We start from the raw sequence: 461373 nt of genomic DNA on the forward strand, positions 1-461373 counted from the left end.
CGACGCCGGGTGGCACGTCCGGTACGACCCGAGCGTGCGGGTCGAGCACGAGGCCCGGCTCCGCCCCCTCGCCTGGGCCCGGCGCCGCTACGAGTACGGCACCTCGGCCGCCGACCTCGACCGGCGCCACCCGGGCCGGCTGGTGCCGGTGCGGGTCTCCGCCTGGAACCTCGCCGCCGCCGCGCTCCTGCTGGCCGGCCGGCCGGCGCCCGCCGCCGTCGTCGCCGGCACCGCCGCCGCGCTGCTCGGGACGCGGCTGCGCCGGGCGGGCGGCCGGCCGGGCATGGCGGCGGCGATCGTCGCCAAGGGGTTCGCCGCGGACGCCCTCGCGGTCGGGCACGCGCTGCGCCGGGAGTGGTGGCCGGTGGGCTGGGCCGCCCTGCTGCTGGCCGGCCGGTCGCGGGTGGCCGCCGCCGCGGCCGTCAGCATGCTGGCGCCGCTGGTCCTGGAGCTGGTCACCGCCCGCCCGGCGGTCGACCCGCCCCGCTACGCCCTGCTCCGGCTCGTCGAGGACGCCGCGTACGGCAGCGGGGTCCTGGTCAGCGCGCTCCGCGGGCGCCGGGCGGGGCCGCTCCGGCCGGAGGTCCGCCTGCCGTTCCGGGGCGCGGGGCGCCGCGGCTGACCGACGGCGCGGCCGCCGTCGCCCCAACCTCTCCGCCCGGCCCCGACCCGTCCCGGCGTCGACCCCGGCCGGACTGTCCCGGCCCCGGCCCAGTCCTCGGCTCAGCCGGCCGCCCGCTCCGCCGCCTCCACCACGTTGGCCAGCAGCATCGCCCGGGTCATCGGCCCGACCCCGCCCGGCGTGGGTGACAGCCAGGACGCGACCTGGTCCACGCCGTCGGCCACGTCCCCCCGCAGCTGGGCCTTCCCGGTGGCCGGGTCCACGATCCGCGACATCCCCACGTCCAGGACGACGGCGCCGGGCTTGACCATGTCCGCGGTGATGATGCCCGGCTGGCCGGCCGCGGCGATGACGACGTCGGCGGCCCGCACGTGGGCGGCGAGGTCGGTGGTGCCGGTGTGGGTGAGGGTGACGGTGGCGTTGACGTCCTTGCGGGTGAGCAGCAGCCCGATGCTGCGGCCCACGGTGGTCCCGCGGCCGACGACGCACACGTCGGCGCCGGCCAGGTCGATGCCGTGCCGGGCCACCAGCTCCAGCACCGCCCGGGGGGTGCACGGCAGCGGGGAGGTGATCGGCTCGCTCAGCCGCAGCACCAGCCGGCCGAGGTTGGTCGGGTGCAGCCCGTCGGCGTCCTTGGCCGGGTCGATCAGCTCGAGCACCGCGCCGACGTCGACCCCCGGCGGCAGCGGCAGCTGGACGATGTACCCGGTGCAGGCCTGGTCGGCGTTGAGCCGGGCGACCGCCGCCTCGACGTCGTCCTGGGAGGCCGAGGCGGGCAGGTCCACCCGCAGGGAGGCGATACCGACCTCGGCGCAGTCCCGGTGCTTGCCGGCGACGTAGGCCCGCGACCCCGGGTCCTCCCCGACCAGCACGGTGCCCAGGCCCGGCCGCACCCCGCGGTCGGCGAGGGCCTGGACCCGCTGGGTGAGCTCGGCCTTGATGGTGGCCGCGGTGGCCCGGCCGTCCAGGACCCGGGCGGTCACTGCTGCAGGCCCGGGTACAGCGGGAAGGCGTCGGTCAGCCGCCGGACCCGGGCGCGCTGGGCCTCGACGTCGGTCCCGGCGCCCTGGACCAGGGTGGTGGCGATGATGTCGGCGACCTCGGCGAACTCCGCGGCGCCGAACCCGCGGGTAGCCAGCGCCGGGGTACCGATCCGCAGGCCGGAGGTCACCCGCGGCGGGCGGGGGTCGAACGGGACGGCGTTGCGGTTGACGGTGATGCCGGCGTCGTGCAGGAGGTCCTCGGCCTGCTGGCCGTCCAGGGCGGAGTCACGCAGGTCCACCAGGACGAGGTGGACGTCGGTGCCGCCGGTGACCAGGGCGACCCCGGCTCCGCGGACGTCGGGGGCGGTGAGCCGCTCGGCGATGATCCGGGCGCCCTCGACGGTGCGGCGCTGACGGTCGGCGAACTCCTCGCCGGCGGCGATCTTGAAGGCCACGGCCTTGGCGGCGATGACGTGCATGAGCGGGCCGCCCTGCTGGCCGGGGAAGACGGCGGAGTCGAGCTTCTTGCCGACGGCGGCCTTGTCCCGGGCGAGGAGGAAGCCGGAGCGGGGCCCGCCGAGGGTCTTGTGGACGGTGGAGGAGACGACGTCGGAGTGCGGCACCGGGCTCGGGTGCAGCCCGGCGGCGACCAGGCCGGCGAAGTGCGCCATGTCGGTCCACAGGTAGGCGCCGACCTCGTCGGCGATCTGCCGGAAGGCGGCGAAGTCGAGCTGGCGGGGGTAGGCCGACCAGCCGGCGATGATGACCTTGGGCCGCGCCTCCAGCGCCTTGGCCCGCACCGTCTCCATCTCGATCCGGTGGCTGCGCTCGTCCACCCCGTAGGCGGCGACGTCGTAGAGCTTGCCGGAGAAGTTGATCTTCATGCCGTGGGTCAGGTGCCCGCCGTGCGCCAGGGACAGGCCAAGGATGGTCTCCCCCGGCGTGGCCAGGGCGTGCAGGACGGCGGCGTTGGCCTGGGCGCCGGAGTGCGGCTGGACGTTGGCGTACTCGGCGCCGAAGAGGGCGGTGGCCCGTTCGATGGCGAGGTTCTCGGCGATGTCCACCTGCTCGCAGCCGCCGTAGTAGCGCCGTCCGGGGTAGCCCTCGGCGTACTTGTTGGTCAGCACCGAGCCCTGGGCCTGCAGGACGGCGCGCGGGACGAAGTTCTCGCTGGCGATCATCTCCAGCGTCTCGCGCTGGCGGGTCAGCTCGCCGTCGAGGACGGCGGCGATCTCCGGGTCGAGCTCGGCGAGGGGCTGGTCGGCGACGGTGGTGGTGCTGGGCTGGGTCATCGTTCCTCCACTGGTCGGTCACGCACCCGGTGCGTGCGCACTGCAGGTCGTGACCCTCGGCCCAGGCGGGCGACCTCGAGTCGGTCCGGATGCCGCTCCCCGGTGGTGACCCACCTGTGGCGCCAGTTGCGACGCGGGCGAGACTACCAGCGGGGGGCGGGCTCCACGGCGGTCGCCCGGCGGCGTCACCACCGGAACGAGGCAGCCGAGGCGGCATATGGGTGCTCGTGAATGGTGCCTGCCGCGTTCGCTGCCGCTGGCCGGCGGTAAGACTCACCCCTGACGAACGGGGGGCACCACCACGCTCGGTGGTCCGCTTGACCTTCACCGTAGGCCCCGGCCATACTCATGTAATCGATCTCATAAGAACGATTACATGACGATCGGCGGCCGCTTCGAGCTACCCAGCTAAGGGGTCGTGACGCTCGGGCAGGACAAGTCAGCGAGGACTGGATGGCGACGATCAAGGACGTTGCGAAGGCGGCCGGCGTCTCGACCGCCTCGGTCTCCCGCGTCCTCACCGGGCACCCCGCCTCCCCGACCATGCGCGAGCGGGTGCTCGCCGCCGCCGAGGCCCTGAGCTTCCGCCCGAACGCGGTCGCCCGCTCCCTGCGCAGCACCGGCACCCGGACAGTCGGCCTCGTCGTCTCGGACCTGCTCAACCCCTTCTTCACCGAGCTCGCCCGCGCCGTCGAGGACACTGCGCGGGCGGCCGGCTACTCCGTCATCGTCGGCAACGCGGACGAGGACCCGGGCCAGCAGGACCACTACATCCGGATCCTCCTCGAGCGGCAGGTCGACGGCCTCATCGTCGTGCCGACCGTCGAGACCTCCCCCCTGCTCCGCGAGGCGGCGGCGAACGACCACCACCTGGTGCTCGTGGACCGGCCGGCCGACGACGTGGACGCACCGACGATCCTCGCCGACGCCACCGAGGCCATCGGAGAGCTCGTCGACCACCTCGTCACCACCGGGCGACGCGACCCGGCCATCATCACGGGCCCGGTGCACGCCGGCACCGCCCGGCTGCGCCTCGAGGTCTTCCGTCAGGCCCTCGCCAAGCACGGCCTCGACCTGCCGGAGCGCCGGGTGCTCCACGGCGACTTCCGTTCCACGAGCGGCTACGCCGCCATGGAGCACCTCCTCGCCGATCCTGACCGCCCGGACGCTGTCTTCGTCACCAACGGCTCCATGGGGCTCGGCGTGCTCGAGGTGCTCGGGCGTCGGCGCGGCACCCCACCGGCCATCCCCGACGAGCTCGCCCTCGCCGTCTTCGACGACACCCCCTGGTTCACCTTGCTCGCGCCGAGCGTCACGGCCATCGCGCAGCCGACGGTGCACCTCGGTGAGCAGGCCACGCGCACGCTCCTCGCGCGCATCAGGGGCGAGGAGCCTCCGGCTGCGACGCCTGGCCTGCGCTGCCGCCTCGTCCTGCGCGAGTCCACCAACCCCAGGAGGAAGCCATGACCACCCCCTCCCCCGGACCCGAGCTGCTCCGGGTCGAGGGCCTCGTCAAGAGGTTCCCCGGCGTCGTCGCGCTCGACGGCATCTCCTTCGACCTGCGCGCCGGCGAGGTGCACGTCCTCCTCGGCGAGAACGGGGCCGGCAAGTCCACCTTGATCAAGTGCCTCACCGGGGTCTACCACCCGGACGAGGGGCAGATCTTCGTCGACGGCAGGCCCGTGACCATCACGACGGCTGCGCAGGCCGAGGTGCACGGCATCGCCACCATCTACCAGGAGTTCAACCTCGTCCCGCAGCTCTCGGTCGCCGAGAACGTCTCGCTCGGCCGCCAGCCGCGCCGCTTCGGGATCATCGACCGCAAGGCGATGGACCGCCGAGCCCGTTCGGCCCTGGAGCTGGTCGGTCTCGACGTGGACCTGCACCGCCCCGTCTCCACGCTCGGGGTTGCCCGCCAGCAGCTCGTCGAGATCGCCAAGGCGCTCAGCCTGGACGCCCGCGTCCTCATCCTCGACGAGCCGACCGCAGCCCTCACCGACGCCGAGGTTGACCGCCTGCTCGGCCTGATGGAAGACCTGCGCGAGAAGGGCGTGGGGATGATCTTCATCTCCCACCACCTCGAAGAGATCCAGCGGATCGGTGACCGGGTGACGGTCCTGCGCGACGGGAGGTCGGTCACCACCGTCCCGGCGCGCACCGACACCGAGGAGCTCGTGCGGCTCATGGTGGGCCGCTCCATCGGCGCGCAGTTCCCCCGCCGCCCCAGCCCCGTCGGCGCCGAGCTCTTGCGGGTCGAGGGCTTGACCAGCCCCGGGAAGTTCGAGGACGTCTCCCTCACGGTCCACGCCGGCGAGGTAGTCGGCGTCGCCGGGCTCGTCGGCGCCGGACGTACCGAGCTGCTCCGCGCCATCTTCGGCGCGGACCCGTACCAGTCGGGCACCGTCACCGTCCAGGGCCGCACGCTGCCGCGCCACGACGTTCACGCCGCGATCCGCACGGGCCTCGGGCTGGTGCCGGAGGACCGCAAGGCGCAAGGGCTCGTGCTCGGCGCGAGCGTCGAGGACAACCTCGGCCTGGCGATCCTGCCCGCCGCCACGAAGGCCGGCGTCGTCGATCGTGGCCACCTGCGTGACCGCGCGCGACGAAGCGTGAGCGACCTCGGCATCCGAACGCCCTCTGCGCAGGCGACCGTCAAGAACCTCTCCGGCGGCAACCAGCAGAAGGTCGTCATGGGCAAGTGGCTCGCCGCCGACCCCGCCGTGCTGCTCCTCGACGAGCCCACCCGCGGCATCGACGTCGGCGCCAAGGTGGAGATCTACGAGCTCATCAACGCCCTCACCGCCGCCGGCCGCGGCGTGCTGCTCGTCTCCTCGGAGCTGCCCGAGGTGCTCGGTATGTGCGACCGCGTCCTCGTCATGGCCCAGGGCCGCCTCGTCGGCGAGCTCCCCCGAGAAGAAGCCACCCAGGACACCGTCATGGCCCTGGCCGTCAAGGAAGTGGAGTCCTCCCGTGTCCGCTGACACCGTCGCCCGCCCGCGCCGTGCCGAACCACTGGGCGCCCGCGCGAAGACGCTGCTCGGGCAGAACGGCGCCTTCGTCGCGCTGGTCGTGCTCGCCGTGATCATGGCGGTGCTGAGCCCGGTGTTCCTCAGCACCCAGAACCTGCTCAACATCGGTGTCCAGGCCGCCGTCGTCGCGATCCTCGCCTTCGGGCAGACGTTCGTCATCGTGTCCGGGGGCATTGACCTCTCGGTCGGCTCCGTCGCGGCGCTCTCCTCGATCGTCACCGCCTACACGGCGACGACGAGCGGGCTGAGCCCGGCCGTCGCGATCCTCCTGGGCGTCGTCACCGGCATCGCGTGCGGCTTCGTCTCCGGCGCGCTCGTCGCCTACGGCAAGCTGCCCGCCTTCATCGCGACGCTCGCGATGCTGTCCGTGGCCCGCGGGCTTGCCCTCGTCCTGTCCGACGGCGTCCCGATCGCCCAGCCGGAGCCTGTCGCCTGGCTCGGTCGCACCATCGGCGGCTGGCTGCCGGTACCAGTACTGGTGATGATCGTCTTCGGCGTGCTCGCCTGGTTCGTCCTCAACCGCACCTACTCCGGCCGGGCGATGTACGCGATCGGGGGCAACGAGGAGGCTGCACGGCTGTCCGGCATCAACGTGGGCAACCAGCAGCTCGTCATCTACTCCCTGGCCGGCCTCTACTCCGCGGTCGCCGGCCTCGTCCTCGCTGGGCGACTTGCCTCCGGGCAGCCGCAGGCCGCCGCGGGCTACGAGCTCGACGCGATCGCTGCCGTCGTCATCGGCGGCGCCAGCCTCGCAGGCGGTTCCGGCCGCGCGTTCGGCACCTTCGTCGGTGCGCTCGTGCTCGCCGTCATCCGCAACGGGCTGAACCTGCTCAACGTCTCCTCCTTCTGGCAGCAGGTCGTCATCGGCGGGGTGATCGCGCTGGCGGTCCTCACCGACACGCTGCGCCGGAAGCGCTCCTGACCGGCGGGCCGACCACTGGGGCAGGCACCGAGGAGGCATGCCGGACGGCTGCACCGTGAGGCCGCACGTACCTCGACCACCGACCACGACCACGACCACGACAACGACAACGACCAGCACGAACCAACCGACGCGGACCGGACACTCCGGCCCCATCAGAAAGGAAGGGGTTCCGATGAAGAAGCCCGTCATCAGCCTCGCCGCACTCCTGGCTGCGGGCACCCTCGCCCTCTCGGCATGCGGCAGCGACGACCCAGGCAGCAGTAACGAGTCCCCCGGAGGCGGAGGCGGGGGCGACGACTACAGCCTCGGCCTGGCCGTCTCCACGCTGAACAACCCATTCTTCGTCTCTCTGCGCGACGGCGCCCAGGACGCAGCCGACGAGGCCGGCGTAGAGCTCATCGTCACCGACGGCCGTGACGACGCTACCCAGCAGGCGGACCAGGTCGCGAACTTCCAGACCCAGCAGCTCGACGCCGTCCTCATCAACCCGGTCGACTCGGACGCGGCGGGCCCGATCGTTGCGCCGCTGGTCCAGTCGGACGTGCCGGTCATCGCCGTCGACCGCGCCGTCAATGGTGCCGAGGTGAGCACCCTCGTCGCCTCCGACAACGTCGAGGGCGGCCGCCTCGCCGCCCAGGCGCTCGCCGAGGCGATCGGCGAGGAGGGCCAGGTCATCGTCCTGCAGGGCGTGGCCGGCACCTCCGCCTCCCGCGAGCGCGGGCAGGGCTTCGACGAGGGCATCGCCGATTACCCGAACATCGAGGTCGTCGCGAAGCAGCCGGCGGACTTCGACCGCGCCCAGGGGCTCGACGTCGCGACCAACCTCCTCCAGGCCAACCCCGACGTCGTCGGCATCTTCGCCGAGAACGACGAGATGGCCCTGGGCGCCGTCCAGGCGCTCGGTGACCGCGCCGGCCAGGACGTCTTCGTCGTCGGCTTCGACGCCACCGAGGACGGCCAGGCCGCCGTCGAAGCCGGCACGATGTTCGCCACGATCGCGCAGCAGCCCGAGGATCTCGGCCGCGCCGCGGTCGAGGCTGCGCTCGACCTGCTCGACGGCGAGGACGTGGAGGAGACGATCTCCGTGCCCGTCGTCGCCGTGCGCCAGGGCGACGTCTGACCGTCCGCTCAGCACCACAGGCGCCGGCGCACCGCTCGGCTGGAGGATCCTGACGGCCGGATCGTCGGGATCCTCCAGCCCCGTCGCCCGCGCACCTACTCGTCACACGGAGCACGCATGCAGACCCACCAGGTGGTCGTCGTCGGTTCGGCCAACGCCGACCTCGTCCTCGACATCGACCACCGGCCCGCGCCGGGCGAGACGATCCTCGGCTCCGACGTCGTCATCACCCCGGGCGGCAAGGGCGCCAACCAGGCGGTCGCCGCCGGCAGGCTCGGCGCCGACGTCGCCTTCGTGGGCTGCGTCGGCGACGACGACCACGGCCGGCTCCTTCGCGACTCGCTCGCCTCGGCCGGTGTGGACCTCGGCGCGCTCAGGGTGGTCGACGCCCCCACCGGCACGGCGACGATCATGGTGACCCCCGACGGGGAGAACTCGATCATCGTCTCCCCCGGGGCCAACCGCCGGGTGACCCCGGCGCTGCTCGAGGAGGTCCGGCCCCTGTGGTCCGAGGCCCCCGTCGTCGTCCTGCAGCTGGAGATCCCGATCGCGTCCGTGGCGCTCGTCGCCACCCGTGCGCGGGGCCGGGTGGTGCTCAACGCGGCGCCGGCGGCCGAGCTGCCCGCGGGGGTCCTGGCGACGGCGGACCCGCTGGTCGTCAACGAGTCCGAGGCGCGGTTCCTCCTGGGCGCCGCCGACGACGCCGCTTTAGCCGTCGTGCCCGAGGCACTCGCCGCCCGCCTGCTCGGGCTCGGCCCCCGCTCTGTGGTGCTCACCCTGGGGCCGGCCGGGTCGGTGGTCGCGGAGCGCGGACCCGACGGCGGACCGGTGACCCTCACCGTGCCGGCGCTCCGGGTGGCCGCGGTGGACACCACCGGCGCCGGGGACGGCTTCGTCGGGGCGCTCGCCATGCGTCTCGCCGACGGCGCCTCGCTCGCCGAGGCGGTCGAGCTCGCGACCGCCGTTGCCGCCGTCGCGGTCACCCGGCGCGGCGCGCAGGCGTCCTTCCCGACCCGGGACGAGATCGTGGAGGTACGGCGATGAAGCGCCGCGGGATCCTCAACGACGCCCTCAGCGGACATCTCGCCCGCCTCGGGCACACCGACACGGTCGTCGTCGCCGACTGCGGGCTGCCCCGCCCGGCGGGTGTGCCCGTCGTCGACCTCGCGCTCACCTTCGGGGTGCCCAGCTTCGCCGAGGTCGTGGACGCGCTGGCCACGGAGATCGTCGTGGAGTCCGCGGCCGTGGCGCGGGAGACGGCCGAGAACAACCCGGCGGCACGTGACCTGCTGCTCGGGCACTTCGGCGAGCCACGCTGGCTCACCCACCAGGAGCTCAAGGAGGAGTCCGCGCACGCGGCGCTGTTCGTCCGCACCGGCGAGGCAAGCCCGTACGCGAACGCCATCCTCACCTGCGGGGTGCCGTTCTAGCCGGACGCTCTGCTGTCGGTCGACCGGCACGACGCCTAGAGCGCCGTGGTCGTGATCTGGCCGCAGTTCGAGGCTCAACTGCCCCCCTCGATGGTCACGAGCCGCGTAGGGTGGCTCGCACCTCGGTAACGACTCGATCTTTACAAGGACGTGAGAGCAGTGCTCCCGACAGAGCTGCCGGACAGCCGGACAACCGGACATGATGCACGACACCTTTAGCGCTACCACCGTAGACGAACTTCGGAGGACGACTTCTCTGCGGCGACTAGCGGCCATCATCGATCAGCGGTTGCTCTTCCCGCGGAGTGGCGACATCGAGCTGGCGGACGGAACCTTGCAGCTCGGGACGTGGAGGTCGTTCAACCCGGGCGACATCCTCAGCGTCTCGCTCGAGTTTCTTCCCGAGTACGGCAGAGTCGCGGCAGGTGGTGCCCGTGGTGGGTTCCCGTCGTTCGGTGCCTTCAAGCGGCTCGGCGCGCCTCTCGTCCTGGACCTCAGGAGTGGAGAACGCATCCTCTTGCTGATCGGATACATCTGGTTAGCGGGTACGACAAAGAACGCGGCCTGGCTCCCCGAGCTTCGAGCGTTCGCTATGCAGCACGGTGGGGATCGGCATTGACGCACATGCTCATAGCCACGGACGGCTGCGCTTCACCGACGTGGTGACCCACAGACGTCAATCGGTGGCGTGCGCCGGCTCCCGCTGAGCCACCTTGGCGAGGAATCGGCGGATGTGCGGCTCGAAGCGAGCCGGGTCGGCCGAGCGGACCTCGGCCGGCGTCCACCAGCGGACGGCGGCAAACTCCCTCATGTCCGGGACCAGCGGCTGCGATCCGGAGCCGACGAGGAGGAACCAGAGACTCACGTCGGTGTGGCGGTACTCGGCACGTTCGGTCGTCTCGGTCACGGTGACGAAGCTCGGTGCGACCGGTTCTGCCGCAAAAACGGCATCAATCCCTAGTTCTTCACGCACCTCCCGCCTGACCGTCTGGACGGGGTCCGCGCCGGGGTCCACGTGCCCACCAGTGGGCAGCCACAACCCTGCTTTGCGGTGGTCGACCAACAGCACCGAACCATCAGCCATCGAAGAAAATGCGTTTCCCTACCGGCCCGGAATAATATCTTCATTTATTCAGACTCTACTGCACTGAGGCGGGAGCCCTTTGCTCCGCGTGGTTCACTACGCTTGCTAGTTTTCAGATGGCGAGGATGGTGCCGATGCCTGCAATGGTGGCGACCAGGGTGGTGGACAGCCCGGCGAGGATGAAGGGCTTTAGTCCTACTTTGATGATGGTTCGGAACTTGACGCCGCAGCCGAGCCCGAACATGGCTGCGGCGAGCAGCCCGGTTTGCAGCACTCCGCCTGTCGTCAGCACGGCTTCTGGCAGGGGAAGAAATGATCGTAGGAGCACCATGGCGAGGAAGCCGATGACGAACGGCGGGACGACGGGCGGCAGTTTCGCGCGTGACGGCTGCTGGTCGGATTCGGACGATATGCGGGTGCGGCGCTGCCGGATGCTGAGCGCGGCGAGGACAGGAGCCAGCATCAGGACGCGGGCGAGCTTGACGACGACCGCGATGGTGAGCGCCCCGCCACCGATGACGCCGCCGGCCGCGACGACCTGTGCGATCTCGTGGATGGATCCACCGGCCCATGTCCCGGCGGCCTCGGATCCGACTCCGAACAGCTGCGCGGCGAGCGGGATGAGCGGGATCATCAGCGTCCCGAAGATCACGACGAGCGCGACCGCGGTGATCGTGTCCTCTTCGGCTTCGTCGTCGGGATCGGTCACTCCGGCTGCTCCTGCGACGGCTGCCGCTCCGCAGATGGAGAACCCGCACGCTATGAGGAGTGTGAGCCCCCGCGGGACGCGCAGCATCCAACCCAAGAGGACCGTGCCGAAGATGCCGCCGGTGACGATGCACACGACGACGATGAGCATCGGAACGCCGAGCGCCACGATGTCGGTGAGCACGAGCTGGAGGCCGAGGAGGACGATCCCGGCCCGCAGGAGCTTCTTCGCGGAGAAGTCGATGCCGGGCGAGGCGAGCACGGGTATCCGCGCGAGGTTGGCCAGAAGAACGCCGAGGATGATCGCGATGATCAGCGGGCTGGCTCCCGGCAGCAGCATGCTGAGCGCAGAGGACACTCCGGCGGCGACGAGGCACAGCGCGAGCCCCGGAGTCAGGGAACGTGCCCGGGCGAGCCGATGACTGTTGTGATGCTGCGTGCGAGTCATGCCTTCATCGTTTCTCGGGGCGTCAGCCGCGGGTAGAGGCAGATCACGCGCACGTTACAAGCTATGCTTGTGACCTGGTGGCTGGAGGGGTATGGGCGACGAACCGGATCTGGATGCGCTGCGTGCGCTGACGCTCGTGGCCGAGGAGAGCAGCATCTCGGCGGCGGGCGCACGGCTGGGGGTGAGTCAGCAGGCGGTCTCGTTGCGCATCCGGGGCTTGGAGCGACAGCTGGGCGTGCGGTTGCTGGTGCGTTCGGCGCGCGGTTCCCGGTTGACTCCGGCCGGGGAACTGGTCGTGGGGTGGGCGACGGCGCTGCTGAGGACCGCCGATGGGTTCTCGAGTGCCGTCGAATCCCTCCGGACCGACCGCGCAAAGACGATGCGCATTGCGGCGAGCCTCACGATCGCTGAACACCTCTTGCCGGAGTGGATCGCACGGTGGCGTCGAGCTCAGCAGCAGGACACACCGCTCGTGCAGCTCGTGGCGGCGAACAGCAGCGAGGTCATCAGGTTGGTGCGCACGGGCGAAGCTCAGCTCGGGTTCATCGAAACGCCGACCGTTCCCGACGACGTGCGGTCGCTGCCGGTAGGAGAGGATGAGATTGTCGTGGTGGTCCCTCCGACGCACCCTTGGGCGCGGCGGAGGAATGTGTCCAAAGCCGAGCTCGCGGCTACTCCGCTGGTGCTGAGGGAAGAGGGCAGCGGTACGCGTGCCGCGCTGGAGGCGGTACTCGCACGGGCCGATGCTCCCTTGTCCGCCGTTCCGGTCGCGGAGCTGTCGACAACGCTGGGAGTGCGTAGCACGATCGCAGCAGGCGACGCCCCCGGCGCACTCAGCTCCCTCGCGGTCGCGGACGATCTTCGAGCTGGACGACTCCGATCAGTAGCCATCAGCGACTTGCGGATGACACGTTCCTTGCATGCGATCTGGACCGGCAGCCCCCAGCCCAGGAATGCTGCAGGCGATCTTCTATCCGCGATCAATCAGCTCGTCCGGCGATCATGAAGACAGACAGGAACCATGCGATTCCTGCGACGACGATGACGAGATGCATGGAGTCCGCGCTGACCCCGACGGGGCACGACCCGGCCGTCCGCCGGCTAGTCGACATCTGTGTCCGCGAGGCCAGGCAAGCCGTCCCGGGCATCCCCATCGGGTTCTGTGGAGAGCAGGTGGCCGAGCCGACTGCGTTGGTCGAGCTCCTCCGGCACGAGCCCGACTACGTCTCGTGTGGGCCCGCCCACATCGAGGTCGCGCGCTACGTTGTCGGCCGGCAGCGTCGACAGGACGGAGGCACCTCATGGGCATGACCGAGCCGGACGGCGGCAAGCTCGTCCGCGACAGAATCCCGGAGATTATCCGAGCCGATGGCGCGGTGCCGGTCATCAGGACCGCAGGTGACGCCGAGATCGACGGCCTGCTCCTCGCCAAGCTCGTCGAGGAGGTCGAGGAGTACGCCGACTCGCGTGAGGTCGAGGAGCTGGCCGACGTCGTCGAGGTGTGCTTCGCAGCGGCCGCTCGGCAGGGCGTGTCCGTGGAAGAACTTCTGGCCCTCGCCCGCGACAAGCGGGACCAACGGGGTGGCTTCGCGCAGGGGTTGGTGTGGTCCGGCAACCGGGCCCCGGGCCCGGACCCGACCGGAGGTGACCGCTCGCGTCGGATCAGAGGTGCTGGGGCTGCGCAGCGATCAGGTCGCGTACCAGTGGAGTGGCCGCGGGCATGAACGGTGGCCCGACCAGGACCTGCGCTGCAGCCGCCGCGGCGATATCACCGTCACCGCATCGAGCGTTTCGAAAGTGCGGGGCGACTCAGACGGCCGCCACAGTGGCAGTCATGACCCGTGGGTCAGTACCTGGCGGCCCAGGACGTCATTCGGCGGCGTATGACGGCTCCCCTTGAACGACCTTGGTGAGGAACCGGTGAATGTGCGGCTCGAAGCGAGCCGGGTCGGCCGAGCGAATCTCGGTCGGCGTCCACCAGCGAACGGCAGAAAACTCCCTCATATCCGGGACCAGCGGCTGCGATCGGGAGCCAACGAGGAGGAACCAGAGACTCACGTCAGTGTGGCGGTGCTCGGCGGGTCCTGTCGTCTCGGTCACGGTGACGAACCTCGGTGCGACCGGTTCTGCTGCAAAGACGGCGTCGATCCCTAGTTCTTCACGTGCCTCACGCTTGACGGTCTGGACGGGGTCCTCGCCGGGGTCCACGTGGCCACCGGTCGGCAGCCACAACCCAGATTTCCGGTGATCGACCAGCAGGACCGAACCATCGGCGGGATCATGCAGCAGGAAGTAGGACACGACATGCTTGGGCGGCGTGCGAGGCGGGACCCGGCGGAACACGTCATCTGTCGACGTCAACCAGCTGAGCGCGTCGTCGCGATGCCTCCGTTCGATCTCGTCGAAAGGGCAAATGTCGCTGACCTGAGCAACGATCCGCTCGACCTCGACCTGAAACGACATTCCGCCAGACTAGTCTCGAGCGTCCTCTTCGTGCTAATCGGTCGTGGCCTGATCGGGCGGGGAGGCGGGTACGTGCACGGCCCCCAGGCCTCCGGGCGTCGCGCACGCGCTTGGGTGGCCCTGGCCGCCCACCCACGGTCGGGGTCAGGGTACGGCCAGCGCCCGCTCAACCGGCTCGCCCCTACCGGCGGACGAGCGTGCGCTCGACAATCTCCCGGATGTACGGCGCGACGACGGTCGGCGACACCCGCAGGTCGGCGAGGAACGTACCCTGCGCCCCGGCAGCGAGCCACTCCCCCACGGCCCGCAGGTCCTCGAGCCGGCTGACCGTCGCCGCCGAGGCCCCCAGGCCGCGGGCGACGGTCGCGAAGTCCACCTCGTCGATGACCATCACCTCGCGGTCCAGCCCCTGGGAGCCGTACTGGTGGAGCTCGGCGCCGTACGCGGCGTCGTTGACCACGAGGACGAGGGCGCTGCGGGCGGACCGCACCAGCGTGTCGAGGTCGGCGATGCCCATGAGCCCGCCGCCGTCGCCGGTGACGACGACGGTCAGCGCGTCCGGCCGGGCGACCGCGACGCCGGGGGCCGAGGGGAAGCCGAGGCCGATGGCCTGGAAGGCGGTGCCGACGAGGGTGATGGAGTCTGCCGCTGGCAGCTCGAGGTAGGTGTTGGCCCATCCGATGAAGTGCCCCCCGTCGGAGACCACGAGCCGGTCCGCGGGCAGCAGCGCGTCCAGGCGGCGCATGACGGAACGCGGGTCGAGGCGCCCGTCGGCCGTGACGTCGTCGCCCGCGGGCCGGGCGTGCTGGAGCGGGCCCTCGCCCGCCCGGGCAGCCGCGCCGCCCCACGGCTGGGCCGGGGTCGGGTGGCCGTCGAGCGCCGCCAGCAGCTCCGCCGCCGCGACCCGCGCGTCGCCGCGGATGTGCCGGTCCACCCGTGGGTGCGTGGCGCGGTCGGCGAGGTCGACCTGGACGAGGTGCACGTCCGGGCCGAAGGCGGACCCGAACGAGGTGGTGAACTGGTTGAGCCCGGCCCCGACGACGAGGACGACGTCCGCCTGCCGGATGAGGTCGGCGGACGGCTCGGAGGCGAACCCGCCGCACACGCCCAGGTCGTAGGGCCGGCCGGCGAACAGCCCGCGCGCCGGGGCGCTCGTGGCCGTCAGCGCCCCGAGCCGGTCCGCCAGCCGACGCAGCTCGGCCGCCGCGCCCTTGGCCCCGCGCCCGGCCAGGACCAGGGGGCGCTCGGCAGCGGCGAGCCGGCGCGCGGCCTCCTCGAGCGCCGCTCGCTCCGGCGCGGGCGACGCGGGCGGCGCGGGCAGCGCCGGGACGCCGTCGTCCTCGGCGGGCGCGGTCGCGAGGTCGTAGGGCAGGGCGAGGACGACGGGCACCCGGTGCGTCAGCGCGTGAGAGGCCGCCTCCACCGTGGTGCGGCCGGGCGCGGCAGCGTCGAGGACGAACGTCGGGGCGCCGACGGCGGCCGCGAGCCCGGGCTGGTCCACGTCCCACGGCCGGCGCCCGGCGGACGGGGCGTCGCCGGCGACGAGCACGAGGGGGGTCTGCGCCTTGACGGCCTCGGCGAGGGAGGTGATCGCGTTGGTGAACCCCGGCCCGTACGTCGTCGTCGCGACGGCGAGGCGCCCGGAGACGCGGTGGTAGGCGTCGGCGGAGGCGACCGTGCCGGCCTCGTGGCGCAGGGCGGTCACCCGGACCGGCGTGCGCGCCAGGGCGTCCAGCACGTAGGCGTTGCCGTTGCCCATGAGGGCGAACACGTCCTCGCTGATGGCGGCGACGGCGGCGGCGACGACCTCGGAGACGGTGCTCATGACGTGGCGCTGACCTTTCGTGGGACGGGGTGGGCTGGGCCGGCTCGACCGGGCGGGCGACGGCGCGCCGCCGCGGCGGGCCCGGTCAGGACGGGCTCGGCGCGGACAGGCTAGGCGCGGACAGGCCGGGCGTGGCCGGACCGGGCACGAACGGGCTCGGGGTGAGCGTGTACTTGGTCTGCAGGTACTCCTGGATGCCCTCGGCGCCGCCCTCTCGGCCGAGGCCGGACATCTTCCAGCCGCCGAACGGGGCCGCGGCGTTGGAGACCACGCCGACGTTCAGGCCCATCATCCCCGTCTCGAGCCGCTCGATCATCCGCTGCCCACGGGCCAGGTCCGCGGTGTAGACGTAGGCGACCAGGCCGTACTCGGTGTCGTTGGCGAGGCGGACCGCCTCGTCCTCGGTGTCGAACCGGACGATCGCGAGCACCGGTCCGAAGATTTCCTCGCGCAGGAGGTCGCTGCCCGGGGCCACGTCGTCGAGCACCGTCGGGGCGTAGAAGGTGCCGGGCCGGTCGATCGCGCTGCCGCCGGTGCGCACGGTCGCGCCGCGCCGGACGGCGTCGCCGACCAGGGCGGCGGCCTTCGCGACGGCGCGGGCGTCGATCAGCGGGCCGATCATCGCCCCATCCTCGGTGCCGCGGCCGACGGCGAAGCGCTGGACCCGCTCGGTCACCCGGCGGGCGAACTCCTCGGCGACGGCGCGGTGCACGATGAACCGGTTCGCGGCGGTGCAGGCCTGCCCGGTGTTCCGGAACTTCGCCGCGACGGCGCCGTCGACCGCCTGGTCGAGGTCGGCGTCGTCGAAGACGACGAACGGGGCGTTGCCGCCGAGCTCCATGGAGGTGCGCAGCACCCCCCGGGCAGCCTGCTCCAGGAGTCGCTGGCCCACCGCCGTCGAGCCGGTGAAGGAGAGCTTGCGCAGCCGCGGGTCGCGGATGATCGGCTCGCAGACCTCCCCGGCGGTCGAGGTCGTGACGGCGTTGACGACGCCGGCCGGGACGCCGGCGTCCTCGAGGAGCTGGACGAGGTACAGGGTGGTCAGGGGGGTGAGCTCGGCCGGCTTGATGACGACCGTGCAGCCCGCGGCGAGGGCGGGTGCGATCTTGCGGGTCGCCATCGCGAGCGGGAGATTCCACGGGGTGATCAGGAGACACGGCCCGACCGGGTGCTGGGAAACCACCATCCGGCCGGTGCCCTCCGGGTTGGGCCCGTACCGGCCGTGGATGCGGGTGGCCTCCTCGCTGAACCAGCGGAGGAACTCTCCGCCGTACGCGACCTCGCCGCGCGCCTCGGCGAGGGGCTTGCCCATCTCGATCGTCATGAGCAGGGCGAGCTCCTCCGTGCGCTCCTGCAGGAGGTCGAACGCCCGGCGCAGGATCTCCGCGCGGTGGCGCGGCGGCGTGGCCGCCCAGGCGGGGAAGGCCTCGGCGGCGGCGTCGAGCGCCGCGAGGCCGTCGGCGGGCGCGGCATCGGCGACCGTCCTGACCACGTCGCCGGTGGCGGGGTCGTGGACGTCGAGGGTCCGTCCGCCCGCGGCGGCGCGCCACTGCCCGCCGATGTAGAGGCGGTCGGGCACGCGCGCCAGCAGCGCGGACTCGTGGTCCTGGCTCATGGATCTCCTTTACTCGTCCGGGCCCAGTCGTCCGGGGACGACGACGCAGCCGCCGAGCCGCCGTCGCGGGACGGCTCGTCAGGCCACCGGCTGTCCGCCGGTCACCGGCTGGCCGTCGCTCACCGGCCGGCGCCCGCCCACCGGCCGGCGGTCGGCCACGAGCAGGTGCTGGCGGAAGAACGCCGCCAGCTCCTCGGTGGCGTCCAGCGGGAGGACCGCCGCGACGTACTGGTCGGGGCGGACCACGACGACGCACCCGGCCCGGTCGATCCCGCGCAGGTCGAAGATGTCCTCCTCCGGGTGCGCGGCGAAGACCTTGTCGTAGCTGATGAGCTCGAACGGCCCGGTGCGCGGCAGGAAGACCTCCGGCACCGCGGTGATGTCGATGTCGACGTGCCGCTGCTGGTAGACCACCTTCACGTCCAGGACGCTGTCGCGCTCCGCCCCCGCCGGGGTGTGCGCGCGGACCGGGGACTCCGGCGAGCCGCCCAGCCACTCCGCCCACGCGGCCAGCGCGGACGGCTGCCCGGGCGCGGCGCCGTCGGCGAAGGCGTAGACGCGCCACCGGCCGTCGGCCCGGTGCTGGTGCCCGAGGTGGAGCGGGTTGGCGTCGCAGACGCGCACCACCGGGACCGACTTGAACCGCTTGCCGATCGGGAACCCGGTGGCGAGGCCCTGGTGGGTCGCCTCCCCCACGATCATCGACGGCGGGTACTGGGTCATGAAGCCGGCGGGGAACTCCTGGGTGCGGACGTAGAAGTCGGCGAGCTCGGCGGGGTCGGCGAACTCCTCCGGCCGCTTGGCCATGAGCGTGGACCACTCCCGGTCGAAGTCGATCAGGTTCTGGGCGATGACCTGGCGCTCCGCGGAGTAGGTCGCCAGCAGGCTCTCCGGGCTGCGGCCGGACAGCACGTACCCGAGCTTCCAGCCGAGGTTGAACCCGTCCTGCATCGAGACGTTCATGCCCTGGCCGGCCTTGGCGCTGTGGGTGTGGCAGGCGTCGCCGGCGATGAAGACCCGCGGGGTGCGCGTGCCGACCTCGCTCAGGGGGATGTCGTCGAACCGGTCGGTGACCCGGTGCCCGACCTCGTACACGCTGTGCCAGGCGACGTGGCGCACGTCGAGCGTGTACGGGTGCAGGATCGCGTTGGCCTTGGCGATGATCTGGTCGATCGTCGTCCGCCGGATCGCCCCCTTGTCCTCCGGCGAGACAACCCCGAGGTCGACGTACATGCGGAAGAGGTGGCCGCCCTCCCGCGGGATGAGCAGGATGTTGCCGCCGGACCCGGACTGGATGGCGCACTTGAGACGGATGTCGGGGAAGTCGGTGACGGCCAGGACGTCCATGACGCCCCAGGCGTGGAACGCCTTGTCGCCCCGCGGGACGCAGCCGATCGCGTCGCGGACCCGGCTGTGCGCGCCGTCGGCCCCGAGGACGTACTTCGCCCGGACGACCCTCCCCTGCCCGGCCTGCTCCCCGGCGGTGCGCACCAGGTGGGCGGTGACCGGGTGCTCGGCGCCCTGGGTGATCTGCAGGCTGCGGAACTCGTAGCCGTAGTCCGGCCTGACCCGCCCTGGTGAGCTGGCCGCGAACTCGGCGAAGTAGTCCAGGACGCGGGCCTGGTTGACGATGAGGTGCGGGAACTCGCTGATGCCGGTGGGGTCGTCCACCGGCCGCTCCCCCCGGACGATGCGCGAGGGGTCGTCCGGGTCCGGCCGCCAGAAGCACATCTCGGTGATCCGGTACGCCTCCTCGGTGATCCGCCCGGCGAACCCGAACGCCTGGAACGTCTCCACGCTGCGCGCCTGGATGCCGTCGGCCTGGCCGATCCGGAGCCGGCTGTCCCGGCGCTCGATGATGCGGGTGCTCACCTCGGGGAACTGCGCGAGCTGGGCCGCCGCGATCATCCCGGCCGGCCCGGTGCCCACGATGAGGACGTCGACCGTCTCGGGCAGCTCGGCGGGACGGTCGAGGCCGGTCCCGGCCGCGGGCTCGACCCGCGGGTCGCCGGAGACGTAGCCATGGTGGTGGAACTGCTGCATGTGATTCCCTCCTCGGACATCACTGTCGAGGGACCAGCGAGCGCCGGCGGTTCTGCTCGCGAACCCGCCGCTCTCCTCCCCAGGACAAACGTATACGATTGCGGTACGCCACGGACCAGGCTTGCGTTACGCCAACGGACCGGGTTCGCCGGCACGCCGCCTGCCGGGTGATCCCCGGGTCGACGGACCGGGCCGCGCGCTCGGCTCGGCACCCCGGCATCAGGTCCATCCGGCGGCACCGGCCCGGCGACCGTGCACGAGGTGGTAGCACCCGGCGGACGCGACGACGAGGGCCGCCACGGCCAGGTACATGACGGGGTAGTCGGCGGCACCGATGACCAGCCCCAGCGCGAGCGGTCCCAGCCCCGTGCCGGCGTCGAGGAACAGGTAGTAGGTCGACACGGCGAGCCCGACGTGCCCCCCGGCGATCCGCACCGCCGCGGCCTGCCCGGCGGGCATCAGCGTGCCGGACCCGACCCCCGCCAGCACGCCGGCCACGACCAGGGCGGCCGTCGTGCCGGCCTGGGACAGCACGACCATCCCCGCGCCGTACGCCGCGAGGGCCGGGTACATCACCGCGTTGTCCCCGTAGCGGTCCTGGACCCGGCCGGCGACGAGCCGGACGCCCACGACGGCGAGCGAGAGGACGAGGAAGAACGTCCCGGCAGCAGCGGGGATGCCCAGCCCGTCGGCGTAGGGGTGGACGTAGGTGATGAGCGCCGCGTTGGCCACGCCGACGAGCAGCATGAACGTGGCGAGCGGCACGACGCCGGGGTGCACCGCCGCGCGCCACCGGGGCCGACGGCGGCGCTCGCGGGCGGCGACGGCGCCGGGCGGCACGAGGACGGCCGCCACCCAGGCCGCCGCGGACACGGCGGCACAGGTGAGGAAGAGGGCGTCGTAGTCCCAGCGGTCGATGAGCCACAGGGCGAGCAGCGGCCCGACCCCGGAGGCGACCGGCAGGCCGATCGTGAAGTACCCGGTGCCCTCGCCGCGCCGCGCCGCCGGGATGACCTGCTGCGCCAGGGTGCTCACCGCGGTGTGCGCGATGCCGTGCGCGGCCCCGTGGACGAACCGGACGGCGAGCAGGACGGCGAGACCGTCCGCCCACAGGTAGGCCAGTGACAGGACGACGGCGATCGCGAGGCTCACCAGGAGCGCCCGCCGCGGGCCGATGGCGTCGATGAGCTGCCCGGCCGCGAGCCGGGCGCCGACCGCGCCGATGATGAACACGCTCGAGGCGAGGCCCGCGCCGGTCGCCGAGGCGCCGGCCTGCCGGACGGCGTAGACGGCCATGGTGGTCATGAGCAGGTAGAAGATCGCCATGACCAGCGCGTTGGCCACGGTCGCGAGCGCGAGCTCGCGCGTCCACAACCGGTCCGCCCCCGGGCCCCCGCCCGAGCCTGCCCGTGCCATCGCCGCGGCGGTCCGTCAGACCTTCGCCAGGCCGCGGACCGGGCTGACCTGCTGCTCCGCCTCGTGGTCCGGGCCGAGCGGGATGCCGCTGCGGTCGCGCAGGACGAGCGTGGCGAGCAGCCCGATGACGGTCATCCCGGCGAGGTACCAGGTCACCGAGGTGGTGGACCCGGTGGCGCTGACCAGCGCCGTCGCGATCGTGGGGGCGAAGGCGCCGCCGGCGATCGCGCCGATGGCGTAGGAGATCGACACGCCGGAGAACCGGATCGACGCCGGGAAGAGCTCGGTGTAGAACGCCGCCTGCGGGCCGTAGGTGAAGCCGAGGCCCACGGTGAGGAGCGCGAGCCCGGCGAACAGCAGGCCGATGCTGCCGGTGTTCACCAGCGGGAACAGGGCCACCACGCCGACGAGCTGGAGGACCCAGCCGAGCAGGTAGGTGGCGCGCCGCCCGAGGCGGTCGGAGACCCAGCCGGCGAGGATCGTGGACAGCAGCCAGGTGACGGCGGAGCCGGTGACGGCCCACAGCACCGGGCCGCGGTCGAGAGCGAGCGGCCCCTCGGGGTCGGTGGAGTAGTTCTGGATGTACCCACCGGTGGTCATGTAGCCCACTGCGTTGTTCCCGGCGAAGACGAGCGCGGCGACGAGGACGAGGACCGTGTGCCTGCGGAAGAGCCGCAGGATCGGCATCTGGGCCTCCTGCCGGCGCTCGGCGAGCTCGGCGAAGACCGGGCTCTCCTCCACCTTCCGGCGGACGTAGTAGCCGACGAGGATCAGGACGACGCTGAGCAGGAACGGCACGCGCCAGCCCCACCGGAGGAACTCGTCGCCGGGCGCGATCATCGCCATGACCGCCATGACGCCGGAGGCGAGCAGCAGGCCCAGCGGGACGCCGGTCTGCGGCCCCGCGCCGAACAGGCCGCGTTTGTCCCGCGGCGCGTGCTCGACGGCCATGAGAACGGCGCCGCCCCACTCCCCGCCGGCGGAGACGCCCTGCAGGATGCGCAGCAGGACCAGGAGGATCGGCGCGGCGACGCCGATGGTCGCGTAGGTCGGCAGCAGGCCGATGAGCGTGGTGGCCAGGCCCATCATGATCAGCGTGGCCATCAGCACCAGCTTGCGGCCGTACTTGTCGCCGAGGTGGCCGGCCAGGAAGGCACCCAGCGGCCGGAACAGGAAGCTGACGCCCACCGTGGCGAAGGAGAGCAGCACGCTGTTCGCGCCGAGGGGCGCGAAGAACGCCTGGCCGAAGACGAGCCCGGCGGCCGAGGCGTAGATGAAGAAGTCGTACCACTCCACCGTCGTGCCGATCACCGTCGCGAAGACGACCCGGCGACGCTCGGCGAGCGTGGCGACTGGCCCGGTCGGCGTGCTGCCGGCGGGGGCGGTGCTGTTGGCGATGGGCCCGGGCGGCGTGCTGCCGTCGGGGGCGGTGCTGCTGCTCATGTTCTGACTCCTTCGAAGGAACGTCGTTGTCCTCGCCAGCGCCGCGCCCTGGGGGCGGGCCGGCTGGCTGGCACGCTCGCCGGTCGTCCGGCTTACCGTGTCAGCACAGGATGCTATACGATTTCGCCTACTATGCAAGGGTGAGGGAGCTCATGACCGCAGACACGACCGCCGCCGCCGGCGCGGACCCGAGGTTCTCCGGCCTGCCCGGCCGCCCGGGCAAGATCGTCGCCGTGCACCTGAGCTACGCCTCGCGGGCCGACCAGCGCGGGCGGCGGCCGGCCGCGCCGTCGTACTTCCTCAAGCCGTCGAGCTCGGTCGCCGCCTCCGGCGGCACCGTCGAGCGGCCGGCCGGCACCGAGCTGCTCGCCTTCGAGGGCGAGATCGCGCTCGTCATCGCCACGCCCGCCCGGTGGGTCACCCTCGAAGAGGCCTGGGACCACGTCGGCTGGGTCACCGCGGCCAACGACTTCGGCCTGTACGACCTGCGCGCCAACGACAAGGGCTCGAACCTGCGGTCCAAGGGCGGCGACGGGTTCACCCCGATCGGCCCCCGGCTCATCGACGCCCGCACCGTCGACCCCGCCGCGCTCCGGCTGCGGACCTGGGTCGACGGCGAGCTCCGGCAGGAGGACACCACCGCCGGCCTGCTCTTCCCGCTCGCCCAGCTCGTGGCCGACCTGTCCCAGCACCTCACCCTCGAGCCGGGCGACGTCATCCTCACCGGCACCCCGGCCGGGTCCTCCGTCGTCGTCCCGGGCGACGTCGTCGAGGTCGAGGTGGACGCGCCCGGGGCCCCCGGGGCGCCGACCTCCGGCCGGCTGGTCACCACCGTGACCCAGGGCGAGCACGGGTTCGACGGCGGTCTCGGCTCGCTCCCGGCGGTCGACGACGGCCAGCGCACGGAGGCGTGGGGCTCCCGCGCGGCCGCCGGGCTGGAGCCCGAGGCGGAGCCGTTCCGGCTCACCCCCGAGCTCCGCGGCAAGCTCCGCGCGGCCCCGGTGGCCGGGCTGAGCGCCCAGCTGCGGCGGCGGGGCCTGAACAACGTCACCGTCGACGGCGTCCGGCCGATGCACCCCGGCGCCAAGCTCGTCGGCACCGCCCGCACCCTGCGGTTCGTGCCCAACCGCGAGGACCTCTTCACCAGCCACGGCGGCGGCTACAACGCGCAGAAGCGGGCGTTCGACGCCGTCGGCGAGGGCGAGGTCATCGTCATCGAGGCCCGCGGCGAGCCGGGCTCGGGCACGCTCGGCGACATCCTCGCCCTGCGCGCCCACGAGCGCCGCGCCGCCGGCATCGTCACCGACGGCGGCGTGCGGGACCACGACGCCGTGGCCGCCGTGGGCATCCCGGTGTACTCCGCCGGGGCGCACCCCGCGGTCCTCGGCCGGCGGCACGTGCCGTGGGACACGGACGTCGCGGTCGCCTGCGGCGGCACCACCGTCCAGCCGGGCGACGTCGTCGTCGGCGACCAGGACGGCGTCGTCGTCATCCCGCCCGCGCTGGTCGAGGAGGTCGTCGACGCGGCCCTCGCCCAAGAGGACGAGGACGCCTGGATCGTCGAGCAGGTCGCCGCCGGCCACGCCCTGGACGGGCTCTTCCCGATGAACGCCGAGTGGCGAGCGAGGTACGAGGCATGGCGGGCGAGATGACGGACGTGGCCGCGCCGGCGGCGGCCAACGGGTCCGTGAGCAAGTCCCAGCGGGCGTACGCCTGGATCCGCGAGCGCATCGTGCGCCAGGATTTCACCCCCGGCTACCGGCTCGTGCTCTCCGCCCTCGCCGCGGACCTGGGCATGAGCGTCGTCCCGGTGCGGGAGGCCATCCGCCAGCTCGAGGCCGAGGGCCTGGTGACGTTCAAGCGGAACGTCGGTGCCCACGTCTCGATGGTCGACGACACCCAGTACCGGCACAGCATGCAGACGCTGGCGATCCTGGAGGGTGCGGCCACCGCGCTCGCCGCGCGCCGCCTCACCGCCGAGGACGTGCGCCGCGCCCGCGACGTCAACGCGCGGATGACCGAGGCGCTCGACCAGTTCGACCCGCCGGCGTTCACCCGGCTCAACCAGCAGTTCCACACCATCCTGTACGCGCCCTGCGCGAACCCGCGGGTGCTCGAGCTCGTCGACGCCGAGTGGGCCCGCCTGGGCCACCTGCGCGCCTCGACCTTCAGCTTCGTCCCCGGCCGGGCGCACGAGTCCGTGCGCGAGCACGAGAACATCGTCCGCCTGATCGAGGCCGGCGCCGACCCGGCCGCCGTCGAGCGGGCCGCGCGGGAGCACCGGCTCGCCACCCTCGACGCCTACCTGACCCGCGACCACGACCACGAGCACAGCCGCGAGCACAACCGTGAGCGCCCCGACGAGGCCGTTAGCCGGCCCGCACCCTGACCCCGACCGGAGGCTCCAGTGAGCGACACCAGCACCGCACGGACGACGGCGACCGCCCCCCGGCACGTCCCCGCCGACCTGCCCGAGCGCATCCAGCACTACATCGGCGGCGAGCTCGTCGATTCCGCCGACGGCGACACCTTCGAGATCCTCGACCCGGTCTCGAACGAGACCTACCTGCGCGCCGCGGCCGGCAAGAAGGCCGACGTCGACCGCGCCGTCGCCGCCGCCCGGCGGGCGTTCGAGGAGGGCCCGTGGCCGCGGATGCTGCCGCGCGAGCGGTCCCGGGTGCTGCACCGCATCGCCGACCTGGTCGAGTCCCGCGACGCCCGGCTCGCCGAGCTGGAGACCTTCGACACCGGCCTGCCGATCACCCAGGCGCTCGGCCAGGCCCGCCGTGCCGCCGAGAACTTCCGGTTCTTCGCCGACCTGGTCGTCGCCCAGGCCGACGACACCTACAAGGTTCCCGGCCGGCAGATCAACTACGTCAACCGCAAGCCGATCGGCGTCGCCGGGCTCATCACGCCCTGGAACACCCCGTTCATGCTCGAGTCCTGGAAGCTCGGCCCGGCGCTGGCGACCGGGAACACCGTGGTGCTCAAGCCCGCCGAGTTCACCCCGCTGTCGGCGTCGCTGTGGGCGGGCATCTTCGAGGAGGCGGGCCTGCCCACCGGCGTCTTCAACCTGGTCAACGGTCTCGGCGAGGAGGCCGGCGACGCGCTGGTGAAGCACCCGGACGTGCAGCTCATCTCCTTCACCGGCGAGAGCCGGACCGGGCAGATCATCTTCGCCAACGCCGCGCCCCACCTCAAGGGGCTGTCGATGGAGCTCGGCGGGAAGTCCCCCGCCGTCGTCTTCGCCGACGCCGACCTCGAGGCGGCCATCGACGCGACGGTCTTCGGGGTGTTCTCCCTGAACGGCGAGCGGTGCACCGCGGGCAGCCGGATCCTCGTCCAGCGGGAGGTCTACGACGAGTTCGTCGAGCGCTACGCCGCGCAGACCCGGCGCGTCGTCGTCGGCCCGCCGCACGACCCGAGGACCGAGGTGGGGGCGCTCGTGCACCCCGAGCACTACGACAAGGTCATGCGCTACATCGAGATCGGCAGGTCCGAGGGCCGGCTCGTCGCCGGCGGCGGCCGGCCGGAGGGCTTCCCGACCGGCAACTACGTCGCCCCCACCGCCTTCGCCGACGTCGCGCCGGACGCGCGCATCTTCCAGGAGGAGATCTTCGGGCCGGTCGTCGCGATCACCCCGTTCGACACCGAGGAGGAGGCGCTGCGGCTCGCGAACGGGGTGAAGTACGGCCTGGCCGCCTACGTGTGGACCAACGACCTGAAGCGGGCGCACAACTTCGCCCAGTCCGTCGAGGCCGGCATGGTCTGGCTGAACAGCAACAACGTCCGCGACCTGCGCACCCCGTTCGGCGGGGTCAAGGCCTCGGGCCTGGGCCACGAGGGCGGCTACCGGTCGATCGACTTCTACACGGACCAGCAGGCGGTGCACATCACGCTCGGCGAGGTGCACAACCCCAGCTTCGGCAAGGCGGACGCCGACGAGCCCGCCGAGGTCGACGCCCACCAGCCGACGGACCTGGACGACCCGGACCCCCGCTGACCGCCCCACCCGATCACCCACCCGATTGCCCCCCGCTGATCACCCCACCCGAACGGAAAGCAAGGACGCTGACGTGACCACGCGTGACCAGATGACCCTGACCTCCTCCGGCTTCTTCGTCTCGCCGGGGGCGCCCATCCACACCGACAACCCCATCCCGACGCCGAGCGCGCCGCCGCCGGACATCCTGCGTTGCGCGTCCATGGAGCTCGTCGTGACGGACCTGGCGGCCTCCCGCAGGTTCTACGCCGACGTGCTCGGCCTGGTCGTGACGGAGGAGGACGAGGAGACGGTCTACCTGCGCAGCATGGAGGAGTTCATCCACCACAACCTGGTGCTGCGCCGGGGCACGGTGCCCGCCGTCGCCGCGTTCTCCTACCGGGTCCGCTCGCCGGAGGACCTGGACAAGGCGGTGGCGTTCTACACCGAGCTGGGCTGCCGAGTGGAGCGCCGGCCGGAGGGCTTCACCCGGGGCGTCGGGGACACGGTGCGGGTGGAGGACCCGCTCGGCTTCCCGCAGGAGTTCTTCCACGACGTCGAGCACGTCGAGCGCCTGGCGTGGCGCTACGACCTTTACACCCCGGGCGCGCTCGTGCGCCTCGACCACTTCAACCAGGTCACCCCGGACGTGCCGCGCGCGACGAGGTTCATGCAGGACCTCGGCTTCCGCGTCACCGAGGACATCCAGGACGAGGAGGGGACGGTCTACGCCGCGTGGATGTGCCGCAAGGCGACCGTCCACGACACCGCGATGACCGGCGGCGACGGGCCGCGGATGCACCACGTCGCCTTCGCCACCCACGAGAAGCACAACATCCTGGCGATCTGCGACGAGCTCGGTGCGCTGCGGATGTCCGACCGCATCGAGCGCGGCCCGGGCCGGCACGGGGTGTCCAACGCGTTCTACCTCTACCTGCGGGACCCGGACGGGCACCGGGTGGAGATCTACACCCAGGACTACTACACCGGCGACCCGGACAACCCGGTCGTCACCTGGGACGTGCACGACAACCAGCGGCGGGACTGGTGGGGCAACCCGGTCGTGCCGTCCTGGTACACCGAGGCCTCCGTGGTGCTCGACCTGGACGGCAACCCGAAGCCGGTGGTCGAGCGCACCGAGAGCAGCGAGATGGCGGTGACCATCGGCGCCGACGGCTTCTCCTACACCCGCCGGGAGGAGGGCGAGGAGTCGATGCCCAGCTGGAAGCAGGGCGAGTACAAGCTCGGTCACCAGCTGTGACCGCCCGCTCGCCCCGTCCCGACGGCGGCTCACTCAGTCCCGACGGCGGCTCCCCCCGTGCCCACGCCCCCTCGCCCCGGCCCGATGGCGGGACCCACCCATGGAAGGGAGGACCCGATGCTGCCGGCTGAGACCATCGCGGCGATCGCCGACGAGCTGGCCGCCGCCGAGCGGGACCGCACGATGGTGCCGCTGCTGACCCGGCGGTACGCCGGGATGAGCGTCGAGGACGCCTACGCGGTTCAGAACGAGTGGCGGCGGCGCGCTATCGCCGCCGGCCGGCGGCCCGTCGGCCGCAAGATCGGGCTCACCTCGAAGGTCATGCAGGCCGCCACCGGCATCGACGAGCCCGACTACGGCGCGATCTTCGCGGACATGGTGCTCGAGAACGGCTCGGTGATCGAGCACGGCCGGTTCTCCAACGTGCGCATCGAGGTCGAGCTCGCCTTCGCGCTGGCCGAGCCGGTCGACGGCCCCGACGCCAGCGTGCTCGACGTGCTCCGGGCGACCGAGTACGTCGTGCCGGCGCTGGAGATCCTCTCCTCCCGCGTCGAGCTCGAGGGCCGCACCATCGTCGACACGATCAGCGACAACGCCGCGATGGGCGCGATGGTCTACGGCGGCAACCCGGTCCGGCCGGGCGACGTCGACCTGCGCTGGGTCGCGGCCCTGCTGTACCGCAACGAGACGATCGAGGAGTCCGGCGTCGCGGCCGCCGTGCTCAACCACCCCGCGACGGGCGTGGCGTGGCTGGCCAACAAGCTCGCCCAGCACGGCGACCGCCTCGAGGCCGGGGAGCTGGTCCTCGCCGGCTCGTTCACCCGGCCCATGTGGGTCCGCCCGGGCGACACGGTGCTCGCCGACTTCCGAGACCTGGGGACGATCTCGTGCCGCTTCGTCTGACGCCCACGCTCCGCCACGCGCTGGCGGACCACCGCCGCCGGCAGGACGGGCGCGCCCTCGCCGGGATCTGGGTGTGCAGCGGGAGCCCGCTGGTCGCCGAGATCGTCGCGGGCTCCGGGATCGACTGGGTGCTCATCGACATGGAGCACTCCCCCAACGGCCTGGCGGCGGTGCTCGCCCAGCTCCAGGCGGTCGCGGCCTACCCGGTCACCCCGGTCGTGCGGGTGCCGGTCGGCGACGTCGTGACGATCAAGCAGGTGCTCGACCTCGGCGCGCAGAACCTGCTCGTGCCGATGGTCTCCTCAGCCGCGGAGGCGCGGGCCGTCGTCGAGGCGGTCCGGTACCCCCCGCGCGGGCGCCGCGGCGTCGGTTCCGCGCTCGCCCGGTCGGCCCGGTGGAACCGGGTCGACGAGTACCTCACCGACGCCGACGAGCACGTGTCCGTCGTCGTCCAGGTAGAGACCGCCGAGGCCGTCGACGCGGCCGCGGACATCGCGGCCGTCGACGGCGTCGACGGCGTCTTCGTCGGGCCGTCCGACCTCGCCGCCTCCCTGGGGCTCCTCGGGCAGCAGAGCCACCCGGACGTCGTCGCCGCCGTGCACCGCGCCTTCGCGGCGGTGCGGGCGGCCGGCAAGCCTGTGGGCGTGAACGCGTTCGACCACGCCGCCGCACACTCCTACATCGACGCCGGCGCGTCCTTCGTGCTCGTCGGCGCCGACGTGACCCTCCTCGCCCGTGGCTCCGAGGCGCTCGCCGCGGCGTTCGGCCCCGGCTCCGACGACGGCGCACAGCCGGGCCAGTGACGCACGCGCGGGCGGTGCAGCGCTCGCCGCCAGCCGCGCCTGGACGATGCCGGCCGGGATGGCGTTCACGCCGACCCGCACCGCCGGCGGGCCCGTCGTCCTGGTTCACCCAACCGTGCGGGATGTCGAACCCTGGTACCGGCGCTGGCGGCGGGACGAGGAGGACCGCGACTGGGACGACGAGCGCCCTGGCTACCGGGCTCCGGGCGTGGCCGGGTCCAGCGGGACGTCCAGAACTCCCGCCACCCGCACGAGGTCGACGTCCTGGGCCAGCAGAGCGGCGCCCCACCGCCAGGCGACGACGACGATCAGGCAGTCAATAATCCCTCTCGGTGTCACCCCCACCGCCCGGCACCGGCGGTAGATGCGCGCCGCGGCCTCGAAGTCTCCGGTGGGATCGACGCTGAGCAGCTGGAACCGCAAGAGGAGGCGGCGGAGGCTGGTCTCCCGCGCGTCGTCCCGGGCCCCGGCCAGCACCTCCATGATCACCGGTTCGGTCACGGCCAGCTCATCACCGGCCGCGACAAGGTCGCGTAATCGGTGGTGCACCGGGCTGCCCGTCGCTCGGTCGAGCTCGACCCATGCGGAGGTGTCAACAAGGATCACGCCGCACCACGGGGCGGCACGTCCGTGGGGACCTCCCCGATCGCCTTCGCCCCCTCCATCGCGAGCGCCTCCTCGCGTGTCATCGGCTGACCGGCGAGATGACGGAGCGCGAGGTCGACTGCTTCCGTCTTCGTCCGGAGCAGGTATCGCTTCATCACGATCTCGAGATAGGTGTCCTCGATCTCGATGTTGGTCCTGATCCTGGTCATACACGCAAGGTACACCATACGTGTATGGAACGTGCATCGCCGCGCCCGGTCTCGCCGGGCATCGCGCATCGAGCAGATCCAACCGGCCACAGCGGGTCGGCAGGCGGCGCGCGTCAGTCAGCCCGCGGACCCGGGCATGCCGGCCAGCCCGGCCGCGTCCTCGCCGTCGCCGTCCTCGCCCAGGATCCGGCGCAGGTAGGCGTACGTCAGGTCGCCAGTGTGCTGGTCGTACTGGTGCTCGTAGCCGTGCTTGGCGTACAGCGCCAGGTTCTGCTTGGAGTCCTGGCCGGTGAAGACCCAGACCTCCCGGGTCCGCTCCGGCAGGTACTGCAGGACCGCCATCAGGAGCTGGGTGCCGATCCCGCGGCCCTGCAGATCCGGGACGACGGCGAGCCGGCCCAGGTTGGCCCGCTCGGCCTCCAGCTCCACCCGGATCGAGCCGACCAGCCGGTGCCCCAGCCAGGCACCGAGGGTGACGACGTTGGGCCGCTGGAGGTCCGCCTCGAGCTCGGTGAGGGACTGGGTCAGGGCGGGCAGGTTGGGGTCGCCGTAGAGCTGGGCCTCGGTGACGAACGCGGCACGGCGCACGGTGAGGAGCTCCCCGGCCTCGTCCTCGGTGATGAGGTCGATCCTGACGTCGTCCATGGGGGTCAGTGTGGCATCCCGCCGGCGGCGGCCCGCGGCAATTCGCACCGGCCGGGTCTCGCCGTCGGAACGACGAGTCCCGGGTGCGCAGCGCCGACGGCCACGGCCCGGCGACGCCGTCCGGGCGCGGGCAACGGCCGGCCGCGGCCGCGACCGCGCCCGGACCGGGCCGACGCCAGGGTGGGCGCCGCACTACCCTGCCGAGGATGAGCACCGCCCCCGCTGCCCGACCGGCCGAGCAGCACCTCGTCCTCGCCCTGTCCTGCCCGGACCGGCCCGGGATCGTGCACACCGTCTCCGGCGTGCTGGCCGAGCACGGCGGCAACATCACCGAGTCCCAGCAGTTCGGGGACCCCTCCACCGGGCTGTTCTTCATGCGGGTGCAGGTCCAGACCGCCGCGCCCCGGGCCGAGCTCGAGGCCGCGCTGGGCGCCGTCGCCGAGCGGTTCGCGATGACCTTCCGCCTCGACGAGGTCGGCCGGCCGGTGCGGACGCTGATCATGGCGTCCAAGGACGCGCACTGCCTGTCCGACCTGCTCTTCCGGCACCGGTCCCAGCGGCTGCCGATCGACCCGGTCGCCGTCGTCGCCAACCACCCGGACCTGGCGGACATCGCCGACTTCTACGCCGTGCCGTTCCACCACCTGCCGGTCGCCCGGGAGACCAAGGCCGAGGCGGAGGCCGCGCTGCTGCGGCTCGTGCGCGAGCGCGACGTCGAGCTGGTGGTGCTGGCCCGCTACATGCAGGTGCTCTCCGACGAGGTGTGCCGGGAGCTGACGGGCCGGGTCATCAACATCCACCACTCCTTCCTGCCCAGCTTCAAGGGCGCCCGGCCGTACGCCCAGGCGCACGGGCGGGGGGTGAAGCTCATCGGTGCGACGGCGCACTACGTCACCGCCGACCTCGACGAGGGCCCGATCATTGAGCAGGACGTCGAGCGCGTCACCCATGCCGACGACGTCGCGGAGATGGTTGCCCGCGGGCAGGACGTCGAGCGGCGGGTGCTCGCTCGCGCGGTGCGCTGGCACGCCGAGCACCGGGTGCTGCTGGACGGGCGCCGCACCGTCGTCTTCCCCTGAGCGCGGGCCTGACGAGGCTCGGAACCGGGCCAGCGCGGGCCGAAAGAGGCGCCGTGCCGGGCATGACGGGACGCCGCGCGCGGCCAGAACGGGTCAAACCGGGCGCGGCGCCGTGCGCGCGGGCGGAGGTTTCGGGAGGATGGCATCTCCCCGACCAGGAGGACCACCATGAGTACATCCAGCCGCCCCGGCGACGGCGAGGAGCTCCCGCCGGACCCGTACAGCCAGCCAGGGTCGGGTGAGCGCCGCCCGCCGAGCTACGGCCAGCCCGGGCAGCAGGAGCCGGACCGCTACGGCCAGCAGGAGCCGCCCGCCTACGGGCAGCAGGAGCCGCAGGCGTCGCCGGGTCCGGGCCAGTACGGCCAGCAGCCGCCGCAGTACGGCGCCGGCACCTACGGCCAGCCCGCCGGCTACGGCCAGTCCGGCTACCCCGGCCAGGGCAGCTACGGCGGCGGGCCCGGGCAGCCGTACGGGCCGCGCAACGGGCTCGGGACGGCGGCGCTCGTGGTCGCCATCATCTCCCTCCTGCTCGCCTGGATCCCGTTCATCGGGCTGGTCGGCGCCGTCGGCGGGATCGTCGCGATCATCCTCGGCGCGCTCGGGCTCGGTCGCGTGAAGCGGCGCGAGGCGACCAACCGCGGGGTATCGATCGCCGGCATCGTCATCGGCGCACTGGCGCTGATCCTGGCGATCGCCGCGACCGTCTTCGCCACCTACGTCATCGGGGACGTGCTGGGCCCGGAGTTCCAGCAGTGCGCCGAGCAGTACGGCAACGACCCGCAGGGGCTGCAGCGCTGCCTGGAGGAGTCCAACGCCTACTGACCGGTCGGGCTGGCTCGCCCGGACGCCGTCGTGAGCCGCCGATGTTTGCCCGGGCGTCACCGCCTCGGTATGCATGATCACGTCCCGTCCCCGCCCGGAAGCAGGTGCCCGCCATGACCCTCCCCCCGCGCGACCCGCTGCTGGAGTCGTTCGCCGCCACCAGCCGCCGGGTCTGGTACCTGCCGGTGATCCGCGGCGTCCTCGCCATCCTGCTCGGCGTCCTCGCGCTCGTCTGGCCGGCGGCGACACTCCTCACGCTGATCCTCGTCCTCGGCGTCTTCTGGCTGGTGGACGGCGTGGTGGGGATCGTCGACGGCGTCCGTTGGCGGGGCGAGGCGGGCGCCGGGCTGCGCATCGTCCTCGGCGTGCTCGGCGTCCTGGCCGGTCTGGTCCTCGTCCTGCAGCCGGGGCTCTCGGCCGGCGTCCTCGTCACGATCGCCGGCGTCTGGGCGGTGCTGGGCGGGGTCGCCCTCGTCGTGGTCTCGGTGCAGGCGCGGCGGTGGGGCGTGGGTTGGGGCTGGGGCGTCGCGGCCGGGGTGGTCACCGCCGTCTTCGGGATCCTGCTCATCGCCTGGCCCGGGATCGGGGCGGCGACCTTCGTGATCCTGCTCGGCGCCTATGCCCTCGTGGCCGGGATCGCCCTGGTCGTGCACGGGCTGCGCATCCGCGCCCTCGCGAAGCGGCTCGACCGGCGCTGACCGCGGGGCGCTCACCACGGCGGACTGACCGCCGAGGGCCCGCCGCACCAGGCGGCGGGCCCTCGGAGTCGGGCCGAGGCCAATCAGACTAGGGCGTGGCCCGCCAGACGAGGCCGAGGCTGGTCAGATGAGGCCGAGGCTGCTGACCGCGTCACGCTCCTCGATGAGCTCGGCGACGGACGCGTCGATCCGGGACCGCGAGAAATCGTCGATCTCCAGGTCCGGGACGATCTCCCACCGGCCGCCGCGGGAGCGGACCGGGAAGGAGGAGATCAGCCCCTCGGGCACGCCGTAGGAGCCGTCGGAGACGACGGCGGCCGAGGTCCAGGTGTCCGCCGGGGTCCCGCCGACCCAGTCGCGGGTGTGGTCGATGGCCGCGTTCGCTGCCGAGGCGGCCGAGGAGGCGCCCCGGGCCTCGATGATGGCGGCGCCGCGCTTGGCGACGGTGGGGATGAACTCCTCGGTCAGCCAGGCCTGGTCCACGAGCTCGGTGGCGGGCCGGCCGTCCACGGTGGCGTGGTGGACGTCGGGGTACTGGGTGGCGGAGTGGTTGCCCCAGATGGTGAGGTTCTTGACGGCGGAGACGGCGGCGCCGGTCTTCTTCGCGAGCTGGCTCAGCGCCCGGTTGTGGTCCAGCCGGGTCATCGCGGTGAACCGGCCGGCCGGCACGTCGGGGGCGTGCCGCTGGGCGATGAGGGCGTTGGTGTTCGCCGGGTTGCCCACCACGAGGACCCGGACGTCCTCGGCGGCGCCGGCGTTGATGGCCGCGCCCTGCGGGCCGAAGATGCCGCCGTTGGCCTCGAGCAGGTCGCTGCGCTCCATGCCCTTGCCCCGCGGGCGGGCCCCGACGAGCAGGGCGACGTTGGTGCCGTCGAACGCCCGGGTGGCGTCGTCGGTGATGTCGACGCCCGCCAGCAGCGGGAACGCGCAGTCGTCCAGCTCCATCGCGGTGCCCTCGGCAGCCTTGACGCCCTGGGGGATCTCGAGCAGACGGAGCCGGACCGGGGTGTCGGGGCCGAGCAGCTGGCCGGACGCGACGCGGAAGAGCAGGGCGTAGCCGATCTGCCCGGCTGCTCCGGTCACCGTCACGTTCACCGGGGTGGTGGTCATCGACGCACTCCTTCGTGGGGGGAGATATCTCGGCGTCAAGATTACCCCGGCGGTCCAGGGCGGCCCGGCCGACGGCGGCCGGCACCGGCTCAGGCCGGCACGCCGTCGACCTCGGCGAGGGCCGCCGCGCCGAGCATGGCCGCGGTGCCGGAGGCGGGCAGGATCGTCACCCGCGCGGGCAGGTTCAGCGCGGCGACCAGGGCCGAACGCTGCGCCTGCGCGGCGAGCGCGGCGCGGACGCCGCGCAGCAGCGGCGCGCCGGCCCGGCTGACGCCGCCGCCGAGGAGGATGCGGTCGACGTCGACGGTCAGCGCGAGCAGCCGGACGGCAGCGGCGATCCCGCCGCAGACCCGGTCGGCGAGCGCGCGGGCGGCCCGGTCCCCGCCGTCGGCGGCCGCGAACACCGCCGTCGCGCCCCCCGGCCCGGGCCAGTCCCGGGCGATCGCCCAGCCCGCGCAGACCGCCTCCAGGCAGCCGCGCTGGCCGCACCGGCACAGCGGCCCGGCGGGGTCCACCGGCACGTGGCCGATCTCCCCGGCGACGCCCCGGTCCCCGCGCCAGAGCCGGCCGGCCAGCACGATCCCGCACGCCAGGCCGGTGCCGAGGTTGAGGTAGCCGAGCGAGCCGGTCCCGCCGCCGAGCAGGCGGTGGGCGCCCAGGGCGGCGGCGTTGACGTCGTTCTCCACGACCACGGCGACGCCCAGGCGCTCGGCCAGGCGGCCGCCGAGGTCGAGCTCGGCGAGGCCGAGGTTCACCGCGTTGGTGACGTGCCGGCGGTCGGCGGCGACGAGGCCGGGCACGCCCACCCCGACCGAGCGCAGGGCGGTCACGTCGGTGCCGGCGGCGGCGGTGAGCTCGCGGACGGCGCGCTCCGCCGTCGCCAGCACCTCCGGGCCGCCGTAGCCGGAGGCCAGCCGGACCTCGTGGAGGGGGCGGCTGGTCCCGTCCAGCAGGATCCCGGCGGTGCTGGTGCCGCCGATGTCGAGGCCGACCCTCACGGCCGGGCCGGGGTGATGAGCTCCAGCAACGCCGCGCCCATGAGCCGGGAGGCGCCGAAGGTGGCCACGTCCGCGTAGTCCCGCGCCGGGCTCGGCCAGCCCATGTCCACCACGACGGCGTCCGGCCGGCGCGCGCGGAGGTCGTCGAGGAGGTGGCGGGAGCGGGGGTGACGGTGGTTGTCGCGGCCGACGGCGACCACGACGGCGTCGGCCGGCAGGTCGAGCCAGCCGGGGGCGCCGGCGGTGCGCACCTCCGGCCGGGGGTCGGGGCCACCGTCGGTGAGGGCAGCGCCGTCGAGGCCCGCGATCCCGCCGGCGTCGGCATCGGCGTCGGCGACGGCGTCGGCGAGGGCGGCGAACGGGCCCCACGGGGCGGTGCCGACAGCGATGTTGGCCTCGGTGTCGAGCCGGAGCAGGACCCGCGGCCCCGGCGCGCGCAGCCGGGCCCGGGCCGCGGCGGACACCTCGACCGCCGGGAGGACCTCGGCCGGACCCGGGACGCGGGGCGCCGGGCCCGAGGTGGTGGGCGGCGGACCGGCCGCCGTCGTCCCCGGTCGACCAGCCGCCGTCGTGCCCGGCCGACCGGCCGCCGTCGTCCCCGGGCCACCGGTCGCCGCCGGCGGGGACGCACCGGCCGGCCGCGCGAGCAGCGCGCGCACGCGGGCCGCGGACGCGTCGAGCCGATCGCGGTCGAGGGTGCCGTCGGCCAGCGCGGCGGCGACCGCGTCCACCACCTCGGCCAGCTCTGCGCCGGTGGTGGCCGCGCCCAGGCAGAGCAGGTCGCAGCCGGCCGCGAGCGCGGCGACGGCGGTGGCCCCGGCGCCCGCGCCGTCGGTGGCGCCGGCCATGTCCAGGGCGTCGGAGACCACGGCGCCGGTGAAGCCGAGCTCGCCGCGCAGCAGGTCGAGCACGGCCGGGGAGGTCGTCGCCGGGCGGTCCGGGTCCAGCGCGGGGAGCACGATGTGCGAGGTCATGACCGCGGCCACGCCGGCGGCGACCGCCGCCCGGAACGGCGCCAGCTCGCGGGCGTGCAGCGTTGCCCGGTCGGCGGTGGCCACCGGGCGGGCGAGGTGGGAGTCGGTGGTGGTGTCCCCGTGGCCGGGGAAGTGCTTGGCCGTCGCGGCAACCCCGGCGCACTGCGCGCCGTGGACCCAGGCAGCGCCGTGGGCGGCGACCAGCCCGGGGTCGGCGCCGAAGCTGCGGGTGCCGATCACGGGGTTGTCCGGCTGGGAGTTGACGTCCACCACCGGGGCGAGGGTGAGGTCGCAGCCGGCGGCCCGGACCTCGGCGGCCACCGCGGCGGCGACGGCGGCCGTGAGGTCGACGTCGTCCAGCCGGCCCAGGACCGCGTTGCCGGGGAAGGGCGAGCCGGCCCCGGCGTGCAGCCGGGTGACGTCCCCGCCCTCCTCGTCGACGGCGATCACGGCGTGCGGCGCGGCGCCGCGGACCTCGGCGGTCAGCCGGCGCAGCTGGTCCGGGTCGGTGATGTTGTGGCCGAACAGGCAGACCCCGCCCAGGCCCTCGGCCAGCGCCCGGCGGAGCCAGCCGGGCAGCTCGGTGCCGACGAAGCCGGGCATGAGGACGGCGAGGGCGGCCCGGTGGTCGGTGCCGGGCGCCGTCGGCCGGCCAGTGCCGGGCGCCGTCGGCCGGGCCGGGGCGGCCTCGGTGCGGCTCATCCCTTCACCGCCCCGCTGACCAGGCCGGAGGTCATCCGGTTCTGGACGAGGAGGAAGAAGACGATGACCGGGACGGCGACCAGGGAGGAGGCGGCCATCACCTGGCCCCAGTCGATCTCCCGGGTCACGCTGGCCTGGACGAAGCTGCGCAGCCACAGCGGCAGGGTCCGGTTCTCCTCGCGCTGGAGGATCACCAGGGCGATGGTGAACTCGTTCCAGCACTGCAGGAACGCGTACACGCCGGACGCGACCAGGCCCGGCGCCAGCAGCGGGAAGGTGATCCGGAAGAAGGCGCGGGGGCGGGAGAGCCCGTCGACCATGGCGGCCTCCTCCAGGTCCGCCGGGATGGCGGAGACGAAGCCGCGCAGCATCCACACGGTGAACGGCACGACGGCGGCCACGTACAGGATGCTGGTCCCCCACACGCTCTCCAGCCCGCCGATCCCCTGCATCAGCTTGTACTGGGCGATGAACAGCCCCTCGGCGGGGAGCATCTGGATGATCAGCACCGCCAGGACGAAGCTGGTACGGCCGCGGAAGCGGTACCGGGAGATGGCCAGCGCGGCGAGGAAGGCGAAGAGCAGGCAGACGACCACCGAGAGCAGGGTGATGGTCAGGCTCATGGTCAGCGCCTGGACGAAGTTCCCGCGGCCGAGCACCGCCTGGTAGTTCTCCAGGCTGCCGCCGGTGGGGAAGAAGGTGGGCGTGAAGCTCTGCAGCCGGGAGTTGGGCAGCAGGGAGGAGCTCCACATCCAGTACACCGGGAAGACCCAGGCCAGGGCCACCACGAGGGCCAGGACGCTGAGCGCGGCGGTGCGGCCCCGGCCGCGGCGCCGGCGGGTGGGCGCGGCGCCGCGGGCGGTGGCCGGCGGGCGGGCCGGGGCGCCGCCGGTGGCCGGCGGCGTCGTCGTCGGGGCGCTCATTCCTGGTCCTCCTTCAGCAGGGCCCGGACGTAGTAGGCGCTCATCACCAGGGTGAGCGCGAGGATGAAGACGGACAGCGCCGCCGCGGTGCCGAAGTTCGACGTGCCGGTGCCGAGCTTGTAGATCGCGGTGCCGAGCAGGTCGAAGGCGCTGGTCGCGGAGCCGGCGTCCTGCAGCATCCGGACCTGGGTGAAGACCCGCAGGTCCCAGACGAGCTGGAGGAGCAGGACGATCATGATCACCGGCCGGATCATCGGCAGGATGATGTACCGCAGCCGCTGGCGGGGGCTGGCGCCGTCGATCGCGCTGGCCTCCAGCACCTCGGTGGAGACCTGGGTCAGGCCCGCATACACCGACAGGGCCACGAACGGCACGGACATCCAGACGACGATGACCGAGGCCACCGCGAAGAAGGTGAGCGGCTGGCTGAGCCAGTCGAAGCGGTGGAACTGCTCCAGCCCGGCGGTCTCGAGCAGCCAGTTGACCACCCCGCGGCGGCGGTCGAAGAGCCAGATCCACACGGTCATCGCGGCGATGACCGGCATCGCCCAGGCGAGCAGCAGGGCGACCTGGAGGGTCACCCGGGCCCAGTTCCACACCGCCCGCATCAGCAGGGCGAGGCCGAGCCCGAGCGCCACCGTGACCAGCGCCGTGACGATGCAGAAGACGACCGAGCGGACGATGACGCCCCACAGGTCGGCGTCGGCGACGATCGCGGCGTAGTTGGCCAGGCCGACGAACGGGGCGGGCTGGCCGAACTGCTGGGCGACGCCGTAGGTCCGCAGGGACGTCAGCAGCTGCCACAGCACCGGGTACCCGGTGCCGAGCAGGAGGATGCCGATCGCCGGGGCGAGGAGCAGGTACGGCAGGAGGGCGCGGCGGCGGCGCGGCCGCACCGGGGTGACGGGCCCGGCCGGCGGGGCGGCGGCGCCGGGGGCGGCTGCCCGGGGGGCGGGGGCGGGAGCGGTGGCCATGGGCTCTCCTGGGTCTGGGGTGGTGCGGGGCCGGCCGGCGGGGCGGGGGTCCAGCCGGGGCGGGGGTCCATCCGGACGCCGGCCCGGCCGGTGCGGTGCGGAAGCGGTGGGGCGGGGCGGCGGGGCCACCGGCCGACGGCGGGTGCGGGGCCGCCGTCGGCGGGTGCGGGGCCGGCGGCCGACGACGGCCCCGCACCACGTGGGCGGCCTCAGCCGTTGAGCAGCTCGCCGATCTTCTCGTCGTACTCCTCGGCCAGGGCGGCGATGTCCCCGCCCCCGGCGACCTTGCCGAAGAACTCCTCCAGCAGGCCGGACCCCTCGACGGCGGCCCAGCCGGGAGCCGGCGGGGTGAGCCGGGAGTCGACGGCGGCCTCGGCGGCGGCCGGGTTCACCGTCGGGTTGAGCTCCTCGAACGCCTCGAGGTACTGGGTGTTGGCCGGGCCCAGGCCGTTCTCGGCGAGCATGGTCTGGTAGTCGCCGGAGAAGATGATCTCGAGCAGCTCGCGGGCGAGGTCCTGCTTCTCGCTGGCCGCGGAGATCGCGATGTTCGACCCGCCGGCGAAGACCGGCGCCACGCTGCCCTCCTCGGCGCCGGGCAGGGCGAAGACGCCGAAGGTGGCGTCGTCCCAGACCATCGTCTCCGGGTCCGCGGCGTCCGGCTTGCCGATGGACCAGTAGGCCCAGCCGGGGGCGATGATCGTGGCCGCCTCCGGCACGCCGGCCTCGTTGTCGTTGATGTTGACCCACGGGGTGGAGTCGGCCTCGGTGACCGGGGCGTTGGAGGCGTTGGTGAACAGGTCCTGGAACTGGGCCAGGCCCTCCTGGGTGGCGGGGTCGGACAGGCTGGACTCCCAGGTGTCCCCGTCCTTGGTGGCCAGGTCCCCGCCCGCGGCGAAGATCCAGGAGACGGCGTTGCGCCAGTCCTCCCCGCCCAGGTAGAAGCCCGAGCGGTCCTCGGTGCGCAGCGCCTTGACGGTCTCGTTGAACTCGGCCAGCGTCGTCGGGACCTCGTGGCCGGCCTCGGCCCAGACGTCCTTGCGGTACCAGACCAGGCGGGAGCCGAAGTAGTACGGCAGCGCGTACTGCTTGCCGTCCACCTCCCCGGCGGTGACGAAGGAGGGCAGCAGGTCCTCCCCGCCGAGGTCCTCGTACATGTCCGACAGGTCGGTGAAGGCACCGACGCTGGTGAAGGTCGAGGCCCAGGTGTTGCCGATCTCGGTCACGTCCGGGGTGGTGGCGGCGTCGGGCAGCGCGGTGGTGAGCTTGGTGACGGCGTTCGCCCAGTCCTGCTCCTCGATCACGAGCTCGGCGCCGGTGTTCTCCTCGAACGTCTCCTGCAGGTAGGTGCGCAGCTCGTCGGGCGTGTCGCTGCCCATGAGCCACAGGGTGAGCGAGTCACCCTCGCCGCCGCCGGTGCCGGCGGCGTCCGCGTCGGCGCTCCCACCGCCGGAGCCGCCGGAGCAGGCGGCAAGCCCCGCCGTGCCGACGGCCAGGGCGGCGAGGGCCCCGGTGATCTGCTTCTTCATGGTGGTCTCCTTCGTTGGAGGTGGGTGCCGGTGTGGCGGTTGTCGGTGTGGTGGTTTCGGTGTGGCGGTCGTCGGGTCTTGGCGGTCGGTCGTGGCCCTCGGGTTGCGGCGGTTGCGATGGGACTGGCCGGTGGGCCGGGGTCAGGCGACGCCCAGCTCGGCGGCCAGCACGATCGCGGCGGCGCCGCGGGGGACGATGTCCTCGCCGAGCTGGGTGAGCCGGACGGAGAGCTCGTCGTCGAACGCGGCGATGATGCGTTCGCGCAGGGTGGCGTCGGCGGCGGCGCGCAGCTCGCCGTCGAGCAGGTCCGGCGGGCCGGACAGGACGACCTCGGGCAGGGCGAGCGCGCCGACGACGGGGGCCAGCGCGATCCCGAGCCGGCGCCCGGCCTGGCGCAGCACGGCGGTGCGGCCGGCGTCTCCGTCGGGCTCGGCGGCGGCCAGGGCGCGGAGCAGGCTGGGCACGGAGAGCCAGGCCTCCAGGCAGCCGTCCTTGCCGCACGCGCAGCGCGGCCCGCCGTCGGTGCCGACGACGACGTGGCCGATCTCCCCGGCCGCGCTGTGCGCGCCGAGGCGGGGCACGCCGTCGATGACCAGGCCGGCGCCGACGCCGAACCCGACCTTGACGAGCAGGACGTCCCCGGCGGCCCCGCCGAGGGCGTGCTCGGCCATGACCGCGGCGTTGGCGTCGTTGGCCACCAGGACGGGTCCGGGGAACCGGGCGGCGAGCCGCTCGCCGAGCGGCAGGTCGGTCCAGCGCAGGTTGGGCGCGGACCGCACGGTGCCGGCGGCGTCGACGATGCCGGGGGTGCCCACGCCGATGCCGAGCAGCGGGGCCCGGACGGCGTCGAGCGCCTCGGTGAGGAGCCGGTCGAGGACGGCGACGGCGGCCTCCCCGGTCGCCCCCTCGGTGGGGACCTCGTGACGGCTGCGAATCCGCCCGTGGAGGTCGACGACGGCGGCGCGGAAGGCGCCGAACGGGGACAGGTCCACGCCCAGGACGTGGTAGGCGTCCGGGTTGATCTGCAGCAGGGTGGCGGGCTTGCCGGGGCGGACGTCGGTGCGGACGCCGATCTCGAGGAGGAGGTCCTCAGCGAGGAGCTCGGCGACGAGGTCGGAGACGGTGACCCGGGTCAGCCCGGTGCTCCGGGCGAGGTCCGCGCGGCTGAGCGGGTCGACGACGGTGTGCAGGGTCTGCAGCACCAGGGCCCGGTTGTGGCTGCGGGCCTGGCCGGGGAGCATCTTGGCGGTCGGGCGCAGCGGGCGCCGCGTCGCGCTCCGGACCTGTCCGTTGGTCTCCACGTTTGTTAGTAGACCTTACTTTCATACTCCTGACAAGGGTCCTCGTGCGTCGTGACGAGATCGTGACCTTGCCGGGCGTGCGGGCCCCGGTCTGCCGGAGTTGTGCAGGTGCCGGGCGTTGAGCAGCGTGACCCTCGACGGCTGCGGCGCATCAGCGCTGCGCGCGGACCACCCGGTGGCGGCTGCACACGAAATCCCGGTTGCGGGCGACGTCGAGCAGTTCGAGCTCGAGCCGGCGCGGCAGCAGCGGCGCGCCGCCACCGAGCGCGACCGGGGCGTACTGCACCCAGACCTCGTCCAGCAGGCCCGCGTCGGCGAACTGGCCGGCCAGGTCTCCCCCGCCGACCACCCACAGGTCCCGCCCGCCGGCCGCGGCGATCATCTGGGCGTGCACCACCTCGACCGGCTCCTGGGTGAACCGGACGTCCCCGTCGACCCGGGGCAGGTCGTGGTGGGTGAACACCCAGGCGGGTTGCTGGTAGAGCCAGGCGGCGCCGTCGTCCTGCGGATTGTCGAGGATCCACTCGTAGGTGGTCCTGCCCATCGCGAGCGCCCCGGTCTCGGCGAGGAGGGCGTCCACGGACATCGGCCCGGCCGGGTCGACGTCCCGGGTCAGCAGCCAGGACAGGGAGTTGTCGGGGTCGGCGATGAAGCCGTCGATGCTGCTCGCCGTGTAGTAGCGGGTGACCATGGGCCCCAGTGTGGCAGCGCCCTGCGGCGCGCGGTGGCAGCGCCGCCGGCGCTCGCGACCGCCGCAGACCGAGCCCGCGACTGTCACCGGCCGTCTGCGGCCCCGCTCCGGAACGACCACAAAGTCCGGCCGGGCGGCGCTGGCGCCAGCCCGGATCCGCGGAATGCCGCGGCCGGCGTCAGGCCGGTACCGCTGGTCGGGAGGACTTTGTGGTCGTTCGCGAACGCCTACGAGCGCAGGTCAGCATGCTGGAGGAGGTCAGGACAGCGACCACTGCCCTACTTCGCGGTACTCCGAGTCTCGCACCGTCTCGACGACGCCAGCGTCGAGGTCGTAGTGCTTCAGGTTGCCGGCCCAGTACCGCAGGATGCGGGCCAGCTCGTCAACCGTCTCTCCCGACAGCTTCGGGAGGTCGACGTCCAGAACAAATCGAACCGCCTTCTCTCCTCCATCTCCCATGGGTCGACCGTACGGCGTGGGTCAAGCGTGCCGTTGGTGCCGCAGGCGTTGTCGCTGGTGCGGCACCTGGTGACAGCCCAAAGGGACCTCTGGATGGCGCTTCGCCGGACCGAGGTAGTGCCGGACCCCAATTTGAGCCGGTCGACGGAGCCGTGATGCGACCAGCCGGTCTGGCGGTCAGTGCCGGAGGCTCCAACAGGTGCGAGACCTCGAGGCCGGGGTCCTACCTCCTGCCGCAGGCACCACCTGCGGCTACCTCCGCCCAACCCCGTGAGCCCCACGAGCTCCGGCGCCGCATGCCGCGCGAGGATGCCGTTCGGCTCAGTTCAGCCGAGCCGGGTGGCCAGGTTCTCGTCGAGGGTGGCGAGGAACTCCTCGGTGGTCTGCCACTCCTGGTCCTTGCCGACGAGCAGGGCCAGGTCCTTGGTCATCTTCCCCGACTCCACGGACTTGATGACCACGTCCTCCAGGGTCTCGGCGAAGCCGGTGACCTCGGGGGTCCCGTCGAGCTTGCCGCGGTGCTTCAGTCCGCCGGTCCAGGCGAAGATCGAGGCGATCGGGTTGGTGGAGGTGGGCTTGCCGGCCTGGTGCTGGCGGTAGTGCCGGGTGACGGTGCCGTGGGCGGCCTCGGCCTCGACCGTCTTGCCGTCCGGGGTCATCAGCACCGAGGTCATCAGGCCCAGGGAGCCGAAGCCCTGGGCGACGGTGTCGGACTGGACGTCGCCGTCGTAGTTCTTGCAGGCCCACACGTACCCGCCCTCCCACTTCAGGGCGGAGGCGACCATGTCGTCGATGAGGCGATGCTCGTAGGTCAGCCCGGCGGCGTCGAACTGCGCCTTGTACTCGTTCTCGAACACCTCGGCGAAGATGTCCTTGAAGGCGCCGTCGTAGGCCTTGAGGATCGTGTTCTTGGTGGACAGGTACACCGGGTAGCCGCGCTGCAGCCCGTAGGAGAAGGAGGCGCGCGCAAAGTCGGCGATGGACTTGTTGTAGTTGTACATCCCCATGGCCACCCCGCCGTCGTCGCCGTAGTTGGCGACGACGTGCTGGATCGGCTCCGAGCCGTCCTCGGGAGTGAAGGTGATGGTCAGCTGGCCGGGGCCGGGGACCCGGAAGTTGGTGGACTTGTACTGGTCGCCGTGGGCGTGGCGGCCGATGACGATCGGCTTGGTCCAGCCCGGCACCAGGCGGGGCACGTTGGAGATGATGATCGGCTCGCGGAAGACGACGCCGCCGAGGATGTTGCGGATGGTCCCGTTCGGCGAGACCCACATCCGCTTCAGCCCGAACTCCTCCACGCGGGCCTCGTCCGGGGTGATGGTGGCGCACTTGACGCCGACGTTGTGCTCCTTGATGGCGTTCGCCGCGTCAATGGTTACCTGGTCGTCGGTGGCGTCGCGGTTCTGGATGGACAGGTCGTAGTAGCGCAGGTCCACGTCCAGGTACGGGTGGATGAGGCGGTCCTTGATGAACTGCCAGATGATCCGGGTCATCTCGTCGCCGTCGAGCTCGACGACGGGTCCCGCCACCTTGATCTTCGCCATGTCCGGGTTCACTCCTGACCGCCCGTCACGGGCGCACATCGACTGCTACGCCGGGGCCCGGCGCCACGGACAGGTTACTCGAGGTCGAGATATCAGGACGCGGGGGCGGGGACCGGGCGGCGGACCTCGACCCGGTCGATGCGCCGGCCGTCCATCGCGGTCACGGTCAGCACCGTGCCGTCCCAGGCCACCGCGTCGCCCTCGTGCGGCAGCCGGCCGAGCTCGGTGATGATGAAGCCGGCGAGGGTGTCGTAGGGCCCGTCGGGGAGCTCGCGGCCGAGCACCTTCGCCACCTCGGCCCGGCCGAGCAGGCCGGCGACGCTCTCGACCTGGCCGTGGCCGAGCACCTCGGGCGGCTCGCGGTCGTACTCGTCCTGGATCTGGCCGACGAACTCCTCCACGACGTCCTCGAGGGTGACGATCCCGTCGGTGCCGCCGTACTCGTCCACCACGACGGCGAGGTGGGCGTGCCGCTTCCGCATCTCGGTCAGCGCGTTGAGCACGAGGGTGCCGGTCGGGAAGAACATCAGCTCGCGCACGAGGTCGCCGATCGTGCGCACGTGCGGCGCCGGGGTGATCAGGTCCCGGACGTGGACGAAGCCGAGGACGTCGTCGCTGTTCTCCCCGCACACCGGGTAGCGCGAGTGCTCCAGGGTGCCCACCAACCGCTGCGCCTCCGCCACCGGCATGGCGGCGTCGAGGAACTCCACCTCGGTGCGCGGGGTCATGATCTCCTGCACGGTGCGGTCCCCCACCGAGAGCAGGTCGACGACCATGTCCCGCTCCTCGGGCGCGAGGGACTCGTGCTGGGCGATCACCGTGCGCAGCTCGTCGGTGCCCATCTGTTCGCGCTGGGCGTTCGGGTCCCGGCCGAGCAGCCGCATCACGACGTTGACCGAGGCGCCGAGGAACCAGATCACCGGGCGGAGCACGGTGGCGATCCAGTCCAGCGGGGTGGCCACCAGCAGCGAGATCCGCTCGGCGCTCTGCATCGCGAGGCGCTTGGGCACGAGCTCGCCGAAGACGAGGGAGAGGTAGGAGATCAGCACCGTCGTGCCGACGAACGCGATCCCGTACGCCAGGGACTCCGGCACGCCCCAGCCCTCCAGGACCGGGGAGACGACGGGCGCGATCTGCGCGGCGCCGAACGAGGCGGAGAAGAAGCCAGCGAGGGTGACGCCCACCTGGACGGCCGAGAGGAACCGGTTGGAGTCCGCGGTCAGCTTGGCGACCCGGGCCCCGGCGCGGCTCCGGCCGGCCAGCGCGCGGACCTGGCTGTCCCGCAGCGAGACCAGCGCCATCTCCGACGCCGCGAAGACACCACCCAGGAGGATGAAGAACAGGACCAGGGCGATGTCGACGAGTGTCTGGCTCACCCGTCAATTATCCAGGACGGCACTGGGCGCGGCCGGGGTGATTATGCGAGGGGCGAAGGCGGGAACCCGACGGGCTGCGGCCGCTCAGACCCCGGGCGCCACCGTCGCGTTGCCCCAGGGGCTGAGGTAACCGAGGGCGACGGCGAGGGCGAGGAGGAACGCGACGTCGAAGCCCCGCGACCGGGCGCCAGGGATCACCGACTCCGGGGCCACCGCCCGCAGCAGCGCGCCGACCGCGAGGAAGGCGGCGAGCACGGTGACGCCGGTGCGCGCGTCGACCAGGACGGCGAGCCCGCAGACCACCGCGATCCCGGCGACGATGACCGCGAAGGTCGTCGCACGGAGCAGCCGGCTGCTGGTCATCGTGCGGAGACTACCGTGGCAGGGTGCCCGAGCCCGCCGTCGTCCCCCCGGCTCCCCGCTCCCCGACCCGCCCACCGGGGTCCGTGCTCGTCGTCGGCGCCGGGTTGGCCGGCCTGCGCACGGTCGCCGAGCTCCGGTCCCAGGGCTTCGCCGGCGAGATCACGGTGGTCGGCGCGGAGTGGACCGCCCCCTACGACCGGCCGCCGCTGTCCAAGGAGCTCTTCGCCCGCACCGAGCCGGTCTGGCTGAGCGGGGAGGGGTACGGCGACCTGGCGGGGCTGGCCGACCGGGTGCTGCACGGCTACCGGGCGGTGCGCCTGGAGGCGGCGGAGGACCGCGCCCGGGTCGAGGCGCAGCCCGTCGACGCCGGCCCGGCAGGCGAGGGCCGCGTCGTCCTCGAGGGGGACGCGGTGGTCCTGGCCGTCGGCGCCCACGCCGTCGCCCCGCGGGCCTGGACCGGCGCGGCCTTCCTGCACGAGGCCGCCGACGCCGACCGGCTCCGCGGGCTGCTCGTGCCCGGCGCGCGCCTCGTCGTCGTGGGCGCGGGGTGGATCGGCGCGGAGGTCGCCGGGCTGGCCGCCGCGCAGGGGTGCGCGGTGCGGGTGGTGGAGGCGGCGCCGACGCCGCTCGCCCGGCAGGTCGGCACCCGGGTCGGGGCGCTGACCGTGCCGTGGTATGCCGCGGCCGGCGTCGAGCTGCGGTGCGACGCGCCGGTGGCCGCCGTGCGGCCCGGGGAGGTCGAGCTCGTCGACGGGGAGGTCCTGGCCGCCGACGTCGTCCTCGCGGCGACCGGCGTCCGTCCGGCAACCGGGTGGCTGGCCGGGGCGGTGCCGCTGACCCCGCGCGGGGCGGTGCCCGTCGACGAGTCCGGCCGGGTGCTGGGCGGGCCCGCCTCGGTGCGCGCGGTGGGCGACTGCGCCGACATGACGGTGCCGGGGGTCGGGACGGTCCCCGGCGGGCACTGGGACGCCGCGCTCACGCATCCGGCGGCGGTGGCCGCCGGGCTGCTCGGGCGGGACGCTCCGCCGACGCCCGCCCCGTACGTCTTCTCCACCCAGCTCGGGCACGAGCTCACCCTGGTCGGGCAGCCGTCGGAGGGAGCGGAGGTCGTGCTGCGCGGCGATCCTGGCACGGGCGGCTGGACGGCGCTCTACCTCGCCCGGGAGGCCGGTCTCGGCCAAGACAACGAGCTTGACCGGGACACCGGGCCTGACCGGGACACCGGGCCTGCCCGGGGGGCCGACGTCCCCGCGGGCACCGGGGCCGGGCCGGCGGGCCCCACCACCGGGCCGGCCCGGCTCGTGGCCGGGTTCACCGTCGACCGGCCGCGCGACGTCGGCCCGCTCCGCAAGCTGCTCGCGGGCGGCGCCCGGCCGGTCCTGGACCTCGCGCAGGCGCTCGACACCGCGGTGCCGCTGCGCAAGGCGGTCGCCCTGGCCGGCTGACAGACGCTCGCACTGATCGCACCGACCGGCTCGGCTGCTCGCGGATCAGTCATGCGGTCGGTCGCGCAACGACGATCCGGGGGTGCTGGCCGGCGACCGCTATCTCATGGATCGCATCGACCTGCCAGCGTGCGTCGTCGCGCAGGAACTGCGCTTGCGACTGATTGACGATGGCGACGAGGAGACCGTCAGCCTGTAGCTGGTGGTGCCACAGGCCCATGTGCGAGCTGAAGTCGTCGATGTCCAGGCGCACCTGCCACGGGGGATTGGTGACGATCCGGTCGACTCCGGTCAGCCATCCTTCGAGGGTTCTGGCGTCGCCCGTTCGCCACACGATCCCGGCGGTCTGGTCGGTGTTGGCGCGGGCGGCGTTGATCGCGATCGAGTCGCGGTCGATTCCGATGTAGCTCGCCTCGGGTTCGGTCCGGTGGGCTTCGAGCAGGATGGTGCCGGCACCGCAGAACGGGTCGAGGACACGATGCCCGGGCTCGATGCGCGCGAGCCGTGCGAGCGCGGCAGCGACCGGTGGGTGCAGGCTCCCGGTCACGGTGCGGGTTCGCCAGTCGCGCCGGTGCAGGGGTGCGTCGAAGGGGCGCATTGCCACCCGTGCCCGGGTGCCGTCGAGGACGACCCGCCAGTCCGCCCGGTCCCGTGGTGGACGGGAGCCGTCGCGGCGGGAGTGGTAGTGGCCGCCCGTCTGCTCGGCGATGATCTGCCCGCTGAGGTCTTCGATGTCGAACCGGCTGTACGTGCGCCGGCCGAGGAAGGACGCGCTCACCGAGATCGCCTCACCCGGCCAGTGGAGCAGGGGGACAGTGAGTTCGCGGCGGAGTGCTCTGGCGAGCTTGCTCAGGTCGGCCTTCGTCCTCCCCGGGTCGGGCACGTCCGCACCGATCAGGAAGAGGTCGTCGGCCAGCCGCGGCGGGCTGGTGATGATGTTCGCGGAAGTGGGATCGATGACGAGCTGGCGTGTGGACATGTCGATCAGACGGTGACCAGCGTCGGTCAGCTCGGCGGCAGCGAGGAATTCCAAGCCGGTGACGGTGCGCACCAGCACGCGCGAGTGCGCGCCGGTCGCGATGGTGTTGCTGATCGACTCTGCCGCGCCGGGGCGCGCAGAGGGCATGAGTGTTCCTCCGGGTAGCGGTCGGGAGCGACCGTGTGGTCTGCTCCCGCATCGCTAGCCGTGGGCGAAGCCTCGAGCTGGCTAGCGGATCGCTAGCCGAGTCGGAAGAACGTGAACATGCCCTTCACTCTCTCATGACCGTGAAGGGTCAACTGGCACCTATCCTCGACCCAATCGAGCCAACCCGGCCGGACCGACCCGCTCCGGCCGGGGAGGCCGTAGGCGCCAGTTGGAAGGGATGCGCCCCGCCGGTTCAGCCGCTCCGGCTGGACGACGGGCACCGGCCCCGGCGCGGTCAGTGGGCGAAGTGCCGGGTGCCGGTGAAGTACATCGTGATGCCGGCTGCCTCGGCCGCGGCGACGACCTCCGCGTCCCGGACCGAGCCCCCGGGCTGGACCACCGCGCGCACGCCGGCGTCGATGAGGACCTGCAGCCCGTCGGCGAACGGGAAGAACGCGTCCGAGGCGGCCACCGCCCCGCGCGCCCGCTCCGGGACCGCGGTCCCGCCGTCGCCGTCCTGAGCGTCCGCGCCGTCGCCGTCCCCGGCGCCGCCCGCGCCCGCACCGCCCGCGCCGTCGTCGCCGGCTGGCGCCCCGAGCGTGTTGGCGCGCTCGACCGCGAGGCGGCAGGAGTCGACCCGGTTGACCTGGCCCATCCCGACGCCGACGCTCGCGCCGTCCCGGGCCAGCAGGATCGCGTTGGACTTCACCGCGCGCACCGCCCGCCACGCGAAGGCCAGGTCGGCCAGGGTCGCCTCGTCGGCGGCCGGCCCGGCGGCGAGCGTCCAGCCGGCGGGGTCGTCGCCGGGGGCGTCGATGCGGTCGGTGGCTTGCATCAGCAGCCCGCCGGCGATCGGTCGGGTCTCGACGGCGCCGCGGGCCGCCCCGGCGACGCGCAGCAGCCGGACGTTCTTCTTCCGGGCGAGGATCTCGACGGCGGCCGGCTCGAAGTCGGGGGCGAGGACGACCTCGGTGAACACCGGGGCGAGCTGCTCGGCCATGGCCGCGGTGACCGGGCGGTTCGCGGCGACGACCCCGCCGTAGGCGGAGACCGGGTCGCAGGCGTGGGCCTTGCGGTGGGCCTCGGCGACGTCCGCGCCGGTGGCGATCCCGCAGGGGTTGTTGTGCTTGACGACGGCGACCGCCGGCCCCTGGTGGTCGTGGGCGGCGCGCCAGGCGGCGTCGGCGTCGACGTAGTTGTTGTAGCTCATGGCCTTGCCGTGCAGCTGCTCGGCCTGGGCGAGGCCGGGCTCGCCGTGCCCGGCGGTGTACAGCGCGGCGCGCTGGTGCGGGTTCTCCCCGTAGCGCAGCACCGCCTGGCGCTCCCACGTCGCCCCGGCCCAGCCGGGGAACCCGGTCGCGCCGCCCGCCACCTCGTCGTCGGGCGCCAGGACGTTGCCCATCCAGGAGGCGACGGCGACGTCGTAGCTGGCGGTGTGCCGGAACGCCTGGGCGGCCAGCGCCCGGCGCTCGGCGAGGGTGAAGCCGCCGCCGGCGGCCGCGCGGGCGACGTCGGTGTACCGGGCGGGGTCGACGACGACGGCGACGGAGGGGTGGTTCTTGGCGGCGGCGCGGACCATGGTCGGCCCGCCGATGTCGATCTGCTCCACGCACTCCTCGGCGTCCGCGCCCGAGGCGACGGTCTGCGTGAACGGGTAGAGGTTGACCACCACGAGGTCGAAGGGGACCACGCCGAGCTCGGCGAGCTCGGCCCGGTGGGCGGGCTTGCGGCGGTCGGCGAGGATCCCGGCGTGGACGGCGGGGTGGAGGGTCTTGACCCGGCCGTCGAGGCACTCGGGGAACCCGGTGACCTCCTCCACAGGGGTGACCGGCACGCCCGCCTCGGCGACCCGGGCGGCGGTGGAGCCGGTGGAGACGATCTGCACGCCGGCGTCGTGCAGGGCGGTCACGAGCTCGGCCAGCCCCGTCTTGTCGTAGACCGAGACGAGGGCCCGGCGCAGCGGGATGCGGTCCTCGGCGGGGGCGGGGGTGGGCGACTGGCTCATGGCGGCACTCCTTCGACGGGCGGGCGGCGGGTGCACGAGGCACCGGCCCGGCACCCAGGCGCGCGGTGCGGGGACGAGGGATTGCCGGCCGCTCCCCGGTGGTGGACTCCACCCGGTCTCGCCAGTCACGGCCACAGGCAGTGTACTGACAACGGCGACGGCGGCTCCACCGGCCGCGGGGACGGGCGCGATCCCACCGGGCTCGGGGGACGACAGCGGCCCCACCGGCCTCGGGGACGACGGCGGCCCAGCGACCCGCTGGCCGGCGGCCGGGCCTGGCGCGCGTGCCCCGGCCACGGAGCCGGCGCCGTCAGCGACCCAGCACCACGCGCCGTCCCTCGATGCGCCAGCCCTCCCGGGCCAGCCGGCCGACCTGGTCGACGAGCTGGGCCCGCTCGGCGACCTTGATGCGCTCGGTGAGGGTGTCGACGTCGTCCCCCTCGTGCACGGGCACGGCCACCTGGGCGACGATGGCGCCGGTGTCCGTGCCGGCGTCGACGAAGAAGAGGGTGGCGCCGGTGATCTTCACCCCGTAGGCCAGGGCGTCGCGCGGGCCGTGGATGCCGGGGAAGGCGGGCAGCAGGCTGTTGTGCGTGTTGACGTACCGTCCCTCGAACGCGGCCAGGAACGCCGGCCCGCACAGCTTGAGGAAGCCTGCCGAGACCACGAGGTCCGGGCCGTGGGCGCTGACCTGGGCGGTGAGCGCGGCGTCCCAGTCGGCGCGGGTGGCGTGGTCGGCCACCCGCTCGACGAACGTGGGGATGCCGGCCTGCTCGGCGAGCGCGAGACCGCCGGCCCCGGGCCGGTCGGCGCCGACGGCGACGACCTGGGCCCCGTAGGCCGGGTCGGCGGCGGCCTCGAGCAGGGCGGCGAGGTTGGACCCCCCGCCGGAGACCAGCACGACGAGCCGGGCCGGGCCGGTGCCGCGGACCGGGCCGGCGAGGTCGGCTGCGCTGGCGGGGCCGGCAGGGACGCCCGGGTCACCCGGGTCGGCGGACGCGCTCACGTGCCGGAGGGTAGCTGGCCGGTCGGCCATGATGGTGCCCATGCCCGCGTCCGCGACCCCTCCCCCGTCGAGCGCCGGCACCGACCGGCGTGCCGCGGCGGCGGTCCGGCTGGTGCGGTCGTTCGGGCTGACGCTGCTGGCCGCGCTGATGCTCTCCCTGCTGGCCCTGCCGTGGCCGTGGCTGCTGCTGCCCGGGGTCGGCTTCCTTGCCGCGCTGGTGCTGGGCGTGCTGGCGATCCGACGGTTGCGGGCGGCGAAGATCCGCGGGGCGCTGGTGCCCGTGGTCGTCGTCGGAATGGTCATGGCGGCGCTGGCGGCGCTGACCTCGGTGTCCCAGGCCGTGCTGTGGCGCGAGTACGAGGCGTACCAGCGCTGCGTGGGCCAGGCGATCACCGAGCAGGCCCGGCAGCGGTGCGCCGCCGAGCTGGAGCGGGACCTCGACGAGCGGCTGCGGCAGACGCAGCAGACGCTCCGCCGGGGCAGCTAGTGCACGTCTCATCGGTCCGCCGTCGGGTAGGCCGCAGGGCTACCGTCTTGACGATGAGTTCCTCGAGCGAAAGCATCTCACAAGAATGAATACTATAATTCCGATTATTGCCGCAGCGGCGAGGAACCCTAAGATGATGCTCAAGGCTGCCGTCGTCATCCTCGCACCTCCTGGTCGCAGTTGAACTCCTGAGGACCGGTCAGTTGTTGTACGTCCTCACGGTAGTTCCGTTGACGCACATGCTGCATGTCAAGAGCCCCGAACGTCCGAACTGATTTGCCGCGCTCGGCCCGACATCCGACGCCGTGAGGTGAACTCGACCGGTGCTAGTGTTCCGCCGGCGCCGGGCTATCGACCCGGCCGCCGTCGGCCTGCGGCGCCCAGGCCGACAGGGAAATGCCGCGCCACGGCGCAGGTTCCCCTGCGCGCGTCGGCGTCGGGCTGGCTCCCGCGCTGGTCTCGAGGGCTGCAGCCGTCGCGGTTGGAGCCGCCGGTGTCGAAGCTCCCGATGCCTTGGTCTCTGATGCTGACGATTCCGATGGCCGGCTCTCCGATGTCGACGCTCCCGGTGCCGCCGGTCTCGGCGACGAGGTCTCTGGTGTCGGTTCCGTGGGCATCGCCGTCGTGGCGGCGGCCGTGGTCGACCTCCAGGGCGCTCTCGTCGTCGCCGCCGCAACCGTCGTCGCCAGCCAGGCCGGTGCAGGGCGACGGGTCTGCGGCCGGTCGGCCTCCCGATGCCCGGTCTCGGCTCGGTCGGTCTCCCGTCGGTCGGCCTCGGGCGCGTCTGAGCCCCGCCGGTCGGTGCCCAGCATGTCGATCCCCCGCCCGTCGCGGTCCGGCGCCGTCGCTGCCTCGGCGCGCGCGGCCGCCCCGTCCACCGCCGTGCCGGCGGCGTCGTCCGAAGTGCGGCGCCCGCGCATCCACCCGCCGACCCGGCCGCGGCCGGCGGCCCACCCGGCCCGCACCAGCTCGCGGGTGCGGGGGTGGGCGACCAGCACCACCAGCAGCGCGGCACCGCCGACCTCGCCGGCCAGCACCGCCCCGAGCACCAGCGGGTCCGGTCCGATCTCGGCCATCCGTCCGGGTCCGATCGCGCCCGACGCCGCCGCCCCGAGCAGCCCCGCACCGACACCAACGGCGACGCCCAGCACGACAGCCGACAGAGCCGCGCCAGCCACAGTGCTGGACCGGCGTCGCCGGTGCAGCCACACCCCTATCACGGCCCCGAGGACCATGGGCAGCGCGACGACCCAGCCCAGCCCGGGCGCGCCGGGACTGGGCAGGGCCCCGAGCAGCGGCACGGCGGGCAGCGGAGCGGTCACCACCGACGCGGCGCCGATGTGGGTGCCGGCCCCGACGGCGAAGCCCGGCCCGGCAACCCACGCCAGCGCCCACACCGCCACCGTGGGGAGGAAGAGGAGCTGGGCGAGCACCATCACCACGGTGCTCACCGGGTCGGTCGCGTACGTCTGGTGGATGAGCGTGACGCGGTCCCAGCCGAGGACGACGGCGGTGACGGTGGCCAGGGCGGCGAGGAGCGCCAGGCCCGCGCCGGCCCGGGCCGCGGCGGCGAGGCCGGCCGGCACGGCGCCGGGCAGCCGGCGGGGGGCGGCGTGCCACCAGCCGGGCGGGTCGGCGCGGCGCAGCGCGAGGGCGGCGCCGAGAGCGGCGAGCACGGCGGCGCCGAGGAGGCTGCCGGCCCGGCCGGTCGGGACCGCCGCCAGGAGGCCGGCGGCCAGCGTCACGAGGAGGAAGCCGACGACGACGAAGGCGCCCGCCGCGTGGCTCCCGAGCCGCATCCGGCCGGTCGTCGTCGCGACGAGCAGCACGGTCAGCGCGGAGAGGCCAAGCGGCACGAGCGAGACGGCCACGCCCCCGGGCACGGTCATCGGCCCGCCGAGCCCGAGGAGCCACAGCGAGGTGCCGGTCCGGGCGGCGGCCGGCCAGGAGGCCTCGCCGAGCACAGGGGCGGCGGCGGTGGCGATGTAGGTGGCCACCGCCGGCACCACGACCGTGAGCCAGCCCAGGACGGCGGCCTCGACGCCGGCGACGAGCCCCCGGAGCCAGCCCTCCGGCAGGACGCGGGCGGGCTGCCGGGCGGGGGCGTCGAGGACGCGGGGCGCGGTGCTCATCGCCCCCATCGTCCGGCCTGCGGGCACCGATCCGGCGGTGCCGGGGGCGGCGTGTCGCCGCCGGGCCTGCCGACGGCAACCGGTGGTACCCCGCCGGGCCGCCGTCGTGCACGCACGAGACGACCGGCCGCCGTCGGCCGGGTCAGGCGCCGAGCAGCAGCTCCCGGGCGAGCCGGGCGGTCTCCGACGGGGTCTTGCCCACCCGGACGCCGGCCGCCTCCAGGGCGACCTTCTTAGCCTCGGCGGTGCCGGAGGACCCCGAGACGATGGCGCCGGCGTGGCCCATCGTCTTGCCCTCGGGGGCGGTGAAGCCGGCCACGTAGCCGACGACGGGCTTGGTGACGTGCTCCTTGATGAACGCGGCGGCGCGCTCCTCGGCGTCCCCGCCGATCTCGCCGATCATGACGATGAGGTCGGTGTCCGGGTCGTCCTGGAAGGCGCGGAGGGCGTCGATGTGGGTGGTGCCGATGATCGGGTCCCCGCCGATGCCGATGCAGGTGGTGAACCCAATGTCGGAGAGCTCGTACATCATCTGGTACGTCAGCGTCCCCGACTTCGACACCAGGCCGAGCCGGCCGGGGCCGGTGATGTTGGCCGGGGTGATGCCGACGTTGGACTGCCCGGGCGAGATGATGCCGGGGCAGTTGGGGCCGATCAGGCGCACCCCGTTGTCCTGGGCGTGGGCGAAGAACTCGGCGGTGTCGGCGACCGGGATGCCCTCGGTGATGATGACGACGAGCGGGATGCCGGCGTCGACGGCCTCGATCACCGCGCCCTTGGCGTGGGCGGGCGGGACGAAGATGACCGAGACGTCCGCGCCGGTGGCGTCCCGGGCCTCGGCGACCGAGCCGTAGACGGGCACCGCGACGGTGCCGGCCGGGCGGTCCTCGGCGCCGGGGCCGACCGGGGCGACGTCGAAGTCGACGGAGGTGCCGGCCTTGCGCGGGTTGACGCCGCCGACCACCTGGGTGCCGGCGCCGAGCATGCGGGTGGTGTGCAGCCGGCCCTGGGCGCCGGTCATGCCCTGGACGATGACCCGGGAGGAGGAATTGAGAAAGATCGACATGTCTGCGTTGTTCCTTACTTCGCGGCCGCGAGCTCGGCGGCCTTGGCGGCGGCCTCGTCCATCGTCGCCACCTCGGTCACGAGGGGGTGGGCGGCGGCGGCGAGGATCTTCCGGCCCTCCTCGACGTTGTTCCCGTCCAGGCGCACGACGAGCGGCTTCGTCGCCGCGTCGCCGAGGAGCCGCAGCGCCTGGACGATGCCGTTGGCCACCTCGTCGCAGGCGGTGATGCCACCGAAGACGTTGACGAACACCGACCTCACCTGCTGGTCGCCGAGGATGACGTCCAGGCCGTTGGCCATGATGTCGGCGTCGGCCCCGCCCCCGATGTCGAGGAAGTTCGCCGGCCTGACCCCGTGCTCCTCCCCCGCGTAGGCGACGACGTCGAGGGTGGACATCACCAGGCCGGCGCCGTTGCCGATGACGCCGACCTCGCCGTCGAGCTTGACGTAGTTCAGGTCGAGCGCCTTCGCCTTGGCCTCGAGCGGGTCGGCGGCGGACTTGTCCTCCAGCGCCGCGTGGTCGGGGTGGCGGAAGTCGGCGTTGGCGTCCAGGCTCACCTTGGCGTCGAGCGCGAGGACGGTGCCGTCCTCGGTGCGCACCAGGGGGTTGACCTCGACCAGGGTGGCGTCCTCGGCCCGGTAGACGGTCCACAGCTGGGTCAGCACGGCGGCGACCTTGTCGGCGACGTCGGGGGCGAACCCGGCGGCGGCGACGATCTCGGCGGCCTTGGCCTCGTCGATGCCGGTGCGGGGGTCCACCGGCACGCGGGCCAGGGCCTCGGGCCGCTCGACGGCGAGGGTCTCGATGTCCATCCCGCCCTCGACCGAGCACATGGCCAGGTAGCGGCGCTCGGAGCGGTCCAGCAGCAGGGAGAAGTAGTACTCCTCGGCGATCTTGGCGCCCTCGGCGACCATCACCCGGTGCACCGTGTGGCCCTTGATGTCCATGCCGAGGATCTGCGCGGCGTGGGCCTCGGCCTCGGCGGGGTCGTGGGCCAGCTTGACGCCGCCGGCCTTGCCCCGCCCGCCGGTCTTGACCTGGGCCTTGACGACGACGGTGCCGCCGCCGAGCTCCTCGGCCGCCGCCCGCGCCTCGGCCGGCGTGGTGGCCACGATCCCCCGCAGCACGGGTATCCCGTGCTTCTCGAACAGGTCTCGAGCCTGGTACTCGAACAGGTCCACCGACTGGTCCTTCCGTTGCGCTCACCGGATGCCTCGACATCGAGACGTCCGGCAAGGGTAGCGCGGGCCGTGGAAGCCGGCCGCGCGGGGCCCCCGGTCCGCCGGGTCAGCCCGCTCCCCCGGTGGCCGCGGCGCCGCTGGTCGTGGCGTCGCCCGGGTCGCCGAGGCCGGCAGTGTCGGTGGCCGGGTCGCTGCCGTCGGTCGGCGCACTGCCGTCGGCCGACGGACCACCGTCGGCCGCGGCGTCGTCGGCTGCGGCGCTGCCGCCGGTGGCCGGGGCGTCGCCGGTGGCCGGGTCGTCACCGGTGGCCGCGGCGTCCTCCGCGCCGGTGCCCGCCCCCGGTGTGAAGCCGTCCTCGGCCGCCGTGCCGGGAGACGGTGACGCGTCCGGGCCGGTGTCGTCGTCGGCCACCGGCTCGCCGGTCACCCGCTCGGACAGGGCGGCGAACGCGTCGGCCACCACGTCCGCGTACAGGTGCGCACCCTCGATGCCGGGGTGGATGCCGTCGGCCTGGAGCAGCCCCGGCTGGGCGGAGATGGCGCCGTGCCAGTCGGCGATGATCGCGTTCGGGTAGTCGGCGACGATCCGCTCCAGCGTCTCGTTGGCCGCCGGCACCCACTCGCTGCCGCCGTAGAGGTTGACGACGACGATCATCCGGTCCTCGCCGAGGGCGTCCAGGACCCGGCGGACCAGTGCCTCGTCGTTCACCCCGGCGTTGGTGCCGAAGTCCAGGAACACGGCGCGCCGGACGCTGCCCTCGGCGAGCCTGGCCTCGACGGCGGCCTCGCCGTCGGGCCACTGCCGGATGGACCGGGCGTCGAGCATGATGCCGGGGAAGCGCTGCTCCAGCCCATCCTTGCTGGTCACGACGATGGAGTCGCCGAACCCGGTGATGTCCTCCCCGGTCGGCATGGAGAAGTCGCCGGTGGCCGGCTTGGCCGCCGCGCTCTGGGCGGCGTCCAGCGCCGCCTGGGCCTCCTCGATCTGCACCTGGGTCTGCGAGCGCTCCGGCGCCACGCTGATCGCGGCCGCCGTCGCGAGCACGAGCAGGGCCGCCGTCGCCGCGGCGCCGCGGGCGAGCAGCCGGCGGGCCGGGACCCGGTCGGCCAGCGCCGCCCGGGCGCGGGCGAGGCAGGCGGCGAACCCGTCCCGGCGGACCGGCTGCTCCAGCCACCGGAACGACGCGGCCGCGACGAGCAGGGTCAGGGCCAGCGCCAGGGCGCGGACCGCCCAGTGGCCGGGCGAGTCGTGGGCCGTCGGGATCGCCTCGGTGAGGATGACGATGACCGGCCAGTGCCACAGGTAGATGCCGTAGGACCGCTGCCCCACCCACTCCACCGCCGGCAGGCGCAGGAGGCGCTGGAACGGGCCGGTCGGCCCGAGCAGCGCGGCCACCACGACGGCGCTGAGGAGGCTGGCGGTCAGGATCCCGCCGCGGAAGGTGGCGGCCGAGGACTCCTCCAGGGTGAGCATGAGGCCCAGCAGGCCGGCGACCGCCGCGGGCCCGGCCAGGTGGCGCCACCGCTGCCACCCGGCGCCGCCCAGCACGCTCCCGCCGGGCGCGGCCCAGGCGAACGCGAGCGCGACACCGATCATCAGCCCGAACAGGTGGGTGTCGGTGCCGTAGTAGACCCGGGTGGCGTCCTCGCCGGGGGTGTAGCGCACCGCCATGAGCAGCGCCGAGACGCCGGCGGCGGCCAGCGCCAGCTGGACGCGGCGGTGCGGGGTGGTGCCCGCCGCGACCACCGCCACGAGCAGCAGCGGCCAGAGGAGGTAGAACTGCTCCTCCACGGCCAGGGACCAGAAGTTGACGAACAGCTGGGGGGCGGTGGCGGTGAAGTAGCTGCTGCCGGCGGCGATCTCCAGCCAGTTGCTGGAGAAGGTCAGGGCGCCGAGGGTCTGTCGGCCGATGCTGACCAGCAGGTCCGAGCTGACCGCCCAGGCGAGCGGGACCGTCACCAGGACGACGCCGACCAGGGCGGGCAGCAGGCGGCGGGCCCGGCGCAGCCAGAACCGGGGCAGGTCCAGCCGGCCCCGCCCTGTCAGCTCACGCAGCAGCAGGGTGGTGATGAGGAAGCCGGAGACGACGAAGAAGACGTCGACCCCCAGGAACCCGCCGGGCAGGGACTGCGGGCGCAGGTGGTAGACGAGGACGGCGAGGACCGCGAGCGCCCGGACGCCGTCGAGCCCCTCCACCCGGCCGCCCCGGCCCAGCCGGGGCCGCGCGGCGGGGGTGGCGCGGGCCGCGGTGCTCCGGTCCGCCGGGCGTGGCCGGGCGGCGCTGGGCCGCACCTCTACCTGCGTCGCCATCCCTGCCTCCTGCCCCACGGGGACCCTCGGGGCGAGGCTAGGGGCGGGCGGGGACATTACGGCGGAGGCGCGCGGTGGCGACGTCGGAGTGCCGGCCCCGGCGCCGTCCCTGGTGCCGGCCCTGGAGCCGGTCCCGGCGTCGTTCCCCCTGCCGGTCCCGGCGCCGTCGGCGTGCCGGTCCCGGTGCCGTGCCCCCTGCCGGTCCTGGCGTCGTTCCCCTGCCGGTCCCGGCCGGGACCTGTGGACCCCGCACCGCCTGGGCCGCCGGGCATGATGGACGAGTGCGCCCGTGGAGAGCAGAGCCATGACCGGCCAGGCCGAGGGCCAGCAGCCGGCGGGCCCGACCCACGCCCCGGGCCGCCCCCGGATCGGGGTCCTCACCAGCGGCGGAGACGCGCAGGGCATGAACGCGGCCGTCCGCGCCGTCGTCCGGACCGGGGTGCACCTGGGCGCGGAGGTCTTCGCGATCCACGACGGCTGGCGGGGCGCCGTGGCCGGCGGCGCGGCCATCCACCCGATCGGCTGGGACGACGTCAGCGGCATCATCGGCCGCGGCGGCACGGCCATCGGCACCGCCCGCTCGGCCGACTTCCGCGGCCGGCCCGGCCGCCTCGACGCCGCCCGCCACCTCCTCACCCACGGCATCGACCGCCTGGTGGTGATCGGCGGGGACGGGAGCCTCACCGCGGCGGACACGTTCCGCACCGAGTGGCCCGGCCTGGTGGCCGAGCTCCGCGACGCCGGCGAGATCGACGCCGCCACCGCCGCCGCGCACCCGGCCCTCATGGTGGTCGGGCTGGTCGGGTCGATCGACAACGACCTGGTCGGGACGGACATGACCATCGGCGCCGACTCCGCCCTGCACCGGATCGTCGAGGCGATCGACGCCGTCGCCTCCACCGCCGCCAGCCACCAGCGCAGCTTCGTGGTCGAGGTCATGGGCCGGCACTGCGGGTACCTGGCCCTCATGGCGGCGGCCGCCGGGGGCTGCGACTACGTCCTCATCCCGGAGGACCCGCCCGGCCCGGGGTGGGAGGAGCAGATGTGCGCCAAGCTCGCCGCCACCCGGGCCGCCGGCCGGCGGGCGAGCATCGTCGTCGTCGCCGAGGGCGCCCAGGACCGGGCCGGCAACCCGATCACCGCCGCCCAGGTCCGCGGCGTCCTGCGCGAACGGCTCGGGGAGGACACCCGGGAGACCATCCTCGGCCACGTCCAGCGCGGCGGGACGCCCAGCGCCTACGACCGATGGATGAGCACCCTGCTCGGCCATGCCGCCGTCGCCGAGATCCTCGCCGCCACGCCCGGGACCGAGCCGACCGTCGTCGGGGTGCACCACAACCGGGTGGCGCTGCTGCCGCTCGCCCGCGCCGTCGCCCAGACCCGGGCGGTGGCCGCCATGGTCGACAGCGGCGACTACGCCGGCGCGACGGCCGCCCGCGGGCGCAGCTTCACCGAGATGGCCCGGATCTTCGCGGCGCTCTCCGGGCCGCCGGCGCCGGCTGTGCGGGATGGTGGGACAGGGCCGGACCGGCCCGACGGCGGGACGGCGGCGCCCGGGCCGGACGGCGGGACGGGCGGCGCGACCGGCCGGGTCGCCGTCGTGCACGCCGGCGGCCTGGCCCCCGGCATGAACACCGCCGCGGCCGCCGCGGTCCGGCTCGGCCTGCGCCAGGGGCTGACCATGCTCGGCGTCCACGGCGGCTTCCAGGGCCTGCTGGACGGCGCCGTCACCGAGCTGGGCTGGGCGGACGTGGAGGGTTGGGCGGGCGAGGGCGGGGCCGCGCTGGGCACCCGGCGGGCCGTGCCGCCGGTGGAGCAGCTCTACGCCCTCAGCCGCGGCATCGAGGAGCACCGGATCGACGCGCTGATCGTCATCGGCGGGTTCAACGCCTACCTCGCCGCCTACCGACTGCAGCGCGAGCGGGACCGCTACCCGGCCCTCGCGCTGCCGATCGTCTGCGTCCCGGCCAGCATCGACAACAACCTGCCCGGGTCGGAGCTGTCGGTCGGGGCCGACACCGCGCTCAACAACGCGGTGCAGGCCCTGGACCGGATCAAGCAGTCGGCCAGCGCCAGCAAGCGCTGCTTCGTGGCCGAGACGATGGGCCGGCGGTGCGGGTACCTGGCGCTGATGTCCGGCCTGGCGGTCGGCGCCGAGCGGGTCTACCTCAACGAGGAGGGCATCACCCTGGCCGGGCTGGCCGAGGACACCCGGCAGATGATCGACTCCTTCCGCGGCGGGCGCCAGCTCTTCCTCGTGGTCCGCAACGAGGAGGCGAACGAGATGTACACCACCGACGTCCTCGCCCGGACCTTCCAGGAGGAGGGCAAGGGCCTGTTCGACGTGCGCCAGGCGGTGCTCGGCCACGTCCAGCAGGGCGGCAACCCGACCCCGTTCGACCGGGTCCTCGCCGCCCGGCTGGCCGCCCACGCGGTCCGCGACGTGGTGGACCAGCTCCGGGCCGGGACGACGGCGGCCCGCTACCTCGGGCTGGTCGGCAGCGAGATCGTGCCCGCGCCGCTCGGGCACCTGCTCGAGCAGGTCGACCTCGAGGCGCGCCGGCCCCGGGAGCAGTGGTGGCTGGGGCTGCGGCCGGTGGTCGCCGCCGTCTCCCAGCCGCACGCCCGCCCGGCCGGGTCCCGGGTGCCGGTGCTCCGGGACTGAGGCGGCCGGGCGCACGGTCGCGGCGAGTGGGCACAGGCGGTGGCGACGACCTGGCGTGCAGCCCCTACAGCTTGGTCACCGGCGAGTAGCGCAGCAGCAGCCGCTTGGTCTGCCCGCCGCCGAAGTCGACCTTGGCGACCGCGGAGGACTCCGCCCCCTCCAGCCCGATGACGGTCCCGACGCCGTAGCTGTCGTGGGTGACCTTGTCCCCGATCTCCAGGCTGGGGATCTCGCCCGCCGGGCGCGGGGTGGCCGAGCCGAACCGGGCGCCGGTGCTGGGCGCGGCCGGCCCGTCGGCGCGGCCGCGCGGCCCGCCGGGCCGGTCGGTGCGCCGGGCCGTCCCGTCCCCGCCCCGCCAGCCGCCGCCGAACCCGTTCCCGCCGCGCCCAGGCCGGGCGCCGTCGGGCCGGCGCAGGGCGTCCATCGAGGACTCCGCCCGGCGCCAGTCCACCAGGCCCGCCGGGATGTCCCCGAGGAACCGGGAGGCCGGCAGCTCGTGCGGCATGCCCCAGGCGGTGCGGACCGCCGCCCGGGACAGGTAAAGCCGCTCCCGCGCCCGGGTCAAGGCGACGTAGGCGAGCCGGCGCTCCTCGGCGAGCTCGTCCTGCTCGGTGAGCGAGCGCTGGTGCGGGAAGGTGCCGTCCTCCAGCCCGGTGACGAAGACGACCGGGAACTCCAGCCCCTTGGCGGTGTGCACCGTCATCAGGGTGACCTGGCCCTGGTCGGCGGCGTCGTTGTCGGGGATCTGGTCGGCGTCGGCCACCAGCGAGACGCGCTCGAGGAAGTCCGCCAGGTCACCCTCCGGCTCACGCTCGGCGAACTCCACGGCGACGGCGTGCAGCTCGGCCAGGTTCTCCACCCGGCCGGCGTCCTGCGGGTCCTCGCTGGCCCGCAGCTCGGCCAGGTAGCCCGAGCGGTCCAGGGCGGCGTCGAGCAGCTCGGCGGGGGTCGCGCCGGCCGCGAGCATCTCGCGCAGGCCGGTGAGCAGCTCGTGGAAGGCCCGCACCTGGTGCCGGGCACGGGTGGTGAGCCCGCCGACCGCCGGGACGGCGCCGTCGGCCGGCTCCGCCGCCGCGTCCGCGACCGCCTGCCCGAAGGAGACCCGGTGCCGCTCGGCGTACGTGGCAAGCGCCTCCTCGGTCCGCTCCCCCAGGCCCCGCTTGGGGACGTTGAGGATGCGGCGGAGGTTGACGGCGTCGTCGGGGTTGACCACGGCCCGCAGGTAGGCCAGGGCGTCCTTGATCTCCCGGCGCTCGTAGAACCGGGTGCCGCCGACCACCTTGTACGGGATCCCGGCGCGGACCAGCACCTCCTCCAGCGCCCGGGACTGGGCGTTGGTCCGGTAGAAGACGGCGACGTCGCCCGGCCGTGTGCCGCGCTCGTCCTCCAGCCGGTCGATCTCCTCGGCGATGAACCGGGCCTCCTCGTGCTCGGAGTCGGCCACGTACCCGACGATGAGCGGGCCGTCGCCGGCGTCGGTCCACAGGTTCTTGGCCCGCCGGTCCCGGTCCTGGGAGATGACAGCGTTGGCGGCGTTGAGGATGTTCTGGGTGGAGCGGTAGTTCTGCTCGAGCAGGATGGTCGAGGCGCTCGGGTAGTCCTCCTCGAACTCCAGGATGTTGCGGATGGTGGCGCCGCGGAAGGCGTAGATGGACTGGTCCGCGTCCCCGACGACGGTGAGCTCGGCGGGCGGCACGGCGGCGCCGTCGGCCGCGCCGTCGTGCTGGCCCGTCCCCGGCCGGGCGGGGCCGTCCTGACCTCCTCGGGCCGCGCCGTCGTCCGCCCGGTCCACCCCGGCCAGCTCGCGGACCAGGACGTACTGGGCGTGGTTGGTGTCCTGGTACTCGTCGACCAGGACGTGGCGGAAGCGGCGCCGGTAGTGCTCGGCGACGGCGGGGAAGGCCTGGAGCAGGTTGACGGTGACCATGATGAGGTCGTCGAAGTCCAGGGCGTGGGCCTGCCGCAGCCGCTGGTTGTACAGCGCGTAGGCCTCGGCCAGGGCTCGGTCGAACCGGTTGTTGCCGACGGAGCGGGCGTAGTCCTCCGGGTCGATCAGCTCGTTCTTCAGGTCCGAGACCTTCCGGGAGAACGCCCGGGGCGGAAATTGCTTGGGGTCCAGGTCGAGCTGGCGGCACACCAGCGTCATCAGCCGCTGGGAGTCGGCGGCGTCGTAGATGGAGAAGCTGGACCGCAGGCCCAGGGTGGCGTGCTCGCGGCGCAGGATCCGCACGCAGGCGGAGTGGAAGGTCGAGACCCACATCCGGCGGGCGGCCGGGCCGACCAGGGCCTCGACGCGCTCGCGCATCTCGGCGGCGGCCTTGTTGGTGAAGGTGATGGCCAGGATCTCCCCGGGCCGGGCGCGGCCGGTCGCCAGCAGGTAGGCGATCCGGTGAGTCAGCACCCGGGTCTTGCCCGAGCCGGCGCCGGCCACGATGAGCAGCGGCCCGCCGGTGTGGACGACGGCGGCCCGCTGCTGCGGGTTCAGGCCCGCCAGCAGCGCCTCGGGGTCGGGTCGGCCGCCGCCCGGCCCGGCTCCGGCGGGCCCGCCGTCGTGACCGTCGGCGTGGCCGGCGGCGCGGCGCCGCGCCCGGGCCACCGGGTCCTCGGCAGGGGCGTCGGGACCGGCGGGCGGGGCCGTGGCCGGGGCCGCGGCGTCCCCCGCCGGCGCGACGGCGACCGGCAGCGGCGGGTGCTCGGCCCGCGCGAGGCCGGGCAGCGGCAGGTTGTCGAACAAAGAGATCATGACCTACCCATGCTAGGCGTCCGCACCGACACCACGGCCGCCCGCCCACAGCGTCGGGACACCGGCAGCCGACCACCCACGCCGTCAGGTCACCAGCAGCCCGACCACCCACGCGCCGGTGGCGACGAGCGCGCCGGCGAGCTCGATGAGGATCGTCAGGCCGGTGGCCTTCATCGCCAGGACGGTCGCGCGCCAGGCCTCAGCGTGGTTGCGGCGCCGCTGCGTCTCGGCGAGGTAGACGCCCAGGACGAAACCGATGGGCAGGCCCACGACCGGGATGACGAAGAAGCCGACGACGCCGAGCAGCGCCCCGACGAGCATGGTCCGGCCCGGCACACCCCCGGCCTTGAGGTACCGGCCGGCGTAGACGTACTTGGCGACCCCGGCGCCGAGGACGGCCAGCGCCGCGACCACGGCGACCGCCCAGCCGGCGCCCCCGCCGGTCCACACGCCCCAGGTGACCACCGCCGCGAGCACGACGAGGCTGCCCGGGTAGAGCTGAATGACCGCGCCGACCAGGCCGACGGCGATGACGAGACCGACGATCAGCTCACCTGCGGGCGGCACGGCACCTCCGGGCAGCGGTGGGGAACACCATGGCGCTCACCCTATTGGGGGTGCCGTCGCCGCCATCGGGACGAGCGGTCGGCACAACCGGGGCGACGTCGGGCGAGGAGCGCGCCTGCCGGGCCGCCGACCCCTCGGACCCCGTGACCAAAATGGCCTCCGGAGTGGATCGCGTGCGAGATCGGCACGCGATCACCTCCGGAGTGGGTTTTGGTCATCCGGTGCGCAGGTGCCGCCGTCGTCCCGCCGATCCGGACCCTCACACCAGCCGCCGGGCCGCCGCCCACCGGGTCAGCTCGTGCCGGGAGGAGAGCTGGAGCTTGCGGAGCACGGCGGAGACGTGGGTCTCGACGGTCTTGATGGAGATGAACAGCTCTGCGGCGACCTCCTTGTAGGTGTAGCCGCGGGCGATGAGCCGCATCACCTCCCGCTCCCGGGCGGAGAGCCGGTCGAGCTCGTCGTCCCGGACGGCCAGGTCGGTGGCGCCGGTGCCGAAGGCGTCCAGGACGAAGCCCGCCAGCCGCGGGGAGAACGCCGCGTCCCCGGCGGCGACCCGGCGCACCGCCTCGGCCAGCTCCTCGGCGCTGATCGCCTTGGTCACGTACCCGCGGGCGCCGGCTCGGATGACCGCGACGACGTCGTCGCTGGCGTCGGAGACGGACAGGGCGAGGAACCGGGTGGCGGGGGGCGGGCCGCTGGTCCGGACCACCTCGGCGCCGCCGCCGCCCGACCCGCCGGGGAGGTGGACGTCGAGCAGGACCACGTCCGGGCGCAGCGCGGCGACGGCGGCCACCGCACCCTCGACGTCGGCGGCCTCGCCGACGACGTCGATGTCCGGGGCGTGCCGGGCGAGCTCGGCCCGCACCCCGGTGCGCACCAGGGCGTGGTCGTCGACGATGAGGACCCGGATCTTGCCCGGGCCCACGGCGGGATCGGTCATCGGTGCTCCTTCCGGGGCAGCGAGAGGTGAACCTCGGTGCCGGTGGGCTTGTGCCGGACCTCGGCGTCGCCGCCGTGCCGGCGCATCCGCCCGACGATGGACTCGCGCACGCCGTGCCGGTCGGCCGGGACCGTGGCGAGGTCGAAGCCGTCCCCGCGGTCGCGGACGAAGACCTCCACCGCCTCCGGGCCGACCTCCACGTACACGCTCACCGGCGGCCGGCCGTGGCAGACGGCGTTCGTCAGGGCCTCCCGGGCGGCGGCGACCAGGGCCGCGGTGGATTCCTCCGGGACGGCGTCCCCGGCGGTGACGACGTCGATCGGCAGCCCGCGCAGGTCCTCCACCTCGGCGGCGACCTGCCGCACGGCGTCGGCGACCGAGGATCCCGGGGCCGGCCGGTCGGTGTAGAGCCAGTCCCGCAGCTCGCGCTCCTGGGCCCGGGCGAGCCGCGCCACCTCCTCGTTCCCGTCGGCGCGGGAGCGGATCATGGCCAGCGTCTGCAGCACGGAGTCGTGCAGGTGGGCGGCGATGTCGGCCCGCTCGGCCTCCCGGGCCCGGGCCTCGCGCTCGGCGCCGAGGTCGTGCACCAGGCGGAGCAGGAGCGGGGCCAGGACGACGGCGACCCCCGCCACGAGCGCGAGGCCGGCGGCCGCGCCGCGCAGCAGCACCATCGGGCTCTCCCCGCGGCCGACGAGCAGCAGCGAGCCGAGGACGGCGAGCGCGACGCCGGCGCCCACCCGGGCGAGGCCGGCGCCGCGGGCGGGGGTGCCGGCGCGGCGCGCCTCGGCGAGCTGGCCCCAGGCCAGCGCCGCGCCGGCGGCGACGGTGAGGGCCGGCACCAGCCAGCTGGTGGCCACCTGACGGTCGGCGCGGGCGAGCAGGAGCAGCCCGGCGGCGACCAGCAGGGCCAGGGCGACCACGACGTCGCGGGCCGGCCCGGTGAGCGCCGCCGGGCGCAGCCGGGGCGCCAGCCGGGCCCGGCCGGCCGGGAGCGGCTCGTCGGGCTCCCCCGGCGGGACGGTGAGCCACAGCCACAGGTACATCACCGCGCCCGCACCCAGGGCGGCGGTGGCCAGGACGAAGCCCCACCGCACGAGGCCGACGGGCAGGCCCAGGTGCGCGGCCACGCCGGCGCAGACCCCGGCCAGCCACCGGCCCCGGCGGGGGCGGCGCAGCGGCGCCCGGACGGGGCTGACGGCGGTCACGCGCTCATCGTCACACGCCCGGTGCCGCCTGCCGCGGGTCCGGGGCCGGAACCAGGGGCGGGAGGGCGCACATTCAGGGTCCGACCAGGGTGGTACCCGATGGTTCCCGACGATGTCGCCCGGTTGGCTGGAGCCGTGAGCACGAACGCGCCCGGCGGCGACGAGCCGCCCAGCCCCCCGCCCACTCGGGAACCCGCCGCAGGTACCGGCTCCCACGGCCCCCGCCCCCGCGAGCCGTACGCCGGCAACCCTCCGGCCGGTGGTCTCTACGCCGGCGACTACCCCCGGCCCGGCGGACCGTTCGCCGGCAACCCCCCGGGCGGTGGGCCGTACGCGGGCAACCCTCCGGCCGGAGGTCCCTACGCCGGCGACTACCCCGGCAACCCCCCGGGCGGTGGGCCCTACGCCGCCAACCCCCCGGGCGGTGGGCCCTACGCCGCCAACCCCCCGGGCGGTGGGCCGTACGCGGGCAACCCCCCGCCTGGCGCGCCGTACGCCGGCGGCTACCCTGCCGGTACGCCAAGATCCGGCGGTCAGTCGGCCTTCTTCGCCTCGCTGCGCCGCTCGGGGATCTGGCGGGGGCAGGACCGGTGGATCGGCGGTGTCGCGGCCGGGGTGGCACGCCGACTAGGTGTCGACCCGCTGCTCATCCGCGGGGTCCTGGTCGTCCTGACCCTCTTCGGCGGCCTCGGCCTGCTCCTCTACGGCATCGGCTGGGCGCTGCTGCCGGAGGAGTCCGACGGGCGCATCCACCTGCAGGAGGCGTTCCACGGCAACGTCGACGCCGCGCTCGCCGGTGCCGTCGCGTTCGTCATCGTCGGCCTGGCCCGCCCGGGCACCTGGTGGGGCGGCTGGGACTTCTGGGACCTGTGGTGGTCCCTCGTCTCCATCGGCACGGTGGCGCTCATCGTCCTCGGTATCTACGCCCTGGCCCGGCGCGGCTCAGCCCGGCCGAGCGAGCCGACTGGGCCGGCCGGACCGGCAGGGCGGGGCGGACCGGCAGGTCCGGGCGGACCGGCCGGACCAGGCGGGTCGGCGGGCCCAGCGGGACCGGCGGCGGGCGTGCCGTTCGCACCCGGCCAGGAGCGCGCGACGGCGGAGCGGTCAGCGGCCCAGTGGCCATCGGCGCCCGCCCCGACCACGGCCGCCGCTGCGACCGATCCGGACCCAGGGAGCCCGTACCGCCCCGCCGACCTCGACCGAGGGAGCCCTGACCGACCCGACCCGGCGTCTGCCGACTGGCGGGCGTCGACCGATCGTTCCACCGCGGCTCCCGACTGGCCGGCGTCGCCCGGTGGTTCCACCGCAGCCCCCGACCGGCCGGCATCGCCCGGTGGTTCCACCGCAGCGTCCGCCTACGCCACCGCTGCTGGGATGCCCGCCTACGCGTCCGCGGCCTACACGACCGCGTCCCGACCCGCGCCGGTCGACGTCGGGCCGGCCCCCGAGGCCCCGGCAACCCGCGCCACACGGTATGCCCCACCGGTCCCGCCCAAGCCGGTGCCCCCAGGCCCGGGCTCGACGCTGGTAGCGGTCGCCCTCGCCGTCGCCCTGCTCGCCGTCGCCGGCGTACTCCTGTGGGACCGGTGGGCGACGACGGGATGGATCGCGCCGCTGGTCGCCGGCGGCGCCGTGCTCGCCGTGCTGGGCCTCGCCGCGCTGGGTGCCGGGCTGGCGGGCCGCCGCGGCGGCGCCCTCAGCGTCCTGGGCGTGCTGCTGGCGCTGGTCGTCCTGCCTGGGGCGGCCGTGGCCAGTGCCGTGCCGGGGAACCTCGGCGCCACCGGTGGCGTCCGCTTCGGTGACATGTGGGTCACCCCGCGCACCGCGGCCGAGGCCGAGGCCGGCGCGAACCTGGCGGCCGGCTCGCTGGACGTCGACCTCACCGAGCTCGACCTCGACGGCGGCACCACCCGGATCCCGATCGACTTCGGCGCCGGTGACCTCCGGGTGCTGCTGCCGGCGGACGTCTCCGCCGTGGTGCGGGTCGAGCTCGGCGCGGGTCAGATCAACACCGACGGTTCCCCCGGCTGGTCCGCCAGCTCGATCGGGTCGGGCGACGGCGTTACCGGAGATTCCCGCGATCAGATCATCTGGGCCAGCGGCATGGGCATCACCACCGAGCTGACCTCGCCCGCAGCGCAGGACGGTGGTGCCGATCTGACCGTCGACATCACCGCCGGCGCGGCCGACATCCTGATCGAGGAAGAGCAATGAACGAGCCCACCCGACCCGACCGTCCGACCGAGCCCCTCCGGAGCGACAGACCGGAGCCCGACACCACGGCGGAGCTGCCCACGGAGCCCGGGGCCACCATCGAGCTGCCGACGGAGCCCGGGGCCACTACCGAGGTGCCGACCGACCCCGGGGCCACAACCGAGCTGCCGACCGACCCCGGGGCCACAGCTGAGCTGCCGACCGACCCCGGGGCCACCACCGAGCCACCTTCAGGTGGCGGGGCTACGGCCGAGCTGCCCACCGATGCTGCATCGGCATCCGCCAGGCCGGAGCCGGCCGCCGCCGCACGTGGGGCTGCTGCCCCGGACGACGCGGTCAGCACCGGCCTCCCCGAGGACCTGTCCGCCCGGACCGCTGACCCCCCGGCCGCCGCGCCACCTGTGTGGTCCGCAGCGAGCGTCCCGGCCGAGCGCGGGCCGCACGGCCCCCGGACCGGGACGGTGGTGCTCGGCCTGCTGCTCGCCCTGTGCGGCATAGGAGCTGTCGCGATCGGGCTCGGCGCCCCCATCGACCTGCAGCTGGCGGTCATCGTCCTGCTCGTCGTGGCCGCCGTCGCCCTGCTCCTGCTCCCGCTGCTGCAGCGCGGCCGGCGCAACCGCGACTGACCAGGACACGGAACAGCGCCGTGAGCCCGAGGCTCACGGCGCTGTCGCGTCCGGCCGGGGAGGGTCCGGCCGGGGATCAGCTCACCGGCTCGCGCCGGCGTAGGCCGCCTCGCGGGTGGCGGCGGGAACCGCGGCGGGACGGGCAGCGAGGCTGGTCAGCGCCCAGCCGACCAGGCCGAACAGCACGCCCAGGCCCATCACGAGCGCGGCGACGCCGTAGGACACCACCGAGGTGAACAGGGACGCCCGCAGGAAGGAGGCGTTCATGACCGTGGCGCGCTGGGCCTGCAGCTCGGCGTGCTCGGGAGAGCCCTCTTCCACCTCGTGCATCGCGTCGCCGAGCTCGGCGTAGGTGCGGCCCTCGGTGCCGGCCAGTGCGTGCTCGTTGATGATGTTGGCCTGGGCGTAGGCGGAGAACGGGCCGTCCACCCGGTCGCCGGCGAGCATCGGGGAGTCCTCGGGAACGGTGATGTTCTCTGCCTTGAGCTGGGAGGTCACCATTCCCCAGGTGACACCGCCGGCGATGATGAAGAGGATGCCAGCGATGATGGCGATGATGCCGGCGAGCCGCGCGGGCTTGCTGTTCATGGTGAGTGTCCTTTCGGGATGGTCCTGCCGGTGGTCCGGCGTTATGTCGGGAAGGGGCGGATCGCCCGTTCTGCGTACGTGAGAACGTTACGAGCGGTTTTCGGGCCGCTGGCAGACGAAGGTCCCGGGTCGGGGGCGGCCGGAGCGGCGTGGCCCCGGCGGCCCAATTAGCCGGATCAATCCGGGGCCTCCCGACACTCTTGCCGCCTCCTCCAGCGAGCCGTCGTGATCGGTCGCTGGGAAGACGGTCTGGGCACCGCTCCGGCTCCGAGCCGCGAGGAGGGCCACCCGGGCGACCTCGCGCTGCACGGCGACCTCGCGGTCTGGTTCCGGGATCTCCTCGCTCATCCGGTGGGCTACGTTGCCGTGGCCGGGCGGAGCTCGGGGAACCGGGACTCCCACATCTCGCGGACCCGGCGCGGCAGCATCAGCTCGGGCCAGACGGCAACCAGGCGGTCACGGTTGAGCACGCTCACCAGGTCCTCGACGGTCCCCTCGGCAAGCACGGCGCGATAGCCAGCCCGACACCGCCGGGCTCGTCCGGGTCGACGCGACCCCCGCCGGGTGCCCACAGCACCGAATGAGACAGCTCGACCACCCCGCCGATCGGCCCGTGCAGCTGGTCCAGGCTGTCGACCACCGCGTACGGCTTCACGTCGCGGAAGAACACCCGATCATCAGGTGGGCTGGGCGGGCTGCTGCCCGGCTGGCTGGCCAATCACATACCTCCCTCCTCGTGCTCAGGCTGGGACTCACCGGAGACGGTACTGGTCGGGTTCCGGTGGGGTCGGTTCCGGTGATGAGCTTCGGTGAGTCGGCTTCGGCGTGTCTGCGGGCCGGGCTCATCAGCCGGTGGGGGTCACCAGAAACGACCGCTTCCGGGCGAGCTCGGCCGCCGTCGTCGACGACGCGGACACGCCAGCGAACCGCGGCAGACACCAGCACCCCGATGGGGAGGCCATCGTCGGCATCATGGCCGTGCTCGCGCAGCTCCGCGTCGCCACCATCCTGCAGAACACATGCCGCGGCCTGGCCCACGCCCAGGGGCCGGGTGGGCGACCGCCCGTCGGTGATGACTCCCGAGCGCCACGGCCATGGTGCAGCTACCGAACGGCTCCGCTGGCCGCCCGGGCGACGGCGTAGAGCCGGTCGGCGGCGGTGAGCACGTCGGCCCAGTCGGCCGCCGGGGGCACGGCGGCGTTGTGCCGGAGGATCGGGCCCAGCGGACCGCCGGGGGTGCCGAGCGTGACGAGCGCGCGGGCCAGCGCGGCGTCGGCGGCGGCGTCGTCGAGGCCCGCGGCCCGGTCCGCGGTGAGCAGCCCGTCGACCCCGTCGGTGATGAACTCGCTGACCCCGGTGCCGCGGCCGGCGACGACCGCGAGCCCGGCGGCGCGCGCCTCGAGCGCGGCGATGCCGAAGGCCTCCAGCCGGGCGGGCGCGACGAAGACGTGGACGCCGGCGTAGTGGGCGCGCAGCCGGTCGTGGTCGACGCGGCCGGGCAGGTCGACGACGGCGCCCAGGCCCAGCCGGGCGACCTCGGCGCGGACGGCACCCTCGGCCGGCCCCGCGCCGATGAGGGTGAGGGTCAGGCCCGGCGCGCCGGCGGCCCGGAGGCGGGCGTGCGCACGAGCGACGAGCCGGACGAGCGGCACGGCGCGCTTACGCGGTGCCAGCCGCTGGGTGGCCACCACCCGCAGCGGCCCGGCCGGCGGTAGCGGCGCCCGGCCGACGGCGGGCGGGGCCCAGGCCGCCACGTCGACCCCGTTGGGGAGCACGAGCACGTCCTCCTCGGGCCGGTCGAACACGGCCGCCACGCGGCGGCCGGCGACGGCCGAGACCGCGGAGAGCGCGACCGGGGCGGTGCGCCACCCGGTGGGTCCGGCCAGCGCCCGGTATAGGCCGGTGACGCCGTCGAGCATGCAATGCCAGGTGAGCGCCAGCGGCAGGCCGAGCCGCAGGGCCGCGCGGGCGCCGGCGTAGGCGAACGGCGAGAGCACGCCGGCGTGGACGTGGACGACGTCGGGCCGCAGCGCCGACAGGTGCCGGCGCAGGAGCGGCCGCTCGAGCGGGTGGACGGGGACGCCGAAGGTCAGCGGGGTGGCGAGCCGGTGCACGACCGGGCCGTCGCCGTCGGCTGGGGGCGGGTCGCCGGCCGGACGCGGGCCGCCGCCGGGGTGGTTCCCGCGTGCGGGGTGCCGGCCGCCGTTCGCGGGGTGCGGGCCGCCGTCGGCCGTGGCGGTGAGGACGTGGACGTCCAGCCCGGCCCGGTGCTGGTGGGCGGCGAGGTCGCGGACCTGCGTCTCGATGCCGCCGACCCGGGGCGGGTAGCAGTCCGAGACGTGCGCGACCCTCACTCCCACTCGATGGTGCCGGGGGGCTTGCTGGTGACGTCGAGGACCACCCGGTTCACCTCCGGGACGGTGTTGGTGATGCGGGTGGAGATCCGGGCCAGGACGTCGTAGGGGACGCGGGACCAGTCGGCGGTCATCGCGTCCTCGGAGGAGACCGGCCGGAGCACCACCGGGTGGCCGTAGGTGCGGCCGTCCCCCTGCACGCCGACGGACCGGACGTCGGCGAGGAGGACGACCGGGCACTGCCAGATGTCCCGGTCGAGGCCGGCGGCGGTCAGCTCCTCGCGGGCGATCGCGTCGGCGGCGCGGAGGATCCGCAGCCGCTCGGCGGTCACCTCGCCGATGATCCGGATGCCCAGGCCGGGGCCGGGGAAGGGCTGGCGCCAGACGATGCTCTCGGGCACCCCGAGCTCGAGGCCGACGGCGCGCACCTCGTCCTTGAACAGGGTGCGCAGCGGCTCGACGAGCTCGAACTGCAGGTCCTCGGGCAGGCCGCCGACGTTGTGGTGGGACTTGATGTTCGCCGCACCCTCGCCGCCGCCGGACTCCACCACGTCGGGGTAGAGGGTGCCCTGGACGAGGTAGCGGACCTCGGCGCCGGGGCCCTCGTGGGCCTCCTCGACCACCTCGCGGGCGGCGTCCTCGAAGACCCGGATGAACTCCCGGCCGATGATCTTGCGCTTGGTCTCCGGGTCGCTGACCCCGGCCAGGGCGGTGAGGAACCGGTCGGCGGCGTCGACGACCTTGAGGTTGACCCCGGTGGCGGCGACGAAGTCCTGCTCGACCTGCTCGGCCTCCCCCGCCCGCAGCAGCCCGTGGTCCACGAAGACACAGGTCAGCTGGTCCCCGACGGCCCGCTGCACCAGGGCGGCGGCGACCGAGGAGTCCACCCCGCCGGACAGGGCGCAGATGACCCGGCCGGAGCCCACCTGGGCCCGGATGGCCTTGACCTGCTCGGCGATGACGTTGCCCGGCGTCCAGGTGGGCCGCAGCCGGGCGCCGTCGTAGAGGAACCGCTCAAGGGCCTCCTGGCCGAGCACCGAGTGCCGGACCTCCGGGTGCCACTGCATCCCGTACAGGCGCCGCTGGCGGTCCTCGAACGCGGCGACGGGCGCCCCCGGGGAGGTGGCGAGGACCTCGAAGCCCTCGGGGGCGGCCCGCACGGCGTCCCCGTGGGACATCCACACGGTCTGCTGATCGGGCGAGCCGGCGAGCAGCTCGCCGGGGTCCTCCACCCGCACCGGGGTGGAGCCGAACTCCCGCTCGCCGGTCCGGGCGACGTCGCCGCCGAGCGCGCGGGCCATGGCCTGGAAGCCGTAGCAGATGCCGAGCACCGGGACGCCGGCCTCGAACAGGGCCGGGTCGGTGGCCGGCGCGCCCTCCTCGTACACCGAGGCGGGCCCGCCGGAGAGGATGACGGCGGCCGGGTCCTTGGCGAGGATCTCCGGCACGGGCGTCGAGTGCGGCACGATCTCCGAGTACACGCCCGCCTCGCGCACCCGGCGGGCGATGAGCTGGGCGTACTGGGCGCCGTAGTCGACCACGAGGACGGGCCGCGGGTGGGCGACGGCGGTCGGGGGCGGCGTCGGCTGGTCGGCCAGCTGCTCCGAGGTGCTCACCCGGTCCAGGGTACTGTCCGGCCCGGCGCTGGGGCGGGGGCGTCCGGGGTGCTGCCGGGGCACGGGCGGCCGGTGGGTGCGGGTGCCGGAGCGGCCCGGTGGCGGAGGGGGCCGGTGGTGGGGGCCGGTGGCGGAGCGGGCCGGTGGCCGAGGGGGCGGCGTGGTGGGGGCGGCGTCAGCCGACGTGCGGCGTCAGCTGAAGTGCTGGCCGCCGTTGACGTCCACGACGGTGCCGGTGACGAAGGCGGCGCCGGGCGAGGCCAGCCAGCCCACCGCGGACGCGACGTCCTGGGGCACCCCGGCCCGTCCGAGGGGGATGCCGGCGACCGTCTCGGCCTTGGCGGCGGGCGTGGTGAAGGTGTCATGGAAGGGCGTCGCCTCGATGAACCCGGGCGCGACCGCGTTGACCGTGATGCCCCGGGGCGCGAGCTCCTTGGCGAGCCCGCGGGTGAACCCGAGCAGGGCGGCCTTCGCGGTCGCGTAGGCGGTGGCGCCGGGATGGCCGCCGGTGCGGGCGGCGAGCGAGGAGATCACGACGATCCGGCCGCCGGTCGGGATGAGCGGCAGGACGGCCCGGGTCAGCAGGAAGACGCTGTCGACGTTGAGTGCCTGGACGCGCCGGAACAGGTCGTAGTCCATGTCTGCGATGGGTGATCGCTCGACGAGGCCGCCGGCGTTGTGCACCAGCACGTCGACGGACCCGACCTCCTGCGCCACGAGGGCCGCGGCGCGGTCCACCTCGTCGGTGTCGGTCAGGTCGACGGCGACCGCGCGGGCCTCCTCGCCGGTGGCGCTGCGGAGACGCTCGAGCGCTGCGGGATCGGGTCGGTGGCTGCGGTAGGTCAGGACGACCCGGGCGCCGCGGGCGGCGAGGTCGGCAGCGATCGCGGCGCCGATGCCGACGCCGCCACCGGTCACCAGGGCCGTCTTGCCGTCGAGCTCAGCCGCTGCCCTGGGTGCCTCCGGCTCGGCCGCTGCCCTGGGTGCCTCCGGCTCGATGCTCACCCGTCGCACGATAGTGGCGGGCGCCGCCCGGGACGTCAGTGCGACGGGCCTCCCGCGACGGAAGGCGTTGTGGCGCACGCCGAAGGATCTGCCGACCGTGGGGCCGGAGGATTTCGGTCTACCGCTGGCCGGTGGCCGGCTGCACCGGTACGGTGGTGAAGACCCAAAGGTTCACGGTCGAATTACCAAGGGGGCTGAGGCACATCACCAATGGAGCTGCCATAATGAAGTCGCCGTCCGCCCGCTGAGGCATGCTGGTGCGGTTTCGGGCAGCCGGAGCGGAGTTTCCAGCCGGCGCTGATTCTCACGTGAACGTCCGGGGCGCCACCGAAATCACCAAGGTCCGAGGCGCCGTCGGCATCCAGAGGTGCCCGGTCCTGTCGACATTCAGGTGCCGGACGCCGCCAGCCCCAAAGGTGCAGGGCGCCGTCGAGAACACGACGTTCGTGCACGACCAGGTTCGGGAGGACACGATGCACCCAGGAGCAGCGGTCCCGCTGCCCACCGAGCAGACGCTGCGGGGCGCCCGTGAGGAGACCGGCGCCCCGGTCCCCGGCTACCGGTGGCGGGTGGCGTCGTTCTTCCTCGACGTCTGCGTGCTCCTGCTGGCGGCGGGGGTCTGGATCAGCGACCGCCCCTTCTTCCCCGCGACGGCGATGGTGCTCAGCGGGCTGGGTGTCGTGGTCGCGGCGATCGCTGCCTGGCGCTCCCCGCGCGGCCGACGTGCGTTCCCCCTCGTCCTGCTCGTGGCGGCGGCCCTGCCGGCCGCCGTCGCGGCGGTGCTCTAGCGGGCGCCGTCGGGATGGCGCTGCCGCGCCCGCCGCAGGGAAGGCGTGTGGGACCGGCGCCGGACGGCAGCGGTCAGCGAGCGCGGGCGGCGACCCGGGCGAGCAGCGCCGGCAGCTCGGCGGTGAACCAGCCCTGCGCCCGGCGCTCCATGACGAAGGACAGCACGGGCACGACGCCGCCGGCGATGAGCGCGACGATCCGGCCGAACCCCCAGCGCATGGTCGACCACAGGTTGAGCACGGCGGCGGCGTAGACGACGTAGATCCAGCCGTGGAGGATCGCCACCCAGGTGCCGAGCACCGGCTGGCCGTCGTTGAACCCGTACTTGAGCACCATCTCCAGGCACAGGACGAGCAGCATGGTCCCGGTCACGAACGCCATGACCCGGTAGAAGGAGAAGGCGCCGCGCGCCTTGCGCTCGGTCTGCTCGACGGCGGTCGGGGAGCTGGCGGACACGGCGGGACGACCTTCCGGACGGGTGCGGGCGGGTGGTCCCCAGTGTCTCACCCGCGACCGGAGTCTCGGGCGCGCTGCCGCGGAAAATCGCTCGCCCCCGGGGGCCGCCGCCGCGTAGGCTCGCCCGAGTGCTCGACTCCCCCCAGGGCGATCCTGGACACCCCCCGCTGACCTCGCCGCTGGCGCTGCTGCGCTGGCTCACGCGCCGGCAGGCGCCCCTCCTGGTCGTGGCCACCGCGGTGGCCGTGGTGAACTTCCTCACCTTCGCGGCCCTCCCGCTGCTCCTCGGCACCGCGCTGGACCAGGGGCTGAGCGACGGGCTCAGCCGGGGCCTGGTGCTGACCTGCGCCGGGATCGTCGCCGTCGGCCTGGTGCAGGCCCTCACCAGCTCCCTGGGGCACATCGGGGAGGTCGGCGCCTGGCTGAACGGGGCGATGCCCACCGCCCGGCTCGTCGGCCACCACGTCACCCGGACCGGGGACGCGATCAGCGACACCCTGCCCACCGGGGAGGTCGTCGCCACGGTCGCCTCGGACGCCTTCCACATCGGCAACCTGATGGAGCGCCTCCCCCGGTTCGTCGGGTCGGTCACCGCCTACCTCGTCGTCGCCGGCATCCTGCTCACCCAGTCCGTGCCCCTTGGCCTGGCCGTGCTGGTCGGCCTGCCGGTCACCACGGTGATCCTCGCGCTGCTCGTCCGCCCGCTGCACCGCCGGCAGGCCGCGCACCGGGAGGCCACCGGCCGGCTCACCACCCTCGGCAACGACACCGTCGCCGGGCTGCGCGTGCTGCGCGGCATCGGCGGCGAGGACGTCTTCGCCGCCCGGTACGCCGAGCAGTCCCAGCGGGTGCGCCGGGCCGGGGTCGCGGTCGCCGCCACCCAGTCGATCCTGGAGGCGCTGCAGGTCCTGCTGCCCGGGCTGCTCGTCGTCGGCGTGGTCTGGTTCGGCGCGCGCCTGGCGATGACCGGGCAGATCACCCCCGGCCAGCTCGTCACCTTCTACGGGTACACCGCCTTCCTGTCCATGCCGCTGCGGGCCACCACCCAGTTCATCCAGATGTTCACCCGCGCCCGGGTCGGCGCGAAGAAGGTCATCGACGTGCTCAGCGTCGTCCCCGCCGCCGGCACCCTGGACGAGAGCCGGGAGGCGGACGAGCCGGCGGCCGGGCCGGTGGCCGGGCGCCAGCCGGTGGACGGGCACCAGGCCGCGCCGGCGCCCGAGCAGGGCAGCCGCACCCCCGCGGCCGCGGCGGGCGACGGTCGGCTGGCCGCCCCCGCCGCCGGCGACGACCGGACCGCCGCCCCCGCCGGGGCCGAGCTGCTCGACACGGCCACCGGCGTCCGGATCCACCCGGGCCGGCTGACCGCCGTCGTCTCCGCCCGCCCCGACGACGCCGCCGCCCTGGCCACCCGGCTGGCCCGGATCGACGACGCCCAGCCGGTCGCCACCTACGGCGGCGTGCCGCTGCGGGACCTGCCGCTGGCCGAGGCGCGCCGGCGCATCGTGCTCGCCGGCGCGACCCCGCAGCTGTTCACCGGCACCCTGCGCGAGGAGCTCGACGTGCGTGAGCGCGCCACCGAGCGGGACCTCTACGACGCGCTGGAGACGGCCGACGGGCACGACGTGCTGGCCTCCATGCCCGAGGGCCTGGACGGGGAGATCACCGAGAAGGGCCGCTCCCTCTCCGGCGGGCAGCGCCAGCGGGTAGCGCTGGCCCGGGCGCTGCTCACCGACGCCGAGACCCTCCTCCTGGTCGAGCCCACCTCCGCGGTCGACGCGCACACCGAGGCCCGGATCGCCGCCCGGCTCGCCGAGCGGCGGCGCGGGCGGACCACGGTGGTGGTGACCGCCTCCCCGCTGGTGCTGGAGCACGCGGACGAGGTCGTCCTGCTCGACGGCGACCATGAGGTGGCCCGCGGCCGGCACCGCGACCTGCTCCGCCGGGCCGCCGCCGGCGAGCCGGCCGCCGCCGCCTACGCCGCCGTCGTCAGCCGGTCCACCGGCGCCGAGATGCAGGAGGTGCACTGATGCAGCTGCCCGTGGCCGACACCCGCACGGTGCGCACCGCCTCCTTCGCGCTGCTGCGCCGCTACCGGGGCTCCCTCACCTGGGTCGTCCTGCTGCAGGGGCTGGCCGCCGTCGCCGCGCTGGCGGTGCCGTGGCTGCTCGGCGACCTCGTCGACGCCGTCGCCGCCGGCACCACCGCCGGCGTGGTCAACGCCACCGCGCTGGCCATCGTCGGGGCGGTCCTCGTCCAGACGGTGGTCACCCGCTTCGCCCAGCGCGGCGCGATGGTGCTCGGCGAGGAGATCTTCGCGGCGCTGCGCGAGGACTTCCTCGGCACGGTCACCCACCTGCCGCTGTCCACCGTCGAGCGGGCCGGGACCGGGGACCTGCTCGGCCGCACCACCAACGACGTCGACCGGGTGCAGTTCACCGTGCGGTTCGGGGTGCCGCGGCTGCTCGTCTGCTCGGTCACCGTGCTGCTCACCCTCGTCGCGGCGCTGCTCGCCGCGCCGCTGGTGGCCCTCGCGCTGCTCGTCGGGGTGCCGCTGCTGGTGGTGGCGATGCGCTGGTACCTGGCCCGCGCCACCCCGGCCTACCTGCGCCAGTCCGCGGCGTACGCCCGGCTCAACGGCGTGCTCACCGAGTCCGTCGAGCACGCCGCGACGGTGGACGCCCTGGCGCTGGGCCGGCGGCGGCGCCGGCGCACCGACGAGGCGGTGCGCACCACCTGGGACAGCGAGAAGGAGACCCTGCGGCTGCGGGTGTACCTGTTCTTCTGGCTGGACCTGTCCTTCGCGCTGCCGGTGGCCGCGGTGCTGCTGTGGGGCGCCTGGCTGCTGGACAACGGCGCGGCCAGCCTCGGCGGGGTCACCGCGGTGGCCCTGTACGCCATCCAGGTCCGCAACCCCATCGACGAGCTGCTCTTCTGGGTCGACGAGCTCCAGGTCGCCCTCGCCTCCCTGGCCCGGATCTTCGGGGTGCGCCTGGTCGAGCCGGACCGCACCCCCACCGGCGCGCACCCGGCCGGGGCGGAGATCCGCGCCCGGCAGGTGCGGTACGCCTACCGGCCCGGGCAGGACGTCCTGCACGACGTCGACCTGGACCTGCAGCCCGGCGAGCGGCTGGCCGTCGTCGGCCCGTCCGGGGCGGGGAAGTCCACCCTCGGCCGGATGCTCGCCGGCATCCACCCGCCCACCGGCGGGAGCGTGACGGTGGGCGGGGTGCCGCTGGTGGACCTGACCGAGGAGGAGCTGCGCTCGCACGTGGCCCTGGTCACCCAGGAGCACCACGTCTTCGTCGGCACCCTGGCGGACAACCTGCGCCTGGCCCGCGCCGAGGTGACCGACGCCGAGATGGCCCAGGCGCTGGCCGCCGTCGACGCCACCGGCTGGGTCGAGCGGCTGCCGCACGGCCTGGACACCGAGGTGGGCTCGGGCGGGGCCGAGCTCACCCCCGCCCAGGCGCAGCAGCTCGCCCTGGCGCGGCTGGTGCTGCTGGACCCGCACACCCTGGTCCTGGACGAGGCCACCTCGCTGCTCGACCCGCGGGCCGCCCGGCACCTGGAGCGGTCCCTGTCCGCGGTGCTGGCCGGCCGCACGGTGGTCGCGATCGCGCACCGGCTGCACACCGCGCACGACGCCGACCGGGTGGCCGTGGTGGAGGACGGCCGGATCGTCGAGCTCGGCACCCACGAGGAGCTGGTCGCCGCCGGCGGGGAGTACGCCGCGCTGTGGCGGTCCTGGCAGCAGGAGTGACGCCGGGCGGCGGAGGCGGCCCGGTCTAGCGACGGCGGGCGGCGGGCGGCCCGGTCCGGCGACTGCCGTCGACCGGCCCGCTCCGGCGACGGCGGGCGGCGCCAGGTCTGCTCTGGTGACGGCGGGCGGCGGGGCTCAGTCGAGCCCGGCCGCCGCCCGGTGCTCGGCGACGTCGTCGCGCAGCATCCGCCACCAGACGAACAGCGCGAACCCGGCGAAGACCACCCACTCCACGGCGTAGGCAAGGTTCTGCAGGTTCATCCCGGACTCCTGCGCCATGCCGGGGGCGGGGGCGTGCGGCAGCCCGGTGGGGCTGGTGCCGGGCCGCTCGCCGTCGGCGGCGAACTGCACCAGGTACCCGCCGAAGGTCGGCCCGCCCCACCGGTTCGCCAGCTCCCCGACGCTGACCGCGCCGACCATGCCGGCCGGCAGGTCGGTGCCCGGCGCAGCGGCCTCGGACACCCCCAGCCAGCCAATGAGCTCCTGCTCCCCGGCCGGGACCTGCAGGCGGGCCGCGGTGGCCGCGTCCGCCGGGGCGGCGGCGCCGCCGCTGGTGCTGACCGCCGCCGCCGGCAGCCAGCCGCGCAGCACCGGGAGCATGGCGCCGGCGTCCGGCCCGTCGGTCAGCCGCAGCGCGGTGACGACGAGGACGGCGTCCGTCCCGTCGACCTCCCGGCCCGGGACGAGCACCTGCTGGTCGGGCTGGAGCTCCCCGCGCACGGTCACCGGCACGCCGAGCTCCTCGGCGGTGAAGGAGGTCTGGGCGCGCAGCACCTCATCCAGCGGCACCGGCTCCGCGGCCAGGGTGGCCGCGAACGCGGCCTCCTCCGCCTCGGCGCCGCGCAGCGCCGCCCGGTCCAGCTGCCAGGCACCCAGGCGCACGCACACCAGCGCGGCGCCGAGGAGCACGACGAGCAGGACGAGCATCCGGGGGGTGCGGGCCACCGTCCAGTAGTCCCGGCGGGTGCCGGTGACCCGTGGCGTCCGGCCGGCCCGGTCCGCCGGGGCACGCTCCGCCGTCGCCGGGCCGGTCCGGTCCGCCTGGGCACGCTCCGTCGTCGCCAGGTCCGCCGCCGTCGCCGGGTCCGCGGCCGGCCGCCCGCCCGGGCCGTCCGGGCCGTGCTCCGCGGGCGGCTCGCCGGGACCGCCCGGCGCCCCGGCGGCAGCTGCGCGGTCGTCCACGCCCGAACCGGCCCGAGATAGGTCCACGGGCCCAGGCTACGTGCCCCCCGGTGTGCTGCGGGCGGTGTGCCCTCGCCCACGTGCCGGCCTTCCGCCGCCCGGCGGCGCCGCCCCCGGGCGCGGGCACCCCCCGGGTGGGGGAGACTGAGCGGCGACGGAACCAGGCCCTGACCGGCGGCGGCCCGCCCGGCGCCGCCCGGAGAACGGAGGAGATCCGGATGACGACGACCGCGTCCGCGCCGACCGCCGCGTGGCAGCACCGCCCCGCGGGGGCCGACCTCGACGAGGAGACCCTGCGGCGCGTCCACGCCTGGTGGCGCGCGGCGAACTACCTCTCGGTCGGGCAGATCTACCTGCTGGACAACCCGCTGCTGCGCCGCCCGCTCAGCCGGGACGACGTCAAGCCGCGCCTGCTCGGCCACTGGGGCACCACCCCCGGCCTGAACTTCCTCTACGCCCACATGAACCGGGTGATCCAGGAGCGCGAGCTCTCCGCGATGTACATCACCGGCCCCGGCCACGGCGGGCCCGGGCTGGTGGCCAACACCTACCTCGAGGGCACCTACACCGAGACCTACCCGAACATCAGCCAGGACGAGGACGGCCTGCGGCGGCTGTTCCGGCAGTTCTCCTTCCCCGGCGGCATCCCCTCCCACGTGGCGCCGGAGACCCCCGGCTCGATCCACGAGGGCGGCGAGCTCGGGTACGCCCTGTCCCACGCCTACGGCGCCGCGTTCGACAACCCGGACCTGCTGGTCTTCGCCGTCGTCGGCGACGGCGAGGCGGAGACCGGGCCGCTGGCCACCTCCTGGCACTCCAACAAGTTCGTCAACCCGGCCCGGGACGGCGTCGTGCTGCCGGTGCTGCACCTGAACGGGTACAAGATCGCCAACCCCACCGTGCTGGCCCGCATCTCCGACGAGGAGCTGACCGACCTCATGCGCGGGTACGGGCACACCCCGTACTTCTTCACCGGCGGGTTCGAGGACGAGGAGCCGGCCGCGTACCACCGCCGGTTCGCCGCGCTGCTGGACGAGGTGCTGGACGCGATCGCCGACATCAAGGCCCGGGCCGCCGAGGACCCGCAGATGGAGCGGTCGCTGTGGCCGATGATCGTCTTCCGCTCCCCCAAGGGCTGGACCGGCCCGAAGGAGATCGACGGCAAGCGCATGGAGGGCTCCTGGCGCGCCCACCAGGTGCCGCTGGCCTCCGCCCGGGACACCGACGAGCACCTGGCAGACCTGGAGCGGTGGCTGAAGAGCTACCGGGCCGAGGAGCTCTTCGACGACGGCGGCCGGCTGCGCCCGGAGGTCGCCGCCCTGGCCCCGGCCGGGCACCTGCGGATGGGCGCCAACCCGCACACCAACGGCGGGCTGCTGCTGAAGGACCTGCGGATGCCGGACTGGCGCGACTTCGCCGTCGACGTGCAGAAGCCGGGCGCCCCGATCACCGAGGCCACCCGGGTGCTCGGGGAGTTCCTGCGCGAGGTGATCCGGCTCAACCCGGACAACTTCCGCATCTTCGGCCCGGACGAGACGGCCTCGAACCGGCTGCAGGGGGTTTACGACGCCACCGACAAGCAGTGGAACGGCGAGTACCTGCCCACCGACGTCGACGACCACCTGGCCCGGGCCGGCCGGGTGATGGAGACCCTCAGCGAGCACCAGTGCGAGGGCTGGCTGGAGGGGTACCTGCTCACCGGCCGGCACGGGCTGCTGAACTCCTACGAGGCGTTCATCCACATCGTCGACTCGATGTTCAACCAGCACGCCAAGTGGCTGAAGGTCACCGACGACATCCCCTGGCGCCGGCCGATCGCGTCGCTGAACTACCTGCTGTCCTCGCACGTGTGGCGCCAGGACCACAACGGCTTCTCCCACCAGGACCCCGGGTTCATCGACCACGTGGTGAACAAGAAGGCCGACGTCATCCGGGTGTACCTGCCGGCGGACACCAACACCCTGCTGTCCACCTACGACCACGTGCTGCGCTCGCGGCAGTACGTCAACGTCGTCGTCGCCGGCAAGCAGCCCGCGCCGAACTTCCTCAACGTGGACGAGGCCGCGAAGCACTGCGCCCGCGGGCTGGGGATCTGGGAGTGGGCCGGCACCGAGGTGCCCGGCACCGAGCCGGACGTCGTGCTCGCCTGCGCCGGGGACGTGCCGACGCTGGAGACCCTGGCCGCGGCGGACCTGATCCGCCAGCACGTCCCGGACCTGAAGGTCCGGGTGGTCAACGTGGTGGACCTGATGCGGCTGCAGGACGAGAAGGAGCACCCGCACGGGCTCTCCGGCCGGGAGTTCGACACCATCTTCACCACCGACCGGCCGGTCATCTTCGCCTACCACGGCTACCCGTGGCTGATCCACCGCCTCACCTACCGCCGCACCGGGCACGCCAACCTGCACGTGCGCGGGTACAAGGAGGAGGGCACGACGACGACCCCGTTCGACATGGTCATGCTCAACGACCTCGACCGCTACCACCTGGTGATGGACGTCATCGACCGGGTGCCCGGGCTCGCCGCCCGGTACGCCGGGCTGCGCCAGCGGATGGCCGACGCCCGGCTGGAGGCGCGGGCCTACACCCGCACCTACGGCGAGGACATCCCGGCGGTGCGGGACTGGGTCTGGCCCGACGTCGGGGAGACGGCGACCGCGCAGGGCGGGCCGAACGCCACCCAGGCCACCGGCGGGGACAACGAGTGACCGCGCGCAGCATCTTCATCACCTCCCCCGAGGGGTACTCCGGCAAGTCGATCGTCGCCCTGGGGCTGCTGGACCTGCTCAACCGCCGGGTCGGCCGGGTCGGGGTGTTCCGGCCGGTCACCCGGTCGGTCACCGGCAAGGACGAGGTGGTCAACCTCCTGCTCCGGCACACCGGGGTGGACCTGCCCTACGACGCGTGCGTGGGGGTGACCTACGAGGCGGTGCACGCCGACCCGGAGGCCGCCCTGGCCACGATCGTGGAGCGCTACCGGGAGGTCGAGCGGGCCTGCGAGGTCGTCGTCGTCGTCGGCTCGGACTACACGGACGTCGCCGGGCCCACCGAGCTGGCGTTCAACGTCGCCGTCGCCGCCAACCTCGGCGCCCCCGTCCTGCTGGTCGTCAGCGGGAACGGGCGGACCCCGGCCGAGGTCCGCCAGGTGGCCGAGGTGGCCGCCGCCGAGATCGCCCAGGGCCACGCCACCACCGCCGGGGTGCTGGCCAACCGGTGCGACCCGGGCGCACTGGCGCAGGTCCGGCAGGCCCTGGAGCCGCTGGCGGTGCCGGTGTGGGCGCTGCCGGACGTCCCGCTGCTCTCCGCGCCCGTCGTCGCCGACATCATGGCCGCCCTGGACGGCGAGCTCGTCCTGGGCGACCCCGCGCTGCTCGACCGGGAGGCCGAGCACATGCTCGTCTCCGGGATGAGCACCGAGCACGTCCTGGAGCGGCTGCGCGACGGCCAACTGTGCATCGCCGCCGGGGACCGCCCGGAGGTGCTCATCACCCTGGCCACCGCGCACGCCGCCGAGGGGTTCCCGTCCCTGGCCGGCATCGTCCTGAACGGCGGGTACCGGCCCTCGGCGTCGGTGCTGCGGCTGGTCCAGGGGCTGGGGCAGCGGCTGCCGGTCATCCTCACCGCGCACAACACCTACGAGGCGGCCAGCATCGTGGCCGGCACCCGGGGCATGCTCGCCCGCGGCACCCGGCGCAAGATCGACCTCGCGCTCGGCACCTTCGAGCAGCACATCGACAGCCGGTCGATCCTGCGCGTCCTGGACGTCCCGCGCTCGCCGGTGGTCACCCCGCTGATGTTCGAGTCCACCCTGCTCGAGCGGGCCCGGGCCGGGCGGCGCCGCATCGTGCTGCCCGAGGGCGACGACGACCGGATCCTGCGGGCCGCCTCCAGCCTGCTCTCCCGGCAGGTCGCCGACCTGACCATCCTGGGCAGCCCCGCCCAGGTCCGCGCCCAGGCCGCCGAGCTCGGCCTGGACCTGGACGCGGCGAGCGTGATCGACCCGGAGGCCTCCGAGCTCCTGGCGCCCTTCGCCGAGGAGTACGCCCGGCTCCGGGCGCACAAGGGGATGACCCTGGACCGGGCCCGGGAGATCGTCCGGGACCCGTCCTACTTCGGCACCCTGATGGTCCACCTCGGCCACGCGGACGGGATGGTCTCCGGCGCCGCGCACACCACCGCGCACACCATCAAGCCGTCCTTCGAGATCATCAAGACCCGCCCGGGCACGTCCATCGTGTCCTCGGTGTTCTTGATGTGCCTGGCCGACCGGGTCCTGGTCTACGGGGACTGCGCGGTCAACCCCGACCCCACCGCCGAGCAGCTCGCCGACATCGCCATCTCCTCGGCGGAGACCGCCGCGCAGTTCGGGGTGGAGCCGCGGGTGGCGATGCTGTCCTACTCCACCGGCGAGTCCGGCTCGGGCGCGGACGTGGAGAAGGTCCGCCGGGCCACCGCCCTGGTGAAGGAGCGCCGCCCGGACCTGTCGGTGGAGGGCCCGATCCAGTACGACGCCGCGGTGGACGCCTCGGTCGCCCGGGCCAAGATGCCCGGCTCGGCGGTGGCCGGGCGGGCGACGGTCTTCGTCTTCCCCGACCTCAACACCGGCAACAACACCTACAAGGCGGTCCAGCGCTCCGCCGGCGCGGTCGCCATCGGGCCGGTGCTGCAGGGCCTGAACAAGCCGGTCAACGACCTCTCCCGGGGGGCGCTGGTCCAGGACATCGTCAACACCGTGGCCATCACCGCCGTCCAGGCGCAGGCCGAGCACGAGCGGGCCGCCCGGGCGGCCGCCCCCCAGGAGATCACTGCATGAGCACCGTCCTCGTCATCAACTCCGGCTCCTCCTCGATCAAGTACCAGCTCGTCGACCCCGGCGCCGGCACCGCCGTCGCCGTCGGCCTGATCGAGCGGATCGGGGAGAGCCAGTCGCACATCGTCCACCGCACCGACGGCCACACCGAGGAGCGGCGCCTGCCCATCGCCGACCACGGCGAGGGCCTGCGGCGGCTGCTGGCGATGTTCGACGCCGTCGGGCCGGACCTGACCGCGGCCGGGATCTGCGCCGTCGGGCACCGCGTGGTGATGGGCGGGCGGCACTACGACGGGCCGGTGGTGGTGGACCAGGAGGTGCTGGACCGGATCACCGAGCTGTGCCCGCTGGCGCCGCTGCACAACCCGGCCAACCTCAAGGGGATCCAGGTCGGCCTGGCCCTGCTGCCGGACGTGCCGCACGTGGCCGTGTTCGACACCGCCTTCTTCCGGAACCTGCCGGCCGCCGCGGCCACCTACGCCCTGGACCGGGAGGTCGCCGAGAAGTACGCGGTGCGCCGCTACGGCGCGCACGGCACCTCCCACCAGTACGTCTCGGCCAAGGCCGCCGAGGTGCTTGGCCGGGACCTGGCCGACCTGCGGCAGATCGTGCTGCACCTGGGCAACGGCGCCTCGGCGTCGGCGGTGGCCGGCGGGGCGGCGGTGGACACCTCGATGGGGTTCACGCCGCTGGAGGGCCTGGTGATGGGCACCCGCACCGGGGACATCGACCCCGCGGTGGCGTTCCACCTGGAGCGCAACGCCGGGATGAGCGTGGACGACATCGACACCCTGTTCAACAAGCGCTCCGGCCTGAAGGGCCTGACCGGGGAGAACGACCTGCGCCTGGTGCACAAGATGGTCGCCGACGGCGACGACGCCGCGCGGCTGGCGCTGGAGATCTACACCCGGCGGCTGCGCAAGTACATCGGCGGCTACGCCGCGGTCCTCGGCGGCCTGGACGCGCTGACCTTCACCGCCGGGGTCGGGGAGAACGACGCCACGGTCCGGGCCGGGGCGGTGGAGGGCCTGGAGTTCCTCGGCATCCGGATCGACCCGGACCGCAACACGGACAGGATCAAGGAGCCCACCGTCATCTCCCCCGACGGCGCCCCGGTGGCCGTGCTCGTGGTGCCCACCAACGAGGAGCTGGCGATCGCCCAGCAGGCCGCGTCGCTGGTGCCCGCGGAGGCCGGGGCCGGCCGGCCCGCGGCGGGCTGACCCGCGCGGCGGCCGGGCCCGACTGCCGCCGCGCCGCTGTCGGGCTCGGCCGCCGGGCTCGGCCTCCGGTCTCGGCGCCCCGCGGCCGGCCTCAGCCCCGCCGGGGGGCGGTCATCGACCGCACGTCCAGGGCGGCATCGAGCTGCTCCTCGGTGATCTCCCCGCGCTCCATGTAGCCGAGCTCGACGACGGCGGCGCGGACCGTGATGCCCCGCTCCACCGAGTGCTTGGCGATCTTCGCCGCGGCCTCGTAACCGATGATCCGGTTGAGCGGGGTGACGATGGACGGGGAGGACTCGGCGAGCTCGCGGCACCGCTCCTCGTTGGCCACCAACCCCTCCACGGTCTTGGTGGCCAGCACCCGGGCGACGTTGCCGACCAGCGTGATGGACTCCAGCAGGTTGCGGGCCAGCACCGGCAGGGTGACGAGCAGGTCGAAGTTACCCTGCGCGCCGGCGAAGGCGATCGCCGCGTCGTTGCCGACCACCTGGGCGGCCACCATGACGGTGGCCTCGGGCACCACCGGGTTGACCTTGCCGGGCATGATCGAGGACCCCGGCTGCAGGTCCGGCAGCCGCAGCTCGCCCAGCCCGGTCCGCGGGCCGGAGCCCATCCACCGCAGGTCGTTGGCGATCTTGGTCAGCGACACGGCGATGGTGCGCAGCGCCCCGGAGGTCTCCACCACCGAGTCCTGGGCGGCCTGGGCCTCGAAGTGGTTGCGGGCCTCCACCAGCGGCAGGCCGGTGTGCTCGGCGACGAGCGCGATCACCCGGGCGGCGAACCCGGGCGGGGTGTTGATGCCGGTGCCGACGGCGGTGCCGCCCAGCGGCAGCTCGGCCAGCCGGGGCAGCGCGGCCTGGACGCGGTCGATGCCGTACCGCACCTGCGTGGCGTACCCGGAGAACTCCTGCCCGAGCGTGATCGGGGTGGCGTCCATCAGGTGGGTGCGGCCCGCCTTGACCACGTCCCGCCACTCCTCGGCCTTGCGCTCCAGCGCGGCGGCCAGCACCTCCAGGCCCGGCAGCAGCTCCTCGACCACCGCCTGGGTGGCGGCGATGTGGATGGAGGAGGGGAAGACGTCGTTGGAGGACTGGGAGGCGTTGACGTCGTCGTTGGGGTGCACGGGGCGGCCCAGCCGGGTGCTGGCGAGGTTGGCGATCACCTCGTTGGCGTTCATGTTCGAGGAGGTGCCGGACCCGGTCTGGAACACGTCGATCGGGAAGTGGGCGTCGTGCCGGCCGTCGATGACCTCCTGCGCCGCGGCCGCGATCGCGTCCGCGACGTCCTGCTCGAGGACCCCGAGCTCGGCGTTGGCGATGGCGGCGGCCCGCTTGACCTGCCCGAGGGCGGCGATGTGGTGCGGGGAGAGGCCCCGGCCGGAGATCGGGAAGTTCTCGACGGCGCGCTGGGTCTGGGCGGACCAGAGGGCGTCCCGGGGGACCCGGACCTCCCCCATGGTGTCGTGCTCGATGCGGTAGTCCTCGGCCTGCTGCGTCACTGCTGCTCCACTCCTCGCCGTCGACATTCGCCACCATCCTCGTCACCAGGCCCCGGCCGGGCCAAATCACCGGCAGCCAGGGCCGCCGTCGTCCAGACCGGCACCGGCCGCCGTCGTACCGGGCAGCACCGGCCGCCGTCGGCCTCACCCCAGCGGGTCGTAGGGCGAGACGACGACCTCCACACGCTGGAACTCCTTGAGGTCGGAGTAGCCGGTGGTGGACATCGCCCGCCGGAGGGCCCCGACGAGGTTGAGGGTGCCGTCGGCCTGCTCGGCCGGGCCGTGCAGGATCTGCGCCAGGGTGCCGACGGTGCCGACCCGGACCCGCTCCCCGCGCGGCAGCACCGGGTGGTGCGCCTCCGAGCCCCAGTGCCAGCCGCGGCCGGGGGCCTCGCTGGCCCGGGCCAGGGCAGCACCGAGCATGACCGCGTCCGCGCCGCAGGCGACCGCTTTGACGAGGTCCCCGGAGCGGCCCACGCCGCCGTCGGCGATGACGTGCACGTACCGCCCGCCGGACTCGTCCAGGTAGTCCCGGCGGGCGGCGGCGACGTCGGCGACCGCGGAGGCCATCGGGGCGTGGATGCCCAGGGACCGGCGGGTGGTGTGCGCGGCGCCGCCGCCGAAGCCCACCAGCACCCCGGCCGCGCCGGTGCGCATCAGGTGCAGCGCCGCGGTGTAGGTGGCGGCGCCGCCGACGATCACCGGCACGTCGAGCTCGTAGATGAACCGCTTGAGGTTGAGCGGCTCGGCCTGGGAGGAGACGTGCTCGGCGGAGACCGTGGTCCCGCGGATGACGAACAGGTCCACCCCGGCGTCGATGACCGTGCGCCAGTGCTCCTGGGTGCGCTGCGGGGAGAGCTTGCCGGCCACCGTGACCCCGGCCGCGCGGACCTCGTGCAGCCGGTCGGCGATGAGGTCGGGCTTGATCGGCTCGGCGTAGATCTGCTGCATGCGGGCGGTGGCCCGCTCGGCGGGCAGGTCGACGATCTCCGCGAGCAGCGGCTCGGGGTCCGCGTACCGGGTCCACAGCCCCTCGAGGTCGAGAACGCCGATGCCGCCGAGGTTGCCCAGCGCGATGGCGGTCGCCGGGGACATGACGGAGTCCATCGGGGCGGCCAGCACCGGCAGGTCGACGTGGTAGGCGTCGATCTGCCAGCCGACGGAGACATCCTCGGGGTCACGGGTGCGGCGGGAGGGGACGACGGCGACGTCGTCGAAGCTGTAGGCCCGGCGGCCGCGCTTGCCCCGGCCGATGTCGATCTCGTTGGTCACGGCCCGAGGCTACCGCCCGCCCCTGACGGGGCTCGGACCCGTCCGGGTCACGGGGGCAGGACGGGTCCGTGCCTCAGCCGGCCAGGACCGGCCGGTACTCACGGGGCCGGGACCGGCCGGTACTCACGGGGCCGGGACCGGCCGGTACTCACGGGGCCAGGACCGGTCTGTGCCCACGGGGCCGGGACCAGGCTGCGCTCACGGGGCCAGGACCCGCTGGTGCACCGGGTCGAACCTGAACACCACCTCCTGGCTGGGGTCCCAGGGGCGGGTCCAGCCGAGCTCGGTGAAGACGTGGTCGAGGAGGTTGCCGGTGAAGCCCCACACCCACCCGGTCGGGATGCGGAAGCCGGCGCTCGTGCGGGAGAGGATCCGAACGCTGGCCCGCGCCGCGGGGTCGAGCAGGGCGGCGACGGCGACCCGGATGGTCTGCACCACCTCCCCCGGCTGGACGGCGGTGAGCGGGCCGACGTCGTCGGCCCAGCCGAGCACGGGGGTGACCAGGTTGCGGCTGACCGGCACGGCGGCGGGCGGGAGGGCGCCGAGGACCTCCACCCGGCCCGGGTCCAGCCCGGTCTCCTCCTGGGCCTCGCGCAGGGCGGCCGCCGCGGGGCCGGTGTCGCCGGGCTCGAGGCCGCCGCCGGGCAGGGCGATCTCCCCCGGGTGCTGGCGCAGGTGGACGCCGCGCTGGACGAGGAAGAGGTCGACGCCGGGGTCGGGGCCGGTGCCCGGGGTGAGCAGGATGAGCACGGCGGCGCGGCGGTAGGTGGCGGTGGTGGCCGCGTCGTCGCGGTGCAGGCCGCCGAGGGCGGCGACCGAGCCGGTCCGGGACCGGTCCGCCAGCGCCTGCAGGTCGGCGCGGGCGGGGTGGGTGGCGGGGTTGGTCCGGGCAGCCGGGTCGGGGGCCGCGGTCGCCGGGGCGGCAGGAGCGTCACGGGCGACGACGTCGGGGGCGCCGACGGCGGGGCGCCCCGGGCCCTGCCCGTCGGCACCTCGCTGCCCCACCACCCGGTCAGCCTAGCCAGGGCCACCGGGCGCCGAGCTCCGGGCTCCGGGCTCCCGGCTCCCGGCTCCGGGCTCCGGGCTCCGGGCCACCCTGTCACCGGGCCGCCCAGCTGCCGCGCCCTTCGCGACCTCAGGAGCCGAAGCTGGGCCTCCGAGACCGGATTCCCGACGACCAGGCGACCACCACCGGGCCCGGCAAGCCCAGAGCCGATCCGCCGTCCCTGCAGTGCACCATTCTCCGCGTACAGCAACCCAGGGTCGACTTCACATATCCGGACAGCACTCCGACAGGTTGAACTCCTCCCTTCGTTGGCGTTACAGTCCCGACTGCCAAGCGACCGTGCCGGGAGCCACACGCTCCGCAGCGGCCGTGATCGGAGCGGCTTCCAACACTGAACGGGATGTGAGAGGGACGATGAGGTACCTGCGGCGCAGCACTGCACTAGTCGCGTTCGGGGCTGGCGCATCACTTGCCCTAACGGCCTGCGGGTCATCGGGATCGTCAGCCGAAGGCATCGCGCTCGACGATGAGCAGACGATCAACGTATGGGGATGGTCGGGCGCTCCCGGCGCCGAGACGATGGCGGACGTCATCGCAGCGTTCGAGGACCAGCATCCCAACATCACGGTTGACTACAACGAGGTCGCGAATACCGACTACGCGAACCAGGCCACGCTCGGCCTGAGCTCCGAGCAGGACATCGACGTGATCGGGGTGTTCCCCAACGAATGGGCCTTGGACAACGAGGGATACCTAGTGCCAGTGGAGGAGTGGCCCGGTGTCGACGGCATCCTGGACAAGCTCCAGGACCAGGCGCTGACGCAGACCGAACGCCTCTTCAGCGACGGAGTACCGCGGTCCGTCCCTCTCTACGCCGGCGGTTCGGCCGTCGCGTACTACAACACGGACCTCTTGGCGCAGGCGGGACTTACGGAACCGCCGGCCACCTGGGACGACATGAAGCAGCTGGCCGAGGGTCTGGAGGAGTCGGGCTCGGACGCCATCACGGCGCTCATCCCGAGTGATCACTGGTTCCAGAGTGACGTCATCCAGAACTTGATCGGGCAGTACGACCCGACCTTCTGGAACACGCTCGTCTACGAGGACGGGCCCTGGGACACACAGGCGACCCGTGATGGCCTCAGTGACTACCGCGACGCGTTCGCCGAGGGGGCCCTCGACCCGGCCACGCTCGACGTGCAGAACGCCGATGCCAAGTCGCTCTTCGGACAGGGCGAGGCCGCCATGCTCCTGAGCGGGACGTGGGACGCGGGTCTGCTCCTTGAGTCGTACCGCGAGGCCAACGGCATCACGGCCTCCGACGTCGGCGTTGTCCCCCTGCCCGCGCAGGACGGCGATGCCTCCGGTATCCGCGCGTTCCTGGATGCCACCTTCGGTATCCCAAGCTACTCGCAAAACAAGGAAGCCGCAGCCAAGTTCATCGAGTTTGCCACCACCGGTGACGGCGTCGACGTCTGGGCACAGACTCTGGTCGGCATCCCGGTCCTCGAGGGTTGGTCCTTGCCGCAGGGCGTGCTGTCCTCCGAAGTCGCTGAGCAGGGCTACGCAACGATCCAGGAGCTGGTCGCGAACCCGCACAGTGACCGGTACGTGATGAGCAATTTCGAGAACCAGCAGGGCTCGTACGCCCTGCAGGTGGCCAGTGGCGACCTCAGCCCGGAAGAGGCTGCCGAGATGGGGCAGGCGGACCTGGAGAGCGGGAAGTACAACTGACGGCAACCGGGGGCCGCGCCGAACGGACGGCCCCCGGTCACCGGCACTCGGCGATGAGGACACGGATGACCATCCAGATGACGAGGCGTGAGACCAGCGCCGCCAACGCGAGTCCGCCGGCGAACCGACGGCGAGGCTACTCAGACATCAAGGCCGCTCTGTTGTTCCTCAGTCCGCTGGCGATCGTCTACGCCGTCTACTACGGCTACAGCCTGTTCTTTCTGTCGAAGACCAGCTTGACCAGGACCTCCATCTCGTTCTTCAACTCCGAGTGGGTGGGCTGGCAGAACTTCCAGACGCTCGTGACGGACGCGGTGTTCCTGCGCTCGATCGGCAACACCCTGTTCTTCGCGTCTCTGAGCGTGGTCGCCGCCCTCACGGTCGGCTACTTCATCGCGGCGGCGCTGGCCAGTGGCGTGCGCGCGAAGCGGTTCTTCTTCCTGATCTTCCTCGTGCCGACGCTGATGCCCACCTCGCTGGTGGCGACGCTCTTCGGCACCATGCTGCAAGAGCGCTACGGCCTGGTGAACACCATCCTCCGTGGCGTCGGCCTGGACTCCCTGGCCCAGCCGTGGCTCACCGACCCGGGGCTGGCGTTCGGCGTTGTCTCGATCATCTTCTGCTACCTAATCGGGTTACCGATCATGTACTTCACCGCGGATTTCTCCACGTTGCCGACCGACTCACTCGAGGCGGCACTCCTCGACGGAGCCGGCACGTTCCGGATCATGCGGTCGATCGTCTTCCCGATGATGCGGGCAACCCAGACCACGATCGTGCTGTCACTGCTCCTGGGTGCCTTCCGTGCACTCGAGGTCGTGCTCTTCTCCACCCAGGGTGGTCCCGGCCAGCGGACCGAGATCGTGGGCTCGTACATCTATGGCTTCGCAACGTCGTCCGGCCCGAGCATCGGCTTCGTGTCCGCCGCCTCGGTGCTGGTGCTGCTCGTCGCCTTCGCGATCTCGGTCGTGCAGATCGTCCTCACGCGCCCGGGAAGGAAGATCCGATGACCACGTCCGCCACCACAGTCCTGCCTGGTCCCCGGCGTCGCCGGCCCCGCCAGCGCGCTCTTGGCGACCCGCTACGGCTCGTCGTCACCAGCCGTGGGGACCGCGTCGCGATCTATGTGCTGCTGGGCTTCATGGCCATCCTCTTCGCGTTCCCGCTTTACGCGGCGGTCGACAAGTCGCTCGAGGTCGGCGGGTGGCGGAACTACGTCAGCCTGCTCACCGACCCGATCGGGTCGGTGCCGATCTGGCAGACGTACCTCAATTCCCTCGCGATCGGGGTCCTGCATGCCGTCCTCGTCCTGGTGGTGGCGACGACGGCGGGTTACGCATTCTCCCGACTGCGATTCCGGGGCCGTGAGGTCGGGTTCTCTCTTGTGCTGCTTTTCCTAGCGGTCCCGGGTGCGGCGATCATCGTGCCGGTCTACCGAATCACCCAGGAGCTCGGCCTCTTCAACAACTACCTCGGGGTCGCGTTGCCGGAAGCGGCGTTGACCATCCCATTCGGCGTTCTGCTGCTGCGCAACCACGGCCGCAACATGCCCGGTTCGCTGTTCGAGGCCGCTGCTATCGACGGAGCTAGTCACTGGCGAGTGTTCCGCAGCATCTTCCTGCCGATGGCTCGGCCGGCGCTCGTCAACCTCACAGTGCTGTGCTTCGTGTGGTCCTTGCAGGACTTCCTGTGGCCGTCCTTCGTCTTTACCGACCCGAGCATGGCCTCCGCCGCTCAGGCAGTGCAGACGTTCTCCAGCGCTCTCGGGCAGGGGCCAGCGGACATCGCCAAGTACAACGCGAGCTTGGTCCTGCTCGGGTTGCCGGCGGTTGCGTTCGTGCTCTTCGGCCTGCGGTTCATCGTCGATGGGCTGACCAGCGGGGCGGTCAAGGAATGACCGCAACAGAGCGGCCACACGCGGCCGCGGCCCGGCTGGGGCGCAGTCCTGTCGCCGTCTCACGCCTCTCGCTGGGCACCGCACCGCTCGCCGGCCTGTACCAGAGCGTGAGTGAGGCCGAGGCGATTGGGACAGTGGAGCGCGCACTCGAACTGGGCGTCACGTACCTCGACACCGCTCCGCTCTACGGGGCCGGGAACGCCGAACGGCGTCTCGGGCGCGCGCTGCGTGGGGTGCCCCGTGACCGCTACGTGGTGTCGACCAAGGTCGGGCGACTGCTCCGGCCGGTGGAGGATGCCGGTGCGTCGATGTTCGCGAACGGTGACCGGCGCCGGGCTGACGTGTTCGACTTCTCTGCCTCCGCCGTGCGCCAGGGGCTGGAGGAAAGCCTGTCCCGGCTCGGGTTGGACAGCGTCGATGTGGTCTACATCCATGATCCCGACGACGCCGTCGACCAGGCCATCCACGAGACCTACCCGGCACTCGCCGAGCTCCGCACGGCCGGCGTGATCGGCGCCATCGGCGTGGGGATGAACGAGCCCGGTGTCCCGGCCCGGTTTATCCAGGAGACGGACGTCGACGTCGTGCTGGTCGCGGGGCGGTACAGCCTGCTGGAGCGCGACGCCGCTGTCGAGCTGCTGCCCGCTGCCGTGGAGCGCGGCGTGTCTGTCGTCGCGGCGGGCGTCCTAAACTCCGGCATCCTCGCCGATCCCCGGCCCGGGGCTCGGTTCAACTACCTGCCCGCAGCAGCAGACCGCATCGCACGCGCCCAGCGCCTGCAGGACGTCTGCGCGCAATTCGGCGTGCCCCTCACCGCCGCCGCCCTGCAGTTCCCCGCCCGGCATCCCGCGATCAGTTCCGTCCTGGTCGGGTGCCGTAGTGGCCACGAGGTGGCGGACGACGTCGAGCTCTTCGACACCCCTATCGGGCCCGCGTGCTGGGCTGCGCTGGAGGCCGCGTGCCTCGCGCCCGCCGAGGCGCAGGAGGGGATTGCCTCATGGTGACCACGATCGAGTCCTGTGAGCTACTGCTGCTCAGCGCCCGGTACCGCCCGGAGGAAGTCTGGGGATGGCCGGGCGGCGTCTACCGCGGCTGGACCTCCGCCTTCGTTCGCCTGACCGGAGCCGACGGCACGATCGGGCACGGCGAGATCGGCGACGGCCTGAACACGCCCGACCTGGTGCCGCCGCTGCTCCATCGGGCAGCACAGATGGTCGTCGGTCTGCCGGCCGAGCCGCGGGCGGTGCTGCAGGCGCTCACGCGGGGGGCGCCCGGATGGGGGCACGGGGGGCTCTTCTCCAGCGTAGTCGCCGGTATCGAGATGGCCACCTTCGACCTGCTCGGCCGTTCTCTCGGCACTCCGGCGAGCGTCCTGCTGGGTGGCCCTGTGCGGACCGAACTGCCGGTGTACGCCAGTGGCGGCCTCGACCCGTGCCCGGATGCGGTGCGTGCCGAGGTGCGCCGTCACGTGAGTGACGGTTTCCGCGCGGTCAAGATCCGCATCGGTTACGGCACCCAGACCGACGTGCGTCGTGTTGCGGCGGCGCGCGAGGAGCTAGGCCCGGACGCGGACCTGATGCTCGACCTGGGTGCGAGCTACCTTCCCGAACCTCCCGACCTGCGCACAGTCGTGACTTTGGCCCGAGCGCTCGAGCCCTACTCCCCGTACTGGCTCGAGGACCCGCTGCCACGGACCGACGTCACAGGACATGCCCGGCTCCGCGGCGATATCGACATGCGGGTTGCCACGGGGGAGAACGAGCGAACCCCTGACCACGTGCAGCGGTTGCTCGACGCCGAGGCCGTGGATGTGATCCAGACCGATGCCGTGTACGTCGGCGGCATCTTGCGTCAGATGGAGCTGGCCGCCCTGGTGGAATCCGCCGGTGCCCGGCTCGCCCCGCACACCTGGTGCAGCGGGCCGGGCGTGATGGCTAACGCCACCGTCGTTGCATGCGCACCGGCCGGTCTCTACGTCGAGCTGCCACGCGTGCCGAACGCACTGCGCGAGCGCACTCTTGCGCAAGCCCTCCGGTTGACAGATGGCCGGATGCAGTTACCGGACCTCCCGGGTCTCGGCATCCAGCTCGACGACGAGCTGGCCACGTGGGCCTTCGATCCGGACGCGGGCCCCCGGCTGCACAACGCGCGGGACGCCTCGAGTGCCTCGCTCGGACCGGAGGCGGCGCGATGAGCGTCAAGGTGGCCGTGGTCGGCGCCGGGTGGTGGAGCGGCACGGTGCACCTGCCGGCGATTGTGGATCACCCCGACGCGGAGCTTGTCGCCGTGTGCGACGCCGACGGCGAGCGCGCCCGCACGGCCGCCGAGATGTTCGGCGCCGCCCGGTGGGTGACGGACGTGGCCGCTCTTCCTGGCCTGGGTGTGGACTGCGCCATCGTCGCTACACCTCATGACGCACACCATCAACCGACAGTGCAGTTGCTGGACGCAGGCGTCGACGTGCTGGTGGAGAAGCCGATGGCCATCCACCCTGCGGAAGCATGGGGCATGGTGGCTGCCGCCGAGCGCAGCGGTGCCAGACTGCACGTCGGCTACCCCTTCCTCCACTCGCACCAGGCGGCCGAGCTGCGCCGGGTTGTCCGCGACGGCGACATCGGAACACCCGTACTGCTGAACGCGCTGTTCGCGACCGCAGTCCAGGGCTTCTACCGCGGGGATCTCTCGGTACAGCGGCAGTCCGGTGCACCGTTCTCCTCGCGCGCGGAGACCTACGCCTCAGCCTCTCGCGGCGGTGGGCAGCTACTGACCCAGGCCACGCATGCCGTGGCGCTCGCGCTGTGGTGCTTGGAGGATGATGTGCGCACCGTCACCGGACTGACCGCCGTCGGCCCGGCCACCGAGGTCGACGTCGTCGACGCCCTGACCGCGCGCACAGCCTCTGGCACTCTGTTGACGGTCTCCAGCACGGGTACCGTGCATCACAACGACGAGCGGGTCGAGCGGTACAGCCTGTTTGGCACCGTGGGTCACGCCTTTCTCGACACGGCTGCCAATACCGTTGTGTTGCACCGTCCAGGTCGAGGCGGCCAGGTCCTGGCCGACGCCTCGCATGGACCCGCCAACGCGGTGCACGCGCCACTGGATGCCCTCCTGGCCGGGCGGTCCGGCGGAGTCGCTCCCGTCGTCGGTGGTGAGCTGGGCGCCCGGGTGGTGGAGACCCAGTGGGCGGCCCGTGAGTCCGCGGCCACCGGTGGTGCGGTCGGACCCGAAGACTGGGTCGAATCAACACAGGAGTGGCCGCGATGAGGATTACCGCGGTACGTGCTTACGTGCGAGCCGACCACGAGGACACACGCACCCCACCTCAGCCCGCCCCGCCGCTCGGCGCAGCGAGTGCCGCCACGCCGTGGCAGCAGCGGCCGATCGCCTCGCCACTTTCCGTCCATCCCGGGCACGAGGTGCGGACCATCGGAGGTCCCGCCTGGGCGGGCGACGTCGTCGTCGAGGTCGAATCGGATGAGGGCTCGTTCGGTATCGGGGTGAGTGTGGGTGGCCGCGCCGGCTGCTGGGTGGTCGAGGACCACCTCGCTCCCCTTCTCGTGGGCGAGCCGGTGGACGACATCACTCGCCTGTGGGACCTCATGTGGCGGGCTACGCAGTTCTACGGCCGCAAGGGGCTGGTGCTCCACGCCATCTCGGCGGTGGACCTCGCCCTGTGGGACCTGCTTGGACGGTCCCGCGGGGAGTCAGTGATGCGTCTCGTCGGTGGCCCGGTCCGCGACGAGGTGACCTTCTATGCCACCACTCCCGACGCAGGCGCAGCGCGCCGACTAGGGTTCATAGGCTGCAAACTGCCACTGCCGTATGGTCCGGCGGCGGGACGAGCCGGTTTCGATGCGAACGTCGGGCTCTTCGCAGAGGCGCGCGACGCAGTAGGGGACGACCTGTTCCTGGCCTACGACTGCTGGATGGCCCTTGACGTCGATACGGCCGTGCGGCTCGCCGACGCCCTGGCTCCCTACCGCCCCTCATGGCTGGAGGAGTGTCTGCTTCCCGACGATCTGGACGGGCTCCGCGCGCTGCGCAGCCAAGTCCGGCCGGAGATCATGCTGGCCGGGGGAGAGCACGAGGCGACGCGGTGGGGGTTCCGCGCCCTGGTGGACGCAGCCGGTCTGGGGATGCTGCAGCCTGACCCGACCTGGTGCGGCGGCCTTTCTGAACTGCTCCAGATTGCCGAGGTCGCACGGTCGGCGGACCTTCCCATCGTCTGCCACGGATCGGGACCCTACGGGTTGCACGCCAGCGCGGCTCTGGAGGGCATCCCGATGGCCGAGTGCATCATCGGCTCAGGCCGGGGTGACACCGTTACGCCATTCTTCGGCGACCTCTTCCTCAGCGAGCCGCTGCCGCACGACGGCACCCTGCAGGTCGACGAGCTCGATCGGCCCGGATTCGGTGTCGAGCTCAACCCGGCCGTCACGCTCGTGCGTCCCACCTGCGGCGACCAACCCCGAAAGGACCGATGATCCGGTGTCCCCCCGTACTCACCCGATCGAGGGTGTCATTCCGATCCTCGTCACACCCTTCCGCCCGGACGGCGCGATCGACCACGACGGTGTGCTCGCCGAGGTCGACCACCTGCTCGGTACGGGCATTACGTGGGTCGGGCTCGGCTTTGGCAGCGAGGTGGACACCATGTCCGAGCAGGAGGTCGGGGAGTTGACTGCGAGCGTCCGGGAGGCTCTCGGCGATCGCGGTTCCCTGATCGGGAACGTCGAGATGGCCGAGCACCACGCCGAAACCTGCCGACGGATTCAGGCCATGGTGCAGGCCGGGGCCGATGCCGTACTCCTGCGCCCCATCCGGTTGGACGACGCTTCTGAGGGCCGACAGTTCGAGATGATCTCCGCCGCAGCCCGGGACTGCACCATTGACGTCGTCGTGCAGGATGCCCCGCAGCACAACGGCGTCGATCTGACACCAGCGACCCTCGCGCGCCTGCTCACCGAGGTAGCCGGGGTGGCGGCCGTCAAGGTGGAGCCGGCGGCGGCTGCGGTCAAGATCGGGCAGGTACGCGCTGCGCTCGCGGGCGCTCCGGGCTCGATCATCGGCGGCCGCGGCGGCAGTGACCTGGTGCACGAGCTCCTGCGTGGCGGCACCGGGACGATGCCCGGAGCAGCCTTCCCGGAACTGTTCGGGCAGGTACTGGCTGGGGTCGCGTCTGGTGACGTCGAGGCCGCGCTGCAGAGCTGGGCTCGCCTGCTGCCTTTCGCCGCGGTGGGCAACCGTGACTTCACGACCTTCCTCTGGTTGAACAAGCACGTCCTGGTGCGGCAAGGCGTGCTCCAGCGCACCGATGTGCGCCACCACGGACCCGTGGATGCGGAGCTGCGTCGCGAGGTGGACCGCCTCCTCGACGTCTTCGGTGGAGGTGTGGCATGAGACGGCCCGCCCAGGTGAGCCCGGACCTGTTGCCTCGACGGGTGGTCGATGCCCACCACCACCTGTGGAACCTCGAGACCGGGCGCTACCCGTGGCTGCAGGGTCCCCGCCAGGACAAGGAGGACACAACCGGCATCGGGCCGTTCCAACACAACTACCTCCCGGCGGACCTGCTGGCCGACGTCGGGCCAGTCCCGCTGGTGTCCTCGGTCCACGTGGAAGCAGCGTGGGACGCAGACAGCGCGACCGAGGAGACCAGGTGGCTGGCAGCCGTAGCTCACCAGCACGGCTTCCCCCAGGCAATCGTCGCCGGCATACAGCTTGAACGACCCGACGCGGCGGACCTCCTGGAGCAACACCTGGCCGCGGCACCGGTTCGAGGGGTGCGCCAGATGCTCGACTGGGATCCTCGGCCCGGCGCGACGGTGCAGCCCCCGCGTCTGATGGAGGATCCTGCATGGCTGCACGGGCTCTCGCTCCTGGCACCGCGTGGTCTCTCCTTCGACCTGCAGGTCCTCCCACAGCAGCTTGCTCAGGCAGCGGACGTGGCGGCTCGCTTCCCCGAGACCGCGTTTGTGCTCAATCACGGTGGCTACCACGCGCAACGCGATGACGAGACAGAGCGGGCCTGGCGGGCGGGCATCGCCCGCCTCGCCCTGCTGCCGAACGTCACGGTGAAGTCCTCCGGATACGACGCGGTGGACCCCACCTGGGAACCCGCCGCATTCCGTGACTATCTCCGCGCACTCGTCGAGGAGTTCGGGCCGTCGCGCGTCATGTTCGCCAGCAACTTCCCCATCGACCGGCGAACGATCGGATACGCCGATCTCGTTGCCATGTGCGCCTGGGCGCTGGACGATCTCTCGGAGGATGAGCTGGACGCCTACTTCGCCCGGAATGCAGCCCGAACCTATCGAATCAGAGGTCTACAACAATGATCCCGGCTCCCCGCGGGGGCGGCACCGTCAAGTCGGCAGACCGTCTCATGTCGCTCTTCGAGTACCTGGCCAAGGTGAGGTCCGCCACGTTCGCGGACGTCGTGCGCGACCTTGAACTACCCAGTTCCTCGGCGTACGAGCTGCTGTCCACCGCCCTACGTCGGCGGTTCGTCGCGTTCAACGAAACCACGCGCGAGTACCGCCTTGGCATTCGGCTGTGGGAGCTCGCCCAGGCGAGCACGGGGGAAGTCCCGTTGGCCGAGCTAGCACAACCTCTGATGGAGCAGCTCACAGCACGGACCGAGGAGACGGTACAGCTGGCCCAGCTGGACGGTCTGGACAACATCTACCTGGCGATCAGTGAATCCCCGCACCCGATGAAGCTCGTGTCCTCGGTGGGCAGCCGGCTCCCCGCCCACACGACGGGACTGGGCAAGACACTGCTGGCCGGCCTCTCCGATGACGAGCTCCGCCGGCGGCTCGAGGGAGTTGCGCTCGAAGCGATGACCGACAACACGATCACCGACACCGAGGAGCTGCTCCGCGAGGTGCAGCGGATCCGACAGAACGGCTACGGCGAGGATCGCGAGGAGTATGTGATCGGCTGCCGGTGCATCGCCATCCCGGTGCGCGCTAAGGACGGCAGCACCCTGGCTGCCATGTCCGTCTCTGCGCCCACCCCACGACTCACGCCGAGGATCGAGCGCGCAATCCATGAGGAGCTCGCCCGGACGGTCACTGAGCTGCAGGAGGTGCTGAACGACCTCTGACCCGTGTTCGTACGTCGCGGCGCCGGTGGATCGGTACGCGCGACCGAGGCGGAGGCGGCCCCTCCGCCGATCTTCATGTTCACCTTCGCCGGACGTGTCGACGAAGGTCGTCACCCCCGCTGGCGAAGTACCGGGGGCAACTCAGCACCCAGACGGGAGTCAAATCATGCGTGCACTGGTCCTGGAGGACTTCGGACGGATCGCCGTGCAGGAGCGGGACGACCCGCATCGGCCCGAGCGCGGTGAGGTCGGCGTGCGCATCTCCTACACCGGCATCTGCGGGTCGGACATCCACGGATACACCGGCGACAACGGGCGCCGCGCCGCTGGACAGGTGATGGGCCACGAGACGGTGGGCCGCGTCTACGCCGTGGGCGAAGGTGTTTCCGACGTCGCCATAGGGCAGATCGTCACCTTCAACCCGCTCATCTCCTGCGGCCAATGCGAGGCCTGCCGCTCAGGCGTCGAGCAGCACTGCGCGGACAGCGTGGTCATCGGGGTACAGGCGCACACGATCGCCGCATTCGCGGAGAAGGTCGTCGTACCCGCCGCCAACGTCGTCGGGCTGGACCGGGTGTCCGATGAGCGGCACGGCGCGCTAGTGGAACCGTTGGCGGTCGCGCTGCATGCCGCCCGCCGTGCCGGTGTCAAGAAGGGCGACACCGTGCTCGTCACCGGTGGAGGACCGATCGGCCAGTCCGCGATCCTGGCGGCACAGCGGATGGGGGCCGCTCGAGTCGTGGCCACCGACATCTCCCGAGCGCGCCGGGAGCTTTGCCAGAAGCTCCACGCCGAGGTCATCGACCCCGCAGCAGCCCCCACCGCCGACCAGGTGCGGGCGCTCCTGGGTGGCCCGGTGGACGTAACTCTGGACGCCGTCGGTGTCTCCGCGACCCTGGCCGATGCCCTCAGCTCCACCCGCCTGGGTGGGACGGTCGGACTGGTCGGCATGGGATCGCCAGAGGTCACTCTCCCGGCGTATGCCATCAGCACACAGGAGCGAACGATCGTGGGCAGCTTCTGCTACGACGCGCAGACGTTCCGGGATGCCGGCGCCTGGGTCGGCGAAGGACACGGTGTCTTCGACGAGCTGATCAGCGACGTCGTCTCGCTCGGTGAGGCGGACGCCACCTTCGCGCACCTCGCCGGTGCCGCTGACGTCCCCGGCAAAGTCCTCGTCGAGCTGAAGCAGCCCTGATCGCCCTCGCCCCGGTGAAGTTCTACCCGTACGTCCACTAGCAAGGAGATCAACGTGGAGTTGCTCAGACTCGGCCCCGTGGGCCAGGAGAAGCCCGCTGTGCGCAGTGGCGGGACGATCTACGACCTGTCCTCGCTGACGGCGGACATCGACGGCACCTTCCTCGCCGCTGACGCCTCCGCCCGGGTCCGCGCGGCGCTCAAGGGAGGCGACCTCCCTGAGCTTGCCGGCGCCGACACCCTGCGCGTCGGCCCGCCGATCGCTCGATCCCAGGCGGTGTTGTGCATCGGCCAGAACTATGCCGCCCACGCGGCGGAGTCGGGGAGCGCACCGCCGGAGGTGCCGATCCTCTTCTTCAAGCACCCCAACACCGTCATCGGCGCGTTCGATGATGTCCGGATTCCGCCTGGCGCCGAGAAAGTCGACTGGGAGGTCGAGCTTGCCGTGGTCATCGGTAAGGAGGCCAGCTACTTGTCCTCGCCGGAAGAGTCCTTCGCACACATCGCCGGCCTGGCGGTGAGTAATGACGTCTCCGAGCGCGCTTACCAGCTGGACCACTCTGGCGGCCAGTGGTCCAAGGGGAAATGCTGCGCCACCTTCAACCCACTCGGGCCGGCGCTGGTACCCCTAGAGGACGTCACCGACATCCACGACCTGCGTCTGTGGTCCACGGTCAACGGAGAACCGCGCCAGAACTCCACCACGGCCGACATGATTTTCGACGTCGCGTACCTGGTGTGGCACCTCTCCCAGTATCTCGTGCTCTCACCCGGCGACATCATCAACACCGGCACTCCGCAAGGTGTCGCCCTGTCCGGGAGGTTTCCCTACCTACAACCAGGGGACGAGATGGAGATTGGCATCGATGGTCTGGGCGCACAACGCCAAAAAGTGATAAGCGCTTGAGATCGTCCGCCAAGGCGCCCGAGTCCGCGACTGGCCGGTGATGAAGGACACCGCCGACGTCCTGGCCGAGTTCGACGTAGAGGACTTGTGAGTCATGGACGTGTCGTCCACGGGTTTGTGCAGGTTGCTCCCTAGTCTGATTGCGGGTTGACTAATCAGACTGGGAGGGTGGCATGGGCAAGGACTACTCGACGATGACCGTCCGCCAGCTTGAGGAGCGGAAGTCCCTCACGCTGGACCGGATCGCGCAGGTTCCCCAGTTCCGGCGCGGGTCGCTGCAGGTGGGCTACCGCAGGTGCGGCAAGCCGGGCTGCCGCTGCGCCCGTCCCGGGGAGCAGGGCCACGGCCCCCGCCGGCTGTGGACCCGGACCGCGAAGGGGTCGGGCGGCTCGCGCGGGCAGTACATCCCCATCGAGCAGGTCGACCAGGTCCGCGCCGAGCTGGACAGCTACACCCAGTTCGCCGGCCTGGTGGAGGACTACGTGGAGATCAACGAGGCGCTGTGCAGGGCCCGGGTGGGGCCACCGGCGGGCAGCAGGAAGCGCGCCGCCCCCGCCGGTCCCGACGGGGAAAAGGAGGCTCTGCCGCCAGCCGGGCGAGCGGGCGGACGACGAGCGGGGGGAGGCCGAAGAAGAGGCCCTGAGCGTGCTGGCCGACCGGGTCGCCGAGGCCGCCGCGCACGAGGCCCGGAACCTGGTGCGTTCCGCGGCCGACCTGGCCGGTCCGGCACGGCCGGGGTGCTGGAGGCGATCGAGCGGGCGGCACAGTCCTCCCCGGTTCGGGGGGACCACAACCACGTCCTCTGGCCTACTGCCGCCAGCCCCACACCACAAACCTGACGAATACCCGGTGAGCCGGGGCGTCTCGGGTGATGTCGGTGGGCGGTGCCAGGGTTCAGGCAGGAGGTCATCATGAGCAGCTGGTGCCAGGGTCCGTTCCTCGGCTTCGATACCGAGACCACGGGCATCGACGTCGTGACCGACCGCATCGTCACGGCCGCCCTGGTGCACCGCCACGGTCCCCGCACCACCGTCCGCACCTGGCTCATCGACCCCGGGGTGGAGATCCCGGCGGCCGCGAGCGCCGTCCACGGCATCAGCACGTCCTGGTCCCGCACCAACGGGGCACCGCCCGCCGCCGCCCTCGCGCAGGTCGCGGCCGAGATCACCGCCGCCCAGCGGGCCGGGACGCCGCTGGTTGCCTACAACGCCGCCTTCGACCTCGCCCTGCTGGACCGCGAGCTGGACCGGCACGGCCTGCCGACGCTGACCGATCGGCTCGGCGGGCCGTGCCCGCACGTCATCGACCCGCTCGTGCTGGACCGGGCCTTGGACCCCGACCGGGAGGGGACGCGCAGGCTCACCGACCTGTGCCAGCACTACCAGGTGCCAGCCCGGCACCTGCACACCGCCGACGCCGACGTCGTCGCCACCCTGGACGTGCTCGCCCGCATCACCGCCCGCTTCCCGACGCTCGCCGAGCAGGAGCTCCCGGCGCTGCACCGGTGGCAGGCGGCCCAGCACCGGGCGTGGGCGGAGGGCTACAACGCCGGGCGGCGCGCCGACCGGCCCGCCGTCGACCCGCGCTGGCCAACGCCCGGCACCGGCCCCGCCGCCGACCCGGACCGGCCGCTGCCCGCCGTCGGTCCGTCCGCTGCGGACCCGGGACGGCCGATGCCGGCCGCCCGCCCGGCCCGGGCGCCGCTACCCGTCGCTGCGGGGGCGTGAGCGTCGCCGATCCGCGGCCGCGGGCGGCCGGGCAGCGCGCCCCCTCCCCCGCCCGGCCGGCGACCCCGGCCGCCGGACCGCCCGGCGGCGTCAGCGCCCGGTGTAGTTCGGCGCCTCGACGGTCATCTGGACGTCGTGCGGGTGGGACTCCTTGAGCCCGGCGGAGGTGATCCGCACGAACCGGCCGCGCTGCTGCAGCTCGGGGACGGTGCGTGCGCCGACGTAGAACATCGACTGGTGCAGCCCGCCGACCAGCTGGTGGGCCACCGCGCTGAGCGGCCCGCGGTAGGGCACCCGGCCCTCGATGCCCTCGGGGACGATCTTCTCGTCCCGGTCGACGTCGGCCTGGAAGTAGCGGTCCTTGGAGTAGGACACCCGCCCGCGGGAGGCCATCGCCCCCAGCGACCCCATCCCGCGGTAGTGCTTGTACTGCTTGCCGTTGACGAAGATGAGCTCGCCCGGGGACTCCTCGCAGCCGGCGAGCAGCGAGCCGAGCATGACGCTGTCGGCCCCGGCGACCAGGGCCTTGGCGATGTCCCCGGAGTACTGCAGGCCGCCGTCGGCGATGAGGGGGACGCCGGCCGGGCGGCAGGCCTGGGCGGCCAGGTGCACGGCCGTGACCTGCGGCACGCCCACCCCGGCGACGACCCGGGTGGTGCAGATCGAGCCCGGGCCAACGCCCACCTTGACCGCGTCCGCGCCGGCGTCCACCAGCGCCTGGGCGCCCTCCCGGGTCGCCACGTTCCCGCCGATGACCTGCACGCCGGCGAAGGCCGGGTCCTGCTTCATCCGGGCGACCATCTCCAGCAGGAGGCGGGCCTCGCCGTTGGCGGTGTCGGCCACCAGCACGTCCACGCCGGCGTCCACCAGGGCGGTGGCCCGCTCCCACGCGTCGCCCCAGTAGCCGATCGCGGCGCCGACCCGCAGGCGCCCCTCGGCGTCCTTGGTGGCCCGCGGGTACTGCTCGGACTTGACGAAGTCCTTGACGGTGATCAGGCCCTGCAGCCGGCCGGCGTCGTCGACGAGCGGCAGCTTCTCCACCTTGTGCTTGGCCAGCAGGGCGGCGGCGTCCGCGGCGGCGATCCCGACCGGCGCGGTGACCAGCGGCATCGCCGTCATCGAGTCGCGGACCCGGCGGGTGGCGAAGTCCTCGGGCGGGATGAACCGCAGGTCGCGGTTGGTGATGATGCCGAGCAGCACGCCGTCGCCGTCGACCACCGGCAGGCCGGAGACGCGGTACCGCGCGCACAGCGCGTCGAGCTCGGCGAGGGTGGCGTCCGGGCCGACCGTGACCGGGTCGGAGACCATGCCGGACTCGGACCGCTTGACGGTCTGCACCTGCTGGGCCTGCTCGGCGATGGAGAGGTTGCGGTGCAGGATCCCGATGCCGCCCTGGCGGGCCATCGCGATCGCCATCCGCGCCTCGGTGACGGTGTCCATCGCCGCCGAGACCAGCGGGGTCTGCAGCCAGATCTCCCGGGTGAGGCGGCTGGTCGTGTCCACCTCGGAGGGGACGACGTCGGTGGCGCCGGGCATCAGCAGGACGTCGTCGTAGGTCAGGCCCACCAGGGCGAACGGATCGGGTGCGCTCGTCTCGCTCACCCCGCGATCGTACGTGGCCGACGGCGGCGGCCGCCGGGGCCGGCGGGTGGCTTCGGCCACCGGTGGGCAGACGTGCACCGTCGCGGCGGCGGGGTGTGCGAGAAGTAACACAAAGTCGCCGGGAGCGGCCGTGAGAACGGCGGAATTCCGCCAGGTCCTGGGACGGCACGCAGGAGCTTGTGTTACTCCTGGCACGCATCCCCGGCTACTCCTCCAGCGCCCCGACGATCTCCTCCACCGCGGCGGGGGTGGTGCGCACCCGCCGCACCCGGGGCAACCAGATCTCGGGGGCGTCCGGGCCGAGCAGGAAGATCTCTACACCGCCCTGGGCGGAGACGGCCTCGACGAGCCGGTCCGCGCCGGGCGGGTCGCCGACGACGGCGAGCACCCGTGCGCCGCGAGACTGGACGCTCTGCACCACCTGCTCCGGGTCGTCCCCCTGCTCCACCCGGAGCACCCGGGAGCTGACGCCCCGCTCTGCGAGGCCGCCGCCCACGACGTGCGCGCGCAGGCGGTCCGCCGCGCGCGCGCAGAGCAGCACCGTGCGCCGCGGGCCCGTCGCGGCCCCCGCCCGTGCGTCGGCGTCGGACGCCCGGGCCCGCTCGGCGGCCGCGGCGACCTCCCGGACGGCGGCGAGCACCGCGAAGCTGACCAGCTCCTCGGGGTCGACCCCGGGCCGGTCCGAACGCTCGCGCTGGCGCAGCATCGTCAGCGCCGGCTTGACCAGCCCGGTCCAGGTCCGGACCAGCCCCTTCTCCCGCACGCCCTGGTGGAGCATGCGCTGGACCCGCGGGTGGTCCGGCTCCATGGCGGCGGCCGCCAGGGAGAGCGGGTCCACCAGGAGCGGCTCGTGGTCCTCCTCGACCGGGACGGCCATCGGCGCCGGCACGTGGTCGTTCCCGTCCTCGTCCAGCGCTGCCCGGGCAGCGTCCGCAGGGGCCACGCCCTGCAGGGTTAGCGAGCGCATCCGCTCCAGCCGGGCGACGTCGGCCGGGGAGTACCGGCGGTGGCTGCCGGCCTCGTGGGCGGTGGGGCCCAGGCCGTAGCGCCGATCCCAGGTGCGCAGGGTCGAGGCGGCAACGCCCAGCCGGGCGGCGACGGCGGCGACGGTGAGCGGGGCCCCGTCGCCCCCGCGGTACGGGCCGGGCTCGGGCGCTCCCCCTCGGCCCGGGACGGCCGGTGAGGTCACCCTCGACACCCCTCGCTCCTGGCGCGGTCCTGCGGCAGCCCCTCGGTCATGACGCGATCTTGACGCGGTTGGACGAGGGGCGCCACCGGACCGGCCGGCCGGAGGCGGAACGGATCGGTCGTGAATCAGTTTGGGGAGGGGCTTGAACAAGTTGCGCACCGCTTGGTACGTTCACCGAGTCAAGCACGGCACCACGGAAGGACGACGGACATGGCCGAGTTGTCGAGGCTCCCCGGACCGGTGATGGACCTCTGGGAGTGGCAGTACCAGGGGGCGTGCCGCGACGCCGACCCCGATCTGTTCTTCCACCCCGAGGGCGAGCGCGGGGGCACCCGGCGCCGCCGGGACGAGGCCGCCAAGGCGATCTGCGCCACCTGCCCGGTGCTGGAGCAGTGCCGCGAGCACTCCCTGAAGGTCCGCGAGCCGTACGGCGTCTGGGGCGGGCTGAGCGAGGACGAGCGGATGGCGATCCTCAGCCGGCCGGTCCGCCGGGCGTCCTGACGACCCGAGCCCGGGCCGGCGCCGCCGGCCCGGCCGGGACCGGCCCGCACCAGCCCGGGACCGGCCGCACGGCCGGGACCGGAACGCACCAGCCGCACCCGCGGGCTGCACCGGCCGCCGTCGCCGACCACGACGAAGCCCCGGTCCATCCGGACCGGGGCTTCGCGCTGCCTGGGCTCAGGCGCTCACTTCTCGACGACGGCGAGCACGTCGCGGGACGAGAGGATCAGGTAGTCCTCGCCCCCGTACTTCACCTCGGTGCCGCCGTACTTGCTGTAGATGACGACGTCACCGACCGCGACGTCGACCGGGACCCGGTTGCCCTGCTCGTCCACCCGACCGGGGCCGACCGCGAGGACCTTGCCCTCCTGCGGCTTCTCCTGGGCGGTGTCCGGGATGACCAGACCGGACGCGGTCGTCTGCTCGGCCTCGAGGGTCTGCACGACGATGCGGTCCTCGAGCGGCTTGATGGAGACCGACACTACGGACCTCCCCTTCGCATGAGTGATGGAACATGGGAACGCGCCGTCCATCCCGGTCCGCCCGCCGTCGCGGGGGTCGGACGTGCCGGTCTCGACAGCGCCGTCGCGGCCCCGAAGAGCCGCGCCTGGCGCTAAATCTAGGCCCGAGTTAGCACTCGGTCAAGGCGAGTGCCAGCGCCGGCGTCAGCCGGAGATCACCACCTTCAGCGCCTTCGTCTCCGCGGCCCGGGAGAACGTGTCGTACGCCTCGAGCATCTGCCCGAAGGTGAACCGGTGGGTGGCGAACTGCTCGGCCGCCAGCCGCTGCTGGGCCACCAGCTTGAGCAGCATCGGGGTCGTCGAGGTGCTCACCAGCCCGGTGGTGATGGCGATGTCCCGGATCCACAGGTCCTGCAGCGGCAGCTCCACCGGCGCGCCGTGCACCCCGACGTTGGCCAGGGTGCCGCCCGGGCGGAGCACCTCCAGGGAGGCGGCGAAGGTGGCGGGGATGCCGACGGCCTCGATCGCGACGTCCACGCCCAGCCCGTCGGTCATGCCCATGACCTGCTCGGCCCAGCCGTCGGCGCCGCTGTTGACCCCGTCCGTGGCGCCGAAGCGCTTGGCCTGCTCGAGGCGGTTGTCGTCGAGGTCGACGGCGACCACCCGGGCGGCGCCGTGCAGGCCGGCGGTCATGATCGCGGCGAGGCCGACCGGCCCGGCGCCGATCACGGCGACGACGTCGCCCGGCTTCACCCGCCCGTACCGGACCCCGATCTCGAACCCGGTCGGCAGGATGTCGGACAGCATCACGGCCGCCTCGTCCGGGACCCCCGCGGGCAGCTTGTGCAGCGAGGTGTCGGCGAACGGGACGCGGACGTACTCCGCCTGGGTGCCGTCGATGAGGTGGCCGAAGATCCACCCGATGCCCGGCGCACCCTCGTCGGCCAGGCAGTGGGAGTACAGCCCCTGGCGGCAGTACGAGCACCGCCCGCAGGCGCTCACGCAGGAGATGATCACCCGGTCGCCGACGGCGAGCGTGGAGACGGCGGGGCCGATCTCGGTGACCGTGCCGACGCCCTCGTGGCCGAGGACGCGGCCGGGCTCGACGGCGGGCACGTCGCCCTTGAGGATGTGCAGGTCGGTGCCGCAGATGGTCGTCGTGTCGACCTTGACGATGACGTCGGTGGGCTCGACGATCTGCGGCTCCGGCACCTCCTCCCACGACTTCTCGCCGGGACCGTGGTAGACGAGCGCCTTCATGGTGACCTCCATCGGTAGCCGAGGGCCGGCGTCCGGGCCGGCCTCCTCCCCCACCCTGCCGCGGACGGCCCCGCTCCGCACGGGACCTGGGGCCCTTCCTCTGCCGGGCCGGAGGGCTGGGCGCCTACATCTGCACGCGGGTGAGCGGCATCCCGGAGTCGGTGGGCAGGTCCAGCGCCGACGGCGCCGCGCCGGCGCGCACGAGCGCGGAGCCGAGCGCGGCGATCATCGCGCCGTTGTCCGTGCAGTAGCGGATCGGCGGGATCCGCACGGTCACGCCCTGCTGCTCGGCCCGCTCGGCGGCGAGCTCGCGCAGCCGGGAGTTCGCCGAGAACCCGCCGCCGATCACGAGCGTGTCGCACGCGTTGAGCTCGCACGCGCCCAGGGCCCGGCTCACCAGGACGTCGGCGACGGCCTCGGAGAAGCCGGCGGCGACGTCGGCGGCCGGCACCTCCTCGCCGCGGTCCTCGCAGCCCTCGACGTAGCGGGCCACCGCCGTCTTCAGGCCGGAGAAGGAGAAGTCGTAGGGGTGACGCTCCCGGTCCTTCGCGCTGGACAGGCCCCGGGGGAACCGGATCGCCTCCGGGTCGCCGGTGCGGGCCAGCCGGTCCACGTGCGGGCCGCCCGGGTAGGGCAGCCCGAGCAGCCGGCCGACCTTGTCGAACGCCTCCCCCGCGGCGTCGTCCAGGGTCTGGCCGAGCTCGACGACGTCGGTGGCGACGTCCCGGACCAGCAGCAGGGAGGTGTGCCCGCCGGAGACGACGAGGGCGACGAACTTCTCCGGGAACGGGCCGTGCACGAGCTCGTCGACGGCGGCGTGGCCGATGACGTGGTTGACGCCGTACAGCGGCACCCCGGTGGCCAGGGCCAGCGCCTTGGCGGCGGCGGTGCCGACGGTGAGGGAGCCGACCAGGCCCGGGCCGGCGGTCACCGCGACGGCGTCGACGTCGGCGAGGTCGACGGCGGCCGCGGCGAGGGCGGCGTCCAGGGTGGGGACGAAGGCCTCCAGGTGGGCGCGGGAGGCGACCTCGGGGACGATGCCGCCGAACCGGGCGTGCTCATCCATCGAGGAGGCGGTGACGTCGGCGAGCAGGTCGCGGCCGCGGACCAGCGCGACGCCGGTCTCGTCGCAGGAGGTCTCGATGCCGAGGACGAGGGGGGCGGGCACCGTCCCAGGGTAGTCGCGGCCCGACGGCAGCTCCGCCGCGGGCGCGGCCCAGGGGACCGCCCCGGACCCGGGGCGGGCCCGGAGTGGTCGCCGCCGCTACGCCCCGTGGCGCAGGGCCGCGCCGAGGTCGTGGTTGAGGGTGGAGATCACGTCCAGCGGGATCTCCTTGGGGCACACTGCCGCGCACTCGCCGATGTTGGTGCACCCGCCGAAGCCCTCGGCGTCGTGCTGGTGGAGCATGTTCACCACCCGGGCGTCCCGCTCCGGCTGGCCCTGGGGCAGCAGCCCGAGGTGGGTGACCTTGGCCGCGGTGAACAGCATCGCCGAGGCGTTCGGGCAGGCCGCCACGCACGCGCCGCAGCCGATGCAGGTCGCGGCCTCGAAGGCCCGGTCCGCGTCGGCCTTGGGCACCGGGGCGGCATGGGCGTCCGGGGCGGCGCCGGTGTTGACCGAGATGTACCCGCCGGCGGCGATGATCCGGTCGAAGGCCGAGCGGTCCACGACCAGGTCCTTGATGACCGGGAAGGCGCTGGAGCGCCACGGCTCCAGCGTGATGGTGTCCCCGTCCTTGAACGAGCGCATGTGCAGCTGGCAGGTGGTGGTGCGCTCCGGGCCGTGCGCGACGCCGTTGATGACGATGCCGCAGGTGCCGCAGATGCCCTCCCGGCAGTCGGAGTCGAAGGCCACCGGTTCCTCGGCGCGCTCGGTGAGCTGTTCGTTGAGGACGTCGAGCATCTCCAGGAAGGACATGTCCTCGGAGATGCCGACCAGGTCGTAGCCGACCAGGCGGGGCTCGGCGTTCGGGCCCGCCTGGCGCATGACGTTGAGGGTGATCTTCACTTGTAGCTCCGCTGCTTCATCTCGACGTACTCGTAGTGCAGGTCCTCCTTGTGCAGGACCGGCGGGGCGTCCGGCCCGCCGCCCCACTCCCAGGCGGCGACGTAGGCGAACTCGTCGTCGTGGCGCAGCGCCTCGCCGTCTTCGGTCTGGGACTCCACCCGGAAGTGGCCGCCGCAGGATTCCCGCCGGTGCAGGGCGTCCACGCACATGAGCTCGCCCAGCTCGAGGAAGTCCGCGACCCGGCCGGCCCGCTCGAGGGCCTGGTTGAGCTCCTCGGCGCCGCCGACCACCTTCACGTCGCGCCAGAACTCCGCCCGGAGCTCTCGGATCCGGCCGATGGCGTGCTTCAGGCCCTCCTCGCTGCGCTCCATCCCGCAGTACTCCCACATGATGTGGCCGAGCTCCTTGTGGAAGGAGTCCACGCTCCGGGTGCCGCGGTTGCCGACGAAGAACGCGACCCGCTCGCGCACCCCGCGCACGGCCGCCACCACCGCCGGGTGGTCCTCGGGCACCTTGGGGAAGGGGGCGTCGGCGAGGTAGTCGTTGATGGTGTTGGGCAGCACGAAGTACCCGTCGGACAGGCCCTGCATCAGCGCCGAGGCGCCGAGCCGGTTGGCGCCGTGGTCGGAGAAGTTGGCCTCGCCGGTGACGAACAGGCCCGGGATGGTGGACTGCAGGTCGTAGTCCACCCACAGCCCGCCCATCGTGTAGTGCACCGCCGGGTAGATCCGCATCGGGACCTCGTAGGGGTCCTCCCCGGTGATGCGCTGGTACATGTCGAAGAGGTTGCCGTACTTGGCGGCGACCGCCCCGCGGCCCAGCCGGGCGATGGCCTCGGCGAAGTCGAGGTAGACCCCGCGCCGGACGCCGTCGACCTCCGGGCCCACCCCGCGGCCGTCGTCGCAGACGTTCTTCGCCTGCCGGGAGGCGATGTCCCGGGGGACGAGGTTGCCGAAGGCGGGGTAGATCCGCTCCAGGTAGTAGTCCCGGGCCTCCTCGGGGATCTGCCGCGGGTCCTTCGGGCAGTCCGCGGGGTCCTTCGGCACCCAGATCCGCCCGTCGTTGCGCAGCGACTCGCTCATCAGCGTGAGCTTGGACTGGTAGTCCCCGGAGACCGGGATGCAGGTGGGGTGGATCTGGGTGTAGCAGGGGTTGGCGAAGAGGGCGCCCTGCCGGTGCGCCCGCCAGGTGGCGGTGACGTTGGAGCCCATGGCGTTGGTGGAGAGGAAGAAGACGTTGCCGTACCCGCCGGTGGCGAGGACGACGACGTCGGCCAGGTGGGTCTCGATCGCGCCGGTGACCATGTCCCGGGCGACGATGCCGCGGGCCCGGCCGTCGACGACGATCAGCTCGAGCATCTCGTGGCGGCCGAAGGTGCGCACCGCGCCGGCCGCGACCTGGCGCTGCAGCGCCTGGTAGGCGCCGAGCAGGAGCTGCTGGCCGGTCTGCCCGCGGGCGTAGAAGGTGCGGGAGACCTGCACCCCGCCGAACGAGCGGTTGTCCAGCAGCCCGCCGTACTCCCGGGCGAAGGGCACGCCCTGGGCGACCGCCTGGTCGATGATGTTGCTGCTGACCTCGGCCAGCCGGTAGACGTTGGACTCCCGGGAGCGGAAGTCCCCGCCCTTGACGGTGTCGTAGAAGAGCCGGTAGACGGAGTCGTTGTCGTTCTTGTAGTTCTTCGCGGCGTTGATGCCGCCCTGGGCGGCGATGGAGTGGGCCCGGCGGGCGGAGTCCTGGTAGTAGAAGGCGCTGACCTGGTAGCCGGCCTCGCCCAGGGTGGCGGCGGCGGAGGCGCCGGCGAGCCCGGTGCCGACCATGATCACGTGCATCTTGCGCCGGTTGGCGGGGTTGACCAGGCGGGCGGAGAACCGCCGCTCGGCCCACCGGTCGGCGATCGGGCCGCCGGGGGCCTTGGTGTCGGCGATGGGCGCGCCCTCCCGGTACAGGCCGGCGATCAGGGTCTCGGGATCGATGGTGGTGGTCACTTGTTCCTCACTTCACGAAGCCGAGCAGGACGGCGGTCGGCGGCAGCATGAACCCGATCAGCAGGACGGCGGCGACGGCGTAGGCGCCCAGGTTGATCGCCCGCTGCCGGCGCTGGGAGTTGGCGCCGAGGGTCTGCATCGCGCTCCACGCCCCGTGCCGCACGTGCATGGTCAGCGTGACGATCGCGACGAGGTAGGCGAGGTAGACGTACCAGTGCTCGGGGGCAAAGGCCACGACCATGCGCTGGTAGGGGCTGTCGAAGCTGCCGCCGACCTCGATGGTGTGGGTGGTGAACTGCAGCAGGTGGAAGACGATGAAGGCCAGCAGGATCAGCCCGCCCCACCGCACGGTCCGCGCCGAGTAGGTCTGCACCAGCCGCTTGTGTATGACGTAGCGGGTCGCCCGGGCGCGGCGGGCCCGGTACCACAGCGCGACGGCGGCGTAGACGTGCACGAGAAGGGCCAGCAGCAGCACGATCCGCTGGATCCACAGGAAGCCCCCGTGCGGCAGGTAGGGGTAGCCGAAGTCCCGCAACGCCTCGGCGTAGCCGTCGAACGCCGCCTGGCCGTTGAAGAGCTTGAGGTTGCCGTACATGTGCAGGAGCACGAAGAGGACGAAGAGGATGCCGGAGATCGCCATGGCACCCTTGAGGGCGACGGTCGTGCCGTTGGCGCGGCGCGGCCTCGTCGGCGTTGTCGTGACCATGGTCCTGATGCTACCCAGTGGTAGGTCACCGGCCGGTCAGCTGTTGGGCACGGCCGGTCCACGGCGGGCGGTGCCCGACGGCGCGGCGCACCGGTGGCGCGGGCCGTCCGGCGTGGTGATCCTCACGGATGCGGACGGCAGCCGTCGGCGTTAGGCGCAGCATGACCGAGACGCAGACGACCGAGACGCTGGAGGAAACGACGCCGGACGGTCCGGCGGGGACGCCGGACGGGGCGACGGTGACGCCGGACGGGACGGCCGGGACGCCGGCGACGCACGCGCAGCCGCCGGCCGGCCGGCCCGGCGCACTGGACCCCACCGCGCTGGACCTGCTCTTCGCCGGCGCGCACACCACCCACGCGTTCGTGCCCGACCCGGTGGACCCCGCGCTCGTGCGCGAGGCCTACGAGCACCTGCGGTGGGCGCCGACGGCGATGAACATCCAGCCGCTGCGGCTCACCGTGGTCACCCCCGCGGCCCGGCCGCGGCTGCTGCCGCACATGAGCGAGGGCAACCGCGCCAAGACCGCGGCGGCCCCGCTGGCCGTCGTCGCCGCCGTCGACCCGGCGTTCCACGAGCACCTGCCGCACCTGGCGCCGTTCCGGGCCGGGGCCCGCGACGGGCTCGCCGGGCAGCCGGAGCAGCGCGAGCAGATGGCCCGGACGAACGGCCTGATCCAGCTCGGGTACCTCATCCTCGCGCTGCGTGGCCTGGGCCTGGCGGTCGGGCCGATGACGGGCCTGGACCCGGCCGGCGTCGACGCCGAGTTCCACGCCGAGAACGGCTGGCGGACGTTGGCGGTGCTCAACGTCGGGCACGCCGCCGACCCCGAGGCGCCCGCGGCCGTCCGGCCCCGCGGCGGCCGGCTGGAGTTCGACCAGGCGGCCCAGGTCTGCTGACTGAGCCGACACCTCGCCGGGCGGCGCAGCGGGTGCGCCGCCGTCAGCCGCCGGTGGCCGCCGGCCGGTCCGGGTCGGCCGACCACTGCGACCACGATCCCGGGTAGAGCGCCGCGGGGATGCCCACCGAGGCCAGCGCCGCCACCTCGTGGGCGGCGGTGACGCCGGAGCCGCAGTAGACGGCGACCGGCGCGCCGCCGGCGGCCCCGAGCGCGGCGAAACCGCTGTTCTGTAGTCCTCGGTCGAGTGTCAGGGTGCTTGTCGTCTGCGGAGTTGCTCGACTTGGTGAGTGTGCGGGCAAGGCGGGCGAGTCGTGTGGAGTTCGTCCGCCTACTCAGTTCGTAGCAGGTCCGCTGTCACGCGTACTCGCGCCGCGAGTGATGCGGCGGCGGCCGAGAGCAGCATCGCGCTGCCGATGGCGAGAAGGAGCGCCACCATGGACGGAGCGTAGGAAGGGATCTCGGGGATTTGCTGCGGGTCGAGTGCCGCCATGGCGGGTAGGAGCAGGAATCCGGCCGGCACCGCGACGACCAGGGCTGCGAGCAGGCCGATGGCGTTCTGCAGCAGCTGGGAACGTCGGGTGAGCCGCTGTGGGACACCGAGCGCGGCGAGTCGGGCCAGGCGGGGGCGTTGTTCGCGGATCCGATCGACCGTGGCGACGCTGAACGAAGCAAGCGTGACGAACGCGGCGATCGCCAGCAGCGTCCAGATCGTCACCAGCGCTTGCTGGGTAGCAGTGAGGTCGCTGAGATCCGTCCGGGTGGTCGTCAGTCCGTGAGCGGCTCCCCAGGCCTGGAGCGCGTCTGCGGTGCTGGTTCCGCCGTCGGCGATGACGACGGCGCCGAGGACTGTTCGGGACTGCGCGAGGCCGGCGGGGATGAAGATTGTCGGGATGGCGTTCGCGCCCCACGCTTCGCGTGTGGCGTCGTAGTCGTATCCGAGGAAACCGGGATAGACCTCACCGGGGGCGGGCGGCATCAGGGTGTCGTGGCCGTCGACGACGGCAATCACACCATCGTCGGTCGTGGGGATCTCGGCGCTGGCGCCGTATTCGACCTCGGGTCCGCCGTCGAAGCGGACCCCGAGCAACGAGATGCCGCTCTCGTTGCAGGTCTCGGTGAGCACGACGAGAGCGGCGAGCTGGTCGCAGGTGCCGACGAAGATCTGGGGAGGTCCGACGACAAGGTCGCCAGCCCAGTTGGCTACTGCGACATCGGGGACGGTGATGACCTGCTGCACGTAGTCGAGGTTGGCGAGCTCGCTGAGGGTCGCGCTGTCGAGGTCGTCGGTGCCCATGAGCGCGACGCGCTGAGGGCCGGAGCCGACGGCGCGCGCACCGGCTCGCACCTCTGGGGTAGCGAGGAACAGCTGGGAGAGCCCGACGGCGGCGGTCAGGAGCAGCGACATCACGCCGAAGCCGGAGGCCTGCCTCGATACGGATGCAGGAGTGACTTGCAGCGCCCGGCCGACCAGTCGTGGTGTGATCGGGTGCTTCACCAGGACCCGGGCGAGCGCGGCGCTGAGCACGGGCGGCACGATCAGGATCGCGACGACGGCGCACGCTCCGCCTCCGACGATCACGGTCCAGGCCGTCGTTTGCTCGACCTGGACAAGACGTACCGGATCGGCGTACATCCAGGCCAGCCACAGCAGCGGCAGCCAGGCCGGGACGAGGATCAGGCAACGCCAGGGTGAGAGCCGGCGGGCAACTGCTGTTTTCGTCGCTGGCAGCGGCTCGCGCAGGCCACGCAGCGTGGGCAGCGCTGCGCAGAGGACGCACAGCAGGACAACTCCGGCGGCGGTAGCCACCGCCACGCAGGGCGAGACGCGAAGACCGGAGCGGAACCATGCCGGGCCAAGCGCCACGAGTCGATCGCCCAGCCACGCGAGCGGGTAGAACGCCAGCCAGCCTGCCAGCGCTCCACCGATCGCGGGCCAGAGCATCTCCAGGGCGGAGACCCCGGCCGCCCTCGATGGGGACAGCCCGATCAGCCGCAGCATGGCCAGTCGTCGGTCCCGCAGGTCGGAGGTCAGCCGCGAAGTCGTCACCAGCAGACCGATCGCGGGGAACAGGCAGGCAATGATGATCACCGCGAACTGGACACGGTAGAAGGGCGCGAACGTCTCACCCTCGGGATACATGGCGGCGGGCACCGCCTGGGCGGCCAGCCCGAGCACCACCACGAGAGCGCATCCACTCGCCGTGGCGATCCAGCGGCCAGGACCGCCAGCCAGCGCGAGGCGCCAGGACAGCCGCAGAAGCCCGGTCATCGCAGGACCGCATCATCGACGTCTGCGACGACCCGGCCGTCGCGCAGCAGGATCTCGCGGTCGGCTCGGGCGGCGATCCGCAGCTCGTGCGTCACGACGACGACGGCGGCCCCAACGTCCCGCGCGGCGGCGAGCAAGGAGTCGATCACGACCTCACCGTTGCGGCTGTCGAGGGACCCGGTTGGCTCGTCGGCGAGCAGCACACGCGGTTCGTGGATCAGTGCCCGGGCGACGGCCACGCGCTGCGCCTCGCCCCCGGAGATCTCGCTGAGCCGCGCTGACGCAAGGTCGGCCAGCCCGAACCGCTCAAGCGCGGCGATGCCGCGGCTGCGAGCCTCACTGTTCGTCACGCCGAGCAGCTGCAGCGGGAGCTCGACGTTCTCGACCGCGGTGAGCTCGGGCACCAGGTCCCCGAACTGGAACACGAGGCCAAGATCGCGGAGCCGCAGCTGGGAGCGTCGACCCTCGCTCAGGTCATGGAGGCGAAGCCCTGCAAGGTGTACTTCGCCAGCATCCGGGCGCTGCAGCCCCGCAAGGATGTGCAACAGGGTGGACTTGCCCGATCCGGACGGTCCCATGATCGCGACGACCTCGCCTGCCGCCACCTCTACGTCCACGCCTTGCAGGACTGGGGTGGGTCCGTAGGCGTGCCGGATGCCGGTGGCACGAATTGCCGGGGTCACGTCTGCTCGGGTCATGGTGCCGAACCGCCGGCAGTGCGAGGAGTCCTTGTCGAGGCGGGGACGGCGCCGTCAACCATCGAGCGGAGCTCAGGAAGGCGACCGACAGCGGCTTCCATCCACCGCAGGTCGGCTTCCAGGTGGGCGATCTCGTAGTCGACGGCGAGGGCATCGACGACATCGGCTGCTGGCGTCTTCATGAGCTGGCGCGACCGTTGCACGAACGCCCGGCGCTGCTGGTCCAGGAGCTCCGCTGGATCGAGGTGCGCGACGAGAGCGAGGACGACGCGGGTGAAGATGACGCCGGGTCGACCGGTCGTCGACTCGACAGGGGCGGCCAGCCACGCCTCCAGCTCACTGACGCCCCGCTCAGTGATGGCGTACACCTTGCGGTCCGGACCGGAGCCGCGCACCACGTCTACGCCGCGGACCAGGTCGTCACGCTCAAGTCTCGCCAGGGTGGAGTAGACCTGCCCGCCCTTCAGCTCGCGATCCCCGCCAAGCAGCGAGTCGTACGACTGCTTCAACGCGAAGCCGTGCGTCGGACCGCGGTCGAGGAAGGCCAGCAAGGCCATCGGAACGCTCATGCCGGGACTGTACACCCAGTATCTACACCGGGTTCTAACTGCGCTTGGGCCTGGGGCGGGTCTCGTGCACGCGCCCGTCGAGATCCAGGGCGCGTTGGTCGTCGCAAACCCCGAAACCGGCGGGCTGCTCGAGTCCGAGAGCATCGACAGCGCCGACAGCGGAGCCCCCGCCCGATGGATGGCGAGAGCTTCCAGTCCGTACGCTGATCCGCGCAGTGTCGACGCCGGGCTCCACGCCGAGAACGGCTGGCCGACGCTGGCGGCGTTCAAGCGTCGGCACGCCGCCGACCCTGAAGCGCCCGCGGCCGTCCGGCCCGGCGGCCGGCTGGAGTTCGACCAGGCGGCCCAGGTCTGTTGACGGGTGTCAAGCTCGGGGCGCGGGGCCGGTGCCCGCCTTGACGACCGGGGCCGCGGTCCGGCGCCGGTCAGCCGCCGGTGGCGGCCGGCCGGTCCGGGTCGGCCGACCACTGCGACCACGACCCGGGGTAGAGCGCCGCGGGGATGCCCACCGACGCCAGCGCCGCCACCTCGTGGGCGGCGGTGACGCCGGAGCCGCAGTAGACGGCGACCGGCGCGCCGCCGGCCGCCCCCAGCGCGGCGAACCGCTCCCGCAGCTCGGCCGGGGGCCGGAAGGCCCCGGATGCCGCCAGGTTCTCCGTCGTGGGGGCGCTCACCGCGCCGGGGATGTGCCCGGCGCGCGGGTCGACCGGCTCGACCTCGCCGCGGTACCGCTCCCCCGCCCGGGCGTCCAGCAGCACCCCTGCCCAGTGGGCGACGGCGTCGGCGTCGGCGGTGGGCAGGCCCGGCCCCGCGGTGCCGGCGGCGAGCGGGAGGACCACGTCGCCGGGCGGGGGGTCCACCGGCCCGGTGTCCACCCGCTCGCCGGCTGCCCGCCAGGCGGCCAGGCCGCCGTCGAGGATCCGCACCCCGGGCAGGCCGGCCCAGCGCAGCAGCCACCAGGCCCGGGCGGCGGAGGTGCCCCCGGCGTCGTCGTAGACGACCACGTCCTGCCCGGCCCGCACGCCCCACCGGCGGGCGGCGGCCTGCAGGTCGGCGGGCGCGGGCAGCGGGTGGCGCCCGTGCCGGGGCGAGGGCGGCCCGGCGAGCTCGCGCTCCAGGTCCACGAACACCGCCCCGGGTAGGTGGCCGGCCAGGTAGGCCGGCCGCCCGTCCGGCTCGGCGAGCGTCCACCGCACGTCCAGCAGCGCCGGTGGCGCCGGGCGGGCCAGCGCGGCGGCGAGCGCCGCCGAGGTGACGAGCACCTCGGTGCGGCGGTCGTCCCAGCCGTCCCGGTCGTTCACGTCGCGCCGGCCGTGCCGACTGTCCCGGTCGTTCACGTGGCCTCGCTCCCCACCGGGCCGGGGCCGGTCCGCAGCTGCTTGCGCATGACGACGGCGTCCTCCCGCTCGGCGACGTAGTAGTTCCGGCGGCGCCCGACCGGGACGAACCCGGCGCGGGCGTACAGGGCCTGGGCGCCGTCGTCGGAGGCCCGGACCTCGAGCAGGACGGACCGGGCGCCGGCCTCGCGGGCGGCGTCGAGGAGCGCCGCGAGCAGGTGGGTGCCGATGCCGCGGCGCCGGTGCCCGGGGGCGACGCCGACGGTCATCACCTGCGCCTCCTCGCCGAGGGCGATGCCGGCGTAGCCGACCAGCCGGTCGCCGTCGGCCGCCGCGACGTACACGCGCCCGGGCGCGGCGAGCTCGTCGAGGTAGGTGCCGCGGGACCAGGCGCCGGGGCCGAACAGCACCGGCTCGAGCGCGAGGACCTGGTCGAGGTCGGCCCGGGTCAGCGGGCGCAGCACGACGTCCATCAGGACGCGCGCTTGCGGGCCCCGGGGACGTGGACGTCGGGGCGGCGCAGGTACCGCGGCTCGGTGCCGAGCTCGACCTCGACGCCGCGGGACGCCTCGGCCAGCCGGGCCGGCACGATCCGGGCGAGCACCGCCGGGTCCGGACGCACCGGCAGGCCCGGGGTCGGCGGCAGCGGGTCGGGGTACAGGGTGGCGCCGGCACCGACGACGGCGGCCCCGGCCGGGACGGGCACGTCGCCCGCGGCGGCCACCGCCGGGCCGGCGAGGCGGGTGACGTCGTCGGCGCCACGGGCGCGGTACCGGGCCCAGTAGACCTCGCGGCGGCGGGCGTCGGTGGCGACGAGGACCTCCGGATCGCCGTCGAGGGCGTCCAGGGCCTGCCGGGCGAGGAGGTCGAGCGAGCTCACGCCGTGCACCGGCAGGCCGGCACCGTGGGCCAGCGCCTGCGCGGTGACCAGCCCGACCCGCAGCCCGGTGAACGGGGCGGGACCGGTGCCGACGGCGATCGCGTCGCAGGCCGTCACCGGGCGCCCGGCGAGCACCTCGGCGACGATCGGGGCCAGGGCCTCGGCGTGGCGACGGGGGTCGGGGCTCTCCGCGGCGCCGACGACGGAGCCGTCCGCGGTGTCCACCAGCGCGACGGCGCTGCCGGCGGAGGTGTCGATGCAGAGCAGGAGCACCCGGCCAGGGTAGTGCGCCGGGCCGGGCCGCCGCCGGGCCGCCCTCGACCTGGGTCGGTGCGGGCGGGGTCAGCCGCGCTCGCGGGGCTGGCGCGGGGACGCCGCGCCGGCCGGTCCGCGGCGTCCGTCCCGGCGCGGCGCCCCGCGGGCCGGCACGTCGTCGTGGGGCCGGCTGGGTGTGTCCCGGGCGGACCGGTCCGCGGCCTCCCGGCGGCGCGGCCTGTCCCGGGCGGACCGGTCCGCGGCCTCCCGGCGGCGCGGCGTGCCCCGGGCCGGCCCGTCCCCGCCCGCCGGTCGGCGCAGCCACACGATGAGCCCGGCCCAGACGAGGAGGACCAGGAGCACGACCCCGACCACGACCACCGGGGACCAGCTGCGCTCCGGCTCGGCGGCAGGGGCGGCCTGGCCGGGCTCGGCGCCGTCGGCCCCGGCGTACCGCGCGACGACGAAGGGCTGGTAGACGTCCACCGGTGCGGGACCGGCGAGGACCTCCCGGGCGGCCTCGTCCAGCGGGCGCACCTCGCCCTCGGCCACGCTGAACCAGCCGTCGAGCGGGTCGTCGTGGACGAAGGGGACGTCCGCGGGCAGGTCCGCCAGGGCGCCGGCGAGGTCGGCGTCGGTGAGGACCTCCTCGAGCCCGGCCTGGCCGCCGTCGAGCTGGGCGAGGACGACGGCGCGCGCACCGCCGTCGGTCAGGAGCGGCGCGGCCCACCGGTCCACAGCCACCGTTGCCGGCTCCGGGTTGCCCCCGCCGAGGAAGGCCGCGGACCAGGTGTGCACCGGGCGGACCAGCCCGAGCCGGAGGCTGTCGCGCTCCTGGCCCAGGTCGGTCGTCGCGGCGCTGGCGGCGGCCAGGGCCCCGTCCCGGAACCAGGCGGCGACCTGCTCGGGCACGCCCGGGACGACCGGCGGGGCGGGCGCCGCGTCGTCGGTGTCGGCGAGCGCCGGCGCCGGCCAGGCCGCGGTCAGCAGCATCAGCAGCCCGGATAGCACCCAGGCCGGCCAGCGGACCGGGCCGCGGCTGGTCGGCCGCCGGCCGCGGCCCGGCGCCGTCGCCATCGCCATCGCCGTCGTCCGGGCCTGCCTCACGCCGGCTGCCCGGCGAGCGCCGCCAGGTCCACCCCGGCCCACCGCTCCCCTACCCCGCGCAGGCGGACCTCGCGGGGGGCGGGGGCGGCGAGCTCGTCGGGGGAGGCGGCGGTGCCGCCGCGGGGCCGGTAGATCTCGACCTCCAGCCGGTCGACGGCGAGCGGCTCGACCTTGCCCTCGCCCCACTCCACGACGGTGACCGACTCCGCCAGGGAGGTGTCCAGGTCGAGGGCGTCGACCTCCTCCAGGGAGGCGAGGCGGTAGGCGTCGACGTGCACCAGGTCCGGGCCGGCGCCCAGGGCGGGGTGGACCCGGGCGATGATGAAGGTAGGAGAGGCCACCTGCCCGCGCACCCCGAGGCCGGCGCCGATGCCCTGGGTCAGGGTCGTCTTCCCGGCCCCGAGGTCGCCGGTGAGCAGGACCAGGTCGCCGGCGCGCAGCAGCCCGGCCAGCCGCTGGCCGAGCGCCCGGGTCGCGGCGGCGTCGGGGACCGTCAGCGTCACCGTCATGGCTGCTCCGCCCGCCCGTCGTCCGGCCCGGCCCCGCGGTACTCCCGGGGCACCCGGGCCCCGAGCCGGGTGACGATCTCGTAGCTGATCGTGCCGCAGACCCGGGCCCAGTCCTCCGCCGTCGGCTCCCCGGCGGCGCCGTCGCCGAACAGGACCGCGGTGTCCCCGGCCCGGACCGCGGCGCTCTCCGGGCCGAGGTCGACGACCACCTGGTCCATGCAGACCCGGCCGGCGACGTGGTAGCGGCGGCCGGCCACCTGCAGCGGCCCGGCGCCGGAGGCGGCCCGCGGGACGCCGTCGGCGTAGCCGAGCGGGACGACGCCGAGGTGGGTGTCGGTGGTGGTGCGCGCGGTGTGGCCGTAGGACAGCGGCGTGCCGGCCGGGGCGGGCTTGGTCAGCGCCAGCCGGGCCTCCAGCCGCATGGCCGGGCGCAGGCCGAGGGCGGCGGCGTCGGCGACGTCCGGGGCGGGGGTCAGGCCGTAGACGGCGATCCCCGGGCGGACCAGGTCGAAGTGGGTGCCCGGGTGGAAGAGGGTGCCGGCGGAGGCGGCGAGGTGGCGCACCTGGGGGTGCAGGCCGGCCGCCTCGACCCGGGCGAGGGCCTCGCCGAACGCCGCGACCTGGGCCGCGGTGGCCGGGTTGTCCACCTCGTCGGCGCAGGCGAGGTGGGACCAGACCCCGACGACCTCCACCGTGCCGGCCGCTGCGGCCGCGCCGGCGGCGGCGAGCAGGTCGGCCAGCGCCTCCGGGCGGGCGCCGCCCCGGCCCATCCCGGTGTCGACCTTCAGGTGCACCCGGGCCGTGCGGCCGGTGGCGCGGGCGGCCCGGTCGATCTCGGCCACCGCCCACGGCGCCGACGCGGAGAGGTCCAGGTCGGCCTCCAGGGCCAGGTGCAGCGGGGCGCCCGGGGCGTAGAGCCAGGTCAGGATGCGCGGCCGGGGGGCGCCTGGCTGGGCGGCCAGGCCGGCACGCAGGGTCAGGGCCTCGGCGAGCTGGGCGACGCCGAGCCAGGTCGCCCCGCCGGCGAGCGCGGCGCGGGCGGTCGGGAGCAGGCCGTGGCCGTAGCCGTCGGCCTTCACCACGGCCATGACCGCGGCGGTCGGCGCGGCCGCCCGGAGCACCTGCACGTTGTGCGCGATGGCGCCCAGGTCCACGAAGGCGCGGGCCGGGTGGGCGGCGCGGCCGTCGTCGGCGTCGGGGCCGGCGTCGGCGGCAGCCAGACCGTTCGCCCCCGGCACGGGGACCGGTGCCCCGGGGGCACCAGAAGCACCGGGCGGGGGCTGCACGGCGCTGCCCGCGGGGGCGGGCGTCGGGCGGGAGGTCACGGCCATCAGTCTCCCACCGCCCCCGCTGGCGGCCGCAGCACGGTGCGCAGCGCGGCCGGGATCGCGGCGGCGACGTCGCCGGCGAGGATCGGGGTCCCGGGCCCCGGGCGGTCCGCCGGCCACTGCCCGGCGGCGATCCGGGCGGCGCGGCCGTGCACCAGGGCCGCGGCGGCGGCGAGCCGGGCCGGCAGGCCGTCGCCGTCGCCGCCGTCGGCCGCCTCGGCGGCGAGCTGGTCGCCGTACCCGGCCAGCAGGGCGCCGAGCACCCCGGTCAGCACGTCGCCGGCCCCGGCGGTGGCCAGCCAGGGGGTGGCGTCGGCCTGGGCGTACAGCGGCCCGTCCGGGGCGGCGACGACGGTGACGGCGCCCTTGAGCAGCACCGTCGCCCCGGTGATCTCGGCGGCCAGCCGGGCGTGCCGGGCCGGGGCGGCGTCGACGTCGTCCCGGCTGGTCTGCTCCCCGCGCCCGGTGAGCAGGGTCGCGAGCTCCCCGGCGTGCGGGGTCAGGACGACCGTGGCGGGCAGGTCGGTGAACGCGTCGTCGGTGAGCAGGGACAGCGCGCCGGCGTCCAGCACAGCCGGGACGCCGTCGGCGAGCGCGGCGCTGAGCGACTCGGCCACCTGCTCGGCGCGGACCGCCTGGTCGGGGTCCACCCCGGAGCCCAGCGCCCAGGCCTGGACCCGGCCGGCGGCCGTGACCACCTCGGGGTACCGGGACCGGATCAGGCCGGTCGGGGTCTCCGGCCCGAGGTAGCGGACCATACCCAGCCCGGTGCGCAGCGCGCCGGCGGCGGACAGCACGGCGGCGCCGGGGTACGCCTGGGAGCCGGTCACCAGGCCGAGCACGCCGCGGGTGTACTTGTGGTCGGCGGGCCCGGGCAGCGGCCACAGGTCGGCGACGTCGGCGTCGGTGAGCCGGCATGCCGCGGGCTGCTCGGCGGCCAGCGCCGCGCCGAGCCCGACGTCGACCACCACCAGGCGGCCGGCGAGGCCGGCGGCCGGGGGCAGCAGGAGGCCCGGCTTGGCGGTGCCCATGGTGACGGTGCGGTCGGCCGGCAGGACGGGGCCGGGCACGGTGCCGTCGTCGACGCCGATCCCGCTGGGGACGTCGACGGCGACCACGATCGGCTCGTCCGGGGAGGCGGCCCGCTCGCCGGCCAGGGCGGTGACCGCCTGGGCGAGCGGGTCCCGCAGCGGGCCGCGGGTGCCGACGCCGACCAGGGCGTCCACCCACACCCCGGCGCGCCGGGCCAGGGCCAGGAGCGGGCCGGGCTCGGCGCCGTCCAGGCGGTGCACGCTGACCCCGGCGGCGCGGGCGGCGGCGAGGCCGTCGGGGTGGGCGTCGGCGGCGAGCAGGGCGGCGTGCACCCGGCAGCCGCGCCGGGCCAGGTGCGCCCCGGCGAAGAGGGCGTCCCCGCCGTTGTTGCCCGCGCCGACCAGGAGCAGGACCACCGAGCCGCTCACCCGGTGCCCGCGCTCGCCCAGGGCGGCTGCTACCTGCCCGGCCAGGGCGTACGCGGCGCGCGCCATCAGCGGCTCGCCGGCGGCGAGCGGCGGCTCCTCGGCGGCGCGGACCTGGGCGGCGGTGTGTGCGTGGATCATCCCCCCATCGTGCCCGCCGGGGGCGGGAGGGGCCGGACGGGTGCCGTCGGCGCGCCGTGACGGTCGAGCGCCGAGACGGTCGAGGGGCCGAGACTGTCGACGTGCCGGGACCACTGGCGCGCCGAGACCGACAAAGTGGTGCTGGCAACAACCGTTTTGACGTTCTCGACGCCGGGCGCGACGGTGACGACGGGCCAGCGGTCCGGGCGTGGAACTACCCGGCGGCCCGGCGTGGATTGAACTGCCCGGCGACCGGGCACCGGGGCCCCGGGCGGCGCTCAGGACTCGGCGACCACCATCGCCGAGGCGATCCCGGCGTCGTGCGAGACGGACACGTGCCACCGGGTGATGCCCAGCTCGGCGGCGCGGGCGGCGACCGTGCCGCGCAGCTCCACCACCGGCGCCCCGCCGAGCACGCGGTGCACGGTGCAGTCGTGCCAGCGCATCCCGGCCGGCGCGCCGAGCGCCTTGGCGATGGCCTCCTTGGCGGCGAACCGGGCGGCCAGCGAGGCGCCGGGCAGGTCTCGCTCGGCGGGCGTGAAGAGCCGGGTCCGCAGCCGGGGCACCCGCTCGAGCTCGGCGAGGAAGCGGGCGACGTCGCACACGTCGATCCCGACGGCGACGATCACGGCCGCGCCTCCTCGGGACCGGCCGTGGCCGCCACCCCGCCGGCCGCCGTCGTCATTCCACCGTGACGGACTTGGCCAGGTTGCGCGGCTGGTCCACGTCCAGCCCCTTGGCGGTGGCCAGGGCGGAGGCGAAGATCTGCAGCGGCACGACCGTCACCAGCGGCATCATCAGGGTCGGGGTGCGCGGGACCCGGAAGACGACGTCGGCGAACGCGGTGACGGCCTCGTCCCCCTCCTCGGCGATGACCAGGGTGCGGGCCCCGCGGGCGCGGACCTCCTGGATGTTGGACACCACCTTGGCGTGCAGGGTGGGCCGGCGCGGGGTGGGCACCACGACGAACACCGGCTGGCCCTCCTCGATCAGGGCGATCGGGCCGTGCTTGAGCTCCCCGGCGGCGAAGCCCTCGGCGTGGATGTAGGCGAGCTCCTTGAGCTTCAGCGCCCCCTCGAGCGCCACCGGGTACCCGACGTGCCGGCCCAGGAAGAGCACCGAGGTGACGTCCTTCATCGCCTCGGCGACCGCCCGCACCTCCCCCTCGCGGTCGAGAAGCTCCTGGATCTTGGCCGGCAGCTTGCCCAGCTCGGCCAGGTAGTCCGCGACCTCGTCCGCATACTTGTTGCCGCGCAGCTCGGCCAGGTAGAGCCCGAGCAGGTAGCAGGCGGTGATCTGGGCGAGGAACGCCTTGGTGGAGGCCACCGCGACCTCGGGGCCGGCGTGGGTGTACAGGACCGCGTCGGACTCCCGGGCGATCGTCGAGCCGTGGGTGTTGACCACGGCCAGCACCTTGGCGCCCTGCTCGCGGGCGTGCCGGATGGCCATGATGGTGTCCATCGTCTCCCCGGACTGGGAGATGGCGACGACGAGGGTCTTCTCGCTCACCACAGGGTCCCGGTAGCGGAACTCGTGCGCGAGCTCGACCTCCACCGGGATCCGGCACCAGTGCTCGATGGCGTACTTGGCCACGTGCCCGGCGTAGGCCGCGGTGCCGCAGGCAACCACGATGATCTTGTCCACGCTGCGCAGCACGGCCGGCTCGATCCGCAGCTCGTCCAGCACGAGGTTGCCGGCGCCGTCGTGCCGGCCGAGCAGGGTGTCCGCGACGGCCTTGGGCTGGTCGTGGATCTCCTTGTCCATGAAGGTGGCGAAGCCGCCCTTGACCGCGGCGTTGGCGTCCCAGTCCACGGTGTAGCGCCGGCCGGTGGCGGGGGTGCCGTCGCCGTCGACGACGCGCACCTCCTCGGCGGTGATGGTGACCACCTGGTCCTGGCCGAGCTCGAGCGCCTCGCGGGTGTGGCCGATGAAGGCGGCGACGTCGGAGCCGAGGTAGTTCTCGCCGTCGCCCAGGCCGACGACGAGCGGGGAGTTCAGCCGGGCGCCCACCACGGTGCCGGGCTCCTCGGCGTGCATGGCGAGCAGGGTGAAGGCGCCCTCCAGGCGGCGGGTCACCGCCAGCATGGCGGCGGTGAGGCCCCCGGTCTCGTCGTAGGCGCGGCCGAGGAGGTGGGCGGCGACCTCGGTGTCGGTCTCGGAGGTGAAGGGGACCCCGGCCTCGAGGAGCTCGGCCTTGAGCGGGGCGAAGTTCTCGATGATGCCGTTATGGATGACGGCGAGCCGGCCGTCCGCGCTGAGCTGGGGGTGGGCGTTGGCGTCGGTGGGTGCGCCGTGGGTGGCCCACCGGGTGTGCCCGATGCCGGCGGTCGCCGGGGGGAGGGGGTCCGCCTCGAGCGCTTCCCGCAGGTTCGCGAGCTTGCCGGCCCGCTTGGCGGTGGCCAGGCCGGTGGGCGTGACCAGCGCGACGCCGGCGGAGTCGTAGCCGCGGTACTCCAGGCGGGCCAGGCCCTCCAGGGCGACGTCCAGGGGGCGGGTCGAGGGCACGGCCGGGCCCACGTAGCCGACGATTCCACACATGGGCGCCAGGATAACGACCGGTCCGACGGCGGCCGGCAGGCCGGGTTCCCGGCGCGGCCCCCGCCACCCGCCGTCGTCCGCAACTGCCAGACTGGCTGCCGTGCACCAGACCACCGCGCCGACCACGCCCTTCGTGGAGTTCGACCGGTCCTCGTGGCGCCAGCTGGCCGCCTCCACCCCCCTGCCGCTGACCGACGCCGACGTCGTCAACCTCCGCGGCCTGGGCGACCCGCTCGACCTGGCGGAGGTGGACGCGGTGTACCGGCCGCTGTCCGGGCTGCTGCAGCTCTATGCCGCGGCCACCCGCGCGCTGCACCAGGCGACGTCGACGTTCCTGGGCGAGCGGGCCGGCCGCACCCCGTACGTCATCGCGGTGGCCGGCTCGGTGGCGGTCGGCAAGTCCTCCACCGCCCGGCTGCTGCGCGAGCTGCTGCGCCGCTGGCCGCAGACGCCCCGGGTGGAGCTGATCACCACCGACGGGTTCCTCTACCCCAACGCCGAGCTCGAGCGCCGCGGCCTGCTGGAGCGCAAGGGGTTCCCGGAGTCCTACGACCGGCGGGCGCTGCTGCGCTTCGTCGCCGACGTCAAGGCCGGCGCGCCGGAGGTCAGCGCCCCGCTGTACGACCACGTGACCTACGACATCGTGCCCGGCGGCACCCAGGTGGTGCACCGCCCGGACGTGCTCATCGTCGAGGGGCTCAACGTGCTCCAGCCCGCGCGGGTCACCGCCGGCGGCACCTCGTCCCTGGCGGTGAGCGACTTCTTCGACTTCTCCATCTACGTCGACGCCCGCGCCGCGGACATCAAGCGCTGGTACGTCTCCCGCTTCCTGAAGCTGCGGCGCACCGCGTTCGCCCAGCCGGAGTCCTACTTCCGCCGGTACGCCGGCCTCGACGACGACGCCGCGGTGGCCCGGGCCGAGCAGATCTGGGACACGATCAACGCCCCGAACCTGGTGCAGAACATCCAGCCGACCCGCGGCCGGGCGACCCTGGTGCTGACGAAGGCGGCGGACCATCGGATGCACCGGATGCGGCTGCGCAAGCTCTGACGGCAGGCGTCAGCCGCGCTCGCCGTCGCCTGGCGGCTCAGCACCGGCGCCCACCGACTCGGTCAGCCGGGCTCGCCGTCGCCCGGCGGGTCGGTGCCGGCGCCCGTCTCCGAGGCCGCCCCGGCCGCCGTCCCGCTGGCCGCGGTCGTCGCGCCCGCCGTAGTCCCCCTCGCCGCCGTCGGCCGGTCCGTCCCAGCCGCCCGGTCCGCCTCCTCCTCCGGCGTGAGCAGCACCTCGGCCGGCGTCGGCGCGGCGGGGAACCAGCGTTCGTGCGCGAAGCTGAGGACCCTGTCGACGACCAGCCCGATCAGCACCCCGCCGACCACCCCCACCGCCACCGCGATCAGGGGGTGCTCGTGCAGGAAGACCCCGGCGCCCATGCCCAGCAGGACCGAGTAGCCGCCCCAGACGACGGCGGCGAAGCCGGCGATGACGACGAAGCGGCGCCGGGGGAAGCCCACCGCGCCGGCGGTCATGTTCACGGCCACCCGGCCGATCGGGACGAACCGGGCGGAGAGGATGAACACCGTGCCGCGCTGGGCGAGGATCCGCCGGGCCCAGGCCAGGGTCCGCCGCCCCCGCGGGGAGCGGAACAGCGGGATCCGGTCCAGCGGGAGCCGGGTGCCGATGGCGTAGGCGATCACGTCGCCGCAGAACGCGCCGACCGCGGCGGCGGCCAGCAGCAGCCACAGCCGCGGACCCTCCTCGCCGGAGACCGTCAGGACGGCGACGCTGATGACGATCGACTCGCTCGGCACGGGCGGGAAGAACCCGTCGATGGTGGCCAGGACGACGACGGCGAGGAGCGCCCAGGGGGACGCGCCCAGACCGAGGACGAAGTCCTCCACCGCCGTCATGGCCTCGACCACCGCGCCTCCCGCGTCGCCCCCAGGTGCGGCGCCGGGTGCAGCGCCACCGAGAACGGTACGGCACGGTCGGGCGGCACCGAACCCTGAATTTCCCTGACCGGGACCCTGGTTCGTGCCCCCGACAGCGGTCCGGGGCGCCGTCGCCGGGCCGGGCGGGACGGCCGGTGGCCTACAGCGCGAGCCGCTCCTGGACGACGTCGGCCAGGCCGTGCGCAACGACGTCGGCCTCGTCCTCGGTGGCGGCCTCGACCATCACCCGGACCAGCGGCTCGGTGCCCGAGGGGCGCAGCAGCACCCGCCCGTTCTCCCCCAGCGCCTCCTCGGCGCGGCGCACCGCCTCGACGACGCCGGCGTCGGTGCCGGTGCGCGTCTTGTCCACGCCGGGGACGTTGATCAGCCGCTGCGGCAGCCGGGTCACGACCGCGGCGAGGTCGGCCAGAGACCGCCCGGTGGACGCGACCCGCGCGGCGAGCAGCAGCGAGGTGAGGATCCCGTCGCCGGTGGTGGCGTGCCGGGCGTTGATGATGTGGCCGGACTGCTCCCCGCCCAGGGTGTGCCCGCCGGCCCGCATCGCCTCCAGCACGTAGCGGTCGCCGACGGCGGTCTGCACGGTGGTGATGCCGGCCGCCCGCATGGCCAGCAGCAGCCCGAGGTTGGACATCACCGTGATGACCAGGGTGTCGTTGGCGAGCGCGCCGTCCTCCTTCAGGGCGAGCGCGAGCAGCCCCATGATCTGGTCGCCGTCGACCAGGGCGCCGGTGTGGTCAACCGCCAGGCATCGGTCGGCGTCGCCGTCGTAGGCCACCCCGAAGGCCGCCTCGGCGGCCACCGTGACGGCCTGGAGCTGCTCGGGGTGGGTCGAGCCGCAGTTGTCGTTGATGTTGCGCCCGTCCGGGGAGGCGTTGACGACGACGACGTCGGCGCCGGCCTCGCGTAGGGCGAGCGGGGCGATGTCCGAGGCGGCGCCGTTGGCGCAGTCCACGGCGATCCGCAGCCCGTTCAGCCGGGTGCCGCAGGCGGCCACGAGGTGGTCGACGTAGCTGCGGTCGGCGAGCGCGGTCTCGGTCTCGATCGAGCCGACGTCGGCGCCGACCGGGCGCTCCCAGTCGGCGCCGAGCTGGGCCTCGATCTGGTCCTCGAGGGCGTCCTCGAGCTTGAAGCCGCCGCGGGCGAAGAACTTGATGCCGTTGTCCGGCATGCCGTTGTGCGAGGCGGACACGACGACGCCGAGGTCGACGTCGGTGCTGGCCGTCAGGTGCGCGACGCCGGGGGTGGGCAGCACGCCGACCTGGGTGACGTCGACGCCGGCGCTGGCCAGGCCGGCGGCCAGGGCGGCGGAGAGGAGCTCGCCGGAGATGCGGGTGTCCCGCCCGATCACCGCCCGGGGCCGGCGGCCCTGCGGCTCGGTGGAGGCGATGAGCACCCGGGCGGCCGCCGAGCCGAGGCCGAGGGCCAGCTCTGCCGTGATCTCGCGGTTGGCGAGCCCCCTGACCCCGTCGGTCCCGAAGAGCCGTCCCATGCTGCCTCCACTGTCGTCGCTGTCGTCGCTGCCGACGTCGTCGTTACGGGCCCGCGCGCCGTCGGCGGTACGCGCGCTGGCCGCAGGCCTGGCGGCGCCCGCGCGCCGACGCCAGCCGCGGGCGGGCCGGTGCCCGTGGCGCCCGGGCCGGGCGGCCCGGATGCCGCGGCCTATGGTGCCACCGCTGGCCGGTCTGACCGGACAGGAGCATGCGAGAGGTAGCACAGTCTCGGCAGGCCCGACCGGGACGGCGCGGGACGGAGCCGCTCCGCCGGCCGCCCGGCGGAGGACGGCCGCTGCCGGCCGGGTCCACGCCGAGGACGGCGACTGCCCGGGCGGCGCCGCGGCCAGGACGGCACCTGCCCGGCCGGCGCCACGGCCAGGACGGGCGCAGCCCCCGGCGTCGCCGAGAGCGACACCGGGGGCTGGGTGACCGACGAAAGGCGCGCCGCCGGGGAGCGCCCGGCAACGGCCGGCGGCAGCGAAGCCGCCGCGACGGTCAGCGCTTGGAGTACTGCGGGGCCTTGCGGGCCTTCTTCAGGCCGGCCTTCTTGCGCTCGGTGGCGCGGGCGTCGCGGGTGAGGAAGCCGGCCTTCTTCAGCGTGGGCCGGTTGGACTCGGCGTCGATCGCGTTCAGGGCCCGGGCGATGCCGAGGCGCAGCGCGCCGGCCTGGCCGGAGGCGCCGCCGCCGTTGATGCGGGCGACGACGTCGAAGCGGCCCTCGAGGTCGAGCACGGTGAACGGCGAGCGGACGAGCTGCTGGTGCAGCTTGTTGGGGAAGTAGTCCTCCAGCGTCCGGCCGTTGATCTTCCACTGCCCGCTGCCGGGAACGAGCCGCACGCGGGCGACGGCCTCCTTGCGGCGCCCGAGGGCCTGGCCGGGGGCGGTCAGGGACTGGCCCTGGCCGGCGGCGGGGGCGGCGGTCTCGGTGGTGTAGCTGCTGGGCGCGTTCTCGCCGTCCAGCTCGAAGTCGGTGGTGGTCTCAGCCACAGTTCTCCTCAGTCATGTTCCGACGGTGCCTCGGCGCGGACGCCTTACTGGGCGACCTGGGTGATCTCGAAGGCCTGCGGCTTCTGCGCGCTGTGCGGGTGCTCGGCACCGGCGTAGACCTTGAGCTTCTTGATCTGGGCGCGGCCCAGGGTGTTCTTCGGGAGCATGCCGCGCACGGCCTTCTCCACGGCCCGCTCCGGCCGCTTGGCCAGGAGGTCGGCGTAGCGGGTGGCCTTCAGCCCGCCCGGGTACCCGGAGTGGCGGTAGGCGAGCTTCTTGTCGCGCTTGTTCCCGGTGAGGGCAACCTTGTCGGCGTTGACGACGACGACGAAGTCGCCGTTGTCCACGTGCGGCGCGAAGGTCGGCTTGTGCTTCCCACGGAGCAGTGCGGCGACCTGCGTCGCCAGTCGGCCGAGGACGACGTCGGTCGCGTCGATGACGTACCAGTTCTTCGTGACGTCGCCGGGCTTCGGTGTGTACGTACGCACGGGCGTTGCCTTCTCTTAGCGTTCTCTCGGTCGGGCCGCAGTCATGGCAGGGCCGCGACCCATGGTCAGTGGTGCTCGCTGCGCGCATCGACGTCCCCCAGCCCGGCGAGTGGGAGGCACCGGGAGGGCATGCGGATGCACAACGACGTCCCAGGGTACTGCCCGGGCGCGGCGAGGGTCAAAAGGTCGTTGCGCCGTCGGCGGTGAGACCGGCCACCCCACCCCCGCCCGCCGTTGGCCCGACGGCGGTGGCTCCATCCGGCCCGACGGCGGCGGCCCATCCGGCCGACGACGCGGCGGCTGCCGGCGTGGGAACCGACCGGACGCCGTCGGCGGGACGAGACCCCGCCGACGGCGGGACCCCCGAGCAAAGGTAGCTGTCCAGATCGCGGCTTGTTTCTGGCGGTTCCAGCATGCCGAGCCGCGGCGCTCAGACCACCGGCGTGTAGACCAATACGTCTACACTCCCTAATCTGGGCACGTGAGCGACACGACGACGATCCGGGTCAGCCGCGCCACGCGCGACGCACTCAACGATCTGGCGGCCCGGCGTGGCGAGACCGTGACCGTGACCGTCTCCCGCGCCACGCGGCTGCTCGAGCAGGAGGTCGTCGGGCGTGACCTCTCCGCCCCGCTGCGCGACGACGAGCTCGCCTGGCTCGATGCTGACGCCGGGTGACGTCGTCGAGCTCGACCTCGCACCCACGGGCGCGGAAGCGGGTCTGCGCAGGCCCGCCGTCGTCCTCACCGCCGAGCAGATCCTCCGTGGTGGGCCGAACGTGGTCCAGGTGGTCCCCCTCGCCCGCACGATCCGCGACAGCGGCTCCGAGATCGTCATCGAACCCGATGAGCACAACGGGCTCGGTGCCGTCTCCGCCGCCCAGTGCCAGCACATCCGATCCGTCGCCACGACGCGGGTGAGCGTGCGGATCGGCAACGTGGGCCCGGCCGTGCTTCGACAGCTCCGGGACACCGTGACGATGATCATCGACGCCTGAGCTGCTGGGCCTGCTCGAGGACAGAGGCCGTCGAAGTGCTCGGGAACGTGGGCGACATCGGAGAGCGTGGTCGGTGTGACCCAGCGGCCGCGAGGGCGTGGTCGGGTGCCTGGAAGCGCAGCGAATCCAGCACTACGCCGAAGCGGGAACGCCGCCAGGGGCGTCACCGCACCCGGGCGCCGTCGTCCGCCCAGACCGGCTCGGGCGTCTCCACCACCGTGCCGTCGGCCCGGACCAGCAGGAAACGGTCGAAGCCGCGGGCGAACCACCGGTCGTGGGTCACCGCGAGCACGGTGCCCTCGAAGGCGGCGAGGCCCGCCTCCAGCGCCTCGGCGGAGTGCAGGTCGAGGTTGTCGGTGGGCTCGTCCAGGAGCAGCAGGGTGGCGCCGGAGAGCTCGAGCAGGAGGATCTGGAAGCGGGCGGCCTGCCCGCCGGAGAGCGTCTCCACCCGCTGCTCGGCGGCGCGGGCGAGCTCGTAGCGGTCCAGCGCCCGGCTGGCCTCCTCCCGGCCCATCCCGGCGCGGTCGCCCTCGCCGCGGTGGAGCACCTCGAGCAGGGTGCGCCCGGTCAGGTCCTGCCGCAGGTGGCCCTGGGCGAACCAGCCGGGGCGGACCCGGGCGCCGAGGCGCGCGACGCCGGTGTGCGGGACGGGCTCGACCGGCTGACCGTCGGCCGGGCGGTGCTCCGGGCCGGGGTCGGTGCCGCCGGCGGCGAGCAGGCGCAGCAGGTGGGACTTCCCGGTGCCGTTGGCGCCGAGCACGGCGAGCCGCTCGCCGAACCAGACCTCCAGGTCGAACGGCTGGGTCAGGCCGGTCAGCGCGAGCCCCTCGCACACCACGGCCCGCTTGCCGGTCCGCCCGCCGCGCAGGCGGACCTGCACGTGCTGCTCGGCGGCCACCACCTCCGGCGGCCCGACCTCCTCGAACCGGGCGAGCCGGGTCCGGGCGGCCTGCAGCCGGGAGGCCATGTCCGCGTTGTACGCCGCCTTCTGCCGGTACATCGCGACCAGCTCGCGCAGCTTGGCGTGCTCCTCGTCCCACCGACGGCGCAGCTCGGCCAGCCGTGCCAGCCGCTCGGCCCGGGCGGCGGGGAAGGTGGTGAAGGACCCGGTGTGCACCCACGCCGTCGCCCCGGCCGGCCCGGGCTCGAGGGCGGCGACGTGCGTGGCCGTGCGGGCGAGGAGCTCGCGGTCGTGGCTGACGAAGAGCACGCCCTTGTCGGTGGCCAGCAGCTGGTCCTCGAGCCAGCGCTTGGCGGGCACGTCCAGGGCGTTGTCCGGCTCGTCGAGGACCAGGAGCTCGGCGGGGCCGACGAGCAGGGCGGTCAGCACCAGCCGCTTGACCTCCCCGCCGGACAGCGTCCCCGCGGCGCGCCACTGCGCCCGCTCGAAGGGCTGGGCGAGGACCTGCTGGGTGACCTCGTCCCACGCAGCCTCGGCGGCGTACCCGCCGACGTCGGCCCAGTCGGCCAGCGCCTGGGCGTAGGCGAGCTGGGCGGGCTCGTCGTCGTCGGTCATCATCGCCAGCTCGGCGGCGGTGAGCCGCTCGGCCACCTCCCGCAGCCGGACCGGCGCGTGCCTGACGAGCAGGTCCCGGACCGTGGTGTCGTCGTCGCGGCGGCCGAGGAGCTGGTCCATGACCGCGACCGTGCCGCTGCGGGTCACCGCCCCGCGGTGCGGGGCGAGCTGGCCGGTGGCGATGCGCAGCAGCGTGGTCTTCCCGGCGCCGTTCGGCCCGACGAGGGCCACCCGGTCCCCCTGCCCGACGTGGAGGGAGACGTCGGCGAGCAGGCCCCGCCCGTCGGGGAGGTCGTAGCCGATGCCGGACAGGTCGAGGTGCGCCACGGCGTCAGGGTGCATCGGCCGGGCCTGCCGGGTCCACGGCATTTGCGGTGGGTCGGGCGCTTACGGGTGCCTGGCTCTTCCTGAGCACCATGGCGCACGGCGGGTGATGCCGCTGTGCGCCGCGCGTGCTCGGCACTGCGGCACACCGCCCGCGCTTGGTGTCGCGGGCACCGCCCCTGCTGGTGCCGCCACGCACTGCCCGCGCCTGGAGCCGCTGCAAGCCGCCCGTGCGGTGCACCACTTCCCGTGCGAGCGCGCTGCGCGGATGGCAGCCTGGAGGGCATGAGCGAACCGGACACCTCGGGCACCAGCCAGGACCCGTCCCTCCCCGGCGAGGGCGAGTACAACCAGCCGACCAAGGAGGAGACGCTAGAGGAGCGGGCGGTGGACGACCTGCTCGACGAGGGCTACTCGCCGCCGGAGTACGACCCCCTCAAGGGGGTGGCGCTGACCCAGCAGGAGCAGGTCGAGGGCGAGGGCCTGATTGAGCGCCTGGACCGGGAGGAACCAGAGGTCTGGGAGGAGGAGCCGACCCCGGCCCCGCAGGCGGAGCCCGACCGGGCCGGGCGGATCGAGGCCCTGCCCGACGACGACGACCCCACCGACGAGCTCGGCGAGAGCCAGTCGGTGCTCGCCTCGGACGTCGGCGTCGCCGGTGGTGCCGCCACCGCCGAGGAGGCCGCGATGCGGGTGCGCGACGAGGACGAGGTCGGCGGCCTGACCGACGAGGGGTCCTCCGTCTGATCGAGGGCGGCGCTGGCGACCGACCGCCGCGACGGTGTCAGCGGCGGTGATTATCGTCGGGCCATGGCACTGACGAGGGAAGAGCGTGAGCAGTTCCTGGCCGAGCCGCACGTCGGTGCGCTTGCCGTATCCGCCGGCCCGGGCCGGGGACCGCTCACCGTGCCCATCTGGTACCAGTACGCCCCCGGCGAGGACCTGTGGGTGCTCACCGGGGCGAGCTCGCGCAAGACCCAGCTGATTCGGGCGGCGGGGCGCTTCAGCATGATGGCCGAACGCCTGACGCCCACCGTGCGCTACGTCTCGGTCGAAGGGCCGGTCACGACGATCGAGCCCGGCACCGCGGAGCACCGACACGAGATCGCGCACCGGTACCTCGACGAGCCGGCAGCGGCCCGGTACCTCGCGTTCGCGCAGGACCATCTTGGTCCGGAAGTCGTCATCTCGATGCAGCCCGAGCGCTGGCTGGCTGCCGACCTGGGCTCGTTCTAGGACGTCGGCCGCTCGGCGCCGAGGACGCGGACGGACCGGGCCTGTGCCGCCCTGGCGGACAGCTGGTCGGCGGGCGGGTACCCCACCGCCTCCAGGGTCAGGCCGTGCGCGGGGGCGACGGCGACGCCCGGGACCCGGGCCCGGCCGGCGAGGACCTCGGCCGGCCAGTGCGGTGGACGTCGGCCCTCCCCCACTGCCAGTGCGGCGCCGACCAGCGCCCGGACCATCGAGTGGCAGAACGCGTCGGCGCGCACGGTGGCGACCACCAGGCCGCCGTCGGGCCGGTCCGACGGCACCCGCTGCCAGGTCAGGTCCAGCAGGGTACGGATCGTCGTGGCACCGGGGCGCGGCTTGCAGAACGCGGCGAAGTCGTGCTCGCCGAGCACCAGGTCCGCGGCCGCGGCCATGGCATCGACGTCCAGGGGGCGACCGTGCCAGAGCACGTCGTGCCGGCGCACCGGGTCCCGCGCCCCGTCCTGGTCGGCGATGCGGTACGCGTACCGGCGCCAGGTGGCGGCGAACCGGGCATCGAACCCTGGGGGCGCCTCGGTGGCCGCCCGGACGACCACTTCGCTGCTCCCCCGGGGGACAGTGCCGCGGCCCAGGACGCCGGCGAGGCGGCGGACGAGGGCCTCGTCCGGTGCGCGGTCGCTGCGTCCGGGCAGGGCCTGCCACGCCGCTTGCGGGATGTCGAGGTGGGCGACCTGGCCGCGGGCGTGCACCCCGGCGTCGGTCCGGCCGGCCACGGTGAGCCGGGCCGGGCCCGGCAGCCGCAGCACGGTGCCGAGTGCGTCCTCGAGCACGCCCTGGACGGTCCGCCGGCCGGGCTGCCGGGCCCAGCCGGCGAAGCCGGTGCCGTCGTACGCGAGGTCGAGCCGGACCCGCACCGTGGCCGCCGTCACGTCGCTGGCGGGCGGCGGCCCCGAGGCCAGTGCCCTGGTAGGCGTTGCCGCGGCCGCGTCGTCGTGCGGCGGGCTGGTCACGCTCCGAGGCTAACGTCCCCGCGGTGGCTCTCTGCGGGAGGAACGTGCCAGGCCCTGCCGACGCCGACCCTCTCGCGGCCAGCACGGGCCTCTCGCCGCTAGAACGGGGGCGGGGCGTCGTCGGGGTTGCCGCGGGGGTCGTCGTGGGGGTTGAGGGGCTGGTAGGTGGTGGCGCCGTCGGGGTGGCGGCGGTAGGTCAGGCCGGTCAGGCGGGAGGTCCAGTCGTAGGTGCCCGGGCCGTGGGGCTGGACGAGGAAGTCCCCGCAAGTCTTGAGCTGGTGGTCGACCTTGCACTTGGCGGACAGGGTCCGGAAGGAGGTGGTGCCGCCGGCGGCCCAGGGCAGGTCGTGGTCGAGCTCGCAGCGGGTGGCGGGGGTGGCGCAGCCGGGGCGGACGCAGGTGCCGTCGCGGGCGCGGACGAGGTCGGCGAGGTCGGCGGGGGGCCGGTAGCGGGTGCGGCCGAGGTCCACGACGGTGCCGGTGAGGGGGTCGGTGACCAGGCGGCGCCAGGTCCCGCCCAGGGCCAGGGCGCGGGCGGTGGCGGCGTCGATGGGGCCGTAGCCGTGCAGCAGGCCGGGCTCGTGCCCGCCGAGCAGGGTGGTCAGCGGGACGGTGACGTCGACCCGCACCGGCGTCACCGGCATCGCCGGCAACGGCGCCACCGGCCGCTGCTCCGGGTCCGGCGGCTGGGCTACAGGCGGCGGGGCTGCCCCAGCCGGCGGGGCTGTCCCCGGCGGCGGAACCGGCTCCGCCGGCGGGGGCGGCGGGGTGCCGGGCGGTCCGCTGCCGGGCGGGCCGGCGTCACCGCCGCCGGGGTCGGGGCCGGCCCCGGTCGGTCCGGAGATGTGAGGGCCGGTCTCGCCCGCGCTGGTGCCCGCCCCGCCGCGTTCACCGCTCGTGGTGGGCGGGTCGCTCGTGGTCCGGTCGGGCGTGCCGGGGTTGGGGGCAGGCCCGCCGGCGCCCACGACGGCCTCGGTGCCGCCGGTGGTGCCGCTGGTGTCGGTGCCGGTCGCGCCGCTACCGCTGCCGCCGGTCCCCGTGGTCGTGGTGGCGGGGGTGGGGGTGGTGGTGGCGATCTGGCCGGTGATCAGGGCGTTGACGCCGACGGCGGTGAGGGTGTCGGCGCGGAGCTGGTCCATCGTCCGGCTGTCCCCGGCGGCCTTGGCCGCCCGGGCCGCGCCGTCCAGGGCCAGGTCCACCGCGATCGCGTCCCCGGCGGGGAGGACCGCGTAGATCGAGGCCATCCCGTCGGCCAGCGCCTTGGGGTGGCACACCCGCCGCCCCGCCCTCGCCACCTTCGCCCGCCGCTCCGCCTCGACCGGGTCCACGGTGATCAGCGCCCGGGCCAGGTCCCCCTTGAGCTGGGTCGGGGTCCGGCCCAGCGCCCCCGGCAGCACGGTGTCCTCCACGTCGTGCGCTATCGGCCCGGGCACCTCGGCCAGGGTGGTGGCGATCAGCTCGGCCTTGGCCGGGTCCAGCGCCCCGCCCTCCAGGGCCAGCCCGGTCCCGGTCAGCATCCCGTTCAGCAGCACCCCGGTGCGCACCAGCCTCGTCGCCGCCTGCCGGGTGATCCCCAGCCGCATCCCGACCTCGGTCGCCACCGGCACGTACCCGCCGGCCCAGTGCCCACCCGGCGCCATCCCGGGGGACTCCCGGCAGGCCAGCGCGGCCAGCTCGGCCAGGGCCTCCCCCCGCCGGGCGTAGGCCCAGGACAGCACCCGCGACCAGTTCCAGGCCATCTCCACCAGGTCCGCCGCCCCCTGCCCGGCCGGGTCCACCGCCGCCAGCACACCGGCCAGGTCCAACCCCGCCAGCGCCTGCGCCCGGCCCAGTCGGGCGGCGTCGGTGTCAGTGCCGGTCAGGGTGCCGGTGTCGGTCTCCGCGCCGGCGTCTCCGGTGGTGGCGGCGACGCCGGTTCCGGCCGTCGTACCGGAGACGTCGGCGTCCGTGCTGGCCGCAGCGCCGGCCACGTCGGTCCCGGCGTCCTCCTCCTCCAGGTCCGCCTTGTCCGCCGGCAGCGCGGCACGATCGGCGCCCGCCGGTGCCTGCCCCGGCACCTCCTGGTCCGAGAGGGCCACCAGGTCCACCCCGGCCGGTGCCCGTCGCTCCCGGGCGGCCTGGTGCAGCAGCATCAGCAGCACCGACTCCACCCGGCTCGGCCGCTCGAGCGCGCGCCGGTCCGGCCCGGTGCCCGGGCCCGGCCCAGCGCCGTCGGCACTCCCGCCGGCGGCGGTCTCGCGCTCGTCCTCGAACATGTGTATCACGGTACCGGCACCCACCGACATCGACCTGCGGCCCATCCCCAGCAGGGTGGTCCCGCGACGAACCCCAGGCCCCGGACGCCGTCGACCACGGCACGGCCACGGTCGGCGTCGGCGTCGGCGTCAAGACGGCCGATCGCTGCGGCCTCGCTCCGCAATCCGGCACCGCCCTCCGCTCCGGGACCCGCGCCCGGCGCAGCCGGCGCGACGGAGGGCAGCCGAGCCCAGGCCCGGGCACCGCCCCGGATCCGCGCCCGCCCCACCACCAGGAACCTCGCCCCGGCCGCGGTAGCGTCACCGGCGTGGAGCCCTCCGTCGCGACGCTCGCCGTGGACTGCGGCGGGGGCGGCATCAAGGCCTCGGTGCTGGACGCCGCGGGGACCATGCACGCCCAGCCGGTGCGCGCCGCCACGCCCTACCCGCTGCCGCCGACCCGACTGGTGAGCACCATCGCCGCGCTGGCCGCACGGCTCCCCCCGGCCCAGCGGGCGACCGTCGGGATGCCGGGGATGCTCCGCCGCGGCGTCGTCATCCGCACCCCGCACTACATCACCAAGGCCGGCCCCCGGACCCGGGTGCTGCCCGAGCTGGAGCTGCACTGGTCGGGGTTCGACATGCGCGGCGCCGTCGAGGACGCCCTCGGCATCCCGGCGCTGGTCCTCAACGACGCCGAGGTGCACGGCGCCGGGGCGATCACCGGCGCCGGCCTGGAGATGATCGTGACGCTGGGCACCGGGCTGGGCAACGCGGTCTTCGACGGCGGTGCCCTCGCCCCGCACGTCGAGCTCAGCCAGGGGCCGGTGAAGTGGGGCCTGACCTACGACGACTACGTCGGCGAGCACGAGCGGCTCCGGCTGGGCGACGCGATGTGGTCGCGCCGGGTGCGCGGGGTAGTCGAGGCGCTGCGCCCGATGTACCTGTGGGACCGGCTCTACCTCGGCGGCGGCAACTCCCGGCGGATCACCCCGCAGGTGCTGGCCCGGCTCGGCGACGACGTCGTCATCGTCCCGAACTCGGCGGGGATCCTGGGGGGCGTGCGGGCCTGGGAGCTGCGGGTGCCGTGAGCAGCCGGACCGGGGCGGGCAGCGGACGCGGCGGCGTCCGCGCCGCGCTGCCGACGACGTCCGCACCACCCCGCCGACGGCATCCGCACCACCCCGCCGACGGCGTCCACCGGCACCCCCACCGGCACCCCCCTTCAAAAATAGGGCGTCTTGTTCGGTTTGTTTCTGCGGTACCCTCGTTGTCCGGAGCACTTGGGAATTGGACGTGAGGATTGAGTTCTGCTAGTGCAGTTTTCTTGCGCCAGTTATCGAAAATGGGATCGAGACGAGGGGTGCGGCACGTGAGCGGTGAGTCGACTGAAGGTGACTGGATACGGGTGGGAGCCGGCGTGTTCCAGCGCCGTTACCAACCGACGGACGTGTCTGTCGGCGCGATCCTCGGCGTCGACGGGGTCACGGTGGTCGACACCCGCGGAACCCCGGAGGAAGCGCAAGAGATTCTGCGGCACGTCCAGGAGGCCTTCAATATGCCGGTGGTCGCCGCAATAAACACGCACGCTCACTATGATCACACGTTCGGCAATCAGACCTTCGCCGGGCATGACATCGCGATCTACGGCCACCATCTGATCCCTCGTCACTATGCCGAGTACGAAGCTCCCCGGCTCTTAGCGGTGCAGCGAGATCCCCGACGCGAGTCCGACAAGAACTGGGCCGACGTGAGTCTCACGCCGCCATCTGTTCTGGTAGACTCCCCGCTTCAGCTGGAGCTCGGCGGGCGAACAGTGATGCTGCTCCCGCTGCAGCCGGGCCACACCGACACAGATCTCGCCGTGCTCGTGCCGGACGCCCGGGTCTGGTTCCTCGGTGACGTGATCGAGGAGTCGGGACCACCGATGTTCGGATCAGGCTCATACCCTCTCCGTTGGGCGAGCGCCCTTCGGGCGCTGCTGCCGCACGTTCTGTCTGGTGACGCGATCGTTCCCGGGCACGGGTCTGTCGTGGACCGGGGCTTTGTGGCACATCAAGCAGCCAAGCTGCAGGCGGTTGCTGATGAGATCGTCCGGTCACACCGTCATGGTAGACCAGCCGATGATGTCAGATTCTCGCCGGCAGTACGCGACACGTGGCCAGACGACTTCTTGCGCTCGGCCGTCAGCACTGGTTTCGCACAGCTCGCCTCTAGCTGATCGCCGCGAGGTCGAACTTCGACTATTCGGCTGACGCGCGACGCTACCCGTTCTACCCTCCTTCGGGGCGGCGCAGCTCTGTCCAGGATGCGACATCTCGTCTGCCGTCGTCGCTGTTTCCCGCGCTCGACCGTGCCATCATCGCGAAGACCAAGCGTGGTGGAGCCTGCTGCGACCGCCACAATGTTCTCCCAATCTCCGACATCGCACTGTCCGTGACTGTTGTCGCCCGCTGCGAGAACCTGACCGGAGGCGGTGACGCCGACGGTGTGGTAGCTCCCGGCGCCCACCGCTACACTGAACAGCACAGGCGCCTTCGACAGCGCGGCCGGCTGCCAGCACGGTGCCAGTTGAGAGGAGGCCGAGCGTGCGTCGCCAACCCGCCGCTACTTCTGTGACGTCTCGCCATTCGCCGACTTCGCACTGGTGGTCGCCGTTCCATCCCGTAGCCAGGACAGTGCCGTCCGTACGAAGACCGATGGTGTGCGATCTTCCGGTGTTCGTGGCGGTGTGAACATTGCCTGCTGCGACAGCGACCACATCCTCCCAGTCGTCAACACTGCACTCACCGGCACGACCGTCGCCCACTGCCACCACCGTGCCGTTCCGTCGCACGGCGACCGAGTGGCGCCGCGCAGCCGCCAGCACCGATCTGCCTGTTCGCACCGTCGCCTCCCGGCAAGCAGGATAGGGGGCCGAGCGCACCCACCGTCGGCGCACTCCCCGCCTCACGCACAGCACCACGTGGGGTCGAGAACCACCCGGCGAGCTAGGCGCCGTCGTCGTGGGCGACCTCCGCGACCAGCTCCAGCAGGACCCGGTTGAAGGCGACCGGCTGGACCAGGGACACCAGGTGCGTGGCCCCCGGGACGATGACCAGGCGGCCCCGGGCAGCCGCGGCGAGGAAGCGCCGCTCATGCGCCCGGAAGTGGTCCCAGCGGCCGTTGACGAACCAGATGGGGGCGTCGATCTGGGCGATGTCGGCGAGGGTGTCGATGTCGGCCATGCCGGCGAGGACGGCGTCCATGACGCCCAGCGCCATGCCGCCCACGGCGAGGTCGGCCCGGCCGGGCGCGGGGACGAAGCGACGCGCCATGAGCTCGTTGAGCCGCGCGCCGCCGTCCGGCAGGCGGCCGATCGCGCGGGCCAGGAGCCGGTAGGCGGCCAGCCCGACGCCGGCCGGCTGGGTCGAGCAGGCGGCCGCGAGGACGGCGGCTGGGCGGCGGGTGGTGCAGGCCGCCCAGTGCAGCGCGAGGTAGCCGCCCATCGACAGGCCGGCGACGACGACCGGCCCGTCCGCGTCGCTGGCGGCGTCGTCGAGCACGTCCAGGCTGGCGGCGACGGTGAAGTCCTCGTCCCGTCGGGCGCCGTGGCCGGGCAGGTCGGGCGCCAGTGCCGGGACCCCGGCGACCTCGAGCGCGGCGAGCTGGCGCAGCCACATGGTGCGCGAGGCGCGGACGCCGTGGACGAGCAGGACGGTGGGTGCGGGCACGTCAGGGATGCTATTCGGCCAGCCGGTCACCGCCGTCGTCCGCGACCTCCTTGCAAGGGCGCTCCGCCGACGCCCCTCGCGCCGCTGCGCCGCTCCCGCGCGGTCTCTTGACCGAGCGGCCCCGGGCACAGTCCGTCGACCACAGGGGCCCGGCGCGCATGTAGCAGCACGAGGGTCCGGGCGCCCACCGGGACAGCACGAGGGGCCCGGACCGTCTCCGGTCCGGGCCCCTCGGTGGTGCATGCGGCTACTGCCGCGCGTGCGGCACTGCCGCTGGTGCGGCTACTGCCGCGGGTCGACCTCGCCCCGGGACTGCCCGGCCTGGGCGTCGGTGGCGGCCGCGTCCGCCGCGGCGGCGGCCTGGGCGGCCTCCTGCTGCTCGGCCTCGACGGTCGCGGACGCCTGCACGTCCTCGGTGAGCGAGCCCTGCTCGCCGGGGGCCTCCGCCTCGACGGCGTCGGCGACGGCCGTCTGGACGTCGTCGGCGGCCGGGGCCGGGGCCTCCGCCGCCTCGCCCTCGGCGGCCTGCCCCTCGGCCGGGGCCGGCTGGGTGGCGGCGGGCGCGGCGCGTCGGACGGCCCGCTCGGCCTCCCGGACCGTGGCCTGCCGCGGGCTCACCGGCTCCAGGACGAGCTCGATGACGGCCATCGGGGCGTTGTCGCCCTTGCGCGGGCCCACCTTGGTGATGCGGGTGTACCCGCCGTTGCGCTCGGCGAACTGCGGCGCCGTCTGCTCGAAGAGCTCGGCGACGACGTCCTTGCTGCGCACCGTGGTCATCACCCGGCGGCGGGCGTGGAGGTCACCGCGCTTGGCCAGCGTGATCAGCCGCTCCGCGAGCGGCTGCAGCCGCTTGGCGCGGGTCTCGGTGGTGGTGATCCTCTTGTGCTCGAGCAGCGCGGTGGCCAGGTTGGCCAGCATGAGCCGCTCGTGCGCGGCGCTGCCGCCCAGACGGGGACCCTTGGCGGGGGTGGGCATGGTCTCTCCTAGGTGTGTCGGGTCGGCCGGTCAGCCGCGCTGCTCGTCGCTGAACTGGATGTCGCCGTAGACGTCGTCCTCGTCCTCGTCATCCTGGGCGCCGGCGGCGGTGGCGAGGTCGAAGTCCGCGGGGCTGTCCTTGAGGGTCAGGCCCAGGCCGGTCAGCTTCTCCTTGATCTCCTCGATCGACTTCGCCCCGAAGTTGCGAATGTCGAGCAGGTCCGCCTCGGACCGGGCGGTCAGCTCACCCACGGTGTGGATACCCTCCCGCTTGAGGCAGTTGTAGGACCGGGAGAGCAGCCCGAGGTCCTCGATCGGCATGGCCAGGTCCTGGGCGAGCGCCGCGTCGGTGGGCGAGGGACCGACCTCGATGCCCTCGGCCTCGACGTTGAGCTCGCGGGCCAGGCCGAAGAGCTCCACGAGGGTCTTGCCCGCGGAGGCGAGGGCGTCCCGGGGGCTGATCGCGTTCTTGGTCTCGACGTCGATGATCAGCCGGTCGAAGTCCGTGCGCTGCTCCACGCGGGTGGCCTCGACCTTGTAGGTCACGCGCAGCACCGGGGAGTAGATGGAGTCCACCGGGATGCGGCCGATCTCGGCGTCGGCGCTCTTGTTCTGCACCGCGGAGACGTACCCGCGGCCCCGCTCGACGGTCAGCTCGATCTCGAGCTTGCCCTTGTCGTTGATGGTGGCGATGTGCAGGTCCGGGTTGTGGACCTCGACGCCGGCCGGCGGGGTGATGTCCCCGGCGGTGACGGTCCCCGGGCCCTGCTTGCGCAGGTACATCACGACCGGCTCGTCGTTCTCGGAGGAGACGACGACGTTCTTGATGTTCAGGATGATCTCGGTGACGTCCTCCTTGACCCCGGGCACGGTGGAGAACTCGTGCAGGACGCCGTCGATCCGGATGGACGTCACGGCGGCGCCGGGGATGGAGGAGAGCAGGGTCCGGCGCAGGGAGTTGCCGAGGGTGTAGCCGAAGCCCGGCTCCAGCGGCTCGAGGACGAACCGGGAGCGGTAGTCGGTGACGGCCTCTTCGGTCAGCGTGGGGCGCTGTGCGATGAGCACTTGGGGTTCCTTTCAGCCCGGCATCCGCCATATGACGCCGTGGCAGGGCCTGCCGGTCATCGGTCCGACCGGCAGGGTCGTGCATGGTGGCGGGGCGTGGTGTCCGCGCGCCGCCGCGGTGGTGCTTGGGGGCCGGTCCGCCCCGGCCGGGATCGCTTCCCGACGGCGGGTGCGGGGCCTGGGCGCACCGCTCCCGTCCGTGGGACCTCAGCCCGGTGGCGCCGGCCCCGAGGGCGTCAGCCTTCGAGGGCGTCAGCCCAAGGACGTCAGACCCGGCGGCGCTTGGGCGGGCGGCACCCGTTGTGCGCCTGCGGGGTGACGTCCTGGATCGAGCCGACCTCCAGGCCGGTGGCCTGCAGGGAGCGGATCGCGGTCTCCCTGCCGGAGCCGGGGCCCTTGACGAAGACGTCGACCTTCTTCATGCCGTGCTCCTGGGCGCGGCGCGCCGCGGACTCCGCCGCGAGCTGGGCGGCGAAGGGGGTCGACTTGCGCGAACCCTTGAAGCCGACCTGGCCCGAGGAGGCCCAGGCGAGGACGGCCCCGCTCGGGTCCGTGATGGACACGATCGTGTTGTTGAAGGTGGACTTGATGTAGGCGTGGCCGTGGGAGACGTTCTTCCGCTCCTTGCGGCGCGGCTTGCGCGTCGCGGTGGCCGTGCGGGACTTGGGGGGCATGCGGGCTTCCTACTCCTGGAGGTCGTCGGACCGCTCCGGCACCGCCGTCGGGGCGCCGGGTCGGCTGCTACTTCTTGCCGGCCTTCTTCTTGCCGGCGACGGTGCGCTTGGGGCCCTTGCGGGTGCGCGCGTTGGTCTTGGTGCGCTGGCCGTGCACCGGCAGGCCGCGGCGGTGCCGCAGGCCCTGGTAGCAGCCGATCTCCACCTTGCGGCGGATGTCCGCGGCCACCTCGCGGCGGAGGTCACCCTCGACCTTGTAGCTGCCCTCGATGTGGTCGCGCAGGGAGACCAGGTCGGTGTCCGACAGGTCCCGCACGCGCAGGTCCGGGCTGATGCCGGTGGCCTTGAGGGTCTCCTGGGCGCGGGTCCGCCCGACGCCGTAGATGTAGGTGAGCGCCACCTCGAGCCGCTTGTCGCGGGGGAGGTCGACGCCGGAGAGACGTGCCAACTTTGACTCCTGTTGTGGGTCGGAGGTCCTCCGCACCGCCGGTCCCGCGGGCGCGGGCCCCGGCCTCCGAGCCGGGGGTGGCTCCCCGGGGGGAGCTGGTGGTGCGCGGTGCCGGGCGAGCCCGGCGGGACCAGGGTGTCAGCCCTGGCGCTGCTTGTGCCGCAGGTTCTCGCAGATGACCATCACCCGGCCGTGCCGGCGGATGACCTTGCACTTGTCACAGATCTTCTTGACGCTGGGCTGGACCTTCATGTTTCCTCCGCCGCCGCTCGGCCGGACAGGTCCGGTCGCGGCGGCGCTCGCGCTGGTGGTGGTTACTTGTAGCGGTAGACGATCCGACCCCGGGTGAGGTCGTAGGGGCTGAGCTCGACGACGACCCGGTCCTCGGGGAGGATCCGGATGTAGTGCTGGCGCATCTTGCCCGAGATGTGCGCGAGGACCTTGTGCCCGTTGCTCAGCTCCACGCGGAACATCGCGTTGGGCAGCGCCTCGACGACACTGCCCTCGATCTCGATGACACCGTCCTTCTTCGCCATGAACTCCCGCTAACGTTGGTGGTTGACGTCGGGCCGGCTCCTTCCGCCGGCTCGTGCGTGCCCGGTCATGCCTGCCCAGCGCTCTATCCTATGCCATGGCCCGGCCCGCCGGGACGGAGCCGGTCGTGACGGCCCTCACCGCGCCGCCGACGGCGTCCTGGGCCGACGGCGTCCGGGAGGCCGGGGGCCCGACCCGTCACCGCCCCTCACCGCGCCGACGCCGTTCTGGGCCGACGGCGCCGGCCCTCACCACCCTCATCTCCCCTCCCCTGCCGCGGCCGGGACCAGCCGGAGCCGGCGGCCGGCGCGGACGGCGTCCTCCCGGCTGTGCACCCCGAGCTTGCGGTAGATGCTGCGCATCTGGGTCTTGACGGTGCTCTCCGAGACGTACAGGCGCCGGGCGATGACGGCGACCGGCCGCCCGGTCGCCAGCTCGCGGAGGACCCGGATCTCCCGGGCGCTCAGCGGCGCGGCCTGGGCGACGCGCGGCAGCGGCCCGTCGTCGGCGGCCAGCGCGGAGATGGTCTGGCCGGGCGCGCCGGGCTGCATCGTCGCCGCCACCGCCTCGAGGTCGCCGCGCGGGACGAGGACGAACGGGCGGAGCATCCCGGTCTGCTCGGCCACCGCCGTCGCCAGGTGCAGCGCGTCGGCGGCCACCGCGCGGCGGCCGGTGCGGTGCGCCGCGACCACGCGGACGAGAGCCAGCCGCAGCGCCGTGCGGCACAGCACCGGCGCCATCCGCTCCAGGCCCTCGGTGCGGGACAGGGCACGCTCGTCCTCGCCGAGGAAGAGGTCCAGCCGGGCCCGGGCCGCGCGCCACCAGGGCTGGCCGACGGCGGCGGTGGCCGCCAGCAGCTCGCCGGCGCGGGGGTACTCCTCGGCGGCGATGCACAGGTCCACCTGGACGGCGGTGAGGAGCACGTCGGCCAGGGCCGGCGCCGTCGGGGTCTGCACGCGGTAGCGCTCCAGGCCGAGGAGCGACTCGCTGACCCGGCCGCCGTGCAACCCCTGCAGCGCCCAGACGTAGACCAGGACGATCTCGAGCCAGCGGTCGGCGTCCGCCAGCCGGGGCGGGACCTGGGGCAGGGCGATCTCCTCGAGCCGGTCCAGGGCGGTGAGGGCGGGGACCGCGAGGCGGCCCACCTCGGTCAGCGGGCCGGGGGCGGCGAGCTCGGCGGTCACCGGCGCCGGGCCCGGCGCGCTCCCCGCGACGTCCCCGCCCAGCCCGCCCGCGGACGGGCTCCCCGCGACGTCCCCGGGCAGCCCGCCCGCGGACGCCCCGGTCGGCCGGCGCGTCGCCCACTCCTGCCACCGCTGCGCGGCCTCGAGGTGGCCGAGGAGGACGAGCGCGACGGCGAGCCCCGACCCCGCCTCGGCGAGCAGCGCCCGGGCCGCGCTCGTGGCCTGCCGGACCGCCTCGTAGAACGAGTGCGCCGCGGCGAGCAGCTCCCCCGCCGCGAGCAGCCCGGTCCCCACGCCCACCAGGGCGGCCGGCAGCCCCGGCGTCGCCGGGGCCGGGCTGGCCACCGCGACGGCGCTGCTGCCCGGGGCGATGACGGGCAGGCCGCTGCGCAGCGCGTCCAGGAACCAGCGGGGCTGCTCGGTCGGGCGGACCTGGCTGCGCAGGGCGGCCAGCACGGGGGGCTCGCCGACGGCGTCCGGCTCGGGCAGGAGCGCCAGCGCGGCCCGCAGCCGGGGCAGGTCGTCCCGGACGTACCGGCGCCAGAACTGCGTCAGCACGCACGCCAGCAGGCCCGGGTCCTCGGACTCGATGGCGTGCCGCAGCGCGCCGGTGGCGTCGTCGGCGTCCCGGGCCCGCTCGGCGGCGCGGGCGTGGAGGGCGCGGTGCCGCGCGGGGGCATCCTCGCGCAGGATGTGCAGGGTGGCGGCGCGCAGCAGCGGGGAGTAGGCGAACCGGGACCGCTCGCCGGGCACCTGCCGGAGCAGGCCGGCGACCAGCATCCGGCCCAGCACCGACTCCACCTGCGCGCGCTCGCTGCCGTCGAGAAGCTCCTCGACGGTGGCCGGCGTGAAGGACTCGCTCACCGCGAGGGCGGTGAGGACGTCGACGGCGGCCGGGCCGATCTCCAGGTCGCCCAGGACCACCCGCAGGTAGGCGGCCAGGCCGGCGGGGTCGGTGACGATGGTGCCCGTCTCGGTGACGTCGCCGCTGAGCAGCGCCACCCGGATCGCCCCGGGCCAGCCGGCCAGCCCCGCGGACAGCCGCTCGGCGGCGGCGGCGGTCAGCGGGCGGCCCAGCCCGGCGGTGAGGGCGAGCACCTCGGCCGGGCCGAGGGCGAGGTCGCGGGGCCCGAGGACGACGGCGTCCGGGGCCGCCAGGGCGAGCGGCAGCAGCGGGCGGGGGGTACGGGTCAGGACGACCAGGTGCAGGCGCTCGACGGTCTGGGCGAGCTGGACGAGCTCGGAGTCGACGGCGTGGTCGGGCTGCCGCTCGTAGCTGTCGAGGACGAGGACGAGGTGCCGGCGGCGCCCGGCCAGGGCCGCGGCCACCGTCTCCGGGCCGGGCCCGGGCACGGCACCCGGACCGTGAACCGGGCCTGGACCCGGCGGCGGGTCGTCGCCGTCGAGCCCACCGAGCACGAGCGACCAGAGCTGCTCCCGACCGGCGGCCGAGGCCGGCACCGTCAGCCAGACCAGGTCGTGGTCGGGCAGCTCGGGGCGCCGCAGCCAGGCCGAGACGGTGGTCGTCTTGCCGTAGCCCCGCGGGGCCTGCAGGACCACCAGCGGCGGCAGCCCGGTCAGCGCGGCCGAGGCGGCCGGCGGTGCCGCGAACGCGGTGGGCACGCGGGGCAGGCCGCGGCCGGCCGAGCGGGTCGCCGCCCGGGTCATCGGGCGGCGGAGCGGGGCGCTCCCTGGCCGGTGGAGGACTGGGCGACCGCTGCCGGCACGTCCCGGGCGGGCGCGACGCCGTCCCCGGACGCGCCACCGTCGCCGGACGCGACGCCGTTCCCGGACCGACCGCCGTTGCCGGGCCGGGCGCCGTCGCCGGCACCCGGCGCGTCCCCGGTGCCCGGGCCGACGCCGGACGGGACGCCGTCGCCGGCAGCGTCGATCTCGGCCGCCCGGGCCAGCGCCTCGCTGCGGGTGGTGACGCCGAGCTTGTGGTAGACGCTGCGCAGGTGCGACTTGACGGTGTTGACGGACAGGCCGAGCTCGCCGGCCACCGCGACGGCGCCGCTGTGCCGGGCCAGGGCGCGCAGGGTCTCCGCCTCCCGGCGGGTCAGGACCGCGGCCAGGCCGCCGCGCGGGCCCACCGCGTCGTCGTTCCCGGGCCGCAGCGCCGGCGGCCACATCTGCACCACCCGGTCCTCCCCGCCGGCCAGGGCACGGAAGGTGCTGTAGGGGAGGATGAGGAAGGGGCGCCGCTGCCCGGAGGCGTCGGCGACCCGGACGGCGTCGGCGAACGCGGCGTGCGCGCCGGCCCGCTCCCCCAGCGCGTGGCGGGCCGCGGCGAGGACCAGGTGGCACTCCATGACGGACCGGACGGTGAGCCCGGGGTGGTCCAGCGCGCCCTGCGCCCGCCCGGCCGCCTGCGCGTAGTCCCCGGCGGCCAGGCTCAGCCGGGCGTGGGTGGGCAGGGAGATCGCCGACGGCGCCAGCCGCCGGGCGCTGCGCCGGGCGGCGGCGTCCAGGCCGGCCGCGAGCAGCACCTCGACCTCGGCGGCGAGGAGCAGGTCCTCCACCAGCCGGTCCCCGGGCAGGTAGTGCCGGGCGGCGCGGAGCTTCTCCGCCCACCGGACCGCCTCGGCCGGGTCGCGGGAGAGCGCGGCATGGGCGGACCCGACGAAGACCCCGAAGGCCCAGACCTCGTCGCGCCGCTCCCGCTCGGGGATGGCGGCCACCAGCGCGGCGGCGTCGGGCTGGAGCCGGTCGACGGCGACCGTGGCGGCAGCCAGCGCCACCCAGCTCTCCAGCAGGGGGTAGTCGGCCGCGTCCGCCGCGTCGGCCAGGGCGGGGTCCGCCAGCCAGGTGGCGGCCAGGTCGGCGTCGGCGTAGATCGCGTGCGCGAGGGCCAGCCCGGCGGTGGCGAGCCGCACCCCGAGCGGGTCGGTGCCGGAGGCCTGCGCGCGGGCGCGGGCACGGCCGAAGGCGTACAGCGCCGCGGACTCGTCCCCGGCCAGCACGGCGGCGCCGCCCCACTGCAGGAGCACCACGACCGTGGGGTCGATCGGGCTGCCCATGCGGTCCAGGCCGAGCTCGAGGGTGATGCCCGGGATGTCGCCGGTGGTCCAGGCCGGCGCGGGCGGCCGGTCCGGGCGCGGGCGCAGGGCGCCAGTGAGCTCGTCCCGGGCCACCCGCAGCCGGGGGTGGCGGTCGACGAGCTCGCGCGGCATGCGCTGGGCGGCGCCGACGAGGGTGGCCGGGTCGGTGGTGATCAGGTGGTGCCACTCGGTCTCGATGACCCGCTCGGCGACCGGCCACGCCCCGCCCTGCACGGCGTGCCGGAGGACGCCGAGGTGGTCCCCGCTCCGCTCGTGGATGTCGACGAGGGCCCGGTGGACCTCCCGCCGCACCTCCGGGCGGGTCTCGTCGAGCAGCCGCAGGAGGGCCTGGCGGACCAGCGGGGGGTAGGCGTAGACCCGCCGCTCGCCGCGGACCTCCTCCCGCACCATCCCGCCGGAGCGGACGGCGCGCAGGGCGACCAGGGCCTCCTCCCCGGGGACGACCCGCCGGACGAGCTCGGCGTCGAACTCCTCCGGCACCGCCGTGCGGAGGACGAAGTCACGGAGGTGCTCGTCGCGCAGGTCCCGCACCACGGCGGCGATGTAGTCGTCGGCCAGGGAGAGGTTGACCGGCCCGCCGCGCGAGCGGACCAGCACGTCGCGGACGGCGGCGGGCCAGCCGTCCAGCCCGTCGGCGAGCCGTTCCGCCTCCCGCTCGGCGAGCGGGACGCCGAGCCGGCCGGCGAGGGTGCGCACGTGCTGGGGGCGCAGCCGGAGCTCGCGCGGGGAGATGATGGTGATGTCCACGGACAGCGCGCCGGTCGTCTCGATGACGCGGGCGCCGCGGGTGGCGACGACGAGGAACAGCTGGTCGTTCTGCCGGACCAGCTCGACGAGGTCCTCGTCGATGTCTGCCGCGTCCTCCCCCCGCCCGGCCTGGTGGTAGTCGTCGACGACGACGGTCAACGGCTCGGCCCGCCGGCCCAGCCCGGTGAGCACCTCGTGCCGGGCGTCCGGGCCGGGCCGGCCGTCCGCCTCGGCCGCCGGGCGATCCGGGGCGGGCACCGCGCCGGCGTCGACCAGCACGGCCAGCAGCGTCGACCAGAACACCTCGGGCGCGTTCGCCGCCCGGGTCAGCGCGAGCTGCACCACCGGGTGGGCCGGGCCGCCGGCCGCCAACCAGGTCTGCAGCAGGGTGGTCTTGCCGAAGCCGCGCGGGCCCCGGATGACGGTGAGCGGCGCGGCGAGGTCGAGCAGCTCGGTGAGCCGCTCGTCGACCACCACCTCGGGCGCACGGCGCGGCCGGGCCGCACCTGCCTTGATGAGTGAGACGTCCATCGGCACCCCCGCCGATCTTCAGGTAGTCCCCCCGACGCCACCCTGATCGGGGACCTCGTAGGGGCAACCTACCGGAAGGGAGGGCGGTTCGGGAGGGGAAGGAGCGGCCGGCCGTGCCGAGGACCCGCCAGCAGGGCCGGCGGCGGGCCGGCCAGCGGGCCGACGGCGGGCGGCCAGCGGGCCACATCGGGTGGGCTGGGTGCCGGTCAGCAGGCCCGGCGGCTGGTGGCCAGCGGGCCGCTGGCGGCCGGCCACGGGCCCGGCAGCGGGCCCGACGGCGGCCGGTCACCCGCCCGGGCCGGCCGCCGCAGGATCAGTAGGCGCCCCGGCCGCCGAGCACGGCGCCGACCGTCCGGCCGAGGATGCCCAGGTCCCCGGCCGGGGACCAGTTGTCCACGTACCGCAGGTCCAGGCGGACGGTGTCCGGCCAGCTGAGGTCCGAGCGCCCGCTGACCTGCCACAGCCCGGTCAGGCCGGGCCGGACCTTGAGGCGGCGCCGCTCAGTTGTGTCGTACTTCTCACTCTCGTGCGGCAGCGGCGGGCGCGGGCCGACGAGGGACATCTCCCCGCGGACGACGTTGATCAGCTGGGGGAGCTCGTCGAGGGAGTACCGGCGCAGCACCCGGCCGAGCGGGGTGACCCGCGGGTCCCGGCGGATCTTGAACAGCACCCCGTTGCCCTCGTCCGCGGCCGCCAGCTCGGCGAGCCGGCGGTCCGCGTCCACGCTCATCGTGCGCAGCTTGAGCATGGTGAAGGGCGCGCCGTCGACCCCGACCCGGGTCTGCCGGTACAGCGCCGGGCCCGGTGAGGTCAGCCGCACCGCGGCCGCGCAGACGAGCAGCACCGGCCCGGCCAGCAGCAGCGCCGCCGCACCCGCCAGCCGGTCGACGGCGGCCTTGGTGCGCACCTGCCGCCGGGTGGCACCGGTGCGCACCCGCAGCAGCGTCGCCCCGCCGGCGGCCTGCACGGTGACCCGGCCGGCGGCCACCTCGAGCAGGTTCGGCGCGAGCATCAGCTCCACGCCGCTGCCCTCCATGAGCCAGGTGAGGCGGCGGAGCTCGGCGGCCGGGAGCGCGGCGTCGTGGACGAGCAGGACCTCCGCGCCCGCTTCGGCGACGAGCTGGGGCAGGTCCGGCAGCGACCCGAGCACCGGCACCCCGGCGGCGGCGTGGGTGTCCACCGGCCCGGTGGTGCACAGCCCGACCGGGTCCAGGCCGAGCCCGCGGTCCTCGCGCAGGGCGGCGAGCACCCCGCCGACGGCGGCCGCGTCGCCGGCCACCAGCGTGGGCCGCAGCAGCCGGCCGTGGCGCCGCGCGCGCCGGACCTGGGCCCGCAGGACGAGCCGGCCGAGCACCATCACGGCGACAGCGGCGACCGGAGCGAGGAGCGGCAGCGCCGGTGGGGCGTCCAGTGCGGTGAGGTGGCTCAGGGCCACGGCGGCCAGCGCGACGACGGTGCCGGCCCGCAGCACTGCCTTGTCCTCGGCGGGGCCGGTGGCGGTGCGGTCCGGGGCGTACCCGCCGTGCGCCCACACCGCGGCGGGGACGGCGGCGGCCGCGAGGAGCGCGGCGAGCAGCCCGACCCACGGGTCCGTCGCGCCGCGCAGCACGACGGCGGCCGCCGCGGCGGCGGTGACGGCGTCGAGGACCACCAGCGCGGTCCGGTAAGCCCGGGCGGCCGAGCGCCAGCTGCGGGCCGGCCGCACCGGGCGCACCCGGCGGGCGAGGTCGGGCAGGTGCACCACGGCCCGGCGGAGCCGCTCCTCCGGCCCGGCGACGGCGTCGTCGCCGCCCACTACGACGTCGGGCGAGGTGATGACCGGGAGGGTGCCGCCGTCGGCGGGCCGGGCGGGCGAGGCGACGTCGACCGGCTCGGCGGGCACCGGGAACGCATCGGCCGGCAGGGTGGCCGGCGGCTCGACTCTGGCGGGGAAGGCGTCCGCCGGCTCCACGCCCGCCGGGAAGGTGGCCGGCGGCTCGACTCTGGCGGGGAAGGCGTCCGCCGGCTCGACGCCCGCCGGGAAGGTGGCCGCCCGATCGACGCTCACCGGGAAGGTGGCCGGCGCGGGCAGGGTGTCGGTCGTCGTCCCGCGGTCCTCGCCGCCCCCGTCCGGCTGCGGCACCAGCAGCCTCAACGACCTCACCCGCACTGCAGACCACCCACTCCCTGTCCCCGGCAGCGCACGTGCCGGCGGTGAGAGCAAGGGAATCAACAAGCGACGGGGGCGTGAACGCCCGGGGATGATGATCGGTGGATGAGACGGGCGGGTGATCCCGGTGTGAGCCTGTCGGGCGAAGCTCACCCCGGGGGCGGGCGCCGGTCAGTCCAGCGGTGCGACCCGCACGCCGAGCTCGCCGAGCGCCGCGGCACCGCCGTCGGGCGCGGTGAGGACCCAGACCCCGGCCGGCCCGAGGGCCACGGTGTGCTCGTAGTGCGCGGCGCGGGAGCCGTCCCGGGTGACCACCGTCCAGTCGTCGGCGAGGACATCGTTGACCGGGCTGCCGGCGGTGATCATCGGCTCCACGCACAGCACCATGCCGGGCCGCAGCCGTGGGCCGCGGTCCCGGGCGCGGTAGTTGAGCACGTCGGGCGGCTGGTGCATCGCGGTGCCGATCCCGTGCCCGACGTACTCCTCGACGATCCCGAGCCGGGTGCCGGTGGTGGCGGCGACGTCGTCGACGACGTCCTCCACCGCCGCCCCCACCTCGCCCAGCCGGGTCCCGGTGGCCAGCGCGGCAACCCCGGCCCACATGGCCCGCTCGGTGGTGCGCACGAGCAGCTCGTCGGCCGGGTCGGCCGGGTCCAGGACGAGGGTGAAGGCGGCGTCCCCGTGCCAGCCGGCCACGACGGCGCCGCAGTCGAAAGAGACCACGTCGCCGGCGCGGAGCACCCGGCCCCCCGGGATGCCGTGCACGATCTCCTCGTTGACCGAGATGCACACGTGTGCGGGGTAGCCCTGGTAGCCGAGGAAGTTCGACCGGGCGCCGGCCCGGTCCAGGACGTCGGCGGCGACGGCGTCGAGGTCCGCCGTCGTCATCCCGGGTGCGGCGGCCGCGCGGAGGGCGGCATGGATGTCGGCGACGACGAGCCCGGCCCGCCGCATCGCGCGGACCTGGTCGGGGGTCTTGTACTCGATGCGCTCCCGGCCGAGCATCAGTGCAGGCGCGGGGCCAGGGCCGCCATGATCCGGTCGGTGACGGCGTCGATCGCGCCCATGCCGTCGACCCGGACCAGCAGGCCCCGGTCGGCGTAGGTGGCGGCCAGGGGGGCGGTCTGCTCGGCGTAGACCTCCAGCCGGCGGCGGATCACCGCCTCGTTGTCGTCGGCCCGGCCCTGCTCGGCGGCCCGCTTGAGCATGCGGGCCACCGCCTCCTCGACGTCGGCGGTGATCTCCACGACGGCGGTGAGGCCGGTGCCGGCCGACTCGAGCATGCCGTCGAGCTGGCGGACCTGGTCCGGGGTGCGCGGGTAACCGTCGAGCAGGAACCCGTCAGCGGCGTCGTCGGCGGCGAGCCGGCCGGCCACCATGGCGTTGGTGACCTCGTCGGGCACGTACTCCCCCGCGTCCATGTAGCGCTGCGCGCGGCGGCCGAGCTCGGTCTGCTCGGCGACGTTGGCCCGGAAGATGTCCCCGGTGGAGATGGCCGGGACGCCCAGCCGCTCGGAGATCCGGGCCGCCTGGGTGCCCTTGCCGGCCCCGGGCGGGCCGAGGAGGACCAGTCGCGCGCTCATCGCAGGAACCCTTCGTAGTGCCGCTGCTGCAGCTGGGAGTCGATCTCCTTGACCGTCTGCAGGCCGACGCCGACGACGATGAGGATCGACGTGCCGCCGAAGGCGAGCTGCTGGTTGGTGATGCCCAGCTGGGCGAAGACGATGGTGGGGATCAGGGCCACCAGGGTGAGGTAGATGGCACCGGTGGTGGTGATCCGGGACATGACGTACTGCAGGTACTCCGCCGTCGGCCGCCCGGCGCGGATGCCGGGGATGAAGCCGCCGTAGCGCTTCATGTTGTCGGCCACCTCGTCGGGGTTGAAGGTGATCGAGGTGTAGAAGAAGGCGAAGAAGAGGATGAGCACCGCGTACAGCGTGATGTACAGCGGGGAGGCGGGGTTGGCGATGTTGGTGACGATCCACTGCACCCACCCCGCGCTCTGGTCCCCGAACTGCGCGGCGAGGCCGGGCAGGGCCAGCAGGGAGGAGGCGAAGATGACCGGGATGACGCCGGGCATGTTGATCTTGATCGGGATGTAGGTGGAGGAGCCGCCGTACATCCGCCGGCCGACCATCCGCTTGGCGTACTGCACCGGCACCCGCCGCTGGCTCTGCTCGACGAAGACGACGAGCAGGGTGATGAGCAGGATCAGCCCGACGACGACGAGGATCTTGGTGACGCCGTCGGCGCCGCCGGCGATGGAGATCAGGGCGGAGGGGAAGCCGGCCGCGATGGAGGTGAAGATCAGCAGGGACATGCCGTTGCCGACGCCGCGCTCGGTGATGAGCTCGCCCAGCCACATGATCAGCCCGGTGCCGGCGGTCATCGCGATGATGGTGAGCAGCAGGTTCAGCGGGGAGTCGTCGGGGATGGGCAGCACCGGGCAGCCGGCGAACAGCTGGGTGTTGGCGATTGTGACGATCACCGCGGACTGCAGCACCGCGAGGAAGATCGTCAGGTAGCGGGTGTACTGGGTGAGCTTGGTCTGGCCGGCCTGGCCCTCCTTGTGCAGGGCCTCGAACCGCGGGATGACCACCCGCATGAGCTGGACGATGATGCTGGCGGTGATGTACGGCATGATCCCCAGCGCGAAGATGCTCAGCTGGAGCAGCGCGCCGCCGCTGAAGAGGTTGACCATGCCGAGCAGGTCCCCGGTGCCGGTGGCGGCCAGGCACTGCTGGACGTTGCCGTAGTCCACGCCCGGGGCGGGGATGAAGGTGCCCAGCCGGTAGATCGCGATGATCCCCAACGTGAAGAGCAGCTTGCGCCGCAGGTCCGGCGTCCGGAACGCCTGGGCGAATGCGCTGAGCAAACTTCCTCCTGCTGGCTGTGGGGGCGGGGCGCGGTGCCGTGGGCACGGCACGGGCCGCCGGTCAGACTACCGCCACGCGGGGGCGCGGCGGGCGCCGTCGGCCGGTGCCGGGGGACGGGGGTCGCCGTCTCGGCTGGCCCCGGGATGTGCCCCGTCTACCGGCCCACGGATGCCCGCCGTCGGCTGGCCGGCGCACGGGCGCCGTCGGCCGGGACGTGGGGCGGCCGTCGGCCGGCCAGATGGACGGGCTGTCCGGCTGACGACCGGCCGCCGTGCTCCGGAGCGGATCGCAGCGACCGGGACCGCCTCCGGAGCAGGTCCCGGTGACCACGATCGCCTCCGGAGTGGATTCCGTGCACCTGGGGCACATTTTCCACTCCGGGAGCCTGTTGCTTTTTGGGCTGGCGCGGGCCTGGGCGTGTCTGCCGGCCGGCCTGGGCGCTGCCGGGAGGATCGGGGGTATGGCCAGGACGTACCGGGTGGTGGATCGGGACCAGGAGTTCTTGCTCCCGCCGGACATGCGTGAGTGGTTGCCGCCGGAGCATCTGGTGTGGTTCTTGATCGCGGCGGTGGAGCGGATGGACACCACCGCCTTCCACGCCAAGGCCCGGTTGGGTGGGGTGGGTCGGCGGGGGTATGACCCGGAGATGCTGCTGACGCTGTTCGTGTACGCGATGGCGCAGGGGGAGTCCTCCTCGCGGCGGATCGAGCGGCTGTGCCACACGGATGTGGCGTTCCGGGTGATCTGCGCCCAGGACGTCCCGGACCACACGGTGCTGGCCCGGTTCCGCCAGCGCCACGAGGAGGCGCTGACCGGTCTGCTGACCGAGTCGTTGGTGCTGGCCGCCGAGCTGGGGATGCTCTCGATGGGGGTGGTGGCTCTGGACGGGACGAAGATCCAGGCCAGCGCCAGCAGGGGCGCCAACCGCAGCGAGGCCACCCTGCGGAAGATGGCGGAGGACTACGTCGGCCGGGTCGGCGCCACGGACGCGGAGGAGGACGCCCTGTTCGGTCCGGACAAGCGCGGGGACGAGCTGCCCGAGGCGGTGACCGACCGGACCGACCGGGGTGGGCGGATCCAGCGGGCGCTGGACGTCATCACCGCCCGCCGCACCAAGACCGAGGCGGAGGAGAAGAAGAAGGCCGAGCGGGCCCAGAAGCGCGCCGCCGCCCGCAAGGTGGAGGCGGAGGCGGAGGCGGCGAGGGCCGCCGAGCGGGCCGAGAAGTATCTCGCCGCCCGCCGCAAGGCCGAGGCCGAGGCGGCGAAGACGGCCGAGCGGGCAGAGAAGACGGTCGAGCGGGCCGAGGAGTACCAGAGCGCGCAGGCGGAGGGGGCCCCGCTGTGCGGGCACCCGCCGAAGGGGGTGGACCCGGTCGGCGTGGCCAGGGCCCGGTGGGAGCGGGCGCGGGCGCAGGCCGCGGCCCGGTACGAGGCCTACCAGGGCGACCTGGCCGCCGGGGTGGTCAGGAGGGGACGCCCGCCGCTGCCGCCGGACGAGCACTGCCGGGTCCGTCGGGCCTGGGTGGCCTACCAGGCGGCCCTGGCCGCCCGCGGCCTCGTGACCGCTGGTCAGGACACGGCCGGCGGCACCGATCAGGACCGGGCCCCAGGCGCCGGCGCCGGCAACGCCACCGGGGCCGGCACGGAGCAGACCGCCGACGCCGGCCAGGCGCCGGGCGCCGGCACGGAGCAGGCCGCAGACGCTGAGAAGGTTGGCGCCGGGGCGGCGGCGCAGGCCGGCGGCCCGGCCGGGGAGAACGCCGGGGAGAAGGTGTATGCCAACCTCACCGACCCGGACTCCCGGCTGATGAAGACCCGCGACGGTTGGGTCCAGGGCATGAACTGCCAGACCTCCACCAGCGAGGACGTGTTCATCCTGACCGCCCGGGCCACCCAGGACACCACCGACGTGCGCCAGTTCCTGCCCACCAAGGACGCGGTCGAGACCACCCTGGCCACCATCGCCGAGCGCACCGGCCGGACGGACCTGACCATCGGGACGATGCTCGCCGACGCGGGGTATGACTCCAACGAGAACCTCACCGCACCCGGCCCGGACCGGTTGATCGCCGACAGCAAGCGCCGCCGCCTGTCCGCCCGCGCCACCACGAACCCGGCCGAGGGTCCACCACCGGAGGGTGCGTCGGCCCGGGAGAAGGTCAACCACCGGCTGCGCACCCCCGACGGGCTCGCCACCTACCGGCGCCGGTCCCACCTGATCGAAGCCCCCAACGCCTGGCTGAAGGACGGCCGCGGGCTGCGCCGGTTCTCCCGCCGCGGCCTGGCAGCGGTGCAGTCCGAGCTCTCCCTGGCCGCCGGGGTGACCAACCTGCTCCGCCTGCTCGCCAAGGGAGTGACCACCGCCCAGCTCCAGGTCGCCTGACCCCCACCAGGGGCACCCCCACACCCCCGCCAGGGCCCCCACCCGCCCGCACAGCCCCCGAAGTCCCCCCAGGGCGTCCAGCACACGCTCGGCCCGGCTCACCGAGCCGCTGGTCCGAAAATCCCGCCACCAGGCCCCCGCGCGACCGCCGCCAAAGGACAACAGGCTCCCGGAGGCGATCGTGGTCACGAGGTCCGGCGGCGCCGAGGCCGGGACGGCTCAGGCGGTGGCGGCGGTGGTGACGGTCCCGCCGGCGGCCTCGATCTTCTCCTTGGCCGACGCCGAGCAGGCGTCGACGGCGACCTCGAGGCGGACGCTGACGTCACCGGTGCCGAGGACCTTGACCGGCTGGCCGGCGCGCACGGCGCCCTTGGCCGCCAGGTCCTCGCGGGTGACGGGCCCGCCCTCGGGGTAGAGGGCGCCGAGCTTGTCCAGGTTCACCACCTGGTACTCGGTGCGGAACGGGTTCTTGAACCCGCGGAGCTTGGGCAGCCGCATGTGCAGCGGCATCTGCCCGCCCTCGAACCGCTCGGGCACCTGGCCGCGGGCCTTGCTGCCCTTGGTGCCGCGGCCGGCGGTCTTGCCGCGCTTGCCGCCCTCGCCGCGGCCGACGCGGATCTTGGCGGAGCGGGCCCCGGGCGCCGGGCGCAGGTGGTGGACCCGCAGGACGCGGGCCTGGCCGGCGGCGGTGGTCTCGCCGGTGGCCGGGGCCGCGGCGGCGGTGGTCTCGCCGGCGGTGGTCCCGGCGCCGGTTGCCGCGGCGCCGGTGGGCTGGTCGGTGGTGGGCTCGGCCATGGTCAGTCGACCTCCTCGACGGCGACGAGGTGCGCCACCGTCTGGATCATGCCGCGGACCTCGGGCCGGTCCTCGCGCACGACCGACTGGCCGATGCGCCGCAGGCCCAGGGTGCGCAGCGTGTCTCGCTGGTTCTGCTTGCCGCCGATGGCGGACTTGGTCTGGGTGACCTTCAGCTGGGCCATCACGCACCTGCCCCCACGGTCTCGGCGGGCTGGTCCGCCCGCTCCTTGGCCTCGCCCTCGGCGCGGGCCCGCAGCAGCGCGGCGGGCGCGACGTCCTCCAGGGGCAGGCCCCGGCGGGCGGCGACGGCCTCGGGCTGCTCGAGCATCTTCAGGGCGGCCACCGTGGCGTGCACGATGTTGATGGCGTTGGACGAGCCGAGCGACTTGCTCAGCACGTCGTGGATGCCGGCGCACTCCAGCACCGCGCGGACCGGGCCGCCGGCGATGACGCCGGTCCCCGGGGACGCGGGCCGGATGAAGACGACGCCGGCCGCGGCCTCGCCCTGGACGGCGTGCGGGACGGTGCGAGCGATCCGGGGGACGCGGAAGAAGTTCTTCTTGGCCTCCTCCACGCCCTTGGCGATCGCCGCGGGCACCTCCTTGGCCTTGCCGTAGCCCACGCCGACGGTGCCGTCGCCGTCGCCGACGACGACGAGCGCGGTGAAGCTGAACCGCCGCCCGCCCTTGACGACCTTGGCGACGCGGTTGATCGAGACCACCCGCTCGACGTAGTTGCTCTTCTCCTCGGCGCCCCGGCGGCTGTCGCGCCGGTCGCCGCCGCGGCGGCCCTCGCGGCGGTTGGTGCTCTCGCCCTCGCGGTGCTCCCCGGCGCCGGTCGGGGCGCCGGTCCTGCCTCGCTGCGGTGCAGCCATCAGATGTTCCTCTGCTCTCGTACGGTCTGGCTCACAGGGTCAGCCCACCCGCGCGGGCGCCGTCGGCGACCGCCGCGACCCGGCCGTGGTACTTGTTCCCGCCGCGGTCGAAGACCACGACGTCGACCCCGGCGGCCTTGCCGCGCTCGGCCAGGAGCTCCCCGACCCGGCGGGCCTTGGCGACCTTCTCGCCGTCGGCCGCGCGCAGGTCGGCCTCCAGGGTGGAGGCGGCGGCCAGGGTCCGGCCGGTGGTGTCGTCCACGAGCTGGGCGACCATGTGCCGGCTGGACCGGGTCACCACCAGCCGGGGCCGGTCGGCGGTGCCGGAGATGCGCTTGCGCACCCGCAGGTGGCGGCGCTGACGGGCGCCGGCCTTGCCCTGGCCGGTGCCCTTGATCGTGATAGCCATCGGTTACTTACCAGCCTTTCCGACCTTGCGGCGGACCTGCTCGCCCGCGTAGCGCACGCCCTTGCCCTTGTACGGCTCGGGCTTGCGGATCTTGCGGATGTTCGCCGCGGTCTCGCCGACGAGCTGCTTGTCGATGCCGGCGACGGTGAACCTGGTCGGGCCCTCCACCGTGAAGGTGATGCCCTCCGGCGCGCTGACGTGCACCGGGTGGGAGAAGCCGAGCGCGAGCTCGAGGTCCGCGCCGCGGGCCTGCACCCGGTAGCCGGTGCCGACGATCTCCAGCTGCTTGGTGTAGCCCTGGGTGACGCCGGTGACCAGGTTGGCCAGCAGGGTGCGGGTCAGGCCGTGCAGCGAGCGGGACTCGCGCTCGTCGTCGGGGCGGGTGACGACCAGGGCGCCGTCCTCCCCGCGGTCGACCCGGATGGGCTCGGCCACGGTGTGGCTGAGCACGCCGCGGGGCCCGGTGACGGTCACGGCCTGGCCGTCGATGGCGACGTCGACGCCTGCGGGGACCGGGACGGGGACCTTACCGATACGGGACATGGTCAATCTCCTTCCGGGTCACCAGACGTAGGCGAGGACTTCCCCGCCCACGCCCTTGTTCTTGGCCTCGCGGTCGGTCAGCAGGCCGGAGGAGGTGGACAGGATGGCCACCCCCAGGCCGCCGAGGACGCGGGGCAGGTTGGTCGACTTCGCGTACACCCGCAGGCCCGGCTTGGACACGCGGCGCACGCCGGCCAGGGACCGCTCGCGGGCCGGGCCGAACTTCAGGTCCAGGGTGAGCTTCTTGCCCACCTCGGCGTCGGCGACGCTCCAGCCGGCGATGTAGCCCTCGGCCGTGAGGATCTCGGCGATGTTCGCCTTGAGCTTGGAGTACGGCATGGTCACCGACTCGTGGTACGCCGAGTTGGCGTTGCGCAGACGGGTGAGCATGTCTGCGATGGGGTCTGTCATGGTCATCGGGCCTCGGCCCTTCCTCGTCGTGGTTTCCTCGCGGGACCTGCGACGTAGTTCTTTACCAGCTGGACTTGGTGATGCCGGGGAGCTCGCCGCGCAGCGCCATCTCGCGCAGGCAGATCCGGCACAGGCCGAACTTGCGGTACACCGAGCGGGGGCGCCCGCAGCGCTGGCAGCGGCTGTAGGCGCGCACCTCGTACTTCGGCTTGCGGTTGGCCTTCTGGATCAGGGCGGTCTTCGCCATCAGTTCTCCTTGAACGGGAAGCCCAGGCGACGCAGCAGCGCACGCCCCTCTTCGTCGGTGGTGGCCGAGGTGACGACCGTGATGTCCATGCCCCGGACGCGGTCGATCCTGTCCTGGTCGATCTCGTGGAACATCGACTGCTCGGTCAGCCCGAAGGTGTAGTTCCCGTGCCCGTCGAACTGCCGGGGGCTGAGCCCGCGGAAGTCCCGGATGCGGGGCAGCGCCAGGGACAGCAGCCGGTCCAGGAACTCCCACATCCGGTCCCCGCGCAGCGTCACGTGCGCGCCGATCGGCTGGCCCTCGCGGAGCTTGAACTGCGCGACGGACTTGCGGGCCTTGGTCACCTGCGGCTTCTGCCCGGTGATCAGGCTCAGGTCGCGCACGGCGCCGTCGATGAGCTTGGAGTCCCGGGCCGCCTCGCCGACGCCCATGTTGACGACGATCTTGACCAGCCCGGCCACCTCGTTGACGTTGCGGTGGCCGAACTCCTCGCGCAGCGCCGCGACGATCTCCTCGCGGTAGCGCTGCTTCAGCCGCGGCGTCGGGGCGGCGGTCTGCTCTGCGGTGGTCTGGGTCATGAGATGTCCTTACCGGAGCGCTTGGCCACCCGGACCCGGACGGTCCGGGTGCGCCCGTCGCGCTCGACCTGCTCGGTGCGGTGGCCCACCCGGGTGCCCTTCTTGGTCTCCGGGTCCACCACCATCACGTTGCTGACGTGGATGGGGGCCTCGACGGTCTCGATGCCGCCGGTGCGCGCGCCCCGGCTGGACTGGCCCACCTTGGTGTGCTTCTTCACCCGCTGCACGCCCTCGACGACGACGCGGTCGGTGCCGGTGCGGACCTCCAGCACCCGGCCCTGCTTGCCCTTGTCGCGGCCGGCGATGACGACCACCAGGTCGCCCTTCTTGATCTTCGCCATCAGAGCACCTCCGGCGCCAGAGAAATGATGCGCATGAACCTCTTGTCCCGCAGCTCGCGGCCGACCGGGCCGAAGATGCGCGTCCCACGGGGGTCGCCGTCGCCCCGCAGGATGACGGCGGCGTTCTCGTCGAACTTGATGTAGGACCCGTCCGGGCGGCGCCGCTCCTTGGCGGTGCGGACGATGACCGCCTTGACGACGTCGCCCTTCTTGACGTTGCCGCCGGGGATGGCGTCCTTGACGGTGGCGACGATGACGTCGCCGATGCCCGCATAGCGCCGGCCGGAGCCGCCGAGCACCCGGATGCACAAGATCTCCTTGGCACCGGTGTTGTCGGCGACCTTCAGCCGCGACTCCTGCTGGATCATTCGATGTACTCCTGTCGTCGTGCCGGTTCTCGGCGGGCCGAGCCTGGCCGAACGGATGGGGGGCGTGGGGCCGGGCGGCCGCGGTCACGGCCGGCCGGCGGGCCGGGCGGCCGGAGGCGGCCGGCCGGGCTTTACTTGGCCTTCTGGAGGATCTCCACCAGGCGGTGCCGCTTGGTGGCGGACAGCGGCCGGGTCTCCATGACGCGGACCAGGTCGCCGACGCCGGCCGTGTTGGCCTCGTCGTGCACCTTCACCCGGGCGGTGCGCCGGATGACCTTGCCGTACAGGCCGTGCTTGACGCGGTCCTCCAGCTCGACGACGACGGTCTTGTCCATCTTGTCGCTGACCACGTAACCCTGCCGGACCTTGCGGTTGTTCCGGGCCGGGACGACGGCGGCCGGCGCGGTGCCGGCGGCGCCGGCGTCCTGCGCTGCGGTGTTCTCGCTCACTGGGCTCACTCCTCGGTGCTCGGCGCCGTGCGGATGCCGAGCTCGCGCTCGCGCACGATCGTGTAGATGCGGGCGATGTCCCGGCGCACGGCCTTGAGCCGGCCGTGGTTCTCGAGCTGGCCGGTGGCGGCGGAGAACCGCAGGTTGAACAGCTCGGCCTTCGCCTTCTCCAGCTCCTGGGCGAGCCTCTCGTCGTCCATCTGGTCCAGGTCGGCCGGGCTCAGCCCCTTGGTGCCGATGGCCATCAGCCTTCACCACCCTCACGGCTCACGAAACGGGTCTTCATCGGGAGCTTGTGCTGCGCGCGGCTCATCGCCTCGCGGGCCAGCTCCTCCGGGACCCCGGCCAGCTCGAACATGACGCGGCCGGGCTTGACGTTGGCGACCCACCACTCCGGGGAGCCCTTGCCCGAGCCCATGCGGGTCTCGGCGGGCTTCTTGGTGATCGGCCGGTCGGGGAAGATGTTGATCCACACCTTGCCGCCGCGCTTGATGTGCCGGGTCATGGCGATCCGGGCGGCCTCGATCTGCCGGTTGGTGACGTAGGCGGGCTCGATGGCCTGGATGCCGTAGTCGCCGAAGGCGATCGTGGTGCCGCCCTTGGCCACGCCGCGGCGGGTCGGGTGGTGCTGCTTGCGGTGCTTGGTGCGCCGGGGGATGAGCACGGTCAGGCCTCCGTTCCTGTCGCGGGTGCCTCGGCGGCGCCCGCCGGGGCCGGCTGCGCGCCGGCGGGGCGCCGCCGGTCGGGGCGCCGGAGCGCCCGTCGCCCCGGCCGCCCTCGCGGCGCGGGCCGGCGCCGCGCCGCTCGCCGCGGCCGCGGCCGCGCGGGGCGGCCTCGGCCTGCTCGCGGGCGTACTCCCGCTCGGTCTGGTCACCCTTGTAGATCCAGACCTTCACGCCGATACGGCCGAAGGTGGTGCGGGCCTCGAAGAACCCGTAGTCGATGTTCGCGCGCAGGGTGTGCAGCGGCACGCGGCCCTCGCGGTAGAACTCCGAGCGGGACATCTCCGCCCCGCCGAGCCGGCCGGCGCACTGCACCCGGATGCCCTTGGCGCCGGCGCGCTGGGCGGACTGCATGCCCTTGCGCATCGCGCGGCGGAAGGAGACCCGGGAGGCGAGCTGCTCGGCGATGCCCTGGGCGACGAGCTGGGCCTCCAGCTCGGGGTTCTTCACCTCGAGGATGTTGAGCTGGACCTGCTTGCCGGTGAGCTTCTCCAGCTCCCCGCGCAGCCGGTCCGCCTCGGCGCCGCGGCGCCCGATGACGATGCCCGGGCGGGCGGTGTGCAGGTCCACCCGCACCCGGTCCCGGGTGCGCTCGATGTCGACCTTGGCGATGCCGGCGCGCTCGAGGCCGGCGGACATCAGCCGGCGGATCGCGACGTCCTCGCGGACGTAGTCGCGGTAGCGCTGGCCGACGTTGGTGGAGTCGGCGAACCACCGCGAGCGGTGGTCGGTGGTGATGCCGAGCCGGAACCCGGTCGGGTTGACCTTCTGGCCCACTAGCGGGTCCTCCCCTTCGTGGTGGCGGCCTTCGCCGCGCCGGTGGTGGCAGCCTCACCCACGACGACCGTGATGTGGCTGGTGCGCTTGAGGATCTGGGCGGCCTGGCCCTTGGCCCGCTGCCGGAACCGCTTGAGGGTCGGGCCCTCGTCGACGTAGGCCTCGAGGATGACGAGGTTGCCCTCGTCGAAGGCCTCGCTGGCCTGGTCGGCCTTGACCCGGGCGTTCGCGACCGCCGACTCCACGACCTTGCGCACGGTCTCCGCGGCCGCCTGGGGCGCGAACCGCAGCGCGGTCACGGCCTCCTCGGTGCGCTTGCCGCGGACGACGTCCACGACGCGGCGCGCCTTCTGCGGCGTGACGCGGACGAAGCGCGCCTGCGCCTTGGCTTCCATGTTCCTGCCTTACTTGTCGGTTCGGGTGCTCCGCGCCTCAGCGGCGGCGGGCCTTGCGGTCGTCCTTGTCGTGCCCGCGGTAGGTGCGGGTCGGGGCGAACTCCCCGAGCTTGTGGCCGACCATCGACTCGGTGACGAAGACCGGGACGTGCTTGCGGCCGTCGTGCACCGCGAAGGTGTGCCCGAGGAAGTCGGGGGTGATGACCGACCGGCGCGACCAGGTCTTGATGACGTTCTTGCCCCCCTTCGCGTTCTGGGCGTCCACCTTCTTCTGCAGGTGGTCGTCGACGAAGGGGCCCTTCTTCAGACTGCGCGGCATGCCTCGCCTCTCCCTCTCAGCGCTTCTTGCCGGTGCGGCGACGGCGGACGATCAGCTGGTCGCTCGGCTTGTTCGGCCGGCGGGTCCGGCCCTCGGGCTGGCCCCACGGGCTGACCGGGTGCCGGCCGCCGGAGGTCCGGCCCTCGCCGCCGCCGTGCGGGTGGTCGACGGGGTTCATCACGACGCCGCGGACGGTCGGGCGCTTGCCCTTCCACCGCATCCGGCCGGCCTTGCCCCAGTTGATGTTGGACTGCTCGGCGTTGCCGACCTCGCCGATGGAGGCGCGGCAGCGGGCGTCGACGTTGCGGATCTCCCCCGAGGGCATCCGCAGCTGGGCGTAGGGGCCCTCCTTGGCGACGAGCTGGACGGAGGCGCCGGCGGACCGGGCGATCTTCGCCCCGCCGCCGGGCCGCAGCTCGATGGCGTGCACGACGGTGCCGACCGGGATGTTGCGCAGCTGGAGGCTGTTCCCGGGCTTGATGTCCGCGCCCGGGCCGCTCTCGATCCGGTCGCCCTGCTTGAGCCGGTTCGGCGCGAGGATGTAGCGCTTCTCGCCGTCGGCGTAGTGCAGCAGCGCGATCCGGGCGGTGCGGTTGGGGTCGTACTCGATGTGCGCGACCTTGGCCGGGACGCCGTCCTTGTCGTGTCGCCGGAAGTCGATGACGCGGTAGGCGCGCTTGTGGCCCCCGCCCTTGTGCCGGGTGGTGATCCGGCCGGTCGCGTTGCGGCCGCCGGTCTTGGGCAGCGGGCGGACCAGGGACTTCTCCGGCTCGGACCGGGTGATCTCGGCGAAGTCGGCGACGGTGGAGCCGCGCCGGCCGGGCGTCGTCGGCTTGTACTTACGGATTCCCATGGATCAGATCCTCTCTTCGGCCGGGGGTCAGCCGGCCACCTCGCCGAAGATGTCGATGGACCCCTCGCGCAGGGTGACGATCGCGCGCTTGGTGTCCTTGCGCTTGCCGAGCCCGAACCGGGTGCGGCGGGTCTTGCCCTGCCGGTTCGCGGTGTTCACCGAGGCGACCTTGACGTCGAAGATCTTCTCGATGGCGTTCTTGATCTCGGTCTTGTTCGAGCGGGGGTCCACCTCGAAGGTGTACTTGCCCTCGTCGATCAGGTTGTAGCTCTTCTCCGAGACGATCGGCTTGATGATCACGTCGCGGGGGTTCTTCGCCGGCTCGATGCTCACTGCTCCTCCTCGCCCTGGCCGAGGAGCGCCCGGAGCGCCCCGGTGGTGAACACGACGTCGTCGTTGACCAGGACGTCGTAGGTGTTGAGCTGGTCGACCCAGAGCAGGTGGACGCTCGGGACGTTGCGCAGGGCGAGCAGGGTCCGCTCGTCCTGGCGGTCGAGCACGACCAGCGCGCTGCGCTCGCCGACCACCCGGCGCAGGGCCGCGAGGGCGGTCCTGGTCAGCCGCTCGGCGGCGTCGTCGACCAGGGCGTCCACGACGTGCACCCGGCCGGCGCGGGCCCGGTCGGACAGGGCCCCGCGCAGGGCGGCGGCCTTCATCTTCTTGGGCGTGCGCTGGGCGTAGCTGCGCGGCTGCGGGCCGTGCACGGTGCCGCCGCCGGCGAACTGCGGGGCGCGGGTCGAGCCCTGCCGGGCGCGGCCGGTGCCCTTCTGCCGGTAGGGCTTGCGGCCGCCGCCGCGGACGTCGCCGCGGGTCTTGGTGGCGTGCGTGCCCTGCCGCGCGGCCGCGAGCTGGGCGACGACCACCTGGTGGATGAGCGGGACGTTGGTCGGTGCGTCGAACACCTCGGCGGGCAGCTCGGCGGAGCCGGCCTTCTCACCCGCGGCGTCCAGCACGTCGACGGTCAGCGTGGTCATCTCACGCTCCCTTCGCGGTACGGACCACGACGACGCCGCCCTTGGGCCCGGGGACGGCCCCGGTGACCAGCAGGACGCCGTTCTCGGCGTCGACGGCGTGGATCGTGAGGTTCTTGGTGGTCTGCCGGGCGTTGCCCATCCGGCCGGCCATCCGCAGGCCCTTGAACACCCGGGAGGGCGTGGAGGCCCCGCCGATGGAGCCGGGCTTGCGGTGGTTGCGGTGGGCGCCGTGGGAGGCGGAGACGCCGGCGAAGCCGTGCCGCTTCATCACGCCGGCGGTGCCCTTGCCCTTGGTGGTGCCGACGACGTCGACGGTGGCGCCGGGCTGGAACGCCTCGGCGGTCAGCTCCTGGCCGGGGGCGTAGCCGGTGGCGCCGGGGGTGCGGATCTCGGCGAGGTGGCGGCGCGGGGTCACCCCGGCCTTGGCGAAGTGGCCGCGGAGCGGCTGGGTGACCCGGCGCGGGTCGATCTCGCCGAAGGCCAGCTGCACGGCACTGTACCCGTCGGTCTCCGGGGTGCGCACCTGCGTGACGACGTTGGTGCCCACCCGCACGACCGTCACCGGGACGAGGCGGCCGCCGTCGTCCCAGACCTGGGTCATGCCGAGCTTCGTGCCGAGCAGCGCCGTGACGGGCGCGGCGGCGGCCTGATCGAGCGTTGTCATGGCAGGTGTCCTCAGAGCTTGATCTCGATGTTGACGTCGGCCGGCAGGTCGAGGCGCATGAGCGAGTCGACCGCCTTGGGCGTCGGGTCCACGATGTCGATGAGCCGCTTGTGCGTGCGCATCTCGAAGTGGTCGCGGCTGTCCTTGTACTTGTGGGGCGACCGGATGACGACGAAGACGTTCTTCTCCGTCGGCAGCGGCACCGGGCCCACGACCGTCGCACCAGCGCGGGTCACCGTGTCGACGATCTTGCGCGCCGAGCTGTCGATGACCTCGTGGTCGTAGGACTTGAGCCGGATGCGGATCTTCTGTCCCGCCATGGCGTCGTCTAACCTCTCTCGTACCGCTACCCGTACCGACCCCCGCGCTCGGGCGTGTCGCGCGGGCGACGCACCCGGACGCACAGCCCCGGCACGGGGCGTGGTCGCTGTGATGCCTGTTCGGACCCGAGCGGGGACGCCCGATCCGGCAGCCGGCGCCCGGGGCAGGCCCCCAGGCAACCTGGCAATCTTGCCACGCGCGGGCCCGCCCCGCCTAATCCGGACCGGGCCCCGGTGGTGCGGGCCTCGTCACGTCGGCAGGGCGGCGCACGCTGGCCCGGCCACTTTACCAGCGCCGGCGGCGGTGGCGCGAGGGCCGGGGGCTGTGAGCGCGCGCACGGGAGGCGGCGGCCGCCGTCGCCGAGGACCGACCGCCCGACCGCCGTCGCCGAGGACCGACCGCCCGGCCGCCGTCGCCGAGGACCGACCGCCCGGCCGCCGGCGGCGCGGACCAAGGCCCGGCCGCCGTCGGCGGACGACCAAGGGCCCGGCAGCCGAGGCTGCCGGGCCCTGCGGGTCCTGCTGTGCGCCGAGCGGCGCGGCCGGGGTCAGCCCCGGCGGGGGGTCACTTGAGGATCTTGGTGACCCGGCCGGAGCCCACGGTGCGGCCACCCTCGCGGATGGCGAAGCCGAGGCCCTCCTCCATGGCGATGGGCTGGATGAGCTCCACCGTCATCTCGGTGTTGTCGCCGGGCATGACCATCTCGGTGCCCTCGGGCAGCGTGATGACGCCGGTGACGTCGGTCGTCCGGAAGTAGAACTGCGGACGGTAGTTGGAGTAGAAGGGGTTGTGCCGGCCGCCCTCGTCCTTGGCCAGGATGTAGACCTGGCCCTCGAACTGGGTGTGCGGGGTGATCGAGCCCGGCTTGCAGACGACCTGCCCGCGCTCGACGTCCTCGCGCTTGGTGCCGCGCAGCAGCAGCCCGACGTTCTCCCCCGCGTCGGCGGTGTCGAGGAGCTTGCGGAACATCTCGATGCCGGTGACGGTGGTCTTCTGGGCCTGCGGCCGGATACCGATGATCTCCACCTCCTCGTTCACCTTGAGCTGGCCGCGCTCGACGCGGCCGGTGACCACGGTGCCGCGGCCGGTGATGGTGAAGACGTCCTCGATCGGCATGAGGAACGGCTTGTCGATGTCGCGCACCGGGTCCGGCACGTTCTCGTCGACGGCCTCCATCAGGTCCTCGACGGACTTGACCCACTTCGGGTCGCCCTCGAGGGCCTTGAGCGCGGAGACGCGGACGACGGGCGCGTCGTCGCCGGGGAAGCCCTGGGACGACAGCAGCTCGCGGACCTCCATCTCGACGAGCTCGAGGATCTCCTCGTCGTCAACCATGTCGGCCTTGTTCAGCGCGACGAGCAGGTAGGGCACGCCCACCTGGCGGGCGAGCAGCACGTGCTCGCGGGTCTGCGCCATCGGGCCGTCGGTGGCGGCGACGACGAGGATCGCGCCGTCCATCTGGGCGGCACCGGTGATCATGTTCTTGATGTAGTCGGCGTGCCCCGGGGCGTCCACGTGCGCGTAGTGGCGCTTCTCCGTCTGGTACTCCACGTGGGAGACGTTGATGGTGATGCCGCGCTGGCGCTCCTCGGGAGCGTTGTCGACCTGGTCGAACGGCGTGAACGTGTTGAGGTCCGGGTACTTGTCCGCCAGCACCTTGGAGATGGCAGCGGTCAGCGTCGTCTTGCCGTGGTCGACGTGACCGATCGTGCCGATGTTGACGTGCGGCTTGGTCCGCTCGAACTTGGCCTTCGCCACTTGGGGTCCTCCTGGGGACTCGGGTAGTTGTCTTGACGCTCTGGCAGGTGCTTCGCGGGCGCCTGCCGGGGCGAGATCCTACGGGTCGGGTGTGGGTTGCTTGCTGGGTCGACCTGTGGGACTCACTCGCCCCGGGTCTTCTTGATGATCTCCTCGGCGACGTTCCGAGGGACCTCCGCGTAGCTGTGGAACTGCATCGAGTACACCGCGCGACCCTGGGTCCGGGACCGCAGGTCGCCGACGTAGCCGAACATCTCCGACAACGGCACGAGGGCGCGGATGACCTTGACGCCGGTGGCGTCCTCCATCGACTGGATCATGCCACGGCGGGAGTTGAGGTCGCCAATGACGTCCCCCATGTACTCCTCGGGGGTGCGCACCTCGACGTCGAAGATCGGCTCGAGGAGCGCGGGGTCCGCGCGGCGGACGCCCTCCTTGAGGACCATCGACCCGGCGACCTTGAAGGCCATCTCGGAGGAGTCGACCTCGTGGTAGGCGCCGTCGAGCAGGATCGCCCGGATCCCGACCAGCGGGTAGCCGGCCAGCACGCCGTTCTGCATGGCGTCCTCGATGCCGGCCTCCACCGACGGGATGTACTCCCGCGGGATGCGGCCGCCGGTGACCTTGTTCTCGAACTCGAAGAGCTCGCCCTCGCTGGTGTCCATCGGCTCGAAGGTCACCTGGACCTTGGCGAACTGGCCGGACCCACCGGTCTGCTTCTTGTGCGTGTAGTCGATCTTCTCCACCTTGCGGCGGATGGTCTCGCGGTAGGCGACCTGCGGGGCGCCGACGTTCGCCTCGACCTTGAACTCCCGGCGCATCCGGTCGACGAAGACGTCGAGGTGGAGCTCGCCCATCCCGCCGATGACGGTCTGGCCGGTCTCGTCGTCCAGCCGGACGGTGAAGGTCGGGTCCTCCTCGGCGAGCTTCTGGATCGCGGTGGAGAGCTTCTCCTGGTCGGCCTTGGTCTTGGGCTCGATGGCCACGTGGATGACCGGCTCGGGGAAGGTCATGGACTCCAGGATCACCGGTGCGTCGATGGCGCACAGGGTGTCCCCGGTGGTGACCTCCTTGAGCCCGATGAAGGCGTAGATGTGCCCGGCGTGGGCCTCCTCGACCGGGTTCTCCTTGTTGGAGTGCATCTGGAACATCTTCCCGATGCGCTCCTTCCGACCCTTGGTGGAGTTGAGCACCTGGGCGCCCTGGGCGACCTTGCCGGAGTAGACCCGGACGTAGGTGAGCCGGCCGAAGAACGGGTGCGTGGCGACCTTGAAGGCCAGCGCGGCGAACGGCTCGTCCTCGCTCGCCGCCCGCTCGACGACGACGTCCTCGTCCTTGACGTCGTGGCCCTGCACGGGCGGGACGTCGAGGGGGGAGGGCAGGTAGTCGATGACGGCGTCGAGCATGGGCTGGATGCCCTTGTTCTTGAACGCGGAGCCGCAGAAGACCGGGTAGGCCTCGCCGGCCACGGTCAGGGCGCGCACGCCGCGCTTGATGTCGGCGACGCTCAGCTCCTCCCCGCCGAGGTACTTCTCGAGGAGCTCCTCGTCCGCCTCGGCGACCTGCTCGATGAGCGTGGTGCGGTACTCCTCGGCCTGGGCCCGCAGGCCCTCGGGGATCTCCTCGACCTCGTAGTCCTCGCCCATCTTGACCTCGCCGCGCCAGGTGAGCGCGCGCATGGTCACCAGGTCGACGACGCCGGTGAAGTCCTGCTCGGACCCGATCGGGATCTGCATGACCAGCGGGGTGGCCTTGAGCCGGTCGACGATGGTCTTGACGGTGAAGAAGAAGTCCGCGCCGATCTTGTCCATCTTGTTGACGAAGCAGATCCGCGGGACGTTGTACTTGTCCGCCTGGCGCCACACGGTCTCGGACTGCGGCTCCACGCCCTCCTTGCCGTCGAAGACGGCGACCGCGCCGTCGAGCACGCGCAGCGAGCGCTCCACCTCGACGGTGAAGTCCACGTGGCCGGGGGTGTCGATGATGTTGATCTGGTTGTTCTTCCAGAAGCAGGTGGTCGCGGCGGAGGTGATGGTGATGCCGCGCTCCTGCTCCTGCTCCATCCAGTCCATCGTCGACGCGCCGTCGTGCGTCTCACCGATCTTGTAGTTGATGCCGGTGTAGAACAGGATCCGCTCGGTCGTCGTCGTCTTGCCGGCGTCGATGTGAGCCATGATCCCGATGTTGCGGACCTTGGTGAGGTCGGTCAGCACGTCAAGTGCCACGTGAGGCTCTCTTCGGTAGGGGTGGTTCGTGAAGTCGGGGGCGCGCCCCCGCCGGGGTCACCAGCGGTAGTGCGCGAAGGCCTTGTTGGACTCGGCCATCTTGTGGGTGTCCTCGCGGCGCTTGACCGCGGCGCCCAGGCCGTTGGAGGCGTCGAGGATCTCGTTCATCAGCCGCTCGGTCATGGTCTTCTCCCGGCGGGACCGGGAGTAGTCCACCAGCCAGCGCAGCGCCAGGGTGGTCTGCCGGGAGGCGCGGACCTCGACCGGGACCTGGTAGGTGGCGCCGCCGACCCGGCGGGAGCGGACCTCGAGGGTGGGCCGGACGTTGTCCAGCGCGCGCTTGAGCACGGTGGACGGGTCGGACTGGGTCTTCTCCGCCACGCCCTGCAGGGCGCCGTAGACGATGCGCTCGGCGGTGGACTTCTTGCCGTCGACCAGCACCCGGTTGACGAGCTGGGTGACGACCGGGGAGCCGTACACCGGGTCGGAGACGAGCGGGCGCTTGGGGGCCGGGCCCTTACGAGGCATTACTTCTTCTCCTTCTTCGCGCCGTAGCGGCTGCGAGCCTGCTGGCGGCCCCGCACACCCTGGGTGTCCAGCGCGCCGCGGACGATCTTGTAGCGCACGCCGGGCAGGTCCTTCACCCGGCCGCCGCGCACGAGCACGATGGAGTGCTCCTGGAGGTTGTGCCCCACGCCCGGGATGTAGGCGGTGACCTCGATGCCGCTGGACAGGCGCACGCGGGCGACCTTGCGCAGGGCCGAGTTCGGCTTCTTCGGGGTGGTGGTGTACACGCGGGTGCACACCCCCCGCCGCTGCGGGCTGCCCTTGAGGGCCGGCGTCTTGGAGGTCCCTACCTTGACGCTGCGGCCCTTGCGGACCAGCTGCTGAATCGTGGGCACTACTTCTCCGTCTCAGGTACTTGCTGTGTCGTTGCTGCACGCCCGACCGTGGGGTCGACCGGCCCGGGCCGTCCGGCCCGTCCTGGCTCGCTCCCCTGCCCCCGCTGTCGGGCGTGTCGACCAGCTGCTGCCCGGCGAGGCCCGCCCGGGGCGGTGGGGCCGGGGCGTCACGCTGGTGCGGACGCCTGCGGGCTCGGCCCGACGGCGGTCATCACCGGTGAGCTGCGCACGCACACGAGAGCCCGGTGTCGCGGGCACCGCAGACCAGCGTACTCTGCGCCGGATTCCGGCGCAAAGGATCCGCCCCGCGCCGCCGGGTGGCGTGCGCCACGTGGGGTCGGTCACGCCGGTGGGGACGACGGCGGCCGGCGGGGTGGGCGGCCGACGGGCCGGGCCGCGGGGTCTCCCCCACGGCCCGGCCCGTCGGTGGCCGGGCGGCCGCGCCGCCGGGCGGCGGCGCCGCCGGCTGCTGCCGCCCGGCCGGCGCCGTCAGCGGAACTCGAGCCCGTAGCTGTCCGGGAACTCCAGGTCCTCCAGCGCCAGCGGCTCGTTCGACCCGCCGACCGGGGCGAAGTCGATGTCGCTGTAGCCGAGCCGGGAGAACGCGGTCTGCTTGGCCTCCTCGGTGGGCTCGACGACCACCTCGTGGTAGCGCGGCAGGCCGGTCCCGGCCGGGATGAGCTTGCCCAGGATGACGTTCTCCTTCAGGCCGAGCAGCGGGTCCTTCCGGGCGCTCATGGCCGCCTCGGTGAGCACCTTCGTCGTCTCCTGGAAGGAGGCGGCGGAGAGCCAGGAGTCGGTGGCCAGGGACGCCTTGGTGATGCCCATCAGCTCGGGCCGGCCGGAGGCGGGGGTGCCGCCCTCGGAGACCACCCGGCGGTTCTCGTCCTCGAACCGGGTGCGCTCCATGAGCTCGCCCGGCAGGAGGCGGGAGTCCCCGGAGTCCAGCACCGTCACCCGGCGCAGCATCTGCCGGACGATGACCTCGATGTGCTTGTCGTGGATGTCCACGCCCTGGGAGCGGTAGACCTCCTGGACCTGCTCGACGAGGTGCTTCTGCGCGGCCCGCGGGCCGAGGATGCGCAGCACCTTCTTCGGGTCGACGGCGCCCGCGACGAGCTGGCGGCCGACGGCGATGTGCTCGCCGTCCTCCACCAGCAGCCGGGCCCGCTTGGTGACCGGGTAGACCACGTCCTCCTGGCCGTCGTCGCGGACGACGACGATCTTGCGGATCCGCTCGGAGTCGTCGATCTTGACCCGGCCGGCGGCCTCGGTGATCGGGGCCTCGCCCTTGGGGGTGCGGGCCTCGAACAGCTCCTGGACGCGCGGCAGGCCCTGGGTGATGTCCTCCGCCGAGGCGGCCCCGCCGGTGTGGAAGGTCCGCATCGTCAGCTGGGTGCCGGGCTCGCCGATGGACTGCGCGGCGATGATGCCGACGGCCTCGCCGATGTCCACCAGCTTGCCGGTGGCCAGGGAGCGGCCGTAGCACTTGGCGCAGGTGCCCACCCGGGATTCGCAGGTCAGGACCGAGCGGACCTTGACCTCGGTCAGCCCGGCGGCCACCAGGCGGGCGATGAGCACGTCGCCGATGTCCTGGCCGGCCTCGCCGAGCACGTTGCCCTCGGCGTCGGTGACGTCCTGGGCCAGGGTGCGGGCGTAGACGCTGGTCTCCACCGTGTCCGCCCGCACGACGGTGTCCTCCCCGACCTTGTCCGCGATGGGCATGGTCAGGCCCATCCGGGTGCCGCAGTCGTCCTCGCGGATGATGACGTCCTGGGAGACGTCCACCAGGCGCCGGGTGAGGTACCCGGAGTCGGCGGTCCGCAGCGCGGTGTCCGCCAGGCCCTTGCGGGCGCCGTGGGTGGCGATGAAGTACTCCAGGACGGACAGGCCCTCGCGGTAGTTGGACTTGATCGGGCGGGGGATGATCTCGCCCTTCGGGTCGGCCACCAGGCCGCGCATGCCGGCGATCTGGCGGACCTGCATCCAGTTGCCGCGGGCGCCGGAGGAGACCATCTGGAAGACGGTGTTGCGCTCGGGGAAGTTCGCCCGCATCGCGTCGTCGACCTCGTTGGTCGCCTGGGTCCACACGTCGATGAGCTCCTGGCGGCGCTCGTCGTCGGTGATCAGGCCGATGTCGTACTGCTCCTGGATCTTGCGGGCCTCCTCCTCGTACTTCTCGAGGATCTCGGCCTTGGCCGCGGGCGCGACGACGTCGGAGATCGCGATGGTCACCCCGGAGCGGGACGCCCACCGGAAGCCGGCCTCCTTCAGCGCGTCCAGGCTCGCCCCGACCTCGACCTTGGGGTAGCGCTCGGCGAGGTCGTTGACGATCCGGCCGAGGACCTTCTTGTCGACCACCCCGTTGAGGTAGGGGTAGTCGACCGGGAGCAGGTCGTTGAACAGGGTCCGCCCGAGGGTGGTCTCCAGCAGCAGCGGGTCACCCTCGGTCCAGCCCTCCGGCGCGGTCCAGCCGGCCGGCGGGACGGCCTCGGGGAGCCGGACGGTGATCCGGGCGTTGAGGTCCAGGTCGCCGCGGTCGTAGGCCATCAGGGCCTCGGCGATGGAGCTGAAGAACCGTCCCTCGCCGGCCGCTCCGGCCCGCTCGGAGGTGAGGTGGAACAGGCCGATGATCATGTCCTGGGACGGCATCGTGACCGGGCGGCCGTCGGAGGGCTTGAGGATGTTGTTCGAGGACAGCATGAGGATGCGGGCCTCGGCCTGCGCCTCGGCGCTCAGCGGCAGGTGCACGGCCATCTGGTCGCCGTCGAAGTCGGCGTTGAACGCGCCGCAGACGAGCGGGTGGAGCTGGATGGCCTTGCCCTCGACCAGCTGCGGCTCGAAGGCCTGGATGCCCAGGCGGTGCAGGGTCGGGGCGCGGTTGAGCAGCACCGGGTGCTCGCGGATGACCTCGTCGAGGACGTCCCACACCTGCGGCCGGGACCGCTCGACCATCCGCTTGGCGGCCTTGATGTTCTGGGCGTGGTTGAGGTCCACCAGCCGCTTCATGACGAAGGGCTTGAAGAGCTCCAGCGCCATCTGCTTGGGCAGGCCGCACTGGTGCAGCTTCAGGGTGGGGCCGACGACGATGACCGAGCGGCCGGAGTAGTCCACCCGCTTGCCGAGCAGGTTCTGCCGGAACCGGCCCTGCTTGCCCTTGAGCATGTCCGAGATGGACTTCAGCGCCCGGTTGCCCGGCCCGGTGACCGGCCGGCCGCGGCGGCCGTTGTCGAACAGCGCGTCCACGGACTCCTGGAGCATGCGCTTCTCGTTGTTGACGATGATCTCCGGCGCGCCCAGGTCCAGCAGCCGCTTGAGGCGGTTGTTGCGGTTGATGACGCGGCGGTAGAGGTCGTTCAGGTCCGAGGTGGCGAACCGGCCGCCGTCGAGCTGGACCATCGGGCGCAGGTCCGGCGGGATCACCGGGACGCAGTCCAGCACCATGCCCAGCGGGGAGTTGCCGGTGGTGAGGAAGGCGTTGACGACCTTCAGCCGCTTCAGGGCCCGGGTCTTGCGCTGCCCGGTGCCGGTGGCGATGACCTCGCGGAGGGACTCCGCCTCGGCCTGCAGGTCGAAGGTCTCCAGCCGGCGCTGGATCGCCTCGGCGCCCATGGCGCCCTTGAAGTAGATGCCGTAGCGGACGGTGAGCTCGCGGTAGAGCAGCTCGTCGCCCTCCAGGTCACCGACGGCGAGGTTCTTGAACCGGTCCCAGACCTTCTCCAGCCGCTCCAGGTCGGCGTCGCCGCGGCGGCGGATCTGGGCCATCTCCCGCTCGGCGGACTTGCGGACCTTCTCCCGGGCGTCGGCCTTCGCGCCGGACGCCTCGAGCTCGGCCAGGTCGGTCTCCAGGCGCTGGGCCCGGGCCTCGATGTCGGCGTCGCGGCGGTTGGCCACCTGCTGGCGCTCGAGGTCCATCTCGTTCTGCAGGGACGGCAGGTCCTCGCGCCGGCCCTCCTCGTCGACCTCGGTGATCATGTACGCCGCGAAGTAGATGACCTTCTCCAGGTCCTTCGGGGCGAGGTTGAGCAGGTACCCCAGGCGGGACGGGACGCCCTTGAAGTACCAGATGTGGGTGACCGGGGCGGCGAGCTCGATGTGGCCCATCCGCTCGCGGCGCACCTTGGAGCGCGTGACCTCCACGCCGCACCGCTCGCAGACGATGCCCTTGTAGCGCACGCGCTTGTACTTCCCGCACGCGCACTCCCAGTCGCGCGTCGGGCCGAAGATCTGCTCCCCGAACAGGCCGTCCTTCTCCGGCTTCAGGGTGCGGTAGTTGATCGTCTCGGGCTTCTTGACCTCGCCGTGCGACCACTCGCGCACGTCCGCCGCCGTGGCGAGGGAGATGTGCAGCTGGTCGAAGACATTGACGTCGAGCAAGGGTTCCTACTTCCTCCGGTATAGCACCGTGAACAGCTATGGGTGGAGCCGGGGCCGGGGCGACGGCGGCCGGTCGGCCGGCCGCGCCCCGGCGGGGGCTCAGAGCTCGTCGACGCTGCTGGCGTCGGGGCGGCGGGAGAGGTCGATGCCGAGCTCCTCCGCGGCGCGGTACACCTCGTCGTCGGTGTCCCGCAGCTCGATGGCGTTGCCCTCCGCGTCGAGCGCCTCGACGTTCAGGCACAGCGAGCGCATCTCCTTGATGAGCACCTTGAAGGACTCGGGGATGCCGGGCTCGGGGATGTTCTCCCCCTTGACGATGGCCTCGTAGACCTTCACGCGGCCGGTGACGTCGTCGGACTTGATGGTCAGCAGCTCCTGCAGGGCGTAGGCGGCGCCGTAGGCCTCCAGCGCCCAGACCTCCATCTCGCCGAACCGCTGGCCGCCGAACTGCGCCTTACCGCCCAGCGGCTGCTGGGTGATCATCGAGTACGGGCCGGTGGACCGGGCGTGGATCTTGTCGTCCACGAGGTGGTGGAGCTTGAGGATGTACATGTAGCCCACCGAGATCGGCTCGGGGAACGGCTCCCCGGACCGGCCGTCGAAGAGCTGGGCCTTGCCGTCGGTGCCGACCAGGCGCTCGCCGTCCCGGTTGGGCAGGGCGTGCGCGAGGAGGCCCTGGAGCTCGTGGTGCTCGGCGCCGTCGAACACCGGGGTGGCGACCGGGGTGCCGGGGTCCACGTGCACGGCGTTCTCGGGCAGCTGGCGGGTCCACTCCTCCGCGGCGGCGACCGCCTCGCTGACGTCCCAGCCCTGGGCGGCGAGCCAGCCCAGGTGCAGCTCGAGGACCTGGCCGACGTTCATCCGGCCGGGCACGCCGAGCGGGTTGAGGATGACGTCCACCGGGGTGCCGTCGGGCAGGAACGGCATGTCCTCCACGGGCAGGATCTTGGAGATCACGCCCTTGTTGCCGTGCCGGCCGGCGAGCTTGTCCCCGTCGGTGATCTTGCGGCGCTGGGCGATGTAGACCCGGACCATCTGGTTCACCCCGGGCGGCAGCTCGTCGTCGTCCTCTGCGGAGAACTCCCGGATGCCGATGACGATGCCGGACTCCCCGTGCGGGACCTTCAGGGAGGTGTCGCGGACCTCCCGGGCCTTCTCCCCGAAGATCGCCCGGAGCAGCCGCTCCTCGCTGGTCAGCTCGGTCTCGCCCTTGGGGGTGACCTTGCCGACGAGGATGTCGCCGGAGGAGACCTCGGCGCCGATCCGGATGATGCCGCGCTCGTCGAGGTCGGCCAGGACCTCCTCGGCGACGTTGGGGATGTCCCGGGTGATCTCCTCCGCGCCCAGCTTGGTCTCCCGGGCGTCGACCTCGTGCTCCTCGATGTGGATGGAGGTGAGCACGTCGTCGGCGACCAGGCGCTGGGAGAGGATGATCGCGTCCTCGTAGTTGTAGCCCTCCCAGGACATGAACGCCACGAGGAGGTTCTTGCCCAGGGCGAGCTCGCCGTCCTCGGTGGCCGGGCCGTCGGCCAGCACGGTGCCGGCCTCGACCCGGGCGCCGTCGTCCACCACGACCCGCTGGTTGTAGGAGTTGCCCTGGTTGGACCGGCGGAACTTGGCGACCCGGTAGACCTGGTTGGTGCCGTCGTCGGCCGCGACGTGCACGGCGTCGGCGGAGACCTCGGTGACGACGCCGGGCTTGGCGGCCACGATCACGTCCCCGGCGTCCACCGCGGCGCGGCGCTCCATCCCGGTGCCGACCAGCGGGGCCTCGCTGCGCAGCAGCGGCACGGCCTGGCGCTGCATGTTGGCGCCCATGAGCGCGCGGTTGGCGTCGTCGTGCTCGAGGAAGGGGATCATCGCGGTGCCGACGGAGACCATCTGCCGGGCCGAGACGTCCATGAAGTCGATCTCGTCCACGGCGACCAGGGCCGGCTCGCCGCCGGAGAGGCGGCACAGGGCCTGGTCCTCGACGAAGGTGCCGTCCGCGGTCAGCGGGGCGGAGGCCTGCGCGATGACGTGCCGGTCCTCGTCGTCGGCGGTGATGTAGACGACCTCGTCGGTGACCCGGCCGCTGACCACCCGGCGGTAGGGGGTCTCGACGAACCCGAACGGGTTGATCCGGGCGAAGGTGGCGAGCGAGCCGATCAGGCCGATGTTCGGGCCCTCCGGGGTCTCGATCGGGCACATCCGGCCGTAGTGCGAGGGGTGGACGTCGCGGACCTCCATGCTGGCCCGGTCCCGGGACAGCCCGCCCGGCCCGAGCGCGGAGAGCCGGCGCTTGTGCGTCAGCCCGGCGAGCGGGTTGTTCTGGTCCATGAACTGGGAGGACTGGGAGGTGCCGAAGAACTCCTTGATCGAGGCCACCACGGGGCGGATGTTGATCAGGGTCTGCGGGGTGATCGCCTCCACGTCCTGGGTGGTCATCCGCTCCCGGACGACGCGCTCCATCCGGGACAGGCCGGTGCGGACCTGGTTCTGGATGAGCTCGCCGACGGCGCGGATGCGGCGGTTGCCGAAGTGGTCGATGTCGTCGGTCTCCACCCGCACCGGCTCGGCCCCGCCGACGGCGGGCAGCTCGGCCAGGCCCTGGTGCAGGGCGAGCAGGTACTTGATGGCGGCGGTGACGTCCGCCAGCCGGAGCACCGACTCGCTCAGCTCGGCGTCCAGGCCGAGCTTCTTGTTGATCTTGTAGCGGCCGACCTTGGCCAGGTCGTAGCGCTTGGGGTTGAAGTAGTAGTTCTCCAGCAGGGTCCGGCCGGCCTCGACCGTGGGCGGCTCGCCCGGGCGGATCTTGCGGTAGATGTCCAGGAGGGCCTCGTCCTCGGTGTGGACGTTGTCCTTCTCCAGGGTCTCCAGCAGCACCGGGAAGTCCGCGAACTCCTCGCGGATCTCCGACTCGGTCATGCCCAGGGCGCGCAGGAAGACCGTCACGGACTGCTTGCGCTTGCGGTCGATGCGCACGCCGACGGCGTCGCGCTTGTCGATCTCGAACTCCAGCCACGCGCCGCGGCTGGGGATCACCTTGGTGGTGAAGATGTCCTTGTCGGAGGTCTTGTCGGCGACCTTCTCGAAGTACACGCCCGGGGACCGGACGAGCTGGGAGACGACGACGCGCTCGGTGCCGTTGATGATGAAGGTGCCGCGCTCGGTCATCAGCGGGAAGTCGCCCATGAACACCGTCTGGGACTTGATCTCCCCGGTGGTGTAGTTGACGAACTCCGCGGTCACGAACAGCGGCGCCGCGTAGGTGAAGTCCTTCTCCTTGCACTCCTCGGCCGTGTACTTTGGCGGCTCGAAGCGGTGGTCCCGGAAGGACAGCGACATGGACTGGCCGAAGTCCTCGATCGGGGAGATCTCGCTGAAGATCTCCTCCAGGCCGGAGGTGGTGGGCACGTGGTTGTCGCCGGCCGCGGCGGCGGCCTCCACGCGGGCGCGCCAGGCGTCGTCCCCGATGAGCCAGTCGAAGCTCTCGGTCTGCAGGCCGAGGAGGTCGGGAGCCTGGAGCGGCTCGTGGATCTTGGCGAAGGAGACGCGTCGCGGGAGCGAGGCGGTAGCGTGAGCAGTAGGTGCAGAAGCGGTGCGCGAGGCAGCCAAAGGGTGTCCTTCCCTGCGAATGGATGCACACACTGACCCCACCGCGGGCGGGTGGGGAGCCGGACGTCAGGCAGAGGTCAGCGCAAAGCGACAGCATACCGGTGCCGGGGGGCCGTGTCCAGCACCGGGGTGGGCGTGGCGCGCAGGCGGCGGAGTAGGCGCGCCTCCTGCGGCCGGCCTCGCCGGTCCGGCCCGGCCCGGCCCGGCCCCGAGCGTCCCACCTGCTGGCGGCCGGCCTCCCCAGCCACACCCAGAGGCCCGGCACCATCGTCGACGGTCCCGGCTCGGCTCGGCACGGCCCCGAGCGTCCCGCGCCTCCTGGCCGGCCGGCACGGTGTCGCCCCGGTCCGCACTCACCCCGGTCCGCACTCCCCCGGTCCGCCCTTGGCCCCCAGTCCCCAGGCCGGCGGTCCCGACCCAGGCGCACACGGAGGCCCGCACCGCTCGGCGGTGCGGGCCTCCGCGCGTCCCGGCCGGCCCCGATTGGGGCGCGGCCCGGACTCGTCCCGGCCGGTCAGGGCCGGGCGGTGGTCACTTGAGGGTGACGGTGGCGCCGGCGCCCTCCAGGGCCTCCTTGGCCTTGTCCGCGGCCTCCCGGTTGACGCCCTCGAGGACGGGCTTGGGGGCGCCGTCGACGAGGTCCTTGGCCTCCTTGAGGCCGAGGGAGGTCAGCGCGCGGACCTCCTTGATGACCTGGATCTTCTTGTCGCCGACGGCGTCGAGGATGACGTCGAACTCGTCCTTCTCCTCGGCGGCCTCCTCACCGGCGCCACCACCGGCCGGGGCGGCGGCGGCAACGGCGACGGGAGCGGCGGCGGTGACGTCGAAGGTCTCCTCGAACTGCTTGACGAACTCGGAGAGCTCGATGAGCGTGAGCTCCTTGAAAGCGTCGATGAGCTCTTCGGTGCTGAGCTTCGCCATGGTGGCGTTCCTTCCTGATCAGCCTGCTACGCGAGCAGTGGGTGGGGGTGGTGCGGTGCCGTGGTGGCTGGGCCCGGGCGGGCTCAGGCGTCGGCGGCCTGCTTCTCGCGCAGGGCCTCGGCGGTGCGCGCGGCCTTGGTGGCCGGCGCGGTGAACACGTACGCGGCCTGGAACAGCGCCGCCTTGAGCGCTCCGGCCGTCCGGCCCAGGAGCACCTCGCGGGACTCCAGGTCGGCGAGCCGGGTGACGTCCTCGCCGGAGAGCTTGTTGCCCTCCAGGACGCCGCCCTTGAGCACGAGCTCGGGGTTGGCCCTGGCGAAGTCACGCAGCGAGCGGGCAGCCTCGACGGGCTCCCCGGTCACGAAGGCGATCGCGGTGGGGCCGGAGAGCTCGTCCTCGATGGAGTCGAAGCCGGCCTCCTTCGCCGCGATCGCGGTGAGCGTGTTCTTCACCACGGCGTAGCTAGCGTTGCCGGCGAGCGAGCGCCGCAGCCCCTTGAGCTGGGCGACGCTGAGCCCTCGGTACTCGGTCAGCAGGACGGCGCTGGACCCGCGGAACTGCTCCGTGAGCTCGGCAACCGCTGCCGCCTTGTCAGGCCTCGCCATGGCCCTCCTTCCGGTCGACGCCGCACGGCCCGGCCCGGGACGCAGAAAGAGCCCCGTGCAGACGGCACGGGGCTCGGGCACATGGTGCAAGGCTCGTTACACGCCTGCGCAGGCCCCGCGTTCACGGGCTTGGCCCCGTCGCAGAGACGGGGGACCGGCGGTCTTTGGCAGCGACAACCCTACCGCGCGCGACCCGGCGCCGACAAACCTCCGGGTCCTCGGCGGAGCGCCGCAGGCTGTGAGGTCAGCCACCGCCGGTTGCGGGCGGAGGCACCGGCCCTGGGTGCGGGCGACGCCGACCGCCCGGGGTGCTCGCGCGCGGTTCGCTGCCGCGGCACCGCGTCGCCGCTCCCGCGCCCGGCCCGGCTTCAGCCCACGCTCGCCGCCGCCCCGGCGGATCGGCCCGGCTCACGCTGACTGTGCCGCCGCCGTGCGCGTCGGGGCGGTGGTCACGGCCGAGCAGTCACTCCGGGAGTCGATACCGGTGACCAAAATCCACTCCGGAGTGGATCCCAGCCACATAGCGCACAATTTCCACTCCGGGAGCCTGTTGCTTTTTGGGCTGGCGCGGGCCTGGGCGTGTCTGCCGGCCGGCCTGGGCGCTGCCGGGAGGATCGGGGGTATGGCCAGGACGTACCGGGTGGTGGATCGGGACCAGGAGTTCTTGCTCCCGCCGGACATGCGTGAGTGGTTGCCGCCGGAGCATCTGGTGTGGTTCTTGATCGCGGCGGTGGAGCGGATGGACACCACCGCCTTCCACGCCAAGGCCCGGTTGGGTGGGGTGGGTCGGCGGGGGTATGACCCGGAGATGCTGCTGACGCTGTTCGTGTACGCGATGGCGCAGGGGGAGTCCTCCTCGCGGCGGATCGAGCGGCTGTGCCACACGGATGTGGCGTTCCGGGTGATCTGCGCCCAGGACGTCCCGGACCACACGGTGCTGGCCCGGTTCCGCCAGCGCCACGAGGAGGCGCTGACCGGTCTGCTGACCGAGTCGTTGGTGCTGGCCGCCGAGCTGGGGATGCTCTCGATGGGGGTGGTGGCTCTGGACGGGACGAAGATCCAGGCCAGCGCCAGCAGGGGCGCCAACCGCAGCGAGGCCACCCTGCGGAAGATGGCGGAGGACTACGTCGGCCGGGTCGGCGCCACGGACGCGGAGGAGGACGCCCTGTTCGGTCCGGACAAGCGCGGGGACGAGCTGCCCGAGGCGGTGACCGACCGGACCGACCGGGGTGGGCGGATCCAGCGGGCGCTGGACGTCATCACCGCCCGCCGCACCAAGACCGAGGCGGAGGAGAAGAAGAAGGCCGAGCGGGCCCAGAAGCGCGCCGCCGCCCGCAAGGTGGAGGCGGAGGCGGAGGCGGCGAGGGCCGCCGAGCGGGCCGAGAAGTATCTCGCCGCCCGCCGCAAGGCCGAGGCCGAGGCGGCGAAGACGGCCGAGCGGGCAGAGAAGACGGTCGAGCGGGCCGAGGAGTACCAGAGCGCGCAGGCGGAGGGGGCCCCGCTGTGCGGGCACCCGCCGAAGGGGGTGGACCCGGTCGGCGTGGCCAGGGCCCGGTGGGAGCGGGCGCGGGCGCAGGCCGCGGCCCGGTACGAGGCCTACCAGGGCGACCTGGCCGCCGGGGTGGTCAGGAGGGGACGCCCGCCGCTGCCGCCGGACGAGCACTGCCGGGTCCGTCGGGCCTGGGTGGCCTACCAGGCGGCCCTGGCCGCCCGCGGCCTCGTGACCGCTGGTCAGGACACGGCCGGCGGCACCGATCAGGACCGGGCCCCAGGCGCCGGCGCCGGCAACGCCACCGGGGCCGGCACGGAGCAGACCGCCGACGCCGGCCAGGCGCCGGGCGCCGGCACGGAGCAGGCCGCAGACGCTGAGAAGGTTGGCGCCGGGGCGGCGGCGCAGGCCGGCGGCCCGGCCGGGGAGAACGCCGGGGAGAAGGTGTATGCCAACCTCACCGACCCGGACTCCCGGCTGATGAAGACCCGCGACGGTTGGGTCCAGGGCATGAACTGCCAGACCTCCACCAGCGAGGACGTGTTCATCCTGACCGCCCGGGCCACCCAGGACACCACCGACGTGCGCCAGTTCCTGCCCACCAAGGACGCGGTCGAGACCACCCTGGCCACCATCGCCGAGCGCACCGGCCGGACGGACCTGACCATCGGGACGATGCTCGCCGACGCGGGGTATGACTCCAACGAGAACCTCACCGCACCCGGCCCGGACCGGTTGATCGCCGACAGCAAGCGCCGCCGCCTGTCCGCCCGCGCCACCACGAACCCGGCCGAGGGTCCACCACCGGAGGGTGCGTCGGCCCGGGAGAAGGTCAACCACCGGCTGCGCACCCCCGACGGGCTCGCCACCTACCGGCGCCGGTCCCACCTGATCGAAGCCCCCAACGCCTGGCTGAAGGACGGCCGCGGGCTGCGCCGGTTCTCCCGCCGCGGCCTGGCAGCGGTGCAGTCCGAGCTCTCCCTGGCCGCCGGGGTGACCAACCTGCTCCGCCTGCTCGCCAAGGGAGTGACCACCGCCCAGCTCCAGGTCGCCTGACCCCCACCAGGGGCACCCCCACACCCCCGCCAGGGCCCCCACCCGCCCGCACAGCCCCCGAAGTCCCCCCAGGGCGTCCAGCACACGCTCGGCCCGGCTCACCGAGCCGCTGGTCCGAAAATCCCGCCACCAGGCCCCCGCGCGACCGCCGCCAAAGGACAACAGGCTCCCGGAGTGGATATTGGTCAAGGGGTCCGACGGCACACCGGGCGTGAGCCCACGCCGGCACCGGGCGCCGCTCTCGGCCGCCACCGCCACCGGACGCCGTCGGCCCGGCACCCCCGAGGGATGCCGGGCCGACGGTCACGCTCGCCGGGACGTCAGGAGGCGTCCTCGGTGGTGAGGTTGCGGGTCTTGGTGGCGTCCAGCGGGATGCCCGGGCCCATGGTGGTGCTCATGGTCGCCTTGGTGATGTAGCGGCCCTTGGAGCTGGCCGGCTTCAGCCGCAGGATCTCCTCCTGGGCCGCGGCGTAGTTCTCCACCAGCCGCTTCTCGTCGAAGCTCGCCTTGCCGACGATGAAGTGCAGGTTGCCGTGCTTGTCCACCCGGAACTCGACGCGGCCGCCCTTGATGTCGCTGACCGCCTTGGCCACGTCCATCGTCACGGTGCCGGTGCGGGGGTTCGGCATGAGCCCGCGGGGGCCGAGGACCCGGCCCAGCCGGCCGACCTTGCCCATCATGTCCGGGGTGGCGACGGCGGCGTCGAAGTCGGTGTAGCCGCCGGCCACCCGCTCGATGAGCTCGTCCCCGCCGACCTCGTCCGCGCCGGCGTCGATGGCCTGCTGGGCACGCTCGCCGACGGCGAAGACCAGGACCCGGGCGGTCTTGCCGGTGCCGTGCGGCAGGTTGACGGTGCCGCGGACCATCTGGTCCGCCTTGCGGGGGTCGACGCCGAGGCGGAAGGACACCTCGACGGTGGGGTCGAACTTGGTGGTGGCGGTCTCCTTGGCGAGCCGGACGGCCTGCAGGGGGGCGTAGACCTCCCCGGGGGTGATCTTCTCGGTGGCCTGGCGGTAGGCCTTGCTGCGCGTTGTCATCTGCTTCTCCTCGAGCAGTCGTGGTCTGCGGGTCCGCGCGGACCCTGCCACGGGCGCCCCTGGGGGCGCGGCGGATAAGGGGGTCAGCTCTCGACGGTGATGCCCATGGAGCGGGCGGTGCCGGCGATGATCTTCTCGGCGGCGTCGAGGTCGTTGGCGTTGAGGTCTTCCTGCTTGGTGCGGGCGATCTCCTGGAGCTGCTCACGGCTGATCGTGGCGACCTTCGCCGTGTGCGGGGTGGCGGAGCCCTTGGCCACGCCGGCGGCCTTCTTGATCATCTCCGCGGCCGGCGGGGTCTTGGTGACGAAGGTGAAGGACCGGTCCTCGTAGACGGTGATCTCCACCGGGATCACGTTGCCGCGCTGGGCCTCGGTGGCGGCGTTGTAGGCCTTGCAGAACTCCATGATGTTGACGCCGTGCTGGCCCAGCGCGGGGCCGATCGGCGGCGCCGGGGTCGCGGCGCCGGCCTGGATCTGGAGCTTGATCAGGCCTGCGACCTTCTTCTTGGGGGGCATGTTGGGGTCCTTACGGTTCTTCCTGGGACACCCGCCGGGAGCCGGCGGGCCGGGCGTCTGCTCAGATCTTGGCGACCTGGGAGAACGACAGCTCGACCGGGGTCTCCCGGCCGAAGATCGTGACGAGCACCTTCAGCTTGGCGCTCTCGGGGCTGATCTCCGAGATGGTCGCCGGCAGGGTCTCGAACGGTCCGTCGGTGACGGTGACGGACTCCCCGACCTCGAACTCCACCTCGATCGGGGCCGCCGCCTGCGCCGCGCCGCCGGTGGCGGCCTTGGCCGGGGCGGCGGGCGCCTGCAGGGTCGGGGCCAGCATGGAGAAGACCTCGTCCTCGGTCAGCGGCACCGGCTGGTGGGTGTTGCCGACGAAGCCGGTGACGCCCGGGGTGTGCCGCACGGCGCCCCACGACTCGTCGGTCAGGTCCATCCGGACCAGGGTGTAGCCCGGCACCCGCACCCGGTTGACCAGCTTGCGCTGGGCGTTCTTGATCTCGACGACGTCCTCGGTGGGGACCTCCACCTGGTAGATGTAGTCCTCCATGTTCAGGCTCTGGATGCGGTTCTCCAGGTTCGCCTTCACGCGCTTCTCGTAGCCGGCGTAGGTGTGCACGACGTACCACTCCCCCGGCAGCGACCGCAGCTCGCGGCGGAACTCCGCGACCGGGTCGGCCGGCTCGTCCTCGCCGGCGGCGTCCGCGGGCTGGCCGGTGGTCCCGGCGGGCTGGTCGACGGCGGCCGCGTCGGTGGCGGCCCCGGCGGTGGCGGCCCCGGCGGTGGCGGCCTCCGGGGTCTCGCCGACGGCGGCTGCGGCGGTCTCGTCGCCGGCGGTCTCGTCGACGGCGGCCCCGGCGAGCTGGTCGGCGTCGGCCCCCAGGAGCTGGTCGCCGACCTCGGCCGGCTGGTCCTCGGCGTCGGCGTCGGCCACGGCGGCATCCGCCGCCACCTCGTCGGCGACGTCGGGGGCGACGGCGGCGTCCTCGTCCACGGCCGGGGCGACCGAGTCGTCGTCGGCCTGCACCGGGTCGACCGGCGCGTCGTCGGCCGGGTCCACGCCGTCGGCGGGCGCCGCGGCGGCGGGGGCGCCGTCGGCCGGGACGTCCGCCTCGAGCGCGTCCTCCGGCGAGGGGGGCACGACCGGCGCCTCGTCGAGGGGGGTGGGCTCGAGGTTGTCAGGCACGGGTGATCTGCTTTCTGGTCAGGGAGGGTCGGGGCCGGGTCGTCCGCCGGCGCGGCGCGAGCGCGGTCATGGCGGTCAGCCGAACACCAGCAGGACGAGCTCGCCGAAGCCCAGGTCGAGCAGGCCGACGAAGGCCATGATCGCGATCACGAACACCAGGACGACCACGAAGTAGGTCAGCAGCTCGTTGCGGGTCGGGCGGACGACCTTCCGGAGCTCGGCGATCACCTGCCGGACGAAGAGCGCGATACGTCCGAAGAGGCCGCGCTTCCGCTTGGCGGGTGCCGCCTTGGGGGCGTCGCTGCGAGCCCGCTCGGGGCGGCCCGAGGTGGCGCTCGCAGACTCGCTCACAGCTTCATCCTTCACGGTTCGTCGGCCAGGTCCGTTCCCCGCCGTCCGCGGGCGGCGGCCCGCCCCCAGGCGGGGCCGTTGCGGGCACCCACCACCTGGCGGGCGACCCGGCAGGGCAGGAGGGACTCGAACCCACAACCGCCGGTTTTGGAGACCGGTGCGCTACCAATTGCGCCACTGCCCTATCAGCGGCGTCCGTCCGGCCCGCCGTGCAGCCCTCGACGGGCACGCGCCAGCGTGGTGGACGTCAACCACCGCCGAGCAGTCTACGACGCGGGCGGCAGCTGGGTCGAACGCGGGCCCGCGGCGCTGCTCACACACCCGGCCGAGCCGGGGGAGCGGCGCGGCTCACACACCCGGCCCAGCCCAGGGCGCGGCGCGGCTCACACATCCGGCCCAGGCCACCCGGCGCCGCGCGCACCACCCCGGTGCTGCCCACGGACCGGTCGTCCCTGGGCGCGCCGGCGCCAGGGTGCCACGATGGTCCCCGTGAGCGCATCCACCACCGTAAAGCCCCGCGTCTCGGCCCGGCTGGCGGCGATCGCCGAGTCGGCCACGCTCGCCGTCGACGCCCGGGCGAAGGCCCTGAAGGCGGCCGGCCGCCCCGTCATCGGCTTTGGCGCCGGGGAGCCGGACTTCCCCACCCCGGACTACATCGTCCAGGCCGCCGTCGCCGCGGCGCAGGACCCGGCCAACCACCGGTACACCCCGGCCAAGGGCCTGCCGGCGCTGCGCGAGGCGATCGCGGCCAAGACGCTGCGGGACGGCGGCTACGAGGTCTCCGCCGACGACGTCCTGGTGACCAACGGCGGCAAGCAGGCGGTGTACGAGGCGTTCGCCGCCGTCGTCGACCCCGGCGACGAGGTCCTGCTCCCGGCGCCGTACTGGACCACCTACCCCGAGACGATCACCCTGGCCGGCGGGCGGCCGGTGCCGGTGCTCGCCGGCGCCGAGCAGGAGTACAAGGTCACCGTCGAGCAGCTGGCGGCCGCCCGCACCGACGCCACCAAGGCGCTGGTGTTCTGCTCCCCGGCCAACCCCACCGGCGCGGTGTACACCCCGGAGGAGACGGCCGAGATCGGGCGGTGGGCGCTGGAGCACGGCGTCTGGGTGATCACCGACGAGATCTACGAGCACCTCGTCTACGACGGCGCCGTCGCCACGCCGATGCTCCGCGCGGTGCCCGAGCTGGCCGAGACCACCATCGTGCTCAACGGGGTGGCCAAGACGTACGCGATGACCGGCTGGCGGGTCGGCTGGCTGACCGGCCCGGCCGACGTCGTCAAGGCGGCCACCAACCTCCAGTCCCACCTGACCTCCAACGTCGCCAACGTCTCCCAGCGGGCGGCGATCGCCGCGCTGACCGGGGACCTGTCGGCGGTGGCGCAGATGCGCGCCGCGTTCGACCGGCGCCGGCGGACCATGGTGGAGATGCTCTCGGCCATCGACGGCGTCGTGCTGCCGACGCCGCAGGGCGCCTTCTACACCTACCCCGACGTGCAGGGGGTGCTCGGGCGCACGATCCGCGGCCGCACGCCCACCACCTCCGCCGAGCTGGCCGCGCTCATCCTGGACGAGGTGGAGGTGGCGGTGGTCCCCGGGGAGGCGTTCGGGCCCAGCGGGTACCTGCGGCTGAGTTACGCCCTGGGCGACGAGGACCTCGTCGAGGGCGTCGGGCGCATCGCCGAGCTGCTCGGCTGACCGCCGCCGCCGGTCCCGCCGTCGCGGTGGTACTGCGGAGCCGACCGGGGTTCTCATCCCCCTCTCATCCGGATCCGTCACGATGGGGCCATGAGCAGGTGGACGGCAGTGCTCGCGGGGGCCCTCGTGACCGTGGTCGTCGGCGCGCTGGCGGTGGTCGGCGTCGCCGCGCTCGGCGCGCCGCGGGGAGACGTCGCCCTGCCGGCGGCGGTGGTCCGGCCCACCCCGGCCGCCGCGCCGACGGCGTCCGCGCCGGCGGCCGACCCGGCCCCGACGACCCCGCCGGTCACCCCGCCGGAGCCGGCAGCGTCCGCGGCGCCGCCGGCCGGCGGGGACGACCTGGTCGCGGTGCCCCCGCCCGCGCCGCGGGACGTCGACGACGACGACGCCTGCGACGACGTGGCCGATCCTGATGACGACGCCGACGACGTGGCTGACCCGGACGACGATCCCGACGATGACCCGGACGACGATCCCGACGACGACGCGGACGATGGCTGCTGACGGCATCCGGTCCGCCGATGGGCGGACCGACCCCGCCGGCAGCCGGCGCACCGACCCGGCCGGCGGCCGGCGCACCGACCCGGCCGGCCCAGCCGCCCAGGACCCGGCGGGCAAAGGCGCCGGGGAACCGGCCGCCGTCGACCCGGCGGAGCCGGCCGGGGACGACCCGGCGGGGCCGGCCGCCGTCGGCCCAGCGCACCCGGCCGCCGTCGACCCAGCGCACCCGGCCGCCGTCGACCCGGCGGACCCGGCCGCCGTCGGCCCAGCGCACCCGGCCGCCGTCGGCCCGGCCGACCCGGGCGCCGAGAAGCACGGCGGTCCCCGCGGCCGGCAGACCAGCCGGCCGGGGCTGACGGTCCGCGCCCGCATCCTCATCGTCGTGCTGGCGCTGACCGGCGTGACGCTCCTGGTCGCCGGCGGGTCCGCCTGGGTGCTCCAGCGCGAGCGGGTCGACGACACGATCGACGCCACGCTGCGGCACGCCGCCACCGACTTCGCCTCCTTCGCCGGCGGTGTCCGGCCCGAGACCGACGTCCGCACGCTCCTCTACGACGGCATGCTGCGGGCGGTGCCGGCGACGAACCAGGGCATGCTCGGGTTCGTCGGCGAGCGGCTCGAGCTGACCCTGCCCTCCGGGCCGGACCTGGCCGGGGACGCGGCCCTGGTGGACCGGCTCACCGCCGACCTCGCCGGCCTCGCCGCCGGCGACGGCGGCGGCAGCGCCCGGATCAGCTCGGCGGCCACCCCGACCGGGCAGTACCGCTACGCGCTCGTCCCGGTCACCGTCGGGGACGCCGTCGCCGGCGGCCTGGTCATCGCCGTCGACCGGTCCGCCGAGCAGGCCCCGGTGGACGAAGCGTTCGCCACCTACGCCGCGGTCAGCGTCGCCGCGTTCGCCCTGCTCGCGGTGGTGGGGTGGGTGATGGCCGGCCGGCTGCTCAGCCCGGTGCGGCACCTGCGCGAGGCCGCGGAGCAGATCTCCGACACCGACCTGTCGCGCCGGATCCCGGTGCGCGGCAACGACGACCTGTCCCAGCTGACCCGCACGGTCAACGCCATGCTCGCCCGGCTGGAGGACTCCTTCGCCTCCCAGCGGCGCCTGCTCGACGACGCCGGGCACGAGCTGCGCACCCCGATCACCATCGTCCGGGGGCACCTGGAGGTGATGGACCCGGCCGACGCCGGGGACGCCGCGGCCACCCGGGAGCTCGCGCTGCGCGAGCTGGACCGGATGCACCGGCTCGCCGACGACCTGCTCATCCTGGCCAAGGCCGAGCAGCCGCACTTCGTCCAGCCGGCACCGACCTCCCTCGGCGAGCTCCTCGACAACGTCCTGGACCAGGCCCGCCCGCTCGGCGAGCGGCGCTGGCGGGTGGACGAGCGGGTGGAGGCGGACGCCGTCGTCGACGCCCAGCGCCTCACCCAGGCGCTGCTGCAGCTGGCCGCGAACGCGGTGACGTTCTCCGCGCCGGGGTCCACCGTCGCGGTCGGGTCGGCGCTGCGCGGGGACCGGCTGCACCTGTGGGTGCGGGACGAGGGCGTCGGCATTCCGCCCGAGGAGCAGGACCGCATCTTCGGGCGCTTCGTGCGGACCTCGGGGCGGGCCCGGCCGGGCGAGGGCGCCGGCCTGGGGCTGGCGATCGTGGCCGCCATCGCCGCCGGTCACGGCGGCACCGCGCGGGTCAGCTCGGTCCCCGGCGCCGGGTCGACGTTCGTCCTGGACCTGCCGGCCCGGGGCGTCGTGCGCCCGGCCGGCTCGAACGACGACGACGGCGGGCCCGGCCCGTGGCGCCTGGCCGGCGGGGGCGGCCGCGACGGGGACGCGGCGGGACCCGCCCGCGGCCTGGCAGGCTGAGGGACGCGTCAGCACGACGCCCGGGGTGCAGCAGGACGGCCGGGCTGCGGCGCGGGCGCGCGAGCACGGCACCGACGAGGAGCAGGAGGACCGGTGGCGCAGATCCTGGTGGTGGAGGACGAGCCGGGCATCTCCTCGTTCGTCGCCAAGGGGCTGCGGGCCGCCGGGCACCAGCCCACCGCCGTCGCCACCGGCCGGGAGGCCCTCGCGCACGCCCACACCGGCGGCTACGACCTGATGGTGCTGGACATCGGGCTGCCGGACCTCGACGGGTTCGAGGTGCTGCGCCGGGTCCGCGGGCAGGGCTCGACGATGCCGGTGATCATCCTCACCGCCCGGTCCTCGGTGGACGACACCGTCGCCGGCCTGGAGGGCGGGGCGGACGACTACATGCCCAAGCCGTTCCGGTTCGACGAGCTCCTCGCCCGGATCCGGCTGCGGCTGCGGACCGAGACCGCCCCGCCCGGGCCGACCGTCCTCACCTGCGGCGACCTCGTGCTGGACCTGCTCGGCCGCCAGGTCACGGTGGGCGGCACGACGATCGAGCTCTCCGCCCGCGAGCTCGCCCTGCTCGAGGCGTTCATGCAGCACCCCGGCCAGGTGCTCTCCCGCGAGCAGCTGCTCTCCCGGGTGTGGGGCTACGACTTCGACCCGGGCTCCAACGTCGTGGACGTCTACGTGCGGTACCTGCGCCGGAAGATCGGCGCCGGGCACGTGGCGACCGTCCGCGGGCTGGGCTACCGGCTGGTCGCCCTGCCCGGCTGAGCCGCCCGCGCGGCCGCCGTCGGGAGGCCCGGGGGGCCCTCAGGGCCGCAGCGGCCGGGGCGCGAGGTCGGCGATGCCGTGCAGGCTGGACCCGGCCGGCTCGTGGCGCAGGTCCGGGTCCGCCGCCAGGTAGGCCTTCGTCTCCCGGGCGATCAGGCCCGAGCAGATCAGCAGGCCGATGAGGTTGGGCAGGGCCATCAGGCCGTTCATGACGTCGGAGAAGTTCCACACCACGGTCAGCTCCGTCGTCGCCCCGACGAAGACCACGAGGGTGAAGATCACCCGGTAGACCACCACGCCCTTGATCCCGACCAGCCGCTCGGTGCACCGCTCGCCGTAGTAGGCCCAGCCCAGGATGGTGGAGAAGGCGAAGAAGATCACCGACACCGTCACTACGTAGTGGCCCCACTCCCCCGGCAGGCCGGCCGTGAAGCCCTCGGCCGTCATCCCGGCCCCCTCGGTGCCGCTGCGCCAGGCCCCGGTGGTGACGATGACCAGGCCGGTCATGGAGACCACGATGATGGTGTCGATGAAGGTCTGGGTCATCGAGACCAGGCCCTGGCGGACCGGGTGGCGGGTCTGCGCGGCCGCGGCGGCGATGGCGGCCGAGCCCATGCCGGACTCGTTGGAGAAGATGCCGCGGGCCACCCCGAACTGCAGGGCCAGGATCATCGTCGAGCCGAGGAAGCCGCCGGCGGCGGCGGTGCCGGTGAAGGCGTCGGAGACGATGAGCACCAGGGCCTGCGGGATCGCCCCGACGTTGAGGACCAGGACCACCAGCGCGGCGACGACGTAGACCACGATCATCATCGGCACGAACCCGGCGGTGACCCGCCCGATGGTCTTGATCCCGCCCAGCAGCACCGCGCCGGCGCCGACGGCCATGACGAGCCCGGCGACCCACACCGGCACGCCGAAGGAGTCCCGCACCGAGGTGGCCACCGTGTTGGCCTGGGTCATGTTGCCGATGCCGAAGCTGGCCAGGACCGCGAACACGGCGAAGACCACCGACAGCACCAGCCCGAACCGGTTGGGGATGGCCCGGGCCAGGTAGTACTGCGGGCCGCCGGAGACCTCCCCGCGGGCGTCCTTGGTGCGGAACCGGACGCCGAGGAACGCCTCGGAGTACTTCGAGGCCATCCCGAGCAGACCGGTCACCCACATCCAGAACAGGGCACCGGGCCCGCCGAGGTGGATCGCGGTGGCGACACCGGCGATGTTCCCGACGCCGACCGTGGCCGCGAGCGCGGTGGTGAGCGCCTGGTAGTGGGAGATGTCGCCGTCGGCGCCCTCGTCCCTCCGCTGCCGCAGCGCCAGGCGCAGGGCGTTGCCGAGCTGGCGGAACTGCAGCCCGCCCAGCCGGATGGTGAGGTACAGGCCGGTGCCCAGGAGCAGCGGGATGAGGACCCACGGGCCCCACACCACCGAGCCGATGTCGCCGAGGATCGTCGCCAGCCGTTCGCTGTCCATGCTGTTCCTCCCGCCGGGGGCGCTGTGGTTGGGCGTGAGGGTAGCGCTCCCGGCAGTTCGGGCAGGACATGTCCGCGGCGCGTCGGGTCCGGCTCGGGGCGGGGTCGACGGCGGCCGGTGGGGCCGGAGCCGACGGCGGCGGTCAAGCGGGGGGCCGACGGCGGCCGGCGCCGACGGCGGCCGGTCAGCCGGCGCCGACGGTGGCCCGCAGCTCCGCCACCACCCGGGCCAGCGCCGGGGTCGGCACTCCCGCCGCCCGACCGCGGCGCAGCAGGTCCCCGCCGAGCGCCTCGAGCTCGGTCGGCCCGCCGGCCGCGACGTCGTGGGAGAGCGAGGAGCGCATGGTCGGCGGGATCTTCTCGAGCAGCGCGCGCAGCGCCGCCGGCTCGGTCGGCACCCCGGCGGCGGTGGCCAGCGCGGCCACCTCGGCGACCAGGGCGTCGGTGGTGGCCGGGTCGGCGGCCAGCGCCTCGCCCAGGCCGGCCCCGGTGCGCGCGGTCAGCAGCGCGACCGGGGCGAGGAAGACCAGCTTGCGCCACAGCACCTCGTCCTGGGTGCCGCCGGTGCGCACGTCCACCCCCGCCGTCGTCAGGGCGCCGAGCAGGGCCAGGTCCGCGGCGTCGTCGGGCACGGTGACCAGCAGGGCCTCGCCCCGGTGCACCACCGCGCCGCCGGACCGGGCGGCCTCCACCTGGACCGACCCGGACACCGCCCGGCCGGGCAGCGCGGCGACCGCGGCGGCGTGGCCGACCCCGTTCAGCAGCGCGAGGACCTCGCGCGGCCGGGCGGCCGCCACCCCGGGGAGCACGTCGGCCAGGCCGTAGGCCTTGACCGCGAGGATCACGTCGGCGCCGGGCGGGACCTCGGTGGTGGCCGGGACGGCGGCGGTGAGGTCGCCGTACCGGGCCGACCGCACGGCCAGCCCCTCGCGGGCGATGCGGGCGGCGCTGGCCGGGCGGGCGACGGCGACCACGGGGGTCCCGGCGCGGTGCAGCAGGGCGGCGAGGAGGCCGCCCACGGCCCCCGGTCCGACGACGGCGATCATCCGGTGCTCCTGGTCCTCTCGGCTGGTGGGGCCGGCCGTCTCTCGGCCGGTCGGGCCGGCCGTCTCTCGGCTGGTCGGGCCGGCCCACCCCCGGCCGGCCCGACCGACGCTACCGCGGTGGGATACTCCGACCAGACATGGCCACCACCTCCTCCGCACGCGTCACCCTCCCCCGCGAGATCTGGGTGCTCGTCGCGGCCGCCTTCGTCATCGCCCTCGGCTATGGCCTCGTCGCCCCGGCGCTCCCCCAGTTCGCCGCGAGCTTCGACGTCTCGGTCACCGCCGCCTCGGTGGTGGTCAGCGCCTTCGCGTTCTGCCGGCTGGTCTTCGCCCCGGCCGGCGGGGCGCTGGTCGGCCGGCTCGGGGAGCGGCCGGTGTACCTGGTCGGGCTGCTCGTCGTGGCCGCGTCCTCGGCCGCCACCGCCCTCGCCCAGGACTACGCCCAGCTCCTGCTGTTCCGGGGCCTGGGCGGCCTCGGCTCGACCATGTTCACCGTCTCGGCGATGGGGCTGATCATCCGGCTCGCGCCGCCGACGGCGCGGGGCCGGGCCTCGTCGCTGTACGGCGGGGCGTTCCTGCTCGGGGGCATCGGCGGCCCGGTGGTCGGCGGCGCGCTGGCCGGGTTCGGGCTGCGGGTGCCGTTCGTCGTCTATGCCCTCGCGCTGGTGGTGGCCACCGTGGGCGTGGCGGTGCTGCTGCCGGCCGGGGCCGGGCGGCTGGCGCCGGGCGCCGTGCCGCAGCCGCCGGCCCGGGTGCGCCTCGCCCTCGGGGACAGCGCCTACCGGGCGGCGCTGCTGGCCGGGTTCGCCAACGGGTGGTCGAACTTCGGGGTGCGGGTGGCGCTGGTGCCGCTCTTCGCCGCGGCGCTCGGCGCCGGCCCGTGGGCGGCGGGGGCAGCGCTGGCGGTCTTCGCCGGCGGGAACGCCGTCGTCCTGCTCTTCGCCGGCCGGCTGGTCGACGCCGTCGGCCGCCGCCCGCTGGTCCTCGCCGGGCTGGCGGTCAACGGGGTGGGCACGGCCGCCGTCGCGCTGGCCGGGGACGTCACGGCGCTGCTGCTGTGGTCGGCGGTGGCGGGCGCCGGCTCCGGGCTGCTGGGGCCGGCGCTGCAGGCCGCCGTGGCCGACGTCGTGGGGGCCGAGCGCAGCGGCGGGCAGGTGCTGGCCGCGTTCCAGATGACCCAGGACGCCGGCGGCATCGTCGGCCCGGTGCTCGCCGGGCTGCTGGCCGACCAGGTGGGCTACGGCGCGGCGTTCGGGGTCGGCGGCGCCCTGCTGCTGGTGGCGCTGCTGGGCTGGGTGCCGGCCCGGGAGACCCTGGTGCGGCAGGCGCCGGGGCGGTAGCCGGGCGCACGGGGCCGGGCGGCGAGAGCCGGGGCCCGGGCCGGGCCGACGGCGGCCGGGGCCGGGGCCGGGCGGGTCTCAGTAGGGCTGACGCTGGGCGAGCAGCTCCCGGCCGCGGGCGAGCCACCGCTCGGCGCGGGCCAGCCGGCCCTCGGCGTCGCCGAGCCACCGGCCGCCGTCGGTGCGGCGGGCGCCGGCGACGAGGGAGAGCACCACCCCGGCGGCCCGCCCGTGCAGGGCGACCGGGTCCACCAGGGTCTCGCAGGTCCGGGTCCACCGGTCCAGCACCACCGGCACGCGGGGGTAGGTGGCCGGTGCGAGGTGGGGCAGCACGCTGACGTGGCCGAGCAGGCACGCGAGGTCGTCCACCCGGTGGCCCGGGCCGACGGCGTCGACGTCCAGCAGCGCGGTGACGGCGACGGCACCCGGGGTGGAGTCCATGAGGATGTTCGCCTCGTAGAAGTCCCCGTGCGTAGGCACCACCGGGCCGGGGTCGGCGCGGTCGATGAGCTCCTCGACGCCCCGGGCGACGGCGCGGATGCGGTCGGCGTGCGCGGGCAGGACGGTGGCCGCGGCGTGGGCGTAGTGCTGGGCGCGCTCGGCCCACGCCGCCCGCCGGGGGAGCTCCAGCACGGCCGGGGGCAGGGCGTCGAGGGTGGCCACCAGGGCGGCCAGGACGGCGTCGGTGCGCTCGCCCGGACCGACGGCGAGGAGGTTTGCCAGCGGGGTGCCGTGCCCGGCCCCGAGCAGGACGAGGCCGTCCTCGTCGGCGCGCAGCAGCGGCGGGGCGGGCACGCCGGCGGCGGTGAGGATGCGGTGCCGGTCGGCGAGGGTGGCCAGGGTGGCCGGCCGGACGACCTTGAGGTAGGCGACCCCGTCGGCGTCGCCGCCCGACCGGGCGGGGAGCGCGGCGCCGGTGCCGCGTGCGCCGTCGGCCGGGGCGCCGCCGGCCGGGGCGCCGCAGGCCGGGCCGCCGCCGGTCGGGGCGCCGTCGGTCGGGACGCCGCCCGCCGCCGGGCGGACCCGCAGCACCGCCCGACGGGTGGGCCGGTAGGCGAGCAGCTCCACGGCCACCGGCGCACCGAGCCGGCGGGCCAACGCGGCCGGGTCGCAGGCGACGGCGAGCGCGGGCAGCTCGGGGTCGGCGGGGTGGCGCCACAGGTGGACGACCGGCCCCTCCACGCCGTTGCCGAGCCGGACCAGGTCGGGCCCGGGCCGGCGGGTGAGCCGCGCCGTCGTCGCGCACAGGTACTCCTCGCTGCGCCGCGGCGGCCCGCCCGAGTCTGGCCGCTCGACGGTGGCGGTGTAGCCCACCGTCACCCCGGCCCCGGGCCGGTGGTGGACGGTGTGCACCCGCCAGGACACCAGCCGGGAGCCCTCGGCGCGGAGGGCCCCGGCGAGGAGGTCGCCGGCCCGGTCCCCGGTGAGGAGGGCGACGTCGGCGGGCTCCCTCGACGCTGCGGGCGGCACGCTCATGGGCCCCAGTGCACCACAGGTCCCGGCGCCCTCGCTGCGCCCCGGCGCCGGCCTCGCGGGGTGCGCTCCCGGCCCGCAACGGCCAGGGTTGACCCCGCCCGCGCCGCGCACCCACCGCGGCGCCGCTGGCAGACTCGACCGGGTGCGCGACCTGACTGCCCTGCCCAAGGCCCACCTGCACCTGCACTTCACCGGGTCGTTGCGCATCAGCACCCTCGCCGAGCTCGCCGCGGAGCAGGGCATCCGGCTGCCGGGCCACCTCGTCGACGCCGACCCGCTGCGGGTTCCGTCCTCGGAGCGGGGCTGGTTCCGGTTCCAGCGCTCCTACGACACCGCCCGGGCCGTGGTGCGCTCGGAGGCGGCGCTGCGCCGGGTGGTGCGCGAGGCGGTGGCCGACGACGCGGCGGAGGGTTCGCACCGGCTGGAGATCCAGGTGGACCCCACCTCCTACGCCCCCTTCGTCGGCGGGCTGACTCCGGCGCTGGAGATCATCACCGAGGAGGCGCGGGCGGCGGCCGCCGCGACGGGCATCGAGGTGGGCGTCATCGTCGCCGCCTCCCGCACCCGCCACCCGCTCGACGCCCGGGTCCTGGCGCGGCTGGCGGCCCGGTTCGCCGGGGACGGGCCGGGGGACGTCGTCGGGTTCGGGCTGAGCAACGACGAGCGGCGCGGGGACACCGCCGAGTTCGCGCCGGCGTTCCGGATCGCCCGCCGGGCCGGCCTGCCCGGGGTGCCGCACGGCGGGGAGCTCCTCGGCCCCCGCCACATCCGGGACGTGATCGCCCACCTCAAGCCGGCCCGGCTCGGGCACGGGGTGCGGGCCGCCGAGGACCCGGACCTGCTCGCCCGGATCGTCGACGCCGGCATCGCGCTGGAGGTGTGCCCGGCGTCCAACGTCTCCCTGGGCGTCTACCCCGACGCGGCGGCGGTCCCGCTGGAGGCCCTGATGGCGGCCGGGGCCCAGCTCGCGCTCGGCGCGGACGACCCCCTGCTGTTCCTCGCCCGCCTGGTGGACCAGTACCGCATCGCCCGGGACGTGCACGGCCTCGACGACGCCGCGCTGGCGGACCTTGCGCGGATGTCGGTCCGGGCCTCCTTCGCCAGCGCGGACTCCAAGCGGGCCATGCTCGCCGACATCGACGCCTGGCTGGCCGCGGACGCCGCCGGCGGGGACCGGCAGGACGTCTCGGCGTGAGGCGCGCGGCCCGGGCAGGGGTGGGGCTGCCGGCAGGGCGCGTCGGCGTGACACGGCCGGCCGCCCCTGCCGGCTGGGCCGTGGCTGCGGGCGTACCGGAGGCTGCCGCCGGGGACGGCGTGCGGCGGCCGGCCCGACCTGGTCCCGCCCCGGTCCCGGGGCCGCGGGAGCTGCGGTGGGGCGACGTGCACGTGCGGGTCGAGCAGCTGGCCGGGGCCGACGCCCGCCGGGTGTTCGTCCTGGTCCACGGGGCGGGACTGTCGGCGCGGTACTTCCGGCGCGTCGCCGCACGCCTGCGCTCCGCCGGGGACGTCCTCCTCCTCGACCTGCCCGGAGCGCCGGGGCTGCCCGCTCCGCGGCGCCCGCTGTCGGTGGCCGGGCAGGCCGCCGTCGTCCACCGGGCGGTGCGGGCGTCCGGCGGCGGGGAGGTGGTCCTCGTGGGGCAGTCCATGGGTGCCCAGGTGGTCGTGGAGATGATGGCGCGCTGGCCGGGCTCCTACCGGGCGGGGGTGCTGGTGGGGCCGCCTGTCAACGCGGCCGAGCGCACGCTGCCCCGGCAGGTGCTGCGCTACCTCCAGACGGCGCTCCACGAGCCCGCCCGGATGTGGCAGGTGGCCGTCACCGACTACGCCCGCACCACGCCGCGGTGGCTGCTGGGCATGGTCACCGCGATGCTCGCCTACCCCATCGAGGCGCGCGTCGCCGGGATGGCCGCCGGTGCGGACCTGGTGCTGCTGCGTGGGGCGGCGGACCGGCTGGTCCCGGCGCCCTGGGTGGACGAGCTGGTGTCCCGGTCGGCCGCGCGGGCCGAGGCACGGACCGTGCCGGACGGCGCGCACACCCTGCTGCTGGACCACCCCGGCGCGGTCGTGGCCGCCGCGGCGGGCCTGGCCCGCGGGCTGCCGGCCGCGGTCGGCGACGCCCGCGGGGTGCCCGCCGTGGTGGGCAACGACGATGCCGCAGCGGCGGACCTCGCCCACGGGGTACCTGCCGCGGCCGGCAACGACGACGGCGACGCGGCCGCGCCACCCCGCGGCAGGTCCGCGGCCGGTCGGCTGCCATGACGGGCCGGGGCGGTGCTGGCCGCCGCCGGGCCGCACGGTGGCAGCCGGCCCGCCGGTGGCTGGCGGGGGCCCGGCCCCGGACATGGGCGGCGGACTACGCGTGGGCGGCGCGCCGGCTGGCCGGGGCCACCGCGGAGGACCTGCGCGCCCGGGCGGCCGGCCGGCGGGGGCTGCCCGGCGCGGCCGGCGCCGACCTCGCGCCCGGCGAGGAGGCGGGACGGCTCGCCGCCGGCCCGCGGGCGCCGGTCCTGCTCCTGCCCGGGATCTACGAGAGCTGGCGGTTCCTGTCCCCGCTGGCCGAGCATCTGCAGGCCGCCGGGCACGAAGTGCACGTCGTCGACGCTCTCGGGCTGAACCGGCGCGACGCGGCGGAGGGGGCCCGCCGCGCGGGGGCGTACCTGGCCGCGCGGGACCTGCGCGGCGTGGTGCTCGTGGCGCACTCCAAGGGCGGCCTGGTCGGCAGGGCCCTGATGCTCTCCCCCGACGGAGCCCGGGTGCGGGGCCTGGTGGCGGTGGCCACCCCGTGGCGCGGTTCGCCGTGGGCGTGGCTCTTCCCGCCGTTCACCGCCCTGGGGCACCTGGCCCCGACCGCCCGCGACATCCGGGCGGCCGGCCGCCGCCGTGAGGTGGACGCCCGGATCGTCTCTCTCTCCCCCGCCTGGGACCCGCACGTCCCGGGCGGGTCGCACCTGCCCGGCGCCCGGAACGTCGACCTCGCCGCCGCCGGGCACTTCCTGCCGCTGGCCGACCCAGTGGTCCTCGCAGAGATCACGACGGCGGTCGCCGAGCTCTCTGGCCGCTGAGCGGTCTATGAGGGTGAGGTCAAGAGGAGGGTTTCCTGGTCAGGTGCTTGACCTGAGGACCTGTGTTCCGGCATTGACGCCCAGCCGGAGCCCGCCATGCTCAGTAGCACCTCCAGGTGGTCCCATGCTTATGGCAACGAGGTGGTCCCATCACCCCGGCAAGTGATAGTGGGATGCCGGCGCACGGTCCCGGCGGGCGCAAGGTGGCAGTGCGCGAGGTCCGGAGGCGCGCCCGGCGCCCGGGCACCTGCTCCAACCGGCGACCTCAGCTCGAACTAGCGAACTGCGCCGCCGAGCAGTGCCCAGTTCGCCAGTCCGAGCCGAGTTCGCTAGTCAGAGCTAGCGAACTCGGCGCACAACCTTGACCTCGGCACGAACTAGCGATCTCGCGGCTGTCCATGGCCATGGCAAGGTCCCCGCTGGTGGCCAGGTGAGGTCTCCGATGGTGGCCAGGTAGAAGTCCCCACCCTCTGCTCGTGTCGTCATGTGAGCTTGGGGCCCTGAGCGGTGACGTGGCGGTGTCAGCCAGTCACCGACCACCGCTCCGGGAGTCCCCATTGAACGGCGGCGGCGCCCACCCGCGCGGCTGCCGCGGCGTGCCGCGGCGTCAGAGGTCGACGCCGACCAGCACCGGCTCGGGGACGAGGGTGATGCCGAACCGGTCCCGGACGCCGTCGCGAACGGTGCGGGCGAGGGCGAGGAGGTCGGCGGCGGCGGCACCCCCGCGGTTGGTCACTGCCAGGACGTGCTTGGTGGACAGGGCGGCCGGCCCCGGGGCGCCGAAGCCCTTGGCGAACCCGGCCCGGGAGATCAGCCAAGCGGCGGAGGTCTTGACCAGGCCGGGCACGGTGGGCGCCGCCGCCCCGATCTGGGCAACGCGGGTGTGGTCGGTGACCGGGAACCGGGGAGCGTCGGCGGGCAGGGCTGCGTCGGCCTGGGCGGTGGTGAGCACCGGGTTGGTGAAGAAGGAGCCGGCGGACCAGGTGTCGTGGTCGGCCGGGTCGAGGACCATGCCCTTGCCCCGGCGCAGCGCGAGGACGGCGGCGCGGACCTCGGCGGCGGGCACCCGGGCGCCGACCTCGACGCCCAGGGTCCGGGCCAGCTCGGCGTAGCGCACCGGCGCGGACAGCGTGGCCAGCCGGAGCTGGAAGCTCACCGCCAGGACCACGTACCGGCCGGTCGGGCCCCAGGTGCGGCCGCCGCCGTCGGCCGGGTCGGTGAGCGAGCGCTTGAGGATGCTGGTGCGGTAGCCCAGGCGGAGCTCGCCGACGGCGAGCATCCGGCTGCGCCGCTCGAGCCGGTCCCACACCCGCACCGCGGAGAGGGTCTCGGCGACCTCCTGGCCGTAGGCGCCGACGTTCTGCACCGGGGTGGCGCCGGTGGAGCCGGGGATCCCGGCGAGCGCCTCCACGCCCATCCAGCCCTCGGCGACGGCGGTGGTCACCACGTCCTCCCACGGCTGGCCGGCGGGGACGGTGAGGCTGGCGCCCGCGCAGGAGGAGTCGGCGACGGCGTCCAGGCCGCGGCGGGCGTCCCGGACGACGACCCCGGGGAAGCCGGCGTCGGCGACCAGGAGGTTCGACCCGCCGCCGAGCACGAGCAGCGGGGTGCCGGCGTCGTCCGCGGCGCGCACCGCCTCGATCAGCTCGGCCTCGGTGCCGGCCTCGACGTAGGTGCCGGCCGGCCCGCCCACCCGCAGGGTGGTCAGCGCGGCGAGGGCGAGCGCGGCGCCGTCGGGTGCGGGGGCGCCGTCGCCACGCTCGTGCGCGGGCGCGGCGGCGGCGGTGGGTGGGGTGGACACCGGACCAGGCTACGACCGGCGCCGGGCACCGGCCCGTCCCGGCGCCTGCCCGCCCGCCCCCAGCGGCCGGGCGGCCGGGACGAGCAGCAGGCTGAGGACGAGCGGGACGACGATGGCCAGCAGGGCGTGGCGGTAGCCGACGTGCTCGGCGAGCAGGCCGAGCAGCGGCGGCCCGGCGAGGAACGCCGTGTAGCCGATGGAGGACACCACTGACACCCGGGCGGCGGCCCGGAGCGGGTCGTCCGAGGCGGCCGACATCCCGACCGGGAAGCCGAGCGCGGCGCCCAGCCCCCACAGCCCGGCCCCGACGAGGGCGAGCCACAGGTTCGGGGCGAGCCCGAAGAGGAGGAGCCCGCCGAGGGCCAGCGCGCTGCACAGCCGCAGCACCACGACCCGCCCGTAGCGCTCGAGCAGCCCGGTGCCGAGCAGCCGCATCACGGTCATGGTGGTGACGAAGAGCCCGAACGCGGCGGCCCCGACGGCGTCCGTCTGCTCGAAGCCGTCCACGACGGCGAGGGCGAGCCAGTCGTTGGCGGCGCCCTCGGTCAGCGCGGCGGCGAGGACGACCAGCCCGATGAGCAGGGTGCGGCCCTCGCCCCAGGCGGACAGGGCGGTGCGCAGCCCGTGCCGGCGGCCCTCGCCGGCCGGCGCCTGCCCACCGGGCAGGAACCCGCGGACGCCGAGCAGCACCCCGACCAGGATCAGCGCCAGCATGGCGAGCAGGTGCGCGGTGACCGAGACTCCGCCGTACGCGGCGACGGCGCCCACGCCCGCGCCGAGGACCGTGCCGAGGGAGAACCCGGCGTGGAAGCGGGGCATGATCGCCCGGCCGAGGGCCTGCTCCACGACCGTGCCCTGCAGGTTCATCGCCACGTCCCAGGCGGCGATGCCGATCTGCGCCAGGAACAGGGCGGGGGCCAGCAGGGCCACCTGCCCGGTGCCGACGGCGACGGCGACCACGGCGAAGGCGGTGACGTTCAGCACAGCCGCGGCCACCACGGTGCGGGCGGTGCCCAGGCGCTGGACGACGGCGCCGGTCAGCGGCAGGGCGATGACCGAGCCCAGGGAGCCGACGAGCAGCAGCACCCCGAGCCGGGCCGGGCTCAGGCCGAGGGCGTCGCGCACGGCCGGCAGGCGGGAGACCCAGCTGGCGAAGACGAGGCCGTTGAGGACGAAGATGGCGAACGTCGCCCAGGCCGCCCGGTCGGCGGCGCGCCGGTCGGGCACGGCCGGGCCGGGCGCCGTCGGCCGGCGCGGTGCGTCCCCGGTCATGCCAGCCGCACCAGGGCGCGTGCCTTGGTCAGCACGGCGACGCCGGCGCAGGTGACCGTCAGGTCCACCCGCACCGACCCGGCGCCGACGTCCACGCTGCCGACGGTGCCGACCACCTCGACTGCGGCCGCGCCGGGGTCGGGGACCACCACCGGCCGGGCGAACCGGGCGCCGAGGTCCAGCACGGCGCCCGGGTCGCCGGCCCAGGCCTCCACCGCGGCCCCGGCCAGGCCCAGGGTGGCCATGCCGTGGGCGATGACGCCGGGCAGGCCGGCGTCGTGGGCGGCGCGGTCGTTGTAGTGGATGGGGTTGAAGTCCCCGCTGGCGCCGGCGTAGCGGACCAGCCGGTCGCGGTCGACGTCGTAGCCGCGGCGGAACAGCTCCTGGCCGACCTCCAGGTCGGCGAGCACGGGGCGGACGGGCGCGCTCATCCGTCGGCCTCCGGCATGTCGCCCTCCCGGACGGCGAGGGTGGAGACCACGGTGGACACCGGCGCGTCCGCCTCGTCGGCGATCTCGGCGCGGGTGGTGACCAGGGTCAGCGCGCCGCGGCGGAGGATCTTGTCCACGTGCACGGTGGTGCGCAGCCGGTCCCCGGCCACGATCGGCCGGTGGTGGGTCAGCCGCTCCTCGGCGTGCACGACGCGGGCGAAGTCGATGCCGGACTCCGGGGAGGCCACGTAGGCCTGCTCCGCCCGCTGGGCCAGCACGACGGCGAAGGTGGGCGGGGCGACGACGTCGCCGTGGCCCAGCGCCCAGGCGGCGTCGGGGTCGGTGTGCGCGGGGTGGTCGGCGCCGGTCGCGGCGGCGAGCTCGGCGATCTTGGCCCGGGAGACCTCGTAGGTCTCGGTGGGGGCATAAGAACGCCCCACGAGCGTCGGGTCGACGCCGGTGGGGCGGGGGCTGGGTTCGGGCACGTCTCTCAGGGTAGAGGAGGCGGCCCGGGGGCCTCAGCGGGTCTCGCGGTGCGCGGTCTTGGCGTTGCAGCGCGGGCAGTACTTCTGCAGCTCGAGCCGGTCGGGGTTGTTCCGGCGGTTCTTCTTGGTGATGTAGTTGCGCTCCTTGCACACCTCGCAGGCGAGGGTGATCTTGGGGCGGACATCGGTGGACTTGGCCACGTCGGTTCCTCACGTTCGGGTCGGTTCGGCACGTTCGGCGCGGCCGTGCGGCCGCGGGGGTCGGGCCGGTAGCGGGGGCGGGGCTCGAACCCGCGACCTCACGATTATGAGTCGTGCGCTCTCACCAGCTGAGCTACCCCGCCGCGTCGCCCGCGCGCAGCCGCACGGGCGGCACGCAAGCCAGAGCCCCGAAAGGGAATCGAACCCTTGACCTTCTCCTTACCATGGAGACGCTCTGCCGACTGAGCTATCGGGGCAGCGCGAACGAGCGTACACGGGGCCGGGTGGGTTCACGAAATCTCCCAGAGCGTAGCCGCGGTGAGCCCACTCACAGGGGGCGTGGCGCGCGTGGCGGCGGTGGGCCCGCCGGCGAGGCCCTCGCCCGGCGGTCGCGTCGAGCTTCCGCCGGCCCGACCGATGCCGGTCGGCCCGCCCCCTCCCAGGCCTCGTCCCGCCGTCGGGCACCGGGGACCTCGTCTCCCCCGCCCGGCGCCGGGGACGACGGCGGCCCATCACCTGGAGGTGAGGGGCCGGTCGGTGGCGGGTGAGGGATTCGAACCCCCGAAGCATTCCGCGGCTGATTTACAGTCAGCTCCCTTTGGCCGCTCGGGCAACCCGCCGTGCGCAGGCAAGGATAGCAACCCCGCGGTGGGCGGCCGGACCACGGGGCACGCTGCCGCCACTGGCGGCGCGGCGATGCTGGTCACAGTCGCCGCCGGGCCCGCCGAGCCGCTCGGTACCGGCCGCGCCGCGCGGCCTACCCCCGGAGGCGGCGCCGCTGGGCCGGCTCCGCAACGTGGCGCCGCGGGGCCCGCTCCCCAACGTGGCGCCGCAGGGCCGGCGCCGCGAGGTGCCCGACCGCCCGCCGCTCGGCCATGATGGGGCAGGACCGAACGCAGACGCAGGGAGCGACCATGGCCGACTCGTCCTTCGACATCGTGAGCAAGGTGGACCGCCAGGAGGTGGACAACGCCGTCAACCAGGCCGCCAAGGAGATCGCCCAGCGGTACGACTTCAAGAACGTGGGCGCCTCGGTGCAGCTCGCCGGCGACACCGTCACCATGACGGCGAACTCCGCGGAGCGCGTCAAGGCCGTGCTCGACGTGCTCCAGACCAAGCTCATCCGCCGCGGCGTCTCGCTCAAGGCCCTCGACCTCGGCGACGGCGAACCGAAGCAGTCCGGCAAGGAGTACCGGCTGGTCGGAACCCTGAAGGAGGGGCTGGACCAGGAGAACGCCAAGAAGATCACCAAGCTCATCCGCGACCAGGGCCCCAAGGGCGTTAAGGCGCAGATCACCGGGGACGAGGTCCGGGTCACCTCCAAGAGCCGGGACGACCTCCAGGCGGTCATCACCCTGCTCAAGGGCGCGGACAACATCGACGCCGCCCTCCAGTTCACCAACTACCGCTGACCTGGAAGCGCCCAGGCCAGCAGGGGCCTGGGCGCGTCTCGGTCCGCCGGGACCGCAGAACCGCCGCGCAGCTCCTGCCTGAGAATCGGCCGCTGCGGTGGGCATCGGGATCAGGCGCCGGGCACCTCGATGACGATCTTGCCGGTTGCGTGGCCGTTCTCGACGGCGCCGATGGCCTCGCCAGCGTCCTGCAGCGAGTACACGGCGCTGACGTGCGGGTCGACGAGGTGGTACTCGATGACCGCGGTGATCTTCTCCATCGCCTCGGCCGTGCGGTGCAGGGCGGTGCCGCCGAGCTCGGTGGCGGTACCCGGGTCGGCGGCGGAGATAATCCTGGTGGGGTCGTCGACCAGGCCGGCGACCTCGCGCAGGGCGTCTCCGCCGACCAGGTCGAGGATCAGGTCCACCCCGCCCGGGGCGACCTGGCGGACGCGGTCGCTCACGCCGTCGCCGGAGGGCACGAAGGTGGCGCCGGTGGACTCGACGACCTCTCGCTTGGCCGGGCTGGCGACACCGATGGCGGTGAGCTGGTGGACCTTGCCGATCTGGGCGGCCATGAGACCGACGCCACCGCCGGCGCCGAGGATGAGCAGCCGCTGGCCGGGTTCGAGCTCGATCTGGTGGGTGCCGTCGTAGGCGGTGGCGGCCGCGACGGGAATGGTGGCTGCGTCGGTGAAGGAGATCTCCGCGGGCTTGGCCATCGCCTCGGCAGCGCGCACGAGGGTGTCCTCGGCGAATGCGCCGTACCCGGGGACGACCGGGCCGAGGATGGGCTCGCCCACGGCGAAGCCGTCCACCCCGTCGCCGACGACGGTGACGACGCCGGCGACCTCCTGCCCCATCGGGGCAGGCAACGGCGTCTGCTTGCCGTAGCGGCCCGAGCGGATCTTCCAGTCGACGGGGTTGACGCCGGCGGCGCGGACCTGCACGGCCAGCTCGCCCGGTCCCGGCTCGGGGACGGGCCGGTCGATCAGTCGCTGCGTCTCGGGACCACCAAACGCGGTGAACACGTACACCTTGGACATCGGTTCGCTTCTTTCTTTCTGCGCGCAGCTGCGGTGAAGGTGCCGCTGTCGGCGGCGGAGGCCACGAAGGGTGAGGGCCTGGTTCCTCTGGCGGCTCCGACGGGGCCGGGGACGGCGGTGCCGTCCCCGACCCGCGGGGTCATCGGGTGACGAGCTCGGCCGGTGCGGCCGGGTACTCCTCTCGTGCGGTCGCGTCGCGCGTGGTGTCCTCGCGGCGGCGCAGCAGCCGCATCGCGTTGGCGATGACGACGAGGACCGAGGCCTCGTGGACGAGCATCCCGATCGCCATCGTCACGCCGCCGGCGAACACGCCGGCGAGCAGGAGCGTGACCGTCACGAGCGCGACGGTGATGTTCTGCCGCATGACGGACACGGTGCGCTTGGCCAGGCCGATAGCCTCGGGGAGCTTGCGGAGGTTGTCCCCCATGAGGGCGATGTCGGCGGTCTCCACGGCGACGGCGGAGCCGGCCGCCCCCATCGCCACGCCGATGTCGGCGGTGGCCAGGGCGGGGGCGTCGTTGACGCCGTCGCCGACCATCGCGACGGTGCGGCCCTGGCGCTGGAGCTCGCGGACGGCGTCGAGCTTGTCCTCCGGCAGCAGCCCGGCCCGGACCTCGTCCACCCCGGTGGCCGCGCCGATGGCCTCGGCGACGAGCGGGGCGTCGCCGGTGAGCATGACGACCCTCGTCACCCCGGCCGCGTGCAGCCGGCGCACCATCTCGGCGGCGTCCGCGCGGACCTGGTCGGCGACGGCGACCACACCGACCACCGTCTCGTCGACGGCGACGATCATCGGCGTACGGCCGGCGGCGGCGAGCTCCTCCGCCGCTGCTGCGGCGCCCACGGCGTCGGCCACCCCGAGCTGGTCGAGCAGGGCGGCGTTTCCGACCAGGACCCGGCGCCCGCCGGTCGTGGCCGTGATGCCCTTGCCCGGCACCGGCTGCACGGCGTCCGGCAGGCCGGGGGTGGCCAGGCCCTCCGCCGCGGCGGCCTCAAGGATCGGCCGGGCCAGCGGGTGCTCGGAGCCGGCCTCGGCGGCCGCGGCCCAGGCGAGCACCTGCCCGCGGTCCACGGCCGGGTCGAGGACGACGACGTCGCTCAGCTGCGGGCGCCCCTCGGTCAGGGTGCCGGTCTTGTCCACCGCGACGGCGTCGATCCGCGCCGAGCTCTCCAGGAACTCCCCGCCCTTGATCAGGATGCCGTCCCTGGCGGCCCGGCCGATGCCGGCGACGATCGCGACCGGGATGGAGATGACCAGCGCCCCGGGGCAGCCGATCACGAGCAGGGTCAGGGCGAGGACCACGTCCCCGGTGACCAGGCCGACCACCAGCGCCAGGGCCATGATCCCGGGGGTGTACCAGGTGGCGAACCGGTCGATGAACGCCTGGGTCTTGGCCTTGACGTCCTGCGCCTCCTCCACCCGGTGGATGATCCGCGCCAGGGTGGTGTCGGCCCCGACCCCGGTGGCCCGGACCTGCAGGAACCCGCCGCGCGAGACGGTGCCGGCGAAGACCCGGTCGCCCGCGGCCTTCTCGACCGGGATGGACTCACCGGTGATGGAGGCCTCGTCCACGGCGCCGGTGCCGGCGATGACCTCGCCGTCGACCGGCACCTTCGCCCCGTTCTTGACCAGGACCGTCTCCCCCGTGCCGACGGCGCCGGCCGGGACCTCGACCTGCTGACCGTCGCGCATGACGACGGCGACGTCGGGGGCGACGGCGACCAGCTCGGCCAGCGCGGAGCGGGTCTTGTTCATCGTGCGGGCCTCCAGGGCGTGCCCGACGGCGAAGAGGAAGGTCACCGCGGCGGCCTCCCAGTACTCGCCGACGATGATCGCGCCGGCCGCGGCGACGGAGACCAGCAGGTCGATGCTGATGTTCTTCACCGCCAGGGCCCGGACGGCCTTGACGGCGATCGGGATGCCGGCGACCAGGGCCGCGGCCACCATGAAGATGTTGCTGACCGGGTCCGACCCGAGGACGCGGGCGACGAAGAACGACGCCAGGATCGCCGCCCCGGAGACCGTCGGTACGGCCCACGGCCCGTGCCACCAGCGCTGCAGCGTGTTCATGGTTCTTGTCCTTCTCTCGATGCGGGTTCGCCCCCGGTTCCCGGGTGCTGATTGCGACGCTACGAACGTCGCCCGCGCCGGACCATGACGGGCGTCAATGAACCGCACACTGGCCGAGAAGGGGGTCCTGGCGGCCGCGGGCTGCCAACCGCCAGGTGTCAACGGCCATGTCAACGGCCAGGTGCAGGTGGGGCCGGAAGCCGCCGACCGGAGCAAGGATCTGTCGGCGACCATCCACCGGTGGATGTCCCAGGTCGTCTCGACCTGGACGTGCTCGGGCTCGCGACGAGGCCTGCCAGACGGGTCTGCTTGGCGCGGTGAGCAGGGTCGTGCCGGTGCGCGCGGCGCTGAGCGCCGATGATCTGGTCGAGGGTTGACGGTCAGGCGTCCCCGGACCGTTCGGTCAGCGCCTCGGCATAGCTCTCGACGGCGTGCCGGTACATGGGCAGCGTGCGCGCGAGGGCTCTCGTGGCTGTGGCGAGCGCTTCGTCGTGCCGTCCACAGTCGTGGAGCGCCAGGGCCAGGAACGCCTGCGCCGCGTCACCGGTGACCTCGTCGCTCGGCTGCGCCCGCAGCAGCTCGACGGCTGCTTCCGGCTCGCCGGTGTTCCGCAGCGAGCTCGCCAGCTGGATGACCGCTTGCGGCTTCCGGGCCCCGGCCAGCCCACGGTCGAGCGCCGCCCGGTACAGCGGGATCGCCTCGTGCTCCCTGCCGAGGAAGTCGTGCACCGACGCCCACTCGTACAGCGCCTCCGGATCGTCCGCCGGACGCTCCTCGACCAGTGCGCGCATCTCGCTGAGCGCCGCAGCGGGTCTGGCATCATCGGCCGAGGCCCAGTACGCGGCGATCCGCTCGTCCCAGGTGTCCGACACGGTTCCCATCCTCCGCCACTCGCCGACCGGGGATAGACAACGCGGCGACCGGCGCCGCGGAAGAACAGGTGCGCCGCCGTGGGCCGGTCCTCGGACCGGCCCACGGCGGCGCAGATTCGTCCGGGATGGCGGTGCAGGGCACCCCGGGTGGTGCCCCTTGTCCGCGTCTGGTGCTCAGAAGGCGGCGGGACGGGCGACGTAGCCGGCCTTGGCGACGGCGGCGACGAGGTCGTCCACGGAGACGACGGACGGGTCGTGGTCGACCTCGATGCGGGCCGAGGCGAAGTGGACCTGGACGGCGGTGACGCCGTCCAGGCGCCCGACCTGCTTCTCGATCTTGGCCACGCAGGAGGGGCAGGAGAAGCCCTCGGCGCGCAGGACGGTGTGGGTGGTGGTGGAAGCGGTGGTGCTCATGGCTCGTGGTCCTCTCTCAGACTCGCTCTCACCCGCTCTGGGGTGCTGACTACGACGCTAGGAGCGGCGCCCGGAGCGGACCATGACGTACGTCAATCAACTGCCGATCACGTCGTGGGTGCTCCCGAGACTCCGGATCAGAAGGCCCACCCAGGAGACCCGCTCAGCGTGCGCGTACCGCGGGCCGCTCGACGCAGGCAGTCGTCCTCGTGACGGCGCTGGTGCCCGTCACGGACCGGCTTGCGGGCCGTGGCCGGTGCGATGATGCCTCACGTGAGCAGACGACCGGTCGATGCGGGTGCGGAGCGTTCCCGTGCCGACTCGCGCCGGCGCGTGCTCCAGGTCCTGCGCGCCGCACCGAAGGGTTGCGGGGTCGGCCAGGTCGCCGACCGCACCGGCCTGCACCCCAACACGGTGCGCTTCCACCTCGAGCGCCTCGAGATGGACGGGCTGATCTCCCGGCAGGTACGACGCAGCGGCGAGCCGGGGAGACCTCCGCTGACGTACACGGCCATCCCGGTTCCCGACGCCGGGCACGAGCACCGTCAGTTCGGTCCGCTGGCCGAGGTCCTCGCCCAGCTCGTCGCGCGCACCACCTCCGATCCGGCAGGGGCGGCCGTCGAGGCCGGCCGGTCCTGGGGCCTGACGATGGTCGAGCCCGCCACCGGGCCGACCCCACCGGCCGATGCGACAGCCACGCTGGTCGGGACCCTGGGCGCGGTCGGGTTCGTGCCCGAGGTGTCCGTCACCGGTGAGCACACCACGGTCCTGCAGCGGCACTGCCCGTTCCTCGAGGTCGCCCAGGCCCACCAGGACGTGATCTGCTCGGTCCACCTGGGGCTGATGCGCGGAGTCCTCGAGCGCCTGAACACCACGGTTGTCGCCGAGCGTCTGGTGCCCTTCGCCAGCCCGGATGGATGCGAGGCGTACCTGAGCTCCGGGACCGCCCCGGGCTCGGCCGCATCTGACTGAGAGCGCCGGTCCCCGGTCGCCACGCTCCGCGGGCATCGGGTCAGGCCTCGTCGCCCACCGTGGCCGTCACTCATGTGGTCGCCCTCGGGTGAGCGGCGACCAGCTCGGTGTCCGTGCCGATGGGGCCCAGCTTGGCGGCGCCGCCGGGAGAACCGATGGGGTCGGCGCGTCCTGGTAGTGGTTGGTCGAAGAAGCGGGCGTTGTCGGCGAGGAAGGGCTGGAGGTGCTCGGGCAGGTCGTCCTCGTAGTAGATCGCCTCGACGGGGCATACCGGCTCGCACGCCCCGCAGTCCACGCACTCGTCGGGGTGGATGTACAACGACCGTTCGCCCTCGTAGATGCAGTCCACCGGGCATTCGTCTACGCACGCCCTGTCCATGATGTCGATGCACGGCGCGCCGATCACGTAGGTCATGGTCGGTCCTCCCATCCGGCTCGTCAGCCACACCCGCGGGGCCGGACCAGGGATGTGACGCTGGCGGCTTCTCGCCACCAGGTTGTTCACAGTTGTTCTTGGAGATACTAGCCTGGCAGCAGCGCCGCCGGCCTGCCCGTCGGCATGAGGAGGGGAGGGAGTGGTGATGGACTGGCGTCAGCGCGCCGCGTGCCGGGGCGAGGATCCGGAGCTGTTCTTCCCCGCGGGCGACACCCGGTCGGCTCAGGAGCAGATGGAGGCGGCGGCCAAGGCGGTGTGCGCCCGGTGCGCAGTGATCGACACGTGCTTGACGTGGTCGTTGCAGACCGGCCAGGACACCGGCGTCTGGGGTGGGATGTCCGAGGCGGACCGCCGGACGCTGCGGCGCCCGTCCGTCCGGGTCCGCCGGACGCTGCGGCGCCCGTCCGCCCAGGTGCGCCGGTCTGCCTGACCATGTGCCTCGACCTCATCGAGTGGCGTCAGTCTGTGTTGATTCTCCCAATGATTGGTGGCGAACACCGCTATGAGCGAACCGGAAAGCACCCGCCCGCCCGGCGCCGAATGGATCGGCGGCACGGTGCCGCGGGCGGCCCACGAGCACCATGCGGAGCTGTGGTCCGGACTTGCGCGTCGCGAGGCGGCCCTGGTTGATGCCGTGACCGCGGGCGAAGACCATGAACCGCCCCGGGCCGAGATGGTGGACTTCCTGCACGGGGAGGTCTTCGCCCACCTGCAGACCGAGGAGCTGGTGCTGTACAACGCTGCGCGCGGAGTCGGTGCGCACGCCCTGGTGGCCACCCTGGAGCTGGACCACAAGTCGCTGCTGAGCCTGACCGAGCACATCGCCCAGGCCAGCACCGGCCTAGACGCTGCCCTGCTGGCACGGGCGCTGGTGATGCTGTTCGTGCTGCGGATGGAGAAGGAAGAGACGGTGCTCCTGCCGACACTGGCCGAGGCCGGCATCGACGTCTCGGTCCTGCTTCAGGGCCGGCCCGAGATGCTGGGCACCGACCAGGCCTGAAGGCCCAACACCGAGCGAAGCAGGTGCGGTAGGCGGCCTCGGTGGCCTGGCGATGCCAGGGCGACGGCGAGGTGGGTTGTGCAGTTGATCCGCGACCAGCGCCCGAAGGGCGTGAAGGCGCGGATCACGGGGACGAGGTCCACGTCACCTCCAAGAGCCGGGAGGACCTGCAGGCGGTCATCACCCTGCTCAAGGGCGCGGAGAACATCGGCGCCGCCCTCCACCCATCAACTACCGCTGAGCGCGCCGCGCCGGGATCCGACTACTCGCCCATGAAGTCTGCTGCGTTGCCGAGGTATAGCTCGATCCGGTCGGTGGTCCAGGTGGGGACACCCGTCCCGAAAAATCCTGGTCCTCCGTCCAGATGGGGCAGCCGAGGACGAGCGCGGCGGCAAGGACTTCCCAGTCGTCTGGGTCCCGCGAGCCGATGCGGGCAAGCGCATTGGTGCGATACCGCACGTACGCCTGCATGGGTAACACCTGCACGATCCGACGCGAAGAGCGTCGAGAACCTCCATCGCGGCCACGACCGTGGAGGCGTCGAGACCGTGTCTGGCCAGCAGGGTTGGGAGGTAGGTGACGGCTTCCTCGAACGCGCTGCCCGGCGCATAGAAGGACGCTCGTACGGCGTACTGCTCGATGATGGCGCGAACTCGCCGACCGAGGACTGCGCGAATCAGGATGTTGGCGTCGAGAACGATACGCGCCTCGGCGGTCATGCTTCGGTCGTCGCCGTGGACCGGGCCTCACCAAACTTCGTGACGATCTCTCCGATCTCCTGCTCGTCGAGGTGGAGCAAGGCGTCCAGCTTCGCGGCGGCGGCCCGAAGAGCGGCGGCATCCGCTTCCCGATCGGTGGGGGTGGGGATGAAGTAGCCGACCGTCCGACCGTGCCGAGTGACGGCGACCGGCACGTCAGCGTCGATGAACGCGGCGAGGTCGGCACGGAACTTGCGTATGCCGACCCTCTGGGCAGTCACTGTCGCCTCCTCCCGTGTATCACTGTGTACGCATCTTAGCGGGGTGGCTGCCGCAATCACACGACCTCCCGTCCCACTGCCCGGAGCCGTCGTCGCCAGCCGGCGTCAAGCGTCGGCGTAGAACGAGGAACGGCTGGAAGGAGGCGGGGCCGCGTCGATCGCTGCGACGTTGCCATCGGCCGGTCTGGTCGCACCGACCCGGTCCCGACCGGCGGCCGGGGCGCTGAGCCCACGCGGCTGAAGTACCGGTCGCTCCACCGGTGGGTGCGGGAGCATGCTGGGAACGCCGCCCGGCCCAGGTTCCAGGAGGTCCGCCGATGACCGACCCGCTCCCCACCTGGCAGGACTACATGGCACCCGCGCTGCACGTGCTCATCGACGGCGAGGTCCACCGCGCCCGAGACGTCTGCACCGCTGCGGCGGACCACCTCGGCGTCTCGCCGGAGGAGCGGGCCCAGCTCATCCCGTCCGGCCAGCCTCGCTACCTCAACCGGGGGATGTGGGCGCTGTCCTACCTGGCGCGGGCGGGCGCCGTCGACCGGCCGGCCCGTGGCCGGTACCGGATCACCGACGTCGGCCGCCGCCTCCTGGCGACCCACCCGGACGGGATCGCCGAGCGAGACCTGCGCGAGCCGCCTGATTACGTCTCCCCCTACGCCCGCTCCACTGCCGGTGCTGCTCCGGAGGCGCCAGACGACGCCGCTCAGGCCTCTGCCGGGCCGTCCGCTCTCGCCGTCGTCGTGGGCGAAGAAGCCGCCCTCTCCCCGACCGAGCAGGTCGAGGAGGGCATCGAGCGGATCCACGCCGGCGTGGTGAGCGACCTGCTCCGGCGGCTGCACGAGCAGGAGCCGGCGTTCTTCGAGCAGGCCGTGCTCGACCTGCTGATGGCGATGGGGTACGGCGGGGCGGAGGGCCGGGCGACCCGGACCCAGCTGACCAACGACGGTGGCATCGACGGGATCATCGACCAGGACGCGCTGGGCCTCTCCCGGGTGTACGTGCAGGCGAAGCGGTACGCGGTGGACGCCGTCGTCGGGCGCCCGGAGATCCAGGCCTTCGTCGGCGCGCTGCACGGCAACCAGGCGAGCCAGGGCGTCTTCATCACGACCGGCCGCTTCAGCCGGAGCGCCCTCGAGTTCGCCGATGCCGTCGCGACCCGCGTCGTGCTCGTCGACGGCGCCCGGCTCGCGCGGCTGATGATCAAGTACCGGGTCGGCGTGCAGGTGCGGAAGACCTACGACGTCGTCGAGGTCGACGAGGACTTCTTCGAGTAGTCGCCGCCTACGTCGGCACCAGCGGGGCTCGCGCCGCCCGGCTGCCGCCCGAGACGCGGGCCGGTAGCACCGGCACCCGGCCCCCCGCGACCCGGGCCCGTAGGCGCCGGCGCCGGGGCAGGGTCAGTACCCGGCCATCCGCTCCAGGCGCGCGATGCGCTCCCGCATCGGCGGGTGGGTGGCAAACATCCGGGTGAGGCCGCTGCTGCCGCGGAAGGGGTTGGCGATCATCATGTGGCTGACGTTCTCCAGCCGCTGGCTCGGGGCCAGCGGCCGGGCGGCGGCGCCGGACTCGATCTTGCGCAGCGCGGAGGCCAGGGCGAGCGGGTCGCCGGTGAGCCGGGCGCCGTCCTCGTCGGCGTCGTACTCCCGGGTGCGGGAGATCGCGAGCTGGATGAGGCTCGCGGCGATCGGCGCGAGCAGCGCGGTGGCGATCATGGCCAGCGGGTTGCCGCCGCGCTCCCGGCCGCCGCCGCCGAAGAACATCAGGAACTGCGCCACCGAGGTGATCACGCCGGCGACGGCGGCGGCCACCGAGGACGTCAGGATGTCCCGGTTGTACACGTGCATCAGCTCGTGCCCGAGGACGCCCCGCAGCTCGCGCGGCTCCAGCAGGCGCAGGATCCCCTCGGTGCAGCACACCGCCGCGTTGCGCGGGTTGCGGCCGGTGGCGAAGGCGTTCGGCTGCGCCGTGGGCGAGATGTACAGCCGGGGCATGGGCTGGCGGGCGGCCGTGGCCAGCTCGCGGACGACGGCGTAGTAGCCCGGCGCCTCGGCCTCGCTTACCGGCCGGGCGGCCATCGCGCGCAGCGCGAGCTTGTCGGAGTTCCAGTAGCTGTAGAAGGTCGTCGCCACGCCGATGAGGGCGAAGACCCAGATGAACGCCGAGCGCCCGGTGCCCTGGGCGATGATCGCGCCGATCGCCAGCAGCAGCACCCACAGGGCGCTGAACAGCAGGGTGGTCTTCAGCCCGTTGAAGTGACGGTTGGTCATCGTGCTCCCTCAGGTCGTCCCCGCCGGCGGTCGCCGCTCGGTGGCGGCGATGCGGACGGGCTTCTCCCTGGTGCAACGCCGGCGCCGTCGTGCCCGTTCCCGGGCCGGCCACGGGAGCCTCGTGGCCGTGCGGACGCGGGCGGCCGCGCCTGACCCGCTGGGTGCGGCCGCGCCCGGGCGTGCCGCTCGGCGCCTGCGCCGCGGCCGGCTCAGACCAGCTGGCCGTCGTGCTCCTCGCCGCGGGAGATGGCGGTCATCGTGTCGCGGTGCACGACCTTGATGCGGTCGCGCGGGACGCCGTCGGACGCGGCACCCAGCTGGCGCTCGTAGGCGTCGAGGAGCTCCCAGCCGTGCCAGGTGGTGAACCGCACCCCGGCCGCCTCCAAAGCGGCGAGCATGGCGTCGTGCCCGACGGCGGCCTCGTCCCGGGCGTGCAGCAGCCCGGCGCGGGCGTCCTCGACGAGGTGGGCTATGGTCTGCTGGGCGTCGGACTTCGTCGAGCCGATCAGGCCCACCGGGCCGCGCTTGATCCAGCCGGTGGCGTAGACGCCGGGCAGGTACTCGCCGTCGTCCCCGAGGACCCGGCCCTCGGTGTTGGGGATGGTCCCGGAGGTCTCGTCGAACGGCAGGCCGGGGACCGGGGAGCCGAAGTAGCCGACGGCGCGGTAAACGGCCTGGACCGGGGTGTCGACGAACTGCCCGGTGCCGCGCACGGTGCCGTCGCCGACGAGCTCGGTGCGCTCGGTGCGGATGCCCTCCACCCGGTCCGAGCCGAGGATCTCCACCGGGCGGTGGAGGAAGTGCAGGTGGATCCGGCGCGAGGCGGTCCGCTCGGCGGGGTCCTTGAGGGTGAAGTCCATCAGCGTCTTGACGACCTGCTTGGTCTGGTTGGAGGCGCGGATGGCCTCCTCCGACCCCTCGTCGAAGACGAAGTCCTCGTCGTAGACCACGATGTCGACGTCGGGCACCTTGCCGAGCTCGCGCAGCTCCAGCGGGGTGAACTTCGCCTGGGCGGGCCCGCGGCGGCCGAAGATGTGCACGTCGGTGACCGGGCTGGCCGCCAGGCCGGCGGCGACGTTCGGCGGGATCTCGGTGACCATCAGGTCCTCGACGTGCTTGGCGAGCATGCGGGCGACGTCGAGGGCGACGTTGCCGACGCCGAGGACGGCGACCTCGCGGGCGTCCAGCGGCCAGGTCCGCGGCACGTCGGGGTGGCCGTCGTACCAGGAGACGAAGTTGGCGGCGCCGTAGCTGCCGGGCAGGTCGGTGCCCGGGATGTTCAGCGGGGCGTCCCGGTCCGAGCCGGTGGAGAAGATGACGGCGTCGTAGTGCCGCTGCAGCTCCTCCACCGAGATGTCCCGGCCGACGTCGACGTTGCCGATGAGGTTGATGTCCCCGCGCTGGAGGATCTTGTACAGGGCGATGATGATCTGCTTGATCCGCGGGTGGTCCGGCGCCACGCCGTAGCGCACCAGGCCATAGGGGGCGGGCAGCCGCTCGAAGAGGTCGATGCTGACGTCCAGCCCGGACTTGGCCAGGATGTCGGCGGCGTAGATGCCGGCGGGGCCGGCGCCCACGAGTGCCACGCTGAGCGGGCGGGAGCTGGTCAACGGGTGCCTCTCGGTCGGGGTGCCGCCGGCGCTATCAGGGCGCCGCGGCGGGCGGGAATCCGCCGACCAGTCTAGGGCGGCCGGTCCGGCCGCCGGTGTGACGCCGGTCGCGGCCGGCGCGGTCACGACCGGCGGCACCCGCTACCAGGCAGCCGCCCCGCGGACGCGCCGCCCCCTCGCGGGCGGCCGGTGGCAGGCTGCCGGGGTGCGCACGGAGGTCGACCGGGTCGGGCTGGTCCTGGGGCTGTCCTGCTACCTGCTGTGGGGCGCCTTCCCGCTGTACTTCCGGCTGCTGGACCGGGCCGGGGCGGTGGAGATCGTCGCGCACCGGGCGGCGTGGTCGCTGGGGTTCTGCCTGCTCCTGCTCGCCGTGACCCGCGGCTGGCGGCAGGTGGCCGACGTCGTCCGGACGCCCGGGACGCTCGGCACCCTCGCGCTGGCCGCGGCGCTGGTGGCGGTGAACTGGCTGGTCTACGTCTACGGGGTCAACACCGGCCGCACGATCGACGCGGCCCTGGGCTACTTCGTCAACCCCCTGGTCACCACCGTGCTGGCGGTGGTGGTGCTCGGCGAGCGGCTCCGCCCGGCGCAGTGGGCGGCGACCGGCATCGGCGCGGCGGCCGTCGTCGTCATCGCCGTCGGCTACGGCCGGCTGCCGTGGATCTCCCTCGCCCTGGCGGTGAGCTTCGGGCTGTACGGGCTGGCGAAGAACCGGGCCGGCCGCACCGTCGGGGCGCTGGCCGGGCTGACGGTGGAGACGGCGGTGCTGTTCCCGGTGGCGGTGGGGTACCTGCTCGTGCTGGCCGCGGCCGGCGGGGGCACCTTCGGCGCCGGCGGCGCCGACCGCGCGGCGCACATGCTGCTGCTGGTCGCCGCCGGGCCGCTGACCGCCGTCCCGCTGCTGCTCTTCGGGGCCGCGGCGCGGCGCCTGCCGCTCAGCGTGGTGGGGATGCTGCAGTACCTGACCCCGGTGCTCCAGCTCGTGGTGGGCGTGGCGCTCTTCCACGAGCCGATGCCGCCGGAGCGGTGGGCCGGGTTCGCGCTGGTCTGGCTGGCGATCGCGGTGCTCACCGCGGACGGCTGGCGCCAGGCGTACCGGCGGGGCCCGGGGCGGCCGGGCGTGGCCGACGGCGCCGCCTAGCCCGCCGGGTGTGGCCGGCGGCGCGGCCTAGCCCGCCGTCGTCGGCCCGGGCTCAGGCGAGCCGGTCCACCAGCACCGAGGCGAAGGCGCCGAGGGCGTCCTTGACCTGCCCGTCGGGCAGCGGCGCGAGCTCGGCGACGGCGTCCTCGGCCCACCGGGTGGCCAGCGCGCGGGCCTCGGCGACGACCTCGTGGCCCCGCAGGTCCGCGACCACCGCGCCGAGCGCGTCGTCGGACAGGTCGGTGCCGAGCCGCTGCAGCAGCCGGGCGCCGGCGGGGTCCAGGGTGCCGGCGGCGGCCCGCTCGCGGAGCAGCAGCACGGGCATGGTGTCCACGCCCTCGCGCAGGTCGGTGCCCGGCGTCTTGCCGGTGGTGGCGGCGTCGGCGGAGAGGTCGATGACGTCGTCGGCGAGCTGGAACGCCACCCCCACCTTCTCCCCGTACCGGGCCAGGAGCCCGGCCACCCTCTCCCCCGCGCCGCCGAACGCGGCGCCGTACCGGGCGGAGGTGGCGATGAGGGAGCCGGTCTTGTCGGCCAGGACGTCCAGGTAGTGCGCCACCGGGTCCTGCCCGTCGGCCGGGCCGAGGGCCTCGTGGAGCTGGCCCAGGCAGAGCCGCTCGAAGGTCTCGGCGTGCACCCGCACCGCGTCCGGGCCGAGGGCCGCGACCAGCTGGGAGGCCCGTGCGAAGAGCAGGTCCCCGGTCAGGATGGCCACCGAGTTGCCCCACACCTCGTGCGCGGCCGGCGCCCCGCGCCGCAGCGGGGCGGAGTCCATCACGTCGTCGTGGTAGAGGGTGGCCAGGTGGGTGACCTCGACGGCGACCGCGGCGGTCAGCACGTCCTCGCCCGGCCCCTCCCCCAGCTCGGCGGCCAGCAGCGTGAGCAGCGGCCGCAGCCGCTTCCCGCCGGCCGCGGCCAGGTGCGCGGCCGGTGCGTCGACGAGCGCGTCGGTGACGGCGACCGCGGCGCGCAGCCGGTTCTCCACGGCCGCCATGGCGGGGGCGAGCCGGGACTGCAGGTCGGGGGCGCCGAGCGGGAGGTCCACGGCAGGAACGGTACTCACGGGAGGAACACCGCCGCCTGCCCGGCGAGGTCGAGCACCGGGCCGGGCAGCACGCCCAGCGCCAGGGTGCCCACGGCGCACACGGCGACGGCGACGGTGGTCAGCCCCTCGGAGGAGACCACCGCGGTGGTCTCCCCGTCCGGCTCGGTGAAGAACATCAGCACGATGAGCCGGACGTAGAAGAACGCCGTGGCGGCCGAGGCGAGCACCGCCAGCACGACGAGGATCCACTCCCCGCCGTCGACCCCGGCGGTGAACACGGCGAACTTGCCCATGAATCCGGCGGTCAGCGGGATGCCGGCCATGGACAGCAGGAACAGGGTCATGGCGACGGCGGCCGCGGGCTTGCGCCGGCCCAGCCCGGCCCACTGGGACAGGTGGGTGGCCTCGCCGGTGACGTTGCCGGCCGGGTCCCGCTCGCGGACCAGGGTGACCAGGGCGAAGGCGCCGATGGTGGCCAGGCCGTAGGCGAGCAGGTAGAACAGCACGGCGGCGATGCCGGCCTGGCGCAGCGCGATCACGCCGATGAGCACGAACCCGGCGTGGGCGATGGCGGAGTAGGCCAGCATCCGCTTGACGTCGGTCTGGATGATCCCGAGCACCGTGCCGACCAGCATGGTCAGGATGATGACCGTCCACAGGAACGGGCTGAGGTCCCAGCTCATGCCGGGGACCGCGACGTAGAGGAACCGCAGCAGGGCGGCGAAGGCGGCGAGCTTGGTGGCGGCGGCCATGAACCCGGTGATCGGGGTCGGGGCGCCGGTGTAGACGTCCGGGGTCCAGGCGTGGAAGGGCACCGCGGCGATCTTGAACAGCAGGCCCACCAGGACCAGGACCGTGCCGGCCAGCAGCATCCAGTCCATCCCGACGGTCGCCGGGACGGCCTGGGCGAGGTCGGCCAGGCGCACCGAGCCGGAGAAGCCGTAGAGCAGCGCGACGCCGAAGATCATGCTGGCCGAGGCGAACGCGCCGAGCAACAGGTACTTCAGGGACGCCTCCTGGGAGAGCAGGCGCCGGCGCCGGGCCAGGCCGGTCAGCACGTACAGCGGCAGCGAGAGCACCTCCAGCGCCACGAACAGGGTGAGCAGGTCCCCCGCGGCGGGGAAGACGGCCATCCCGGTCAGGGAGAAGAGGGTGAGCGGGAAGACCTCGGTCTGCACGACGCCGGCCCGGGTGTAGTCCGCCTCGTCGGCCGAGCCGGGGCGGGCGGCGGCCTGCGCGGCGAAGGCGCCCTCGCCGGACTCGGTGCGGTCGGCGATGACGAGCAGGGCGAGGAAGCCGAGGAGCATCAGCACGCCCTGCGCGGCGAGCGCGGGCCCGTCCTCCACGACCGAGCCGCCCATGACCGCCCGGGGCCCGGTGTCGGCGACGACGGTCCACCGCCACACCACGGCGACGAGGGCGCCGGCGGTGGCCACCAGCCCGAGGACGAGCTGGGTGACGCGGCGGGACCGGGCCGGGACGAACGCCTCGACCAGCACCCCGGCGACCGCGGCGAGCAGCAGGATGAGGACGGGGGTCAGCGCCGCCCAGTCGACCTCGGGCGCGACGAACGTGTTCACTTCTCCTCCTGCGTCCCGGCGGTGGCCGGGAGGTCTGCGGCAGCGGTCCCGGCCGGGTCGGCGACCGCGGCGGCGCCGTCAGCCCGGGCGCCGTCGGCCTCCGTCCCGCCGTCGGCCTCCGCCGTCAGCGAGCGGGGCTGGTCGATCGCGAGCCCCTCGGCCACCGGGGTGACGGCGTCCAGGACCGGGGCGGGGTAGAAGCCGAGGGCCAGCATGGCCGCCACGAGCGGGGCCACCACCCACTTCTCCCGGGCGCCGAGGTCCGGCACCGTCACGAGCCGGTCCGCCTTGGGGCCGGTGAACATCCGCTGGTAGGGCAGCAGCACGTACACCGCGGCGATGATCACGCCGAGGACCGCGACGACGCCGGCCACCACGGAGACCCGGAAGCTGCCGAGCAGCACGAGGTACTCGGGCACGAACCCGCTCAGCCCGGGCAGGGCGATGGTGGCCAGGCCGGCGACCAGGAAGGTGCCGGCCAGCACCGGGGTGACCCGCTGCATGCCGCCGAAGGCGGGGATGTGCTGGGTGCCGGCCCGGGTGGTGAGGAAGCCGGTGATGAGGAACAGCGCGGCGATGCTGACCCCGTGGGCGACCATGTAGATCATCGCCCCGGACAGGGCCACCTGGTCCCGGACGAAGATGCCCAGCACGATGAACCCGAAGTGGCTCACCGAGGTGTAGGCGATCAGCCGCATGATGTCCCGCTGGCCGACGGCGAGCAGCCCGCCGTAGATGATCGACACCAGCGCCAGCGCCACGATGACCGGGGCGGCGGCCTCCGCGGCGCCGGGGAACAGCGGCAGGCACAGCGCGATCATCCCGAAGGTGCCGACCTTGTCCAGCACGCCGACGAGCAGCACCGACGCGCCCGGCGGGGCCTGCTGGGCGGTGTCCGGCAGCCAGGTGTGCACCGGGACCATCGGGGCCTTGATCGCGAAGGCGATGAAGAAGGACAGGAACAGCGCCAGCTCCACCGCCGGGCCGACGTCGAGGTTCCCGGCCAGGTTGTCGACGAGGAAGCCCTGCGGCCCGCCCGGGCCGAGCAGGTACACCGCGACCACCCCGACGAGCATGATCAGCCCGCCGGCGAGGGAGTACAGCAGGAACTTCAGCGCCGCGGTGCGCCGGCGGGGCCCGCCGTAGCTGCCGACCAGGAAGTACACCGGGACGAGCATGGCCTCGAAGACGATGTAGAAGAGGAAGACGTCCCGGGCCGCGAAGACCGCGACCATCATCGCCTCCAGCGCCAGGACCAGGGCCACGAAGCCCATCTGCCGGCGCTCGACGACGGCGCCCGGCGCCACCGTCTCCTGGTCGCGCCAGCCGGCCAGCAGGACCAGCGGGACGAGGAACACCGCCAGCAGCACCAGCGCCAGGCCGAGCCCGTTGACGCCGACGGCGTAGGAGACGCCGAGCTGGGGGATCCAGGAGTGCAGCTCGCCGAGCTGGACGGTGCCGGCCGCGCCCATGTCGAAGGCGGTGGTGGCGGCGACGGCGAGGGCGAGCTCGACGAGCGAGACGCCGAGGGCGACCGGCCGGGCCACCCTGTGCAGCGGCGGCACCAGCCACAGCACCAGCGCCGCGACGGCGGGCAGGGCGATGAGGACGGTCAGCCAGGGGACGGCCGCCGTGGTGAGTGTCTGCATGACTTCCTTTACCTCCGGCCCTAGACCCGCGCGGCGAGGACGACGACGAGGGCCAGGACGGCGCCGGCGGCCATCGTCCCGGCGTAGGAGCGCACGTACCCGTTCTGCAGCCGGCTGAGCACCCGGCCGGTGCCGGACGTCGCCTTCGCCACGCCCATCACCGCGCCGTCGACGACGGCGGTGTCGGCATAGACCAGCGAGCGGGTCAGGTACTGGCTGGGCCGCATGAACAGGCCCTCGTTCACCGCGTCCTGGTACAGGTCGTGGCGGGCGGCGACGGTCAGCGGCGAGGCGGCCGGGGCGACGACGGGGACGTCGGCGACGGCGTAGCGGCGCCAGGCGACCAGGGCGCCGGCCACGACCAGGACGAAGGTGGCGACCATGATCACCGCCGGCGGCAAGACCGGCTCGACGTGCTCGGCGGCGCCGGTGACCGGCTCGAGCCAGGTGGCGAAGGACCCGCCGACCATCAGCAGCCCGCCCAGGGCCAGGGACCCGATCGCCAGGACCACCATCGGCACGGTCATCAGCGCCGGCGCCTCGTGCGGGTGGACCTCGGCGCCCTCGGCGGCGGTGGTCCACCGGGCCTTGCCGTGGAAGGTCATGAAGAACAGCCGGGACATGTAGAACGCGGTGAGCCCGGCGCCGAGGAGCGCGACGGTGCCGAACACCCACGGCTGCCAGCCGGTGCCGGAGAACGCGGCCTCGATGATCCGGTCCTTGGACCAGAACCCGGAGAACGGGGGGACGCCGATGATCGCCAGCCAGCCCGCCAGGAAGGTGAGCCAGGTGACCTTCATGACGGCGGAGAGGTGGCCGAAGCGGCGCATGTCCACCTGGTCGCCCATGCCGTGCATGACCGACCCGGCACCGAGGAACATCCCGGCCTTGAAGAAGCCGTGGGTGATCAGGTGGAAGATCGCGAAGGCGTACCCCACCGGGCCCAGGCCCGCGCCGAGCATCATGTACCCGATCTGGGACATGGTGGAGGCGGCGAGGACCTTCTTGATGTCGTCCTTGGCGGACCCGACGACCGCCCCGAACACCAGCGTGATGGCGCCGACGATCGCGACGACGAGCAGCGCGGTGGGCGCACCGGTGAAGATCGGCCCGGAGCGCACCACCAGGTAGACCCCGGCGGTGACCATGGTCGCGGCGTGGATCAGCGCCGAGACCGGGGTGGGGCCGGCCATCGCGTCCCCGAGCCAGGCCTGCAGCGGGAACTGGGCGGACTTCCCGCACGCGGCGAGCAGCAGGGTCAGCCCGATGAGGGTGAGCACGCCCTCGCTCGCCCCGGCCGCGGCGGGCAGCACCCCGGAGAAGCTGACCGTGCCGAAGACGGTGAACATCGTCATCATCGCGACCAGCAGCCCGACGTCGCCGACCCGGTTCATCACGAAGGCCTTCTTCGCGGCGACGGCGTAGTCGGTGCGGTGGTTCCAGAACCCGATGAGCAGGTAGGAGGCCAGGCCCACGCCCTCCCAGCCGACGAAGAGCAGCGCGTAGCTGTCGGCGAGGACGAGCAGCAGCATCGCCGCGACGAAGAGGTTGAGGTAGGCGAAGAACCGGCGCCGGTCGGCGTCGTGGGCCATGTACGCCACGGAGTAGACGTGGATGAGGGAGCCGACGAACGTCACGAGCAGGACGAAGGTCATCGACAGCGGGTCGACCCGCAGCCCGGCGTCGACCGTCAGGTCCCCGGCCGGGATCCAGCTGAACAGGTGCAGGTCCAGCACCCGCTCCGGGCCGGGCAGCCCGAGGAGCTGGACGACGATCGCGGCGGCGACGACGACCCCGGACGCCGCGGCGGCGACGGCGAGCCAGTGGCCCCACCGGTCCGCGCGGCGCCCGGCCACCAGCAGCGCCCCGGCGCTGACCAGCGGGATCGCGACGAGCAGCCAGGCCAGGGCGGCGGCCCCGTCCGCCGGCGCCGCGGCGGCGGCCGGCCCGGCGGCGGCCGGCAGGGCCGCGGGCATGGATGTGGGGAGAGAACCCAGCATGACCTGCCTACCTCAGTGCTTCAGCAGGTTGACGTCGTCGACGGACGCGGACCTGCGGGTTCGGAAGATGGACACGATGATCGCCAGCCCGACCACGACCTCGGCGGCGGCGACCACCATGACGAAGAAGGCGACCACCTGGCCGGTGAGGTTGCCGTGCAGCCGGGCGAAGGTGACCAGGGCCAGGTTGGCGGAGTTGAGCATCAGCTCCACGCCGAGCAGCGCGATGATGGCGTTGCGGCGCACCAGCACGGTGGTGGCGCCGATCGCGAAGAGGATCCCGGACAGCGCCACGTAGTTCATCAGGCTCACTGCCGGACCTCCTGCTCGTCCTCGGTGCCGGTGCGCTCGGTGCGCCCGGGGTCGCCCGCGGTGCCCGCGGCGGCGCTGGCCGGGTCGGTGGTGTGGTCGGGCAGGGCCAGGTCGGTGCCGGGCGTGCCGGCGCCGGGCAGCCCGGGCAGCGGCGGGGCCTCCCCGCGCATGCCGGGCAGGCCGGACTGGCCCACCGCGCGGCTGGCCGGCCCGCCGTGGAAGCCGGCGACGTCCTGCCCGGCGCGGGCCCGGGCGACGGCCTCGACGGTCTCCGGGCTGACGTCGGCGATGGTGCGGGCCTGACCGCGGATGCGGAGCACGCGGGGCACGGAGTCCGGCACCGGCTGGCCCGTGGCGGACAGGGCCGGCAGGTCCGCGGCGTTGGAGCGGGCGTAGACCCCGGGCGCGGGCAGCTGGCCCAGCCGGCCGCGGCCGGCGGCGTAGTCGGCCATCTTCTGCTCCACCACCTCGCGCTGGGTGACCGTGGGCCGCAGCCGCTCCCGGTGGGTCAGCGTCACCGCGCCGAGGGCGGCGGTGACCAGCAGGGCGCCGACGATCTCCATCGCGAAGGCGTACTGGCCGAAGATGATCCGGGCCACCCCGACCGGGTTGGAGTCGGCGTTGGCCTCGGCCAGCCCGGCGGGCTCGGGGGCGGTGGTGGCGGCGACGACGCCGAGCAGGACGATGATGAGCCCGGCCCCGGCGAGCGCGGCGACCCACCGCTGCCCGCGGATGGTCTCGTGCAGGGCGTCGGAGGCGTCCACGCCGACCAGCATGATGACGAAGAGGAAGAGCATCATGATCGCGCCGGTGTAGACCACGACCTGGGCCACGCCGAGGAACGGGGCCTCCTGGGCGACGTAGAGGAACGCCAGGGCGATCATCACCAGCACGACGCTCATCGCGGCGTGCACCGCGCGGCGGGCGAAGACCAGGCCGAGCGCGGCGATGACCATGATCGGCGCGAGCACCCAGAACAGGACGGTCTCCCCGGAGGAGACCCGCCCGGTCTCGGCCAGCGCGGCGGGCACGGCGCCGTGCGCCAGCGCGGGCAGGGCGCCGTGCGCCAGCGCGGGTGCGGCCTCGGCCAGCGCGGCGGGCACGGCCAGCGCGGCGCTCACCGGCGGCCCCCGCGTGCGCCGCGCCGGTCCCGGCGGCGGTGGCGCCGGCGGTCGTGGCCCCGGCGCTGCTGGCACCGGCCGGTGCCCCGGCGGTCGCCTGCTCGCCGCCGGCCGGCCGGGCCGTGGCGAGGGTCGGGTCCGCCGGGCGGTGCTCCCGCACCCAGGCCACCTGGCCGGGGGTCGGGCCGGTGACGTCGCCGCGGTAGTAGTCGTCGTCCTCGGTGCCCTCGGCCATCGGGTGCGGGGCGGCGAGCGCGCCGGCCGGCAGCGGGCCGAGGAGGTCCTGCTTCTCGTAGATCAGGCCCTCCCGGGTGGGGCCGGCGAGCTCGTAGTCGTTCGTCATGGTCAGCGCCCGGGTCGGGCAGGCCTCGATGCACAGGCCGCAGAAGATGCAGCGCAGGTAGTTGATCTGGTAGACGCGCCCGTACCGCTCCCCCGGCGAGAACTGGGCGTCGGGGGTGTTGTTGCCGGCCTCGACGTAGATGGCGTCGGCCGGGCACGCCCAGGCGCACAGCTCGCAGCCGATGCACTTCTCCAGGCCGTCGTCGTAGTAGTTGAGCTGGTGCCGGCCGTGGTAGCGCGGCTGGGTGGGCACCTTCTCGAACGGGTACTGCTCGGTGACCATCGGCCGGAAGATCGAGGAGAGCGTCACCCCGAACCCGGCGACCGGGGCGAGGAACCGCCCGACCGGGCCCTTGCGGGCCGGGCCCAGCGCCGCCGGGTCGACCCGGCCGGCCTTCCCGACCTCGCCGCCGCGGCGGCGGCGTCCGCCGAGCTCCTGCCCGGACCTGTCCTCAGCCATCGTGGTGCTCCTTGTCCATGCTGGTGCTGCCGGCCGCGCGGTCCGGGATTGTCCCGGCCGGGGCGCGGCCGTCGCCGGCCGCCGCCGCACGGCGCTGCCGCCGGGGCGAGGGCGGCAGGGTCTGCCCGGGCAGCGGCGGTACAGGGTAGCCGCCGGCGAAGGCGTCGAGCTCGACGGCGGGCGGCATGACGTCGCCGCGCGCGCCGGCCCGGGCGCCGTCGGCTGCCCCGTCGCCGGCCCCGGCCCGGGTGCCGTCCCCGGCCCGGCCGGCCCCGGCGCGGGCCGGCTCCCCGGTGCGGTCGCCGTCGTCGTCGGTCTCCTTCTCCGCGGGCCAGACGAGCAGCACGACGAGCAAGAAGGCGAACACGCCGCCGATCCACAGCAGCAGGGTGGTCAGGTCGACGTCGGTGAACTGGCGCACGCCCTGGACCAGGGCGACCAGCACCAGCCAGCCCAGCGCGAAGGGGATGAGCCGCTTCCAGCCGAGGTTCATGAACTGGTCGTAGCGGATCCGCACCAGGGTGCCGCGGGCCCAGATCATCAGGAACATGAAGAACCAGACCTTGGCCACGAACCACAGCAGCGGCCACCAGCCGGTGTTCAGCACCCCGTCGCCGATGGTGGACAGCGGCCACGGGGCCCGCCAGCCGCCGAAGAACAGCGTGGTGGCCACCGCGGAGACGTTGAACATGTTGATGTACTCGGCGAGGAAGAACCAGGCGAACTTCATCGAGCTGTACTCGACCATGTGCCCGGCGACGAGCTCGCCCTCGGCCTCGGGCAGGTCGAACGGGAGGCGGTTGACCTCCCCGACCATGGAGATCAGGTAGACGACGAACGCGGGCAGCAGCGCGATGCCCCACCACAGCTGGGTCTGCGCGTCGACGATCTGGGAGGTCGACATGGACCCGGAGACCAGGAACACGCTGACCAGGGACAGGCCCATGCTCAGCTCGTAGGAGATCACCTGCGCCGAGGAGCGCACCGCGCCGAGCAGCGGGTAGGTGGAGTTGGAGGCCCACCCGCCGAGCACGATGCCGTACACGCCCAGGCCGGTGACGGCGAGGATGTAGAGCACCGAGACCGGGGTGTCGGTCAGCTGCAGCGGGGTGGTGCGGCCGAACATCGACACCTCGGGCCCGAACGGGATGACCGCGTAGATGAGGAACGCGCAGAACGCGGCGATGAACGGGGCCAGGACGTAGAGGATCTTGTCGGCGCCCTTGACCGAGAAGTCCTCCTTGAGGATGAGCTTGAGGGCGTCGCCGAGGGACTGCAGGATCCCGAAGGGGCCGTGCACGTTCGGGCCGGGCCGGGTCTGCATCCGGCCGAGGATGCGCCGCTCGGCCCAGATCGCCAGCAGCACCGAGAGCAGCAGGAAGACCAGGATCCCGACGGCCTTGATCACCCAGAGCCACCAGGTGTCCTCGCTGAAGTCGGCGGACGGCTGCGCGGCCGGGCCGGGCGCCGCCGCGGCGGGCAGGATCCCGCCGGGCAGGATCCCGCCGGGCAGGATCCCGCCGGGCAGGATCCCGCCGGGCAGGGCCCCGGTGGCGGCCAGGGCGGCCGTGGGCAGCATCATCGGTCCTCCTTAGCCTTAGCCGCGGCGAGGCGGACGACGGCGCCGGCGCCCACGCCGATGGTGTGCACGCTCGAGCCGGCCGAGTTCTGCGGCAGCCACACCACCCGCTCCGGCATCGTGGTCACGGCCAGCGGCAGGGTGATGGTCCCGGCCGGGCCGGTGACGGCGAGCGGCTCGCCGTCGGCGACGCCGAGGGCGGCGGCGGTGGCCGGGGAGGTGCGCGCCACCGGCCGGTGCGCGGTGCCGGCCAGGTGCGGCTCGCCGTCCTGCAGCCGGCCGGCGTCCAGCTGGGGCTTCCAGGTGGCGAGCACCGCCTCGCCCGGGCCCGGCGCGGGCAGGGCCGCCGCGCCGCCGCGGGGAGCCGGCGGGCGGGTCCCCTCCCAGCCGGCGAGCTCGGCCAGCTCGGCGTGCACGTCGGTCAGCTCCGCCAGCCCGAGCTCGACGCCCATCTCCGCGGCGAGGGCCTGCAGGACCTGCCGGTCGGACAGCGACCGGGAGACGAGGACCTGGCCGAACGGGCGCCGTCGGCCCTCCCAGGTGACGAACGTGCCGGCCTTCTCCACCGGCGGGGCGACCGGCAGCACGACGTCGGCGTGGGCGGTGACGGCCGAGCGGCGCACCTCCAGCTGCAGGACGAACCCGGCGGCGGTCAGCGCGGCCTCGGCCAGCGCCGGGTCGGGCAGGTCCACCGGCTCCAGCCCGCCGACGACGAGGCCGCCGAGGGCGCCGTCGCGGGCGGCGGCGAGGATGCCGGTGGCGTCCCGGCCCACCTGGCCGGGCAGGGTCGCGGCGCCCCAGACGGCGGCGGTGTCCACCCGGGCGGCGGGGTCGGTAACCGGCCGCCCGCCGGGCAGCAGGCCCGGCAGCAGGCCGGCGTCGACGGCGCCGACCTCCCCGGCGCGGCGCGGCACCCAGGCCAGCCGCGCGCCGGTGCGCTCGGCGAGGGCGGAGACGGCGGCCAGCGTGCCGGGCACGGCGGCGGCCCGCTCCCCGACCAGGATCACCGCGCCGGGCTCGGCGAGCCGCTCGGCCAGGGCGGCCAGGTCCGGCTCGGTGGACCCGGCGGCGACCGCGTCGAGGACCTCCGGCTCGGTGCCCGGGGCCGCCGGGACGAGCTCGGCGCGCATCTTGGTGGTGCCGCGGGTGGCGAACGGGGCGACGGTGGCCACCCGGACGGTGCCGGCCAGGACGCCCTTGCGCAGCCGCAGGAAGATCGTGCCGCACTCGTCCTCGGGCTCCAGGGCGACGAGCAGCACCTGCCCGGCGCGCTCCAGGTCCGGGTAGGTCACGCCCAGACCCCGGCCGGCGACGTGGTGGGCGAGGAACGCGGCCTCCTCGGCGCTGTGCACCCGGGCGCGGTGGTCGACGTCGTTGGTGCCGAGGGCGAGGCGGGCGAACTTGGCCCAGGCGTAGGCGTCCTCCAGGGTCAGCCGCCCGCCGGGCAGCAGCCCGACCCCGCCGGCGGCGCGGGCGCCGGCCAGCCCCCGGGCGGCGACGTCGAGGGCGTCGGCCCAGCTGGTGGTGACCAGCTCGCCGGTGCCGGGCTCGCGGACCATCGGCAGGGTGAGCCGGTCCGGGGCGCTCTGCCAGCGGAACGCGAACCGGTCCTTGTCGGTGATCCACTCCTCGTTGACCTCCGCGTCCTCCCCGGCCAGCCGGCGCACGACGACGCCGCGGCGGTGGTCCACCCGGATGGCGGAGCCGCCGGCGTCGTGCTCGGCGACGGAGGCGGTGGAGACCAGGTCGAAGGGCCGGGCCCGGAACCGGTAGGCGGCGGAGGTGAGCGCGCCGACCGGGCAGATCTGGATGGTGTTGCCGGAGAAGTAGGAGGAGAACGGCCGCCCGGAGCTGTCCGCCTCGGCCACGCCCACCGGCCCGGCGGCCAGGGAGCCGACGACGCCGGCGTCCCCGTCCGGTCCGGTCAGGTCCGGGCTGCGCAGGTCCACGTCCGCCTCGGCGGCGGCGAAGTCCAGCACCCGGGCGTCGAAGGTGCCGATCTGGGAGCCGTGCAGCTCGGCCACCTCCCGGCCGGGGGCGCCGCCGCCGCGGCCCTGCAGGGCGATGAAGGGGTCCCCGGCGATCTCCTCGGAGAACCGGGTGCACCGCTGGCACAGGATGCACCGGTCCCGGTCGAGCAGGATCTGGGTGGAGATCTTCAGCGGCTTGGGGAAGGTGCGCTTGACGTCGACGAACCGGGAGGTGGCCCGCCCGTTGCTCATCGCCTGGTTCTGCAGCGGGCACTCCCCGCCCTTGTCGCACACCGGGCAGTCCAGCGGGTGGTTGACCAGCAGGAACTCCATGATCCCGTGCTGGGCCTTGTCCGCGACGTCGGAGGTGTGCTGGGTGGCGACGACCATCCCCGGGGTGGCCTCCAGGGTGCAGGAGGTCTGCGGCTTGGGCATGGCCCGCAGGTTCCCCTCCCGGTCCGGGGTGGAGACCTCGACCAGGCACTGCCGGCAGGCCCCGGCGGGGGCCAGCAGCGGGTGGTCGCAGAACCGGGGGATCTGGATCCCGGCCTGCTCGGCGGCCCGGATGACCAGCGCCCCCTTGGGCACCTCCACCTCGATGCCGTCGATGGTCAGGCTGATCGTCTCCACCGGGGTCTCGGCCTTGGCCAGGCGGTCGGTCGTGGCGGTCATCGGACACCTGCTTCGCTGAACACGGCGGAGGCCTCGTAGGGGAAGAGCTCCCAGGCGGGGGTGTGCGTCCCGGCCTCGAACTCCTCCCGGAAGTGCTTGATCCCGCTCTGGATGGGCACGGCGGAGGCGTCCCCGAGCGCGCAGAAGGACCGGCCGGCGATGTTGCCGGCGACGTCGAGGAGCAGGTCGACGTCGGTGGGCAGGCCGCGGCCGGCCTCCAGCCGGTGCATGACCTGCTTCATCCAGTAGGTGCCCTCCCGGCACGGGGTGCACTTGCCGCAGGACTCGTGCTGGTAGAAGTCGGTCCACCGGGACACCACCCGCACCACCGAGGTGGTCTCGTCGAAGACCTGCAGGGCGCGGGTGCCCAGCATGGACCCGGCGGCGCCGACGGACTCGTAGTCCAGCGGCACGTCGAGCTCGGCCTCGGTGAAGATCGGGGTGGAGGACCCGCCCGGGGTCCAGAACTTCAGCCGGTGGCCGGGCCGGACCCCGCCGGCGAGCTCGACGAGCTCGCGCATGGTGATGCCGAACGGGGCCTCGAACTGGCCGGGGTTGCGCACGTGCCCGGAGACGGAGAACAGGCCGTGCCCGGCGCTCTTCTCGGTGCCCAGGCCGGCGAACCAGTCCGCGCCGCGGGCCAGGATCCCCGGGACCGAGGCGATGGACTCGACGTTGTTGACCACCGTGGGCCGGGCGTACAGGCCGGCGACGGCGGGGAAGGGGGGCTTGAGCCGGGGCTGGCCGCGGCGGCCCTCCAGGGAGTCCAGCAGCGCGGTCTCCTCCCCGCAGATGTACGCCCCGGCGCCGGCGTGCACGGTGATCTCCAGGTCGAAGTCGCCGCGCGGGCCGGTCCCGGTGCCGATCAGCCCGGCCTCGCGGGCCTCCCGCACGGCGGCCAGCAGCCGGCGGTAGACGTGCGCCGTCTCCCCGCGCAGGTAGATGAAGGCGTGGTGGCCGCCGATGGCGTAGGAGGTGATCGCCACGCCCTCGATCAGGGCGTGCGGGTTGGCCAGCATGAGCGGGACGTCCTTGCAGGTCCCGGGCTCGGACTCGTCGGCGTTGACCACCAGGTAGCGCGGGCCGCCGTCGGGCTTGGGCAGGAAGGACCACTTCAGCCCGGTGGGGAAGCCGGCCCCGCCGCGCCCGCGCAGGCCGGAGGTCTTCACCGCGGCGACGACGTCGTCCGGCGCCATGGCCAGCGCGGCGGCCAGGCCCCGGTAGCCGCCGTGGGCGCGGTAGGTGCCCAGCTGCCAGGAGCGCTCGGCGTCCCAGATGTCGGTCAGCACGGGGGTGAGCTTCGCGGCGGTGGTGCTCATTGGACGTTCCCCTTCGCCTCGTCCTGCCGGGGCCGCGCCGAGACGTCGGCGTCGGTGGTCGGGGTGCGCTCGGCGCTGGAGCCGGCCGTGCCCACCGGGGGCTCGGCGTCGGCGGCGGTGAGCGGCGCGGCGCCGGGCTGGCTCTGCTGGTCGGCGGTGCCGGGCCGGCCGGTCTGGCCGTCCCCGGCCGGCCGGGCGCCGTCGCCGGCCGCCTCCCGGGCCAGCCGCAGCCCGCGCAGACTCGCCTCCCCGGCCCCGACCCCCTCGTCCACGCGGCCGTCCTCGAACCCGGCCAGCAGGTGGGAGATCTCCCGGAAGGTGCCGACGGTGGCCGCCCCGCGGGTGGGTGCCACGGCCTCCCCGGCGGCCAGGGCGTCGACCAGCGCGGTGGCCGACGCCGGGGTCTGGTTGTCGAAGAACTCCCAGTTCACCATGACGACCGGGGCGTAGTCGCAGGCCGCGTTGCACTCCACCCGCTCCAGGGTGATCCGCCCGTCCGGGGTGGTCTCGTCGTGGCCGACACCGAGGTGGTCGGACAGCCGCTCGTAGATCAGGTCCCCGCCGAGGACGGCGCACAGCGCGTTGGTGCACACCCCGACGGTGTACTCCCCGTTCGGGTGGCGCTTGTACTGGGTGTAGAAGGTGGCCACCGCGGAGACCTCGGCGCGGGAGAGGTCGAGCAGCTCGGCGCACAGCGCGATCCCGCGGGGGGCGACGTAGCCGTCCGCGGACTGCACCAGGTGCAGCAGCGGCAGCAGGGCCGAGCGCGGGTCGGGGTAGCGGGCGATGACCTGCGCCGCCTCGGCGCGCAGCCGGGCGTCGACGTCGGGCGCGTACGGCTCGCTCATCAGCGGTCCACCCCTCCCAGGACGGGGTCCAGCGAGGCGAGGGTGACGACGACGTCGGCCAGCTGGCCGCCCTCGGTCATCATCGCCGTGGACTGCAGGTTGCTGAAGGACGGGTCCCGGAAGTGGGCCCGGTAGGGGCGGGTGGCGCCGTCGGAGACCAGGTGCACGCCCTGGATCCCCTTGGCGTGCTCGGTCAGCACGAAGACCTGCCCGGCCGGCACCCGGAACCCCTCGGTCACCAGCTTGAAGTGGTGGATGAGGGACTCCATGGAGGTGGCCATGATCTCCCGGATGTGCTCGGCGGAGTTGCCCTGCCCGTCGCTGCCGATGGAAAGCTGGGCGGGCCAGGCGATCTTCTTGTCCGCCACCATGACCGGGCCGGGGGTGGCGTCCAGCCGGTCCAGGGCCTGGAGCACGATCTTGATCGACTCGTAGCACTCGTCGAACCGGACCATGGCGCGGTTGTAGGCGTCGGAGTGGTCCCGGGTGGGGACGGCGAAGTCGTAGGTCTCGTACCCGCAGTAGGGCATGAGCTTGCGCAGGTCCAGCGGCAGCCCGGCGGCGCGCACCGCCGGGCCGGTCAGGCCCAGCGCCATGGCGGCCGGCAGGGAGACGTAGCCGACGTCCTGCTGGCGGGACTTGAAGATGGGGTTCTCCATCGTCAGGTCCTGCAGCTCCTTGACCGACAGGCGGATGTTGGGCAGCAGCTCGCGGACGTAGTCGGTGGTGCCCGGCGGCAGGTCGGCCGCGACGCCGCCGGGGCGGATGTAGGCGTGGTTCATCCGCAGGCCGGAGGCGCGCTCGAAGATGCGCAGGATGTCCTCCCGGCCGCGGAACCCGACCGTCATCATCGTCGTCGCGCCGAGCTCATTGCCGCCGGTGCCGATGGCGATCAGGTGGGAGGCGATCCGGTTGAGCTCCATCATCAGCACCCGGATCAGGGTGGCCCGGGGCGGGACGTCGTCGGTGATCCCGAGGAGCTTCTCCACCGCCAGGCAGTACCCGACCTCCTGGAAGAACGGGGCGACGTAGTCCATCCGGGTGCAGAACGTCACGCCCTGGGTCCAGGTGCGGTACTCCATGTTCTTCTCGATGCCGGTGTGCAGGTACCCGGTGCCCACCCGCAGCTCGCGGACGTACTCGCCGTCGATCTCCAGGATGAGCCGGAGCACGCCGTGGGTGGAGGGGTGCACGGGGCCCATGTTGACGACGATGCGCTCCTCGCCCAGGCGCTCGGCCTCCGCGGCGATCTCGGCCCAGTCCCCGCCCTCGGCGACGAACTCCGGGGCGCCAGGGGCCTCCCCCGCCGGACCGGCCGCGGCGGGACGGACGTTGGTGGCGGACATCAGCGGTACGACCTCCGGGTGTCGGGCGGGGGGACGACGGCGCCCTTGTACTCCACCGGGATGCCGCCGAGCGGGTAGTCCTTGCGCTGGGGGTGCCCGACCCAGTCGTCCGGCAGGGCGGTGCGGGCCAGGGCGGGGTGGCCGTCGAAGACGATGCCGAACAGGTCCCAGGTCTCCCGCTCGTGCCAGTCGTTGCCCGGGTAGGTGTCGACGACGGTGGGGATGTGCGGGTCGGCGTCGGGGCAGGTGACCTCCAGGCGCAGCGCCCGGGCGTGGGTGACCGAGAGCAGGTGGTAGACGGCGTGCAGCTCGCGGCCCTGGTCGCCGGGGTAGTGCACCCCGGAGACGCCCAGGCACAGCTCGAACCGCAGGTCCTGGTCGTCCCGCAGCGCCCGGCACACGAGGGGCAGGTGCTCGCGGACGACGAAGATCGTCAGCTCGTCGCGGTCGACGACGACCTTCTCCAGGCCGGCGTCGGGGTCCAGGCCCTGCTCGCGGAGGATCTCGACCAGGATGTCCACGACCTCGTCGAACCAGCCGCCGTAGGGCCGCTCGCTGGCCGGGGGCAGGGCGACCGGGACGGTCAGCCCCCCGTAGCCGGAGGTGTCCCCCGATCCCTGCACCCCGAACAGGCCGCGCCGGGTGGCGACCACCTCGAGCTGGGTGCGCCCGCCGACGGCGCCGGCCGGGATGTTCTGCCCGCCGGCCTCGGCGGCCGCGGCGGCGGTGGACTGGCCTACGTCGGCGCTGGTGGCGCCGGGCTTGACGGCGTCCGCGGCGGCGTCCTTCTCGGCGGTGCGCTCGGTCCCGGCGGGTCCGGTGCCGGTGGCCCCGGGGGCGGCGGGGGTGCCGTCCGTGGTGGGCGTGCCGGGGGCGGGGGTGGCGGTGCCGTCCGTGCCGGCCCGAGCTGCGCCGTCGGTGGTGCCGGCCTTGGCGGCGCCGTCGTCGTTGCGCTCCGTCACGCCAGCAGCCCCTTCATCTGGTGGGTGGGCGTGGCGGCCAGCGCGGCCTCCTCCGCCCGGCGGGCGGCCGCCTCCCGGTTCACCCCGAGCGGGGCGTTCTTGATCTGCTCGTGCAGCTCGAGGATGGCGTTGAGGAGCATCTCCGGGCGCGGCGGGCAGCCGGGCAGGTAGATGTCGACCGGGACGATGTGGTCCACGCCCTGGACGACCGCGTAGTTGTTGAACATCCCGCCGCTGGAGGCGCACACGCCCATCGAGATGACCCACTTCGGCTCGGGCATCTGGTCGTAGACGTTGCGCACCACCGGCGCCATCTTCTGGCTCACCCGGCCGGAGACGATCATCAGGTCGGCGTGCCGCGGGGAGGCCCGGAAGACCTCCATCCCGAAGCGGGAGATGTCGAACCGGGGGGTGCCGGCCGCCATCATCTCGATGGCGCAGCACGCCAGGCCCATGGTGACCGGCCAGACGGAGGACTTCCGGGCCAGGCCCACGATCTTCTCCACCGTGCCGAGCATGAACCCGGCCGGTGCCTTTTCCTCGATACCCACAGCTACCTCAGTCCCAGTCCAGCCCGCCGCGGCGCCACTCGTACAGGTAGGGCACCGTGATGAGGAAGATGAAGCCGAGCATGGCCACCAGCCCGAAGACGGCGAGCTCGGAGAACGCCACCGCCCAGGGGTAGAGGAAGACCACCTCGATGTCGAAGATGATGAACGTCATGGCGATCAGGTAGTACTTCACCGGGAACCGGCCGGCCGCGGGGGCCCGCGGAGTGGGCTCGACGCCGCACTCGTAGTTCGCGACCTTCACCCGGTTGTACCGGCTCGGCCCGATGACCTTGCTCGCCGCGAGGCCGCCGGCCGCCATGGCCGCCGCCACCGCCATCATGACGAGCAGCGGGACGTAGGGGTTGGTCATGATGCCTCCACCTCTGCACCGGTCTGCACTGCGCCGGCGTCCGGGCCAGCGTACGCACTTGCGGCCGGGACCTTGGTCCCGTCCTGCCTCCGAGACGTCACGACGCCGGCACCACCCTCGTCAGGGCGGTGATCAGCCGGTCCATCCAGTCCCCGCCGTGCCGGTCGAAGCCGTCGGAGAGCAGCTTCATCACGAACCGCATCAGCGTCGGGCGGGGCAGGCCGTGCTTGACGCACAGCCGCATGACCTCGGGCCGCTCGATGAGCCGGGCGAAGACCTGCCCGAGGGTGTAGTACCCGCCGAGCTCGCGGCCGAGGATCTGCGGGTAGGTCCGCAGCGTCTTCTCCCGGGCGTAGGCAGTGGGCTGGGCCAGCGCCTGCGCGACGACGTCGCCCGCGACCCGCCCGGACTGCAGGGCGTAGGCGATGCCCTCGCCGTTGAACGGGGAGACCATGCCGCCGGAGTCGCCGACGAGCAGCAGCCCGGAGCGGTAGTGCGGCTTGCGGTTGAACGCCATCGGCAGCGCGGCGCTGCGCAGCTCCCCGATCTGGTTCTCCGGCGTCAGCTCCCACTCGGCCGGGGCGTTGTGCATCCAGGTCCGGAACAGGCCCTTGTAGTCCAGCCCTGTGGGCCGGGCGGTGGCGGACAGCGAGCCGAGGCCGACGTTCACCGTGCCGTCGCCGAGGGCGAAGATCCACCCGTAGCCGGGCATCAGGTTGGACTTCCCGGGCACGCCGTCCCACAGCTCCAGGTGGGACTCCATCATCGGGTCGGTGTGCCGGGGGGAACGGAAGTAGGTGCGCACGGCCACGCCCATCGGGCGGCTCATGTCCTTCTCGATGCCCATGCTGGTGGCCAGCCGGGCGGCCACCCCGCCGGCGTCGACGACGAGCGGGGCGCGGAAGGTGACGTCCGCGCCGGCGCGGCGCCCGCCGCCGTCGACCGGGCGGGCGGTCACGCCGAGGATCCGGCCGGAGCGCTCGTGCCGGACCGGGCCGGTGACCGACATGCCCTCGCGCAGGGTGGCGCCGGCGGCGACGGCGTGCCGGGCCAGGGTCTCGTCGAGGTTCATCCGGGAGCGGGCCAGGCCGTAGCTGGGCATCTCGGCGAGCTCGGGCCAGGGGATCTCGATGCGGTGCCCGGCGCCGTAGGTGCGCAGGCCCCAGTTGCGGATCCACCCGTCGGCCTCTGGGGTGGGCACGCCCATCCGGATGAGCTCGGCGACGGCGCGGGGGGTCAGGCCGTCCCCGCAGACCTTGTCCCGCGGGAAGGTGGCCTTCTCCAGCAGGAGCACCTCGAGGCCGGCCCGGGCGAGGTAGTAGGCGGCCGCCGCGCCGCCGGGCCCGGCGCCGACGACGATCACGTCGGCCTCGTCCTCGCGGCGGGGACCGGCCGCGGGGGCCGGGGCCGTCCCGCGGGCCGGGGCGGTCCCGGGGGCCGCCGCCGCAGCGACCGTCGGACCGGCACCGGGAGCTAGCGCCGCCCCGAGGGCGGGACCTGTCCCGGGGTCCATGGCCGCACCGACCGCCCCGGTACGCCCGACGGCGGCCGTGTCGGCCCGCTGTGTCGGTCGCAAGTCTTCGCTCCAGGGTGAGGCGGGGGCGCACGGCCCTTACGCCCGAAGTCTACGGATGTGGCCCGGGACCGTCTTGTAAGGGCCGCCTTACTCGGTGGGCGTGGCGCGGGGCGCCGGGCCGGCGGCCCGGGCCGATGCCGCACCCGCGGCCGCGGGACGAGGAATCCGCGCGTCGGCACGGCAGCGCTGCTCGGGCTCGGGCTCGCGCTGCCGCGCGGGACGCCAGCGCGGTGCGTCGGCGCGGTCGTTGACGCCGCGGTCAGCTCGGCCGGACCGCCCGGTGCAGCGCCACGATCCCGCCGGAGAGGTTGCGGTAGGCCACCTCGCGCCAGCCGGCGCGCTGGAGCACCACCGCGAGGCGCTGCTGGTCCGGCCAGGTGCCGATCGACTCGGCGAGGTAGGTGTAGGCGTCGGTGTTGGAGGAGACCAGCGCGGCCACCCGGGGCAGCACCTGCCCGAGGTAGACCTCGTAGAGCGCACGGAACGGCGCGAAGGTTGGCCGGGAGAACTCGCACACCACCAGCCGCCCGCCCGGGCGGGTCACCCGGAGCATCTCGCGCAGCGCCCGGTCGGTGTCCGCCACGTTGCGCAGCCCGAACGAGATGGTCACGACGTCGAAGCTCGCGTCGGCGAACGGCAGGTTCGTCGCGTCGCCCGCGACGAAGGGCAGGTCCGGCCGGCGCCGCTTGCCCACCTCCACCATGCCGGTGGAGAAGTCACAGGGGATGACGTCGATCCCCTGGTCCGCGTACTCCGCCGAGGAAGTGCCGGTGCCGGCGGCCAGGTCGAGCACCCGCTCCCCGGGCCGGGCCCCGACGGCCTTGCGGGTAGCCACCCGCCAGATCCGGTCCTGCCCGAGGGAGAGGACGTCGTTGGTGAGGTCGTAGCGCTGGGCGACGCCGTCGAACATCCCGGCCACCTCGCGCGGCTTCTTCTCCAGGCTCGCTCGGCTCATCCCGTCATCATCTCAGCCCGGCCCAGCCATCTCGGTTCAGCGGTGATGCCGATGCCAACCTCGCTCGTGAGCTGCAGGTCGGCTCCCCCGCCACCGGAGCATGCGGCGCGTGCATGAGGTCAGGCGGTGCGCTTGGTGGCGCGGACGATGGCCGCGTGCATCCCGTCGGCCACTTCGTGGGTGAACGTCACGCTGGTGTCGGTGAACCCGGCCGTGGCGAGGCCGTCGAGATACTCGGTCGTGGAGAGCGCGCCGGCGATGCAGCCGACGTAGGAGCCGCGGTCGGCCCGCTCGCCCGGTGTCAGCCGGCCCTCGGCGACGACGTCGGAGACGCCGATGCGCCCGCCGGGGGCGAGGACGCGGAACATCTCGGCCAGGACGGCTGGCTTGTCGGTGGACAGGTTGATGACGCAATTGGAGATCACCACGTCCACCGAACCATCGGGCAGCGGCACGTCCTCGATGGTGCCCTTCACGAACTCCACGTTGGTCGCCCCCGCACTGGCGGCGTTCGCGCGGGCGAGGTCCAGCATCTCGTCGGTCATGTCGACGCCGTAGGCGAACCCGGTGGGCCCGACCCGGCGGGCCGAGAGCAGAACGTCGATCCCGCCGCCGGAGCCCAGGTCCAGCACTCGCTCGCCCTCGTGGAGGTCGGCCACTGCGCTCGGGTTCCCGCAGCCCAGGCTCGCCTCGACCGCCCCGACGGGCAGGCCGGCTGCGGTCGCCACGTCGTAGAGCCCGGCCCCGACGCTCCGCTGCGTGGAGCTGCTGCAGCAGGACGTCGCGGCGGGGCCGCAGCAGGAGCCCTCAACCAGTGGGTCGGCGTTGCGGGTGCCGGTCGTGACCGCGGTCGCGGCGGCGGCGTAGCGGGCGCGGACCTGCTCGCGCAGCTCGGTGTCCTCGCTCATGGCGTGCTCCGTTCGCGTCGGTTGCCGATCAGGACATATTGATGATGATCAATACATCGACGGCTGTCAATGCGTATGCCATCGTGGAGGCATGACGACCTCGATGCCCCTGCTGACCACGGACGGGTCCGGGTGCTGCGCGCCGGTGACCGCGGGCGTGATGGACGCCGAGGACGCGCGAGGGTTGGCCCGGACGTTCAAGGCGCTCGGTGATCCGACGAGGGTGCGGCTGCTGTCGATCATCGCCGCGCAGCCTGGTGCCGAGGCGTGCGTGTGCGACCTGACCGAACCGGTGGGCCTGTCGCAGCCCACGGTGTCCCATCACCTGAAGCAGCTCGTCGATGCCGGGCTTGTGACCCGCGAGCAGCGCGGCAAGTGGGCCTACTACACCATCGCCCACGAGACCCTGGCGACCCTCAGCAGCATCCTCGATCCACAGTCCTTGCGAGCCGGAGCCGGCTCGCCCCGCTGACCCGTCGGCCAGCACCGGGCCCGCCCCCGCGCCGCGGCCTAGAGTGACGGCGATGACCGCGACCGACCTGCCCGCCGGCACCGCGCCGCGCCCGCCCCGGCGGCCGGGCGGCCCCCGCCCCGCCGCCGGGCCCGGCGCACCCGTAGCGATCACCGGCGCGCGCCCCGTGCCGGCTACCGCTGCGGGGACTACCGACGCCGCGACCGGCGTCGCCCTGGACGTCCGCACCGCCGAGATCGACGACGTCGGCGACCTCCTCGCCCTGCTGCCCGGGCCCGACGTCGCCCGGACCTTCTCCTGGGTGCGGCGCGGCGAGGGGGTGGTCGGCTGGGGCAGCGCCCTTCGGCTGGAGACCGCCGGCCCGGACCGCATCCGCGCCGCCGACGAGGCCTGGGCCCGGGCCCTGCGCACCATGACCATCGAGGACGAGGTCCGGCTGCCGGGCACCGGGCCGGTGGCGTTCGGCTCCTTCGCCTTCGCCGACACCTCCGCCGCCGGCGGCGTCCTGGTGGTCCCCGAGGTGGTGGTCGGCCGCCGGGACGGGCGCTGCTGGGTCACCACCGTCGTGCCCGCCGGCGACGGCGCGGCGGCCGCCCGCGCGGCGACGCTGCGCCTCGGGGTGCTCCCCCCGCCCGCGCCCGTCACCGCCCCAGGCCCGGTCGGCTATGGCGACGGTGCGCTCAGCGCCGCCGCATGGACCAGCGCGGTGGCCGCCGTCGTCCGCCGCATCCGGGCCGGGGAGGTGACCAAGGTGGTGATGGCGCGGGACGTCGTGGCGACGACCGCGGCGCCGGTGGACGTGCGCCACCTGCTCGGCAACCTCGCCGCCGACTACCCCGGGTGCTGGACGTTCAGCGTGGACGGCCTGGTCGGGGCGACGCCGGAGCTGCTGGTGCGCCGGGAGAAGGGGCTGGCGGCGTGCCGGGTGCTGGCCGGGACGATCCGGCGGACCGGCCGGGACGCCGAGGACCTGCTCCGGGCCGCCGAGCTGGCCCGCTCCTCCAAGGACCTGGAGGAGCACGAGCTCGCCGTCGCCTCCCTGGTGCGGGCGCTGCGGCCGTACTGCGCGAGCATCAACGTGCCTGAGGCCCCGTTCGTCCTGCACCTGCCCAACGTCATGCACCTGGCCAGCGACGTCACCGGCGTCGTCGACGGCGCCCGGGCCCACCCGAGCACCTACCGGGCGCACCTGCCCGGCGGGTCCGGGCCGTCCAGCCTGGCGCTGGCCGCCGCCCTGCACCCGACCGCGGCGGTCGGCGGGACACCGACCGCGGCGGCCACCGCGATCCTCGCCGAGGCCGAGCGGATGGACCGCGCCCGGTACGCCGGCCCGGTGGGCTGGATCGGCGCCGACGGCGACGGCGAGTGGGGCATCGCGCTGCGGTCCGGCGAGGTCGCGGCGGACCGCCGCCACGTCCGCCTGTTCGCCGGCTGCGGCATCGTCGGGGCCTCGGACCCGGCCGCCGAGCTGGCCGAGTCCGAGGCCAAGCTGAGCCCGATGCGGCAGGCGCTGGGCGGCTGACCGCTGCCGCACCGCGGGCTTGTGCAGCAACGGCCGCGTTGCGGGGCTGACGCTGCAGCGTTGGCCGCCTCCCGGCGTCGGCCGCGGCCGCAGCACCGGCCGCTGCAGCGGCTGGCCGCCCTACAGCTCGGTGTCCTCCCGGGTGGCGAGGGTGGCGGTGATCTCCACGGTCTCGCCGTCGCGCGCGACGGTCAGGGTCACCTGGTCCCCGCTCGCGTACTGGCGCACGAAGCCGGTCAGCGCCTCCGCCCCGGAGACGGTGTCGCCGTCGATGGCAGTGATGACGTCGCCGGGCTGCAGGCCGGCCTGCTCGGCCGGAGTGCCGCTGTCGACGCTCTCCACCCGGGCACCGGTGCGGGTGGCGCCGTCCACGGTCGCGGTCCCGTCGGTCATCCGCACGCCGAGGAAGGCGTGCTCGGCGACCCCGTTCTCGACGAGCTGGTCGGCCACCTGCTTGGCGAGGTTGACCGGGATGGCGAACCCGAGGCCGATGCTGCCCGAGCTGCCGCCGGCCGCCGACGGCAGGGACGCGATGGAGCTGGTGATGCCGATGACCCGGCCGGTGGCGTCGAACAGCGGGCCGCCGGAGTTGCCCGGGTTGATCGCCGCGTCCACCTGGATGGCGTTCGTGACCACGGACGTGCCCGGCTGGCCGGGCACCTGGGTGTCCTCGGTGGTGGTCACCGGGCGGTCCAGGGCGGAGACGATGCCCGTGGTGACGGTCGAGCTCAGCCCGAGCGGGTTGCCGACGGCGGCCACCGGGTCCCCGACGATGACCTCCTCGGAGTCGCCCAGGGTGGCCGGCTGGAGGTCGTCGGGCGGGTCGGTGAGCGTGATGACCGCCAGGTCGGTGGCCGCGTCGGTGCCGGCGATCGTGGCCTCGAACATGCGCCCGTCGGAGAGGGTGACCACGATGCCGCCGTCCGCGGCGCCGCCCACCACGTGGTTGTTGGTGAGGATGTGGCCCTCCTCGTCGATGATGACGCCGGAGCCGGCGCCGGAGCCGCCCTGCACCTGCACGTCGATGGCGACCACGCTGGGCCGCACCGCTGCCGCGACGTTCGCCCAGTCCGGGTCCTCGGTGGTCGAGGTAACGACCGGGTCGGCCGGCGCCGGGTCGTTCTGCTGGTTCTGCTGGGCGGTGGGCTGGGTCGAGGGCGGGTCCTCCTCGAAGGCGCCGGTGAGCCCGGCCGTGCCCAGAGAGCCCAGCATCGCCGCGCCCACGGCCGCGGCGACGACGCCCGCCCACCCCGGCCGGCGGCGGCCGCGGCCGCTGCGCGGCTGGTGGCCCTGCGGTCCGCCGCCGGCCCCGCCCGAGCCGGGGGCGGAGGTACTGGGGGCGGCGAAGGTCCAGGTGTCGCCGTCGGGGCGGGCGTAAGGCTGGCTGCCGAAGCTGGCGGGGGTGGAGCTGCCCGGCGACCGGGTGCCGTACGGGTCCTGCGCGTCCTGGCCACTGGCGTGGTGCTGCTGGCCGGTGCGGTAGGGGTCCTGCGGGTTGGCGTGGTGCTGCTGGCCGGCGCCGTAAGGGTCCTGGCCGGCGCCATAGGACTGGGGCCGGGTGGCGTACGGGTCGTTCGCCGCCCGCTCACCCCGCTGGTCCGCGGCCGGACTGGTGGGCTGGGTCCAGCCGCGGCCGGGGCCGGGGGCGCTCCAGCGGTCGCCGCCGCGCTGCTCGTCGTCGGTGCTCATGGTGTCCTCCGTCGTGGTCGTCAGACCAAGTGCAACCCTTTCACCTTGCAGACTGCTTGGCAGAACCTGGGAGGTTGCTGGGGGTGGGGCCGGGCCGGCGCGCCGCTGCGGCCCGCCGCGGTCGCCGCGCCTGCCTGCCGGGGCCGGGTTGCGCGCCGACCGGGCACCAAGCCCCACCGCCCGCGTGCTGCCCGGCTCCCTGGGCGCGCACCCTGCTGCTGCGCAGGTTCGTCGGCTTCACCGCGGCTGACCTGGGGCCGCTCCAACCAGGTGCGCAAGGACTGGCTCACTTCCGCCACGCCCTCGACCTCTACCCAGGAGCGACACGTCGGTCCGGCCGCGCCGGTCCTCACCGGACTACGCCCTCATCGTGAAGAGCCGCGCATGCAGCATCGCGACCTGGGCGGTCCACAGAGCCGCGCCCCGACCAAGCAGGCGATTGCCTTGTCTAGCGCTCTATTGGGGTCGGGCCAATAGATCGCCAGGTTCTAGGAATGCGCGGGAAGCGCGCGCCCGCTCCTCCCGGACGGCGCCTCAGCGCCCCGAACGGCCGGCGCGATGCGCGCGAGGAGCGCGAACACCTCGGCCAGCTGCGCGGCGTCCGGCGGTGGCTGCGCAACCGCCGCGCCCACCGCGACGAGGTGCGGTACGAGCGCGGCGGCGCGGGCGTCCGCCGGGTCCGTGAGGAGCGGCCGCCAGCAGTCCTCGAGGAGCCGCAGCCGTTCGGCGTCGACCCGTTCGACCGCACTTCGCGCGTCGGATGCTTCGAACGCCCAGCCGCGGACTGCCGTGTCGAGGCGGAGGTCGAGTTCCGACACGAGCGAGGGAAGGGCGGCGATCGCGTCCGCGGGCGGGAGTTCGGCGATCGCGGCCCGCACACGGTCGATCGCCTCGAGCATGCGGAGCTCGTAGCGATCCAGCACGGCGCGCCGGTAGTCGGGCATGCCGGCGAAGTGGTGGTGGAAGGAGCCCTTCGTCAGCCGCAGCCGTCGGGCCGCGGCATCCGCTCGCAGACCAGCGGCGCCCTCCTCCCGCAGGATCGCCAGTCCTTCATCCAGCCACCGATCGCGCGTCACCATCTGGGCACCATACCGTACGGTACGGTATGGTCACTTTATGTCGCTCCTGCCCGACCCGGTCTGGCCCGTGGTCGTGCTCGCCGTCGTGTCGGCCGTCGACGGCGCGCTGTGCATCAAGCCCGCCGCGTTCATCGCGCGATGCTTCGAAGACGTCGGCTGGCCGCGAAGCCGGTGGTGGATGATGGCGCCGATCAAGTTCGCGGCCGCTGTGGGCCTGATCGCGGGGATCTGGCTCCCCGGGCTCGGGTTCCTCACGAGCCTGTGCCTGGTCGCCTACTTCGTCGTCGCCATCTCATTCCACGTGCGGGCACGGGACTTCGGCCGCACCCTCTTCGTCAACGCGACCGGGATGCTGGTGCTCAGCGTCGGCACGGCGGGGATCTCGTTCCTCATCTGACCGCTGCAGCCTGCGCGACGGTGAGGGACTGCCGCTCGACGAGGAGGTCGAGCACGGCACGGCGCGGGCGGACAGCTCCGCCCGGCGGTCGGTACGGGCGGGGCGGCGGGCCGCGCAAATTCCGGCCGCTCAGCCGACCGCGGTCCGCACCGCCGCCCGTACCTGCGCCGCGAGCCGTTCCCGGTCCGCCCGGACCTGAGAGCGGTCCACCGCCACCTCGACGACACTGCGCCCGTGCACCGGCGCGGCCAGCGCCTTCCCGAGCTCGGCCGCCGTCGTGACGAGCCGGTAGCCGGCGCCGTAGCCGGCGGCCAGGTCGGCGAGCCGCACCGCCTGCGGGGTGGCGAAGACACGCTCGAAGTCATCGGCGCGACCGGGGGCGCCGTGCTCGAGGGTGGCGAAGATGCTGCCGCCGGCGTCGTTGACCACCACGACCTGCAGGTCCACCTCTCGCTCGAGGCGGCCGCGGAGCAGGCCGCCAGCGTCGTGGAGGAAGGTGAGGTCACCCATCACCGCCCGCACCGGTCGGCCGGCGCCCAGCGCCAGACCGGTGGCGGTGGAGACGGTGCCGTCGATGCCCGCCAGGCCGCGGTTGGCCACGACCACCGGCCCCTCCCCCGGGGCGCCGGCCAGGTCCAGGTCGCGCACGGTGCTGGAGGAGCCGGCGACCAGCAGGTCCGCCCGGCCCGGGCCCGCGGCGCCGTCGCCGGCGGTCACCGCGCGGGCGACGCTGAGCCCGTCCACCGGCCGGCCCGGCTCGGCCAGCACCTCCTCGACCGCGGCGCGCGCCGCCCGGTCGGCGCGGAGCCAGAGCGCCAGCCACGCCTCGTCCGCCGGCCCCGGCGCCACGGCGGCGGCCGGCAGCACCTGGGTGGCGGTCCCGGCGACGTCGGTCCAGATCCCGTGCGGGGCGACGACGACGACCGTCACGTCCGGCCGGGCGAGCAGCGCGCTCACCGGGCGGGAGAGGGTGGGGTGACCGAGCACCACCACCCGCTCCACCCCGGCCAGCGCCGGCTCCTCGAGCAGCAGGCGGTACGGGCCCAGCGCACACCGCCCGCCGCGGGCCCCGGAGGACGGCTCGGCGAGCAGGGGCCAGCCCGCCGCCTCGGCCAGGTCGCGCGCGGCCCGCCCGGCGCCGTCGCCGGCGACGACGAGGGTCCGGGGCCCGCGGGGCAGCAGCGCCGGCGGGGGCGGCGGCGCGGCCGGCACTACCTGCACGACGGGCGGCGGCGGCCCGGGCTGCCACGGCGCCGCCGGGGCGAGCGGGTCGCGCAGCCCGACGTTGAGGTGCACCGGGCCGGGGTCGGCCGTGCGCCGGCCGGTGGCGGCCGCGAGCGCCCGGGTGACCACCTGGTCCAGCACCGGCCCGCCGGGCGCGCCGGCGGGGATCTCGGCGGTGTAGCGCGTCGCGCCGGCGAAGATGCCGGGCTGCTCGGTGGTCTGGTTGGCGCCGGTGCCGCGCATCTCGTGCGGCCGGTCGGCGCTGATCACCACGAGGGGCAGGTGGGCGTGCGCGGCCTCCAGCACGGCGGGGTGGAGGTTGGCGACGGCGGTACCCGAGGTGGTGACGACGACGACCGGCCGCGGCTCGGCGTCGTCGCGGGCCTGGCCGCCGGGCCCGGGGCCGACCGTGCCGGCGCGCGCCAGCCCCAGGGCGACGAATCCGGCCACCCGCTCGTCGATGCGCACGTGCAGGCGCAGCCACCCGGCCCGCTCGGCGGCGTGCAGGGCGTACGCGAGCGGGGCGCTGCGCGAGCCCGGGGCCAGGACGACGTCGGTGACGCCCCGGCGGACGAGGGCCGTCACGAGCCCGCGCGCGGTGGCGGTGGACGGCTCGGGCGGCTCCGGCACCGACGGCTCGGCCCCTTGCTCGGTCGCGCTGGACGGCCCGGTCACCGGGCGGCCGCCAGGTGACCGGCCATGGCGTCGAGCCGGTCGCGCCAGCGGGCCGCGACGTCGGCCGGGGCCGCGACGGCGGCCAGCGTCGCCGGGTCTGGGGCCGGGCGCCGCACCTCGATGACGCCACCGGTAGGCAGCAGCGGGTCGGCCACGGCGTCGCGGGCCAGGAGGTGGACCGTGGCCAGGCCGCACGCGTACGGCAGCTCGGGCAGCGCGGCGGCCAGCGCCACCCCGGCGGCGATCCCCACCGACGTCTCCAGCGCGGAGCTGACGACGACCGGCAGCCCGAGCTCCTCGGCCAGCCGCAGGCAGGCGCGCACCCCGCCGAGCGGCTGGACCTTGAGCACGACGACGTCGGCGGCCTCCGCCCGGCGCACGGCCAGCGGGTCGGCAGCGCGGCGGATGGACTCGTCCGCGGCGACCGGCACGTTGGTGCGCCGGCGGACCGCGGCGAGGTCGGCGACGGCGGCGCACGGCTGCTCGGCGTACTCCAGCCCGCCGGCGGCCCGGTCGAGGAGCGGCAGCCGGGCGACGGCGGTGTCTAGGTCCCAGCCGCCGTTGGCGTCGATGCGCACCCGGCCGCCGGGACCCAGGGCGTCGCGGACGGCCTCCAGCCGGGCCTGCTCGGCGGCCAGGGACTGGCCGGTCTCGGCCACCTTGACCTTCGCCGTCGTGCAGCCGCCGGAGCCGGCGACGATCTGGGCCGCCTGCTCCGGGCCGACGGCGGGCACCGTGACGTTGACCGGGACGGTGCTGCGCACCGGGTCCGGCCAGCCCTCCTCGGCGGCCTCCAGCCCGGCGCGCAGCCAGGCCGCGGACTCGGCGGCGTCGTAGTCCCAGAACGGGGAGACCTCCCCCCAGCCGGCGTCGCCCCGCAGCAGGGCACCGTCACGGACGGTCAGCCCCCGGAACCGAGTGCGGAGCGGGACGGAGTAGACCGCGGCTGGGGCCGGGACGAGCGAGGGCACCAGCCAAGGATAGGGACCGGGGTGGTCGGGCCACCGCCGTAGGGTGAGGGCCGTGACCGACCTGCCCGCCCGCGTCTCGGCGACGTTCGACCCGTCCCGCTGGCGGGACGTCGAGGGCTTCGCCTTCACCGACATCACCTACCACCGGGGCGTGTCCCGGTCGGCCGACGGCGAGCGCGACCTGCCGGTCGTGCGGGTCGCGTTCGACCGGCCGGAGGTGCGCAACGCCTTCCGGCCGCACACCGTCGACGAGCTCTACCGGGCCCTGGACCACGCCCGGATGACCCCCGACGTCGCCGCCGTGATCCTCACCGGCAACGGCCCGAGCCCGAAGGACGGCGGCTGGGCGTTCTGCTCCGGCGGGGACCAGCGCATCCGCGGCCGGGACGGGTACCGGTACGAGACGGCCGGGGCGGACGCCGCGGCGCCGTCGGAGCGGCGCCGCGAGCAGGTCGACCCGGCCCGGGCCGGGCGGCTGCACATCCTGGAGGTCCAGCGCCTCATCCGCACCATGCCCAAGGTGGTCATCGCCGCGGTCGGCGGGTGGGCGGCCGGCGGCGGGCACAGCCTGAACGTGGTGTGCGACCTGTCCGTCGCCTCCCGCCAGCACGCCCGGTTCAAGCAGACCGACGCCGACGTCGGGTCCTTCGACGCCGGCTACGGCTCGGCGCTCCTCGCCCGGCAGGTCGGGGACAAGCGGGCACGGGAGATCTTCTTCCTGGCCCGGGAGTACTCCGCCGCCGACGCCGAGCGGTGGGGCGTGGTCAACGAGGTCACCGACCACGAGCGGCTGGAGGACCTGGCGCTGGAGTACGCCCGCACCGTCGCGGCCAAGTCCCCGCAGGCGATCCGGATGCTCAAGTTCGGCTTCAACCTGGCCGACGACGGCCTGGCCGGCCAGCAGGTCTTCGCCGGCGAGGCCACCCGGCTGGCCTACATGACCGACGAGGCGGTGGAGGGCCGGGACGCCTTCCTCGAGCGGCGCGACCCGGACTGGTCGCGCTTCCCGTACTACTACTGACGTCCCGACGGCGGGCGGTCCCGCTCCTGCCTCCTAGAGCTGCCGCTGAGGTGCGCGGGACCGCCGGCTCGCGGCCGGTGATACGGATCGGCGGCGGCGCTGACGGCCGGGCGACGGCGCCGACCTACCCTGGGGCCGTGACCGCCACCCCCGACGCACCTGACGGAGAGTCCGCTGTGCCCGGGGCCGGCCTGGCATCGCCCGAGGACGGGCCGCCGGCACCCGGAGCCCAGCCCGCCGTGCCCGCCGCCCAGCCCGGCGCACCCGCGGGCGAGCCCGCCGAGACCACCGACTGGCGGCCGCTGCCCGGCGGCACCGCGCCGGGCGCCGTCGCCGACCTGCTGGCCGCCCTGCGCCGCCGGCTCGCCGGCCCCGGCCGCGAGGTGCTGCTGCCGCACGCCCCGGGCGCCGCCGCCCCGGACGTCCGCGCCCGGGTGCGCCGGCCCGTCCCGCCGGGCACCGCCGTCGTGCTGGCCACCTCCGGCTCCACCACCGGCACCGGGCACCTGGTGGCGCTGACCGCCGAGGCCCTGACCGCTTCCGCCCGGGCCACCGAGGCCCGGCTCGCCGGGCCCGGGCAGTGGCTGCTCGCCCTGCCGGCCCACCACGTCGCCGGGCTGCAGGTGCTGGTGCGGTCGGTCCTGGCCGGCACCGACCCGGTGGTGCTGGACACCACCGACGGGTTCGACCCGCTGCGGCTCGCCGAGGCGGCCGGCGGGCTGCGCACGGACCGGCCCGGGTACCTCTCGCTGGTGCCCACCCAGCTGGTCCGGGTGCTCGACGCCGGGCCGGCGGCGGTGCGCCCGCTGCGGCGCCTCGCCGCGGTGCTCCTCGGCGGGGCGGCCGCGACGCCGGCCCTGGTCGAGCGGGCCCGGGCCGCGGGGCTGCCGGTGGTCACCACCTACGGCATGACCGAGACCGGCGGCGGGTGCGTCTACGACGGCACGCCGCTGCCCGGCGCCCGGGTGGACGTGGCCGCGGACGGGCGGGTCCTGCTCGGCGGGCCGATGCTGGCCGCCGGGTACCTGGACGACGGCGCGGCCGACGCCGCCGCCTTCATCACCCGCGGCGGCGAGCGCTGGCTGCTGACCGCGGACCGGGGTGAGGTCGTCGACGGCCGGCTGCGGGTACTGGGCCGGGTGGACGACGTCATCAACACCGGCGGGGTGAAGGTCTCCCCCGCCGCCGTGGAACGGGTGCTGGGTGAGGTCGGCGAGGCGGTCGTGGTGGGCGTGCCGGACCCGGAGTGGGGCCAGGTCGTCACCGCGGTCCTCGCCGCCGGGCCCCGACCGGCGCCGCCGCTGGCCGAGCTGCGGGCCCGGGTGCGCCGCGCGCTGGGCCCGGCGCACGCCCCGCGCGCCCTCGTCGTCGTGCCGGAGCTGCCGCTGCGCGGCCCGGGCAAGGTGGACCGGCTCGCCGCCGCCCGGCTCGCCGCCGCGGCGCTGGCCGGCACCGTGCCGACGGCGGCCGGGACCGGGCCGACGGCGCCCGGGACGGGGCCGACGACGGCGACCGGGAGCGAGCGGGTGACCGGGATCGAGCGGGTGACCGGGGCCGAGCAGGTGGACACCGGCGACGGCGCCGCGCGGCTATCCTGATCGGCGCTCCTGCGCGGCGTGCCCCAGAGGTGCGCCGGCGCGGCGCGGAGGTGCCGCGCCCGGCCTGCCCTGCCGGAGCGGACGGAGGACCATGGCGACCCTGGCGGACTGGCTCGAGGGCGCCCGCGTCCGCACCCTGCCCGCCGCGGTGTCACCGGTGGTGCTGGGGACCGGCGCGGCCGCCGGGCTCGGCGCGGCGTCACTGCCGCGGGCGCTGCTCGCCGCCGGCGTCGCGCTCGCCCTCCAGGTCGGGGTGAACTTCGCGAACGACTACTCCGACGGTGTGCGGGGCACCGACGACGTCCGGACCGGCCCGCCCCGGCTGACCGGCGGGGGCAAGGCGACCCCGGCCACCGTGCGCCGGGCCGCGTTCCTCAGCTTCGCCGTCGGCGCCGGCCTCGGCCTGGTGCTCGTCGCGCTGTCCGGCTCGTGGTGGCTGCTGGCCGCGGGGGTGCTGGCGATCCTGGCCGCCTGGGGCTACACCGGCGGGCGGCACCCCTACGGCTACCTCGGGCTGGGCGAGGTCGGCGTGTTCCTCTTCTTCGGCCTGCTGGCGACGCTGGGCACGGTCTGGACCCAGGCCGAGTCGCTGCCGTGGACGGCGTGGGCCGGCGCCGCCGGGGTGGGGCTCGTCGCCTGCGCGCTGCTCATGGTCAACAACGTCCGCGACCTGCCCACCGACGCGGCGGTCGGCAAGATGACGCTGGCGGTGCGCCTCGGGGACCGCCGGGCCCGCCGGGCGTACGTCGCCATGGTCGGCCTGCCGGTGGCGCTCGGCGCGCTGTGCGCGCTGGCGTCCCCGTGGTCGTTGCTGGTGCTGGCGCTCGTGCCCTGGGTCGTGCGGCTGGCCCGGACCGTGCTCGGCGGGGCCGGCGGCCGGGACCTCATCGTGGTGCTGCGGGACACCGGGCTGCTGGAGCTGGCCTTCGGCGTCCTGCTCGGGGTGGGCCTGGCGCTCTGACGGCGGGCGTGGCCGACGGCGGCCCAGGCCAGCGGTCGGCGGCCGGCCGTCAGCGGCCGGCCGTCAGCGGCCGCGGCCCTCACGGGGCTCGACGGTCGGAGCCCCGCTGCCCGGGGGTGCCCCCCGCATCGGCCTGCCGGTCCGCGTCCCTGGCGGACGAGCCGGCCCGGGTCGGCGCCTCCGCCGAGTCGGGCGCGGCGACGACATGCCCGGCGGCGGTCTGCCCGTCGGCGGCCTGCCCGGCGGCGGGATGCTCGGCGGCGGGCTGACCGGCCCTGCCAGCGGGCCCGCCCTCGGCGCCGGGCCGCTCGGCCGCGTCCACCAGCGCGTCCTCGTGCGCGGCGTCGCCCTGGACGGCGTCGGAGAACCGCGGCCGGTGCTCCTCCCGGAAGGGGTCGTGCCGGGCGAGGACCTCGGCGGCGGCGTCCCGCTGCGGGCGCAGCACGAGGAAGGAGAGCATGGCGCCGACGACGACGGCGAGGAGCCAGAGCGCCCAGGAGCGCAGCCCGAGGAGGTACAGCACCCCCGCGGCGGCCAGGATCATGACCAGCCGGAGCAGCGTGTAGACGAGGAGGCGCACGGGATCAGGGTACGGCGCGCCGGGCGCGCCTCCCCGGGTCCCCTCCGCCCGCACGACGGCCCGACCCCAGGCGCCCACAGCCCTTTCCCCGGGCCCGCAGGGGACGACGTACCCTGAAGGCATGGCCCGCATCCTGCCCGTGGTCCTCCTCGTGGCGCTGGTGGTGTACGCGCTGATCGACTGCGCGCGCACCCCGGACAGGTCGATGCCGGCCGGCATCCCCAAGATCGTCTGGATCATCCTCATCGTCGTCTTCCCCGCCGTCGGGGCGCTGGCGTGGATCGTGGTCAGCCGGGTGGCCGGCACGCTCGCCACCGAGCAGGCGCCCCGGAGTCGGCCGGGGCTGTGGAGCAGCGAGATCCCCCGCGCCCCGCGGCCGACCGGCCCGGCGGCCCCCGACGACGACCCGGAGTTCCTCCGCCGCCTCGCCGAGGACGCGCGCCGCGCCCAGCGGGAGCGCGCCCGGGAGGTGGGGCCGGCACAGTCGCCGGACCAGGCGCCCGGCGCGGGCGACCCTCCCGCCCCGCGGCGTGGCTCGACCGGCCGCGGCTCGACCGGCCGCGGCTCGACCGCCCCGGGCTCACGGGGTCCGCACGCCGACAGCTCGCCCGACAAGGGCAAGCCCGGCACCGGCGCCGACGACGAAGGCACACCCGCCGACGGGACGGACGAGGACGGGACGGCCGGCAACAGTCCCGGTCCGACGCACTCGGCCTGAATCGCGTCGACGGGTACCCGTGCGCCGCGGTCGTGGCTGCTGAGAAGCGGCAAGGGCGCAGCGCGAGATGGCGAGGCGTCGCCCGGAGTCGCGCACCGAGCTCACCGCTAGCGCCACGTCCCGACGATGAGAGTGATGACCACGAGGTGCACCAGCCAGTCGCCGGCATGGATGGCCGCCAGAGCGACCGGCACCTGCTCGCCCATGAGGGAGCTGGCCCACTGGGTCAGCACGAAGCCCACCCAGAGCAGCGCCGCCAACCCGAGGAGAGGGAGAACACCGGTGGTCTCGGTCAGCCCGACGAGGATCGCCACGCACAGGGCCAGCACGATCGACGTCGCTGCCGCGACGGCCAGCTGCCCGGCCGGGGCCGGCTGCTGCGCGCCCGAGCGACCGCGCCAGCGCTGCTGAAGGCTGACCATCCGGGCGCCGAGCAGGCCGTACCACGCTGTGCTCCCGACGACGGAGGCGGCTGCCGAGACGAGCACCGCGGCCACGTTGATCGCGGGCATCAGCGGACCTCACCTTCCGGCGTGGCCTTGAGAGCCGCGAGGCGGTCCCGCCACCACTGCTTCATCTCGCCCGCCTGCTCGGCATCCTGCAGCCGGGCGCGCTCAACGGTGACGGTGGTCTTCGCCCTCGCCTTCGCCGCAAGGCTCAGGTGGAGGCGCGATCAGCCGTCCGCCCAGTCGAAGTGGGCGGCCGTGGGTGGTGTGGCCTTCCGCTCGGCGAGCGTCACCCCAGGTATCCAGCGCTCACGGGCGCTGGGGTCGACGAACGCCTCGAACAGCTCCTCCACAGGAACCGCGATCGTCCTCGATGCCGAGACCGAGAACCCGTCGGCGTGCTCACCCACGGCGCGGCCGGGGCGTGCGCGCTCGTAGCTGCCGGCGATGGCCTGGACGTTCCAGGCCAGGGGGTGGAGCTCGAGCAGGTCGGCCAGCCATCGGGCGATCTCGCGGTGCGGCTTGTCGGCCACTTCGTCATCGAGCAGGTCGAACCACTCTTCCCAGCCGCGGCCGGTTCGCTCCGACGTGGCCAGCGCAGGAGCCCCATCACCACCGGGCAATTCTGTGGCGGCCAGCAGGACGGCGCGGGCGGCGGTATAGCTCTCGCCGGTCTTGCCCATGCGCGCGCGGACCAGGCGCTCGAAGGACCGGTTTGCGGTCATCAGGTTGTTCCTTTCCCACGGCAGAACCGCCTCGACTCACGCTCGCGACGTCCACCGGAAAAGGACAACACCGACCAGCATACCGAGGGTTCGAGAGCCCCTTTGCCTCCGCTGGGCCGGTGGCGTGAGCACCGGAACCGAGGTTGGGCGCGGGACAGCGCCTGACCCGACGCTAGCGCAGCACGACTCCCGCGGCAACGAGCTCGTCAGCCCTCCACGCTCCGGGTATACGACAAGCGTCGCGGCGGAGCGCAGCAACGACGAGCGCATCATCCGCCGCCCAACGCCCCCGAATATGCACGGAATATCCACGGCCGACGACCTGCGCCGACGCGCGGGTCGCTGCTACTGTCGCGCTTGACCGGGCTAATACCGGCCGGATGCACCTCAAAACTTGGGAGGTCCCGTTGCCGCGACCATCTGCCGGGCGGACGGCTTCGCCCCCCGCCACCGAGGACACCGGCCGCCAGACGCTGATGCTGGTCCTGGCCACCGTCGGGTTCCTGCTGAACTTCTGGGCCTGGTCCCTGATCGGACCGCTCGGCTCGACCTACGGCGCGGAGCTGGACCTGACGCCCGTCCAGGTCTCCGTCGCTGTCGCCGTCCCCGTGATCGTCGGGTCGTTGGGCCGCATCCCGGTGGGCGCCCTGACCGACCGCTTCGGTGCCCGGGTCATGTTCCCCCTCGTCACCGCGGCGACCATCCTCCCGGTCCTGTTCGTCGGCCTGGTGGCCAACAGCTTCGCGATGCTCATCCTCGGGGGCTTCTTCCTCGGCCTGGGCGGCACGACCTTCGCCATCGGGGTCCCGTTCGTCAACGCCTGGTTCCGCCCGGAGCGCCGCGGCACCGCGCTGGGGCTGTTCGGCATGGGCACCGCCGGCACCGCCGTCGCCGCCTTCACCACCGTCGACATCGCCGACGCCTACGGCCGGCCCGCCCCGTTCCTGCTCGTCGCCGTCGTCCTGGCCGTCTACGCCGTCGTCGCCTGGGTGCTGCTCCGCGACGCCCCGGGCCGGCCGACGCCGACCGGCTCCCCGTTCGCCGGGACGGCGCAGGCGGTGCGGGTGGGCGCCACCTGGCAGCTGTCCCTGCTCTACGCCCTCGCCTTCGGCGGGTTCGTGGCCTTCTCCGTCTACCTGCCCACCTACCTGGTCAACGACTACGACCTGACCCGCTCCGACGCCGCCCTCCGCACCGCCGGGTTCGTCGTGCTCGCCGTCGTCATGCGACCCATCGGCGGCTGGCTGTCCGACCGTTGGCACCCGGTCCCGGTCCTGACCATCTGCTTCGTGGTCGGCGGCGCGCTGGCGCTGCTCGCCGCGGCCCGGCTCGAGCTCCTGCCCGCCGGCACGGTCGCCTTCCTCGGGCTGGCCGCCGTCCTGGGCGCCGGCTCCGGCGCGACGTTCGCGCTGGTCTCCCGGCTCGCCCCGGCCGGCATGGTTGGCGCGGTGACGGGCGTCGTCGGCGCCGCCGGCGGCCTCGGCGGCTTCTTCCCGCCCCTGGTGATGGGGGCGGTCTACGGCGCGACCGGGCGCTACACGATCGGCTTCCTCCTGCTCGCCGCCAGCGCGCTGGCCGTCGCCGCCTTCACCTGGTGGCCGGTGCGCCGCGCCACCCGCGGCTGACCGGCCAGCCGCCGCCCACCGAACCCCGAACCCGCCGACCCACCCCCAGCCGCCGCCCGACCGCCCGGAGCCCCCGCCCGGCCCCCGCGAAGAGAAGAGGACCCGATGACCACCGAACCGCGAACGGCCGGACCAGCACCGGCGGGGCAGGGCGAGGACGGGCCGGGCCTGGACGGGCCGGGCCTGGACGGGCCGGTCACCGAGGCCCTGCTGCGCACCCGGCGGCTGCTGCGGCCGACGGCCGTCTCGCCGGACCTGCGCAGCCTGTACGAGGTCGGCGGGCGGGACGCGGACACCTTCTACCGGGACCGGTGGAGCCACGACAAGGTCGTCCGCTCCACCCACGGGGTGAACTGCACCGGGTCCTGCTCGTGGAAGGTCTACGTCAAGGACGGCATCATCACCTGGGAGTCCCAGCAGACCGACTACCCCTCGGTCGGGCCGGACCGCCCGGAGTACGAGCCCCGCGGCTGCCCCCGCGGCGCGGCCTTCTCCTGGTACACCTACTCCCCCACCCGGGTGCGCTACCCCTACGTGCGCGGCTCGCTGCTGCAGATGTACCGGGAGGCCAAGGCCCGCCTGCACGACCCGGTCCTGGCCTGGGCCGACGTCGTGAACGACCCCGAGCGGGCCCGCCGCTACAAGTCCCAGCGCGGCAAGGGCGGCCTGGTCCGCGCCACCTGGGAGGAGGCGACGGAGATGGTCGCCGCCGCACACGTGCACACCGTCAAGGAGCACGGCCCGGACCGGATCGCCGGCTTCTCCCCGATCCCGGCGATGTCGATGGTCTCCCACGCCGCCGGGTCCCGGTTCTACTCCCTCATCGGCGGGGCCATGCTGTCCTTCTACGACTGGTACGCCGACCTGCCGGTGGCCTCCCCGCAGGTCTTCGGGGACCAGACCGATGTGCCGGAGTCCGGGGACTGGTGGGACGCGGGCTACCTGATCATGTGGGGGTCGAACCTGCCGGTGACCCGCACCCCGGACGCGCACTGGATGACCGAGGCCCGCTACCGCGGCCAGAAGGTGGTCGCCGTCTCCCCCGACTACGCCGACAACGTCAAGTTCGCCGACGAGTGGCTGGCCGCCCAGCCCGGCACCGACGGGGCGCTGGCGATGGCGATGGGGCACGTGATCCTCAAGGAGTCTTACGTCGACCGACAGGCCCCGTACTTCGCCGACTACGTCAAGCGGTACACCGACCTGCCGTTCCTGGTCCGGCTGGAGGAGCGCGACGGCGGCTACGTGCCGGGCAAGTTCCTCACCGCCGCCGACCTCGGCGCGCCCGGGGAGCACGCCGACTTCACCGCCGAGCACGCCGACTTCAAGACCGTCCTGATCGACGCCGGCACCGACGCCCCGGTGGTGCCCGGCGGGTCGCTGGGGTTCCGGTTCGGGCCGGAGGGCGCCGGCCGGTGGAACCTCGACCTGGGCGAGGTCGACCCGCGGCTCACCCTGCACGGCGCCGGCGCCGAGCCGGTCCCGCTCACCCTGCCCCGGTTCGACGCCCCGGACGGCCACGCCGACACCGTCGCCCGCGGCGTCCCGGCCCGCCGGGTGGCCGGGCACCTGGTCACCACCGTCTTCGACCTGCTGCTCGCCCAGTACGGCGTGGCCCGCCCGGACCTGCCCGGGCAGTGGCCCACCGGCTACGACGACCCCACCCAGCCGGGCACCCCGGCCTGGCAGGAGGCCATCACCGGCGTGCCGGCCGCCAAGGCCGAGCGCATCGGGCGGGAGTTCGCCGCCAACGCCGAGGAGTCCGGCGGCCGGTCGATGATCATCATGGGCGCCGGCACCAACCACTGGTTCCACTCCGACCAGATCTACCGGACCTTCCTGACCCTGACCACGCTCACCGGGTCCCAGGGCGTCAACGGCGGCGGCTGGGCGCACTACGTCGGGCAGGAGAAGGTCCGCCCGATCACCGGCTACACCCAGCTGGCCAACGCGCTGGACTGGTCCCGCCCGCCGCGGCACATGATCCAGACGGCCTACTGGTACCTGCACACCGACCAGTACCGCTACGACGCCTTCGGCGCCGACACCCTGGCCGCGGCGACGGCGGGCGGCCAGCTGGCCGGCAAGAGCACCGCCGACGTGCTGGCCCAGACCGCCCGGATGGGCTGGATGCCGTCCTACCCCACCTTCGACCGCAACCCCCTGGACGTCGCCGACGACGCCGCGGCGGCCGGGCTCGAGGTCGGCGAACACGTGCCCCGCGAGCTCGCCGCCGGCCGGCTGCGGTTCGCCGCGGAGGACCCCGACGCCCCGGAGAACTTCCCCCGGGTGCTCACCGTGTGGCGGGCCAACCTGCTGGGCAGTTCGGGGAAGGGCAACGAGTACTTCCTCAAGCACCTGCTCGGCACCGACTCCGACGTGCGGGCCACCGAGGCGCCGCCGGAGGCCCGCCCCAAGGACGTGGTCTGGCACGAGGAGGCCCCCACCGGCAAGCTCGACCTGCTGCTCTCGCTGGACTTCCGGATGACCTCGACCACGATCTTCTCCGACGTCGTGCTGCCGGCGGCCACCTGGTACGAGAAGCACGACCTGAGCAGCACCGACATGCACCCCTACGTCAACTCCTTCTCCCCGGCGATCGCGCCGCCGTGGCAGTCCCGGACCGACTTCGACGCCTTCGCCGGCATCGCGGCCGCGTTCAGCCGGCTGGCCGAGCGGCACCTCGGGGTGCGCCGCGACGTCGTGGCCGTCCCCCTCGCCCACGACACCGCCGACGAGCTGGCCAACCCCGGCGGGCGGGTGCGGGACTGGAAGGCCGGCGAGTGCGACCCGGTGCCCGGCAAGACCATGCCCAAGCTCGTCGTCGTCGAGCGCGACTACCCCGCCGTCGCCCAGAAGATGGCCGCGCTGGGCCCGCTGGTGGACACCCTCGGCGAGACCACCAAGGGCGTGACCTTCCAGGTCGGCCGGGAGGTGGAGTACCTGCGGGCGAAGAACGGCACGGTCCGCGGCGGGGTGGCCGACGGGCGCCCGACGCTGGCCCGCGACGTGCACATGTGCGAGGCCATCCTGGCCCTGTCCGGCACCACCAACGGCCGCCTCGCCGCGCAGGGCTTCCGCACCCTGGAGGAGCGCACCGGGACCCGGCTCGCGGACCTGGCCGCCGAGCAGGAGGGCCGGCAGATCACCTTCGCCGACACCCAGGCCGCGCCGACGCCGGTGATCACCTCCCCGGAGTGGTCCGGCTCGGAGCACGGCGGCCGGCGGTACTCGGCGTTCACCATCAACGTCGAGCGGCTCAAGCCCTGGCACACCCTGACCGGGCGGCAGCACTTCTACCTCGACCACGACTGGATGGCCGAGCTCGGCGAGCAGCTGCCGGTCTTCCGGCCGCCGCTGAACATGACCGCCCTGTTCGACGAGCCGGAGATCGGCGCCACCGACGAGCTCGGCATCACGGTGCGCTACCTGACCCCGCACAACAAGTGGTCCATCCACTCCGAGTACCAGGACAACCTGCTCATGCTGAGCCTGTCCCGGGGCGGGCCGACGATCTGGCTGAGCAAGGAGGACGCCGCCCGGATCGAGGTGGCGGACAACGACTGGATCGAGGCGGTCAACCGCAACGGCGTCGTCGTCGCCCGGGCGATCGTCTCCCACCGGATGCCGCGGGGGACGGCGTACATGTACCACGCCCAGGACCGGCTCATCGACGTGCCCCGCTCGGAGACCTCGGGCCGGCGCGGCGGCATCCACAACTCCCTGACCCGGCTGCTGATCAAGCCGAGCCATCTCATCGGCGGGTACGCCCAGCTGTCCTACGCGTTCAACTACACCGGTCCCACCGGCAACCAGCGCGACGAGGTCACCCGGATCCGCCGCCGTTCCCAGGAGGTGCAGTACTGATGCGTGTGATGGCCCAGATGTCGATGGTGATGAACCTCGACAAGTGCATCGGCTGCCACACCTGCTCGGTGACCTGCAAGCAGGCGTGGACCAACCGGACCGGCACGGAGTACGTCTGGTTCAACAACGTCGAGACCCGCCCCGGGCAGGGCTACCCGCGCACCTACGAGGACCAGGAGCGCTGGCAGGGCGGCTGGACCCGGACCCGCAACGGGCGGCTGCGGCTGAAGCAGGGCGGGCGGCTGAAGAACCTGGCGACCATCTTCGCCAGCCCGAAGATGCCGGCCCTGGACGACTACTACGAGCCGTGGACCTACGACTACGAGAACCTCACAAGCGCCCCGCTGCAGGAGCACACCCCGGTCGCCCGGCCCAAGTCCCTGATCAGCGGGGAGGACACCAAGATCCGGTGGAGCGGGAACTGGGACGACGACCTCGCCGGCGCCCCCGAGCTCGCCCCGGCGGACCCGGTGCTGCAGCAGGTCTCGGACAAGGTCAAGCTCGAGTTCGAAGAGACCTTCATGTTCTACCTGCCGCGGATCTGCGAGCACTGCCTCAACCCCTCATGCATGGCGTCGTGCCCCTCGGGGGCGATCTACAAGCGGGCCGAGGACGGCATCGTCCTGGTGGACCAGGACGCCTGCCGCGGGTGGCGCAAGTGCATCACCGGCTGCCCGTACAAGAAGGTGTACTTCAACCACCGCACCGGCAAGGCGGAGAAGTGCACCTTCTGCTTCCCCCGCATCGAGGTCGGCCTGCCCACCGTCTGCTCGGAGACCTGCGTGGGGCGGCTGCGGTACATCGGCCTGGTCCTCTACGACGCCGACCGGGTGCTGGAGGCCGCGAGCGTGGAGGACCCCCGCGAGCTCCTGGCCGCCCAGCGGCAGGTCTTCCTCGACCCCAACGACCCGGCCGTCGTCGCCGAGGCCGAGCGGGCCGGCATCCCGCACGACTGGGTCCAGGCCGCGCAGCGCTCGCCGATCTGGCGGCTGATCAACGACTACGAGGTGGCGCTGCCGCTGCACCCGGAGTACCGGACGCTGCCGATGGTCTGGTACATCCCGCCGCTGAGCCCGGTGGTCGACGTCGTCAAGGAGACCGGGGAGGACGCCGAGGACAAGCACAACCTCTTCGCCGCCATCGACTCCCTGCGCATCCCGGTGGAGTACCTCGCCGAGCTGTTCACCGCCGGGGACGTCGCCCCGGTCACCGCGGTCCTGAAGCGGCTGGCCGCGATGCGCTCGTTCATGCGGGACATCAACATGGGCCGCCCGGCCGACCCGACCATCGCCGAGGCGGTCGGGATGGACGCCGGGTCGATGCAGGAGATGTACCGGCTGCTGGCGATCGCCAAGTACGACGAGCGCTACGTCATCCCGCCGGCGCACGCCGAGCAGGCGCACAGCCTGGAGGAGCTGGCCACCGAGTGCAGCCTGGACTACGACGGCGGGCCGGGGATGGGCGGCTGGGGGCCGTTCGGGGAGGGCTCGGGCGGGACCACCCCGGTCGCGGTGGAGAACTTCCAGATGCTCAAGCAGCGGCAGACCACCGAGTTCGCCACCGACCCGGCCGACAAGGCCCGCCGGGTGAACCTGCTGAACTGGGACGGCAAGGGCGCCCCGCAGGGGCTGTTCCCACCCAAGCCCGGTGGTGCCCGCGGCGCCCCGGAGCTGATGGAGGGCACCGACCCGGACGCCGAGACGGACCCCAAGCCGTGACCGCGCTGCCGGAGGCCCGCGCCGTGACCCCGGCGGGCGCCGGGACCCGTACGGAGGCCCGGCCGTGACCGCGCTCATCTCGACCAACCGGGTGCTGCGCCGCCGGACGGCACAGCGGCTCGCCGGCGACGAGGCGGCCCTCGTCCACCGCGTCGCGGCCCTGCTCCTGGAGTACCCCGACGACGACGTCCTGGCCGCCCTGCCCGACCTGCGCGCCGCCGTCGCCGGCCTGCCCCCGAACCTGGGGGAGCCGCTGGCCCGGCTGGCCGGCCACCTCGCCGGCGGGGACCCGGGCCAGCTCCGGGCGGACTACGTCGCGACCTTCGACCACCGCCGCCGCTGCTGCCTGTACCTCACCTACTACGCCTACGGCGACACCCGGAAGCGGGGCGTCGCGCTCGTCGAGCTCAAGCAGGCCTACCGGGCGGCGGGCCTGGAGCTCGCCGCCGAGGAGCTGCCCGACCACCTGTGCGTCCTGCTGGAGTTCGCCGCGACCGGGGACCGGGTGACCGGCATCCGGCTGCTGCTCGAGCACCGCGCCGGGGTGGAGCTGCTGCGCCTGGCGCTGCTCGACGTCGGCTCCCCCTACGCCGACGCCCTCGCCGCCGTCTGCGCCACGCTGCCCCCGCTCGCCGGGGAGGACCGGGAGGCGGTCTTCAGGCTGGCGGCGGAGGGCCCGCCCGGGGAAGAGGTCGGGCTGGAGCCGTACGGCCCGGCCATGACCGCACCGGCCGGCCCGCCGGTGGCCGCGCCGTACGGTTCGCCCCTCGTGGCGCCGTCGGGCCCGCCCCCGGCCGCACCGCCCGGCCCGCCCGTCACCGCACCGCCCACCCCGCCCGCGCACCACGGAGGCCGGCCGTGAACGTCCTGGACATCATGCTCTGGGTGGTGATCCCCTACGTGTCCCTGGCCTTCTTCGTCCTGGGCCACGTCTGGCGCTACCGCTACGACAAGTTCGGCTGGACCACCCGCTCCTCCCAGCTCTACGAGAGCCGGCTGCTGCGCTGGGCGAGCCCGCTGTTCCACTTCGGCATCCTCGCCGTCTTCCTCGGCCACGTCATGGGCCTGGGCATCCCGAAGAGCTGGACCGACGCGGTGGGCCTGTCCGAGGACGCCTACCACGTGCTCGCCGTCGGGATCGGCAGCGTCGCGGGGGTGTGCACCCTGGTCGGCGCGGCGCTGCTGATCTACCGACGGCGCACGGTCGGGCCGGTGTTCAGCGCCACCACCCGGATGGACAAGGCCATGTGGTTCATGCTCGGCCTGGTGATCCTGCTGGGCCTGTGGAACACCGTGGCCGGCTCGGTGCTCAACCTCAGCGGGCACTACGACTACCGCACCGGGGTCTCGGAGTGGTACCGCAGCATCTTCTACTTCCAGCCCAAGTACGAGCTCATGGCCGACGCGCCGATCGGGTTCCAGGCGCACGCGATGGCCGCGATGGTGCTGTTCGCGATGTGGCCCTTCACCCGGCTGGTGCACGTCTTCAGCGCACCGATCGGCTACCTCTGGCGGCCCTACATCGTCTACCGCAGCCGGAAGCCCGGCCAGCTCGGCTCCCGGGCCACCGCGCGGGGGTGGGAGCGCACCGACTCGCGACGCTGAGACGGTCGCGTCCGGCGGCTCGTCCGGCGCCGGGCCCCTGCATCAGCGCCGGACCCCTGTACTGGCGCCGGACGTCTGTGCTGGCGCCGGTCGCCTGTGCTCGCGCGGGGGCAGCGGGCTTCGCGCCGGTCGGCCGAGCCGGCGCTGCGCAGCCCTGCTGATTCCGCTGCCTCAACCCTGCTTGCGCAGGGAGTGTTCGTGAGCGACCACAAAGTCCTCCTCGAGGCACCTGAGCGCCGACCCAGATCCGCAGGATTCCGCGGAACCCCTCCGGCCGAGATGGTGCCGACGACGAAGCTTGTGGTCGTCCGCGTTCACCCCTCCCGGTTCGGCGGCCGAAACCAGCACGCTCGACACCCCGGCACCAGCGCGCACCGCCCCGCGCCAGGCTCAGCCGATGCCGCTGTAGGCGTGCAGGCTGTTGAACACCAGGTTGACGAGGAAGTAGTTCGCCAGGATGCAGGCGAACCCGAACAGCGAGAGGTACGCGGCGCGCCGGCCCTCCCAGCCACGGGTCGCGCGGGCGTGCAGGTACGCCGCGTAGACCACCCAGATGACGAACGTCCAGACCTCCTTGGGGTCCCAGCCCCACGGCCGGCCCCAGGCGTGCTCGGCCCAGATCGCACCCGCGATGAGGGTGAAGGTCCACATCATGAAGCCGACCGCGTTGAGCCGGAAGGCGAGGCGCTCGAGCTCGGCGGACGGCGGCACCGCGGCAAGCACACGGCCCAGCCAGCCCTGCCGGGCGGCGCCCGGGCCGGCCGGGGCGGGCCGGGCGCCCGGGCCGCTGCCCGCCCCCACCAGCGCCGGCTCTGCCGCCGCCGCGCTGCCGCGCAGCTCGGCCCGCTCCTGCACGAGCTGGACGGCCGAGAGCACGGCGGACACCGCGAACACCCCCACCGCGAGCGTGGCGATGGAGACGTGGATGACCAGCCAGTAGCTGTCCAGCGCCGGCTGCACGCCGTCGGCGCGCACGTACAGCACCGCCACGGCGATGCCGAGGGTGAGCAGCACCGGCCCCACCACGAACGTGCCGAGGAAGCGCAGGTCCCGCCCCCGCTGGAGGAGGAGGAAGAGCAGCACGGCGACCGCGGTGAAGACGATGGTGAACTCGTACATGTTCGCCCAGGGCACCCGGCCGGCGGCCAGGCCGCGCAGCACCACCCCGGCGACGTGCAGCGCCAGGCCGGCCCAGGTGGTGGCCATCCCGATGCCCGCGGCCCGCCGTGGCCGGCCGTCCGGGCCGCGGTCGCGCAGCCCGGACAGGTCGGTGGCGAAGGCCAGCAGCGCGACGGCGTAGGCCGCCATCGCGCCGTAGACCAGCAGGGTGCTGAGCTGGCCGAGCTCGCTCTCGGGCATCACGGTCCTTCCTTCGCCGGGTCTGCCCCGGCCTGCTGCGCGGTCGACGGTCCGGCCGCCGGCGGTGTGCTGGCTGCCGGCGGTGGGTCGGCCGGCGGTGGGTCGGCCGACGGCGTGCGGGCCGCCGTCGGGTCGACGGACGGTGTTGCGGCCGGCGGCCGGTCGGCCGGCGGCGGTCCCGCCGACCGCTGGTCGGCCGCCCGCCGGTCCGGCGCCGCGGGGTCGCCGGCACCGGCCGCGGCGCCGTCGTCATTCTGCCGCAGCGTCCCGGCGGCCGAGACCACCCGGTCCAGGTCCGCGGCGAGCCCGGGGTCATCGCCGCGGGCCAGCGCGGCGGCGCTCAACGCCGTGCCGCCGCCCGGGGCCGGCGCGAGCCGGACCCAGAGCCGGCGGCGCGGCACGAACAGCGAGGCGAACAGCCCCAGCATCGCGGCGATCGCGAAGCCGAGGAGGTAGGGCAGGGAGGGGTCGTGCCGCAGGTCCAGCGCGGCGAACCGGGGCAGGTCCTCGAACGTCACCGAACCGAGCCCCTCGGGCAGCTCGACCGTCTCGCCCGGGGCGAGGGTCAGGGTCAGCGGGGTCTGCCCGCCCTCGGCGGACCCGGGGGCGCCGTCCTCGGCCGGCTCGTAGACCTGCCGCAGCCCGGCGGTGTCGAGCTCGTAGACGTTCTGCGGGGCGCCGTCGTCGAGCCCGAGGTCCCCGGCCCACAGGGTCAGCACGAGCACCGGGTTGTTCGGCTGCGGGTGCGCCGAGGCCAGCGCCGAGCCGTCCGGGAGCTCGACGGCGGTGGGCAGCAGCACGCCGGTGAGGCCGAGCTGGTCCTGGCCGGGGCTGACGTCGGGGACCTTCACCACGCCGCGGGAGGTGTAGACGGCGTCCTGCGGGATGAACGGCACCGCGCCGGCGAACGCGACCTGGCCGGCGCCGTCGCGCACGGTGAGCTCGGGGGCGAACCCGTTGCCGGAGAGGTAGACGTTCGCGCCGCCGGCGCTCATCGGGTGGTTGACCCTGATGGTCTCCTCCCGGGTGGTCCCGCCGGGCTCGGTGACGGTCACGTGCGCGCCGAAGTCCCGGGCCTGGGCGTCGACGGTGAACTCGGAGGTGAACTCCTCCAGGGTGAAGGTGAACGGCTCGAGGGAGTCGGGCGCGAAGAGGGTGCCCGGGTCGAAGGAGTCGTAGGCGAGGACGGAGTTGGCGAAGGACTGCCCCTCCACCACCACGGCCTGCCCGCGGTAGCTGAGCAGCTGGCCGGCGGCGAGCGCCACGAGCACGCCGACGAGGGAGAGGTGGAAGACGATGTTCCCGCTCTCGCGCAGGTAGCCCCGCTCGGCGGTGATGCCGTCGGGGGTGACGGCGGCGCGGTACCGGTGCCGCAGCGCCACCAGTACGCGCTGCTCGACGGCGGCCGGCGGCTCGGCCAGCGTGCGCTCGGCCCGGACGTCGAAGCGCCCGAAGCTGCGCGGCACGCGAGGCGGCTGGGCCCGCAGCGCCCGCACGTGCACCGCGATCCGCGGCAGGATGCACCCGATCAGGGAGGTGAACAGCAGCAGGTAGATGGCGGCGAACCACGGCGCGGCGTAGACGTCGAACAGCCCGAGCCGGTCCAGCCACGGCGCCAGGGCGGGGTGGTCGGTGCGGTAGGTCGCGACGGCTGCCGGGTCCTGCGGCTCCTGCGGGACCACCGAGCCGGGCAGGGCGGCGACGGCGAGCAGCAGCAGGAGCATCAGCGCCACCCGCATGCTGGTCAGCTGCCGCCACGCCCAGCGCAGCCAGCCGCGCACGCCGAGGGCGGTGGGGGTGGGGCCGGCGGGGGCGCCGTCGGGGGCGGGCCGGGCGCCGGCCTGGCTGACCCCGTCGCCGGGCCGGGCGCCGTCCCGGTCGGCCGGGTCGCCCGGCCTGGCACCGTCCGGGTCGGCCGGGTCACCGGGCTGGGCGCCCGGTGTCGATCCCGCGGCGCCGGGCCGGGCAGCCGTCGGCTCACCGCCACCAGCCGCCGGGCCGGGCGCCCCGGTGGACGCGGCCGCGGCGCCGTCGTCGGGGCCGCCGTCGTCGGGGTCGCCGTCGTCGGGGCCGACCCGCTCCCGGACCTCGTCCTTGGAGCTGAGGAGGGTGGGGTCGGACGGGTTCGCGCGCCGGGCCATCACACCACCGTCTCGAAGCCGGCCACCAGGCCCTGGAGGTACGCCGAGAACGTCGACCACCAGCCGGTGACGAGCGCGACCCCGAGCAGGACGAGCAGGCCGCCGCCGAGCCGCTGGACGGTGCGCCGGTGCCGGCGCAGGAAGCCCAGCATGCGGGCCGAGCGGGCGAAGAACAGGGCGACGAGCACGAACGGCACGCCCAGGCCCAGGCAGTACGCCACGGCCAGGATCACCCCGCGGGCGGGGTCGGCCCCGCCCAGGGCGAGGGTGAGGACCGCGGCGAGGGTGGGGCCGATGCACGGCGCCCAGCCGAGGCCGAAGGCGACCCCGAGCAGCGGGGCGCCCCACAGCCCGGCCCGCGGGGCCAGGTGCAGGCGCCGGTCGCGCTGGAGGAAGGGGACGTAGCCGACGAACGCCAGCCCCATGAGGATGACGAGGACCCCCAGGACGCGCAGGACGAGGTCCAGGTGCGCGGCCAGCGCCACCCCCGCCCACGCGAACACCAGCGAGAGCAGCACGAACACCGCGGTGAACCCGGCGACGAAGAGCAGCACCCCGGCCAGCAGCCGCCCCTGCTCGCCCCGCCGCCCGCCGCGCGGGCCGGCCGTCCCCGTCCCGGCGCCCGCGCCGGCGCCGGCCATCCCGCCGAGGTAGCCGACGTAGCCGGGCAGGAGGGGCAGGACGCACGGGGAGGCGAAGGAGACCAGCCCGGCCACCGCCGCCACCGGCACCGCGGCGATCAGGGCGCCGTCGACGACGGTGCGCTGGAAGAGGTCGGCGACCTGGTCCCACACGGCGCTCAGGCCTCCTCGGCGAGGACGTCGTCGACCAGCCCGCGCAGCACCTGCGGGTCGAGCTGCCCGAGGATCCGGGCGGCCACCCGGCCCTGCCGGTCCAGGACCACGGTGGAGGGCATCGCCTGCATCGGCACGACGCCCTCCAGGGCGGCCACCGCGCCGGCGTCGGCGTCGTGCAGGGACGGGTAGGGCACCTCGAAGGTCCGCTCGAAGGCCTGGGCGGCGCCGACGTCGTCGCGCGGGTTGACGCCCAGGACGTGCACGCCGGCGTCCGCGTAGTCCTCGGCGAGCGCGCGCAGGTCCGGCGCCTCGGCCCGGCACGGCGGGCAGGCGGCGTACCAGAAGTTCAGCACGACGACGTCGCCGCGCCAGTCGGCGAGGTCGACGGTGGCGCCGTCGTAGGTGGTGCCGGTGTGGGCGACCGGGTCCCCGCGCTCGGCGGCGGACCAGGTGGCGAAGGACCCGTCGCCGGCGACGTAGCCGGCGTCGGCCGCGCCCGCGGCGCCCGCCGCGCTGGTGGTCCCGCCGGGGGCGCAGCCGGCGAGCAGGGCGACGGCGACCAGCGCCGCGGCGCCGGCCGCCCGCGTCCGGCGCGCCGTCACCGGGCGCCCTCGTTCTCGGCGGCCACGGAGGTGCCCGGGACCATGTCGGAGGCGCCCGGGAGGAGGCCCGCGGCCGGCTCCCAGTAGCGCAGCCCGACCAGGCGGCGCCCGTCGAAGGTGAGCGTGGTCAGCGAGGCGAGCGAGCACTCGCGGCGGCGCGGGTCGTGCATGAAGGGCCGGCCCTCGAGGAGCCGGCGCAGGGTCCAGATCGGCAGCTGGTGGCTGACCAGGAGCGCCTCGCGGCCGGCGGCCCGGGTCAGGGCGGCGGCGACGGCGGCGCGCATGCGGGTGGCGATCTCGGTGTAGGGCTCGCCCCAGCTGGGCCGGGCGGGGTTGCGGTACCGCACCCAGTACCTGGGGTGGGCCAGCACGCTGCGGTGGCGGTTCACCGCCATGCCCTCGAAGTAGTTGCCGGCCTCGATCAGCCGCTCGTCGGTGCCGAGCTCGACGCCGAAGGCCTGCGCCGCCGGGCGGGCGCTCTCCTGGGCCCGCTGCAGCGGCGAGGCGGTCACCGCGGCGACGTCGTGGCCGCCGTCGCGGAGCACCTGCGCGACCCGGGCGACCATCTGCTGGCCCCGGTCGGAGAGCCGGAATCCCGACATCCGGCCGTACAGGACGCCCTCGGGGTTGTGCACCTCGCCGTGGCGCATGAGGTGGACGGTGGTGCTCTGCATGCCCTCAGTGTCGCAAAGGTTCCTGGGCGGGTGGGCCGCGGCGGGCCGGCGGGGCGGGCGCCGGGCCGGGGGCGCCGGGCCAGCCGGGCCGAGGGCACCGGGCCAGCCGGGCCGAGGAGTCGGGCTCAGACCGCCCCGCCGGCTTCCGGCGGGTCGTCGACGAAGGTCGCCATGATCTCGCCCAGCTGCCGCAGCTGGGCGCCGGTCAGCCGGTCGACGAGCCGGGCGCGGACGGACGCGACGTGGCCGGGCGCGGCGGCGGCCAGGCGCTCGAACCCGGCCGGGGTGAGGGTGGCGTTGATGCCGCGCCGGTCGCTCGCGCAGGCGCTCCGGGCCACCAGCCCCTCGGCCTCCATCCGCCGGACGGTGTGGGTGAGCCGGGACCGGGAGTGCACCAGGTCCTCGGCGAGCTCGGACATGCGCATGGTCCGGCCCTCGGCCTCGGAGAGCCGGACGAGGACCTCGTACTCGCTCATCGACAGCCCGGCGGACTCCACCAGGTCGTGGTTGAGGTCGGCCATCAGCCGGGCCGAGCCGCGCAGGAACTGCCGCCAGCTGTGCTGCTGGTCGGCGTCGAGCCAGCGGGGGGCGCTCGTCGGGGCGGTCATGTCCTCCTGCTCCTGCGTCTGCTGCCTGCGTCGCGTCATCGGGTTCCCGTGCGGTCCGGGTGGGACGCGGCGGTCACCGACGACGGCGGGGGGCCGGGGCGGTGCGGTCGACCCCAGGTGCTCGGTCCAGTGTGGTGCTCAACCTACGCACCTCCTCTTGCCCGGTCCCAGCGCCCAGCATATATAGTTCAAGAGTCAACTATCTGGCGAACCTGCCACGATCCCTGGAGGACTACATGACCATCCCCGCCGGCACCTACACCGTCGACCCCGCGCACAGCGACGTCGCCTTCACCGTCCGCCACGCGGGCATCTCCAAGGTCCGCGGCAAGTTCGAGCGGTTCGAGGGCCAGATCGTCGTTGCCGAGGATCTCGCCAGCTCCACGGTCACGGTCACCATCGACGCCGCCTCGATCAACACCGGCGACGCGGGCCGCGACGCGCACCTGCGCTCGGCAGACTTCTGGGACGCCGAGAACAAGCCCACCTGGACCTTCCTCAGCACCGGCGTCGAGGGCACCGAGGAGGAGTTCACCGTCACGGGCGACCTGACCATCAACGAGGTGACCCGACCGGTGGCGCTGCAGGCCGAGTTCAACGGCGGGGTCGTGGACGCCTTCGGCGCCCGGCGGGTCGGCTTCTCGGCGACGACCGAGATCTCCCGCAAGGACTTCGGCCTCACCTGGAACGCTGCCATGGAGACCGGCGGCTTCCTGGTGGGCGACAAGGTCAAGATCGAGCTCGAGGTCGAGGCCACGCCGACCGAGGCAGAGGCCGCGGAGACCGCCGAGGCAGAGGCGCAGGCCTGATCCTGCACTGACCCGGTCGTCTCACCGCGGGCCGGGCGTCGGTCACCGCGGGCCGGGACTCGGTCGGCGCGCCAAACGTGCCGAACGTCAGGACTGGCCCGGGCCTCAGCCCAGCGCGGCGCGGACCTGGTCCGGGTCGATCTGCCAGTACCCCTGCTGCACGCCGTCGACGGTCACGACCGGGACGAGGTCGCCGTAGCGCTGGCGGATGTCGGGGTCGGAGTCGACGTCGACCTCGGCGAAGCCGACCCCGGTCTCGGCCGCGAGGCGCTCGAGGTCCTCGCGGGCGACCTCGCACAGGTGGCACCCGGCACGGCCGTAGAGGACGATGCGCGCGGGTGCCGGCGCGGGCTCGGGTGAGACGGTCTGCATGGCCGTCACAATACGGTCACGCTGGCCGGCCACGGCACCCGACGAAGCATCGTTCGGACCGGGGCCGACCCGCCCTCCCTGAACCGCGGACACGACGGCGGCACGTCGGGCGTCGTCGGTGAGCGCTGGTAGCGCTCGTCCGTCCAGTCAGTCAGCCTTCCCCTGCACGGACGGCTCTGCCCCCCGCGAACGCGGGGGGCAGAGCGGGTTGTCGCAGCCGAGACTCGCTTAGCTCGCGGCCTCGACGATCTCGAGGAGGTTCGGCACGTTGGCGTACGCCTCCGCTGCGTTCTCCTTGGTCACGATGACCGGGTCGAGCAGGTACGCCGGAACGACCTTCACACCGTTGTCGTACTGCTCGGTGTCGTTCACCTCGACCTCTTCACCCTGCTGGAGCTGCTCGATCATCTTGATGGTCTGCTCCACGAGGAGGGTGGTGTCCTTGTTGATCGTGGAGTACTGCTTGCCTTCCATGATCGACTTGACCGACTCGACCTCCGAGTCCTGACCGGTGACGACCGGGATGGGCTTGCCCGACGCCTCCACGGAGGCGATGACCGCACGAGCGAGGGTGTCGTTCGGTGAGAGGATGCCGTCGAGCACCTTGTCGCTGTAGCTGCTGGTGAGCAGCGAGTCCATGCGGCTCTGCGCGTTCTCGGCCTCCCAGCCCTGCGTCGCCGTCTGCTGGATCTGGGTCTGGCCAGAGGCGACGACGAGGGTGCCGTCGTCGATCTTCGGCTGCAGCACGTCCATCGCCCCGTTGAAGAACACCGCGGAGTTGGCGTCGTCGGGTGAGCCGGAGAACAGCTCGATGTTGTACGGCGGCTCGTGGCCAGCTCGCTCTGCGAGCCCGTCGAGCAGGGCCTGGCCCTGCAGCTGGCCGACCTGGAAGTTGTCGAACGCGACGTAGTAGTCGACGTTCTCGGTGTTCTCGATGAGGCGGTCGTAGGCGATGACCGTGACGCCCTGGTCGGCCGCCTGCTGAAGCTGGGTTCCGAGCTGCTTGCCATCCTTCGCTCCGATCACGACGACCTTTGCACCGTTCGTGATCATGGACGAGATCTGGTTCTGCTGCTCGGCGACGGTGTTGCTCGCCGGCGCGTACTGCACGTCTGGCTTGAACCCCGCCTCCTCCAGCCCCTCGGTGAACAGGTCCCCCGCCAGGACCCAGTTCTCACTGGTCTTGTCGGGCAGCGCGACGCCGATGGGCGCGCCGGCGTCGAAGCCCGCGGCGGGCTCCTCGCCACCGCCTGCGGCCGCCTCCCGACCGCCCGCCCTGTCGCCCGAGCAGCCGCCCAGCGCCAGGGCCGCGGCCGTGGCGGCGGCGGTCACCGCCAAAGCGATTCTCTTCATTGATCGATCACTTTCTCCTAGGTGCTGAGGCGCCGTCCCCGGTCACTTTCTGACCATGTCGCGGGGCTGCGACGACTCGTTGGTGCCGGACGTCGGAGCGACGGCCGGAGGTTCTTGCGGGCCGGTGGGCGGGCCGCCTCGCCGCTTGCGCGACCATAGGCCAAGGATCGACGGCCGACCCTGGGACTTGCTCCAGACATCCACTCCCACGGCCCCGAGCAGCACGAGACCCTTAATGATCTGGACCTGGTCGGCGCCGGCCCCGATGAGCTGGAGACCGTTGTTCAGGAACGCCATCACGAGGCCACCGATGATGGAGCCGATCACGGTGCCGATTCCGCCGGACACGGCGGCACCGCCGATGAAGACCGCGGCGATCGCGTCGAGCTCCCACCCGTTTCCGTCCTGCGGCCCGGACGCCGTCGCACGGGCGACGTAGATCATTCCGGCGAGGGCCGCGAGCACCGACATGTTCATCATCACGAAGAAGTCGACGCGGCGGTCCTTCACGCCGGAGAGCGTAGCCGCGAGACGGTTGCCGCCAACGGCATAGATGTGGCGTCCGAGCACCGTGCTCCGCGTGACGAAGGCGTAGATGACGACCAGCGCGACAAGGATGATCCCCGAGATCGGAAAGCTTGTGCCTGGACGTCCGGTCGCGAACAGCCACGCGGCTGCGAGGATCGCGGCACACAGCAGCACGACCTTGACGAGGCTGACCCATGCGGGCGCGAGGTCCGCTCCCATGCGCTTCTGCACCCGTCGGAGGTGGAGCTCGTTGTACACGATCCAGGCGGCCCCGAGCAGCCCGAGCACCATGGTGGGCACGTTGAACGGCACCGGGACAGGAAGCTCTGGCAGGTATCCGGCACCGATCGATCGGAACCCTTCGGGGACCGGGACGGTGGTCGACTGCCCGACGAACTGGTTCGCGCCTCGGAAGATCAGCATGCCCGCTAGCGTGACGATGAACGCCGGCACGCCGACGTAGGCGACCCAGAAACCTTGCCACGCGCCGATCAGCGCGCCGACGACGAGACCGAGCACGATGGCGAGCTGCCAGGGCAGGCCCCACTCGTCCATGGCTTTCGCCACGACGATGCCGGTGAACGCAGCCACCGAGCCCACCGAGAGGTCGATGTGCCCAGCGATGATCACCATCACCATCCCGATCGCGAGGATGAGGATGTAGGAGTACTGGTTGACGACGTTGATCAGGTTCCCGGGGGAGAGGGTCAGCCCGTTGGTCAGGACCTGGAACAGCAGGATGATGACGATCAGGCTGCCGACGATGCCGAACTGCCTCAGCGTGGACTGGCCGCCGCCGAACATCTTCTTGATGTCGGAGAGGCGGCCGCTCCCCCGCGCGGGCGCGTCTTGTGCGGTACTCATACCTGCACCTTCTTCTTCGCGGAGGTCATGCTGCGCATGAGAGTCTCCGGGGTGGCCTGGGATGCGGGGATGCAGTCAGTGATCTGCCCCTCGAACATTGTGTAGATCCGGTCTGCGATGCCGAGGAGCTCGGGCAGCTCGCTCGAGATGACGATGACGCCCTTTCCCTGGGCGGCGAGGCTCTGGATAATCGTGTAGATCTCGTACTTCGCCCCGACGTCGATGCCTCGGGTGGGCTCGTCAAGGATGAGCAGGTCGGGGTCCGTGAACATCCACTTGGCGAGCACGACCTTCTGCTGGTTGCCGCCCGAGAGCTTGGAGACTCCCGCCTCGACGCTCGGCGTCTTGATCCGCAGCTTCTTGCGATAGTCCTCGGCGATGCCGTGCTCGCGCGAGTCGTCGACGCGACCGAACGTCACGATCTTCGACAGCTTCGCCGAGACGATGGACCGCTTGATGCTGTCAAGCAGGTTCAGGCCGAGCTGCTTGCGGTCCTCGCTCACGTAGGCGAGGCCGTGGTCGATCGCCGACTGGACGTCTTTCAGCACGACCTCCTCGCCGTCCTTGACGATGGTGCCCGAGAGGTACGTGCCGTAGGAGCGGCCGAAGATGCTCATCGCGAGCTCCGTGCGGCCGGCGCCCATGAGTCCGGCGATGCCGACGATCTCACCGCGTCTGACGTTGAGGTTCGCCCCCTTGACCACGAGGCGCTCAGTCACCTGAGGATGCTGGATGGTCCAGTCCTTGACCTCGAAGAAGACCTCGCCGATACGGGGCGTCCGGTCGGGGTATCGGCTCTCGAGCGAGCGCCCCACCATGCCCCGGATTATCCGGTCTTCGTCGACGTCACCGCGACGGACGTCGAGGGTCTCGATCACGCGGCCGTCTCGCATGATGGTGATGGCGTCGGCGATCTGCTGGAGCTCGTTCAGCTTGTGCGAGATCATGATCGAGGCGATGCCACGCGCCTTGAGGCCCCGGATGAGGTCGAGCAGGTGCTGCGAGTCGTCCTCGTTGAGGGCGGCGGTGGGCTCGTCGAGGATCAGGAGCTTGACGTCCTTGTTGAGCGCCTTGGCGATCTCGACCAGCTGCTGCTTGCCCACCCCGATGTGCTTGATGAGGCGGTCCGGGTCTTCGTCGAGCCCGACCCGCGCGAGCAGGTCGACCGCCCGGGCACGGGCGGCGCGCCAGTCGATCCGCCCGCCGCGTTCGACCTCATTGCCGAGGAAGATGTTCTCGGTGATCGAGAGCTCGGGGATGAGCGCGAGCTCCTGGTGGATGATCGCTATGCCCGCCGCCTCGCTGGACCGGATGTCCTTGAACCGCACCGGCTCCCCGCGGAAGATGATCTCGCCGCGGTAGCTGCCGTACGGGTACACCCCGGAGAGGATCTTCATCAGGGTGGACTTGCCGGCTCCGTTCTCGCCGCAGATGGCGTGGATCTCGTCGGGCTCGACGGTGAGCGAGACGTCCGACAGGGCGACCACCCCGGGGAACTCCTTGGTGATCGACCTCATCTCCAGAATGGGTGCTGCCACCGCGTCACTCTCCCTTCGTCGCGAGACCCATGAGCAGGCGTGTGACCGTTCACATCTGGACCATCGTCCAACCGGGTCTGTGATCTGTCAACCTGCCCTCGTCAACCCGTTGCAGCGGCGCTCCGGCCCGACGCGGGACCGGTCGAGTCGCGTACCACGAGCTCCGGCACGATCGGTTCGGGGTCCAGCTGCGGGTCGCCGCGGGTCGCCGCCAGGAGCAGGGCCACAGCGCGCCGCCCGACCTCACGGAAGTCCTGGTGCATCGTGGTGAGCGGCGGCGCGACATGCGCCGCGAGCGGAATGTCGTCGAAGCCCACGACGCTGACCTCGCCGGGCACGTCCACTGCTTCGTCGCGCAGAGCGTGCATCAGTCCGATCGCCATATCGTCGCTCGCGGCGAAGACAGCCGTGAAGTCTCGGGTCCGCACCAGCTCCCGTCCCGCGAAGTACCCGAAGTCAGCCGACCAGTCGCCGAGGATCGGCGCATGCGTGCGCAGGTCTGCGTCCGACACCGCGTCAAGGAAGCCGCGCATCCGCGCCTCGGCCTCGATCCAGTCCTGCGGCCCGGCCAGATGGACGATGTCGCGGTGACCGAGCTTGATCAGGTACTCGGTGGCGAGGCGCGCCCCGGCGACCTGGTCGGGGGCGAGGCCCCGGTGCTCGGGGCCCCCGCCGGACTCCAGGCTGACGTACGGCACACCTAGCGCCATCCCGGCGAGCACATCGAAGACGCGCACCTGCCGCGCGATCACGATGAGGCCGTCCACCGATTGCTGCACCAGATGTTCGAGGGCGTCGGCGATCGCCTCTGATGTCTGCCCGCGGAGTTCCGCGGTGTTCACCGAGTATCCGGCTTCCCGGGCGGCAGCCTCGATGGCGGCGATCACCCGAGCTGGCCCAGACTCGGCCGGCGTTGCGGCCAGGACGCCGATCGTGTTCGACCGGCTGGTGACCAGGGCCCGCGCGGCCCGGTTCGGCCGGTACTGCAGCGCCTCGATCGCATCGAGAACTCGGCTCTTGGTCTCGTCGCGAATGCTGGGATGGTCGTTGAGGACCCGAGATACCGTCTGGTGAGAGACCTGCGCAAGGCGTGCGACATCGCGGATGCTGGGCGCTCGCCCCCGGTGCGGCTCCGGGCTCACTGAACTACCTGACGTCGATGTGCACGGTCACATCGATTATGCACGCGTCGGGCGGCCGGCCGGCACGAGCCCTCGATGTGACAGTCACATCAAGGAGCGGAACGGTCGACAAGGCACCGAACATCACCGATGGGTGGAGGCGTGGGTGACGGAGTCGTCGGTCGCGGCCCGGGGGTGGTCCTGGGCCGGGCCGTCGCTCATCGGTGCGGGGTGCGATGCGGCTGGAGCCGCCGAGTGGCACGCACCGAGATCTGGGCGGCGCCGAAACCACGCCGGCGCTTTCCGGGCCGATGGCTGGCAGCGCAGCGCGTCCACTCACCCGCTCGGCTCGTTGCGTGCCGCGGAACGACGCAGGCCCGGCCGGTCGGCCGGGCCTGGTGGTCACGTGCCCGTCGAGCGGGCGGTGTCACGTCTCGCTGCGCGTCACTTCTTGTTGCGACGCTGGTGGCGCGTGCGGCGCAGCAGCTTGCGGTGCTTCTTCTTGGACATGCGCTTGCGGCGCTTCTTGATGACGGAACCCATCGGGGACCTTCCAGGTGAGGATCACGGACGCCGGTCGCGGCCAGGCGTCCCGGAACGGGGCCGAGTCTACCGGTTCCGCGGTCCTCCCCCCACCGGCCGTGGCGGTGCCTGCCCCCGCGCCCGGGCTGCCGGGGGCCGTCGCGTCGGGCTGCCCGGCGTCGACGGCCCGGGCTCCCGAGCGCCGCCGGCGCGGGCGACTGGGCGCCGTCGGCGCGGGCGACTGGGCGCCGTCGGCCAGGATCCCCGAGAGCCGTCGCCCGGCTACCGGGCGCCGTCGGCGCGGTCCTGGTCCCAGTCCCCCAGGCCCTTGGCGATGATGTCCTCGACGGCGGCCTGCGGTACCCGGAACGACCGGCCCATCCGCACCGCCGGCAGGTCCCCGGCGTGCACCATCCGGTACACGGTCATCTTGGACAGCCGCATGAGCTCGGCGACCTCGGCGACGGTAAGGAACTTCGGCGCTCCCATCTGGTCGGCCATGTCCACCCGTTCTCGTCGTCGGCCGCGGCGGCGGCGCTGTTCCCAGGCAATATAGGGCCAAGGACGGTGCGGCGGAAACAGGGGCCGCCGCCGGGCTCCCGGTCGCGCCGGCCGCACCGGCCGCCCATCCCCGTCGCGCCGCGCGGCTGCCGGCCGCCCCGGGTCAGCTGGTGACCGGATCCAGCCCGTGCCAGGGGAAGACGGCCTGCCGGGTGGCCATGATGGCGCGGTCGACGGCGTCGTCGGGGTTGTAGCCAGCCGCGAACGGCACCAGGCGACCGTCCCGGCCGTCCGTCATCGTGGCCGGGGCGGTGACGTCGGCCAGGTCGTGCACCCGCCGGCGCCACTCCTCCGGCAGGGCGGTGCCCGGGTCCAGGGGGTGCCCCGCGACGACGGCGGCGAGGTGGCTCCACGCCCGCGGCACCACCCCCACCACCTCGTACCCCCCGCCCCCGGTGGCGAGCCAGCGGCCGTGGGCGTGCTGCTCGGCGAGGTCGGCCATCAGCAGCGCGGCAGCCCGCTGGGCGTCGACGGAGACGTCGAGCTCGGCGAGCGGGTCGGCGCCGTGGCAGTCGCAGCCGTGCTGGGTGACCAGCACGTCCGGGGCGTGCTCGCGCACGAGCGGCTCGGCTACCGCCTCCACCGCGCGCAGCCACCCGGCGTCCTGGGTGCCGGGCGGCAGCGCCACGTTGGCGGCGAAGCCGCGGGCCGTGGCCGGGCCGACGTCCTGGGCGTACCCGGTGCCCGGGAACAGCGAGCCGGGGTGCTGGTGCACCGAGAGGGTCAGCACCCGCGGGTCGTCCCAGAACGCGCGCTCGACGCCGTCGCCGTGGTGGGCGTCGAGGTCCACGTAGGCGACCCGGCCGGCGCCGTGGTCGAGCAGCCAGGCGATCGCGACGGCGACGTCGTTGTAGACGCAGAAGCCCGAGGCCCGCCGGGCCATGGCGTGGTGCATGCCGCCGGCCAGGCTCACCGCCCGCCGCGCGGTCCCGGTCCACACCGCCTCGGCGGCCGCCACGGTGGACCCGACGATCCGGGCCGAGGCGGTGTGCACCTGGCCGAAGACCGGGGTGTCGGCGTCGCCCAGGCCGAAGCCCACCGGCGCGGCGCCGTCGGCCTCGGCGGCCCGGACGGCGGCGACGTACTCCGCCTCGTGCACCCGGAGCAGCTCGCTGTCCGGCGCCACCGGGGCCGGGGCGACGACGAGACCGGGCCAGGCCAGGACGCCGAGGTCGGCGAGCAGGTCGTGGGTGAGCAGGAGCCGGACCGGCGCCATCGGGTGGCCGACGCCGAAGTCGTAGCTGACCAGGTCGTCGGACCAGACCAGCAGGGCGTCCGCGGGCATGCCTCACCGTAGCGGTCCCGCTGTGCCAAGGTTGGTCCGGCCCGGCAGACCGCCGGGCCGCGTCGCGGGGAGGAGGATGGCTGGGATGCCTGGCGTGCTCACCGCCGTCCGCAACTGGGTGGACCACATCGCCCGCACCTCCCCCGCCCGGCTCGCCCTGCTCGTCTTCGCCGCGATCATCGTCGTCGTCACCGCGCTGCTGTCGCTGCCCGCGGCCACCGTCTCCGGCGAGCGGGCCCCGTTCGTCGACGCCCTCTTCACCGCCACCTCCGCCGTCTGCGTGACCGGGCTGGTCACCGTGGACACGGCGACGTACTGGTCCGGCTTCGGCCAGGCGGTCATCGCCGTCGGTATCCAGGTGGGCGGGCTGGGCGTGATGACCCTCGCCTCCATCCTCGGCCTGGCCGTCTCCCGCCGGATCGGCCTGACCCAGCGGATGCTGACCGCCTCGGAGACCAAGACCGCCCGCCTGGGCGAGGTCGGCTCCCTCATCCGGGCCGTGGTCATCACCTCCCTGACCGTGGAGGCCGCGCTCACCCTGGTGCTCTTCCCCCGGTTCCTGTCCATCGTCGACGGCGCGCCGGCGGCGGCCTGGCACGCCCTGTTCATGGCGCTGAGCATCTTCAACAACGCCGGCTTCGTCATCCTCGAGGGCGGCCTGACCCCCTACGTCGGCGACTGGTGGCTGGGCCTGCCGATCGTCGTCGGGACGTTCGTGGGGGCCATCGGGTTCCCCGTCATCCTCAACGTCGCCGCCCGCTGGCGGACGCCGCGCCGGTGGAGCCTGCACGCCAAGCTCACCCTCGCCACCTCGGCGCTGCTCACCGTGGGCGCCACCCTGGCCATCGGCGCGGCGGAGTGGACCAACCCGGGCACGTTCGGCCCGCTGCGGCTGGACGAGAAGATCCTCGCCGCCCTGGTGCACGGCACCACGCCGCGCTCCTCGGGGCTGGCCACCGTCGACGTCGGGGAGATGCGCGAGGCGACGTGGTTCCTCGGGGACGCGCTGATGTTCGTCGGCGGCGGCAGCGCGTCGACGGCGGGCGGCATCAAGGTCACCTCCCTCGCCGTGCTGGTGCTCGCGATCGTGGCGGAGGCCCGCGGGGACCGGGACATCGAGGCCTTCGGCCGGCGCGTCGGGTCCTCCACGGTGCGGCTGGCGGTGTCGGTGGCGTTCATCGGCGCCACGCTGGTCGGGGTATCCACCCTCGTCCTGCTGATGATCACCGACCTGCACCTCGACGTCATCCTCTTCGAGGTCATCTCCGCCTTCGCCACCTGCGGGCTGAGCACCGGGATCACCCCGGACCTGCCCGACGCCGCCAAGTACGTCCTCGTCGGGCTGATGTACGCCGGCCGGACCGGCACCATGACGGTGGCCGCGGCGCTCGCGCTGCGGCACCGGCGGCGGGTGATCCGCATGCCCAACGAGCGGCCGATCATCGGCTGACCCCCCGGCGGCCAGGCGGCCCCGGTGGCCGGCAACCCCGGCGGCCAGGCAGCCCCCACCGCCCCCGCGAGCAGAACCGACCCGCACCGACCGGCGAAGGAGATCAGATGGCAGACAAGGACGGCTCCGAGGAGTCCGGGGTGCTCGTGATCGGGCTGGGCCGCTTCGGCGCCGCGCTCGCCGCGACCCTGGACCGGCTCGGCCGGGACGTCCTCGCCGTGGAGCAGGACCCGCACCTGGTCCAGCAGTGGTCCAGCCGGCTGCCGCTGGTCGAGGCCGACGCCACCAACCCCGAGGCGCTCGAGCAGCTCGGGGCGGCGGAGTTCCCGGTTGCCGTCGTCGGCGTCGGCACCTCGCTGGAGGCCTCGGTGCTCATCACCGGCAACCTGGTGGACCTGGGCATGCCGCAGATCTGGGCCAAGGCGGTCAGCGCCGAGCACGGCCGGATCCTGCGCCGCATCGGCGCCCACCACGTCGTCTACCCCGAGAACGACGCCGGCCAGCGGGTGGCGCACATGGTCTCCGGGCGCATGCTCGACTACATCGAGATGGAGGACGGCTTCGCCATCATCAAGATGCGCCCACCGCGGGAGGCCCAGGGGTTCACCATCGGCGAGTCCCGGATCCGGGAGAAGTACGGGGTGACGGTGCTGGGGGTCAAGCCGCCGGGCGAGCCGTTCGAGTACGCGACGGAGTCGACCAGGATCGGCGCCGACGACCTGCTCATCGTCTCCGGCGACTCCGGCCTGCTCGAGCGGTTCGCGCACCGGCCCTGAGGCCGGGGGCGGCGGCCCCGGCGACGGCGCTGCCGCGGCCGGCCGCGCTCCCCCGGCCCCGCGGCCGGCCGCCCGTGCGGCGCTCCCCGGCCTGCGCCGCACCTGCTCAGCCGCGCTCGGCCACCAGGTGGCGCCGCGCCGCGTACCGCTCCCGGACCTCCGGCGTCGGCGCCGCCTCCCAAGTGCGCACGGTCGAGATGCGCCACGCCGGCGGCTCGGCGGTCCCGGCGAGGACCCAGGCGGCCTGCCGGGCGGCGCCGTCGGCGACGTACTCCCCCGGCTCAGGCACCAGCACCGGGCGGCCGAGCACCGCCGGGGCGATCGCCCGGACCGCCCGGGAGCGCGCCCCTCCGCCGATCAGGTGCACCCGCTCGACCGGCACCCGCTGGGCGCGCAGCGCGTCGAGCCCGTCGGCCAGCCCGGACAGCATGCCCTCGACGGCGGCCCGGGCCACGTGCGCCGGGGTCATCGACGCCACGGACAGCCCGAGCAGCGAGCCGGTGGCCCGCGGCAGGTTCGGGGTGCGCTCGCCCTCGAGGTAGGGCACCAGGGTCAGGCCGTCGGCACCGGGCGGGGCGGCGAGCGCGAGGTCGCTCAGCGCCCGGTGGTCCACGCCGAGCAGGGCGGCCGCGGCGTCGAGCACCCGCGAGGCGTTGAGCGTGACGGCCAGCGGCAGGAAGGCGCCGGTGGCGTCGGCGAACCCGGCGACCAGGCCGCTCGGGTCCTGCACCGGCTCCGGCGCGACGGCCGAGACCACCCCGGAGGTCCCGACCGAGATCGCGACGTCCCCGCCGCGCATGCCCAGGCCCAGCGCGGCCGCGGCGTTGTCCCCGGCGCCGGGGCCGAGCACGAGGTGCCCGAGGCCCGCCGCGCCGTCCCCCCGGCCGGCCGGCTGGGCCGGGCCGAGCACCCGCGGGAGGACGACGTCGTCGGCGCCGCGGCGCAGCGCCCGGGCGAGCAGGTCGCGGCGGTACTGCCCGGCCGCCGGGTCGTAGTAACCGGTGCCGGAGGCCTCCGACCGGTCGGTGACCAGGTCCTCCAGGCCGGCGCCGCCGGCCAGCCGCCAGGTGAGCCAGTCGTGCGGGAGGGCGACGGCGGCCACCCGGGCGGCGTTGTCGGGCTCGTGGTCGGCGAGCCACCTCAGCTTGGTGGCGGTCAGGGACGCCACCGGCACCGTCCCGGTGGCCGCCGCCCAGGCGGCCGGCCCGTCGGCGGTCCCGGTGCCCAGGGCGCGGCCGAGCTCGGCGGTCAAGTCCGCAGCGGCGTCGGCGCTGCGGGTGTCGTTCCACAGCAGGGCTGGGCGGATCACCGCACCGTGGGCGTCGAGGGCGACCAGGCCGTGCTGCTGGCCGCCGACGGCGACCGCGGCGACGTCGTCGAGGCCGCCGGCCGCCGCGACCGCCACCTGGAGGGCGTCCCACCACGCGGCCGGGTCCACCTCGGTGCCCGGCGGGTGCGGGGCCTGGCCGAACCGGCGCAGCCGCCCGGTCTCGGCGTCGCGGACGACGACCTTGCAGGACTGGGTGGAGGAGTCGATCCCGGCGACCAGCGTCTGGCTCATGCGGTCCATGCTCCCCCGCCCGCCGTCCCCGACGTGCCTGCCCGGCTCATCCGACCAGGTGCGCCAGCGCCAGCTGGTTGAGCCGGACGAAGCCGTACTCGCGGGCGGCGGCGGCATCGGCGTCGAAGTCCTCGAACGCGGTGCGGTCGGCGAGCAGGTCGGCCACCGACTCCCCCGCCGCGAGGGTGGGCTCGGCCAGCTCGAGCACCCCGGCCGCCTCGAGGGCGGCCTGGACCTCGGGGTCGGCGCGGTAGGCCCGGGCCTTCTCGGCGAGCAGGAGGTAGGTCTCCATGTTGGCCGCGGCGGACTCCCACACCCCGGACAGGCCCTCGGTGCGGGAGGGCTTGTAGTCGAAGTGGCGCGGCCCGGTGTAGCGCGGCCCGCCGCCGGGGAACCCGTTCTCCAGCAGGTCCACGGTGAAGAAGGCGGACAGCAGGTCCCCGTGCCCGAAGACCAGGTCCTGGTCGAACTTGATGGACCGCTGCCCGTTGAGGTCGATGTGGAAGAGCTTGCCCGACCACAGCGCCTGCGCCAGGGCGTGGGTGTAGTTCAGGCCGGCCATCTGCTCGTGGCCGGTCTCGGGGTTCAGGCCGACGATGTCGCCGTTGTCGAGCTGGGCGATGAAGGCCAGGGCGTGGCCGACCGTGGGCAGCAGGATGTCCCCGCGGGGCTCGTTGGGCTTGGGCTCCAGGGCGATCCGCAGCCCGTAGCCCTGGTCCTTGACGTACCCGGCGACGGCGTCGATCCCCTCGCGGTAGCGGTCCAGGGCGGCGTTGACGTCCTTGGCGCCGTCGTACTCCGCGCCGTCGCGCCCGCCCCACATGACGAACGTCTGGGCGCCGAGCTCGGCGGCGAGGTCGACGTTGCGCAAGACCTTGCGCAGCGCGAAGCGGCGGACGCTCCGGTCGTTGGAGGTCAGCGCGCCGTCCTTGAACACCGGGTGGGAGAAGGTGTTCGTGGTGACCATCTCGATGGTGAGGCCGGCGTCTTCGGTCGCCTGCTTGAAGGTGCTGAGGATCTGCTCCCGGGTCGCGTCCGGGGAGCCGAAGGGGACGACGTCGTCGTCGTGGAAGGTCACGCCCCAGGCGCCGAGCTCGGCCAGCCGGGCGGCGTACTCCCAGGGGTCCAGGGCGGGCCGGGATGCCTCCCCGAACTGGTCCCGGCCGGTCCAGCCGACCGTCCAGAGGCCGAAGGAGAACCGGTCTTCGGGGGTGGGCTTGCGCGTCATGGCGCCTCCTCGTCGAGTTTTGTTGTTCCGATGAACTTAACCCCGCTGGGGCGCTAGGGTCAACAGGTGCCCGCGTCCTCCCCCGTCCCGCAGCGGCGCGCGAACGCTCCGGCGACGGCGGCCGGTGCCGTGCCGGCCGCCCCGGGTGCCGGCCGCCCACCGACAGCCGGTGCCGTCGGCGCCCGCCCGGCCCCGGCACGCCCCGCCCGGGTCCGCCCGGCCGGATCCAGCCCCGTCGGGCCGGGCCGCCAGGACAGCCTGCGGGCGCACAACCTCGCCGTGCTGACCACCGAACTCTTCGGCTCCGGCCGGCCCCTCTCCCGCGCGGACCTGGCTGGACGGACCGGCCTGACCCGCTCGACGGTCTCCCGGCTCGTCGAGGACCTGCTCGGGGCCGGGATCGTGGCCGAGCTGCCGGCCAGCGCCGGGCTCCGCGGCCGGCCGGCCGTCCCGCTCGCCCCGGCCGGCCGCACCTTCGCCGGGCTGGGCCTGGAGGTCAACGTCGACTACCTGGCCGTCCGCGTGCTCGACCTGCGCGGCGAGGTGCTCGCCGCCCGGACCGTCGGCCGCGACCTGGCGGGCTCGCCCGCCGCGGCGGTCCTGACCGACCTCGCCGGCCTCGCGACGGCGGCCCTGGCGGAGGCGGGCGCCGACCGGCTCGTCGGGTCCGTCCTGGCCGTCCCCGGCCTGGTCGGCCCGGACGGGCGCCGGCTGCTGCTGGCACCCAACCTCGGCTGGGCCGACCTCGAGCCGGCCCGGTTCCTCGCCCTGCCGGCCGACGTCGAGGTGGTCAACGAGGCGAAGCTGGCCGCCCTGGCGGCGGCGCACGCCGCGCCCGGCCGCCTGGCCGGGGCCCCGACCTTCTTCTACCTCTCCGCGCACGTCGGCATCGGCGCCGCGACGGTTCTCGACGGGCGGCTGGCCGACGGCCCGCGCGGCTGGGCCGGGGAGGTCGGGCACGTGGCGGTGGAGCCGGACGGGCCGCGGTGCCGGTGCGGGGCGCGCGGGTGCCTGGAGCAGTACGCGGGCAAGCAGGCGCTCCGCGCGGCTGCCGGCCTGCCCGCCACGGCCCCGCCGGCGGAGGTGCTCCGGCTCGCCGCGGAGCCGGGGTCCCCGGCCCGCGCGGCGCTGGACCGGGCGGGCTGGGCCCTCGGCGTCGTCCTGGCCGGGGTGGTCAACATCCTCGACGTCGAGGAGATCGTGCTCGGCGGGGAGCTGGCCCCGTTCCTGGACCACCTCCGCCCGGGCATCGAGGCCGAGCTCGGCCGGCGGGTGCTGGCCGCGCCGTGGTCGACGTTCATCGTCCGGGCCGACGGCGCGAGCGCCCCGGCGGCCACCGGTGGGGCCCTGCGGGCGCTGGCCCGGGTGGTGGCCGAGCCGGCGCGGTGGGTCGGGCCGCGCTAGCGACCTCGACGGCACGTTCTCGCCCGAGTGCTGCGTTCGCCGGGCACGCCTGTGGCCGGTATGGGTCCGGCGCCAGCGTGGTGCGCACGCGTGCTCGCGTTCCGGCAGCCCGTGCACCGGCCCTGACTACGTGGCGCGCTCGATCACCGTTCACGACGTGCCGGACGAGACCGGCGACGCGCTCGCTGCCCGAGCGGCACTGACCGGTCGTCTCAGGAGTATCTGCGCGCACCTGGTGGAGCTCGCGGACACCCCAGACCCGCAGGCCTGGCTGGCCGCGGTGCGAGCCCGCAAGGCCGCCACGCACAGCTCGCTCAGCGCGACCCGAGTGCTGGAGGATCGCGCAGCCGACCGGCCATGACCCTCCTCGCCTCCCGCGTCGAGCTCCTCCCAGACCGCCCGTGCGCCTCCCGGTGTGGGAGCTTCCACCGGCCCGTCGGCAGAGATGGAGCGGTTCGAGTCCCGCAACACAGTGTTCGTCGTTCCGTGCAGCGGAGTCTGGTCGCCAGGGAGACCCGACGCCTGAGCTAAGGTCACGGAGCGCCGAACTCCGGGAAGGAGGCAGCGGGGTACCGGATTCGATCCCGGGCGCCGGCAGGGCGGCGGCCTGCGCCTGCCTGCCCCGCTCAGCCGGTCAAGGTGTGGAAGCCCCGGGTCGACTCACGCGGCACAAGCTTGCACAGCGCCTTCTCGACACCCGGCGAGGGCCGGCCCTGGATGGCCGCGAAGAGGCGCGCTGCCGCGCGTCGCCCCACCTCCTCGAGGTTCATGTCGACGCTGGTGAGCTGGGGCCTCGAGTGCTCGACCATGACCCCCCAGTTGTCATGGCCCGTGACGGCGACGTCCTCGGGCACGCGCAGGTCGTGCTCCCGTAGGGTGTCGAGGACGCCCCGGGCGATCTGGTCGCTGCCGCAAATCACGGCGTCGAGGTCGGGGTGCTTGCCGAGGATCGTCTCCATGCCGTCCCGCCCCCAGGCCTCGTCCCAGGACCCGAAGAAGGCCTGGCCGTCGAGCGGTTCGACGCCGGCTGCCACCAGCGCGCCCATGGCGCCCCTGGCTCGTTCCCGCGCCGCCGAGTATGTCTCGTCCCCCGTGATGACCGCGATGCGGCGGCGGCCCCGGGAGAGCAGGTGCTCGGCGACGAGCACACCGGCCTGGACGTTGTCACTCACCTGAGACATGTCCTGCGGGTCCTCGGAGGGGGCGTACGCGTAGACGACCGGCACGGGGAGCCTCCCGAGCGATGGACGCACGTCCGGCCGGGCACCGACGATGATGAGGCCGTCGACGTTGCGCCCGAGCAGCGCCTGGACGTGGTAGCGCTCGCGGATCTTGTCCCCCCGGGCGTCGCACAGCAGCACCGACACCTCGCCGCTGCCCGCCTCGTCCTCCGCGCCGAGCAGGGTCGGGATGGAGAAACGCCCCTCGAGGTCGTGCGTGATGAGGCCGATCGCGCCGGACCGGCCCTTCTTCAACTGCTGGGCGAGCGCGTTCGGACGGAACGCGAGCTCCTCCGCCGCGGCCACCACCCGTTGACGCGTCTCCTCACGCACCTGCCGGCGGCCGTTGAGCGCCTTGGACGCCGTCGCGACCGAGACACCGGCGATCCGTGCCACGTCCGCGAGCGTCGGTCTGCGCACGGGGATGTTGTCTACCGCCACAGCACGATCCTCTCTGAGTCACTGCCCGGCGACCTCCGCCACGACCGCAGGGCGGTCGAGGCGGAGGTGGTGGGTATCGATCAGTCGCCCTGGGCGATCGGTAGCCAGATCCGCATCGTGCTGGGTCCACGGTTCCCCCACCGATGGTAGGGGGTGAGGCGGACGTCCTGCCCGTGGCGCTCCAGCTTTGCCGGCGCAGCACTGTAGGCAGAACCCGCATTCTCGGGCATCTCGACCGTCCACCCGGTCACGACAACGGTCCCGTCCTCCACGCGCAGCGGCGCGGTCGTGTCGACCTGCAGCGTGGCGACGTCGGCACCTCCGGGCTGGTCGACCGACTCCGCGCACATGACGAGCGGCCCGCGCTCGACCGCGACACAGCCGCGAACGGCATCGACGCGCGGGTCGGGGTAGGTCCATCGGCTCTCCATCGCGATGACGACCTCGATCACCGTCCCGGCGGCCATCACGCCCCGGTGCACGAACGCCGGGGCCTGCGCCGGTCGCGGACCCTCGCCGTCTCCGAGGTCCACCGTCGCTTCCGAGGCCCAGCCCGGGACCCGGACCGTGAGCTCCCACGCGTCCGCGGGCGCGTCCAGGACCTCGATCCGCACCCGGCCGTCATGCGGGTACTCGGTCGAGACCCGGATCGTCACGCTGCGACCGCCCGGCAGCTCCGTGCTCACGGTGCCGGGGACGAACTGGAGGAGCTGCAGGCCGTCCTCGGTGCGGGTCGCCACGTACGAGGCCAGCTGGGCGAAGGTGCGCGAGACGTTCGTCGGGCAGCAGGAGACCTCGAACCACGCGGCGCGGCCGGAACCGGAGGCTCGCGGGTGGATGCGGTCCTGCGGCAGCGGCGTCCCAGCCTCCCGCCGGTGGAGCGTGTTCGTGTAGAAGAACCCCTTGCCGTCCTCCGCGGGGCTCGTCGCCACCACGTTGTAGAGGCTGCGCTCGATGACGTCGGCATACCCCAGGTCGCCCTTGGCCAGGAGCAGGCGCCACGCCACCATCACCGACGCGATGCCGGCGCAGGTCTCGCAGTACGCCCGGTCCGGCGGCAGCTCATAGTCCTCGCCGAAGGCCTCGTCCTGGTGGTGGGAACCCATCCCACCGGTGATGTAGGTCCGGCGCGCCAGGGTCCGCGCGTACTGCTGCTCGACCGCGTCTACGAGGTCCGTGTCGCCCTCCTCGACGCCGACGTCCACGGCGGCCGCGGCGAGGTAGAGGGCCCGGACGGCGTGCCCGCGCAGCACCTCGGCGTCGCGGACAGGCACGTCGTCCTGGAAGTACGAGCGCCCGAACTCGATGTCGGCGAGGGTGCCGTGACCGCGCCGCTCGATGAAGAGCCGCGCCTGCTCGAGGTAGCGCTCCTCCCCGGTGGCCCGGTACAGCTCCACGAGGGCAACCTCGATCTCCGGGTGCCCGCACACCCGCTGCAACCCGTCCGCGCCGAAGGTCCGGCACACGTGGTCGGCGGCCCGCAGGGCGACCCGGACGAGCGGGTCCTCCATCCCGAACCCGGTGCGCAGCCGAGCGACCGCGGCCTGGACGAGGTGGCCGACGTTGTACAGCTCGTGGCCCCACTCGAAGTCCGTGTAGCGCTCGTCCTGACCCGGGTTGTCGAAGCGGGTGTTGAGGTACCCGTCGGGCTGCTGGCACGCGGCGATGCGGGCGACGACGTCGTCGAGGGTCGCCTGCAGCGACTCATCGCCGGTCCGCCCGATCTCCCACGCCATGGCCTCGAGCAGCTTGTACACGTCCGAGTCCGCAAACTCCCGTCCCTGCCGCTCCTTGGCGACCCGCCCGGCGAGCAGGGCGTCGAAGTTGTTGAGCCAGCCCGCCTGCGTCTCCCAGTGGAGGCAGTGCGGGATCATCGTGTCGCCGTTGAGGGCCTGCCGCTGCCCCCAGAACCCGTCGGTGATCGTCACGCTGTCGATCCCCAGCGGCGTGAGCGCGGTCGGCACGGTGGGCAGCACCGGGGCCGCCGTCGTCTGTGTCATGAGTCCATCAACCCTTAACTGCACCTGATGTGAATCCCTTGATGTAGTACTTCTGCAGCGAGAGGAAGAGCACCACCGCCGGAATAGCAAGAACCACGACCCCGGCCGTCGTCAGGCCGTAGTCGATTACGCCCATCACCTGCTGGCGCATGTTGACCATGGCCAGCGGGAGCGGAGCGTTGTCCGCTCCGAGCAGGTAGAGCGGAACCATGAAGTCGTTCCACGCGATGAGGAACACGAACAGGCCGACCGTCACGAGTGGCGCCCGCACGGCGGGGATCATGATCCGCCAGAACGCACGGAAGGTGCCGCAGCCGTCGAGCAGCGCGGCCTCCTCGAGCTCGCGCGGAACCGCCTCGAAGGCGTTACGCATCATAAAGGTGGAGAAGGGCAGCTGGAACAGGGCGAGCACGAGCCCGACACCGACGAGGCTGTTCTGCAGCCCGATCTCCCCCAGCCAGACGGACAGCGGGATGAGGAGCGCGGCGTACGGGACCATGAGGATCGCCAGCACCGACATGAACACGATGTTCTTCCCGCGGAAGGAGAACCGCGCGAAGCCGTACCCGCCGGTGGTCGCGACCACGAGGGCCGTGCCCACCGCCACGACCGAGATGATCAGGGAGTTGCGCAGGTACGTCCACAGTCCTTCGCCGTAGCCGACGAGCGCCGCGTAGTTGCCCAGGCCGTAGCCGTCGGCCTGCGACGTGGCCGGGTTGGGTGACACAGAGTTCACCACTGCCCAGGCGATGGGCAGGAGGAAGGTCAGGGCGAGAAGCCCGGTGAGTACGTAGTATACGACGCGCCTGGAGGTAGTGGTCATGATCGCCTTCCTCAGTCCTTGTCGCGCCCGCGCAGCGCGCGCAGCTGGAACAGGTTGACGACGACGAGCGCGACGAGGACGAGCACCGACAGCGCCGCTGCCATGCCGAGGTCCTTCTTCGTCTCGAAGGCGTACTTGTAGATGAGCAGGACGATGGTCATCGTCTCGTTGTTCGGCCCACCCTTGGTCAGGATGTAGAACTGGTCGAAGGCCAGCAGCGAGCCCGTGATCGACAGGATCATCGTCATCGCAATGGTGGGCCGCAGGAGCGGCAGGGTGATCTTGCGCAGCTGGGTGACCTTGCTCGCGCCGTCGAGGCTCGCGGCCTCGTATATGTCGCCCGGGATCGCCTGCAGGCCGACCATCGTGAGGATCATGTAGTACCCGGCGAACCGCCACACGACGAGGACGACGGTGGCCCACAGCGCCCCGTTCGCGGTGCCGAGGATCGATTCCCTGACGTCCATGAGACCGAGCTGGTCGAGGATCGGGTTGAGCGGTCCGACCTGGGGCGAGTAGAGCGCATAGAAGAGCAGCGACGACGAGGCGATGCCGAGCGCGGACGGCACGAGGATCGCGGTCCGCAGCACGTTGTTCCACCGGCGCGCCTCCTGCACGAGGAGAGCGAGGAGGAACGCGATCGGCATGAGGATCAGCGTCGTCAGCAGGGTGTAGCGGAGGGTGAAGCTCACCGACTGCCCGAGCAGGGGGTCGGCGAGGACGTTGGTGAAGTTGTCGGGGAAGTTGCTCCCGCGGTTGCCGCCCATGAGGCTCCAGTCGGAGCCGGACATGAACGCGACGAGTCCGATCGGGACGATGAAGAGTCCGACGACGAGGATCGCCGTCGGCGCGACGAAGGCCCACCCGCGCAGGGCGTCCTTGCGGCCTCGTGGTGACGGCGTGCGGACGGCGCGACGCACCGCGGTCGCAGCGACTTCAGCAGCCATGATGCCTTCCTGGGTGGCGGGGAGGGACGGCGCTGCCGGCCGGGGCTGGTGCTGCTGCGCCCCCGGCCGGCAGCGGCGACTACTGGGCGAGGATCGCGTTGATGGCGTCGTTGTGGGCCTCGATCGTGCTCGCGTCACCCCACACCGCATCCTGGATGAGGAGCTGCCAGGGGCTGCCCGCGGCGTTGAACGCCTCGTTGAAGTTGACGGCCACCGGGGTGCGGCCGTCGGCGACCGTGGCGTTGGCGATCGCGGTGCGCGGGTCGGCGTCCGCGTAGCCCTCGGCGAGGACCGTGAGGTTGGCCGCCGTGTCGTTGTTGTCGGCGAAGACCGTCTGCTGGGCCTCGTCGGACATGAGCCAGGCCATGAAGTTCCAAGCCTGCGCGGCGTTCTCGGAGCTGCGGGAGATGCCGATCGCGTCACCGCCGAGGAACGTCGAGCCGCCGCCGTCCACACCCGGGATCGGCGCGACGCCGACCTCGAAGGGACCGTCCTCGAACATCCCCGTCACCGCGGTGAAGGGGTAAGGCATGACGCCGATGTTGCCCTCCTGGAAGGGGGCGGTCCACGTCGCACCGGTCTCGTCGCGCGAGCCCGCACCGAGGCCGTTGTCGATCTCGGCGAGCTGGCGGTAGGCGCTGTAGACCGCCGTCGCCTCGTCGCTCGCCATCATCGCCTCCGTGCCGTCGGCGCTCAGCGGCTCGCCGCCGCTGGCCCAGATGCTCGGGAGCAGCTTGAAGACCAGGGCGCCGCCGGACTGTCCCGCGAGGTAGCTGCCCGCGACACCCTCCTGGTCGAGCGCGGCCACGGCGGTCGCGTGCTCGACGAACTCGTCGAGGGTCTGCGGTCCCTGCTCCGGGTCGAGGCCGGCCTGCTCGTACAAGTCTTTGTTCCAGACCATGACGGAGATGTCGGTGACGAACGGCAGGGTGTGCTTTCCGCCCTCGATGGTGCCGGCGTCGATGTGGCCCTGCTGGAGGTCGTCGAGGTTGGCGAGCGAGTCGATCTGCTCGGTGATGTCGAGGAAGATGCCCTCGTTGGTCCAGTAGGGGATGCGGACGACGTCGCCGGCGAGGATGTCGGGCAGGGTGTCGGTCTGCGCAGCGGCTCCGACCTTGCCCTCGACGTCGTCGTTCGGGAGGATCTCGAGCTCGACCTGGTTCTCGTGCGTGGCGTTGTACGCCTCGACCGCGTTGATGGCCTGGCGCTCCAGGGGGGCGCGTGTCCACATCGTCAGCGTGGTGCCGTCGTCGGTGCCCTCGGCGGGGATGGAAACGGCATCGCCGCCCGCCTCGCCCTCGTCGTCGCTGCCGCACGCGGTGAGGCCCGCGAGAAGTAGACCCCCGGCCAGAACTGCTGCGCCGGTGCGGAAACTGTGGTGTCTAGCCATGTTCATTCCTTCTCGAGTCGTCGTTGAAATCGAAGTGCGCTGACAACGTGCCCGGCCGCCGGAAGTTGTCAGAACGACAGGACCGGCAAGCGCGACCTCCTCACGAGGCCGAAACGTACCGAAATCGTTATCCGGAACCATAGCCAGCCGTAGGGACCTGCGTCAAGTCTCGCGTGTCGTACGTTGCGGACGGGTCGCCGACGGTGCCCGATGCTGGCCGGTACCGAAGTGGATTTCGGCCCTGCCCAGAGGTGAGTCCGGCTGCTCCGGTGGTCCCGCAGCAGCCCCCGTGTCGTCGAGGGCGTTCGTCCCGTCAGACCGTCGACGGACTCCCACGCCTGTCAGCAGCTCGGCGCGACTCTCCCCAATGAGCTCAGGGTCCTGGCGGTCCGCTCTCCACAGTCTGTAACCCGGTTGCCCCGTGAGCCACGAGGGGCTATGGGGCAACCGGGTCAGACGTGACGCGTCTCAGGCCTGGTGCTGCCGACACCGGGCGAGCAGCACGAGCATGACGCCGGCGACGCCCAGGACGAGTGCCACCAGCAGCGGTGCCGTGCTCGCACCGGTGCCCGCCAGGTCACCCTCCGCCCCGGGGGCTGACTCGTCCACGACTTCCGGGTCCACGACCGCCGCGTCCTCGTCGGAGCCGCTCTCCGGCTCCGTGGTCGGGTCCGTCGGGTCGGTCGGCGGGTCCGTCAGGTCCGTCGGGTCCGTCGGTTCACTCGGGTCGGTCGGCGGGTCAGTCGGGTCCGTCAGGTCCTCCCCCGCGACGACCGTCACGGTGGCACCGCGGCGGTCGTCCCTGCCTCCTCGACGGTGCCGTCCACCGTGGAGGTGCCCGACTCGGCGTAGCTCGGCGGCTCCACCGGTGACCAGGTGACCGGCAGCATCTCCCGCGAGCCGTCGTTGTACTGGACGACGACGGTCGCCGGCAGCTGGGGCGCCACCCCGGCCCGGGTCGTCACCTCGACCGGGTCGATGGTGTTGATCTGACCGGGCGGGGTCGCCCGGACCCACACCGTGACCTGCGGGACCAGTGGCGTGCCGTCCGCGATACCGGTGACCGTGAAGGATCCGTCGGCCGCCACCTGGTCCTCCGTGATCGCCGGCCACGTGACGCCGACCGTGCCTCGGCTCCCGTCGGCGTACACCGCGGCGACCTCCGTGGGCAGCTCCGGGACGACACTGACGTCGGTGCGCACGTGCAACTCCTCGAGCGACTCCGGCGCGTCGGCGAAGACCTCCCACTCGGCGACACCCACGGCGGAGTACCGACCGCTGCCCTCCGACGCGTGGAACGTCGCCCGGAGCTGGTCGGTGGAGACCGCGCCGAAGGACACCTCGTTCTTTCCCTCGGCACTCGTGCCGTACTCGCCGACACCAGGCAGCTCGGCCCACTCGCCGGTAGCGAGGTCGCGGTACTCCAGTACCCACGAGTCGGGCACCACCACCCCGTTGCCCGAGCCTTGGGGGCTGTCGAACCAGAACATCATCGTCGCGCTCGAGACGCGCTGCGGGGTGTCCCAGCTGTACTGCAGCCAGCGGGTGGCCGGCGCGTTCCCGCTCCAGGTGCCCCACACCTCGGTCTGCGCACCGCCGCTGTTGCGCCCCTCACCGTTGTTCACGGCGTTGACGTCGTTCCAGCTGGCCGTGAAGGACGCGCTCGGGGTTGCTATGGGCGCGACGTTCGCCGTGCCCGTCGCGGGTGCGCGTCCATCGACGACGACCTCGGCCGAGCTCTCCAGCTCGCCGTCGGAGGCCGTGAGCCGCAGCCGGTACTCACCGTCGGCGCCGAACCGGACCACGGTGGTCGCCGAGGACGGGTCGTCCAAGAGCGGGGAGCGCCCTCGGGTGCCGAGACGACCGTCCACTCGGAGGTGAGTTCACCATCGGGCAGTCCGTCGTCGAGCACGGTGCCGATGAGGCGTGCGGAACTGGGACGACGATAGTCGGGGTCGACGACCGCCCGCACGCTCGGCGCCTAGTTGCTGACCTCCGGTGCCTCGGCACCGGTGTGGCGGACCTGGACCTCCTTGATCCCCGTACGGAAGCCTGGCGCGTGGGTCACGGTGACTCGCAGCTGACTCGTCGAGACCCTCCGGGAACTGCACGAGGTTGTAGTTGCCGCGCGGGTAGACCGGCGTCTTGGCCTGGCCGGGCCCGGCTCGCCACTCCGAGCCGTCGTGATACTCCACGGAGTACATCGACGGCGCGGCGTAGCCCGGGCGCGTCCCGGCAAGCCGCCCACCCTGCGGGTTGTCCGACGAGGACGTCCGATAGAAGTACAGCCGTACCTCGTCCACGGCCTGGGCGTCACCGAGGTCGATGGTCAGGGAATCCTCGGCGTTGGGCGAGCCCAGCGTGCCCCAGAAGGGCTCGTTGATGGTGGTGCCGTTGACCGCGGCCTCGGGGCTGCTGTAGGAGGCGTTCTGGGTGTAGGTCGCCGTGACGTCGGCCCCCTCGGCGAGGTTCGGGACGTTCGTGGTGCCCGTGGTGATGCCCTGGCCTGCCTTGGCGAAGATGTCGACGACTCGGTCCTCGTCGTCGAAACGGACCTCCTCGGGTGCCTGGACGTCGAGCGCCGTGGAGTACACCTCGGTGACGCCGTCGCCGGTTTCCTCGACCTCTCCGGTCGCGGGGTCGAAGACGACGCGGCCGAGCGAGTCGACCGTGAGGGCCAGGTCCCCGTCGAGGAAGACCGAGTACCCCTCGGGGACGCCCTCCCCGTAGGGCCGCTCCCCGTCGCCGGGCTCGTCCCACACGACCGTGAGGTCGCGGTCGCGGTACCGGATGTTGTCGGCCGTGAAGTACGGCCAGTCGATGTCGATCGGGTCGAGCTCGATCTTCGCGTCGGAGCGGGGGCGCAGGCCCATCGCGTCCTCGATCATCGTGAAGTTCGTCGTCACGAGGATCGTGTGGTGGATCCACGAGCGGTAGCCGATGCCCTGCTCGTCGCCCCACTCGGTGTTCGCGGTCGCGGTATTCCAAAACTCGTTCTGGTCCGGCAGGCGGTTGTCACCGTCGATGTAGTGGGCCCACGCGTTCCAATACAGGAGCTTCTTGTAGTAGTCGGCCCCGACGTGCTCGTTCGGCACCATGACGACGGTCTCGGTACCCTCTCTGACCACGTTTGCCTTGCCGAGGGGCACGAGTGCTCGCCTTCGCGCGCCACGTCGATCGACCACCGAGCCTTAGGGATACACGGCAGCCCATGATGACCGACTCAGCCCGCTGGCACCGGGCCGAGCAGGGCGTTGGCCCAGGCTCCGTGCACGGACTCGTCGTCGCTGGGGTGGAAGAGCCCGGCGAGGACGTCGCGGTACAGACGGGAGAGCTCGGCGCGGTTGAAGTAGGCGGAGCCGCCGGAGACCCGGATCGCCTTCTCCACCACCCGCAGGGCCGTCTCGGTGGCACGAGACTTCACGGCCGAGAGCTGCGGCAGCCACAGCGCCCCCCGGTCCGCGCCGGCGTCCACGTCCCGGGCGATCGCGTCGACCTGCGGGTAGATGCCGTCCAGCTCGATGGCGGCGTCGGCCAGCCGCCAGCGGATGTCCGGGTCGTGGGCGTAGGGCGCGCCGGCGTTCTTCATCGACCTCCGGGACTGCACGGTCGCGACGGCGACGTCGAGGGCGCGCTGGGCCACGCCGGTGTAGACCGCGGCCAGCAGGATCTCGAAGTTGGCGAAGATGCCGAAGATGAAGGGGTCCGTGGTCGGGCCGGGCGGGATGCGGCGCACGATCCGGTCGGCCGGCGCATGGGCGCCGTCGAGCACGGTGGTGCACGACTGGGAGGCCCGCATGCCGAGCGCGTCCCAGTCGTCCTTGACCTGCACCCCGCCGCCGTCGCGGCGGATGAAGCCCCAGACGTTGTGCGGCCCGTCCGTACCGGTGCTGTCGGTGCCGAAGGTGCCCATCCGGGTCCAGGCCGGGGACAGCGAGGTGAAGATCTTGGTGCCGGAGAAGGAGTACCCGCCGGCGCCGTCGGGCCGCGCCTCGCTGCCCGAGCCGAAGAGGACCAGGTCGTTGCCGGCCTCGGAGACCCCGAAGGCGAAGAGCTCGCCGGCGGCCGCCTCGGTCAGGACGAAGTCGGTGGAGTGGTCCCCGGCGGCGAGCACGGTCCGGGCGACGCCGACCCACACGTGGTGCATGTTGACGGCGAGGGCGGTGGCGGGGGCGGCGCCGGCCAGGCGCATCTGCTCCCGCGCCATCTCGGCCAGGCTCAGGCCCGCGCCGCCGAAGGACTCCGGGACGAAGGCGGTGAGGTACCCGGCGTCGACGAGGTCGGCCAGGTCCTCGGTGAAGAACTCGTTGGCGGCGTCGTAGCCGGCGGCCCGGGACCGGATGCGGTTCAAGAGGTCGTCGGTGAGGACCTGACGAGGCATGGGGGCTCCTTCCAGTTGCACGCCGACCCTACGTCGGCGCCCCGGCCGCCCGTCGGGCGGCCGGGGCGCGGTGGCGGGGAGGTGCGGCCGGGGGAGTTGCGGCCGGACTCGCCCTGCGGCGGGAGGCGTGCCCTACATGCCCTGCGCCAGGCGGTAGTAGGCCTGGTTCCAGCGAAGCTCCTGGGCGAAGCCGCGGGTGGTGGTGGTCGCGTCGATGACGGCCAGCTCGATGCCGGCGATCTCGGCAAGGTCCGCGAAGGCCTCCAGGCCGACGGCGGTGGACAGCACGGTGTGGTGCGCGCCGCCGGCGGTGAGCCAGCACTCCGCGGAGGTGGGCAGGTCCGGCCGGGGCTGCCACACGGCGCGCGCGACGGGCAGGTTCGGCAGCGGGGCGTCCGGGGGGACCAGGTCGACGACGTTGGCGGTCAGCCGGAACCGCTCGCGCATGTCGGCCAGGGAGACGACGATACCGGGCCCGGGGTCGGCGGTGAACACCAGCCGGACCGGGTCCTCCCGGTTGCCGATGCCCAGCGGGTGGATCTCCAGCCGCGGCCTCTCGGCGGTGAGGGTGGGGCAGACCTCGAGCATGTGGGCGCCGAGGATCTTCTCCTTGCCCGGGGTGAGCTCGTAGGTGTAGTCCTCCATGAGGGACGCCCCGCCGGGCAGGCCGTAGCCCATCACCTTCGCCGCCCGGACCAGGACCGCGGTCTTCCAGTCGCCCTCGGCGCCGAAGCCGTACCCGTCGGCCATCAGCCGCTGCACGGCCAGGCCGGGCAGCTGGCGCAGGGCGCCGAGGTCCTCGAAGTTCGTGGTGAACGCGCCGAAGCCGCCGTCCTGCAGGAAGGACCGCAGGCCGAGCTCGAGGCGGGCGCCGTAGCGCAGCGACTCCCGGCGCTCCCCGCCCGGGCCGAGCTCGGGCGCGACGTCGTAGGCCTCGTCGTACTCCGCGACCAGGGCGTCGACGTCGGCGTCGTCCGCGGCCTCGACCGCCGCGACGAAATCGTTGACGCCCCAGGTGTCCACGGCCACGCCCAGGGCCAGCTCGGCCTCGGTCTTGTCGCCCTCGGTGACCGCGACGCCGCGCATGTTGTCCCCGAACCGGGCCAGGCGCAGGTGCCGCATGGCGTCCCAGCCGGCGGCGGCCCGCACCCAGGTGCCGACCTTGGCCTGGACCGGCGGGGCGGCGGCGTGCCCGACGACGGTCTTGCGGCGGGCGCCGAGCCGGGCGGCGAGGTAGCCGAACTCCCGGTCCCCGTGCGCGGCCTGGTTCAGGTTCATGAAGTCCATGTCCAGGTCTGCCCAGGGCAGCACCACGTTGGCCTGGGTGTGCAGGTGGAGCATCGGCTTGGTCAGGGCGTCCAGGCCCTGGATCCACATCTTCGCCGGGGAGAAGGTGTGCATCCACACGACCACCCCCAGGCACCTGTCGTCGGCGTTGGCGGCCAGCGCGGCCCGGCGGATGGCGGCGCGGTCCTTCAGCACCGGCTTCCACACCACGGGCACCGGGACGTCCTCGGCGGCGTCGAGGGTGGCGGCGACCTGCTGGGACTGCTCGGCGACCTGGCGCAGGGTCTCCTCGCCGTAGAGGTCCTGGGACCCGGTCAGGAACCAGACCTCCTTGCCCAGGTACGGGTTCTCCATCACTGCTGCTCCTCCTGGGGCTGGCCGTAGACGTTCTGGTAGCGGTCGTAGAGGCGGTCGATGTCCGCCTGCGCCAGGCGGGTCGGCGTGCCGAGCTGGCGGGCGATGTGCACGGTGCGGGCGACCTCCTCGCACAGCACCGCCGCCTTGACCGCCGCCCGGGCGTCCGGGCCGACGGTGAACGGGCCGTGGCTGGCCATCAGCACGGCCGGGGAGCGGGACTCCCGGAGCGTCTCGACGATGCCGCGGCCGATGGAGTCGTCCCCGATGAGCGCGAACGGCCCGACCGGGATGTCGCCGCCGAACTCGTCGGCCATCATCGTCAGCACGCACGGGATGGGCTCGGCGCGGGCGGCCCACGCGGTGGCATAGGTGGAGTGGGTGTGCACCACCCCACCCACCTCGCTCATGTGCCGGTAGACGTAGGCGTGGGCGGCGGTGTCGGAGGAGGGCTGGAGGGACGTCGGGGTGCCGTCGTCGATCTTGGTGCCGTCCAGGTCGCAGACCACCATGGCCGCCGCGGTCAACTCGTCGTAGGAGACCCCGGAGGGCTTGATGACGAACAGGTCGGTGCCCGGGACCCGCTCCGAGACGTTGCCGGCGGTCCAGACCACCAGCTCGTTGCGGGGGAGCTCGGCATGCAGGGCGGCCACCCGCTCGCGGCAGGCCTGGACCGCGGCCTGGGTGCCCGGGGCCAGCTCGGCCAGCGCCGCGGTCATCGGACGGCCTCGGTGGCGCGCTCGACCTCGTCGGCGGCCCGGCCGGTGGCCGCGCCGCTACCGGCCGCGCCCCGGTCGGCCCCGGCCCGGGCCGCCAGCGCCTCCCGGCGGATCCGCCGCAGGCGGCGCATCACGTCGTTGCCGCCGCGGCCGAAGTGGTCGTGCAGCCGGGTGTACTCGGCGTACAGGGCGTCGTAGCGCAGCGCGGCGTCCTCGTCCGGGGTGTACGCGGCGACCGTGCGCCGGCCCATCGCCCGGGCGGCGGCGCGCACGTCCCGGTAGGCGCCGGCGGCGACGGCGGCGTGGATGGCCGAGCCCAGTGCCGGGCCCTGGCTGGAGACGATGGTGGACAGCGGCAGTCGGGTGACGTCGGCGTAGAGCTGCATGAGGAACGTGTTCTTCAGCAGCCCGCCGGCCACCACGAGCTCGGTCACCGGCACCCCGGCGGCGTTGAACGCCTCCACGATGGTGCGGGTGCCGAACGCGGTGGCCTCCAGCAGCGCCCGGTAGACGTCCTCCGGGCGGGTGGCCAGGGTCAGCCCGACCACCAGGCCGGAGAGCTCGTGGTCCACCAGCACCGACCGGTTGCCCGAGTGCCAGTCCAGCGCCACCAGGCCGTGCTCGCCGACCTCCTGCGCGGCCGCCTTCTCGGTCAGCAGCTCGTGCGGGCCGATGCCGCGCCGCTCCGCCTCCGCGGTGTACTCCCCGGGCACCTGGTTGGCCACGTACCAGGCGAAGATGTCCCCGACGCCGGACTGGCCGGCCTCGTACCCCCAGTACCCCTCGACGATCCCACCGCGGACCACCCCGCACATGCCGGGGACCTCCACGACGTCGCTGCCGTTCATCACGTGGCAGGTCGAGGTGCCCATGATCGCCACCATCTGGCCGGGGTCGACGGCGTTCGCGGCCGGGGCGGTGACGTGGGCGTCGACGTTGCCGACGGCGACCGCGATGCCCTCGGGCAGCCCGGTCCAGCCGGCCGCCTCGGCGGTGAGCGTGCCGGCCTGGTGGCCGAGCTGGCCGATCTCGTGGGCGACCTTGTCGGTGACGAAGCCGGCGAAGGCGGGGTTGAGCGCGGCCAGGAACTCCTCGTCCGGGTACTGCCCGTCCTGGTAGATGCCCTTGTACCCGGCCGTGCAGGCGTTGCGCACGTACCGGCCGGTCAGCTGCCAGACGATCCAGTCCGCGGCCTCGACCCAGTGGTCCATGGCGGCGTAGACCTCGGGGTCCTCCTCGAGGATCTGCAGGCCCTTGGCGAACTCCCACTCCGAGGAGATGAACCCGCCGTACCGGCCGAGCCACCTCTCCCCGCGCTCGCGGGCCAGGGCGTTGATCCGGTCCGCCTGGCCCTGCGCGGCGTGGTGCTTCCAGAGCTTGACGTAGGCGTGCGGCCGGGCGCGGAACCGGTCCAGCTCGCACAGCGGGGTGCCGTCGGCGGTCGTGGGCACCATGGTGCAGGCGGTGAAGTCGGTGCCGATGCCGATCACGTCCGCCGGGTTGGCGCCGGCCGCGGCCAGGGCCGCCGGGACCGCGTGCTGGAGCACCTCGACGTAGTCCCCGGGCGCCTGCAGCGCCCAGTCCGGCGGCAGCGGCTGGCCGGCGTCCGCGGTCAGCTCCCGGTCCATCACGGCGTGCGGGTACTCGTGCACCGCGCTGCCCAGCTCCGCGCCGTCGGCCACCCGGACCACCACGGCCCGGCCCGACAACGTCCCGAAGTCCACCCCCACCACGAGGGCCTTGCTGGCATCGACATCGACCATTGGATCCGGCTCCCTTGCCACTCGGCAGGCTTCGTTGGCACCTTCGCGCCCGGTGCGAGGGCGTTAGACGGAATGTTAGCGCTCACACTGGTGGCGTCAAGCAGCCGAAGGAATGCCAGGTGAAGCAGGCGGTGGAGTGTGACCCATCGATCAGCCGGCCGGAACGTCCGAGGGCACGGCCGCCAGTCAGCCTGGGGGGGCCACCGACGCTCGCGGCACCAGCCGGGGCAGGAGCATCGCGTCGGACGTCTCCGTCCCGGCGATCATCCCGAGCAGGACGGCGATGGCTTCGCGGCCGACGTCGGCGAACGGTTGCCGCACAGTGGTCAGCGGTGGCTCGTAGTAGGCGGCGCCGCTGATGTCGTCGAAGCCGACGACGGAGACATCCTCGGGCACCCGGACGCCTGCCTCGTGCAGCGCCCGGAGGATCCCGAGCGCCATCAGGTCGTTGGCGGCGAAGATGGCGCGCGGGGGCCGGCCGTCGGCGAGCAGCTGGCGTGCCACCCGGTGGCCGTCCGCGGGGTCCCAGCCGCCGCTGACCAGCGGCGGCACCTCGAGGCCGGCCGCGTGCATCTCCGCGCGGTAGCCGACCATCCGGGCGCGGGCGTCGTACCAGCTGGACGGACCGGCGACGTGGACGATCTCGGTGTGCCCGTGCTCGAGGAGGTGGCGGGTGGCCATCCGGGCGCCCGCCGCCTGGTCCACGGTCACCACGCGGAAGGCGGAGGTCCCGGTGAGTCCGGCGGCGACGAGGACGACCGGTAGCTCCTGGGACAGCTCTTTGGCCCCGGCCGCGACCTCCGTGACCGGGGCGACGACGACCACGCCGTCGACCCGGAGCTGGCGGAAGTGCTCCAGCGTCGCGTCTGCCGCCTGACCGTCCCGCATGATGGCCAGCGTGGTGGCGTAGCCGGCCGCGCGGGCCGCCTCCTCGGCCGCGATCGTCATGCTGCTCGGGCCGAAGCGGCTGTCCCCGGGGTTGACGACGCCGATGAGCCCGGTGCGGCGGGTGACCAGGGCCCGGGCGGCCAGGTTGCGGCGGTACCCCAGGCGCCGCATCGCCTCCGTCACCCGCTCCCGGGTGTCCGGCCGGACGAGCTCGGGGTTGTTGAGCACGCGGGAGACGGTCTGGTGGGAGACGCCGGCGACGGCGGCGACGTCGGCCATCGACGGCGGGCGGGCGCGCCGGACGGGGTCAGGTCCCATCACCGACCCTCCTCCGGCCACCGAGCGGAGCCAGCGTATCCACGTGCGTGCCGGGGGCGTGTCGGCCCCCGTCGCTACGTTGGCCGGGTGAGCCCAGCCGCGACGAAGACCGCCCGCCCCGCCTTCCGCTGCACCGAGTGCGGGTGGACCGCCACCAAGTGGGTGGGCCGGTGCGCGGAGTGCCAGGCGTGGGGCTCGGTCGAGGAGACCGGGACCGCGGCGGCGCCGGCGCGCGCCGCCGTCGCCCTCGCCCCCGCCAGCCCGGCCCGGCCGGTCGCCGAGGTGGACCTGGCGGCGGCCCGGGCCCGCAGCACCGGCGTGGGAGAGCTGGACCGGGTCCTCGGCGGCGGCATCGTGCCGGGCGCCGTCGTCCTGCTGGCCGGGGAGCCCGGGGTGGGGAAGTCCACCCTGCTGCTGGACGTGGCGGCCACCGCGGCGGCGAGCGCCGACCGCCCGGTCCTCTACGTCACCGGCGAGGAGTCCGCCGGGCAGGTGCGGCTGCGGGCCGAGCGGATCGGCGCCCTGCACCCCCGGCTGCTGCTGGCCGCCGAGACGGACCTGGCCACCGTGCTCGGGCACGTCGAGGCCACCGCGCCGGCCCTGCTCGTGGTGGACTCCGTGCAGACCATCGCCGACGCCGCGGTCGACGGCGGCGTCGGCGGGGTCAGCCAGGTCCGGGCGGTCGCCCAGGCCCTCATCCAGGTCGCCAAGACCCGGGGCATCCCGGTGCTCCTCGTCGGGCACGTGACCAAGGACGGCGGCATCGCCGGACCCCGGGTGCTCGAGCACCTCGTCGACGTCGTGTGCCACTTCGAGGGGGACCGGCACTCCCGGCTGCGGATGGTGCGCGCGGTGAAGAACCGCTACGGCCCCACCGACGAGGTGGGCTGCTTCGACCTGGGCGAGACCGGCATCGTCGGCCTGGCCGACCCCTCGGGCCTGTTCCTCTCCGGCGCCCGCTCCGCCGCGCCGGGGACCTGCGTGACCATCACGCTGGAGGGCCGCCGCCCGATGCCGGTGGAGATCCAGGCGCTGGTCGCGGCCACCACCCTGCCCGCCCCGCGCCGGGCGACCGCCGGCCTGGACGGCGCCCGGGTCGCGATGACCCTGGCCGTCCTGCAGGCCCGCCTCGGCACACGGCTGGCCGGCATGGACGTCTACGCCTCGACGGTGGGCGGCGCGCGGGCCGTCGAGCCGGCGGTCGACCTCGCCGTCGCCCTGGCCGTCTCCTCCGCCGCCGCCGGCCGCGAGCTCGCCGCGGAGGTGGTCGCCGTCGGCGAGGTGGGGCTGACCGGGGAGGTCCGGGCCGCCGTCGGCGTCCAGCGCCGGCTGGCCGAGGCCGCCCGGCTCGGCTTCCGCCACGCCCTCGTGCCCGCCCAGGGCGCCGGCGACCTGCGCCCCGTGCCCGGGCTCACGGTGCACCCGGTCGCCCACCTGAGCCAGGCGCTGGCGGCCGGGCCGGCCCTGGCCCCGGCCGCCGTCGTGACCGGATCGTGACCGCACCCACACGAGGGGAGCATCCCGCCGCGGGCGGCGCCGCACCTACCATGGGGGCGCGGAGCGGGAGGGTCGCTCCGCTCCGCCGACCGAGGGGTCCCGTGCACGACTCGCTCCGCACCATCCTGCGGGCCATCGCGCCCGGCACCGAGCTCCGGGACGGCCTGGAGCGCATCCTGCGCGGACGCACCGGCGCGATCGTCGTCCTCGGCTACGACGAGCGGGTCGAGGAGATGTCCTCCGGCGGCTTCGAGCTCGACGTGGAGTTCTCCGCGACCCGGCTGCGCGAGCTGGCCAAGATGGACGGCGCCGTCGTCGTCGACTACCCGGGCCGCCGCATCCGCCGGGCGAACGTCCAGCTCCTGCCGGACGCCCGGATCGAGACCTCCGAGTCCGGGATGCGGCACCGCACCGCCGAGCGCGTCGCCAAGCAGAGCGGCTACCCGGTGATCTCGGTGAGCCAGTCGATGCGGACGGTGGCCCTGTACGCCGACGGCCAGCGGCACGTGGTGGAGGACTCCGACGTCATCCTGTCCCGGGCGAACCAGGCGCTGGCCACCCTCGAGCGGTACAAGGCCCGGCTGGACGAGGTCTCCGGCACGCTGTCCGCGCTGGAGATCGAGGACCTGGTCACCGTCCGGGACGTGGTCACCGTGGTCCAGCGGCTGGAGATGGTGGCCCGGATCTCCGACGAGGTCGGCGGGTACGTCACCGAGCTCGGCACCGACGGGCGGCTGCTCTCCCTCCAGCTCGAGGAGCTCGTGCTCGGCCTGGACCCCGACCGGACCCTGGTGGTGCGGGACTACCTCGGCGAGCGCCGCGGCGCCCGGCCGCGGGAGGTGCTCGACGAGCTCGGCGCGCTCACCTCGGCCGAGCTCATCGACATGCCCACCATCGCCCGGGTGCTCGGCATCGGCGGCCCGGACGGGGACGCGCTCGACGACGCCCTCACCCCCCGCGGCTACCGCGTGCTGGCCAAGGTGCCCCGGCTGCCCGCGCCGATCGCCGAGGCGATCGCCGCGCACTTCGGCAGCCTGCAGACCATGCTGGCCGCCTCCACCGAGGAGCTCCAGCGGATCGACGGCGTGGGCCCGCACCGCGCCCGGTCCATCCGTGAGGGCCTGTCCCGGCTGGCCGAGTCCTCGATCTTGGAGCGGTTCGCCTGAGGCCTGCCGGGGCCGCGCTCCCGGCGCTCGGCGTACCAGGGCGAAGGTCCAGCCGACGGGCAACGAGGGCCTGGCCGCCGGGGGCTTGACCTGGAGCGCGCTCGAGCTTCTAGCCTGCCTGGCGTGACGGAAGAAGCCGAGAGACCGGGGCTGACGGTCGCGCAGATGGTGGCTGCGACCGGGGTGCCCGCGCACACGCTTCGCTACTACGAGCGGGCCGGGCTGATCCGGCCGGTCGCGCGGACCTCGGGGAACCAGCGCCGCTACTCGGGGGCCGACGTCGAGTGGCTGCGGTTCCTGCTGCGGCTGCGCGAGACCGGGATGCCGATCGCCCGGATGCGCGACTACGCCGAGCTGCGTGCAGCAGGCACACCGACGATCCGGGCGCGCCTGGCGCTGCTGGAAGCGCACCGGGCCGAGCTGCGGGAGCACGTCGCGCTGCTCCGCACGCACGAGGAGGCGCTCGACGCCAAGATCGCGACCTACCGCCACGACCTCGCCGACCTGGACGTGCACGACGACGGGACTGAAGGAGCAAAGACCCATGGGTGAACCCACGACGCGCGCGGACCGCTACGACCGCGGCCGGACAGTGCTCGACGTGATCGACGGCACGGCGGGAGCGAACGTCATCGACGCGCTCGCGGACGTGGCGCCGGAGCTCGGGCACCAGGTCGTGGCCTGGGGGTTCGGCGAGATCTACTCCCGTCCCGAGCTCGCCCCGCGGGACCGGCAGCTCGTGACGCTCGGGATGCTGACGGCGCTCGGCGGCTGCGAGCCACAGCTGGAGGTCCACATCAACGCGGCGCTCAACGTCGGGCTGACTCCCCAGCAGATCATCGAGGCCTTCCTGCACTCCGCGGTGTACTGCGGGTTCCCGCGCGCCCTGAACGCGACGTTCACCGCGAAGAAGGTCTTCGCCGAGCGCGGGCTGCTGCCGCTCGCGTGACCGCCGCTCGTCACCGCAAATCGTCGGCGACCGCCGGAGGGTCTAGCCGCCGAGGGTGAAGGTGGACTCGGCGCCGTCGAGCCGACGCCCGTCCAGGGTGGCCGAGACGCGATAGGTCCCCGCGCCCGCGACGCCGGCCGCCGAGCCGCAACCAGGCCGCGAGCGCCCGCCGTCCCAGGTGAGCGTCTCCTCGGCGTGGTCCCCGGCGTCGATCAGCAGCGGCCGCTCGGCCGGCTCGGCCCGGCAGTCGTCGGAGGACCAGACCCGGTCCTCCCCGGAGTGCACGGTCAGGACCAGGGCGGACCGGCCGGCGTCGGTCAGGCAGGCGGCCGTGCCGTCGTTGCCGAGGCGCACGGTGAACCGCACCGGCGTGCCGGTGGTGGCGCTGAGGTCGGCCGTCAGGTCCGTGCACTCCACCGGCTCGGCAGCCGGGCCGGAGCCGCCCTCGTCGCCCGCCTCGCCCTCCTCGACGGCGCCCGGCCCGGTGTCCGCACTGCTTCCGGCCGGACCGTCCTCCGCTGCCCCACCACCGGCGTCCGGGCCGGCCGCCGCCGCCGGCCCCAGCCCGCCGACCAGGGCCCGCACGGCCGCCGTGACGCCCCACGCGGCGAGCCCGAGGACGGCGAGGAGCACGACCAGGGCGACGATGCGTCGCCGGCGGATGACGGCCCGGCTCGGCCGGGTCCGGTTCGCCCGTGAGGCGGTCGCCGGGCCCGGCCGGCGCCCGCTCGTCCGGCCCCCGCTCCGCCCGCCCCGTCTGGGCTGGGGGCGCGCGGGAGCCCGCCCGGGGCCGGCGGCCCGGGAGCTGCCGGGCCGGGCGGACCGGCCGGTCCGCGGCGCGGTCTCGCCCGGCCGTCCCGACCGGCGCGACGTCGTCTGGCTGCCCACGCCCCGAACCTACGACGCCCGACCCGCCGTGGCGGGTACCCACGCCGACGCCAGCGGGGCCGGCCGCGGCACACTGGGCGGGTGACCGAGCCGCCAGCACCGCCGGACCTGCCCGCCCTGCACGCGGCCGTCACCACCTGGTACCGGGACAACGCCCGTGACCTCCCGTGGCGCCGGCCGGGCACCAGCCCGTGGGCGGTGCTGGTCAGCGAGGTCATGCTCCAGCAGACCCCGGTCGCCCGGGTGCTGCCGGTGTGGCAGGAGTGGGTCCGCCGCTGGCCGACCCCCGCCGCGCAGGCGGCGGCCCGGCCCGCCGAGGTCCTGCGGGTCTGGGACCGGCTGGGCTACCCCCGCCGGGCCCTGCGGCTGCTGGAGTGCGCGACGGCGATCGTGGCGCGGCACGGCGGGCAGGTGCCGGCCGCGGAGGAGGAGCTCCGTGCGCTGCCCGGGGTCGGGGCCTACACCGCCGCCGCGGTGGCCGCGTTCGCGCACGGGCGGCGCACCGCGGTGCTCGACACCAACGTGCGCCGGGTGCTCGCCCGGGCCGTGGCCGGCCAGGCCCTGCCGCCGCCGCACCTCGGCCGGGCCGAGCAGGCCCGGGCCACGGCGTGCCTGCCGGCGTCGGCCGGGGCGGCCGTGACCTGGAACGTCGGGCTGATGGAGCTCGGCGCCCTGGTCTGCCTGGCCCGCACGCCGCGGTGCGCGACCTGCCCGCTCCGGGCGCGGTGCGCCTGGCTCGCGGCCGGCCGCCCGGCCGACGCCCACGCCGACCGTCGCCGCCCCCAGCCCTTCGCCGGCACCGACCGGCAGGCGCGCGGCCGGATCCTGGCCCACCTCCGAGAGCGGCCGGACGGGACGTGGACGCCGGCAGCGGACCTGCTGCGCGCGGCGGCCGGTGCCGGCGACGGCGACGGCGGCCCGGCAGACCTCGTCGACCCCACCCGGCCCGCCCGCGCCCTGGCCGGGCTGCTGGCCGACGGCTTGGTCGCCGTCGGTCCCGGCCCGGCGGGTGATGCCTACCGGCTGCCCTGACCGCCGTGAGGGCCGGCCGGGCGTGGAGCTGTTGCTCCTCCCGCCGCCCGCGCCGCGGGGGGAGCTACCCTGCCGGGGTGGACGAGGACCCGACGGCCGGCCCACCGGGCGCCCCGTCCGACCCGTCGGACGCGCCCGGTCCCGCGGGCGCACCTGGCCTGCCGGGCACGGCCGGCCCGCCGGGCGGGGACCGGGCCGAGCGCGCCGTCCGCGCGCTCCGCACCACGCTGCTCGTCTGCGCCGGGACCTGCCTGGCGCTGGGCGTCCTCGGCCTCGCCCTCACCGTCCTGACCACCGGCTCCGCCACCCGGTGGCCCGGGCTGAGCCTGCTCGCCACCGGCCAGCTCCTCGCCCTGGTCGCCGCCGCGGGGGCCTGGGCCGGGCTGCGCCGGGTGCTGGCCGGGGCCCCGCCGGCGGCCGTGACCGCGGGCGTGCGGCGGCTCCTGCGGGTGCTGCGCACGGTGCTGGTCGTGCTCCTGGTGGCCGGGGTCGTCGGCTGGCTGGTGGCGCGCCCCTCGGCCGCCGTGGCGGTGGTCGCCTGCGCGCTGGTCAGCGGGCAGGCCGCCGTCGTGCTGCACCTGCTCCAGCGCTGAGCCCCGACGGCGAGCGACGAGCGGCCCGGAGGACACCCCCGACGACGGCGGCCCTGGCCGTGGCCCCGGCCCGGCCGCGAGCCTCAGTGCTCAGAGCTCCAGCAGCATCCGGGTGTTGCCCAGGGTGTTCGGCTTGACCCGGGCGAGGTCGAGGAACTCGGCCACGCCGTCGTCGTGCGAGCGGAGCATCTGGGCGTAGACGTCGGTGCCCACCGGGGTGCCCTCGATGGGCCGGAAGCCGTGCCGGCGGAAGAAGGCGACCTCGAAGGTGAGGCAGAAGACCCGGCGCAGGCCGAGCGCCCGGGCCCGGTCGACGAGCTCGGCGAGCAGCCGGGCGCCCAGGCCGCGGCCGGTGGCGGCGCGGTCCACCGCGAGGGTGCGGACCTCGGCGATGTCGTCCCACAGCACGTGCAGCGCGCCGCAGCCGATCACCCGGCCGTCCTCCTCGGCGACCACGAACTCCTGGACCGCCTCGAAGTAGCTGATGAGCTCCTTGTCGATGAGGATGCGCTCGGCGACGTAGGGCTGGACCAGGTCGAAGATCGCCCGCACGTCGGCCGGCCGGGCCTGGCGGACGGTCACCGGCCCGGCCACCGCCGGCCGGGCCTCCACCGGCCCGGCCTCCGCCGGCCGGCCCTGCCGCGGTCCGGCGCTCACCCGTCCGTGCCGCCCGTCACCGCTCACGCGCCGATCCTGCCGCACCGGCGCCGCGGGCGTGCGCCCGGTCCAGCGCCGCCCGGGCGGTGGCCTCGTCGATCACCAGGTCGGTCACCGCCCGCGCCCGCAGCGCCCCGAGCAGCGGCGGAACCTTCGCCGCGCCGGCCACCACGCACACCCGCCGGGCCACCCGGGCGAGCTCGGCCGGCGTGGGCCCGGTTGCCCGCTCGTTGAGCTCGATGTCGGCGTAGGAGCCGTCCTCGCGGAGCAGCACCGTGCACACGTCCCCCACCACCCCCTCCAGGCGGAGCTGGTCCATGTCGCCCTGGGACATGTAGCCCGCGGCGTAGACGTGCGAGGCCAGCGCGCCGTCGAAGGCGCCCACCCCGAAGGCGACGACGTCGGCCCGGGCCTGGACGGCGAGCACCCGCTGGATGGACCGCTCCCGCCACATCGCCCGCTTGGTGGCCGCGTAGTCGAAGAACGCCGGGACGGGGAAGTGGTGCACCGCGGCGTCGAAGTTCTGCGCGGCCGCGGTGATGATCGACCCGGCGTGCGGGATCCCCGAGGTGACCGGGTTGGCCGCGCCGTTGAGCTGGACCACCTCGCTGCCCGGCGCGTGCTTGGGCACCAGGTGGCCCACCACCGCGGACAGGGTCGTCCCCCAGGCCAGGCCCAGCACCGAGCCGGGCTGCACCCACTCCGAGATGAGCCGCCCGGCCACCCGGGCCACCTGGTCCAGGCGCTGGACCTCGGTGATGCCGCCGCGCACCGGCACCACGTGCGCCCGCACCCCGAACCGCTGCCCGAGCTGGCGGGCCAGCGGGCTGACCCCGTTGCCGGCGCCGGTCAGGGTGACCCGGACCAGGCCGGAGTCCCGGGCGTCCTTGAGCATCCGGGAGACGGTCGAGCGGGAGGTGCCCATCCGGCGGGCGATGACCTCCATCGTCTCGTCCTGCAGGTAGTACATCGACGCCGCCTGGTACACCGCGTCCTCACGCCCGGTCATCCACCCCTCCCGCCGCTGCACATCTGTGCATCCTAATTGTGCGGATCGTGCGACCGGCTCACGATGGTCCGAGGGCGGGGCGGCCGACGGGCGCCGACGGGCACCGGGCTCACCGCCGAGCAGCGAGCAGAGGAGCGGACGTGGCGTCATCAGCGTTGACGAGGCAGAGCCGAGACGAGGCCCTGGCGGCGATGTCCGACGAGGAGGGGCTGGACGTCCTGGTCGTGGGCGGCGGGGTCACCGGCGCCGGGATCGTGCTGGACGCCGTCACCCGCGGCCTGCGCACCGGAATCGTGGAGATGCAGGACTGGGCCGCCGGGACCTCCTCCTGGTCCAGCAAGCTGGTGCACGGCGGGCTGCGCTACTTGCTGAACCTGGACTTCAGCCTGGTCGCCGAGGGGCTGCGCGAGCGCGGGCTGCTGCTGACCAAGACCGCCCCGCACCTGGTCAAGGCCCAGCCGTTCCTGTGGCCGCTCAAGATGCCGGTCATCGAGCGGGCCTACAGCGCCGTCGGGGTCGGGATGTACGACGTGATGGGCGTCGTCGGCATGAAGGGGGCCGCGGTCCCGCTGCAGCGGCACTACACCCGCCGCGGCGCGCTGCGGCTCTTCCCGGACATCCGCGAGGACGCCCTGGTCGGCGGCATCCGGTTCTACGACGCCCGGGTCGACGACGCCCGCCTGGTGATGACCCTGGTGCGCACCGCCCAGTCCTACGGCGCGCTGGCCGCCTCCCGCACCGAGCTGGTGGACCTGACCAAGGACACCACCGGCCGGGTCGTCGGGGCCGAGGTGGTCGACCTGGAGACCCGCCAGCGCCACCGGATCAAGGCCCGGCACGTCATCAACGCCACCGGGGTGTGGACCGAGCAGACCGAGGCCCTGGGCGGGACCGAGGGCGGGCTGCGGGTGCTGGCCTCCAAGGGCATCCACATCGTGGTGCCCAAGGACCGCATCAAGGGCTCCACCGGGATCTTTTTGCGCACCGAGAAGTCCGTCCTGTTCATCATCCCGTGGCCGGAGTACTGGATCATCGGCACCACGGACACCCCCTGGGAGCAGGACCGGCTCAACCCCGTCGCCACAGCCGAGGACGTGGACTACCTCCTCGACCACGCCAACGCCGTCCTGCGCTCGAACCTCGCCCGGGAGGACATCATCGGCGTCTACGCCGGGCTGCGCCCGCTGCTCCAGCCGGGCACCAAGGACGGCAGCGCCGCCTCCACCAAGGTCTCCCGCGACCACACCGTCGTCGACCCGGTGCCCGGGCTGACCGTCATCTCCGGCGGCAAGCTCACCTCCTACCGGCTGATGGCCGAGCACGCCGTCGACCACGCCCTGGGCAAGGACCGGGCCCGGCAGACCCCCTCGGTCACCCCGGACACCCCGCTGGTCGGGGCGCCGGGCCTGGCCGCGGCCACCCGCCAGGCCCCCCGGATCGCGAAGAAGTACGGGTGGGACATGGCCCGGATGCGGCACCTGCTGGACCGGTACGGCTCGGACCTGCCCGCGCTGCTGGCCCTGGTCGACGGCGACCCCGCGCTGGGCCGTCCGCTCGCCGCCGCGCCCACGTACCTGGGCGCCGAGGTCGCCATGGCGGTCAGCCACGAGGGCGCGCTGCACCTGGAGGACATCCTGCTCCGCCGGATCCGCCTGTTCTTCGAGGCGAAGGACCGCGGGCTGGCCGCGCTGCCCGAGATCGCCGCGATCGCCGGCCCGCTGCTGGGCTGGGACGAGGCGACGACGCGGCGGGAGACCGAGGCGTACACCTCCCGGGCCGAGGCCGAGGCGGCCGCCCTGGCAGAGACCACCGACGCGGCGGCAGCGGCGGCCCGCCGGCGGGCCGAGGACCTCGTGCCCCTGGAGCCGCTGGCCACCTGAGGACCCGGCCCGGCCGGGACCGGCCGCCCACCCGGCGACGGCGGCCGCTACCCGGCCGCCGTCGTCCGCACCGGCCCCGGCCGCGACCCCGGCCGCCGCCGTCCGCACCGGCCGCGGCCCGGCCCGGCGACCTGGCCCGCGACACCCCGGCAAACCGGAAAGATCCCTGCCGACAGGCCCCGGTCGCGGCATGATGCCCCCGACCGGCGCTATCCCCCTCCACGCGCCACCCGGCGCACGACTGGCACGAGGACGCGCCAGATAGAGAAAGCGAGCTCACAGTGGAACAACTCTCTGCGATGCAGATCTTCCTGCACGAGGCCGGCGGCACCGCGATGCTGATCCTGCTCGGTGCCGGCGTGGTCGCCAACAACATCCTGCCGCGCACCAAGGGGTTCGGCGGCGGCTGGCTGATGGTCAACTTCGGGTGGGGACTTGCCGTCTTCGCCGGCGTCTTCGCCGCCTACGACACCGGCGCCCACATCAACCCCGCGGTGACCGTCGGCCTGTGGGCCAACGGGTCGGACCTGCGGCCCGCGACGGACACCCTGGCGGCCATCCCGGCCACCTTCGGCAACGTGCTGATCTACCTGATCGCCCAGCTCGTCGGGGCGTTCGTCGGCGCGGTGCTGGCCTGGATCGCCTACAAGAAGCACTTCGACGAGGAGGCCCCGGCGGCCACCAAGCTCGGGGTGTTCTCCACCGGCCCGGAGGTGCGCAGCTACGGCCTGAACTTCGCCACCGAGGTCATCGCCACCTTCGTCCTGGTCTTCATCGTCATCCTCTTCGGCCAGACCCCGTCGGGGCTCGGCCCGCTCGCCGTCGCCCTGCTCGTCGTCGGTATCGGCGCCAGCCTCGGTGGCCCCACCGGGTACGCCATCAACCCGGCCCGTGACCTCGGCCCGCGCCTGGCGCACGCCGTCCTGCCCATCCCGGGCAAGGGCAGCAGCGACTGGGCCTACTCCTGGGTGCCGATCGCCGGCCCCCTCGTCGGCGGCGTGCTCGCCGGCCTCCTCGCCCAGATCTACGTCTGACGGCCCCGGGGGCGCCGGCCGGACGGTCGGGCGGCGCCCCACCCGGCCGCCCCCGGCCCACCAACACCCCGGCCGACACACCGGCCACAACGATGTGAAAGGAACACCATGGCTGAGCAGCAGAAGTACGTCCTCGCCATCGACCAGGGCACGACGAGCTCGCGGGCGATCATCTTCGACCACTCCGGGCGGATCGTGGAGACCGGCCAGCTCGAGCACGAGCAGATCTTCCCCCGGGCCGGCTGGGTCGAGCACGACGCCCGGGAGATCTGGCGGAACGTCCGGGAGGTGGTCGGGCTGGCGCTGACCCGGGCGAACATGACGCACCGGGACATCGCGGCCGTGGGCATTACCAACCAGCGCGAGACCACCGTGGTGTGGGACAAGACCACCGGCGAGCCGGTCTACAACGCCATCGTCTGGCAGGACACCCGCACCCAGCGGATCGTCGAGGAGCTCGGCGGGACCGAGGGCCAGGACAAGTACAAGGCGAAGGTCGGGCTGCCGCTGGCCACCTACTTCTCCGGGCCGAAGGTCAAGTGGATCCTGGACAACGTCGACGGCGCGCGCGAGCGGGCCGAGGCCGGCGACCTGCTCTTCGGCAACACCGACTCCTGGGTGCTGTGGAACATGACCGGCGGGACCGACGGCGGGGTGCACGTCACCGACGTCACCAACGCCTCGCGCACCATGCTGATGAACCTGGACACCCTCACCTGGAACGAGGACATCGCCGCCGACATGGGCATCCCGATGTCCATGCTGCCCGAGATCCGCTCCTCCTCCGAGGTCTACGGCGAGGGCCGCGCCGGCGGCCTGGTGCCCGGGGTGCCGCTGGCCGGCATCCTCGGGGACCAGCAGGCCGCCACCTTCGGACAGGCCTGCTTCGAGGTCGGCACGGCCAAGAACACCTACGGCACCGGCAACTTCATGCTCCTGAACACCGGCACCGAGGCGGTCCAGTCCGAGAACGGCCTGCTCACCACCGTCGCGTACAAGATCGGCGACGCCGACGCCGTCTACGCCCTCGAGGGCTCGATCGCGGTCACCGGCTCCCTGGTGCAGTGGCTGCGGGACAACCTGGGCATCATCTCAACGGCCCCGCAGATCGAGGACCTGGCCCGGACCGTCGAGGACAACGGCGGCGCCTACTTCGTCCCGGCGTTCTCCGGCCTGTTCGCCCCGTACTGGCGCGCCGACGCCCGCGGCGCGCTGGTGGGCCTGACCCGCTACGTCAACAAGGGGCACATCGCCCGCGCCGTGCTGGAGGCCACCGCCTTCCAGACCCGCGAGGTCAACGACGCGATGAACGCCGACTCCGGGGTGGAGCTGACCGAGCTGAAGGTCGACGGCGGGATGGTCGCCAACGAGCTGCTCATGCAGTTCCAGGCGGACATCCTCGGCGTGCCGGTGGTCCGGCCGCAGGTGGCCGAGACGACGGCGCTCGGCGCGGCCTACGCCGCCGGCATCGCCGTGGGCTACTGGTCCGGGGAGCAGGACGTCATCGACAACTGGGCCGAGGACAAGCGGTGGGAGCCGCAGCTGGACGCCGAGGAGCGCGAGCGCACCTACCGGCTGTGGAAGAAGGCCGTGACGAAGACCTTCGACTGGGTCGACGAGGACGTCCGCTAGGACGACCCGCTGCTGCGACCCGCCGACGGCGTGCACCCGGTTTGGGTGCACGCCGTCGGCGTCTGCGCGGGGCTGCCGGCGTACGCGGGCTGCGCGGCCGCCGTCGGGAGCGCGCCTGCGCGGCCGCCGGGCCGGGACCGGGCAGACTGGCGGCATGGACGACATCGAGCAGATCACCGACGCGCTGTGCTACCACGGCGAGGGACCGGTGTGGTCGGAGACCTGGGGCGGGCTGCGCTGGGTGGACATGCTCGCCGGGGACCTGCTGACCCTCCGCGCAGACGGGTCGGTCAGCCGCCTCCACGTCGGGGACGTCGCCGCCTTCGTGCGTCCCCGCACCCGGGGCGGGTACGTCGTCGGGGTCGAGCGCGGCATCGGCCTGGCCGACGACGTCGACGCCCCGCCGAGCACCGTCGTCGAGCTGTGGACCGACCCGGGCCTGCGGATGAACGAGGGCGGCTGCGACCACCAGGGCAACCTCTACGCCGGCTCCATGCACTACGAGCGCACCCCCGAGGCCGCGTTCCTCTACCGCATCACCCCGCAGCGGGAGATCTCGGTGATCCTCGACGCGGTCACCACCTCCAACGGCCTCGACTTCTCCCCCGACGGCACCCGCACCTACTACAACGACACGCACACGGGCGCGACGGACGTCTTCGACATCGTCGGCGGCGAGCTCACCAACCGGCGGGTGTTCCACGATGGCGACGGCGGCCGGCCGGACGGGCTGGTGGTGGACTCGGCGGGGAACGTCTGGGTGGCGCTGAACCGGGTGGGGCGGGTGCGGCTGTACTCCCCGTCGGCGGAGATCCTCCGCGAGGTCCAGCTGCCGGTCCGGCTCGTCACCGCCTGCACCCTCGGCGGGGCGGACGGCCGCGACCTGTACGTCACCACGTCCCGGGAGAACCTCGACGACCCCGAGCCGGAGGCCGGGGCGGTCTTCCGGCTGCGGGCCGAGGTGCCAGGGCGGCCGGTGCTGCCGTACGGCGGCTGACCCGGCGGCTCCGGGCCAGGCGTGTGCCAGCGGGCCGAGGGCTGGCCGGCAGGCACACCACCGACGGGCGGCAGCGGCCGCGCGCCGGCGGCGTGGGCCGGCGTCGTGGGCCGGCGCCCTCCCGCGCCCGCCGGCCTATCCTTTCCCCTGGGCTCCGCCGCGGCGCCCGAGGATCGGAGGGACGTGCATGACCCAGGGCCGGACCGGGTCCGACCAGGCCGACGCCGCGCCGAGCCTCCCCGCCGAGCCCGTTGCGGCGCCGCCGGACCAACCCCCCGAGCCGCCCGACCCGGCACCCCAGGACGGGCTGTTCGACCTCCCGTCCGGCGCGCGGCGCCCGCGGGCCCGGGTCGTCCTCGTCACGGGCCCCTCCGGGTCCGGCAAGACCGCCCTGACCCGCCGGCTGGGCCTGCCGACGGTGTCCCTCGACGACTTCTACTTCGACGGCGACCACCCCGACCTCCCGCGCCGATACGGGATCGTGGACTGGGACTCCCCGCGGTCCTGGGACCGGGCCGGCGCGATGGCCGCGCTGGTGGCGCTGAGCACCACCGGCGAGGCCGACCTGCCGGTCTACGACATCCCCACCAACCGGCGCACCGGCACCACCCACCTGTCGCTGGACGGCTTCCCCATCTTCGTCGCCGAGGGCATCTTCGCCGCCGAGATCGTCCAGGCGTGCCGGGAGGAGGACATCCTGGCCGATGCGCTGTGCATCTGCCGGCCGCGCGCCCAGTCCTTCTTCCTCCGGCTCGCCCGCGACCTGGGCGAGGCCCGCAAGCCGCCACTGACCCTGCTGCGGCGCGGGCTGAACCTGTACCGCAACGAGCCGGCGATGGTCGCCGACCTGACGGCCAAGGGCACCCGCAAGGTCGGGGTGGAGGAGGCCGAGCGGGGCATCATGGAGCTGCTGCTCCGGTCCCGCTGAGGACGCGGCCGCCGAACGGGTACCCGGCGGCGTCAGACAGCCGGCCGCGTTAGGCGCGCGGCGGCGTCAGGCACGCGGCGGCCGCCCAGCGCCCGGGCGGCCGACTGACGCGGCCGCCGTCGGCCGGAGACCCTCAGCGCCGCTTGACCAGCGGGAAGGTGATCGTCTCCCGGATACCCAGCCCGGTCAGGGCCATCAGGAGCCGGTCGATGCCCATGCCCATCCCGCCGGCCGGCGGCATTCCCTGCTCCATGGCCTCCAGGAAGTCCTCGTCGAGGACCATCGCCTCGGGGTCCCCGGCCGCGGCGGCGAGGGCCTGGGCCTCGAACCGCTCCCGCTGGACGACGGGGTCGACCAGCTCGGAGTAGGCGGTGGCGAGCTCGAAGCCGCGCACGTACAGGTCCCACTTCTCCACCACGCCCTCGATCGACCGGTGCGCCCGGGTGAGCGGGGAGGTGTCCACCGGGAAGTCCCGGACGAACGTCGGGGCGTACAGGTGCTCGCCGACCAGGTGCTCCCAGAGCGCCTCGACGAGCTTGCCGGGGGTGGCGTGCGGGGCGACCTCCACGCCGAGCCGCTCCGCGTGGGCGGTCAGGGCCGCCGTCGGCGTGCGCGGGGTGACCTCCTCCCCCAGCGCCTCGGACAGCGAGCCGTACAGGCTGATCTGCGCCCACTTCCCGCCGAGGTCGTACTGGGTGCCGTCGTCGAGGGTGACGGTGGTCGAGCCGAACGCGTCCCGGGCGGCCTGCTGGACGAGGGTGGTGGTGAGCTCGGCCATCGTGTCGTAGGAGCCGTAGGCCTCGTAGGCCTCCAGCATCGCGAACTCGGGCGAGTGGGTGGAGTCGGCGCCCTCGTTGCGGAAGTTGCGATTGATCTCGAAGACCTTCTCGATCCCGCCGACGACGGCCCGCTTGAGGAAGAGCTCGGGCGCGATCCGCAGGTACAGGTCGACGTCGTAGGCGTTCATGTGCGTGACGAAGGGCCGGGCCGCCGCGCCGCCGGGCTGGGTCTGCAGCATCGGCGTCTCGATCTCGAGAAAGCCGCGCTCGTCCAGGGTGCGGCGCAGGGACCGCACCACCGCCGAACGGGTGCGCACCATGTCCCGGGCGTCCTGGCGCATGATCAGGTCCAGGTGCCGACGGCGGACCCGGCCCTCCTCGGACAGCGCCACCTGCTCCCCGGCCTCGTTCTCGTAGGTCTTCGGCAGCGGGCGCAGGGCCTTGGCGGCGAGCCGCCAGGAGTCGGCCATGACACTGAGCTCCCCGCGCCGGGAGGCGATGACCCGGCCGTGGACGAAGAGGTGGTCGCCGAGGTCGACGTCGGCCTTGAACGCGGCCAGGGAGTCCTCGCCGACCTCGCTGCGGGAGAGCATGGCCTGCAGCCGGTTGCCGGCGCCGTCCTGCAGGGTGGCGAAGCAGAGCTTGCCGGTGTTGCGCAGGTACATCACCCGGCCGGCGACCCCGACGACGTCGTCCGTCTCGGCGCCGGGCGGGAGGTCGCCGTGCCGGGCGCGCACGTCCGCGATGGTCGTGGTGATCGGGAGGGTGACCGGGTAGGGGTCGGTCCCGGCGTCGAGCAGCCGCTGCCGCTTCGCCGCCCGCACCTGGACCTGCTCGGGCACGTCCGCGCCACCCGGCTCGACGGCGGCCTGGCCGGTCCCGGCGACGGCGGCCTGGTCGGTCCCGGCGGCGGGCTGGTCCGCGCCGACGGCGGGCTGGTCGGCCCTGGTGCCGGACTGGTCGGTCCCGGCGGCAGGGTCGTGCTCAACGGTGGTCTTTTCCACCGGTCCAGGGTATCCGCCGCGCCTGCACGGCTCGGCGGGCCAGCCCCCGGCCGGTGCCCGGTCATTCCGTGCCGGTCCTTCATCGCACTGACCCTCGTCCATGGAGCGCTGCCGCTCCCCTGTTCGGTCTCGGCGCGCCGCCCTAGGCTCAAGCCATGGCACGGAAGGCTGCCGACGTGTACCGGGCAGGACTCGAGCTCGACCCGGACGAGCGCGCCGTCGTCGCGCACCGCCTCCTCGCCAGCCTCCACTGGGAGGACAAGGCATCACAGCCGGAGATCGACGCCGCCTGGCGTGACGAGGTCGGCACCCGTGTCGATGACATCTTGACCGGTGAGGTCAACCGGAGCACGTTCGAGCAGACGCGTGCCCAGGCTCGTGCGCTCGTGGGGGGCCTGCGGACGTGACCTCGAGACCACCGAGTCCGGGCTCGGCGACGAGTTCGACGAGGCACGCAGGATCACTGCCGTAGGGCGACCCGCATCCTGTGTAGTCGTTGAAGCGCTTTCCCTGGCGCGGGAAAGCGCTTCAACGACTACACAGGATGCACGGCTGCCTCACGGCGCCGGCCCGGGCTCGGCTGACCCCGGCGCCCCGGCGCGCCGCCGCCCGGTCAGATGTCGAAGTCCGGCTTCCGCGCCGCCGGCAGCTCCTCGCGGTAGCTGTGGATGCTGACCCCGCTCGGCTCGACATGGCGGGCCTCGCCGGCGTCGACGTCGGGCACCTGGCCGGGCTCGTCGCCGATGTCGAGGATGCGGTTGGCGCCGTCGACGAAGACGACGTGCGGGGTGTAGGACCGGGCGTCGTCGTCGGACATCTGCCCGTAGGCGATGACGATGACCAGGTCGCCGGTGCGGACGTGGTGCGCGGCGGCGCCGTTGATGACCAGGATGCCGGTGCCCCGCTCCCCGGGCAGGACGTAGGTGGTCAGCCGGGCGCCGTTGGTGACGTCGACGACGTCGACCTGCTGGCCCGGGAGGAGGTCCGCGGCGTCGAGGAGGTCGGCGTCGACGGTGATGGAGCCGACGTAGTGCAGGTCCGCGCCGGTGATGGTGGCGCGGTGGATCTTGGCGATCATCATCGGCCGCAGCAGCGACCGGGGCGTGGTGGGGTCGGTCATCCGGGCTGGCCTCCGAGTTGGACGGTCATGTTGTCGATCAGGCGGGTCGGGCCCACGCGGGCGGCGACGGCGAGCAGGCCCGCGCCGGTGGCGCCGTCGGGGAGCGGCAGGAACGTGTCGGGGTCCACCAGCGCGAGGTAGTCCACCGTCACGCCCTCGGCCGCGTCCAGGACCTCCCGGGCGGCGGCCAGGGCCGCCGTCGGGCCGTCGCCGGCGGCGTCCCGGCCGGCTGCGAGCGCCCGGGACAGGGCCAGGGCGCGGACCCGCTCGGTGGGCGAGAGGTAGGCGTTCCGGCTGGACATCGCCAGCCCGTCCGGCTCGCGGCGGATGGGCACCGCGACGATCTCCACGCCGAGGTCGAGGTCGCGGACCAGCGTGCGGACGAGGGCCAGCTGCTGGGCGTCCTTCTGCCCGAAGACCGCCACGTCCGGCCGGACCAGCGCGAGGACCTTGGCGACGATCTGCAGCACCCCGGCGAAGTGGCCGGGCCGGGTGCGGCCCTCGAGCAGCTGCGCCACCGGGCCGGGGTCGATCCGCACCAGCGGCTCGGTGGGGTAGGCCTCGGCGTCGGTGGGGGCGAACACGACGTCGACGCCGGCCCCGGCGAGCAGGGCGAGGTCGCCCTCGAGGTCGCGCGGGTAGGCGGCGAGGTCCTCCCCCGGGCCGAACTGCAGCGGGTTGACGTAGATGGAGACGACGACGTGCTCGGCCCGCGCGCGTGCCTCGGCGACCAGGGCGAGGTGCCCCTCGTGCAGGGCGCCCATCGTCATCACCAGGGCCCGCGTCCCGGGCAGCCCGGCCAGCGCGGCGCGCAGCTCGGCGCGGGTGCGGGTGAGCACGGGGTCGGTGGGGGCGGGCCCGGTGGGCGGGCGGGGACGGCCGACGGCGGGGGTGGCGCGGGCGGCGTGGGCGGCGGCCGCGCGGTCGGCAGCCGCCCGGTGGGCGCCGTCGGCGTCGGCTCCGGGAGCCCCGACGGCAGAGGTGGCAGGGGCGGCGGCGGCGCGGTCGCCGTCGATGTCGGTGTCGGTGGCCGCGACGGGGTCGGCAGAGGTGGTGGTGGCGCGGGTGGCGGGCGCAGCGGCGACGGCACCAACGGTCGGATCGCCGTCACCTGCCGGGACGCCGTCGACGGCGGGCGCGGCCAGGGCGTCGAGCAGCGCGGCGGCCGCGGGCTGCCCGAGCCGGCCGCGGGCCAGCGCGCGTCGGGTGGTGGCCCGGGCGAGGTGACGGTAGGTGGCGAGCACGTCGGCCAGCTCCTCGCCGCGGTCGGCGAGGGCGTCGAGGTGGGCGCGGACGGTGCCGACGTCGCCGCGGACCACCGGCCCGGTGAGCTGGGCCTCCCCGTTGCGCAGGGCCCCGTCGAGCGCGGCGGTGAGCAGCGGCGTGAGGTACTCCCCGGGGCGCTCGACCCCGGCGCTCGCCAGCGCCCGCTCCGCCTGGGTGACCAGGGTGACCAGGTGGTTGGCGCCGTGCGCCAGGGCCGCGTGGTAGACCGGCCGGGCGGCCTCGGGCAGGACGACCGGCTCGCCGCCGATCTCGACGACCAGGGCCTGGGCGATGGGCAGCACCGGGGCCGGCGCGGTGACGGCGAACGGGCAGCCGGTCAGCCGGCTCAGGTCCAGCGAGGTGCCGGTGAAGGTCATGGCCGGGTGCACCGCGAGCGGGATGGCGCCGGCGCCGCGGGCGGGCGCGAGCACGTCGGTGCCGTACCGGCCGGAGGTGTGCACGACTAGCTGGCCCGCCTGCCAGCGGCCCAGCCGGGCCAGGCCGGCGACCAGCTCGGGCAGCGCGTCGTCGGGCACGGTGAGCAGGACGAGCTCGGCCCGCTCGAGGACCTCCTCCACGCCGAGCACCGGCACCGCGGGCAGCAGCGTGGCCACCCGCTCGCGGCTCTCCTCGGAGACGGCGGTGGCACCGACGACGGCGTGGCCGGCGGACCGCAGGGCGCTGGCCAGCACGGCACCGACCCGGCCGGCGCCCACGACGCCGACGCCGAGCCGACCGGGCCGGCCCGGGCCGCTGCCGTTGGGGACGCTCACGTCCCTATCATCTCTCGGCTGCGGGACCGTCCGGGACGCGGGGGCTTTGCGGTGCGGGGCCGCCCGGCACGCGAGGCTCGTTCGGCTCCCGAGGGTGGTCCGGGACGCCGAACCCGGCCGGCTCGCGGGAGCCGTCCGGAGCACCAGCATTGTCCGACGCGCCGGACCCGCCCGCGCCGGGGCCGTCCGGCATCCGGGACCCGTCCCCGCCGTCGAGGAGCTCCGCCTCGCCCGCGTCCTCGCCCTCCTCGGCGACAGCGGGGGCGACGCGCCGCATCCACTCCTCCGGCCCCTCGGCGGCGCGGGCGGTGCGGGCCCGCGCAGCCTGCTCCAGGAGCAGGTCCCGGGCCGCCGGGGCGGCCAGGTGGTACACAACTGGGGTCACCGGTCCGGGCACCGAGTGCGCGAACAGGTTCGCCAGCCCGAACCGGCGCTCCAGCGGTCCCTGGGTCAGCGCGAGGGACTGGGTGCGCTCGTGCGGCACCACGATGAGCGAGCGGGTCAGCCGGCCGCTGCGCAGGAGCATCGCGGTGCCGGTGATCCGGACGCCCAGGCGCCGCCAGGTGAACGGGTCCAGCCACCGCGCCGAGGCGGGGCTGGTGAGGAAGCCGGCGTCGTCGCCGTCGCCCACCAGGGCCGCGTCCAGCACCGCCGGGACGTCCTCGACCCCCAGGTCGGGCACGACCAGCCAGAGCGAGGTCAGCGCCGCGCCGCGGTCCCCGACCGGCAGGAGCACGGTCTCCACTGGCGCGTTGCCGGTAGCGGTCTCGGACCCGTAGCCGGCCACGTTCATCTGCACCCGCCACCAGCCCTTGCGCCGCCAGAGCAGCGGCTGGGTCAGCGAGACGGCCTGCACCCGCCCGGGCGGCACGGTCTGGGTCCGGGTCTCCAGCAGGCCGTGCCGGAGCCGGATGCCGTCGGGCGAGAGCGCGGAGCGGAAGTTGAACTCCCCGGCGAACCGGCCCCACAGGTACCCGCCCCAGCCCACCAGCGCCGGGAGCGCGCCGAACAGGGTCGCGGAGCTGCCGGTCCAGACGGCGACGACGGCCAGGCCGGCGAGCACCAGGACGAAGACGGGCAGGGCGCCGCCGAGGACCAGTCCGCCGACGATCCGCGTGGGCGGGACCTGCAGGATCTCCTGCTCGGGGGCGGCGGCGACCCGGGCGGGCGGGGCGTCGGGACCGGCGCCGGCGCCGCCGTCAGCGGCGGTGCCGGCGCCGGCCGGGGGCACCTCCAGGCCTGCCGCGCGGGCCATGATCTCGTTGCGCAGGTCCTGGGTCTCCTCCTCGCGGAGGTAGCCGATGATGACGTTGGACTCCCCGCTGCCGGCGGTCTCGACCCGCACCTGGCCCAGGCCGAGGAGCCGGCCCAGCAGGGGCTGGACGACGTCGACCGCCTGGATGCGGTTCAGCCGGGCGTGCCGCTCCTGGCGGAACAGGATGCCGGTGTGCAGGTCCACCGACCGGGCCGTGACGGCGAACTTCGTCCGGCGCCAGGCGAGCACCGAGTAGACGCCGGCGACCAGCGCGACGATGAGCAGCAGGCCGAGCACGCCGAGCAGGGCCATGCTGCGGTACCGGCTCACGGTCTGCCACAGCTCGTCCGGCACCGAGTCGATCTGGTCGGTGACCTGCCACGCCAGGAAGGCGAGGACGCCGACGACGACCTTCCAGGCGTTGAGCAGCGGGGTGACCTTGTGCACCCGGCGCCACGGGCCGCCGTCGACGGGCTCGCCGGCGAGGGGAGCGTCCGGGGCGTCGGCGGGGGCGTCGCCGGGACCGCGACCGACGGCGGGCGCACCGTCCGGACCGCGCCTGCCGACGGCGGCCGCGCCGTCGGGTCCGCGGCTGCCGGTGGGCATCTCCTCGCCCCCCGTGGGGCCTGCGACGGCGGGCGCGCGCTCCTCGCCCGGCGGGCCGACGTCGGCACCCCGCGGGCCACCGCCGGCACCCGGGCGCACGTCCTCGCTCACAGGCCGGCCAGCTTCGCCTCGCCGCGCGCGGTGAGGCGGTCACGCAGCCGAGCCGCGTCGGCCGGCGGCAGGCCGGGGACCTTGGCGTCGGTGGAGGCGGAGGCGGTGTGCAGCTGCACGGTGGCCACCCCGCAGCGGCGGTCCAGCGGGCCGGCGGCCACGTCCACGAACTGCATCCGCCCGTAGGGGACGACGGTGAGGGACCGGAAGAGGATGCCCTTGCGGATGAGAAGGTCGTCCTCGGCCTCGGCGTACCCGATCGCCCGGACCTGGCGCGGGATGAGCCAGGCCGACCAGGCCAGGTCCACGACGACGGCGGCGGTGACCAGCCAGGTCCACCCGCCGACGAGGACGCCCAGCACGATGCCCCCGGCCAGCGGCAGCACCATCCACAACGCCATGGCGACGAGGCGGGCGGTGACCAGGCCGGTGGACACCGGGGTGAAGGTGACGCCGGGCAGGTCGAACGGGGACGCCACGGGGGGCCGCGTCCCGGTGCCGGCGGGCCCGGCGGGGGTCGTGGTCATGTGCTGCTCCTGCTGGTCGACGACGTCCCAGCCTGGCACATGCCGTGCCCGCGGCGGCGGGGCTTCCCGCGCCAGCCCAGACTCAGGCCGCGCTGGCCTGGCCCGGGCCCGGGTGGTCCGGGCCGTCGTCGTCCTCGGGCGGGATGCGGCACCACGCCTCCACCACCAGCGCGACGACGATCAGCGCCAGGCAGGCCAGCAGGGCCAGCCCGGCCGCCCAGGCCTGGGCCTGCGGCAGCGGCGCGCCGAGGTTGCCCAGCGCGAGCAGGAGCTGGGCGGCGAAGTAGCCGGCGAACGCGGCCCCGACCAGGGCGCTGGCCTGCGCGAGCGCGACCACCCGGGCGGCCCCGATCGGGGTGACCCAGGTCGCCTCCCGGCGGACCAGGCGCCGGACGCCGCGGCCGAGGTAGAGCAGGACGACGGCGACCGCGGCCGGCCCGAGGGCGCTCACCAGCGGCACCGGGATCGGCAGGTACCCGCGCCCGTCCAGCCCGGCGAGCACCAGGTACGCCAGCACGCCGACCACCAGGGCGGTCAGGACCAGGGACTGCCAGGTCGTGCGCCGCATCAGCCCTCCCCCGGACCGGCCCAGTCCGCCGCCACCGGCGCCACGTCCTGGTCGGCGACCGCGGCGGCCAGCTCCGCCACGGGCCCGCCGCGCGGGCCGCGGAGCACCGCCGCCGGGTCCGCCGCCGCCCACGGCACCAGCACGAACGCCCGGGCGTGGGCCCGCGGGTGCGGCAGGGTCAGCCCGGGGTCCGCGACCACCAGGTCGGCGACGCTGACGACGTCGACGTCGAGGGTGCGCGGCCCCCACCGCTCGGCCCGGGTCCGGCCCGCGGCGTCCTCCAGGACGTGGGCGAGGTCGAGGAGCTCCACCGGGGCCAGGGTGGTGGCGAGCAGGACGACGGCGTTGAGGTAGTCGGGCTGCCGGGGCTGGCCGGGGGCGAGGACCGGGGCGGTGCGCACCAGCGGGGAGACGGCGGTGACCGTGACCCCGGCGGCGGTGCGCAGCGCGGCGACGGCGGCGCGCAGGGCGGCGGCCGGGTCGCCGAGGTTGCCGCCCAGGGCCAGCACGGCGGGGACGGGCGCGGCGGGCCGGCGGGTGAGGGCCACCGGCCGGGCGTGCCGGCGGACGCGCACCGCGACGTCGTCGAAGGCGACGGTCAGCGGCGCGTGCGGCTTGCGGACGGTGACGTCGACGGCGTGCACCCCGGGCCGGCCGAGGGCGGTGTCGGCGACCCGCTGGGCGAGGGTCTCGAGCAGGTCCACCGGCGGCCCGGCGAGGACCGCGACGACGTCGGCGGCGACGTCGGCGTAGCTGACCGTGGCGGCGAGGTCGTCGGTGGCGGCCGCCGCGCGGGTGTCCAGGTGCAGGACGACGTCGGCGAGGAAGGGCTGGCCGTGGGCGCGCTCGTGCGGCAGGACGCCGTGGCGGCCGTGGGCCCGCAGGCCGCGCAGCCGGACCTGGTCTAACGCGGTGCCGTCCGGGGCCAGGACGGGGCCGGTCACCGCCCGGCCCGCCAGGCGGCGGCCACCCGGACGGCGTCGACGGTGGTGGAGACCTCGTGCACCCGCACCGCCCACGCGCCAGCGGCGGCGGCCAGGGCGCTGACCGCGGCGGTGGCGTTGTCCCGGGCCAGCGGCTCCGCGGCGAGCCGGTCGGGGACGACGCCGGCGAGGAACCGCTTGCGGGAGGCGCCCACGAGCACCGGGTGGCCGAGCCCGGCGAGGGCGTCGAGGTGAGCCAGCAGGCGCCAGTTGTGCGCGGCGTCCTTGGCGAAGCCCAGGCCGGGGTCGAGGACGATCTTCTCGGCGGGCACCCCGGCGGCGCGGGCGGCGCCGACCCGGTCGGTGAGCTCGGCGCGCACCTCGGCGACGACGTCGTCGTAGCGGGCCAGGGAGGTCATGGTGGCGGGGGTGCCGCGCCAGTGCCCCAGGACGTAGACGGCGCCGGCCCGGGCGACGGCGGCCGGGAGGGCCGGGTCGGCGAGCCCGCCGGAGACGTCGTTGACGATGCGGGCGCCGGCGGCGGTGGCGGCCGCGGCGGTGGCGGCGTGCACGGTGTCGACGCTGACCGTCGCCCCGTCGCCGGCGAGGGCGGCCACCACCGGCACGACGCGGTCGATCTCCTCCTCGGGCGCGACGCCGGAGGCGCCGGGGCGGGTGGACTCCCCGCCGACGTCGACGATGTCCGCGCCCTGGGTGCGCAGGTGCCGGGCGTGGGCGATGGCGACGTCGGTGTCGAACCACTGCCCGCCGTCGGAGAAGGAGTCCGGGGTGACGTTGACGATGCCCATGACGAGCGTGCGGTCGGTCGGTGCGCCGGGCAGCGGGACCGGGGCGGTGTTCACCGTCTCAGGCTAACGGGGGGTCTGCCGGAGGTTAACCGCGGGTCAGCCGCGCACCATGAGGCTCATCGCCTCGGCGCGGGTGGCCGCGTTGCGCATCTGGCCGCGGACGGCGGAGGTGATGGTCCGCGCGCCGGGCTTGTGCACCCCGCGCATGGACATGCACAGGTGCTCGGCCTCGACCACCACGAGCGCGCCGCGCGGCGCCAGCCGGGCCACGATGGCGTCGGCGACCTGGGCGGTGAGCCGCTCCTGGACCTGGGGCCGGCGGGCGTAGCCCTCGACCAGGCGGGCGAGCTTGCTCAGCCCGGTGACCCGCCCGTCGGCGGCCGGGATGTACCCCACGTGCGCCACGCCGTGGAACGGCAGCAGGTGGTGCTCGCAGACGGAGTACACCGGGATGTCCTTGACGATGACCATCTCCTCGTGGCCGATGTCGAACACGGCCTCGAGGTGGTCGGCGGGGTCCTCGGCCAGCCCGGCGAACATCTCCGCGTAGGCGCGGGCGACGCGCTCCGGGGTGCCGACCAGGCCGTCCCGGTCCGGGTCCTCGCCGACGGCGCGGAGCAGGTCCCGCACCGCGCGGCGCACGCCGTCGGCGTCGTAGGGCCGGGCCTGCCGGCCGTCGCCGTCGTGCAGCGGGGCGGAGTCGGTGGCCAGCCCGGCCCGGGCGGCGCCGGCCGCGGCGTCGTCGGCCATCGCAGCCCCGCTGCCGGCCGCCACGCCGTTCCGGCTGGTCGGGGCGCCGTCGGCCATCACAAGCCCTCGGCCGGGCCGCCGACCCGGCCGCCGCCGGGGACCTGGCCGATGCCGTCGAGCGGGGTCTCCCCCGCGGCGGCGGCCTGGTCCTCGGGCCGCATCTGCTCCCCGCGGGCCCGCTCGGCGGCGGTGAGCACCGGCGGCAGGTCGCTGACCGGACGGCCGTCGGAGGAGAGCCAGACCGGCCGGGGCGGGCGCTTGCCGACCGGCGCGAAGACCTCGCGCAGCTCGGCCTCGTTCAGGGTCTCCTGCTCCAGCAGCCGCAGCACCAGGTGGTCCAGGACGTGGCGGTACTGGGTGAGGATCTCCCAGGCCTCGTCGTGCGCGCTCTCGATCAGCCGGCGGGTCTCCTCGTCGACGATCCGGGCGACGTCGTCGGAGTAGTCCCGCTCGTGGCCGAAGTCCCGGCCCAGGAACGGCTCGCCCTGGCTCTGGCCGAGCTTGATCGCGCCCACCCGGTCGCTCATGCCGTACTCGGTGACCATCTTGCGGGCGATGGCGGTGGCCTTCTCGATGTCGTTCGCCGCGCCGGTGGTCGGGTCGTGGAAGACGATCTCCTCGGCGACCCGCCCGCCCATGGCGTAGGCGAGCTGGTCGAGCAGCTCGTTGCGGGAGGTGGAGTACTTGTCCTCGGTGGGCATCACCATGGTGTAGCCCAGCGCCCGCCCGCGGGGCAGGATCGTCACCTTGGTCACCGGGTCGGTGTAGCGCAGGGCGGCCGCGGCCAGGGCGTGCCCGCCCTCGTGGTAGGCGGTGACCTTCTGCTCCTTCTCGTTCATCACCCGGGTGCGCTTCTGCGGGCCGGCGACGACGCGGTCGATCGCCTCGTCCAGCGCGCGGTCGTCGATGAGCTGGGCGTCGGAGCGGGCGGTGAGCAGGGCCGCCTCGTTCAGCACGTTGGCCAGGTCCGCGCCGGTGAAGCCGGGGGTGCGCTTGGCGACCATGTCCAGGTCCACGCCGGGCGCCATCGGCTTGCCGCGGGCGTGCACGCGCAGGATCGCGGCCCGGCCGTGCAGGTCCGGGGCCTCGACGGCGACCTGCCGGTCGAAGCGGCCCGGCCGCAGCAGCGCCGGGTCCAGGACGTCGGGGCGGTTGGTGGCGGCGATGAGGATGACGTTGGTCTTGACGTCGAAGCCGTCCATCTCCACCAGGAGCTGGTTGAGGGTCTGCTCGCGCTCGTCGTGCCCGCCGCCCATGCCGGCGCCGCGGTGCCGGCCGACGGCGTCGATCTCGTCGACGAAGATGATGGCCGGGGCGTTGGCCTTGGCCTGCTCGAACAGGTCCCGGACGCGGGAGGCGCCGACGCCGACGAACATCTCCACGAACTCCGAGCCGGAGATGGAGAAGAACGGCACGCCTGCCTCGCCGGCGACGGCCCGGGCGATGAGGGTCTTGCCGGTCCCGGGCGGGCCGTAGAGCAGCACGCCCTTGGGGATCTTCGCCCCCACGGCCTGGAACTTCTCCGGCTCGCCGAGGAACTCCTTGATCTCCTGCAGCTCCTCGACCGCCTCGTCCTCGCCGGCGACGTCGGCGAAGGTGACCTGGGGGGTCTCCTTGGAGACGAGCCTGGCCTTGGACTTGCCGAACTTCATCATCCCGCCGGCGCCGCCCTGGGCCCGGGACAGGAACCACCAGAAGACGACGAAGATGATGACCATCGGGAGCACGAACAGCAGCAGCGAGCTCAGCCAGGACTGCTGCGGCACGACGGAGTTGTACCCCTGGTCGGGGTCGGCGGCGCGGACGGCGTCGACCACCTCCGGGCCCTGCGGGGCCACGTAGAAGAACTCCACCGAGGTGCCGTTGTCGACCTCCCCGCCCTCGCCGTCGTCGGTGGTGTAGGGCTCGCTGAGGGTCATCCGCACCCGCTGGGCGCCCTCGGTGATCTCGACCTGCTCGACGGTGTCCCCGGCGAGCAGCTCCAGGCCCTGGGAGGTGTCGATGCGCTTGGTGCCGGACTGCCCGAGGAGGGACCAGCCCAGGGAGACCAGCAGGAGGACGAGGAGGATCCAGACAAGCGGTCCCCGGAAAATGCTCTTGGCGTTCATCGACTGTGGGCTCCTCGCCCGGTCCCTCCTGCTCGCACGGCTGCCCCGACGGTAGCCGACGTCGCTCGGGCGACGCGGCGCCGACCCCCGCTGTTCGCGCAGGGCGTGGGCCTCGGCGGTGGGCCCCGCGGGTGCGCCCGCAGGCGCGCCCCTGGCGCCGGACGGCCGCCGGTACGTCAGGTCAACGGGGCGGGGCCGTGCCCTGTTCCCGCGGGATTCCCGACGGCGGCCGTGGACTTCCGCGGGAACGCCCGGCGGCGCGACGGCGACGGCGAGGGGGCGGTCGCCGTCGTCCGCCCGGGCACCCCGTGCGAGCCGCCGGCACCGAGACCGGCCGCCATCGTGCGGCCGGACGGCAACCAGACCGCCGCCGTCGTGCCGCCGACCGCACCTGGGCCCGCGCCGCCGTCGTGCCGCCGACCGCACCCGGGCCCGCGGCCGCCGTCGCCGCCCGCTCAGCCGCCGTAGACGTGCGGGGCGAGCGTGCCGACGAACCGCAGGTTCCGGTACCGCTCGGCGTAGTCCAGGCCGTAGCCGACGACGAACTCGGTGGGGATGTCGAACCCGACGTAGCGCACCGGCACCTCCACCTTGGCGGCCTCGGGCTTGCGCAGAAGGGTGGCGATCTCCACCGACGCCGGGCCGCGGGACTGCAGGTTGGTGAGCAGCCAGGACAGGGTCAGCCCGGAGTCGATGATGTCCTCCACGATGAGGACGTTGCGGTCGTGCAGGTCGGTGTCGAGGTCCTTCAGGATCCGGACCACGCCGGAGGACCTGGTCCCCGAGCCGTAGGAGGAGACGGCCATCCAGTCCATCTCGACGGGCAGGTGCAGGCGGCGGGACAGGTCGGCCATCACCATGACCGCCCCGCGCAGCACCCCGACGAGCAGCAGGTCCCGGCCGGCGTAGTCGGCGTCGATCTCGGCGGCCATCTCGGTCAGCCGGTCCTCGATCTGCTCCTGCGTCAGGAGGACCCGCTCGAGGTCCTGCCCCATGTCGGCTGCGTCCACATCGCTCCTCACCCTTGGCCGGCGGCCCTCATCGGCCCGCGGCCGGGCCGAGGTAAAGCCTGCCACACCGCCGCTCGGCCCCGACCCCGCCGGGCAGCGGGATACGGCCCTGGCCGTGGTAGCCGACGACCAGGGCGTCCAGGGCGCCGACGTGCACCGCGGCGAGCGCCGCGGGGGTGGCGCCGGCCTGCCGGGCGGCGGCGTGCAGGGCGCGGGTGCGCAGCGCCGGGTGGGCCGCGGCCAGCGGGGCGAGGTCCAGCACGACGGCGGTCGGTGGGGTGGCGTCGGGCGGTGCGGGGACGGTGGCGGCCGCCAGCAGGTCCGCGGCCAGGGCCTCGAGGAGGTCGGCGTCGCGCCGGAGCTGGTCGGCGGTGCGGGCCAGAGCCGGGACGACGCCGGGCCCCAGGGCGGCGGTCAGGGCGGGCAGCGCCTGGGCCCGCACGGCGGCGCGGCGCAGCGCAGAGCCGTCGGCGGCTCGCCAGGGCCCGTCCGGCAGGTTGGTCGGGTCTTCTTCCGGGATGAGTCCGAGGGCGCGGCACACCGCCTCGGTCTGGCCGCGGCGCAGGCTGAGAAAGGGGCGGCGCCAGATGCCCCGGACCGGCGGCATCCCGGCGAGGGACCGGGCGCCCGAACCACGGGCCAGCCCGAGCAGGACGGTCTCGGCCTGGTCCTCCAGGGTGTGCCCGAGCAGGACGGCGGCGGCGCCGTGGTCGCTCGCCGCGGCGGTCAGCGCGGCGTAGCGGGCGGCCCGGGCGGCAGCCTCGGGACCGCCGCTCGGCTCCTGCCCGCCGTCGGGGCCGGCGTCGCGCTCCTGCCTGCCGCCGGGGCCGGCGTCGTACTCCCGCCCGCCGCCGGAGCCGGCGTCGTCGTCCCGCCGACCACCCCCGCCGCCGTCGGGCCCCCGCCCGCCGACGTGGACGCGGCGCACCTCGACCGGCTCCAGGCCCAGCTCCCGGCAGGCCGCCGCGGCCCGGGCGGCCGCCGTCGCCGAGTCCGGCCGCAGCCCGTGGTCCACGACGACCGCGCCGGCGAGCAGGCCGGCCCGGCGGGCGTGGAACGCCGTCGCCGCGGCCAGGGCGAGGGAGTCGGGGCCGCCCGAGCAGGCCACGAGGACCCGGCTGCCGGGCGGGAGGTCCGCCAGCGCGGCGGCCACCGCGCTGCGGGCGGCGGCGACGGCGGGCGCCGGGCCGCCCATCAGCCGTGCACGCGCCGCACCCAGCTGGCGGGCTCGGCGATCTCCTCCGGGGTTGGCAGGTGCTCGGGGGCGGTCCAGACGGCGTTGAGGCCGGCGTGCCCGAGGAGCCCGACGACGTCGCGGACGAACCGGGCGCCGTTGCGGTACTGGGCGACCTTGGCGTCCATGCCGAGCAGCCGGCGCAGCAGGATGTCGGGGAGGGAGGTGCCGTCGCGGCGCTTCTCGAAGGAGGCCCGGATGCGCCGCACCGAGGGCAGGTACGCGGGCCCGACGGCGTCCATGACCACGTCGGCGTGCCCCTCGAGCAGGCTCATCACGGCGACGACCTCGGCCATCGCGGCCCGCTCGGCCTCGCTGAGGAAGGCCTCCACGAGCGCCCCGCCCAGCTCCTGGCCGGGGGCGGCCGGACCGCCGAGGACGGACCCGACCGTCTGCGCCACCGCCCGCACCGCGCGGACGACCCGGTCCCCGCCGTCGTCGGCGCCGGACACCCCGCCGACCAGGGCCCGCATCCGGCCGGCGAGGTGCTCGGCGAGCCAGGGGGCGGCGGCGAACTGCACGGCGTGGGTCTGCTCGTGCAGGCACACCCAGAGCCGGAAGTCCATGGCGTCGAGGTCGAGGTCGCGCTCGACCCTGAGCACGTTGGGGGCGACGAGGACGAGCCGGCCGGGCCGCGGGGCGGTGGGGGTGAAGGGGTCGAACTGGCCCAGCACGCGGGGGGCGAGCAGCGCGAGGACGACGCCCATCTCCTCCCCAGCGACCCGGGCCGCGGCCGGGCCGGGCACCTCGGGCAGCAGGTCGCCGGTGAGGTGGGCGAACATCTCCACGTTGGCCTGGGCCCAGCGGGGCCGGTCGACCACGTACACCGGGGCCGCGGCGGCGGCCCTGGCCGCACTGTGCAGACCGGTCACCTCGGCCACGTGCGACGGCGCCTCCGCCGCCGAGCCCCGCAGCATCCCGGTCACGGCCTGCAGCTCGGCGCGGGACCCGCGCGGACCGGGCGGGGCGAGGCGGGCGGCGCGGCGGGCCGCGACCTCCCAGTCGACGGCGGCGCTCATAGCCCCAACCTAACCGCCGTAGCTGGCTGCCGCCGCAGCTAGCCGCTGCCGCAGCCGCACCCGGCGAGCGTGGCGGCGAAGTCGTCCAGCGCGGCCCGCGCCCCGTGGGTGGTGCCGACCTGCAGGCCGTCGGCGAGCGCCGCGAAGACGAGGAGGCGCCCGTCGGCGGTCACCACTGTCCCGGCGAGCGCCGAGGCGACGGTCAGGGTGCCGGTCTTGGCGCGCACCCGGCCGGCCTCCTCGCCGGTCAGCCGGCGCCCCAGCGTGCCGTCCAGCCCGCCGACCGGCAGGCCGGGCAGCAGGCCGGCCAGGGTGGGGGCGCCGCCGTCGGACTCGGCGGTGCCCGACCCGCCGTCGGGTGTCCCGCCGTGAGCCGTCCCGCCGGTGGCCGCCAGGGTCAGGACGTCGGCGAGGGCCCGCGGCGGGACCCGGCCGGCCATGTCCAGGCCGCTGGTGTCGCGCAGGTCCGCGCCGGCCAGGTCCACCCCCAGGTCGCTGAGCTGGGCCTGCACGGCGGCGACGGCGCCCGCGAAGTCCGCGGGCAGGCCGCGCTCCACCGCGACGAGCCGGGCCAGGACCTCGGTCACGGAGTTCTCCGACTCCTTCAGCGCGTACCGGACGACGGCACCGACGGGTGCGGACTCCGCGGTGGCGATGGTGGGGGCGCCGTCGGCCGCCGGCTCGCTCTCGGCGTCGGCCGCACGCGCGCCCGCGCCGTCGGCTTCACGCTCACCCTCGCCGTCGGCCGCACGCTCACCCTCGCCGTCGGCCGCACGCTCACCAGCGCCGTCGGCCGCATCCGTCCCGCCCGTTCCCTCGGCCTCGCTCGCCGCGTCACCGGCGCTGCCGGCGAAGCCGGTGGTGCGGGACACCGGCCCGCTGACCGTGACGCCGGCGGCGCCGAGCGCGGCGGTGAAGGCCTCGGCGGCGTCGAGCGCGGGATCCTCCGGGTAGCCCGCCGAGGTGCGGCCGGCATCGACCGCGAGGGCCTGGATGGGCATGACGTAGTTCAGGTCCGCGCCGCCCCAGCCCGGGGCGAGGGTGGGCCCGGTGAAGAGGGAGTCGTCCAGGCTCACGCGCACGCTCGTGGTGCCCTGGTCGGTGAGGGCGGCGGCGGTGTCGGCGGCGAGGTCGGCGAGCCCGGCCCGGCCGTTGACCGCGGCGCCGTCGCCGGCGCCGGCGGCGAGCAGCACGTCCCCGCCGCCGACGAGGACGACCTGGTCGGGCTCGGGCTGGACGACCCGGGTGGTCAGCGTCCGGGCCGGGCCCAGGGCGTCCAGGGCGGCGGCGGCGGTGAGCAGCTTCAGCGTGGAGGCCGGGGTGCGCGCGGTGCCGGGGTCCTGGGCCAGCAGGGTCTCCCCGGTCAGTCCGTCGGCGACGACGACGCCGACGCTGCCGGTGACCCGCGGGTCCTCCTGCAGGGCAGCGACCGCCTGCTCGAGGCCGGCGGTGGTGGGCGCGGGCGCCTCGGGGTCGGCGCCGGCTACCTCGGGCGCCTGGAGCGGACCGGGGAGCGCGAGGCCCGGGAAGGGTACGGGGTCGGCCGGCGCGGGCTCGGTGGTGAGCACCCCGGGGACGACGTCGGCCGCGTCGGCCGTGCCGTAACCGCCGAGTAGCGCGACGACGGCGAGGGCGGCGATCGTCCCGCGTCGACCCACGCTCGTCTCCTTCGTGCTCGGGCTGGCTATGCGCCGTGCGCCTGCCCCGGCTGCCGCCGTCGACGGGCTGCCCGGGTGCCGGCGGCCGTCGGGACGAGCCGCCTGGACCGGCCGCCGTCGGGAGCGGCCAGCGTCGGGACCGGCCGCCGTCGCCGGGGCCGGACCGTGCCGGCAGCACCCGGCCGGCACCCGGGCGCCACCGCCACCGGCGCCCCGCACCCGACGGGCACGGACGCCGTTGGCGTGCGCCACACTAGTGCCTCGCGAGGTCCGGCCAGTCGATGCCGGCGCCGACGAGCCTCGGCCGCCCGGCCGGGACCGGTGACGGAGGAAGGGAAGCCGTGGAGTTCGACGTCACGATCGAGATCCCCAAGGGGAACCGGAACAAGTACGAGGTGGACCACGAGACGGGGCGCATCCGGCTGGACCGGATGCTGTTCACCTCCACGCGCTACCCCGACGACTACGGCTTCATCGAGGAGACCCTGGGCGAGGACGGCGACCCGCTCGACGCGCTCGTCCTGCTGGAGGAGCCCACCTTCCCCGGCTGCCTGATCCGGTGCCGTGCGCTCGGCATGTTCCGGATGAAGGACGAGGCCGGCGGGGACGACAAGGTGCTGTGCGTGCCGGCTGCCGACCAGCGAGCCTCCTGGCGGACCGACATCGAGGACGTCAGTGAGTTTCATCGGCTGGAGATCCAGCACTTCTTCGAGGTCTACAAGGACCTCGAGCCGGGCAAGTCGGTCGAGGGCGCGCACTGGGTGGGCCGGGAGGAGGCCGAGGCCGAGATCCGCCGCTCCTACGCCCGCGCCGAGGAGAACGGGTACAACCGCCACGGTGCTGCCCGTCCGGACGAGGCCATCACCCGCGACGGCGACAAGGAGCACGCCGACCCGACCGGTGCGGGGGACGCCGGGCGGCCCGAGTAGCAGGAGCTTCCCGCTCCGCGGCGGCGATCCCGCACGCCCTCACGCGGCGAGTCTGAGCCGGGCCGCTCCTGACCGCGCTCAGTCCGGGCCCAGCCCGACGTGACAGCGGCCCGAGCCCAGGGGGCCGGGACACCGCAGGCCGACTGCATCCTGTGTAGTCGTTTAAGCGCTTTCCCGTGCCCGGGAAAGCGCTTAAACGACTACAGAGGATGGACGGCTGCCTCGTCGCACCGGCCCGGGTTCGGCTTCTCACCCGATGCGGTGGAGCAGCGAGGTCAACCGACGCAGCTCGGCACCGACGTACACAGCGCCTCCCCGTCCTCCACAGACGTCCCCCGCTGACGCCCGCACGACCGGCCAAGCTCGCCACCCTGGCCCGATGGGCCGGTCATACCACGTACCCGCGGAGCTCCGTGCCGGGCCCTTCGCCGAGTCGACGGCACTGACGCTGATCAGCCGCGCAGAGCTACACGGCCCCGCGTACCAACGCTTGCTGCGCGGGGTGTACATGGTGGCGGGCGAGGTCACGCACGCCGACCGGATCCGTGCCGCTCGTATCGTCCTCCCCAGGACTGCCGTGCTGTGCTGCATGAGTGCCCTGTGGGTGCACGGCGTCACCCTGGCCGACTCCGGCGCGGACGTGGACGTGAACTTCCCCGCCGCGCGACGTCCGCGCCCACGCCAGTACCTCCGGCTCCACAGCGACCAGCTGCTGCCCGACGAGGTCGTCGAGACCGCTTTCGGCCTCGTCACGACACCTGCTCGCACGGCCTTCGACGTCGCGCGCGGCTCCGAGGTCCCCGCCGCCGTCGCGAGGCTGGACGCGCTCGTCCGCGCCACCCGCTGCACAGCGCAGGAGATCCGGTCCATCGCCGCCGCGCACCCGGGCGTCCCGGGCGTCCGGCGCGTACCCACTGCCATCGGGCTCGTCGACCCTGGAGCGGAGTCTGTGCGGGAGTCGATGCTGCGGGTCGTCCTGACGCTCGCCGGTCTGCCGCGACCCGTGACCCAGTACGTCGTGCGCAACGCCAACGGTGCGTTCGTGGCCCGGGTGGACATGGCCTGGCCGGAGTGGCGCGTGATCGTGGAGTACGACGGGAAGCACCACGACGACCCCCGGCAGATTGCCCGGGACCGCGCCCGCATCAACGCGCTGCAGCTCGTCGGCTGGACGGTGGTGGTGGTCGACCGCAGGCAGTTCGCCGACCCGGAGACGGTGGTGGCCATCATCCAGAAGGTGCTGCGCGACGCCGGTGCTCCGTGCTGACTCTTCGGGCTTGGCGTGATGCGCTCTGACCTTCCCGGCACTTGCCGATGCCAAGAGTCTCTCGCCGGCGATCTCCCGCAGTTGCCCTGCCTCAGCAGCCCGCCCACCGCACCGCTCGCGGCAGTGTTACTGATGTGAATAGTGAGGCGGGTGTTCTCAATCTGCCCGATCTCCGCTACGGTCTGGGACCGGGAACCTGTTCGAGTCAACGCGACACGCCGCGCGGGCCGCAGATCGGCATGGAGGACAGCTTGTGACAGCAGCAGGGATGAGGCGCACGCTGGCGTCGGTCGCGGCGCTCGCCATGGCCGGCACGATGGCTGCCTCCACGGCGCACGCCGCCCCCAGCCAGGATGACGTGGACGCGTCGCGGGCCGCCGAGGCCTCCACCTCCGAGCAGATCGCCGGCCTCGAGGTCCAGCTCGCCCAGGTCGGCGCCGAGGTGGACGAGGCGGCCGTGACCGCGCAGGTGGCGAACGAGGCCTACCTGCAGTCCCAGGCGGACCTGGACGAGGCGACGGCGGCGGCCAAGGCCCGCCAGGACGAGGCCGACGCCGCCGCCGCCGAGCTCGACCTCGCCCGTGAGGAGCTGGGCCGGATCGGTGCCGCGCTCTACCGCGACGGCGCGGCCAGCGTGGGCGGCATCGGCCCTTACCTCTCCTCGGCGAGCTTCTCCGAGGCCATGGCCCGGTCGACGGCGCTCGGCCGCCTTGGCGACCAGACCGACAGCCAGGTGCAGCGCTTCAAGGCGATGGAGCAGGTCGCCAGCACGCTGCAGGAGCGGGCCGACGCCGCCGTCGCCGAGCAGCAGGAGGCGACCGAGAACCTCGCGGCCGCCGCCACCGCGGCCGAGCGTGCGGCGTCCGCCGCGCAGACCCAGCTCGCCCGCTCGACCGAGCGCCGCGGCGACCTGATCGCCCGGCTCGCGGTGCAGCGCAACACCACTGTCGAGCTCGAGCAGCAGCGCCAGGACGCGCTCGACGCCGAGCGCCGGGCCCGCCTGGAGCTCGTCGCGCAGGTCGAGGCCGTGCCGGAGGAGCCGGCGGCCGACGGCGATCTGGCCGCTGGTCCGACGGACCTGGTCGTCTCCGCACCGCTGCCGTCCACCCCGGTCACGGGTGACGCTGCCCCGGCGGCCCCGGACTCGGAGCCGAGCCCGACGCCGGCCGCCCCGGCGCCTTCGCCCACCACGCCTGATCCCGCGCCGGCACCGGAGCCCGGGCCTGCTCCGGCGACCGAGCCCGCGCCGGCACCCGAGCCCGAACCGGCACCAGCCCCGGCGCCCGCCCCCGCACCGGCACCCGTCCCCGCACCGGCACCCGTCCCCGCACCGGCACCCGTCCCCGCACCGGCACCGGCACCGGCACCAGAGCCCGCCCCGGCACCGGCTCCCGCTCCCGCTCCCGCCCCCGCACCGGCACCGGAGCCCGCACCCGCGCCGGCACCTCCCGCCAACGCCAGCGCCGGACAGGCAGCGATCGCCTGGGCGCGGACGAAGATCGGCATCCCCTACCAGTGGGGCGGCACCGGCAACCCGGGCTACGACTGCTCCGGCCTGACCCAGGGCGCCTACCGGGCCGCCGGCATGAGCCTGCCGCGCTCGAGCAAGGCCCAGTGGTCCGCTACCGCCCGGGTCTCCCGTGGAGACCTGCGCCCCGGGGACCTCATCTTCTGGAGCAACAACGGCAGCGCGTCGGGGATCTACCACGTCGCCATCTACACGGGCGGGAACATGCGCCTGCACGCCCCCAGCCCGGGCAAGACGGTCGAGGAGGTGCCGATGTACGGCACGCCCCTCGGCTACGGCCGGGTGGCCTGACCCGCTGCCGACCGCAGCCGTTCAACCCCGCGCGAGTCGCGTGCAGCCAGCCGGCGTCCTGCCGGCTGGCTGCCGCCGTCTGCGGCACCCGGCCCCCGTCTCACCATCCGACCACCCGTTGGCCACGTGCCGAACCGCCCCTAGAGTCGCCCGCATGTCCCGTCGAATGTGCCGCCCGACGCGCACGTTCGGCATACCCTGACGCCGGCTCCGTCGCCGGCCGGGCCCCCTGGGCCCGGGGACAACTCTCCGCACGTGCACGTCACGACAGCCCACCTCCGCGCGGGCTGACGGGACCGGCACCGCCCCTCGTCTGCCCGCTCCACCCACCCAGGAGCACCGATGAGCAACGAGAGCGCCACCCCCGACTGGTCCTTCGAGACCCTCCAGATCCACGCCGGCCAGACGCCCGACGCCGCCACCGGCGCGCGGGCCCTGCCGATCTACCAGACCACCTCCTTCGTCTTCGAGGACGCCGCCCAGGCGGCCGGCCGGTTCTCCCTCGCCGAGCCCGGGCCGATCTACACCCGCATCACCAACCCCACCCAGGAGGCCGTGGAGAGCAGGATCGCGGCCCTGGAGGGCGGCGTGGGCGGTCTGCTCGTGGCGTCCGGCCAGGCGGCGGAGACCCTGGCCATCCTCAACATCGCCGAGGCGGGCGACCACGTCGTCGCCAGCCCCGACCTCTACGGCGGCACGTACAACCTGCTGCAGAACACCCTGCCCAAGTACGGCATCTCCACCACCTTCGTGGAGGACCCGGACGACCCGGAGTCCTGGCGCGCCGCCGCCCGGGAGAACACCAAGCTCTTCTTCGGCGAGACCATCGCCAACCCCAAGTCCTCGGTCCTGGACATCGCCGCCGTGGCCGCCGTCGCCCACGAGGTGGGGGTCCCGCTCGTCGTGGACAACACCATCGCCACGCCTTACCTGATCAAGCCGCTGGCGCACGGCGCGGACATCGTCGTGCACTCGGCCACCAAGTACCTCGGCGGGCACGGCACGTCCATCGCCGGTGCGATCGTCGACGGCGGCACGTTCGACTGGTCGGCGGACCCGGCCCGGTTCCCCGCCTACAACACCCCCGACCCCAGCTACCACGGCCTGGTCTTCAAGGACCTCGGCGCCCCGGCGTTCATCCTCAAGGCCCGCGTGCAGCTGCTGCGGGACCTGGGGCCCGCGGTCTCCCCGTTCAACGCCTTCCTCATCGGCCAGGGGCTGGAGACGCTCTCCCTGCGGATCGAGCGGCATGTGGCCAACGCCCGGCGGGTCGCGGAGTTCCTGGAGGGCCAGGAGCAGGTCACCCGGGTCGCCTACGCCTCGCTGCCCTCCTCGCCCTGGTACGAGCAGGCCCAGCGGTACGCGCCCGAGGGCGCCGGCGCCGTCCTGGCGTTCGAGCTCGCCGGCGGCTATGCCGCGGGCCTGGCCTTCGTCGACGCGCTGCGGCTGCACTCCAACGTCGCCAACATCGGCGACGTCCGCTCCCTGGTCATCCACCCCGCCTCCACCACGCACTCCCAGCTCGGCCCGGCGGACCTCGCGGCCGCCGGCGTGAACCCGGGGCTGGTGCGACTCGCGGTCGGCATCGAGCACATCGACGACATCCTCGCCGACCTCGAGCTCGGCCTGGCCGCCGCCGCGTCCTTCACCGCGGAGACGGCGACGGCGACCGGCACCGGCGCGGCGACGGCGACCGCGGCGGGGGCCTGAGGTGTCGGGCTGTCCGGACGCCGTCGACGGCGGCCGCGAGCCGGGGCGGCACGGGCCAGCCGCCGCGGGCGGGCCGCACCTCCCCGCCCGGCCGGTGCGCCGCGCCGTCGACCCGGCCACCATCCCGGCCACCGGCGCCTGGCGGGAGGGGGACGACCCCGGGCCCCGGCGCTTCGCCGACCTCGGCCCGCTGCCGCTGGAGGCGGGCGGGCGGCTGCCGGCGGTCCGGCTCGCCTACGAGACCTGGGGCGAGCTCAACGCCGCGGGCGACAACGCCGTCCTGGTCCTGCACGCCCTGACCGGCGACTCCCACGTCACCGGCCACCCCGGCGAGCCGACGGGGGCGGGCTGGTGGTCGCAGGTGGTGGGGCCGGGCCGGGCCATCGACACCGAGAAGTACTTCGTGGTCGCCCCCAACGTCCTCGGCGGTTGCCAGGGCTCGACCGGGCCCTCCTCCCCCGCGCCGGACGGCTCCCCCTGGGGGTCCCGCTTCCCGACGCTGACCGTCCGGGACCAGGTCGCGGCCGAGCTCGAACTCGCCGACCACCTCGGCGTCGGGCGGTGGGCGCTGGTCGTCGGGCCCTCGATGGGCGGGCACCGGGTGCTGGAGTGGGCGGTTACCGCGCCCGAGCGGGTGGCCGCGATCGCCGTCGTCGCCTCCACCGCCCAGACCAGCGCCGAGCAGATCGCCTGGGCGCACACCCAGCTCGCCGCGATCGAGCTGGACCCGCGGTGGCGCGGCGGGGACTACTACGGCGCGGGCCCGGGCGAGGGCCCGCACACCGGGCTGGGCCTGGCCCGCCAGATCGCGCACACCACCTACCGCAGCCCGGCCGAGCTCGACGCCCGGTTCGGCCGGCTGCCGCAGCACGCCGAGGAGCCGCTGAGCGGGGGCCGGTACGCGGTCCAGTCCTACCTGGACCACCACGCCGGCAAGCTCGCGCTGCGGTTCGACGCCGGCAGCTACGTCACGCTCACCCGGGCGATGATCACCCACGACGTCGGCCGGGACCGCGGCGGGGTGGAGGCCGCCCTGGCGCAGGTCCGGGCGCGGACGCTGGTCCTCGCGGTCGACTCCGACCGGCTGTTCCTGCCTTCAGAGTCCGAGCGGATCGCCGCGGCCGTGCCGGGCGCCGGCCCGGTGGCGTACCTGCGGTCCCGGTTCGGCCACGACGGCTTCCTCATCGAGCACGACCAGGTCGCCGCCCACCTGGGCCGGTTCCTGCGCTCGGTGGCCCCGGTCCTGCGCTGACGGGTCGGGCGGGTCCTGTGCTGGCCGGGCCGGGTCCGGCGCTGACGGCCCGGTCCGGCGACGGCGGGCCGGTCCGGCGACGGTGGCCCGGCCCGGCGACGACGGGCCGTACCTACGCTGATCGGTCCAGCACGGACCTGATCGGTCCTCAGCTGGCCGGCCCCGGTCCGGCGACGGCTGCCCGGCGGCGCCCGCCCCGTCGTCGGGCACGGCATCATGGCGGCATGAGCAAGGAGCCCGACGTCGACCGGTCCGGGCCGGACGGGTCCCGACCCGAGGAGCCCCGGGAACGGTCGCGGCCGCTCCGGTCGCGGCCGGACCGGTCGCGACCGGACCGGTCCGGGCAGGAACGGTCCCGGCCAGCCCGCTCCAGGCCCGCCGTCGCCGAGCCGCCGCCCGACCCGGACGCCGCCGTCCCCGAGGACGCCGTCAACTTCCCGCCCGCCCCGCCGACGGACCGCTGGGCCGAGGACGTCCTCGGCTCCGGGTTCCAGGCCCGGACCCTCCCCCTGCACGACGACGACGAGGGCGAGGTCGTCGCCACGCTGGTCCGGCACGTCCCGGTCGAGGACCCCGGCGCTCTGCCCGGCACGCCCTCGACGCCCACCTTCGCCGTGCTGTACCTGCACGGCTGGAACGACTACTTCTACCAGCGCGAGCTGGCCCGGCAGTGGTCGGCGCTCGGCGCCGCCTTCTACGCCGTGGACCTGCGCAAGTACGGCCGGTCCCTGCGCGAGCACCAGACCCGGGGCTACGTCGAGAGCCTGTCCACCTACGACGAGGACATCCACGCCGCCCTGCGGGTGGTGCGGGCGGCGCACGGCGTGGGCACCGACCTGGTCCTGATGGGCCACTCCACCGGTGGCCTGACCGCGGCGCTGTGGGCGCACCGCCACCCCGGGGCGCTGCGCGCCCTCGTGCTGAACTCCCCCTGGCTGGAGCTGCAGGGCTCGGCGCTGCTGCGCACCGTGTCCAGCCCGCTCGTCTCCTCCCTCGCCCGGCTCCAGCCCAAGGCCGTCATCCCGACGGCGGACCCCGGCTTCTACCAGCGGACCCTGCTGGGCTGGACCGACGCGGACGGGCCGGTGCCGACCGGGGAGGAGGACGACCCGTTCGTCACCGGCTGGGGCCCAGAGCCCCGGTGGCGCACGAGCCCCTCGGCGCCGGTGCGCTCCGGCTGGCTCGCGGCCGTGCTGGCCGGGCACGCGCAGGTCGCGGCCGAGCTGCAGATCTCCTGCCCGGTGCTCGTGCTGACCTCGGGCCGGTCGTTGATCAGCCCGCGGTGGTCGGCCCAGATGCGCGAGACGGACACCGTGCTGGACGTGGAGCAGATCCGCCGGCGGGCGCTGCACCTGGGCCCGCTCGTCACCCTCGCCCGGTTCGACGGCGCGATCCACGACGTCACCCTCTCCGCCCGGCCGGTGCGGGAGCGGGTGTACAGCGAGCTGCGTCGCTGGTCCCGGGCGTACGTGCTGCGCTGAGCAGGCGTCAGCTCGGCCCCGAGCTCCGGCCGTCCGTCGTCTGCTCGGCCCGGACCTCGCCGAGGTTCGGGCCGGTCTCGCCGCCGAGCCGCCACACCCGCCAGCCGTCGACCTGCCGGCCGGAGGCGGCCCGGGCGGCGGCGTCGGGGTCGGTGTGCACCGTGCCGTCCGCGACGACGATCGTGCCGGCGGTGGTGAGGGTCGCCTCGTGCCGGATCCCGCGCCGCAGCTGGGCCCACACCAGGGGCACGTCCTCGTCCAGCGTCGCGGCGACGGCGGCCAGCCCGTCCGCGGCCGACGCCGGCTCCTCGCCGCCCCCCACCCGCTGCCCGCCGCCCACCACCCGCTGCCCGCCGCCCGCGGCCGGTGCCGGCTCGGCTCCGGCTGAGGCAGCCGGCGCCGACGTCCTCGCGGCCCCGGCTGCGACCGGTACGGCACTGTCGCCGGTGCCGCGGTCCGTGCCGGTGTGGGCACGGTCGTCGACGCGGTCTGTGCCGACGGGGAAACGGTCGCCGTCGCCGTCAGCACCACGATGGAGACCGTTGGCTCCCGGCTCGGCACCGTCGTCGCCGGGGCGGGCGCCGTCGTCGACCGTTCGGCCGACGGGCAGGGCCAGGCCGGGGCGCCGGGCCGGGGCGAGCACGGGCGCGGACGGCGCGAGCAGGTCCGGGCGGAGCTCGGTGACCTCGAGGAGCTGGCGGCCGCTGCCGGTCTGCCGCACGGTGATCTCGTGGACGACCACCCCCGAGCCGCCGAGCGCCCCGAGCGCCTGACGCACCTCGTCGGCGACCCGGGCGGCGACCAGGATGAGCCGCGGCCCCGGCTCGGGCCGGGCCGGCGCGGTCTCCCGGAAGGCGGCCCAGTCGCGGCGGAGGGCCGCCGGGCCGCTCGGGTACAGGACGCCCAGCTCGGCCCAGCCCAGCTCGGCGCTGCGGGCGGAGCGGGACAGCGCGGCGACGAGCGCGGCGGCGTCCAGCCGGTCGACGACCTCCACCGTCACCACCTGCGCGGCGGCGTCCATCGCGGTGAGCCGCCGCGGCGAGGGCTCGGCGCTGGCGAGGGTGCCGGGCCGGCGCGACGCGTCGTGCCACCGGACCGGGAAGAGCCGGCGCCGGACGACGTCGAGGACCTGATCCCGCACGGCCTGCAGGAGCTCGGGGGCGATCTCGTCGGGGCCCGGCTGCCCGACCTCGGCCGGGACGAGGCGCTCCCCGTCGTACTCGAACAAGGACATGCTGCGTCGACCTGACGTGACTCGCGGTGGCTGGGTCAGCCCGATCATCTCACGGGACCGGACGCCCTCCGTCCGGCGTGGGCCGGCTACCGGTGACCCGCCCCCGCCCCCTGGGGCTGGCTACCGCTGGCCGGCTCCCCTACCGGTGACGGGCTCCCGGTAGCCGCCCGCGCTACCGCTGGCCGGCGAGGAGCTCGGCGAGGTGGGTGCCGCGCCGGCCGGCGAGCTGGGCGGCCTGGGTCCGGCAGGAGTAGCCGTCGGCGAGGTAGACGGTCTGCGGGCCGGCCTCGCGCAGCGCCGGCAGCAGCGCGTTCTCGGCGACGGCGACCGAGGTCTCGTAGTGCCCGGCCTCCATGCCGAAGTTCCCGGCCAGGCCGCAGCAGCCGGCCAGGCGGGTGACGGTCGCCCCGGTGCGGGCCAGCAGGGCGGCGTCGGCGTCCCACCCCATGACCGAGTGGTGGTGGCAGTGCGGCTGGGCGACCACGTCCACCCCGGCCAGGGACGGCGGCTGCCAGTCCGGGCCTGGGCCCAGCGGCGCCGGCGCGGTGAGCAGCTCGGCGAGGGTGTGGGCGTTGGCGGCGACCATCGGGGCCCGGGGGTCGTCCGGCAGGAGGTCGAGGAGGTCCGAGCGCAGCACCGCGGTGCAGCTCGGCTCGACGCCGACGATGGGGATGCCGTTCGCCGCGTAGGGGGCGAGGACCCCGAGCAGGTGCCGCAGGCGCTTCCGGGCGCCGTCGAGCTGGCCGGTAGAGATCCAGGTCAGCCCGCAGCAGGCGGGCTCGTCCGGGACGACGACGGTGTAGCCGGCCTCCTCCAGGACGTGCGCCGCGGCCCGGGCCCCGGCGCCGTCGAGCGTCTCGGAGAACGTGTCGGCCCAGAGCACGACCCGGCGGGGGGCGCGGTCGACCGCCCGGGCACCGCCGCCGGGCACGGGGCGGGGGTCGCCGTCGGACGTCCGCGCACCGCCGCCGGGCACGGGCGCGGCACCGCCGCCGTCCACCTGGCGGAGGTCGCCGTCGGACGTCCGCGCGCCGCCGTCGGGCCCCCCCTCGCCGCGCCGGCGGAACCACCGCGAGAACCGCTCCTCGGCGAAGGTAACCATCTCCCGCCGCGGGTCCATCCCGCCGGCGCGCAGCACGAGCCGGGCGAGCGGGCGCCAGGACAGCACCGCGTTCGCCAGCCGCGCCACCGCCGGCACGGCCGTGACCAGCGTTGTCCAGCGGGGCAGCTGGCCCAGGGCGTAGTGGTTGACCGGCCGCACCCGCCCGGCCCAGGTGCGGTGGAGCACCTCGGACTTGTACTTCGCCATGTCCACCCCGGCGGGGCAGTCGGCGGAGCACGCCTTGCAGGACAGGCACAGGTCCAGGGAGTCGCGGACCGCGGCCGAGCCCCAGTCGGTGACCATGGACCCGTTGGTCAGCTCCTGCAGCACCCGGGCGCGGCCGCGGGTGACGTCCTTCTCGTCCTTGGTCGCCCGGTAGCTCGGGCACATGAAGCCGCCGGAGCCGGAGGTGTCCGCCCGGCACTTGCCCACGCCGGTGCAGCGGTGCACGGCGGTGGTGAAGTCGCCGTCGTCCTCGGCGAAGGCGAACCCGCCGCGGGCGGGGACGCGGCGGGCGTGCGGGCGGCGCAGGTCCGCGTCCAGCGGGCGGGGGTCCACCACGACGCCCGGGTTCAGCCCGCCGGCCGGGTCGAACAGCGCCTTGACCTGCCCGAAGAGGTCGATGACCTCCGGGGCGTACATCCGGGTGAGCAGCTCGGAGCGGGCCAGGCCGTCCCCGTGCTCCCCGGACAGCGACCCGCCGTAGCCGGCGACCAGGTCCGCCGCCGCCTCGAGGAACTCCCGGGACGGGCCGATCCCGGCCGGCGTCTCCAGCGGCAGGTCCAGGCGCACATGCACGCACCCGTCCCCGAAGTGCCCGTACAGCAGCCCGTCCACGCCGCGGTCGGCCATCAGCGCGGTGAAGTCGCGCAGGTAGTCGCCCAGCCGCTCCGGCGGCACCGCGGCGCCCTCCCAGCCCGGCCAGGCCGGGGACCCGGCCGGGGTCCGTCCACCCAGCCCGGCGCCGTCGGCCCGGATCCGCCACAACGCGGCGGCCTGCGCGCCGGCCGGCACCACCCGGGCCGCGGCGGTCCCGCCGTCGGCGGCGAGCGCCCGGGCGCGGGCCAGGACGTCGGCGTCGGACTCCCCCGGCTCGGCGCCGACCTCCACCAGCAGCCAGCCGGCGCCGGCGGGGAGCTCGGGCACCGCGCCGGCGCCGCGGTGGCGGCGCACGACGTCGACCAGCCGGGCGTCCAGGCCCTCCACCGCCAGCGGGCGGTGGGCGAGCAGCGCCGGCACGGCGTCGGCGGCGGCGGGCATGTCGGGGTAGCCGAGCGCGACGACGACCGGTGCGGCGGGCACCGGCACCAGGGCGAGGGTGGCGGACAGGACGGTGACCAGCGTGCCCTCGGTGCCGACCAGCATCTTCGCCAGGTCGGTGCCGTGCTCGGGCAGCAGGTGCTCCAGGGAGTAGCCGGAGACCTGCCGGCCGAAGCGGCCCAGCGCGGTGCGGATGGTGGCCAGGTTCCTGCGCACCAGCCCGGCCAGGCCGGGGACGGCGTCGAGGGAACCGGCGCCGGCGCCGGCGGTGAACCGCCGGCCCTGCCCGTCCACGACGTCCAGCGCCCGGACGTTGTCGGCGGTGCGCCCGTAGGCCACGGCGTGCGGGCCGCAGGCGTTGTTGCCGATCATCCCGCCCAGGGTCGCCCGGTCCTGGGTGGAGGGGTCGGGCCCGAACCGCAGCCCGTGCGGGGCGGCCACCGCCTGCAGGGCGGACATCACCACCCCGGGCTGGACGACGGCGGTGCGGGCCTCGGGGTCGAGCGCGAGGACCTGGTTCATGTGCTGGGCGAAGTCGAGCACGACGCCGGGGCCGACGGCGTTGCCGGCCACCGAGGTCCCGGCGCCGCGGGCGGTGACCGGCACGCCGAGGCGGCGGGCGACCGCGAGCGCGGCGAGGGCGTCGTCGGCGTCCCGGGGGCAGACGACCACCCGCGGGGGCACCCGGTAGCTGGAGGCGTCGGTGGCGTACTCTGCGCGGCGCCGGGCGGAGTCGTCCACCTCGCCGTCGACGGCGGCCCGCAGCTCGGCGACGAGGTCCCGGGCGGCGGCGTCCGGCGTGGCGGCGTCGACGGCGGCCGGCCGGCGCGGGATGCTCACGCGCGCCAGTGTGGCACGGCCCGTGGTCGGGCCCGGTGGCCGTCCGTCCCCCGGCCATCGGGCCGGCTGGGCCGGCCGCCCTGGCCGCCGGGCGGCCGGCCCCGCGCGCCCGACGCCGGCCGGATCAGCCGAGGACTCGCCGGGCGAAGCGGATGTGCTCGGCCTCCTGGTAGGACCCCCCGTGCTCGTGGCCGTTGTAGGCGTAGACCTTGATCTCCTTCTCCCCGGCGTAGGCGTTGAAGGCCGCGTACACCGCCGACGGCGGGCAGATCTCGTCCCGCAGGCCGACGGAGAACAGGCCGGGCACGGTGACGCGCGCGGCGAAGCCGACGCCGTCGAAGTAGGACAGGGTCCGGAACGTCCGCTCGACGCGGTCCCGGTGGGCGTGCAGGTAGCGGACCAGCTCGCTGTAGGGGGCGGCGTCCGTCAGCTCGGTGGCCCGGCGCACGTGCGCGAGGAACGGCACGTCGACGATCGCGCCCCGCAGGCCCTCGCTCAGCGCCGCGGCCGCGAGCGAGATCGCGCCGCCCTGGCTGCCGCCGCTGACCATGACGCGCCCCGGGTCCACCCGGGGGTCGCGGCGGGCCACCTGGACGGCGCGGACGGCGTCGGTGAACAGGCGCCGGTAGTAGTACGTCTCCGGCGAGTCGATGCCCGAGGTGAGGAAGCCGGGCGCCGAGGCGCCGGTCGAGAACGCGTCGCCGGTGTCGCCGACCCGGTTGCCGGTGCCCTGCCCCCGGTTGTCCATGACGAGGACGGCGTGCCCGGCCTGGGCGAGGAGGGTGTGCTCGTGGCTCAGCCCGCGCCCGCCGCCGTAGCCGATGTAGGTGACGACGCAGCCGAGGGGCTCCGTCGCCCCCGCCGGGCGGTGCAGCCACGCCTTGATGGGCTGCCCGCCGAAGCCGGTGAAGGTGACGTCGTCGGTGGCTACCTGCGTCAGCCCGGTGTCCACCGGGGTGCACGTCACCTCGAGCGGGTGGCGCTCGTCCTGCTCGGCGAGCGTGCGCCGCCAGAACTCGTCGAAGTCGGGGGCCTCCTCGTGGGGCGGCGCGTAGCGCTCGAGCTCGCTGAGGGGCAGGTCGAACTGGGGCATGCTGACCGTCCTGTCGGCTCGAGAGACCTCGCGTCTGGAGCGCCACCGGTGGCACACCCGTCCGCAGACGACCACAAAGTACCTTCCGGAACGGCCCGGGAAGAATCGTCTTCCGCAGGATCACGCCATTCTCGGCTGGCCGCTCCGGGGCCCGCAGCGGGCTTTGTGGTCGTTCAGGACCATTCCGCCGGTCGCGCCCGCCGGCGCGGTCTCGGCCGGTCCCGCGCTCCGCCCGTCTCGCCCCGGCGTCGCCCGTCTCGCAGCCTCAGCCGCGCTCCGCCTCGCTCGCCTCGCCGTCGCCGGTCCCGTGGCCGTCAGGCCGTGCTGTCCTCCCCGGCCATCACCGCCGCCCGGCCCGCCTCCAGCCGGGCGATGGGCACCCGGAACGGGGAGCAGGAGACGTAGTCCAGGCCGGCGCCGTGGAAGAAGTGGATCGACTCCGGGTCCCCGCCGTGCTCCCCGCACACCCCCATGTGCATCTCCGGCTTCGTCGCCCGGCCGCCGGTGACGCCCGCGACCACCAGCGCCCCCACCCCGTCGGCGTCGAGGGTCTCGAACGGGGAGATGGTGAGCACCCCGTTCTCCAGGTAGTCGGCGAAGAACGCGCCCTCGACGTCGTCCCGGGAGAAGCCCCAGGTGGTCTGGGTGAGGTCGTTGGTGCCGAAGGAGAAGAAGTCGGCCTCCTCGGCGATGCGGTGGGCGGTCAGCGCCGCGCGCGGCAGCTCCACCATGCAGCCGATCGGCACGTCCAGGGTCATCCCGGCGTCCCGGCCGACCTCGGCGAGGATCTCCTCGGCCTCCTCCCGGACGATCTGCAGCTCGCGCACCGACCCCACCAGCGGCACCATGATCTCCGGCCGCGGGTCCCCGCCGTCCCGGCGGCGGGCCACCATCGCCTCGGCCACGGCGCGGATCTGCAGGGCGAAGAGCCCGGGCACCTTCAGCCCGAGCCGCACCCCGCGCAGCCCGAGCATGGGGTTGGCCTCGTGCATCCGCCGCACCGCCGCCAGCAGCGCCACGTCCCGCTCGTCCACCTCGCCGCGGGCCTCGGCGAGCGCTACCCGCACGGACAGGTCGGTGAGGTCGGGGAGGAACTCGTGCAGCGGCGGGTCGATCAGCCGGATGGTGGTGGGCAGGCCGTCCATCGCCGACAGCAGCTCGGTGAAGTCCTGGCGCTGCAGCGGCAGCAGGTCGGCCAGGGCCGCGTCGCGCTCGGCGTCGTCCTCGGCCAGCACCACGCGCTCGACGTAGGTGCGCCGCTCCCCGAGGAACTGGTGCTCGGTGCGGCACAGCCCGATGCCCTGCGCGCCGCGCTCCCGGGCCCGGTGGGCGTCCTCGGCGGTGTCGGCGTTGGCCCGCACGGCCATCCGCCGCACCTCGTCGGCATGGGTGAGGATCCGGTCGACGGCGTGCACGAGCTCGCGGGTCGCCTCGTCCTGGGCGGCCGCCAGCCCGGCGTCGAGCCCCTCGGCGATGTACCGCATGACCGGGGAGTCGCTCACCGGCACCGCGCCGCGGAACACCTCCCCGGTGGAGCCGTCTAGGGCGATCACGTCACCCGGGCGGAGCACCGTGCCGTTGATCCGGACCTGCTCCCCGGCCCGGTCGACGTCGAGCTCCTCCGCGCCGACGACGGCGCACTTGCCCATCCCGCGGGCCACCACGGCCGCGTGGGAGGTCTTGCCGCCGCGGGCGGTGAGCACCCCGGCGGCGACGATCATGCCCTGCAGGTCGTCGGGGTTGGTCTCCCGCCGCACCAGGATGACGTCGGCGCCGGCGGCGGTGCGGGCCAGGGCCTGGGCGTTGTCCAGCACGATCTCCCCGACGGCGGCCCCGGGCGAGGCCGCCATGGCCTTGGTGAGCAGGGTGCGCTCGGCGGCGGCGTCGAACTGGGGGAAGAGCAGCTGGTTGAGCTGGGCGCCGGTGCAGCGGCCGATCGCCTCGTCCATCGTGATGAGGTGCTCGTCGACGAGCTGGGTGGCGACCCGGAACGCGGCGGCGGCGGTGCGCTTGCCGACCCGGGTCTGCAGCAGCCACAGCTTGCCGCGCTCGATGGTGAACTCGATGTCGCACAGGTCCCGGTAGTGCGTCTCCAGGCGGCGCATGGCCTGCAGCAGCTCACGGTAGGAGGTGGCGTCCAGCCGCTCGAGCTCGGCCAGCGGCAGGGTGTTGCGGATGCCGGCGACGACGTCCTCGCCCTGGGCGTTGGGCAGGTAGTCCCCGTACACCCCGGAGTGGCCGGTGGAGGGGTCGCGGGTGAAGGCGACGCCGGTGCCGGAGGTCTCACCCAGGTTCCCGAACACCATGGTGACGATGTTGACCGCAGTGCCCAGGTCGTTCGGGATGCGCTCGCGGCGCCGGTACAGCCGGGCGCGCTCGGTGTTCCAGGAGTCGAAGACCGCCTCGACGGCCATGTCGAGCTGCTCGCGGGGGTGCTGGGGGAACTCGCGGCCGCACTGCTCGCGGACGATCCCCTTGAACGTCTCCACCAGGTCCTTCAGGTCCTCGGCGCCGAGGTCGACGTCCGTCTCGGCCCCGGCCTCGGCCTTCTTGGCGTCCAGGGCGTGGGCGAACAGGTCGCCGTCGACGCCGAGGACGGTCTTGCCGAACATCTGGATCAGCCGCCGGTAGGAGTCCCAGGCGAACCGCTCGTCCCCGGAGAACTCCGCCAGGCCCTTGACCGAGGCGTCGTTGAGGCCGACGTTGAGGACCGTCTCCATCATGCCGGGCATGGAGAACTTCGCCCCGGAGCGCACGGAGACCAGGAGCGGGTCGTGGAAGTCGCCCAGGCGCCGGCCCATGGCGTCCTCGATCTCGCGCAGCGCCATGGTCAGCTCCACCCGGAGCTCGGGCGGGACGTGCCCGTCGCGCATGTAGGCCCGGCAGGCCTCGGTGGTGATGGTGAAGCCGGGCGGGACCGGCAGGCCGATCTTGGTCATCTCGGCGAGGTTGGCGCCCTTGCCGCCGAGCAGGTCCTTCTGCTCCTTGCTGCCCTCGCTGAACCGATAGACGTACTGCGGCATCACAGACCTCCTCGCTGACGGCGCTGCGGCGCGCCGGACGGCCCCGGGCGACCGGGTGGCCCCAGGGTACGGACAACGGGCCGGGCGATGGGTGACGTACGACCTACGAGACACGATCGCGGACCGGCCGCGGACCGGCGCCGCCCGTGACGCTGGAGCGCCCGGGTCGCCGTCGGCGGGCGGCGTGGCTCCGGGGTGCGGCAGGTGCCGCTCAAGGCTACGGGCTGCGGCAGGTGCCGCTCCGGGCTACGGCAGGTGCCGCTCCGCCGGCCCGCTGTAGGCGCTGAGCGGGCGGATGAGCGCGTTGGACGCGAGCTGTTCCTGGATGTGGGCGGTCCAGCCGGCCACCCGCGCGGCGACGAACAGCGGCGTGAAGGTGGGGGTGTCGAAGCCCATCAGGTGGTAGGCGGGCCCGGAGGGGTAGTCCAGGTTGGGCTTGATGTCCTTCCGGTCCGCCATCGCCTGCTCCAGCGCGTCGTACAGCGCGGCCAGGTCCGGCCGGTCGTAGTGCGCCACCAGCCGGTCCAGCGCGGCCTTCATGGTGGGCACCCGGGAGTCGCCGTGCTTGTACACCCGGTGCCCGAAGCCCATGATCTTGCGCTTCTCGGCCAGCGCCCGGTCCAGCCACGCCGCCGCCTGGTCGGCCGTGCCGATCTCGGCGAGGACCGCCATGACCGCCTCGTTGGCCCCGCCGTGCAGCGGGCCCTTGAGCGCCCCGATCGCCCCGACGACGGCGGAGTACAGGTCCGCCAGGGTCGAGGTGATCACCCGGGCGGTGAAGGTCGAGGCGTTGAAGGAGTGCTCGGCGTAGAGGATCAGCGAGACCCGGAACGCGTCGACGACGACGTCCGCGGGCACCTCCCCGAAGACCATGTACAGGAAGTTCTCCACGAAGCCCAGGTCCGACCGCGGCTCGATGAGGTCCTGGCCGCGGCGGCGGCGCTGGTCGTAGGCGACGACGGCCGGGATCTGGTTGAGCAGCCGCACGGCCGCGGCGCCGTTCTGCCCCGGGTCGTCCGCGGCGGGGTCGGCCGCGCCGATCGCGCTGACGGCGGTGCGCAGCACGTCCATCGGGTGGGCCGTGGTGGGGACGAGGTCGACGACGGCCCGCACCTGGCCGTCCAGGGCCCGGTGCCGCCGGCCGGCCTCCTGCAGCTCGGCGAGCTGGCCGGGGGTCGGCAGCTCGCCGTGCCAGAGCAGGTAGGCGACCTCCTCGAAGCTGCACCGGGCGGCGAGCTCCTGGACCGGGTAGCCGCGGTAGAGCAGGGAGTTCGTCTCCGGGTTGACCTTGGAGATGGCGGTGGTGTCGGCGACGACGCCGACCAGCCCCTTGCGGATCTCCGGCTCGGTGGTGGTCTCGGTCATCTCTCGCTCCTTCGCGTGTGCGGCGGGTGGTGCTTGCGGGGCCGGTGGTCCCGACCAGGTGTGGTGCTCCCCGGACCCTCGGCCCCCGGTGTGGTGCTCCCCGGTCCGTCGCTCCCGGCCGGGGTAGCCCGGCGACGGGCGACCGGGGGCGCCGGTCAGTCGGTGCGGACGGTGAAGTTGAAGATATCGGTGTCGAAGCGGTTGTAGCCGGCATAGTCGACCAGCTCGTACAGCCGGGCCCGGTGCTGCATGCTCCCCACCTCGGCCCGCAGCGTCCCGTCCCGGCGCAGGGTGTCCAGGCCCCGCTCGGCCGCGCCCATCGCCAGGCGCAGCAGGGAGACGGGGAAGATGACGAGCGCGACGCCGGCGTCCCTGAGCTCCTCGACGGTGAACAGCTCGGACTTGCCGAACTCGGTCATGTTCGCCAGCACCGGGACGTCCACCGCGGCGGCCACCGCGGCGAACTCGGCGAGGTCCTGCAGCGCCTCGGGGAAGATCGCGTCAGCGCCGGCGTCGACCAGGGCCCGGGCCCGGTCGGTCGCGGCGTCCAGGCCGGCCACGGCGCGGATGTCGGTGCGGGCCATGATGAGCAGGTTCGGGTCACGGCGGGCGTCGACGGCGGCCCGGACGCGGCGGGTGGCGGTGGCGTCGTCGACGACCTGCTTGCCGTCCAGGTGCCCGCACCGCTTGGGGTTGACCTGGTCCTCGATGTGCAGCCCGGCGACGCCGGCGTCCTCCAGCGCCTGCACGGTGCGGGCGACGTTCATCGGCTCCCCGAAGCCGGTGTCGACGTCGACCAGGGCGGGCAGGTCCGTCATCCGGGCGATCTGCTGGCTGCGGCCGGCGACCTCGGTGAGGGTGGTCAGGCCGATGTCGGGCAGGCCCAGGTCGGCGGAGAGCACGGCGCCGGAGACGTAGACCCCGTCGAAGCCCTTGTCCTGGATCAGCCGGGCGGACAGCGGGTTGAACGCGCCGGGGAAGAGCAGCGTCTCGCCGGCGGCCAGGCGCTGGCGCAGCCGGGCGCGCTTGTCGGCGGGGGTGGTGGCGGCGTAGAGCATCAGCGGGTCCTCTCGGCGGTGGTGCCGGCCATCAGAAGATGCCTCCCGGGACTGCCGCGGCGTCGAGGTAGCCGGCCGGCGCGGTGACCGTCAGCTCGCCCAGCTCGGCCGGGCCGAGCTCGGGCAGGCGCTGGGCGACGTCGAGGAAGCGGTCGACCTCTTCCGGCGCCAGCACGCCGTCGGCCAGGGTGCGGAACTTCTGCACGTACTGCTCCCGGCCGAACGGCCGGGCGCCGAGCGGGTGGGCGTCGGCGACGGCGATCTCCACGCTCAGCCGGCCGCCGTCGGCCAGGGTGATCTCCACCCGCCCGCCGAAGGCCTGCTCCGCCGGGTCGGTGGAGTGGTACCGGCGGGTCCACCCCGGGTCCTCCGCGGTGGTGATCTTGCGCCACAGCGCCACGGTGTCCGGGCGGGCGGCGCGCGCCGGGGCGTAGGAGGCGACGTGGTGCCAGGCCCCGTCCTGCAGGGCGACGGCGAAGATGTACGGGATCGAGTGGTCCAGGGTCTCCCGGGAGGCGGTCGGGTCGTACTTCTGCGGGTCGTTCGCGCCGGAGCCGATCACGGCGTGGGTGTGGTGGGAGGTGTGGATGACGATGCTGGTCACGGCCGCCGGGTCCCGCAGGGCGGGGTGCTCGGTGCCCAGCCGGCGGGCGAGGTCGATGAGTGCCTGGGCCTGGTACTCCGCGGAGTGCTCCTTGGTGTAGGTGTCCAGGATCGCGCGGCGCGGCTCCCCCGGGCCGGGCAGGGCGACGTCGTAGCGGGCGTCCGGACCGTCCAGCAGCCAGGCGATCACCCCGTCCTCGCCCTCGTAGATCGGGGTGGGCGAGGTCTGCCCGCGCATGGCGCGGTCCACCGCCTCCACCGCGACCTTGCCGGCGAAGGCGGGGGCGTAGGCCTTCCAGGTGGAGATCTCGCCCTTGCGGGACTGGCGGGTCGCGGTGGTGGTGTGCAGGGCCTGCCCGACGGCGTGGAAGGTCACCTCCGGGGGCAGGCCGAGGAGGGTGCCGAGGGCCGCGGCGGCGGACGGGCCGAGGTGGGCGACGTGGTCGATCCGGTGCCGGTGCAGGCTGATCGCGCGGGCGAGGTCGACCTGCACCTCGTAGCCGGTGACGACGGCGCGCACCACGTCCGCCCCGGTCAGCCGGCGGCGCTCCGCCAGGTGCTGGGCGACGGCGAGCACCGGCGGGATGTTGTCGCCCGGGTGGGAGTACTCGGCGGCGAGGAAGGTGTCGTGGAAGTCCAGCTCGCGGACCGCGACACCGTTGGCCCAGGCCGCCCACTCCGGGCCGACCCGGGTGCTGGCCGGGGCGCCGAGGACGGTGGCGCCGGGGGCGTGGGGGTGGGCGAGGGCCTGCGCGCGGGCGGCCGCCGGCGGGGTGCGCAGCAGCGCGGCGGTGGCCACGGCGGCGTTGTCGATGACCCGGTTGACCACCATGTCGGTGACCTCGGCGGCGGGCGGGACCGGGTCGGCGGCGAGCTCGGCGATCTTCCAGGCGAGCTGGTCCTGCCGGGGTAGGTTCTCGGCGCTGGGGTGGACGCGGACGTGGTGGGTGATCACCGGGCGGCTCCAGGGGTGGCGGGGACGGGGACCGGGGTGGCGGCGGGGGCGGGGACCGGGGTGGCGGCGGGGACCGGGGCGGCGGCCTGGCCGGCCGGCGCCTCGGCCAGGGCGCGCAGGATGCTGGTGAGGCTGGCACGCAGGTGGACCGCGGTGGCCTGGGCGGCGAGCGTCGCGTCGCCGTCGGCGATCGCCGCGGCGATGAGCTGGTGCTCGTGGGCGGCGCGGACCAGCCGGTCCGGGTTGTCCCGGGAGAGGCGGCGGGCGCGGGCGGCGTGGGCGCGCAGGCTGGCGAGCGAGCGGCGCAGGTACGGGCTGGCCATGGCGTCGTCGACGGCGGCGTCGAGGTCGGCGACCACCGTGTAGTACCCGACGCGAGACGGGTCGCCGTCGGCCACGGCGGCCGCCGCGGCGGTGAACCGCTCGGCCAGGTCGGCGAAGGTGGCCGGGTCGGCGCGGCGGGCGGCGGCCAGGCGCGCGGCCTGGGTCTCCAGGGCCTCGCGGAGCTCGAAGAGGTGGGTGACGTCGTCGGCGTCCAGCCGAGAGACCACCAGAGTGCGGCCCTTCCCAACGACGGCGAGCCCCTCGGCCGCGAGCCGGCTCAGCGCCTCGCGCAGCGGGGTGCGGGACACCCCCAGCCGGGCGGCCTGCTCGACCTCGCCGAGCACGCTGCCCGGGGCGAGCCGGCCGTCGACGATCTCCGCCCGGAGGTCGGAGTACACCCGCTCACCCGCCCGCATGCCGGTCACCGTAACGCACCTCACGGCCGCTTGTATACAGAACGGGCGGATCCAGCGGCAGGCGAGCCGGCTTTCCGGACCTGTGCACACAAACGCGGCTGACGGGAGCGGGCTGCGCGCGATGCGCGCCTTCGCAGGACACGAGCGCTAGACCTCGTCGCGCTCGCGCACGAACGCCTCCCACGCACCGGCGTTCTCCGGGCCCGAGGCAGCCCGAGAGCCATAGGCGAGCTCCAGCGAGCCCTCGTCCACGTCGAGCAGGCCGGCCAGCAGGTCGCGCACCTCGTGGTCGAGGTCGGCGAGGCGCTCGGTTTCGGTGGCACCTCCGGGCACGTCCGCCACCTCGGCGACCCAGTAGCGGCCCTCGCGGGAGACCTTCACCGTGTACATCACCTGTCCAACCACCCTTCACCGAAGAGCCCCTGCAGCGCCTTCGCGTTCGGCCGTGTCACCGTCTGGGGCATCGGTCCTGCATGCCCGGCTCGACAAAATTCTCCAACCTCGACACCGTCCCGGTCGAGGACCACCCAGACGGTGTGCGAGCCCTGGCTCGCGGCGCACCTCCGACCGGAGCGCCAGGCGCGGTCCAGGACGCGCTGGCCGGGTCCCGCTACGGTGGTCCGACGCCCGTCCGGCCCCGCCACGCCGGGACCGGACAGCACCGGCAGCGAAGGAGCGCGCGTGAGCCCCACCGGCAGCCCCGCGGCAAGCCAGGCCGGCACCGGAGAGGTCGTCCGCACCGCCGCGGACGGCGTTGGCCGGATCACGCTGAACCGGCCGGCCGCCATCAACGCGCTCACCGCCGAGATGATCGCCGCCGTCGACGAGGCCCTGGAGGCCTGGGCCGACGACGACGCCGTGCGGACCGTCCTGCTTGACGGCGCCGGCGAGCGCGGGTTCTGCGCGGGCGCGGACGTGCGGGCCCTGCGGGAGGCCGTCCTGGACGGCGCCACCGAGCGGGCGGTGGGCTTCCTGCGGGCCGAGTACCGCCTGGACGAGCGGATCGCCACCTACCCCAAGCCCGTGGTCGCGCTCATGGACGGGATCACCATGGGCGGCGGCGTCGGGCTCAGCGCGCACGCGGCGGTCCGGGTGGTCACCGAACGGTCGGTGGTGGCGATGCCGGAGACCCGGATCGGGTTCGTGCCCGACGTCGGCAGCACCCACCTGCTCGGCCGGGCGCCGGGGCGCACGGGGTTCCACGTCGGGCTGCGGGCGGCGAGCGTGGGGCCGGGCGACGCCATCTACCTCGGCCTGGCCGACCACCTGGTGCCCGCCGCGGACCTGCCGGCGCTGGTCGAGGAGCTGCAGCGCGGGCGTGGCCGGGAGGTCCCCGCGGCCGTCGCCCGGTTCGCCGTCCCGGCCCCGGAGCCCGCGCTGGCGGCGGAGCGGTGGTGGGTCGACGCGTGTTACGGCGCCCCGACGGCCCGCGAGGTGGTCCGGCGGCTGGAGCAGCACGAGGCACCCGGAGCGCGGCAGGCCGCCGCCGACCTGCGGGCCCTCTCCCCCACCGCCGTCGCCGTCGCGCACCAGGTGCTGGCGCGGGGCGCGGCGGGCATCCTGCGCGACGCGCTGGCGCTGGAGCTGCGGGCCGGCGTGGGCCTGGCCCGGCGGCCGGACTTCGTCGAGGGCATCCGCGCCCAGCTCGTGGACAAGGACCGCACGCCGCGCTGGCGACCGGCGTCCCTGGCCGAGGTCGACGACGAGGACGTCACCCGGATCCTCGCCACCGACGTCCCGCCGCTCTGGTAGCCCGGCCGCGTAGTCGCGAGCGCCCGCGGCTCGTCGCCGCCTGTCGGCCCCCGGTACTGCCGGGTGTCCGGGTGCTGACGGCCCCGGGTCCTGCCGGTGCCCAGATCCGATCGGTGCCCAGCTTCTACCGGCACAGACTTCCGCCGGCCCCGGGTGTTACCGGTGCCCGGGTGGGCGGATGGCGTCGGCGAGCCAGGTGGCCAGGCGAGGGGTCGGGGTGCCGAGCCGGGCGGGGTCGGCGTGCCGGAGCAGCCGGCGCCAGGACTCGCACCGGTGCAGGCTGGCCAGGCGGTCGGCCGCGTCGAGGAGGTGGTCCCCGTCCCGCCCGCGGGGCAGGCCCGCCCACTGGGCCACATACGCCCGGCGGAGCCGGGCGGCCAGCCCGTGCCCCGGCCGGGGCCGGTGCGGCCAGGACCCGGCGGCCATCCGGGTGGGGACCTGGAGCACCGCGAAGGGGTGTGACCAGAAGGCGTCCCCGAGGTCGAAGAGCCGGAACGGGCCGGCACCGTCACGCGCGTGGTCCGCCCCGCCGTCGGCGCGGTACGGCCCGAGCGCGTTGGCCGGGCTGAGGTCGTTCGGCTGCAGCGTCAGGGGCACGCCGCCGGCTGCCAGGTCGGCGAAGACGCCGCCGACGGCGGCCAAACCGGCCAGCAGGTCCCGCGCCTCCCGGCCGTCCAGGCGCTGCGGGTCCTCGCGCGGCAGCGCGGCGAGCTCCTCGACGACGCCGGTCACGTACTCGACAGCCTCGCCCGGGAGCAGGACGGGCAGGCCGGCCCCGAGGAGTGCCCGCCGGTGCGTCGCCAGGGCCGCCTGCATGCGGGCGGCCTGGACCACCAGCGCCTCCCACTCCGCCTCCGTCACCGCACCCCGCTCGCGCAGCGTCGGGCCGCCGTCGGGAAGGAGGAGCCAGCCCCGCTCCGCGTCCACGGCGAGCGGGGCCAGGACCTCCCCGGGGAGCAGGTCCGCGAGGACGCGGACGAGGCCGGCCTCGAACCGCTGGCCGGGGTTGGTCACCTTGAACCACACCCGCCCGTGGTCGGTGGCGACGGTGAAGACGGCCGACCAGAACCGGACCCGGTGCTCGGTCAGGGGCCCGCGCACCTGCAGGCCGGCACCGGCCAGGGCGGTGCCCACCCAGCCGCCGGCATGCTCCCGGAAGCCCGCCGACCGCCAGTGGCCCACCAGGTCCCGAGGTTCGGTGGCGGCGTCACCGACGTCACCCACGGTCACTCCCCTCGTCGGTTCCGCCGGCACCGGCTGGCGGAGCGCACCGCGGCTACCAGACCGTGCCAGCCGGACGGTACCCGACCGCCGTCGCCGTGCGGCGGCAACCGCACGCGACCGTCCGGGTGAAAGCTGCTCCTACCTCGGTACCGTTGCGGCGTGACGACGCAGATCGCCGTCCGGCTCCCCGCTGAGCTGATCGCCTTCGTGGACGACCTCGTCCGGCGGGGTGAGGCAACCAGCCGAGCCGCCGTCGTGGCTCGCGCCCTCGCCCGGGAACGTCGCCGCAGGGTCGCCGAGCGCGACGCCCAGATCCTTGCGGACACACGCGATGACACCGACCTGACCACCTCGCCGAGCTGGCCGCCACGACGCCGCTGCACGACCTCGAGTGACGCACCCGATCCACAGCGGGCATGGCCGAGCCCTGGATGGCTGCGGAGCCACCGCTCCTATCTCGCGGGGGCGGTGAGCAGGATTCCCAGGGACGCGGTGCAGGCGATGAGCATGAACGCGAGCGGCAGGCCGACGGTCTGCGCGAAGGTGCCGATCAACGGTGGGCCGGCCAGGTAGGCGCTGTAGCCGAGGATGCTGACTCTGGCGGTGGTGACCGCTGCGTCCTGCGCGGAGTGCCGGGCGGCGCGGGCGATGGCCAGGGGGAAGACCGGCCCGAGGGTGAGCCCGGTGAGGACGATCGCGACCGTCATGGCCCACGCCTGCCCGCTGACCGAGGCCAGGCCGATCGCGGTCAGGGTCAGCAGGCTCCCGGCGGCAAGCAGCACGGGTTCGGGTACTCGGTGCAGGAGGCGGTCGGTGACGGCGCGGGAGGTGAACATCGCCAGGCTGAACGCGGTGAGCGTGATGGCGCCGTGGGTGGCTGGTGCGGCAAGGTCGCGGGTGAGCAGCAGCGCCGACCAGTCGGTGATCAGCCCTTCGAGCAGGAGCCCGCAGATCGCGAGCACCACGACGCCCGCGGTCACCCGGACTCGACCGGACCGGACCGGCGGCGCGGACCGCCGAGGCGGCGCGGACCGCCGGTGCGGGGCGGGCCGGGCCCGCGCGGGTTCGTGCTGACTCCCCAGCCGGAGGACGGCCGGCGCGGCCGTGCCGGTCAGGCCGAGGAGGACGACCGCGACCACGGTGAAGTGCACGCCCACGCCGGCGTCCAGGGCGGTGGCGAGGATCGCGCCGCCGGACCCGGCGAGCACGCCGAGGCTGTAGCCGGAGTGCAGGCCGGTCAGCAACGCGGTGCCCCGCAGGTGCTGCAGCCTGATCCCGAGGGTGTTCATGGTGACATCCAGCAGCCCGCTGGCCGCTCCCAGCAGCACCAGCACGGCAGTGAGCTCCACGGTGGTGCGGGCGAGCGCGAGCAGGGGCAGGGCGGCAGGGAACACCGCCCCCGCCCACAGGCACGACCGGGCGAGGCCGACCCGCCGAGCGATCCGGTTCGCGGCGGCCATGGCCGGGATCGCCCCGGCGGCGATGCCCAGCAGCGCCGCACCCAGGTGCGCATCACGGATGCCCAGGTCGGCGGCGACCGCGGGGATGCGCGGCGCCCAGCTGGACAGCACCGCGCCGTTGACGAAGAAGATGAGCCAGACACTGGCGTGGCTGCGACGACCGGTCATGAGCGACCCCTGGGCCGCCCTGCCCGCGCCGATGATCGCGTCCCCGGACGGGCCAGGAACGCGGCGCCATGTGCCCGACCACGCTACCAAGCCCCATCGAGACCATCACGGCCCTGCCGGGGGGTCGGCTCGCACACCTGCCGGCACAGCTGCAGCGCGGCGGCGGCGAACCGTCCACCGCGGTGCCCGTCGGGTCAGGGGCGGGTGGGTCTCCACCCGGGCGGCGGGTCCTCGCCGACGAGGCCGTCGACGGCCTCGCGCAGCAGGTCGGCGTGCCCGGTGTGCCGGCCGTACTCCTCGATGAGGTCGCAGAGGAGCCGGCGGAGGCTGGCGTGCTCCTCGCCGCGGCCGACGTGCGCCGGGTGGTCGAGCCCGCCGTCGGCCAGCGCCCGCGCCACCCGCTCCCGGGACCGCTCCACCGCCCCCTCCCACAGGCGGTAGAGCTGCTCCGGGGTGTCCTCGGCGGCGGAGGTGAAGTCCCAGTCCGGGTGGGTGTCCCAGTCGGCCGACTGCCACGGCTCGCCCGGGGCCTCGCCGGAGAGCTTCACGGTGAACATCACGTCCTCGCCGCAGGCCAGGTGCTTGAGCAGGCCGCCGAGCGTCAGCGCCGACGTGGGGATCTTCGCGCCCAGGCCCGCGGCGTCCAGGCCGTCGACCTTCCACCGGAAGGTGGTGCGCAGCCGGTCCAGCGCGCCGAGCAGGTGCTCGACCTCGGTGCCGGCGAGCGGCGGCTCCCACGGCGTGTCGCCGGCGGGCGGAGCGTCGTCTGTCGACATGGAGGGATGGTAGGGCGCGGCCCGCCGCAGCGGGAGGCCCCTGGGCACCCTGCGGGCCGCCCGGTCAGGTGGACTCCGGCCGACGGCGTCCGCGCACCGAGGCGGGCGTCCTCGCCCGCGGGACCGAGGCGTTGGGACGCCGGTCACCCCGCCCGCCGCGGCCGCCGTCGGGAGCAGGCCGGTCACCCCACCCCGCCTCGGCCGCCGTCGGGAGCGGGCCGGTCAGTACGCCGCGCCCCGCCCGCCGTCCGGAGCGGGCCCGCTCGACGCTCCGACGAGGGTGGCGGCCGGGGCGGCGGAGACCGTCTGGCCGGTCGTCCGGGGCCCGGCGGCCCGGCGCACGCTCGCCCGGTACGCCGACGGCGGCAGGCCGTACTCGGCGGCGAAGGCCTGGCGCAGGGTCTCGGCGGTGCCGAGGCCGCAGCGTCGGGCGACGGCGGCGACGGTCAGGTCGGTGGTGGCCAGCAGGGTCGCGGCGGCCTCGAGGCGGGCCCGGCGGACGTAGCGGGCCGGGCTGCGGCCGGTGTGCTCGAGGAACAGGCGGGTGAGCTGGCGCGGGCTGGCGCCGGCGTGGGCGGCGAGGACCGCGGTGGACAGGTCGCCGTCGAGCCGCTCGGCCACCAGCGCGGCGGCGGACCGCACGGCCTCGTGCCGGGGCTCCGGGCCGGTGGTGAACATGCTCATCTGGGCCTGGTTGCCGGGACGCTGGAGGTAGGTCACCAGGGCCCGCGCGACCCGGCGGGCCAGGGCCGGGCCGTTGTCCTCCTCGACCAGGGCGAGGGTGAGGTCCAGGGCGCTGGTGACCCCGGCCGAGGTGTAGACGTTGCCGTCGCGCAGGTAGATCGGGCCGGGGTCGACGTGCACCTGGCGGTACTGGCGGGCGAGGAGGTCCGCGTAGTGCCAGTGGGTGGTCGCCCGCCGGCCGGTGAGCAGCCCGGTCGCGGCCAGGACGCTCGCTCCGGTGCAGACGGAGGCGACGCGTCCACTGAGCGACGCCAGCCGCCGGACGTGGCCGACGACCAGCGGGTCGGCGGCCGCGCGCTCGTGCCCGAGCCCGCCGGAGACCACCACGGTGTCCAGCGCGCCGGTCCACCGCTGCAAGGACCCCTGGGCGGCCAGGGTCAGGCCCGAGTCGCAGGTGATGGGGGCGCCGCCGGGTGTCAGCAGCACGGTGCGGTAGGGCGGTGCGGCGCCCAGCCGCGTGGCCAGGGTCAGGGTCGAGGTCACGCAGGAGATGTCGAGCAGCTCGGCGCCGTCGTACCCGACCACGGCCACCAGTCGTTCGCCCACGGCCAACCACCCCTGTCAGACGGACATCAGCACCAAGGATCCGGCCACCGAACGATACCGGTAGGGGGTATTGCGCGGGAAGGGGTCACGGTGGTGCTCGTCCCGCCGAACCGGCGGCCGGCACGAGCCGAGGGAAGGACCCCACCGTGGACGAGGCGTACGCCTATCTCACGTATCAGCAGAACCAGCGAGGCAGCGCGGCGCTCGCCCGCGACGCCGAGCGTCGGGGGCGCGGGCCGGGAGGGGCAACCGCCGTCCCGATCGCCGGTTCGTGGTGGCACCCGGTCCTGCGCCGCTGGCCCGGGGCGGTGGGGCTGACCGTCGCGGTCGTGCTCGTCGCGACCGGTGCGGCCGACCGGGAGACGCTCGCCCGGGGGGTCAGCCTGGCCGCCCTGTGCTTCCTCGGCGCGGCCGCGCTCGGCCGGCCCTGGGTCGGCTGGGCCGGCATCGCCGTCGGCAGCGCCGTGGTGGTGGCGAGCGAGCTCCTCGGCCTGGCGTGGTGGGTCGGCGTGGGCGTCACCGCGCTCGGCCTGGTCGTGGTCGGGCTGCTCCGCCGCGCGCCGCTCCCGGCCCTGACCGCGCAGAGCGCCGCGATGGCCGGCTTCGGCGGTCTCGCCGTTGCCGCCGTCGTGATGGACCCCGACGCCGGCCTGGTCCTGGCCGGCCTGACGCTGGCCAGCCACGCCGGCTGGGACGCCGTCCTCTACCGCCGCAACCAGGTGGTGCCCCGGTCCCTGGCGGAGTTCTGCATGTTCCTCGACGTGCCGTTGGGGATCGGCCTCATCCTGCTCGCCCTGGCTTGAGCAGGACGACGGCGGTCCGGTCGCCGGGAGGTGGCACGGACTTCGTTGGTAGGCGGGCAAGGACGAGCCCCCGCAGGTCCACCTGCGGGGGCTCGTCCGTCGACTGTCGGGCGGCGGGCTACTTGAGCGCGTCCTTGACGTTCTCCCCGGCCTGCTTGACGTTCGCGCTGCTCTTGTCCGCCTGCCCCTCGGCCTGCAGGCGCGGGTTGTCGGTGGCGTCGCCGGCAGCCTTCTTGGCCTTGCCCTTCGCCTCCTCGGCGGCGTTGCTGATCTTGTCGCCCAGACCCATGGCAGTCTCCCTCGGCTCTCGGTTCCCTCGCGGGCTCGCCGTCCACGGTAGGTGGGGCCCGATCGGCCCGCATCCGGAGCACGCCCGCTGCCAGCTCCTACATGAGCTCCTCGACCGCATCGGCCAGCTCGGCGACGGGTCGGCGGCCGTCAAGCTCGACGCTCGCGCCTCGTCGCAGCCGAGGCTCGACCTCCATCGCGTACTGGCGGACCTCAGCCTGCTGCTCGGCCGAGCGGCCGTACGGGTTGTTCGTCCTCGTCGCCAGACGCTCGATCAGCACCTCGACCGGAGCCGTCAGCAGCACGATGTGCTCGAACCGGTCATAGAAGCGGCCCTGGTTCTCGACCGTTCCCGAGACCACTACGTGGTCGTGCCGGGCCAGGAGCTCGCTCATCCGAGCTGGGTCCCAGATGGCGCCGGGCAGCACCCAGCCGTCGTCATCGGTGTCGACGGTGCGATGCCCGCGCTGGGCGAGCTCCTCGAGCAAGGTCGTCTTCCCAGCGCCCGACATGCCGGTGACGAGGATGCGAGCCACGGCACGAGGCTACGCAGCAGACGGCACGTCCCGGCGCCCTCCGGCGGTCAGCCCGGTCGAGGACCCTGGTCTCGCCCGCCATTCACGCCACGCGGACATGAACCCCACCATTCACGCCACCCGGACATGAACCCCGCCACTTCGACATGAATCCCGCACACCGGGAGGCGCCGGCGCCGAAGCCGTGGCGCCCCGACCGGCCACCATCTGGGACGCCTGCCCTCCTCGCGGCGCCCGGCGCCACGTTGCGGTTGACTGCGGCCATGTCCCGCCCGTTCCTCCTGCTGGCCTCGCGGCTCGAGGACCTCGCCGCCGCGGAGGAGTACGCCTCGTTCCTCACCCTGACCGGCCTGGCGCCGGCGGACCTGGTGCGGGTGCGGATGGAGACCGGGCCGTTCACCCCGTTGGACCTGGACCGCTACGCCGGGGTCTTCCTCGGCGGCAGCCCGTTCACGGCGTCCGCCCCCGAGGAGTACAAGAGCCCGGCCCAGCGGCGCGTGGAGGCCGAGCTCGCCGTCGTCCTGGCCGAGGTCCGGGCCCGGGACGTGCCCTTCTTCGGGGCCTGCTACGGGATCGGGACGCTCGTGCGGCAGGCGGGCGGCGTCGTCGACGGCACCTACGCGGAGGCGACCGCGGCGGTGACGGTGGAGCTGACCGAGGAGGGTCGGCGGGACCCGCTGCTGGCCGCGATGCCGCCGTCGTTCGCCGCCTACACCGGGCACAAGGAGGCCTGCACGGTGCTGCCGCCGGGCGCGGCCCTGCTCGCCACGTCCGCCGCGTGCCCGGTGCAGATGGTGCGGCTGGGCCGGAACCAGTACGCCACGCAGTTCCACCCCGAGATGGACCGGGCCGCCGTCCTCACCCGCATCCGGGTGTACCAGCACGCCGGGTACTTCCCGGCGAACGAGGTCGACGCCGTCGTCCAGCGGGTGGCCGGTGCGGACGTCAGCGCCTCCCACCGGCTGCTGCGCTCCTTCGTGGAGCGCTACGGGTAGCGGGTGGGAGTTGGGCCGGCCACTGTTCCCGACGGCGTCGGGCGTCTCCCGCTCCTGGGCTTCATCACCCAGCGGGCTGCCCTGCGCGTCCCCGTCCCACGCTATCCACCTCCGGTGACGGCGCCGCGATCACCTTCGTGCTGGCCGGCCAGCTCAGTTCCGGACCGCATCCTCGACGCACGTCAGCGATGCGCTCCGACAGGACTGCCCGCAGCTGCCGCCGACGGCGCGGGGCCGGGGGCCCGTCCAGGCCGCCGACGGCGCGGCGCCGGTCAGTCGACCAGGCGCGCGGGCACGACCTCGACGGCGGCCGGCACCGGGCTGCGGAACACGTCCGCGCCGACGACGTGGGCGACGTGCACGTACTGGCCACCGCTCAGCCCCCACGCGGTCAGCGCGGGCTGGTCGGGGTCGACCACCCAGAACGACGGCGTCCCGGCCGCCTCGTACCGGGCGCGCTTGAGGTTGCGGTCGACCAGCCGGGTGCTGGGCGAGAGCACCTCGACGGCGAGGAGCGGCGCGACCGGGAGGTCCCGGTCGGTGAGGTCGGCCCGCCGGGTCGCCAGGACGTCGGGCTGGAGCACGGTGTCCGGGCCGAGCGCGACGTCGAACGGCGCCACGAGCACCTCCAGCGCGGGCGGGCAGGCCCGGTCGAGCAGCACAGCCAGGCGCACGACCGCCCGCTGGTGCCCGGCCGACGGCGCGGGGGTCACGACCAGCGACCCGTCGACGAGCTCGTAGCGGTGCCCGTCGTCGGGGGCCGCCGTCAGGTCGCCGCGGGTCAGCGGCCGGCTCCGCGGCAGCACGATCATGGCCCCCATGGTGCCTCCCACCGGTCATGGCCACCACCGTCCCGCCGTCCTGGACTCGGCGCCTGACGTGCACAGGCGCGCAGCACGTCCGCAGGCTGCGGTCCGGGTCAGCTACCGGTGCTACCGGTGCAGCGGACCGGCCCCTGTGCACGCCGCCCGGCCGGCGAGCCCCCTGCCCGTCCGTGCAGGACGCCGTCGCACGGTCATCTCGTGCGTGCCGTTCTGGACTGCGCGCGGTTCGCGATGGCGCGGAGTCGCGGGTCGTCCGCCTCGGTCTGGCGGGCGAGGACCGCCTGAGCCGTCGGGGTGCGCAGCTCGTACAGGGCCATGGCCGCCGACAGGCGAACCTGTTCGTCGGTGTCCTGGAGCGCCTCGGTCAGGGCCTCGGTGGCACCTTCCGCGCCCGTGCCGATGAAGCAGAGGACCTCGGCGGCGTGGCGCCGCATCGGTGCCTCGTCGCTGGTCAGTGCCGTGACGAGGCAGGGCACGGCGGCGCGACCGAAGGATGCCAGGTCGCGGGTGAGTCCGTTCCGACCGTTGCTGTCGCCCGTTCCCAGCTGCGCCGCCAGGGCCGGGATGGCTCGGGGGTCGCCGATGCGGGTGAGTGCCCACCGGGCCTTGGCCGCCACGTCCGGGTCATCGTCCGCCGCCAGCGGCACGATGGCGTCGGTGGTCGCCGGGTCCGCGATCTTGCTCAGGACGTGCACCGCCTGCACGCGCGACGCGGTGTCGGCCCCGGCCAGCGCGTCCAGCAGGAGCGGTGCAGCCGCCTCGGCGACGCGGGTGACCGCCCAGGAGAGCGTGTCGCGCACGAAGAAGTCCGGCTCGGACCACAGCCGTGCCACCAACGCCCGAGCGGCGCCAGGGTCGGCCAGCGTGCCGAGGTCGAGGGCCGCAGCCTGACGCACGTCACGGTCGGGGTTCATGAGCCGGTGGAGAGCGTCGTCGACCTGAGGGTCACCGGTGGGCTCGATCGGCTCGCCCAGGCCTGCGGCAGCAGCGAGCTCCGGCCACATCTCCTTGATGGCCGCAAGGATCTTCGTCTGGGAGTCGGACAGCCAGGCGATGGTTGCGGACTCACTGGGGCCGCCCACGTAGCCCGCGGGGTCCACGGCGCTTCCCTCGACCCACGTGTGGCGCACGCGGGCGGTGTCAGCGATGGCGTCGAGGGGGTTGCCGTCCACGAGCAGGAGATCTGCTCTCTTGCCTGGGCTCAGGAGCCCGCGGTCGTGCAGGCCGAATAGGCGCGCCGGCACCGAGGTTGCAGCGCGCAGCGCGACGGCGGGACCGAGGCCGGCGGCTACTGCCAGGTGGTGGAGCTCGCGGTGGAGGCTGGCGCCATAGACCAGGCCGGGGTTCGGGGCGTCCGTTCCGGCGAGGATCGCACAGCCGCGCCGCGCCAGCTCACGGACGTTGGCAAGGGCCGCATCCAGGTCCGGCCCGGTCGGCGGCATCCACCGCTGGGCTTGGGTGTCGAGCACCTCGCGCCAGGCCGGTGTCAGCCGGGTATCGAGCAGGACGTCCTCACGCAGTGGCATCACCCCGGCGCGCACGGGGAAGCCGTCCGAGATCGACAAGGTCGCGATGACAGCCAGCCCGGCCGCGGCCACCTCGTCCAGCTGCGCCTGGCTCATCGGGGCGAACGGCACGTGCCCGAGCATGTCCACCCCGCACCGGGCAACAAGTGCTGCCCCCTCCCCCGTCGAGACATGAGCGACGACCGACAGCCCAGCATTGTGCGCGCTCTGGACCAGGGCGAGGATTGTCGCCTCATCCAGGGCCGGGATGTGGAGCATCGCCCCAGACCCGTCGTCGTAGATCACCTTCAGGTGCGTTGCACCCTCGGCCATACGCCCAGCCACGAAGGGCTCCGCATCACCCGGCCCCGTGACGTACGGGAAGGGCGAGTACGCCATCGTGGGATGTCCTCCCGGGGCGGTCGCACCGATGCTCGAGGTCACGAAGTCTGCACGCGCAGGTCCGTCGCCACGACGGGCGGTGAGCACCGCCGCGCGCTCCGCCGCGATGACGTCCGGCTTGCTGAACTGGTCGACCAACGTGGTGACGCCGAACTGAGCGGCGAGCACGGTGCACTCCGGCGCCAGGTGCACATGCGCATCGATGAGGCCGGGCAGCAGCGTCCCGCCCCCGCCGTCGGTGACCTCATCTCCCGGCTGGATGATCTCCTCCCCGCCGATCGCCTCGACCAGTCCCCGGTCGACACGCAGGTGCGTTGCCGCGAGGACTCCCGTCCCGTCGAAGATGCGGTCGGCCTTGATGACGAAGGGTGGTGCTGCGCTCATGCAGGGGACACTAGAAGCTGCCGTAGCGAGAGGGTCAAACCGCTAGCGTCGAGCCGTGCAGTACTCGATCAGCCAGGTCGCCACGATGGCCGGCGTCTCGGCCAGGACCCTGCGGCACTACGACGAGATCGGGCTGCTCGCCCCGGCCGCCGTCTCCGCCAACGGCTACCGCTGGTACGGCCGGAGCGAGCTGCGCCGGCTGCAGCGCATCCTGCTGCTGCGCGACCTGGACGTCCCGCTCCCGCAGATCGACGCCATCCTCGCGGGGGATGACGACGAGGCCGCCGCGCTGCGTCGCCACCTGGTGCTCGTCACCGCCGAACGGGACCGCCTCGACCGGATCGCCGCCACCATCACCCGCACCCTGGAGGACCTCGAGGGCCAGGACCGTCTGCCCGATGAGGAGTTCTTCCGGGGACTGGACGAGGGACGCTCGCAGCTCGCCGCCACCCTTCAGGAACGGTTCGGCGACGCCGCCGCCAGCAGCGTGCAGACCGCAGCCGGTGGAACGGAGCACTGGACCAGGAGCGACTACGACCAGGCGGCCGCCGACGGCCGAGAGCTCTTCGCCCGCCTGTCCCGCACCCGTCGGTCCGGCCTCGACCCCACCTCGCCCCAGGCGCTCGACGTCGTTGTGGAGCACCACGACGCCGTCCGCGCCCTGTGGCCCGTCGATCCCGCGGCCTACCACGCCCTCGCCGACCTGATCGAGACCGACCCCCAGCAGCGCGCCGTCGCCGGGACCGAGGACCCCGACCTTCCCGCGTGGTTGGCGGCAGCCATCCGCGCCTACGCCATCCACCGCCTCGGCTACCGCCACCTCTGAGCCGAGCGGAGCCGGCCGGGACCGTAACGCACGAAGGGCCCGGCAGCCTGCTGGCCACCGAGCCCCGAAGACGCCGGAAGGGCCCGGCGGCCATCTGGCCACCGGGCCCTTCCGGGCGGTGCGAGCGGACCCGCGGGGCCGCTCGCCGCGGTTGCGGCGGGTCGGTCAGGACTCCGGCTGCAGCTGACCGCCGCCGCCGGCCCCACCGGTGGTGGGCGCCGTCGGCAGGTCACGCTGCTCGACCGTGGCCCCGCTCCCGACGGCGACCGGCTCGGGCTTGGCGATCTCCCCGGCCGGGACGCCGGTGAAGGTGAACTGGCCCAGGAGGCCCTCGCCCTCGGCGTCGACCAGCACCCGCTGGCCGGCGTGGAGCTCGCCGAAGAGGATCTTCTCGGACAGCACGTCCTCGATCTCCCGCTGGATCGCGCGGCGCAGCGGCCGGGCCCCGAGGACCGGGTCGTAGCCACGCTCGGCCAGCAGGTTCTTGGCGGCCGGGGTGAGCTCGATCGTCATGTCCTGGTCGCGCAGCCGGGTGTCCAGCCGGGCGACCATCAGGTCGACGATCCGGACGATCTCGTCCTGGGACAGCTGCGGGAAGACGATGACGTCGTCCACCCGGTTGAGGAACTCCGGCCGGAAGTGCTGCTTGAGCTCCTCATTGACCTTCGTCTTCATCCGGTCATAGCTGTTGGACAGCTCGCCCTCCGCCTGGAAGCCGGTGAGCAGCCCCTTGGCGATGTCCCGGGTCCCGAGGTTGGTGGTCATGATGATGACGGTGTTCTTGAAGTCCACCACCCGGCCCTGGGAGTCGGTGAGCCGGCCGTCCTCGAGGATCTGCAGCAGCGAGTTGAAGATGTCCGCGTGGGCCTTCTCCACCTCGTCGAACAGGACCACGGAGAACGGGCGCCGGCGGACCTTCTCGGTGAGCTGGCCACCCTCCTCGTACCCGACGTACCCGGGCGGGGAGCCGAACAGCCGCGAGACGGTGTGCTTCTCGGAGAACTCCGACATGTCGAGCTGGATGAGCGCGTCCTCGTCCCCGAACAGGAACTCGGCCAGCGCCTTGGCCAGCTCGGTCTTCCCGACGCCGGTGGGGCCGGCGAAGATGAACGAGCCACCGGGGCGCTTGGGGTCCTTCAGCCCGGCGCGGGTGCGGCGGATCGCCTGGGACAGCGCCTTGACGGCGGCGTCCTGACCGATGATCCGGCGGTGCAGCTCCGCCTCCATGTGCAGCAGCTTGGAGGACTCCTCCTCGGTCAGCTTGAACACCGGGATCCCGGTGGACATGGCCAGCACCTCGGCGATGAGCTCCTCGTCCACCTCGGCGACGGCGTCCAGGTCCCCGCTCTTCCAGGCCTTCTCGCGGTCCAGCCGGCGGGCGGAGAGCTTCTTCTCGTCGTCCCGCAGCCGGGCGGCGCGCTCGAAGTCCTGGTCGTCGATCGCGGACTCCTTCTCCCGGCGCATCTCCGAGATCCGGTCGTCGAGCTCACGCAGCTCCGGCGGGGCGGTCATCCGGCGGATCCGCAGCCGGGCGCCCGCCTCGTCGATCAGGTCGATCGCCTTGTCGGGCAGGAACCGGTCCGAGACGTACCGGTCGGCCAGGTTGGCCGCGGCCACCAGGGCCTCGTCAGTGATGGAGACCCGGTGGTGCGCCTCGTAGCGGTCGCGCAGGCCCTTGAGGATCTCGATGGTGTGCACGAGCGTGGGCTCGGCCACCTGGATCGGCTGGAACCGACGCTCCAGCGCGGCGTCCTTCTCGATGTGCTTGCGGTACTCGTCCAGCGTCGTCGCACCGATGGTCTGCAGCTCCCCGCGGGCGAGCATCGGCTTGAGGATGGAGGCCGCGTCGATCGCGCCCTCGGCGGCCCCGGCCCCGACGAGGGTGTGGATCTCGTCGATGAACAGGATGATGTCGCCGCGGGTGCGAATCTCCTTGAGGACCTTCTTCAGCCGCTCCTCGAAGTCGCCGCGGTAGCGCGAGCCGGCCACCAGCGAGCCGAGGTCGAGAGTGTAGAGCTGCTTGTCCTTCAGGGTCTCCGGCACGTCGCCGCGCACGACGTCCTGGGCCAGGCCCTCGACGACGGCGGTCTTGCCGACGCCGGGCTCGCCGATCAGGACGGGGTTGTTCTTGGTGCGGCGGGAGAGCACCTGCATGACCCGCTCGATCTCCTGGGTGCGCCCGATCACGGGGTCGAGCTTGCCCTCGCGGGCGGCCTGGGTGAGGTTGCGGCCGAACTGGTCGAGCACGGCCGACCCGGACGGCTGGCCCTCGGCGGGGCCGCCGGCGGAGACGGGCTCCTTGCCCTGGTAGCCGGAGAGGAGCTGGATGACCTGCTGGCGCACCCGGTTCAGGTCCGCGCCGAGCTTGGTCAGCACCTGGGCCGCGACGCCCTCGCCCTCGCGGATGAGGCCGAGCAGGATGTGCTCGGTGCCGATGTAGTTGTGGCCGAGCTGCAGCGCCTCGCGCAGGGACAGCTCGAGCACCTTCTTGGCGCGCGGGGTGAAGGGGATGTGGCCGGCGGGGGACTGCTGCCCCTCGCCGATGATCTCGGTCACCTGGGCGCGGACGGCCTCGAGCGAGATGTCCATCGCCTCGAGGGCCTTCGCGGCGACGCCCTCCCCCTCGTGGATGAGGCCGAGGAGGATGTGCTCAGTGCCGATGTAGTTGTGGTTGAGCATCCGCGCCTCTTCCTGGGCGAGGACCACCACGCGACGGGCTCGGTCGGTAAAGCGTTCGAACATGAGAACTCCTCTGGGGCGGCCACCCTCGGTCCGGCACCCGGCACGGCGCGGGTTGGGCGGCGTTCGACAAGGCTAACGGCGGCGTCCCCGCCCTACTGCCCGTGTTCGCCAGCGGCGTGATACCGGCCGGGACGACGGCGGCCGGCCCCCGCGGCGGCCCCGGCACCACCGGGCCGGGGCCCGGTCAGCGGCCCGCGGCCGCGCGGCGGCCAGCGCCCGGCCGGCGCCCGACGGCCAGCACCCGGCCGGCGTCAGGCGACGAGCGCCCGGTCGAACTGGGCCCGGACGCCGTCGTCGAGCAGGACGAACCGGACCAGGTCGACGGCGCTGCCGCCCGGCCCGTCGGCGAACTCCCGGACGCTGGCCACCGCGACGCCGGCCACCTGGGCCGGGTCCCACCCGTAGACCCCGGCGCTGATCGCCGGGAACGCCACGGTCCGCGCGCCGACGGCGACCGCCACGTCCAGGGAACTGGTGAAGCAGGCGGCCAGCAGCGCCGGGTCGGTCTGGCCGCGGTGGGCGTTCGGGCCGACGGTGTGGATGACCCACCGGGCCGGGAGGCGGTAGCCCCGGGTGGGCACGGCCTGGCCCACCGGCAGCCCGTCGGGCAGCTCGGTGCGGCGCAGGTCCTGGCACTCGGCGAGCAGCTCGGGCCCGGCCGCGCGGTGGATGGCGCCGTCCACCCCGCCGCCACCCAGCAGGGAGGAGTTGGCGGCGTTGACGACGGCGTCGACCGCCTGGGTGGTGATGTCGCCCTGGATGGCCTCGATCCTCATGCCCCGATCCTGCCCTGCCTCGGCGTCAGACCTCGACGAGCACGGTGACCGGCCCGTCGTTCACCAGCTCGAGCGCCATGTCCGCGCCGAACCGGCCGGTGGCGACCGGCACGCCGCGCCCGCGCAGGTCGGCGGCGACCGCCTCGACCAGCGGCTCGGCGACCGGCGCCGGCGCGGCCCGGTTCCAGGTGGGCCGACGGCCCTTGCGCACGTCGGCGTACAGGGTGAACTGGGAGACGAGGAGGACCGGGGCGCCGGCGTCGAGCACCGAGGCCTCCTCCCGCAGGATGCGCAGCTCGGCGATCTTGCGGGCGAGCCGGGAGACCTGCGCGGGGCCGTCATCGTGGGTCACGCCGACCAGCGCCACCAGCCCGGGGGCGTCGATCCGGCCGACCACCTCCCCGTCGACGCGGACCGCGGCCCGGGTCACCCGCTGGAGGACCGCCCGCACCTCACCAGCCCCCGCCGCGCGGCGGGCGACGGCGGCCGTAGCCCCGGACGGCGGGGCGGACGTCGGCGAGGTAGACCCCGGCGGGGACGACGGCGAGGAGCTGCAGGAACCCGCCCATGAGCCCGATGCCGAGCGGCGGCGGGATGGCGACGAACCCGATCACCGCGGCGACCCCGAGGAGGACCAGCCAGAACGTCTTCGTGCGCTTGCCGGCCGTGGTGAACGCCCCGGCCGGCCGGCGGGCGGCGTCGACCAGGGCCCACAGCTCCAGGCCGAGCATGACCAGGGCCAGGGCGAGGAAGAGGAGGACCTGCAGGTTGCCGACCACCACTAGAGCGTAACCGGCGGGCCGCGAGCCTTCGGGAGAGGCGCCTCCTCGCCCCCGGCCCGGCCGCGCGTTCGCTCGTTCGTGTCGAGTTCGAGGTTGTGCGCCGAGTTCGCTACGTGTGACTGGCGAACTCGGCTCGGACTGGCGAGCTCGGCACTGTCGGGCGGCGCGAGTTCGCTGGTTCGTGCCGGCCCGGGGCCGTCCTCGCGCCAGGGCTGTCGCCGCCGTCGGGCGCCTCGGGTCCCCGGGACGGCGGGCCGGCGGCTGCGCGCCGGCGACCCGGGAAGACCCGGGAGGCCCGGCCGGCGCGGAGCCGCTGCCGGCGGCGGGTCAGGGCTCGCCGAGCTCGCGGACCGCCTGCCGGTAGCTCAGCCCGGTCATCTGCAGCGCGTCCACGGCGAGGGAGCGGAGCAGGGAGACCAGGGTCTGCTGGCGCCAGCCCTGGCTGGCGTACGCCTCGGGCACGAGCGCGGCGGCGACGTCCGCCAGCATCGCGCGGGCCTGCTCCGGCGGCTCGCCCCGGCCGAGCGAGGCGCCCAGCGAGCGGGCGCCGGCGGCCAGCGCCTCCACCTGGTCGGCGATCTCCGGGACCGGGCCGTCCTCCTCCACGGCGAGCACGCCCCGGCGGGCGACCACCCGGGCGTTGCGCATCGCCCGGTCGGCGAGGGTCGCGGCCCGGGAGAGCTCGCCGATGACCGGCCGGTCCGCGCGCCGGGCGGGGTTGACGCGGGCCAGCTCGGCGGCGCTGCGGGTGGCGGCGGTCCAGGACTCCAGCGTCTCCTGGGAGGCGCGGCCCTGGGCGAGCGCGTCGGCGGCGAGCTGGGCGTCGCCCGTGCGGAGCGCCCGGCCCAGCGTGCTGAGCATGCCGGCCAGGTCGCCCATGGCCTCCCGGGCCAGCGCCCGCGGGCGGCGGTGCACGTCCCCGGGCAGCAGCGCGGCCACGACCAGGGCGACCAGGGCGCCGACGGCGGCGTCGGACCACCGGCCCAGCGCCCCGCCGCTGAGCATGGCCGCCGGCATGGCGACGATGACGATGCTCTGCACCCCGGCCTGGGTGGTGAGGAGCTGGCCGCGGTCGAGGAACCTGGCGATGAGCGCGGAGACGAGGAGCACGACGGCGATCTGCACCGGGCCGGCGCCGAAGACCTGGACGAACAGCTCGCCCAGGCCGACGCCGACGGCGACGCCGGCGCCCATCTCGGCCACCCGGCGCAGCTGCCGCTCGGGCTGGAAGCCCAGGCACACCCAGGCGGCGATGGGCGCGAACAGCGGCACGGCGTGGTTCAGCACCTCGCCGGAGACGAAGTACGCGATCCCGGCGGCGAGCGCGGCCGTGGCCACCGGCAGGGCCGCGGTGCGGACCCGGCGGGCGCCCTGCCGGGCCCGGACGCCGAGGAAGACCCGCCACCGGCGCGGGTCCATCGACTGGCCGAGCCCGACGGCGATGAGCCGGACCGCCTCCCCGGCGCGGCGGTCCGCCTCCCGGGCGGGTCGGCTCGTCGCCTCGGCGCTGCTGCCCGCGCCGCCACGGGCGGCCGGTCCGGGCGTGCCCGCGCCGCCCCTGCCGTCCACCGCGCCGCCCGGTCCGCGCGCCCCGCCGTCGGCCGGTCCTGACCTGGCCCCCGCCGCACCGGCCGCGCCCCTGCCGTCGGCCGGGTCCGGGGCCGCCGGGCGCGGGCCGCTCGGTCACGGGCGCAGGTCGCGGCGGCGCAGGCCGGCGCCGGGGCGCTCGGCCGGGCGGGCGTCGGTGACGCCCTCCGGGCCGACGATGACCTCCTGCGCGGCGGCGATCCCGCCGGCGCGCAGCGGGGCGTCCACGGCCACGGACCGCTTGACCAGGGCCAGCGCCGCCGGACCCAGCTCCTCGTGCCGGACGACGGAGGTGAGGTGGCCGACGACCTTCTCCCCGGCCAGCACCTCCGCCCCGGGCTCGGGCAGCACGTGCTCGGAGCCGTCGAGGTGGAGCATGACGAGCCGGCGCGGCGGGCGGCCCAGGTTGACCACCCGGGCGACGGTCTCCTGCCCGCGGTAGCAGCCCTTGCTGAGGTGGACGGCGGTGCGGAGCCAGTCGAGCTCGTGCGGGATGGCCCGGTCGTCCACCTCGCGGGCCAGCCGCGGCCGCCACGCGGCGACCCGCAGCGCCTCCCAGGCCCAGGTGCCGGCCAGCCGCCCGCCGGCGGCGGCGACGTCGGCCAGGGCGTCCCGGCGGACCAGGCTGAGCCCGCGGGGCACCTCCGCGCCGGGGTGGTCGGCGTCGGGCGGGCCGTAGTGGGTGGAGCCGGGTGCGGTCCGCGGCCAGGGGTCGAGCCAGGTCAGCAGGTGGGCGGGGTGCCCGGCCAGCGCGGTCCAGCCGCCGGCCGCGGTACCCAGCACGGCGACGTCGTCCCGCCGCGCGACCTCCACCCGGAGCATGAACCGCATCTTGTCCAGGAACGCGGCGAGCGGCTCGGCGTCGGCGGCCTCGGTGACCAGCCAGGTGGTCTCGCCGTCGTCGACGACGGCCGGGGCGTGCTCGACGTGCCCGTGGACGTCCAGCAGGAGGAGCTCGGTGCTGGCGCCCGGCTCCAGGCCGAGGAGGAGCTGGGAGGAGAGGGTGTTGAGCCAGCTGATCCGGTCCGGGCCGGTGACGGTGACGACGCCGAGGTGGGAGAGGTCCACCACGGCCTCCCCCCGGGCCAGGGCGCGCTGCTCGTGCACCGGGTCGCCGTAGTGCAGCGCGACGCCGGCGTCCGGGCCGGCGGCGGCGACGGCGCCCGGCCGGGCCAGCAGCGGACTGGTCATCTCAGGCCTCCCCCTCCGCGGACGACTGCCGGCTCAGCCGGCCGGAGGCGTAGGACTGCAGCTCGTTGCCGAACGCCGCCAGGTCCATCGCCCACAGCAGGTCGCTCTGCACCAGGCCGTACATCCGGGTCGCGCCGGCGACCTCGGCCGCGGTGGCGGTGCGCACGACGGCGTCCGTCGCCAGGTCCACCCGGGGCCCGCGCACGGTGCCCAGGTAGACGCTCATCTGCCCGGCGGGGTCCGCGACGAGCACCTCCAGCTCGGTCCCGCCGCCGTGGACGCCGTCGCCGCCGTCGTCGGCCGAGGCCGGCACGGGCCGCCAGTAGGAGGTCTCGGTGGACCACTGCTCGGCCGGGACGAGGGCCCCGGCGCCCTCGTTGCCGGTCATCTCCTGGGCGATGGGCCCGGACCGCTCGGTGTCGGCGAGCCAGATGGTGCTGGTCGAGCGCAGGTAGGGGCCGCCGTCGTGGTCGAAGACGATCTCCTGGACGAAGGGCTGCTCGGGCACGCCGGGGTAGCCGAGCATCCCGAAGCCCCGCCACCGGCCGAGCAGCCAGGCCAGCGGGTAGCACTCCGGGGCGAGGTCCTCGGGCAGGGTGAACGGCATGCCCCCAGGCTAGCCGCCGCAGGCCGGCTCAGGCGGCGAGCAGCGGGCCCGGTCAGGCGGCGAGCAGCTGGCCCACCAGGTGCACCGGCACGCCGACCACGAGCACCGGCAGCACCGCGGCGGCGACGGCGGGCCGCACCCGCCCGGAGGCGGGGAACCGGCCGAAGAGCACGTGCAGGGCGGCGGTGATGATGCCGGTGCCCAGCCCGACCAGCCCGCCGGGCACCATCCCGACGACGGGCAGGATCGCCCCGGCGACGACGCCCGCGGCGGCGGCCGCGGCGGTGGCCAGCCCGGCGACCAGGGCGGTCGGCGCCGGGACGGCGGTGACCGCGGCCGCGGCGGCGATGGTGGCCGCCGCGGTGACGACCAGCGGGCTGCCCGGGCCGGCCTCGGCGGTGACCCAGCCCGCGGCCGAGACGACGACCACGGCGCCGGTGACCGCGCCAGAGACCGACTCGGCCAGCCGGGGGCGGCCGTCCCGGCGGAGCATCTCGTGCACGAAGGCGGCGATCACGGCCAGCCCCATGACCAGGGCGAGGGCGTCGAGGGAGGCGAACCGGGCGGCGGCGGCCGCGGCCACGGCCACCAGGGCGATGACGGCGGTCACGCCCGGTCCGGTGGGCAGGGCGAGCAGCCGCGGCCAGCCGAGCGCGAGAAGCAGCCCGAGGAGCACGACCAGCCCGGTGAGCAGGTCGCCGGAGAGGTAGCCGGCGAGGGCCAGCACGGCCGCGCCGAGCGCCGTCACGGCCGCCCGTGAGGGGGCGCCGACCAGGGCCGCCGCGGCTGCTCGCGACGCCGTGCTCACCGGTGCCGCCCCTCGCCGGCGCCGCTGGTGCGCGCGGAGGGTCGGGCGAGGGGGGCGGGCACGGGCCCGATTCTGGCAGACCGGGTGGCGGGTGCCAGCCGGGCCCGGGGCTCGCCGTCGTCCAGCCCTGGGCGGGCGTCCCGGGGGCAGGACCGCTGCCGGTTACAGTGTGCGCGAAAACGAGGAGGGAGCCGTGGCCGAGCTCGTGCTGCTCACCGCCGACCCGGGCGGCACCCCCGCCGTGCTGCCCGCCCTGACCTTCCTCGGCCACCACGTCGTCGTGCTGCCGCTGTCCCCCGCCGCCCTGGCCGAGGGGACCGACGCGGCCACGGTGCTGCTCGACGCCCGCCAGGACCTGGTCGCCGCCCGCACCCTGTGCCGGATGCTGGCCGGGCCGCTGGCCGCCCCGCCGGTGCTCCTCGTCCTGGCCGACGGCGGCTTCACCGCCGTCTCGGCGACCTGGGGCGCGGCCGACGTCGTGCTCGCCAGCGCCGGCCCCGCCGAGGTGGAGGCCCGGCTGCGGATGATCGGCGAGCGCTCCCAGGCCGTCGAGGAGGGCGACACCGACGCCGAGGTCCTGGAGGCCGGGGACGTCGTCATCGACCCCTCGGCCTACACCGCCCGCGTCCGCGGCCGGGTGCTGGACCTGACCTACAAGGAGTTCGAGCTGCTCAAGCACCTGGTGGCCCACCCCGGCCGGGTCCTCACCCGCGCCCAGCTCCTGCAGGAGGTGTGGGGCTACGACTACTACGGCGGCACCCGCACGGTGGACGTCCACATCCGGCGCCTGCGGGCCAAGCTCGGCGGGGAGCACGACCAGCTCATCGGCACGGTGCGCAACGTCGGCTACCGGTTCGAGCCGCGCCGCCGGGAACCGAGCGAGGGCTGACCGCGCGGGCGGCTTCTCCGCCGGCAGTCCATGGCGAGCTCGTCGGGCGCGGCGCGCGGCCCGCAGGTCGGGGCGGGACGCCGCGCACGGCCCGGCACGGTACGCCACCGGCGATCACGCCGGATCGTCCCCAGCCCTTGCGCACCCGCCCACCCCTGGACGTAGAGTGGGGCCCGACGCCGGGTCGCGAAAGCCCCGGGCTCCAACACAAGCCGCCAAGAGCGGCCTTCGCGCCGACTGGCGCTCTCCGACCCGGCGTCCTCATCCTCTGGCCCCGACGACGTCGTCCGGGCCGCCCCCATCCCCGCGTCGCTGTCGGGCCCCGCGCCTGGCCGGTCTCGTCGCGGCCGCAGTCCCCCGGGCGCCGCCCCACGCCGGCCCCGCCCGGGCCACGCCCCACGCCAGCCCGCCCGGGCCACGCCCCATACCGCCCCCGCCCCGACCCTCCGACGCCCCCGGCCGCCGTCGTCCGGTTCCCACGGCCCACCCAGCCCCGCGCCACCCCGTTCGTCCGGAGCCCACCCGGTTCTGCTCTAGCCTGATCTCTGGCCGGCCGGACCCGGCGGCCCGTCTTGCCGCCCCTGCCCCTGGAGACCCGGTGCGATTCCGCCCCACGCCCCGTGACGCCAGCTTCTTCTCCCTCCTCTCCACCACCGCCGGGCACCTGGTCACCGGTGCCGGCCTGCTGGCGGAGATCCTCGGCGCCGACCGGGTCCGGCGGGCCGAGCTGGCCAGCCGGCTGCACGACGTCGAGCACGCGGCCGACGAGTCGACCCACCAGGTCATGCGCCGGCTCAACCAGACTTTCGTCACGCCCTTCGACCGGGACGACATCTACCAGCTGGCGTCCACCCTGGACGACTGCATGGACGACATGGACGAGGCCGGCGACCTCATCGTGCTGTACAAGATCGGGGACCTGCCGGCCGGGGTGAGCGAGCAGGTGGCCGTGCTGCAGCGGTGCGCCGAGCTGACCGCCGACGCCGTCCCGCGGCTGAGCTCCCTGGACGGCCTGCGGGAGTACTGGGTGGAGATCAACCGGCTGGAGAACCAGGCCGACCAGGTCTACCGCCGGCTGCTCGCCGAGCTCTTCGACAACGGCACCGACCCGATGACGGTGATCAAGCTCAAGGGCGTCATCGACGCGCTGGAGTCGGCGGCGGACGCGTTCGAGCGGCTCGCCAACGGCATCGAGACGATCGCGCTCAAGGAGTCCTGACCGTCGTGGACCTCGTCCTCGTCCTCGTCCTGGTCGTCGTCACCGTCGCCCTCCTCTTCGACTTCACCAACGGCTTCCACGACGCCGCCAACGCCATCGCCACCTCCGTCTCCACCCGGGCGCTGACCCCGCGCGCGGCCCTGGCCATGGCCGCCGCGATGAACCTGCTCGGCGCCATGCTGGGCACCGGCGTGGCGGAGACGATCGGCTCGGGCATCATCACCCCGCCGGGCGGCCCGCACGGCCTCGGCGTCATCCTGGCCGGCCTGGTCGGGGCGGTGGTCTGGAACCTCATCACCTGGTGGCTCGGCCTGCCGTCCTCCTCCTCGCACGCGCTCATCGGCGGGCTGACCGGCGCCGGCCTGGCCTCGGCCACCCAGGTGCACTGGGACGTGATCCTGAGCAAGGTCGTCGTGCCGATGGTCGCCTCCCCGCTGATCGGGTTCGGCCTGGCCTACCTGCTCATGGTCGCCGTGCTCTGGCTGGTCCGGCGCCGGCCCTACCACCGCACCATGCGCCGCTTCCGGCTGGCGCAGACCGTCTCCGCCGCGGCGATGGCGCTGGGCCACGGCCTGCAGGACGCGCAGAAGACCATGGGCGTGATCGTCCTCGCCCTGGTGGCCGGCGGGCTCCACACCGGCACCGACATCCCGCTGTGGGTCAAGCTCGCCGCGGCCACGGCGATCTCCCTGGGCACCTACGCCGGCGGGTGGCGGATCATGCGGACGCTGGGCCGGAAGGTGATCGAGCTGGACCCCTCCCGGGGCTTCGTCGCCGAGGCGGTCTCGGCCGCGGTGCTGTACTCCACCGCGTTCGTCTTCCACGCCCCGGTCTCCACCACCCACACCATCACCTCGGCGATCATGGGGGTGGGCGCGACCAAGCGGCTGTCCGCGGTGCGGTGGGGCGTGGCCGGCAACATCGCCGTCGCCTGGGTGCTCACCATCCCGGCGGCCGCCCTGGTCGCCGCCGGCCTGTACCTGGCCATCGGCGGCCTCCTGCCCTGACGACGGCGACCGCCCGCTCGGGCTGCCCGGCTCACCGGCGCGGCCGCCCGCCCGGGGCCCGGCTCACCGGCGCGGCCGCCCGCCCGGCCGCCGTCGGCGCCCCGCCGACCGCCGGACCCGTCAGCCGAACCGGCCGGAGATGTAGTCCTCGGTCGCCTTGACCGACGGCGAGGAGAACATCTTCTCGGTGTCGTCCATCTCCACCAGGTGGCCGGGCTTGCCGGTGCCGTCGATGTTGAAGAAGCCGGTCCGGTCCGACACCCGCGCCGCCTGCTGCATGTTGTGGGTGACGATGACGATCGTGTAGTCGTTCTTGAGCTCGGTCATCAGGTCCTCGATCGCCAGGGTGGAGATCGGGTCCAGCGCCGAGCAGGGCTCGTCCATCAGGAGCACCTGCGGCTTGACCGCGATGGCCCGGGCGATGCACAGGCGCTGCTGCTGGCCCCCGGAGAGCGAGGAGCCGGGCCGGCCGAGCCGGTCCTTGACCTCGTTCCACAGGTTCGCCCCGCGCAGCGACCGCTCGACCAGGTCCTCCGCCTCGGCCTTCTTGATCTTGCGGTTGTTCAGCCGCACCCCGGCGAGCACGTTGTCGGCGATCGACATGGTGGGGAACGGGTTCGCCCGCTGGAAGACCATCCCGACCTGCCGGCGGACCTGGACCGGGTCGACATCGGGGGCGTAGAGGTTCTGCCCGTCCATCACCGCCTCGCCCTCCACCCGTGCCCCGGGGATGACCTCGTGCATCCGGTTCAGGGTCCGCAGGAAGGTGGACTTGCCGCACCCGGACGGGCCGATCAGGGCGGTGATGGTCCGCGGTGCGATGGTCATCGTGACGCCGGCGACGGCGAGGAAGTCGCCGTAGTAGACGTTGAGGTCCTTGACGTCGATGCGCTTGGGCACTGATTCCCTCGTTAGTTCGTGGCGGGGCTTGTCGTGGTGGGGCTTGTCGTGGCGGGGCGGGCCGGCGTCGTCACGCCGCCTGCCGGGGCTCGCGGCGGGGCGGGCCGGCGTCGTCACGCCGCCTGCCGGGGTGCGAAGTAGCGGCTGACGAGCCGGGCGAGCAGGTTCAGGAGCATGACGATGACCACCAGCGTCAGGGCCGCGGCCCAGGCCCGGTCGGCGCCGGTCCCGCCCTGGGAGTACTGCCGGAACGCGTAGACCGGCAGGGTGGCCATCCGGCCCTCGAGCGGGTCGTTGTTCAGGGTGTTGATGATGCCGACGGTCATCAGCAGCGGCGCGGTCTCGCCGATCACCCGGGCGACGGCGATCATCACCCCGGTGGTGATGCCGGCGACGGCGGTGCGCAGCACCACCTTGACGATGGTGAGCCACTTGGGCACCCCGAGCGCGTAGGAGGCCTCGCGCAGCTCGTTGGGCACCAGCCGCAGCATCTCCTCCACCGAGCGCACGACGACCGGGGTCATCAGCACGGCGAGGGCGACCGCGCCCATCAGCGCGGACCGGTAGGCGGGGCCGATGACGATGGTGAACAGCGCGAAGGCGAACAGGCCGGCGACGATGGACGGGATGCCGGTCATCACGTCGACGAGGACGGTGATGGCCCGGGCGAGCCGGCCGCGGCCGTACTCCACCAGGTAGATGGCGGTGAAGATGCCCAGCGGGATGGAGATGACGGAGGCCAGCGCGGTCACCCACACCGTCCCGACGACGGCGTGCCAGGCCCCGCCGGAGGTCATGTCGCCGAAGACCCCGGCCATGTCGGTGGTGAGGAACTCCCAGCTGAGCATGTCGAGCCCGCGCGCCAGCACGGTCCAGACCAGCGACACCAGCGGCACCATGGCGAGGACGAAGGCGCTGGTGACCAGGGCGGTGGCGAGGCGGTCCTTGGCCATCCGCTCCCCCTCGACCACCCGGGACAGCACCCAGCTGGCGAGGACGAAGAGCAGCCCGCCGACGGCGGCGACCCCGCCGACGGTCGGGGCGGACAGGACGAGCAGGGCGAGGAACGCCACGGCCAGGGAGCCGGCCAGCACCGCCCACGGCGTCCAGCCGGGCAGCGTGCCGGCCCGGCGGGCCGGGGCGGCGGGGCGGCGGTCGGTGGGACCGGGGGCGGCGGGCCCGGGGGCGGCGGGGCGGGGGGCGGCGGGCATCAGTTCGCCCCCGAGAACTCGGCCCGCCGGGCGACGACCCACCGGGCCACCAGGTTGACGGCGAAGGTGATCGCGAACAGGGCCAGGCCGGTGGCGATGAGCACGTCGGCGCCCAGCCCGGACGCCTCGGGGAACTGGTTGGCGATGTTGGCGGCGATCGACTGGTGCTGCCCGGGCTTGAGGACGTAGAAGTTGATGAGGAACCCGGGCGACAGGATCATCAGCACCGCCATCGTCTCGCCGAGCGCCCGGCCGAGGCCCAGCATGGCGGCGCTGACCATGCCGGAGCGGCCGAAGGGCAGCACCGCCATCCGGATCATCTCCCAGCGGGTGGCGCCGAGGGCCAGGGCCGCCTCCTCGTGCAGCCGAGGGGTCTGCAGGAAGACCTCCCGCACGGTGGCGGTGACGATCGGCAGGACCATCACGGCCAGCACCACCGCGGCGGACATGAGGTTCTTGGCCGGTGCCTGGAAGCCGGCGAAGACGGGCACGAACCCGAGGTTCTCGGAGAGCCAGGCGAACAGCGGGCCGAGGAGGGGCACCAGCCAGGCCATCCCCCACATGCCGTACACCACCGAGGGGATGGCGGCGAGGAGGTCGACGAGGTAGCCCAGGCCCTGCGCGAGCCGGCGCGGCGCGTAGTGGGAGATGAACAGGGCGATCGCGATCGACATCGGCACGGCCATGACCAGCGCCAGGAACGAGGAGACCAGGGTGCCGAAGACGAGCGGGGCGACGTAGCTGCCCAGGCTGCGCCCGTTCAGGAAGCCGACCTCGGCCAGCGCGTCGGCCGGGGCGGTCAGCGCCGGCCAGGACCGCAGGAGGAGGAACCCGGCGACGGCGGCCAGGACGAGCAGGATGACGATCCCGGCCCCGGTGGAGATGCCGGCGAAGACCTGGTTCCCGAGCCGGCCGGGCGAGGCGCTCAGCCGCGCGCGCGGCCGCGGCGGCCGCCGCGCGGTCCGGCCGGGGCGCCGGCGGGGCGGGCGGCGCGCCGTCGCCGCGGCCCGGGCTGGGCGGCGCTTGGATCCGGTGGGCCACACTTCCTCCGTCTGTCGGTGCGGTGGTCGGTGCCGGTCGCTCCCGGCGCGGCACCCGGCGGGCCGTCCGGGCGCGCGGGCGTCCCGAGCCGTTGCGAGCGTAGTCAGGATCGGTGACCGGGGGGCAGGCGGACGGTGAACGGAGGGTGAACACGGCTGTTCGGCGCGTCACCGTCCGGCGGCGGGACGCGGGGCGCCGGGCCGACGGCGGCGCGTCACCGGCGGCGTCCGGGCGCACCTCGGCCGGCCCGGCCCCACCCTCCGTTCACCGTCCGCCTGCCCCCCGGTCACCGATCCTGACTACGCTCGCAACGGCTCGGGACGCCCGCGCGCCCGGACGGCCCGCCGGGTGCCGCGCCGGGAGCGACCGGCACCGACCACCGCACCGACAGACGGAGGAAGTGTGGCCCACCGGATCCAAGCGCCGCCCAGCCCGGGCCGCGGCGACGGCGCGCACCGCCCCCAACCCGGTCCGGACCGTCCCCCCGCCCCGGTCCGCACCACCCGACCGGGCCGGTCAGGTTGCCGAGGTGCCCGTCAGGTGGCCGAGATCTGGTCGATCGCGGCCAGCACCTCGTCCCGGAGCTCCTCCGAGATGGGCGCGGACCCGGCGACGCCGGGGTCGGCGGCCCGCTCCTGCCCCTCCTCAGAGGCGATGTACTCGAGCAGCGCCCGGACGTTCGCGGCGTCCTGCTCGCTGTCGTAGGTGGAGCAGGCGATGGAGTAGGAGATGAGCACCAGCGGGTAGGCGCCCGCGGCGTCGGTGTCCCGCGCCAGGTCCACGGTCAGCCGCAGGTCGGTGGCGTCCTCGGACCGCGGGGAGGCGTCGACGACGGCGGCCGCCGCCTCCGCCGAGAACGGCACGAACTCCTCGCCCACCCCGACCGCGACGGTGCCCAGCTCCTCGGTCACCTGGGAGGCGTCCAGGTACCCGATGGTGCCCTCCGCGCCGGTGATCGTGGCGACCATGCCGGCGGTCTGCGCCCCGGACTGGGTGCCGCTGATCGGCCAGGTCTCGGCCGGCTCGTGCGGCCACGCCTCGCCCCCGGCGGCGGCGAGGTACTCGGTGAAGCTCTTGGTGGTGCCGGAGTCGTCGGACCGGTTCACCGGCACGATGGCCTGGTCCGGCAGGGTCACGTCCGGGTTGGCCTCGGCGATGGCCGGGTCGTTCCACCGGGTGATCTCCCCGGCGAAGATCGCCGCGAGCGTCTCGGGGGCGAGGTTGAGGTGCTCGGCGCCCAGGCCCGGCAGGTTGTAGGCCACCGCGATCGGGGAGATGTACAGCGGGAGCTCGACGACCTCCCCGCCGAAGCACCGCTCGCCGCCGGCGGTCAGCTCCTCTGCGTCCATCGCGGAGTCGGAGCCGGCGAAGAGGACGGCCCCGTCGAGGAACATCTGCCGGCCGGTGCCCGAGCCGGTGGGGTCGTAGGAGATGTCGACGCCGGGGTTGGCCTCCTGGAAGCCGGCCATCCAGCCGTTCATCGCCTTCTCCTGGGAGGAGGCGCCGGCGCCGGGCAGGGTGCCGGTGAGCTCGGTGCCCTCGCCAGTCTCGGTCTCGGTGCCGGTGCTGTCGGCGCTGCTCGTCCCGCAGGCGGCTAGGGCGAGGGCCAGGGCGCCGACGGTCGTCACTGCCGCCACGGGGCGGCTGCCTGCACGCTTCACGTTGGTTCCATCCTCTGGTCGGTGGTCGGCCCGGTGGGGCCCGACGTCGCGACCGTAGGCAGCGCCCGTGACCGGGAGGCGGGCAGGGGATGAACGCCCGGTGAACGGTGGGGAGCGGGTCAGCGGAGCGGGTCAGCGGAGCGGGTCAGCTCGGCGGGCGGTGCTTCTCCAGCGCGACGACCGCCGCCCGCCGCCGCGGCCGCTGGGCCACGTGCACCACGAGCGCCTCGCCGGTCTTCAGCCACGGGTCGGAGTCGGGGACCTGCTGCATGATCCGGTGCGGGGTGCGCCCGGCGATCTCCGCCACCACCGTGGGCAGCACGGGACGGTGCATGCACAGGGCCACCGGGCGGTCCCGGGTGGTCAGCTCCTGCCGGACGAGCTCGCGGACCGGCTTGGCCCGGCGCTTGTGGGCCGCCTCGGTGAGCTCCTCGCGCAGCTGCGGCTCGAGGCCGGTGGCCTCCAGGTAGGGCCGCACCGTGGCGGCGCACCGCTCCCACGGGGAGGTGATGACGGCCTCGACGCCGTAGGCGCTGAGCAGCGGCACCAGCGCCGCCGCCTGGGCCTGCCCGGCGGCGGTGAGCGGGCGGGTGGCCTCGTCCCCGGGCCAGGCGCTGCGCTTGCGGGCCCGGGCGTGCCGGACCACGACCATCGTCCAGGTCCGCAGCCGCTCGTCGTGCCACTGGTCGAGCAGCGCCCCGAGGGGGACGCGGTCCCGGTGGTAGGTGAGCAGCTTCGCGGCCTTGCCGGCCTCGACCCAGCGGACGTCGTCGATCTCGCGGTCCTCGGCCGGGACGACGGCGGGCCGGGCGGCGAGCGACCGGTCGGCCCCGTCGAGCACCTGCGCCGCCCAGTAGTGGGAGTGCTTCCGCCGCCCGTCGCCGAGGTGGTACCGCACGGTGGGCAGGGGCTGGCCGAGGGCCACCTGCAGCCCGGTCTCCTCGGCGACCTCGCGCACGGCGCAGGCGGTCAGCCCCTCGCCCGGGTCGAGCTTGCCCTTGGGCCAGCCCCAGTCGTCGTACCGGGGCCGGTGGACGAGCAGGACCTCCAGGCGGCGGCCGACCATCCGCCACACCAGCGCGCCGGCCGCCTCCACCGTGGTGCGGGCGGTGGTGGGGGCGCTCACCGGGAGGCCGCCACGCGGCGCCGGGCCCGGGCCATGAGCATCTCCTGCAGGTCGGCGAGGCGCCGGCCCTGCTCGTCCCGGTGGTGCCGGTGCCACCCGTCCGCCGTCAGGTGCCAGGAGGAGGTGGTGTCGGCCATGGAGACGTCCAGGAGGGTGACCAGGAAGTCGATGTGGGTGGGGTCGACGATCCGGATCAGGGCCTCCACCCGCCGGTCCAGGTTGCGGTGCATCAGGTCCGCCGAGCCGATCCAGACCTCCGGCTGGCCCCCGCCGGCGAACGCGAAGACCCGCGCGTGCTCGAGGAAGCGGCCCAGGATGGACCGGACCCGGATGTTCTCGCTCAGCCCGGGCACCCCGGCCCGGATGGCGCAGATGCCGCGGACGACGACGTCGACCGGCACCCCGGCCCGGCTGGCGCGGTACAGCGCGTCGATGATCGCCTCGTCGACGATGGCGTTGGCCTTGATCTTTACCCACGCCTCCTTGCCGGCGCGGTGGTTCTCGATCTCGTGCTCGATTCGCTCGACCAGGCCGGGGCGGATGGAGCGCGGGGCGACCAGCAGCCGGTGGAACCGCGCGCGGGGGGCGTACCCGGAGAGCTGGTTGAACAGGCGGGTGAGGTCCTGGCCGACGTCGCGGTCGCAGGTGAGCAGCCCGAGGTCCTCGTACCCCCGGGCCGTCTTGGGGTGGTAGTTGCCGGTGCCGACGTGGCAGTAGCGGCGCAGCCCGTCCGGCTCCTGGCGGACCACCAGGGAGAGCTTGGCGTGGGTCTTCAGCCCGACCATGCCGTAGACGACGTGCACGCCGGCCTGCTCGAGCTGGCGGGCCCAGCCGATGTTGGCCTGCTCGTCGAACCGGGCCTTGATCTCCACGATGCACAGCACCTGCTTGCCGGCCTCGGCGGCGTCGATGAGGGCGTCGACGATGGGCGAGTCGCCGGAGGTTCGGTACAGGGTCTGCTTGATGGCCAGCACGTGCGGGTCGGCGGCCGCCTGGGCGAGGAACTGCTGGACCGAGGTGGAGAAGGAGTCGTAGGGGTGGTGCAGCAGGACCTCGCCCTGGCGGATCGCGGCGAAGATGTCGGTGGGGCTGGCGGACTCGACCTCGGCCAGCCCCTCGGCGGTGACGGGGACGAACTTGGGGTACTTCAACGCCGGCCGGTCCAGGTCGTGGATGACGTTGAGCCCGGTCAGGTCCAGCGGCGCGGGCAGCCGGAAGACGTCCGGCTCGGCCACGCCGAGCTCGCGCATGATGAGCTCGAGCACGTGCGGGCTGATGCCCTCGGCGACCTCCAGGCGCACCGCGGGCCCGAACCGGCGCCGGACGAGCTCCTTCTCCAGCGCCTTGAGCAGGTTCTCGGCGTCGTCCTCCTCCACCTCCACGTCCTCGTTGCGGGTGACCCGGAAGGTGTGGTGCTCGGCAATGTCCATGCCGGGGAAGAGGGCGTCGAGGTGCTGGGCGATGACCTCCTCCAGCGGCACGTAGGAGGTCCGCCCGCCGGAGTCGGCCGGGACGTCCTCGGGCCGGTAGGGGCGGCCCTCGGAGTCGACGGCGATGAACCGGGGCAGCAGCGGGGGCACCTTGACCCGGGCGAAGTGCTCCTTGCCGGTGGCCGGGTTGCGGACCACGACGGCAAGGTTGAGGGACAGGCCGGAGATGTAGGGGAAGGGGTGCGCCGGGTCGACGGCGAGCGGGGTCAGCACGGGGAAGATCTGCTTGCGGAAGAACTTGTGCAGCCGCTCCCGCTCGGCGTCGCTGAGGTCCTCCCAGTGGAGGATGCCGATGCCCTCGTCGGCGAGCTTGGGCTGGACGTCGGTGGCGAAGACCCGCGCGTGCCGCTCGGCGAGCTCCTTGGCCTTGTGGCTGAGGGCGTCGAGCACCTGCCGCGGGGAGAGCCCGGAGGCGGCCGTGACGGCCATCCCGGTCGCCATCCGCCGCTTTAGCCCGGCGACGCGCACCATGTAGAACTCGTCCAGGTTGGAGGCGAAGATCGCCAGGAACCAGGCCCGCTCCAGGATCGGCAGGTCGGTGTCCTCAGCCTGCTCCAGCACCCGCTCGTTGAAGGCCAGCCAGCTCAGCTCGCGGTCGGCGAACCGGCCGGGCGGCAGGTCGGCCGACTCCGGGGGCAGGTGCTCGCTCCGGGCCTCGGCGACGGCGGCCGCCGCCTGGTCGCTCAGCGAGGCCGCCGACGCGGAGACCCCGGCCTGGGCCCGGGCGCGCTGGCGGGCGCGGGCGGCCAGCCGGTCCTCGGCGTCCTCGGTCAGCGGGTGCTCGCGGGCGGTGCCGGGGCCGTCCGGCGCGACGCGGTCCGGCGCGACGCGGCCGTCAACGGCGGCCGCGTCGGTGCCCGTGCCCGCATCTGTCCCCGCGGCCGTGCCCGGATCCGTCTGCGTGCCGCCGCCGGAGATGCCGCCGTCGACGGCGGCCGGGCCGGTGCCCGTGCCGGTTTCTGTCTCCGCGGCCGTGCCGGCGCCCGGGCCGCCGTCGGGCACGCGCCCGTCGGCACCGGCGTCCGCGGCGGGGCCCGCACCGTCGGTGCCCCCGTCCACGGCGGGACCCGCACCGGCGGTGCGCTCGTCGACGGCGGCGCCCGACCCGCGCCCGTCGGTGGTGCTGCGCTGGACTGCCGGTTCCGTGCCGCTCACGTTCCTCACCCTCTCCTGCCCGAACCCGCACCCGGGACGGCCGCCGTCGCCGGCACGAGACCGCGGACGCTGGTGCGCCGCCGTCCCAGGTCCGTGGCCGCCGTCGTCCGCGCCGACCCCGAACCTCCGACGCTCGCTATCGTCGCACCGCCCGGCGGCCCGTGCGCTGGCGCGCCACCCATCGGCCGGCCTCAGCGGTACTGCACGTCGGAGCGCAGCGGGCGGAAGCCCTCGCGCTCGTACGTGCGCCGCGCCGCGGCGTTGTCCCCCTCGACGTAGAGGGTGGCGCGGCCGAGGCCGCGGCGGGCCATCTCGGCGAGGGCGAGGCGGGTCAGCGCCCCGCCCAGGCCCTGGCCCTGGGCGCTCGGGTCCACGCCGAGGGCGTAGATCTCGCCCTCGTCCGCCCCGGGCTCGGCCTTCACCCACATGCTCGCCACCGGTCCGGTGTCCGGCGTGCCGGCCGGCCGGACGAGCCACAGCAGCGACGGGTCGAACCAGTCCTCCGCCTGCCGGGCGCGCAGGTCGGCCACGGTCATCCGGCCCTGCTCGGGGTGGTCGGCGAAGGCGCGCGCGTTGAGCCGTACCCAGGCCTCCTCGTCCCGGCCCGGTACGAAGGGTGCGACGGCGTAGCCCGGCCGGGCGCCGAGCGCGGCCAGCGCGTCCGGCGCGGGAACGCCGGCCGAACCGGCCGCACCGGCGGCAGTGTCGGCCCCGGCCGCCGCGGTGCCAACGGTGCCCGCCGCGTCACCGGCGTCGTTGGTCGCCGCCGCGTCGGCACCGTCACCGCCGGCCCCCGCCGGGGGCAGGTCCCGGGCCATCTGGAGCAGCTCGCGCACCTGGGTCAGACCCGCGGCCACGGCCAGCGCGCGCGCCGCCGGCAGGTTCCCGTGGGCCCAGACCGCCACGTCGCCGCGCAGCCGGACCGCCTCGAGCAGCGCCCGGCCGACCCCGCGGCGCCGGCCCGCCGGGTGCACGACCAGCTCGGCGCTGGCGGCGCCGCCCTCGGCGGGCGGCTGGACCTGCGCGTACCCGACGACCGCCCCCTCCTCCTCGTCCCGGGCCGCGCCGTCGACACCGGCATGGGCCCGCGCCGGGTCGGGGTGCGGGTCGTGGGCGACCCGGGCGAGCAGGTGCCGGACCGGCCGACCGGGGTGGCGCAGGTCGAGGAGGGTCTGCTCGGACAGGGCCGCCACGCCGTCGGCCTGCTCGGCCGCGGCGGCCAGGGCCAGGACCTCGCCGGCCCAGGGGCCGACCTCGCTGGTCTCGGTGATCACGCGGCGCCTCCCCGCGACGGCCCCTCCATCGCTGTCTGTGCTCATTCCACCGGTGGCCGGTCACCGGCCGCAACCGGTCGGGCCGGCCGGTCGCCCGTGGGCGGGCGGACCGGCGCCCCTGCCCGCTCGGCGGCGGCTGCCGCGCCGGCCCCGCCCCGACCGCCCCGCCCAGACCGGCCCGCCCCGGCCGGCCCCCAGGCCGGCCCCCGAGCCGGGGCTGACGGCTACTGCCCGGGCTCCGGGTGGAGCATCCGGCGGGAGACGTCCGGGGCGCGGGCCGGCCCGGGGGTGGCGTCGGCGATCCACGGGCCGGTGCCCTCGGAGGCGTCGATGACACCGGTCTCGGCCCACGTGTACTCCCCCGCCAGTACCTCCCGGGCGAGGCGCTCGTCCTCGGCGTCGGTGTTGGTCCACAGGGCGGCGAACAGGCGGTCGACCTCCAGCCGGGCGCGCCGGCAGTACCCGGCGGCCAGCTTCTCCGCCGACCGCGCCACGGCCGGGTCGCCGTCGGCGGCCTGCATCTGGGCCCGCGCGCACACCGCGGACATCGCGAAGAGGAGCGCGCCGATGTCCACCACCCGGGCGAGGAAGCCCTGCCGCTGCTCCAGCCCGCCCTGCCAGCGGGCCATCCCGTAGAAGGTGGCCCGGGCCAGGCGGCGGGAGGACCGCTCGACGAACCGCAGGTGCGGGGCGAGCGCCGCGAACTCGGCGTAGGCGCCGGGCTTGAGCCCGGGGCCGGCGAGGAGCTGGGGGAACCAGGTGGCGTAGAACAGCCCGGCCCGGCCCGCCGCCTTGGCCTTGCCGGCCAGGGGGATGTCGGGATCGATGATGTCCCCGGCGACGGCGAGGTGCTGGTCGACCGCCTCCCGCGCGATGAGCAGGTGCATGATCTCCGTCGCGCCCTCGAAGATCCGGTTGATCCGCAGGTCGCGCAGGACCTGCTCGACCGGGACCGCCCGCTCGCCGCGGGCGGCGAGGGAGTCGGCGGTCTCGTACCCCCGGCCGCCGCGGACCTGGACCAGGGTGTCGGCCACCTGCCAGGCCACCTCGGAGGCGTAGAGCTTGGCCAGGGCCGCCTCGATCCGGATGTCGGTCTGGCCGGCGTCGGCGAGCAGCGAGGCCAGCTCCACCACCGCCTCCTGGGCGTAGGTGGAGGTCGCCATGAACGCGACCTTGTGCGCGACGGCGGCGTGCTCACCGACCGGCCGGCCCCACTGGACCCGGGTCCTGGCCCACTCGCGGCCGATCTTCAGGGACCACTTGCTCGCCCCGACGCACAGCGCCGGGATGGACAGCCGGCCGGTGTTGAGGGTGGTGAGCGCGATCTTCAGGCCCATGCCCTCCCGGCCGAGCACGTTGGCGGCGGGCACCCGGACCTGGTGGAAGCGGGTCACCCCGTTCTCCAGGCCGCGCAAGCCCATGAAGGCGTTGCGCCGCTCCACGGTGACCCCCGGGCTGTCCGCCTCGACGACGAAGGCGGTGATGCCGCCGCGGTGCCCCGCGGACTTCGGGACCCGGGCCATGACGACCAGCAGCTCGGCGACCACGCCGTTGGTGGACCACAGCTTCACGCCGTCGAGGAGGTAGTCCCCGTCCTCGGTGGGGGTGGCGGTGGCGTGCAGCCGGGCCGGGTCGGAGCCGACGTCGGGCTCGGTGAGCAGGAACGCCGAGATCGCCCCGGCGGCGCAGCGGGGCAGGAAGGCCCGTTTCTGCTCGTCGTTGCCGAACTGCTTGACCGGCTCGGGCACCCCGATGGACTGGTGCGCGGAGATCAGCGCGCCCAGCGCCGGGCTCGCGCTGCCGATGAGCATCAGGGCCCGGTTGTAGTGCAGCTGGCCCAGGCCGACGCCGCCGTACTCGGTGGGCACCTTGATCCCGAACGCCCCGATCCGGGCGAGCCCGGCGATCACCTCGTCGGGGATCACGGCCTCCCGCTCGATCGCCCGGCCGTCGACGTTGGCCCGCAGGAACTCGGTGAGGGTGGCCAGGAACGCCTCCCCCCGGGCGGCCTGGTCGGGGTCGGGGCGTGGGTGCGGGGTGATCAGGTCGGGCCGGAAGCGCCCGAGGTAGAGCTCCTTGGCGAAGCTCGGCCTGGTCCACTCGGTCTCCCGCGCCTGCTCGGCGACCTGCCGGGCCTCGCGCTCGGTCACGTGCGCGGCGCCCGGGGTCTCCGGTGCCTGCGCGGTGGTCTGCGTCGGTGCAGCCATCATTGCCTCCCGTTTTTTCCGGTACCGGCAGTATCACCTGGGCGGCGGCGGACGGGAAGGGTTTCGAGCGGCGACCGGCGGGTGGGGCGGCCGGCGGGTGGCGCGGGCCAGCCGGCCCTGCCTCCCGCTCAGTCCAGCCGCCCGGACCGGTACAGGGCCGCCGCCTCCGTGAGCTCGTCGGCGGTGGCGAGCAGCGCCCCGGCGCGGCGGGTGACCCGGAAGGCGAGGTCGTCGTCGTCCTCCTCGATCCAGTCTGCGTGCAGGGCGGAGCCGGTGGCGAGGACCCGGAGGAACGCGGCGGCGCGGTCCAGGGCGACGGCGAGGTCGCCGTCGTACAGGCCGGAGAGCACCGCGTCCACCACGTCGGTCATCTCCTGCGGCCCGGGCGGGTCGACGGCACCGGCGATGGCGCCGGCCACCTCGGCCCGCTCCAGGCCCAGGCGGTAGCGGTCGGCGACCGCCTCGGGGTCCCGGCGGACCCACTCGCGCAGGAGGTACAGGCGCCAGAGCGTGCCGGGCAGGGTGGTGTGCGGGCTGCGGGCCCAGAGCGCGGCGATGGTGTCCAGGCCCTCGGTGTCGACCAGCGCGACCAGGCGCTGGACGAGCTCGGGGTCGTCCGGGGCGCCCTCGCGGCCGCCGGTGACGATCGCCTGCGCGGTGGTGTGGGCGACCTCGGACCGGGTCGCCGGGTCCTCGTCGCCCTCGATGGCCTCGGCCTGGACCGGGTCCAGCATCGCCGGCCGGCGCGGGTGCGGTCTGTCGCTCATCGTGTGCCTCCCTCGCCCCTCCGGGGCCTCGGCACCGCCCGTGCGCCGGGGCTGGGCGGTCGTGGGCGCGGCGCCCACCGGAGCGATTCTCCCGTACGGGCGACGGCGACGCAGCCCTGGGGGCACGGCTCACCTCGGCAGCCGCGCACCGTGGTTCGCTGCGCCCGGCCAGGCGGTCCGACCGGCGGGGCGGGCCCGAGCACTGCGTGCCCGAGCGCCGGGCCCGAGCGTCGCGGGCGACCTCACGGCGCGAGCACGTAGCCTGTCCCTGGTGCCGGCACACCTCCCCCGCGGAATACCGTCTCCGACGAGCGCGCCGACCCCGGGCCTCTAGCTCAATGGGTAGAGCAGCTGACTTTTAATCAGCGGGTTGTGGGTTCGAGTCCCACGGGGCTCACGACGGCGCCGACGCCGCCCGCGGTGGTGAGGGCGCGGCGAGCAGCAGTCGAACGTCGTGCAGGAGCGGCTTGGCCCGACGATCAGCGAAGAGGGGTCCGGCGTCCTGGCCGGCGAGCCGGCTTCTGGGCAGGGCAGGGGTCAGCACCACCGAGCCGGCGGGGTGATCGGTGGTTGACGCAGGAAGCGACGCAAGTTAACTTTGTTCGGTGGCGGATCGTCCGATCGTCGCGCCGTCGGCCCGCAAGCACGGCGTCGGGGACCTGGAGATTCTGCACGCCTACCGAAACCCTATCCGGGTCTGGGACCTCGGGGAGGGCTTCACGATGGTCGTCGGCGCCTCGGCGCCGGGACGCATCCTGGAAGTCGGTTACGTCGAGGGCGAGACAGCGGTGGTGATCGTTCACGCCATGCTCGCCCGGGAGAAGTTCCTCAGGTGATGATGATGCCTCGATCAGTTGACGAGATCCTCGCGCACGCCGACCAGCTGGCCGAACGGTTCGAGGACTACGAGCCCGTGCCCGACGACGAGGTCAATCGCGACGCCGCCGCAGCTCTGCGCGCGGCCGTACAGGAAAGGTCCGCGGCAGAGCGCCGGATGATCGAGGCGATCCGCACCGCACGCGAGGCAGGCCTGTCCTGGTCCGCGATCGGCGCCCTCGTCGGCACCACCGGAGAGGCGGTCCGACAGAGGTACGGCACGAGGGTGGCCTGACGGGCGACGGGTGTCGCGCGGCGTGGTCGTCACCCTTGCTTCGCGCGACCAATCGCCACGTGACGTGCAATCCAGCGAGCCAGATGCGCCATCAACGTCTGCGCACAGAGGACGGGGCCGGCCGCCAGCAGGCGGCCGACCCCGTCTCGCGGGTTCGAGCGTCAGGCGCGAGTACGTCCCCGGCCACGGACACCGAGGTAGATGCCGATGAAGACGATGGCGACCACGATCGAGATGACCCACCGAATCCAGTCGATTCCTGGGGTGTCCTCGACACCGATGAGGCCGGACAGCCACGACCCGACGAGGGCGCCGAGCGCGCCCAGGATGATCGTCCAGATCATGCCGATGTTCTGCTCGCCCTTCATGAAGAGCCGGGCCAGGGCGCCGATGACTGCTCCGAAGATGATGATGCCGATGATCTCACCCATGCTGATCCTCGCTCTCTCGTTGCCACCGAAGTGGCGGATGTTGCGAACGGGGACGATCCTGGCAGGTCTGGCCGCCCCCCGCACCTCGGACCGTGTCACGTATTGGTCACATCCGCGTCACCTGCCGCCGGAGGGCCGAGCGCGTCACGAGGCCTGACGATCTTCGTCCCGTTCCGCTAACGCAGCGGCATAGCACTATCCTGAGACATGGCCAACACCACGGGTGGTGCCGCGCGGACGGGCACGGCGGGCAGGGACTCCCAGCAGGCCGCACCTTCGGGCCCGGCAGCGTCGACCGCACCGCCCCCGGACCCGGCAGGCCCCAACTCGGCCGGGCCCGACCGGCACCTGCACCCCCCGGACGCGGCACCGTCGGAGGCGGTGGGCTTCCGCACCACCAAGATCCCGGACCAGGTCTACAACGAGGCGCTCTACGGGCTGCAGGTCGAACTCGGCAAGTTGCAGGCATGGGTCAAGGCGACCGGCGCACGCGTCGTCGTCGTCTTCGAAGGACGCGACGCCGCCGGCAAGGGCGGGACGATCAAGCGCATCACCGAATATCTCTCCCCGAGGGTCGTGCAGGTCGCCGCGCTGCCGGCGCCGACGGAGCGGGAGAAGGGGCAGTGGTACTTCCAGCGCTACGTCCAGCACCTGCCGACCGCCGGGCAGGTGGTCTTGTTCGACAGGTCCTGGTACAACCGCGCCGGGGTGGAGACGGTGATGGGATTCTGCACCCCGGAGGAGCACGAGCGGTTCCTGCGGCAGTGCCCCGTCTTCGAGCAGATGCTCGTCGAGGACGGCATCTTTCTGCGCAAGTACTGGTTCTCCGTCTCCGACGAGGTCCAGATGAAGCGCTTCCGCAAGCGGCTGGACGACCCTTTGCGCCAGTGGAAGCTCTCCCCGATCGACCTGGAGTCGATAACCCGCTGGGAGGACTTTTCCCGGGCGAAGGACGAGATGATGGCGCACACGGACACTGCGGTCTCCCCCTGGTACCAGGTGGCCTCGGACTCGAAGAAGCAGGCGCGGCTGAACATGATTCACCACCTGCTCGCGTCGCTGCCGTACGCCGAGGTGCCGCACGAGGACCGGAAGCTTCCCGAGCGCCCGCCGAGCACCGGCTACCAGCGCCCGCCGATCGAGAACTCCACCTACGTCCCGGACTGGGCCGCCTCCCTTGTCGACAGCGACCGGCAGGGGCGGGCTTCCCGGTAACCCACGGCAGGTCCGCCCACGTCGATCCGTCGGCGTCAATCCGCACCGCCCCGCCTCCACATCCGCGCCCCCGGGCCGGCCGCCGTTGCCGGCCCTACCCCCGGGACGCCAGGGCGACGGCGGCCGAGATCAGTGCCAGCCCCAGCACCTCCCCGGCGGTGGGCACCTGCTGCAGCACCACCAGCCCGACCAGCAGCGAGGTGGCCGGCAGCAGCGCGGTGAGCAGCGCGAAGGTGGCCGCGGGCAGCCGGGTCAGCGCCACCTGCTCGATCGCGTACGGCACGAGGGAGGACAGCACGCCCACCCCGATGACGGCCGCCGCCACCCCGGGGGAGGCCAGCGCCGTCGTCGCGGTGCCCGCCGCCACCGGGGAGAGGGCGACGGCGCCGACGGCCGTCCCGACCGCCAGCGAGTCCAGCCCGCTGCGCCCGACGGCGATGCGCCGGCCCAGGAGGATGTACGCGGCCCACGCCACCCCCGCCGCCAGCGCGAACGCCACCCCCGTGCCGGTGCCGGGAGTGGACCAGTCCAGGCCCAGGCCGCCGATGGACACGACCCCGGCCAGGGCCAGGACGACGGCGAGCCGGGCCGCCAGCCCTCGGCCGGCCAGCGCGGCGACGGCGACCGGCCCGAGGAACTCCAGCGACACGGCCGTGCCCAGGGGCAGGTGGTCGAGCGCGACGTAGAACAGCACGTTCATCCCGCCGAGGATGACGCCGAAGAGGGCCGAGGAGCCGAGCGCGCGCCAGGTCCAGCGCCGCCGCCAGGGCCGGCGCCACACCACCAGCAGCACCCCGGAGACGACCAGCCGCCACCAGGCGACCGTCGCCGCCGGCATGACGGCGAAGAGCACGACGGCGACGGCGGCGCCGAGGTACTGCACCACCCCGGAGAGGACGAACAGGGCGGGCGCGGGCAGGCCGCCGCCACGGTCCCGCCGGCGACCTCGCCCCGCCGGGGGCGGGGCGCTCACGCGAGCACCGCCGCGAGCGCGAGGACATGGGCGGGGACTGGCAGGAGGGCGAGGACGACGGCGGCGGGAGCAGCTGCAGGGGCGACGGTGGCAGCGACGGCGGGGACGACGGCGGAGGCGGCGGCCGGCTCGACAACGCTCAAGGCGACGACGGCGGCCGGGTCGGCGAACCCGGCGAGCACCTCGCCCACGCGCCCCTCCCCCGGTCGCCTGCTCCGTCGGTCCTGATCCTCCCACCGCCAGGACGGCCACCTGGGTGTCGCGCCGACGGCCACCTCGGCGGCGCGCCGCCGGGCGTCAGCCGACGGCTCCGGCGATCAGGGCAGCCGGTGATCAGGGCAGGACGATGTCGGCGGCGAGTCCCGCGTGGTCGGAGACGCTGAAGTGGTGGGCGCGACCGCCGTCGGCCGCGCGGACCCCGCTCCCGAGGAGGTGGTCGATCTGCCGGCGCGGCCGGGCGTTGGTGAACGTCAGCGCCTGCGCCAGCGGGGTCAGCGCCGTCGCGGCGGCGACGTCGGCCGGCTGGAGGTTGAGGTCGCCGCCGAGCACCGCGGGGCCGGGCAGGGTGGCGACCGCGTCGGTGCACCTGCGCAGCTGGCTCCGGGCGGTGGCCGGGTCCACCGAGAAATGGGTCACGGCCACGGTGACCGGGCCGGCGGCCGTCTGCAGCACGGCCGCCAGGCAGGCCCGGCCCTCGTGGGAGGCCGCGGCCCAGCCCCCCATCCACCGGCCCGGCCGGCCACCGGGCCGCACCTGCAGCCTCGCCCCGCCCAGGGGCAGCAGGTGCCAGGAGGCGACCGGCACCCGGCTCAGCAGGGCCACCCCGTAGGCCGGCGCGCCGCCCGCGAGCCACCCGGCCCCTCGCCGTCGGGCGGGAGCCGGGCGCAGCCAGGCGCCGGGCCAGCGCCGAGGCGGCACCCGCAGCCCGCCGACCCAGCCGGCGAACGCCGGTGCGAAGCGCCAGAAGGGCAGGCCGAGGTCGGCCGCGAGCACGGCCGCCTGGTCCACGCCGCCGGACCGCCGCTGGCGGCGGTCGACCTCCTGCAGCAGGACCACGTCCGGGTCCAGCGGGGCGATCTCGGCGGCCAGGTCGTGCAGGACCCCGGCGCTGGCGGGTTCGCCGGCGCGCGGGGAGCCGACCGCGGGCTTGCCGTGCTGGAGGTTGAGGGTGAGCAGCCGCAGCCTCACGCCTGGGGCTGCTCCTCGAAGGTCAGGGACACCGAGTTCATGCAGTACCGGTCGCCGGTCGGGGTCTGCGGGGCGTCGTCGAAGACGTGGCCCAGGTGGGAGCCGCAGCGGGCGCAGCGGACCTCGGTGCGGACCATCCCGTGGGAGCGGTCCTCCCGGAGCTCCACGGCGTCGGAGTCCTCCGGCGCGTAGAAACTCGGCCAGCCGCAGTGGGCGTCGAACTTGGTAGTGGACCGGAACAGCTCGTTGCCGCACGCCCGGCAGCGGTAGATGCCCTCCCGGTTCTCGTTCAGCAGCGCCCCGGTGCCGGGCCGCTCGGTGCCGGCCTGGCGCAGGACGTGGTACTCCTCCGGGCTCAGCTCGGCCCGCCACTGGTCCTCGGTCTTGGTGATCTCCATGTATCCATGGTGCGCCGCCCACGGCGCGGAGTCACGCCGGACCAGCGTGAGGTGCTGCGGTGCTGGGGTCGGCACCCGGTGGTGGTCGTGCGGGGGGCGGCTGGCTCGCTGACCGTCAGGGTGCGTCGTCGTCCGTCAGGGGGCGTCGTCGTCGGCATGGCCGACGTCGTCGACCTTGTCCGGGCTGGCGTCCTTCCCGAACAGCTCGCGGGTCTGGTCGTCGCCGGCAGGTGGTGCTGGGCGCGCATTGTCCGTGCGGGTCCGGCGCCGGTCGCCCGCGGGACCGTCGGCGACGAGGGTGTCGTCGGACGCACCCCCCATGCCGGCACGGTGGGCGGTGTCGACGGGGTGACGTGGATCGGGCGTCTCGGTGGGATGGCCCGCGTCCGCTGCGTCGGCGGGGACCGGGGAGTTGCCCGCGGTGGCGCCGTGCGGCGCCCCGGCGGGCGAGGCGGCAGCCGTGCCCTCCACCCGCCGTCGCTCGACCGTCTCCTCTCGTTCCTCCTGGTCCCGCGGCCCCGGACCGGTGAACGCCCGGGCCCGCTCCTCCGCCTCCCGGGAGCCGGTGAAGACGCTCGCCTCGTGCCCCGCGCTCGTGGTCCGCGCCGTCGTCTCCGCCGGGGTCGCCGGCGGCGCCTGACCGACTCGGCCGCGGAGGGAGGTGCGCCGCGGCTGGGCGGCAGCGCTGCGCGGGCGCGTCGGGTCGCGGTCCGGGGGCGGCGCGGTGTCCCGGCCTGCCCCCGCGCCACCGCTCCCGGCCGCCGTGCCGCCGGCCCCGCCCACCGTGCTCCCGGTCGTCGCGTGGTCCTCCCTGTCGTCCAGGCCGAGCTCGGACATGTCCAGCACCGTCGTCGCCTCGGTCGATGGCTGCGGCCGCCGCTCGGCAGCACCGGGCCGACCGAGCCGGCTGCCGCCCTCCTTGGAGCGGCGCCGGTCGGCCCGGGCCGCGCGCCGCCGCGCACGCCGGGCCGCGGCCATCCGCTCGCGCCGGGCGTCGGGGTCCTCGGGCCGCTGCGCCACCTCCAGGGTGTCCGGCGGCTCCGGGGCGCCGTCGAGCGCAGTCAGCTCCTTGAGCTCCTGGGCGATCTCGCCGTGCAGCAGCTCCTCGGCGTCGTGCCGGACCGTGACGACGTCCTGCTCCTCGATCCGGCGCCGGGGCAGGGCGTACGGCGCGTGCGTTTGCACCCAGTCGACCAGGTGCTCGCGGACGTAGTTGCGCAGGTCCGACAGCGTGGGCGCGTCCTTCGCCGAGACCAGGGCGCGGACCCGCACCAGCCCGCTCACGGCGTCGTTGACCTGCAGGATCCCCAGCCGGTGGTCCCACATGTCGGTCGCCGCCAGGATCCGCTCGAGCTCGATCCGCATGGCCGGGACCGGCACCCGCCAGTCCAGGTCCAGGTCCACCGTCCCGAGCAGGGCCGGGGCCTGCCGGGTCCAGTTCTCGAACGGGGTGGTGGTGAAGAACGTCGAGGGCATGATCATCCGGCGGTCGTCCCACAGCCGGACGACGACGTAGGTCAGGGTGATCTCCTCGACGTGCCCGAACTGCCCCTCGACGATGACGACGTCGTCCACCCGGAGCGCGTCGGTGAAGGCCAGCTGCAGCCCGGCGAAGAGGTTGCCCAGGGTGGTCTGCGCCGCGAGGCCGGCGACGACGGAGACGATGCCGGCAGAGGCCAGCAGGCTCGCGCCGGCCGCCCGCGCACCGGGGAAGGTGAGCAGGGCGCCGGCAACGCCGAGGATGACGACGACGGCGACCCCGAACCGGCGGAGCACCTGGGCCTGGGTCTGCACCCGGCGGCCGCGGTCGCTCTGCTCCGTCCCGGTCGAGCGCATGTGCGCGAGGGTGGCGTCCTCCAGCACCCGGACCATCTGGGCGAGGAACCAGGTCGCCCCGGCGATGAGCAGGATGAGCAGGATGTGCTGGGCCGCCGCCCGCCAGGGCGCCTCCCGCAGACCCGCGGCGAGCGGGGTGGCCAGCACCAGCGCCGCCCAGGCCCCGAGGACGACGAGGATGGCCTGGATGGGCCGGCGCCCGCGCCGGACGATGATCCCGGCCACCGGCCGCCGACGGGCCACGACGCGGAGGACGCCGGTGACGAGGTAGGAGGCGACCAGCCCGACGAAGACGCCGCCGGCCACCCACAGGGTGACCTCGAGCGCGTCCACCGGGTCCTGGATCGGGTCGATCGTCATGGGGCAAGGCTAGGCAGTGCGGCTGGGCGCCGGCCGAGTGTGCTGTCCCGGCAGCCACCCGCGCTGACCGACCCGCGCGGCCACCGGCACGCGGCGCGCCGCGGAGGATCAGCTGCTCACAGGTCCTTGCCCAGGAACACCTGGACGTAGGGGTTGTCCTCGAACGGTTCGGTGGGGGTGTAGCCCGCCGAGCGGTACAGCGCGAGCGCCTCGACGAGGGCCTCGTTGGCGCTGAGCACCAGGCGCGTGCCGCCGAGGGCGCGGGCGCGGTTCTCCAGCGCACGGAGCAGGAACCGGCCCAGCCCGCGGCCGCGCGCGTCGGGCACCAGCCACATCCGCCGCAGCTCGATGTCGCCGCTGGGCAACTTGCGGACCCCGCCGCAGCCGAGCAGCTTGCCGGTGCCGAGCTCGGTCAGCAGCAGGAAGTCCCCGTGCGGGGGCGTGACGTCCTCGGGGTCGGCCGCCTCGACCAGCGCGGGGTCGAACCCGCCGGCGAAGCGTTCGTCGAGCTCGGCGAAGTACTGGGCGAGGGCCTTGGTGGCGCGCTCGCTCGCGGCCTGACCTTCGATGATCCGGACCGGCGGGGCGGTGGTGGGGCCCGGCTGGCCTGGTGCGGGACTCGTCATCCGCCCATGGTGCCGCTCCCGGACCCGCCCGGCTAGGGACTTCTTTCGGCAGAGCTGTCACGGGCATCAGCAGGTACCGGAACGGGTCGTCGTCGCCGCCGTCCTGCTCGGCCCGGCCGGACGACCACAGCGCCCTCGCCTGCGCGCCCGCGGCGGCCCGTCACCGCTCCGCCACGTGCAGGTTCGCTGTCACGAGAGACGGGAGGAGTGTGGTCGTGCACGTCCACCCGTCTCGGGCCGAGGGTCCACCGGCCATCGACGCCAGCCCGGCCGCCGTCGGCTGCATGGGCCAGCCGGACCGGGCTCGCACCGCCTACCCGCCGGGCCTACGCTCCCGCCATGACGAGCAGCTCCCCTGCTGAGGTGGTCCGCGAGGGGCGCCGGACCCTTCGGGAGGAGTCCGACGCGCCGCCCCGGCCGCGGATCTGCGTGCTGGCCCCGACGCCGCTGCTCGTCGCCGAGATCGCCGACAGCCAGGGCCTGCCGGGCCGCTCCCCCGAGCAGGCCGAGCTGCACATGCACCCGGGCGGGCAGGGGCTGTGGGTGGCCCGGATGGCGCTGAGCCTGGGGGCAGATGTCACGGTGTGCGGGCCGTTCGGCGGGGAGATCGGCCCGCTCATCGCCCAGATGCTCCAGGCCGACAAGCTCGCCGTCCACGGGGTGAGCTACAACGGCGGCAACGGCGCCTACGTCTACGACGTCCGCGGGGACGACCGCCGCACCGTCGCGCACATGCCGCCCTTCGCGCTGAACCGGCACGAGCTCGACGACCTCTACGGCACCGTCCTGGTGGACGCCCTGGACGCCGACGTCCTGGTCGTCACCGGCGGCGAGCCGGCCGACGTCGTGCCCGCGAGCTTCCTCGGGCGGGTCGTGCGGGACCTGGTCTCCGCCGACTGCACAGTCGTCGCCGACCTGTCCAGCGAGGCCGCCCTGGCCGCCGCCAAGGCCGGCCCGACCGTGCTGAAGATGAGCCACGAGGAGCTCGCCGACGTCGGCCTGGCCGACGGCGAGGACCTGGCCTCGTTGCAGGAGGCCGCAACCCGCCTCGTCGGCGACGGGGTCGGGGCGATGGTGGTGTCCCGGGCCGAGCACCCCGCGCTCCTCGTCCAGCCCGACGGCGCCCACCTCGCCGAGGGCCCCGTCATCAAGCCGCTGGACCACCGCGGCGCCGGGGACTCCATGACCGCCGGGCTCGCCGTCGGGCTGGGCCGGGGGCTGTCCATCAGCGACGCGCTCCGGCTCGGCGCGGCGGCCGGTGCGCTCAACGTCACCCGGCGCGGGCTGGGCACCGGCCGGCGGGACCAGATCGAGCGCTTCGCCCGGCGCATCACCATCACCGACCTGCCCTGACACCCCTGTCCTGACACTCCGTCCGACCCGAAGAGGAGCTGGTTCCCGGTGCGGGTTCTCGTCACCAACGACGATGGCATCGCCTCCCCCGGCCTGACCGTGCTCGCCCGGTCTGCCCTCGACGCGGGGCACGAGGTGGTCGTGGCCGCCCCGCACCGGCAGTACTCCGGTGCCTCGGCGGCACTGACCGGGCAGGAGGCGGACGGCCAGCTGATCCTCGTCGACGAGCGGCCGCCCGGGCTGCCCGACGAGGTGGAGTCCATCGCGGTCAAGGCCGCGCCGGCGCTCATCACGTTCGTGGCGGCCTTCGGCGCGTTCGGGCCCAAGCCCGACGTCGTCATGAGCGGCATCAACCTGGGCGCGAACACCGGCCGGGCCACGCTGCACTCGGGGACGGTCGGGGCGGCGCTGTCGGCCGCCGCCCACGGGATCCGCGCGATGGCCGTCTCGATCGCCTCGGGCAAGCCGCAGCACTGGGACACCGCCGGACAGGTGACCGACCGGGCCCTGGAGTGGCTGACGGCCCGGCCGGTGGACGAGCGCATCCTCAACATCAACGTGCCCGACGTCGCCCCGGACCGGCTGCGCGGTCTGCGCTCGGCCACGCTGGCCAGCTTCGGTGCGGTGCAGGCCCGGGTGCGGGAGAAGGGCAGCGGGCACGTCCAGCTCACCTACTCCAGCGTCGAGGCCGAGGACGAGCCCGGCAGCGACCACTACCTGCTGGCTCGCGGGTGGGCGACCGCGACGATGCTGCGCGCCCCGGTGGACGACGCGGACGGGATACAGCTCCCGACCTTCGACGGCGCCGCCGGCGCGGGCGCGGGCGCGGCGGAGCCGATGGTGGAGGTCAGCTCGGGCACGGTCATGTCCACGGGCGCGAGCGAGGACTCCCCGGAAGCCGGGCGCGTCACCGCTGAGGGGACCGGCCGGCCCGGTCCGACCGGCGTGGAGGAGACCGCTGCCGCGGAGGCCGACGTGGGTGCCGACGACGGCACCGACGCCGACGCCGACGCTCCCGTCTGAGCCGGGCGCCGGGGCGACGTTCCGGTCTCGGCAGCATCACCGCGTCCGGCGCTCCGGCCCCTCGGCAGGGCCACCTGTCAGTCGGACGGAGAGTCCGAACGAGAGGGCAGGTCCGGCCGGAGCCTCAGGCCCAGCCGAGCGCGTGGAGGCGGGCGTCGTCGATCCCGAAGTGGTGAGCGACCTCGTGGACGACGGTGATCGCGACCTCCTCCACGACCTCGTCCTCGCTCTCGCACATCCGCAGCGTCGGGCCTCGGAAGATGGTGATCCGGTCCGGCAGCGAGCCGGCGGCCCACCACGCATCCCGCTCGGTGAGGGGCGTGCCCTCGTAGATCCCGAGGAGGTCCTCCTCCTCGCTGCCCGCGAGCTGGTCGGCGGTGGGCTCCTCCTCGACGAGCACGACGACGTTGTCCATCCGCGCCGCGAGCTCGGCCGGGATGAGATCCAGGGCTTCGGAGACGGCCTCCTCGAAGGCCTCCCGCGTCATGTCGACCACCACCCCATCCTGCCCCAGCGGTTGGGTAGAGCACTGGCCGGCGCGTGAGGAGCGGCACAACCGCGGACTTTTGCGGCACAGGCTCCCCGCACCGTATGCTGTCCGAGGTCTTGGGGCGCTCCGGCGTCACGGGCGTCCAGCACGGGCCCCCATCGTCTAGCGGCCTAGGACCCCGCCCTTTCACGGCGGTAGCACGGGTTCGAATCCCGTTGGGGGTACGCACCAACAGCAGGACAAGTTCAGCAGTACCAGGCACCATGCCTCTCACGAGGCCCCGTAGCGCAGCTGGTTAGCGCGCCGCCCTGTCACGGCGGAGGTCGCGGGTTCAAGTCCCGTCGGGGTCGCTGGTACGAATGCCCGGTCTGGTGACCGGGCCTTCGTGTCAAGGCTCTGTAGCTCAGTTGGTAGAGCGTTCGACTGAAAATCGAAAGGTCACCGGATCGACGCCGGTCGGAGCCACCGCAAGCCCCGCACCTCACAGGTGCGGGGCTTCCTGCTCTTCAGCAACTGCCACCGGCCGCGGGGCGGGCCTAACGTGAGTCGCCGTCGCGGACCGCTCGCCCCGCCACCCGAACCGGCACATCGGGCCGGCGGACGCCTGATATCGATGCTCGGTACGCTTGGGGTCCGACTGCGGGCTGCTGGTATCCAGCTGCGCCCGCCCGGCCAACCGAAGTGGTGACACTGATGAGCGGCACCCCCTCCGACGATCAGCAGCGTCAGGACCGTGACGACGCCGGCGAGCAGCACGGCGCCGCGTCGGCCGAGCAGAAGGAGGGCCAGGCGGGCGCCACGGCGGGCGGTGAGCACTCGGGATACGGCACCGCCGGTTCTGAGCAGCCGACGCACGGCCACGAGGGCATCCCACCGTACGGGCAGCCGCAGGCCGGCTACGGACCCGGCCAATACGGCCAGGCAGGCGAGAGCCCGTACGGCCAGGCCGGCTACGGTCGGCCCTACGACCAGGGGCAGCCCGGCTACAACCAGCCGCCGGCGGGCGGCAACTATGGCCAGCAGTACGCCGAGGGCCAGTACGGCCAAGGTCAGTACGGCCACGGTCAGTACGGCCAGTCCCAGCAGGGACAGTACGGTCAGCGGGCGTACGGGCAACCCCCTTACGGCGCCCAGGGCCCGTACGGCCAGCAGTACGGCCACGGCTACCAGCCGGGCGATCGCCCCGTCATGAACGAAGCCGACCAGCGCCTGTGGGCCACCCTGACCCACCTGAGCAGCCTGCCGTTCCCGCTCTTCGGCCCGCTCGTCGCCTACCTGGTCCTGAAGGACCGCGGCGCCTTCGTCGAGGATCAGGCCAAGGAGGCGCTGAACTTCAACATCACCATCGCGATCCTGGGGGTGGTCTTCACGATCGTCACGATCGTCACTTTCGGAATCGGCGGGTTGCTGTTCCTCTACTTCTTCGCCGCCGTCGTGTTCGTGATCCTCGCCGTCGTGGCCGCCAATCGCGGCCAGCGTTACCGCTACCCGCTCACGATCCGTCTGGTGAAGTGAGCCCGTGCGCCGACAGACGTCCGCCCCGCCGGAGTGCGGGGCGGTGACGGCTGTGGCCTAGATCGTCGGCCACGTCACGCCGGGCGTTTGCCGGCGGCGCCCCGCGCAACGGACGCCCGTCGTCGGCGGTGCCAGGATGGGCCGGGAGTGCCGGGACGGGCCCGGCCGGGAGCGGGAGGCAGTGGTGGGCGCCGTCGTCGGGATCGTGATGGGCTCGGACTCGGACTGGCCGGTGATGCGGGACGCCGCCGAGGCCCTCGCGGACCTCGACGTCGAGACTGAGGTGGACGTCGTCTCCGCCCACCGCATGCCGGCCGAGATGCTCGACTACGGCGCCACCGCCGCCGACCGGGGGCTGCGGGTGCTGATCGCCGGGGCGGGCGGGGCGGCGCACCTGCCCGGCATGCTCGCCGCGGTCACCCCGCTGCCGGTCATCGGGGTGCCGGTGCCGCTGCAGCACCTGGACGGGCTGGACTCCCTGCTCTCCATCGTGCAGATGCCGGCCGGGGTGCCGGTGGCCACGGTCTCCATCGGCGGGGCCCGCAACGCCGGGCTGCTCGCCGCCCGGATCCTCGGCGCCGGGGAGGGCGCGGACGCCGCCCGCCTGCGCGCCGCGATGGTCACCTACCAGGACGGGCTGCGCCAGGCCGCGCGGGAGAAGGGCGCCCGGCTCCGCGCCCAGCGCGGCACCCGGCTCGGCTTCGGCACCTGACCGGCGAGGTTTCGGCACCTGACCCACGGGGCTTCGGCACCCGGCCCCCCGGGTAGCGCTCCTCGGCCAGAGGGCCTCACCCGCCCGGGGTCGGGCACTACGCGCGGTCCTGACTGACAATCGACCCATGGGCCGACACAGCGCCGAGCACACCGCCCCTGACGCCCGCCCGGCGTCCCCGGACGCCCGGCCGGCGTCGTCCACTGCGGAGGCCGGCGGCACCACCGCGCTCTCCCCCGCCCCCGCTCCGCGGCCCGCACCCGTGCCCGCCGACGGCGCCCGGCCCGGGCCCATCGCCAGCGTCCGCGGCCTGACCAAGGTCTACGGCGCCGGGGACACCCTGGTCACCGCCCTGGACGGGGTGGACCTGGACCTGGCGCGGGGGGAGCTGACCGCGGTCATGGGCCCGTCGGGCTCGGGCAAGTCCACCCTCATGCACTGCATGGCCGGCCTGGACTCCCCCACCGCCGGCAGCATCGTGGTGGACGGCGTCGAGATCTCCGGGATGCACCAGCGCCAGCTGACCCGGCTGCGCCGCCGCATCGGGTTCGTCTTCCAGGCGTACAACCTGGTCCCCACCCTGACGGCCGCCGAGAACATCACCCTGCCGCTGGAGATCGCCCGCCGTCCGGTGGACCGCGACCGGTTCGACCTCATCGTCCGCACGCTGGACCTGACCGACCGGCTGGGCCACCGGCCGAGCGAGCTCTCCGGCGGGCAGCAGCAGCGGGTGGCGTGCGCGCGGGCGCTGATCGCCGCCCCGGCCGTCGTCTTCGCCGACGAGCCCACCGGCAACCTCGACTCCGCCGCCGCCGCGGAGGTCCTGGGGTTCCTGCGGACCTCGGTGGACTCCCTCGGCCAGTCGGTGGTCATGGTGACGCACGAGCCGACCGCCGCCGCCTACGCCCACCGGGTGGTCTTCCTCGGCGACGGGCGCCTGGAGGGCGAGCTCCGCGACCCCGACGCCGCCGCCATCCTCGACGCCCTCGGGGCCCTTGGCGCGGCGCGGGCCGAGCGGACGACGGCGGGCGGGACCGGCGTCGACGGCGGCCGCCCGACGGCGGGTGGCGGCGGCGCCCACGCACCGGCCACGCCCGATGGTGGTCGCCCGACGGCGGGTGGGGCCACTGTCGACGGCGTCAGCACGGCCGCCGGGGCCGGCGCCGACGGCGGCCGCCGCGCTCGGCCCCCCAGTCTGGGCGGCGCGTGATGCTGCGCCTCGCCCTCCGCGAGATCCGCGCCCACGTCGTCCGTTTCCTGCTGAGCGTCCTGGCGGTCACCCTCGCCGTCGCCTTCGTCACCGGCACCTTCTCCCTCCGCGCGATGCTGGCGGACACCTTCGGCTCGATCGTCGCCTCCACCACCCAGGGCGACCTCTACGTCCGCGGCCCGACCACCGGTGACGGCGACGGCGGCCCCGGCGGGCCGGGCGGCCCGGAGAACAACGCCAGCGGCGGCGCCCGGGACGCCCTCGGCGAGCCCCGGGAACCGGTGCCGCTGGACCTGGTGCCCGCCGCGGCCGCCGTCGACGGCGTGGCCCAGGCGGTGCCGGACCTGCTCGGCACGGTCGTGCTCGTCGGCGCCGACGGCCAGGCGGTCGTCAACGGCCAGGCACCCTCGCTCGGGTCGGTGCTGCGCGAGGACGACCCCTCCGGCACCCTCCTGGCGGGCCGGGCGCCGGCCGGGCCGGACGAGGTCGCCCTGGAGACCACCGCGCTGGAGGCCTCCGGGCTCGCGGTCGGGGACACCACCAAGGTCATCGTCGGCACTGGCCCGGTCCGCGACGTCACCGTCGTCGGCGAGGTGACCTACGGCAACCCCATGGTCGGCACCACTCTCGTCCTGGTCGACCCCGCCACCGGCGAGGCCGCCTTCGCCCCGGCCGGCCAGGTGCCCTCGATAGCCGTCTTCCTCGACGACGGCGCCGACCCGGCAGCGGTCCGGGCGGACCTGGCGGCCGCCGTCGCCGACCGGCCCGACGTCGAGGTAGCCACCGGCGCGGACGTGCGCGCTGAGGCGAACGAGGCGATCAACCAGCTCCTCGGCTTCCTCGGCACGTTCCTGCTGGTCTTCGCGCTCATCTCCCTCTTCGTGGCCGGGTTCCTGATCACCAACACCTTCGCGATGTCGGTGCGCCAGCGGCAGCGGGAGTTCGCCCTGCTCCGCGCCGTCGGCGCCGGCCCCGGGCAGGTGCTGGCCTCGGTGGTCGGGCAGGCCGCCGTCGTCGGGGCGCTGGGCTCGGCGGTGGGCATCGTCGGCGGGATCGGGCTGATCGCGCTGATCCGCTGGTGGCTCGCCCGGCTGGGCATGGACCTCGGCGGCGACGTCGTTATCTCCGCCGGCCAGGCCGCCGTCGTGGTGGCCCTGGGGACCGGCAGCGCCGCCCTCGCCGCCGCCCTGCCCGCCCGGCGGGCCGCGACCACCCCGCCGGTGGAGGCCATGCGCGACGACGTGGTCGTCGTCGAGCGCTCGCTCCGGCTGCGGGCCGGCGTCGGCGCCGTCCTGCTGGTCGGGGGCGTGGCCGCCGTCGTCCAGGCGGTCCAGCCGGACGCCGAGCACGCCGGGCGGTGGCTGGGGGTGGGCGCGGCCGGGGTCCTGCTCGGGGTCCTGGCCGTCTCCCCCGTGCTGGCCCGCGGGGTGGTGGGCGCGCTGGCCTGGCCGCTCGTCCAGGCGGTGCGGCCGGTGGGCCGGCTGGCCCGGGGGAACGTGCTGCGCAACCCGCGCCGGACCGCCAACACCGCCGGGGCGCTGATGATCGGCATGGCCCTGGTCGGCGCCTGCGCGGTGCTGGCCGACTCGGCCCGCGCCTCCACCTCCGCCATCGTCGCCACCGAGTCCCGGGCCGACTTCTGGGTCCAGTCCGCCACCTTCACCGTCCCCGAGGCCGCCGCGGACGCCGTCGCCGGCCTGCCCCAGGTGGGCCGGGCCGACGTCGTCACCGCCGGCGTGGCCGCCGTCGACGGGCCGGGCGGCGCCCGGGAGAACCGCCGCGTCCTGGGCCTGCCCCCCGACGCCTTCGGCGCCACCATCGCGGTGAAGGTGGTCGCCGGGGACCTGGACCGGCTGGCCGACGGCGAGGTGGCGGTGAGCCGCACCACCGCCACCGCCGAGGGCTGGTCGGTCGGGGACGAGTTGACCGTCCCCGGCCCGGACGGCCCCCAGCCGGTCCGGGTCGCGGCGGTCATCGACTCCCGGCTCCTCGACGCGCCGGTAGTCGCCGACGCCGACCGGTTCGCGTCCATGGTCGCGGCGCCCACCGTGCTGGCCGTCCTGGTCGACGGCACCGACGGCACCGACCCGGCGGACCTGCGGGCAGCGCTGCAGGAGGTCACCGCTCCCTACGTTGTCCTCACGGTGCAGGACGCCGCGGACCTGACCAGCTCCCTGGCCGAGCAGGTGGACCAGGCGATGGTCATCCTCTACGCCCTGCTCGGCCTGAGCGTGGTCATCGCGGTGCTCGGGATCGTCAACACCCTCGCCCTGGCGGTGATCGAGCGGACCCGGGAGATCGGGCTGATGCGCGCCGTGGGCCTGGGCCGGCTGCAGCTGGCCGCCACGATCACCACCGAGGCGGTGCTCACGGCGGTGTTCGGCACGCTGCTCGGCGTCGCCGTCGGGGTGAGCCTCGCGGCGGCGCTGCCCAGCGTCTTCGCCGAGCAGGGCCTCACCGAGCTGGCGGTCCCGTGGGACCTGCTCGCCACCATGGTCGCCGTGTCCGGTGGCGTCGGCGTCCTCGCCTCCCTCGGCCCGGCCGCGCGGGCCGCCGCCCTCCCGGTCCTGCAGGCGGTCGCGGACGAGTAGGCACCGGCGAGCCGACGGCGAGCACCCGCGAGCCGACGGCGAGCACCGGCGAACCGGCGAGCAGGCACCGGCGAGCCGCCGCCCGCCCGGGGCGGAAACGTGGAAGCCTGGCCCTGCTGACGTGCACGTCGAGGGCTAGACCGCGATCATGTCCCCGGGCGCGCGCGCCCGGCACAGGAGCGACCCGCCCACGGGCGGACGAGGAGACGATGGTGAGCACATCCGCTGAGCACGACATCCCGCCGGCCGGGGCACCCGCCCCGCCCGAGACCCGGCTCGTGGACGCCCCCAAGACCCGCAGCATCGGCGAGCTCTTCGCCCAGCTCTCCGAGCAGCTCTCCCGCCTCGTCCGCGACGAGATCCAGCTCGCCCAGACCCAGTTCACCGAGAAGGGCAAGCGGCTCGGGACGGGGGCGGCCTTCCTCGCCGTGGCCGGCGTCGTCGCGCTCTACGCCGTCGGCGTGCTGCTTGCCGCGGCCATCCTGGGCCTGGCGACGGCGCTGCCGGCCTGGCTCTCCGCGCTGATCGTCGGCGTCGTGCTCCTGATCGTCGCGGGGATCGCGGCGCTGCTGGGGAAGAAGCGGCTCGACGCCGCCAAGGAGGTCGAGGCCAAGCCCCAGGAGGGCCTCAAGGAGGACGTCAACGCGGTGAAGAAGGGGATCCAGCGGTGAGCCACGCGATGGAGCAGCAGCCCGGCAGTCGCACGCCGGAGGAGATCGAGGCCGACCTGGCCCGCACCCGACTGGAGCTGACCTCCACGGTGGACGAGCTGACCGACCGGCTGGACCCGCGGGCGAAGGTCGAGGAGGTCAAGGGGCGGGTGGATGCGGTCAAGGAGGCCGCGACGCAGCAGGCGGCCACGTTCGTGGGCGCGGTGCGGGAGCGCGACCCCAAGGCGCTGGCGACTGTCGGCGTCGGGGTGCTGGTGACCGTCGGGCTCACGATCCTGAGGTGGCGCCGCTCCCGGTGACCGCTGCGCAGGTCGGCGCGCGACGACGGGTGCGGCCGCCGGGACGCTCGGTGACCCTGGCTGGGCCGGCACGCGATGACGAATGCCTCCCCTGGCACGCTCGGTCGGCTGTGCCCAGGACGCACCGTGGGCCCTGCCGGGGGCCGGTGCGCGCGGCGGAGGCCGGCGGGGCGCGGTGGCCCCTGCGTGGGCCGGCGTGCGCTGGCCGGGGCTGCGGCGTCGTCAGGAGGCGCTGTCCCGGTGGGCCACGTCCGGCGCGGCCGGCCCGCCGTTGGTAGCCGCGCCGCCGGCGACGACCGCCTGGCCGCCGTCGCCGGCCGTCAACCCGCTGGCCACCAGCAGGTCCTCCACCTCGGCCCGCCGGAAGCGACGGTGCCCGCCGAGCGTCCGGATCGAGGAGATCTTCCCGGCGTTCGCCCACCGGGTCACCGTCTTGGGGTCTACCCGGAACCTGGCTGCCACCTCCGACGGCGTGAGCAGCTGCTCGGCCCTCTCTTCGGGCATGGCTTGCCTCCCTGGGACGTCCGGCGCGTACCTCTAGGCAACCATCCGCCGGGCCAGCACGACCGGGCCGATAGTCCCGACAATCGGGACGTATGCGGCGTAGGTTCCGGTGCAGGCGAGATGCGTCCCACAGCGTCGGCGCCCGGCCCGGAATGGCTGGGGGCCCGGGCGACCATGTACCGTTGCCCCTACGAACAGATGATCACGCACGGGGCCGCACCGACCGGTGCCTGCCCCGGTCCTACGTTGGAGGGGGTCGACGCCATGGGGCGCGGCCGTCAGAAGGCCAAGCAGACGAAGGTCGCTCGCAAGCTGAAGTACTTCAGCCCCGAGACCGACTACCGGGCTCTCGAGCGAGAGCTGACGTCGAGTTCCGCCGACGACGTAGACGACGGTGAGTACGACGCGGAGATCCCCCCGGCCACGGACGACGAGGCCGACTGGGACAGGTTCGGCCGGGCCCGGTGACCACGCGCCGCAGTGATCTGGTGATCTGAGCTGAGCCGAGGGCGCGGGCTGGCCGGCCGCAGCGCGACCGTCGCGGCCGTCGCGGCTCGTGCCCATGCGACGACATCGTGTGTAGTCGTTTAAGCGCTTTCCGCCGCGCGGGAAAGCGCTTAAACGACTACACACGATGCACGCCGCAGCGGCTCGGGCTCAGGTGTGAGGCCTGGCTCTGAGTCTGAGTTCACGAGCACCCGTGCCTGTGGTTCGAGCAGGCCCCCGCCGGTGCCCGCGTCCCAGCCCGCCGTCAGGGCATCGGCGCGCCCGGCCCGGTCAGGTCGGCCGGGTCGTCCTCGTCCCGGTCACGGTCCCGGCGTGCGGCACGGTCGGCGTCCCCCGCGGACGCATTAGTGTCGACGGCCCCGCTGGTGTCGACGGCGCCGCTCGAGTCGACGTCGGCGTCCACCCCCGCGTCCGGGTCGGCCTCGGTGCTCGCGAGCGTGTCCGCGGCGATCTCCGCCTCGGTCCGCGCCCGCTCGGCCCCCAGGCTCGGGTCCTGCGGTGCTGGCTGGGACATGGTTCCTCCTCGCGCTGGTCCGACGGGTGGACCTCACGATAGGCGCGCGGTCGGTGGACCGCCTGCGCGCCCGCCGGTCCACCGCTCCGCTCGAGGCAGTGCCGTCGGCTGCCTCGGCTCAGGCCGTGCGGTAGGCGCCGCGCAGCCGCACGGTCCCGCCGTCGACGCCCTTCGTGCCCCGCACCAGGTCACCGACGCCGTCGCCGTCGGCCTCCTCAGCCCGGACGGTGCCGAGGACCCACGCGTCGATGCCGTGGCGGGCCAGGGCGGCGAGGGCGGCGTCCACGCTGTCCGGGCCGACCACCGCGGCCATCCCGACGCCCAGGTTGAGCGTGCCCTCGAGGTCGGCCCACGGGACGTTGCCGAGCCGCCGGACCAGGTCGAACACCGGCGGGACGGTCCAGGACGCCCGGTCGACGTCGGCCACCAGGCCGGGCGGCAGCACCCGGGCGAGGTTGGCGGCCAGCCCGCCGCCGGTGACGTGGCTGAGGGCGTGGACCTCCGCCGCGGCGATCAGGTCCAGGCAGGCGGGGGTGTACAGCCGGGTGGGCTCGAGGAGCTCGGCGCCGAGGGTGCGGCCGAGCTCGGGCACGTCGCGGTCCAGCGCCCAGCCGGCGACGGCGACCACGCGGCGGACCAGGGAGTAGCCGTTGGCGTGCAGCCCGGAGGCGGCCATCGCCACCACGACGTCACCGGCCCGGACCCGCTCGGCCCCGAGGACGTCGTCGGCCTCGACGACGCCGGTGGCCGCCCCGGCGACGTCGTACTCCGCCGGGCCGAGCAGCCCCGGGTGCTCCGCGGTCTCCCCGCCGAGCAGCGGGACGCCGACGGCGGCGCACGCGGTGGCGATGCCCCGGACGATGTCCGCGACCCGCTCGGGGACCACCTGCCCGGTGGCGATGTAGTCGGTCATCAGCAGCGGCCGGGCACCGACGACGACGATGTCGTCCACCACCATCCCGACGAGGTCCTGGCCGATGGTGTCGTGGACGTCCAGCGCCTGGGCGACGGCGACCTTGGTGCCGACGCCGTCGGTGGAGGTGGCCAGCAGCGGCCGGCGGTAGCCGCGCAGCGCGGAGACGTCGACGAGCCCGGCGAACCCGCCGACGCCGCCGAGGACGCCGGTGGTGTGGGTGGCCCGGACGGCGTCCTTCATGAGCTCGACGGCGCGGTCGCCGGCGGCGGTGTCCACCCCGGCCGCGGCGTAGGTCAGGGGCGGGGTCGGCCCGGTCACGAGGCGGCCTCGGCGGCGGGGACGGGCCAGCCCGCGGCGTCGGCCGACACCCCGCCAGCCGGCACCTCGCCGGCGGCATCCGCCGGCACCACGCCACCGGCCGGCACCCCGCCGGTCGCCTCGGCCGGCACCCCCGGCACCCCCGGCCCGGCCGTCGGGGAGTCGCCGGCGTCGGGGATGGTGGGCGCGTCCGCGCCGGAGACGGTGGCGCCGCCGCTGATCGGGACGGGGTAGGCGCCGGTGAAGCAGGCGGTGCACAGCCGCCCGGCCGGGATGGTGGTGGCGGCGACCATGCCGTCGAGCGAGATGTACCCCAGGGAGTCCGCGCCGAGGGAGTCCCGGATCTCCTCCACGCTCAGCCCGTTGGCGATGAGCTCGGCCCGGGTGGCGAAGTCGATGCCGTAGAAGCACGGCCACTTCACCGGCGGGGAGGAGATCCGCACGTGCACCTCGGCGGCGCCGGCCTCGCGCAGCATCCGCACCAGCGCGCGCTGGGTGTTGCCCCGGACGATGGAGTCGTCGACGACGACGAGCCGACGGCCGGCGATGACCTCGCGCAGCGGGTTGAGCTTGAGCCGGATGCCGAGCTGGCGGATGGTGTCGGTGGGCTGGATGAACGTCCGGCCCACGTAGTTGTTCTTCACCAGCCCCTGCGCGAACGGGATCCCGGCCTCCTGGGCGTACCCGATCGCGGCCGGGGTGCCGGAGTCAGGGGTGGGGATGACCAGGTCGGCCGCGACCGGGTGCTCCCGGGCCAGCGTCCGGCCCATCTCGGTCCGCGAGGCGTTGACGGAGCGGCCCGCGATCTGGGTGTCCGGCCGGGCGAGGTAGACGTACTCGAAGACGCAGCCACGGGGGTCGGGCTCGGCGAACCGGCGGGAGCGCAGCCCGTCGGCGTCGATGACGAGCAGCTCGCCCGGCTCGACCTCCCGGATGAAGGAGGCCCCGACGATGTCCAGCGCCGCCGTCTCGGAGGCCACCGCCCAGCCGCGCTCGAGCCGGCCCAGGACGAGGGGCCGGAAGCCGTGCCGGTCCCGGGCGGCGTAAAGGGTGTGCTCGTCCATGAAGACCAGCGAGAAGGCGCCCTCGAGCAGCGGCAGCACCTCGGCGGCGACGTCCTCCAGCCGGTCCCCGGCCTGCGCCTCGCCGCCGAGCAGCGCGGTGACGACGGCGGTGTCGGTGGAGGAGCCGCGGCCGAGCTCCCCGTGCAGGTCCTTGCCGAACCGCTCCTGCACCAGCGTCATCAGGTTCTCGGTGTTGGTCAGGTTGCCGTTGTGGCCCAGCGCCACCGTGCCGGTGGCGGTCGGGCCCAGGGTGGGCTGGGCGTTCTCCCAGGCCGAGGCGCCGGTGGTGGAGTACCGGGTGTGCCCGACGGCGATGTGCCCGGTCAGCGAACTGAGCGCCCGGTCGTCGAAGACCTGGGAGACCAGGCCCATGTCCTTGTAGACGAGGATCTTCTCCCCGTCCGAGGTGGCGATGCCGGCGGACTCCTGGCCCCGGTGCTGCAGGGCGTAGATCCCGAAGTAGGTCAGCCGGGCGACGTCCTCCTCGGGTGCCCAGACGCCGAAGACGCCGCACTCGTCCTGCGGCCCCTTCTCGCTCGGGTCGAGCGCGTGGGTCAGCCGTCCGTCACCGCGTGCCACCCGGCCATGGTGGCACAGCGCCCGCCGACGGCGGCAGGGCGGACCGCGGGCTGGCACCGGTCGCCGTCGGCGGCGTCCCTGCCCTCGCCTGCCGACGGCGTCCCTGCCCTCGCCTGCCGACGGCGCCCCACGCCTCACGACTGCCGCCGGCACCTTACGGCTCTTACCCCAGCAGCCGGAGCAGCCCGCGCACCAGCGTGCTCACCGCGCCGACCGACACGACGACGCCGGCCACCCGGCGGGCGGCGCGGGCGGAGACTCGCCGCGCCACCCACCCGCCGGCGACGACGCCGACCGGCACGGCGGCCATCACCGTCAGGACGAACCACCACGGCGGCAGCCCGGCCGGCCCGGCCGCGCCCAGCGCCACCTTGGTGACCAGCGAGACCACCCCCATGGTGAGGAAGAGCGGCTGGAGCGTGGCGGCGAACGAGCGCTGCTCCCACCGGGTGGCCTGGGCATAGACGAGCATCGCCGGCGCGGCCACCCCGACGGTGGTGTTCAGGAACCCGCCCACCGCGCCGGCGAGGAGCCCGGGCAGCCGGCCGGGCAGGTACGGCACGCCGCGCATGACGACGGCGCCGGCCAGCGCGAGCAGCACCACCGCGCCGATGACCACCTCGAGCCAGCCGCGGTCCACGACGCGCACGAGCAGCGCCGCCGGCACCGACCCGACCAGGACGAGCGGGGCGACGGCGGCGTACCGGCGCCAGTCGACGTCGGCCCGGACCGCGAGGGTGAGGAGGAGGGCCGAGACGACGGTGGTCGCGTTGGTCAGGAGCACCCCGGGCACCGGGCCGATGACGAGCGCGAGCGTCGGGGAGAGCACGAGGCCGGTGCCCATCCCGCTGGTGCGCTGCAGGACGCAGCCGAGGACGACCGCGGCGACGACCAGGACCAGCGCGCCGGCGCTCACGCCGCCGCCGCCCACGAGACCGGTCCGTCCGGTGACTCACCCCGTGCACCCATGGTCGGCAGCATCTCAGCCCCGGCCGGGCCGCCCCTGACCGGCCCGGCCGCCGCCCGCGCCGGCCCGCCTAGACTGCGCACGACGCCGAGAAGGTGAGGCCCGGATGACCGTGGTGGACAACGCCGTGTACGTGGACGGGCGCCGGCACGCCGAGCCCGGGTCGCTGGACCTCGCCTTCGACGTCATGGACGAGGTTCACGGCATGGCGTGGATCGATCTGTACCGCCCGGACCGGTCCGAGCTGGACGCCGTCGCCCGTGAGTTCGGCATCCACTACCTGGCCGTGGACGACGCCATCGCCGCCCACCAGCGCCCGAAGGTGGAGCGCTACGGGGACGTGCTGTTCACGGTGCTCCGGGCGGTGCGCTACCTGGAGGCCGAGGAGCGCCTGGAGCTCGGCGAGCTGCACGTCTTCACCGGCGCCGACTTCGTCGTCACGATCCGGCACGCCGAGTGCCCGGACCTCGGCCGGGTCCGGCGGCGGATGGAGGACCAGCCCGAGCTGCTGCGCCTGGGGCCGGAGGCGGTGCTGTACGCGATCCTGGACGAGGTCGTGGACGAGTACGCCCCGGTGGTGGCTGGCCTGCAGAACGACATCGACGAGATCGAGGACGAGGTCTTCGGCGGCGACCCGGCCGTGTCCCGGCGCATCTACGCCCTCTTCCGGGAGGTGATCGGGTTCCAGCGCTCCATCGACCCCCTGGGCGACGTGCTCCAGGCCCTGCCCGGCGGGGACGCCGTCCCGGCCGGGACGACGAGCAGGCACCCGGGGCACACCGAGCTCAAGCGCCACCTGCGTGACGTCGCGGACCACGTCACCCGGGTCAGCGAGCGTGCCGACGGGTTCCACGCGCTGCTGCAGAACATCCTCACCGTCAACGCGACCCTGGTGGGGCAGCGGCAGAACGAGGAGACCAAGCGCCTGACCGAGACGTCGGTGGCCCAGGGCGAGCAGATGAAGCGCATCTCCGCCTGGGCCGCGATCCTCTTCGCCCCCACCCTGGTCAGCTCCGTCTACGGCATGAACTTCGACGTCATGCCCGAGCTGCACTGGACGCTCGGCTACCCGTGGGCGGTGGCGCTCATGGTCGCCGCCTGCCTGGTGGCCTACGTGATCTTCAAGCGCAAGGACTGGCTCTGACCGCCGGTCAGCACCGGCGGTGACGAGCTCTAGGCTCCGCCACCAAGTGGTAGCAGGGTGGTCGTCACGTCGCCGGGTGCGACCCGGTGCCCGGTCCTGCCGGGTCCGCTCCGGGCGCGCGAGGCGCCGCCGCGCCCTGACTAGTCCCTCGGCTCGCGGGGTCCTCCGTCGCTGGCACCTCGTCCCTTGACCTCTCGTCGACGGCGCCCGCACCCGCAGGGCCGTCGTCGACGGTGCCCGCACGCGCAGGACTGTCGACCGCGCCCTCGTCCACGGCGTGCTCGGCGGCAGGGCCGTCGTCGACGGCGACCTCGCGGGCCGTGCGCTCGTCCCCCGGCGTCTCGTCGGGAACCGTGCGGGCCGGCCGGCGGACCCGCCGCCAGGACCGCCGGTCGGCCGCGACGCCGACGGCGGCACCGGCCAGCCCGCCGACCGCCCCCAGGGAGAGGAACACCAGCCAGAACAGGGCACTGCGCCCCACCGCTGCCGGCGGCGTGAGCAGGACCAGGGTGAGGGAGACCACGGCGCCGAGCACGACCCCGGTGAAGATGAACCGACCGAGACGGGGGGCGTGGCGCACGGTCGCCGGGTCTACGACGTCGAGGATGCGGTGCGTGGTCGGCTCCGCCGGTTCGCCCGGGTACGCAGCCTCGCCCGGCGCGTCCGGCTGGCCCGGCGCTTCACCTTGGCCAGGCGTACCAGCCCGGCCCGGTGCGCCCGCCCGGCTCGGCGCGCCCGTCTGGCTCTCCGCGCTTGGCACCACCGTCGGCGCCGCGGCCGCCTGCCCGGCGGCTGACCGGTCCACCGCGGATGCGGGCGCCGGGGGCTCGGCCGGGGCCGGGTCGCCGTCGGGCCGCTCGAGATCGCTCACCCGATCAACCTAACCGGGTCAGCAGCGGCAGGACGCCGTCGAGGTCGGCCCGGGCGCCGGAGGCGACCACCCGGCCGGCGGCGACGGCGTCAGCCCACGCCAGCCGCCCGGTGGCCAGGGCGAGCCAGGTCTGCGGGTCCGTCTCCACCACGTTGGGCGGCGTGCCGCGGGTGTGCCGGGGGCCGGGCAGCGCCTGGACGGCCCCGGCGGGCGGGACGCGGACCTCCACGGCGTTGCCGGGCGAGCTGGTGGCGAGCTCCTCGAGGGTGAACCGCACCGCGGTGCGGACGACGGTCGCGGGTGCCTCGTCCCCCTGGTCGTGGGCGGCGGCCCAGCTCTTCAGCGCGGCCATCCCGGCGGCGGGGTCGATGCGTCGGCGTGGCACGCAGGCCACGGTAGCCCGCGCGTCGTTACCGCTTCGGCTCCACCTGCCCCCCGGTTCCGACCTTTGGCGGAGCTGGGCCGGCCCGCCGTCCGACAAAGGGAGGCAGCAGATTCTCGACCTGGGCCCGAGGCGGCAGCGGGGCGGCTCGATCAGGCTTTCAGGTGGCGGCAGACGGCTGCCACGCCGGCAGCCACCAACCGGTCGTCACGAGCACGGGAGAACTCATGCATGCCCTCGAGGCAATCAACCTCACCAAGTCCTACGGCGGCGTCCGCGCCGTCGACGATGTCAGCTTCACCGTCGGACCCGGCCGGATCGTGGCGTTCCTCGGGCCCAACGGCGCCGGCAAGACGAGCACGCTGCAGCTGATGCTCGGCCTGGCGGAACCAGACAGCGGCAGCGCGCGGATCTTCGACCAGCGCTACGCCGACCTGGACCGGCCGAGCAGCGTCGTCGGCGCCCTGCTGGATTCCGGCGGGCTGCACCCGGGCCGGAGCGGCCGCAACCACCTGCGCGTCCTCGCCGCCGCGGCGAAGCTGCCGCCCGCCCGCGTCGAGCAGGTGCTGGCCCTGGTCGGGATGGAGCAGGCGGCGCACCGTCCGGTCAAGACCTACTCGCTCGGCATGAAGCAGCGGATCGGCCTGGCGGCGGCGCTGCTCGGCGACCCCAGGATCCTGATCCTGGACGAGCCCGCGAACGGGCTCGACCCGGCCGGGATGCGCTGGCTACGAGAGCTGCTCCGCCGGTTCGCCGACGACGGCGGCACGGTCCTCCTCGCCAGCCACGTGCTGGCCGAGGTCGCCGACGTCGCCCACGACGTGGTGGTGATCGGCAGCGGCAAGGTCCTGGCCGCCGCACCCCTCGCCGACTTCGCCGCCGGCCGCCGGCTCGAAGACACCTACCTGGAGCTCACCGCGACGCACGGAGGCATGCGCTGATGATCACCGCCGAGATTCTCAAGATCCGTACCACCAGCGCCGGCAAGATCCTCGCCGTCGTGGCGCTGGCGACGATGACGTTCACGCTGCTCGTCGGGCTCCTGGCGCCCACGCTGCTGCCCGTCCTGGCCGGCACGGACAGCAAGGGCATTGGCTACCAGGTCGACACCGGCGACCAGGACCAGATGCTGTCGGAGCTGATGTCCGCGGCGGACCCGTCGAGCGCGGACTACCAGCGCGGCATGCTCGACGTGCTGGGCAACGGCTCCCTCGGTTCCGGCGGGGGCGCGAGCGTCATCGTCATCTGCGCGGTGCTGCTCGGCGTCTTCGCGGCGACGAGCGAGTTCCGCTTCGGGGGCATCGTGCCCACGGCGCTGGTCGTGCCGAACCGTTCGCGGATGCTGCTCGGCAAGGCGGCCGCGGTCGCCGCGGTCAGCGCGGTGGGCGGGGTCGTGCTCGCGCTGCTGACGGGCGCGGCGCTGCTGGTCGGGGTGGGGCCGGCCGCCGACGGCGGGATCCTGGTCGCGCCCACCGAGATGGCGACGATCTGGTTGCGCGGGATCGTCCTGCTCGTGCTCTACGCCCTCGTCGGTCTCGGGCTGGGCACGCTGATCCGGAGCCAGGTTGCGGCGCTGGTCCTCGTGTTCTGCGCGGTCCTCGTGGAGGCGGTCATCCCCTCGCTCTTCCAGCTCATCACCGGCAGCATCCCGCTGCTGGTCGCCCTGCTGCCGTTCGGGCTCGGTCCGGTGGCCTCCACGGGTACCGTTCCCCCCGGGGTCGCCCTGCTCGGCGGCACCCAGGTGCTAGGGCCGGCGGTCGCCACCGGCGCCCTGGTCCTCTGGAGCCTGCTCGCACTCGGCGCCGGCCTGCTCAGCCTGCACCGCCGCGACCTGGTCTAGCGTCGGCGGCATGTCTCGCCGCGGACCGCGGTCGGTGGACCGCGGTCCGCGGCGGACGGCGGACGACGGACGACGGACGACGGACGACGGACACCACCGGACCACCCGAGAACGAGGAGCAACCCATCTCCGTTCACGAGGAGCGCCAGATCAGGGACGTCGCCGACCCGAGCGGCCCTACCCGGTTCATGACCGCCCTGCACGAGTGGCTGGCCCGGGTCGGCATCCGTACGCCTGCGGCCCGCGACGCGCTGCTCGCGGTCGTCGTCGCCGTGGTGTCCGTGGGCTTCTTCGTCGCCATCCTGCTCGTGACTGCAGGCTCCCCCGCCGGTCCGGGGGACCTCGCGATCGGGCGGGGCCAGCTCGTCGCGGTGGCCGTCATCGTGTTCCTCCAGGCACTGCCGCTCGGCCTGCGGCGGACTGCGCCGGGGACCTGCCTGCTGCTCACGGCGCTCATGCAGGTGGTGCTGGTGGCAGTGTTCGCCGACTCGATCCGCGCCATCGCGCCGCTGCTCGCGGCCTACGCCGTCGGCGCCTACGCCCGGCGCTCGCGGGTCGGCTGGATCCTCGCCGGCGTCATCGCGCTCGAGGGCGTCTTCGGCGTCCTCGCCGGCGCCTTCGTCTTCCCACGCATCGGCTCGCTCCTGGGCGGCAGCCTCCCGAACGTGCTGAGCCAGCGGGGCACGGCCGCCTGGACCGCGAACTACCTGCTCTCGGTCGCGATCACCTACACCGCGCCGGCGCTGCTGGGCAGGTTCATGGCCACCCGCCGGCAGTACGTCGCGCTGCTCCGGCAACGGGCCGACCAGGCGGTCCGTGAGCGTGAGGCACGGGCGAGGTCCGCCGTCGCCGAGGAGCGGGCCCGGATGGCCCGCGAGCTGCACGACATAGCGGCGCACCACCTGTCCGGCATCGTGGTGCAGGCCGGCGCGACGGAACGGCTCGTGGACACCGATCCGGCGGCCGCCCGCGAGGCCGCGCGGTGGATCCGGAACCAGGGCAAGGAGACGCTCGACAACATGCGCATGGTGGTCGGTATCCTCCGTGACCGGGACGACGGCGACCGGCCCGGTCCGTCGGCCGGTGACGCGGGCAGCGACGACCAGCTGGCGCCGGTCCCCGGCCTCGCGGCCCTCGACCAGCTGATCGCGGGCACCACCGGCCTGGGCACGGCGGTGCGCTGCGAGGTCCTCGGAGACCCCTTCCCGCTCGGCCCGACCGCGGACCTGGCGGCGTACCGCACCCTCCAGGAGGCGCTGTCCAACGCCCGCCGGCACTCGCCGGGCGCGGCCGTCGCGGTCCGGCTGCAGTACCTGCCCGACCGGCTCGAGCTGCGGGTGGACAGCGAGCCGCCGCCCGGCGGTCCGCTGCTCCCCACCGGCGACGGCGGCGGGCACGGCCTGCTGGGGATGCGCGAGCGGGCGGAGCTGATCGGCGGCACCCTCGAGGCCGGGCCGACCCGCGACGGCGGCTGGCGGGTCCGGCTGCGTGTGCCGTACGACGCCCGGATGGATCGCGTCGGCCCGTCGGTCGGTGCCCGCGCTGCCGAGCTGGAGGAGGACGGACGTTGATCTCGGTCGTGCTGGTCGATGACCAGGCAGTCGTCCGCGCCGGGTTCCGGGTGATCCTGGAGTCCGCCGGGGACATCGAGGTGGTGGGCGAGGCCGCCAGCGGGCGGGACGCGGTCCGGGTGGTCCGGCGGCTGCAGCCCGACGTGGTCTGCATGGACGTGCGGATGCCGGACGGCGACGGCATCGCGGCGACCCGGACGATCCTGGAGCCGTCCCGCGCCACCGGCGACGGCTCACCACCGGCGGCGGGACCGGCTGCCGGACGGGCGGGGCCGCCGGCGATCCTGGTGGTGACCACGTTCGACCTGGACGACTATGTCTTCGGTGCGCTCGAGGCCGGGGCGAGCGGGTTCATCCTGAAGGACACCGATCCCGACGACCTGATCGCGGCGGTGCGCAGCCTGGCGGACGGCCAGGGCCTCGTAGCGCAGTCCGTCACCGGCCGGGTGATCAGGGAGTTCGCCCGGCGCCGGGCGCCGCAGCCGGCGAGCAGTGCCGCCCTGGACCGCCTGACCGAGCGCGAGCAGGACATCCTCCGCCTGCTGGCGCAGGGCATGTCCAACGCCGAGATTGCGGGTGCGCTCTTCATCGAGACCAGCACCGTCAAGTCGCACCTGAGCAACCTGATGGCGAAGCTGGGCGTGCGCGACCGGGTCCAGGCACTCGTCTGGGCGTACCAGAACGGCCTCGGCACCGACGCCCGATAGGCCAACGAGCGACCCGTGGCGGCCGCGCTGGAGGGGGGTCTCGGGGCAGTCCCGACGGTCGCGCCCACGCCGCTGTTCCGACGGTCGCGACACTCACCTCACGGGCCCGCCGCGCACCGAAGATCAGTCCTGCTGTGCCGCCGACGCCGGGTCCGGACGCAAGGATCGGCGACCGATTGCGCCGTCGGCGGCCCGGTACCGACAATCCGGGGGATGGAGGATCGTGGGCGGACCGGCGGCCCGCGCGGTCCCGGCACCGTACGGGCCGCCGGGATCCGTGGATACCCGGCGGTCGTCGTCGAGCTGGGCGGTGATCCTGCCGCGCTCGTGGCTGCGGCCGGGCTCGACCCGGCAGTTCTCGACCACGACGAGCTACCGATCTCGGACCGCGCCCTGGTCGCGCTCCTCGAGCGAACGGCCGACGAGCTGCGGGCTCCCGATCTGGGGCTGCGCCTCGCCGCACGTCACGACCTCAGCATGCTGGGCCCGATCGCCATCGTCATCGCGAACTCACCGACGGCCGAGGCCGCGCTCGACGGTGCGAGCAGGTACCTCGACTACCACTCGGACGCGATGCGCGTGGAGCGCGTTCCTGACCCGCGCGGTGATCCGGCCGTCGTCGGCGTGCGCTTCACGGCGCACGAGTGGGCCTCCCGGCCGCCCCGGATCGCGCTGGACGCGGGACTGGGCTTCATCCATCGCGCTCTCGGGCTGGTGCTCGGCGAGCACTACGGGCTCGTCTCCGTCGAGCTCTCCTACGCTCCGAGCGCCGACCTCTCCGTCTACCGAAGGTTCTACGGCGCCCCGGTCACGACCGACGCCGACGCCGATGTGCTGCGCGTGCGCGCCGACATGCTCGCGCGCCCCATCACCGGCGCCAACCCGCGCCTGCGAGCGCAGACCGAGGCCTACCTGCGTTCCGTGGTGCCCGACGCCGACGATCTGGTCGGGCGGGTACGGGCGGTGGTCGGCGCATCGCTCGGACTCGTGCCGCCGACGCTCGGCGACGTCGCGCGAACCCTCCGCCTGCACCCGCGGACGCTGCAGCGTCTGCTTGCCGCAGAAGGCACGACGTTCGTGGCCGTCGTGGACCGCCTCCGCCGCGACGAGGCACGGCGGGCACTGACGCTCACCGACCTGTCGTTCGCCGACATCTCGGCGCGGCTCGGCCTGGCCGAGCAGGCCGTCTTCACGCGCGCGTGCCGACGCTGGTGGGGCGTCCCGCCGCGGGTCGTGCGTGCGCCCCGCACGCGCTGACGTGCACCCGCTGACGTGTCGCGCAGGATCAAGTTTCTGTGCGGGCGGCCGGGCACACTCACGGGATGGAACTTGCGCAAGGAGGCGCCGTGACTCTGAAGCACACCGACGTCCTCATCGTCGGGGCCGGTCTGTCGGCGATCGACGTCGCTCACCGCCTGACCGAGGCCAACCCCGGCATCTCGTACACCGTGCTCGAGCGGCGCGCGAGCATCGGTGGCACCTGGGACCTCTTCCGCTACCCCGGCGTACGGTCCGACTCCGACGTGTACACGCTCGCCTTCCCGTTCCGTCCCTGGCGCGGCCGGAACGCGATCGTCGACGGCGACGAGCTGCTGCAGTATCTGCGGGAGACCGCCCGGGAGACCGGGTTCGAGGACCACGTGCAGCTCGGCACCGAGGTCGTCGACGCGGACTGGCGCGCTCAGGAGGCCCGCTGGCACGTGCGTGCGCTGCGCGGCGACCAGGAAGAGACCTACGTCGCGCGGTTCGTGTTCTTCTGCTCGGGGTACTACGACTACGACCGACCGCACGATCCCGGGTTCGTGGGCATCGAGGACTTCCGTGGTCAGGTGCTGCACCCCCAGTCGTGGCCCGCTGACACCGACCTGAGGGGCAAGCGCGTCGTGGTGATCGGCTCGGGCGCGACAGCCGTCACGGTGGTGCCGGCCCTCGCCGCCCAGGGAGCCGAGGTGACCATGCTGCAGCGCACGCCCACCTACGTGCTGGCGCAGTCCCGCACGGACGGCTTCGCCGACGTCGCCCGGCGCCTGCTCCCAGCCACGACTGCGCACCGCCTCGTGCGGGCGAAGAACATCGCCCTGCAGTGGACGCTCGTCCAGGCGTGCCGACGGTTCCCCGGCGCGATGCGGTCGCTGCTGCGCAAGGGCGTCATCGCCGGGACGGGTTCGGCCGACATCGCCGACGCCCACTTCGCTCCGCCCTACGACCCGTGGGACCAGCGCCTGTGCATCGCTCCCGACGGCGACCTGTTCCGCGCGCTCGGCGAGGGCCGGGCCACGGTCGTCACGGACACGATCGACCGGTTCGTCGCCGACGGGATCGTACTGTCCTCGGGTCGGAAGCTGCCGGCCGACGCCGTCGTGACAGCGACGGGGCTGCGCATCAGGCTGCTCGGCGGCGTCCGGCTGAGCCTCGACGGCGAGCCCATCGACCTCTCGCGCTCCTACACCTGGCACGGCGCGATGCTGAGCGGCATCCCGAACCTGGGCGTGTGCATCGGCTACATCAACCTCTCCTGGACCGTGCGCGCCGACATCACGGCGCGGCTCCTGGCGCGCATCGTGCGTCGCGTGCGCGAGACCGGCGTCGACGCCGTCGTCCCGGTGGCGCCGCCGGACCTGGGCGAGGGGCGGCCGTTCATGGACATGTCGTCCGGCTATCTCGCCCGCGCGGCCCATCTCATGCCCCGGGCGACGTCGACCTACCCCTGGGCGATCCGCCAGGACGTGGTCGTCGACGGGTGGCGCTCGAACCGCGCCGATCTCGACGACGGACTGGCCTACACCCGCGTCGACGAGCGAGTGCCCGCGTGATGCGCGCCGTCGTGCTCGAACGCGGCGAGCTCTCGGTCGTCGAGATGCCCGTGCCCCGGCCTGCGCGGGGGCAGATCCTCGTGCGGGTGCTGCGTTCGGGCATCTGCGGATCCGACCTGCATGCTCGCCGGTTCGCCGATCAGAGCGCCGACGTGGCCGCGGAGGTCGGCTATGCCGACTTCATGCGGCACGACCACCGGGTCGTCCTCGGGCACGAGTTCGTCGGCGAGGTGGTCTCCTACGGTCCGGGGTCGCGAGGGCGCTGGCCGGCGGGCTCGCGCGTGGTGACGCTGCCGCTCATCCGCCATGCCGGCGAGGTGCACATGACCGGCCTGTCGCCGCGTGCTCCCGGCGGTTACGCCGAGTACGTGCTCGTCGACGAGGATGCCACCATCCCGGTGCCGCCGGGCGTGCCCGACGACCTCGCCGCGCTCACGGAGCCGCTGGCCGTCGCGCACCATGCGGTGCGACGCGCTCAGGTTCGCCGTCGGGACACCGCACTGGTCGTGGGGTGCGGGCCGATCGGCCTCGCCGTGATCCTGATGCTGAAGTCCGTCGGCGTCCGGCGGGTGATCGCCAGCGACCTCGCTCCCGGGCGACGGGAGCTCGCCCGCCGGTGCGGGGCGGACGTCGTCGTCGACCCCGCCTCGGAATCCCCCTGGAGCCACCTCGCGGACGGTCATGTCACCTCGGCGACCGACCTGTACGGCGGCGGGATCCAGGCGATGCACTCGCTGCGGACGGTGCCCGGCATCCCGTGGGCGCGCGTGCTCGCCGCCGCCAGGCGCGCAGGGCTCGGTCCGTCCGGACCCGCCGTCTTCGAGTGCGTCGGGGTGCCGGGAGTCATCGAGGACATCGTCACGCATGCGCCGTTCCTGTCGCGGGTCGTCGTGGTGGGGGTCTGCATGACGCCGGACACCTTCCGGCCGACGATGGCCAGCAACAAGGAGATCGAGCTCAGGTTCTCGTTCAGCTACGACCCCGCGGAGTTCCACGACACGCTCCAGCTGATCGCCCGACGGCGGATCGACCCCCGCCCGCTGGTCACCGACGTGGTCGCACTGGACGACGTCGCGGCAGCGTTCGACCGGCTCGCGCACGCGGGCACCCACGCCAAGGTGCTGATCGCCCCGGGGCGGGTCGCCCGTGACTCGTCCGGCGGACGCGACCACGCCCGTGCGGCGGGCACCGACGGACGAGCGCCGTAGCAGCGGCTCGGCACGCCCGGCCCGCACCGCGCATACTGTCCAGCCGGCGGCTGCATTCTCGCTTCAGCGCTGCTAGATTGCATGCATGGGTGTCTCGATCACCGTCCGCGACGTGCCCGAACCCGTCCGTGACGAGCTGGCTGCGCGGGCCGCCCGTTCCGGCCGGTCGCTGCAGGAGTACCTGCGGATGGAGCTGACCGCGCTGTCCAGCCGCCCGTCACCGGAGGACGTCCTCGCGCGGATCCGCCGGAGCGCCCGGGCGTACCCGCCGGTCACCGCGGACGAGCTCGTCTCCGACCTCGACGCTGATCGGCGGTGAGCGCTCGGCGTGATCGTCCCGATGATGTCCGGCCGACCGTCGTGCCCGATGCCTCGGCCGTCCTGATGCTGCTCATCGAGCCTGGGACTCGCGGCGAGACGGCCGCCGGGCGGCTGAGCGGCTCGAACCTCGCCGTGCCGTCCCTGCTGCCCTACGAGGTCGCGAACGTGCTGCGCCGTCGCCGTCGGGCCGGCCTGCTCTCCGATACCGAGGCCCGGTTGGCCTTCGACGCGGCGAGCTCCCTGCCGGTCGAGACCTGGCCCTTCGACGCCGTCGCCGAGCGGGTCTGGGCGCTCGGGACGAACCTCAGCGCGTACGACGCCTCCTACGTGGCGCTCGCCGAGCTGCTCGACGCCGTCCTGGTCACCGCCGACCGGCGGATCGCCGCCGCGCCTGGGCTGCGGTGCCGCGTCGACGTCGTCGCGTGAGGGGGCCGGGCGAGACGTAGCAGCAGGCATGCCCGCCCGGGCACCTGCTACACCTGGTCCCCGTGACCTCCTCCCCCGCGGGCCAGGCCCCCGACCCGGCCCGGTGGCGCGCGTTCGCCGTCTGCCTCGGCGCCGGGTTCATGACCCTGCTCGACGTGTCGATCGTCAACGTGGCGCTGCCCTCGATCGAGGCGTCCCTGACCGCCGGCCCGACCGCCCTGCAGTGGATCGTGGCCGGGTACACCCTCGCCTTCGGCCTCGCGCTCGTCCCGGCCGGCCGGGTCGGGGACGTCCTGGGCCGGCGCGGTGCGTTCGTCGCCGGCCTGTCGGCGTTCGTGGTCACCTCGGCCGCCTGCGGCCTGGCCCCCTCGGCCGGCCTGCTGGCCCTGACCCGGCTGCTGCAGGGCTTCAGCGCCGGGGTGCTCAACCCGCAGGTGGTCGGGTTCATCCAGCAGCTCTTCCGGGGCCCCGAGCGCGGCAAGGCCTTCGGTCTGTTCGGCGCCACCGTGGGGATCTCCACCGCGATCGGTCCGCTGCTCGGCGGGCTCCTGCTCGCCGTCTTCGGCGAGGAGGAGGGCTGGCGCGCGGTGTTCCTCGTCAACGTCCCGGTCGGCGCGGTCCTCCTGCCCCTGGCGCTGCGCTACCTGCCCCGGCACCGCCCGGCCGGTGCCCCGGCAGGTGCCGACGCGCCCGTCCCGACCGACGACCGCGCCGCCGCCCTCGGCACCGACCGCGCCGCCGCCAACACCGGCCGCACCACCGGCCCCGGCACCGGCCGCGCCGCCGTCGGCCGGACCCGCCGGCTCGACGTCGACGTCGTCGGCCTCGTCCTGATCTCCATCAGCGTGCTCGGGATCCTGCTGCCGGTCATCACCGCCGCCGAGGGCACCGGCGGCGCGCCGTGGTGGCTCCTCGCCGTCGCCGCCGCGGCCCTCCTCGCCTTCGTCGGCTGGGAGCGCCGCGTGGAGCGCGCCGGCCGGCAGCCGGTGGTCTCGGCGGCCCTGGTCCGCACCCGGTCCTTCACCTTCGGCGGGGCGGTGGGCACCGCCTACTTCGCCGGGTTCACCGGCATCTTCCTCGTGGTCACGCTCTACCTGCAGACCGGGCTGGGCCTCGCCCCCTGGCAGGCCGGGCTGGTGCAGACCCCGTTCGCGCTGCTCGGGGCGCTCACCGCCGCGCTCAGCGGGCGGCTGCTCGAGCGCTTCGGCCGGTGGACCGTGGTCGCCGGGATCACCGTCATGGCGGTGGGGATCGCGGGGGTGGACCTCACCGTCGTACGGGCCGACGGCGGCCACGCCGTCGCGCTGATGACGGCCTGGCTGGCCCTGGCCGGGCTGGGCAACGGCACGGTGATCTCGCCGAACCAGGCCCTCACCCTCGCCGACGTGCCGGTCGCGCAGGGCGGCACCGCCGGCGGGGTGCTGCAGACGACCCAGCGGATCGGCGCGGCGGTGGGGATCGCGGTGATCGCCTCGGCGTTCTTCGCCACGCTGGCGGCCACCGGCGGCAGCGGCCCGGCCCACGGGTACGGCCCGGCGCTCAGCGTCGGCCTGCGGGTGACGCTGGCCCTGGTCGGGGTGGCCCTGCTGGTCGCGCTGCTCGACGCCGTCCGCCGGTCCCGGGGCGGCCGGCAGCGCAGCCCGGCGGGTCCGTCGGCCTGACCGGCGCGCCCGGCGGCCGCCGTCGGCCGACGGCGCCGCCCGGCAACGGACCGGCGTCAGCCGCCCAGCTGCTCCTCCACCCGGGCGACCTTGGCCTGCAGCTGCCCGGTCCAGCCCGGCCGGATGTCCGCCTTGAGCACCAGGGACACCCGCGGGCTGACGGCCACCACCGCGTCGGTGGCCCGCTTGACGACGTCCATCACCTCGTCCCAGTCACCCTCCACGGTGGTGAACATCGCCGTCGTCTCGTTGGGCAGGCCGGACTCGCGGACGATCCGGACGGCCTCGGCGACGGCGGCGCTGACCGACCCGTCCGGGGCGCCGACGGTGGGGGCGACGGAGAACGCGACGAGCATCAGACAACTCCCTGGGCGAGCATGGCGTCGGCGACCTTGGTGAAGCCGGCGATGTTGGCACCGAGCACGTAGTCCCCGGGCCGGCCGTAGTCCTCGGCGACCTGGGCGCACTGGTCGTGGATGTGCTCCATGATGACCTCCAGCCGGGACGCCACCTGGCTGAAGCTCCACGGGTCCCGGGACGCGTTCTGCTGCATCTCCAGGGCCGAGGTGGCGACCCCGCCGGCGTTGGCGGCCTTGCCGGGCCCGAACAGGGTCCCGGCCTCGGCGAAGGTCTCCACCGCGTCCGGCGTCGAGGGCATGTTCGCCCCCTCGGCCACCGCCACCACCCCGCCGCGGACCAGCGCCTCGGCGTCGCGGCGGTCGAGCTCGTTCTGGGTGGCGCAGGGCAGCGCCACCGTGCACGGCACGTCCCAGACCCGGCCGCCCCGGACCAGCCGGGCGCCGGGCCGGCGCTCGACGTAGTCCGCCACCCGGCCGCGCTCGACCTCCTTGACCTGGCGCAGCAGCGCGAGGTCGATGCCGGCCTCGTCCAGGACGTAGCCGCTGGAGTCGGAGACGGTCAGCACCTGCGCGCCGAGCTCCTGGGCCTTGGCGACGGCGTAGATGGCCACGTTCCCGCTGCCGGAGACGACGACCCGCTGCCCCTCCATGGCCTGGCCCTTGGTGGCCAGCATGCGGTCGGCGAAGATGACCGTGCCGTACCCGGTGGCCTCCGTCCGGGCCAGCGACCCGCCCCAGGTGACGCCCTTGCCGGTGAGGACCCCGCTCTCGTAGCGGTTGCTCAGCCGCTTGTACTGCCCGAAGAGGTAGCCGATCTCCCGGCCGCCGACGCCGATGTCCCCGGCCGGGACGTCGGTGTACTCCCCCACGTGCCGGTAGAGCTCGGTCATGAAGGACTGGCAGAACCGCATGATCTCGCCGTCGCTGCGGCCGTGCGGGTCGAAGTCCGAGCCGCCCTTGCCGCCGCCGATCGACATGCCGGTGAGGGAGTTCTTGAAGATCTGCTCGAACCCGAGGAACTTGATGATCCCGAGGTTGACGCTGGGGTGGAACCGCAGGCCGCCCTTGTACGGGCCGAGCGCGGAGCTGAACTGCACCCGGTAGCCGCGGTTGACCTGGACCCGGCCGCCGTCGTCCACCCACGGCACCCGGAACATGATCTGCCGCTCGGGCTCGACGAGCCGGGACAGGATCGCCTGGTCGTGGTACTCGGGGTGGCGGCGCACGACGACGTCGAGGCTCTCCAGGACCTCCCGGACCGCCTGGTGGAACTCCGGCTCGCCGGGGTTGCGGCGGAGGACCTGGTCGTACACCTCCTGCAGCTCTTCGTCCATGCGTCTGCCTTCCGTGGTCGGGCCCGGGCGGGGGCCGGGCTGGTGCTCGGGCCCGGCGGGGCCGGGCGGTCGGGGCCCGGCGGGGCCGCCGGGCGGTCGGGCCCGGCGGGGGCCGGGCGGTCGAGCCCGGCGGGGTCGCCGGGCGGTCGGTCGGGGGCGAGGCGAGGCCTCAGCCGAAGTAGCTCGGCAGGCTGGCGCGGGAGGCGGCTGCGAGCTCGGCGAGCGGGAGGGTGCCCACCCCGGCGAGCGTCAGGGCCGGCTCGCCGTCGTCCCCGCCGGCGCGGTCGTCCCCGCCGCCGCCGTCGTCGCCGGTGGTGCCGATGCGGGCGAGCGGGACGCCGTGGGCCCGGCACAGCGCGGCGAGGCGGTCCTCGTCGCCGGGCAACGCGGCGAGGACCGCCCGGGCGCCGGTCTCGGCGAACAGCAGGGTGGCCAGGTCGACGCCGTCGCGCCGGGCCACCTCGCCGACGTCGACGGCGGCGCCCACCCCGAACCGCAGCGCGGACTCGACCAGGGCCTGGGCGAGCCCGCCGCCGGACAGGTCGTGCGCGGCGTGCGCCACCCCCTCGGCGGCCGCGGCGATCAGCACCTCGGCCAGGGCCCGCTCGGCCGCGAGGTCCACCGCCGGCGGGATGCCGCCGAGGTGGTGGTGGACGACGTCGGCCCAGGCCGAGCCGTCCAGCTCCGCTGCCGTCGCGCCGAGCAGGTACACCCCGGCGCCGGCCGCGGTCCACCCCGAGGGGGTGGCCCGGGCGACGTCGTCGAGGACGCCGAGGACCCCGACCACCGGGGTGGGGTTGATCGAGGAGTCCGGCCGGCCGGGCTCGCCGGTGCCGTTGTAGAGGGAGACGTTGCCGCCGGTGACCGGGACGCCGAGGACCTGGCAGGCGTCGGCGAGGCCGGTGATCGCCTGGACAAGCTGCCACATGGCGTCCGGGTCCTCCGGGGAGCCGAAGTTGAGGCAGTCGGTGACCGCGCGGGGCCGGGCGCCCACCGTGGCGACGTTGCGGTAGGCCTCGGCCAGCGCCTGCTGGGCGCCGGCGTAGGGGTCGAGCTTGGTGAACCGCCCGTTGGCGTCGGTGGCCAGCGCCACCCCGAGGCCGGTGGCCTCGTCCACCCGGACCACGCCGGCGTCGTCGGGCTGGGCCAGGGCGGTGTTGCCCTGGACGTACCGGTCGTACTGGTCGGTGACCCAGGACTTGTCGGCCAGGTTCGGGGCGGCGACCAGGGCGAGGACCTGCGCGCGGAGCTCGGCGGGGGTGGTGGGCCGGGGCAGGGCGGCGGCGGTGTCGGCGACGAGCGCGTCCTGCCAGGCGGGGCGGGCGTACGGGCGGTCGTAGCGGGGGGCGTCGTGGGCGACGGTGCGCGGGTCGACGTCGACGATGCGGTGCCCGTGGTGGTCGATGGTCAGCCGCCCGGTGCCGGTGACCTCCCCGATGACCGCCGTCTCCACCTCCCAGCGCCGGGTGATGGCCAGAAAGGCGTCGAGCTTGTCCGGGGCCACCACGGCCATCATCCGTTCCTGGGACTCGCTCATCAGGATCTCCCCGGCGGTGAGGTCCTCGCGGAGCAGGACCTGGTCGAGGTCCACGTGCATGCCGCCGTCGCCGTTGGCGGCGAGCTCGGCGGTGGCGCAGGAGATCCCGGCCGCGCCGAGGTCCTGGATGCCCTCGACGACGTCGGCGGCGAAGAGCTCCAGGCAGCACTCGATGAGCACCTTCTCCATGAAGGGGTCGCCCACCTGGACGCTGGGCCGCTTGGCGGGCACGCCGCCCTCGAAGGTCTCGGACGCGAGGATGGAGGCGCCGCCGATCCCGTCCCCGCCGGTGCGGGCCCCGAACAGGATGATCTTGTTGCCCGGGCCGGAGGCGGTGGCGAGGTGGATGTCCTCGTGCCGGAGCACGCCCAGGCACAGGGCGTTGACGAGGGGGTTGCCCTGGTAGGAGGCGTCGAACTCGGTCTCGCCGCCGATGTTCGGCAGCCCGAGGCAGTTGCCGTAGCCGGCGACGCCGGCGACCACGCCGTGCACCACGCGGGCGGTGTCCGGGTGGTCGACGGCGCCGAAGCGGAGCTGGTCCATCACGGCCACCGGCCGGGCGCCCATGGAGATTATGTCCCGGACGATCCCGCCGACGCCGGTGGCCGCGCCCTGGTAGGGCTCGACGTAGCTGGGGTGGTTGTGCGACTCGACCTTGAAGGTCACCGCCCAGCCCTGGCCGATGTCGACGACGCCGGCGTTCTCGCCGATGCCGACGAGGAGGTGCTCGCGCATGGCGTCGGTGGTCTTGCGGGCGAACTGAGCCAGGTGCCCGCGGGAGGACTTGTAGGAGCAGTGCTCGGACCACATCACCGAGTACATGGCGAGCTCGGCGGCGGTGGGCCGGCGGCCGAGCAGCTCCACGATCCGGTCGTACTCCGCCGGCCGCAGCCCGAGCTCGCGGTAGGGCAGCGCCACCTCCGGCGTCGCGGCCGCGTGGTCGACGGTGTCCGGCAGCTGCTCGACCACGTCAGTCATGTCTCCTCCGCGCGGGTCGGGGGGCGGTGCGGGCTCAGGCTACCTGCCGCCGGGCGCGCGGCCGCGGGGGCGTCCGTCCCGCGGCCGGGGGGGCGTGGCCGGCGACGGCGGGCCGCCCGTCCCGCCGCCGGCGGCCCTCAGCCCGCCTGCCCTCCCGAAGCGTCGAGCAGCGCCTGGGGCGCGGCGAAGAAGGCGTGCTCGTGGGCGGCCGAGAGCCGGAACGCCTCGCGCATCGCGGCCCTGGTGGCCTCGTCGGCCGCCGCGGCGGCGCGCGTGACGATGCCGACGGCGCGCTGGGTCGCGGCCGCGAACGCCTCGTCCGCGTACGTGTCGAGCCAGGGACGGTAGGGGTGCTCGGCGTGTGCGAGCAGGTGCAGCCGGGTCCCGACGTCGTGGTAGAGCCAGAAGCAGGGCAGCACCGCCGCGACCAGCACCCGGTAGTCCCCGCGGGCGGCCGCCGCGAGCAGGTGGTTCAGGTAGGCGGTCGTAGTGGCGCTCGGCTCCGCGGCGGCCATGGCGCCCGGCGGGAGCCACCGCTCGTGCAGCTGCAGCTCTCCCGCGATCGCCCCGTCGGCGCTCGCCGCCCAGAACGACTGCTCCTCGGCGGTGGGGGCGAGCCGGCTGGCCTCGGCGAGGACCCGGGAGTAGTCCCGCAGGTAGAGGGCGTCCTGGGTGAGGTACCAGCCGAACGCGGCCCGGTCGAGGGTGCCGTCGCCGAGCCCGCGGACGAACGGCAGCTCGTCGATGCCCGTCCGGAGGTCGCCGATGTGCTCCCACCAGCAGGTCGCGACCTCCTCCGGGGTGGGGCGGGTGGCGAGGCCGCCGCGCGCCCAGAGCCCGGCGAAGTGGCTCACCGGCCCGTGCCCGGAACCGACCTCGAGGTCGGCGCCGTGCCGGATGCTCTCAGTGAGCCAGCGCTTGGACTCCGCGGCCGCCGTCGCCCAGTCGCCGGAGGCGGGGTACCGGGTGGCGACGGCGGAGGAGAGGGAGCAGCCGGTGCCGTGCGTGCTGGTCGTGTCGACCCGGACGCCGGGGAACTCCACGACCCGGACCGCGGCGCCGGTGGCGTCGACGAGCGCGTCGGGCGAGCTGTCCCCCGCGAGGTGCCCGCCCTTGGCGAGCACCCGGGCGCGGTAGCGCGCCGAGACCCGGCCGGCCTGGGCCAGGACCGTCTGCCAGTCGGTCGCGGGCGGCTCCTCGGCGAGGATCGCCAGCTCAGGGACGTTCGGGGTGAGCAGGTGGGCGCCGGCGGCGAGGTCGCGCAGCGCGGTCTCGGCGTCCTGGTCGAGGAGGCGGTCGCCGCTGGTGGCGACCATGACCGGGTCGAGCACCACCACCGGCGGGCGCACCCGGTCCAGCCAGGCCCGCACCGTCTGGATGACCTCCGTCGTCGCGAGCATGCCGATCTTGACCGCGTCGATCTCGACGTCGTCCGACACCGCGTCCAGCTGCTCGGCGAGGAAGCGCACGGGCGGCACGTGCACCGAGCGCACTCCGCGGGTGTTCTGGGCGACCAGGGCGGTGACCACGGCCATGCCGTAGCCGCCGTTCGCGGCGATGCTCTTCAGGTCGGCCTGGATGCCCGCGCCGCCGGTCGGGTCGGTGCCGGCGATGCTCAGCACCCGCGGGACCCGCACCGGCCCCCTCACGCGGCCCCCTCCCACGCCACCCGCAGCTCGCGGGCCGCGGCCGCGGGGTCGGGTGCGGAGCAGATCGCCGAGACGACGGCGGCCCCGGCCGCCCCGGCGGCCCGGATCGCCGGCAGGTCGGCTGGCCGCACGCCGCCGATCGCGACGGCGGGCAGCCCGCTCGCGGCCACCAGCCGGGCGAGCTCCGGGTGGCCGAGCGGCGCCGGGGCGTCCTGCTTGGTGGCGGTGGCGTGCAGCGCACCGATGCCGACGTAGTCGACCCGTGCGGGGCTGGCCGCGGCGGCCGCCAGCTGCTTGTCGGTGGCGGCGCTCAGCCCGAGGGTCGCGTCCGCGCCGATCATCGCGCGCACCGCGTCCACCGGGAGGTCCGCCTGCCCCACGTGCACCCCGGCGACCGGGGCACCCGCGGCTCGGGCGGCGAGGAACACGTCCACCCGGTCGTTGACGAGGATGGCCACCGGCGGCGGGACGACGTCGGCCACGCGCAGCACCGTGTCGAGGAACGCCCGCGCGGGGGCATCCTTCTCCCGCACCTGCACCGCCGTCACCCCGCCGTCGACCGCGGCGCGCACCAGCTCGACCACGTCGTGACCGGCCGCCGCGGCGAGGCGGGAGTCCGTCACCAGGTACAGCGACAGGTCGGTGCTCACGAGATCGCCGCCCGGTCGCGGACCGCGTCCGCGTCGACGGCGGCGAGCGCGTCGAGGAACGCGACGCCGAAGCTCCCGGGACCGGTCGCGCGGGCCGCGGCGAGCTCGGCGGCGACCGTGTAGACGGTGACCGCGGCGACCGTGGTGGCGAACCTGTCCGCGTCGACGGCGGCGAAGGCGGCCATCACCGCGCCGAGGGCGCACCCGCCGCCGGTGATCCGCGTGAGCAGCGCGTCGCCGTTGGCGATCCGGACCAGGTCCCGCCCGTCGGTGACGACGTCGACCGGCCCGGAGATCGCGACGACTCCCCCGGTGGTCTGCGCGAGCGAGCGGGCGGGCGCCACGGCTGCGTCCACGCCGTCGGACGCGTCGACGCCGCGGCCGCCCGCACCCGAGCCGGTCACCGCGATGATCTCGGACGCGTTGCCCCGCACCACGGTGGGGCACAGGTCCCGCAGGGTGTGGCCGAGCGGCGTGCGGACGGGCAGCGAGCCGACCGCGACCGGGTCGAGCACCCACGGCGTCCCCGCCTCGTTCGCCGCCGTCACCGCCTCGAGCATCGCCTCCCGCTCCTCGGCGGCCGGGGTCCCCAGGTTCACGAGCAGCCCCGAGGCGACCCGCGCGAACGGGCCGGCCTCCCCCGGGATGTCCACCATCGCGGCCGCGGCCCCGAGCGCGAGCAGCGCGTTGGCGGTGAAGTTCATCACCACGCCGTTGGTGATGGAGTGCACGAGGGGCGCCTGGGCGCGCACCCCGTCCAGCGCCGAGCAGGTGAAGTCGATGAGGTCTTCTGGCGTGCGCGTCATGCGCGACATCCCTTCGCTAGTACGAACTAGATCAGGTTCGACGGGTGTGATCTCAGCCCCGCGGGGCACCCCGTGTCGGTGGTCGTCGCCCACGCTACCCGCTATTCCCGGCCGGGGCGGGCACGCCGTCACGCCCGCTGGCGGGGACGTTGGCGACGCCGAGGAGGTCCTGGCTGACCTGCCGGGCAACACATGGGGACCGGGTGTAACCGCTCGTGCACCCCTGACAGGGGTTACCGTTCTTGCACATCCAGCCAATGTGCACGTACGATCACCTGCATGGCCGACATCGCGTTCACCACACCCGCCCAGATCGGGGCGGCGATCCGCGGCGCCCGCACGCGCGAGGGACTCACCCAGAACCAGCTCGCCGAGCGCGCCGGCGTCAGTCGCCGATGGCTCATCACGCTCGAGCGCGGGCAGGGGCAACGGGCCGAGCTCGGCAAGGTCCTCGACACCCTCGACGCGCTCGGTCTGGACCTCACCGTCACACCGCAGCGTCGCAACAGCGAGCTCTCCGACCTCCTGGAGGACCTGTGAGCAGCCGCTACCTGGCCGTGCTGCTGTACGGACAGCACGTTGCAGGTCTCGAGCAGACCCGAGGCGGCCAGCACGTGCTGCGCTGCCGCGACGTGCATGCCGCGGCCTGAGCTGCCGCAGAGAGGGACCGCACCCCAACGCGGGTGCGGTCCCTCTCGGGGTCGTCTTCGCTAGGCGCTCTTGCGCGCCCGCCGCTTGCGCTCCGAGCGCGTCATCCGCCTGGGCTTCGCCTCAAAATCCCCCGTGACGTCGCTGCCGAAGTCCTTCCCGAACCTCTCCTCGAAACGCCGGCGGAGGATCGCCACCAGCTCGCGCTCCTCGGGAGTGATCGGGTCGGCCTCGCCTGCGGCGATCGCTCGGGCGAAGGCGCTCGGCCACTTCTTCTCCGTCACGACCACCACCTCCTCCGCTCATTCTTCGCTGTCGGACTGCTGCTGTCTACGTCATCGTCGCCTACGACGGCTTCCGTCACGGCGACCACCATCTCTGCCTCGACCGCAGTGGCTTCGCCGGCCAGAGCGATGAGCGCCCGCAGCGCGATCACTCGATCGATCTCCTTCTTGGACCGGGCCAGGTTCATCGCCCACTCCGCTCGGTCCCACCACTCCTGACGCTCGGCGCCGCGTCGGGCTGTCTTGGTGGCGGTCCTGGCCGCGCCGTAGGCGACGCCGGCGCCGGCGAGGGCGAACACGCCGGCCGCTGGCGGCCCGGCCCAGAAGGCGCGCCAGAAGGGGTCGTCCAGGACGAACGGCGGGAGGAACCCGCGGCCGATCGCGCCCGCCGCTATGCCGGCGAGGGCGGCGATGACCAATCGCCACGATCGTGACCACGAGGCGCTCACCTGATCAGTCCGCCCCGCTGTGCCCTGACAGCCGCACCACTGCATGGCGGCGCGAGAGGGAGGGCCTCCGCGCGCTCGCGCGCGCCGCGCTCGGCGATCTGCCCGCCCGCGATCAGCACGACCCGTCGTCTGCCCTCGACCGCTTCTTCGGTCCGGTCGGTTTCCACAGCCATGACCGGACCAGGACCTCGGCGAACACCGGCTCGATCGGTCCTGACGGCCCTGCCTGGTCAGCGGGCGCGGTCGGCCTCGAGCAGCCGCAACCACACCTCGCTCACCGTGGGGTAGGCGGGCACGGCGTGCCAGAGCCGGCCGAGCGGCACCTCCCCCACGACGGCGACCGTCGCCGCGTGCAGCATCTCCACCACCTCCTGGCCGACGAAGGTCGCGCCGAGCACGACGTCCCGCTCGTCGTCGATGACGAGCTGCGCCCACCCGGCGTAGCCGTCGGCCAGCACCGCCGCGCCGGCCACGGCACCGATGTCCTGCTCGACGGTGCGGACGGCGATCCCCCGCTCGCGGGCCGCCTCCGCGGTCAGCCCCACCTGCGCGACGCCCGGGTCGGTGAAGACGGTCTGGGTCACGGCCGTGTCCAGGGAGTCGGCGGACCAGGGGCTCCACCGGGGCGGGGCCTGGTCCGCGTGGGCCCAGGCAGGCGGGCGTGCAGGGTCCGGCGCCCAGCGCGGCTTGCCGTCCGGGTGGCCGGCCCCGCCGTCCGGCTTGTCGTCCCGGCCGCCGGCCCCGGCATCGTCCCGGTGGCCCGCGTCGCCGTCGTCCGGCTTGCTCTCCTGGCCGCCGGCTCGGCCGTCGGCGCCGGGCCCCTGCCCGGCCGCGGCCCGGGCGACGATGGCGTCCCCGACGACGCGGGCGGCGTACTTGCCCATGTGGGTCAGCGGCGCGTGCCCGGTGACGTCGCCGGCGGCGTAGAGCCACTGCCCGGGCACCCCGGTGACCAAGCCGGTCTCGTCCACCTCCAGCGCGGCGCCGTCGCCCGGGTCCTCACCGACGCTCGCCAGCCCCAGCCCGGCCGTGCGCGGGCGGCGCCCGGTGGCCACCAGCAGCTCGTCCCCGACCACCGACCCGCCGTCGGCCAGGTGCACGACGACCGGGCCGCCGTCGCCCTCCGGCCGGGCGACCCGCTGGACGGCGGCGCCGGCGTGGACGTCGACGCCGTCGCCGGCCAGGGCGGCGGTGACCGCCTGGCCGACCGGCTCGGGCAGCGCGGCCAGCACGGTGGACCGGGCCAGGACGGTGACCTGGGCGCCGAGGCGGGCGTAGGCCTGGGCCAGCTCGGTGCCGGCGGCGCCGGCACCGATGACGAGGAGCCGGTCGGGCACCTCGTCCGCCGCGGTCGCCTCGCGGGTGGTCCAGTACCGGATGCCGTTAAGGCCCTCGATCGGCGGGACGGCCGGCTCGGAGCCGGTGGCGAGCACGACGGCGTGCCGGGCGGTGAGCTCACGCTCCGGGCCGCCGTCGGTCCCGGTGAACGCCACCCGCCGCTCGCCGGCAAGCCGGGCCCGCCCGCGGATCAGGTCCAGGCCGGCACCCTCGGCCCACTGGACCTGGCTGCCGTCGTCCCAGTCGTGGGTGAAGGAGGTGCGCCGGCGGAGCACGCCGGGCACGTCGAGCTGGCCGGTGACGGCGGCCGCGGCGCCCTCGACCCGGCGGGCCGCGGCGAGCGCCGCGGGCGGGCGGAGCAACGCCTTGGAGGGCATGCACGCGTAGTAGGAGCACTCCCCGCCGACGAGCGCCTCCTCCACCAGCGCCACCCGCAGGCCGCCGCGGTGGGCGTAGTCGGCGGCGTTCTCCCCGGTCGAGCCGCCACCGATCACGATGACGTCGTAGTCCTCAGCCATACCTCAGGGTCGGGGCCGGGCGCGGGCGCCGCAACCAGAGCCGGGGGTGGGCGGCGGGACGCCGACCCGGCCGGGACTGCCCGACGGCGACCGGCCCGGCGGACGCCGTCGGGAGAACGATCCGGCGGCACCGCCGTCGGGAGACCGACCCGGCACCGCCGTCGGGACGTTGGTGCCGCCGCCGACCAGGCCGGGTCAGCCGGCGGCCGGCGCCGCCGCGCCGGCCCGCTCGGCGTTGGCGCGCAGCTCCTTCTCGTTGACCGGCTCCAGCCCGGCCGCGCGCTGGCGGCGGGCGTACTCGCGGGCCTCCCGCTGCCGCTCGGCCTCCACGTCGGTGGCGATGGTGGCCCGCAGGTGCTCGGGCCCGTAGCCGAAGGCGTCGACGAGGTCCTGGGCGTGCGGCCGCAGCCGGGCCAGCAGCCGGTCGACGTAGCTCGTCACGGTCTTGGCCCGCTGGGCCGAGATCCGCCCGTTCATCAGGTACCAGGCCAGGTTCTGCTCGATGAGGGTCAGCCCGTACAGGTCCCGCACGGTGGTGAGGACCTCGCGGGTGCGCTCGTCGCGGATGGTGGGCAGGGCGGCGGTGAACGCCTCCCACTGGAGCAGCTCGGCGTGCGCGCGGGCCGCCTCGATCAGCGCGTGCTGGTGGGCGTTGAACAGGTCGGCGGCCTGGGCCGGGGAGGCGTCCCGGGCCGGGCGCAGCGCCGTTGCGATCTCGGCGACCATCGCCTCCACCCGGTCCTCGAGCAGCTCGCGCTGGGTGTCGGCCGCCCGCAGGTGCCCGGCGGACCGGGCCCGGGAGCCGGTGTCCCGGATGGACTGGGCGGCGCGGCGCAGCGGGGTGCGGTGCAGGGTCATGTCGGCGGCCCGGGCGGCGACGTACCGGGCGGCGCCGGCGATGTCGATCTTGGCCAGGCCCCGGCCGTAGTCGGTGAGCAGGCGCTTACCGACGAGCTGGAGGAGAACGTTGTTGTCGCCCTCGAAGGTGACGTAGACGTCCATGTCCTGGCGCAGCCCGACCAGGCGGTTCTCCGCCATGAACCCCGCCCCGCCGGACGCCTCGCGGGCCTCCTGCAGGGTCTGCAGGGCCAGCCAGGTGTTCAGCGGCTTGGCCGCGGCGGCCAGGGTCTCCAGGTCCTGGCGGTCCTCGTCGGTGTCGTGCGCGCCGGAGAAGACGTCGTGGAAGCGGTCCAGGAGCTCGTGCTGGGCGAAGGCGGCGGCGTAGGTCCGGGCCAGCAGCGGCAGCAGCCGCCGCTGGTGCTGCTGGTAGTCCATCAGCACGACCTCCTCGCGGTCGTCCCCGCCGGTGAACTGGCGGCGCTGGTTGCCGTAGCTGATCGCGATGGCGAGCGCCATCTTGGCCACCACGACGCCGGCCCCGGAGAGGGAGACCCGGCCCTGGACGAGGGTGCCGAGCATGGTGAAGAACCGCCGGCCCGGGCTGGCGATGGGCGAGCTGTAGGTGCCGTCCGGGGCGACGTCGCCGTAGCGGCTGAGCAGGTTGGTGCGGGGCACCCGGACGTGGTCGAACCACAGCCGGCCGTTGTCCACCCCGTTCAGGCCGCCCTTGAGGCCGTCGTCGGACGCGCCGACGCCGGGCAGCAGGTGCAGCTGCCCGTCCGGGCCGGTCTCGCGGACGGGGACGAAGAAGGCGTGCACGCCGTGGTTCACCCCGCCCGTGATGAGCTGGGCGAAGACGACGGCGGCCACGCCGTGCAGGGCGGCGTTGCCGAGGTACTCCTTGCGGGCCGCCGTCGTCGGGGTGTGGATGACGAACTCCTCGGTGGCCGGGTCGTACGTCGCGGTGGTGGCGAGGGAGGCGACGTCGGAGCCGTGCCCGACCTCGGTCATCGCGAACACGCCGGGCAGGGTCAGGTCGAGCGCGCCAGGGAGCCAGCGCCGGTGGTGCTCGGCGGTGCCCAGGTGCAGGATCGCCGAGCCGAACAGCCCCCACTGCACCCCGCCCTTGATCTGCAGGGACGGGTCGAGGACGGCGAGCTCCTCGAAGCCGGCGAGGTTGCCGCCCGGGTCGTCGGAGCCGCCCAGCTCGGTGGGGTAGGCGCGGTGGACGACGCCGCGCGCGGCGAGGACCTTGGCCTGCTCCAGGACCCGCTCGCGGTGCTCGGCCATGGGCAGGCCCTCGATCTTCTGCAGCGCGGGGTCGCTGGCGAGGTCCCGGGCCGCCCGGCGCACCTGCCACCACCGCCCGTCGAGGGCCTTGCCGAGGGCGGCGACGTCGACGCCGTCCGTCGCGGCGGCGCTGGCCGGGGTGGTGGCCGAGTGGCTGGTGGTGGGTTCGAGGGTGCTGGTCACGATCTCTCCGGTTCGCGTCGTCGTCGGCTCGGGTGGGCCGTGGGTGCTGGGTGCTGCGGTGTGGTCGGTGGTTGGTCCGGGTGTGCCCGCTGCGGTGGTTCGCGGTGCGGTGGTCTGTCGTCGGGGCGTCTGTCGGTGGTCGGTGGGCTCAGGTGAGCCGGAGCCGGGAGCGGCGGGTCACGCCGACCGCGCCGTCCCAGAGCCAGTTGGTCAGGTGGTCGGCGACCTGCCGTCGGTCCATCGCGGCCACGGCCGCGCCGACCGCGTCGCCCGGCCCGCCGCCGTCGCCTGGCCCGGCGGCGTCCCCCGGCCCCTCGGCAGCCGCCTCGCGGTCGTCCACCCACCGCTCCGCGGCGCCCTGGACCAGCCCGACGACCCCCGCGGCCCACAGGTGGGCGGCGGCGAGGGTGGCGGCGTCCGGCGGGCCGTCGGCCGGGCCGCGGAGCGCGGGCAGCAGGGAGTCGACGACGAGGTCGGCCACCTCGGCGACGAAGCCGCGGAGCACGTTCGCCGCGGCGCCGGTGCGGGTGACGAAGCGGTAGACGTGCGGGGAGGAGTCCACCGTCTCCAGGTAGACCTCGACCATGGCGGAGATCCGCTCGCGGGGCCCGCTCGCAGCGGCCGCCGCATCCTCCAGCGCCTGGCCCATCTGGGCCAGCACGGCCTGGCCGACGGCTGCCTGCAGGCCCGCCTTGTCGGAGAAGTAGCGGTACAGGATGGACTTGGAGGTGCCGGTCTCGGCGGCGATCTCCTCCATCGGCACGTCCGGCCCGCGGTGGTGCACGACCCGGGTCGCGGCGCGGACGAGCTCGGCGCGGCGCGAGCTGCGGTGGTCCGCCCACCGGGTCGACCGGCCGTCCGCGGAGCCGGGGCGGTCGGCCCAGCGCACCCGGCCGCCGTCGGCAGCAGCCGGGGCGGCGCCGTCGGCCGGGCCAACCCCGGGCCGTTCCGTGATCGGTATCACGATACCGAGAGTATCAGGTACTGTGGGTACCGCAATGGTGCCGTTCCGGTCCATGACCAAGGTCCCGGCGCCGAGACCCCTCGCCAGGAGGACGAGAAGTGACGTCTGCTCCCCCCGCCCCGACCGTCCGCCGCGCGGCGGTCGTCGGCGCCAACCGCATCCCCTTCGCCAAGGCCGGCAGCCGGTACGCCGGCGCCACGAACCTGGACATGCTCACCGTCGCCCTGGAGGGCCTGGTCGCCCGCCACGGCCTGGCCGGCGAGCGGCTGGACGAGGTGTCGGCCGGCGCGGTGCTCAAGCACCCCAAGGACTTCAACCTCGCCCGCGAGGCGGTGCTCGGGTCCTCCCTGGACCCCCGCACGCCCGCCTACGACGTCCAGCGCGCCTGCGGCACCGGCATGGAGGCCGTCGTCGGCGTCGCCAACAAGATCGCCCTCGGCCAGGCCGAGGTCGGCGTCGGCGGCGGGACGGACTCCACCTCCGACGCCCCGGTCGTCGTCTCCGACCGGCTGCGCAAGGCCCTGCTCACCGCCTCCCGGGCCAAGACCCTGCAGGACCGGGTCAAGGCGTTCGCCGCCCTGCGCCCGCGGGACCTCAAGCCGATCGCCCCCGGCGTCGCCGAGCCGCGCACCGGGCTGAGCATGGGCGAGCACCAGGCGCTGACCACCGCCCGCTGGGGCATCAGCCGGGAGGACCAGGACGCCCTCGCCCTCGCCTCCCACCAGCGGCTCGCCGCCGCCTACGACCGCGGCTTCTTCACCGACCTGGTCACCCCCTACCGCGGGCTGACCCGGGACGAGTCGCTGCGCGCGGACACCTCGATGGAGAAGCTCGCCAAGCTCAAGCCGGTCTTCGGCACGGCCACCGCCCGCCCGGACGGCCCCGCGCCGTCGATGACCGCCGGGAACTCCACCCCGCTGTCCGACGGCGCCTCGGTGGTCCTGCTCTCCTCCGACGAGTGGGCGGCCGGCCGGGGCCTGCCGGTCCTCGCCCACGTCGTCGACGCCCAGGCGGCCGCGGTGGACTTCGTCACCGGCGAGGAGGGCCTGCTCATGGGCGGCGTCTACGCCATCCCCCGGCTGCTGGACCGCCACGGCATGACGCTGGCCGACTTCGACCTCGTCGAGATCCACGAGGCCTTCGCGTCCACCGTGCTGGCCAACCTGGCGGCGCTGGCGGACGAGGACTTCTGCCGCAGCAAGCTGGGGCGGGACCGCGCGCTGGGCACGGTGGACCGGGACCGGCTCAACGTCACCGGGTCCTCCCTCGCCGCCGGCCACCCCTTCGCCGCCACCGGCGGCCGGATCGTCGGGACGCTGGCTAAGCTGCTGCACGAGCGCGGGGAGTCCGAGGTCCGCCCCGGCCAGCCGGCCCGCGGCCTGATCTCGGTCTGCGCCGCCGGCGGGCAGGTCGTCACCATGATCCTGGAGGCGGCGTGACCGACACCTACCTCGAGCTCGTCAATTCCGGGCCGACCGCCACCCTGGCCAAGAGGCTCGGCCTGCCCCGCCCGGCCCGGCTGCGGCGTACCGACCCGGCGGCGGTGGACGTCCCGCTGACCCCCGGCCCGGTCCTGGTCCTGTCCGACGACGCCGCCACCGGCGACGCCGACACGGTGGCCGAGGGGCTGCTCGGGTGGGACCTGGACGTGCGGCGGGACACCCGCCTCGGCCAGCACGACCGGTGGGGCGCCGTCGTCCTCGTGCTCACCGGGCTGAGCCACCCGGACCAGCTCGCCGGCCCCGCGCTCACGCTCGGCTCGGTGCTGCGCCGGCTGGCCCCGGGGGCACGGGTGATCACGCTGTCCCGCCCGGCCGCCGGGGCGGGGGTGCACGGCGGGCCGGCCGCCGGTGGGGCGGGCGCCGCCGCCACCGACGCGGGCGCGATCGCCACCGCCGCGGCCCGGCACGCCGTGGACGGCTTCCTGCGCTCGGTCGCCAAGGAGCTGCGCGGCGGCGCCACCGCCAACGGCCTCGTCCTGGCCGACGGCGTGGGCGTGGCCAGCCCCTCGGCGCGCGGGGGGCTGCGGTTCTTCCTCTCGGCCCGCTCGGCGTTCGTCGACGGCCAGCTCCTCCCGGTCGGCGCCGGCGGCGGCCGCGAGCCGGACAGCTGGGTGCGCCCGCTGGCCGGCACGGTGGCCGCGGTGACCGGCGCGGCCCGGGGCATCGGGGCCGCCGTCGCCCGGGTGCTGGCCCGCGACGGCGCGACCGTGGTCGGGATCGACGTGCCGGCGGCCGGGGACTCGCTGACCGCCGTCATGAACGAGGTGCGCGGCACCGCCCTGCTGCTCGACGTCACCGCCGAGGACGCCGCCGAGCGCATCCTCGGCGCCGCCCGGGCGCGGTACGGGCACCTGGACATCGTCGTGCACAACGCCGGCATCCTGCGGGACAAGCTGCTGGCGAACATGACGCCGGAGAAGCTCGAGGGGCTGCTCAAGGTCAACCTCGACGCGCCGCTGCGGATGAACGAGACCTTCGCCGCGCCGGGCGCCCTCGGCGGGGACGGGGCGGCGCCGCGGATCATCTCCCTCGCCTCCACCTCCGGCATCGCCGGCAACCGCGGGCAGACCAACTACGCGGCGGCCAAGGCGGGGATCATCGGGATGACCCGGGCGCTGGCCGGAACCATCCCGGGCGGGACGGTCAACGCGGTCGCGCCGGGGTTCATCGAGACCGACATGACCGCCTCCATCCCGCCGGTGCCGCGGCAGGTCTCCCGGCGCACCAGCTCCTTGCAGCAGGGCGGGCAGCCGGTGGACGTGGCCGAGGCCATCGCCTTCCTCGCGTCCCCGCAGGCAGGCGGGATCGACGGGCAGGTGCTCCGGGTGTGCGGGCAGCTGCTGGTGGGCCAGTGAGCGCCGGCGGGCAGCCCGAGCGGGGCGGGCCGGAGCCGGGTCGCGGACCGGGGCGCGGCCGGCTCGGGCCGCGCCGGCCGCTCCGGCGGGCGGCGCCGGTGCCGACGGACGTTGCCGCCGCCCCGGCAGGCCCACCCGGGCCGCCCGGGGCGGCGGACGCGGACGCGGCCGGGGCGCGGGGCGGCGGGGCCGCGGTGGTCGGGGCGGTCGGGGCGCCGGCCGGGTACCGCGAGCAGGTGCTGCCCACCATGCCGTCCCTCGGGCGGCTGTACACCCGGGCGGTGGGCCGCACCCGCAGCCTGGTGCTGGCCCGCCGCTCGGTGCTCGCCGGCGGCGGGCTGCCGCCGGTGGTGCTGCGGGTCGACGGCGTCCGGGCGGACCCGGCGCAGCTCGCCGACTACCAGCACCTCCTCGGCGAGCCCGGCACCGACGTCCTGCCCGCCGGGTACGTCCACGTCCTGGCCTTCCCGCTCGCGATGGCCGTGCTCGTCCGGGAGGACTTCCCGCTGCCGGCGCTGGGCATGGTGCACGTCGCCAACCACGTGCAGGTGCTCCGCCAGACCCGCCTGGGCGAGACGTTCACCGTGCGGGCCTGGGCGCAGGACGCCCGGCAGCACGCCCGGGGCACCGAGGTGGACCTCGTCGTCGCCGTCACCGCCGGCCCCGGCGCCGGGGAGCTGGTCTGGCGGGGGGTGTCCACCTACCTCGCCAAGGGCCGCCCGCCGGCCGGCCTGGCCGTCGGCCCGGCCCGCGAGCGGCCCGAGCCGCCCGCGCTGCCGGCGGTCCCGACGGCGCAGTGGCGGCTGGGCGCCGACGTCGGCAAGCGGTACGCCGCGGTCTCCGGTGACCGCAACCCGATCCACGTCTCGCGCCTCGGCGCCCGGATGTTCGGCTTCCCCCGCCCGATCGCGCACGGCATGTACACCGCCGCGCGGGCGCTGGCGGCGACCGGCGCCGGTCGCCAGGGGCGGTTCACCTGGACCGCGACGTTCGCCACGCCGGTGCTGCTGCCCGCCACGGTCGCGTTCGGAACCGACGGGCAGCGCTACGCGGCGTGGGACCCGCGCTCGGGCAAGCCGCACCTGCAGGGCGCCGTCCGGCCCGGCGTCGCCGAGCCACCGACGGCGGCACCCGTCCCCTGACGGCCGGGTCGGCGTCAGGTGACGCCGACTTTTCCACCGCCGCTGTCCACAGGGTTGTGCACATACGCACAACCGCGCGGGTGCGGGTGTGGACGGCCGCTGCCGGGGCGGACGGGGCCGGCAGAACAGCCCTTCTCGGCGCGCGCCCGGGCAGCGTCCGCCCGGGTAGACCCCGCCAGGGGAGGCCCCGCCCGGCAGCCCCGTCCCGCCGGCTCTGCCTACCCGGCAGCGCCCTCGGCGACCCGCCGCAGGCGGGCGACGTAGTCCTCCCACCACTGCCGGTCGACGTCGGGCAGGTTGCTCACGCCCACGCGCAGGCCGACAGCGCCGTCGAGCTGCTCGCGGAGGATGTCGGCATGCCCGGCGTGGCGGGCGGTGTCCGCGATGACGTGGACGAGGACCCGGTGCAGGGTGACGTCCCCCTGGCGCCACCAGGGGACCCGCCCGGGCGCGTCGAGGTCGAGGGCGGCGATGGTCGCGTCCGCGTGCGCCCAGGCCCGGCGGTACAGGTCGGTCACGTACTCCACCGACTCCTCCGCCGTCGCCCACATGTCCGCGTTGGCCTCCGCGTCGTCGGCCAGCCACGGCAGCGCCACCGGGCTGGGACGCCCGAAGGTGTCCCCGAAGTAGCCGAGCTCGACGCCGGCGAGGTGCTTGACCAGGCCGAGCAGGTTGGTGCCGGTCGGCGTGCGGGGCCAGCGCAGGTCCCGCTCCGAGAGGCCCTCGAGCTTCCACAGCATGGCGTCGCGCGAGCTCTGCAGGTAGCCGTGCAGCATGTCCTTCGCGTCGGTCATCGTCGCTCCTTGCGATGTCGGGCTCGGCGGGGACTCGGGCGGGCCGAGTATGGCAGCCACTCCCGACGCGTCACGGTCTTCTCGTGGTCTGTCAGCGGCCCCACGAGCCGGACTGGGCAGGTTCCGGCCTGGGGCAGAGGATGGCCCGGGTCGGCAGCAGTGCCATCGTCGGCACGACGGACGCACCGCTCCCGCGGGCGCTCGGCGGATGCCCGACGTCGCCGTCGCCGACCTCGACCGGAGCTGCGTCGAGCAGGTGCGCCGAGGCGCTGAGGCCGGGGAGCCGCGAGCAGGTGCGCCGAGGCGCTGAGGTGCGACCGCGCTACCGAAGGACGATCTGCTGGACGACGGTGGTGAGGAGCTGGTTGACGACGACGTGGGTGGCGGCATCGGTGAACCCGGCGCCGCTGACCGGGGTCTCACCGCTGGCGACAGCGTCCATCGGTGCGGTGTCGACGCCGGGGAACAGCCGGGCGGCGACGTGCCCGGCGGCGAGGAGCAGCGCGGTCCGCCCGAACGCGGTCGAGAGGTCCCCGGTCTCCAGCGCCTCCTGCACCCGGGCGCGCACGGCGTCTCGGAAGTCGGTGTCGAGGGCGGGGAAGCGGTAGCCGAAGTCCATCTTGAGCAGCGTGTTCTTCGTGCTCGCGACCCGGCCCTCGGCGACGAGGTCCGCGGCGACGGCGTGGGGCAGGGGCCGCAGCCCGTCGGTGATCGCCCACAGGGCGTCGGGCAGGCGCCCGTCCAGCCGCTCGCCGAGCGCGAGCGCGGCGCGTTCGTACCCGCGCGCTGCCTCCGGCGAACCGCCGGCGACGCGGGCCACCCGCCCCTCCCCCATCGTCACCAGGCCGTGGTCGGCCAGGTCGAGGAGGACGGCGGCCGGCAGCAGCGTGTGCAGCGCTCCTGCGGTGTCGTACCCCTTCTTCGGCTCGCTCGCCACGACGAGCAGGGCCTCCGCGCTTCCGACGTCGAGCCCGCGGGTGGGTGGCATGTGGTGACCTTCCGATGTCGCTCGGCAATTACGGACTATGGTCTGCGCCACAACCCTCGACGGCAACCGGGAACCGGCGGAGCACCGGCACCTCCGACCCGGCGTCGCGCCGTTCCGGACGCCCACCTGCCGCCGTCGCCCTAGACTCCGCAGGGTCGGTCCCCCGCACGAGGATGTGGTCACATGAGGGTCGCGGTGCCCCGCGAGGTCAAGGACTCCGAGCGGCGCGTCGCCGTCACCCCGGCCGGCGTCCACGAGCTGGTCCGGTCCGGCCACGAGGTGCTCGTCGAGGCCGGCGCCGGCATCGGCTCGGCCATCACCGACGAGGACTACGCGGCGGCCGGGGCCCGCATCCTGGCCGACGCCGCCGACGTCTGGGCCGCCGGCGAGCTCGTCCTGAAGGTCAAGGAGCCGGTCCCGGCGGAGTTCGACCACCTCCGGCCCGGCCTGTGCCTGTTCACCTACCTCCACCTCGCCGCCGACCCGGCGCTCACCCACGAGCTGCTCCGCCGCCAGGTCACCGCGATCGCTTACGAGACCGTCCAGCTCCCCGGCGGCGCCCTGCCGCTGCTCGCGCCGATGAGCGAGGTCGCCGGCCGGCTGGCGCCGATGGTCGGCGCGCACACCCTGATGAGCGCCCAGGGCGGGCGGGGGGTGCTGCTCGGCGGGGTGTCCGGGGTGTACGCCGCCAAGGTCGTCGTGCTGGGCGCCGGGGTGGCCGGGATGAACGCCGCCGCCATCGCCCTGGGCATGCAGGCGGAGGTGCTGCTGCTGGACAAGGACATCGCCAAGCTCCGGCACGCCGACGCCATCTACCAGGGGCACTGCCAGACCGTGGCGTCCAACTCCTACGAGGTGGCCCGCGCCGTCGCCGACGCCGACCTGGTGATCGGCGCCGTCCTGGTGCCCGGCGGGCGGGCCCCCACCCTGGTCGACGACGAGCAGGTGGCCCGGATGAAGCCGGGCAGCGTCGTCGTGGACATCTCGGTGGACCAGGGCGGCTGCTTCGAGTCGTCGCGGCCCACCACCCACTCCGAGCCGACCTACCGCGTGCACGAGACCGAGTTCTACTGCGTGTCCAACATGCCCGGCGCGGTGCCGCACACCGCCACCTACGCCCTGACCAACGTCACCATGCCCTACGCGGTGGCCCTCGCCGACCACGGGTGGCAGGCGGCGATGCGCGCGGACCCGGCGCTGGCCGCCGGGCTGAACACCACCGACGGCGCGGTGGTGTGCGCGCCGGTGGCCGCCGCGCACGACCTGCCGGTCACCCCGCTGGCCGAGGTGCTGGGCTGACCGCCGCCCCGTCGCCGTCGGACCTCAGGCGGCGACGAGCGAGCCGAGCACCGAGGCGAACAGCCCCAGCCCGTCGGTCCCCGCGCGGGGGCGGCCCGGCAGGTCCGGCCCGAAGCCCGGCTCGACGGCGTGCTCCGGGTGCGGCATGAGCCCGACGACGTTGCCGCGCTCGTTGCGCACGCCGGCGATGTCCCGCAGCGAGCCGTTGGGGTTGCCGCCGACGTAGCGGAAGACCACCTGTCCCGCCGCCTCCAGCCGGTCCAGGGTGGCGGCGTCGGCGACGAAGCCGCCCTCGCCGTTCTTCAGCGGCACGGTGATGACCTGCCCCGGCGCGAAGGCCGAGGTCCAGGCGGTGCCCACGCTCTCCACCCGGAGCTGCTGGTCCCGGCAGACGAACCGCTGGTGGTCGTTGCGGATCAGCGCGCCGGGCAGCAGGTGCGCCTCGCAGAGCACCTGGAAGCCGTTGCAGATGCCGAGCACCGGCAGCCCGGCGTGGGCGGCCCGGACGACCTCGGCCATCACCGGCGCGTGCGCGGCGATGGCCCCGGCGCGGAGGTAGTCGCCGTAGGAGAACCCGCCGGGCAGGACGACGGCGTCCACCCCCCGCAGGTCCTCCTCGCCGTGCCACAGCCGCACCGGCTCCCCGCCGGCGAGGCGCACGGCGCGGGCGGCGTCGCGGTCGTCCAGGCTGCCGGGGAAGGTCACGACGCCGACCCGGGCGCCGCTCGCCCCGGTCACCGCGGCTGCTCCGCGCGGACCCCGACGACGTCCTCGATGATCGGGTTGGACAGCGTGCTCTCCGCCGCGCGCCGGGCGGCCTCGAGCAGCTCCGGCGTCACCGGCCCGTCGACGCTGAGCTCGAACCGCTTGCCCTGGCGCACCGCGGTGAAGTCCGCCAGGCCCAGGCGCGCGAGCGCCCCGGCGACGGCCTTGCCCTGCGGATCGAGGATCTCCGGTTTCGGCATGACCTCGACGACGATCTGGCCCACTGCAGCGCTCCTGGGACGAGGCGGACGACGGCGGTGCCAGGGTAACCGGTCCGCTCCCCCGCCGGCCGGGGCGTCTCGCGGCGGACGCGCCCCGTGCCTGGGCACACGCGACCGGCCCGCGGACGATCGCCTGCGCCCCGTCGTCGGTGGGGGACCGCTACGGGGCGACGTTCAGCTGGCGCCGCGAGCGAGCTCGTGCTCGACCGCCCGTCGGATCCAGCTGGAGACCGAACGGTCATCGGCGGCGGCACGGCTTCGGACCTCGTTCAGCAGGTCCTCGGGAAACCGCACGGGCACAGGCTGGCTGAGCTTGGCCTGACGGCGGACCGGGGGCCCTTGGGGCGTCTGGTTGTCCGGGTCCGCGTAGAAGCCGTTCTCCTGCTCGGGGGTCATGCTCGTGCTGGTCATCGGTCCTCCCGGTAGCCCGCTACGCCAGGTTACCCACCGCGCCGAGGACCAGGTCCCAGAACCGGTCGACGTCGAGCTCGGTGGCCACCCGGTGGTCCAGCTCCTGGCCGTCGCGGCCGACGAAGTCGGTCACGGTCATCCCGCGGGTGTGCTCCCCGCGCAGCTCCACCGCCACGTGCGCCGGCCGCACCGTCATCACCTCCGGGTCCAGGACGCGGGCGAGCGCGCACACGTCGTGCACCGGCGGCGCCGGGAAGCCCTGCTTGGCCCGGTAGGCCGGGCCAAAGAAGTCGAGCATGTCCACCACGAAGCGGCCCGCCGTCGTGCCGAGGGCGCGGAACCGGGCCACGACCTCCGCCGTCGCCAGCGCCTGGTGGGTCAGGTCGAGCCCGACCATGGTCACCGGCCACGGCGCCGTGAAGACCACGTGCGCGGCCTCGGGGTCGGTGAAGATGTTGAACTCCGCCGCCGCGGTGACGTTGCCCTTGGTGTACCCGCCGCCCATGAGGACGACGGCGGCCACCCGCCCGGCGATGGCCGGCTGGCGGCGCACGGCCGTGGCGACGTTCGTCAGCGGCCCGGTGGGCACGAGCGTGACCGTGCCGGCCGGCCGGGACATGACCGTCTCGACGATGACGTCGACGCCGTGCCGGGGGTCCAGCGGGACCGTCGGCTCGGGCAGCACCGGCCCGTCCAGGCCGGACTCGCCGTGGGTGCGCGGGTCGGTGAGGACCGCGTCGGCGACCAGCGGCCGGTCGCAGCCGGCGGCGACCGGGACGCCGGCGAGCCGGGCGACCGTGGCCACCGCGCGGGCGTTCCGGGTGACCTTGGCCAGCGTCTGGTTCCCGCCGACGGTGGTGATCGCGGCGATGTCCACGCCGGGGTGGCCGGCGGCGACCAGGAGCGCGAGGGCGTCGTCGTGCCCGGGGTCGCAGTCCAGGACGACGGTGGGCCGGGCGGGGGGAGGGACGGTCATGGGGACCACGGTGCCCGGCGGGCGCCGGGGCCAGCAAGCCCTCGCCGTCGCCGGCGGGCGCCGACCCTCAGACCCGGTACTGGGCGGCCAGCGGGCAGGCCCACACGTCCAGCCCGCCGCGGCCGACCCGGTTGATGTAGGCGGTGACGGCCCGGAAGGACTGGGCCATCGAGGTCTCGGTGTACCGCACGCCGAGCTGCTCGCAGTGCGCGCGGACCAGCGGGGCGACCCGGCGCAGGTTGGGCCGGGCCATCGAGGGGAAGAGGTGGTGCTCGACCTGGAAGTTCAGCCCGCCCATGAAGGTGTCGACCCAGCGGCCGCCGGTGATGTTGCGGCTCATCAGAACCTGGCGGCGCAGGAAGTCGATCTTGGTCGTCGGCGGGACGAGCGGCATGCCGATGTGGTTCGGCGCGAACGACAGGCCCATGTAGAGCCCGAAGACGGCGAGCTGGACGGCGACGAAGACCACGGCCTTGCCCGGGGAGAGGACGAGGAAGACCAGCGCGAAGTAGCTCAGCACGCGGACGCTGATGAAGGCCAGCTCGACCCAGCGCCGCTTGACCTCGCCCCGGGACAGCACCCGCTTGATTCCCTGGACGTGCAGGTTGACGCCCTCGAGGAGCAGCAGCGGGTAGAAGAAGTAGCCCTGCTTGGTGGCGAGCCACCGGCCGAGCCGGGTGCGCCGCGCCGCCGCCGCGTCGGGGGTGAACGCCAGCACGCCGGACTCCAGGTCCGGGTCGGCGCCGGTCTTGTTGGGCGCGGCGTGGTGCTTGTTGTGCTTGCGGTTCCACCAGCCCAGGCCCATGCCGGTGAAGAGGTTGACGACGACGAGCGAGACCCACTCGTTCCACTTGCCCGAGACGAAGATCTGGCGGTGGGCGGCGTCGTGGCCGAGGAAGGCGATCTGGGTCATCAGCAGGGCGAGCGCGACGGCGGTGATCACCTGCCACCAGGTGTTGCCGATGAGCACGAAGGCCACGGCGAGCCCGAGGCCGGCCGCGGTGAGGCCGATGAGCTTGGACCAGTAGTAGCCGTACGCGCGGCGCATCAGGCCGGCCTGCTGGACCCGCGCGGTCAGCGCGGTGAAGTCGCTGACCTGGCGCTCGCGCACGCTGCCCGGCGTGCGCCGGGCGCTCGGCCGGGGGTCGGTCGGCTGGGGGCCCGGGGAGGTGTCGGGCTGCTCGAGGGTTTGGCTCATCGCCGCCGCCTGTCTGTCCGTCGAGGGGCACGACCAGGGGCCGCACGGCGTCCTGATCTGGCGCGCCTGTCCCGAGTGTCTCATCGAAACGGCCGGGGCGACAGGGGAACCTACGGGAACGTAGGTCCGGGGGTGGCCGGGGCGCCGCGGTGGACGGCCGGGCGACTGCCGCGGGGCTCGGCTCAGCCCTCGAAGGCCTGCCCGGTGAGGCGCTCGTACGCCTCGACGTAGCGCTCCCGGGTCCGGGCCACGACGTCGGCCGGCAGGGCCGGCGGCGGCGCCCCGCCGTCGCGGTCCCAGCCGGCGGCCGGGGAGCGCAGCCAGTCCCGCACGAACTGCTTGTCGTAGCTCCTCTGCTGCCCGCCCGGGCGCCAGTCCTCCGTGCGCCAGAACCGGGAGGAGTCCGGGGTGAGGACCTCGTCGCCGAGCACGACCGCCGGCTCGCCCGGCTCCGGCGAGGCCCCGAACTCCAGCTTGGTGTCGGCCAGGATGATGCCCCGCTCCGCGGCGATCTCGGCGGCGCGGGCGTATACCGCCAGGGTCCGCTCGCGCAGCTGCCGGGCCACCGGCAGGCCGACCCGGGCGGCCGTCTCCTCGAAGGTGATGTTCTCGTCGTGCTCGCCGACGGCGGCCTTACCGGCCGGGGTGAAGACGGGCTCGGGCAGCCGGTCGCCGTCGTCCAGCCCGGCGGGCACCGGCACCCCGCCCACCGTGCCGCCGGTGCGGTACTCGGCCAGCACCGAGCCGGTCAGGTACCCGCGGACCACGCACTCGATCGGGTACATCTGCAGCCGGCGGCAGACCATCGCCCGGCCGGCGACCGGGGCGGGCACGTCGGTGGACACAACGTGGTTGGGCACGACGTCGGCCAGCTGGTCGAACCACCACAGGCTCATCGCGGTGAGGATGCGGCCCTTGTCCGGGATCGTGGTGGGCAGCACGTGGTCGTAGGCGCTGATCCGGTCCGAGGCGACGACGAGTACCACCTCGCCGCCGGCCGGGGCGCCGGCGTGGGCATCGGCCGGGGCGCCGGCGCCGGCGGGGACGTAGACGTCTCGCACCTTGCCCGAGTAGACGTGCGCCCAGCCCGCCAGCGCGGGGGGCTCGGCACCGGCGGGGCTGCTCATGCCGCCCATCTTGGCGCAGGGCCGGGTCCGGCCCGGGCTCGTCCGCGGACCGGTCACGCCGCCGGGCGCCGCCCGATGCCCCCGACGGGCAGCGCGGGCACGGGGGCCGCGATGCCGCGTAGCGTTCGCCCCGTCAACGGCAGCAGGTCCGAGGAGGAGAGATGGCACGGGAGCAGTCCGTCGGCGCGGCCGACGTCGACAGGGCGTCGGACGTCGGGCGACCGGCCGACGTCGGGCAACCGGCCGACGCCGGGCAAGGGGCCGACGTCGAGAAGCCGGTCGGCGTCGCCGACATCGGGGTGACCGGGCTGGCGGTGATGGGCTCGAACCTGGCCCGCAACTTCGCCCGGCACGGCTACCGGGTGGCGGTGCACAACCGCACCTGGGCCAAGACCGAGGCGCTGGTCGCCGAGCACGGCACGGACGGGACGTTCTACCCCTCGCGCTCGGTGGAGGACTTCGTCGCCTCCCTCGCCAAGCCGCGGGTGGCCGTGATCATGGTCAAGGCCGGCGCCGGCACCGACGCGGTCATCGACCAGCTCGCCGCCGTCATGGAGCCGGGCGACATCATCGTCGACGCCGGCAACGCCCACTTCCCGGACACGGTCCAGCGCGAGGAGGCGCTGCGCGAGCGGGGCATCCACTTCGTCGGCACGGGCGTCTCCGGCGGGGAGGAGGGTGCCCTGAACGGGCCCTCGATCATGCCCGGCGGCACCGAGGAGTCCTACGCCCGGCTCGGCCCGATGCTCGAGGACATCGCCGCCAAGGTCGACGGCGTGCCGTGCTGCACCCACGTCGGGCCCGGCGGCGCCGGGCACTTCGTGAAGATGGTGCACAACGGCATCGAGTACGCCGACATGCAGCTCATCGCCGAGGCCTACGACCTGCTCCGGCAGGGCCTGGGCGCCTCCGCCGCCGAGATCGGGCAGATCTTCGCCGAGTGGAACACCGGGGACCTGGAGTCCTTCCTCATCGAGATCACCGCTGACGTCCTCCAGCACGTGGACGCCGCGACCGGTAAGGCGTTCGTCGACGTCGTGCTGGACCAGGCCGAGCAGAAGGGCACCGGCCGCTGGACGGTGCAGAACGCCCTCGACCTCGGCGTGCCGATCACCGGCATCGCCGAGGCGACCTTCGCCCGCGCGCTGTCCGGGTCAGTCCCGCAGCGCGCGGCCGGCCGGGCCCACCTGCCGGCGCACGCCGCCGGGTGGGAGGTGCACGACCGGGCGGCGTTCGTCGAGGACGTGCGCCTGGCGCTGTACGCCTCCAAGGTCGTCGCCTACTCCCAGGGCTTCGACCAGATCGCCGCGGCCGCCGCGGAGTACGGCTGGGACATCGACCGCGGGGCGATGGCCCGGATCTGGCGCGGCGGCTGCATCATCCGGGCCCGTTTCCTCGGCCGGATCACCGAGGCGTACGAGCGCGACCCGGACCTGCCGCTGCTGCTCGCCGACGAGTACTTCACCGGCGCGGTGGCGAACGGCCTGCCGGCGTGGCGCCGGGTGGTGGCCGGCGCGGCCCAGAACGGGGTGCCCACCCCGGCGTTCTCCTCCTCGCTGGCCTACTA

The 461373-nt window shown here is 74.4% G+C and carries 416 protein-coding genes, 8 tRNA genes, 6 pseudogenes and 2 riboswitches (2 of these 432 running past the window's edge); of the genes and pseudogenes, 147 read left to right on the forward strand and 283 right to left on the reverse strand.

Annotated features, from left to right (window positions below; genetic code table 11):
- A protein-coding gene (gene mftF, locus MF406_RS15020) for a mycofactocin biosynthesis glycosyltransferase MftF (protein ID WP_242895326.1) crosses the window boundary here: on the forward strand, window positions 1–622 show its final stretch. It extends 848 nt beyond the left edge of the window; the window shows 622 of its 1470 coding nt (coding positions 849–1470); its start codon lies beyond the left edge, outside the window; it ends in the stop codon at window positions 620–622.
- 101 nt (window positions 623–723) lie between these two features.
- On the opposite strand, the gene MF406_RS15025 is transcribed toward mftF, so the two are convergent.
- Together MF406_RS15025 and glyA are read right to left on the reverse strand one after the other, a co-directional pair.
- Entirely contained in the window at window positions 724–1605 is an 882-nt protein-coding gene (locus tag MF406_RS15025; protein ID WP_242895328.1) for a bifunctional methylenetetrahydrofolate dehydrogenase/methenyltetrahydrofolate cyclohydrolase, read from the reverse strand.
- A complete protein-coding gene (gene glyA / locus MF406_RS15030) occupies window positions 1602–2897 on the reverse strand; it encodes a serine hydroxymethyltransferase (RefSeq protein WP_242895330.1) in 1296 nt (431 codons plus the stop codon). The genes MF406_RS15025 and glyA overlap by 4 nt, the downstream gene beginning before the upstream one ends.
- Before the next feature lie 453 nt (window positions 2898–3350).
- On the opposite strand from glyA, the gene MF406_RS15035 reads away from it, so the two are divergent.
- From MF406_RS15035 to MF406_RS15065, 7 genes are all read left to right on the forward strand, one after another.
- Window positions 3351–4364, forward strand: a complete 1014-nt coding sequence (locus MF406_RS15035) for a LacI family DNA-binding transcriptional regulator (protein ID WP_242895332.1) — start codon at window positions 3351–3353, stop codon at window positions 4362–4364.
- The gene (locus tag MF406_RS15040; protein WP_242895334.1) at window positions 4361–5878 is read left to right on the forward strand and encodes a sugar ABC transporter ATP-binding protein; all 1518 of its coding nucleotides are present in this window, start codon (window positions 4361–4363) and stop codon (window positions 5876–5878) included. Before MF406_RS15035 ends, MF406_RS15040 begins: the two co-directional genes overlap by 4 nt.
- Complete coding sequence (locus MF406_RS15045; RefSeq protein ID WP_305852967.1) at window positions 5868–6848, forward strand: ABC transporter permease; 981 nt, start codon at window positions 5868–5870, stop codon at window positions 6846–6848. The genes MF406_RS15040 and MF406_RS15045 overlap by 11 nt, the downstream gene beginning before the upstream one ends.
- 175 nt (window positions 6849–7023) lie before the next feature.
- Window positions 7024–7971, forward strand: a complete 948-nt coding sequence (locus MF406_RS15050; protein WP_242895336.1) for a D-ribose ABC transporter substrate-binding protein — start codon at window positions 7024–7026, stop codon at window positions 7969–7971.
- 117 nt (window positions 7972–8088) lie between these two features.
- Complete coding sequence (locus tag MF406_RS15055; RefSeq protein WP_242895338.1) at window positions 8089–9015, forward strand: ribokinase; 927 nt, start codon at window positions 8089–8091, stop codon at window positions 9013–9015.
- A complete protein-coding gene (gene rbsD / locus MF406_RS15060; RefSeq protein ID WP_242895340.1) occupies window positions 9012–9401 on the forward strand; it encodes a D-ribose pyranase in 390 nt (129 codons plus the stop codon). The genes MF406_RS15055 and rbsD overlap by 4 nt, the downstream gene beginning before the upstream one ends.
- Before the next feature lie 199 nt (window positions 9402–9600).
- Window positions 9601–10020, forward strand: coding sequence for a hypothetical protein (locus tag MF406_RS15065; protein WP_242895342.1), 420 nt, complete (start codon window positions 9601–9603; stop codon window positions 10018–10020).
- A gap of 57 nt (window positions 10021–10077) precedes the next feature.
- Here the strand turns inward: MF406_RS15065 and MF406_RS15070 are convergent, their stop codons facing one another.
- Together MF406_RS15070 and MF406_RS15075 are read right to left on the reverse strand one after the other, a co-directional pair.
- On the reverse strand, window positions 10078–10470 hold the full coding sequence (locus MF406_RS15070) for an NUDIX domain-containing protein (protein WP_242895344.1): 393 nt from the start codon (window positions 10468–10470) through the stop codon (window positions 10078–10080).
- A 127-nt stretch (window positions 10471–10597) separates the two neighbouring features.
- Window positions 10598–11641, reverse strand: coding sequence for a YeiH family protein (locus MF406_RS15075; protein WP_242895345.1), 1044 nt, complete (start codon window positions 11639–11641; stop codon window positions 10598–10600).
- A 91-nt stretch (window positions 11642–11732) separates the two neighbouring features.
- On the opposite strand from MF406_RS15075, the gene MF406_RS15080 reads away from it, so the two are divergent.
- Genes MF406_RS15080 through MF406_RS15085 form a run of 3 tightly spaced genes read left to right on the forward strand, consistent with a single transcriptional unit; the run spans window position 11733 to window position 13365 of the window.
- Complete coding sequence (locus MF406_RS15080) at window positions 11733–12647, forward strand: LysR family transcriptional regulator (RefSeq protein WP_242895347.1); 915 nt, start codon at window positions 11733–11735, stop codon at window positions 12645–12647.
- Between the two features lie 47 nt (window positions 12648–12694).
- The gene (locus MF406_RS19145) at window positions 12695–12952 is read left to right on the forward strand and encodes a putative PEP-binding protein (protein WP_371744671.1); all 258 of its coding nucleotides are present in this window, start codon (window positions 12695–12697) and stop codon (window positions 12950–12952) included.
- Window positions 12943–13365, forward strand: coding sequence for a nucleoside triphosphate pyrophosphohydrolase (locus tag MF406_RS15085; RefSeq protein WP_242895349.1), 423 nt, complete (start codon window positions 12943–12945; stop codon window positions 13363–13365). Before MF406_RS19145 ends, MF406_RS15085 begins: the two co-directional genes overlap by 10 nt.
- Before the next feature lie 145 nt (window positions 13366–13510).
- Here MF406_RS15085 and MF406_RS15090 read toward each other — a convergent pair whose 3' ends face one another.
- From MF406_RS15090 to MF406_RS15115, 7 genes and pseudogenes are all read right to left on the reverse strand, one after another.
- On the reverse strand, window positions 13511–14104 hold the full coding sequence (locus tag MF406_RS15090) for an NUDIX hydrolase (protein WP_242895351.1): 594 nt from the start codon (window positions 14102–14104) through the stop codon (window positions 13511–13513).
- Between the two features lie 181 nt (window positions 14105–14285).
- Window positions 14286–15335 carry a thiamine pyrophosphate-dependent enzyme gene (locus tag MF406_RS19150; protein WP_371744672.1) on the reverse strand — a complete coding sequence of 350 codons (1050 nt, stop codon included), beginning with the start codon at window positions 15333–15335 and terminating at the stop codon, window positions 14286–14288.
- A gap of 291 nt (window positions 15336–15626) precedes the next feature.
- Window positions 15627–15929, reverse strand: a pseudogene (locus MF406_RS19155) (thiamine pyrophosphate-binding protein); the annotation flags it as partial.
- Window positions 15930–16014: 85 nt separating this feature from the next.
- Window positions 16015–17544 (reverse strand): NAD-dependent succinate-semialdehyde dehydrogenase, encoded by a 1530-nt coding sequence (locus MF406_RS15100; RefSeq protein ID WP_242895354.1) that lies wholly within the window; start codon window positions 17542–17544, stop codon window positions 16015–16017.
- 78 nt (window positions 17545–17622) lie between these two features.
- Complete coding sequence (locus tag MF406_RS15105; protein WP_242895355.1) at window positions 17623–19587, reverse strand: FAD-binding monooxygenase; 1965 nt, start codon at window positions 19585–19587, stop codon at window positions 17623–17625.
- 219 nt (window positions 19588–19806) lie between these two features.
- Window positions 19807–21003, reverse strand: coding sequence for an MFS transporter (locus MF406_RS15110; RefSeq protein ID WP_242895361.1), 1197 nt, complete (start codon window positions 21001–21003; stop codon window positions 19807–19809).
- Window positions 21004–21018: 15 nt separating this feature from the next.
- Window positions 21019–22446 carry an MFS transporter gene (locus MF406_RS15115; RefSeq protein WP_242895363.1) on the reverse strand — a complete coding sequence of 476 codons (1428 nt, stop codon included), beginning with the start codon at window positions 22444–22446 and terminating at the stop codon, window positions 21019–21021.
- Window positions 22447–22598: 152 nt separating this feature from the next.
- Between MF406_RS15115 and MF406_RS15120 the strand changes: the two genes are divergently transcribed.
- From MF406_RS15120 to MF406_RS15145, 6 genes are all read left to right on the forward strand, one after another.
- Window positions 22599–24098, forward strand: a complete 1500-nt coding sequence (locus MF406_RS15120; protein WP_242895365.1) for a fumarylacetoacetate hydrolase family protein — start codon at window positions 22599–22601, stop codon at window positions 24096–24098.
- Complete coding sequence (locus MF406_RS15125; RefSeq protein WP_242897821.1) at window positions 24095–24835, forward strand: GntR family transcriptional regulator; 741 nt, start codon at window positions 24095–24097, stop codon at window positions 24833–24835. The genes MF406_RS15120 and MF406_RS15125 overlap by 4 nt, the downstream gene beginning before the upstream one ends.
- 18 nt (window positions 24836–24853) lie before the next feature.
- Window positions 24854–26449: a 5-carboxymethyl-2-hydroxymuconate semialdehyde dehydrogenase gene (gene hpaE, locus MF406_RS15130; protein ID WP_242895367.1), complete on the forward strand. Its 1596-nt coding sequence runs from the start codon at window positions 24854–24856 to the stop codon at window positions 26447–26449.
- Between the two features lie 73 nt (window positions 26450–26522).
- A complete protein-coding gene (gene hpaD / locus MF406_RS15135; RefSeq protein ID WP_242895369.1) occupies window positions 26523–27689 on the forward strand; it encodes a 3,4-dihydroxyphenylacetate 2,3-dioxygenase in 1167 nt (388 codons plus the stop codon).
- Between the two features lie 117 nt (window positions 27690–27806).
- Complete coding sequence (locus tag MF406_RS15140) at window positions 27807–28592, forward strand: fumarylacetoacetate hydrolase family protein (protein ID WP_242895378.1); 786 nt, start codon at window positions 27807–27809, stop codon at window positions 28590–28592.
- Window positions 28577–29395, forward strand: a complete 819-nt coding sequence (locus tag MF406_RS15145) for an aldolase/citrate lyase family protein (RefSeq protein WP_242895380.1) — start codon at window positions 28577–28579, stop codon at window positions 29393–29395. The genes MF406_RS15140 and MF406_RS15145 overlap by 16 nt, the downstream gene beginning before the upstream one ends.
- 192 nt (window positions 29396–29587) lie before the next feature.
- Here the strand turns inward: MF406_RS15145 and MF406_RS15150 are convergent, their stop codons facing one another.
- From MF406_RS15150 to MF406_RS15160, 3 genes are all read right to left on the reverse strand, one after another.
- The gene (locus MF406_RS15150) at window positions 29588–30001 is read right to left on the reverse strand and encodes a PIN domain nuclease (protein ID WP_242895382.1); all 414 of its coding nucleotides are present in this window, start codon (window positions 29999–30001) and stop codon (window positions 29588–29590) included.
- The gene (locus MF406_RS15155) at window positions 29998–30210 is read right to left on the reverse strand and encodes a type II toxin-antitoxin system VapB family antitoxin (protein ID WP_242895384.1); all 213 of its coding nucleotides are present in this window, start codon (window positions 30208–30210) and stop codon (window positions 29998–30000) included. The genes MF406_RS15150 and MF406_RS15155 overlap by 4 nt, the downstream gene beginning before the upstream one ends.
- Before the next feature lie 117 nt (window positions 30211–30327).
- Entirely contained in the window at window positions 30328–30855 is a 528-nt protein-coding gene (locus MF406_RS15160) for a GNAT family N-acetyltransferase (RefSeq protein ID WP_242895386.1), read from the reverse strand.
- A gap of 206 nt (window positions 30856–31061) precedes the next feature.
- Between MF406_RS15160 and purU the strand changes: the two genes are divergently transcribed.
- The 3 genes from purU (at window position 31062) to MF406_RS15175 (ending at window position 33454) form a co-directional block, all read left to right on the forward strand.
- Window positions 31062–31934, forward strand: coding sequence for a formyltetrahydrofolate deformylase (gene purU / locus MF406_RS15165; protein ID WP_242895388.1), 873 nt, complete (start codon window positions 31062–31064; stop codon window positions 31932–31934).
- 168 nt (window positions 31935–32102) lie between these two features.
- A complete protein-coding gene (locus MF406_RS15170) occupies window positions 32103–32756 on the forward strand; it encodes a DUF4190 domain-containing protein (protein WP_242895390.1) in 654 nt (217 codons plus the stop codon).
- A gap of 113 nt (window positions 32757–32869) precedes the next feature.
- Entirely contained in the window at window positions 32870–33454 is a 585-nt protein-coding gene (locus MF406_RS15175; RefSeq protein WP_242895392.1) for an HdeD family acid-resistance protein, read from the forward strand.
- Between the two features lie 123 nt (window positions 33455–33577).
- Here MF406_RS15175 and MF406_RS15180 read toward each other — a convergent pair whose 3' ends face one another.
- From MF406_RS15180 to MF406_RS15235, 12 genes are all read right to left on the reverse strand, one after another.
- A complete protein-coding gene (locus tag MF406_RS15180) occupies window positions 33578–34564 on the reverse strand; it encodes a malate dehydrogenase (RefSeq protein WP_242895394.1) in 987 nt (328 codons plus the stop codon).
- Between the two features lie 89 nt (window positions 34565–34653).
- Entirely contained in the window at window positions 34654–35562 is a 909-nt protein-coding gene (locus MF406_RS15185) for an ROK family protein (protein ID WP_242897822.1), read from the reverse strand.
- Window positions 35559–37238, reverse strand: a complete 1680-nt coding sequence (gene nagZ / locus MF406_RS15190; protein WP_305852968.1) for a beta-N-acetylhexosaminidase — start codon at window positions 37236–37238, stop codon at window positions 35559–35561. Before nagZ ends, MF406_RS15185 begins: the two co-directional genes overlap by 4 nt.
- The gene (locus MF406_RS15195) at window positions 37235–38161 is read right to left on the reverse strand and encodes a carbohydrate ABC transporter permease (RefSeq protein ID WP_242895395.1); all 927 of its coding nucleotides are present in this window, start codon (window positions 38159–38161) and stop codon (window positions 37235–37237) included. Before MF406_RS15195 ends, nagZ begins: the two co-directional genes overlap by 4 nt.
- Window positions 38158–39135 (reverse strand): carbohydrate ABC transporter permease, encoded by a 978-nt coding sequence (locus MF406_RS15200; RefSeq protein WP_242895397.1) that lies wholly within the window; start codon window positions 39133–39135, stop codon window positions 38158–38160. The genes MF406_RS15195 and MF406_RS15200 overlap by 4 nt, the downstream gene beginning before the upstream one ends.
- 209 nt (window positions 39136–39344) lie before the next feature.
- Window positions 39345–40661, reverse strand: coding sequence for an extracellular solute-binding protein (locus tag MF406_RS15205; protein WP_242895399.1), 1317 nt, complete (start codon window positions 40659–40661; stop codon window positions 39345–39347).
- Between the two features lie 141 nt (window positions 40662–40802).
- Window positions 40803–41903 carry an ROK family protein gene (locus MF406_RS15210; protein WP_242897824.1) on the reverse strand — a complete coding sequence of 367 codons (1101 nt, stop codon included), beginning with the start codon at window positions 41901–41903 and terminating at the stop codon, window positions 40803–40805.
- Window positions 41904–42114: 211 nt separating this feature from the next.
- Window positions 42115–42654 carry a dihydrofolate reductase family protein gene (locus MF406_RS15215; protein ID WP_242895401.1) on the reverse strand — a complete coding sequence of 180 codons (540 nt, stop codon included), beginning with the start codon at window positions 42652–42654 and terminating at the stop codon, window positions 42115–42117.
- 258 nt (window positions 42655–42912) lie between these two features.
- A complete protein-coding gene (locus MF406_RS15220; RefSeq protein ID WP_242895403.1) occupies window positions 42913–43113 on the reverse strand; it encodes a hypothetical protein in 201 nt (66 codons plus the stop codon).
- A 326-nt stretch (window positions 43114–43439) separates the two neighbouring features.
- Window positions 43440–44657: an NADP-dependent isocitrate dehydrogenase gene (locus tag MF406_RS15225; RefSeq protein WP_242895405.1), complete on the reverse strand. Its 1218-nt coding sequence runs from the start codon at window positions 44655–44657 to the stop codon at window positions 43440–43442.
- Window positions 44658–44749: 92 nt separating this feature from the next.
- The gene (locus MF406_RS15230) at window positions 44750–46033 is read right to left on the reverse strand and encodes a hemolysin family protein (RefSeq protein WP_242895407.1); all 1284 of its coding nucleotides are present in this window, start codon (window positions 46031–46033) and stop codon (window positions 44750–44752) included.
- A gap of 84 nt (window positions 46034–46117) precedes the next feature.
- Window positions 46118–46396, reverse strand: coding sequence for a DUF3017 domain-containing protein (locus tag MF406_RS15235; protein WP_242895414.1), 279 nt, complete (start codon window positions 46394–46396; stop codon window positions 46118–46120).
- 23 nt (window positions 46397–46419) lie between these two features.
- On the opposite strand from MF406_RS15235, the gene MF406_RS15240 reads away from it, so the two are divergent.
- Window positions 46420–47841, forward strand: a complete 1422-nt coding sequence (locus MF406_RS15240; protein ID WP_242895416.1) for an NAD(P)/FAD-dependent oxidoreductase — start codon at window positions 46420–46422, stop codon at window positions 47839–47841.
- A gap of 49 nt (window positions 47842–47890) precedes the next feature.
- Here the strand turns inward: MF406_RS15240 and MF406_RS15245 are convergent, their stop codons facing one another.
- The 3 genes from MF406_RS15245 to purN form a co-directional block, all read right to left on the reverse strand.
- On the reverse strand, window positions 47891–48967 hold the full coding sequence (locus tag MF406_RS15245) for a TRM11 family methyltransferase (RefSeq protein WP_242895418.1): 1077 nt from the start codon (window positions 48965–48967) through the stop codon (window positions 47891–47893).
- 295 nt (window positions 48968–49262) lie between these two features.
- A complete protein-coding gene (purH, locus tag MF406_RS15250) occupies window positions 49263–50972 on the reverse strand; it encodes a bifunctional phosphoribosylaminoimidazolecarboxamide formyltransferase/IMP cyclohydrolase (RefSeq protein ID WP_242895420.1) in 1710 nt (569 codons plus the stop codon).
- Window positions 50973–51017: 45 nt separating this feature from the next.
- Window positions 51018–51111, reverse strand: a riboswitch (ZMP/ZTP riboswitch).
- A gap of 171 nt (window positions 51112–51282) precedes the next feature.
- A complete protein-coding gene (purN, locus tag MF406_RS15255) occupies window positions 51283–51978 on the reverse strand; it encodes a phosphoribosylglycinamide formyltransferase (RefSeq protein WP_371744521.1) in 696 nt (231 codons plus the stop codon).
- A gap of 40 nt (window positions 51979–52018) precedes the next feature.
- On the opposite strand from purN, the gene MF406_RS15260 reads away from it, so the two are divergent.
- Complete coding sequence (locus MF406_RS15260; protein WP_242895421.1) at window positions 52019–52465, forward strand: hypothetical protein; 447 nt, start codon at window positions 52019–52021, stop codon at window positions 52463–52465.
- A 326-nt stretch (window positions 52466–52791) separates the two neighbouring features.
- On the opposite strand, the gene MF406_RS15265 is transcribed toward MF406_RS15260, so the two are convergent.
- From MF406_RS15265 to MF406_RS15280, 4 genes are all read right to left on the reverse strand, one after another.
- Complete coding sequence (locus MF406_RS15265; RefSeq protein ID WP_242895423.1) at window positions 52792–54597, reverse strand: DUF6350 family protein; 1806 nt, start codon at window positions 54595–54597, stop codon at window positions 52792–52794.
- 142 nt (window positions 54598–54739) lie between these two features.
- Window positions 54740–55663 (reverse strand): succinate--CoA ligase subunit alpha, encoded by a 924-nt coding sequence (sucD, locus tag MF406_RS15270; RefSeq protein WP_242895425.1) that lies wholly within the window; start codon window positions 55661–55663, stop codon window positions 54740–54742.
- 14 nt (window positions 55664–55677) lie between these two features.
- Window positions 55678–56844 carry an ADP-forming succinate--CoA ligase subunit beta gene (sucC, locus tag MF406_RS15275; RefSeq protein ID WP_242895433.1) on the reverse strand — a complete coding sequence of 389 codons (1167 nt, stop codon included), beginning with the start codon at window positions 56842–56844 and terminating at the stop codon, window positions 55678–55680.
- 106 nt (window positions 56845–56950) lie between these two features.
- Window positions 56951–59155, reverse strand: a complete 2205-nt coding sequence (locus MF406_RS15280; RefSeq protein WP_242895435.1) for an acyltransferase family protein — start codon at window positions 59153–59155, stop codon at window positions 56951–56953.
- 289 nt (window positions 59156–59444) lie between these two features.
- Between MF406_RS15280 and MF406_RS15285 the strand changes: the two genes are divergently transcribed.
- Window positions 59445–61820 (forward strand): 6-phosphofructokinase, encoded by a 2376-nt coding sequence (locus tag MF406_RS15285; RefSeq protein ID WP_242895437.1) that lies wholly within the window; start codon window positions 59445–59447, stop codon window positions 61818–61820.
- Between the two features lie 64 nt (window positions 61821–61884).
- On the opposite strand, the gene pcrA is transcribed toward MF406_RS15285, so the two are convergent.
- The 4 genes from pcrA to MF406_RS15305 form a co-directional block, all read right to left on the reverse strand.
- The gene (gene pcrA, locus MF406_RS15290; RefSeq protein WP_242895439.1) at window positions 61885–64563 is read right to left on the reverse strand and encodes a DNA helicase PcrA; all 2679 of its coding nucleotides are present in this window, start codon (window positions 64561–64563) and stop codon (window positions 61885–61887) included.
- A gap of 84 nt (window positions 64564–64647) precedes the next feature.
- Entirely contained in the window at window positions 64648–65130 is a 483-nt protein-coding gene (locus tag MF406_RS15295; protein ID WP_242895441.1) for a DUF456 domain-containing protein, read from the reverse strand.
- A 259-nt stretch (window positions 65131–65389) separates the two neighbouring features.
- Complete coding sequence (locus MF406_RS15300) at window positions 65390–66070, reverse strand: response regulator transcription factor (RefSeq protein WP_242895443.1); 681 nt, start codon at window positions 66068–66070, stop codon at window positions 65390–65392.
- Window positions 66067–67275: an ATP-binding protein gene (locus MF406_RS15305; protein ID WP_242895445.1), complete on the reverse strand. Its 1209-nt coding sequence runs from the start codon at window positions 67273–67275 to the stop codon at window positions 66067–66069. Before MF406_RS15305 ends, MF406_RS15300 begins: the two co-directional genes overlap by 4 nt.
- Before the next feature lie 99 nt (window positions 67276–67374).
- Between MF406_RS15305 and MF406_RS15310 the strand changes: the two genes are divergently transcribed.
- Together MF406_RS15310 and MF406_RS15315 are read left to right on the forward strand one after the other, a co-directional pair.
- Window positions 67375–69489 (forward strand): PspC domain-containing protein, encoded by a 2115-nt coding sequence (locus MF406_RS15310; protein WP_256463902.1) that lies wholly within the window; start codon window positions 67375–67377, stop codon window positions 69487–69489.
- A complete protein-coding gene (locus MF406_RS15315) occupies window positions 69486–70115 on the forward strand; it encodes a hypothetical protein (RefSeq protein WP_242895449.1) in 630 nt (209 codons plus the stop codon). The genes MF406_RS15310 and MF406_RS15315 overlap by 4 nt, the downstream gene beginning before the upstream one ends.
- An 81-nt stretch (window positions 70116–70196) precedes the next feature.
- On the opposite strand, the gene MF406_RS15320 is transcribed toward MF406_RS15315, so the two are convergent.
- The 5 genes from MF406_RS15320 to MF406_RS15340 all read right to left on the reverse strand — a co-directional run bounded on the left by MF406_RS15320 (window position 70197) and on the right by MF406_RS15340 (window position 75678).
- On the reverse strand, window positions 70197–70703 hold the full coding sequence (locus tag MF406_RS15320) for an aromatic ring-opening dioxygenase LigA (protein ID WP_242895451.1): 507 nt from the start codon (window positions 70701–70703) through the stop codon (window positions 70197–70199).
- Window positions 70704–71059: 356 nt separating this feature from the next.
- A complete protein-coding gene (locus tag MF406_RS15325) occupies window positions 71060–71209 on the reverse strand; it encodes a hypothetical protein (protein ID WP_242895453.1) in 150 nt (49 codons plus the stop codon).
- A 597-nt stretch (window positions 71210–71806) separates the two neighbouring features.
- Window positions 71807–73057, reverse strand: a complete 1251-nt coding sequence (locus tag MF406_RS15330; RefSeq protein ID WP_242895455.1) for a glycosyltransferase family 4 protein — start codon at window positions 73055–73057, stop codon at window positions 71807–71809.
- Window positions 73054–74655: a glutamine-hydrolyzing GMP synthase gene (guaA, locus tag MF406_RS15335; RefSeq protein ID WP_242897826.1), complete on the reverse strand. Its 1602-nt coding sequence runs from the start codon at window positions 74653–74655 to the stop codon at window positions 73054–73056. Before guaA ends, MF406_RS15330 begins: the two co-directional genes overlap by 4 nt.
- Before the next feature lie 210 nt (window positions 74656–74865).
- On the reverse strand, window positions 74866–75678 hold the full coding sequence (locus tag MF406_RS15340; RefSeq protein WP_242895457.1) for an SDR family NAD(P)-dependent oxidoreductase: 813 nt from the start codon (window positions 75676–75678) through the stop codon (window positions 74866–74868).
- 446 nt (window positions 75679–76124) lie between these two features.
- Between MF406_RS15340 and MF406_RS15345 the strand changes: the two genes are divergently transcribed.
- Window positions 76125–76466 (forward strand): hypothetical protein, encoded by a 342-nt coding sequence (locus MF406_RS15345; protein WP_242895464.1) that lies wholly within the window; start codon window positions 76125–76127, stop codon window positions 76464–76466.
- A gap of 73 nt (window positions 76467–76539) precedes the next feature.
- Here the strand turns inward: MF406_RS15345 and MF406_RS15350 are convergent, their stop codons facing one another.
- Window positions 76540–76923, reverse strand: a complete 384-nt coding sequence (locus MF406_RS15350; protein WP_242895466.1) for a DUF3817 domain-containing protein — start codon at window positions 76921–76923, stop codon at window positions 76540–76542.
- 128 nt (window positions 76924–77051) lie between these two features.
- Here MF406_RS15350 and MF406_RS15355 point away from each other — a divergent pair, with 128 nt between their 5' ends.
- Both MF406_RS15355 and MF406_RS15360 read left to right on the forward strand, forming a co-directional pair.
- A complete protein-coding gene (locus tag MF406_RS15355) occupies window positions 77052–78953 on the forward strand; it encodes an ABC transporter ATP-binding protein (RefSeq protein ID WP_242895468.1) in 1902 nt (633 codons plus the stop codon).
- Window positions 78953–80686, forward strand: a complete 1734-nt coding sequence (locus MF406_RS15360) for an ABC transporter ATP-binding protein (RefSeq protein WP_242895470.1) — start codon at window positions 78953–78955, stop codon at window positions 80684–80686. Before MF406_RS15355 ends, MF406_RS15360 begins: the two co-directional genes overlap by 1 nt.
- A gap of 135 nt (window positions 80687–80821) precedes the next feature.
- On the opposite strand, the gene MF406_RS15365 is transcribed toward MF406_RS15360, so the two are convergent.
- A complete protein-coding gene (locus MF406_RS15365) occupies window positions 80822–81895 on the reverse strand; it encodes an SURF1 family protein (protein WP_305852969.1) in 1074 nt (357 codons plus the stop codon).
- A 191-nt stretch (window positions 81896–82086) separates the two neighbouring features.
- Between MF406_RS15365 and MF406_RS15375 the strand changes: the two genes are divergently transcribed.
- The 3 genes from MF406_RS15375 to MF406_RS15385 are packed head-to-tail and all read left to right on the forward strand — an operon-like array spanning window position 82087 to window position 87898.
- Window positions 82087–84576, forward strand: coding sequence for a phosphoketolase (locus tag MF406_RS15375; protein WP_242895472.1), 2490 nt, complete (start codon window positions 82087–82089; stop codon window positions 84574–84576).
- Window positions 84573–86681 (forward strand): phosphate acetyltransferase, encoded by a 2109-nt coding sequence (pta, locus tag MF406_RS15380; RefSeq protein WP_242895473.1) that lies wholly within the window; start codon window positions 84573–84575, stop codon window positions 86679–86681. Before MF406_RS15375 ends, pta begins: the two co-directional genes overlap by 4 nt.
- The gene (locus MF406_RS15385) at window positions 86678–87898 is read left to right on the forward strand and encodes an acetate/propionate family kinase (protein ID WP_242895475.1); all 1221 of its coding nucleotides are present in this window, start codon (window positions 86678–86680) and stop codon (window positions 87896–87898) included. Before pta ends, MF406_RS15385 begins: the two co-directional genes overlap by 4 nt.
- 91 nt (window positions 87899–87989) lie before the next feature.
- Here the strand turns inward: MF406_RS15385 and MF406_RS15390 are convergent, their stop codons facing one another.
- From MF406_RS15390 to MF406_RS15400, 3 genes are all read right to left on the reverse strand, one after another.
- Window positions 87990–89396, reverse strand: a complete 1407-nt coding sequence (locus MF406_RS15390; RefSeq protein ID WP_256463903.1) for an aspartate ammonia-lyase — start codon at window positions 89394–89396, stop codon at window positions 87990–87992.
- Between the two features lie 144 nt (window positions 89397–89540).
- A complete protein-coding gene (locus tag MF406_RS15395) occupies window positions 89541–90668 on the reverse strand; it encodes a GuaB3 family IMP dehydrogenase-related protein (protein ID WP_242895477.1) in 1128 nt (375 codons plus the stop codon).
- Window positions 90669–90866: 198 nt separating this feature from the next.
- Window positions 90867–91676 carry a CoA pyrophosphatase gene (locus tag MF406_RS15400; RefSeq protein ID WP_242895479.1) on the reverse strand — a complete coding sequence of 270 codons (810 nt, stop codon included), beginning with the start codon at window positions 91674–91676 and terminating at the stop codon, window positions 90867–90869.
- A gap of 412 nt (window positions 91677–92088) precedes the next feature.
- Here MF406_RS15400 and MF406_RS15405 point away from each other — a divergent pair, with 412 nt between their 5' ends.
- The 14 genes from MF406_RS15405 to MF406_RS15470 all read left to right on the forward strand — a co-directional run bounded on the left by MF406_RS15405 (window position 92089) and on the right by MF406_RS15470 (window position 106247).
- Complete coding sequence (locus MF406_RS15405; protein ID WP_242895481.1) at window positions 92089–93408, forward strand: ABC transporter substrate-binding protein; 1320 nt, start codon at window positions 92089–92091, stop codon at window positions 93406–93408.
- A 65-nt stretch (window positions 93409–93473) separates the two neighbouring features.
- Window positions 93474–94418 (forward strand): carbohydrate ABC transporter permease, encoded by a 945-nt coding sequence (locus MF406_RS15410; RefSeq protein WP_242895483.1) that lies wholly within the window; start codon window positions 93474–93476, stop codon window positions 94416–94418.
- Entirely contained in the window at window positions 94415–95305 is an 891-nt protein-coding gene (locus MF406_RS15415; protein WP_242895484.1) for a carbohydrate ABC transporter permease, read from the forward strand. The genes MF406_RS15410 and MF406_RS15415 overlap by 4 nt, the downstream gene beginning before the upstream one ends.
- Window positions 95302–96309, forward strand: coding sequence for an aldo/keto reductase (locus tag MF406_RS15420; RefSeq protein ID WP_242895492.1), 1008 nt, complete (start codon window positions 95302–95304; stop codon window positions 96307–96309). Before MF406_RS15415 ends, MF406_RS15420 begins: the two co-directional genes overlap by 4 nt.
- Window positions 96303–97499 (forward strand): mandelate racemase/muconate lactonizing enzyme family protein, encoded by a 1197-nt coding sequence (locus tag MF406_RS15425; RefSeq protein ID WP_242895494.1) that lies wholly within the window; start codon window positions 96303–96305, stop codon window positions 97497–97499. The genes MF406_RS15420 and MF406_RS15425 overlap by 7 nt, the downstream gene beginning before the upstream one ends.
- Window positions 97496–98572, forward strand: a complete 1077-nt coding sequence (locus tag MF406_RS15430) for a Gfo/Idh/MocA family protein (protein ID WP_242895496.1) — start codon at window positions 97496–97498, stop codon at window positions 98570–98572. The genes MF406_RS15425 and MF406_RS15430 overlap by 4 nt, the downstream gene beginning before the upstream one ends.
- Window positions 98569–99792 (forward strand): L-rhamnonate dehydratase, encoded by a 1224-nt coding sequence (gene rhmD, locus MF406_RS15435; protein ID WP_242895498.1) that lies wholly within the window; start codon window positions 98569–98571, stop codon window positions 99790–99792. The genes MF406_RS15430 and rhmD overlap by 4 nt, the downstream gene beginning before the upstream one ends.
- Before the next feature lie 4 nt (window positions 99793–99796).
- Window positions 99797–100708, forward strand: coding sequence for a dihydrodipicolinate synthase family protein (locus MF406_RS15440; RefSeq protein ID WP_242895500.1), 912 nt, complete (start codon window positions 99797–99799; stop codon window positions 100706–100708).
- Window positions 100705–101646 carry an amidohydrolase gene (locus MF406_RS15445; RefSeq protein WP_242895501.1) on the forward strand — a complete coding sequence of 314 codons (942 nt, stop codon included), beginning with the start codon at window positions 100705–100707 and terminating at the stop codon, window positions 101644–101646. Before MF406_RS15440 ends, MF406_RS15445 begins: the two co-directional genes overlap by 4 nt.
- Window positions 101643–102416, forward strand: a complete 774-nt coding sequence (locus MF406_RS15450) for an IclR family transcriptional regulator (RefSeq protein ID WP_256463904.1) — start codon at window positions 101643–101645, stop codon at window positions 102414–102416. The genes MF406_RS15445 and MF406_RS15450 overlap by 4 nt, the downstream gene beginning before the upstream one ends.
- A gap of 205 nt (window positions 102417–102621) precedes the next feature.
- Window positions 102622–103614, forward strand: coding sequence for a zinc-binding dehydrogenase (locus tag MF406_RS15455; protein WP_242895504.1), 993 nt, complete (start codon window positions 102622–102624; stop codon window positions 103612–103614).
- A gap of 54 nt (window positions 103615–103668) precedes the next feature.
- Window positions 103669–104520 carry a fumarylacetoacetate hydrolase family protein gene (locus MF406_RS15460; RefSeq protein ID WP_242895506.1) on the forward strand — a complete coding sequence of 284 codons (852 nt, stop codon included), beginning with the start codon at window positions 103669–103671 and terminating at the stop codon, window positions 104518–104520.
- A gap of 173 nt (window positions 104521–104693) precedes the next feature.
- Window positions 104694–105359, forward strand: coding sequence for a DUF6788 family protein (locus MF406_RS15465; protein ID WP_242895507.1), 666 nt, complete (start codon window positions 104694–104696; stop codon window positions 105357–105359).
- A gap of 72 nt (window positions 105360–105431) precedes the next feature.
- Window positions 105432–106247, forward strand: coding sequence for an exonuclease domain-containing protein (locus MF406_RS15470; protein WP_242895509.1), 816 nt, complete (start codon window positions 105432–105434; stop codon window positions 106245–106247).
- 90 nt (window positions 106248–106337) lie between these two features.
- On the opposite strand, the gene guaB is transcribed toward MF406_RS15470, so the two are convergent.
- Together guaB and MF406_RS15480 are read right to left on the reverse strand one after the other, a co-directional pair.
- Window positions 106338–107849, reverse strand: coding sequence for an IMP dehydrogenase (gene guaB / locus MF406_RS15475; RefSeq protein ID WP_256463905.1), 1512 nt, complete (start codon window positions 107847–107849; stop codon window positions 106338–106340).
- A 205-nt stretch (window positions 107850–108054) separates the two neighbouring features.
- Window positions 108055–109038 carry a MerR family transcriptional regulator gene (locus tag MF406_RS15480; RefSeq protein ID WP_242895511.1) on the reverse strand — a complete coding sequence of 328 codons (984 nt, stop codon included), beginning with the start codon at window positions 109036–109038 and terminating at the stop codon, window positions 108055–108057.
- 210 nt (window positions 109039–109248) lie between these two features.
- Between MF406_RS15480 and MF406_RS15485 the strand changes: the two genes are divergently transcribed.
- The gene (locus MF406_RS15485; RefSeq protein WP_242895513.1) at window positions 109249–109539 is read left to right on the forward strand and encodes a WhiB family transcriptional regulator; all 291 of its coding nucleotides are present in this window, start codon (window positions 109249–109251) and stop codon (window positions 109537–109539) included.
- Between the two features lie 185 nt (window positions 109540–109724).
- Here the strand turns inward: MF406_RS15485 and groES are convergent, their stop codons facing one another.
- The 6 genes from groES to MF406_RS15515 all read right to left on the reverse strand — a co-directional run bounded on the left by groES (window position 109725) and on the right by MF406_RS15515 (window position 115959).
- Complete coding sequence (gene groES / locus MF406_RS15490; RefSeq protein ID WP_242895514.1) at window positions 109725–110021, reverse strand: co-chaperone GroES; 297 nt, start codon at window positions 110019–110021, stop codon at window positions 109725–109727.
- A gap of 183 nt (window positions 110022–110204) precedes the next feature.
- On the reverse strand, window positions 110205–111260 hold the full coding sequence (locus MF406_RS15495) for a zinc-dependent alcohol dehydrogenase family protein (RefSeq protein WP_242895516.1): 1056 nt from the start codon (window positions 111258–111260) through the stop codon (window positions 110205–110207).
- A gap of 124 nt (window positions 111261–111384) precedes the next feature.
- Window positions 111385–112428, reverse strand: a complete 1044-nt coding sequence (gene tsaD, locus MF406_RS15500; protein ID WP_242895518.1) for a tRNA (adenosine(37)-N6)-threonylcarbamoyltransferase complex transferase subunit TsaD — start codon at window positions 112426–112428, stop codon at window positions 111385–111387.
- Between the two features lie 96 nt (window positions 112429–112524).
- The gene (locus tag MF406_RS15505) at window positions 112525–113268 is read right to left on the reverse strand and encodes a succinate dehydrogenase/fumarate reductase iron-sulfur subunit (protein ID WP_242895520.1); all 744 of its coding nucleotides are present in this window, start codon (window positions 113266–113268) and stop codon (window positions 112525–112527) included.
- Window positions 113265–115253 (reverse strand): fumarate reductase/succinate dehydrogenase flavoprotein subunit, encoded by a 1989-nt coding sequence (locus tag MF406_RS15510; protein ID WP_242895522.1) that lies wholly within the window; start codon window positions 115251–115253, stop codon window positions 113265–113267. The genes MF406_RS15505 and MF406_RS15510 overlap by 4 nt, the downstream gene beginning before the upstream one ends.
- Window positions 115254–115260: 7 nt before the next feature.
- Window positions 115261–115959: a succinate dehydrogenase cytochrome b subunit gene (locus tag MF406_RS15515; RefSeq protein WP_242895524.1), complete on the reverse strand. Its 699-nt coding sequence runs from the start codon at window positions 115957–115959 to the stop codon at window positions 115261–115263.
- Between the two features lie 161 nt (window positions 115960–116120).
- On the opposite strand from MF406_RS15515, the gene MF406_RS15520 reads away from it, so the two are divergent.
- Window positions 116121–116858, forward strand: a complete 738-nt coding sequence (locus MF406_RS15520) for a malonic semialdehyde reductase (protein WP_242895526.1) — start codon at window positions 116121–116123, stop codon at window positions 116856–116858.
- 43 nt (window positions 116859–116901) lie between these two features.
- Here MF406_RS15520 and MF406_RS15525 read toward each other — a convergent pair.
- From MF406_RS15525 to MF406_RS15540, 4 genes and pseudogenes are all read right to left on the reverse strand, one after another.
- Window positions 116902–117078 (reverse strand): annotated as a pseudogene (locus tag MF406_RS15525) (rhodanese-like domain-containing protein); the annotation flags it as partial.
- A gap of 110 nt (window positions 117079–117188) precedes the next feature.
- Window positions 117189–119129 carry an FtsX-like permease family protein gene (locus MF406_RS15530; protein ID WP_242895534.1) on the reverse strand — a complete coding sequence of 647 codons (1941 nt, stop codon included), beginning with the start codon at window positions 119127–119129 and terminating at the stop codon, window positions 117189–117191.
- Window positions 119126–119827 (reverse strand): ABC transporter ATP-binding protein, encoded by a 702-nt coding sequence (locus tag MF406_RS15535; protein WP_242895536.1) that lies wholly within the window; start codon window positions 119825–119827, stop codon window positions 119126–119128. The genes MF406_RS15530 and MF406_RS15535 overlap by 4 nt, the downstream gene beginning before the upstream one ends.
- Window positions 119824–120396, reverse strand: coding sequence for a PadR family transcriptional regulator (locus MF406_RS15540; RefSeq protein WP_242895538.1), 573 nt, complete (start codon window positions 120394–120396; stop codon window positions 119824–119826). Before MF406_RS15540 ends, MF406_RS15535 begins: the two co-directional genes overlap by 4 nt.
- 64 nt (window positions 120397–120460) lie before the next feature.
- On the opposite strand from MF406_RS15540, the gene MF406_RS15545 reads away from it, so the two are divergent.
- The gene (locus MF406_RS15545; RefSeq protein WP_242895540.1) at window positions 120461–120754 is read left to right on the forward strand and encodes a hypothetical protein; all 294 of its coding nucleotides are present in this window, start codon (window positions 120461–120463) and stop codon (window positions 120752–120754) included.
- Window positions 120755–120821: 67 nt separating this feature from the next.
- Here the strand turns inward: MF406_RS15545 and MF406_RS15550 are convergent, their stop codons facing one another.
- The 9 genes from MF406_RS15550 to glmS all read right to left on the reverse strand — a co-directional run bounded on the left by MF406_RS15550 (window position 120822) and on the right by glmS (window position 129948).
- Entirely contained in the window at window positions 120822–121733 is a 912-nt protein-coding gene (locus MF406_RS15550) for a sulfurtransferase (protein ID WP_371744522.1), read from the reverse strand.
- Window positions 121730–122206, reverse strand: coding sequence for a ribosomal protein S18-alanine N-acetyltransferase (rimI, locus tag MF406_RS15555; protein WP_242895542.1), 477 nt, complete (start codon window positions 122204–122206; stop codon window positions 121730–121732). Before rimI ends, MF406_RS15550 begins: the two co-directional genes overlap by 4 nt.
- Entirely contained in the window at window positions 122206–122886 is a 681-nt protein-coding gene (gene tsaB, locus MF406_RS15560) for a tRNA (adenosine(37)-N6)-threonylcarbamoyltransferase complex dimerization subunit type 1 TsaB (protein WP_242895544.1), read from the reverse strand. Before tsaB ends, rimI begins: the two co-directional genes overlap by 1 nt.
- Before the next feature lie 69 nt (window positions 122887–122955).
- A complete protein-coding gene (locus MF406_RS15565) occupies window positions 122956–123975 on the reverse strand; it encodes a hypothetical protein (RefSeq protein WP_242895546.1) in 1020 nt (339 codons plus the stop codon).
- Entirely contained in the window at window positions 123972–124484 is a 513-nt protein-coding gene (gene tsaE, locus MF406_RS15570) for a tRNA (adenosine(37)-N6)-threonylcarbamoyltransferase complex ATPase subunit type 1 TsaE (RefSeq protein WP_242895548.1), read from the reverse strand. The genes MF406_RS15565 and tsaE overlap by 4 nt, the downstream gene beginning before the upstream one ends.
- Window positions 124481–125704, reverse strand: coding sequence for an alanine racemase (alr, locus tag MF406_RS15575; RefSeq protein ID WP_242897831.1), 1224 nt, complete (start codon window positions 125702–125704; stop codon window positions 124481–124483). Before alr ends, tsaE begins: the two co-directional genes overlap by 4 nt.
- 110 nt (window positions 125705–125814) lie before the next feature.
- A complete protein-coding gene (locus tag MF406_RS15580; protein ID WP_242895549.1) occupies window positions 125815–127410 on the reverse strand; it encodes an NAD(P)H-hydrate epimerase in 1596 nt (531 codons plus the stop codon).
- 278 nt (window positions 127411–127688) lie between these two features.
- Window positions 127689–128039 (reverse strand): holo-ACP synthase, encoded by a 351-nt coding sequence (locus tag MF406_RS15585; RefSeq protein ID WP_242895551.1) that lies wholly within the window; start codon window positions 128037–128039, stop codon window positions 127689–127691.
- A 52-nt stretch (window positions 128040–128091) separates the two neighbouring features.
- Window positions 128092–129948, reverse strand: a complete 1857-nt coding sequence (gene glmS / locus MF406_RS15590) for a glutamine--fructose-6-phosphate transaminase (isomerizing) (RefSeq protein WP_242895553.1) — start codon at window positions 129946–129948, stop codon at window positions 128092–128094.
- Between the two features lie 100 nt (window positions 129949–130048).
- Between glmS and coaA the strand changes: the two genes are divergently transcribed.
- The gene (coaA, locus tag MF406_RS15595; protein WP_242895555.1) at window positions 130049–130999 is read left to right on the forward strand and encodes a type I pantothenate kinase; all 951 of its coding nucleotides are present in this window, start codon (window positions 130049–130051) and stop codon (window positions 130997–130999) included.
- Between the two features lie 62 nt (window positions 131000–131061).
- On the opposite strand, the gene MF406_RS15600 is transcribed toward coaA, so the two are convergent.
- From MF406_RS15600 to rplM, 4 genes are all read right to left on the reverse strand, one after another.
- Entirely contained in the window at window positions 131062–131868 is an 807-nt protein-coding gene (locus MF406_RS15600) for a DedA family protein (RefSeq protein WP_242895557.1), read from the reverse strand.
- 169 nt (window positions 131869–132037) lie between these two features.
- Window positions 132038–133387, reverse strand: coding sequence for a phosphoglucosamine mutase (glmM, locus tag MF406_RS15605; protein ID WP_242895559.1), 1350 nt, complete (start codon window positions 133385–133387; stop codon window positions 132038–132040).
- Between the two features lie 499 nt (window positions 133388–133886).
- The gene (gene rpsI / locus MF406_RS15610; protein ID WP_242895560.1) at window positions 133887–134378 is read right to left on the reverse strand and encodes a 30S ribosomal protein S9; all 492 of its coding nucleotides are present in this window, start codon (window positions 134376–134378) and stop codon (window positions 133887–133889) included.
- A gap of 44 nt (window positions 134379–134422) precedes the next feature.
- A complete protein-coding gene (rplM, locus tag MF406_RS15615; protein ID WP_242895562.1) occupies window positions 134423–134866 on the reverse strand; it encodes a 50S ribosomal protein L13 in 444 nt (147 codons plus the stop codon).
- A 481-nt stretch (window positions 134867–135347) separates the two neighbouring features.
- Here rplM and MF406_RS15620 point away from each other — a divergent pair, with 481 nt between their 5' ends.
- Together MF406_RS15620 and MF406_RS15625 are read left to right on the forward strand one after the other, a co-directional pair.
- Window positions 135348–135545, forward strand: coding sequence for a hypothetical protein (locus MF406_RS15620; protein WP_242895563.1), 198 nt, complete (start codon window positions 135348–135350; stop codon window positions 135543–135545).
- Window positions 135529–135864, forward strand: coding sequence for a type II toxin-antitoxin system PemK/MazF family toxin (locus MF406_RS15625; RefSeq protein WP_242895564.1), 336 nt, complete (start codon window positions 135529–135531; stop codon window positions 135862–135864). Before MF406_RS15620 ends, MF406_RS15625 begins: the two co-directional genes overlap by 17 nt.
- 163 nt (window positions 135865–136027) lie before the next feature.
- Here the strand turns inward: MF406_RS15625 and MF406_RS15630 are convergent, their stop codons facing one another.
- Window positions 136028–137707, reverse strand: coding sequence for an ABC-F family ATP-binding cassette domain-containing protein (locus MF406_RS15630; protein ID WP_242895565.1), 1680 nt, complete (start codon window positions 137705–137707; stop codon window positions 136028–136030).
- A gap of 282 nt (window positions 137708–137989) precedes the next feature.
- Here MF406_RS15630 and MF406_RS18920 point away from each other — a divergent pair, with 282 nt between their 5' ends.
- Both MF406_RS18920 and MF406_RS15640 read left to right on the forward strand, forming a co-directional pair.
- Window positions 137990–138451 (forward strand): DUF5709 domain-containing protein, encoded by a 462-nt coding sequence (locus MF406_RS18920; protein ID WP_305852970.1) that lies wholly within the window; start codon window positions 137990–137992, stop codon window positions 138449–138451.
- Between the two features lie 63 nt (window positions 138452–138514).
- Window positions 138515–138940 (forward strand): pyridoxamine 5'-phosphate oxidase family protein, encoded by a 426-nt coding sequence (locus MF406_RS15640; RefSeq protein ID WP_242895566.1) that lies wholly within the window; start codon window positions 138515–138517, stop codon window positions 138938–138940.
- Here MF406_RS15640 and truA read toward each other — a convergent pair.
- A complete protein-coding gene (gene truA / locus MF406_RS15645; protein WP_242897833.1) occupies window positions 138937–139872 on the reverse strand; it encodes a tRNA pseudouridine(38-40) synthase TruA in 936 nt (311 codons plus the stop codon). The genes MF406_RS15640 and truA overlap by 4 nt on opposite strands.
- Window positions 139873–140021: 149 nt before the next feature.
- Complete coding sequence (locus MF406_RS15650; RefSeq protein ID WP_242895567.1) at window positions 140022–142178, reverse strand: HNH endonuclease signature motif containing protein; 2157 nt, start codon at window positions 142176–142178, stop codon at window positions 140022–140024.
- A gap of 308 nt (window positions 142179–142486) precedes the next feature.
- On the opposite strand from MF406_RS15650, the gene MF406_RS15655 reads away from it, so the two are divergent.
- Window positions 142487–143248, forward strand: a complete 762-nt coding sequence (locus tag MF406_RS15655; protein ID WP_242895568.1) for an ROK family protein — start codon at window positions 142487–142489, stop codon at window positions 143246–143248.
- Between the two features lie 281 nt (window positions 143249–143529).
- The gene (locus MF406_RS15660) at window positions 143530–144378 is read left to right on the forward strand and encodes an MBL fold metallo-hydrolase (protein WP_242895569.1); all 849 of its coding nucleotides are present in this window, start codon (window positions 143530–143532) and stop codon (window positions 144376–144378) included.
- On the opposite strand, the gene MF406_RS19160 is transcribed toward MF406_RS15660, so the two are convergent.
- The 14 genes from MF406_RS19160 to secY form a co-directional block, all read right to left on the reverse strand.
- Window positions 144264–144686, reverse strand: coding sequence for a hypothetical protein (locus MF406_RS19160; protein WP_371744523.1), 423 nt, complete (start codon window positions 144684–144686; stop codon window positions 144264–144266). The genes MF406_RS15660 and MF406_RS19160 overlap by 115 nt on opposite strands.
- A 461-nt stretch (window positions 144687–145147) precedes the next feature.
- Window positions 145148–145870: an alpha/beta fold hydrolase gene (locus tag MF406_RS15665; RefSeq protein ID WP_242895570.1), complete on the reverse strand. Its 723-nt coding sequence runs from the start codon at window positions 145868–145870 to the stop codon at window positions 145148–145150.
- Window positions 145871–146152: 282 nt separating this feature from the next.
- Window positions 146153–146845, reverse strand: a complete 693-nt coding sequence (rplQ, locus tag MF406_RS15670; protein ID WP_242895571.1) for a 50S ribosomal protein L17 — start codon at window positions 146843–146845, stop codon at window positions 146153–146155.
- A 30-nt stretch (window positions 146846–146875) separates the two neighbouring features.
- Window positions 146876–147910 (reverse strand): DNA-directed RNA polymerase subunit alpha, encoded by a 1035-nt coding sequence (locus tag MF406_RS15675; protein ID WP_242895572.1) that lies wholly within the window; start codon window positions 147908–147910, stop codon window positions 146876–146878.
- Window positions 147911–148176: 266 nt separating this feature from the next.
- Window positions 148177–148584, reverse strand: coding sequence for a 30S ribosomal protein S11 (gene rpsK / locus MF406_RS15680; protein WP_242895573.1), 408 nt, complete (start codon window positions 148582–148584; stop codon window positions 148177–148179).
- 67 nt (window positions 148585–148651) lie between these two features.
- Window positions 148652–149032, reverse strand: coding sequence for a 30S ribosomal protein S13 (rpsM, locus tag MF406_RS15685; RefSeq protein WP_242895574.1), 381 nt, complete (start codon window positions 149030–149032; stop codon window positions 148652–148654).
- 138 nt (window positions 149033–149170) lie between these two features.
- The gene (rpmJ, locus tag MF406_RS15690) at window positions 149171–149284 is read right to left on the reverse strand and encodes a 50S ribosomal protein L36 (RefSeq protein ID WP_010148647.1); all 114 of its coding nucleotides are present in this window, start codon (window positions 149282–149284) and stop codon (window positions 149171–149173) included.
- 62 nt (window positions 149285–149346) lie between these two features.
- Window positions 149347–149568, reverse strand: a complete 222-nt coding sequence (infA, locus tag MF406_RS15695) for a translation initiation factor IF-1 (RefSeq protein ID WP_043501486.1) — start codon at window positions 149566–149568, stop codon at window positions 149347–149349.
- Window positions 149569–149823: 255 nt separating this feature from the next.
- Window positions 149824–152373, reverse strand: a complete 2550-nt coding sequence (locus tag MF406_RS15700; protein WP_242895575.1) for a LuxR C-terminal-related transcriptional regulator — start codon at window positions 152371–152373, stop codon at window positions 149824–149826.
- Between the two features lie 41 nt (window positions 152374–152414).
- Window positions 152415–155090: a LuxR family transcriptional regulator gene (locus MF406_RS15705; protein WP_242895576.1), complete on the reverse strand. Its 2676-nt coding sequence runs from the start codon at window positions 155088–155090 to the stop codon at window positions 152415–152417.
- A 313-nt stretch (window positions 155091–155403) separates the two neighbouring features.
- Window positions 155404–157233: a sugar transferase gene (locus tag MF406_RS15710; protein ID WP_305852971.1), complete on the reverse strand. Its 1830-nt coding sequence runs from the start codon at window positions 157231–157233 to the stop codon at window positions 155404–155406.
- Window positions 157234–157410: 177 nt separating this feature from the next.
- On the reverse strand, window positions 157411–158244 hold the full coding sequence (gene map, locus MF406_RS15720; RefSeq protein ID WP_242895578.1) for a type I methionyl aminopeptidase: 834 nt from the start codon (window positions 158242–158244) through the stop codon (window positions 157411–157413).
- Complete coding sequence (locus MF406_RS15725; RefSeq protein WP_242895579.1) at window positions 158244–158822, reverse strand: adenylate kinase; 579 nt, start codon at window positions 158820–158822, stop codon at window positions 158244–158246. The genes map and MF406_RS15725 overlap by 1 nt, the downstream gene beginning before the upstream one ends.
- Window positions 158819–160114: a preprotein translocase subunit SecY gene (secY, locus tag MF406_RS15730; protein WP_242895580.1), complete on the reverse strand. Its 1296-nt coding sequence runs from the start codon at window positions 160112–160114 to the stop codon at window positions 158819–158821. Before secY ends, MF406_RS15725 begins: the two co-directional genes overlap by 4 nt.
- Window positions 160115–160575: 461 nt before the next feature.
- Between secY and MF406_RS18925 the strand changes: the two genes are divergently transcribed.
- Window positions 160576–162498, forward strand: a complete 1923-nt coding sequence (locus MF406_RS18925) for a transposase (RefSeq protein ID WP_305852966.1) — start codon at window positions 160576–160578, stop codon at window positions 162496–162498.
- Between the two features lie 219 nt (window positions 162499–162717).
- On the opposite strand, the gene rplO is transcribed toward MF406_RS18925, so the two are convergent.
- The 29 genes and pseudogenes from rplO to rplJ form a co-directional block, all read right to left on the reverse strand.
- Window positions 162718–163293 carry a 50S ribosomal protein L15 gene (gene rplO / locus MF406_RS15750; RefSeq protein ID WP_242895581.1) on the reverse strand — a complete coding sequence of 192 codons (576 nt, stop codon included), beginning with the start codon at window positions 163291–163293 and terminating at the stop codon, window positions 162718–162720.
- A gap of 2 nt (window positions 163294–163295) precedes the next feature.
- Window positions 163296–163478 carry a 50S ribosomal protein L30 gene (rpmD, locus tag MF406_RS15755; RefSeq protein WP_242895582.1) on the reverse strand — a complete coding sequence of 61 codons (183 nt, stop codon included), beginning with the start codon at window positions 163476–163478 and terminating at the stop codon, window positions 163296–163298.
- The gene (rpsE, locus tag MF406_RS15760) at window positions 163478–164170 is read right to left on the reverse strand and encodes a 30S ribosomal protein S5 (RefSeq protein WP_242895583.1); all 693 of its coding nucleotides are present in this window, start codon (window positions 164168–164170) and stop codon (window positions 163478–163480) included. Before rpsE ends, rpmD begins: the two co-directional genes overlap by 1 nt.
- Before the next feature lie 31 nt (window positions 164171–164201).
- Window positions 164202–164579 carry a 50S ribosomal protein L18 gene (gene rplR / locus MF406_RS15765; RefSeq protein ID WP_242895584.1) on the reverse strand — a complete coding sequence of 126 codons (378 nt, stop codon included), beginning with the start codon at window positions 164577–164579 and terminating at the stop codon, window positions 164202–164204.
- A gap of 3 nt (window positions 164580–164582) precedes the next feature.
- Window positions 164583–165122 carry a 50S ribosomal protein L6 gene (gene rplF, locus MF406_RS15770; protein ID WP_242895585.1) on the reverse strand — a complete coding sequence of 180 codons (540 nt, stop codon included), beginning with the start codon at window positions 165120–165122 and terminating at the stop codon, window positions 164583–164585.
- 18 nt (window positions 165123–165140) lie between these two features.
- The gene (gene rpsH / locus MF406_RS15775) at window positions 165141–165539 is read right to left on the reverse strand and encodes a 30S ribosomal protein S8 (protein ID WP_242895586.1); all 399 of its coding nucleotides are present in this window, start codon (window positions 165537–165539) and stop codon (window positions 165141–165143) included.
- A 55-nt stretch (window positions 165540–165594) separates the two neighbouring features.
- Entirely contained in the window at window positions 165595–165780 is a 186-nt protein-coding gene (locus MF406_RS15780) for a type Z 30S ribosomal protein S14 (protein WP_242895587.1), read from the reverse strand.
- A complete protein-coding gene (rplE, locus tag MF406_RS15785) occupies window positions 165780–166358 on the reverse strand; it encodes a 50S ribosomal protein L5 (protein WP_242895588.1) in 579 nt (192 codons plus the stop codon). Before rplE ends, MF406_RS15780 begins: the two co-directional genes overlap by 1 nt.
- Complete coding sequence (gene rplX / locus MF406_RS15790) at window positions 166355–166699, reverse strand: 50S ribosomal protein L24 (RefSeq protein ID WP_242895589.1); 345 nt, start codon at window positions 166697–166699, stop codon at window positions 166355–166357. The genes rplE and rplX overlap by 4 nt, the downstream gene beginning before the upstream one ends.
- Complete coding sequence (gene rplN, locus MF406_RS15795; RefSeq protein WP_242895590.1) at window positions 166699–167067, reverse strand: 50S ribosomal protein L14; 369 nt, start codon at window positions 167065–167067, stop codon at window positions 166699–166701. The genes rplX and rplN overlap by 1 nt, the downstream gene beginning before the upstream one ends.
- A 131-nt stretch (window positions 167068–167198) precedes the next feature.
- Window positions 167199–167516, reverse strand: a complete 318-nt coding sequence (gene rpsQ, locus MF406_RS15800) for a 30S ribosomal protein S17 (protein WP_371744524.1) — start codon at window positions 167514–167516, stop codon at window positions 167199–167201.
- A 5-nt stretch (window positions 167517–167521) separates the two neighbouring features.
- Window positions 167522–167761: a 50S ribosomal protein L29 gene (rpmC, locus tag MF406_RS15805; protein WP_305852972.1), complete on the reverse strand. Its 240-nt coding sequence runs from the start codon at window positions 167759–167761 to the stop codon at window positions 167522–167524.
- On the reverse strand, window positions 167761–168180 hold the full coding sequence (rplP, locus tag MF406_RS15810) for a 50S ribosomal protein L16 (protein WP_242895591.1): 420 nt from the start codon (window positions 168178–168180) through the stop codon (window positions 167761–167763). Before rplP ends, rpmC begins: the two co-directional genes overlap by 1 nt.
- A gap of 2 nt (window positions 168181–168182) precedes the next feature.
- Window positions 168183–169015: pseudogene (gene rpsC, locus MF406_RS15815) on the reverse strand (30S ribosomal protein S3).
- Window positions 169015–169410, reverse strand: a complete 396-nt coding sequence (rplV, locus tag MF406_RS15820; RefSeq protein WP_242895592.1) for a 50S ribosomal protein L22 — start codon at window positions 169408–169410, stop codon at window positions 169015–169017. Before rplV ends, rpsC begins: the two are co-directional and overlap by 1 nt.
- Window positions 169411–169447: 37 nt before the next feature.
- The gene (gene rpsS, locus MF406_RS15825; RefSeq protein WP_242895593.1) at window positions 169448–169729 is read right to left on the reverse strand and encodes a 30S ribosomal protein S19; all 282 of its coding nucleotides are present in this window, start codon (window positions 169727–169729) and stop codon (window positions 169448–169450) included.
- A gap of 16 nt (window positions 169730–169745) precedes the next feature.
- On the reverse strand, window positions 169746–170582 hold the full coding sequence (gene rplB / locus MF406_RS15830; protein WP_242895594.1) for a 50S ribosomal protein L2: 837 nt from the start codon (window positions 170580–170582) through the stop codon (window positions 169746–169748).
- 27 nt (window positions 170583–170609) lie between these two features.
- Window positions 170610–170915, reverse strand: a complete 306-nt coding sequence (gene rplW, locus MF406_RS15835; RefSeq protein WP_242895595.1) for a 50S ribosomal protein L23 — start codon at window positions 170913–170915, stop codon at window positions 170610–170612.
- Window positions 170912–171556: a 50S ribosomal protein L4 gene (gene rplD, locus MF406_RS15840; protein WP_242895596.1), complete on the reverse strand. Its 645-nt coding sequence runs from the start codon at window positions 171554–171556 to the stop codon at window positions 170912–170914. The genes rplW and rplD overlap by 4 nt, the downstream gene beginning before the upstream one ends.
- A gap of 1 nt (window position 171557) precedes the next feature.
- The gene (gene rplC / locus MF406_RS15845) at window positions 171558–172220 is read right to left on the reverse strand and encodes a 50S ribosomal protein L3 (RefSeq protein ID WP_242895597.1); all 663 of its coding nucleotides are present in this window, start codon (window positions 172218–172220) and stop codon (window positions 171558–171560) included.
- 11 nt (window positions 172221–172231) lie between these two features.
- Window positions 172232–172540, reverse strand: coding sequence for a 30S ribosomal protein S10 (gene rpsJ / locus MF406_RS15850; RefSeq protein WP_242895598.1), 309 nt, complete (start codon window positions 172538–172540; stop codon window positions 172232–172234).
- 565 nt (window positions 172541–173105) lie between these two features.
- Window positions 173106–174299, reverse strand: a complete 1194-nt coding sequence (gene tuf, locus MF406_RS15855) for an elongation factor Tu (protein ID WP_242895599.1) — start codon at window positions 174297–174299, stop codon at window positions 173106–173108.
- Between the two features lie 122 nt (window positions 174300–174421).
- Window positions 174422–176524, reverse strand: a complete 2103-nt coding sequence (fusA, locus tag MF406_RS15860; protein WP_242895600.1) for an elongation factor G — start codon at window positions 176522–176524, stop codon at window positions 174422–174424.
- 57 nt (window positions 176525–176581) lie between these two features.
- Entirely contained in the window at window positions 176582–177052 is a 471-nt protein-coding gene (gene rpsG, locus MF406_RS15865; protein WP_242895601.1) for a 30S ribosomal protein S7, read from the reverse strand.
- Window positions 177052–177426: a 30S ribosomal protein S12 gene (rpsL, locus tag MF406_RS15870; protein WP_043498211.1), complete on the reverse strand. Its 375-nt coding sequence runs from the start codon at window positions 177424–177426 to the stop codon at window positions 177052–177054. Before rpsL ends, rpsG begins: the two co-directional genes overlap by 1 nt.
- Before the next feature lie 489 nt (window positions 177427–177915).
- Window positions 177916–181803, reverse strand: a complete 3888-nt coding sequence (locus tag MF406_RS15875) for a DNA-directed RNA polymerase subunit beta' (RefSeq protein ID WP_242895602.1) — start codon at window positions 181801–181803, stop codon at window positions 177916–177918.
- 99 nt (window positions 181804–181902) lie between these two features.
- Window positions 181903–185400: a DNA-directed RNA polymerase subunit beta gene (gene rpoB / locus MF406_RS15880; RefSeq protein ID WP_242895603.1), complete on the reverse strand. Its 3498-nt coding sequence runs from the start codon at window positions 185398–185400 to the stop codon at window positions 181903–181905.
- A gap of 531 nt (window positions 185401–185931) precedes the next feature.
- Window positions 185932–186321, reverse strand: a complete 390-nt coding sequence (gene rplL / locus MF406_RS15885; RefSeq protein ID WP_242895604.1) for a 50S ribosomal protein L7/L12 — start codon at window positions 186319–186321, stop codon at window positions 185932–185934.
- Between the two features lie 83 nt (window positions 186322–186404).
- Window positions 186405–186926 carry a 50S ribosomal protein L10 gene (gene rplJ / locus MF406_RS15890; protein ID WP_242895605.1) on the reverse strand — a complete coding sequence of 174 codons (522 nt, stop codon included), beginning with the start codon at window positions 186924–186926 and terminating at the stop codon, window positions 186405–186407.
- Between the two features lie 622 nt (window positions 186927–187548).
- On the opposite strand from rplJ, the gene MF406_RS18930 reads away from it, so the two are divergent.
- Window positions 187549–189471, forward strand: coding sequence for a transposase (locus tag MF406_RS18930; RefSeq protein WP_305852966.1), 1923 nt, complete (start codon window positions 187549–187551; stop codon window positions 189469–189471).
- A gap of 320 nt (window positions 189472–189791) precedes the next feature.
- On the opposite strand, the gene rplA is transcribed toward MF406_RS18930, so the two are convergent.
- The 5 genes from rplA to MF406_RS15930 all read right to left on the reverse strand — a co-directional run bounded on the left by rplA (window position 189792) and on the right by MF406_RS15930 (window position 192735).
- A complete protein-coding gene (gene rplA, locus MF406_RS15910) occupies window positions 189792–190508 on the reverse strand; it encodes a 50S ribosomal protein L1 (protein WP_242895606.1) in 717 nt (238 codons plus the stop codon).
- A gap of 83 nt (window positions 190509–190591) precedes the next feature.
- Window positions 190592–191023, reverse strand: a complete 432-nt coding sequence (rplK, locus tag MF406_RS15915; protein ID WP_242895607.1) for a 50S ribosomal protein L11 — start codon at window positions 191021–191023, stop codon at window positions 190592–190594.
- A gap of 61 nt (window positions 191024–191084) precedes the next feature.
- Window positions 191085–192008, reverse strand: coding sequence for a transcription termination/antitermination protein NusG (gene nusG / locus MF406_RS15920; RefSeq protein ID WP_371744673.1), 924 nt, complete (start codon window positions 192006–192008; stop codon window positions 191085–191087).
- A gap of 267 nt (window positions 192009–192275) precedes the next feature.
- Window positions 192276–192551 (reverse strand): preprotein translocase subunit SecE, encoded by a 276-nt coding sequence (secE, locus tag MF406_RS15925; RefSeq protein ID WP_242895608.1) that lies wholly within the window; start codon window positions 192549–192551, stop codon window positions 192276–192278.
- 111 nt (window positions 192552–192662) lie between these two features.
- Window positions 192663–192735 (reverse strand) — tRNA-Trp (locus MF406_RS15930).
- 305 nt (window positions 192736–193040) lie between these two features.
- Here MF406_RS15930 and MF406_RS15935 point away from each other — a divergent pair.
- The 4 genes from MF406_RS15935 (at window position 193041) to MF406_RS15950 (ending at window position 197376) form a co-directional block, all read left to right on the forward strand.
- Window positions 193041–194252 (forward strand): pyridoxal phosphate-dependent aminotransferase, encoded by a 1212-nt coding sequence (locus tag MF406_RS15935; RefSeq protein ID WP_242895609.1) that lies wholly within the window; start codon window positions 193041–193043, stop codon window positions 194250–194252.
- Between the two features lie 90 nt (window positions 194253–194342).
- Window positions 194343–194756 (forward strand): hypothetical protein, encoded by a 414-nt coding sequence (locus MF406_RS15940; protein WP_242895610.1) that lies wholly within the window; start codon window positions 194343–194345, stop codon window positions 194754–194756.
- Window positions 194710–196611: a HAMP domain-containing sensor histidine kinase gene (locus MF406_RS15945; RefSeq protein ID WP_242895611.1), complete on the forward strand. Its 1902-nt coding sequence runs from the start codon at window positions 194710–194712 to the stop codon at window positions 196609–196611. Before MF406_RS15940 ends, MF406_RS15945 begins: the two co-directional genes overlap by 47 nt.
- A gap of 93 nt (window positions 196612–196704) precedes the next feature.
- Window positions 196705–197376, forward strand: a complete 672-nt coding sequence (locus MF406_RS15950) for a response regulator transcription factor (RefSeq protein WP_242895612.1) — start codon at window positions 196705–196707, stop codon at window positions 197374–197376.
- Window positions 197377–197415: 39 nt separating this feature from the next.
- On the opposite strand, the gene MF406_RS15955 is transcribed toward MF406_RS15950, so the two are convergent.
- Together MF406_RS15955 and MF406_RS15960 are read right to left on the reverse strand one after the other, a co-directional pair.
- Entirely contained in the window at window positions 197416–198846 is a 1431-nt protein-coding gene (locus MF406_RS15955; RefSeq protein ID WP_242895613.1) for a sodium:alanine symporter family protein, read from the reverse strand.
- Between the two features lie 184 nt (window positions 198847–199030).
- Complete coding sequence (locus tag MF406_RS15960) at window positions 199031–199891, reverse strand: ketopantoate reductase family protein (protein WP_242895614.1); 861 nt, start codon at window positions 199889–199891, stop codon at window positions 199031–199033.
- 137 nt (window positions 199892–200028) lie between these two features.
- On the opposite strand from MF406_RS15960, the gene MF406_RS15965 reads away from it, so the two are divergent.
- Entirely contained in the window at window positions 200029–201231 is a 1203-nt protein-coding gene (locus MF406_RS15965) for an MFS transporter (protein WP_242895615.1), read from the forward strand.
- A gap of 78 nt (window positions 201232–201309) precedes the next feature.
- Here MF406_RS15965 and MF406_RS15970 read toward each other — a convergent pair whose 3' ends face one another.
- Entirely contained in the window at window positions 201310–202707 is a 1398-nt protein-coding gene (locus MF406_RS15970) for a phosphotransferase family protein (RefSeq protein ID WP_242895616.1), read from the reverse strand.
- Window positions 202708–202849: 142 nt separating this feature from the next.
- On the opposite strand from MF406_RS15970, the gene MF406_RS15975 reads away from it, so the two are divergent.
- The 3 genes from MF406_RS15975 (at window position 202850) to MF406_RS15985 (ending at window position 205769) form a co-directional block, all read left to right on the forward strand.
- Window positions 202850–203902 carry an adenosine deaminase gene (locus MF406_RS15975; protein ID WP_242895617.1) on the forward strand — a complete coding sequence of 351 codons (1053 nt, stop codon included), beginning with the start codon at window positions 202850–202852 and terminating at the stop codon, window positions 203900–203902.
- A gap of 80 nt (window positions 203903–203982) precedes the next feature.
- A complete protein-coding gene (locus MF406_RS15980; RefSeq protein WP_242895618.1) occupies window positions 203983–204966 on the forward strand; it encodes an alpha/beta fold hydrolase in 984 nt (327 codons plus the stop codon).
- Window positions 204963–205769 (forward strand): triacylglycerol lipase, encoded by an 807-nt coding sequence (locus MF406_RS15985; protein WP_242895619.1) that lies wholly within the window; start codon window positions 204963–204965, stop codon window positions 205767–205769. The genes MF406_RS15980 and MF406_RS15985 overlap by 4 nt, the downstream gene beginning before the upstream one ends.
- Before the next feature lie 607 nt (window positions 205770–206376).
- Here the strand turns inward: MF406_RS15985 and MF406_RS15990 are convergent.
- The 8 genes from MF406_RS15990 to MF406_RS16025 all read right to left on the reverse strand — a co-directional run bounded on the left by MF406_RS15990 (window position 206377) and on the right by MF406_RS16025 (window position 210579).
- A complete protein-coding gene (locus tag MF406_RS15990) occupies window positions 206377–207570 on the reverse strand; it encodes a UDP-N-acetylmuramate dehydrogenase (protein ID WP_256463907.1) in 1194 nt (397 codons plus the stop codon).
- Window positions 207571–207579: 9 nt separating this feature from the next.
- Window positions 207580–208842 carry an MFS transporter gene (locus MF406_RS15995; protein ID WP_242895620.1) on the reverse strand — a complete coding sequence of 421 codons (1263 nt, stop codon included), beginning with the start codon at window positions 208840–208842 and terminating at the stop codon, window positions 207580–207582.
- Window positions 208839–209273 (reverse strand): MaoC/PaaZ C-terminal domain-containing protein, encoded by a 435-nt coding sequence (locus MF406_RS16000; protein WP_242895621.1) that lies wholly within the window; start codon window positions 209271–209273, stop codon window positions 208839–208841. The genes MF406_RS15995 and MF406_RS16000 overlap by 4 nt, the downstream gene beginning before the upstream one ends.
- A complete protein-coding gene (locus MF406_RS16005) occupies window positions 209270–209758 on the reverse strand; it encodes a MaoC family dehydratase N-terminal domain-containing protein (protein ID WP_242895622.1) in 489 nt (162 codons plus the stop codon). The genes MF406_RS16000 and MF406_RS16005 overlap by 4 nt, the downstream gene beginning before the upstream one ends.
- Before the next feature lie 33 nt (window positions 209759–209791).
- Window positions 209792–209959: a 50S ribosomal protein L33 gene (gene rpmG, locus MF406_RS16010; protein ID WP_242895623.1), complete on the reverse strand. Its 168-nt coding sequence runs from the start codon at window positions 209957–209959 to the stop codon at window positions 209792–209794.
- Between the two features lie 69 nt (window positions 209960–210028).
- Window positions 210029–210102: transfer RNA gene (locus tag MF406_RS16015), tRNA-Met, on the reverse strand.
- 41 nt (window positions 210103–210143) lie between these two features.
- Window positions 210144–210216 (reverse strand) — tRNA-Thr (locus MF406_RS16020).
- A gap of 281 nt (window positions 210217–210497) precedes the next feature.
- Window positions 210498–210579, reverse strand: a tRNA-Tyr gene (locus tag MF406_RS16025).
- Between the two features lie 294 nt (window positions 210580–210873).
- Between MF406_RS16025 and MF406_RS16030 the strand changes: the two genes are divergently transcribed.
- Window positions 210874–211371 (forward strand): YajQ family cyclic di-GMP-binding protein, encoded by a 498-nt coding sequence (locus MF406_RS16030; protein ID WP_242895624.1) that lies wholly within the window; start codon window positions 210874–210876, stop codon window positions 211369–211371.
- A 110-nt stretch (window positions 211372–211481) separates the two neighbouring features.
- Here MF406_RS16030 and MF406_RS16035 read toward each other — a convergent pair whose 3' ends face one another.
- The 4 genes from MF406_RS16035 to MF406_RS16050 form a co-directional block, all read right to left on the reverse strand.
- Window positions 211482–212396, reverse strand: coding sequence for an NADP-dependent oxidoreductase (locus tag MF406_RS16035; protein ID WP_242895625.1), 915 nt, complete (start codon window positions 212394–212396; stop codon window positions 211482–211484).
- A 139-nt stretch (window positions 212397–212535) separates the two neighbouring features.
- Entirely contained in the window at window positions 212536–214467 is a 1932-nt protein-coding gene (locus MF406_RS16040) for a cation-translocating P-type ATPase (RefSeq protein ID WP_242895626.1), read from the reverse strand.
- Between the two features lie 380 nt (window positions 214468–214847).
- Window positions 214848–215339 carry a tetratricopeptide repeat protein gene (locus MF406_RS16045; RefSeq protein ID WP_242895627.1) on the reverse strand — a complete coding sequence of 164 codons (492 nt, stop codon included), beginning with the start codon at window positions 215337–215339 and terminating at the stop codon, window positions 214848–214850.
- Between the two features lie 174 nt (window positions 215340–215513).
- Window positions 215514–215753, reverse strand: coding sequence for a heavy-metal-associated domain-containing protein (locus MF406_RS16050; protein ID WP_242895628.1), 240 nt, complete (start codon window positions 215751–215753; stop codon window positions 215514–215516).
- A gap of 273 nt (window positions 215754–216026) precedes the next feature.
- Between MF406_RS16050 and MF406_RS16055 the strand changes: the two genes are divergently transcribed.
- Window positions 216027–216725, forward strand: a complete 699-nt coding sequence (locus MF406_RS16055; protein ID WP_242895629.1) for a metalloregulator ArsR/SmtB family transcription factor — start codon at window positions 216027–216029, stop codon at window positions 216723–216725.
- Window positions 216726–216795: 70 nt separating this feature from the next.
- Here the strand turns inward: MF406_RS16055 and fdxA are convergent, their stop codons facing one another.
- Complete coding sequence (gene fdxA / locus MF406_RS16060) at window positions 216796–217140, reverse strand: ferredoxin (RefSeq protein ID WP_242895630.1); 345 nt, start codon at window positions 217138–217140, stop codon at window positions 216796–216798.
- A gap of 166 nt (window positions 217141–217306) precedes the next feature.
- Between fdxA and MF406_RS16065 the strand changes: the two genes are divergently transcribed.
- On the forward strand, window positions 217307–217591 hold the full coding sequence (locus MF406_RS16065) for a WhiB family transcriptional regulator (RefSeq protein WP_242895631.1): 285 nt from the start codon (window positions 217307–217309) through the stop codon (window positions 217589–217591).
- 57 nt (window positions 217592–217648) lie between these two features.
- The gene (locus MF406_RS16070) at window positions 217649–218161 is read left to right on the forward strand and encodes a hemerythrin domain-containing protein (protein ID WP_242895632.1); all 513 of its coding nucleotides are present in this window, start codon (window positions 217649–217651) and stop codon (window positions 218159–218161) included.
- A 231-nt stretch (window positions 218162–218392) separates the two neighbouring features.
- Here the strand turns inward: MF406_RS16070 and MF406_RS19165 are convergent, their stop codons facing one another.
- From MF406_RS19165 to MF406_RS16075, 3 genes and pseudogenes are all read right to left on the reverse strand, one after another.
- Entirely contained in the window at window positions 218393–218632 is a 240-nt protein-coding gene (locus MF406_RS19165) for a PIN domain-containing protein (RefSeq protein ID WP_371744525.1), read from the reverse strand.
- A 95-nt stretch (window positions 218633–218727) separates the two neighbouring features.
- Window positions 218728–218880 (reverse strand): annotated as a pseudogene (locus MF406_RS19170) (PIN domain-containing protein); the annotation flags it as partial.
- A complete protein-coding gene (locus MF406_RS16075; protein ID WP_242895633.1) occupies window positions 218877–219140 on the reverse strand; it encodes a type II toxin-antitoxin system Phd/YefM family antitoxin in 264 nt (87 codons plus the stop codon). The pseudogene MF406_RS19170 and the gene MF406_RS16075, both read right to left, overlap by 4 nt.
- A gap of 317 nt (window positions 219141–219457) precedes the next feature.
- On the opposite strand from MF406_RS16075, the gene MF406_RS16080 reads away from it, so the two are divergent.
- A complete protein-coding gene (locus MF406_RS16080; RefSeq protein WP_242895634.1) occupies window positions 219458–220414 on the forward strand; it encodes a restriction endonuclease in 957 nt (318 codons plus the stop codon).
- A 123-nt stretch (window positions 220415–220537) separates the two neighbouring features.
- Here MF406_RS16080 and htpX read toward each other — a convergent pair whose 3' ends face one another.
- Both htpX and MF406_RS16090 read right to left on the reverse strand, forming a co-directional pair.
- Window positions 220538–221407 carry a zinc metalloprotease HtpX gene (gene htpX, locus MF406_RS16085; RefSeq protein WP_242895635.1) on the reverse strand — a complete coding sequence of 290 codons (870 nt, stop codon included), beginning with the start codon at window positions 221405–221407 and terminating at the stop codon, window positions 220538–220540.
- Between the two features lie 209 nt (window positions 221408–221616).
- Window positions 221617–222984, reverse strand: a complete 1368-nt coding sequence (locus MF406_RS16090) for an FAD-dependent oxidoreductase (RefSeq protein WP_371744526.1) — start codon at window positions 222982–222984, stop codon at window positions 221617–221619.
- A 238-nt stretch (window positions 222985–223222) separates the two neighbouring features.
- On the opposite strand from MF406_RS16090, the gene rarD reads away from it, so the two are divergent.
- The gene (rarD, locus tag MF406_RS16095; RefSeq protein WP_242895636.1) at window positions 223223–224158 is read left to right on the forward strand and encodes an EamA family transporter RarD; all 936 of its coding nucleotides are present in this window, start codon (window positions 223223–223225) and stop codon (window positions 224156–224158) included.
- 52 nt (window positions 224159–224210) lie between these two features.
- Here rarD and MF406_RS16100 read toward each other — a convergent pair whose 3' ends face one another.
- The 18 genes and pseudogenes from MF406_RS16100 to arsM all read right to left on the reverse strand — a co-directional run bounded on the left by MF406_RS16100 (window position 224211) and on the right by arsM (window position 245723).
- Window positions 224211–225152 (reverse strand): polyprenyl synthetase family protein, encoded by a 942-nt coding sequence (locus MF406_RS16100; RefSeq protein ID WP_242897839.1) that lies wholly within the window; start codon window positions 225150–225152, stop codon window positions 224211–224213.
- Window positions 225153–225217: 65 nt separating this feature from the next.
- Window positions 225218–226783, reverse strand: coding sequence for an NADH-quinone oxidoreductase subunit NuoN (gene nuoN, locus MF406_RS16105; RefSeq protein WP_242895637.1), 1566 nt, complete (start codon window positions 226781–226783; stop codon window positions 225218–225220).
- Window positions 226780–228432 carry an NADH-quinone oxidoreductase subunit M gene (locus MF406_RS16110; RefSeq protein ID WP_242895638.1) on the reverse strand — a complete coding sequence of 551 codons (1653 nt, stop codon included), beginning with the start codon at window positions 228430–228432 and terminating at the stop codon, window positions 226780–226782. The genes nuoN and MF406_RS16110 overlap by 4 nt, the downstream gene beginning before the upstream one ends.
- Window positions 228433–228452: 20 nt before the next feature.
- Complete coding sequence (nuoL, locus tag MF406_RS16115; RefSeq protein WP_242895639.1) at window positions 228453–230432, reverse strand: NADH-quinone oxidoreductase subunit L; 1980 nt, start codon at window positions 230430–230432, stop codon at window positions 228453–228455.
- Window positions 230433–230444: 12 nt separating this feature from the next.
- Window positions 230445–230744 (reverse strand): NADH-quinone oxidoreductase subunit NuoK, encoded by a 300-nt coding sequence (gene nuoK, locus MF406_RS16120; protein WP_242897840.1) that lies wholly within the window; start codon window positions 230742–230744, stop codon window positions 230445–230447.
- Complete coding sequence (locus MF406_RS16125; RefSeq protein WP_371744527.1) at window positions 230741–231865, reverse strand: NADH-quinone oxidoreductase subunit J; 1125 nt, start codon at window positions 231863–231865, stop codon at window positions 230741–230743. Before MF406_RS16125 ends, nuoK begins: the two co-directional genes overlap by 4 nt.
- A 247-nt stretch (window positions 231866–232112) precedes the next feature.
- Window positions 232113–232667 (reverse strand): annotated as a pseudogene (gene nuoI, locus MF406_RS16130) (NADH-quinone oxidoreductase subunit NuoI); the annotation flags it as partial.
- Entirely contained in the window at window positions 232660–234249 is a 1590-nt protein-coding gene (nuoH, locus tag MF406_RS16135; RefSeq protein WP_242895640.1) for an NADH-quinone oxidoreductase subunit NuoH, read from the reverse strand. The pseudogene nuoI and the gene nuoH, both read right to left, overlap by 8 nt.
- Window positions 234246–236888, reverse strand: coding sequence for an NADH-quinone oxidoreductase subunit G (locus MF406_RS16140; protein ID WP_242895641.1), 2643 nt, complete (start codon window positions 236886–236888; stop codon window positions 234246–234248). The genes nuoH and MF406_RS16140 overlap by 4 nt, the downstream gene beginning before the upstream one ends.
- Window positions 236885–238207, reverse strand: a complete 1323-nt coding sequence (gene nuoF, locus MF406_RS16145) for an NADH-quinone oxidoreductase subunit NuoF (protein WP_242895642.1) — start codon at window positions 238205–238207, stop codon at window positions 236885–236887. Before nuoF ends, MF406_RS16140 begins: the two co-directional genes overlap by 4 nt.
- Window positions 238204–239055 (reverse strand): NADH-quinone oxidoreductase subunit NuoE, encoded by an 852-nt coding sequence (gene nuoE / locus MF406_RS16150; RefSeq protein ID WP_242895643.1) that lies wholly within the window; start codon window positions 239053–239055, stop codon window positions 238204–238206. Before nuoE ends, nuoF begins: the two co-directional genes overlap by 4 nt.
- Window positions 239055–240401 carry an NADH-quinone oxidoreductase subunit D gene (locus tag MF406_RS16155; protein ID WP_242895644.1) on the reverse strand — a complete coding sequence of 449 codons (1347 nt, stop codon included), beginning with the start codon at window positions 240399–240401 and terminating at the stop codon, window positions 239055–239057. Before MF406_RS16155 ends, nuoE begins: the two co-directional genes overlap by 1 nt.
- Entirely contained in the window at window positions 240401–241093 is a 693-nt protein-coding gene (locus tag MF406_RS16160) for an NADH-quinone oxidoreductase subunit C (RefSeq protein ID WP_242897842.1), read from the reverse strand. The genes MF406_RS16155 and MF406_RS16160 overlap by 1 nt, the downstream gene beginning before the upstream one ends.
- Before the next feature lie 266 nt (window positions 241094–241359).
- Window positions 241360–241914 carry an NADH-quinone oxidoreductase subunit B gene (locus tag MF406_RS16170; RefSeq protein ID WP_242895645.1) on the reverse strand — a complete coding sequence of 185 codons (555 nt, stop codon included), beginning with the start codon at window positions 241912–241914 and terminating at the stop codon, window positions 241360–241362.
- Between the two features lie 7 nt (window positions 241915–241921).
- Complete coding sequence (locus tag MF406_RS16175) at window positions 241922–242284, reverse strand: NADH-quinone oxidoreductase subunit A (protein ID WP_242895646.1); 363 nt, start codon at window positions 242282–242284, stop codon at window positions 241922–241924.
- A gap of 97 nt (window positions 242285–242381) precedes the next feature.
- Window positions 242382–243797 carry a geranylgeranyl reductase family protein gene (locus tag MF406_RS16180; RefSeq protein WP_242895647.1) on the reverse strand — a complete coding sequence of 472 codons (1416 nt, stop codon included), beginning with the start codon at window positions 243795–243797 and terminating at the stop codon, window positions 242382–242384.
- A gap of 322 nt (window positions 243798–244119) precedes the next feature.
- Complete coding sequence (locus MF406_RS16185; RefSeq protein ID WP_242895648.1) at window positions 244120–244815, reverse strand: demethylmenaquinone methyltransferase; 696 nt, start codon at window positions 244813–244815, stop codon at window positions 244120–244122.
- A gap of 119 nt (window positions 244816–244934) precedes the next feature.
- Window positions 244935–245723 carry an arsenite methyltransferase gene (gene arsM / locus MF406_RS16190; RefSeq protein WP_242895649.1) on the reverse strand — a complete coding sequence of 263 codons (789 nt, stop codon included), beginning with the start codon at window positions 245721–245723 and terminating at the stop codon, window positions 244935–244937.
- Between the two features lie 103 nt (window positions 245724–245826).
- Here arsM and MF406_RS16195 point away from each other — a divergent pair, with 103 nt between their 5' ends.
- Complete coding sequence (locus MF406_RS16195) at window positions 245827–246195, forward strand: ArsR/SmtB family transcription factor (RefSeq protein WP_371744528.1); 369 nt, start codon at window positions 245827–245829, stop codon at window positions 246193–246195.
- Between the two features lie 52 nt (window positions 246196–246247).
- Window positions 246248–247717, forward strand: a complete 1470-nt coding sequence (locus MF406_RS16200) for an isochorismate synthase MenF (RefSeq protein ID WP_242895651.1) — start codon at window positions 246248–246250, stop codon at window positions 247715–247717.
- A gap of 120 nt (window positions 247718–247837) precedes the next feature.
- Here MF406_RS16200 and MF406_RS16205 read toward each other — a convergent pair whose 3' ends face one another.
- Complete coding sequence (locus MF406_RS16205; protein WP_242895652.1) at window positions 247838–249406, reverse strand: S1C family serine protease; 1569 nt, start codon at window positions 249404–249406, stop codon at window positions 247838–247840.
- 488 nt (window positions 249407–249894) lie between these two features.
- Window positions 249895–250485 (reverse strand): hypothetical protein, encoded by a 591-nt coding sequence (locus MF406_RS16210; RefSeq protein ID WP_242895653.1) that lies wholly within the window; start codon window positions 250483–250485, stop codon window positions 249895–249897.
- Window positions 250486–250522: 37 nt separating this feature from the next.
- On the opposite strand from MF406_RS16210, the gene MF406_RS16215 reads away from it, so the two are divergent.
- Entirely contained in the window at window positions 250523–250882 is a 360-nt protein-coding gene (locus MF406_RS16215; RefSeq protein ID WP_242895654.1) for a DoxX family protein, read from the forward strand.
- Window positions 250883–251011: 129 nt separating this feature from the next.
- Here MF406_RS16215 and menD read toward each other — a convergent pair whose 3' ends face one another.
- Window positions 251012–252736, reverse strand: a complete 1725-nt coding sequence (menD, locus tag MF406_RS16220) for a 2-succinyl-5-enolpyruvyl-6-hydroxy-3-cyclohexene-1-carboxylic-acid synthase (RefSeq protein WP_242895655.1) — start codon at window positions 252734–252736, stop codon at window positions 251012–251014.
- A 41-nt stretch (window positions 252737–252777) separates the two neighbouring features.
- Window positions 252778–253752, reverse strand: coding sequence for an o-succinylbenzoate synthase (locus MF406_RS16225; protein ID WP_242895656.1), 975 nt, complete (start codon window positions 253750–253752; stop codon window positions 252778–252780).
- Between the two features lie 52 nt (window positions 253753–253804).
- Between MF406_RS16225 and MF406_RS16230 the strand changes: the two genes are divergently transcribed.
- The 3 genes from MF406_RS16230 to MF406_RS16240 all read left to right on the forward strand — a co-directional run bounded on the left by MF406_RS16230 (window position 253805) and on the right by MF406_RS16240 (window position 257332).
- Window positions 253805–254773: a 1,4-dihydroxy-2-naphthoyl-CoA synthase gene (locus MF406_RS16230; protein ID WP_242895657.1), complete on the forward strand. Its 969-nt coding sequence runs from the start codon at window positions 253805–253807 to the stop codon at window positions 254771–254773.
- Between the two features lie 137 nt (window positions 254774–254910).
- Window positions 254911–256371: an o-succinylbenzoate--CoA ligase gene (menE, locus tag MF406_RS16235; RefSeq protein ID WP_242895658.1), complete on the forward strand. Its 1461-nt coding sequence runs from the start codon at window positions 254911–254913 to the stop codon at window positions 256369–256371.
- Between the two features lie 91 nt (window positions 256372–256462).
- Window positions 256463–257332, forward strand: a complete 870-nt coding sequence (locus MF406_RS16240) for a 1,4-dihydroxy-2-naphthoate polyprenyltransferase (protein ID WP_242895659.1) — start codon at window positions 256463–256465, stop codon at window positions 257330–257332.
- A gap of 79 nt (window positions 257333–257411) precedes the next feature.
- On the opposite strand, the gene MF406_RS16245 is transcribed toward MF406_RS16240, so the two are convergent.
- Window positions 257412–257912, reverse strand: a complete 501-nt coding sequence (locus tag MF406_RS16245; RefSeq protein WP_242895660.1) for a DUF4229 domain-containing protein — start codon at window positions 257910–257912, stop codon at window positions 257412–257414.
- 121 nt (window positions 257913–258033) lie between these two features.
- On the opposite strand from MF406_RS16245, the gene MF406_RS16250 reads away from it, so the two are divergent.
- Window positions 258034–258630, forward strand: coding sequence for a PLD nuclease N-terminal domain-containing protein (locus MF406_RS16250; protein ID WP_242895661.1), 597 nt, complete (start codon window positions 258034–258036; stop codon window positions 258628–258630).
- Between the two features lie 107 nt (window positions 258631–258737).
- On the opposite strand, the gene MF406_RS16255 is transcribed toward MF406_RS16250, so the two are convergent.
- Complete coding sequence (locus tag MF406_RS16255; protein WP_242895662.1) at window positions 258738–259142, reverse strand: DUF1761 domain-containing protein; 405 nt, start codon at window positions 259140–259142, stop codon at window positions 258738–258740.
- Window positions 259143–259303: 161 nt separating this feature from the next.
- Complete coding sequence (locus MF406_RS16260; RefSeq protein ID WP_242895663.1) at window positions 259304–259801, reverse strand: hypothetical protein; 498 nt, start codon at window positions 259799–259801, stop codon at window positions 259304–259306.
- A gap of 476 nt (window positions 259802–260277) precedes the next feature.
- Here MF406_RS16260 and MF406_RS16265 point away from each other — a divergent pair, with 476 nt between their 5' ends.
- The 5 genes from MF406_RS16265 (at window position 260278) to narI (ending at window position 268616) form a co-directional block, all read left to right on the forward strand.
- Window positions 260278–261426 (forward strand): nitrate/nitrite transporter, encoded by a 1149-nt coding sequence (locus MF406_RS16265; RefSeq protein WP_242895664.1) that lies wholly within the window; start codon window positions 260278–260280, stop codon window positions 261424–261426.
- A gap of 105 nt (window positions 261427–261531) precedes the next feature.
- The gene (locus MF406_RS16270; RefSeq protein WP_242895665.1) at window positions 261532–265293 is read left to right on the forward strand and encodes a nitrate reductase subunit alpha; all 3762 of its coding nucleotides are present in this window, start codon (window positions 261532–261534) and stop codon (window positions 265291–265293) included.
- Window positions 265293–267011 carry a nitrate reductase subunit beta gene (gene narH / locus MF406_RS16275; protein ID WP_242895666.1) on the forward strand — a complete coding sequence of 573 codons (1719 nt, stop codon included), beginning with the start codon at window positions 265293–265295 and terminating at the stop codon, window positions 267009–267011. Before MF406_RS16270 ends, narH begins: the two co-directional genes overlap by 1 nt.
- Window positions 267012–267075: 64 nt before the next feature.
- A complete protein-coding gene (gene narJ / locus MF406_RS16280; RefSeq protein WP_242895667.1) occupies window positions 267076–267873 on the forward strand; it encodes a nitrate reductase molybdenum cofactor assembly chaperone in 798 nt (265 codons plus the stop codon).
- A gap of 5 nt (window positions 267874–267878) precedes the next feature.
- Window positions 267879–268616 carry a respiratory nitrate reductase subunit gamma gene (gene narI, locus MF406_RS16285; RefSeq protein ID WP_242897843.1) on the forward strand — a complete coding sequence of 246 codons (738 nt, stop codon included), beginning with the start codon at window positions 267879–267881 and terminating at the stop codon, window positions 268614–268616.
- Window positions 268617–269006: 390 nt separating this feature from the next.
- On the opposite strand, the gene ccsB is transcribed toward narI, so the two are convergent.
- The 6 genes from ccsB to MF406_RS16315 form a co-directional block, all read right to left on the reverse strand.
- A complete protein-coding gene (gene ccsB, locus MF406_RS16290) occupies window positions 269007–269975 on the reverse strand; it encodes a c-type cytochrome biogenesis protein CcsB (protein WP_242897844.1) in 969 nt (322 codons plus the stop codon).
- On the reverse strand, window positions 269975–272116 hold the full coding sequence (locus MF406_RS16295) for a cytochrome c biogenesis protein ResB (protein ID WP_371744529.1): 2142 nt from the start codon (window positions 272114–272116) through the stop codon (window positions 269975–269977). Before MF406_RS16295 ends, ccsB begins: the two co-directional genes overlap by 1 nt.
- On the reverse strand, window positions 272116–272919 hold the full coding sequence (locus MF406_RS16300) for a cytochrome c biogenesis CcdA family protein (protein WP_371744674.1): 804 nt from the start codon (window positions 272917–272919) through the stop codon (window positions 272116–272118). Before MF406_RS16300 ends, MF406_RS16295 begins: the two co-directional genes overlap by 1 nt.
- Window positions 272916–273515, reverse strand: a complete 600-nt coding sequence (locus MF406_RS16305; RefSeq protein WP_242895669.1) for a TlpA disulfide reductase family protein — start codon at window positions 273513–273515, stop codon at window positions 272916–272918. The genes MF406_RS16300 and MF406_RS16305 overlap by 4 nt, the downstream gene beginning before the upstream one ends.
- Window positions 273512–274189 (reverse strand): histidine phosphatase family protein, encoded by a 678-nt coding sequence (locus tag MF406_RS16310; protein ID WP_242895670.1) that lies wholly within the window; start codon window positions 274187–274189, stop codon window positions 273512–273514. The genes MF406_RS16305 and MF406_RS16310 overlap by 4 nt, the downstream gene beginning before the upstream one ends.
- Window positions 274190–274314: 125 nt before the next feature.
- Window positions 274315–274836 (reverse strand): MarR family winged helix-turn-helix transcriptional regulator, encoded by a 522-nt coding sequence (locus MF406_RS16315; protein WP_371744530.1) that lies wholly within the window; start codon window positions 274834–274836, stop codon window positions 274315–274317.
- A gap of 197 nt (window positions 274837–275033) precedes the next feature.
- Between MF406_RS16315 and MF406_RS16320 the strand changes: the two genes are divergently transcribed.
- A complete protein-coding gene (locus MF406_RS16320) occupies window positions 275034–275606 on the forward strand; it encodes a YceI family protein (RefSeq protein ID WP_242895671.1) in 573 nt (190 codons plus the stop codon).
- A 105-nt stretch (window positions 275607–275711) separates the two neighbouring features.
- Here MF406_RS16320 and MF406_RS16325 read toward each other — a convergent pair whose 3' ends face one another.
- From MF406_RS16325 to MF406_RS16360, 8 genes are all read right to left on the reverse strand, one after another.
- Complete coding sequence (locus tag MF406_RS16325) at window positions 275712–275978, reverse strand: glutaredoxin family protein (protein ID WP_242895672.1); 267 nt, start codon at window positions 275976–275978, stop codon at window positions 275712–275714.
- 228 nt (window positions 275979–276206) lie between these two features.
- Complete coding sequence (locus MF406_RS16330) at window positions 276207–277331, reverse strand: sugar-binding protein (RefSeq protein ID WP_242895673.1); 1125 nt, start codon at window positions 277329–277331, stop codon at window positions 276207–276209.
- Between the two features lie 42 nt (window positions 277332–277373).
- A complete protein-coding gene (gene mmsB, locus MF406_RS16335) occupies window positions 277374–278723 on the reverse strand; it encodes a multiple monosaccharide ABC transporter permease (RefSeq protein ID WP_242895674.1) in 1350 nt (449 codons plus the stop codon).
- Window positions 278720–280240: a multiple monosaccharide ABC transporter ATP-binding protein gene (gene mmsA / locus MF406_RS16340; RefSeq protein WP_305853003.1), complete on the reverse strand. Its 1521-nt coding sequence runs from the start codon at window positions 280238–280240 to the stop codon at window positions 278720–278722. Before mmsA ends, mmsB begins: the two co-directional genes overlap by 4 nt.
- A 122-nt stretch (window positions 280241–280362) precedes the next feature.
- A complete protein-coding gene (locus MF406_RS16345) occupies window positions 280363–281403 on the reverse strand; it encodes a LacI family DNA-binding transcriptional regulator (RefSeq protein WP_242895676.1) in 1041 nt (346 codons plus the stop codon).
- A 423-nt stretch (window positions 281404–281826) separates the two neighbouring features.
- Window positions 281827–281925 (reverse strand): 30S ribosomal protein bS22, encoded by a 99-nt coding sequence (locus MF406_RS16350; protein WP_109274628.1) that lies wholly within the window; start codon window positions 281923–281925, stop codon window positions 281827–281829.
- A gap of 261 nt (window positions 281926–282186) precedes the next feature.
- A complete protein-coding gene (locus MF406_RS16355) occupies window positions 282187–282405 on the reverse strand; it encodes a helix-turn-helix domain-containing protein (protein WP_242897847.1) in 219 nt (72 codons plus the stop codon).
- 163 nt (window positions 282406–282568) lie between these two features.
- A complete protein-coding gene (locus MF406_RS16360) occupies window positions 282569–283750 on the reverse strand; it encodes an acetoin utilization protein AcuC (RefSeq protein ID WP_242895677.1) in 1182 nt (393 codons plus the stop codon).
- A gap of 76 nt (window positions 283751–283826) precedes the next feature.
- Between MF406_RS16360 and MF406_RS16365 the strand changes: the two genes are divergently transcribed.
- Window positions 283827–285200, forward strand: a complete 1374-nt coding sequence (locus tag MF406_RS16365) for a TrkH family potassium uptake protein (protein WP_242895678.1) — start codon at window positions 283827–283829, stop codon at window positions 285198–285200.
- Between the two features lie 107 nt (window positions 285201–285307).
- The gene (locus MF406_RS16370) at window positions 285308–285976 is read left to right on the forward strand and encodes a TrkA family potassium uptake protein (RefSeq protein ID WP_242895679.1); all 669 of its coding nucleotides are present in this window, start codon (window positions 285308–285310) and stop codon (window positions 285974–285976) included.
- 106 nt (window positions 285977–286082) lie between these two features.
- On the opposite strand, the gene xylB is transcribed toward MF406_RS16370, so the two are convergent.
- A complete protein-coding gene (xylB, locus tag MF406_RS16375) occupies window positions 286083–287537 on the reverse strand; it encodes a xylulokinase (protein ID WP_242895680.1) in 1455 nt (484 codons plus the stop codon).
- A gap of 46 nt (window positions 287538–287583) precedes the next feature.
- Window positions 287584–288765, reverse strand: coding sequence for a xylose isomerase (gene xylA / locus MF406_RS16380; protein WP_242895681.1), 1182 nt, complete (start codon window positions 288763–288765; stop codon window positions 287584–287586).
- 66 nt (window positions 288766–288831) lie between these two features.
- Between xylA and MF406_RS16385 the strand changes: the two genes are divergently transcribed.
- Window positions 288832–290169, forward strand: a complete 1338-nt coding sequence (locus MF406_RS16385; protein ID WP_242895682.1) for an ROK family protein — start codon at window positions 288832–288834, stop codon at window positions 290167–290169.
- Between the two features lie 130 nt (window positions 290170–290299).
- Window positions 290300–290530 carry a hypothetical protein gene (locus MF406_RS16390; RefSeq protein ID WP_242895683.1) on the forward strand — a complete coding sequence of 77 codons (231 nt, stop codon included), beginning with the start codon at window positions 290300–290302 and terminating at the stop codon, window positions 290528–290530.
- Between the two features lie 265 nt (window positions 290531–290795).
- On the opposite strand, the gene MF406_RS16395 is transcribed toward MF406_RS16390, so the two are convergent.
- From MF406_RS16395 to MF406_RS16455, 13 genes are all read right to left on the reverse strand, one after another.
- Entirely contained in the window at window positions 290796–291785 is a 990-nt protein-coding gene (locus MF406_RS16395) for a LacI family DNA-binding transcriptional regulator (protein ID WP_371744531.1), read from the reverse strand.
- A gap of 125 nt (window positions 291786–291910) precedes the next feature.
- Window positions 291911–293830, reverse strand: coding sequence for a glycoside hydrolase family 127 protein (locus MF406_RS16400; protein WP_242895684.1), 1920 nt, complete (start codon window positions 293828–293830; stop codon window positions 291911–291913).
- A gap of 7 nt (window positions 293831–293837) precedes the next feature.
- A complete protein-coding gene (locus MF406_RS16405) occupies window positions 293838–294653 on the reverse strand; it encodes a carbohydrate ABC transporter permease (protein ID WP_242895685.1) in 816 nt (271 codons plus the stop codon).
- Window positions 294654–294664: 11 nt separating this feature from the next.
- Window positions 294665–295600, reverse strand: coding sequence for a carbohydrate ABC transporter permease (locus MF406_RS16410; protein WP_242895686.1), 936 nt, complete (start codon window positions 295598–295600; stop codon window positions 294665–294667).
- A 79-nt stretch (window positions 295601–295679) separates the two neighbouring features.
- Window positions 295680–296990: a sugar ABC transporter substrate-binding protein gene (locus tag MF406_RS16415; RefSeq protein WP_371744532.1), complete on the reverse strand. Its 1311-nt coding sequence runs from the start codon at window positions 296988–296990 to the stop codon at window positions 295680–295682.
- A gap of 468 nt (window positions 296991–297458) precedes the next feature.
- Window positions 297459–297770, reverse strand: coding sequence for a hypothetical protein (locus MF406_RS16420; RefSeq protein ID WP_242895688.1), 312 nt, complete (start codon window positions 297768–297770; stop codon window positions 297459–297461).
- Window positions 297767–298822 (reverse strand): Ig-like domain-containing protein, encoded by a 1056-nt coding sequence (locus tag MF406_RS16425; protein ID WP_242895689.1) that lies wholly within the window; start codon window positions 298820–298822, stop codon window positions 297767–297769. Before MF406_RS16425 ends, MF406_RS16420 begins: the two co-directional genes overlap by 4 nt.
- 51 nt (window positions 298823–298873) lie before the next feature.
- Entirely contained in the window at window positions 298874–300139 is a 1266-nt protein-coding gene (locus MF406_RS16430) for a discoidin domain-containing protein (protein WP_242895690.1), read from the reverse strand.
- A gap of 74 nt (window positions 300140–300213) precedes the next feature.
- Window positions 300214–301371, reverse strand: coding sequence for an acyl-CoA dehydrogenase family protein (locus MF406_RS16435; protein WP_242895691.1), 1158 nt, complete (start codon window positions 301369–301371; stop codon window positions 300214–300216).
- Window positions 301372–301503: 132 nt separating this feature from the next.
- Window positions 301504–303012: an L-arabinose isomerase gene (gene araA / locus MF406_RS16440; RefSeq protein ID WP_242895692.1), complete on the reverse strand. Its 1509-nt coding sequence runs from the start codon at window positions 303010–303012 to the stop codon at window positions 301504–301506.
- On the reverse strand, window positions 303012–303731 hold the full coding sequence (locus MF406_RS16445; RefSeq protein ID WP_242895693.1) for an L-ribulose-5-phosphate 4-epimerase: 720 nt from the start codon (window positions 303729–303731) through the stop codon (window positions 303012–303014). Before MF406_RS16445 ends, araA begins: the two co-directional genes overlap by 1 nt.
- Complete coding sequence (gene araB / locus MF406_RS16450) at window positions 303728–305494, reverse strand: ribulokinase (protein ID WP_242895694.1); 1767 nt, start codon at window positions 305492–305494, stop codon at window positions 303728–303730. Before araB ends, MF406_RS16445 begins: the two co-directional genes overlap by 4 nt.
- Before the next feature lie 186 nt (window positions 305495–305680).
- Window positions 305681–306700, reverse strand: coding sequence for a LacI family DNA-binding transcriptional regulator (locus MF406_RS16455; RefSeq protein WP_242895695.1), 1020 nt, complete (start codon window positions 306698–306700; stop codon window positions 305681–305683).
- 87 nt (window positions 306701–306787) lie between these two features.
- Here MF406_RS16455 and radA point away from each other — a divergent pair, with 87 nt between their 5' ends.
- From radA to MF406_RS16475, 4 genes are all read left to right on the forward strand, one after another.
- On the forward strand, window positions 306788–308197 hold the full coding sequence (gene radA, locus MF406_RS16460; RefSeq protein ID WP_242895696.1) for a DNA repair protein RadA: 1410 nt from the start codon (window positions 306788–306790) through the stop codon (window positions 308195–308197).
- 50 nt (window positions 308198–308247) lie between these two features.
- Window positions 308248–309363 carry a DNA integrity scanning diadenylate cyclase DisA gene (gene disA, locus MF406_RS16465; protein WP_371744675.1) on the forward strand — a complete coding sequence of 372 codons (1116 nt, stop codon included), beginning with the start codon at window positions 308248–308250 and terminating at the stop codon, window positions 309361–309363.
- 123 nt (window positions 309364–309486) lie between these two features.
- The gene (locus MF406_RS16470; protein WP_242895698.1) at window positions 309487–309915 is read left to right on the forward strand and encodes a MerR family transcriptional regulator; all 429 of its coding nucleotides are present in this window, start codon (window positions 309487–309489) and stop codon (window positions 309913–309915) included.
- Window positions 309908–310312, forward strand: a complete 405-nt coding sequence (locus MF406_RS16475; protein ID WP_242895699.1) for a carboxymuconolactone decarboxylase family protein — start codon at window positions 309908–309910, stop codon at window positions 310310–310312. The genes MF406_RS16470 and MF406_RS16475 overlap by 8 nt, the downstream gene beginning before the upstream one ends.
- A 42-nt stretch (window positions 310313–310354) precedes the next feature.
- On the opposite strand, the gene MF406_RS16480 is transcribed toward MF406_RS16475, so the two are convergent.
- A complete protein-coding gene (locus tag MF406_RS16480) occupies window positions 310355–310945 on the reverse strand; it encodes a hypothetical protein (protein ID WP_242895700.1) in 591 nt (196 codons plus the stop codon).
- A 28-nt stretch (window positions 310946–310973) separates the two neighbouring features.
- Between MF406_RS16480 and MF406_RS16485 the strand changes: the two genes are divergently transcribed.
- The 3 genes from MF406_RS16485 to MF406_RS16495 all read left to right on the forward strand — a co-directional run bounded on the left by MF406_RS16485 (window position 310974) and on the right by MF406_RS16495 (window position 312825).
- Window positions 310974–311285 (forward strand): hypothetical protein, encoded by a 312-nt coding sequence (locus MF406_RS16485; protein ID WP_242895701.1) that lies wholly within the window; start codon window positions 310974–310976, stop codon window positions 311283–311285.
- Complete coding sequence (locus tag MF406_RS16490) at window positions 311282–312232, forward strand: A/G-specific adenine glycosylase (RefSeq protein ID WP_242895702.1); 951 nt, start codon at window positions 311282–311284, stop codon at window positions 312230–312232. Before MF406_RS16485 ends, MF406_RS16490 begins: the two co-directional genes overlap by 4 nt.
- 77 nt (window positions 312233–312309) lie before the next feature.
- A complete protein-coding gene (locus MF406_RS16495; RefSeq protein ID WP_242895703.1) occupies window positions 312310–312825 on the forward strand; it encodes a hypothetical protein in 516 nt (171 codons plus the stop codon).
- Between the two features lie 90 nt (window positions 312826–312915).
- Here MF406_RS16495 and MF406_RS16500 read toward each other — a convergent pair whose 3' ends face one another.
- Together MF406_RS16500 and MF406_RS16505 are read right to left on the reverse strand one after the other, a co-directional pair.
- On the reverse strand, window positions 312916–313419 hold the full coding sequence (locus MF406_RS16500) for an amino-acid N-acetyltransferase (protein WP_242897849.1): 504 nt from the start codon (window positions 313417–313419) through the stop codon (window positions 312916–312918).
- 79 nt (window positions 313420–313498) lie between these two features.
- The gene (locus MF406_RS16505) at window positions 313499–314491 is read right to left on the reverse strand and encodes a sugar-binding transcriptional regulator (RefSeq protein WP_242895704.1); all 993 of its coding nucleotides are present in this window, start codon (window positions 314489–314491) and stop codon (window positions 313499–313501) included.
- A 191-nt stretch (window positions 314492–314682) separates the two neighbouring features.
- Between MF406_RS16505 and MF406_RS16510 the strand changes: the two genes are divergently transcribed.
- The 5 genes from MF406_RS16510 to MF406_RS16530 all read left to right on the forward strand — a co-directional run bounded on the left by MF406_RS16510 (window position 314683) and on the right by MF406_RS16530 (window position 320962).
- Window positions 314683–316371 (forward strand): glycerol-3-phosphate dehydrogenase/oxidase, encoded by a 1689-nt coding sequence (locus MF406_RS16510; RefSeq protein ID WP_242897850.1) that lies wholly within the window; start codon window positions 314683–314685, stop codon window positions 316369–316371.
- Between the two features lie 299 nt (window positions 316372–316670).
- Complete coding sequence (locus MF406_RS16515; protein ID WP_242897851.1) at window positions 316671–317405, forward strand: MIP/aquaporin family protein; 735 nt, start codon at window positions 316671–316673, stop codon at window positions 317403–317405.
- 108 nt (window positions 317406–317513) lie between these two features.
- Window positions 317514–319037, forward strand: a complete 1524-nt coding sequence (gene glpK, locus MF406_RS16520; RefSeq protein WP_242895705.1) for a glycerol kinase GlpK — start codon at window positions 317514–317516, stop codon at window positions 319035–319037.
- 154 nt (window positions 319038–319191) lie between these two features.
- Window positions 319192–320034, forward strand: a complete 843-nt coding sequence (locus tag MF406_RS16525) for an SMP-30/gluconolactonase/LRE family protein (protein WP_242895706.1) — start codon at window positions 319192–319194, stop codon at window positions 320032–320034.
- Between the two features lie 187 nt (window positions 320035–320221).
- Window positions 320222–320962: a uridine kinase gene (locus MF406_RS16530; RefSeq protein WP_242895707.1), complete on the forward strand. Its 741-nt coding sequence runs from the start codon at window positions 320222–320224 to the stop codon at window positions 320960–320962.
- Window positions 320963–321095: 133 nt separating this feature from the next.
- On the opposite strand, the gene lysS is transcribed toward MF406_RS16530, so the two are convergent.
- The gene (lysS, locus tag MF406_RS16535; protein ID WP_242897852.1) at window positions 321096–322583 is read right to left on the reverse strand and encodes a lysine--tRNA ligase; all 1488 of its coding nucleotides are present in this window, start codon (window positions 322581–322583) and stop codon (window positions 321096–321098) included.
- Between the two features lie 317 nt (window positions 322584–322900).
- On the opposite strand from lysS, the gene MF406_RS16540 reads away from it, so the two are divergent.
- Window positions 322901–323152, forward strand: a complete 252-nt coding sequence (locus MF406_RS16540) for an addiction module protein (RefSeq protein ID WP_242895708.1) — start codon at window positions 322901–322903, stop codon at window positions 323150–323152.
- A 206-nt stretch (window positions 323153–323358) separates the two neighbouring features.
- Here MF406_RS16540 and panD read toward each other — a convergent pair whose 3' ends face one another.
- From panD to MF406_RS16615, 13 genes are all read right to left on the reverse strand, one after another.
- Window positions 323359–323865 (reverse strand): aspartate 1-decarboxylase, encoded by a 507-nt coding sequence (panD, locus tag MF406_RS16545; protein ID WP_242895709.1) that lies wholly within the window; start codon window positions 323863–323865, stop codon window positions 323359–323361.
- Window positions 323862–325904 (reverse strand): pantoate--beta-alanine ligase, encoded by a 2043-nt coding sequence (panC, locus tag MF406_RS19175; protein ID WP_371744533.1) that lies wholly within the window; start codon window positions 325902–325904, stop codon window positions 323862–323864. The genes panD and panC overlap by 4 nt, the downstream gene beginning before the upstream one ends.
- Before the next feature lie 7 nt (window positions 325905–325911).
- Window positions 325912–327876, reverse strand: coding sequence for a PH domain-containing protein (locus tag MF406_RS18935; protein ID WP_305852973.1), 1965 nt, complete (start codon window positions 327874–327876; stop codon window positions 325912–325914).
- Window positions 327873–328403: a PH domain-containing protein gene (locus MF406_RS16570; RefSeq protein WP_242895710.1), complete on the reverse strand. Its 531-nt coding sequence runs from the start codon at window positions 328401–328403 to the stop codon at window positions 327873–327875. Before MF406_RS16570 ends, MF406_RS18935 begins: the two co-directional genes overlap by 4 nt.
- A gap of 82 nt (window positions 328404–328485) precedes the next feature.
- The gene (locus tag MF406_RS16575) at window positions 328486–328971 is read right to left on the reverse strand and encodes a DUF3180 family protein (protein WP_242895711.1); all 486 of its coding nucleotides are present in this window, start codon (window positions 328969–328971) and stop codon (window positions 328486–328488) included.
- Entirely contained in the window at window positions 328971–329915 is a 945-nt protein-coding gene (folK, locus tag MF406_RS16580; RefSeq protein ID WP_242895712.1) for a 2-amino-4-hydroxy-6-hydroxymethyldihydropteridine diphosphokinase, read from the reverse strand. The genes MF406_RS16575 and folK overlap by 1 nt, the downstream gene beginning before the upstream one ends.
- A complete protein-coding gene (folP, locus tag MF406_RS16585; RefSeq protein WP_371744534.1) occupies window positions 329912–330757 on the reverse strand; it encodes a dihydropteroate synthase in 846 nt (281 codons plus the stop codon). The genes folK and folP overlap by 4 nt, the downstream gene beginning before the upstream one ends.
- Before the next feature lie 42 nt (window positions 330758–330799).
- On the reverse strand, window positions 330800–331453 hold the full coding sequence (gene folE / locus MF406_RS16590; protein WP_371744676.1) for a GTP cyclohydrolase I FolE: 654 nt from the start codon (window positions 331451–331453) through the stop codon (window positions 330800–330802).
- Between the two features lie 56 nt (window positions 331454–331509).
- The gene (gene ftsH, locus MF406_RS16595) at window positions 331510–333561 is read right to left on the reverse strand and encodes an ATP-dependent zinc metalloprotease FtsH (protein WP_242895714.1); all 2052 of its coding nucleotides are present in this window, start codon (window positions 333559–333561) and stop codon (window positions 331510–331512) included.
- Between the two features lie 455 nt (window positions 333562–334016).
- Window positions 334017–334571 carry a hypoxanthine phosphoribosyltransferase gene (hpt, locus tag MF406_RS16600; RefSeq protein WP_242895715.1) on the reverse strand — a complete coding sequence of 185 codons (555 nt, stop codon included), beginning with the start codon at window positions 334569–334571 and terminating at the stop codon, window positions 334017–334019.
- A gap of 28 nt (window positions 334572–334599) precedes the next feature.
- Complete coding sequence (locus MF406_RS16605; RefSeq protein ID WP_242895716.1) at window positions 334600–335766, reverse strand: ATP-binding protein; 1167 nt, start codon at window positions 335764–335766, stop codon at window positions 334600–334602.
- Window positions 335766–336824: a zinc-dependent metalloprotease gene (locus MF406_RS16610; RefSeq protein ID WP_242895717.1), complete on the reverse strand. Its 1059-nt coding sequence runs from the start codon at window positions 336822–336824 to the stop codon at window positions 335766–335768. The genes MF406_RS16605 and MF406_RS16610 overlap by 1 nt, the downstream gene beginning before the upstream one ends.
- A gap of 38 nt (window positions 336825–336862) precedes the next feature.
- Window positions 336863–338482 (reverse strand): D-alanyl-D-alanine carboxypeptidase/D-alanyl-D-alanine-endopeptidase, encoded by a 1620-nt coding sequence (locus MF406_RS16615; RefSeq protein WP_242895718.1) that lies wholly within the window; start codon window positions 338480–338482, stop codon window positions 336863–336865.
- Window positions 338483–338823: 341 nt separating this feature from the next.
- On the opposite strand from MF406_RS16615, the gene MF406_RS16620 reads away from it, so the two are divergent.
- The 6 genes from MF406_RS16620 to MF406_RS16645 all read left to right on the forward strand — a co-directional run bounded on the left by MF406_RS16620 (window position 338824) and on the right by MF406_RS16645 (window position 346940).
- Window positions 338824–339411, forward strand: a complete 588-nt coding sequence (locus MF406_RS16620; RefSeq protein WP_242895719.1) for an inorganic diphosphatase — start codon at window positions 338824–338826, stop codon at window positions 339409–339411.
- Window positions 339412–340000: 589 nt separating this feature from the next.
- Window positions 340001–340678, forward strand: coding sequence for a DUF559 domain-containing protein (locus tag MF406_RS16625; protein WP_242895720.1), 678 nt, complete (start codon window positions 340001–340003; stop codon window positions 340676–340678).
- 268 nt (window positions 340679–340946) lie between these two features.
- Complete coding sequence (locus MF406_RS16630; RefSeq protein ID WP_242895721.1) at window positions 340947–342497, forward strand: NlpC/P60 family protein; 1551 nt, start codon at window positions 340947–340949, stop codon at window positions 342495–342497.
- A gap of 342 nt (window positions 342498–342839) precedes the next feature.
- Window positions 342840–344207, forward strand: a complete 1368-nt coding sequence (locus MF406_RS16635) for a bifunctional o-acetylhomoserine/o-acetylserine sulfhydrylase (RefSeq protein WP_242895722.1) — start codon at window positions 342840–342842, stop codon at window positions 344205–344207.
- Window positions 344208–344301: 94 nt separating this feature from the next.
- The gene (locus tag MF406_RS16640; RefSeq protein WP_242897856.1) at window positions 344302–345459 is read left to right on the forward strand and encodes a homoserine O-acetyltransferase; all 1158 of its coding nucleotides are present in this window, start codon (window positions 344302–344304) and stop codon (window positions 345457–345459) included.
- A 224-nt stretch (window positions 345460–345683) separates the two neighbouring features.
- Window positions 345684–346940: an alpha/beta hydrolase gene (locus MF406_RS16645; RefSeq protein ID WP_242895723.1), complete on the forward strand. Its 1257-nt coding sequence runs from the start codon at window positions 345684–345686 to the stop codon at window positions 346938–346940.
- Window positions 346941–346947: 7 nt separating this feature from the next.
- Here MF406_RS16645 and MF406_RS16650 read toward each other — a convergent pair whose 3' ends face one another.
- The 9 genes from MF406_RS16650 to MF406_RS16690 all read right to left on the reverse strand — a co-directional run bounded on the left by MF406_RS16650 (window position 346948) and on the right by MF406_RS16690 (window position 360606).
- Window positions 346948–348174 carry a hypothetical protein gene (locus MF406_RS16650; RefSeq protein ID WP_242895724.1) on the reverse strand — a complete coding sequence of 409 codons (1227 nt, stop codon included), beginning with the start codon at window positions 348172–348174 and terminating at the stop codon, window positions 346948–346950.
- Window positions 348175–348346: 172 nt separating this feature from the next.
- A complete protein-coding gene (locus MF406_RS16655) occupies window positions 348347–351376 on the reverse strand; it encodes an FAD-binding and (Fe-S)-binding domain-containing protein (RefSeq protein WP_242895725.1) in 3030 nt (1009 codons plus the stop codon).
- 124 nt (window positions 351377–351500) lie between these two features.
- Entirely contained in the window at window positions 351501–352469 is a 969-nt protein-coding gene (locus MF406_RS16660; protein WP_242895726.1) for an acetylxylan esterase, read from the reverse strand.
- Between the two features lie 314 nt (window positions 352470–352783).
- A complete protein-coding gene (ppdK, locus tag MF406_RS16665; protein ID WP_242895727.1) occupies window positions 352784–355492 on the reverse strand; it encodes a pyruvate, phosphate dikinase in 2709 nt (902 codons plus the stop codon).
- A 246-nt stretch (window positions 355493–355738) separates the two neighbouring features.
- Window positions 355739–356857 carry a bifunctional 2-methylcitrate synthase/citrate synthase gene (locus tag MF406_RS16670; RefSeq protein WP_242895728.1) on the reverse strand — a complete coding sequence of 373 codons (1119 nt, stop codon included), beginning with the start codon at window positions 356855–356857 and terminating at the stop codon, window positions 355739–355741.
- A gap of 155 nt (window positions 356858–357012) precedes the next feature.
- Entirely contained in the window at window positions 357013–357915 is a 903-nt protein-coding gene (gene prpB / locus MF406_RS16675; RefSeq protein WP_242895729.1) for a methylisocitrate lyase, read from the reverse strand.
- Window positions 357916–357946: 31 nt separating this feature from the next.
- Window positions 357947–359473: an MmgE/PrpD family protein gene (locus tag MF406_RS16680; protein WP_242895730.1), complete on the reverse strand. Its 1527-nt coding sequence runs from the start codon at window positions 359471–359473 to the stop codon at window positions 357947–357949.
- The gene (locus MF406_RS16685) at window positions 359470–360213 is read right to left on the reverse strand and encodes a GntR family transcriptional regulator (RefSeq protein WP_242895731.1); all 744 of its coding nucleotides are present in this window, start codon (window positions 360211–360213) and stop codon (window positions 359470–359472) included. The genes MF406_RS16680 and MF406_RS16685 overlap by 4 nt, the downstream gene beginning before the upstream one ends.
- Window positions 360214–360360: 147 nt before the next feature.
- On the reverse strand, window positions 360361–360606 hold the full coding sequence (locus MF406_RS16690) for a hypothetical protein (RefSeq protein ID WP_242895732.1): 246 nt from the start codon (window positions 360604–360606) through the stop codon (window positions 360361–360363).
- 288 nt (window positions 360607–360894) lie between these two features.
- Here MF406_RS16690 and MF406_RS16695 point away from each other — a divergent pair, with 288 nt between their 5' ends.
- Window positions 360895–361965 carry an enoyl-CoA hydratase/isomerase family protein gene (locus MF406_RS16695; protein WP_242895733.1) on the forward strand — a complete coding sequence of 357 codons (1071 nt, stop codon included), beginning with the start codon at window positions 360895–360897 and terminating at the stop codon, window positions 361963–361965.
- Between the two features lie 156 nt (window positions 361966–362121).
- Here the strand turns inward: MF406_RS16695 and MF406_RS16700 are convergent, their stop codons facing one another.
- The 4 genes from MF406_RS16700 to MF406_RS16715 form a co-directional block, all read right to left on the reverse strand.
- Window positions 362122–363189: a hypothetical protein gene (locus MF406_RS16700; protein ID WP_242895734.1), complete on the reverse strand. Its 1068-nt coding sequence runs from the start codon at window positions 363187–363189 to the stop codon at window positions 362122–362124.
- Window positions 363190–363641: 452 nt separating this feature from the next.
- Complete coding sequence (locus MF406_RS16705; RefSeq protein ID WP_242895735.1) at window positions 363642–364817, reverse strand: MFS transporter; 1176 nt, start codon at window positions 364815–364817, stop codon at window positions 363642–363644.
- Between the two features lie 194 nt (window positions 364818–365011).
- Entirely contained in the window at window positions 365012–365593 is a 582-nt protein-coding gene (locus MF406_RS16710; RefSeq protein WP_242895736.1) for a DUF664 domain-containing protein, read from the reverse strand.
- A 222-nt stretch (window positions 365594–365815) separates the two neighbouring features.
- A complete protein-coding gene (locus MF406_RS16715; protein ID WP_242895737.1) occupies window positions 365816–366883 on the reverse strand; it encodes a GlxA family transcriptional regulator in 1068 nt (355 codons plus the stop codon).
- Window positions 366884–367029: 146 nt separating this feature from the next.
- Here MF406_RS16715 and MF406_RS16720 point away from each other — a divergent pair, with 146 nt between their 5' ends.
- Window positions 367030–367686, forward strand: a complete 657-nt coding sequence (locus tag MF406_RS16720; RefSeq protein WP_242895738.1) for a hypothetical protein — start codon at window positions 367030–367032, stop codon at window positions 367684–367686.
- A gap of 118 nt (window positions 367687–367804) precedes the next feature.
- Here the strand turns inward: MF406_RS16720 and MF406_RS16725 are convergent, their stop codons facing one another.
- Entirely contained in the window at window positions 367805–367975 is a 171-nt protein-coding gene (locus MF406_RS16725; RefSeq protein ID WP_242895739.1) for a CsbD family protein, read from the reverse strand.
- Between the two features lie 97 nt (window positions 367976–368072).
- Window positions 368073–368510 (reverse strand): AAA family ATPase, encoded by a 438-nt coding sequence (locus MF406_RS16730; RefSeq protein ID WP_242895740.1) that lies wholly within the window; start codon window positions 368508–368510, stop codon window positions 368073–368075.
- Between the two features lie 263 nt (window positions 368511–368773).
- Between MF406_RS16730 and MF406_RS16735 the strand changes: the two genes are divergently transcribed.
- The gene (locus MF406_RS16735) at window positions 368774–369505 is read left to right on the forward strand and encodes a glutamine amidotransferase (RefSeq protein WP_242895741.1); all 732 of its coding nucleotides are present in this window, start codon (window positions 368774–368776) and stop codon (window positions 369503–369505) included.
- Between the two features lie 272 nt (window positions 369506–369777).
- Here the strand turns inward: MF406_RS16735 and MF406_RS16740 are convergent, their stop codons facing one another.
- Window positions 369778–370317: a Uma2 family endonuclease gene (locus MF406_RS16740; protein ID WP_242895742.1), complete on the reverse strand. Its 540-nt coding sequence runs from the start codon at window positions 370315–370317 to the stop codon at window positions 369778–369780.
- A gap of 203 nt (window positions 370318–370520) precedes the next feature.
- Complete coding sequence (locus MF406_RS16745) at window positions 370521–372620, reverse strand: HEAT repeat domain-containing protein (protein ID WP_242895743.1); 2100 nt, start codon at window positions 372618–372620, stop codon at window positions 370521–370523.
- A 55-nt stretch (window positions 372621–372675) separates the two neighbouring features.
- Between MF406_RS16745 and MF406_RS16750 the strand changes: the two genes are divergently transcribed.
- Window positions 372676–373446: a MerR family transcriptional regulator gene (locus MF406_RS16750; protein ID WP_242895744.1), complete on the forward strand. Its 771-nt coding sequence runs from the start codon at window positions 372676–372678 to the stop codon at window positions 373444–373446.
- 165 nt (window positions 373447–373611) lie between these two features.
- Here MF406_RS16750 and MF406_RS16755 read toward each other — a convergent pair whose 3' ends face one another.
- From MF406_RS16755 to MF406_RS16790, 8 genes are all read right to left on the reverse strand, one after another.
- The gene (locus tag MF406_RS16755) at window positions 373612–376188 is read right to left on the reverse strand and encodes an ATP-dependent Clp protease ATP-binding subunit (protein ID WP_242895745.1); all 2577 of its coding nucleotides are present in this window, start codon (window positions 376186–376188) and stop codon (window positions 373612–373614) included.
- A gap of 251 nt (window positions 376189–376439) precedes the next feature.
- The gene (locus MF406_RS16760; RefSeq protein WP_242895746.1) at window positions 376440–376964 is read right to left on the reverse strand and encodes an O-acetyl-ADP-ribose deacetylase; all 525 of its coding nucleotides are present in this window, start codon (window positions 376962–376964) and stop codon (window positions 376440–376442) included.
- A 25-nt stretch (window positions 376965–376989) separates the two neighbouring features.
- A complete protein-coding gene (gene dtd / locus MF406_RS16765; RefSeq protein ID WP_242895747.1) occupies window positions 376990–377415 on the reverse strand; it encodes a D-aminoacyl-tRNA deacylase in 426 nt (141 codons plus the stop codon).
- 1 nt (window position 377416) lies between these two features.
- Entirely contained in the window at window positions 377417–377743 is a 327-nt protein-coding gene (locus MF406_RS16770) for a DUF2516 family protein (protein WP_242895748.1), read from the reverse strand.
- Window positions 377744–378073: 330 nt separating this feature from the next.
- The gene (locus MF406_RS16775) at window positions 378074–379315 is read right to left on the reverse strand and encodes an aromatic acid exporter family protein (protein ID WP_242895749.1); all 1242 of its coding nucleotides are present in this window, start codon (window positions 379313–379315) and stop codon (window positions 378074–378076) included.
- A 114-nt stretch (window positions 379316–379429) separates the two neighbouring features.
- A complete protein-coding gene (locus tag MF406_RS16780) occupies window positions 379430–380524 on the reverse strand; it encodes a folate-binding protein YgfZ (RefSeq protein ID WP_242895750.1) in 1095 nt (364 codons plus the stop codon).
- Between the two features lies 1 nt (window position 380525).
- Window positions 380526–381131, reverse strand: coding sequence for an FABP family protein (locus tag MF406_RS16785; protein WP_242895751.1), 606 nt, complete (start codon window positions 381129–381131; stop codon window positions 380526–380528).
- Window positions 381132–381183: 52 nt separating this feature from the next.
- Window positions 381184–381939, reverse strand: coding sequence for a hypothetical protein (locus tag MF406_RS16790; RefSeq protein WP_242895752.1), 756 nt, complete (start codon window positions 381937–381939; stop codon window positions 381184–381186).
- Window positions 381940–382132: 193 nt separating this feature from the next.
- Here MF406_RS16790 and MF406_RS16795 point away from each other — a divergent pair, with 193 nt between their 5' ends.
- The 3 genes from MF406_RS16795 to MF406_RS16805 all read left to right on the forward strand — a co-directional run bounded on the left by MF406_RS16795 (window position 382133) and on the right by MF406_RS16805 (window position 385054).
- Complete coding sequence (locus MF406_RS16795; protein ID WP_242895753.1) at window positions 382133–382828, forward strand: response regulator transcription factor; 696 nt, start codon at window positions 382133–382135, stop codon at window positions 382826–382828.
- A gap of 598 nt (window positions 382829–383426) precedes the next feature.
- Window positions 383427–384047, forward strand: a complete 621-nt coding sequence (locus MF406_RS16800) for a DUF47 domain-containing protein (RefSeq protein ID WP_242895754.1) — start codon at window positions 383427–383429, stop codon at window positions 384045–384047.
- A gap of 5 nt (window positions 384048–384052) precedes the next feature.
- On the forward strand, window positions 384053–385054 hold the full coding sequence (locus tag MF406_RS16805; RefSeq protein ID WP_242895755.1) for an inorganic phosphate transporter: 1002 nt from the start codon (window positions 384053–384055) through the stop codon (window positions 385052–385054).
- Between the two features lie 120 nt (window positions 385055–385174).
- On the opposite strand, the gene pstB is transcribed toward MF406_RS16805, so the two are convergent.
- The 9 genes from pstB to MF406_RS16850 form a co-directional block, all read right to left on the reverse strand.
- Window positions 385175–385954 (reverse strand): phosphate ABC transporter ATP-binding protein PstB, encoded by a 780-nt coding sequence (gene pstB, locus MF406_RS16810; RefSeq protein ID WP_242895756.1) that lies wholly within the window; start codon window positions 385952–385954, stop codon window positions 385175–385177.
- Between the two features lie 113 nt (window positions 385955–386067).
- Complete coding sequence (gene pstA / locus MF406_RS16815) at window positions 386068–387165, reverse strand: phosphate ABC transporter permease PstA (protein WP_242895757.1); 1098 nt, start codon at window positions 387163–387165, stop codon at window positions 386068–386070.
- Window positions 387165–388208: a phosphate ABC transporter permease subunit PstC gene (gene pstC, locus MF406_RS16820; RefSeq protein ID WP_371744537.1), complete on the reverse strand. Its 1044-nt coding sequence runs from the start codon at window positions 388206–388208 to the stop codon at window positions 387165–387167. The genes pstA and pstC overlap by 1 nt, the downstream gene beginning before the upstream one ends.
- Window positions 388209–388742: 534 nt before the next feature.
- Window positions 388743–389843: a phosphate ABC transporter substrate-binding protein PstS gene (pstS, locus tag MF406_RS16825; RefSeq protein WP_242895758.1), complete on the reverse strand. Its 1101-nt coding sequence runs from the start codon at window positions 389841–389843 to the stop codon at window positions 388743–388745.
- A 169-nt stretch (window positions 389844–390012) separates the two neighbouring features.
- The gene (locus tag MF406_RS16830; protein ID WP_242895759.1) at window positions 390013–390993 is read right to left on the reverse strand and encodes an NUDIX hydrolase; all 981 of its coding nucleotides are present in this window, start codon (window positions 390991–390993) and stop codon (window positions 390013–390015) included.
- Complete coding sequence (locus MF406_RS16835; RefSeq protein WP_371744677.1) at window positions 390990–393233, reverse strand: RNA degradosome polyphosphate kinase; 2244 nt, start codon at window positions 393231–393233, stop codon at window positions 390990–390992. The genes MF406_RS16830 and MF406_RS16835 overlap by 4 nt, the downstream gene beginning before the upstream one ends.
- 596 nt (window positions 393234–393829) lie before the next feature.
- Window positions 393830–394912: a GNAT family N-acetyltransferase gene (locus MF406_RS16840; protein ID WP_242895760.1), complete on the reverse strand. Its 1083-nt coding sequence runs from the start codon at window positions 394910–394912 to the stop codon at window positions 393830–393832.
- A 224-nt stretch (window positions 394913–395136) separates the two neighbouring features.
- A complete protein-coding gene (locus MF406_RS16845) occupies window positions 395137–397122 on the reverse strand; it encodes an acyl-CoA dehydrogenase family protein (RefSeq protein WP_371744538.1) in 1986 nt (661 codons plus the stop codon).
- Between the two features lie 125 nt (window positions 397123–397247).
- The gene (locus MF406_RS16850) at window positions 397248–397886 is read right to left on the reverse strand and encodes a hypothetical protein (RefSeq protein ID WP_242895762.1); all 639 of its coding nucleotides are present in this window, start codon (window positions 397884–397886) and stop codon (window positions 397248–397250) included.
- Window positions 397887–398210: 324 nt separating this feature from the next.
- Here MF406_RS16850 and MF406_RS16855 point away from each other — a divergent pair.
- The 3 genes from MF406_RS16855 (at window position 398211) to MF406_RS16865 (ending at window position 398997) form a co-directional block, all read left to right on the forward strand.
- Window positions 398211–398283: transfer RNA gene (locus tag MF406_RS16855), tRNA-Lys, on the forward strand.
- 208 nt (window positions 398284–398491) lie between these two features.
- Window positions 398492–398722: a hypothetical protein gene (locus MF406_RS16860; protein WP_242895763.1), complete on the forward strand. Its 231-nt coding sequence runs from the start codon at window positions 398492–398494 to the stop codon at window positions 398720–398722.
- 5 nt (window positions 398723–398727) lie between these two features.
- Window positions 398728–398997: a hypothetical protein gene (locus MF406_RS16865; protein ID WP_242895764.1), complete on the forward strand. Its 270-nt coding sequence runs from the start codon at window positions 398728–398730 to the stop codon at window positions 398995–398997.
- Window positions 398998–399158: 161 nt separating this feature from the next.
- Here the strand turns inward: MF406_RS16865 and MF406_RS16870 are convergent, their stop codons facing one another.
- Window positions 399159–399428, reverse strand: a complete 270-nt coding sequence (locus MF406_RS16870) for a GlsB/YeaQ/YmgE family stress response membrane protein (protein WP_242895765.1) — start codon at window positions 399426–399428, stop codon at window positions 399159–399161.
- Between the two features lie 207 nt (window positions 399429–399635).
- On the opposite strand from MF406_RS16870, the gene ppk2 reads away from it, so the two are divergent.
- Window positions 399636–400643 carry a polyphosphate kinase 2 gene (ppk2, locus tag MF406_RS16875; RefSeq protein WP_242895766.1) on the forward strand — a complete coding sequence of 336 codons (1008 nt, stop codon included), beginning with the start codon at window positions 399636–399638 and terminating at the stop codon, window positions 400641–400643.
- Window positions 400644–400737: 94 nt separating this feature from the next.
- Here the strand turns inward: ppk2 and MF406_RS16880 are convergent, their stop codons facing one another.
- The 6 genes from MF406_RS16880 to MF406_RS16905 all read right to left on the reverse strand — a co-directional run bounded on the left by MF406_RS16880 (window position 400738) and on the right by MF406_RS16905 (window position 406024).
- The gene (locus MF406_RS16880; RefSeq protein WP_242895767.1) at window positions 400738–401616 is read right to left on the reverse strand and encodes a DMT family transporter; all 879 of its coding nucleotides are present in this window, start codon (window positions 401614–401616) and stop codon (window positions 400738–400740) included.
- Window positions 401613–401807 (reverse strand): hypothetical protein, encoded by a 195-nt coding sequence (locus tag MF406_RS16885; protein ID WP_242895768.1) that lies wholly within the window; start codon window positions 401805–401807, stop codon window positions 401613–401615. Before MF406_RS16885 ends, MF406_RS16880 begins: the two co-directional genes overlap by 4 nt.
- Before the next feature lie 142 nt (window positions 401808–401949).
- A complete protein-coding gene (locus MF406_RS16890; protein ID WP_242895769.1) occupies window positions 401950–402804 on the reverse strand; it encodes an endonuclease/exonuclease/phosphatase family protein in 855 nt (284 codons plus the stop codon).
- Complete coding sequence (gene msrB / locus MF406_RS16895; protein WP_242895770.1) at window positions 402801–403202, reverse strand: peptide-methionine (R)-S-oxide reductase MsrB; 402 nt, start codon at window positions 403200–403202, stop codon at window positions 402801–402803. Before msrB ends, MF406_RS16890 begins: the two co-directional genes overlap by 4 nt.
- Before the next feature lie 135 nt (window positions 403203–403337).
- Complete coding sequence (locus MF406_RS16900) at window positions 403338–405398, reverse strand: mechanosensitive ion channel domain-containing protein (RefSeq protein WP_242895771.1); 2061 nt, start codon at window positions 405396–405398, stop codon at window positions 403338–403340.
- A gap of 116 nt (window positions 405399–405514) precedes the next feature.
- Window positions 405515–406024 (reverse strand): GNAT family N-acetyltransferase, encoded by a 510-nt coding sequence (locus MF406_RS16905; RefSeq protein ID WP_242895772.1) that lies wholly within the window; start codon window positions 406022–406024, stop codon window positions 405515–405517.
- A 339-nt stretch (window positions 406025–406363) separates the two neighbouring features.
- On the opposite strand from MF406_RS16905, the gene MF406_RS16910 reads away from it, so the two are divergent.
- The gene (locus MF406_RS16910) at window positions 406364–407377 is read left to right on the forward strand and encodes a 1-phosphofructokinase family hexose kinase (protein WP_242895773.1); all 1014 of its coding nucleotides are present in this window, start codon (window positions 406364–406366) and stop codon (window positions 407375–407377) included.
- Window positions 407378–407425: 48 nt separating this feature from the next.
- A complete protein-coding gene (gene surE / locus MF406_RS16915; protein ID WP_242895774.1) occupies window positions 407426–408400 on the forward strand; it encodes a 5'/3'-nucleotidase SurE in 975 nt (324 codons plus the stop codon).
- A gap of 124 nt (window positions 408401–408524) precedes the next feature.
- Here the strand turns inward: surE and MF406_RS16920 are convergent, their stop codons facing one another.
- Complete coding sequence (locus MF406_RS16920) at window positions 408525–408887, reverse strand: metallopeptidase family protein (protein WP_242897859.1); 363 nt, start codon at window positions 408885–408887, stop codon at window positions 408525–408527.
- A 154-nt stretch (window positions 408888–409041) separates the two neighbouring features.
- On the opposite strand from MF406_RS16920, the gene MF406_RS16925 reads away from it, so the two are divergent.
- From MF406_RS16925 to MF406_RS16965, 9 genes and pseudogenes are all read left to right on the forward strand, one after another.
- Window positions 409042–409114: transfer RNA gene (locus MF406_RS16925), tRNA-Glu, on the forward strand.
- Between the two features lie 52 nt (window positions 409115–409166).
- A tRNA-Asp gene (locus tag MF406_RS16930) sits at window positions 409167–409240 on the forward strand.
- A gap of 42 nt (window positions 409241–409282) precedes the next feature.
- A tRNA-Phe gene (locus MF406_RS16935) sits at window positions 409283–409355 on the forward strand.
- Between the two features lie 228 nt (window positions 409356–409583).
- The gene (locus MF406_RS16940; RefSeq protein ID WP_242895775.1) at window positions 409584–410405 is read left to right on the forward strand and encodes a DUF4870 domain-containing protein; all 822 of its coding nucleotides are present in this window, start codon (window positions 409584–409586) and stop codon (window positions 410403–410405) included.
- A 136-nt stretch (window positions 410406–410541) separates the two neighbouring features.
- Entirely contained in the window at window positions 410542–411117 is a 576-nt protein-coding gene (gene purE, locus MF406_RS16945) for a 5-(carboxyamino)imidazole ribonucleotide mutase (RefSeq protein ID WP_242895776.1), read from the forward strand.
- A gap of 127 nt (window positions 411118–411244) precedes the next feature.
- A pseudogene (locus MF406_RS16950) lies at window positions 411245–412123 on the forward strand (ABC transporter ATP-binding protein); the annotation flags it as partial.
- A 203-nt stretch (window positions 412124–412326) separates the two neighbouring features.
- On the forward strand, window positions 412327–414918 hold the full coding sequence (locus MF406_RS16955) for an ABC transporter permease (RefSeq protein WP_242897860.1): 2592 nt from the start codon (window positions 412327–412329) through the stop codon (window positions 414916–414918).
- A gap of 212 nt (window positions 414919–415130) precedes the next feature.
- Window positions 415131–415589, forward strand: coding sequence for a phage holin family protein (locus tag MF406_RS16960; protein ID WP_242895777.1), 459 nt, complete (start codon window positions 415131–415133; stop codon window positions 415587–415589).
- Entirely contained in the window at window positions 415586–415888 is a 303-nt protein-coding gene (locus MF406_RS16965) for a DUF3618 domain-containing protein (protein ID WP_242895778.1), read from the forward strand. The genes MF406_RS16960 and MF406_RS16965 overlap by 4 nt, the downstream gene beginning before the upstream one ends.
- A gap of 222 nt (window positions 415889–416110) precedes the next feature.
- Here MF406_RS16965 and MF406_RS16970 read toward each other — a convergent pair whose 3' ends face one another.
- Entirely contained in the window at window positions 416111–416392 is a 282-nt protein-coding gene (locus tag MF406_RS16970; RefSeq protein WP_242895779.1) for a BldC family transcriptional regulator, read from the reverse strand.
- 264 nt (window positions 416393–416656) lie between these two features.
- Between MF406_RS16970 and MF406_RS16975 the strand changes: the two genes are divergently transcribed.
- Window positions 416657–416860, forward strand: coding sequence for a DUF3073 domain-containing protein (locus MF406_RS16975; protein WP_242895780.1), 204 nt, complete (start codon window positions 416657–416659; stop codon window positions 416858–416860).
- A 283-nt stretch (window positions 416861–417143) separates the two neighbouring features.
- Here MF406_RS16975 and MF406_RS16980 read toward each other — a convergent pair whose 3' ends face one another.
- From MF406_RS16980 to MF406_RS16995, 4 genes are all read right to left on the reverse strand, one after another.
- Window positions 417144–417413: a hypothetical protein gene (locus MF406_RS16980; protein ID WP_242895781.1), complete on the reverse strand. Its 270-nt coding sequence runs from the start codon at window positions 417411–417413 to the stop codon at window positions 417144–417146.
- A gap of 118 nt (window positions 417414–417531) precedes the next feature.
- Window positions 417532–418647, reverse strand: a complete 1116-nt coding sequence (gene purM, locus MF406_RS16985; protein WP_242895782.1) for a phosphoribosylformylglycinamidine cyclo-ligase — start codon at window positions 418645–418647, stop codon at window positions 417532–417534.
- Window positions 418644–420290 (reverse strand): amidophosphoribosyltransferase, encoded by a 1647-nt coding sequence (purF, locus tag MF406_RS16990; protein ID WP_242895783.1) that lies wholly within the window; start codon window positions 420288–420290, stop codon window positions 418644–418646. The genes purM and purF overlap by 4 nt, the downstream gene beginning before the upstream one ends.
- Window positions 420291–420453: 163 nt before the next feature.
- Window positions 420454–421206 (reverse strand): sulfite exporter TauE/SafE family protein, encoded by a 753-nt coding sequence (locus MF406_RS16995; protein WP_242895784.1) that lies wholly within the window; start codon window positions 421204–421206, stop codon window positions 420454–420456.
- A 157-nt stretch (window positions 421207–421363) separates the two neighbouring features.
- On the opposite strand from MF406_RS16995, the gene MF406_RS17000 reads away from it, so the two are divergent.
- Window positions 421364–422401 carry a magnesium and cobalt transport protein CorA gene (locus MF406_RS17000; RefSeq protein ID WP_242895785.1) on the forward strand — a complete coding sequence of 346 codons (1038 nt, stop codon included), beginning with the start codon at window positions 421364–421366 and terminating at the stop codon, window positions 422399–422401.
- 64 nt (window positions 422402–422465) lie between these two features.
- Here the strand turns inward: MF406_RS17000 and MF406_RS17005 are convergent, their stop codons facing one another.
- Window positions 422466–422981, reverse strand: coding sequence for a hypothetical protein (locus MF406_RS17005; protein WP_242895786.1), 516 nt, complete (start codon window positions 422979–422981; stop codon window positions 422466–422468).
- Window positions 422982–423276: 295 nt separating this feature from the next.
- Entirely contained in the window at window positions 423277–423624 is a 348-nt protein-coding gene (locus tag MF406_RS17010; RefSeq protein ID WP_242897861.1) for a sterol carrier family protein, read from the reverse strand.
- A 257-nt stretch (window positions 423625–423881) separates the two neighbouring features.
- Between MF406_RS17010 and MF406_RS17015 the strand changes: the two genes are divergently transcribed.
- The 10 genes from MF406_RS17015 to MF406_RS17060 all read left to right on the forward strand — a co-directional run bounded on the left by MF406_RS17015 (window position 423882) and on the right by MF406_RS17060 (window position 434201).
- Window positions 423882–424595 (forward strand): ATP-binding cassette domain-containing protein, encoded by a 714-nt coding sequence (locus MF406_RS17015; protein WP_242895787.1) that lies wholly within the window; start codon window positions 423882–423884, stop codon window positions 424593–424595.
- A complete protein-coding gene (locus tag MF406_RS17020) occupies window positions 424595–425494 on the forward strand; it encodes a hypothetical protein (protein ID WP_242895788.1) in 900 nt (299 codons plus the stop codon). Before MF406_RS17015 ends, MF406_RS17020 begins: the two co-directional genes overlap by 1 nt.
- Before the next feature lie 188 nt (window positions 425495–425682).
- On the forward strand, window positions 425683–427065 hold the full coding sequence (locus tag MF406_RS17025; RefSeq protein WP_242895789.1) for a sensor histidine kinase: 1383 nt from the start codon (window positions 425683–425685) through the stop codon (window positions 427063–427065).
- On the forward strand, window positions 427062–427772 hold the full coding sequence (locus MF406_RS17030) for a response regulator transcription factor (RefSeq protein WP_242895790.1): 711 nt from the start codon (window positions 427062–427064) through the stop codon (window positions 427770–427772). Before MF406_RS17025 ends, MF406_RS17030 begins: the two co-directional genes overlap by 4 nt.
- A 213-nt stretch (window positions 427773–427985) precedes the next feature.
- Entirely contained in the window at window positions 427986–429029 is a 1044-nt protein-coding gene (locus tag MF406_RS17035; protein ID WP_242895791.1) for an AraC family transcriptional regulator, read from the forward strand.
- A gap of 89 nt (window positions 429030–429118) precedes the next feature.
- Window positions 429119–430585 carry an NAD(P)/FAD-dependent oxidoreductase gene (locus MF406_RS17040; RefSeq protein ID WP_242895792.1) on the forward strand — a complete coding sequence of 489 codons (1467 nt, stop codon included), beginning with the start codon at window positions 429119–429121 and terminating at the stop codon, window positions 430583–430585.
- Entirely contained in the window at window positions 430585–431793 is a 1209-nt protein-coding gene (locus tag MF406_RS17045; RefSeq protein WP_242897862.1) for a zinc-binding dehydrogenase, read from the forward strand. Before MF406_RS17040 ends, MF406_RS17045 begins: the two co-directional genes overlap by 1 nt.
- Before the next feature lie 85 nt (window positions 431794–431878).
- On the forward strand, window positions 431879–432112 hold the full coding sequence (locus tag MF406_RS17050) for a hypothetical protein (RefSeq protein ID WP_242895793.1): 234 nt from the start codon (window positions 431879–431881) through the stop codon (window positions 432110–432112).
- Window positions 432109–432540, forward strand: coding sequence for a type II toxin-antitoxin system VapC family toxin (locus MF406_RS17055; RefSeq protein ID WP_242895794.1), 432 nt, complete (start codon window positions 432109–432111; stop codon window positions 432538–432540). Before MF406_RS17050 ends, MF406_RS17055 begins: the two co-directional genes overlap by 4 nt.
- Before the next feature lie 62 nt (window positions 432541–432602).
- On the forward strand, window positions 432603–434201 hold the full coding sequence (locus MF406_RS17060; RefSeq protein ID WP_242895795.1) for an MFS transporter: 1599 nt from the start codon (window positions 432603–432605) through the stop codon (window positions 434199–434201).
- 56 nt (window positions 434202–434257) lie between these two features.
- Here the strand turns inward: MF406_RS17060 and MF406_RS17065 are convergent, their stop codons facing one another.
- From MF406_RS17065 to thiM, 6 genes are all read right to left on the reverse strand, one after another.
- The gene (locus tag MF406_RS17065) at window positions 434258–434557 is read right to left on the reverse strand and encodes an MTH1187 family thiamine-binding protein (RefSeq protein ID WP_242895796.1); all 300 of its coding nucleotides are present in this window, start codon (window positions 434555–434557) and stop codon (window positions 434258–434260) included.
- Entirely contained in the window at window positions 434557–435894 is a 1338-nt protein-coding gene (gene gdhA / locus MF406_RS17070) for an NADP-specific glutamate dehydrogenase (RefSeq protein WP_242895797.1), read from the reverse strand. Before gdhA ends, MF406_RS17065 begins: the two co-directional genes overlap by 1 nt.
- A gap of 169 nt (window positions 435895–436063) precedes the next feature.
- Window positions 436064–438409, reverse strand: a complete 2346-nt coding sequence (gene purL, locus MF406_RS17075) for a phosphoribosylformylglycinamidine synthase subunit PurL (protein ID WP_242895798.1) — start codon at window positions 438407–438409, stop codon at window positions 436064–436066.
- Between the two features lie 137 nt (window positions 438410–438546).
- Window positions 438547–440058: a bifunctional hydroxymethylpyrimidine kinase/phosphomethylpyrimidine kinase gene (locus MF406_RS17080; protein ID WP_242895799.1), complete on the reverse strand. Its 1512-nt coding sequence runs from the start codon at window positions 440056–440058 to the stop codon at window positions 438547–438549.
- Window positions 440055–440708 carry a thiamine phosphate synthase gene (thiE, locus tag MF406_RS17085; protein ID WP_242895800.1) on the reverse strand — a complete coding sequence of 218 codons (654 nt, stop codon included), beginning with the start codon at window positions 440706–440708 and terminating at the stop codon, window positions 440055–440057. The genes MF406_RS17080 and thiE overlap by 4 nt, the downstream gene beginning before the upstream one ends.
- Window positions 440705–441514, reverse strand: a complete 810-nt coding sequence (thiM, locus tag MF406_RS17090; RefSeq protein ID WP_242895801.1) for a hydroxyethylthiazole kinase — start codon at window positions 441512–441514, stop codon at window positions 440705–440707. The genes thiE and thiM overlap by 4 nt, the downstream gene beginning before the upstream one ends.
- Window positions 441506–441597, reverse strand: a riboswitch (TPP riboswitch). (Overlaps the previous gene by 9 nt.)
- 196 nt (window positions 441598–441793) lie before the next feature.
- Here thiM and MF406_RS17095 point away from each other — a divergent pair.
- The gene (locus MF406_RS17095) at window positions 441794–442054 is read left to right on the forward strand and encodes a helix-turn-helix domain-containing protein (protein ID WP_242895802.1); all 261 of its coding nucleotides are present in this window, start codon (window positions 441794–441796) and stop codon (window positions 442052–442054) included.
- Between the two features lie 170 nt (window positions 442055–442224).
- On the opposite strand, the gene MF406_RS17100 is transcribed toward MF406_RS17095, so the two are convergent.
- The 5 genes from MF406_RS17100 to MF406_RS17120 all read right to left on the reverse strand — a co-directional run bounded on the left by MF406_RS17100 (window position 442225) and on the right by MF406_RS17120 (window position 448028).
- Window positions 442225–442446, reverse strand: a complete 222-nt coding sequence (locus MF406_RS17100; RefSeq protein WP_242895803.1) for a hypothetical protein — start codon at window positions 442444–442446, stop codon at window positions 442225–442227.
- The gene (locus tag MF406_RS17105) at window positions 442443–442895 is read right to left on the reverse strand and encodes a hypothetical protein (RefSeq protein ID WP_242895804.1); all 453 of its coding nucleotides are present in this window, start codon (window positions 442893–442895) and stop codon (window positions 442443–442445) included. The genes MF406_RS17100 and MF406_RS17105 overlap by 4 nt, the downstream gene beginning before the upstream one ends.
- 230 nt (window positions 442896–443125) lie before the next feature.
- Entirely contained in the window at window positions 443126–444751 is a 1626-nt protein-coding gene (locus MF406_RS17110; protein ID WP_242895805.1) for an NAD(P)/FAD-dependent oxidoreductase, read from the reverse strand.
- A 195-nt stretch (window positions 444752–444946) separates the two neighbouring features.
- Complete coding sequence (locus MF406_RS17115; RefSeq protein WP_371744678.1) at window positions 444947–447067, reverse strand: acyl-CoA dehydrogenase; 2121 nt, start codon at window positions 447065–447067, stop codon at window positions 444947–444949.
- Between the two features lie 145 nt (window positions 447068–447212).
- Window positions 447213–448028: a TetR/AcrR family transcriptional regulator gene (locus MF406_RS17120; protein ID WP_242895807.1), complete on the reverse strand. Its 816-nt coding sequence runs from the start codon at window positions 448026–448028 to the stop codon at window positions 447213–447215.
- 98 nt (window positions 448029–448126) lie between these two features.
- Here MF406_RS17120 and MF406_RS17125 point away from each other — a divergent pair, with 98 nt between their 5' ends.
- The 3 genes from MF406_RS17125 to MF406_RS17135 all read left to right on the forward strand — a co-directional run bounded on the left by MF406_RS17125 (window position 448127) and on the right by MF406_RS17135 (window position 452027).
- On the forward strand, window positions 448127–449467 hold the full coding sequence (locus MF406_RS17125) for an acetyl-CoA C-acetyltransferase (protein WP_242895808.1): 1341 nt from the start codon (window positions 448127–448129) through the stop codon (window positions 449465–449467).
- Window positions 449464–450885, forward strand: coding sequence for a 3-oxoacyl-ACP reductase (locus MF406_RS17130; RefSeq protein ID WP_242895809.1), 1422 nt, complete (start codon window positions 449464–449466; stop codon window positions 450883–450885). Before MF406_RS17125 ends, MF406_RS17130 begins: the two co-directional genes overlap by 4 nt.
- 98 nt (window positions 450886–450983) lie before the next feature.
- Window positions 450984–452027, forward strand: a complete 1044-nt coding sequence (locus MF406_RS17135; protein WP_242895810.1) for a MaoC/PaaZ C-terminal domain-containing protein — start codon at window positions 450984–450986, stop codon at window positions 452025–452027.
- Between the two features lie 218 nt (window positions 452028–452245).
- On the opposite strand, the gene MF406_RS17140 is transcribed toward MF406_RS17135, so the two are convergent.
- Together MF406_RS17140 and MF406_RS17145 are read right to left on the reverse strand one after the other, a co-directional pair.
- Window positions 452246–452821: a DinB family protein gene (locus MF406_RS17140; protein ID WP_242895811.1), complete on the reverse strand. Its 576-nt coding sequence runs from the start codon at window positions 452819–452821 to the stop codon at window positions 452246–452248.
- Between the two features lie 322 nt (window positions 452822–453143).
- Entirely contained in the window at window positions 453144–453809 is a 666-nt protein-coding gene (locus MF406_RS17145; RefSeq protein WP_242895812.1) for a GPP34 family phosphoprotein, read from the reverse strand.
- Between the two features lie 183 nt (window positions 453810–453992).
- On the opposite strand from MF406_RS17145, the gene ald reads away from it, so the two are divergent.
- Complete coding sequence (ald, locus tag MF406_RS17150; RefSeq protein ID WP_242895813.1) at window positions 453993–455108, forward strand: alanine dehydrogenase; 1116 nt, start codon at window positions 453993–453995, stop codon at window positions 455106–455108.
- 24 nt (window positions 455109–455132) lie between these two features.
- Here the strand turns inward: ald and purQ are convergent, their stop codons facing one another.
- The 6 genes from purQ to MF406_RS17180 all read right to left on the reverse strand — a co-directional run bounded on the left by purQ (window position 455133) and on the right by MF406_RS17180 (window position 459806).
- On the reverse strand, window positions 455133–455846 hold the full coding sequence (gene purQ, locus MF406_RS17155) for a phosphoribosylformylglycinamidine synthase subunit PurQ (protein WP_242895814.1): 714 nt from the start codon (window positions 455844–455846) through the stop codon (window positions 455133–455135).
- Window positions 455843–456097: a phosphoribosylformylglycinamidine synthase subunit PurS gene (locus MF406_RS17160; RefSeq protein WP_242895815.1), complete on the reverse strand. Its 255-nt coding sequence runs from the start codon at window positions 456095–456097 to the stop codon at window positions 455843–455845. Before MF406_RS17160 ends, purQ begins: the two co-directional genes overlap by 4 nt.
- A 171-nt stretch (window positions 456098–456268) precedes the next feature.
- The gene (locus tag MF406_RS17165) at window positions 456269–456505 is read right to left on the reverse strand and encodes a YlcI/YnfO family protein (protein WP_242895816.1); all 237 of its coding nucleotides are present in this window, start codon (window positions 456503–456505) and stop codon (window positions 456269–456271) included.
- A 19-nt stretch (window positions 456506–456524) separates the two neighbouring features.
- Window positions 456525–457481: a nucleoside hydrolase gene (locus MF406_RS17170; protein ID WP_242895817.1), complete on the reverse strand. Its 957-nt coding sequence runs from the start codon at window positions 457479–457481 to the stop codon at window positions 456525–456527.
- 67 nt (window positions 457482–457548) lie between these two features.
- Window positions 457549–458679 carry an acyl-CoA desaturase gene (locus tag MF406_RS17175; protein WP_242895818.1) on the reverse strand — a complete coding sequence of 377 codons (1131 nt, stop codon included), beginning with the start codon at window positions 458677–458679 and terminating at the stop codon, window positions 457549–457551.
- A 182-nt stretch (window positions 458680–458861) separates the two neighbouring features.
- On the reverse strand, window positions 458862–459806 hold the full coding sequence (locus MF406_RS17180; RefSeq protein WP_242895819.1) for a phosphoribosylaminoimidazolesuccinocarboxamide synthase: 945 nt from the start codon (window positions 459804–459806) through the stop codon (window positions 458862–458864).
- 161 nt (window positions 459807–459967) lie between these two features.
- Between MF406_RS17180 and gndA the strand changes: the two genes are divergently transcribed.
- Window positions 459968–461373, forward strand: the 5' portion of a protein-coding gene (gene gndA, locus MF406_RS17185; protein WP_256463908.1) for an NADP-dependent phosphogluconate dehydrogenase. The gene runs 148 nt beyond the window's last position; the window shows 1406 of its 1554 coding nt (coding positions 1–1406); it begins with the start codon at window positions 459968–459970; its stop codon lies off the right edge, out of view.

This window comes from Georgenia sp. TF02-10, assembly GCF_022759505.1.
Taxonomy (GTDB): domain Bacteria; phylum Actinomycetota; class Actinomycetes; order Actinomycetales; family Actinomycetaceae; genus TF02-10.

Coding starts and splice junctions, on each gene's coding strand:
- glyA (WP_242895330.1), bottom strand. CDS start 2,897: ATGACCCAGCCCAGCACCACCACCGTCGCCGACCAGCCCCTCGCCGAG.
- MF406_RS15035 (WP_242895332.1), top strand. CDS start 3,351: ATGGCGACGATCAAGGACGTTGCGAAGGCGGCCGGCGTCTCGACCGCC.
- MF406_RS15040 (WP_242895334.1), top strand. CDS start 4,361: ATGACCACCCCCTCCCCCGGACCCGAGCTGCTCCGGGTCGAGGGCCTC.
- MF406_RS15050 (WP_242895336.1), top strand. CDS start 7,024: ATGAAGAAGCCCGTCATCAGCCTCGCCGCACTCCTGGCTGCGGGCACC.
- MF406_RS15055 (WP_242895338.1), top strand. CDS start 8,089: ATGCAGACCCACCAGGTGGTCGTCGTCGGTTCGGCCAACGCCGACCTC.
- rbsD (WP_242895340.1), top strand. CDS start 9,012: ATGAAGCGCCGCGGGATCCTCAACGACGCCCTCAGCGGACATCTCGCC.
- MF406_RS15065 (WP_242895342.1), top strand. CDS start 9,601: ATGATGCACGACACCTTTAGCGCTACCACCGTAGACGAACTTCGGAGG.
- MF406_RS15075 (WP_242895345.1), bottom strand. CDS start 11,641: ATGACTCGCACGCAGCATCACAACAGTCATCGGCTCGCCCGGGCACGT.
- MF406_RS15080 (WP_242895347.1), top strand. CDS start 11,733: ATGGGCGACGAACCGGATCTGGATGCGCTGCGTGCGCTGACGCTCGTG.
- MF406_RS19145 (WP_371744671.1), top strand. CDS start 12,695: ATGGAGTCCGCGCTGACCCCGACGGGGCACGACCCGGCCGTCCGCCGG.
- MF406_RS15085 (WP_242895349.1), top strand. CDS start 12,943: ATGGGCATGACCGAGCCGGACGGCGGCAAGCTCGTCCGCGACAGAATC.
- MF406_RS15090 (WP_242895351.1), bottom strand. CDS start 14,104: ATGTCGTTTCAGGTCGAGGTCGAGCGGATCGTTGCTCAGGTCAGCGAC.
- MF406_RS15100 (WP_242895354.1), bottom strand. CDS start 17,544: ATGAGCCAGGACCACGAGTCCGCGCTGCTGGCGCGCGTGCCCGACCGC.
- MF406_RS15105 (WP_242895355.1), bottom strand. CDS start 19,587: ATGCAGCAGTTCCACCACCATGGCTACGTCTCCGGCGACCCGCGGGTC.
- MF406_RS15110 (WP_242895361.1), bottom strand. CDS start 21,003: ATGGCACGGGCAGGCTCGGGCGGGGGCCCGGGGGCGGACCGGTTGTGG.
- MF406_RS15115 (WP_242895363.1), bottom strand. CDS start 22,446: ATGAGCAGCAGCACCGCCCCCGACGGCAGCACGCCGCCCGGGCCCATC.
- MF406_RS15120 (WP_242895365.1), top strand. CDS start 22,599: ATGACCGCAGACACGACCGCCGCCGCCGGCGCGGACCCGAGGTTCTCC.
- MF406_RS15125 (WP_242897821.1), top strand. CDS start 24,095: ATGACGGACGTGGCCGCGCCGGCGGCGGCCAACGGGTCCGTGAGCAAG.
- MF406_RS15140 (WP_242895378.1), top strand. CDS start 27,807: ATGCTGCCGGCTGAGACCATCGCGGCGATCGCCGACGAGCTGGCCGCC.
- MF406_RS15155 (WP_242895384.1), bottom strand. CDS start 30,210: ATGACCAGGATCAGGACCAACATCGAGATCGAGGACACCTATCTCGAG.
- MF406_RS15160 (WP_242895386.1), bottom strand. CDS start 30,855: ATGGACGACGTCAGGATCGACCTCATCACCGAGGACGAGGCCGGGGAG.
- purU (WP_242895388.1), top strand. CDS start 31,062: ATGAGCACCGCCCCCGCTGCCCGACCGGCCGAGCAGCACCTCGTCCTC.
- MF406_RS15170 (WP_242895390.1), top strand. CDS start 32,103: ATGAGTACATCCAGCCGCCCCGGCGACGGCGAGGAGCTCCCGCCGGAC.
- MF406_RS15175 (WP_242895392.1), top strand. CDS start 32,870: ATGACCCTCCCCCCGCGCGACCCGCTGCTGGAGTCGTTCGCCGCCACC.
- MF406_RS15180 (WP_242895394.1), bottom strand. CDS start 34,564: ATGACCACCACCCCGGTGAACGTGACGGTGACCGGAGCAGCCGGGCAG.
- nagZ (WP_305852968.1), bottom strand. CDS start 37,238: ATGAGCCGCACCGAGGCCGCCCCGGCCCGGCCGACGGCGCCCGGCACT.
- MF406_RS15195 (WP_242895395.1), bottom strand. CDS start 38,161: ATGAGCGCCCCGACGACGACGCCGCCGGCCACCGGCGGCGCCCCGGCC.
- MF406_RS15200 (WP_242895397.1), bottom strand. CDS start 39,135: ATGGCCACCGCTCCCGCCCCCGCCCCCCGGGCAGCCGCCCCCGGCGCC.
- MF406_RS15205 (WP_242895399.1), bottom strand. CDS start 40,661: ATGAAGAAGCAGATCACCGGGGCCCTCGCCGCCCTGGCCGTCGGCACG.
- MF406_RS15210 (WP_242897824.1), bottom strand. CDS start 41,903: ATGCTCCCCGGCCAGGCCCGCAGCCACAACCGGGCCCTGGTGCTGCAG.
- MF406_RS15215 (WP_242895401.1), bottom strand. CDS start 42,654: ATGGTCACCCGCTACTACACGGCGAGCAGCATCGACGGCTTCATCGCC.
- MF406_RS15220 (WP_242895403.1), bottom strand. CDS start 43,113: ATGGGAGATGGAGGAGAGAAGGCGGTTCGATTTGTTCTGGACGTCGAC.
- MF406_RS15225 (WP_242895405.1), bottom strand. CDS start 44,657: ATGGCGAAGATCAAGGTGGCGGGACCCGTCGTCGAGCTCGACGGCGAC.
- MF406_RS15235 (WP_242895414.1), bottom strand. CDS start 46,396: ATGACCAGCAGCCGGCTGCTCCGTGCGACGACCTTCGCGGTCATCGTC.
- MF406_RS15245 (WP_242895418.1), bottom strand. CDS start 48,967: ATGCCCTCTGCGCGCCCCGGCGCGGCAGAGTCGATCAGCAACACCATC.
- purH (WP_242895420.1), bottom strand. CDS start 50,972: ATGAGCCAGTCGCCCACCCCCGCCCCCGCCGAGGACCGCATCCCGCTG.
- MF406_RS15260 (WP_242895421.1), top strand. CDS start 52,019: ATGCCCGCGTCCGCGACCCCTCCCCCGTCGAGCGCCGGCACCGACCGG.
- MF406_RS15265 (WP_242895423.1), bottom strand. CDS start 54,597: ATGAGCACCGCGCCCCGCGTCCTCGACGCCCCCGCCCGGCAGCCCGCC.
- sucD (WP_242895425.1), bottom strand. CDS start 55,663: ATGTCGATCTTTCTCAATTCCTCCTCCCGGGTCATCGTCCAGGGCATG.
- MF406_RS15280 (WP_242895435.1), bottom strand. CDS start 59,155: ATGGCGACGCAGGTAGAGGTGCGGCCCAGCGCCGCCCGGCCACGCCCG.
- pcrA (WP_242895439.1), bottom strand. CDS start 64,563: ATGATCTCTTTGTTCGACAACCTGCCGCTGCCCGGCCTCGCGCGGGCC.
- MF406_RS15300 (WP_242895443.1), bottom strand. CDS start 66,070: ATGACCGATCCCGCCGTGGGCCCGGGCAAGATCCGGGTCCTCATCGTC.
- MF406_RS15310 (WP_256463902.1), top strand. CDS start 67,375: ATGGTTCCCGACGATGTCGCCCGGTTGGCTGGAGCCGTGAGCACGAAC.
- MF406_RS15315 (WP_242895449.1), top strand. CDS start 69,486: ATGAACGAGCCCACCCGACCCGACCGTCCGACCGAGCCCCTCCGGAGC.
- MF406_RS15320 (WP_242895451.1), bottom strand. CDS start 70,703: ATGAACAGCAAGCCCGCGCGGCTCGCCGGCATCATCGCCATCATCGCT.
- MF406_RS15360 (WP_242895470.1), top strand. CDS start 78,953: ATGCAGCTGCCCGTGGCCGACACCCGCACGGTGCGCACCGCCTCCTTC.
- MF406_RS15375 (WP_242895472.1), top strand. CDS start 82,087: ATGACGACGACCGCGTCCGCGCCGACCGCCGCGTGGCAGCACCGCCCC.
- MF406_RS15385 (WP_242895475.1), top strand. CDS start 86,678: ATGAGCACCGTCCTCGTCATCAACTCCGGCTCCTCCTCGATCAAGTAC.
- MF406_RS15405 (WP_242895481.1), top strand. CDS start 92,089: ATGAGGTACCTGCGGCGCAGCACTGCACTAGTCGCGTTCGGGGCTGGC.
- MF406_RS15410 (WP_242895483.1), top strand. CDS start 93,474: ATGACCATCCAGATGACGAGGCGTGAGACCAGCGCCGCCAACGCGAGT.
- MF406_RS15415 (WP_242895484.1), top strand. CDS start 94,415: ATGACCACGTCCGCCACCACAGTCCTGCCTGGTCCCCGGCGTCGCCGG.
- MF406_RS15420 (WP_242895492.1), top strand. CDS start 95,302: ATGACCGCAACAGAGCGGCCACACGCGGCCGCGGCCCGGCTGGGGCGC.
- MF406_RS15425 (WP_242895494.1), top strand. CDS start 96,303: ATGGTGACCACGATCGAGTCCTGTGAGCTACTGCTGCTCAGCGCCCGG.
- MF406_RS15430 (WP_242895496.1), top strand. CDS start 97,496: ATGAGCGTCAAGGTGGCCGTGGTCGGCGCCGGGTGGTGGAGCGGCACG.
- rhmD (WP_242895498.1), top strand. CDS start 98,569: ATGAGGATTACCGCGGTACGTGCTTACGTGCGAGCCGACCACGAGGAC.
- MF406_RS15445 (WP_242895501.1), top strand. CDS start 100,705: ATGAGACGGCCCGCCCAGGTGAGCCCGGACCTGTTGCCTCGACGGGTG.
- MF406_RS15450 (WP_256463904.1), top strand. CDS start 101,643: ATGATCCCGGCTCCCCGCGGGGGCGGCACCGTCAAGTCGGCAGACCGT.
- MF406_RS15465 (WP_242895507.1), top strand. CDS start 104,694: ATGGGCAAGGACTACTCGACGATGACCGTCCGCCAGCTTGAGGAGCGG.
- MF406_RS15470 (WP_242895509.1), top strand. CDS start 105,432: ATGAGCAGCTGGTGCCAGGGTCCGTTCCTCGGCTTCGATACCGAGACC.
- MF406_RS15485 (WP_242895513.1), top strand. CDS start 109,249: ATGGCCGAGTTGTCGAGGCTCCCCGGACCGGTGATGGACCTCTGGGAG.
- MF406_RS15495 (WP_242895516.1), bottom strand. CDS start 111,260: ATGAAGGCGCTCGTCTACCACGGTCCCGGCGAGAAGTCGTGGGAGGAG.
- MF406_RS15515 (WP_242895524.1), bottom strand. CDS start 115,959: ATGGTCACGACAACGCCGACGAGGCCGCGCCGCGCCAACGGCACGACC.
- MF406_RS15520 (WP_242895526.1), top strand. CDS start 116,121: ATGACCGAGACGCAGACGACCGAGACGCTGGAGGAAACGACGCCGGAC.
- MF406_RS15530 (WP_242895534.1), bottom strand. CDS start 119,129: ATGACCGGGCTTCTGCGGCTGTCCTGGCGCCTCGCGCTGGCTGGCGGT.
- MF406_RS15535 (WP_242895536.1), bottom strand. CDS start 119,827: ATGACCCGAGCAGACGTGACCCCGGCAATTCGTGCCACCGGCATCCGG.
- MF406_RS15540 (WP_242895538.1), bottom strand. CDS start 120,396: ATGAGCGTTCCGATGGCCTTGCTGGCCTTCCTCGACCGCGGTCCGACG.
- rimI (WP_242895542.1), bottom strand. CDS start 122,206: ATGGACGTCGTGCTGCGCCCGCTGACCCGGGCCGACCTCGACCAGGTC.
- tsaE (WP_242895548.1), bottom strand. CDS start 124,484: ATGACGGTGACGCTGACGGTCCCCGACGCCGCCGCGACCCGGGCGCTC.
- MF406_RS15580 (WP_242895549.1), bottom strand. CDS start 127,410: ATGATCCACGCACACACCGCCGCCCAGGTCCGCGCCGCCGAGGAGCCG.
- glmS (WP_242895553.1), bottom strand. CDS start 129,948: ATGTGTGGAATCGTCGGCTACGTGGGCCCGGCCGTGCCCTCGACCCGC.
- glmM (WP_242895559.1), bottom strand. CDS start 133,387: ATGGGACGGCTCTTCGGGACCGACGGGGTCAGGGGGCTCGCCAACCGC.
- MF406_RS15625 (WP_242895564.1), top strand. CDS start 135,529: ATGCTGACGCCGGGTGACGTCGTCGAGCTCGACCTCGCACCCACGGGC.
- MF406_RS18920 (WP_305852970.1), top strand. CDS start 137,990: ATGAGCGAACCGGACACCTCGGGCACCAGCCAGGACCCGTCCCTCCCC.
- MF406_RS15640 (WP_242895566.1), top strand. CDS start 138,515: ATGGCACTGACGAGGGAAGAGCGTGAGCAGTTCCTGGCCGAGCCGCAC.
- MF406_RS15650 (WP_242895567.1), bottom strand. CDS start 142,178: ATGTTCGAGGACGAGCGCGAGACCGCCGCCGGCGGGAGTGCCGACGGC.
- rplQ (WP_242895571.1), bottom strand. CDS start 146,845: ATGCCCACCCCCGCCAAGGGTCCCCGTCTGGGCGGCAGCGCCGCGCAC.
- rpsK (WP_242895573.1), bottom strand. CDS start 148,584: ATGCCCCCCAAGTCCCGCACGGCCACCGCGACGCGCAAGCCGCGCCGC.
- rpmJ (WP_010148647.1), bottom strand. CDS start 149,284: ATGAAGGTCCAGCCCAGCGTCAAGAAGATCTGTGACAAGTGCAAGGTC.
- infA (WP_043501486.1), bottom strand. CDS start 149,568: ATGGCGAAGAAGGACGGTGTCATCGAGATCGAGGGCAGTGTCGTCGAG.
- MF406_RS15705 (WP_242895576.1), bottom strand. CDS start 155,090: ATGGACGTCTCACTCATCAAGGCAGGTGCGGCCCGGCCGCGCCGTGCG.
- map (WP_242895578.1), bottom strand. CDS start 158,244: ATGCTCGGCCGGGAGCGCATCGAGTACAAGACCCCCGACCAGGTCCGC.
- MF406_RS15725 (WP_242895579.1), bottom strand. CDS start 158,822: ATGAGCGCGCGACTGGTCCTCCTCGGCCCGCCCGGGGCCGGCAAGGGC.
- MF406_RS18925 (WP_305852966.1), top strand. CDS start 160,576: ATGGCCAGGACGTACCGGGTGGTGGATCGGGACCAGGAGTTCTTGCTC.
- rplO (WP_242895581.1), bottom strand. CDS start 163,293: ATGGCCGAGCCCACCACCGACCAGCCCACCGGCGCCGCGGCAACCGGC.
- rpmD (WP_242895582.1), bottom strand. CDS start 163,478: ATGGCCCAGCTGAAGGTCACCCAGACCAAGTCCGCCATCGGCGGCAAG.
- rpsE (WP_242895583.1), bottom strand. CDS start 164,170: ATGGCTGCACCGCAGCGAGGCAGGACCGGCGCCCCGACCGGCGCCGGG.
- rplR (WP_242895584.1), bottom strand. CDS start 164,579: ATGGCTATCACGATCAAGGGCACCGGCCAGGGCAAGGCCGGCGCCCGT.
- rplF (WP_242895585.1), bottom strand. CDS start 165,122: ATGTCCCGTATCGGTAAGGTCCCCGTCCCGGTCCCCGCAGGCGTCGAC.
- rpsH (WP_242895586.1), bottom strand. CDS start 165,539: ATGACCATGACAGACCCCATCGCAGACATGCTCACCCGTCTGCGCAAC.
- MF406_RS15780 (WP_242895587.1), bottom strand. CDS start 165,780: ATGGCGAAGACCGCCCTGATCCAGAAGGCCAACCGCAAGCCGAAGTAC.
- rplE (WP_242895588.1), bottom strand. CDS start 166,358: ATGACCCAGACCACCGCAGAGCAGACCGCCGCCCCGACGCCGCGGCTG.
- rplX (WP_242895589.1), bottom strand. CDS start 166,699: ATGGCGAAGATCAAGAAGGGCGACCTGGTGGTCGTCATCGCCGGCCGC.
- rplN (WP_242895590.1), bottom strand. CDS start 167,067: ATGATCCAGCAGGAGTCGCGGCTGAAGGTCGCCGACAACACCGGTGCC.
- rpmC (WP_305852972.1), bottom strand. CDS start 167,761: ATGGCCATCGGCACCAAGGGGCTGAGCCCGGCCGACCTGGACCAGATG.
- rplV (WP_242895592.1), bottom strand. CDS start 169,410: ATGGAAGCCAAGGCGCAGGCGCGCTTCGTCCGCGTCACGCCGCAGAAG.
- rpsS (WP_242895593.1), bottom strand. CDS start 169,729: ATGCCGCGCAGTCTGAAGAAGGGCCCCTTCGTCGACGACCACCTGCAG.
- rplB (WP_242895594.1), bottom strand. CDS start 170,582: ATGGGAATCCGTAAGTACAAGCCGACGACGCCCGGCCGGCGCGGCTCC.
- rplD (WP_242895596.1), bottom strand. CDS start 171,556: ATGACCACGCTGACCGTCGACGTGCTGGACGCCGCGGGTGAGAAGGCC.
- rplC (WP_242895597.1), bottom strand. CDS start 172,220: ATGACAACGCTCGATCAGGCCGCCGCCGCGCCCGTCACGGCGCTGCTC.
- rpsJ (WP_242895598.1), bottom strand. CDS start 172,540: ATGGCGGGACAGAAGATCCGCATCCGGCTCAAGTCCTACGACCACGAG.
- rpsG (WP_242895601.1), bottom strand. CDS start 177,052: ATGCCTCGTAAGGGCCCGGCCCCCAAGCGCCCGCTCGTCTCCGACCCG.
- rplL (WP_242895604.1), bottom strand. CDS start 186,321: ATGGCGAAGCTCAGCACCGAAGAGCTCATCGACGCTTTCAAGGAGCTC.
- rplJ (WP_242895605.1), bottom strand. CDS start 186,926: ATGGCGAGGCCTGACAAGGCGGCAGCGGTTGCCGAGCTCACGGAGCAG.
- MF406_RS18930 (WP_305852966.1), top strand. CDS start 187,549: ATGGCCAGGACGTACCGGGTGGTGGATCGGGACCAGGAGTTCTTGCTC.
- rplA (WP_242895606.1), bottom strand. CDS start 190,508: ATGACAACGCGCAGCAAGGCCTACCGCCAGGCCACCGAGAAGATCACC.
- rplK (WP_242895607.1), bottom strand. CDS start 191,023: ATGCCCCCCAAGAAGAAGGTCGCAGGCCTGATCAAGCTCCAGATCCAG.
- MF406_RS15940 (WP_242895610.1), top strand. CDS start 194,343: ATGAGCAGGTGGACGGCAGTGCTCGCGGGGGCCCTCGTGACCGTGGTC.
- MF406_RS15945 (WP_242895611.1), top strand. CDS start 194,710: ATGACCCGGACGACGATCCCGACGACGACGCGGACGATGGCTGCTGAC.
- MF406_RS15955 (WP_242895613.1), bottom strand. CDS start 198,846: ATGGACAGCGAACGGCTGGCGACGATCCTCGGCGACATCGGCTCGGTG.
- MF406_RS15960 (WP_242895614.1), bottom strand. CDS start 199,891: ATGATCGCCGTCGTCGGACCGGGGGCCGTGGGCGGCCTCCTCGCCGCC.
- MF406_RS15965 (WP_242895615.1), top strand. CDS start 200,029: ATGGCCACCACCTCCTCCGCACGCGTCACCCTCCCCCGCGAGATCTGG.
- MF406_RS15970 (WP_242895616.1), bottom strand. CDS start 202,707: ATGAGCGTGCCGCCCGCAGCGTCGAGGGAGCCCGCCGACGTCGCCCTC.
- MF406_RS15985 (WP_242895619.1), top strand. CDS start 204,963: ATGACGGGCCGGGGCGGTGCTGGCCGCCGCCGGGCCGCACGGTGGCAG.
- MF406_RS15995 (WP_242895620.1), bottom strand. CDS start 208,842: ATGACCGGGGACGCACCGCGCCGGCCGACGGCGCCCGGCCCGGCCGTG.
- MF406_RS16000 (WP_242895621.1), bottom strand. CDS start 209,273: ATGAGCGCGCCCGTCCGCCCCGTGCTCGCCGACCTGGAGGTCGGCCAG.
- MF406_RS16030 (WP_242895624.1), top strand. CDS start 210,874: ATGGCCGACTCGTCCTTCGACATCGTGAGCAAGGTGGACCGCCAGGAG.
- MF406_RS16035 (WP_242895625.1), bottom strand. CDS start 212,396: ATGTCCAAGGTGTACGTGTTCACCGCGTTTGGTGGTCCCGAGACGCAG.
- MF406_RS16040 (WP_242895626.1), bottom strand. CDS start 214,467: ATGAACACGCTGCAGCGCTGGTGGCACGGGCCGTGGGCCGTACCGACG.
- MF406_RS16050 (WP_242895628.1), bottom strand. CDS start 215,753: ATGAGCACCACCGCTTCCACCACCACCCACACCGTCCTGCGCGCCGAG.
- fdxA (WP_242895630.1), bottom strand. CDS start 217,140: ATGACCTACGTGATCGGCGCGCCGTGCATCGACATCATGGACAGGGCG.
- MF406_RS16065 (WP_242895631.1), top strand. CDS start 217,307: ATGGACTGGCGTCAGCGCGCCGCGTGCCGGGGCGAGGATCCGGAGCTG.
- MF406_RS19165 (WP_371744525.1), bottom strand. CDS start 218,632: ATGCAGGCGTACGTGCGGTATCGCACCAATGCGCTTGCCCGCATCGGC.
- MF406_RS16080 (WP_242895634.1), top strand. CDS start 219,458: ATGACCGACCCGCTCCCCACCTGGCAGGACTACATGGCACCCGCGCTG.
- htpX (WP_242895635.1), bottom strand. CDS start 221,407: ATGACCAACCGTCACTTCAACGGGCTGAAGACCACCCTGCTGTTCAGC.
- MF406_RS16100 (WP_242897839.1), bottom strand. CDS start 225,152: ATGGCGGCCGTGGAGAACCGGCTGCGCGCCGCGGTCGCCGTCACCGAC.
- MF406_RS16110 (WP_242895638.1), bottom strand. CDS start 228,432: ATGCAGACACTCACCACGGCGGCCGTCCCCTGGCTGACCGTCCTCATC.
- nuoL (WP_242895639.1), bottom strand. CDS start 230,432: ATGCTGGGTTCTCTCCCCACATCCATGCCCGCGGCCCTGCCGGCCGCC.
- nuoH (WP_242895640.1), bottom strand. CDS start 234,249: ATGATGCTGCCCACGGCCGCCCTGGCCGCCACCGGGGCCCTGCCCGGC.
- MF406_RS16140 (WP_242895641.1), bottom strand. CDS start 236,888: ATGACCGCCACGACCGACCGCCTGGCCAAGGCCGAGACCCCGGTGGAG.
- nuoF (WP_242895642.1), bottom strand. CDS start 238,207: ATGAGCACCACCGCCGCGAAGCTCACCCCCGTGCTGACCGACATCTGG.
- nuoE (WP_242895643.1), bottom strand. CDS start 239,055: ATGAGCGAGCCGTACGCGCCCGACGTCGACGCCCGGCTGCGCGCCGAG.
- MF406_RS16155 (WP_242895644.1), bottom strand. CDS start 240,401: ATGTCCGCCACCAACGTCCGTCCCGCCGCGGCCGGTCCGGCGGGGGAG.
- MF406_RS16175 (WP_242895646.1), bottom strand. CDS start 242,284: ATGACCAACCCCTACGTCCCGCTGCTCGTCATGATGGCGGTGGCGGCG.
- MF406_RS16180 (WP_242895647.1), bottom strand. CDS start 243,797: ATGGACCCCGGGACAGGTCCCGCCCTCGGGGCGGCGCTAGCTCCCGGT.
- MF406_RS16185 (WP_242895648.1), bottom strand. CDS start 244,815: ATGAGCCGAGCGAGCCTGGAGAAGAAGCCGCGCGAGGTGGCCGGGATG.
- arsM (WP_242895649.1), bottom strand. CDS start 245,723: ATGAGCGAGGACACCGAGCTGCGCGAGCAGGTCCGCGCCCGCTACGCC.
- MF406_RS16195 (WP_371744528.1), top strand. CDS start 245,827: ATGCCCCTGCTGACCACGGACGGGTCCGGGTGCTGCGCGCCGGTGACC.
- MF406_RS16200 (WP_242895651.1), top strand. CDS start 246,248: ATGACCGCGACCGACCTGCCCGCCGGCACCGCGCCGCGCCCGCCCCGG.
- MF406_RS16205 (WP_242895652.1), bottom strand. CDS start 249,406: ATGAGCACCGACGACGAGCAGCGCGGCGGCGACCGCTGGAGCGCCCCC.
- MF406_RS16210 (WP_242895653.1), bottom strand. CDS start 250,485: ATGGTGACGCGCGATCGGTGGCTGGATGAAGGACTGGCGATCCTGCGG.
- MF406_RS16215 (WP_242895654.1), top strand. CDS start 250,523: ATGTCGCTCCTGCCCGACCCGGTCTGGCCCGTGGTCGTGCTCGCCGTC.
- MF406_RS16240 (WP_242895659.1), top strand. CDS start 256,463: ATGGCGACCCTGGCGGACTGGCTCGAGGGCGCCCGCGTCCGCACCCTG.
- MF406_RS16250 (WP_242895661.1), top strand. CDS start 258,034: ATGGCCCGCATCCTGCCCGTGGTCCTCCTCGTGGCGCTGGTGGTGTAC.
- MF406_RS16255 (WP_242895662.1), bottom strand. CDS start 259,142: ATGCCCGCGATCAACGTGGCCGCGGTGCTCGTCTCGGCAGCCGCCTCC.
- MF406_RS16260 (WP_242895663.1), bottom strand. CDS start 259,801: ATGACCGCAAACCGGTCCTTCGAGCGCCTGGTCCGCGCGCGCATGGGC.
- MF406_RS16265 (WP_242895664.1), top strand. CDS start 260,278: ATGCTGGTCCTGGCCACCGTCGGGTTCCTGCTGAACTTCTGGGCCTGG.
- MF406_RS16270 (WP_242895665.1), top strand. CDS start 261,532: ATGACCACCGAACCGCGAACGGCCGGACCAGCACCGGCGGGGCAGGGC.
- narH (WP_242895666.1), top strand. CDS start 265,293: ATGCGTGTGATGGCCCAGATGTCGATGGTGATGAACCTCGACAAGTGC.
- ccsB (WP_242897844.1), bottom strand. CDS start 269,975: ATGCCCGAGAGCGAGCTCGGCCAGCTCAGCACCCTGCTGGTCTACGGC.
- MF406_RS16295 (WP_371744529.1), bottom strand. CDS start 272,116: ATGGCCCGGCGCGCGAACCCGTCCGACCCCACCCTCCTCAGCTCCAAG.
- MF406_RS16310 (WP_242895670.1), bottom strand. CDS start 274,189: ATGCAGAGCACCACCGTCCACCTCATGCGCCACGGCGAGGTGCACAAC.
- MF406_RS16315 (WP_371744530.1), bottom strand. CDS start 274,836: ATGACGCGACGCAGGCAGCAGACGCAGGAGCAGGAGGACATGACCGCC.
- MF406_RS16320 (WP_242895671.1), top strand. CDS start 275,034: ATGACCATCCCCGCCGGCACCTACACCGTCGACCCCGCGCACAGCGAC.
- MF406_RS16325 (WP_242895672.1), bottom strand. CDS start 275,978: ATGCAGACCGTCTCACCCGAGCCCGCGCCGGCACCCGCGCGCATCGTC.
- MF406_RS16330 (WP_242895673.1), bottom strand. CDS start 277,331: ATGAAGAGAATCGCTTTGGCGGTGACCGCCGCCGCCACGGCCGCGGCC.
- mmsB (WP_242895674.1), bottom strand. CDS start 278,723: ATGAGTACCGCACAAGACGCGCCCGCGCGGGGGAGCGGCCGCCTCTCC.
- mmsA (WP_305853003.1), bottom strand. CDS start 280,240: ATGAGGTCGATCACCAAGGAGTTCCCCGGGGTGGTCGCCCTGTCGGAC.
- MF406_RS16350 (WP_109274628.1), bottom strand. CDS start 281,925: ATGGGTTCCGTCATCAAGAAGCGCCGCAAGCGCATGTCCAAGAAGAAG.
- MF406_RS16355 (WP_242897847.1), bottom strand. CDS start 282,405: ATGGCCGACCAGATGGGAGCGCCGAAGTTCCTTACCGTCGCCGAGGTC.
- MF406_RS16360 (WP_242895677.1), bottom strand. CDS start 283,750: ATGCCCGCGGACGCCCTGCTGGTCTGGTCCGACGACCTGGTCAGCTAC.
- MF406_RS16365 (WP_242895678.1), top strand. CDS start 283,827: ATGGCTGGGATGCCTGGCGTGCTCACCGCCGTCCGCAACTGGGTGGAC.
- MF406_RS16370 (WP_242895679.1), top strand. CDS start 285,308: ATGGCAGACAAGGACGGCTCCGAGGAGTCCGGGGTGCTCGTGATCGGG.
- xylB (WP_242895680.1), bottom strand. CDS start 287,537: ATGAGCCAGACGCTGGTCGCCGGGATCGACTCCTCCACCCAGTCCTGC.
- xylA (WP_242895681.1), bottom strand. CDS start 288,765: ATGACGCGCAAGCCCACCCCCGAAGACCGGTTCTCCTTCGGCCTCTGG.
- MF406_RS16400 (WP_242895684.1), bottom strand. CDS start 293,830: ATGACACAGACGACGGCGGCCCCGGTGCTGCCCACCGTGCCGACCGCG.
- MF406_RS16405 (WP_242895685.1), bottom strand. CDS start 294,653: ATGACCACTACCTCCAGGCGCGTCGTATACTACGTACTCACCGGGCTT.
- MF406_RS16410 (WP_242895686.1), bottom strand. CDS start 295,600: ATGGCTGCTGAAGTCGCTGCGACCGCGGTGCGTCGCGCCGTCCGCACG.
- MF406_RS16415 (WP_371744532.1), bottom strand. CDS start 296,990: ATGGCTAGACACCACAGTTTCCGCACCGGCGCAGCAGTTCTGGCCGGG.
- MF406_RS16435 (WP_242895691.1), bottom strand. CDS start 301,371: ATGCCTCGTCAGGTCCTCACCGACGACCTCTTGAACCGCATCCGGTCC.
- araA (WP_242895692.1), bottom strand. CDS start 303,012: ATGGAGAACCCGTACCTGGGCAAGGAGGTCTGGTTCCTGACCGGGTCC.
- MF406_RS16445 (WP_242895693.1), bottom strand. CDS start 303,731: ATGACCGCGGCGCTGGCCGAGCTGGCCCCGGGCACCCAGGCCGCGGTC.
- araB (WP_242895694.1), bottom strand. CDS start 305,494: ATGGTCGATGTCGATGCCAGCAAGGCCCTCGTGGTGGGGGTGGACTTC.
- MF406_RS16455 (WP_242895695.1), bottom strand. CDS start 306,700: ATGGGACCTGACCCCGTCCGGCGCGCCCGCCCGCCGTCGATGGCCGAC.
- disA (WP_371744675.1), top strand. CDS start 308,248: ATGGGGGCGCGGAGCGGGAGGGTCGCTCCGCTCCGCCGACCGAGGGGT.
- MF406_RS16475 (WP_242895699.1), top strand. CDS start 309,908: ATGGGTGAACCCACGACGCGCGCGGACCGCTACGACCGCGGCCGGACA.
- MF406_RS16485 (WP_242895701.1), top strand. CDS start 310,974: ATGACGGCCCGGCTCGGCCGGGTCCGGTTCGCCCGTGAGGCGGTCGCC.
- MF406_RS16505 (WP_242895704.1), bottom strand. CDS start 314,491: ATGACCGGGCGTGAGGACGCGGTGTACCAGGCGGCGTCGATGTACTAC.
- MF406_RS16510 (WP_242897850.1), top strand. CDS start 314,683: ATGTCCGACGAGGAGGGGCTGGACGTCCTGGTCGTGGGCGGCGGGGTC.
- MF406_RS16515 (WP_242897851.1), top strand. CDS start 316,671: ATGCAGATCTTCCTGCACGAGGCCGGCGGCACCGCGATGCTGATCCTG.
- glpK (WP_242895705.1), top strand. CDS start 317,514: ATGGCTGAGCAGCAGAAGTACGTCCTCGCCATCGACCAGGGCACGACG.
- MF406_RS16525 (WP_242895706.1), top strand. CDS start 319,192: ATGGACGACATCGAGCAGATCACCGACGCGCTGTGCTACCACGGCGAG.
- MF406_RS16530 (WP_242895707.1), top strand. CDS start 320,222: ATGACCCAGGGCCGGACCGGGTCCGACCAGGCCGACGCCGCGCCGAGC.
- MF406_RS16540 (WP_242895708.1), top strand. CDS start 322,901: ATGGCACGGAAGGCTGCCGACGTGTACCGGGCAGGACTCGAGCTCGAC.
- panD (WP_242895709.1), bottom strand. CDS start 323,865: ATGACCGACCCCACCACGCCCCGGTCGCTGCTGCGGCCGATGATGATC.
- MF406_RS16570 (WP_242895710.1), bottom strand. CDS start 328,403: ATGACCACGACCCCCGCCGGGCCCGCCGGCACCGGGACGCGGCCCCCC.
- MF406_RS16575 (WP_242895711.1), bottom strand. CDS start 328,971: ATGCGGCGCACGACCTGGCAGTCCCTGGTCCTGACCGCCCTGGTGGTC.
- folE (WP_371744676.1), bottom strand. CDS start 331,453: ATGGCCGACGACGCCGCGGCCGGCGCCGCCCGGGCCGGGCTGGCCACC.
- ftsH (WP_242895714.1), bottom strand. CDS start 333,561: ATGAACGCCAAGAGCATTTTCCGGGGACCGCTTGTCTGGATCCTCCTC.
- MF406_RS16605 (WP_242895716.1), bottom strand. CDS start 335,766: ATGGGCGGCCCGGCGCCCGCCGTCGCCGCCGCCCGCAGCGCGGTGGCC.
- MF406_RS16610 (WP_242895717.1), bottom strand. CDS start 336,824: ATGAGCGCCGCCGTCGACTGGGAGGTCGCGGCCCGCCGCGCCGCCCGC.
- MF406_RS16625 (WP_242895720.1), top strand. CDS start 340,001: ATGAGTGCCCTGTGGGTGCACGGCGTCACCCTGGCCGACTCCGGCGCG.
- MF406_RS16630 (WP_242895721.1), top strand. CDS start 340,947: ATGAGGCGCACGCTGGCGTCGGTCGCGGCGCTCGCCATGGCCGGCACG.
- MF406_RS16635 (WP_242895722.1), top strand. CDS start 342,840: ATGAGCAACGAGAGCGCCACCCCCGACTGGTCCTTCGAGACCCTCCAG.
- MF406_RS16645 (WP_242895723.1), top strand. CDS start 345,684: ATGAGCAAGGAGCCCGACGTCGACCGGTCCGGGCCGGACGGGTCCCGA.
- MF406_RS16650 (WP_242895724.1), bottom strand. CDS start 348,174: ATGTCCTTGTTCGAGTACGACGGGGAGCGCCTCGTCCCGGCCGAGGTC.
- MF406_RS16660 (WP_242895726.1), bottom strand. CDS start 352,469: ATGCCCCAGTTCGACCTGCCCCTCAGCGAGCTCGAGCGCTACGCGCCG.
- ppdK (WP_242895727.1), bottom strand. CDS start 355,492: ATGCCGCAGTACGTCTATCGGTTCAGCGAGGGCAGCAAGGAGCAGAAG.
- MF406_RS16670 (WP_242895728.1), bottom strand. CDS start 356,857: ATGACCGAGACCACCACCGAGCCGGAGATCCGCAAGGGGCTGGTCGGC.
- prpB (WP_242895729.1), bottom strand. CDS start 357,915: ATGCTCTACGCCGCCACCACCCCCGCCGACAAGCGCGCCCGGCTGCGC.
- MF406_RS16685 (WP_242895731.1), bottom strand. CDS start 360,213: ATGCGGGCGGGTGAGCGGGTGTACTCCGACCTCCGGGCGGAGATCGTC.
- MF406_RS16705 (WP_242895735.1), bottom strand. CDS start 364,817: ATGACCGGTCGTCGCAGCCACGCCAGTGTCTGGCTCATCTTCTTCGTC.
- MF406_RS16710 (WP_242895736.1), bottom strand. CDS start 365,593: ATGTCGACAGACGACGCTCCGCCCGCCGGCGACACGCCGTGGGAGCCG.
- MF406_RS16725 (WP_242895739.1), bottom strand. CDS start 367,975: ATGGGTCTGGGCGACAAGATCAGCAACGCCGCCGAGGAGGCGAAGGGC.
- MF406_RS16735 (WP_242895741.1), top strand. CDS start 368,774: ATGTCCCGCCCGTTCCTCCTGCTGGCCTCGCGGCTCGAGGACCTCGCC.
- MF406_RS16740 (WP_242895742.1), bottom strand. CDS start 370,317: ATGATCGTGCTGCCGCGGAGCCGGCCGCTGACCCGCGGCGACCTGACG.
- MF406_RS16745 (WP_242895743.1), bottom strand. CDS start 372,620: ATGAGCGCAGCACCACCCTTCGTCATCAAGGCCGACCGCATCTTCGAC.
- MF406_RS16755 (WP_242895745.1), bottom strand. CDS start 376,188: ATGTTCGAACGCTTTACCGACCGAGCCCGTCGCGTGGTGGTCCTCGCC.
- MF406_RS16760 (WP_242895746.1), bottom strand. CDS start 376,964: ATGAGGATCGAGGCCATCCAGGGCGACATCACCACCCAGGCGGTCGAC.
- MF406_RS16780 (WP_242895750.1), bottom strand. CDS start 380,524: ATGACCAGTCCGCTGCTGGCCCGGCCGGGCGCCGTCGCCGCCGCCGGC.
- MF406_RS16785 (WP_242895751.1), bottom strand. CDS start 381,131: ATGCCGTTCACCCTGCCCGAGGACCTCGCCCCGGAGTGCTACCCGCTG.
- pstA (WP_242895757.1), bottom strand. CDS start 387,165: ATGCCCGCCGCCCCCCGCCCCGCCGCCCCCGGGCCCGCCGCCCCCGGT.
- MF406_RS16845 (WP_371744538.1), bottom strand. CDS start 397,122: ATGATGGCTGCACCGACGCAGACCACCGCGCAGGCACCGGAGACCCCG.
- MF406_RS16850 (WP_242895762.1), bottom strand. CDS start 397,886: ATGAGCGACAGACCGCACCCGCGCCGGCCGGCGATGCTGGACCCGGTC.
- MF406_RS16865 (WP_242895764.1), top strand. CDS start 398,728: ATGCCTCGATCAGTTGACGAGATCCTCGCGCACGCCGACCAGCTGGCC.
- MF406_RS16870 (WP_242895765.1), bottom strand. CDS start 399,428: ATGGGTGAGATCATCGGCATCATCATCTTCGGAGCAGTCATCGGCGCC.
- ppk2 (WP_242895766.1), top strand. CDS start 399,636: ATGGCCAACACCACGGGTGGTGCCGCGCGGACGGGCACGGCGGGCAGG.
- msrB (WP_242895770.1), bottom strand. CDS start 403,202: ATGGAGATCACCAAGACCGAGGACCAGTGGCGGGCCGAGCTGAGCCCG.
- MF406_RS16900 (WP_242895771.1), bottom strand. CDS start 405,398: ATGACGATCGACCCGATCCAGGACCCGGTGGACGCGCTCGAGGTCACC.
- MF406_RS16905 (WP_242895772.1), bottom strand. CDS start 406,024: ATGACGAGTCCCGCACCAGGCCAGCCGGGCCCCACCACCGCCCCGCCG.
- MF406_RS16910 (WP_242895773.1), top strand. CDS start 406,364: ATGACGAGCAGCTCCCCTGCTGAGGTGGTCCGCGAGGGGCGCCGGACC.
- MF406_RS16920 (WP_242897859.1), bottom strand. CDS start 408,887: ATGACGCGGGAGGCCTTCGAGGAGGCCGTCTCCGAAGCCCTGGATCTC.
- MF406_RS16940 (WP_242895775.1), top strand. CDS start 409,584: ATGAGCGGCACCCCCTCCGACGATCAGCAGCGTCAGGACCGTGACGAC.
- purE (WP_242895776.1), top strand. CDS start 410,542: ATGGGCCGGGAGTGCCGGGACGGGCCCGGCCGGGAGCGGGAGGCAGTG.
- MF406_RS16955 (WP_242897860.1), top strand. CDS start 412,327: ATGCTGCGCCTCGCCCTCCGCGAGATCCGCGCCCACGTCGTCCGTTTC.
- MF406_RS16970 (WP_242895779.1), bottom strand. CDS start 416,392: ATGCCCGAAGAGAGGGCCGAGCAGCTGCTCACGCCGTCGGAGGTGGCA.
- MF406_RS16975 (WP_242895780.1), top strand. CDS start 416,657: ATGGGGCGCGGCCGTCAGAAGGCCAAGCAGACGAAGGTCGCTCGCAAG.
- MF406_RS16980 (WP_242895781.1), bottom strand. CDS start 417,413: ATGTCCCAGCCAGCACCGCAGGACCCGAGCCTGGGGGCCGAGCGGGCG.
- MF406_RS17000 (WP_242895785.1), top strand. CDS start 421,364: ATGACCGTGGTGGACAACGCCGTGTACGTGGACGGGCGCCGGCACGCC.
- MF406_RS17010 (WP_242897861.1), bottom strand. CDS start 423,624: ATGGCCGCGCTGAAGAGCTGGGCCGCCGCCCACGACCAGGGGGACGAG.
- MF406_RS17015 (WP_242895787.1), top strand. CDS start 423,882: ATGCATGCCCTCGAGGCAATCAACCTCACCAAGTCCTACGGCGGCGTC.
- MF406_RS17020 (WP_242895788.1), top strand. CDS start 424,595: ATGATCACCGCCGAGATTCTCAAGATCCGTACCACCAGCGCCGGCAAG.
- MF406_RS17025 (WP_242895789.1), top strand. CDS start 425,683: ATGACCGCCCTGCACGAGTGGCTGGCCCGGGTCGGCATCCGTACGCCT.
- MF406_RS17035 (WP_242895791.1), top strand. CDS start 427,986: ATGGAGGATCGTGGGCGGACCGGCGGCCCGCGCGGTCCCGGCACCGTA.
- MF406_RS17045 (WP_242897862.1), top strand. CDS start 430,585: ATGCGCGCCGTCGTGCTCGAACGCGGCGAGCTCTCGGTCGTCGAGATG.
- MF406_RS17050 (WP_242895793.1), top strand. CDS start 431,879: ATGGGTGTCTCGATCACCGTCCGCGACGTGCCCGAACCCGTCCGTGAC.
- MF406_RS17065 (WP_242895796.1), bottom strand. CDS start 434,557: ATGCTCGTCGCGTTCTCCGTCGCCCCCACCGTCGGCGCCCCGGACGGG.
- gdhA (WP_242895797.1), bottom strand. CDS start 435,894: ATGGACGAAGAGCTGCAGGAGGTGTACGACCAGGTCCTCCGCCGCAAC.
- purL (WP_242895798.1), bottom strand. CDS start 438,409: ATGACTGACGTGGTCGAGCAGCTGCCGGACACCGTCGACCACGCGGCC.
- thiM (WP_242895801.1), bottom strand. CDS start 441,514: ATGACGCGCACGCCAGAAGACCTCATCGACTTCACCTGCTCGGCGCTG.
- MF406_RS17095 (WP_242895802.1), top strand. CDS start 441,794: ATGGCCGACATCGCGTTCACCACACCCGCCCAGATCGGGGCGGCGATC.
- MF406_RS17110 (WP_242895805.1), bottom strand. CDS start 444,751: ATGGCTGAGGACTACGACGTCATCGTGATCGGTGGCGGCTCGACCGGG.
- MF406_RS17140 (WP_242895811.1), bottom strand. CDS start 452,821: ATGACCGACGCGAAGGACATGCTGCACGGCTACCTGCAGAGCTCGCGC.
- MF406_RS17145 (WP_242895812.1), bottom strand. CDS start 453,809: ATGCCACCCACCCGCGGGCTCGACGTCGGAAGCGCGGAGGCCCTGCTC.
- ald (WP_242895813.1), top strand. CDS start 453,993: ATGAGGGTCGCGGTGCCCCGCGAGGTCAAGGACTCCGAGCGGCGCGTC.
- MF406_RS17165 (WP_242895816.1), bottom strand. CDS start 456,505: ATGACCAGCACGAGCATGACCCCCGAGCAGGAGAACGGCTTCTACGCG.
- MF406_RS17170 (WP_242895817.1), bottom strand. CDS start 457,481: ATGACCGTCCCTCCCCCCGCCCGGCCCACCGTCGTCCTGGACTGCGAC.
- MF406_RS17175 (WP_242895818.1), bottom strand. CDS start 458,679: ATGAGCCAAACCCTCGAGCAGCCCGACACCTCCCCGGGCCCCCAGCCG.
- MF406_RS17180 (WP_242895819.1), bottom strand. CDS start 459,806: ATGAGCAGCCCCGCCGGTGCCGAGCCCCCCGCGCTGGCGGGCTGGGCG.